Origin of the sequence: Streptomyces sp. AK08-02, assembly GCF_033795085.1 — a bacterium.
GTDB lineage: Bacteria > Actinomycetota > Actinomycetes > Streptomycetales > Streptomycetaceae > Streptomyces > Streptomyces echiniscabiei.
Genome location: NZ_JARAZV010000010.1, coordinates 1 through 397,187 on the forward strand (window position 1 = coordinate 1; position 397,187 = coordinate 397,187).

Here is a 397,187-nt window from a genome sequence, read left to right on the forward strand (position 1 = left end):
CGACAACGCGTCAACGTGCTGTTCGCGATGCTCCGCGACGGCACGTTCTACGAACCCAGAACCCCACGCCTCGCTTGACCAAAGACATAGAGGCACCCCTCCCGGCAGGAGCCGCGCGATGCACCAGCTCACGTACGGCGACATCGAGTCCGCCACCGACCGCATCGCGGGCCGCGTCCGTCCTGTGACGCTCGCTCCGACCGACCCCGGAAGCGCGCCGGGTCCGTGCGAGCTGTGGCTGGCCCTGGAGTACATGCAGCACACCGGCTCCTTCAAGGCCCGCGGCGCGCAGAACTTCCTCCAGTCCCACCGCGACGCCGGCACCCTCCCCGACGCCGGGGTGACCATAGCCTCCGGCGGCAACGCGGGCCTGGCCTGCGCGTGGGCCGCACAACAACAGGGCATCCGCGCCACGGTCTTCCTCCCGGCCACAGCCCCCGAGGTGAAGGTGACCAGACTGCGCTCGTACGGCGCCGACGTCCGCCTGGTCGGCGCGGAGTACACCGAGGCACTGGCCGCCTGCGAGCACTTCGCCGCCGCCACCGGGGCGCTCCCCTCCCACGCGTACGACCACCCGCTGATCGCCGCCGGCGCGGGCACCCTCCTGGAGGAGATCCACGCCCGGCTTCCCGGCCTGGACACGGTCGTCGTCGCGGTAGGTGGCGGCGGCCTGTTCACCGGCGTGGCCACCGCCGCGCGGCACCGCGGCATCCGCACGGTAGCGGTCGAACCGGCCAACTGCCGCGCCCTGAACGCCGCGATCGAGGCGGGCCGGCCGGTCGACGTCCCCGTGGACTCGGTCGCCGCCGACTCCCTGGGCGCCCGCCGCACGTCGGCGATGGCCCTGGATGCCGCCCGGCAGGGCGACGTGCACTCGGTCCTGGTCCCGGACGACGAGATCATCCGCGCCCGCCAGTCCCTGTGGGACCACCGCAGGGTTGCGGTGGAACACGGGGCGGCCACGGCGTTGGCGGCGCTTACGGCACGCGAGTCGAGCTCCGAGTCCGGCTATCGGCCTGCCGCCGGCGAGAGGGTCGCCGTGGTCCTTTGCGGGGGCAACACGGACCCGAGGGACCTGGTCCGCTGATTTTGGAAGAGTGCCGATATCCCACAGCACTCCCCCTGCCACGGCGCTGGAACTGGAAGCCGTCGCCCGCGACCGTGCGGGCCGGACAGGGATCACGATGCCCCTGGAGAAGTTCCAGGAACTGACCGGTGAGGCGTGAGGGACGTCAACTTCGACCCAGCCGCCGAGGAAGACCCGTCGGAGTCCGGCGCGGATTCCGACCCGGTCCTGATCGGCGTCCACCGCAAGCCCCACGGCGTCCTCTTCTCCGTCGGAGCCTCCGGGGCGCTGCGCGTCCAAGCGGCACGACACGCGGCCGTTGCCTCGGCCACCGGCTCCATCGACGCCGAGGGGCTCCACGCTTCCGAGATCTCCGATCGAGCCACCGAGGCATACGCAAGGGGCAACCTCGAAGCGGACACTCGTATCGCCCGCGTGATGGCCCGCCACCGCCGGCCTTAGGAGCGGCGGGCAGGGCGAACACTCCCTACGTCCTGTCTTGCCGCCGAGGCCACGTCAGGTCTGCGACTCGTTGCTCACGTCGTCGGGGGTGACCGTGATGATCGCGACCGCCGGCGGATGCGGCTGTGGCGCGTAGGCGTACACGATGGTCAGGCCCGGCAGATCCTCACGTGGTTCGAGCCGGGTCCGGTAGACGACCGTGGCGCCGTCGCCGTGCACCGACCCACGCCGAATTCCGAGTCTGGGACTGTCCTCCAGCTCCCGCCGCAGTTCTTCGACAGCCTGCTGGGCGACCGGACCGAGCGTCTGGAGGCGTTTCGCCGCCGAGGACGTGATCACGGCGATGGCTCGACTCACTCCTGCTTGCCTTTCTTGACCTCGGCAATGAGGTCGAGCCCCTCCTGAAGCGCATCGTCGAACTCGGGATCACTGAACGCACGGATGCTGCCGGCATACGTCTTGATGACGTCGGCAACCTGGTGGAGGTCGGTGGCCGTGGCAGTGTCCAGGGCGCGATCAAGATCGGCCTCAAAGCTCTCGGCGTCCCCCGGGAACCCCCGCCCGTCCCTCAGGGCGGCGCGGATGTCGGCCACGGTCCTGAGCGGAGACGGTGATGTGTGCGTGATCCCGGCGTGCTGCGCACTCATGAATCCTCCTCGGGCCTGGCCTGCGCTTACGACCATAGTCGCGCTCACAGGTCGATCACGAGCCGGATGACCCCACTCATACATCCCCCCACTGCCGCACGACCAGCGGCTCGACCGCCTGGACCCGCAACGCCGGGCCCTCGTCCAGCTCCAACACGACGGCGGACTCACCGGCGTCGGCCCGCTCACTCCGTACGCCGACGACCACACGCCACTCACCCCACACCCTCACCCGCTGCCCACACCGCACCAGCACCGCCGCGACCTCCCTCCCGACGGGCTCGGCCACGAGATCCGGCGCCTTCAACTCGGCCCACACCATTTTTCCAATCCCACCCACGCGCTCCTCAACTCCCCACCGGTGCGCCAACGCCTCGACGAGCAACAACCCACGCCCACAGGTCTCCTCGTCACCGGGCGCCCGAACTTCCGGCCGACCCGAGCCCGCGTCACTGACCTCCAGCCGCAGCAACCCCTCCGCCAGCGATCGCGCGATCCGAACGCCCACCAACCGGTCGCTCGGCACGGGCACGCGCAGCGCGTTGGTCACCAGCTCCGAGAGCACCAACTCGGCTGATTCCAGGACGTCTTGGCTGACGCCCCATTCACCGAGTACGGCGTGCGCCAGCGCCCGGGTTCTGGGCACGCTGCGACGGCAACGGGTTAGCCGAAAGGTGACTTCGTTCTGTGCAGCCATGGCAGCCCCTAGAGGGTCGACGCGCGGCCGGAGCCCCACAGAGATGGCCAGTTGGGCCGCGGGACACCGATGTCATGCCCAGCAGGATGTACGCGGATCACTCGAATCTGCAACGTTGCCGATTAAGATGGCATCAATATTCCACCTTCCGAGTTAATCCCGCCCTGTAGCCTCCGCCGCTCTGCTAAACGTGTTGGCATGCTTGCCAAGAGCACCACCCCGAACCCCTCGACCGTGCTCGGCCGCCAACTCGGCGACGAACTACGTCGGTTGCGAGAGGCCGCAAAGCTGACCACCACGCAGGCAGCGGACGCTCTCGACTGCACCAAGGGCAAGATCAGCCGGATCGAGAACGGCAGAGTGGCGGTCCGGCTCCCGGACCTGACCGCGATGCTGCACGCCTACGCGGCTGCGGACCCCGAACTCCGTGACCGGCTGAGTGCACTGGCTCGCAAGGCCAACCGCCGCCGCAGGCAGGGATGGTGGAACCAGTACGGGTCGGTTCTCGCCGACACATACCGCGACTACATCGCGCTGGAAGCCATGGCCGGGGAGATCCGCACGTTCCAGGCGCAGCTCGTTCCGGGCCTGCTCCAGACCCCGGAGTACATCCGTGCCGTGACGGTGGCCTCGCAGCAGTGGCAGACGGCGGACGAGATCGAGAAGTTCGTGCAGGTCCGCCTGGCCCGACAGGAACGACTCACCGGCGACTCTCCTCTGCACCTCTGGGCGGTCCTGTCGGAGGCCGTTCTCCTGCAGCAGGTCGGCGGACCGCAGGTAATGCAGTCCCAGTTGGAGCACCTCATGTCTACTTCCGAGCACCCCAACGTGACCATCCAGGTCCTGCCGTTCTCGCGCGGCGCGCACGCGAGTATGTTCGGCCCGTACGTAGTACTGGGTTTCCCGGAGGAGGCAGCACTCGACGTGGTGCTGGCGGACAACCCGACAGGCTCCATCTGGCTGGAACGGGAGGCGGAAGTCGCCCGCTACCAAGACCTGTTCGACGCCGCTCGCACGTCCGCGCTCTCTCCAATGGAATCCCGCACCGTCATCCAACGCAGGGCCAAGGAGCACAGAGCATGAATCGCGCACGCCACAGCACGCCGGACCTGTCGGGCGCGAAGTGGCGCAGCAGCACGTACAGCGGGGGCAACAACGAGTGCGTTGAGATCGCTGACAACATTCCCGCTGGCATACCGGTCCGCGACAGCAAGAGCCCCACCGGCCCAGTGATCGGCTTCGCTCCTCCCGCGTGGCGCACATTCATCGCCCACTTGGGCTGAATGCCAGCTACGGAAGACCCTCGGCAAGAGGCAGCCGCGCCCCTGCTGCCACCTACCAGCCGCATTCCGTCTGTGCCGTCCCCTCCTGGTGATCCGCGCACTGACCTAGGATGACGAGAACCATCTCAGCGGCCCGACGGGCTTCCTGATCCGCCTCGCGAAAGCGCACGGCGGACATCGGAGGACATGCCCCCACCCGCACGAGTCTTCTTCGTGCTGCCTGGGGGCATTTCCTTGCTGTTCCGTGAGTCTGCGGCGTCCGTGGCCACCCGCATCCTCGAAGGGTCGTTGGGGCTGCATCTGACCGAGAACTTCCGTCACCAGCACGGCCGGAACGCCGGACAGGCGGAGATCCGGTCCTGGGAACGCAGCCTCCCGGCACTGGTCAACGCTCTCATGGAGGCTGGACTCGACAACGTCGAGGTACTCATCGAGTACAGCCTGCCCCTCACAAGCAAGCGCGCGGACGCCGTACTCGCCGGCGTACACCCGACCACGGGCGAACCGTCGTACGTCGTGGTCGAGCTCAAGCAGTGGAGCGCGGCCTACCCGGAAGAGGACGAGCCGCTGCTGTGCCGGATCGACGCGTACCCGCAACCCGTGCTCAACCCGATCGAGCAGGTCCGGGGCTACTGCGAGTACCTGTTGTCGTTCAACGGCGCGCTGGAGCGAATGCCGAAGTCTCTGGCAGGGGTGGCGTTCCTGCACAACGCGACCGAGTTCGGCGTCGCAGGGCTGCGCAGCGTCAAGGAGGACCAGCGCGGCCGGATGTACACCGGCGAACAGCGCGGCGCCTTCCTGGACTTCCTGCGCTCGCGGCTCGCCGCGAAGCCCGGCGCCGAGGCGGCAGACGTACTGCTCAGCGGCAAGGTCCGGCCGTCCAAGCAGCTGATGGCCGTCGCGGCGGCCGAGATCCGCGACCGCGAGCAGTTCGTGCTCATCGCCGAGCAGCGGGTCGCCTACGAGCAGGTCATGTCCGCCGTGCGCAAGGCCAAGCGGTCCAACCACAAGCAGGTCATCGTGGTGACGGGCGGTCCCGGCTCCGGCAAGAGCGTGGTCGCGCTGTCGTTGCTGGGTGAGCTGTACCGACGCGGGGTGACCGCTCTGCACGCGACCGGGTCAGCGTCGTTCACCAAGACCATGCGCAAGGTCGCCGGCGCGCGAAAACCCGCCGTGCAGCAGTTGTTCAAGTACTTCAACAGCTTCATGGACGCCGAGCCGAACGACCTCGACGTACTGATCTGCGACGAGGCCCATCGCCTCCGCAAGACCTCCGCCAACCGCTACACCAAGGCCGAACTGCGCACGGGCCGCCCCCAGGTGGCGGAGCTGATCAACGCCGCCCGGGTACCGGTGTTCCTGCTCGACCAGCACCAGGTGGTGCGGCCCGGCGAGATGGGGACGAAGGAGGAGATCAAGCGGGCCGCCGCAGCGCAGGGCCTCGAGTGCACGGTTGTCGAGTTGGACGGCCAGTTCCGGTGCGGCGGCAGCGACGCGTACGAGAAGTGGGTCGTCGACCTGCTCGGGCTGGAGGGCGGCTCGCCCAGCCAGTGGGAGCCCGACGGCAAACTGGAACTGCGGACCGCCGAAAGCCCCCAGGAACTGGAGGACTTCCTCGTCGCGCGTCGCAAGGAGGACTACAGCGCCCGCATGTCAGCCGGTTACTGCTGGAAGTGGACCACCAAGGTCACCCCGGACATGACGGCACTTCCCGTCGATGTCGTCATCGGGGACTGGGCACGGCCATGGAATGTGTACGGAGAACGGTCCGTCCTCGGCGCACCGCCCTCGCCCCTGTGGGCCACCGATCCTGCCGGCTTCGGCCAGGTCGGCTGCGTCTATACCGCTCAGGGTTTCGAGTACGACTGGTCGGGCGTGATCATCGGGCCCGATCTGGTGTGGCGTACGGACCACTGGGTCGTGGACCGCTCGGCATCGAAGGATCCGTCCTTCACGAAGGCGACCTCGGACGCGGATATCGGCCGCCTCATCCGCAACACCTACAAGGTGCTGCTGACCAGGGGCATGATCGGCACGATCGTCTACTCGACGGACCCGGAAACCCGCGAGAAATTGCGGTCGCTCACTCAACCAACGTCTGGAGTGAAGGTGCCCGCGCCCGTGTAGTACCGCGTGCGCAACAAACTCGACCTCAGTCTTGGGTCAAGTGGCCATGGGAAGAGGCCCCGGCAAGGTCATACGACCTGGTCAGGGCCCAGCCGACAGGCAATTCGGGCTGAATGTTCGCGTACGTATCAAAATCAGGGCGTGCCAACCATCATCTCGAAGCCGATCTACTCCCAGCCGTCGAGAGACACCTGTGGTCCACCAATGAGGTAGCAGTTCAGGGCGCTGGCTGTGGTGTCGACGAAGTCCTCAGGGACTGCGTCGGCGTGAACCCATCGGACCTGGGCGTGCTTGTGTGGTTCGCGGTTTTCGGGTTCGCCTGTCCACTCGTGGGCGACGAAGACGACAGTGAGGAACCCGTTGGGCGCTTCAACGCCCCAAGCGCCGTGGATGACGTGAGCGACCTTGAGAGCCTCGGGCTTCACCGTCAAGCCGGTCTCCTCGTAGAGCTCCCGCGCCGCAGTCTCGGTGATGGGTTCGCCGGGCTCGCTCTTGCCGACCGGCAGGGTCATGGATTCGAGGGCGGGCGGTAGGGCTTTGGGCTGGTCGTCGGTTGTCCGCTGAGCCACGGTTGCGTCCTTCATCGGCCGGTTGATTGTCAGCCTAAGCCAGCGCTTCCCGTGCGCGGCGGGCGAGTTCGGTGGCTCCCGGCACTTTGCGGCGCTGGTAGACGGCGACGGTTGATCGGAGCGAGGTGATGGCCCTGCGGGTGCGGTCGGAGGTCATGCCCTCCATGAGGGTCAGGGCCTGGGACCAGGCGGCTACGGCCTCGTCGGCGCGGGCCTGGGCGGCGAGAATGCTTCTCGGTCGTCACCCAGTCACGCTTCCATCCGACGCCCCTCGCCCTCTGGGGCACTCTCACCGGCGACGACCGGACAGCAATCGACCCGGGGTCCTCTGGTTGGAGCGCTGCGGCTGGCCTGCTGCCCGTCGTCCTGACCCCGCCCGCGTAAGATCAACTCCCGCACCCCTGGCAAGTTTCGGCAAGTTCCTCGCCCCGCAGCGCAGTCCCGGGCAGGCTCGGGCACAGAGATCGTTACCGGCGTCCGAGGAGGACATCATGGCCCTGCGTAAGCTCGGCAAGGACCCGGAGAGTCCCAGTGGCGGTTCCCCCACCATCTACCTCGACGAGGAGAAGGACAGCTACCTCGTGCAGGGGCTGAAGGTGGAGGACAGCGAGCGCCTCGGGCAGATGGACATCCCCGGCCATGAGTCGGTGGTGGAGATCCCCCGGCGCATGGTGCAGTTCTTCCTGGAGGTGAAGAAGGTTGACGAGGACCCCGACGTTTGAGGAGCTGTTCCGCGACTGCCAGCGGACGGCCGTTCATCTGGAGATGCGTGACGCCTACATGAAGTCGGACCCGGCCTTCATCGACTGGAAGGCCGGTGAAACGCTCGACCCCGCCGAGCGGTGGGCCGACTGGCTCAGCCTGGTCACGGCCGCGACCTCCCGAGGCGTCGAAGTGCGGCGGGCGCGGATCGTTTCGACGCCCGTCAGCGAGTACATCCGCTTCGAGTACGACGTCACGGACAGGCTCAACATCGCTGCCGGCGAAGACGTGCGCTGGCTCTCCCGGCGAAACTCAACGGCCCTCGCCCTTCCGGGCAACGACTTCTGGCTTTTCGACTCCAGCCTCGTCCTCGTCAACCACTTCGATGGCAACGGCGAGAACATGGAGGCGGAACTCACCGAAGCCCCTGAGGTCGCGAAGCTCTGCGAGGCGGCCTTCGAGGCTGTGTGGGCACGGGCGACACCCCACGCTGAGTTCCAGTCGGCCTGACAGCTCGAACAGCATCCTCGCAGCGAAATGACATCGCCATCTTCGAGCGTTCAAGAAGCCCGCAGGGCCCTCGGTAGGCGCCTGCGTGAAATCCGGCTCGAAGCCGGGCTCACCAAGCGGGCGTTGGCCACCAGTCTCGGCTGGCACGAGTCGAAGTGCTCGCGCTTCGAGAGCGGCACGCGTCCGCCCTCCGAGCGCGACCTTCGTAAGTGGGCCGCTGCTTGCGGCGCAGAGAGCACCACCGAGGATCTCGTCTCGACAGCCCGCGGCATCGAGGGCATGTATGTCGAGTGGCGCCGGATGGAGCGCACCGGCCTGAAACAGGCTCAGGAGTCGGTTCTCCCTCTGTGGGAGCGAACTCAGCGCTTCCGAGGTCGACTCGCAGGTGGCGGCACGCGCCGATGCCGCCCTGGAAACCGTCGGCTACTCGACGTGGACGGTGACGGGCGACGGACTCCTCGGCCATCCGCACCGGGCGCCGTACGACAGGGTCATCGCCACCTGCGCGGTCCGCCGCATCCCGTACACGTGGGTCCGGCAGACGAAGCCCGGTGGCATCATCCTCAGCACGGTCGGCTCCTGGCCTTGGGGAACCGGCCTGGCGAAGGTTACCGTCGGCGATGACGGTACCGCCGAGGGCGCGGTCATCGGACGCTCCTCCTTCATGCAGGCGCGGGCCCAGGCGGTGACTCCACTGGCCGGCGACCTCTCCGCCCGCACCGCCTACGCGGACAGTGACCGGCCCGTGCTGCTGTCTCCTCTGCTCTTGGAGGAGTGGATGCCCGCCTTCCTCGTACAACTCGCCGCACCGGGGGCGCAGTTCGTTCGCGCCACCCGCAGCGACGGCGCACCGTTGCGGTACCTGTTCAACCCTGAGCGGGAGTCGTTCGCCGAGTTCATCGCCGACGGCGAGAGCTGGACCGTCCGCCAGGGCGGCCCTGTTGCGCTCTGGGACGACATCGAGCGCGCCCTCGTCGCCTGGCAGGACAACGGCAGTCCAGGTATCGAGGCTGTGCGGCTCCGCGTCACCGACAGATCGCACCTGTACTGGATCGACAGCAGCCCGCTGTTGCGCTGGGAGCATCGGCTCGCCTGAACCGCTACCCTCCGGGGAAGCCTCACCCCAGCTCGTAGGAAGCACGATGGACGACGAACCGCTGTCGCAGTGGGCCGAGCGCCGCGACACCAAGATCGGACGGCTCCGCGCCGTGCCTCTCTTCGTCACGAGTGACAGTCCGCAAGGGTCACATCTGCACCCTGCCACGCCACGGGCGATCCAGCGTTGGAACGGACACTTGTGGGAGCCCTACGGCTTCGCGGTGAATCTCGCGGAGACGAGACGCATCTTGTTCCCCGACACCGAGGTCACCCCTGCCTCCGGGCCGGCGCCACAGCTCGGCCATGGGACCGGCAGACACCGGAAACCTCAGGCGCCGCAATAGCTCTGGCGAGGGCCCAATGACAACTCACAGGGCCCCTGGACCAGCCAGACACCCGCCAAAATGGCGACCATGAAGCACGAGTACGAGGCCAAGTTCCTCAACATCGACGTCGACGCGCTCCAAGCCAAGCTCGCCGACCTGGGCGCCACGCAGACCTTCCCCCGTACCCGCCTCACCCGGAAGATCTTCGAGAACGACGCCCTCGACGCCGGTCAGTGGATCCGGCTGCGCGACGAGGGCACCCGCTACACGCTGACGCTCAAGCACGTCACCGACGCCACGCGTATCGACGGCACCACCGAGATCGAGACCGAGGTCTCCGATCTGGACGCCATGGCCGGCATCCTGCGTGGCCTCGGTCTGCGAGAGGTCCGCTACCAGGAGCGTGGTGCGAAAACGTGAGCGATGTGGGGGGCCATGAGAGCGGACACCGTCGATCTGCGGCGTATTTTCGGCAGGGACATCCGGTACACGGTGCCGTTGTTCCAGCGGCTGTATGTATGGACCAGGGACGACAACTGGGCAGCCTTGTGGGAGGACATTCGCCGTACCGTCGAGCGGGCCGAACGGGCCACGCAAGGCGTGAGCCCCCGGCGCCGCGCAGCGACACCGAGGGCTCACCCCCTACCGGACCCGAAGGGAAGTCACCTCACCCGAAGGCCAACTTGTCGTTCCACCCCGACCCGATGACCGTCTTCACCGGAGCGTTCGTGTTGGTGGTGGACGGGTGATAGATCGACATGTGCCCGTCCGAAGTGAACCGAGCCCAGATATCCGGGATGCCGTCCCCGCTGATGTCCGGAATCCCGATCGCCGAGTTGACGTTGGCCTCCGTCCAGCTACCGCCGAAGGTCTCGTCCCCGTTGACGGCGTTGCCGCCCAGCATCAGCGAGTTGAGGTCCACGCTGCCCGTCACCGCACCCGGCTTCCCGCGCCGCAGGTACATGGCGCCGTTGTCCACGTTGCGCCAGAGCAGGTCGGCCACGCCGTCCTTGTTCATGTCGGCCAGGTTGACGATGTCACGGCGGGACCAGGCGTCCGGGTTCATCATGGTGGCCGTCTGGATGCTGCCGCCTGTGTATCCGGACAGGACCCAGAACCCCGCAGCCGTCCTCAGCACCAGGTCCGGCAGCTTGTCGCCCGTGATGTCACCCAGAGCCTTCAACTGGGTCCAGGTGGACGGCGCCGGCGCGTTCGACGGCAGGCGGATCTTCATCCGCTGGGCGACGTCGAACGAGCCGTAGCCGTCGCCCGGGTAGAGCCAGAAGCCGCCGTCCGGGGTACGGGCGAACAGGTCCGTGGTGCCGTCGCCGGGGTAGGTGTCCTGGTAGTGCGCGATCAGCGCGGCCTTGTTGCCGAGCGTCGAGGCGGCGTCGTACCAGTGGCCCGCCGGGTTGAGGGTCACCTTGCCGTCCGTGGCTCTGGCGTACGACGAGGTCAGCTGGCCGTACAGTTCGCCGTCCGGCTGGCCCGGGTACGTCCGCAGGACGCCTCCCGCGTCGATGAGGAGCAGGTCGGGGGTGCCGTCGCCGCCCGTGTCGCCGGGGGTGTCCGCGTTCTCCTTCGGTGGGACGTACGTCGTGTGGTCGGTTCGCGCGCTCGGGTTGCCGAGGCTGTCGTAGGCGTAGACCTGGAGGGTGTTGGGGCCGGCGTTCGGCGGCTGCAGGTCGGGGACGGTGGCGTTGCCGTTGGCGTCGGCGTTCACGGAGATCGGGGCGACGCCGCCCCAGGCCCAGGTGAACCTCTTCGCGCCCGGTGACGCGAAGGTGATCGGGCCGGTCTGGCCGAAGTGCACCGTCGCCCAGGTGGCGCCGTCGTTGGTGGCCCGCAGCCATACGTCGCTGGTGACGACCGGCGGTGGCGGGCCGGAGCCGTCGATGGTCACGGCGCAGGGCGTGGTGCCGGGCGGGAAGTAGGTGGAGAGCGCCGACGTGGGGGTGTCGGAGTCCTCCGCGCGTACGTCCCAGTAGTAGGTGGCCTTGTCGTCGAGGTTGGCCGCGAGGATGGTCGTCGAGGCCCAGCCGCTGCTGAGGTTGGTGGCCAGGACGCCGGTCGGGGCGCTCGCGCCGGACTTCCAGAAGCGGAAGCGCAGGCCCTTCAGGTTGCCGTCGGGGTCGGTGGCCTTCGCTTTCAGGATCAGGTTGCCCTTGCCGACCGTACGGCCCGGCGAGCCGATGACGCAGTCGCCGCCGGGGACGGTCTCACCGTCGGTGGGCTCGTTCGGCGCGCGGTTGTAGACGGCCTCGACGGTCGCGGACGTCGCCCTGAACTTGCGCCAGGTCTGGGTGTCCGACTCGCTGGTGGCACGCATACCGAGGGTGAGGGTGGAGTAGCCCTTGTCCGTGGAGTACTGGGCGGCGTCCTTCACGTTGAACGACTCGTAGTCGTCGGCGCAGGAACTCGACCAGCCGTGCGCGAAGGACTTGCGCTGGAGTTCGTCGGACCAGCTCGGCTGCGCGTTCCACGTCGTACCGGACGAGATCGAGCCGGTGCGCCAGATCTGGAACTCACGGGTCGTGCAGGACCAGGAGTGGTTGTTGAGCACCTTGAACGTCGCGGACTTGATGTCCGCGCCCTTGATCTTGCTCGACCAGTCCATGCGCCAGAACGAGCGGGCGGTGCCGCCGGTGTCGCTCTCGTGGCCGACGCGCGCGTCGGAGGTGCCGGAGGAGAAGTTGGTGCCGTTGAAGAAGCTCGTGCTCGGGTACGGCTTGTAGGCCACGGTCCAGGCGTCCCAGCCGGGGTTCAGCGGTGGGTCGACGAACAGGGGGTACGTGACGTCCGCGCGGTCGGCGAGGCCGGTGGCGGCGAAGCCGAGCTCCAGGCGGGCGGTGCCGGTGTTCGCGCCGTCCAGGCCGATCGGCAGGGGCGCGGACTCGGCGCCGGGCTCGACGCCTGTGAGGCCCGACAGCTTCAGCACGTCGGCCGGGGTGTCGACGGCCGTACGGTTCGGGGTGCCCGGGGGCAGTTCGGGGTCACGGCCGCTGGAGTCCCAGGCGAACGGGGTCGGGATCGAGCCGACCTCCTTGCCGCCCTTGTCCAGGATCTGGACCCGGCTGGCCCTGGTGTCCTTGCGGAACACGGCGGTGTCGGAGCGCAGCCCGTACGAGACGGTGGCGAGCGCCTTGTTCCGCGCGGCCTCCGGGGTCTTGACGATCAGGACCTGCGCCATGCCGCCCTCTTCGCGGGCGACGAGCAGCAGGTCGACGCCGGGCAGCACTTCCGAGTACAGGGCACGCGGTCCGTCCAGCACCGGCTCGGGCAGTTCGCCCGGCCAGGTGTACGCGACGGTGTGGCCGCCCAGGTCGACCTCGGCCAGCACGGTCTCGCCAGGGGTCCCGGTGCGGGTGTAGGAGCGGTCGGCGCGGGCCTGGCGGGCGGTGCCACTGGCGAAGCGCACCGCGACGGCCGGGTTCCCGGGGGCGATGCCAAGTCCCTCGGGGGCCTTGGCCGTTCGCTTGAGGGTGTTGTCGATCGGCGCCCACTCGCCCTTGGCGTTCTTGGCCCGGGTCGGGGTGGCTGTGATGCGGCTCTTGAGGTGACCGTCGGGCAGCGCCCAGGTCAGCGTGGTCGCGGTGGTGGCCGTGTCGACGAGCACCTGCTTGCCGGTGCGCCGGGCCTGGGCCGTCGCGGCGGTCTCGTCGCGCGGGCCGGTGGAGGCGGGGGTGGCGTCGGTGGAACTGGTGGTGCCGTCGGCCTTGGCCGGGGCGGAATCGCCCGGGTGCCACCACGGCAGCAGGGCGGCGGTCAGGGCGACCAGCACGAGGCCGAGGGTGCCGAGGGTCAGGGACAGCCGGGTGCGGGTGCGCACCAACGGGCTGAGACAGCTGGGATATCGAGGCGGCGCGGACACAGCGGTCTACTCCCGTGGGAACCAAGCGGATTGGGGACAGCACAAACAGCCCCGTTCGGCGGGCCGCGGGGTAGAAGGCGCGGATACCGTCACACATTCGCCGTATCAGGTCCATGTATGAAGAAGTTAAGAGTTTGTTATGAACAAGCGAAACCGATGCGGCGATGCGTTAGGTAAGTCCGGTTCAGGCCTTTTACGGAGCCTCATTGGCCGACCTTGGGCGATTCGCGAGATTCGCCTGATCAATCGTCGGTATACCGCTTCAATCACTTTCGCCCCGTGGCACAGATCACTTTTCAGGGCGGTCCCACTCCCGGCCGATCTTGAAATGTGCCCGGACATGTCACAGAGTGCGCACGCACGCGTCTGAGTCAGACGTGTGCTTTTTGATGAAATGCCAGGTGGGGGTCTACGCGTATGCGTGCTTCAGGTCCGCTGTCATGGCTGAGGCATGGACGCCCAGCTCTGACAGAGTCCCAACGACGGCGTCGGCGGCTGAGCCGCACGGCGACCGTTCTTCTGCTGTCCTCAACGCTGACCGTGACCAGCCTCGCCGGGCAGGCCATGGCCATCCCCGACCCCGGCATGAGCCGCGAGAAGGCGATCGCCAAGGTCGACCTCCCGGACCTGCCGGACGCCACGGAGGTCGAGGGCGACGAGGCCGCCGACAAGACCCTGACCCTGGCTCCGGAGAACCCGGTCGACCCGTACGCCCCCGCCGCGATCGCGCCGTGGACGTCCGGAACCGGCAGCGCCACCCTCTCCACGGGCGACGCGCCCGGCACCACCAAGCCGGTCAGCAACAACTTGCCGGTCGCCATCGGCGTTCCGGCCGGAGGTGACCCCGCCGCCCTCGCCGGCAACTGGACGGTGGGCGTGGCCCCGCAGACGACCTCGCAGGACGCGGGCGTCTCCGGCATCGTCATGAAGCTCACCCCGCCGGCCACCGTCGACCCGGCCGCCGAAGTGGCGATCACCATCGACACCACGGGCTTCGCCGACCTCTACGGGCCGCAGGCCGCCGACCGCTTCGGTCTGATGGTGCTGCCCGAGTGCGTCTACTCCGCCCCGACCGAGGGCGACTGCGCCGACGGCGGCGGTATGACCACGATGTCCGTCTCCCAGGGGGACAAGGACGTCAAGAACGGCAAGCAGAACTTCCAGCGGCTGCGCAGCACGGTCAGGACCGTGGCGGCCAAGGACGCGCCCACCGACTCCACCGCGGCCAGGAACGCGAAGACCCGCAAGATCCTCGGCGGCAGCATCCCGGTCTCCAGCCTCGTCGGCGAGGGCTTCGTCCCCGCGAAGGCGACCCAGGCCTCCTTCCGCGACGGTGTCCAGCCCGCGGTCGCCGCGAACGGCGGCGCCGCCGTCGGCGGTCTCGACACCGGCTCGTCGGTGTCCGGCGACTTCACGGCCTCGCCGCTGCTGTCCTCCGGTTCCTGGGCGTCGGGCTCGTCCTCGGGCGCCTTCACCTACTCGTACCAGGTGCAGACCCCGGAAACCGCCGGCGGTCTGATGCCGAAGGTCGGCCTGTCGTACTCCTCGCAGTCCGTCGACGGCCACACCTCGTCCACGAACAACCAGGCCTCCTGGATCGGCGACGGCTGGGACTACAACGCGGGCGCCATCACCCGTACGTACGCCAACTGCCGCCAGGACTCCAAGAAGGCGGGCTCCAACAACTCCACCCACCGCACCGCGGACCTGTGCTGGGGCTCCCAGAACGCCACCCTCTCGCTCGGCGGCCTGACCACCGAGCTGGTCTGGGACGCGACCAGGGGCAAGTGGTTCACGGCCAACGGAGACGGCTCCACCGTCCAACGGATCAAGGGCGAGGCCACCGGCAACGGCGCCAAGGACGGTGAGTACTGGGTCGTCACCACCAAGGACGGCACGAAATACCACTTCGGCAAGAACAAGCTCCCGGGCTGGGACGACCACGGCACCGCCGCCGACGACCCGACCACCAACTCGGTGCTCACCGTCCCGGTCTACGGCAACCACTCCGACGAGGACTGCTACAAGGGCCCGACGACCACCGACTGGACCAACTCCTACTGCACGCAGGGCTGGCGCTGGGCTCTCGACTACGTCGAGGACGTCCACGGCAACGCCATGTCGCTGTGGTGGCAGAAGGACCAGAACTACTACGCCCGCAACTTCAACTTCAAGTCCCCGGTCGCCTACGACCGCGACGGCTGGCTCGACCACATCGACTACGGCCAGCGCAGCAACAGCATCTTCACGACGGCCGCCCCGGCCCGGGTCGGCTTCGCCGTCAAGGAGCGCTGCTACACCGTCGACGACGTCACCTGCTCCGAGGACAACTTCAAGTCCAAGGACCCGCGAAACTACCGGCCCTGGTTCGACACTCCGGCCGACCTGCGCTGCGAGTCCGGCAAGAAGTGCTGGAACGCCGGGCCGTCCTTCTGGACCCGTAAGCGCCTCGACAAGATCACGACCTCGGCCCAGCGGCGCACCGACACCGCGGCCCGCCAGGTCGTCGACGAGTACCAGCTGAAGCAGAGCTTCGCGAAGCTGCTGACCGGCCCGAACACCGCCCTGTGGCTGGAGTCCGTCCAGCGCACCGGCTACGCCCGCAACGGCTCCACCGACGCGAGCGTGACGCTCAACACCGTACGGTTCGAGCCCAACGCCGAGGACATGCCGAACCGCGTCAAGGCGGTCCACGCCTCGCGCCCCGGGTTCTCCCGGCTGCGTATCGGCCGTGTCGTCAACGAGTACGGCGGTGAGACCGTCGTCAACTACAAGAAGATCGACGGCGACTGCCTCACCGGTGATCTGCCCCTGCTCGACCAGCGGTCCGACGAGACCCCGGCCCAGGCCATGGCCCGTCTGCAGTCGCAGCTGAAGACGAACAACCGGCTCTGCTACCCCTCCTTCTGGAACCCCGACCCCGAGGTCGAGGACATCGACTGGTTTCACAAGTACGTCGTGGACACCGTCGAGGAACTGCCGAACATCGACGGCAACTTCACCACCAGGACCGAGTACGCGTACAAGAACCCGGCCTGGAAGCTCGCCGAGGCCGAGTTCACCAAGAAGTCCCAGCGCACCTACTCGCAGTTCGCGGGCGTCGAGCAGACCACGGTCCTGACGGGCCCGGTCAGCGACGAAGGTGCCGCGGACACCGCGAACCAGCGCTCCAAGTCCGTCACCCGCTTCTTCCGGGGCCTCGGCGACAGCGTGTCCGTGAAGGACATCACGGGTGCCGAGATCGCCAAGGACGAGGAGCCGTTCGCCGGCCGCATCGCCGAGGAGCTCAGCTACACCGACTCCACCAGGGCCGACTCCGACTGGCTGACCCGCTCCGTCACCAAACCCGAGGCGACGGAACTCGCCAAGCGTGACCGCGACGACGGCCTGACCCCGCTGCGGGCCTGGCGGGTCACGGAGCCCGAGGAGACCGCGTACACCAGGTCGTCCGGCACCAACTCCGACGACACGCGCACGGTGCGCTCGGTGCGGACGACGACGACGTACGACCCGACGTACGGTCTGCCGACCCTGGTGGAGTCCCTGGGTGACACCGCGGCGAACAAGACCGGTGACGAGTCGTGCACCAAGGCCGAGTACGTGCACCAGACCGACAAGAACCTGATCGGTCTGACCAAGCAGGTCCTCGTCTCGCCCACCACCTGCGCCAACGCGAACTGGAGCGATCTCACCACGCTGACCGGTGCCACCCGCACCGCGTACGACGGCGGAACCTACGGCGCCGCGCTCGCCGCCGGCACCCGTGGTCTGGCGACGGAGACCTGGTCCCTCAACGGCACCGGCACCGGCTTCCAGACCAACGGGACGAGGGGCTTCGACGAGGTCGGCCGTGTCGTCCGGCAGACGGACCCCGACCAGCTGGCCCAGCCGTCCCCGAAGTCCTCCACGATCAGCTACGTCTCCGAAGGGCCGGCCACCGGACAGGTCTTCAAGGTCGTCACGACCAACCTGCTGGGTCACAGCCAGACCCAGGACCTGGAGCCCGGTCGCTCGACCACGCTGAAGACCAAGGACGCCAACGACCATGTGAGCGAGGCGAAGTACGACCCGCTGGGCCGGCTCGCCGAGGCCTGGGCCCCGGGCCGAACCCCCGGCAACGGCGTACCGGACTTCCGCGCGGTCTACACGATCCCGGCGGAGGAGACCGACCCCGACGACGCGAACACCAAGATCCGCAAGCCTCCGTACGTCACCACCTACACGCGTGGCTACCAGGACCGGGTCGAGACCTCCGTCACCCTCTACGACGGCCTCGGCCGCGAGCGGCAGAGCCAGGAGGAGGCCGACAACGACTCCGGCTGGCTGATCACGGACACGCTGTACAACAACTCCGGTGACGTCTACCAGACCAACAACGCCTATCTGACCGACGAGGCCAAGCCGGGCGAGCTGTTCACCCCGGTCTCGGACACGGCCGTCCCCAACATCACGCGCTACACCTACGACGGCCTCGGTCGCGTGCTCCAGGAGACCCCGTACATGAAGTACGTGGACCCGATCTCCAAGGAGAGCACGTCGAAGGCGTACCCGGAACGGGCCGTCCGCTACGAGTACGGCGAGGACTGGTCGAAGGTCATCCAGCCCACGGGCGACTCGTCCTACCGCGTCTACACCGACGCGACGGGCCGGACCATCCGCACGGACACCTTCAATCCGGCGGCTCCCGGCGGCTTCACGTCGACGCGCTACGTGTACGACGCGCACGGCCAGATCGCGCAGGCCACTCCCTCGGCGGACACGACGCACCCGTGGACGTGGACGTACGACCACAACGGCCGGATGGAGACGTCGACCGACCCCGACGCGGGCACGACCCGTACGGCGTACGACGCCCGCGGCCGCGTCCTCACGACGACCAACGCCCGTGGCGTCAAGGTCTGGAACAGCTACGACGAACTGTCACGGCCGAAGCAGCAACGACTGACCGGCTCGACCGGTGCCCTGCTCGCCGACTTCACGTACGACACCGCCCCGGGCGGCAAGGGCATGCCCGCCAACGCCACGCGCTACACGGACACGCTGGCGTACACACAGTCGATCGGCGGGTACACGAAGGACTACCAACCGACCTCGACCACCGTGTCGCTGCCGCAGTCGATCGTCGACACGTGGGGCTTCGCCAAGGATTACAAGTACGACTACTCGTGGTCCGACAACGGCATGCTGGACGAGCAGACCGTGCCGGCGGTGGGCAGGTTCTCCTCGGAGAAGCTCGTCGTCCGCTACAACAAGGACGGCAACCCGCTCTCCATCTCCGGCAAGGACTGGTACGGCTCACAGACGGCCTACGACGCGTACGGTCAGGTCCTCCAGTCGACCCTGGGCGCCCAGCCCTACCGGGTCTGGACGCAGGCGTCGTACGACGAGGGCACCGGCGAGCTCAAGGAGCAGTCGGTCTACCGGGAGAAGTCCGGCACGGGCGCGGACAACTCGGTCGTCGGCGGCAACCTGGTCTCCAACCGGGCGTACACCTACGACCCGGCGGGCAACGTCACCTCGATCCAGGAGAAGTCCGTCGGGATCGATGAGCGGCAGTGCTTCGTCTACGACCCGATGGGCCAGCTGAAGACGGCATGGACCTCCGGCGACCAGGCGAAGTGCACCACCCCGAAGAACGCCGACGGCACGCTCAACGTCGCCGCGGGCAAGGACAACTCCGGCTACTGGCAGGAGTACGAGTACGACCTCCTCGGCAACCGCAAGCAGCTGACCGAGAAGGACCTCACGGGTGCCACCGCGAAGGACGCCACCAGCACCTACGCGTACGGCAAGGCCGACGGCAGCCAGCCGCACACGCTCACCAAGGTCACGAAGACCTACACGACCCCGGCGGGCGCGCAGGTCAAGGCCGAGGCCACACGCCTGTACGAGCTGACCGGCGAGACCAAGTCGATCACCTCGATCCAGAACGGTGACAAGCAGGACCTCACCTGGACGCCGGACGGCAAGGTCGACCGGATCACCGGTGCGGGCAGCGGCGGCAGGACCCCGTACGTGGGCCTCGCCGACAAGTGCCTCGACCTGAAGTCCGGGGTGGCGGCCGCCAACCAGCCGATCCAGCTCTACGCCTGCAACTCCACGGTGGCGCAGAACTTCAGGTTCACGCCGACACCGGCTCCCGTCGGGGGGACGCAGTCCGACTCCAACCGCGGGACCCTGTCGGTCTACGACAACTGGTGCCTCCAGCCCACCGCGAACACGGCCGGGTCGGCGGTCCAGATCCAGAAGTGCGGCACCACCTCCGCGCAGGTGACCGCACAGGAGCTGAGGCGCGGCGCGACCGGGCAGCTCACCCACATCGCGTCGGGTCTGTGCCTGGCCGTACAGGGCGCCGACTCGGCCAACTCCACACCGATCGTCCTGGCGACCTGTGACAGCTCGTCCGCGCAGCTCTGGCAGCCGCAGAACGACACCCGTCACATCTACGGCGCCGACGGCAATCGTCTGCTCACCATCAAGGGCAAGCAGGCCACACTGCACCTGGACGAGGCCGAGGTCACCGTCCAGCAGGGCGGTGTCCTGGTCAACACACAGCGCACCTACACCGCTCCCGGCGGCGCGGTCATGCGCTACGCCTCTGGCACCGGTGCGGAGACCCTGGTCGCCCAGACCTCGGACCACCAGGGCAGTGCGTACACGGAGGTCGCCCTCAACGGGACGATGCCGGTGCGCATCCGCAAGCAGGACCCCTTCGGCAACGAGCGCGGCACCGCCGGTGCCAACCTGCAGAGCCACAAGGGGTTCCTCGGCAAGACCAGGGACGACGCCTCCGGCTACCAGCCGCTCGGCGCGCGCCTGTACGACCCGGTGGTCGGACGTTTCCTGTCCGCCGACCAAATGCTCGACCTGAACGACCCGCTGCAGTCCAACGGTTACGCCTACGCGCAGAACAACCCGGTCACGTACTCCGATCCGACCGGTCTGGCGATCAGCCTGACCGCCTCGGAGAAGTCCGCGGCCCTGGCCGGCGCGGGACTGTCACCCGCGCAGGTCGCGCAGGCGCAGTCGATGATGGGCAAGTCCCTGACCTCGGTGATCCTGGCCGTGGCCTGGGAGACGTTGAAGGACTTCATCGGCATCAACGACGCCATGGCCTGCTTCGGCGGTGACATGTGGTCGTGCGGCAGCATCATCCTGGACGCCATTCCGTGGACGAAGCTGGGCAAGATCCCGTCGGTCCTGAAGGCGATCAACCGCACCATCGACGCCATCCAGGCGTTCAAGGCCGCCAAGAGGGCCGCGGAGGCCGTGCTGAAGGCGGCCAAGGCCGCGGAGGCGGCAGCGCTCCGAGCCAAGAAGATGGCCATCGAGAAAGCGAAGAGAGAGGCAGCGCAGAGAGCCAAGAAGAAGGCTGCCGAGGCCGCCAAGAGAAGGGCCGACGCGGCGGCGGCCGCCAAGCGGAAGACGGGTAACCCGGCGCAGAAGCAGGCCCAGGCCAAGGCCGCTCCGAAGTCCTCCTCCCACTCCGGTGGAGGCGGCAGAGGCTCCGGCGGCGGCAAAAGCTCCGGCGGCGGTGGCAGCGGCAAGTCCGGCGGTTCCTCCCGCAGCAACGGCGGCACCAGCGGCAGCGGCGGATCGGGCAAGGCCGCGGACTCACCGGGCTGCAACAGCTTCGTGCCCGGCACGAAGGTACTGATGGCCGACGGCTCCACCAAGGCCATCGAGAAGGTCAGGACCGGCGACAGGGTCATCGCGACGGACCCGACGACCGGGCAGACCCGTGTCGAGACGGTCACCGCCGAGATCAGGGGCCAGGGTCTCAAGCGTCTGGTCAGGCTCACCGTCGACACCGACGGAAAGGCCGGTACGAGGTCGGACCGGATCACGGCGACCGCCGAGCACCCGTTCTGGGTTCCGGAGCTGGGCCGGTGGCTCGACGCCACCGACCTCAGGCCCGGTCAGTGGCTCAGGACCAGCGCCGGTACGCATGTCCAGATCACCGGAGTCCAGCGCTGGACGGCGCTGGACACCACGGTCCACAATTTGACCGTCGGTGACCTGCACACGTACTTCGCGCTGGCGGGCGCGGCACCTGTCCTGGTTCACAACGACAGCTGCCCGACCGGCACCGGCGCCGGCAACACCCCGAGCTATGTGGGCACGCCCAAGGACCCCGGAGTTCCCCGGCTCGTCGACGAGATCGAGGCCCGTTACCCTGGCCACGTGGTGGCGGTCGAGATGAAGATCGTCGGCGCGGACGGCAAGGACATCACCGACTTCGACATCGTGACCCGCAACGCGGTGATCCAGGTGAAGACCGGCGGTGGATCGGGCTCCAGGAAGGACCACTCGCGATACGAGTCGGCGACGGACTACCCGGTCATCAGTTTCATCTGGCCGAGCAAGAAGTTGAAGCCGTCGGTCGTCCGAGGTCAGGAACAGGCGGGCCAGATGGTCACGACCGATCTCGACGAACTCCTGGCGGTGATCGCTCCATGAGAGGTGCTCACCGAATGAGTGACGATCACCGCTTGAGAGGCGATCACTGCAAGAAGAGAGGGAGGTAGCCATGTCCTGGCCTTCCGTGGTCCTGCTGGCGAGCGCATCCGAGTGCGCGGCCATCGAGGCCAGGGTGCGGTCCCTCGGAGTTGAGAAGGACCCGCTCAGTGACGGAGACTTCCTGCACTGGAACGGGAACTCGTTCGCTCTGGACTTCTCGGGCGACGTCCTCTCGGACTTCGAGCCCGAGGAGGTCGAGGACATGGGGCGGCGGATCGGGGAGGACCCCCGTGCGATCTACGTTTCCTGTCAGTCCATGGAGGCGGCGCGCCTGTTCCTGTCCTCCGCCCTCCGAGGCTTCTCGGGCCTGATCGACACGAACCACGGCGACGTCGTCGAGTTCGCCGAGTTCGTGGACCTGATCGAGAAGCACCCTCAGTGGGACTGGCGCCGAACGGAGTTGGCCGAGCTTCTCGGGCGGCCGGGCGAAGCCTAGACCCGCCCGAGGCTTCCGTGAGGGCGCCCGTGCCACGAGGAAGGCCCCGTCGAATGGAGACATTCGGCGGGGTCTTCCGGCATGAGGTACGGAAAGGATCCCTGTCAGTGGGCCATGCCACGATGCCCGCATGACTGAAGCAATCGTTCACGCGGACCTCGCCCCGTTGGAACTCTTCGACACATCACCCGGCAACTACAGCCTGATCCTCGGCGACCACCACTTCGCCGAGGCGGCCGGCCTCTTCGAGGCCGTCGGCCAGGAGGTCAGCGGCTACAGCTGGGACGCGGTCGCGCGTACGGCGGTGCGCGTCCACGCGCCGGAACTGGCCGACCGGATAGGCGGCTTCGATCCCGAGGCCGGGATGATGTGTGTCTACGGCGAGGACGAGGCGGCTCTGCGGGAGCTCGGGCTGATCCTCAGCAGTGCCTTCCACGACCGCGTGAAGCTGGCCGCGCTGATCGAGGCCACCGACCCCGGCGACTGGGACTGAACCCGAACCCAGCGCCTCCGAAACCGGGATCGCGGCACCGCAGTCGCCGCGGTCGCCGCGGTCGCCGCAATCCGTACGGCCAAGCGAGGTGATCACTCGATCGTGACTTTCCCCCCTCCCCCACCCCCCGTGTCGTGATGCTGGAGGCAACGGCGTATGACCGGCGCCGCCCGGACGCGATGTGGACAGAGGGACGGGGACCGGCATGACACACGAAGCAGGACCACGCGAAGGCCTGGGTCTGGACGGGCGGGCGGTGCTTCTTGTCGCCGGGCTGGCCGATCTCACGGTGAGCGCCCTGGGCTCGGCCCTGGGGACGTTCCGGGGACTGTTACGCCGGTCGGACACACCGGAGTTGGCCGCGGAGGCCGAGCGGGACCTGCTGGCGCGCGGGCGCCTGGTGCTGGACCGGTACGCGGCCGCACCCCCGGCCCACCTGGAGATCCTCGCCCGGCACGCGCTGGCTCGGCGGGCCGCCGATGACGTGTGACCGCTGGGAACCGACCGCTTTCAAGGCCCGCGTCGACGAGGTGTTGCAGCCGTTCGTCGCCCAGGAGGCAGATCGGTTCGCGGCGATCGATCCGCTACTGGGCCCGGTGGCCGAGCAGTTGGAGGCCGTGGTCGCGGACGGAAAACGGCTGCGGGCGGCGTTCTGCTACTGGGGCTGGCGCGCGGTGGGACAGCCGGACAGTGACGCGCTGGTTCGGGCGGCGGCCTCCATGGAGCTGGTGCATGCCGCGGCTGTCGTGCACGACGACCTCATCGACGACAGCGCGTTACGGCACGGCCGGCCCACCCCCCATGTCGCTCTGCGCGGTGCCGTACGCCGCCGCCCTCGGGCCGTCGCCGCCGCGAGGTCGCTGGCGATGCTGGTCGGGGATCTACTGATGGGCCTGGCCGGGCAGTTGTTCGCCGGCAGTGGTCTGCCCGCGGCGTATCTGGCCCGGGCCCGCCCCTTGTGGTCGGTGCTGACCCGGGAGCTGATCGCGGGCGAGTGTCTGGAGATCCTGCGTACCGGCGCCGAGCCGGACGTCGCGGCGTCGCTGAAGGTGATCCGCTACAAGACGGCCAAGTACACCGTCGAGCACCCCCTGTTGATCGGCGGCGCCCTCGCCGGGGCGGGTGAGCGGCTGCGTGAGGGCTACTCCGCCTACGGTCTGCCGCTGGGCGAGGCGTTCCAGCTGCGGGACGACCTGATCGGCCTGTTCGGCGACCCGGAACTCACCGGAAAGGCCAACGCCGATGACGTACGGGGCCATCGACCCACCGCCCTGCTGGCGGAGACCTGGCGTATCGCCGGTGACGGCGACCGGGAGCACCTCCGCGCCCTCCTGGGCCGGCGCGACCCGGACGGGGAGGGTCTCGACGCCGTACGCGAGGTGATGGGCCGGCTGAAGACGCCCGACCGCGTCGAGGACATGATCACCGCGCGCGTCGAGGAAGCCCTCGGCGCTCTCCACGAGCTGGACGTACCTCCCCAAGCCGCCGCTGCCCTGACCGCGTTGGCACACTCGGCGACCGTCCGTCTGTCCTGATCCCCGCCCAGATACCGGGGGCCCGCGCCCGTGTCTCCCGGCCCCGACCGGCCCCGACAGCTCCCGGCCATCCGTACGTACGTCTGTCCGTCCGTCCCTCCACCCACCCGTCGTGGACGCCCCGTCGAAGACAAGGACCCTGCCGTGACCTGCACCGACGCATCGATGGACACCCTGCGCCAGGCCGGTGACGAACTCGCCGACGCCACCGTGGCCGCGCTCTTCGCACGCGGGGAGGTGGGCAAGTTCAACACCCTCATGCGCTATGTCTCCACCGCCGGTGCTCCCCTCCCGGACGGGCTGCCCGATGTCGCCCGGGAGTACCTCCGGGCCACGAGCGTCCCGCCGGCCTGGGTCGACTGGGCGGAGATGGAGCGGGCCCGGCTGTTCTTCATCGACAACAACGTGCACATCTCCACCGCCCTCTCCTTCGCCTCGATGCCCGCCTGCTACGTCGTCCCGCACGTGGCGAAGCTCCTGTCGGCCACCCATGGGCTGGAGTACCCCTCCAAACGGATGGCGGAGACCGGCCAGTTCACCGTGTACCTGATGCGGCCCGACGCCTTCGAGGCCGGCGGCCGCTTCGTCCCCGCCGCCCAGAAGGTCCGCCTCCTGCACGCCGCCATCCGCCACCACCTCGTACGCGAGAACCGCTGGGACACCGGAACGCTGGGAACGCCGATCTGTCAGGAGGACATGATCGGCGGGCAGATGTTCTTCTCCATGCTCGTGCTGGACTCCCTGCACCGCCTCGGCATCCACATGTCCACCGAGGGCGCCGACGCGTACTTCTATGCCTGGCGGGTCGTCGGAGCGATGCTCGGCGTCGACCAGGACGCCGTCCCCAAGTCCCTCGACGAGGCACGCCAGTTCCTCGACCTGTACATGATTCGGCACATGGGCCCTTCCGAGGAGGGCACGCACCTGACCCGACAGCTCATCGACCTCTACGAGGAAGTCGTACCCGGCACCTTCTTCGACCCGATCGTCTCCGCGCTCATCCGCCACCTCGTCGGCGACACCTGCGCCGACTGGCTCCAGGTGCCCCGCACCACCTGGGACACCGTCGTCAAGGCGGTCCCCCACCTGCTGGGCGTACTGGAGACCGTCGAGGACCGCTCCCCCCTCGGCGCCTGGGCCCTGGACCGCCTCGGCCACCTCACCACCGTCCTCCAGCTGTCCTCCCTCACCCGCGGACGCGTCATGCACTACGCCATCCCCGAACACCTCAAGAAGGACTTCGGCGTCTCCGACACGGTGCCCCGCACCCGCCGATGGACCCCGCCCGGCGCGACGGTCTCCCACTGATCCCGCCCCGCGACCGGCCTCGGCGGGATTCCCGACCGGACCCCGTACCCCGTACCCCGTGCCGCGTACCGGCAAAGCAACGATCGAGAAGGCCGGAGTCCTCGGGCCGGGGAGCAGGGGCGCGAGGTCATGGGCGCCGCTCCGGCTGCCGGAGTCGGGCGTCAACCCGCAAGAGCGCTTCGGTCGCCGGTCCGCTCGAAGGCGGGGCGGACGAGGGCATGCCTGCCGCATCGAGCAGGGTGATCACTGTGGGCGTGACGAGCCCGGTCAGACTGTCGGCGCCGATGCCGGCGCGGGCGCTGGCGCCGTCGAAGACCAGGATGAGCTGCCGGGCCAGCAGGTCAGGGTTGCCCACCCCGGCCCGTTCGGCCTCGGAACGGAAGAAGGCCGTCAGGTTCGCCTTGATCCGGTGGGCCACCCGGCTCGCGGGGTGCGCCTGGTCCTTGAGCTCGATCTGCACAGCCAGATACCGGCAGCCCTGGAAGTCGGGCGCGCCCGCCTGCGACTCCACCCGCTCGAAGACGTACAGGATCCGCTCGCGTGGGGATCGGCCGTCATCCGCCGGCGGCAGGGCCCTCGCCGCGAAGACGGCGGCACGCTCCTTCAGGCTCGCGGCCAGCAGTTCGTCCTTGCTCTCGAACAACTGGTACATGGAGCGCTTGGACACCCCCGCCGCCTTGCACAGCGCCTCGACGCCGATGCCGACGCCGTCTCGGTACGTGAGCGTGGCCGCCGCCTCCAGCAGCCGCTCCCTGGGACTTGGCTTCACGTTGGTGGTCATACCGTGAGGCTAACTCGAATCCGACCAGATGGAAACCGATCGGTTTCTGCGGGCGCCGGGGAGGCACTGGGCGCCGCGCGGACACCTGAAGGCCGCCCAGAGACTCGGCGACGTCCCTGGAGGGAGAGACCGTCGCCGAGCCCTGATCGGTGCGCGCCCCTCTCGCCCTCACGGGGGGCGACGCGCACCAGGGCCACTCCGAGCGTCCGAGCAGTGGCCCCGTTCTTGGTGTGCCGCCTTCCGCTACGCCGGGGCAGCGGCCTTCGCGGGCTCCGACCCGGCGGGGACAGGGATACGGTGCAACCCTTTGCGGTCGTACCAGCCCGTCACGCCGAAGCCGAAGAGGGCGGCTGCCACGAGGCCGACGGCCATCATGAGCCAGCCCCGGGTCAGGCCTGCGTCGGCCTGGGCGTCGTAGTAGAGGATCGAGCGAATGCCGCCGGTGATCTGCCGCAGCGGCTCGAACTCCGCCAGGAAGCGGTAGAAGCCGGGCAGCGCCTGCAGCGGCGTGGTGGCGTTGGCCGTCGGCACCGCCATCCCGATGAAGACCAGCGTGACCACCAGCATGCCGGGCGTACCGAAGACCGCGAGGAGGCTGAGCGCCCCGATCCCGGCGACGGCGACGGAGCACACCGAGTACAGCCACAGCAGGGGCAGATGGGCGGCATGCATCCCCATGAGGCCGACCGCGCCCACCATGACCAGACTCCCCATCAGCAGGGACAGGCCGACCATGAGAGTGCCGCTGATGGCGAGGGTCTGCACGCGGGTTGCCCGGATCAGGGGGCGGTGCAGGCGCAGTGGGCCCATGTCGTTGTGGGTGTAGCCGAGGGCGTGGTCCACCTGGCCACTGATGACGTTGGCGGAGAGCATGCCGCAGACCACGAGGACGAGCGCGTAGTAGAACGCGGTCAGGCCCAGGCCGCTGTGCGAGTCGAGGGGATGGCCGTCCTCGACGACGACGGCAGCCGGGTCGGCCAGCAGAACGCGTGCGGCGGTCGGCAGCTTCGCCTGCTCGGACCCGCCCCGAGAAGTGAGTTCTCTGCCCACCTGGAGCGAGGCGCTCTCGGCCGCCTGCGTCGTCGCGGTCCGGGCGAGACCGGAGCCGATACTGCCGGCGGACTGGTTGGTCAGCACCGTCAGCGTCGGGCGGGTCGGGGCCCCCACGGTCGCGGCTCCGGCGGCCGGGGTTCCGGTGAGTGCGGTGGTGGCCGAGGTGAAGTCGGCGGGGACGACGAGCGCGCCGTACAGCTTGCCCTTGCCGAGTTCCTCCTTCATCTCCTTCTCGTCCATCACCTTCCAGTCGACCTTGTCCCCGCCCGCGGTGGACTTCTTGATCGACTCGGTGATCCGAGCCCCCAGGTTGACCTGCTCACCGCCGACGGCGGCCCCCTTGTCGGCGTTGACCAGGCCGACGGGCAGATTCTTCATGTGATCGACGGGATCGATGTTGGCGCCGACGTAGAACACGGTGAACAGCAGCGCGAGGACGCCCGTGATGACGCCGTTCGCGATCCACAGGGGTTTGGCACGCAGGACACGGAACGGGTGAATCCCACTCATGACTTACTCCGGTCTCGGACAGGACGCTCGCATCCGGAGAAGGCCGGACACCTTCCGTCGCGGGCCGGCGATCCCCGGAACGTTCGACATCGGTACACACGGCCGTCGACGCGGGAGCCTGGGACACAGCACCCGCGCCGGCACTCCGACTGATGAAACCGGTCGGTTTCGAGACCATCGTAAACCGATCGGTTTACGAATTCCAAGTCGCGGCGCCGGCCCATGTCCCAGCGGTAGCAGGAAGCCGCTCGACTCCTGCGGGTCGGCCTCCCCGCCGCTTCCGCGCGCAGGGTGATGCCATGGAACGCTTGCCCGACGGGTGTCCTGGTCCGTCGTCGGCTAGCTTCCGGACCCGCGCTCCAAGTCCCGAACCAGGTCGATGGCCCGGCCGAGGGTGGTCAGCTTCGCGTCCAGCGTCTCACCGGCGGGGTAGAAGCGGACGATGTCGACCCCGGCGTCGTGCCACACCCGCAGCCGCTCGCGCACCATCTCCTCCGTGCCGATCAGCGTGGTGGCCAGCACCATGTCGTCGGTGACGAGGTCGGCGGCGCCGTCGCGGTCTCCGGCCTGCCAGCGCTCTCGGACCTCGGCGGCGACCTCAGCCCATCCCTGGCGGCTGTAGGCGTTGTTGTAGAAGTTCGTCTTCTCGGAGCCCATGCCGCCGAGGCTGAAGGCCAGTTCCTTCTTTCGGCCGGCCACCATCGCGCGCAGCGCGTCCTCGTCCTCGGCGAAGGCCACCTCGGCCCCCTGGCAGATGTCGAAGTCGGCACGCTTACGGCCGGCCGCGGCGAGGCCCGCGTCCAGATGGTCGAAGTACGCCTCCTTGGCACCCTCGGGAACGAAGCTGGTGCCCAGCCAGCCATCGGCGATCTCCCCGGTCAGTTGCAGCATCTTCGGCGACAGCGTCGCCAGGTAGACGGGGATGTCGTGCTCGGCGGGCATCGCCAGCCGCATGGGCCTGGCCTCCCCGCCCGGCAGCGGGATCTGGAACTCCCGCCCGGAGTAGGAGATCTTCTCGCCCGAGGTGGCCCCCCGCACGATCTCGACCGTCTCCCGCATACGCGACAGGGGCCGGGCGAACGGCACGCCGTGCAGGCCCTCGATCACCTGGGGTCCGGACGGGCCAAGTCCCAACAGGAAGCGGCCTTCGGAGATGTTCGAGAGGGTGATCGCGGCGCGGGCGATGGCCATAGGCGTGCGGGTGGCGAGCTGGATGATCGCGGAGCCGAGAAGCATGCGCTCGGTGCGCGCGGCGAGGTATCCCAGCGGCGACACCGCCTCGGCGCCCCAGGCCTCCGCCACCCAGCAGATGTCCATGCCCAGCTTCTCCGCCTCCAGGACGAGGTCGACCGTCTCCGGCCAGCCCGTGGAGGCCTCGATCGTGGTCGCCGTCCGCATCACGCACTCGCCTTTCCGGGCTCTTCGGCCAGCTTCTTGATCGCCTCAAGCGTGACGCCGATGTTGTTCTCGAACTCGCGCATACGCACGAAGACGATCTTCTGTTCCTTCTCCGGCATGCGGTCGATGGCGAAGGAGAGGCCCGAGCGGCCCGGTCCCATCTGCATCCACTCCCGCAGCAGCGTCCCGTCGTCCTGCGGTTCGAGCGTGAAACGCCAGATCGCCGAGGGATTCTCGAGATCCTCGACCGCCCAGGCGAACGCCTTCAGCGGCTCGAACTCGACGACGTGGGACGTGGTGGCCCACTCCCCGAACGCCTCATGCCTGCTTTTTCCCACCCAGCGGGCCCCCACCACAGGTTCTGACGCCGCGTCCAGCCACTCCACCGACTCCAGCTCGTCGCTCAAGCGCGGCATCAGTTCGATGTCGGACACCAGCTCCCACACCCGCTGCGGCGGAGCGGCGATCCAGATCGGCACCTCGACCGTCGGCTGGTCCGCATAGCGCGCGCCGGTCCATTCCATCGCCTGGCCTCCTCGCAGTGGGGCAGACCCTCCAGGAAGTGGGCCTGACAACGAAAGTTGCGTATTAAGACTCACTTGTCAAGCATGAAGAAGGGGGCCAGGGAGCTCGTGAGAGGCCAAACGTCAGCCGGCGAACCGCTCCCGCACATCCGGCCGTTCGGCCAGACGCGGCGGATAGCCGGGGCCCATCCTCGGGTGGGTGTTCTCAGGGGTCATCGGCTCGCCGCAGGCAGCGCACACCACTTCGGCGTGGCTTTCCTGGCCGCAGACATCGTGGTGATGCGTCACCGGAGGGCCCGCCTCGCCGGCCAGCCAGCGGTCACCCCATCGGTTCATGGCCAACAGCACGGCGTGGAAGTCGCGCCCCTTCTCCGTGAGGACATAGTCGTACCGCACTGGATCGTTCTGGTAGGGCCGCTTCTCCATCAGCCCCTCGTCCACGAGCCGCCGCAAACGGTCGGTCAGCGTGTTGCGCGCGATCCCGAGCGACTCCTGGAACGCGTCGAACCGCTTGATCCCGTAGAAGGCCTCCCGCAGTACCAGCGGCGTCCACAAGTCACCCAGAAGGTCCATGGTGCGGGCGATCGAGCAGGGCCAGTGCGCGAAGGATGTGCGTCTCATGAAGCCAGAATACGGTTGGTCTCAATAAGAAACCCAGCAGGCGGTGACGGACTGGACGCGACCGCCGAGCCCGCGTCAAGATGTCCGGATCGGCCCCGGGACATGGTCGGCGACCGCATCGGGCCGACGCGCCGGCCGCCCGAGCGGGGAGCGGCCCGCCCGGGTGCTCCGGCGAAGGACGCGGGGGTCACACCAGCCTGACCGGCCCGGCGTCGATGGACAGGCGGACCAGGAGACAGGGCTTGCGGCGCAGGTCCTGGCCCTCGTGGAAGGGCGAGGGTCCGGTAGGTGCCGTTCGGGCTCCTGCGCCAGATGGTGTTGTGTTCGAGGTCGCCGCCGTAGAGCCGCCCCTTGTCGTCGCTCTCCAGGCCGTCTCCATGGACATCAGCAACACCCGTCGCCCAGGCGCCCAGGCGCCCACCGGCCACCCGAGAGCCGGGAACTGGTGGTCGCCGCCAGGCATCAGGAGGCCGAGGATGTCGTCTCCCTGTGCCTGACAGCACCCGGCGGGGGCGCACTCTCGCCCTAGGCAGCCCGGCGCCCACATCGAACTGCGCCTGCCGTCCGGTCGCAGGCGGCAGTACTCCCTGTGACCCCGAGGTCAGACCGGCAAATGGAACTGCTGGTTGGTGGTGCCGGTGCAGGACCAGATCTGCAGCCGGGCGTTGTTGGCGGTGGACATCTCGGTGACGTCCAGGCACTTGCCCGAGGCCGGGTTCACCAGGGTGTCCCCGGTGCCGCGCTGCCAGACCTGAGCGCCGCCGCCCTTGCAGTCGTACAACTGCACCTTGGTACCGTCCGCCGTGCCTGCGGCGGTGACGTCCATGCACTTGCCGAGCGCTCGGAGGGTACCGTCGCCGCCCACGGTCCACTGCTGCGCGTCAGTGCCGTTGCAGTCGTACATCTGGACGGCGGTGCTGTTGGCGCTGTTGGACGCGGCGATGTCCACACACTTGCCGCCGAGGCCGGTGATCGGCCCGGTGGGCAGCTGGGTGTTGGGCATCACCGGGTTGTTCGCGTTGGTCAGCGTCTCCCAGGCCACGAACAGGTAGTTCGTTCCCCAGGGGCGACCGCCTTCGGTCAGGGCCTGGGTGTTCGCCATGGCGATTCCCTGCCTCGTGTGCAGGGCGTTGAACCCGGTCTCGGTGACCGGGCCGAGGCCACGCACGAGGGGTCCTCTACCGCACAGGTTCGCCGGCTCCGGGGCCGCGCGCAGTTCCTGGGTGGACTGCCATCCCAGAGCTTGCCGCAGGCGTTCTCCCACCTGGGGGTAGAGATCCACGTTCTGCATGAGAGCCGTTTCGGCGATGTGGGACATCGAGGCGATGCTGTAGCCGGTGTGCACGAAATCCCGGCACGTCTCCTGGGTCATTCCGGTGATGTACCGGTTCGCGGTCTCCCAGTTGAAACCGCCGTCCGGGCTCCGACGGGGTGTGGGCCCGTCCGATTCGAGATAGACGAACGCGGGAACGCGTGCGAGGTACTGGGCGACGGCCTTGTCGAAGGTGACCCCGTCATTGGTGAAGACGGAGATCCCCATCGAGGCCTCGGCCTCGATGAGGTCCCAGTTGCTGGTTCTGTCATCGCCGTTCACCACGACAGGAAGGTAGACGGAACGCAGCATGCTCGCGAATCGGTCGGCATTCGGCCAATTGTGATACTGGTACTTCATGAGTTCGGCGGCCTTCACCCACGACGCGGCCGACCATGCCGTCTGAATTCCCGTGTTCAGACCCGTGTGGCCCGTGATCGTGGACGACCAGGCGTCCATGATCTGGATCGACTTCCTGGCGTACCGCTCGTCACCGTTGATGGCCCACGCGAGTGCGTCGGTGTAGGCGGCGATCGCGTCCTGTCGTTCGTTCGTGCATCCGTTGTCCGGATTGCTGCTCTGGCCGCAGTCGACGACCGGGCGAGGGGTGGGGACGCGCGAGAGCGAGGCCAGCGGATCGCTGATCATGTCGTCGTACGCCCCCTTCCAGGGGGCCGCGCTCTGCTGGACCTTGGTCCGCACGAACTCGAGTTGCGTCGAGGTTATGTTGACTCCCGGGTGCGCGAAGGTCTGCGGAGCCAGAGCTCGGGTTGAAGCCTGAGCCGATATCCGAGTCGATGTCTGAGTCGACTGCGGCGCGGCGGCTGCCGCGACGGTATTCACTGACGCCCCCGAGAGCATCAGAAATCCAAACGCTGTCGCGGACGCGAAGCGCTTCTGCATCGAATTCATGAGAGTTTCCCGTTCCTTGGCAAGATCGACGGGGTGACTGTGCGGTGCCTCCGGGCACCGCACAGTCACCGTCACATGAGGGGCTCAGGTGGGGTTCAGCAGTAGAGATTGCCGCCCGGGACGACCCCGAGGATCCCGGTGAACCTCTGGTAGGCGCTCACCCTGCTCTGCACCTGACCGGGGTTCTTCCCGTCGCACTCGAGAGAGCCGTTGATGGCACGGACGGTCTGGCCGAAGCCCGCCTGGTTCACCATCGCGTTGTGCGGGGTCATCGTGCCGGCGCCGGTCGACGTGTTCCAGAACCACAGGCCTGTGCGCCAGGCCACGGCGGCGTCGGTCTCGACCAGCCAGGGGTTGTGGAGCAGGTCGATCCCGAGCGCGTCGCCCGCCGCCTTGTAGTTGAAGTTCCAGCTGAGCTGGATGGGGCCACGCCCGTAGTAGGCGGACTTACCGGCCGGGCAGCCGTACGACTGGCTGAGGTCGCAGTAGTGGGGGTAGTTGGCGGTGTTCTGCTCCACCACATAGACCAGGCCACCGGTCTCGTGATTGACGTTGGCGAGGAAGGCCGCGGCCTCCTGCTTCCTGACCGTGTCACTGCCGGTCTTCGCGAACCCCGGGTAGGAGCTCAGCGCCTGCACCAGCCCGCTGTACGTGTAGAAGCCGTTCCGGTTCGGGAACATCTGGTTGAACTGGGCCTCGCTGACCACGAAGCCGGAAGGGGTCGTACCGCCCCCGCCCGCAGGCGCCGTCCACTTCTGGTTCGACGTGCCGGTGCACGTCCAGATCTGCAGCCGGGTGCCGTTGGCGGAGTCGTTCTCGCGGACGTCCAGACACTTGTCGGCGGCGGGGTTGACGATGTCACGAGCCGCGGTGACCACCCACTGCTGATTGGCGCCGCCCGTGCAGTCCCACAGCTGGACGGACGCGCCGTCCGCCGTGCTGTGCTCGACGACGTCGAGGCACTTGCCGAGCGCACGCAGGGTGCCGTCCCCTGGATTGGACCAGATCTGAGCGTTGGTCCCGTTGCAGTCATAAAGCTGTACGGCCGCCCCGTTCGCACTGCTCGCCGACGCGACGTCGACGCACTTGCCGGCCAGCCCCTTGATCTGGCCGTCCGCTGCCGTGGCGGTCGGCACGGCCACGAACAGGGCGGCGATCAGTGCGACCAGCATCGTGAGTGCGGTAAGCACCGGGGAGGTGCCGGAGGAAGCGCGTCTTCCGGGTAACCGATGGACGAGAGATGCGGACATACGAATACCACTCCTTGGTCGGCTCAAGGCCGCGATCTGTGAGACGGGGATCTCCCCCGTAGGCGTCGGTGCTCACTGGCGTGAGTAGGTGCCACTCCTGGGCGAGACGGCGCGAAACGCCGCCCGACCAAGACAACCGCCAGGGTGTCTACAGCTTGTTGACGTTCGCTTCACAGACCGTTGACCTCCGCTCGCCGGGTCTCGCGAGCCACGTGGAGGACGGCGAGACGGTCACACGCTCACCTCGGCGTCGTACCAGAGGGGCCGTCGGACCGCGCCGTTCGCGCCGCCACCCCCGGGGTCTGGAACACGAAGGTCCCGGACAGAGCCGCAGTTAGACTCCGGGAGTGATCCGCGCGGTTGCCCGGGAAGCCCGGCCTCGGACGCCGGCCTCGGGCGTGCATCCCTGAAGGAGGGCGCTGGTTGAAAGAGCGATTACGGTTCTCGCTGCTAGGACCGGTCAGGGCATGGCGAGGCAAGGACGAGATCGCGCTCGGCCCGCCTCAGCAACGGGCGCTGCTGGCCGTGTTGTTACTGGCCGAAGGCTCACAGGTGTCGGTGGACAGGCTCGTCGACGCGGTGTGGGGGACCGAGGCGCCGGCCTCCGCGCGTGGCATTCTGCGTACGTACATTCATCGGCTTCGTAAGGTGTTGGAGCCCGCCGGGGACCCCGCGTCGTCCGTGATCCGTGCCGCGGGGGACGGCTATCAACTCACCGCACCGGGCGAGCTGGATCTGAGCGTCTTCCGGGAACTGCTGGCCCAGGCCGAGCGGTTGCGAGGTGCGGGTGACGCCCGAGGCGCGGCGAAGTGCCTGGGTGACGCGCTCGCTCTGTGGCGGGGAACGGCGTTGGCCGGTGTCCGAGGCGAGTACGCGGACAGTCAGCGGCAGCGGCTGGACGAACTGCGTCTGTCGGCGGAGGCGGCCCGGCGGGCGGTCGAACTCGAACTGGGGGGCCATGAGCAGGCGGTCTCGGAGCTGACCGGTCTGGTCGCCGAACATCCGCTGGACGAGCGCTTCCGGGAGCTGCTGATGCTCGCCCTGTACCGCTCGGGGCGGCAGGCGGCGGCCCTCGCCACCTACCGCGAGGTGCAGACGCTGCTCGCGAGCGAGCTGGGCGTCGATCCCGGGCCGACGCTTCAGGCGACGTACCGGCGGGTTCTGCAGGCCGACGTCGGGCTCCTCGCTCCGCCGGTCCAGGCCGAGCCCGCCTCGGATCCGGCCGTTCCGGCTCAGCTGCCCGCCTCGGTCCCGGTCAAGCCCGCCCCCGAGCCCGCCCCCGTGCCCGCCTCGGTCCCGGTCGTGCCGGTTCAACTGCCCTCCGGTCCGGTGGTGTTGGTCGGCCGGGACGCTTCAGGAGAGGGGACCGGCGGTCCGGACACCCGTACCCGTCGGCTCCGCTGGATGGTGCTGGCCGGCTCCGGCCTGGCGATAGCCCTGCTCGCGTCCAGCCCCATCCTCGTAGCGGGCTCGGACTCCGACAAGGACGGTTCGGCAGCAGGCTCTTCGACAGAGAGGCCTTCGACAGCGGGCCCTTCCGCCTCCAAGCCTGGCTCAGGCGTGGCGATACAAAGTCACGCCTCCGACAGGTGCGTTGACGGCGGCACCTTCGGGGACACGGCGTTGCGGATCCAGGACTGCTCGAGCAGCGACAGGCAGTACTGGCAGATCGTGTCGGAGGACAGGCTCGTCCGGATCTCGGGCAAGTGCCTGGACATCGCGGGCGGTTCGACGGACAACGGCGCGGCCGTCCGATTGGCCGACTGCGACGGCGGTGGCTCCCAGAGGTTCCGCCTCAACCCCGCCCACGACCTGGTCAACCTCCAGGCTCACAAATGCGTGGAGGCAACGGACCCACGCGGGAGCAACGGCACACCGCTCCGGCTCTGGTCCTGCACAGGCGCCCAGAACCAGAAGTGGACCGCGGTCAGCTGATCCATCGGCCGTTCGGACCACTCGTACCGGGGCGTGTACGGATTCGCGTGTCGCTGGGGCTGTCGGGGCCGGTCCCGGTCCCGACAGCCCCTCGCGGCTGCTGCCTACCTCTGCTCGACCCGGCCCCATCGCTCCTCGACCGCGTCCACTCCTTGCGCGGCACCCTTCTGAGCCAACCGCGTCACGGCGTGGCGTGCCGCGTCGAGCAGTTGCAACAGCTCACCGAGATCATTCGTGGAGGTGATGGGGGCGATGGAAGTAATGGGGGTGACGGGTGCGACGGGTGTGATGGGTGTGGCGAGGGTGGTCGCGTCGACGGGAGGGGGCTCCGCCGGCGGCTTCGGCACGTCCAGTGCGGGATCGTTGCGCAGGATCGCGGTGTACAGCCGGTCCAGATCCGCGGTCGGGTCGATTCCCAGCTCCGAGCGCAGCCACTCGCGGGTCCGCAGATGGACCTGGAGCGCCTCGGACGAGCGTCCCGACCGGTACAGGGCCGTCATCAGCTGCGCCGCGACCCGCGTGTGGGTGGGGTGCCGGGCGTGCAGATCGGTGAGCTCGTCGAGAAGCGCCACATGCTGCCCGAGCCGCAGCCGGGCATCGAGCCGGTCCTCGACCGCCGTCGCTCGCGCCTCCTCAAGGCCGCCGCACAGTTCACGGCGCAGTTGGTCGTCGGCGGCGTCGGCCAGTGCGGGGCCACGCCAAAGGGACACCGCTTCGTGCAGAATCGCGGCCTTCGCATGGTCGTCCTCGATCCGGCGGGCCTCGTCGAGCAGGGTGCGGAAGCGGAACACGTCGACCTGGTGGGGCTCGCATTCCAGCATGTAACAGCTGCCGTAACGGATCACCCGGCTCCGCTCCCGGTCCAGCCTCTCCACCATGGTGCGCAGACGGCTGAGATACGCCTGGACGATCCGGCGCGCGCTGTTCGGCGGATCGTGCTGCCACAGCAGATCCACCAGCCGGTCGATCGGCACCAGTTGGTTCGACTCCAGCAGCAACAGCGCGAGAACGAGACGCTGCTTGCGCTCTTTGAGCGGCACGGGACGGCCGTCGGACAGTGCTACCACCGGCCCCAGGACACGGAACTCCACTGGCTCTCCCTCGAACGCGGGCAGGACGCCCATGCTCGCGTCTCGGCCCGCCCCGTAGCATCCGGGAAACCCCTTGTCGCTCCCTCAGCCCACAGCGGGATAGCGGTATCGCTCCCACAGCTCCCGGAGCGGGATGGGGGTGCCCTCGCGGCGGCTCCTCTCCCACTCGCCTGCCCAGTGCACCATCATCGTCGGCGGACGGGGCGTGTCGCGGTCGGGCCCCGGGCCGGGCTCAGGGTCGAGGCCGGCCCCGGCCCACCGCTCCTGCGGGATGGACGAGTCGCCGGTCCGCTGGGCGATCACGAAGAGGCTGGTGTAGGGCCGCCCGGACGTGACGATCAGGTAGTTGAGCAGCGGTTGCTCGAAGCACATGAGTTCCATGTGGTCGGCGAGGGCCACCGCCCCGTCCAGTCGCGCCTCGACCTCGTGCAGGTTCTGGGCGCCGAGGTGGGAGACGACGAAACCGGTGTTCGCCGAGAAGCGGATCTGCTGCCGGGTCAGCGCGTCGGTGTCATAAATGGAGTCGCGCCACACGAACTTACGGATGCTGTGGATATCCGAATGCGAGGTGAGAAAGTCGTATTCGTCGAGATAGCCGAACACGAAGTCCACCGGTTCGAGCACGACGGTGTCGCAGTCGATGTAGACGAAGCGGTCGAACTCCCCGTGCCAGGCCGCGAGTTTCCGGTAATGCCCGGCCGGCCGGCCGTGGAAGCGGGCGCCGATCTCGTCACAACGGCGCAGCACGTCCTCGTCGTCGAAGACGGTGAAGTCGTACCGTGAGGCCAGCTCCATGGTCCGCTCGATGTCGTCCGCGAAGGGAATCAGGCACAGGTCGATCGTCGGATTGCTCGCGCGGAAGCTGTTGAGGAACGCGACCACGTTGTCGTACACACGATCATTGGCCAGGAAATACACGCCGTGACCCACGATGGACTCCAAAGGGGCTCCAAAAGGACGAGCACAGGGACCTGGGCCACGCTATCGGCGCGACACCGAATTGTCAGTAAGCATCGATCACAGCATTGCCTGAGCAAAAACGCTGCGGGCCGCGGCTAGGTTGCCGAGGTCCTGAATGTCGTCGACGTGCGCCGGGAGAGCGATCGATGCGGCTGATCGAGGCTGCGGATGCCGAACTGTTCGAGGCGATGAGTCTGGCCGACCGGATGGGTCGGGCCGCACGCATGCTGGAACGCCTGGAAGAGCAGTACTACAAGAACCCCGACGATCCGGACGCCGCGCTCCGCTACGCGCTGGGCCTGCTGGCGACTCTGCCGACGGCCGGTTCGGAGATCGAGACCTGGGGCCGGATCGGCGGGGTGACCGAGGCGTTGGACCAGGTGGTGGCCGCTGTGCCCGACCACTGGTTGGCACGCTATCTGCGGGCCCGGCTGCGGTGTCTGGCGTTGGCCGGCAAGGACCCCTCCGAGGACGAACTGGGCGGTGTGGCCGCCGCGGTCGACGAACTGATCGAACTGCAGTCGCGGACCGGGGGACAGCCGTACTTCGTCGCCGCGTTCGTCCTCGCGTCGCGGCTCGCCGAGTGGCCGGGACGGTCGCGGGATCCGGATCGCGTCGCCCGGCTGCGGGCCGAGGTGCGGCGCGGCGGCGGGCGGCCGATGCCCTTCCGTAGCCTGGCCACGGTGCTGAACGATCCCTTCGCTGCCGGATACGCGCCGGTCGCGGCGCCCGAGCGGCACGGCTCGCCGACCGTGCGGCCCTCGGCGGCCGGGTTGGATGGCCGGACGCTGTTGCGGGAGACCGCGGCCGGTCTGAGCCGGCTGATCGACTATCTGCGTGCTCACCGCGGGTCGTTCTCCGGCCCTTCCGGACCCGGGATGTACCCCGAGGCGGACCGGGACACCGGCCTCGACGGCGTCCTGGGTGCCGCGCGCGAGGTGCGGGGCGGGCTGCGCGGCTGGGCCGCGGGTGACGCCGGGGCCGAGGCGGCCACGCGCCCGGCGCTGCCCGGGCTGCGCTACGCGCTGGAGGACTTTCTGACCTACTGCGAGACGGCGGGGATGAGCATCGCCGGCCGACCGGACCTGGTGAGCGGCGACGCCGGCTGGCTGCACCGCGAGTTGAAGGCCGTACAGACCGATGTCGAACGGCTGATCGATCTGCTGCGTCGCTGCCAGGGCCTCGCCACCCGGCCGCTGTGAGCGGCAGAACAGCCCTCCGGGGCTGATGAACCGTCAGGAAGGACGTGTGTCATGAGGCGACGTGCTCTGGTGGCCGGCGGCAGCGGGTTCCTCGGCTCCCATCTGTGCGAGGCGCTTCTCGGCGACGGCTACGACGTGATCTGCGTGGACGACCTGAGCACGGGCGACCCTCGGAACATCGAACAGCTGGCCGCGGGCGGTGACATCGAACTCGTCCGCGAGGACATCGCCGAGCTGGGCGCGGTCCCCGGTCACCTCGACGCGGTGCTGCACCTCGCCTCGCCCGCGAGTCCGGCGGACTATCTCAGGCTCCCGGTGCACACCCTCAGGGCCGGCTCGCTCGGCACCCTGCGCACGCTGGAGCTGGCCCGGGAGAAGGGCGCGCGCTATCTGCTGACCTCCACCAGCGAGGTCTACGGCGACCCGCTGGTGCACCCGCAGCCGGAGTCGTACTGGGGGCACGTCAATCCGATCGGACCGCGCTCCGTCTACGACGAGTCGAAGCGGTTCGCCGAGGCGCTGACCGTGACGTACCGCGGGGTGTACGGCGTGGAGACGTCGATCGCGCGGATCTTCAACACGTACGGGCCGAGGATGCGGCCGGACGACGGCAGGATGGTCCCGACGTTCCTCGACCAGGCGCTGCGCTCCGAGCCGATCACGGTCAGCGGCAGCGGCTCGCAGACGCGGTCCCTGTGTTACGTGTCCGACCTGGTCAGGGGCCTGATGATGCTGCTGCACTCGGACGTGCCCGGGCCGGTGAATCTCGGCAACCCGGAGGAGTACACGGTGCTTCGGGTCGCTGAGGCGGTACGGGAGGTGTGCGGCTCGGCCTCGCCCGTGGAGTTCGTGCCCCGGCCGGTGGACGATCCCGAGCGGCGGCGCCCCGACATCAGCCTGGCGAAGACGCTGCTCGGCTGGTCCCCGGAGGTCCCGCTCGACGAGGGACTCAAGAGGACGGCGGCCTGGTTCACCGACCTCGGCGCGGGTCAGGGCCGCGAACGGCGGTGAGGAATCCGCCGGGGGACGACGCGGCGTCGAGTGGACGGCCGAGGCGGGCGGCGAGCGGTACGAGGGCGTGCCGTGCGCAGCGCCAGCCGTCGGCCGCCAGCCGGGCGGGTGCGTCGGGGAGTCCGCCCTGCCAGAGCCTGGCGTGCTCGGCCACGGCGGGCAGCCGTGCCGCCCGGTCGCGCAGGACCTCGGGGTGCGTGTCGTCGTACTCGAACGCGATGTGGCTGCCGGGGGCGGACAGTTCACCGATCGTCGTGAGCAGCCGGGTGACCTCGTTGGCGGACAGGTAGATCAGCAGGCCTTCGAGCAGCCAGGCGGTCGGCTCTTCGGCGCGGAATCCCGCCTCGGCCAGCGGCGTCGGCCAGTCCTCACGGAGGTCTGCCGGGATCGCGCGCAGGTCCCCGCGCGGCTCGGCCGCGCGGGGGGCGAGGACGCGCCGCTTGAAGTCGAGCACGCCGGGCAGGTCGAGTTCGAAGACACTGACGCCGTCGGGCCAGGCCAGGCGGTAGGCCCGGGTGTCCAGGCCGGCCGCGAGCAGCACGACCTGGCGTACACCGTGCGTGCTGGCGGCCAGCAGGTGGTCGTCGAAGAAGCGGGTGCGCAGGACGACCTGTGCCCAGAATCCGGCCGCCGCGCCGGACAGGCCACCGAGTCCTGCGACGGCGCCGCGCGGCCCACCACGTCCGCCCGCCGGGCCCTGTCCCGGGGTGCGGAACACCTCCGGTGCGGCGGTGAGGAAGTGGGCGGCGTAAGGATCGTGGAAGAGCCGGTCGGGGCGGCGGCTCTCCACCGCGCGGATCATCGCCGCGCCGAGCGCCGTACGGCCGACGCCGGCCGGTCCGCCGCTCACCAGGTGACCGGCAGGGCGGCCAGCCCGCCGGTGATCTGGTCGTCGTGTGCCCGCAGTTCGTGCAGACCCACGGCGGGACGCAACTGGGGGAAGCGCGGCAGCAGTTGGGCGAACAGTGCCGACATCTCGACCCGGGCCAGGCCGGCTCCGGGACAGTAGTGACGGCCGTACCCGAAGGTGAGGTGCTGGTTGGCCGGACGGTCCACGACGAACCGGTGGGCGTCGTCGAACACCGTCTCGTCGTGGTTGGCCGAGCCGGTGTCCAGCAGAACCAGGTCCCCGGCCCGGACGCACACGTCCGCGAGTTCGAAGTCCTCCCGCGCGTAGGTGGGGATGCCGTTGCCGCCGCCGACGTTCACACCGGCGTTCCCGATCCGCAGGCACTCCTCGACGGCGGCCGGCAGCTTGTCCGGATCGGCCAGCACCGCCGCGCGCTGCTCCGGGTTGGTCATCAGCAGCAGCGTGCCGTAGCCGATCGCGACGACCGTGGTGTGGTGGCCCGTGAACATCATGGCGGCGCCGATGTCGGCGACGACGCCGGGCGGGAGCCGGTACGGGGCCGCGCGCAGCCTGCCGAGCAGCCCGTCGGCCGTGACGCGTCCCGCGGCCACCAACTCGCGCAGTCCGTCGGTCAGTTCTGCCAGCCCCTGCCCGGAAAGCTGTTCGTCACCGGCCGAGGCGATCGCGTCGGCGAGTTCGCGGTACCGGGCCAGGTCCTTCGCTGGAACGCCGAGCAGTCTGCAGATCACCAGCGTCGGCAGCGGTACGGCGATCAGGTCGACGAGGTCGGCGGGCCGCGGCGCGGCCTCGAACCGGTCGAGCAGTTCGGTGACCGTGGCGTCCAGCCACGGGCGCAGCTCGCGCAGCCGGGCGGGCGACATGACGGTGTGCAGCACCTGCCTCATCCACTGCCGGTCGGCGTCCTCGGTGCCGTAGTGCTCGCGCGGCCGGCCGCCGAACAGCGCGGAGGCGGTCAGCCTGGCCGCGCGTTCCGGTCGCGGGTGCGAGCGGCCGAGCCGGTCACCGGCGTAGAGCGACCGCACTTCGTCGTGTCCGGTCACGAGCCACGCCTCGTCGCCCGTGCGGGTGCGGACCCGGTGCACGGGACAGCGCTGCTGGAGGTCGCGCAGTTCCGGCGAGGGCAGGAGGGGCTGGGGCTGCCGGAACGGCATCACGGGCCGTGGCGTCGGCTCTGTCACGGGGTTTCCCTTCACCAGCCGGGGAGTTCGGCGCCGCTGAGCGCCTCGCCCGCGGAGGGGAGTTGGTCGAGTCGGTGGACCAGGTCGGCCTGGCGGTCGGCGAGTTGTGCACGGGTCGCCGCGTCGTCCAGCAGTGTGCTCATCGCCCGCAGTACCTTGCGGCGCTCGAAGACGCCCGCGGTCAGGAAGCAGTCCGTGTACGGGTTGTCGGTGAGCACCGGGGTCAGGAAGTCGTGCCAGCCCCACGGGAAGACCCGGTACGGGTAGGCGACCTCCAGGCCGGGAGCGGCCTCCGTCAGCCATCCCGGCGCCGACCCGGCCCGCACGAGCCTGCCGACGTCGAGCACCTTGCGGTTGTCGAGCAGCAGGGACGGCACCCCGGCCAGCACTGCCTGGGTGAGCGTCACCGAGACGGCGTTGCCGGTGAGGTAGAGGTCCGCCGCCGCCAGCTGCACATGGAAGTCCTCCGGGGCGAGGTGGGGCACGTACTGGTAGTCGATGGCCGGTGCCGGGCTGAAGTCCCATGCGGTCGGGCCGACATGCACGACACGCAGCGGCCGGTCCAGGGCGGCGAGGTGGCTGTGGATGAGGCGTGGCATCGAGCGCATCAGCTGCGTCATGACCGGGGATCTCACGACGTTGACGTACTCCCACCGGGAGTTGGTCAAGAAGACCGTCGGCACCCGCGTGGGGTGCCGGGAGACGGGCCGCGTCGCGGGTCCGCCGCACACCATCCGGGTCACGGCCACCCGCCGGTCCCCGGGCACCGGACGGTTGAGCGGGCTGTTGCGGATCAGCAGGTCGCAGCTGTCGAGCAGCCTCGGGAACCGGGTCCGGTGGCCGCCGTAGAAGTCGACGACGTAGTCCGCGGCCGGGTAGTCGTACTGGTCGAAGCTGGCCAGCGCGATGTCGTAGCGCTCGCGCAGCAGGCTCATGCTCAGGCCGGACCACGCGGTCGAGTAGTCCAGGGTGAACGCGTCGGCCGCGACGAGCAGTCCGGGGCGGAACTCGGCGACGAGCCGGTCGAAGGCCTCCAGGTTGCGCCGAGGATCCTCGCTCTCCAGCGGATACGTCTTCAGGCCGAGCCCGCGCACGTACCCGGCGACGGCCGCGGAGGTCACGAACCCCACCTCGAACTCGTCCGGCGGGAGTTGCCGGGCGAAGTCCGCCGCGATGCTGATGTCCCCGTTGGACAGGTGGCCAAGGCCCAGGAACAGCACTCTGCGTCCGGTCACGGCCCTCACCTCCCCGCCGGTTGGCGGCGCACGCCGTCCACCGTGACCTGATGGCCGTAGACCGTACGGAGAACCTCGCCGAGCAGCTCTCGCTCGGCCCCGTCCGCTTCGGCGTGCAGCGTGGCCAGCGGTTCGCACAGGACCGCGCCGAGCGCCCTGAACCGGACGGGGACCCGGGGGCAGGCGGCGAGTGCGTCGGACAACGGGGGCCGGCCCGCCGAGGGGGCGGTCCCGGCCAGCCTGTCGATCACCGCGGCGAGGGCGTGGGCGCTCACGAAGTACGGCTCGGGGGCGCACCCGGACTGCGCGGCGATCAGGTGGTCGAGATCCTCGGCGGCCTGCGCGAGTTCGCCGGTGAGCTGCACCGCGTAGGCGCCGTAGCTGCTCGGGATGAGGGCCCGCAGGCGGGCCCGGCCGTACCGGGCGAGCCAGTTGTCCGGGTCGAGGGACAGGGCGTCCCCGAGGGCAGCGACGGTGTCGGTGAAGCGGGCGTGCGCGGCGAACTCGACGCCGATGCTGGGAAGGACGGCCATCTGTGCGAGCCCGTACCTGAGTGCCGCGTCGCCGTCCGGCGGATCGGCCGAGCGGGAGACGTCGAGGCGGGCCAGCAGCTTGTCGGCGCGACCGAACTTGCCCGCCGTGCTGGCCAGCCCGTACAGCTCGTCGTCGGCGGTGGAGATGAGGCGCACGGGGTCACGCCGTCGCGGTCGAGTCGGCGGGCGCGAACGGCTGGAACTCGTTCCAGCCGACGAACTCCGCGTATTCCTTGTACACACCGCCGCAGACGTCGTTCTGCGCGCAGCCGCCGCAACGCGCCTCCTTCACACGGGCGTTGGCGTCCATGTAGTTCTCGTAGTCCTCGAACACGTAGGCCCGGTAGAGCATCTTGAACCGGTTCTCCCGCCAGTTGATCATGTGATGCTCGTAGCCGGGGATGGCGCAGTGCGGGAAGCCCTCCAGGGTGATGACCCGGTCGCGGGCGACGGCCCGGTCCACCGCCTCGAAGACGTACGGCCGGATCTCGTCATAGGTCGGGGTGACCTCGGCGAAGTTGCGCAGGGCGGTGCCGGAGGTGTGCAGGGCCGAGATGTTCACGTGGTCGGCCCCGAGGTCCATGCACAGGTCCGCGATCTCCGGGATCTCGGTGAAGTTGTCCTTGCAGACCACCGAGTTGGTGCGGACCTTGGCGCCGAGTTCCTTGACGTTCGTGATGCCGTCGACGGCCTGCCGGAACGAGCCGAGCGACTTGCTGATCCGGTCCTGGGTGAGCGAGTTGGCGCCGTGCATGGAGACGACGAAGAGGCTCACGCCCAGTTCCATCACGGTCTCGGCGTACTGTCTGCGCGCCAGTTTGCGGCCGTTGGTCTGGAGCAGGACCGTGGGGTATCCCAGGTCCTTGATCTCCTTGAGGATGTCCAGGAAGTCGCGGCGGATGGTGGGCTCGCCGCCGTGGATGTTGACCGCCTCGAAGCCGCTGTCGGCGTTCTCGCGCAGGAACCGGGAGACGCGCTTGCGGGAGATCGAGTCGTCCTTCACGAACGGCGAGTCGACGATGCAGAAGTTGCACTTGCTGTTGCAGATATCGGTCAGGTGCACGCTCAGGGCCTTCATGACTCCTCCTTCAGGATTCGTGGGCATCGGCCGGGGCGGTGGCCGGGCCGGCTCGCTCCAGCAGGTCGAGCAGTACCAGCAGCTCGCCGAGGTCGGTGCCCACGGCGTCGAGCTGGTGACGGGTGTGCGCGCGGCCGGAGTCGTCGAGCGCCGCGTGCCGGATCGCCCCGTCCACCGCGAGCCGGCCGAAGGCGAGCAGCCCTTCAAGGGGCCTGCGGTAGGCCGGCAGCGCCGCGCGCAGGGCGACGATCCCGCCGGGCGCTCCGTCGGCCGCCGCGCGCAGGTCCGCCATCAGGGGCTGGACCGCCCGGTGCACGTCGACGGGATCCATGCCGACCACACTGCGGAAGCCCATCAGGGCCAGCTCGGCCATCCCCTCCGTGAGGGTCTGCAGTACGGAGATCTGCCAGACCAGGTAGTCCGTGGCGCGTTCGACGAGCCGGATCGCCTCGGCGAGGGTCTCCGGGTCGACCCGTACGGCGACCTCGGTCGGGTACTCCCCCGGTGCCGCGGCGGGGAAATCGGCCTCGGGGGCGTCCGAGTGGACGGCCAGCCGCACCAGACGTCGCTTCTGCACGGGGACGCGCCGGCCGTCCGGGCCGGTGAGCGTGGCGATGATCATCTCGGTCATGTCCGCGGAGAGCAGATCTCCCGTCTCCAGGTCGATCTGGGCCTTCGCCCAGTAGGAGGAGCGCCCGCGCTGCGCCACCGTGCCGGCCCGTACGTCGAGGGGGCAGTCCAGGCAGCTGAGGGCGTAGACGGCGGAGGGCCGGCCGGCGTACCTGCCGTAGCCCAGGTGCTCGGCGGCGACCGGCGTGACGTGGTGGAACTCGGCGACCGTGCCGGGATCGGAGAAGCGGAACCGGGCCCGGCTTCCGGTGATCCCGCCGAGCTCCGTGCGGCCGCCGACCTCCCGCAGCTCCGGTGCCGCGGTCAGGTGGGTGCAGAACAGTTCGAAGGCGACGACGTCCCAGCTGAGCATGAGCAGCAGGTCCACGGCGGGCGACTTGGGCAGCCGCGGGTAGCCGATGTCCATGTGCGGCGGCGGGTCGACGGCGTCGTCGAGCGGCGGGACGGCGCCGTCCGTGTCCGTGTGCAGCAACGTCGAGCCGAAGCTCTGGCCACGGGCGAACGTCCACTCCCGCCAGTTCTCGGTGCCCTTCGGGGTGCCGGTACGCGCCCGCACGTGCTGCCACTCGTATCGGACCGGGACCACCGTGGGCACCCCGCCGCCGACGACCACGCGATCGAGGCTCGCGTCCAGTTCCTGCCACTTGTACGGGGCACCGGTGGGGGTCAGGAAGTCGTTGCGCATCGTCATGTCGAAGCGCCGCCCGGCCGAGGGGTCTATCCGGCGCCGGCCGATCGTCCGACGCCCGGTCAGGGCGCTGACGTCGTCGTGCAGCAGACGGACGGTCATCGGGTCACCGCCGTGCTCAGCGCCGTACCGAGTTCGGGCAGTGCGGCCAGGCGCTCCCGGTAACCGGCCTGTCGTTCCCGCAGGCCCGCACGCGCCGGCCCCTCGTCCAGCAGGTCGGTCAGTGTGCCCAGCACGGCCTGCCGGTCGAGGATTCCGGCGGCGGCGAAGCAGTCCCGGTACGGGTTGCCGGCGAGCAGCGGTTCCAGCATGTCGTGCCAGCCGAGCGGCGCCACCCGGTAGGGGTGGAGGGTGTGCAGCAGCGGCGCGGTGTCCCTGACCCAGTCGGGGAACGCGGGCTGCTCCAGCTTGTCGTGGTTGTCGAGCAGCAGGGCCGGGACTCCGGCCGCGACCGCCCGGGCGAGGGTCGCGGACAGCACGTTGGTGGTCAGGAACAGGTCCGCCGAGGTCAGCCGCTCGTGGTACATCTGGTAGGGCAGCTTGCCGAAGTGCCGGTACTCGATCTGTTCGGCGGGGGCGAAGCGCCAGGGGCGTTCGCCGACGTGCACCACCTCCAGCGGACGGCCGAGTGCGGCCAGATGGCTGTGCACCAACCTCGGTAGCGCGTCGACGAGTTCGGCCGCCGGGATCGAGCGCGCCGCGCTCCGGTGCTCCCAAGGTGAGGTGACGAGGAAGACCGTCGGCCGCCGGGGCGCGCCGGCGGGGTCGTCGGTCGGCGGGGTCGCGCCGCGCAGGCCTCCCTCGTGCAGGCCGCTAGGCTGCGATCCGACCGTCACGACGCCTTCGGGGCCGTGCTCGGGCGGATACGGCGCGCAGGTCCGGATCACCAGGTCGCAGGCGTCGAACACCCTGGGGAGCCGGGTGCGGACCCCGCCGTAGAAGTCGGCCGTGTAGTCGGCGCCCGGCAGGCCGAGCCGGTCGATTCCGGCGACCGGCACACCGTAGCGCTCGCGCAGTGTCGTGAGCGGCTGCCCGGTCCAGTCGCGGGCCCGGTGCACGGCGAACGGGTCAGCCGCTACGAGCAGGTCCGGGCGGAAGCCCCGGACGACACGGTCGAGCAGCTCACGGTTGTCGGCGGGGGTGGCGCCGTCCAGCGGGAGCGCCGGGATCCCGAGGTCGTGCAGGTGGGGGACGGTCTCGGGCGCGGCCGCGAATCCGGTGTGGAACCGGGACCGCGGCAACGTGCGAGCCATTCCGGCCGCCACCACGGCCTCCCCCCGGGACATTCTGCTCGGGGCGATGAACAACGCTCTCATCACGCGGCGTCACCTTTTTCGTGGCTGGTTCGCTGTCCGCATCAGGCGGTCAGCTCGTGCAGGACGGTGTCGACGCCGGGCAGTTTGCGCAGCGCTTCGAGGTACGTCTCGCGGGCCCGGGCGATCCGGTCGCGCTCCGGTCCCGCGCCGAGCAGCGGCAGGATCTCGGCGAGGGTGGCCTCCTCCGTGAAGGTCTCCAGCCGGGGCACCAGGTCGGCGAACGGGTTGTCGGCCAGCAGCGGGGTCAGGAAGTGGTGCCAGCCGACCGGGAACATCAGGCACCGGTAGAGGTAGTCGACCCGGTCCACCACGGACTGCGCGAACTCGGTCATCGGTGGCGCGGAGGGCAGGTCCCAGGTCAGCCGCCCGGCCTTCTTGTGGAGGGAGTTGCCGAGCACGACGGACGGAATTCCGCGCAGCGCGGTCCGGTGCAGGCTGACCGAGACGATGTTGTTGGAGATGTGCAGGTCGACGGCTTGCAGCAGCCTCCCGAGTCGTTCCGGCGGCACCGGACCGAGCGCGTGGAAGCCCTCCGGGTCACGGTCGTGGAAGACCAGCCGGGAACCCATCGAGACGACGTCGGCGTGTTCGAGCAGCCGCGTCAGCAGCCGTTCCATCATGGTGCGGCTGGCGTCGACGAACCCGGTGACCAGGGGGTAGGTCTTCGGTGTGTGCTGCCAGGTGGCGCCGGCCACCAGGACGACCGGACGGTCCCCGGACAGGCCGAGTTCGCGGCGCACCTCGGCCCGTTCCGCGGTCCCGATGTCGGTGACGCTCTCCAGCATCGGATACGCGTACACGTCCGGGCCGGCGTCCAGGTCGAGCGGGTTGTTGAGCGGGCACGGCCGCAGCCGGAACGCCAGCCCCTCGACCGTGATCTCGCCCTCCTGCTTGGCCCGGAAGCCGTAGGTGTCCAGCCAGGTGTCCTCGCGTCCCCAGGAGAAGTCGTCGAAGGTGCCGATCGGGCAGTCGAACACCGCGAGATCGGCGCGGGTCAGTCCGTAGTGGCGGTCGCAGAAGTCGTAGTTCATGAAGTCGGCCAGCACGACCAGGGCGGGCCGGTCGGTGTGCTCGATGTCGCTCAGCTGGATCCGGTTGATCTTCCCTCCGCCGGGGATCAGCAGCCGGTGGTCGAGGCCCGCGGCGGTGGCGTAGCCGCGGTGCGTGGGCGGGACGAGGAACAGCGGCCGGAATCCGCTGCCGGTCATCCGGGCGGCGAACTCGGCGGCGATCGCGTACTCGCCGTACGCCCAGAAGCTCGTCACGACGAACAGGACGGTCCTGCGCCGGGCGCTCAACCGGACACCTCCGCCCGCAGGTTGCGCACGGACGGCTGGTCGGGGAAGAGCGTCGTCGCCATCGCGGCGACGGTGTCCCGGGCCGGCAGTCCGCTCTCCCGGTAGTACCAGAGGAACGGGTCGCACATGACGCTCCCGAGCGACCGGAAGGGAACGGGCTCCGTGGTGCGGGCCGCGGCCGCCGAGACGGTCGCCGCGAGCCGGTCGGTGTCGGCGGGGTCGGTCTCCCAGGCCAGCCGGGCGGCGAGCAGGTGGGTGCACGCGAACCACGGCTGCCAGCGCGCGCGGCCCTGACGCTCCAGCAGGTCCTCCGTGTCCTCGGCGGCCTTGGCGCGCTCGGACGCGATGTAGTTGCGGTGCTCGGTGGCGTCGGTCGGCAGCAGCATGCGGGCGTGGATGCGCAGGAACCGGCCGAGCCAGTGGTCCGGTGTGGTGTAGAGCAGGTCGCCGAGGGTCTCCACGATCTCGGCGTAGTCGAGCTGTTCGAGGGCGTCCTCGGCGCCGGACTGCAGGACGGCGAGCATGGAGAGCGCGTAAGGGAATCCGGCGAGCGGATCCGCCCACTCCTTCTCGTACCGCTCGGTCATGCGCCGCACGATCGCCTTGGCACGGCCGAGCCGGGAGGCGACGATCACGGCGCTGTACAGCTCCTCGTCGGCGGCGGATATCGGGATCACGGTCGGCTCACCGCCACGTCTGTCGTCGGGGTCCCGGTGACGGGCTGGAACTCGTCCCAGCCGATGAACTCGGCGTACTCCTTGTAGACCCCGCCGCACACCCGGTCGAAGGCACAGCCGTTGCACCGCTCGTCCTTGACCCGGGTGAAGTCGTCCATGTGGCCCTCGTAGTCGTCCATCACGAAGGAGCGGTAGAGGACCTTGTACCTGTTCTGCTCCCAGTCGACGAGGTGCCGTTCGTAGCCGGGCACCGTGCACTGCGGGAAGCCCTCCAGCAGCAGCCGGGTGTCGCGGCGGAGCGCGCGGTCGCAGGCTTCGAGCACGTAGGGGCGGATCTCCGAGTAACGCGGGGTGACGTCCCAGAAGTTGCGCAGCGCGGTGCCCGAGGTGTGCAGAGCGGAGAGGTTGATCTGGTCCGCGCCGAGATCGAGGCACAGGTCGACGATCTCGGGCAGTTCGGTGAAGTTGTCCTTGCAGGCGACGGTGTTGGTGCGCACCTCGGCGCCCAGCTCCTTGAGGTTGCGGATGCCCTGGACCGCCTGGTCGAAGGAGCCCAGGGACTGACTGATCCGGTCCTGGGTCAACGCGTTCGCGCCGTGCATCGAGACGACGAACAGACTCACGCCCAGGTCCACGACCGTGCGCGCGTAGTCCATCCGGGCGAACTTGCGGGCGTTGGTCATGAGGAACACCGTCGGATAGCCCAACTCGCGGATCTCGTCGAGGATCTCCAGGAAGTCCCGGCGGATCGTGGCCTCACCGCCGTGCAGGCTCACCGCTTCGTAGTCCTGGCCCGCGTGCTCACGGAGGAACCTGGAGACACGGCGCCGCATGATCGTGTCCTGTTTCATGTGCGGTGAGTCCACGATGCAGAACGAACACTTGCTGTTGCAGATGTCCGTGAGATGGATGCTGAGCGCCTTCATCGCCTCGACCTCAGCCTTCGAGTTCTTCCTCGTCGTACACCTCATAGCCCTGCTGGACCATGGCCGCGTCCTCGGGGGTGTAGACGGCCGAGTCCACGGCGAAGTACTCGTCGAGGTTCTCCGGTGTCAGCTTCTCCAGGTCCGCCTCGTCGAGGCTGCGCAGCAGCAGCAACTGCACCTCGCTCAGCTCGTATCCGGCGAGCGCCTCGTCCGGGTCGTCCAGCAGCCGGCGGGCGAAGTCGGCGTCGGCCGTCACACGCTCCAGTACCTCTCTGAGCCGGTTCGGCTCGGTCTGCTCGGCGGCCTCTTCCGTCTCCGGTTCCGTCTCCGGGGTGCTCTCGTCGATGCTCATGGCTTTTCCTCCGGGCTTTCCGCGGGGGTGGGTGACAGGGGTGATGGGTGGCAGGAGTGGTGGGTGACAGGGATGGTGGGGGCCGAGAGCGACGCCTGCGTGATGTACCGGACGGGCCGGACGAACCGGCCTAGGTGAGCGCCATGGTCTCGTTGCTCATCCGGGCCGGCAGCTGCCCAGGCCGGTTCCGGCGCAGGTTCAACATGCGCCAGGAGTCGCTGAAGTCGGTGCTCTGGATCGCGTTGAGCTTGGCGATCTTCGGCACGATGTCGGCCGCGAGCTGCTCAGCGGTGCGGCCGTCGATCTCGTCGAACTCGTAGACCCGGAAGTTCTGCGGCTTGTACGAGAACTCCAGGTCGTCCGCCAGCCAGCGGTAGTTGGCGTCCAGCAGCCGCTGATAGGCGTCCGGGGCCTTGCGCAGTCGCATCCCGTACTCCCCCGGCTTGGCGCCCATCAGCGACTTCGGGGCGACGAAGTACCGGTTGACGTTGAAGTAGTTGATGCGGTCGGCGTTGCGCTCCAGGAAGTCCGTTGTCTCCGCGAAGGTGTCCGCGTCCTCGTGCGGGAGCCCGGTGATGATCTCCAGATCCGCCCAGATGCCGAGTTCCTTGCACCAGCGCAGTACCCGCTCGGCCTCGGCCAGTTTCACCCGCTTGTCGATGATCTTGAGCATCTTCGTGCTCGCGGTCTCCAGCCCGAAGGTCAGTTTCCGGCAGCCGGAGGCGGCCAGCAGTTCCAGGCGCTCGTACGTCAGGCTGTTGAACCGCGCGCAGTCCGACCAGTTGAGCTCGATCCCGTGCAGCACCACCCGGCTGGCGAAGTCCTCCAGGAAGCCGTTGACCAGGTTGAAGTAGTTGTTGAACAGGTAGAAGTAGGGGGTCTCGTACTTCTCGGAGAGCCCGGCCATGTCGGCGACGATGTCGTCGACCGTGGCGTGCACCAGCTTCGTCCGCTCCAGGCTCTCGGTGCAGAACGCGCAGTTGTAGGGGCAGTTGTAGTTGAAGACGTAGGGCATCACGAGCTTGCCCGCCACCCCGTCGCCCGCCTTGGCGGCGTTGGTCTCGTTCGCCAGCCAGCTCAGGTACGGCGGGTACTGGTACAACTGCATCCGGTTCCACTGCTCGTCGGTCTCCCGTTTGCGCGCGCTCGCCTCCGGCCGGTGCAGCACGAAGTTGTGGTAGTCCTCCATCCGCAGCCCGTCGAAGTCGGGTGCGAGAATCCGGTGCGCCGCGTCGGGCGACCGCAGCACCGTGGTGCCGGACATCCGAGCCAGGCCCGGCCGGGCCATCGGCAGCTGCGGCCGGCGATCGCCGAGCGAGGCGACCAGGTCCACGAACACGTCCTCGCCCGGACCGGTGACGGCCGCGTCGAAGTACGTGAGCGCCGCTTCCCACCAGCTGTGGAACGCGTCCTTGAACTGCATCAGGTAGTCGAGGTTGTTGCCGCCCAGCACCACCGGCTTGCCGAAGTGACGCTTGATGTACGCGCCGACGACCAGCGCCGACTGGATCTCCAGGAAGGAGAAGTCGCCGCCCGCCGAGACGCCGACGACATCGGCGGCGGCGATGTCCTTGCCGGCCAGCAGTCTGTCGGCGAAGTCCTCCAGGTGGTCGTCGCGGCCGCCGGCGACGTACTCCAGGACGGCGCGCTCGTCGAAGAAGGGGGCCAGGTCCGTCTTGGCGAACTCCCCCGCGAGCCACATCCGGCGCAGATCCGAGTTGAGGTCGTGCAGATCCACGTCGTACCCGGCGGCGCGCAGGCTCGCGGTGACGATGCCGGTGCCGAAGGGCGGGAGGTTCATCGGGGTGAACATCGGCTGCTCGCCCGGGGAGACGACGATCATCACCCTGGTGGGGCGGGTCTGTGCAGTGGGCATGGCGGTCAGCCTTCCGTGACGCGGAACGAGGAGATCATCGAGCCGGCCGTGGCCAGTGGCGCCGCCGCCCGCAGTTCGGCGGCCAACTCCGCGGCCGCCAGGCGGTACCGGGGTTCCTCGGTCACCGCGCGGACGGCCGACCGGAGCTTCTCGGCGGTCACGGTCTCCGCCTCCAGCGCGACACCGAGACCGAGTTCGGCACAGCGCGCCGCGATGTACGGCTGGTCGCCGCTGATCGGTACGAGTACGAGCGGCAGTCCGCGCACCAGAGCCCGGGACACGGTCCCCCACCCGGCGTGCGTGACCACCGCGTCCGCCGTGTCGAAGAGCCCTTCGTGCGGGGTCGGGCCCAGCACCCGGACGTTGGCCGGCACACGGACGTGGGCCGGCACGCTGCCGTCGACGGCGTGTGTCACCAGGCCGGTCACCTCCAGGCCCCCCAGCGCCTCGACAGCGGCGCCCAGGAAACGGTCCTGGAGGAACATCCGGCCGCCGAGCGAGTCCAGGGTGTGGGTGCTCCCGCTGATGACGACCGTGGGCCGCCCGACGCCGCCGGGGCGGCCCACCTCGGGCGGGACCCGGGTGAGCGGTCCGACGAGCGCGACTTCGGGCGCGAGCGCGGGGTATCCGGCGAACCGGGGTGTGCTGGGGATCAGATGCAGCCGGTCGGACGTACGGCCGAGCAGGCTGCGTTCGTCGTCCAGGGGCAGCCCGAGTTCCTCACGCGTGGAGTTCGGGTCGAACGCCGCCGTGACGTGCTCGGGGAGGAAGGTGCGATGGTGGTCGAGGACCGGGAGCGGGCTGCAGGAGAGTGACGCCCACGGCAGTCGGGCCAGCTCGGCCGCGAGGCCCCCGCCCGGCATCATGACGTCCGACACGATCACCTCGGCGTCGCACGCGTCGGCCAGTTCGACGATGTCCAGCGTCATGTCCACGACGTCACCGAGGAACAGCCTCCGGAACAGGGCGCCGGCGTCACCATGGGCGTACAGCTCCGCCGGGACGGGCCGGTCCCGGCCCCAGCGGGTGTGCGGGGACTCGGTGAAGAGGGTGACGTCGTGCCCGTCCTCGCGCAGCCGGGACGCGAGCGCGTCCATCGGCTCGGTGTGTCCGGCCGGCGGGAACGGCACCAGCAGCGCTCGGGTCACAGAGCGCTCCTGGCCGGGACGTCCGCGGTGAGGTCGAATCTCGTGCGGATGTGCAGCAGCCCCTCCGGGGTGCCGACGTCATGGAACTCGCCGGACTCGAAGTCCAGGGCGTGCACCCGCAGTCCGGTGTCGACCGCCGTCATGAACACATCGCTCATCAGCAGTTCGCGGCCCGGTTCCCGGCGTACGGTGGCGACGTAGTCGTGCAGCAGTTCGGTGAACGCCGGTGACCAGGCGGCGATACCCCACGTGTTGCGAACCGGTGATTCGGTCCTCGGCTTGTCCACGATGGCCCGGACCCGGTGCGTGCCCACGTCGATCACGACCGGGGCGAGGCGCTCCGGGTGGTCGGTGGGGAACACGCCGAGGGTGACATCGGCGCCGTGCGACGTGTGGAAGTCGACGAGCCGGGAGAAGCAGTCGGCGGGGGCGATGACGGTGTCGGGCATCCCCATGCACACCATCCGGTCGGCCAGGAACGGCGTGGCCAGGTCGATGGCGGCCGGCATCCCGAGCGGCGTGTCCTGGCACAGGTAGGCCAGGTCCATGTCGAGTTGCCCGCCCGAGCCCAGATAGCGGAACACGTCCGCCTTGGCCGGGGAGAGCGGCACGAAGGCCCGGCGTATCCCTCCGGCGCGCATGGAGGTCAGCAGGTACTCGATCACGGTTTTCGGCAGCAGCCGCCCCTCGGCCTTGCGGTAACCGATCTGAATCAGCTCTTTGGGCGCTCGGTAGGGCGCCAGACGTGTGCCGGCACCAGCGGCGGGCACGATTCCGAACCACTCAGCCATGGACCTCTCCAACGTCGTTCGAAGCGGCACCGTACAGGCCGGGATCACGGCATTTGCTGTGGTCGCGCAGGGTTCGCGTCAGGTCTTCGCTGGGGTCGTGCTGGGGCTTCTCCGTGACCGTGCTGTGGTCGGCGCATTGATCGTCCGGACACGTTCCCCGCAGGTCAGCGGCGTGCTTATGCTCGGCCGCATGTCCGAACCGCAGGTATCCGTCATCGTGCCCCTGTTCGGCGAGCACCACGGGGTGCGCGCTCTTGCGGCCGTCTGCCGCAACTGGCTGAGGCAGTCCGTACCGTGCGAGGTGGTGGTCGCGGTGGCGGAGGGCACGCGGTTGCCCGATCTCGGCGACGGCCTGCGGGACGGGCGGATCCGGGTGGTGCCCGCACCACACGATTCGATCTCGCCGGGACCGCTGCGCAACCTCGCGGTCACGGCCTCCCGCGCACCTGTGCTGTACCTCGGCGACGCCGACATCGCCCCGCTCGGCGAGGAATTCCTCGCGGGCGCACTCGCTCTGGAGCGGGAGCGAGCGGTGATCCAGCCGTGGATGTACCGCCTTGTCGATCCGGACCCCGGGCTCGACGCGCCGTACCTGGAGCCGCCCGCCGCAGGCCGCGCCTGCCACGTGACCATGGGCCGGGACGGTGTGCTCAGGGCGGTCGGCAACGAGCGGTTCAGCCGGCTCGGCGACTCGCTGATGGTGGTCGATCCGAAGTCCGGGGACGGCTGGACCGGCGAAGACGGCAAGCCGTGGCGGCCCAGCCCGTTCCACTGGGGCGGAATCATGCTGTCCCGTACGGCCTTCGACGCCGTCGGCCGGTACAGCGAGCGGTATGTCGGCTGGGGCTGTGAGGACGACGACCTGATCGCGAAGCTCGACGGCACCGTCGGAGCAGTGCGCGCCTGGCGGGTGGCCCGGCAGCTGACCTGCCTGCACTTCGAGCATCCGCGCACGCACACCTACGCCTGGCTCGCGGACAACCAGCGGATCCTGGCGGAGCGTCTGGCGGCCGGGGTCGACGCGATGATCAAGGAGGACCGCTGAATGCCCAGTCCGACGCCCGCCATCACAGCCCGGGACATCCACAAGCGCTACGGCAGCACGGTCGCCGTGGACGGTATCTCCTTCGAGGTCGAGGTCGGGGAGTTCTTCGGGATCCTCGGGCCCAACGGCGCGGGGAAGACCACGACGTTGGAGATCGTCGAGGGGCTGCGGAAACCGGATTCCGGCGAGGCCCGGGTGCTCGGCCTGCCGTCCTGGCCGCGCAATCCCGAACTGCTGCCCCTGATCGGCGTGCAGATGCAGACCTCGGCGTTCTTCGAACGGCTCACCGCGACCGAGCAGATCCACACACTGGCCCGGCTCTACGGCGTGCCTCCCCGGCATGGTGACGAGCTGCTGGAGCAGTTCGGTCTGGGGCACCGGGCCCGTACCCGCGTCGATCACCTCTCCGGCGGCGAGGCCCAACGGCTGTCCATCGCCTGCGCGCTGGTGCACGACCCGCGGGTGCTGTTCCTCGACGAGCCGACGGCCGGCCTCGATCCGCAGGCCCGCCGCAATCTGTGGGATCTGGTGCGAGAGATCAACGCGGCGGGACGGACCGTCGTCCTGACCACCCATTACATAGAGGAGGCCGAGGTGCTCTGCGATCGGGTGGCGATCGTCGACCGCGGCCGCATCCTCGAATGCGACCGGCCGGAGGCCCTCATCCGCAAGGTCGACGCCGTGTCCCGGATCACCGTCCAGACCGGCCGGATCGACGTCGAGGACCTGCGCAAACGGCTGCCCGAGGTGAGTGTCCAGGAGGACGAGGACTCGCTGGTCATCGCCACCCGGGAGCCCGGGTCCGTACTCGGCGTCCTCGCCGAGCTGGGGGCGCTGCGTGATCTGACGGTGCGCGGGGCCACCCTGGAGGACGCGTTCCTCACACTCACCGGACGGGAGTACCGCTCATGAGGGGCGTCGTACCGCTCTCCCGCGCACTGGTGCGCGGCTATCAGCGCGACCGCGGAGCGCTGTTCTTCACGATCCTGTTTCCGCTGGTCTTCCTCTTCCTGCTGGGTGGGCTGCTCGGCAATCAGAACACTCCGAAGGTCAAGGTGGTGCTGGTCGGCACGGTCGGCGTGTACGACGAGCTGTCCACCGCGCAGCAGGCCCAGTTGCGGGAGGCGCTCACGGTGAGCCGCGCGTCGACCCTGGAGGACGCGCTGGCGCAGGTCCGCGACGGCGACGTAGAGGCCGCGATCATCCAGTCGGGCACCGATGTGCGGGTGCGCTACTCGGCGGCCGACGCGTCGGCCGCGGCGCAGGTGCAGACAGTGGTGCGCTCGCTGGTGGACGCGTTCAACATCTCGGCGACCGGCCAGACGCCGAAATACGCGATGACCGCGAGCCAGACCGAGGACAAGTCCCTCAAGGAGATCCAGTACCTGACACCGGGAATCCTCGGCTGGGCGATAGCGACCGGCGCCACCTTCACCGCGGCCTCCACGCTGGTCGTCTGGCGCCAGCGCGGTCTGATGCGCCGGCTGACGCTCGCCCCCATCGGCGTTTCGTCCGTCATCGGTGCGCGAATCCTGGTGAGCCTCGCGATCGCCCTGGCCCAGACGGTGCTGTTCATCGCGGTCGCGGTGCTGGTCTTCGATCTCCGGCTGGCCGACACGGGCTGGCTGGCGATCCCACTGGTGCTGGCCGGCACCCTGGCATTCCTCTCGATCGGTCTACTCATCGGCGCGACCACGAAATCGGTCGAGTCCGCCAGTGCGATCTCCAACCTCGTCGTCATCCCGATGGCGTTCCTGTCGGGCTCGTTCATCCAGCTCAGCATCGCGCCCAAGTGGGTGCAGCAGTTCTCCGAGGTACTGCCGCTGCGCCATCTCAACGACGGCATGGTGGCCGCCCTGGCCCGGGGCGCCGATCTGTCGGTCGTGCTGCCCGAGATGGGTCTGCTGCTCGGCTTCGCCCTCGTGGTCGCCGTCATCGCGGCACGTCTGTTCCGCTGGGACGACGCGTGAGGCGACGGGAGCCGGCGCTCGGCCACGGACCGAGCAACTCGGCGGCGAGATCGGCCGATTCTCCGCTCCGTAACCCAATGGCCCGCACAACCACAGGAGTTGGTATATGAGGCTCCGTAGGTAGCCATCGGCTCCGTGTAGGTGTTTCTACTGATGTGTTGGTCATGCGAGGTGCTGCAAGGTTGCCCTGAAGCCACCGTTCAGCCCCTCGGAGGCGGTGTGGTCCACCTGTGCCAGGCCTCAGGACATGCCCTCCGCAGACCGAGCGGCACTCTCCGCCGGAGCATTTCTCATGACTTTCGTCGAGAACCCCCTCGCTCTGCGAACCGTGCAGACCCCCATGCCGAGCACATCGGAATCCGCAGGCGGCGCAAGGCGTTTCGACGCCGGTGCCCTGCGCGACCGGGGCAGAAGATGACCGGTGCGCGGCAGGCCGACCTGGTCGGGCGGGAGCCGGAGATGAGCCGGCTGCGTGCCGTGCTCGGGGACCGGAACCCCCGGTGTGCCCATCTGCTGGAGATCAGCGGAGACCCGGGGATCGGGAAGACCCACCTGCTCGCCGCGTTCCGCGCCCATGCGCGGCGGTCGGGATGGACCGTGCTGACCGGCGGTGCGTCCGGGCTGGGAGACACCCGGCCCTTCGCCCTGTTCTCGGAAGCGGTCCGTACGGCCCTGACGCTGACGAGGGGGCCGGACCCCGCCGATCCGGCCGCCGACGGAAGAGCGTCAGCATGTCCTGGGCGACTCGCCGAGATCCCGGACGGGGACGACCACCGACTGGTGGAGGCCATGTCCGACCTGCTCTGGAACACCGCGCGCCGACAGCCCCTGGTTCTGGCCCTGGAGGATCTGCACTGGGCCGACGACACCTCGGTCCGCCTCCTGCACCACCTGCTCCGCAGTCCCCGGCCCGGCGTGCCGCTCGTGATCGCGTACACCCTGCGACCCCGGCAGTGCTCCGACCGGCTGGCCGCCTGTCTGGCAGATGCCCGGGACTCCTTCCGCGGTGAGCGGTTCGCCCTGGCACCGCTGACCCGCCGGGCCGCCGACGTACTGGTGCGCGAGGTGGCCACCGCACGGCACGGAGACCTGTACGAGGCGGCCGAGGGCAACCCGTTCTACCTGAAGGTTCTGGCACGGGCGTCGCGGCCCGGGCCCACCGACGGCCCGGCCGTCCCTCTCCCGCTCACCGACTCGGCTCTCGCCCTGGCACTGCCCGCCCTCGCGCGGGAGACGGCTTCGCTGAACGCCGACCACATGGCCGTGGCACAGGCGGCGAGCGTGCTCGGCGACGACTTCGACCCCTCGGATCTCGGCGCGTTGACCGACCGCGATCCGGGCACGGTCGCGGAGGCGCTCGACGCGCTGGTCGCTCGGGACCTGATCCGCGCCGACCCCGCCCACGGGAGACGCTTCCGCTTCCGGCATCCCGTCGTCCGTGCCCTGCACTACATGGGAACCCCGCCCGGCAGCCGACAGCGCATCCACGCGCGGGCCGAGCAGGTGCTCCGGCAGGCGGGCACACCGGCCGTGGAACGTGCCCCGCACGCGGCCAGATCGGCCCAGCCCGGCGACCTCGAAACGATCCGCCTGCTTCGGGACGCCGCCGAGCAGATCCTGGGTACCGACCCGGAGACGGCGGCGTCGTGGTTGGGCACGGCACTGCGGCTGCTGCCGGAGAACAGCGACCCAGGTCTCCGTACCCGGTTGATGTCCTCGCGGGCACGGGCTCTCGGTGTCAGCGGGCAGTTGCAGGCGTCTCAGGAGCTGCTGACGGAGATCTCGCGCCGCCGGGAGGGCGAACCGACACGGCACGACACGGAACTGGTCGCCTTCCAGGCCATGATCGAGCGGTATCTGGGCAACTGCGGCCACGCGGAAGCCCTGTTGACGGCAGAACTCGCCTCGCTCCCGGACCATGCCGCCGCCCTCGGTGATCCGCTCCGCCTGGAGTTGGCGACCATCAGCGCGCTGCACCAGGCCTTCACCCGCTCACAGGCCCTCTCCCAGGGTGTACTGGGACGCGCGATCGTGGCGCGGGACCCGGCCCTGCACATGGCGGCCACGATCGGCCTGGCGCACAACAGCGCCTTCGCCGGCGACATCCCCGCCCTGTTGCACTGGGTGAACGAGGCTTCCCACCTGGTGGACTCCGCCACCGATGCCGAACTCGCCCCGCACCTGGACGCTCTCAGCCGGCTGTCCTGGGCCGAGACCGTGGCCGAACGGCACGGCAACGCCCTGCGGCACACGGCTCGCGGCAGCCGGCTCGCCGAGGCCTCCGGGCAGCTGTTCGTCCTGCCGTATCTCCAGCTCACGCACGCCTACGCCAGTATCAGCGTGGGGCGGCTCGACGACACCCTCCGGTCGGCGGAGTACGCGCGCGACCTCACCCGGCGAACCGAGCGGCCCGCCGTGTTCGGCCTCGCGTCGGCTCTGCAGGCCTGGGCGCTGTTGTTCCTCGACGGCCCGGACGCCGCCGCGTCGACCGCCGAGCAGGCCCTTCAGGAGATCGGCGCGGGCGGCTGGCTCTGGGGTGTCACGGCGGGCGTGCTCGCCACCATCCGGCTCGCCCAGGGCCGTTCGGAGGAGTGTCTGGATCTGACCTGGTCGGCGACCGAGCACGACAGTCACCCCGGAGCCACGCGTACGGTCAGAACGACCTGGTACGCCCTCAGAGCACAAGCGACGGCGGCCTTGGGCCACACCGACGCGGCCGGCGAATGGGCGCTCAGAGCCCTGGAGGGCGCGGAGTTGCTAGGTCTGCCCGGGCAGCGCGGACACGCGGCTCTCGCTCAGGCGACCAGTGCCGCGGACCCGGTCCCCTGGCTGCGCAGGGCGATCGGCGAGTTCCACTCCGGGGGCTTCGTCCTCAGGGAGTGCCAGGCACGCCTCATGCTGGCCCGGGAACTCGTCGCACGCGAGTCACCCGGCGAGGCCTTGGCCGAGGCCCACCGGGCGAAGGCCCTCAGCGAGGCTTCCGGGGCACGCCATCTGCACCAACAGGCCGTCAACATCCAGCGGTTGCTGGGGGCCCGTGCGCCGCGTCCGGAAAGGACGGCGTCCACGTCCTCGTCCACGACGGCGTCCGTGTCACTGCCGGACATGTCGTGTCGCGAGCGAGAGATCACCCGACTGGTGTCCCTCGGGATGTCCAACAACGAGATAGCCGGCGCGCTGTTCCTGTCGCCGAAGACGGTGGAAGGGCACCTCACGCGCATCTTCCGGAAGACCGGCGTGCGTTCACGCGGGGCACTCGTCGCGACGCTCGCACAGGCCACCCGATAGGCGTTCCGACAGGCATTCGGCCGACTGTTCACGCGCCGCGGCGCAGGAGGAGGTGCGTGAGTGCCAGACGGGAGGTGACGCCCAACTTGCGGTAGACGCTGGCCAGATGGGCGTCCACGGTACGAGGGCTGAGGAAGAGCCGTTCGGCGATCTGCCGGTTGCGCAGACCTGTCGCGGCGAGTCCGGCGATCTCGCGTTCCCGGTCGGTGAGATGTCCGAGGAATGCGTACTGTCCGGTCGGCTGCACCAACTCCGCCCGCACTTGCGCCACTTGTTCGTGCACCAGTCGCGCACCGAAGGTCCGGGCAATCGCCTCGGCGGTCTCCAGTTGGCCGGCGGCGGCCTCCGGCCCACGCACGGCGTGCGTCGAGCGGGCTCCGATCGCCAGGGTCCAGGCGTGATGGACCGGCATTCCGGCGGTGCGGAACCCGTCGGCGGACAGCGCGAACAGCTTTGCCGCCGCGTCCTGTTCACCGTCGGCCCGGTGAAGCTCGGCACGGGCCCGAAACACCCACGCCTCCTGTCCGCGAAGCCCCAGCCGGTCGGCCTCCCGATCCGCGATCCGGATGGTCCGGTGGGCGAGGTCCCGGTCCCCGCAGCGCAGTGCGGCCATGCTCAACAGGGAGAGCAGCGAGGGCCGGCACGTCGGCAGACTCAGCGACAGCATCTCGCCGCCCCACCCGCCATGTCCGCCATGTCCGCCCTCTCCGCCCTGTCCGCCCTGTCCGTCCATCAGGGTCCGTACGCATCCGGCGGCGTCCCCCGCGAGGAGTCGCGCCTGGGCCAACAGGCCGGTCGCCGAACTCGTCCACCAACTGCGGTTCAGAGAGGAGTTGCTCAGCACCTCCTCGGCCCGCACGACGGTCTCGGCGGCGTAGCGGCTGCCACGGTGCCATATGCCGCTGAGCACCCGTATCGCCGTAGCCAGCCCGACCGCGTCCGGGGCGCCGACGGACCGGGCAAGATGTTCTGCCTCCAGGGCCCGGTTGCGCGAGGCGTCTAGACGGCCGGTCCACTGGTCGACCATTGACAGACCGAGGAGCTGACGCATGAAGACGTGCCGCTGGGGCGCGACACGGGCAGGTCCCAGTCCGCGACCGAGATGGCGGTACGCGTCCGCGTACCGCTCCAGATACAGCTCGGCGGTACCGAGGAGCGCGAAGGTCTCCGATGTGTGGGCGGCCTCGTCGGGCAGCGCGTCCACGAGCCGCGCGCATCGGGAGACCTCGGGGCCGGTTTCCTTCACCAGGCCCCTGCAGGTGTCCGACAGCGCCGTGAGGACCCGGAGTTCGATACGGGCACCCGCGTCCGCCGCGCTCCGCACGCCCGAGGCCTCGTGGAGCAGTGGGCTCGCCCGGTCATGTGTCCCGCGTAACGCGTGCACCAGGCCGTACTCGGTGATCAGCTCGAGCGCCGCGGCGGGCAGGGGATCGGCCAGCGGCCGGGGCAGCAGACCCAGCCCTGCCGAGGCGAGGGCCTCCGCCTCCTCGTACCGGCCGAGGAGCCGCTCGGCACCGGCGCAGATGGCGTGAGCCTGCCAGCGCTGCTCGTCGGTGAGGGAGTCGAGACCGTTCCCGAGCAGTTCGTGAGCGAGAGCCCGGGCCTCCTCGGACAGTCCGGCGGCGATCAGCGCACGGCAGAGGGCGAGTCGCACCGCGCCACGCGGGCCGGACGCCTCGGCTCCGTCCGGGTACGCCTCGATCGCCAGACGCAGCCACCGCGCCGCGGTACGCGGTGCCCGTACGACGATTTCGGCGGCGCCCGCCAGCAGGATGCCGGAGGCCGCCGCGTCGGTGCCCAGCAGGTGCTCCGCGTGTCTCGCCCGTTCGCAGGCCCGGTCGCCGCGCGCGGTGACCAGGTGCAGCGCCCGCCGGTGGGCCCGTATACGGAGGGACAACTCGGCGGTCTCGTGAGCGACATGGCCGACCAGGGGATGGCGGAAGTCCAGCCGGCCGCCCCAGCCCGCCGACCTCACCAGGTCGGCCCGGACCAGGTCGCCGAGCGCGTCCAGGGTTCGTTCGAGGCCGAGCCCGGAGACCTGGGCGACATCCCGCAGCCGGATGGGCGAGCCGAGCACCGCCGCCGCTACGGCCGTGTCAGCGGCGTCCGACGACAGTGATCCGAGTTCCGCCACAAGAGGGGCAGCCTCCCGCAGGAGTCCGTCGACATCGTTTCCCGGGCGATGGGGCCAGTCGTCCGGATGCCAGCCCGCGGCGACGAGCAGCCGCAGATAGCGCGGATTGCCCTGGGCCGCCGTACACAGCCTGTCGACGAACTCGGCGGACGGGGCTCCCCGTTCCACCCCGGAGATGTCATCGGCCCATGGTCCGGCAAGTAACGCGGCGGTGGCGTCGTTGTCCAGAGGACCGAGTTCGAGGCGGGTCACACCGCCCGTGTGCACACCGTCCTGGAGTGCCGCCAGCAACGCCGGGGGCGTCTGACGTGAGCGGTGCACCAGAACGAGAAGAAAGGCCCTGGGGGCGGTCGACCGGATCAGCCCTACGAGCAGTTCCACCGAGGCCGGGTCACACCAGTGCACGTCGTCCAGTACGACCACACTGCCGCGGGCCCACTCCCCGAACCCCTCAAGCGCTTCGGGGAGGGCTTCCGCGGCGCGGTTCGTGAAGCTGCCGACACCGGGCCGCACACTCCAGGCATCACGGAACACCTGACAGGGCCGTGCGTTCCCACGCGAGGCCCGGGCTCGGACCGTCAGCAGTCCCTGCTGTGCGGCCAGTTCGACAAGGCCGGTCGCCAGGCGGGTCTTCCCACTGCCGGGATCGCCCGCGATCTCCACGACAGAGCCCCGGCCGCCGGCCAGCTCCTGAACCAGATCGGCCAGCAACGCACTCTCGGACTCCCGTCCGATCACAGGACCCCGGGAGGAAGGCACGGTTACGGCGACCATCCGAACCTCCGTGGCGGGGCTCAAGCCCGGCGCACGCCTTCCCGGCGCGCACTCGTGACTCCCCCGAGCCCTCCGGGGAAAGTGCGAAGTCGATCATACTTCAGTTTCCTAACCAAAGCACCCTATGGAGTGCAGAATCCAAGGTTTCGCTTTAGTCAAGCCAACCGCCGTTCAGTCGGGAATGTCCCAGGTGAACCGGTGCACATGAATCCCGAAATACGGGAACGACTGCACTTCGCGCACCCCGGGAACGACCCGGATGTCCTCGTTGATCAGCGCGGACAGATCGGGCATCGTCCGGCACACGACTTCCACGAAGAGATCGAACGCGCCCGCGGTGGTCACCAGGTAGATCACGCTGTCGATGGTCTCCAGCCTGTCGATGATCCCCTGGAGTTCGCCGTCCACCTTGACGCCCAGAAGCGCCATGACGGGCAACCCCAGTCTCATCGGATCCGTGACCGCCGCGAACTGCAGGAGCCCGCTCTCGGTCAGCCGCTGAACCCGGGCCCGCACCGCGGGACCGGACAACCCCACCTCCTTGCCGAGGTCGGTGTACGACGCCCGACCGTCCTGCTGCAGATGGCGGATCAAAGCCCTGTCCACCGCGTCCAACTCGATGCGGGCCGCCATGTGATCGCCTTTCCTGCCGTGCCGAGAAGGGCGACCGTATCAACTGGCGGAAGGAACCCCCGGGCATGGCATGGCCGTCCGCGACCGGAACGCCCTGCGGAAACTGTGCGGGTACGGCCTGGAGGATCCTGCTCAGCAGCAGCGCGGGGTGGGCCACCACGGCCTGCCGGTCCCGCAGCCGGATCAGGTTCCCTCGTACCAGCGGATCGGGTTCGGTCTCGGGTCCCTGTCGTCGCCGTCGAGCACCAACACCGCGGGTTCAGCACGCTCCTGAGCCGCCGCCTTCGAGGCGCCGGCTCAGGATCCGACAGAAACCGTCGAGGCTGGAACGGTGGCCTTCGCTTGCCGCGAGGCCGTTTCGGCGGCTGGAGTTTCGATGAGCGTAACCTGTCAATGAGCTCAGCTTATTTCTCGCATATAGGGTGCCAGTCGCCCATTTGGGGCAGGCGCGCAGGCTCGGGCATTGAGGTGTCAACAATTTTGCTGATAGTTCTCTCGTCCAGCGCGCGCTGTTCCGGACGCCCCCGCACTCAGAGGTGGGGCACCGTCCTCCACCCTTGTTTGCAGGGAGTGTTCGTGAGTAAGCAGAGAACAAGTCGGGCTCGTAACCGACGGACCTGGCGAGGCATAGCCGGCGTGGCCGCCGGTGCGGTTCTCGTCGGAGGCGGATTCGTGGCGGCCAACGCCGCGACGACCACGGGTGGCGCGCAGAAGTCGGCCGCGGGTGTGCACTACCCGGTCGACAGGAAGGCCGCGGGCACCAAGGCCGTGGTCAGCGCGGCCAACGCGTTCCTGAACACGCTGGACGCCGACCAGCAGGCGGAGGTCCTCCTGGACCTCACCGAGGCGAACGCGACGGCCTGGTCGAACCTGCCGTGCGGCTCGTCCTGCCGTCCCGGCATCGAGCTCGGCTCCCTGACCGACACCCAACTGGCCGCCGCGCAGCAGTTGTTGAAGCTGGCCACGGGAACCGGCAAGGGCTCCGGGTACGACCAGATCACCCAGATCATCAAGGCCGATGACGTGCTCGCCTCGGTGCAGGCCACCAGCTCGGCGGGGACGGGCCCGGCGCCCTCGGACACCGCGTCGAGCACGGCCTCCGCGGATCCGTCCGCCTCCGACTCGGCCTCGGCCGACCCGAGTTCGTCGACAAGCGGCGCTCCGACAGGCGCCCCGCCCTCCGGCGGCACCGGCGGGGGCGGCTCCTTCGGCTACGGCAGCGGCCTCTACTACATGGCGTTCCTCGGCACCCCCTCCGCGGACGGCACGTGGCAGCTGCACTTCGGCGGTCACCACCTCGCCGTGGACCTCACCTACAAGAAGGGCAAGGTGGCGGGTGCCAGCCCCTTCTTCGTCGGAGTCGAGCCCACCAGCTGGACCGCCGACGACGGCACCACGTACTCGCCGTTGGAGGAACAGCGCAACGGCATGCTCGCGCTGACCGGCAGCCTGACCACGGAGCAGCTGGCCGCCGCCAAGCTGTCCGCGACGTACAACGACGTGCTCCTCGGCCCGGGCGAGGACGGCCAGTTCCCGGAGACCAAGGAAGGCATCAAGGTCAGCGAGCTGTCGCCCAAGCAGCAGAAGCTGGTCCTGAAGGCCATCCACCCCTGGGTCGCCAACGTGGACGACGCCACCGCGAAGCAGCTCATGAAGACGTACGAGCGTGAGCTGAACGAGACCTACGTGGCCTACTCCGGCGGCACCGCCCTCGACACCCAGGGCGACTACGTGCGCATCGACGGCCCCGGCGTATGGGTCGAGTTCGTCTGCCAGAACGGCCTCGTCATCCAGGGCAAGGTCCACTACCACACCGTGTACCGCGACCACACCCGCGACTACGGCAGCGAGTTCTCCTTCTCATGACCCGGCCGCGAAACTGGCTGACCACAGCGCTCCGCCTGGTGGCCGGGATCGCGATCGCGGTACCGGCGGCGCTCCTCCTCGGGGCGTCGCCGGCCGCCGCACATCCGATGCCCCACTCCGTGGTCCAGCTCGACGTGTACGAGGACTCGGTCACCGCACGCCTCGAACTGCCGGCCGGCGACCTCGCCACGGCCAGCGGCATCGACCTGACCACCATCGAATCGTCCGCCCTGCCTACCAAGGCAATGACCCTCCGTACCTACCTCGCCCAGCACATCCGCCCGACCACACTGGGGGGTGAGGCCTGGCAGGTCGACATCGGCGCACTGGATCTCGGCCGCACCCAGCAGACGTCCACCGGCCCCTACCGCGAGCTGATCGCCGAGGCCGTGCTCACCCCGCCGGCCGGCGCCGACGTACGGCACTTCACCTTCGACTACGACGTCATCGTCCATCAAGTCATCACGCACACAGCTCTGGTGACGGTACGTCAGGACTGGGCCACCGGGCAGGTCGGCGACACGGGCGCCACCCAGGTCGGCACCATCAGGGTCGACACCCGGACCATGAAGGTCCCCGCCCTGACCGTCGACCTCGGCGAAGGCAGCGCCTGGCGCGGCTTCCTCGCCATGGTGAAGCTGGGCGGCGACCACATCCTCACCGGTACCGACCACCTGCTCTTCCTGCTGATCCTGCTCCTGCCCGCGCCGCTCGCGGCCACCGCGGGACGGTGGAGCGGGCTGGTCGGCGCGCGGTCCGCGCTCGGGCGGACAGGCCGCATCACGCTCGCCTTCACCGTCGGGCACTCCATCGCGCTGGCCGCCACCGCGCTCGGCCGCCTGGACATCCCGGACCGGCCGGTCGAGTCGTTCATCGCGCTGAGCATCCTCATCGGTGCCGTCCACGCGATCCGCCCGCTGTTCCCGGGCCGGGAAGCAGTCGTGGCCGGGGTCTTCGGGCTCGGTCACGGCATGGCGTTCTCCTTCGTCCTGGCCGAGATGCACCTGTCCACCGGCCAGCTCGTGACCAGCCTCCTCGGCTTCAACCTCGGCATCGAACTGGTCCAGCTCCTCCTGGTCTGCCTGGCACTGCCCTCGTTGCTGCTCCTCGCCCGCCTGCGCGTCCAGCCCGTGCTGCGGCTCGCCGGCGCTCTGCTCACCGGCACGGCGGCGCTGGGCTGGCTGGCCGACCGCCTCGGTCTGCCCAACCCCGTCGCCCGGGCCGCCGACAGCGCCGGATCCCACACCACTCCGATGCTGGCCGCCCTCACGGTGACCGCACTCGCCACCACCGCCTGGACCCTGGCCACTCGCCGGCGCGCACGGCCCGGACCGGCCGAGCGACCGGCCGTGACCTCCCCCGAGCGCGAAGGACGACACACGGCGCCGACACGCGACCCGCACGATCGGGACCAGTCGGTGGACACCGCCGACTCGGCGACGACGCTGAGGGGGTGAGGACCCCGGCCAGTGATCACGAGGCGGCGCCGCAGAACGAGGGTGTCGCCGACTACGTCCGCGTGGGCGACGTGCCGGGTCATCACCCTGCTCGGCGCCCGCCGCTGAGTCACCGAGTGCGGCACCCCCGGACACGGCGACAGCCCGGGCACGGCACGGGAGCGGGGCATCGCCCCGGACCGATGTAACCGGTCCGGGGCGATGCCCCGCTCCCGCATCCGCAGGTCAGCGGTGCCGTCGACCTACGGGCTAAGCGGAGCCCCCCACCCGGGCCGTCTCGGCTGAAGCCTCCGGGCCGCCGTGCTGTGCCGCGCCCGCGGCCTTCGCCGCACCCACCGCCGTCTGCTGTGGACGGCGCAGGAGGGTGACCGCGCACACGGCCGCGATCAGCACCAGCACCGCCGCCAGGACAAGGCACAGCCGCATGCCGTCGACGAGGGAGTCACCCAGGGCGCCGTAGACCTGACCGGCGGTGGAGCCGAGGTCCATCCCGGCGACCGCGCCCAGGCCACCGTCCTTGGCGGTGGCGACGATGGTGTGGGCCTGACTGCCGCTCACACCGGCGTCGGCGAGGTGACCGGGCAGGGTGTGCACGGCGCGGGTGGACAGCAGGGCGCCCAGGACGGCCGGGCCGAGTGCGCCGCCGACCTGGCGGAAGGCGTTGTTGGCGGCCGAGGCCATGCCCGCCAGGTGGTGCGGCACGGCGGCGACGGCGGTGGCCGTCATCGGGGTGGTGACCAGGCCGAGACCGACACCCAGCACGATCAGGCGCCAGGCGATGGAGCCGTAGGAGGTGTCGGCATCGAGGTTGGTCATGGCCAACAGGGACCCGGCGATCAGCACCAGCCCGCCGGTGATCATCCAGCGGGCCTGGACCCGGTGCATGAGGCGGCCGGCCGGGGCGCCGGCCACGATCGCGGCGACCGGGACCAACAGCAGGCGGGCGCCTGCCTCCAGGGTGCCGAGCTGCTGGACCATGCCGAAGTACAGGCTGAGGACGAAGAAGAAGCCGATCAGCCCCAGGAAGGTGATCAGGGCGATGAGGGCGGTGGCGGTGAACGCCGCGCTGCGGAAGACGGCGAGGTCCAGCATGGGGCCGGCACTGCGCTTCTCCGCGACGACGAACGCGATCAGCGCGACGACGCCCAGGGCGAGGGCGGCAACCACCTTCGGCGTGGCGAAGGAGTCGGCGCCGCCCTCGATCACGCCGTAGACCAGGGCTGTGACACCGATGGCCGCGGTGATCTGGCCGGGCCAGTCGAGCTTGCGTCCGTGCGGGGCGCGCGAGTCGGTCAGCAGCGGGGCGGCGACGGCCATCACGACCAGCGAGAGGGGGATGGACAGCAGGTAGATCCAACGCCACGAGTAGTGGTCGAGGATCACACCGGCGATGACCGGGCCGACTGCCAGGGCCGCGAGCAGGGCCATGGCCCACATGCCGATGAACTTGCCGCGCTCGCGGAAGTCGGGCACCGCGTGGCTGATCAGAGCCAGCGTGGTGGGCAGCAGCGCCGCCGAGCCGAGACCCGCCAGTGCCTGGCCCGCCCACAGGGTCTCGATGTTGTGCGCGCAAAGGGCGAGGGCCGCGCCGGCCGCGCTGAAGAACAGGCCGGCCTGGAAGACCTTCTTACGGCCGTGGACGTCGCCGAAGACGCCTGCGGTCAGGATGAAGGCGGCCATGGGAAGGACGAACGCGTCCTGGACCCAGGACAGTTGCGCGGTCGAGGTGTTCAGCGCCCGCTGGATGGCGGGCAGGCTCACGGCGACCGTGGTGATCGGCAGATAGGCGACGAACACGCCGAGGCAGGCCATGACGATGGTGGCCGCCCGCCGGTCCGTCGACCCGCTCGGCGGTGTGGTGACGTTCACGGAAATTCTCCGTTTTCTCCCGTACGGCATGGTGAGCCGCAATCGGTTGGATGGGGAGGGGTGGGTGGTACTCAGAGGCCGCCATACGGAAGCGGGCAGCCCCTGCCTGGCGGACGCGGCCGACGGCGCCCCCGGACGTCGCTGGGCGACAGCGGCACCCATCCGCCTGGCCGGGGGGATGCCGAGCGGAAGCTGTCGGCGGCGAGGTCCATGGGGACGGATACCTCTCCCCCGGGGGTCCCGGAGGCCCGGAGCGCCCGCGGGGGATGCGAGGACGGCGCTCCGGGCCGGTCAGGTGGTGACGACAACACCCGGGTCGGCACTTGGCCCGTGGGCTCCCAGCCGCGTGTTCATGAGAGCCACGCCCTTTCTTGAGAACACGACCAGCATCCATCTCGCATCCCAAAACCATGAACTCCATCGCCTGAAACCAATAGAAAATCCCAAGCGATCACAGGTATATGCCAAACTCCTCCAGTGATCGATGAAACGGACAGGAAAATCCTCCACGCACTCCAGTGCGCACCCCGCCTACCGTTCCGGCACATCGCGGAGGTGACCGGCGTCTCGGAGCAGACGGCCGCCCGCCGCTACCACGCCCTGCGCCGCAGCGGGGTGATGCGCGTGGTCGGCCTGGTCAACCCGGCCGTCCACGGCAAGGCCCAGTGGGTGACCCGCATCCGCTCCCGCCCCGACCGGGTCGGGCCCCTGGCGGACTCCCTGGCCAAGCGGCCGGACGTCGCCTACGCCAACCTCGCCTCGGGCGGCTCGGAGATCATCTGCATGATCCACTCCCCCGTAGAGGCCGAACGCGACGACATCATCCTGCGCCAGCTGCCCCGTTCCGCCTCCGTCCTGGACGTCAGCATCGACCTCCTGCTGCACCCCTTCGGCGAGACGGGCACCAGTGAATGGACCGGCTACGGCGACGGCCTCACACCCGACCAGGTGCGGCAGCTCACCGCCGACCGGCCGCCCACCCCCACCGGCCCCCTGCGGCCCCCGGCGGAGGAGGACGCCCCCCTGCTGGATGCCCTCGCCGAGGACGGCCGCACCACCCACACCCGCCTCGCCGAGCTCACCGGCTGGTCCAACACCCGCGTCGCCCGCCGCATGGAAGCCCTGGAAACGTCCGGCACGCTCTTCTACGACGTGGAACTCCTGCCCGAGCGTCTCGGCCACACCCTCAACGCCACCCTCTGGCTCCGCGTCACCCCCGCCCGGCTGCAACAGGCCGGGGAACAACTCGCCCAGCACGCCGAAGTCGCCTTCGCCGGCGCCATCAGCGGCCATCACAATCTGATGGTCAGTGTCATCTGCCGTGACGCCGAGGACTTCTACCGCTACCTCACCACCAGCGTCGCCGCCGTCGAAGGCATCGACGCCTACGAGGTCAGCATCCGCGTCCGCCGTCTCAAACAGGCCGCCTCGCTCATCTTCCGCGGCCGCCTGGTTCATACGACACCCGCGTGACGGTCGAGCCCGCTACCGCGACCGATCCGGGCGGGCGTTCTGGAACGACCTCAAGGCCTGACGCCCGCCACTCCGGCTGGCAAGGATCCTCAGAATGGGGCGCATCTGCCCCAAGCCCCCGGATCTACGAGAAAGGGCCTCTGACCATTGCTTTCGCAGGTCCGAGGCTCTAGCGGCAGACGAGTCGGGCTGTACGCCGGGTATTCCTGGAGCACCTTTCTGACCTGCACCTTTGCGAGCCGGATCGGCTGTGACCTGCTAGGTCGGGTTGCAGAGGCGACCGGAGGCAGTCAGAGGAAACCGCTCTGATTCGACCCCGATTCGAACCGAGCTGCTCGGAGCCAACCAGAGGCAATCGCCCTCTGTTTGGGTCCGAGTCGGCCCAGGTCAGACGGCGTTGATCAGGCTGTGAACCCGCTGACAGCACTCGGAGTCGACCTCGGTCGAGCCGCGATGGGGACGCCTGCCTCCAGCATCGGAGCCAGGCATACGAATGCCTCCAGGATGGCCATCCTGGAGGCTTCGCTGGCACCGATTGGAGGTCGGTACCGGACACCACCCGTGGTTTTAGCGGGCCTGGGTGGCGTCTCTGTCCTTGCGGGACGGCTCCACAGTGCCACACAGCACCCACCAGACAAGTTCTCTCCGACGGCCATTTCACCCAGGCGAGCGACTGGGCCTTCACCAGCTGCCAACGGCTGCAGCCGATCTCATTCTTCTCGGAGACCTCACCGGCCGCTACGCGGCGGGCAGTTACAGCAAGCTCACCACCGACGGCCGGACCGTGGTCCTGCGCGCGGATCGTACGGGCGCGGCCGAGCACGGGCACCGGATCACGGCGGCCATCGCCTGCCACGTTGCCCGCGCCGGCGGCACCGTTGACGAGCTGGCCCGACTACTGCTTCACCCCGATCACGAGGGCGGTCGGCACGCCCGGAACATCGCGCTGCGCTCCGGGCAGGCGCGCGCCCTGGACTACATCCGACGGGTATGGTCCAGCGCCTCGGCCGCGGTCAGCAGCACGAGGGTCCTGGAGTCGCGCCAGCACGCGTACGAGGTTCTCGCCGCACTGCGGGACCAGATCGAGACCACTCCCTGGCGCGGGGAGCGTGGCCGGACCGCCTTGCGGGTACTGCGGGCGCATCTAAACTTCGCGGAGATCGCGGGCGGCCTACTGCATCACGCCAGCGAGCGGCAAACGGCGGAGGAAGCGGGCATCTCCCGCACGACGCTCCGGGTCGTCTACGAGACCGTCCTCAAGCCGCGTGGCTGGCTGCGCCGGCTGCGGGTCGGCCATGGCCGGGAGGGCTCGACCTGGTACCTCGCCGACGGCAGCGCCGGCGATCGCACCGCCCCCGCTCTACGGTCTCGTTTCCGGACCACTCAGTACCCCCCCCGACCCGGTACTTGAGGAGTGGCCCACGCCTGAGACGGGTGCGGCGGCCGACGTCGACTCGACCGTCATCGGTCGGCTGATGGGCCACGACGCCTTCGCCCACCACGGTCTGGGCAGCGCCGCGCTCGTGATCATCGGTGCACTGCACGCCCGCCCGGCGCAGACGGTCGGCGAACTTGTCGGCTCGTCATCGGTGTCCCGCGCCACCGTCTACCGCACCCTGCGACGCCTGGCCGACCACGGCCTCGTGTACCACAGCGGTGAGACCTGGACCCTCGCACCTCGCGCCCTGGAGGGCTTCGGCAGCACCTCTCCGGAGGCTGTGCCTGAAGAGATCACAAAGCCGGCGCAGGGCTGGGACTCCGTCGCGAAGCGGCATGGAACCACGGGCGTCGCGGCCCAGCGCAAGGCGCTGCACGCTGCCGAGCGCGCGGCGTACCGGGATGTGCTGGAGCGGCTGTCGGAGCACCGCAGCAGGGCCGTGGTGATCGTCCGCGATGGGCGCCGGGTCCTGGTCCCCGCACCCCGGCCCGACGAGATTCCCTCCGCGTGGCAGGCCTCGAACGGATGCGTCCTCGATCCGGTCACCGGCCGTGCCGCTCCCGACTGGCGGATCGCCACCGACGGACGGCTGATCCTCATCACCCCTGCCGACCAGCGCAGTTACGACGAGCTGGCCGCCGCCCATGCCGAAGCCCTCAGCGAATGGGAGTCCGCAGCGTGAACCCACCCCCTCCAACCCCGCCCAGTCACAGCGATGAGGTCACCGCCCAAGCGTTTCGCGAGCAGTACGAGTCCGGTGCCACGGTCGACGAACTCGTTGCGAGCAGTGGTCTGTCGTACGGCACGGTCCTCAACCGGCTCCACGACGCCGGGACCGCGATGCGTACGTCGTGGCAGACCCGTCGGATGCGTCAGGACCCGCAGGCACGCAAACGCCTCGCGGCCCATCTGCGCACGTTGTATGAGCAGCACGGCGCGACCCTCAACGAGCTCTCCGCGGTTGCGGGAGAGACGAGGCGTGCTGCCCGACGACTGTTGATCGAGTCCGGCGGCAGCGTTCGCACCACGCAGCAGACGCTGCGGATGCGTTCCGCAGCGCGGGCCGCCGAGCGGCAGAAGCTCGCGATGTCCCTGCGGACGCGCTACGAAGCCGGAGCCACGGTGCCGGAACTCGCCAAAGAGTGCAGTTACTCAGTCGCCACTGTCTACCGGCTCCTGCACCAGGCAGGCACGCGCATGCGTCCCCAGCACAACCACGGCCCGGCCCGCACCCCGAGGAAGCGGTCATGAGCGCCCTCGCAGGTGTCACCGGCGGGGCCTGGCACATCCCGAGACCGACGGTGCGCCGCCCCGGATCCAGCACTGCAGCACGGGCCCCTCCTCCGTCGGCAATCAGCCGCAACCGAACGTCGGCGTTCGCCGACGCACCCAAGTCAACACACCTCTTTAGATTCAGGAGATCAAGCACTCGTGAGTGAGAACACCCGTCACAAGACCCTGGCCGCGGCCACGGCCAGCGCCTGGGACGCTTTTGTCATCGTCGTCGGCATGCTCAAGGGCGGCACCGGCAAGACGACCTCCGCCTGGTTCATCGCCCTCTACTACGCCGTCGTTCTGGGCCTGCCGACGCTGCTCCTGGACGCGGATGCAACCAGCCAGTCCGCCTATGACTGGTTCAAGGTCGCCCAGGCCGAGGGCTTCGAGATCCCAGAGCACCTGGTGGTCGAGCGGTACCCGTTCGATGACATCGCCGAGTACATCCGTGAGAAGCGTGCCGAGTTCGGCGCGATCGTGGTCGACGCCGGCGGCGGGAGCGCGAAGCTGTTCCACGAGGCTGTTACCGAGGCGAACCTGCTGCTCGTGCCGGTCGCCCCCACCAAGATCGAGCGCCGCAAGCTCGTGGCCACCTTCGACGAGGCCGAGCGCGCCGCGGCCCGCAACGACCGCGGCGTCACCGCCCACGTCGTGCTGGTCAAGGCCGACGACCGCACCAGCCTGCCCCGCAACGCGAAGAACAGGCTCCTGGAGCCTGCCGAGGGTGAGGGCATCGGCCCGGACCGCGACGAGCCGTTCCCGCTCGCCGAGACCGTCATCCATTCCTGGGTGCACTACATGGAGGCCTTCGGCGAGATCCCCACCGAGCTGAGCGAGTACGCCAACCTGATGAAGGAGCTGACCGAGGCATGAGCGACAAGAACGAGAGGCCGAAGCCTCCAGCCCGCCGCGCCGGTCGCACGCTGGGCGGGGCCAGGAAGGCGGCCCCGCCTCCTCCCCCGGCCGCTGAGCTCACCCCCGAGCAGTTCGCTGCTGAAGAGGCCGCCGCCCTGGGCGACAGCCTTCTCCCTGCCGGCGAGCCGCAGGTTCAGCCCGCTCCTTCGACGGTTCCCATCGGGCAGTCGGCACGGGGCCGGACCGAGACGGCCCCGGAAGTGGCGGAGCCCTCTGCCCAGCCGACGGTTGAGGTCACGCGGAGCGGCCCCGTGCCGGAGCCGGCCGCGAGTCAGCCGGTTCGCCCGGCCGTCGTCGCCCCAGAAGCGGGGGCCGGGGCCGCTGGCGAGCCGGTGGAGCAGCAGGCCCCGCCTGTGGTCCCGGCTGCCGAGGTGGCCATTCGCCCGGCAGCTCCTCCAACAGCAGGCGGCACGACGTTCCCTGTGAGGACCGAGGGCCCGGGATACCAGGAACAGAACGCTCGACCGCAGGAGGCGCCCAGCGAGGGTACGCCGTATGCGCACGGGCCCGGTCGCCCCTCGGACGTTCCCGACGCCGCCGTCGTTCTCAACCAGCGCATCATCGCGCGCGAGAGCCTCGACTCGTCGGTCCCCGCTGCACTGAAGCTGAAGAAGCGGATCAAGCGCTTCGCGCTGGACAACGAACTCGACCACCTGCCCATCGGCGACATCGTCTCGGTCGCGCTGGATGAGTGGCTCACCGCCCGCGGCTTCTGAACACGACCGCAGCGCGCAAGGTGGCCGCATCCACGCCAGGGCGCGGCCACCTTCCCTGCCGACTATTCCAATAGCCCAATAGGCGGATAGCTATCCGCCTAGGAAGATCAACCGGAGCAGCTCTCGTGCCCAATCACTCCCGTCACGCACGCCTACTACGTGAAATCGCCGACGCTCTCGACACCGAGTTCCAGCCAGCCGACGACGCTCTCACACCCCACCCGGACACGCTCGACATCATCAGCAACCGGCACACCAAACGCGGACAACTCAACTACGCCGTCCCCGATGTCCTCCAGCTCCAGCGACGCATACGCCTCTACAACGCCGAGACCGACATCGCCCACGGAGACATCGTCGCCCTGGCCCTCGACACCTGGCTCCGGGCAAAAGGCTACCCACCCGATCCCGATCTCTCTTGCCCATGACGGGCGTCCTGCAAGTCGGCGCCTACCATGCGCCCTTTGCGCCATTCATTCAGGACCGCATGCACCCATGTTGCCCCTGTTCCCATTCTCGAAGTGCACCCACCGGGCGTGCCGTCGTCGGGGAGTTTCAACCTCAGGTGACTCAGTACTTGACTCCCGCCACAAATCGGGAACACCCGTGCGAATTTAATGCCGCCTCCGAGGGCACGAATTCGCCTGACCGAATATGGCAGCTGCATGTTTGGCGGGAATACGCCTTTGTCTCCGCCTCCTGGACGCTCGTAGCCTTGGGGGATCTTGCGGCCTTGCCGTGACCTAAGTTCACCGTTCGGGGGATTCAATGGGAGATCAGCTGTCGCTCGCGACAGTGACCACGTCAGCCATGCCTCAGGTATTCGCGTTTCTCTTTGGCCGCCTCGGTGCTGTACTCGACCGCCGTAGCGGAAATGACACCGTGGCCTCGACCGAGCCGGCGACCTGCCCAGTCCTGGTTGAACCGGAAGCTCCCCTGCTCATCCACGACGAGGAGCTGACCGAGCAGCGGATTCGCCGACTGGAAGCTGTGGCCCGGGAATTGGCCGTCTACCACCGCAACCCCGCTCTGATTCGACACGATGACGAGCACCTGCTGCAAGCGATGAGTGAACTGCGCGACGACCTGGAGGCGATTTACGGGCAGCCTCTGTCCTTCACGGGCGAACGGCGTTCTGCACCGGGCGTGAGGGTCAGGCAGTTCCTTGACGAAGTCGAGGCAGACGGGGTGGCCCGGGCAGTCAGGGTTGGACGGGTGACCGCCGAAGCGTCAGCCGACATCGAACAGCGGACCAGAGTTGTGCGCCAGGGCGGCGAGGTCACTGCACTCGAAATCGACGGCACGCTCGGATAGCTCTCGCAGTCCGAGTGGGATTCCGGGCGGCACACCACGGGGGTACGGGTGAGTGATCAGCAGGACTACGGACTGGGGCTCCCTCACGAGAACGGCCAGCAGTCTGAAGGCCCATTCTGGGGAGATTCCGGTGCACTAACATCCACGGACGCGCCGCATACACCGGACACGGAATCTCCGGACGCGAGCGTGCACCTGGATGACGAACTGCAGGAGCGCCTCAAGTTCCTGTTGGACACGGAGGCGGTTAAGCGTCTTCGACAGATGGCTCTGCTCAACCTGGGTGAAATGAATGCTCTCAAAGTCAACGCGAGTTTCGAGAACCCGCTTGACCATAACGAGTTTTCAGACACCTACCTTGATGCGCTCCGCACCGTTTATGTGCGCCCGGAGGGAGGCGACTCTTTCGACGATATCTATCAGTGGTGGCGGAACCCCGGCTCTGTTGTGGTGCTGGCTCAGAAGCCGGGCACAGGTCGCACGGCCACCGCGTGCGCGCTCCTCGCGGAGTTGCGTCATGAGTTCCCGGCCGTGCGTGTAGGTCCGCTCGGCTTCGGCGGTGGTCTGGAGTTCCCCGTGCGTCGCCTGCCTCAGGTGGAGAACCGCGGCTACCTGCTCGAACTCCCGCCCGATGAGGACGGTTTCAAGGTGGCCAGCACGTTCGGTGCAACGATCGAGCGTTTGCAGTACACGCTGAAACGTCGCAGTGCCCGGCTCGTGGTGCTGACCACACCCGAGCAGTGGCGCCGGGTAGGCAGCAGTGCACCTGACGGGATCAAGCCCTCTTTTGGGGCGCCATCGCCGTTGGAGATCGCCCGCAAGTGGCTGAGCGCGGAGGGGCCCCCTGACCTTCCGGTCGAACAATGGTTGACCGATGACGACATCGTCGCCTTGCTGAACGGGCAGCCTCCGGTGGAGGCCCTAGAGATCGTCAGCCTCATTCTGGACGCGCACCATGCCCGCGACAGCAGCCTGCCCAACCTGGAGACCCTGGCACGTAAACGGAAGAACGGCGCCAACACGCCTTTCGACCGACAGGTCCTCAGCGTCATCGCGGCCCGTAACAACTGGCGTCCCCAACTCCTTTCTTGGCACAAGGAGTCCGGCCGTACGAGCTTCCAGCGCAACTTCCTACTGGCCTGCGCCACTCTGCGTGGAGCGTCCGTGGCACACGTCTACGCCAGCACTGCCACCTTGGCATCCGTCTTCGGGGACAGTGACCCCTCCCTGGAGGGACAGCAGGATCCCGGCGTCATTGAAATGGTCGACTCGATCGGGGCCGAACTGCAGGCCGACGACACCATCACCTTCAACCGCCCCGAATGGGACGACGCGGCACTGGAGTACTTCTGGGTGGACCGGCCCCTGTCACGGGTGAAATTCCTGGAGTGGCTGGCCGACGCCCCCTTGAAGAAGCCCAAAGCAGCGCTCGAAACACTCACCGACGCAGAACGGCAGGCGATGGCCGAGCGCATCGGGAGATTCGCCTTACGGTGGGCTGTACGTCATCGCCGACAAGAACCCCTGCGCCAGTTGGTCTGGCGCTGGCACAACACACCGCTCTGGACAACGGCGGTTGAACTCCTCACATCAGCCTGCTTGCAGACCGCCAGCGGCTCCTACATCCACGAAATGCTGCTGCAGTGGGCCAGGACCGACAACGCCGCGCAGCAGTTGGCCACAGTGGAGGTGTGTGCCGGCGAGTTCGGCGTCCTCTACACCGGCAAAGCGCTGCGGCGGTTGCGCCATGCGGCCGGCTCGGGAGATGAGGAAGTGCGTCAAGCGCTCCAAAAAGCCGTGCACGGCCTGTGGAGTGATCCAAGCGCCCGCCGGACCCTCTTCGGCTACGTCATCGACTGGTGCAGAGACGGCGGGACCAAACTGGAAGCTGGGCAGGCAGCCTTCAGGGCTCTGGCCGAGTCAACACACCCCGATGCTCCTACGCTCCCTGCCCTCCTCCCCCACAGCGACGAAGCGGAATTCACTGCTCCCGTTACCGATCTCATCGTCGGCTGGCGAGCCCTCTTTCAGGGCACGCGAGGATTCGAAAGGGATGGCCAGGCATCAGCGGTCGTGCGACTATGGCTGGACGCGGCGCTCAGCCACCCACACGTCCACGCTGACGTACTGAAGATCTTCAGCACAGCGGTGAAGCTCTCTGACCCGACGGGAACATCGGGCGAGAACGCCCGCGACCGGCTGCGGGCGACCGCACGGGAATGGGCCAAGGCCGCCGCGCTCGAACAATCGGCAGGCCGTATCGAGCTCCCATCCGCCGGGCAGGCCCACCGCGCCGTGTACACCGAGCTCGCGCAGCTGCTCGACGACGGCATCATCGAGACTTTCCAGCAGACTCTGGCTCAAGCCGACAGCGAAAAAGAATCCGCATGATGCGACGCCGCACGCGCCGCAACCACCCTTCCGAGTCCACCAGCCAGACATGGACATCCGTCTTTCATGATCGGCCGGGAAGCCGTGATGCGGGCCTGTCATTCGACGCGGTCATCCGCGTCGAATGGCATCACTCTCCACAGGGTCCGACCAACCCGGACGCCCGGCATGCAGCGAGCCGCGCTGCCCGCCACCTGGTGGAAAAGCAGCTGAGCAGCGAATCAGTACTCCGCGTCGCTGCGGCGGAACAGGAACTCGCAGCGGCGCTACGCGACCAACTGCCCTTCACGCGCGACGGTGTTGAACTACTCAACATCAGCGCGACCCTGCGCGTCGACGACGACGCAGCGGAGGGCGCCCGTCTTATGGAACGAGCCCGTCACGAGTTCGAGCTCGACGAAATGGACCGCCGCCAAGCGCGCGCCCGCGTGGAGTTCCTCCGCAACGAGCTCCTCGCGAACCCGTCCGCTGCACGCCTGTACGCGCTCATCCAGAGTTCCCCTCGTCTGGGCGGCCCACCTGAGGGAAGCGATCCCGAAGATCTCGTACGACAGATCCATGAGTGGCACCCAGATTCCCGCTGGGTTCTCGTCGCCCGCACACTGCACACGTTCGTCAACAAGCTCTCCGAAGACAATGCACGTGACTTCCTGAAAATCCTGGGCAGCGCAATGACCACTCTCGGCCACCGACGTCTCGCCGAGGAGATATCCGCCGCCGAGGAAGCAGAGTGAGCCTGAACCTGCTGCGCTGGGTACTGGACCCGCGCACGAGCCTGCTCGCGCGCCGCATCCGCAAGAACAGAGGTCACGAAATGTCCCCGGACACAGCCTGGCGGCTGGCCCGGTTACAGCTGCACCCCGACGAGGTGCCCTACCGCAACCATGGCCACGGCCCGCCGTCTTGACCATCGCCGGTTGACCGAGCTCAGCTCCTTCGCGCCAGTTCCCTCCCTGCCTGGCGCCGTTCCAACAGCGACACCACCCGGCCGCCGGTTGGTTGCGTGTCGGTTCGTGCCGCAGCCGACGTAGCCGAGTCGTGGTGTGGCGTACGCGAAGTGACAGTACGGAACAGGTCTGGCGGCACACGGCACTGCTCGATCAGCTGCGCCTCGTCGATGCCCTCTTGAGTCAGCAGCTCCACTGCTCTCGACAGGAGCGACGGTTGCTCGATGACACTGACCAGACCTGGTTCGTTGCGACGCCAGCCACGGGTCGAGATGGTCGTCATGGCATTGCGATATGAGACGTCACTGAGTTGTCCAAGCCAGCGAGCGCGATACAGCAGTGCCTGAATACTCACTCCCCACTGTTCCTTGAGACGAGCAAGCGTTCGCCAAGCGTTGGCGCCCATGCTGGAGGGCAGCAGATCTCGGATCTGCTCAGCAGGCATCAGCAACTCGGCGGCGAAGCGGTGAGCCTGGTCCTCCACGGTCCTGCCGCCCGGCTCGGCATCGCTGTGCATGACCAGGTGGCCCAGCTCATGGGCCACATCGAAACGCTGCCGGTAGTAGTCCCGCTTGATCGGGTTAAGCACGACGACAGGCCTCAACCGGCTGTCGAAGGAGTAGGCGTCCACCGAGGACGCCTGCGGCGGGCTGAAGACCACCAGCACGCCGTGGTTCTCCAGCAGCCGCACAAGATGACCGGCTGGTCCGTCTGCAATCCCCCACTCTCCGCGCACCTGCTGCGCGGCTCGCTCCGGGCCGTCCCCGTCGCGATCATCGACCGCGACCGGGAAGCTCGGCACCTCCGCCTCCGGAAACTCAACGTGCCGTTCCAAACTGCTCGCGATATCCACGGCCAACTGGCCATACGCGAAAGCCTGATCGCGGGCGAGCTGGCTCGTGGAACGCAGGGACCGGAAGTGCGGGGTCGTGCTGAGCGCAGCAACATCATCCGGCCGGACCGCGAAGAACCCGGGGTCTACCGACAAGCTGACTGCCAGCTGCGCCACAGTGGCAGCGGTGGGTCGTTTGGCGCCGGACTCCCAGCCCGCCACGGCGGTGGGACTCTTGTCGACCAACGCCGCAAGGTCGCTCTTGCGCAGCCCTGCCAAGTGCCGGGCCAGCGTGAGGCGGGCCCCGTCGAAGAAGGCAGCAACGTCGGCCGTTCGGTTGTTCGTAGACGTGCGAGGGTTCACCACTCACCACTAGCACGGATATCACGCTGTTCGCTCGCGGGGCGACGCAGACGCACGGGGGCGTCCGGGACAGAGTTCGGGCCAGTGGGCAGTGGCGCGCCATCAGTACGGCGGGTTCCTCCGGCCGGCGGGGTGCCGAGGAGGTCCTGGCGCCAGTGCCAGGCCTGTCCGCCGCCGGAATTCAGCCTGGGGCGGCCGAAAACGAGCTCGACCTGTCCGCTGAGCGAGTCAAGACTGTGGCCGATCACGAACGTCGCGAGGTCAAGGTCCTCCTCGGCTTCGATCGCCTCCAGGCCGGCGATTTCCTCCAGCGCGAGACCGTCGAACAACGAGGGCTGGGAGGGGGACGAGTTGTGCTGGCGCGCGACACGCTGCTTCGTGGGGCTCTTCTGAGGCCATGGAAGTTCGTCGAGCTTGCCGAACTCGCTCGAAGCAAGTAGAAACCGCCGCTGCCCGTATGCCCAGCCGGGGCTGCCGTTGAGGTTGGAACGGCGGACGAGGCCAGGATCCAGGCGCGGCATGCTGTCGATGTCCTGATCCGACAGTTCGGCATACAGCAGGTCGAGATCAGCATCGGCGTCGCCGGAGCTCACCGCGTAGCGCTCGCAGGCGAAGACACGGTCAAGCCGGTTGCGGAACAGCGTGAACCTAGTGTTGCCGAGCCAGGCCGCGTCGTGGCCGTCATCCTCGGAGTAGGTTTCCAACGCGCGAGCGGTAGCCGACACGTACGCCCAGCGCGCGCCACCCAGAACCCCAGCACCGCCGAACTCCGCGATAACATCCTGCTGTTCAGTCACAGCAGCCAACCTACACCGCATCCAGCAGTTCACGCATCAAAATGAACCACCCAGCTCAATTGCTGACTTTGACCACACCACTCAGCCTCCCCCCGGCAGCAGGCGGGCCGTGCCTAGGACGCGCCGAGGCAGGCCGGAGCCTGTCGGCTATGCAACTTCTAAAACCGGAACCAGGGCAGCGGGCTTCGGGGCAGGTGCTTGAGCTCCGAATCACACGGCGGGGATCGCCTTGCGCGCGTGGATCTCATGGACCGACCAGCCGCGAGCCGTCATCGCCTCGACGTACGGTTCAGCTCGTGTGCGGTGCGCGGCGAAGGCGAGCAGGTGAGTGGGTCGGGTGGCGCCCACGAAGACGAGTTGTGCCGCGCGCTGGATCGTGACCAGGGCCTTGGAGGCATCCTGCTGTCGGCTCAGGAGTCCGAGGACCTCATGTACGTCGTACTTCTTGCCGCTGCGTTCCAGGCATTCGAGGATGAGCGTGGCCGCGTGGGTTTCGCCCTTGGCGCTCTGGATCGATCCCGCGATCGACAGCACCACCCCTTGCTCCGTATCAGTCGGCGCCTTCAGCGCGGCGGCTGGCTGAGCAACGTACGGGATGTGAGCAAGGGGATCCGCGAGGCGTGCGACCCCCTTCAGGGGAGTCTGGGTCAGGTCGGGCAGCAACCGCACAAGCCGGGCGGTGAAAACGGCCCATTCGACATGACTGTCGAGTGGTCTGGTCAGCATGTCGTGCAGGAGCAGCCGTGCCCGGCCTCCGGCGGTGGCCGGGTCTCGGTCCAGTCGCCTCAGCGGGGGCAGGCCGCCCGAGCTGGCCAGTCGGGCCAGGTCACGGATTGCCTTCCACAAGAGAGTCACGGCTGCATGGTTGTCGCCGGATTGCCGCTGGGCCTGGGCGGCTCGTGCCGTCATGATCAGGCTGCCAGTTGCCTGGCTGGGCACCGTGGTGAATCCGGGCACGTAGCAGGAAACGGATTGAGGGAAGGCCCTGGCGCCTCCGCGGATGAGGCGGGCGCCCAGCACCCGGGGCGGGCTGTCCAGCAGCAGCTGGCGGGGGACCGTGGCCGCTGCCATCCGTTCGAAGGCCGGCACGACGTCCGCGACGGAGTCGTCGTCGAAGAGCAGGAGGGCGATGGTCCCCTCGTGGCCGGCTCCGTCGATGCGCTGGCGGCGGTGGATCGTGAGGTCGCTGGCGAGTGCTGCGACCTTGCTGCCGAAGCGGCGGCTGACGGGGAGTTGGGCGGCGCGCGGCAGCGGGAACGACGAGGGCTGTGCGGTGTTCGGTCCGTCGGTGAAGATGCGCTGGTTGATGTCACCCACGCGCTGCACGACCGTGCTCGGGGAGCCGAAGACCTTGTCGAGCAGGCGTTGCTGGAGGTCACTGGTGTCCTGCATTTCGTCCAGGAGGACGAAGGGGAAGCGGTGGGCTGTGGCTTGGGCCAGCTGTGGGTGGTGGAAGAGGTGGTGCTCGGCGAGGGCGAACATGTCGTGGTAGCGGAATATGCCCTGCTCGGTGAGCTTTTCCTTGAGAGCCGCGAATTGCCGGCCGCTGGGGCTGTCCGACGTGAACGGCTGGGTGCCGTCCGGTGCCGTCGTGGTGAGTTCTCCGGCGTCGCACACGTAGCGGGCCTCGGCCACGAGTGTGGGGCCGTTGCGGCGGTGGCCGAGTGAGGTGTTCAGCGTACGGAAGGCGGGATGGCGCTCCAGCATGCGCAGGGCGGCGTCCGCGTAGGTGTCGTCGTCGACAATCTGGACTTCAATGCCCCGGGATCGTAGGGCCGGCAGGGCGAGAAAGGTGTTGGTGAAGGCCTGGATCGTGCCGATGAAGTGCGGGTACTGCAACAGGCGGCGTCCCGCCGGTGTGGCAGCGAGACGGTGGGTGATCTCGTCTTTGGCCGTGTTGGTGTGGGACAGGACGCAGATGCCACGCGTGGGCGAGGTCCATCCCTGGCCCAGGAGGGCGAGCTTGAGCCCGATCAGGCTGGTCTTGCCCGAGCCGGGAGCTGCCTGGAGGTCCAGGGACTCTGCGCTTTGGATGAAGTCCCACTGTTCCTGGTGCGGCAGTTCGAGGCCAAGCTGCTGAGCGAGGGATTCGACTTTGTCCTTGATGAAGACGTCGGGCGCGTAGAGGCTCGTCATCGCTCAGACCTCGCTGCACAGGTAGGTAAAGGCAGCCACGAGGTAGGGCGGCAGATCGTCCTCGGTCACGGAGGTGATCTGCAGGAGGCGGGCCGCGTGTTGGGCGGCGATCGGCTTGTTGCCCCTGCCCAAGCGCAGCGGCTCATAAATGTCCAAGGCCGCCTTTTCCAGGGGAACGTTGCTCTCCCGCCACTTCTTGACCTCCTCCTGCGCCAGTCGGTCCAGGTCGGCGAGTCTGTCCGCGGTGGGCCAGGTCGTCTTGGAGGCGACGGCGGCACGGACGGCCTGGTGCATGAGGGTCGCCATGGTCCAGGACGCGGCGGCCAGGTCGTACTCCAACGTCCAATGGTCGGAGACGAAGGTACGCACGTGGCCGCTGTCCTTTATTTGCAGCGTGGCGACATGTTCGCTGATCTGCTGCGAGGTCATCTCCGCCGAGCATTTGAGCTGCTTGCGCATCTCGTCCGAGGTGCCGGCGGGAACCAAGTCCCGGTCCCGGATGCAGGCCACGGCGACCGGTATCTGCTCGCCGTCGCGCTGGAAGATCCGGCTGTAGCGGAAGAGGCCGACGCCGCCGACATTGACGACGCTGACGCCGCATTCGCTGAAGGACCGGCCGACCGCCTGGGCGAGGGCGGGCAGGACGATGGCTTCGGCGTCGCCTTCGACGATGGCGACGCTGCGGGCGAAGAACAGGTTGGCCTTGGTCACGTCGAGGAAGCGGGTGAGGAAGGCGTAGTCGCCCTCATCGAGCTTGGTCAGTCCCGGGGCCAGGCGAAAGGTGGATCCGCGGGCGACGAGGGTGAGGTGTTCGACCGGGATGGCCGAGGCCAGGTTCGGGCTGTGGGTAGTGAGGATGACCTGGACCGGCGGCGTCTCCGCTGTGTTCGCGGTCTCGGCGCGATCCCGCAGGAGGTCCATGATGCGGGTCTGGAGCTGCGGGTGGAGGTGGGCTTCGGGTTCCTCGATCAGCAGCAGGGGCGCGATGACGCTGTTGCCGAGCAGGAGCAGTTCGGCCGCCATGAACAGGGCGTTGTTGTAACCCAGACCGTGTCTGGTCCACTCCCCCGTGCCAGCGAACAGCGTGAGCTCCAGCCGCTCCAGCGCGCGGGCGAGCGTGGCATCACCAGCGACGCCGATCTCACCGCGCAGGACGTCGGAGCCGATGGAGAACTTCTGCAGGTAACCGGTGTTGATGTCGTCCCGGGCCGTCTTGATGGCCTCGTTGTCACTGATGTGCCGTTCCGCGCGGCGCAGGATGCCGACCAGGGTGGAGGCGCTGTCGTCTTCCTCGTCGAAGTCGTCCTCACCTTGTGCGCGCATGGCGGGGTAGCCGGCCAGGATTTGCGACAGCCGTGATCCGCGGCCGGAGCGCAACTCCGCCTCGGCGTCCCGCAGGGGCCGCAGGTAGGTGGCTTTCAGCAGTTCACGTGCAGCACCGTCCAGGGCTGGCCCCTGCCCATCGCGGCCGGTGCGGGTGGTCATCGCGACGCGGTGGGGACGCAGCGGGTCCATCAACTCCGCTTTGACGGTGACGTAGAGGGCTACGTTGCCCTCATCGTCCGTAGTGAGCAACTCAAGGAAGACGGCCTGTTCTTCCGTTGTGAGGTCCTTGAATCCGCATGTGATCTTGAAAGTGCCGGCGCGGCCGCCGGGTCCGACGTGGAAGTCGTCGCGTGTGATGCGGTAGAAGTCAGCCGCGGTCGTCAGCAGGCACAGGCGGATCGCGTCGATGACGGCCGTCTTGCCGCTGTCGTTCTCGCCGACGAGGACGTTCGTGGCGGGACCGAAGTCCAGGCTCAGGCTGGCGTCCTTGTCGCCGTCCTTCTGCGGCGCCGCGCCGAAGATCCGGAAGTTTTCCGCATACAGACAGGCAAGGTACACCGACATCCCCCGAGCGATGAGGCCCGCGCCCTCGACGACACAGGCGGTTGTAACCGCCTCAAGTGCCCCACCCGCATGCGGTTCTGACGCATCATACGATTCATCGCGGCACTCGTGCCTCGTTAGTAGAATCCCTCCCCTTGGCTGGAAATGGACACGTCAGGTCGCCAACTCCAGACAGCAGTGCGCGACCGTCATTGCGGCACAGCCGGAAGGGGGAGAAGGACCCTCACGACTGGTAGGTGCCACAGCAGGGCGCCTCCTAGGCGCAGGGCGCGTCGACACCGCGCGGAGTGAGCACCTTTACGGGTTCGTGCGCACCTCCTGTGTGGGGCCCGATCAGCAGATCCTACGGACTCATCGCAGCCTTGGAAAAAACACGATCGTTTGATCGCCGACCCGCATTACCGGGGCTCGGATTTTCCGGATTCTTCCCGTGTGATGTGGTTAACGAGTTCCCCTGGCTGCACGTCGAGTCCAGCTGCAATGTCCAAGAGCGTGAGCACACTGGGGCTGCGCTGACCGTGCTCAATGCAGATGAGGCCGCGAAAGCTCAGTCCACTGCGCTCTGCGAGTTCTTCCAAGCTGTAGCCCCGCTCTTCCCGGAGCCGCCGGATCTGCATACCGAGGGACAGGAGGCGGGGGTCTGGTGACGGTTCGCGTGCTGGCACACAGCGACTCGACCGGTACGACTTCCCGCAGGCCATGAACAGCTGTGCATAATCGGGTTCCGGGCTGGAAATCCTGCACGTGAGCACACACGAGCAGCCCGGCGGCTACGAAACCCAATCACTCGTACGACCTGCTCGGCACAAACAGATAGACCACGGCGCGGCAGCGAGGTCGCTAGCCCACAAGCAACGAACGAGAAAATATGGCCAGGCCGATCGTGCCATTCGACCGATGGCACAAGTCATATCCGAAACCCGACCGGGGCGATAAACCATGCAAGTGCGGGACCAGGAACCGTCCCCTTTACCCATCAGCAGATCACGGACGGGGACTCCGTTGGCAGGCTCGCCACGTCGATCATCTCGGAAAAGAGCACAGAGAGTCGTTCGATACATGGCAGGAAGCCCTCGACCGGCTCGGCGAGCTGACCTCCGAGGCTGCGTCCATGACGAGAGGGAACCAACTGGCACACAGTACGCGAGTAGCCTACTTCGGCGCGCAGATGATCGACCGAAAGCGGAAGAAGAAAAAGAGAGCGAATACGATCAATACGTACGAGAGTCACCTCCGCAATCACATCCTGCCGTTCGTGGGCAATCGCATACCGACATCGCTACGGCGTCGCGACTCCATGGCCTTCGTGGATCATCTGCTAGAAAAACCCAACCTCAGATCCCCTCGCACAATTGTCCAGATTTTTAAGACCTGGCGCATTCTCATCCACTACATGATGGACGAAGACATTCCGCTGCCTGCAAACATCGTGTCCCGCATCGAGCTTCCCGAGATCAGCGACGGCAGTGGGGACGCCCTCACCCCGGAGCAGGTGGCCGCAGCAGCCTTTGCCATGCGGACGATCGAGCCGCGCTACGAAGTCCTGGTGTGGCTCGGCGCGTGCGCAGGACTGCGTGCTGGCGAGGCTCTGGGCCTGACGCGAACACGCGTCGGCTGGCAAGAGGATCTCCTGTACGTTCAAGAGCAGCGTCAGCGCGGCAAAGCCGCACCACTGAAGACGAAGGCCAGCTACGCGACTCTGCCCGTGGATCAATTCCTGATCGAACGGCTGGCTACCCATGCGGCTCACTTCAGCGAGCCGGAACCCGTCACCCAAGCCACCGCGCGCAAGCGTCGGGCTCGCCGACACGTCGGCCCAATTGACGAAGACCTCATCGTGACGAACCGATACGGAAGGCCAGTTCAGAGCAGTGATTTCAACGAAAAGTGGCGACGGGTTGTCGCCCTGGCCGGCCTACCCGAAGGCACCCGTTTCCACGATCTCAAGGTGTTTTACACCACCACACTCGGCGGACCAGGCCAGCATGATCCGAAGACCGTCCAAGCGCTCTCGCGGCACGCCCGCTTCACTGAAACATGGGACACCTATGCGCGCCCCCCGAGGGCGGCAGAAGGCCTGCGCGTGACCGCGTTCGGCGATGCATTCCGTTCAATGCAGCAGAGCAGCAGTTGATTGCAGCGCGGTCGCCATCGTGCCGGACCGAAACCCAGATCTCACGCTCCTGAAGCGCACCCCCTTCTCCACCCAACTTCGATGACATCGCCGAGTGCATCCGTGAGAAGCGTCAGGCGCGGCTGCGAGACGTGCAGCGCACTTCCATCAGTCCCTCCCCCCTACATCACGACGGCGCCGGTCGCCGCGCTTCACGTCACGCGCATGCCCTCGCGGTCTTCGAGGGCGCTGATGGCGGTCGCGGTGAGGCTGTGGGTGATGTGGCCTCGCATCAGCTGGGCGGCTTCGGCGGCGCGGCCGTCCACGATGAGGGAGACGAGTCGGTGGTGCTCCTGAAGGTCCCGGGTGCGGGGTTCGTCACCGGGCGGGAGTTCGAGGCCGAGGCGCCGGTAGCGGTCGGACTTGTCCCACAGGTCGTCCAGGAGACGGATGAGGACGTCGTTGTGCGAGGCCCGGTACAGCGCCTGGTGGAAGGCGCGGTGGGCCGTGAGTGCCTCTTCCCCCCATTGGCGGGTGACGGGGAGGAGTTTGTCGACGGCGGCCTGCATGGTGGCGATGTCGTCGTCGGTCCGTCGCTGGGCGGCGAGTTCGGCGGCGGTCGGGTCCAGGGACAGGCGGACCTCGAACAACTGACGGGCCTCGTTCGAGTTCATGACGGAGACCCGGACGTCGCGGTGGGTTTCGACGGTGACCAGTCCCTCGCTGCTGAGGCGGCGGATGGCCTCGCGCAGGGGCGTGATGCTCATGTTGAGGGACTCGGCGAGGTCGTACTGGGCGATCCGTGACCCGGCAGGGAGAGTGCCGGAGAGGATCCGATCGCGGAGTTCCGCGTAGGCGAGGTCGCTTTTGCTGAAGAACAGGTTCTGTCCTGCCATGGCCCCCTGACCGTCCCTTTCCGGAGGTTCCCCACCCCTTGACATCCCGCATCGGACCAGCTCACTCTAACAGGCGTTGCATCTTATAAGATATTAGAGAGGTTTTGCAGTGAAGATCATCAACGTCTACGAGGGCGTCGTTCCGATCAGCTCCTCGATCCGCAACGCCTGGATCGACTTCAGCTCCATGGACTGTTCGATCGTGGCGATCGAGAGCGACGTCATCCGGGACGGCAGGCCCGTGGTGGGCTACGGCTTCAACTCCAACGGCCGCTACAGCGCCGGAGAGATCCTGCGCCGCCGGGTCCTGCCCCGCCTCCTCGAGGCCGAGCCCGGCAGCCTGCTCGACGGGCAGGGCGGCCTGGACCACGCCAAGGCGTGGGACGTGATGATGAACAACGAGAAGCCCGGCGGGCACGGCGAGCGCTCGGTCGCGGTCGGTGTGGTGGACATGGCCCTGTTCGACCTGGCCTCCAAGATCGAGGGCAAGCCGCTGTACCGGTATCTGTCCGAGCGCTACGGCGACGGGCAGCCCGACGACTCCGTCTTCGTCTACGCCGCCGGCGGCTACTACGCCCCGGGCAAGACCCTCACCGACCTTCAGGACGAGATGCGCGGCTTCCTCGACCTGGGCTACGACGTCGTCAAGATGAAGATCGGCGGCGCCGGCCTGGCGGAGGACCTGCGCCGTATCGAGGCCGTCATCGACGTGCTGGACGGCGACGGATCCCGGCTGGCCGTCGACGTCAACGGTCGCTTCGACCTCAACACGGCCCTGGAGTACGGGCGGGCCATCGAGCCCTACGGGCTGTTCTGGTACGAGGAGATCGGCGACCCGCTCGACTACCACCTCAACGCCACCGTCGCCGAGCACTACACCGGCTCCATCGCCACGGGCGAGAACCTCTTCTCCCTCCAGGACGCCCGCAACCTGATCCGGTACGGCGGCCTGCGTCCCGACCGCGACACCATCCAGGTCGACCCCGCGCTCTCCTACGGTCTGGTGGAGTACCTGCGCATCCAGGACATGCTCCGTCAGCACGGCTGGTCATCGAGGCGCTGCATCCCGCACGGCGGGCACCAGTTCTCCCTGCACATCGCAGCCGCCCTCAAGCTCGGCGGCAACGAGTCCTACCCGGGCGAGTTCCAGCCCACCGGCGGCTTCGCCGACGACGCCGTCGTCGAGAAGAGCCGCGTCGGCCTGACCGACACCCCCGGCATCGGCTTCGAGAGCAAGGCCGCCTTCTACAAGGTGCTGCGCGCCCTGCACAGCTGACCGCCACCCCACCGCAGACGCGCCCGCCACCGGGCGGGCGCCGTCGGCCGGCGCCGTCGGATACGGGCGCCACACACGAGATCGGGGGCGCGCGAGCCGCGTCGCGTCCCCCGCACCCCCCACGGGACAGGGCTACACACGATCGTCGTGCAAGGGAGCACCAACGATGACAAGCACCACCGCCGCCGGCCGCCCGCAGCGGTCACGGCTGAGCCGTCTCATACGTGAGCTGTGGTTCCAGGTCGTACTGGCCGCCGTCCTCGGCATCGCCGTCGGCATCCTCGCGCCCGGGCTGGGTGAGGACCTGAAGCCGCTCAACGACTGGTTCATCGCGTTGGTCAAGATGATCGTGATCCCGGTCGTCTTCTGCGTGGTCACCACCGGCATCGCCTCCATGGACAACCTGCGCAAGGCCGGCCGGATCGGTGTGAAGGCGATCGGCTACTTCCTGGTGCTGTCCCTGGCGTCCATGCTGATCGGGCTGGTCGTCGCCAACATCTTCCAGCCCGGCTCCGGCCTGCACGTCGACCCTTCGTCACTGAACGCCGACGACGTGCCCAAGACCGCCACCGAGCACGCCACCTTCACCGGCTTCGTCTCCTCCCTCATCCCCGCCTCCCTGCTGGGCGCGATCACCGGGGATGCGATCCTGTCCGCGCTGATGGTCTCGATCGTCTTCGGTGTGGCCCTGAACATGGCCGGCGAAGAAGGGGCACCGCTGACCCGCGGCATCAAGGCGCTGTCGGACGTCGTCTTCCGCATCGTGGGCTGGGTGATGCGGCTCGCGCCCTTGGGCACCTTCGGCGCCCTGGCCACCGTGGTCGCCACCTACGGCGCCGAGAGCCTCAAACAGCTCGGCTACCTCATCATCCTGTTCACCGCGACCTGCATCATCTACGTCCTGGTCATCCTCGGCGCCATCATGCGGGCCTGCCGCCTGAGCCTGTTCGGCCTCATGCGCTTCCTCAAGGCCGAACTGCTCGTAGCCCTCAGCACCTGTTCCAGCGAGGCCGTCCTGCCCCAGCTGGTCCGCAAACTGGAGATCCTCGGCATCGGCCGCCCCGTGGTCGGCATCGTCATCCCCTCCGGGTTCTCCTTCAACCTGGACGGCTCCGCGGTCTACCTCACGATGGCCTCCCTCTTCCTGGCCCAGGCCATGGGCATCGACCTGTCCTGGCAGCAGCAGCTGATCATGGTCGGCGTCATGATGCTCACCAGCAAGGGCACCGCCGGTATCGCGGGCGGCGCCTTCATCGTCCTCGCCAGCACCGTCACCGCGGTCGGCCACATCCCGCTCGCCGCCCTCTCCCTGATCGTCGGCATCGACCGCATCCTCAACGAGGGCCGCGTCTTCATCAACGTCCTCGGCAACGCCGTCGCCACCATCGTGATCGGCAAGTGGGAGAACGACTTCGACACCGAACAAGCCCGCAAGGCCCTTCAATCCCGCACCACCACACCGCCGCAGACCGAGTCGGACACCACCAAGGTCGGCGCCGACAAGTAGCCGTGCCCATCGCGTGCGGTCACCCCTCGACGGCGTATACGTCACCCACCGGCGACATCCCCCAGGCCGCCGCACACCAGGACAGATGAGGAGCCTTCCCGTGAGCACGCCCAACGTCACCTACTCGATGACCATCCGGCTCAAAGTCCCGCGGCAGGCAACGCGGTCTTTCAGCTGACAGCCACGCCGGAGGCGCTGGGCGGTTCAGTCACCGCCCTCGACGTCGTCTCAGTCGACGCCGACCGTCTCGAACGGTCCTTCCCTGAGCTTCTCGACGAAGTGCCCGGCCCCGGTACTTCGTCGGCCGGACGGCCACCCGGGACGTCGTCTCCGGGGCTCCGGCCGGAGCCGGCGGCCACCTGGCCCGTACCCGTTCGGAAGCCGCCCCTCGACCGCGGCGGCATTGAGGAGCCGGCGCGAGGCGCCCCCCACCGACATGCCTCGCGGGCCTTGAGGTCCTCCCCGAGTTCCCGTCGCCGGGCGATCTGTCCGCAAGGTCGGGCACGGAGCCCGCGCAGGTGAATCGCAGGAGGTCGACCCCCCCTCCGGTAATTGACAGGGTACGAACGTACCTCTTAACGTACCCGCATCCCGGGCAACGCCATCAGCTCAACGAGGAGCACCGATGCAGCACCTGTACGACATAGATGTCCAGGTTCCGATGCGTGACGGCACGGCCCTGGCTGCCAACGTGTGGCATCCGGCCGAGGGACAGGCTCCGGCGCTGCTCGTGCGCCTGCCGTACGGCAAGGACGCGATGGGCTTCGGCCAGTCAGCCATCCCCGACCTCCTGACCTTGGTGGAGGCCGGCTACGCGCTGGTGGTGCAGGACTGCCGGGGCACCCACCGCTCGGAAGGCGAGTTCGTTCCCCACATGGCCGACCGGGCCGACGGCGAGGACACCGTCGCCTGGATCGCCGACCAGCCGTGGTCGGACGGCACGGTGGGCATGTACGGGCCGTCCTACCTCGGGATGGTGCAGTGGGAAACCGCCGTGACCGGCGCCCCCGCGCTCAAGGCGATCGCGCCGACCTTCACCTCGATCGACAACTACGAGTCGCCCTGGTACTCTGCGGGCGGTGCACTCTCACTGAGCCTGGTCACGTGGTGGAACGCCATCATGTACGCGGCCGACGCGCAGCGTTCTCTGGCAGCCGACGAGGACACCCTGTCCCAGCTGCAGCAGCTCGGTCAGGCGGCCCTGTTCCCCGAGCCTCTCAACGACGTGCTGCCGACGGCCGAGGTTCCGGTCCTGGCGGCGTACGGCAAGTGGTGGGACGACTGGATGGCCCACCCCTCCCACGATGGGTACTGGGACGCCATGGAGCTCACGCCCGAGCTCAAGAACGTCACGGCCCCGGCACTGAACATCGGCGGATGGTACGACCTCTACATCGGGCAGACCGTCCGCACCTACACGACCGCCCGCCGACAGGCGGGCAGTGCGCAGGCGCGTGAGGGGCAGCGGCTGATTATCGGTCCGTGGGATCACATGGCCGCGAGTGGCGTCTATCCAGACCGCTCCTTCGGCCCGTTGGCCAGTGCGCAGATGTTGGGCCTGACCGGTCTGCATGTGAAGTTCTTCGACCGCTGGCTGCGCGGCGACACTGCTGCTCTGGACGACGTGGCGCCGGTGAAGATCTTCGTGATGGGCATCGACCAGTGGCGCGACGAGCAGGAGTGGCCGCTGCCCGACACGAGGTGGACCGACTTCCACCTGACGAGCAGCGGACACGCCAACACAGCAGACGGCGATGGCGTGTTGACGACCGACCCGCCGGCCGGCACCGGGCACGACACCTATCTCTACGACCCGCGCCGCCCGGTTCCCACGGCCGGCGGGGCGTCCATGCCGACGACGTTCGGATTCTGCGGTCCGGTCGACCAGCGGACGGTCGCCGGGCGCGAGGATGTCCTGTGCTTCGCCACGCCCGTGCTCGAGGAGGCTGTCGAGGTGACCGGTCCGGTCAGCCTGACCCTGTTCGTCTCCTCGTCGGCGGTGGACACCGACTTCACCGCCAAGCTCGTCGACGTCTTCCCCGACGGCAAAGCGATCAACCTGTGCGACGGGATCCTGCGCGCCCGCTATCGAGGCGGCCTCGCTGTGGAAGAGCTGATGGAGCCCGGCACGGTCTACGAGATCACCGTCGACATGACGGCCACCTCGAACGTGTTCCTTCCCGGTCACCGCATCCGCGTGGATGTCTCCAGCAGCAACTTCCCCCGCTACGACCGCAACACCAACACCGGCGGCGTCATCGCTCGGGAGAGCGAGGAGCAGATGATTCCCGCGGTCAACCACATCCATCACGGTCCGAACCACCCCAGCCGTCTGGTCCTGCCGATCATCGACCGGAAGGACCAGCGGTGAGCGCCGCCGACCGGGTCGCCGAACTGACCGCGACATTCACGGCTCCTTCCGTCGACGTGGCCTGGCTGTTGTGCGACCAGCATCCCGCCGACCGCGTCGCGTTCACCGTGGTCGACGGCGCCGGTGCCCCTTCCACGCTCTCCTTCGCGGAGCTCGCCGCGGACTCCCACCGCTGTGCGCGGGCGCTGCAGGGGCTTGGCGTCGGTCCGGGTGACAGGGTGGCGACCCTGATGGGCAAGAGCACCGACCTGGTCACCGTCATCCTCGCGATCTGGCGGCTCGGTGCGGTCTATGTCCCGCTGTTCACCGCGTTCGCGCCCCAGGCCATCGCCCTGCGCCTGGAAGGCTCGGGTGCGCACGTGGTGGTCGTCGACCCGGACCAGCGCCACAAGCTCGACCCGGGCCCCGACATGCCGGACGACCCTCAGCGCCGCGTCGTCGTCACCAAAACCGCCGCCTTCCGCGGTGACGCCTTGCTGGCCGACCTCGTCGCGGCCGCGTCGCCGGAGCCGGTGCCCGTCGTCACCACGAGCGGGGACGGACCGCTGGTGCACATGTTCACCTCCGGCACCACCGGCAAGCCCAAGGGGGTCATCCACCCCGTCTCCTACATCGCCGGATGGCAGGTCTACCTGGAGTACGGCCTGGGTGTCACCCGGGACAGCAGTTACTGGTGCGCCGCCGACCCCGGCTGGGCCTACGGGCTGTACTCCGCCATCGTCGCTCCGATGGCCGCCGGCATTCCCAGCCTGCTGCTGGCCGGCGGGTTCTCCCCAGAGACGACCTGGCGCACCCTCGTCGACCACCAGGTCACCGACTTCGCCGCCGCCCCGACCGTGTACCGGGGACTGCGCTCCTCGCCGGTGCCGGTGCCGCAGGGGCTGCGCCTGGAACGGGCGTCCAGCGCGGGCGAGCCACTGACACCCGAGGTCAACGAGTGGGCCGGCTCCGCGCTCGGCCTGGCCGTGCACGATCACTTCGGCCAGACCGAGGTCGGGATGCCCTTGGCCAACCACCACCATCCCGAACTCGCCCGCCCCCTCAAGACCGGATCGATGGGTCGGCCGCTGCCCGGCTGGAGCCTCACTGTCCTGGCCGACGAGAAGGACGAGCCCGCCGAACCAGGCGTGCTCGGCCGGGTCGCGATCGATGTCGCCGGTAGCCCGCTGATGACATTCCGCGGCTACCAGATCCCACGGCAGAGCGACGCCAAGTTCACCGCCGACGGCCGCTGGTACCTCACGGGCGACGCCGGGCGCATCGACGCAGACGGTGACTTCTTCTTCTCCTCCCGCGACGACGACGTCATCATCATGGCCGGCTACCGGATCGGGCCGTTCGAGATCGAGAGCGTCCTCGCCCAGCACCCCGCTGTCGCCGAGTGCAGCGTCATCGGCGCACCCGACGACGTCCGCGGCGAGGTCATCGAGGCATACGTCGTCCTCCGCGACGCCAACGACGCCTCGCCGCAACTGGCCACCGAACTCCAACTGCTGGTCAAAACCCGCTACGCCGCCCACGCCTACCCGCGCACGATCCACTTCATCGACGCCCTGCCCAAGACGCCCAGCGGCAAGACCCAGCGCTACCAGCTGCGCAACCGCCGCCGCACCGAACTTTCCAGCCGAGAGGCACAGTGACCGACACAGACCCCCTCATCGTCGAGCAACGCGGCACCGTCAGGTGGCTGCGGCTCAACCGCCCGGAGCGGCGCAACGCCCTCAACACCGCTCTCATCGAGGCCCTGGACAAGCAGATCACCAGCGCCGAGGCGGATCCCGGCACAGCGGTCATCGCCGTGGCGGGCAACGGGCCGAGCTTCTGTGCCGGAGGGGACTTCCACCAGTTCCTCCAGCTGCACGAACGGGGCGACAACCCGGTCGGCTTCCTGACCGACGTGTCGGCCTGCTTCAGCCGTATCGCGGCCAGCTCGAAACCATGGGTCGCCGTGCTGCACGGTCACGCCGTCGCCGGGGGCCTCGAACTCGCGCTGGCCTGCGATGTCGTCGTCGCCGCCGACACCACGCTCATCGGTGACGGCCACCTCAACCGGCGGCTGGTACCGGCCGGCGGTTCCAGCGTCCGGCTGCCCGGTGCGGTCGGACGCGGACTGTCGCGCTGGCTCCTGCTCACCGGCGAACTGCTGCCCGCGACCTCTTTCGCGAACACCGGGTGGATCCACGCGATCGTGCCCGAGGCCGACCTCGACGCCACCGCCACCCGCGTCTGCCACCAGTTGGCCGACCGCCACAGCCCAGCCCAGCAACGGCTCAAGACGCTGCTGCACCGGATCGACGGCCTCGCCCCCGAGCACGCACTGCGCGAGGAACTGGCCACCTTCGCCGACAACTGGCAGGCCAGCTCCGTGGCCGACGCCCTGCGGGCCTTCCTCGCTCCCCACACGACGAAAGCAGACAACAAGTGAATCGCTACCAGGGACGGGTCGTCGCCATCACCGGCGCCGCACAAGGTCTCGGCCTCGCCATGGCGACCCGCTTCGCCGCCGAGGGCGCCACCGTCGCCCTGGCCGACGTCAACGAACAGGCGCTCACCGAGGCCGCCGAGACCATCACCGACGCCCACCACGCGAACCTTCGCACCGACGTGGTGGACGTGACCGACTCCGCCCAGGTCAACGCCTGGATCACCGGCGTAACCGCCGATCTCGGCCGCCTCGACGTGCTGGTCAACAACGCCGGCATCATCCGTGACAACCGCGTCGAGGACATCACCGACGACGACTGGCACGCGGTCATCGGCGTCAGCCTCACCGGCGGCTTCCACTGCGCCCGCGCCGCGTTCGGCCCCATGAAACGCCAGGGTTACGGACGTATCGTCAGCTTCTCGTCCATGTCATGGCGCGGGAACTTCGGTCAGACCAACTACGTGGCCGCCAAGGCCGGCATCGTCGGCATGACCCGCACTCTCGCACTCGAGGGCGCCCGCCACGGCATCACCGCCAACGCCATCGCTCCCGGCCTCATCGAGACACCGATGCTCGCCTCGATGAACGGCCCGGCGCGAGACAAGCTCACGAGCAAGGTCCCGATGCGCCACACCGGCAGGCCCGAGGACATCGCCGAAGCCGCGGCCTTCCTCGCCAGCGAAGCCGCCGGCTACATCACCGGCATCGTCCTCGACGTTGACGGCGGCATCTCCATCGGATCCTCGATCCGGTAACGGCCAACCCGGAGCTGGAGGCTCAAGAGGGCTCAACGCCGGTACGTTAGATGGTACGCCAGTACCCGTTTGCTAAGGTCAGTCTTCCTGCCCGGTCGGCCATCCGCCGCTCCAGGCGGAGATGCTCATGGGAGACTGCTGCGGTGACGGCCCAAACTGACTCGCGTGACCGACGCCCGCGCCGAACGGCGCGCAGGCGGGTCGTCGACACAGGCCGGCGGGACGAACTGCTGCGCCAGGCCGAGGCGATCATCCTGACCGAAGGCTTCACCGCGGTGACCATGGATGAACTCGCCCAGCGACTGGAGTGCTCGAAGGCGACGCTGTACAGCCTCGCCTCCACGAAGGAACAGTTGGTCCTGGCGGTCACCCGCGCCTTCTTCCGGGATGCGACAGCCGAGATCGAACAGGCCGTCCAGGCCGAGCCCGACCCCAGGCAGCGCATCCGCGTCTACCTCACCGGCGTCGGCACAGCCATGCGCCGGCATTCCCACGCCTTCTACGACGACATGGTCGGCTACGAGCCGACGGCGCAGATCTACCGCAAGAACTCCGCCGCCGCGGCGCACCGGGTCCACGAACTGATCGAGGATGGCGTGCAGTCCGGCGTTTTCCGCGCGCTCAACGGCCATTTCGCCGCCCAGGTCGTAGCGGTCACCATCGACGCGGTCCAGTCGGGGATCCTCCTGGAGAGGACCGGCCTGACCGCTGGCGACGCCTTCTCCGAGCTCGGTGACCTCCTGTTGGACGGGCTCAGCTCGGAGCAGGGCACATCCGAGTCTCCTTCCACAGCGGTGCGCTCGCCCAAGGACCCGGTCCAGGCGCCGAGGTAAGGCCCGGGCAAAGGGCGCACCTCGCGAATCGTCTCTGACCAGGCACCACCCCCATATCCAGAACGCGCATCGCCGGCACGTTGCGCTGTCACGTCGCGGACGGCCCGGCATGCGGCGGTCGACCGTGGAGGGACTCTTCACCGACGCCGACCAGGAACGGCCTGGCGGATGTGCGTCTGTGCGGGTTGTCCGACGGGCTTCGGCCCCAGAGCGGCTGGACCGTTCAGTTCCCTGATTCAGGAGGGAAAGCCCGCGTGGGCGCGTCCAGGGCCGGCCTTGGATGTCGCGACGCCGAGCGACACCGGATCCGCTGGGTGGGACCTCTCCGCCAGGCAGAGACCGCCGATCCATGGATAAACCTTCCCCTCCCGCTCCTGCGCGGGCGCTTCTACGGTCGAGGCCGCAGGCGCTCACCCGCCCGCCGCAACGAAGGAGCGAGCCCCCTATGGAGAAGACATCGACGACCACGAGGCCGCCGACTGGCCTTGTCGAGACGGCCTTCACCGTCAACGGCGAGGAGGTGTGCCTCGCTCTGGATCCTCGTGAGTCTCTGCTTGACGTGCTGCGCGAGCGTCTCGTGCTGACCGGAACCAAGAAGGGGTGCGATCAGGGGCAGTGCGGCGCTTGCACGGTGCACATCGACGGCCGTCGCGTCGTCTCCTGTCTGACTCCGGCGGTCCAGGTCGCGGGACGGGACGTGATGACCATCGAGGGCGTCGCGGCTCCCGACGGCACGCTGCACCCGTTGCAGCAGGCGTTCGTCGACTGCGACGCCCTGCAGTGCGGCTACTGCACACCTGGGCAGGTGATGTCCGGCCTGGCTTGCCTGGCCGAAGGCCACACCGGGACCGACGGCGACATCCGTGAGTACATGAGTGGCAACCTGTGCCGGTGCGGCGCGTATGTCGGGATCACCGCCGCCATCCGCCGGGTGGCCGACCAGGCCCAGCAGAGCGAGGTGTAGACGGTGCGCTCATTCGCCTATGTGGTGCCCGACAGCGTCGCCGGGGCCGTCGATGCCCTGGCCGCCGCCGAGCCGGGCACGAGGATCCTGGCTGGTGGCACGACCCTGTACGACCTGATGAAGCTCGGCATCGAGGCTCCGCCGGCCGTCATCGACATTCACCGTCTCGCCGAGCTGACCGAGATCAGTACGGGTGAGGACGAACTGTCGTTCGGTGCGGGAGTGAAAATGGCCGAGGTCGCTGACCATCCGGTCGTACGCCGCGACTATCCGGCGCTGTCGGAATCGTTGTGGCGGGCGGCGTCCCAGCAACTGCGCAACATGGCGACGGTCGGCGGGAACCTGCTGCAACGCACGCGATGCGGCTACTTCCGCGGCGGAGCGGAGTTCCCCTGCAACAAGAGGAATCCCGGCAGCGGCTGTGCGGCTCTCGAGGGACTCGACCGTACCCACGCGCTGCTGGGCACCAGCGACACCTGCATCGCCACCTACCCGGGCGACTGGGCCGTAGCCCTGATCGCGTTCGACGCCGAACTCGACGTGGTCGGCCCGGCAGGCGAGCGGACGCTGCCCCTCGCCGAACTGCACGTCGAACCGGGAGACAACCCCCTGCTCGAACACACCCTGGCTCCCGATGAGTTGATCCTGCGGATCCGCGTTCCCGCGACACACGCCGGTCGTGGCTCCACGTATCACAAGATCCGTGACCGGGAGTCCTACGCCTTCGCCCTCACCTCGGCCGCCACCGCCGTGACGCTGGACGCACAGGGAATGGTCACGGACTGCCGGATCGGTCTGGGAGGCGTCGCCACGCGCCCCTGGCGGGCGACAGCAGCGGAACGCTCACTGACCGGCGAACACCTCACCAGGGAAACCGCCCGCCGCGCGGGGGAAGTCGCCTTCGCCGCGGCCCGCCCTCCTCGCACCGGCGCGTTCCGAGTGGAGCTGGGCATCCGCACCGTCACCGACGCACTGCTCACCGCCGGGAAGCGAGCCGCCCGATGAAGACCCCAGACCTGCGCCGCGTCGACGCCCACGAAAAGGTCACCGGCAGCGCACGCTACGGCGCCGACCGCGTCCCGGACGACCTGGCGTACGCCATGTTCGCCCTGGCCACGATCGGCAAGGGCCGCACCCTGTCCATCGACACGGCCGCGGCCGAGGCGGTCCCCGGTGTCCGTCTGGTCCTGACCCGGTTCACCGAGGACGAACTGCGCGGCGCCGGGTTCCTGATGGGCGGAGGTTTCGCCTTCCAGAGCCTGCAGCCGCTGCTCAGCGATGTCGTCGCCTACCGAGGACAGCCGATCGCGTTGATCGTCGCCGACACCCTGGTCGCCGCCACCGAGGCGGCGGAACTCGTCCGGGCACGCTACGAGACCGAGCCGTTCGCCGTCGGAATCGACGACGAAGGCGCCACCTCCGTCATCCAGGCAGAAGCCCTGCCCTGGTTCCCCGACATCAAGGTGGGCGACCCCGAGACCGCGTACGCGGCGAGCCCGGTGCAGATCGACGAGACCTACCTGCACCCGGCCCAGCACCAGGTCCCGATGGAACTGATCAGCTCGGTCGTGGAATGGCGGGGCGACAGGCTCGTAGTGCACGAGAGCACCCAGAACGCCGGCGCACTCCGCCACGGAGTTGCCACGCAACTGAACCTCGACCCGGCCGACGTCGAAGTGATCTCGCCCTACATCGGAGGCGGCTTCGGATCCCGCAACGCACTGCAACCGCACATCGGGCCACTGGCGCTCGCCGCACGCCGGCTGATGCGTCCGGTCAAGCTGGTCATTCCGCGCCCGCAGACGTTCCACACCGGCAGCTTCCGGCCGGTCAGCCGGCATCGCATCCGGCTCGGCGCCGACCCGTCGGGACGGCTCCTGGCCGCCATCCACGACGCGGAGCACCAGACGTCCCGCCACGACCTGTACCCCGCCATGTTCACGGAGATGACGTCGAGGCTGTACGCCGTACCCCACTTCGGGGGACGTCAGCGCCTGGTTCAAACTGATGTCCAGACGCCGGGATTCATGAGGGCTCCGATGGAGGGCCCGGCCAGCTTCGCGTTCGAGTCGGCCATCGACGCACTGGCGTACGCCACCGGCCAGGACCCCGTCGAGCTGCGGTTGGCCAACGACACCGCCACGGACCCGGTCACCGGTCTGCCCTTCTCCTCCCGCCACCTGGCGCAGTGTCTGACGCGGGGTGCGGAACGGTTCGGATGGGACAGACGCGATCCGCGGCCGGGGTCGATGCGTGCCGCTGACGGATCGTTCGTGGGCCTGGGCGTCGCTGTCGGCGCCCACCCGGTCCTGGTCGCTCCGGCCGTGGCCCGTATGTCCGCGGCGGCCGACGGCCGGGTGACCGTCGGCGTCGACGGCCACGAGATGGGGCAGGGCATCCGCTCGGCCATCGCTCTCCTGGTCGCGGAGGACCTCGGTGTTCCCGTGCGGGACGTCGTCGTACGGGTCGGTGACACGCGCTTCGCGCCGCAGCATCTCACCGCCGGTGCGTGGGGCACCGCGACCGCGTTGCCCGCCGTGCACAAGGCACTTGGCGAGCTGCGCAAGCAGCTCGGCGCGGGCGACACCGGGACCGTGGATGTGGCAGCGGCGGTTCGAGCCACCGGAGGCGGGTCGCCGGAGGTGGAGGTGACCTCCGTGGGACACGGCCAGCCCCCCGAGATGCTCGACCGCTCACGGGCCGGCCTGTTCTCCGCCGCCGGTCCGGTCTTCCCGGACTTCACGGTCTTCAGCTGGACCGCTCACTTCGTCGAGGTCCGCGTCGAGGCCACGACACGGCGCATCAGTGTGCCCAGGGCGCTCTGCGTGGCCGACTGCGGCAGGGTCGCCAGCCCGGTCACCGCGGCCAGTCAGGTCCGCGGAGGCGTGATCTGGGGCATCAGCCAGGCGCTCCGGGAGTCGAGCGAGGTCGACCCGCGCTTCGGCGGATTCCTCAACACCACGCTGGAGGAGTACCCCGTCGCGGTCAACGCCGACATACAGGAGATCGACTTCGACTTCATCGACGAACCCGACCTGCTCCTCAACGACATCGGGGTGAAGGGCCTCGGCGAAGTCACGATGATCGGCGCGGCAGCCGCTGTCGCGAACGCCGTCTTCCACGCCACCGGACAGCGACAGAACCAGCTGCCCATCCGGATCGAGCACGTGATGTAGGCCGACCGGGACGCACTCACATTCCAATTGGACGGAGAACAAGATCATGCGCATCGTTGCTCTAGAGGAACATGTCCTTTTCACTGATCTGACGCAGAGGATTTCCGCTGCGGACGTTGCTGCATCCGGATGGGTCCCGGCCGGATGGGCGCCCTCTGATGCAGACGAGGCGGCGAGTGCGCTCGACCGGGCCCTGGACGATACGCAGCAGGAACGCATCGGCTCGATGGACGAAGCCGGAATTACCATGCAGGTGCTGTCGGCCGTGGGCCCGGGCGCCGAGATGCTGGCCGGCGAGGAGGGTGTGAGCCTTGCGCGCGACTATAACGACCGACTGGCCCAGGTCGCCGAACGGCAACCGGATCGGTTCGCGGCGTTCGCGCACCTCCCCATGAAGGATCCCGAGGCGGCCGCGGACGAACTGGAACGGTGCGTGACCCGATTGGGCTTCCGTGGCGCCTCGATCAACGGGACCACCGACGGACTGTTCCTCGACCACCCGCGCTTCGCTCCGATCCTGTCGCGTGCCGAGGCCATCGGCGCCCCCCTCTATATTCATCCCGGACCCGCGCCACGTGTGGTGCGCGACATCTATTTCCAGGGACTGCCGGACTTTACCGCGTTCATCTTGTCCAATGCCGGTTTCGGCTGGCATGCGGAAACGGGGCTTCACATTCTGCGCCTGGCCGTGTCGGGTGCACTCGACCGAAATCCGGATCTGAAGCTGATCATCGGCCATATGGGCGAGCTGCTGCCGATGATGCTCCAGCGCGTCGATGCGATGTTCGGACCGGGAACGGCGATCGGGCTGAAGCGGGACGTATCGCAGACCATCTTGGATCAGGTATGGATCACGACCAGTGGTTTCTTCGACCAATCCGCGTTCCTTGCCGCCCTGACCGCTTTCGGTGCGGATCGCATCCTTTTCTCGGTCGATTATCCGTACAGCCCCAATGACGAGGCCACGGCGTTCCTCAACAGCTTGCCGGTTTCTCCCGCCGATCGGGCGCGGATCGCCCATGGCAACGCCGACGCGCTCCTTGGCTTGTCAGGAGCCTGATCATTCGCGCTCTCTCACACTCTCAAGGACTTTGGAGGGCACTAGCCTGCTCTCGGGGCATCAGCCAGGCGCTCCGGGAGTCGAGCGAGGTCGACGGGCGCTTCGGCGGATTCCTCAACACCACGCTGGAGGAGTATCCCGTCGCGGTCAACGCCGACATCCAGGAGATCGACTTCGACTTCATCGACGAGCCCGACCTGCTCCTCAACGACATCGGGGTGAAGGGCCTCGGCGAAGTCACGATGATCGGCGCGGCAGCCGCTGTCGCGAACGGGGTCTTCCACGCCACCGGACAGCGACAGAACCAGCTGCCCATCCGGATCGAGCACGTGATGTAGGCCGACCGGGATCACCAGAAATGCGCATCCGGGGCTTGAACGGGTGTGGTTCTGCACGGCGCAGGCCGCGTCCCCCAGGCGGTCTTCAATGCCACCGGCCTTGCCAGTCGTCGGTCCCCGTCCGACCGCCGGACCTACCAGGTTCGCCCCGCGTATGCGCTCAGCGTCCCCGCGTGGCGGCAACCCTCCCCTCCCTCCCCACGGCGAACCCGGAGAACGACCCATGCTGAACATCGCGGACACACTGCACCGCTGGTGCCGCGAGGCACGCCCCTTCGCCCTGGCCACCGTCGTCGACGTCACCGGCAGCGCGCCCCTGCCCGTCGGTACGTCGGTCGCGGTGGATGAGGACGGCAACGCGGTCGGCAGCATCTCCGGTGGCTGCGTCGAGGGATCCGTCTACGAACTGTGCCGACAGGTCCTCCACGACCAGGGTCCACCCCGGCGCGCCTGGTTCGGCTACTCCGACGACGATGCCTTCGCCGTCGGCCTGACCTGCGGCGGCGAACTCGACGTCCTCGTCCAGCGCTTCGACCCCGCGACCCGGCCGCATCTCGGCGCGGCCCTCGCCGAGGTTGCCGGGGGCCGACCCGCCGCCGTGGCCCAGGTCGTCGACGGGCCCGACGCACTCATCGGCGCCACCCTGAGCGTTCTCGGTGACAACTGGACCGCCGACGGGTCGCTGGCCGCAGGGCCGACGGGTCAGGCGGTGGCGGACCGGGCCACAGCCCAGCTGCGGGCGGGACGCACCGCGCTCGTCTCGCTCGGCGGGGACGCGGACACCTGCCCCGACCGGCTGTCCGTCCTCGTCCACGTGGCCGCGACCCGCCCCCGCATGCTGATCTTCGGCGCGGTCGACTTCGCCAGCGCACTCAGCCAGGCCGGCCGCTTCCTCGGATACCGGGTCACCGTGTGCGACGCCCGCCCCGTCTTCGCCACCCCCGCCCGCTTCCCGCACGCGGACGAAGTCGTCGTCGACTGGCCCCACCGCTATCTGGAACGCACCGAGGTGGACGAGAGGACCGCCGTCTGCGTCCTCACCCACGACGCCAAGTTCGACATCCCCCTGCTGCGGCAGGCACTCGATCTGCCCGTCGCCTACGTGGGCGCGATGGGATCCCGTCGGACGCACGACGAACGCTTGCGTCTCCTGCGCGAGGCGGGCGTCGCGCAGGACCGACTGGCTCGGCTGCGCTCCCCGATCGGCCTCGACCTCAGCGCGCGCACGCCTGAGGAGACGGCGATCTCCATCACCGCGGAGATCATCGCCCACGCCAACCAGGGCACTGGCCTGTCCCTGACCCTGGGCACGGGCCCGATCCATCGGCCGGGTCACCAGGCAGTCGACGAGCGTCGTGCACTCAACCCGCTACTGACGCCGTGACCTGGCGCGCCCTCCGGGACGGCCCCTCCCCCATTAGGAGTGATCATGACGACCTTTGCCTTTGCCGGCGCCGTCCCCGGGCCCGAATGCCAGCGCGGCCGGGACGACTGCACCCGCCACTCCGTCAGACCTTGGGGCAGGCCGGGTGATGCGACTGCTCACTCCCGTCGGGCACCGCTGGTCGGCGCCGTCTTCGCAGTGCAGCGGAGGGAGCTGTTGTCCGGAGGTTCGTTGCAGGGTCGGGCTTCCTCCGGACCGAAGGCCCGGATGTCGGATTTCCGGGATCCGGCGGCCGTGGCTGGCCTCGGCTCCCCGGCAAGCCGGAACGTTGCGGCGGAAGCCGGCCGATCACAGCGCCCGGCGCTTGAGGGAGAGAGTCTTTCGTGAACGTCACGACCACGGCGAACGCGCCGCAGGACCGGCGGGTGCCCACACTCGTCATGGCCTGCGTCGGCGTGTTCGTCGCCTATCTGCCGGTGACCACCGTCTCGGCGAGCCTGCCCGCCATTCAGCGGGCACTGGACACATCGACCTCGCAGCTGTCCTGGGTGAGCGTCGCGTTCGTGCTGCCCATGGCCGCGCTCATCCTCACCGCGGGCGTCTTCGGTGACGTACATGGCCGTAAGAAGGTGTTCCAGGCGGGCCTGGCCTTCAGCGGTCTGGGTGCCCTGATCGCGCTGTGCGCCCAGTCGATCGAGGTCGTCTGGGCCGGGCAGGTCTTCGCCGGTCTGGGTGCGGCCGCGTTGTTGCCCACGACCCTGGCCCTGATCAGCCACGCCGTTCCCGACCCGCGCGAGCGCGGGAGGTTCATCGGCGTGTGGGCGACCTCCCTGATAGCCGCCCTCGCATTCGGCCCCGTCATCGCGGGCGTGATCCTCGACCACTTCGCGTGGCGCTGGCTCTACGCGCTGCCCGTCCCCGCCTCGCTGCTCGCGCTGGTCGTCTCGACGAAGCTGCTCACCGACTCCCGTGCCCCAGGCACGCGCCGACTGGACTGGCCCGGCCAGCTCACCTCCGCGCTGGCGATCACCGCTCTGGTCTACGGGATCATCGAGGGCGGCGCCAACTCCTTCACCGACACCAAGGTGATGCTTGCCCTGTTCATTGCCGTTGTCGCATCGGTCGCTTTCGTGCTGGTGGAGCGGCACAGCTCCAGCCCGATGCTGGACCTGACACTGTTCCGCAGCCCCTCCTTCACCGCTACCGCGCTGATCGCCATGATCAGCTTCCTCGGGCTCATCGGGTTCTTCTTCGCCCTCAGCCTCTACTTCGGCATGGTCCAGCAGCTCAGCACCCTCGAATCGGCCTGGCGGCTGCTGATGGTGTGCATAGTTCCGCTGGTCCTCGGTGTCCCCATGGGGCGCCTGGTGCACCGCGTGTCTCCTCGGGTGCTGATTCCCGGCGGCCTGCTGGTCGCGGCGGTCGCGCTGCTGTCGCTGACCACGATCGGCGCCGACACCTCGTTCGGTTCACTGGCCTGGCGGCTGGCCCTGCTCGGCCTGGGCGTGTCCTTCGTCCTGACCCCGATGACCGCCACCGCCGTCAGTTCAGTGCCGTTCCACCAGGCCGGTATGGCCGCTGCCGCCAACAACGCCTTCCGTCAGCTCGGCGCCGCCCTCGGCCCCGCTGTCCTTGGCGCGCTGCTGTCCTCTCGGGCCGTGGACGCGCTGCCCGGACACCTCACCGACGCGGGGCTGGGCGGGGCGACGGTCCGGCGCGTCACCGAGGCCGCGGACGCCGACGGACTGAGTGCGGTCGGCCGGCTTCCCCTGGGCGCGGACACCCCGCGTGTCCTCGGCGCCCTGTCGCAGGCGTTCATCGACGGTCTTCATCTCTGTCTGGTCGTCGCGGCCGTCCTGACCCTGCTGGCAGCCGCCGTGGGATTCGTCCTGCTGCGCAGGCCGCAGCAGTCGGCCCCACCGGCCGCAAGCCCGGCGGCCTCCGTCCAAGGGCCTCGCAGCCCCGACCTGCCCACCGCCGACGCTGGGACGCTGCCGGCCACCGGCAGCCGCCCCTCCTGAGCGTCGGCCCCGCACCGAGGTGACACCAGACGTACCGGCACGGCTCAGGAGCGGACAGCCGCCGAGCCGGTACAGGCGCCGTCCGTGGGGACGGGCACGGCGCCGCTCAGTGGCCTGGGACCGGACCCTTCCGGTCCCAGGCCACACAGCGCTGTCGTACGACATGACGTGAACATCACCCGCTCGAAACAGGAGCCATCGATGCAGTCCCCTTCGCCCGACGCGCTCGATCTGAAGCTGCTGCACGCGCTCCAGGTGGACGGGCGGGCGCCGTTCAGCCGTATCGCCGAGATCCTCGGCGTGTCCGACCAGACCGTCGCCCGCCGCTTCCGCAAACTGCGCACCACCGCCGGACTCAGGATCGTCGGTATGACCGACGAGAGCCTGCTGGGCCGCCAGAGCTGGATCGTCCGGCTGCGCTGCACTCCCGACGTGGCCGAACAACTCGCCACCGCGCTGGCCCGGCGCCCCGACACCTCGCACGTCGATCTCATCTCCGGCGGCACCGAAGTGCTGTGTGCCATGGAACCCCGCAGCCGACAGGCCCGCGACGAACTGCTCTTCGACCGCCTGCAACGCACGCCTCAGGTCATTTCGGTCAGCGCCCACTGCCTGCTGCACACCTTCTACGGCGGTCCCCTCGGCTGGCTCGACAAGACTCAAGCACTCGAATCCGGCCAGGAGGCGGCACTGCGTCTCCCGTACAGCGAGCCGGTAGCCGCCCCCATCGCTCTCGACGGAGCGGACGAGGCGCTGCTCGCCGTGCTGCGGCGCGACGGCCGGGCAACCTTCAGCGAGCTGCAGACCAGCACCGGCCAGTCGGAGTCCGCTGTCAAGCGACGCCTGGAGCGTCTGCGCTCCACGGGCATCCTCTACTTCAAAGTGCAGCATGACCGCGAATCCCTCGGACACGGCATCAGCGCGGTGCTCTGGCTCAGCGTCGCCCCCTCCGCACTCGACGCCGCCGGACGGAAACTGGCAGAACACCACGAGGTCCGCTTCGCCGGCGCCGCCACCGGCCAGGCCAACCTCCTCGCCACCGTCGCCACCTCGAGCACGAGCGAGCTCTACACATACCTGAGCGAGAAGATCGGCGGCCTCGACGGCGTGCAAGCCGTGGAAACAGCCCTGACCCTGCGGCATGTCAAGCAACTCACCTACGAGCCGAGCCGCTGACCGCCGAACGGCTACCAGCCGATCGAGATCGCATGGCCCCTTGCGTACGGACCGACGGAGCGACCCATCGTTGGGTGCTGCACCGTCGACGGACGCGCTCGTTACCTCTTCGTCTTGCCGAGTCGGGCTACAGGGCAGGCGGCCCGGCAGCGCGCGTTGCTGTCCAGAAGCCTCACGACCGCATTCTCATCGGCGACCACCAGCATCAAGCGGGCGCAGCGCTGCCGCAGAAGCTCGCGGACGCTGGAGCCGGCCGGGTCCCGCGCGGGTGCTGCGGTTCAACGACGGATCCGCCGTTACCGCACAGGCTGTGATCCCGGCCACCGGGGTCTCCTAGCGGCGGCTCCCTGCGCCCGGTCTGGAGGCGCTGACCGGCAGGGGCGCCTTCTACGGCTCAGCCAGAGACCGCCGATCCATGGATAAACCGTCCTCTCCCGCCCCTGCGCGGGCGCCCCTACGGTCGAGGCTGCGGGCGCCCACAGGCCCGCCGTACCGAAGGAGCAAGACCCCCATGAAGATCACCGGCAACACGATCCTGATCACCGGCGGCACCTCGGGCATCGGCCTCGGTCTGGCCCTGCGCCTGCACGAGGCCGGCAACAAGGTGATCGTCGCCGGCCGCCGCAAGGAACTCCTCGACGAGATCACCGCCGAGCACCCGGGCATCGACGCGCTCGTCCTCGACGTCGCCGATCCCGACTCGATCGCCCGGGCCCGTGAGACCGTGGCGGCGAGCCACCCGGGGTTGAACGTCCTGGTCAACAACGCGGGCATCATGCTGCGGGAGAACCTCCTCGACCCGGCAGGACTCACGGTCGCCGAGGATCACGTCGCGACCAATCTGCTCGGCACGATCCGGATGACGTACGCCTTCCTGCCCCTGCTCGCGGGCAAGGACGACGCGGTCGTCGTGAATGTCACCTCGGCGCTGGCGTTCGTTCCGTTCCCGAGCACCCCGACCTACAGCGCGACCAAGGCCGCGCTGCACTCCTTCTCCGAGAGCCTGCGCATCCAGCTCGCCGGTGCCGACGCCGGCGTCCAGGTGATCGAGGTGGTCCCGCCGGGCGTGCGCACGACCCTGATGGGCCAGCAGGACAACGAACATTCCATGCCGTTGGACGACTTCCTCACCCAGGCCCTCGACCTGCTGCGCGAGACGCCCGACGCGAAGGAGATCGTCGTCGAGCCCGCCAGGTTCATCCGCGACGCGGTGGCCACCGGCACCTACGACGACGTCCTCGCCATGATCAGCGGCAGCTGACCGACCTGCGGCAGCCGCGGAACAACAGCACGCGAGCGCCGTCACACGAGGAACCTCGTCGTATCGGCCAGGCCGGGCGACGAGGCCCGGGCAAAGCGTCAGGTGTTCTCGACGGAGACCGTCGCCGCAGGCCGTCTTCCATGCCGACGGCCTGCGGCGTACCGCCGACAGCCGGCGAATTTCCCAGCGGGTCACGCAGGGGCAGGTGACCATCGGGTCGTCTCGCTGCACGCGCCCTCGCATCGGCCGTGTGGGCGGCTTCGCGCGGATGGGAGGGCAGGGGAGGGCTCAGCCATGGATCGGCGGTCTCTGGATAGCCGGGCGGGATGCGGCGAGGATGGTGGGCATGGACAAGAAGGAACTGGCGGAATTCCTGCGCCACCGGCGTGAGGCACTGCGCCCGGGTGACGTCGGGCTGGTGGAGGGGCCGCGCAGGCGTACCCGGGGCCTGCGGCGCGAGGAGGTCGCCCAGCTCGCCGGCATGTCCACCGACTACTACGCCCGCCTGGAACAGCAGCGGGCCCCGCAGCCCTCCGTTCAGATCACCACCGCCCTGGCCCGGGCGCTGCGGCTGACCCTGGACGAGCGCGACCACCTCTTCGTCCTCATCGGCCACAATGCACCAGCCCGTTTCCATCGCTCGGAGCATGTCAGCCCGACGCTGCTGCGGGTCCTGGACCGCCTTGACGACTCCCCAACCCTGGTGCAGACCGACCTGCTCGACACCCTCGCGATGAACCCCTTGGCCATCGCCCTGCTCGGCGACCAGATGCGCCACACCGGTCTGGCCAGTAGCGGCTACTACCGCTGGTTCATGGACCCGGCCGAACGTCTGGTGTATCCCGAGGAGGTCCACGAACACCACGGCCGCGCCCATGCGGCTCGCCTGCGGGCCGCGCTGACCGCCGGCAGCGACACTCCCCGGGCCGCCCGGATCCTCGCCGAACTCCAGGAACGCAGCCCCGAGTTCGTCCGCATGTGGGAACTTCAGGAGGTCGCGCAGAGCTACGAGGATTGCAAGACCATCCTCCATCCCGAACTCGGCCGCATCGACGTCGATGCCCAGCTCCTGTTCACCGAGAACCGCGCCCAGACTCTGGTGGTGCTGACCACTCGCCCCGGCACGGAGAGCCACAGCAAACTCGAACTGCTCTCCGTCATAGGGCACCAGCAGCTCACTTCCTGACGTCCTGGGCCGGGGGACGGGCCGGGCTCGGCGCTGGGGGCCACCAAAGTGGAGACCTGTGTGCCGAATCCGGTCAGGGGCACTGGTGATGCACGTGGGTCACGGTCCAGGCCACCGGAAGTCGTCGGGACCGGCGGCGCGGCACCCCGCGCACCCACTTCCGCACGGCTCTTGTCCTGCGCGCTGCTGCCAGACAGAGGCCCCCTGGGCTGTCCGAACTCCGTGGTCGCGCCGCCGGTTTGACCGGATGCGACCGCTGGATCACGGCAGGCAGGAGGGTGCATGAGCGCCGGTGAACAGCGGGGACGCAAGCCCTGCGCGGACGTCTAGCGCAACCGCGCGGCCCTTCTGAGCGCACCCAGATTCTGGCTGGAACGTCCGGCCGCGCGGCTCGTGGACGACACCGGCTTCGGCCCCTTCGACACCCGCACACTGGCCGACCTCTGACGCCGGCAGCCGAATAGCCCCGCCTACTACGCCCAACTGACCCTCACCGAGCTACCCGCGGCCGACCGCGTCAAGGCCGCGGGCATGCGCGACAGCGTCCCGGAACGCCTCGCCGCCCTCCCGGCCACGGCCACCCTGGAGGACGTCGTCGGGATGAACCGCACCGCCCACCGCTGAGTCACCCGACGCGACTCTCGCGCACGCGACGGCACGAAAGCGGCAACGCCGGCACACCACGAATACACACGACGAGGTGCGCTCACTTCGGCAAGGTCGCCATCACCCACTTACACCACCGCGCCCGCGGTCGGCCGCAGTCCCGGTCGCACCGCTGGGACCAAGCCCCGGAACCTCGATCACCGACACCGGGGTTCCGTTCGGACAAGGAGTTTCATTATTAAGATCGGCATTATCGGCACCGGGAACATCGGCAAGACGTTGACCAGGCGGTTGAGCGCGGCCGGGCACGAGGTAAAGGCGGCCAACTCGCGCGGCCCGGAGACGATCGAGGCGGACGTGCTGGCCTCGGGCGGACGCGCGGTGACCGCGGCGCAAGCCGTAGTGGACGTCGACGCCGTAATCCTCTCCATTCCCTTCGACCGCATTCCGCAAGTCGCACCACTGATCGCCAAGGTGCCGGCTGACACGGTGGTCATCGATACCTCGAACTACTTCCCGCGTCGGGACAACGGAATCGCGGCGATCGAGGCCGGCCAGGCCGAGAGCGTGTGGGCCGCGAAGCAGCTGGGCCGGCCCATCGTCAAGGCGTGGAACTCGATCGGAGCCGAGTCGTTCGCGCACAGGAACAAGCCGACGGGAAGTGCGGACCGCATCGCGCTCCCCGTCGCGGCCGACAGTCCGCGAGAGCGTGACCTGGCCATGGCACTCGTCGAGGACACCGGGTTCGACGCCTTTGACGCGGGGCCGCTCGCACAATCGTGGCGGCAGCAGCCCGGCACACCCGCCTACTGCACGGATCTCACCCGTCAGGAGCTGCCGGACGCACTGGCGGCGGCCGACGCGGCGCGATCACCGAAGTGGCGCGACCTAGAACTCGCCGTCATCCGAGAACGCTTCGGACCCGGCGTGCAACCAGACGCGGAATACCTTGTCCGCCTGAACCGCGCAATTTCCATGTGAGGAGGGACGTGTCGGCGTACACCTGAACGTGGCCCTGGCAAGATTTTCGTGAAGCGGGGCTGTGCCTCCGTGCGCCGGTGACGCTCCATCACGGGTAGCGGCGTCGGAGGTGGGCCATGAGGACGACTCGGTGGCGCAGGAGCGGAACGCCGGCGCGGCCGGCCATGATCCGTTTCTGGAGCTTCAGGTCCGTGATCCGGCCTTCGTTGACGCCGGAGTTGAACGGGGTGGTGATCCCCTGCACGACTGCCGGCTGGTCTTCGCGGATGGCGTTGGCCAGGCTCGCCAATGCAGACAGGCCAGAGCCCGCGAGTTGGTCGAGCCAGTCCGGCAGCGGGGCGGCGTCGCGGGCGTCGAGCATGGCCGCGAACTGCCGTACCAGAGTGTGGGTTTGGTCGAGCTCCGGGCAGTGTTCAAGCAACCGACGGAGTGCCGCGGTGGGGTGCAGGCCTCGCTTCGGCGGTGTGGTGGTGATCCACCGGGCGACCTGGCGGGGCGAGGGTGGCCGCTCGCGCGGTGTGTCGATCGGCAGACCGCGGCGTAGCGGCGCGATGGCCATCTTGACCCGTTGGTAGTGGCCGCCGTAGCCCTTGGCGGCAATCTCCTGGTGCAGCACGGTCGCGGTGTGCTCGCCTTCCTCCCACCGCTGCCTCAGATACTCCAGATACGGGTCGAGGCTCGTGGACCGGCGAGGCGGAGTGCGCCGTACGCACTCCTGCCAGCAGGCAGCGCGTGCGTACTTGGCCACGGTGCGGCGGTTCAAGCCGAGCTCGCGGGCTATCGCACTGAGGCTGCGTGCCGTGCCGGTGTAACTCTGGACGGTCTCGAACAGTCGCTTCGCGTGACGCAGGGCGGGAGTATCGGCCGCCTCGCACGGTTCGTCCGCCGGCGGTAGGGCCGGTTCGGGCTCACGTACTGCCGCGGCCAGGCAGCCGCGGTGGGCCGCGGCGATGTCCGAGACCCGCTTCGACAGCCCCTGCCACAGGTGAAAACGGTCGCTGACCTGCACCGCGTCCGGGGCTCCCTCGGCAATGCCCTGCCGGTAGACCAGCGAACCGTCCCGGCACACCACCTCGACGCCTGGATGCGCACGCAGCCAGGAGGCCAGCTGCCCGGCATCGCGCCCGGCCCACAACTCGATCGGCAGCCGCGTGCCGGCATTCACGAGCAGCGTGCCGTAGACGTCCGCGTACAACGCAAAGTCATCCACACCCAGCACCCGCGGTGTCGCGACCGGCGGAAGCCCCATGCGCATCAACTGGAACAGCACACTCGTCCGCGACAACGGCGACTTCAAGATGCGCAGAAGCCGGGACCCGCCACGGCCGGCCAGCAACACCCCGGCCATCTCGACCAGATGCTGCAGCAGCGGACTACGCCGCTGATAGCGCACCGTCAGCCCCTCCACCTGCTCGGCAAACGTCCGCCGACCGCAGTCCGCACTGTCGCAAAACAACCGCCGCACCGCCAGACTGATCAGCACCGGGCGGCCCCCGGCAGCGACATCGGCCAGCGTGCGGGAATACCGGCTGTGCACCCGCGCCGACTCGCACCGGCAATCCGGACACGCCACCATCAACTCGCGGGTACGGGCAGCGATACGGACCACGCCGCCCGCCACCCACACTCGTTCCACCCGCACCGCATCGAGGTGCGGCGACACAATTCGTACGAGGTCATCACACTCGCCGAAGGTCCCGCTACCCGTGACGGAGAGTCACCGGCGCACGGAGGCACAGCCCCGCTTCACGAAAATCTTGCCAGGGCCAGAAAACCCCGTCCCCCGACAGGACGGGGGCCGACGCGGTGACCCGTGAGAGACCCTCGTGTCCCGCCCCCGTCTCCAGCTGCTCCGCGACAAACGCCGCCACCCCCGGCGGCCGGTTATGAGACCCAGCGCTTGGTACCCGCCTTCTGATCTCCTGAAAGACAGTCAACTGCCACAGGTGTGACGCTGGGCAACAGGCGCCTCACCAGTCCCACCAGTGACGGCCACCGCGCCGACGGCCTCAAGCCCAGCCCCGGAAACGGCGATACTCCGCGGCCTCCTAGAAGCGATGTGGCCACGTGAGATGGATGACCCGCCGGGAAATGCGCCAGCCGTCATCGGTGCGTCGCAGGTCGTCGGCGTAGACGACGCTGGCGACACCGCCACCCTCCAGCAGGCTCAGACCTTTGGATCGGGCCCGCACCTCGTCGCCCGGGCCTTCCGACACGACGATGTTCGTCGTGTGGTGGGCTTTCGCGTGTCCGGGGGCGTTCATGAAGGCCGCGATCGCGTCCAGCCCGACGACCGGGTCACCGCCGAAGACGCTGCCGTCCCACACCGCGTCTTCGGTGAGGCATTCGCCGAGACGGTCCAGTTCGTGGTCGTCCATGATGTGCGCCCACAGCGCCACGGCCCTGCTGATTTCGACGGTGTCTTCATTCGTGGGTTTCACGTTCGGCTCTCCATTTTGTGCGTTGCTGGATCAGGCATTGGCGCCGCTCAGCATGGCCGGCACCGGGTCGTCGGCGCCGTTGGCATCTGCGATGCTCTCCTTCGCAGGGGCCGGGCGCGCCCGGCAGTCTCGACTATGGGGGTGTATCGGCGGGGGCGGGAGAGGATCACATATCCATGGACCGACGATCCTCCCCGGCCGGCCACCATCGAGTCGCCAGGACTCGAGGTGGGCGAAGGCGCGTGGGCTGGAGCGCGGAGACGGGCGTGATCGCGGTTGTACTGCTGGTAGTGCTCCCGAAGTTCACGGTGGCCGTAGTAAGGGGTACGGACGGTGGCGCCGGCGCTTCAGTAGGCGCGGCCGGGCGTGGATGAGCTACGAGACGTGCTTAACCAGCTCGTATGGGACGTCGAGCATGGGCTGCACAGGGGGCACAGCCGGGTACCGGGGTGCTCTGCGGCGTCCAGTGCCTGGTCCAGGGGCAGCAGCGGCGCCCCGGCGGGTGCTTCCTCGCAGTCGACGGCGCGGACGACGCCGCGGCCGGGGCCGCGACCGCCGTCCAGCTTCTGCAGGACCCAGCCCGACGGCCGGCGTTCGCTTCACGAGGCAGAGACCACCGATCCATGGATAAACCGTCCTCTCCCGCCCCTGCGCGGGCGCCCCTACGGTCGAGGCTGCGGGCGCTCACCGGCCCGCCGTACCGAAGGAGCGGGACCCTCATGAAACTGACCGGCAACACGATCCTGATCACCGGCGGCACCTCGGGCATCGGCCTCGGCCTGGCTCTGCGGCTGCACGAGGCCGGCAACAAGGTGATCGTCGCCGGCCGCCGCAAGGAGCTGCTGGACGAGATCACGGCCGAGCACCCGGGTATCGACGGGCTCGTCCTCGATGTCGCGGACCCCGACTCGATCGCCCATGCCCGCAAGACCGTGGCGGCGAGCCACCCGGGGCTGAACGTCCTGGTCAACAACGCCGGCATTCAGGTGCTGGAGAGCGTCCTCGACCCGGCCGGACTCCAGGTCGCCGAGGATCACGTCGCGACCAATCTGCTCGGCCCGATCCGGATGACGTACGCCTTCCTGCCGCAGCTGATGGGCAAGCCCGACGCGGTCGTCATCAACGTCACCTCGGCGCTGGCGTTCGTACCGCTCCCGTTCACCCCGACCTACAGTGCGACGAAGGCCGCGCTGCATTCGTTCTCCGAGAGCCTGCGCATCCAGCTCGCCGGTGCTGATGCCGGCGTCCAGGTGATCGAGGTGGTCCCGCCCGCCGTGCGCACGCCCCTGATGGGCCAGCAGGACAACGAGCAATCCATGCCGTTGGACGACTTCCTCACCGAGGCCCTCGACCTGCTGCGCGAGAAGCCCGACGCGAAGGAGATCGTCGTCGAGCGCGCCAGGTTCATCCGCGACGCGGTGGCCACCGGCACCTACGACGATGTCCTCGCCATGATCAGCGGCAGCTGACCGACCTGTGGCAGACGCGGAACAACAGCACGCGGGCGGGTCCTGGTGGGCTACATCATGGGCGAACGCGAGCTGGACCCGCCTCGGGGAGGCCCTCACCGAAGACGCGGAACGGTAAGGAAGTGACTTCGGCTTCGCCCCGGTCGTCGCACGGGAGGCGACCGGCTCCGTCCTGAGTGCCGATGGCACGTCGAGCGCCCCTCACACGACGGACATCGCCGTGTCGGCCAGGGCGAGCGGCGAGGCCCGCCGGTCCGAAGCGTCGGGCGTCCTCGACGGAGGACCGGCGCCGCGGGCCGGCTTCCAGGCCAACGGCCTGCGGCGCACCGCCGACAGCCGGCGAATTTCCCAGCGGGTCACGCAGGTCAGGTGACCAGCGGGTCGTCTCGCCGCGAGCGCCCTCGCGTCGGCCGTACGAGCGGCTTCGCGCGGGCAGAAGAGGAGGGCTCAGCCATGGATCGGCGGTCTCTGGATAGCCGGGCGGGATCCGGCGAGGATGGCGGCATGGACAAGAAGGAACTGGCGGCATTCCTGCGTCACCGGCGCGAGACGCTACGGCCCCGCGACGTCGGGCTGGTCGAGGGGCCGCGCAGGCGTACGCAGGGGCTGCGCCGCGAGGAGGTCGCGCAGCTCGCCGGCATGTCCACCGACTACTACGCCCGCCTGGAACAGCAGCGCTCGCCGCAGCCCTCCGTCCAGATCACCACCGCCCTCGCCCGGGCATTGCGGCTGACCCTGGACGAAAGCGATCACCTCTTCGTCCTCATCGGCCACAACGCCCCGGCCCGCTTCCACCGCTCCGAACACGTCAGCCCCACGCTGCTGCGGGTCCTGGACCGCCTGGACGACTCCCCGGCCCTGGTAACGACCGACCTGGTCGACACCCTCGCGATGAACCCCTTGGCCGTCGCACTGCTCGGCGACCAGACCCGCCACACCGGTCTGGCCAGTAGCGGCTACTACCGCTGGTTCATGGACCCGGCCGAACGACTGGTGTATCCCGAGGAGACCCACGAACAGCACGGCCGCGCCCAGGCAGCACGCCTGCGGGCCGCGCTCACAGCCGGCAGCGACACCCCCCGAGCCGCCCGGATCCTCGCCGAACTCCAGGAACACAGCCCCGAGTTCGTCCGCATGTGGGAACTCCAGGAGGTCGCCCGCTACGGCGACTGCAAGACCATCCTCCATCCCGAACTCGGCCGCATCGACGTCGACGCCCAGCTCCTCTACACCGAAAACCGCGCCCAGACCCTGGTGGTCCTGACCACCCGCCCCGGCACGGAGAGCCACAGCAAACTCGAACTCCTCTCCGTCATAGGACACCAACAGCTCACCCCCTGACGCCCTGGACCGGGGACCGGGCCGGGCTCGGCGCGGGAGGGGCCGGACAAGGGCACCTTGGGAATGCAGCCGCACGGCTTCTGCCCCGCTCTCCACGGCCAGATATGTCGGCCCCCTGCGGTGTCCGGGCTCCGCGCTCAGGCCGCCCATTTGACCGGATGCCGCCTCCGCTTTACGCTCGAGTGCATACGGAGGCGGCATCCGCTTTGATGCGGCCGCCAGATCACGGCAGGCAGGAGGGCGTATGAGTGCCGTCGAACAGCGGGGACGCAAGCCCCGCGCGGACGTTCAGCGCAACCGCGCGGCCCTTCTGGAGACCGCGCAGCGTCACTTCCTGCAGCACGGGGTCGGCACCTCGCTCGAGGCGGTGGCCAAGGAGGCGGGGGTGGGGCCCGGCACGCTGTACCGGCACTTCCCCACCCGGGAGGCGCTGCTGGCGGCCGTGCTGCAGACACGCTCCGAGGAACTGGTGGCCCGCCAGGCGGACATCGAGCAGCTCGGCGACCCCGCCGAGGCGCTGGAGCAGTGGCTGCGGGCGATGGAGGAGTACTTCAGCGCCTTCAGCGGCCTGCCGGACCCGCTCATGGCCGCGGCCCGGGCGCAGGAGCCGGACAACCCGCTCACGATTCCCTGCGACATCCTCATCTCCGCAACCGATCAGTACGTGCGAGCCGCGCAGCTCGCGGGGCGCGTGCGCGCCTCGGTGCGGGGGCACGACCTGTTCCTCGCGGCCTGTTCCGTTGCCTGGATCAAGGGCACCGGCACCGAGGAGGAGTGGCTCGACCGGCTCCGCACGCTCATCGCGAGCGGCTACCGCCAGCGGGACACCCAGGCGTAAACCGCCGGCCACCCCGCCCCGGCCCCTGCAACGCCAGGCGGCACCACCGCACGGCCATCACCTCGCGCTGCCCTCAGGGGCGGCACAACCCCCGAAGGAACAAATCATGAAAATTACTGTCATAGGCGCCGGTGCCATCGGCGGGAACCTCGCTGCCAAGCTCAGCACGGCCGGTCACGACGTCCAGGTGGCCGACGCCCGCGGCCCCGAGGCCGTCCGTGCGGAGGTGCTGGAGTCCGGGGCCCGCGCGGCGGATCTCGCCGACGCCGTCCAGGGCCGGGACGTCATCGTCCTGTCGATCCCGTTCGGGGTGGCGGGCCAGCTGGCGGACCTGTTCGCATCGGTGCCTGCCGAGACGGTGGTCATCGACACCGCGAACTACTACCCCGGCATGCTCAGCGAGCCGATCGAGGCGGTGGACAACGGCCAGGTGGAGAGCGCGTACACCGCCGAGCTGCTCGGCCGCCCCGTCATCAAGGCGTGGAACGCCGCCCTGGCAGAGACCCAGCGGACCAAGGGTGTTCCGGCCGGAACCCCCGGCCGCCTCGCCATCCCCGTCGCCGGTGACAGCGAGGAGGCGCGGCGCGTGGCCATGCAGCTCGTGGACGACACCGGCTTCGACCCCTACGACGCCGGCACCCTGGCCGACTCCTGGCGCCAGCAGCCCAACGGCCCCGCCTACTGCACCGAACTGACCCTCGACGAACTGCCGGCGGCCCTGGCCGCAGCCGACCGCACCAAGGACGCGGCCATCCGCGACAGCCTCCCGGAACGCATCGCCACCCTCGGCGCCAACCCCACCGTCGACGACGTCGTCGAGATGAACCGCGCCGCCCACCGCTAAGACACCCCACGCGGCTCTCGTACACGCAACGGCACGAGAGCGGCAGCGCCGACAGCCCGCGAAAACACAAGACGAACACGAAGAGCGGGGCTCACTTCGGCACGGCCGCCATCACTCACCTACACCAGCGTGTCCGCGGTCGGCCGCAGTCCCGGTCGCGCCGCAGGGACCAAGCCCCGGAACCTCGATCACCGACACCGGGGTTCCGTTCGGACAAGGAGTTTCATTATTAAGATCGGCATTATCGGCACCGGGAACATCGGCAAGACGTTGACTAGGCGGTTGAGCGCGGCCGGGCACGAGGTAAAGGCGGCCAATTCGCGCGGCCCGGAGACGATCGAGGCGGACGTGCTGGCCTCGGGCGGACGCGCGGTGACCGCGGCGGAAGCCGTAGTGGACGTCGACGCCGTGATCCTCTCCATTCCCTTCGACCGCATTCCGCAGGTAGCACCGCTGATCGCCAAGGTGCCGGCTGACACGGTGGTCATCGACACGTCGAACTACATCCCGCATCGGGACAACCCAATCGCGGCGATCGAGGCCGGCCAGGCGGAGAGCGTGTGGGCCGCGAAGCAGCTGGGCCGGCCCATCGTCAAGGCGTGGAACTCGATCGGAGCCGAGTCGTTCGCGTACAGGAACAAGCCGGCCGGAAGCGGGGACCGCATCGCGCTCCCCGTCGCGGCCGACAGTCCGCGAGAGCGTGACCTGGCCATGGCACTCGTCGAGGACACCGGGTTCGACGCCTTTGACGCGGGGCCGCTCGCGGAATCCTGGCGGCAGCAGCCCGGCACGCCCGCCTACTGCACGGATCTCACCCGTCAGGAGCTGCCGGACGCACTGGCGACGGCGGACCCGGCGCGATCACCGAAGCGGCGCGACCTCGGGTTCGCCGTGGTCCAGGAACGCTTCGGGGCCGGCGTGCAACCAGACACGGAATACCTTGTCCGCCTGAACCGCGCAATCTGCATGTGAGCAGGGACGGGGCCGCTCTGTGTAGGAGTCTCACCTTGTCATCCCCCCACCAGACGCCCATTGGCGTGGGTATCGTTGGTCTTTCCGCCAGGCGCGGCTGGGCTTCTCAGGCCCACCTTCCCGCGCTGCAACAGCTGGACGGCTTCGAACTGCGCGCACTTTCGGCGAGCAGCGCCGAGTCCGCGTGGCAGGCTTCGGAGAAGTACGGAGTCGCGCAGTTTTTCGGGACGGCCGGAGAGCTGGCGGCGGCCGACGGGGTCGACCTGGTGGTGGTCACCGTGAAGGTGCCGCACCATCGGGAGATCACCCAATCCGCCCTGGCCGCAGGGAAGATGGTGCTCTCCGAGTGGCCACTGGGCAACGGCACCGCGGAGGCCGAGGAGCTGGCGACCGCCGCTGCCGAACGCAAACTGCGCACCTTCACCGGGCTGCAGGCACGGTCCGCCCCCGTTGTGCGCTATCTGCGCGACCTGGTCGCCGACGGATATGTCGGCGAGGTGCTCTCGACCAGCCTGGTAGCGTCCGGCGGGAGTTGGGGAGCTGTCTTCTCCGAGGACGGTGCCTACCTACTGGACCGCGCCAACGGCGCCACCATGCTGACCATCCCGTTCGGGCACACCCTGGACGCACTGACCATGGTGCTCGGCGATGTCGGGAAGGTCACCACTGTCACCGCCACTCGCCACCGAGAAGTCAGGGACCCGCAGACCAGCCGGGTCTTCCGGCCGAACGTCGCCGACCAGGTGGTGTTCGGCGGCGTGCTCGCCTCCGGGCGGTGGCCTCCGTGCACTACCGGGGCGGCCAGTCCCGGGGCACCAACTTCCACTGGGAGATCAACGGAACGGACGGTGACCTGGTCATCACCGGCGACACCGGACACCTCCAGGTCGGCGAGTTCAGCATCGCCGGGGCGCACGGATCCGACGCCGAGCTCAGCCGCCTCACCGTACCCGAGCGGTACTTCGACCCCGCGCTCCAAGGGCTGCGCGGTACCCCCGCATACAACGTCGGCGCCGCCTACGCCCAGATCCAGCGCGACCTGACGGAGGGCGGCTCCGAGGTGCCCGACTTCGCCCACGCAGCCCGACACCACCGACTCCTCGACCGGATCGAGCGCACGGCGGAGCACGCCTGACCGGAGTCCTCGGAAGGGGCTTTGCCACGCGGCGGGCACTCGCGGCAGCGTCGCTCCCGGCGTGGACTATGTGCGGGCAAGCGCCCGTGCCGCCGCACTCCCGGGTAGGCGGGAAGTAGGCGTCGTGGTGACGGCTGCCACCTGCGTCGTTCCAGAAGTGCAGCGGCATGGACGGCATCGGTCGCGTGATCACCAGCTCGGCGGTCTGCCCACGGACCGGCCCGCCCGCCGGACCCCACGCCTCCAGCGTGACACCCAGGGACGGACCGGACAGCTCACCGGCCGGACCGGCAGGATCGGTGCGCCGCCGACGAGCGCGGTCGCCACGCCCGTCCTACCGCTCGCGGACTGCGCCTCGACGTGTTCCCCGACCGGGGTGCGGATCCACTCGTACGCGGATGCCGGCAGGTGTGATCCGGCTGAGACGTCGTCAGGCGCCGTTTACGTTGGCCTCGGTGTGCCGGCTTTCGAGGTCGCCGTTCAGGGACCGCGCGAGTTCTGGCATCGGACGGTTTGGACGTCGTGTGGTCGTGTGGTCGTGTGGTGCTTTTTGGTCAGGGGGTGGGGTTGGGGTAGAAGGCGTTGATCTCGGCCAGGACGCGGTCGGGTGCTTCGTGGAGGAGGAAGTGTCCGGCCCCGGGGACGACGGCGGAGGTGGCGTGGGGGGCGGCGTCCTGGAGGGGCGGCAGGAACGCGTCGGCGAGGCCGGCCTGGGTGATCAGGTGGACCGGGATGGTCAGCGGGGTGTCCTGGAGTTTGGTGTTGTCGGCCTCGTCCTGGGTCAGGGTCCGGTAGAGCCCGAAGCCGGCGTGCAGGACCTGGGGGCGGGAGTACACCCGGACGAACTCGGCGAGTTCGTCGTCGGAGACGTTCTCGCCGGCGGTCTTCACACTCTGGAAGAAGTAGGTGAGGAAGGTTCCGACCCGGCCGGTGACCAGTTCCTCGGCGAGCGGATTCTGCAGGAAGAAGGAGAAGTGCCAGAACATCGATTCGAGGGTGGCGAACTTCAGGTTCTTGCCGACGAGGGCGGCGTCCATGAGGAACAGGCCCGCCACCTGGTCGCGGTACTGGGCGGCCAGTGAGTAGGCGACGTTGAGGCCGTGGTCGTGGGCGACGACCTGTACGTTCTCGTGGTGGCCGAGGTGGTTGAGCAGCTTGTGGACGTAGGTGGCCAGAACCGTCTTGGTCATGGAGGGCGGGTTTCCGGTCGAGTCGCCCATGCCCGGCAGGTCGATGGCGATGACGGTGCGGCCGGGCAGCAGCGAGGGCATGATCGGGCGGTACTCGTACCAGCTCTGCGGCCAGCCGTGCAGCAGCACCATGACCTGCGGGCCGTCGCCGCCGATGACGTAGTGCATCTGCACGTCGTCGATGGTGGTGAAGCCGTGCCGGAAGAGCTTGTTGAACTCGGCGTCGTCCTTGGTCGCCGTGTCGTAGCCGGGGCTGAGCGGCTCCTCCGACCCGACGGCTACGGCGGTGGTGAAAGCGTTCATGGCGGTGTTACGTCCTTTTTTAGGGGTCCTTGCAGGAAGATCGTGTTGTGGCACGGTGGAGATGTACGTAATCCCGTGTTTTCTGGGGGGTGTGACCAGCCGCGGCGGAAGCCGTGGGAGGTCGGTGACGGGTTGCGGGCCGGGGTCCCTCTGCCTCGTGCAGGTGCCGGCTCAGCCGCAGCAGTTGGAGCCGGGGCGGCGGCCGCAGGCGTCTGTCTCCCCGCCGGCGGCCGGAACCACCACGGTGGGTCGGTGTGCGGACCCGGTCAGGAGTTCCGGTTCCACCTCTCCTTCCGCGATGCTCTGCACTCAGGTCCAGGCGTCGACCGAGGAGCTGCCGCCCGCAGGGCCCCGATCAACCGTGGCGGTCAGTTCCCTGACGCGGTCGGCAGGTGTCGGAATGCCCGGGGTCTGGAAGATCCATTCCATCGTCTTGTCCAGGCTCACGTCCTTGGGTACTTCGCCGTAGTAGGGCTTGCCGTAGACGGGCGTGAGTGGTTCGCTGCGCCAGCTGTCGGCGAGCGTGCCGATGTCCACCGCGTCGTAGCCGAGGAGGTCGAGCAACTCCACGACCTCCGCCTTGGCGGCGGCATCGTCGCCGGCGATGGGCATGGCACTGCGGTCCGGCGCACCCGAGGGGCGGGCCAGGCTGAGCAGCTGGCTGGAGACGATGTTGCTGGCCGCCTTGACCACACGGGAGTCGGCCAGGTGGCGCTGTACCAGCTCGCTGCTCGTGAGCTCGTTCGCGTCCAGCTCGGCGATGCGGCCGTCGCGCTCCGGGTAATAGTTCAGCGTGTCGATCACGATCTTGCCCGCCAGCGGCTGGGCCGGGATCTTCTCGTAGGCGCCCAGCGGGATGGACACCACCACCAGGTCCCCGGCCTCGGCGGCCTCGGCGGGAGTGGCCGCCCGGGCGCGGGGGCCGAGTTCGGCGACGAGACCGGCGAGGGACTCGGGGCCGCGGGAGTTGCTCAGGACGACGTCCAGGCCTGCGGCGACAGCAAGGCGGGCCAAGATGCCGCCGATGGTGCCACTGCCGATGAAGCCGAGTGTCTTGCTCATGGTGCTCTGTTCTCCTATGGGATGCGGAAATGCCGGAGTGGCCACAGCCACGAACCGTAACCGGACCGGCTGGTCACTTTAACTACCGTACCACCCAACCGGACCGTCCGGTCATGTTGCGTAGAGTGGACCCATGAACACTGAAGAAGAAGCCGTTACAGCGCCGCCCGCGCGACGGATGAGAGCCGACGCGGTACGGACGCGCAAGGCGCTGCTGAAGGCTGCCGCGGAGGTGTTCGCCGAGCACGGCGCGGAAGCGTCCACTGCGCAGATCGCGGCACGGGCCGGTATCGGAAAGGGAACCGTCTTCCGGCATTTCCCCACCAAGGAGGACCTGTTCGCCGCGATCATCAGCGAGGAAATCGACGGGCTCGTGACAGTGGGCCGCCAGCAGGCCGAGCAGGCCGACGCCGACACCGCCCTGCTGCAGTTCATGAGCGCGGGCGTCGATATCTACGCAAACAACCGGGCGCTCGCGGAGGCCCTACGCATGGTGTCGGATGTCCGGCACCCGGAGATCCAGGCCGGACAGGAGCAGCTGATCGCCACAGCCGGGTCACTGGCGCGGCGGGCGCAACGCGACGGCTCACTCCGCGCGGACCTGAACGGACAGGACGTGATGCTGCTGATCTGCGGCGTGTACTACACCGCCGCACCCTTGCTGGCTGCCGATCCGACGGCCTGGCAGCGCTACCTGCGGCTCACCTTCGACGGCATGTGCGCCACCGGCACCGGGCCTCTACCCCCGACACTCGTCCACAACTCCTTGCTGCCGACGATCCGGTAGGGGCGACGACGATGCTCCCCGAGGCCGATCCTCACACGGCGTCTTTATGGTCTGAGTCGGTGATCAGTCGGCTCCCTCGGGGCTGCTGCATAGCTTTAAGCCGCTTGAGGGAGATCCTTGGGTTTCGTTCCGGTGTTTCGGTCGGAGCGTTCGAGGATTTTGAAGAGCTGTCGGCAGATGGCTCGCTTGAGGCAGCGTGGTGCGTCGCGTGAGGTCTGCCTTCGGCGACTCGGCGGGAGACGTACGTCTTCCTCGCCGGGCCCAACCGCATCCGGATGAGCATGATGGTGTGCAGCGCCCGGGTGGTCCTCAGTGACGCTGTCGCCGGCCAGTACCGCGAAGACCTGGACGAGTCCCGGGCGGGTCGCGTTGTACTCGAAGAGCTGGGCGATCATCTCCAGCGGCCAGACGCAGTCGTGCAACGCGGCGGAGACAGTGTCCCATTGGTCACGCGCCTAACCCGCGGCTCGGCCTCACCGAGCCCTCCATCGAAGGGGCGTTGATCATTGGGACGCCGACGAATCGGCCCCTTCGAAGCGGCGGGGACTGGAAGAAGCGGTCATCGTAGAGAAGGGTGAGCGGACGCGAGTGACCGGTCGGTGCCCCCTCCAGCCCGCCCGGTCACACCCCTTTGACAATACGGATACCGCCTCCGTATTGTCGACAGGGATGCGGATGCATCCTCCGTTTTCCCTCATCATGCCCCACTACAACTATGGAGAAGCGATGCCAACTCTGGGAATCATCGGCAGCGGAAACATCGGGGCCGCGGTCGCGCGACTGGCGGTGGCGGCGGATATCGACGTCGTGATCGCCAACTCGCGCGGCCCGCAGAGCCTGACGGACCTTGTCGCGGAGCTGGGGCCACGAGCCGACGCAGGCACCGTCGAGCAGGCCGCCGGCGCCGGGGAGATGGTCCTGCTCACCATCCCGCTGGCCGCGTACAGCTCGCTGCCTGATGGCCTCCTGCGGGGCCGAACCGTACTGGACACCGGCAACTACTACCCCCATCGCGACGGCCGCATCGCCGAACTCGACGCCGAAGAGGTAACCACGACCGAATGGGCCCAGCGGCTCCTGCCGGACGCCCTGCTGGTCAAAGCCTTCAACAACATCCTCGCCCACCACATCCCGCTGCTCGCCCGGCCCGCCGGAGCCCCGGACCGCAGCGCGCTGCCCATCGCCGGCAAGGACCTCGACGCGAAGGCCCGGGCAACCGAACTGATCGGCCGACTTGGCTTCGACACCGTCGACGCCGGAACGCTCGACGAGAGCTGGCGCTTCGAGCCCGAGGCCGGCGCCTACACCCGCATCTATTGCGCCGACCCCGGTGTGCCGGACGACCGCATACTCCAGGCCTCCGCCGCGCCGCTCCCGGCCGACCAGCTGCGCGCCGTACTGGAGACAGCCCACCGGGCGAAGGTTGCCGAACGTAAGTTCTAAGAGAGTCTGGGTAGTCCACCCAGGGAGCATTGAGGCACTTGATGCGGAACGCTGAGGTTGGACCGAGATGTCCGGGCGCATCATGACCGTCGCCGTCAGGCCGTGTCACCTGTCGCTCAACACCCCCTGCTCCACATGCTGACGGGGCCGCATCCGGAGTCGACTGGCGCGGCCCCCACTGCGCGCCTGTGCCACCTACGGAATCACGATCGCAAACCTGGGATCAGCCTCTCGACCACCGACAACAGTGTGTCCAGCAATGACGCCTCGCCCTCCACCGTGATGTCACCGAGGCCCTTCCCGTCGAGCAGCGCCAGCAACTGCTCACCCGCCCGGCGTTGTTGACCAGGACGTCGACGGTGGCCAACGCCGCCTTCGCCCAGCCCGATCGCGAGCTTCTCGCCACTCGCGACGTCCAGGTCGGCGACGACAACCTTCGCGCCCTCCTCGACGAACCTCCTGACGTGGGCCTCCCCCATTCCCTTCGCACCGCCGGTGATGATGGCGACCTTGCCGTCCCGGATGCCCATGGCTCTCCTCGTGTCTGCCGTGCGTCCTCGCACGGTCGCCGGGTCGTGCTGCCGGTCCCCGCGCCGTCAGGATGTGGGCGTCACAACGCCTGCTCGAGCGCGACGAGCTCGCGGAACCGCGCGCCGTGCCACACCAGGGGCTCGGTCTCGCCGACCCCGAGCTTGTTGACCTCGAGCAGCGCCATCCAGTGGTCACCGGCCTCGGTGACGTCGTGGATCGAGCACTCGAGCCACAGCGCCGCGTCCTCGAGGAAGACGGCACCTCCGGCCCCGACCTCTATCGGGACCTCGTCGAAGCGCGCCGCACGGTCCCTGCCGGCCAGCTTGCGGGTCAGGTGACCCTGCCCCTTGCCGAAGACGGAGACGCCGAGCGTGCCCGCCTGCTTGATCCGGTCCCAGGTCTCGGACGACTTCTGCACCGCGACCGCGCCCAGGCACGGCTCCAGGGAAACGCCGACCATGAACGAGGACGCCACGAGCGCGTGCTTCTCGCCGCCGACGTCGGCCGCGAGCACGGCCACGCCCGACGGGAACTGCGCGAACGCGTCGCGCACGGCTCGGGGGTCCCCAACGATCTCGCGGACCTTGCTCACCGATCCGGCCTCCTGATCTATGACGGTCACCGGGCTCACACCCTCTCCACGTTCGCGGCGTCCTGGGGCAGCACCGAGTCCAGCTCGGGAGCGAGGTGCACCATCTGGTCGCGGAACGACTCGCTCGCGTTGTGGAACACGCGCATCTCGCCGTCCTTCGTCAGGGCCTCGGCCTGCTCGACCCACGCCTCGGGCGTGGCCGCCGCAGCATCGACGCGCTCCATGCCCGCGATGGCCACACGACCCGCCGTGACACCCGCGATCTCGAACGTGTCGGCGTACGTCGTGGTGTCCTGGTGGGCGAGGTAGGTCACGAAGGCCGACACCGCCTCCGGCGGGACGTTCTCCTTCATGGCCGCCTGCACCACGGGGTTGGGGAACGCGTCCTGCGTCATGGGTGTCAAGGCCACGGGCATGAGCGTCGTGACCTGCACGCCGACTTCGCGCGCCTCGGCCGCGAGACCGATGCTCAGGCCCCACACCGCGGCCTTGGCCGCGGAGTAGGCCGAGTCGAGCGGCACACCCATGAGGCCGTTGGAGGAGATGTTGATCAGGCGCCCCGTGCCCGAGGCGATGAGGTGCGTCATCGCGGTGCGCGACACCTCGACGACGCCCTTGACCGTGACGTCGAAGACGCGCCACCACGTGTCGCGGTCCATCTCCCAGAACGCGCCGAACGCGTTGATGCCCGCGTTGTTCACGACGATGTCGAGCCGGCCGTAGGCGTCGATCGCGGTCTGCACGATGGCCTCCGCGCCGGTGACGACGTTGTTGGTGTCGACCACGGCGGTTCCGCCGTCAGCGGTGATCTCGGCGACGGCCGATGTTGCGTTGTCCGCGTTGAGGTCGTTCACGACGACGCGCGCGCCGCGCGAGGCGAGCATCTTGGCGTGCGCGCGACCCATGCCCTGGCCGGCGCCGGTGACGAGCGCGACTCGGCCGCCGAAGTCGAGGTTCTGTGCAGTCATGTGCCTGCTGCTCCTGAAGAGTTCTGCTGTGTCTGGGCGGGGCCGCTCCTGCGGCCCCGCAGCGGGCCGTCTACTTGCCCGCGAGGTAGCCGCCGTCGACCGGCAGCGTCACGCCCGTGACCATCCGCGCCTGGTCGGAGCAGAGCCACACGACGGCGTCGGCTTGGTCCTCCGGCTCGGCCAGCACGCCCATCGGGATGCCCGCCAGGATGCTGTTCCTGAACTCCTCGCCGGGGTTCTGCTCAAAGGCGTTCATCATCATCGGGGTGGCGGTGGAGCCGGGGGCCAGCGCGTTGACCCGGATGCCCTTGGGCGCGTAGTCCATGGCGACGTTCCGGGTCATGCCGACCACACCGAACTTGGCCGCGGTGTAGGGCGCGTTGTGGGCGATGCCGATCAGCCCGGCGCCGGAGGCGGTGTTGACGATCGCCCCGCCCCCGCTCTTCTCCATCGCGCGCACCTCGTGCTTCAGGCAGTAGAAGAGGCTGTAGAGGCTGACCTTCATCACGCGGTCCCAGACCGTGCTGTCCATGTCGCCGATCGGCGCGAAGACACCGTTGGTGCCCGCGTTGTTGAACGCGAAGTCCAGCTTCCCGAAGGCGGACACCGTCGCGCCGACGAGCGCCTCGACCTGCGCCTCGTCGCTGACGTCGCAGCGCAGGAACGCCGCGGTGCCGCCCTCCTTCTCGATCTTCGCGACCGTCTCGGCGCCGGCCGTCTCATCGATGTCCGAGACCATCACGCAGGCGCCGGCCTGCGCCAGGGCGACCGCGGCCGCCTGCCCGATCCCAGATCCCGCGGCGGTCACCAGACCGGCCTTGCCCTTCATCGAGCTCGCCATGAATCAGACTCCTTTGTCAGATCGGCTACGGCGACGCGGTGGGCGCCGCCAGGGTGCGCCCGACCGGAGACAGGGGTCCCGGTCGCGCGATCCGTGGGTTGCGAGGAGCCGGTGCGGCCCCGGCAGCCCACGGGGTGGATCGTCAGTACGTCTCTCCTGCGTGCGCGCTGCTCTCGTAGTCGCGCTGCGCGTCCTTCGGGAGGAATTTCTCCTCGACGCGACGCACCTCCTCGGAGGAGGGGCGGCCGAACATGGCACCCCAGCCGATGTCGTACTTCGTCTCGGCGTCGCCGGTCACCTTCCGGAAGTACTCGGGGAAGCCCGTCGCCTCGCCGCTCTCGATGGCGTCGACCATGAAGTGGTAGACCTCGCGGACCCCGGGCAGGAAGACGGGCAGCGACTGCACCGCCTGCCTCATCGCCGTCATCTCGGCGACCGTCCTGGTCCCGATCAGCGGGACACCGACGACGTACGCGGGGCCAGGCGTCTCCTTGAGGGCGATCTCAGCCTGCTCCCACGTGTGGAAACCCTCGTAGAAGATGACGTCGGCGCCGGTCTCGGCCTTGTAGAGCTGGGCACGGCGGATCGCCTCCTCGAGGCCGCCGCCGGCCGACCCGTACCCGTCGGTGCGCGCGACGATGACGAAGTCCTCGTCGCGCTTGTCACGCGCGTCGCACGCGGCGTTCAGCCGGCCGATCGCCTCGGCGTCGGAGACGAGCTCGACGCCGGCGACACCGCCCGACTTCTTCGGCTCGCGCTGGTCCTCGATGTGGATGCCCGCGACACCGGCGTCGATGAACTCGAGCACCGTGCGCTGCACGTTGAGGGGCGCACCGTAGCCGGTGTCGCCGTCGCAGTAGATCGGGATGTCGGCAGCGCGTACGGTGCGGCGCGCGAGGTCGACGACCTCGGTCATGGTGAGCCAGCCGACGTCGGAGATGCCCTGCCACCAGGCCGACGCCCCGCCGGAGAGCTGGAACGCGCCGAAGCCCGCGTGTTGCGCCATCTGGGCGTGGAGCGGGACCGAGCCGAGCGGCAGCAGCTCGGTCTTCTCGCTCTCGAAGACCGCGCGCAGCGCCTTGCCGGGAGAGGTCAGGCTCATGCTGCGGCCTCCTCGGCGGTGTTGAAGCCGATGGTGACGACGATGTACACGCAGTCCTCGTCGTAGGGGTTCTTCCAGGCGTGGGGCACGCCGGCCATGACGAGCAGGTCGCCGGGCACGAGGGTGCGCTTCTTGCCGCCCGGGAGCACCAGGTCGACCTTGCCGGAGATGACGACCTCGTAGTCGATGGTGTCGCTGGCGTGCATCCCGGCGTCGCCGTCGTCCTCGGTCGCGGACATGCTCTCGTCGAGGCTCGAGGCGTCGACCTCGCCCGACGAGTGAGCCGGGAAGCTGCTGACGCCGAACGTGGACCCGTTCGGCCCGGCCAGGGAGACCTTGGTGGGCGGCGCCCCGAAGGACGTCTTGCTGTGGCCACCCTCGACGGCCCAGTAGAAGGCGCCGGCGGACACACTGGGGAAGTCGAACTCGGCGGCAGGGCCCGGGGCGAGGAAGTCTGCCTCGCCCGCCTCGTTCTGACCGGCGACGACCAGGCGGAACTTCTTGGGGTCGGGGAACGTGCTCATGTCTCTGCGCTCCTTTGCGAAGGACAAGGAAGGGAGCCGCGGCCTGGCGCTTCGGCGCCAGGCCGGGGTGGGCTGTCAGGCGCGCAGGCCGATATCCCGCATCAAGGGGAAGATCTGCTGGTCCATGCGGTCCAGGCCCTCGTCGTAATCGACCATCCCGGTGCAGATGCCCGTGATGCCGGCGTCGTAGAGCTTCTGCAGACCGTCGGCGATCATCTCGGGTGTGCCGACCAGCGGGGTCAGGCCGGCGCGCAGGAAGATGCGGACGGACTCGTCCTGGCGGGGGTCGTTGTTCTGCTTGTAGACGTCCCAGTCCATGCTGCGGGCGTCGCCCGTCATGCAGATCTGCTGGTAGCGCACGGCGCTCTCCCAGTCGCCCTTGTCCTCGACGTAGCGGACGTAGTCCCAGGCTTCCTTCTCGGTGTCCTTGCACACGATGTGGACGCCCGCCCACAGGGCCAGGTCATCGCGGTAGGCCGCGTCGGCGTTGGCGCGCAGCTTCCTCACGATCGGCTTCGCGGCATCCACGTTCGGGATCTGCGCGAAGAGGATGTTGGCATGGTTGAACGCGAACTCCTGGCCGGCAGGGCTGGCGCCCGCGCTCATCACCAAAGGCCCGGGGGTCTGGACCGGCTGGGGGTAGGACTGCGCGCCTTCCAGGTTGTAGTACTTGCCCTGGAAGTCGAACTCGTAGTCGGCGCCCTCGGTCTTCCACAGGCGCTCGACGACGGTCATCCACTCCTCGGCAAGCTCGTAGCGCTCGTCGTGCGGGGGCAGGTCCACGCCGAACATCCGGAACTCCGGCTCGAAGTACCCGGCGGTCGCGTTCAGGCCGAAGCGGCCACCGCTGATGTGGTCGACCGTGGCGGCCATCTTGGCGGCCATCAGCGGGTGGAAGAACGGCACGTGGCAGGTGGTGAAGATGCCGATGTTCTCCGTGGCCTCGGCCAGGCCGGCCGCCCAGGTGAACGTCTCGAACTGGCGGCCCCAGGGGCGGTCCGGGCCGGACAGGCCCTGCCAGCGGGCGATCGGGACGAACGCGTCGACGCCGTAGTGGTCGGCCTTCTGCGCGAGGCCCTTGATCTCGTCCCAGCCACCGAGCTTGATCATGTCGTCGGCGAAGCTCAGACCACCCTGTCCGGTGGAGACGTTCGCGCCGAAGATCGCGACCTTGAACTTGTTCGGGCCGTCGAGGATGGGGCGCTTGTCGCGCTTGACGGTGTGGTCGAGCTTCGTCTCCGGGGGTGCGACAGCAGTCATGGTTATCTCCACTTCGTCGTGGTGCGTCCTGGCAGGGAAGACGGGGCCGACGGCCACGCCTGGCACCTCTCGTGGCACGACGGTAGGTCTGGTCCGGGGGCACATCGTCACGGTCAAGTGCGCCATCAGAGCGGGAAATCGCGCCACCTGTGTGCGTACTCGTCTCTGAGTGGCTCGGACAGGATGTGCGGCGCTGGAGATCATCTCGGTGTCGTGGTCGACAGGTCCGCGTAGCGGCGGTGGAGCGGCGCGGGCGGCCATCGGCCTGGTGCGAGGCGTTCGACACGGAGAGCGCGGCGTTGTTCACCAGTACGGTGATTGGACCGAAAATTGCCGTCCCGCCCTCGACGGCCGACACTCGTGACGCGGCGTCAGCAGCGTTGGTGGGGCGAGGAAGGAAGTGTTTCGCCCAGCTCCTTCGCGCGTGCCGGGCCCGCCTCCTCGGCGAGGCTCATGAGGATCGCCTTCGCGCCTTCGTCGATGAACAGGCGGGCATGCTCGACTCCCGTGATGAGCGCGGCCTTGCCCTGGCTCGTCTGTCGGCCGTCCCCGAGCCCCGTTCCCGACCCGAAAAGCGTCGTCAGCTCGGCTTCGGCACGCCGACCGCACGGCGTGGGGAGGCTGGCGTGGAGCGCTCTGAGGATGCCGCGAAGAGGCAAGCGGACGTCATGCTTCGGCTGAGTCCGACTCGCCTTGCGAGCACACCGACGTCGATCCGTGCGCGCCCGGCGCGACGCTGCGCCTCCACAGCGGCCGCTACGCGCAGAATGGCCCACCGAGGCGGCGGCCGCCGGGTCATTGTGCGCCCGCTTCCAGCGAGACTGATGCCGCCCAGTTGCGGACATCCTCAATGTCTCTCGCCAACTGCCCCACAAGGTCCTCGACGTCATGAAACCGGCGTTGCGAGCGGAGGCGGCCCACGAGATGGACCGATATTTCCCGGTCGTACAGCTCGATCTCCACGTCGAGAAGATGGGCTTCGAGGAGTAGTTGGCCATGGCGCCCGTAGAAGGTGGTTCTCCGTCCGATGGAGACCGCAGCGGGCCAGTGTCGGCCGTCATCCTCCGTGACAACTACGGCGAACCAGACGCCGTCGAGGCGAGCGCTGGTCGTCATGGGGAGGTTGGCGGTGGGAAAACCCAGCAGTCGTCCGCGGGCATCACCGCGTTGGACGACGCCGGTGACAACCTGGTGCTGTGGCCTAACGGGGAAGCCACTCACACCGAAGGCGGATCCCTTGTGTCCTGCCCAAGCGACCTTGGTCGGCGGTGCACCCAAGTTCTCCCATCGCGAGCGTGCGACCTGCGCGGGTACGGGGCCGGCGACCGCCATCGCAGGTAGGTCCCCAGTCGGGCCCGCGTCGAAAGTCGAGGAAGTCGTCGTCGCCGGACTCGGTCGGCCCTGCGACGACGAGTCGAGACTGCTTGGGGTCAGGGGGGTCATCTGCTGAGGACGACTTCGCGGGTTGGGAGTGCTCACCGGGTTCCCCTTTGATCTGAGGCAACGGCTTCTCCGCCGACCTCCGTGGACGTATGACGCTAAGAGGGGGCAGCGCCGGGCCATCACGGCAAGAGATGTCATTGCCCCGGGAAAACGCGCCAAAGTGCCTCTCCTTGCCGGTCGGTGGCGCGAGATGCGAGGCTGCTGGCGTTACTTCAGATGCCTGGCGGCGCTCCAGCCGCCGCAGCGCTTCCGTAGCGGCACCCCATCGCCTCAATGACGAGGAGAGAGATGCGTTCTGCGACCGTTCCTCGCGACTGCCGATCGAGCACGCCCTGTGCCGGAACGACATCCGTGGCTGCTTCTCCGCGACCCCTTGGCCGGCCAGTTGCCCGCCGCGGCGGTTGGACGCGGCTTCCTCGGGGGGTTCCTGCACACGCCGGATCGCCTCCGTACGTCGGCGGCGAAAGGGTGCAGCGATGAAGCTGAGCTCGTATCAGAACTTGCGCGTGCCGAACTTCAGTGTTCATATACTGCGCCAGCTGCTCGAGGAAGCGAATCTCGACTGGCGAACTGCCCTCGCGAATGCGGAGATCGCCCCCAACGCGCTGAACCGGCCAGGAAGCACTATTCCTGCAAGGAAGGAGCTGACCTTCCAGCTTCAGTTCGTCGCTCTCACCAGAGATCGCGTCGACCTTTGGGTGCGAGCCGCTCGCGCCTACACCACGAGCACATACAGCGTGCGCGGAATGGCTCTGGCGACCGCGCCGACAGTTGCCGCGTGGGCGGCAGCAGCCAGCGCAACCGATAACGCCCCTGGGCTCCTGGAGATTACGCCTCTCCGGGCGCCAGAAGGGGCGGTGGCGGGAATCGAATTCACCTATCCCGACGCCCCTGAAGAGTTGATCCCGTTCAGCGTCTACCGCGATCTCTGCGCCGCCACTCGATCTCTCGCGTGGCTGTACGGCGACACTTTCCCTTACACCCAGGTCGAAGTCCCTCTGGCAGAAGTCTCGCCTGAGGTCTCGACGTACGTCTCCTGCAACATCGACTGCGGCGCCCCGGCGTTGCGGCTGCGGTGGGACCCTGCGATATCAACAGACGAGCTCCCCTTCGGCAACGCCTTCCAGCACGAGGCATGGGTCAGAGCGGATACGCAGATCATCGACACGTTCAGGGCGACTGGAGACTGGCCCCACACCGTCACCAAAGCCATAAGGGCCGCCCCCAATATTAACCGCACATTGGCAAATGTGGCCGCGACGCTGCGAGTCTCCCCACGTACCTTGCAACGCAAGCTTGAACTCACGGGCAAGGACTTCGCCCGAGTACGAGACGAGACTTTGAGTGAACTGGCCTGCGATCTGCTATCGAATACAGATCACTCTGTATCAGAAATATCTCGCAAGCTGGGCTACACAGATCCGGCGAGCTTCGCGATGGCCTTCAAACGGTGGAGGGGCATGCCTCCGACGGCGTTCAGAGAGGCTTCTCGCTACGGAGACAAGAACTACAGTCCTTCCTCGGAGCAGGTTCTTGGATTGCGGCGCGGCGACGCGTCCGGGTAAGCGTTGTGCACTCTGACAAACGCGGTAAGCCGCTGGTAGGGCCGGGCTCCTGGCTGCCCGACGACGTCACATCAGCACTCCACGCGGCTCGCGCGCTGACTTCGTTCGAGCCATGTCCCCGTGGTACTGACGGCAAGCGCCTCGTTCCAGTCATCGAGCTCGGCGACAAGGACGCCTCTCGCAGAGTGGATGACGCCTCAGATACCCATGGCCTGGGCCAGCAGGGCGCGGGAGTGGGCCCGGGCCGCGGGGTCGGCGATGATGTCCTGGACCATCACCTCGTCGACGCCGGCGGCCTTGGTCATCTGCTCGAGCTGATCGCGTACGGTCTCCGGGCTGCCGGCGAGTTCGCGGGGCCAGCGGCCGTCCGTGATGACGGTGGGGGTGTCCTTCTGTACCTGGCTGAGTTCCCGTTCGGCCTCCTCGACCGTGGGGATCTGGGCCGCGGCGCCCTGGCGGCCCAGGCGGGCCATCAAGGCGGTCCTGGACCAGTTCAGCCGTTGCGCTTCGGCGTCGGTGTCGGCGACCACGGCGCCGACGGACAGGATGCCGCGGCCTCCGGCCGACCTGCGGGCTGCGGACTGGGCGAACGCTGCATGGCGGAGCAGGGCGCGGCCCGCGCCGTCGGGGTTGATGAAGCCCGCGAAGGCGTAGCCGAGACCGAGCTCTCCGGCCATGCGGGCGCTGTTGCCCGAGGAGCCGAGGATCCACACCTCGGGCCGGGAGGCGACGCCGGTGGCCGTGTTCAGGCGCGCGAAGGGGTGGCCGGCGGGGAAGCGGCCGTCGAAGTGGGCGAGTACTTCCTGGACCTGCTGTGTGAAGTCGTCGGCGGGCGGTACGTCACGGTCGCGGCGCAGGGCGAGGTCGACCACGGGGCCTGCGGTGGCGCGGCCGAGGCCGAGGTCGATGCGGCCTGGCGTGAGGGCTTCGAGCTGCAGGAAGGATTCGGCGACCTTGTAGGGGCTGTAGTGGTTGAGCAGCACCGCGCCGGAGCCGACCCGGATGCGGGAGGTGGCGCCCGCCGCCAGGGCGATGAGGATCTCCGGCGCCGAGGAGGCGGTGCTGGCGGAGTCGTGGTGCTCGGCGTACCAGATGCGGTGGTAGCCGAGGTCCTCCGCCTGCTTCGCGGCGTCGACCGAGTCCTTGAGGGCCTGGGTGTTGTCGCTGCCAGGGGCGACGGTGGCGAGCTCGATGAGGGAGAGTTTCATGGTCTTTCGGTCCTTGGTGCCGGTTCGGTTGCAGGGTCGGGCGGATCTGCCCTTGGATCCGGAGAGCGCAGTCCGCCTCCAGAGGGAAGTGCGTGGACGTGCCGCTCGATGCGCCTCGGCGTTTGGGGGACGACCCGCACGGTGTTCACGTATTTGTGACCGGCCGAACTGGGCGTCAGGCGGCCAGTGGCGTGTGCGTGCCGAAGGAACGCTGGTGGTAGGTGAGGGGCTGTGGGCCTTCCTCGCCGGTTTCCGCGGCGTGGACGTGGGCGAGCAGGACGGTGTGGTCGCCGGCCGTGACGTACTCGTCGACCTCGGCGGCGATCCACGCCGCCGAGCCGGGCAGGCGGGGCAGGTTCTCGCTGGGCGACCAGATGACGTCGTCGAACTTGCCCTGGTCCGAGCGAGCGAAGGTGGCGGCGAGTCCGGTCTGGTGGGTGCCGAGGATGTTGAGGCCGAGGCGTCCGGTGCGGCGGATGATCGCCAGGAGTTGGGAGTGGTTGTCCAGGGACACAAGGACCATCGGGGGTGTCAGGGACAAGGAGGCGAAGGCGCTGACCGTGGTGCCGTGCGGGCGCTGCCCGTCCATCGCGGTGACCACGGAGACGGGGGAGGCGATGGTGGCCATGGCGTCGCGGAACGCCTGCAGGGAGACGGCGCTGGGGAGGTGGGTGGTGGTCATCAGCGGGCCGTTTCCGTGATGCGGGGGTCCAGGCCGTACTGGTCGCGGGCTCCGAGGTGGTCGCGCAGGGTGGGGCCTTCGTAGTCGTGGTGGAACAGGCCGCGTTCCTGCAGGATCGGGACGACCTGGTCCACGAAGGCGTCGACGCCGTCGTGGTAGCCGTCGATGGCCAGGGAGAAGCCGTCGCAGGCGCCTGCCTCGAACCACTCCTGCATGTGAGCAGCCACGTCCGTGGCGGTGCCCGCGACGACCGGGTGGTAGTCGATGACGCCGTGCGCCAGGACGTTCCGCAGAGTCCATCCCTCCCGCGCCACCTCAAGGGCGCGGGCGGAGCGCCCGTCATGCGGACTGGGTACGGCATCAGCCAACTGGCGCGCGGTCAGCGGCTGGTCGAGCTGCTCGTGACTGAGCGGCACGCCGATCATCGCGCCCAGGTAGCGGACGCGCTGGCGCAGGTCGACGGACTCGTCCAGGAAGCGCCGCCGCTGAAGGGCGGCCTCGCGGGAGGCGGCGATGGTCGGCATGAAGCCGGCGAACATCTTCACCTCGTCCGGGTCGCGCCCGGCACGCTTGGCTGCGTCCCGCAGGGCACCTCGCTGGGCGATGGCGTCGCTGATCGTCATCGGGTTGGCGTAGACGCCGTCGGCGTACCGGCCCGCTAGCTCCAGGCCGTATCCGCCGCCGCCCGCCTGGAAGATGACCGGCTGGCCCTGCTCGGACGGCGGGATGGGCAGCGGGCCGCGGGAGGCGACGTGGCGGCCCTGCAGGTTGACCGGCTGGATCTTGCCCATGTCGGCGAACCGCTTGCCCTCGACGTCGAGGACCCAGGCGTCCTTCTCCCAGCTGCCCCACAGCGCCTGCACGATCTGGACGAACTCGTGGGCGCGCTCGTACTTCTCCGTACGAGGCGGGACCGGGGAGCCGAAGTTCGCCGCAGCCTCCGGGTGCGAGGTGGTGACCACGTTCCAGCCGGCCCGGCCGTGGCTGATCACGTCGAGAGACTTGAACTGGCGGGCGAGGTTGTAGGGCTCGTTGAAGGTGGTGGAGCCGGTGGCGACGAGACCGATCCGCTCCGTCTCCCGCGCGATGGCGGTGAGAACGAGGACAGCGTCGATGGGGTGGTGCGGGTTCTCCCTCTCAAGGTCCACGTCCAGGACCGGGGTGTCCGCGATGAACAGCAGCTGGATCTTGCCGCGCTCGGCGGCCTGCGCGTAGCGCACGAACTGGTCCATGTCCGTGTAACTGGACAGGTTGGCCCCGGGCAGCCGCCACGCCCCGGGCTCGGATCCGTAGCCGCTGGTGAACTGCATGGCCAGGAGCATCTGCAAGCGGTTCATGGGAACGCCTCCAACAAACAGGCAAGAGAAAACGGAGGGTACCTCCGATTGCCTTTCCGATAATACGGAGGCTGTCTCCGAATTGCAAAAGGGCGGCGCGGGAGGCCCCGGAGGCGCCGGAGTATGGGCGCGAGGGGCGGTATCTCCCGTGTGCCGAGAGGCCGGTGTACGTGCCGAGTGTGGTTCGCACTTCCGGGCGGCTGCGCCTGTGCGACCGGCGGGCGGCCTCACAGGTGCAACTGCGCGGGGCCGCGGCACCGCTTCACGCGCGGGAGTTGTTCACGTCCCTGTCGTGTCTGCGATGCCGCGGCCCCGTGCGAGTGCCGCCGTGTGGTGGGGCGAGGTGTCAGCGGTGGGCGGCGCGGTTCATCTCGACGACGTCGTCCAGGGTGGGGGTTGGCCGGAAGGTCGGCGAAGGCTCATTCACGCTATCGCGGACGGCAGCGTCCTTCACGCGGTCGGCCGCGGCCAGAGCGGCGGGAAACTGGTCGAGGGTCAGCTCGGCACAGTAGGCGGGGCCCATCGGCTACAGACGCCACGAGTTGGCCACGACGCCGGCGTCGTAGGGGTCGAAGCCGGCGTCGTCGACCAGGCTCATGGCCACCTTCCTCGCCTCCTCGAAGTCGCCAGCCACCGGGATGGCGATGCGGCCCGGAGTGCCCGCAGGGACACCACGGGTGCGCTGGGTCTCGGCCAGCGCGGCGTTCCACGCCTTGCCGACGGGTCGACCAAGCAGCTCGGAGGTGTACACGCTCTCCACCTTGCCGCCGTCCTCCACCGCCTCGATCCGCTCGTTGAGGTGTGGGTAGTGGTTCGAGGTGTCGATGACCACGGTCTCGGCGGGGACGTTCGCGAACAGGTCCGCCGGCTTCCCCGCCACCTCGAACGGGATCGACAGGAGGATCGCGCCCCTGCCCTGGACCGACTCGTCCAGGGCCACCGCGCGGGTGCCTGCCTCCAGGACCTCGGCCGCGACGGCCTCGGGGCCGCGAGCATCGGCCACCTGGACGTGATGACCGGCCAGGCTCAGCTTGCGGGCCAGATTTCCGCCGATGGCTTCAGCGCCGAAAACGGTAATTTTCATGATTTATTCTTTGACAGGTTGCGTCACCCCTGAAGGCGGCGTGATGTGCTGGCGGCATGGTCGGATGGCCGGCTCCCGCCGGAATCCTGCGGGGTGCCGGGGCAGGGTGTTCCGGCGGGCCCGGCGCGCGGTGCCGACCGCTATGTGCGGTCGTCCGGCTCGCGGTATCCGTCGGCGACGAGCGCCTGCAACCGGTCGAGCGATTCCTCGGTGGCGCCGGTGCCCTTGATCCAGGCGACCGAGCAGGCCGCGAGGAACAGGTCGAACCCCTGCACCGACGGCCGCACGTAACCTGCGGCCTGCGCGGACTTCGCGTACCCCTCGGTGGCGGCGATGAGAGTGCTGCAGGGGTGAGTGAGCGGGTTGTCCGGCTCCTGGGCCCTGGCCGCAGCCATGAGCGGTTCCGGCAATCCGCTGAAGGCGCTGAAATACTCCTCCATCGCCCGCAGCCACTGCTCCAGGGCCTTGCCGGCGTCGCCGAGCCGGGCGATGTCCGCCTGGCGGGACACCAGCTCCTCGGAGCGCGTCTGCAGCACGGCCGCGAGCAGTGCCGCACGGGTGGGAAAGTGCCGGTAAAGAGTGCCGGGCCCGACGCCCGCCTCCTTGGCAACCGCCTCGAGAGACGTGTCGACCCCGTACCTCAAGAAGTGGCGCTGGGCCGCTTCCAGGAGGGCCGCACGATTGCGCTGGACGTCCACGCGGGGCTTGCGGCCCTGCTGTCCACTGGCGCTCATGCGTCCTCCTTGATCTCTCGCGAGCCTCGGCCCGGAAAAACGGAGGTCATCTCCGAGTGGATTCTACTGTAAAACGGAGGCAGCATCCGGTCAAATCCGGCGCTACGACTCCGCCAGTGCCGCACGGCATGACCGAAGCGCTATCCGCCGGAAAGGCCCGGCCGGGAGCAGGCCAGAGCGTCCCGGGATGCACCGCATTGCCTGGCCGGACGGACGCCGGCGTGCGCGTGCGCAGGCGCGACGCGGCCCGCCGGGCGTGAGGGCCGCCGTTCATGGCGGCGAACGGCCCCGACAGTGACAGGTCACTCCACCCATCGCGGCGAGCACACGAAGAACGCCCACTTCATTCCTCGTACAGGGCGATGAGGCGGCCCGTGACTCCCCTCTTGCGGAGCAGCCGGTGCAGGGACCGTTCGCGGCCGGCTAGTGCACCGGCGGGGTGGTCTGCAAGGTCTACATCGGCAGCGGCAACTCGATCGCGAACTGGCCGTCATACAGGCGGATCGCGGCCGCAACGGGGCACGGCAAGGACGGAGGACGGCAAGGTTCGCGGAGACGGGGCCTTCCGGCCGCTCGCGGAGGAGCTCTAGGTGTGCTGTCCCATGATTGCATGCTGACGCGCATGCACAGTGTCGTGGCGTTGGTCAGGTGGAGGCAGGATCGCGAGGGGCTGGCCACGGCCGTCGCCGGCCAGGGGGATTTTGGTGGTCAGTCCTCCGCTGGATCGGCCGAGGGTGCGATCGTGCGGTTCGTCCAGCCTGTGGGTCTCCCCTTTTCGCCCCGCCGCAGCGGCGTGCTGGCGGGCGCGGGCGATCGTGGAGTCGATCTGCGCCAGCCAGTCGATATCGCCAGCCGCGTCCGTGCGAGCCTGGATGACGGGCGGCCTGCCTCGTATCTGGCCGGCCAGGGAGGAACAGAGGCTGCCCTTGCCGGGGTTGGCCAGCACGGTCATCACTTGCGGGACCGTGGCGCTGATGATCGCGGCGAACAGGTCCTCCTTGGTGGGGAAATGCCGGAAGACGGTTCCCTTTCCGATCCCCGCCCGTGCCGCGATCTGCGCAATGGACGCTTCCGCGCCGTGCTCGGCGAACACCTCCGCGGCAGCCTTCAACAGCGCCTTGCGCGTCCGCACCGCGTCGGCTCTCATCCGTCGCGCGGGCGGCGCCGCAACGGCTTCTTCTTCAGTGCTCATGGGTCCACCCTATGCAACATGACCGGACGGTCCGGTTGGGTGGTACGGTAGTTAAAGTGACCAGCCGGTCCGGTTACGGTTCGTGGCTGTGGCCACTCCGGCATTTCCGCATCCCATAGGAGAACAGAGCACCATGAACAAGACACTCGCCTTCATCGGCAGTGGCAACGCCGGCGGCACCTTGGCCCGCCTCGCTGTCGCCGCAGGCCTGGACGTCGTCCTGAGCAACTCCCGCGGCCCCGAGTCCCTCGCCGGTCTCGTCGCCGAACTCGGCCCCCGCGCCCGGGCGGCCACTCCCACCGAGGCCGCCGAGGCCGGGGACCTGGTAGTGGTGTCCATCCCACTGAGCGCCTACGAGAAGATCCCGGCCCAGCCGCTGGCGGGCAAGATCGTGATCGACACGCTGAACTATTACCCGGAGCGCGACGGCCGCATCGCCGAGCTGGACGCGAACGAGCTGACGAGCAGCGAGCTGGTGCAGCGCCACCTGGCCGACTCCCGTGTGGTCAAGGCGGCCAGCAACATCGTCGTCAGCCAGCTGCTCAGCCTGGCCCGCCCCTCGGGTGCGCCGGACCGCAGTGCCATGCCGATCGCCGGCGACGATGCCGCCGCCAAGGCGGAGGTCGTGGAGTTGCTCGACCTCCTCGGCTACGACGCGGTGGACATCGGCACGCTCGCCGACAGCTGGCGCAGCGAACCAGGCACACCCGTCTACTGCAAGCCCTACTTCGGGGAAGTACCCAAGGACGTGAGCCTGGACAAGACGATGGAATGGGTCTTCCAGGCCCCGGGCGTTCCGGTACCTGCCGACCGCGTGAGGGAACTGACCGCCACGGTTGTCCGACCCGCGGGCGACAGCTTCTCGATCGCCGACTGGAGGTGAGTGGAGAGCATCGCGGAAGAGGAGGTGGAACCGGAACTCCTGACCGGGTCCGCACACCGACCCACCGCGGTGGTTCCGTTCCGCCGGCGGGGAGACAGACGCCTGCGGCCGCCGCCCCGACCGCGACTACTGCGGCTGAGCCGACACCTGCACGAGGCAGAGGACCCCGGCCGTCACACGGCCGGGGTCCTCTTCGGCCCAGACATCTCCGCGAGCGTGGTCTTGCCGAAGCCCCCGGGCGGGTCCTTGGTGTGGCGGGTTGCTGCCCGTTGTTCGACGTTCGTTGCTCGACGTCGTCAGTCGGCGAAGGCAGGAGGTGTGGTGTTGACGAGCGTGGGGTGGGGCTTGTGGCCTGACATGGCGAGGAGGCCCTTGAGGCACCGTGCTGCCAGGAGCCAGTTCTTGGGGTTCCTCATGTTCAAGCCGCCGATGAGTTGCTTGAGCATGGTCAGGCTGTCGAAGTAGATGCGCTCGCAGACCAGGTTCTCGTCGGTGTCGAAGAGGAAGTACGCGGTCATGCGCACCCGGAAGCGGCTGCCGGTGGGCGGTATGGCGCCGAGTGGGCCCCGGTGGGTGCCCAGCAGCCAGAACTCGGCGATCACGGCGTCGTCGCTGTGGCGGAAGGCGATGATCTCGTGGTCCTGGTCGGGAAAGGCGACCCGGCTGTCGCGGTAGTAGCCGCGCACGGCCGTGTCGCCGTCGTGGACCTGCATGGTCGGGATCAGCTCGTAGTGCGGGTGCGGGAACGTCGACAGGACGTCGTCCCAGTCTTGACGGACCTCGTCCTGGAAGTGGTCGAGAACGAGCTTGTGGCGGGCCTTGCGGATCTCGTCAGTGAGCATGCGGCTTCCTGGTCGGTCAGGCCGTGTGGTGAATGGCCTTGTGGGTGAAGGTCGGTGTGGTGCCGGGGTTGGCCCAGGAGGGGGTCAGTTCGCTGGAGGGGAAGAACTGCAGGAACCGGGGGTCGTTCTGGGAGCGGTCGACCAGGGTCTTCTCGATGACCAGGGAGTTGTACTGGTCGGCGGTGGTCTCGATGGTGTTGGCGTTGAGCACGATCTCCTGCTGCCAGGCGCGGGCCCAGCGGGCGATGCCCGGCATCCGGGAGTGCTCGGGGGTCAGGCACTCGGCGGCGATGGCGTTCTCGCTGCTGGCCCAGATGCCGGTGGAGGTGTTCAGTACGAGGGTCTGGTTGCCGAGGACGTGGCCGGGGGTGTCGACCACGGCGACGCCGGGACCGAGCACGAGGCTGCCGTCGACGGCGAGGAAGGCGTCGGGGCGGACGTCTCGGTAGGTCTCCGGCTGGTACCAGGGCTGTTGGAGCGGGTGCAGCTGGGACATGGCGAGCAGTTCGCGGCGCTGCACGATGACCTTGGCGTTCGGGAATGCCGGTTTCACCGTGCCGCCGAGGTCCGGCTGGGGGCCGGTGGTGCCGACCCAGCGTCGCAGGTCCTGGGTGTGCAGGTGGTCGAACATCAGGTAGTCCACGTCTTCCGGCTCGATGCCGAGCCGGGCGAGGTGACCCAGGACGGTGCCGTGCTCCGTGGTCAGCAGGCTGCGCAGTAGGGCGGGGGTGCGACGGATGAGGGCGGCGAAGTACGGGGTGTTCCGGCCGAGTGCCACGTCGCTGGGCTCGAACAGCAGCACCCGCCGGCGTCCGTCGCTCTCTGTCCACCGGATGACCAGCATGCGGTTGGTGATGGACAGGAACGGGGCGATGGCTCGACTGGCCCGGAAGAGACCGAACTTGGTCGGGTACGGGAGGGTGATCAGGTCGCAGGTGGTCACGCTGTCGGGTGTGCCGGTGGCGGCGAACTCGGCGCGGAACGCCTGGGCGCGGGTGCGGGCGAAGGCGAGCTTGGCGCCGTACCCGCCGGCGACCTCGTCCAGGCCGTCGAAGGTGGTGATCCGTGTGCCGAGCGTGGGCATGTCGGGGACATCGGCATCCTGCCAGGCGAGCTTCATCGGTCCTCCTGGGATACTCAATTGGGTAGGTGTCTCAGTACGGGGTGGTCTCGCCCTCGGTCGTCACGCCGAAGGTGTTGAGGAAGTTGCTGACGAGCTGGTAAAAGCCGACCGTGTGGACGGAAACCTCTCCGCGATCCGCGCGTCGGTCTGCCTTGGTTTCGGGCGGTCTCAAAGTGCGTCCTTCAGCGCTCGTGCCTGTCGGCGCCAGAACTCCCGCGAGATCTCGGCTTTGGGGAACACGACGTCGAAGCCGTGGAAGGCGCCGGGGATGACATCGAGGTGGCAGGGGACGCCGCTGTCATTCAGCCGGCGTGCGTACTCGACGTCTTCGTCGTGGAAGAGGTCGAGATTGCCGACGCCGATCCAGGCCGGGGGGAGACCGGTGAGATCTTCGCGGCGGGCTGCGGCGGTGTAGGGGGAGACGTCGGGGCCCGCGACGGTGTCGCCGAGGTAGGACGACCAGCCGTACCGGTTGCTCTTGGGTGTCCAGACGCGCACCTCGAAGGTGTCCAGGTCGGTTCTCGTCGTCGTGCGGTCGTCCAGCATGGGGTAGAGAAGCAGCTGGAACACCGGCCGGATCTCGGCCCGGTCATGGGCGAGGAGGGCGAGGGCGGCGGCGAGTCCGCCGCCCGCGCTGGCACCGCCGATCGCGATGCGATCGGTGTCGATGTGCAGATCGTCCGCGCGCTCGGCCAGCCCGCGCAGCCCGGCGTAGGCGTCCTCGACCGCGGCGGGCGCGGGGTGGTCAGGACCCAGTCGGTAACGGACCGCGGCGACGGTGATGCCCAGCTCGCGGGCGAAGGCGATGTTCGTACGGTCGTCCCGCTCGGGAGCTCCGAAGATCAGCCCGCCTCCGTGGATCCAGAGCAGCGCCGGAGCCGCCGTCTTCAGGCCGGTCGGCTGGAAGACGCGAAGCGAGACGGGCGGGGCGCCCTTGGGCCCGGGCACGACGATCTCCTGGACCGTGACGTCCGGCCCTGGATCGGTCGAGCGCCACTTCACGCTCCGCATCAGGCGCGACGACAGACGTCCGTAGGACACATTGGGGAGGAAGCGACCTCGTTTGAGATCGGGGTGGAAGGCACTCATGGGGTCCTCGTTCTTTCCCCTCATTGAGGGGTGTACGGATCGTCTGGCCACCCGGCGGGTGGCCGGCGTCGAGAGTGACGCGGATGCGGTTGTCGAGGGAGTCGCCGACCTTGTTCGACCGGACCAGTTTCTGATCGGCACGGATGGCGTCTCAGTCGTGCTCCTCGGCGTCCAGCAGTGCGAGGGCGTTGCGGATGCCCTGTTCGAGGAGTTGGTCGGCGAGCTGTCGGTCGGTCAGGCACGGGAGAGGCGGACGAAAACACTTATGGTGTATGTCTTCGCTGAAGCTAGACTTGCGCTGTAAGTGATGTCAAGGGTCCCCGATACGATCGCTGCGCCACGACCGTAGAAAGGAGACTGCGCATGAGCGTCCGAGGCACAGGCCGGGGCAGACGCCTTGGACTGACGCGGGAGAAGGTGATCGCCGCGGCGGTGAAGGTGATCGACCGCGAGGGTCCCGACTCCTTCTCCTTGCGGCGGCTGGCCACCGAACTCGACGTCGAGGTCATGTCGCTCTACAACCACGTCCCGAACAAGGACGCCCTCCTGGACGGCGTGGCCGAGATGCTGCTCGCCCGGATCGACTTCTCCGGAGCGGTCACCGGCACCTGGCAGGACCGCATCCGGGCGCACGCCGCCGCCTTCCGTACCGCCGCCAAGCAGCACCCCAAGGCGTTTCAGCTGGTCTGCACCCGCCCCACGCAGTCACCGGCGGCTCTGGAGAGCATCCGCTCCGCACTGGGCGCCATCACCGAGTTCGGCCTCGCACCGGAGGAGCAGGTCCACGTGCTGCGCAGCTACGTCGCCTTCCTCGTCGGCACGATCATGCGGGAACTGGGCTCGGCCATCACCGTGGGCACGGTGGAACCCGATCAGGTGCAGCAGCGGATCGACGAGATCACGGCTACGGGCGATCCCCTTCTGGCCTCCACCGCGCCCTACCTGGCCGTCAGCGACCATGACGTGGAGTTCGAGTACGGCATCGAGCTGCTGATCACCGGGTTGGCGACGCGGGCGGGTCTGGCGTACGACGGTGGCCTGCCCACCGGACCACGAACATGACGCTCCCCGGCACCCCGGCCAGGTCAGGCACGGGACGCACGGCGGCACGAAGCGGCGCTGAGTCTCCCCCTCGGATACGTCAGCGCGATGAGCTCCCGCCGCACCCACGAGAACGGCAAGCAGCGACTGCGCGAGGCGGGGGCACCACGCCGCAGACCGCCCACTTCAGCTCCCCGACAGGACTAGCTTGTCCTACCCTTCTAGCGCGGGCTTACGAAGCCTGGACGCCGTCCGGTGGCGCCGCAGTGGTGCCGCGTGTCACGAGATGCGGGGCGATGACGGTCTCCGTACCGGTCCGCTCCTCGTCCTCCAGCCGTGCGACGGCCCGGCCGACGGCGAGTTCGGCGAGGCGGGAGGCGTCCTGGCCGACGGTGGTGAGGTCGATGTGGGCGAGGCGGGCGAGGTGGCTGTTGTCGAAGCCGACCACGGAGATCTCCTCGGGAACGGGCACCCGGGCGCGCAGGAACGCGTCGAGTACGCCCGTGGCGCAGCGGTCGTTGAAGGCGAGGACAGCGGTGGGCCGCGGCCGGGCGTCGAGGAGCGCGCGGGCGGCCGTGGCACCGTCCTCCTCGGTCAGGCCGCCGGGCAGAACGCGCGCACGGTCGGCGAGACCGTGGCGGTTCATGGCGGTGCGGTAGCCACGGCGCCGGTCGGCGGCGCCGGGTGCCTTTCCGCCGTCGACGTGGGCGATGTCGCGATGTCCGAGGGCCACCAGATGGTCGACGGCCTGGCGCGCACCCTCGTCGTCGGCGGTGCGTACGACGTCCACACCGGCGGCGGGCGGCCGCAGCCGCCGCACCACGGAGACCACCGGCAGGTACGCCGACAGCTCGGCCAGCCGTGCGGCGGGCACCTGTGGACCGAGCAGGATCAGGGCCTCGCAGCGGTCACCGAGCAGCGTCTCCACCGCCTGCCGCTCACTGCGGCTGGGGGCGACCGCGCTGAGGGCGACCTGGTAGCCGGCGGACTCGGCCGCGGTGTAGATGCCCTCCACGAGGTCGGTGTGGAAGGGATGCTGGAGACCGAACTGCACCCCGAGCAGTCGCGAGCGGTTGCTGCGCAGCAACCGGGCCCGGGAGTCCGGCCGGTAGCCGATCTCCCGCGCCGCCTGGAGCACCCGCTCGCGGGTGGCCGCGCTGGCGCCCTTGGTCTCGCGCATCACGATGGAGACCAGCGCCGTGGACACACCGGCCCGGGCCGCCACGTCGGCGAGGGTCGGCCGCTTTCCGTCCGGGACCACGGGGGTTGGTGGCACCGCCGGCCTCCCTGATCGAGGTGTGTGACTCGGTCGAGGGGCGTGCCCCGCCGAGGTGTCTGCTTCCGCCGACGATCGTAGGCCAAGGGTGAACGCACTGGTCGGAGAGACCTGCAACGTTCTAGGTCCGAGCCGTCCCGGAGCTTGACACAGCGCCTTGGTGGCTGGCGTACTGCTGCTCCCGACCGATTCTAGAACGTTCTAGTCGGATGTTTTGGTCGGACGTGCCCCCGTGGCGAACGAGAGAGGGCGAGCAGCGATGTTCACGTTGGCGGTCTGTGCCGAGATGGTCTTCCGGGACCTGCCGATACCCGAGCGGGCACGGCGCGTTCACGACGCCGGATTCCAGGTCGAGATCTGGGACTGGACCCGGCACGATCTCGACGCCCTGGCCCGGACCCCGGCCGAGTTCTCCTCGATGACCGGCTACATCCGCGGCAGCCTCACCGACGAGGATGGTGCCGTCGAACTCCTGCGCACTGCCGAGGAGTCGATCCGCGCGGCCGAGCAACTCAGCTGCCCCCGGCTGAACCTCCACGGCACCGGCCTGGACGGCGAGGGCCTGCCCGTGGTGCCGGTGACCGGCGAGCCCACCGGGGAGATGTGGATCGCCGCCCACCGCACGCTCACCCGCCTCGCCGAGCTGGGCGAGAGCGCCGGGATCACCTTCACCCTGGAGAACCTCAACACCGCCGTGGACCACCCCGGGGTGCCGTTCGCCAAGGCCGCCGACACCCTGGCCCTGGTCGCCGCCGTGGACCGCCCCGGACTGCGGATGAACCTCGACCTCTACCACGCGCAGATCGGCGAGGGGAACCTCGTCGAACTGGTCCGCCGGGCCCACGGCCTGGGCCTGATCGGCGAGATCCAGGTCGCCGACGTACCCGGCCGCTGCGAGCCGGGGACGGGGGAGATCAACTACCCGGCCGTCGCGAGCGCCCTTGTCGACCTCGGCTATGAGGGCACCGTCGCCATGGAGGCCTGGGCCTCCACCGACAGCGACCTCGCGCTGGAGAGGTTCCGCTCGGCCTTCACGCCTTGAGGGCGCCGCAACTCCACAGGGCGCCACACTCCGCATGGCACCGCATTCCACACGCCCCCCTTCCCGCCAGCACCCGCTCGCAGACGTAGGGAGCACCCGGATGACCACACCAGCCCCTCGCCGTCGGCCTCACCGGTGCCGGACGGATGGGCTCCTTCCACGCCGCGACGCTCGCCCGCCGCCTCCCCGGTGTCCGCCTCGCCGCGGTCGCCGACCCGGCGCCGGACGCCGCGAACCAGCTTTCGGACCGGCTTGCGGACCACCTCGGCCGTCCCACGGCGTACACCGAGATCGGCGAACTCCTGGCCGACCCGCGGATCGAGGCGGTGGTGATCTCTACCCCGGGCCGCACCCACGCCGACCTGGTCGTGGCCGCGGCCCGGGCGGGCAAGGCGGTCTACTGCGAGAAGCCCATGGCCGCCACCCTCGCGGAGGCCGACCGGGACATCGCCGCGGCCCGTGACGCGGGCGTGCCGCTCCAGGTGGGCTTCAACCGCCGCTACGACCCCGGCTTCCGCGCCGCCCACGACAAGATCGTCGCCGGCGGCATCGGCACGCCCCAACTGCTGCGCTCACTCACCCGGGACCCCAAGCTGAACGACCCGGCCCGCATCCCGCCGTGGACGATCTTCCTGGAGACCCTCATCCACGACTTCGACACCCTGCGGTTCCTCAACCCGGGCGCCGAACCGGTCGAGGTCTTCGCCTGGGCCGACGCCCTGGTCCGCCCCGACTTCAAGAACCGCGGCCTGCTCGACACCGCCGTGGTCACGATCCGGTTCGACAACGGCACCCTCGCCACCGCCGAGGCCAACTTCCAGGCCGTGTACGGCTATGACGTGCGCGGCGAGGTCTTCGGCTCCGCCGGAATGCTCACCATGGGCGACATACGCCGCACCCATCTCACCTCGTACGGCCCGGAGGGCGCCGCCGCCGACTGCCTCACCTACGACCAGGACCTGTTCCACGACGCATACGTCGCCGAACTCGCCGACTTCGCCGACAGCGTCCGTAGCGGGCACACCCCCCTCGCCACCGGCGAGGACGCCCGGGCCGCACTGTCCATCGCGCTCGCCGCCGTCCGGTCGGTCACCACCGGCGTCCCTGTCGGCATCGCGGAACTCAAGGGTGAGTAAGGCCGAGTGAGGACGAGGCCAGCCAAGACAGGGCGACAGGACCATGTTGTGCCGGTGAGGGCTCGGGAGGCCGTCGGTTCACGTCACTTCAGTTCAGGTCCTTCAGGCCCGTCGCCCGGCCTTTCTCGTCCCACTGGATCTCCAGGTGCGACGCCAACGGGAACACATCGACGCCAAAGGGCAGCCTGATGCCCGGGCGGCGTCAGGCACGCAGCTTGCGCCCATCAGCGAAGTACAGCCACGGCTGCCAGCCGGCTCCGCCCTTTCGAAGCAGTCTCCGCAGTTCCGGGGAGCACGTCGGGCACCAACTTCGACCCGGACTCCAGCCCATGACCTCGCTGCGCGGAAATAATCATGTCTGATCTGCGGCGATGCGACTTCTGCCGAGTAAACCGTTCCCGACCCCGGCCAATGGCAACACCATTGCTCTGAGACTTCCGAGGCGCTTTTCCACCACCCCGTGCGCGCTGTCCACCGCGGCGTCGCGCACGCCGCTTCTCATTCAAGTCCGTGCCGCACACAAGCGCCCATGCCCGCCCACGGCAGCCTTAACCGCCGCACGGGGGTTCAGTCCGGCGCGTCCAACGGTGCCCGAGAGCGCGCCATTGAGCTGCACTCGATATGCCGCGCGAGCAATGTGACCTGTCCCGGCCCGGGCGCGGCGCGCTGGAGGACACACCATCCGTGCTCAAGTTCAGCCAGAGTAGACCGGCAAGAGGACACCTCGTACATGTACTTCCGAGCGCACCGCATCCGAGATGTCTCCCCCAGAACGGCACTGGACCACATTTGACGCCCGGAATGCCCGGATATGCCGCATGGTCAGCAGACAGAAACGACGATACCCGGGCCTGAAATCGCCCCAGATTCGCCCCCGAGGATTTGTTCAGTAAGCAAACATAGCCTCTGACCTGCGGAAATAAGGAGCGGCAGACGAGTCAGGCTGTACGCCGGGTTCTGTCGCCCGACCGCCTCACGGCGGCCGGGGAGACGGCCATCCATCTAGGGCCGGCGTTGCCGCCGGCCTCGTGCGGTCTACCCGAGGACTCGGGCGGGCAGCCCTCGAACGTCCTCGCAGAAGCGCTGCGTATCCTTACCAGCGCTTCCTTTTGACCTTGCTCCGGGTGGGGTTTACCTAGCTGCCCAGGTCGCCCTGGGCACTGGTGGTCTCTTACACCACCGTTTCACCCTTACCGGGGACCGAGGTCCCAGGCGGTTTGTTTTCTGTGGCACTTTCCCGCGGGTCACCCCGGGTGGCCGTTAGCCATCACCCTGCCCTGTGGAGCCCGGACGTTCCTCGGGGAGCGCCCCCGAAGGGGAGTCCACGCGGCCGTCCGCCCGGCTCGTCTGCCGTGTCGACCATGCTACCGGGCGTCCGCCCCGCCTCGGTCCAGTGGCCGTCGCCAGGACGGAGCCCGCCAGGATCAGGGCGAAGGCGGCGAGGATGCCGGCGGTCAGGGGTTCGTCCAGGAACACGGCGCCCGCCGCCACCGCGACCGCCGGATTGACGTACGTGAACACCGTTGCCCGGGTCGGGCCGACCTCCTTGATCAGCTCCAGGAACGCCACGAAGGCCAGGGCCGTGCAGACCACGCCCAGGACAGCCAGGGCCAGCAGTACGTGTGGGGACGGAAGGGTCGCCGGGCGGGTGAGCACCGCCGCCGGGGCGTAGACCAGGGCCGCCAGCGCCAGACAGGGCGCCGTGAGGTGCAGCGAGGGGACGTCCTTCAGATGGCGCGCCGCTATCAGCGGGGCCGTGGCGTAGCCGATCACCGTCAGCAGCACCTCCGCCAGCGAGCGGGCGTCGCCGCCTGTCAGGTGCGGGACGGTCAGGACCGCGACGCCCGCCAGGCCCAGGGCCAGGCCCGTGAGCCGTCGGACCCCCAGCCTCTCCGTGCTGCCGAAGAAGCGGGCGAGCGCGAGCCCGACTATCGGTACTCCTGCGATCAGGAGGCCCGCCGTGGAGCTGGAGAGGTGGCGTTCCGCGTCCGTGAGGGTCCACCACGGGCCGATGATCTCGATGACGGCGAAGGCCAGCATCGGACGCCAGTGCGTTCGGATCGTGCGCGGCAGGCCGCCCTGGTGGAGCGCGAAGGGGAGGAGAAGCGCGGCGCCCAGCAGGCAGCGGGTGAACACCACCGTCGACGGTGACAGGTCCGCGTCCACCGCCACCTTGATCAGCAGATACGGGATACCCCAGACCACTCCCATCAGGGAGAACAACAACCAGCCGCGTGCAGTCATGCGGGCAGTGTCGGCCGTCTCAGTGTCTGCCGTCTTGAACGCTGTTGCGGTACGCCGCCGGGGTCACCCCCAGCACCCGCCGGAACCAGCGGGTCAGGTGGGCCTGATCGGCGAAACCGACGAGGGAGGCGACCTCGGCGGGACGCAGACCGGCGTCCAGCAGACCCCGGGCCCGGGTCACGCGGTGCTGTGCCAGCCAGGCGTACGGGGGTATCCCGACCGTCGTGCGGAAGGCGCGCAGGAGTTGGTAGCGGGACAGGCCCAGGTCGGTGGCGAGGTCGGTGAGGGAGGGTGGGGTGGTCAGTTCGTCGGCCAGGCGGGTTCGTACGGCGTGGGCTATCCGGTCCGCGCCGGGGAGGTTGTCCCGTGTCGGGCGGGCCGTGGAGTGGCGGCGGGCCAGGGCGGTGAGCAGCCAGGGGAGGCGGGACTCGGCCTCCAGGGGGTCCGGGCAGGTGCTCAGGTCCGTGTGCGCGGCGCGGAAGGCGGCGGCCAGTTCGGGGTCGTCGAGGAGGGGCTCGCGGAAGTGGGGGAGGCCGCCGGTGGTGCCGTCCGTGAGGAGGGAGACGTCGGCGTACAGGGCTCGGTAGGCGTAGCCGTCGGCCGTGTCCGGGCCGCCTGTGTGCATCTCGCCGGGGTCCAGTACGACGATCGAGCCGGGTCTGGGGCGGAGTCGGCCGCCCCGGTAGTCGATGACCTCGGAGCCGCCGACGCACAGGCCGACCGTGAACTCGTCGTGGGCGTGCGGGGCGTAGACGTGCCGGTCGAAGCGGGCGGTGAGCATGTCCAGGGCGGGACCGCAGCGGCCGAGTCTCGCTCTGGTCCAGAGTGCCTGTTCCCTTGTGCCCCCGCCTGTGTTCACGGTTCCACCGTACTTCGGGGATTCCAGGGGCTCAGAGAAACTCTGTCGTGTCCAGATCGAAGGCGAAGGGGGCGGGGAGGGCCAGCGGCTTGCCGAAGGGGACGGTACGGGACCGGCTGTAGTCGTCCTGCCCCGGGTCGCTGAACAGAGTGACCGAGGCCGCGTCCCGGTCCACGAGCAGGTAGAGGGGGATCTTCCCCCGGGCGTAGCAGCGCGGCTTGGTCTCGCGGTCGATCCACGCGTAGAGGTGGGTGACTTCGACGACCAATGCCACTCCGGCGCATGGCATCCAGGGGGGAGCTCCGCGGAAGAGCCGTGGCTGGTCGGGTGCCACCGTGCTGTCCGGGATCACATGGTCGTCCGGGTGGGCGCCGGAACTGGGCAGCTTCAGCCCCTTGTTGCCGGAGAGCTGTATGCCGGTCCGGGACTTCAGGTAGATCTGGCTGCCGATCTCGCTGAGGCAGTGCTCATGCCGGCCGTCGGGCAAAGGTGCCAACAGGATCTGGCCCTCGACCAGTTGTGCCCGAAAGCCCACGGGGAGGTCCAACTCCAGGAAACCGGCCAGCACTTCCTGTCCCGCTCGCCGCAGCTGGTCCTCTGTGAGACCCGACATCTTGCCTCCGTGTCATGACTCGACCACCCTTGTAACGGGTCGATCCCATTTGCCATGGGTCAGGAGATCAGCGTGCGCCATCGTGTGGAGGGCCGGCCCCGGAGTCGGGGCGCGTTCCCTCGTTCGCGCTACCGTTCCCCACCGTCACGCGGGAGCGAACCGCACCCCGCCCGCCCCCAGCTCGGCCCGCGTGAGGCGTACCCGCAGTCGCTCGCCCAGGGGTAGCGGAACCCCCTCGCCCTCGATCCTCGCCACCACCGCCGGAGTCTCCAACTGCACTGTCCCGACCGTCGGTCTGCGCTCCTCCACGTCCACCACGCAGCCCTCGAACACCTCCCCCACCCGGCCCTTGAGCAGTGCCGCCTCGACGATGTCCACGCAGCCGCGTTCCACCGCGCCCGCTCGTCGCCCGCCCTCCGTCATCTCCTGGGGGAGGGCGTCCAGAGCCGCCGACACCCAGTCGGGCGTGGGCTGTTCGGCCACGGCGGCGAGGCAGATCTCCGAGGCGTACCGGTCGGCGAGGCGGCGTAGGGGGGCCGTGCAGTGGGCGTAGGGGGCGGCTACCGCCGAGTGGGTCGTGAGGGGTGGGAGGTGGCCGTCGCGGAAGATCGTGTAGCCGGCGCCTCGTAGCAGGGTCGTGCACTCCTGGAGGAAGGCCGCGTGGTCGGGGCGGTGCGGGTCCAGGGAGCGGATCAGGGCCGCGTACGAGACATGGTGCGGCCAGTCGATGTGCAGGGCGTGCGCGGTGCGGCGCAGGCGGCCGACGGCGCCGTCCGGGGCGGCGGGAAGGGTGCGGAGCACTCCCGTGCCGTGCGTCAGCATCAGGTCGGCCGCCGCCATGCCCGTCAGGAGGGAGATCTGGGCGTTCCAGCCCTCGGCGGGCAGCGGTGCGCGGTAGGTGAGCGAGTACGTGTGGTCCCGCTCGACGATCTCCTGCTCGGGGACGTTGAGGGAGATGCCGCCGCGTTCGACCTCCAGGCGTTCCCTGGCCTCGCCGATCTCCTTGAGGAGGGCCAGCGGTTCCTCCGCCGTACCGGCGTCCAGTTCGCGCTGCACGCCCGCGTAGTCGAGCTTGGCGCGGCTGCGGACCAGGGCCCGGTGGACGTCCACGGCGACGGTACGGCCGTCCGCGTCGAGGTCGAGTGTCCAGAGGGCGGCCGGACGGGTCCGGCCCGGGAGGAGACTCGCCGCGTCCTCGCTGAGTACCGGCGGGTGCAGCGGGGTCTTCTCGTCGGGGAAGTAGAGGGTGGTGACCCTGCGGTGCGTCTCCGTGTCCAGGGGCCCGCCGGGTACGACGAAGGCGGCGACGTCCGCGATGGCGTACCGGACGCGGAAGCCGCCGTCGGGGCGGCGGGACAGGTGCATCGCCTGGTCCAGGTCGGTGGACGTGGGCGGGTCGATGGTGAGGAACGGGATGTCGGTGGCGTCCCTCGCCGGGAGAACGGGGGCCTTCGCCGCCCGGTCCGCTTCCGCCAGTACCGCGGGCGGGAATCTGTCGGGGACGCCCAGTTCGGTGCGCAGCGCGGTGAGGGCGGCCCGGAGGGGGGTTTCGGGCGCTCCGGTCACGCGTATGTGGCGGCGGGGCATGGAACGAGCGTAGGCACAGTCCGGCCCGTCCGGCGATCGAGGACGAGGCCGTTCAGGCCGGAGCGGGGGGTCCGGGGCGCCGCCCCCAGCGACGGCACCGGACCCGCGTCACCACGTAATCTGGCGCGACCCGACCTCTGCGTACCCGTTTGGAGAACTCACCGTGCTTGTCCTGCTGCCTCCCTCCGAAGGCAAGGCCGCTTCGGGGCGCGGCGCCCCTCTGAAGCTGGAGTCGCTGTCCCTGCCCGGGCTCAACAGCGCCCGCGAGGCCGTTCTCGGGGAGCTTGTCGAGCTGTGTCTCGGTGACGAGGACAAGGCGCGTGAGGTGCTCGGGCTCAGTGAGGGGCTGCGGGGCGAGGTCGCCAAGAACGTCGGCCTGCTGACGGCCGGGGCGCGGCCCGCCGGGCAGGTCTACACGGGGGTGCTGTACGACGCCCTCGACCTCGCCTCCCTCGACGCCGCCGCGAAGAGGCGGGCCGCACGTTCGCTGCTGGTCTTCTCGGGGCTGTGGGGTGCCGTCCGGCTCACGGACCGTATCCCCTCGTACCGCTGCTCGATGGGCGTGAAGCTGCCCGGGCTCGGCGCGCTGACCGGACACTGGCGTGCCCCGATGGCCGCCGTCCTGCCCGAGGTGGCCGGCGACGGACTGGTCCTCGATCTGCGCTCCTCCGCGTATGGCTCCGCCTGGAAGCCGAAGGGGGAGGTTGCCGGGCGGACGGCGACCGTACGGGTGTTGCACGCGCCGACCCGGAAGGTGGTCAGCCACTTCAACAAGGCGACCAAGGGGCGGATCGTACGGAGTCTGGTGAGTGCGGGGGCGGTGCCCTCCGGGCCCGGCGAGTTGGTGGAGGCGTTGCGGGATCTCGGGTACGTGGTCGAGGTGGCGCCGGGGAGGTCGGGGGCTGCGGTGGAGCTTGATGTGCTGGTGGACGAGATTCACTGAACCTGTGGGTTGTCGGTTGTCCGCTGCGCCGTCGTGGCTTGTCGCGCAGTTCCCCGCGCCCCCACAAACAGGCGCCGTCGTGGCTTGTCGCGCACTTCCTCGCGCCCCCACAAGCGGGCGCCGTCGTGGCTTGTCGCGCAGTTCCCCGCGCCCCCACAAACAGGCGCCGTCGTGGCTTGTCGCGCAGTTCCCCGCGCCCCTTGAGCGTGTCCTGCGTTGCAACATGTGCAACTATCTTTGCGCATGTTGCTGACCGGGGGCAGGATGAGGCGTATGGCCTCTCTCCCCGCTTCCTCCGTTCTCGATCTCGCGCCCGTCGTTCCCGTGGTCGTCGTCGAGGAGCTGGCCGATGCCGTGCCGCTTGCTCGGGCGCTCGTGGCCGGAGGACTGCCGGCCATCGAGGTCACCCTGCGTACGCCCGTCGCGCTCGACGCCATCCGGGCCGTCGCCGATGCCGTTCCGGACGCGGTGGTCGGTGCGGGGACCCTCATCTCGCCTGCGCAGGTGTCCGACGCGCTCGCCGCCGGGGCCCGTTTCCTCGTCAGCCCGGGCTGGACCGACGTACTGCTGGAGTCCATGCGGGCGTCCGGTGTGCCGTTTCTGCCGGGGGTGTCGACGACGTCGGAGGTCGTGGCGCTGTTGGAGCGTGGGGTGCGGGAGATGAAGTTCTTCCCGGCCCAGGCGGCGGGCGGCACCGCGTATCTGAGGTCGCTGTCCGGGCCGCTCCCCCAGGCCCGGTTCTGCCCGACCGGGGGGATCGGCCCGGCGAACGCGCCCGAGTATCTCGCGCTGCCCAACGTCGGCTGTGTGGGCGGGAGTTGGATGCTTCCGGCGGATGCGATCGCCGCCCGCGACTGGGCTCGGATCGAGGCGCTGGCCCGTCAGGCAGCGGGGCTCAGCGCAGGTGGGACGTGTCGTTGAAGAGCCGCACGCTCGCGTTGCCGTCCGCGTAGTACGCCACCGCCGACAGCGAGGCCGCCGAGAGTTCCATGCGGAACAGGGACTCGGGCGGGGCGCCCAGGGCCAGGCGGATCAGGGTCTTGATGGGGGTCACGTGGGTGACCAGCAGGACCGTGCGGCCCGCGTGGGCCGCGATCAGCCTGTCGCGGGTGACGGCCATCCGGCGCGCGGTCGCCGCGAAGCTCTCGCCGCCGCCCGTGGGTTCGGCCTTCGGTGAGGCCAGCCAGGCGTTCATGTCGTCCGGGTAGCGCTCGCGCACCTCGCTGAACGTCAGCCCCTCCCAGGCGCCGAAGTCCGTCTCGCGCAGACCGTCGTCGACGGTCACGTCGAGGCCGAGCCGGGTCGCCACGGCGGCGGCGGTCTGCCGGGTGCGGGCCAGCGGGGAGGCGACGATCGCCTCGATCGTGCCACGCCGGGCGAGGGACTCGGCCGCCCGCTCGGCCTGGTCGCGGCCCACGTCCGAGAGGGACGGGTCGGTACCGCCGCTGCCCGAGAAGCGCTTCTGGGGGGTGAGCGGGGTCTCGCCGTGGCGCAGGAGCACGAAGGTCGCGGGCGGGCCGAGATCCGCGGGCGCGGACCAGCCGGCGGCCACCTTCGTGGCGGCGCCGGTGTCGGCTTCGTCGGACGTGGCGCGGGCGCCCGCGTCCGGTTCAGCCGTCGACGTGGACGCCGACCACTGTTCGCCGCGCTTGCCCGCGTCCATCGCCTCGTTCGCCAAGCGGTCCGCGTGCTTGTTCCTGCCGCGCGGGATCCACTCGTACGTCACCTGTCCTACGACCGAGAACACCCGGGCCGCCTCCGCCGCCAGGGGCTTCATGTCCGGGTGCTTGATCTTCCAGCGGCCGGACATCTGCTCGACGACCAGCTTGGAGTCCATACGGACATGGACGGTGGCGGTCGGGTCCAGAGCGTGGGCCGCGCGCAGGCCGGCGACCAGGCCCCGGTACTCGGCGACGTTGTTCGTGGCGATGCCGATGTACTCGGCCACCTCGACCAGCGTCTCGCCCGTGGCCGCGTCGATGACGACGGCGCCGTAGCCCGCGGGTCCCGGGTTGCCCCGGGAACCGCCGTCGGCCTCGACGATGAACTCCCGCACGCCGCACGCCCCTTACTTACCTGTACAGACTTGTACCGACCTACGTGGTTGCCTACAGTCCCGATTCCGACGTGCGCACCAGGATGCGGCGGCAGTTCTCGCAGCGCAGTACGGCGTCGCGGGGGGCCGCCTTCACCTCGTTGACCTCGGTGATGTTCAGCTCCAGGCGGCAGCCCTCGCAGCGGCGCTGGAAGAGACGGGCGGCGCCGACTCCGCCCTGCTGCGTGCGCAGCTTGTCGTACAGCTTGAGGAGGTCGTCGGGCACCGAACCCGCGATGACCTCGCGCTCCTTCGTCGCCGTGCCCACCTCACCGGCGAGGGACTCGTACGACGCCTCGCGCCGTGCGGTCGCGTCGTCGATCTTGCCCTGGACGGCACCGACCCGCTCGGTCAGTTCGGCGACCCGCTCCTGCGCGGACTCACGGCGCTCCATGACCTCCAGGACGATGTCCTCCAGGTCGCCCTGCCGCTTGGCGAGGGAGACGATCTCGCGCTGGAGGTTCTCCAGGTCCTTGGAGGAGCTGACGGCGCCGGAGTCCAGGCGCTGCTGGTCGCGGGTGGCGCGCTGGCGCACCTGGTCCACGTCCTGCTCGGCCTTGGTCTGCTCGCGGGCGCAGTCGCTCTCCTCGGTCGTCGCGGCCACCAGCAGGTCGCGCAGCTGCGTGAGGTCCTTGGTCAGTGACTCGATCTCGGCGTGCTCGGGCAGCGACTTGCGCTTGTGCGCGAGCTGCTGGAGGCGTACGTCGAGGGCCTGGACGTCGAGAAGGCGGATCTGGTCGGCGGGCGCGGCGTTCAGTTGGGGGCTCCCAGTGCTTCAGAGGTGGTGGTGGACGCCGCGTGGGCCGTCCAGGGGTCGGTGACCGTGGCGGAGACGTGGACCCGAAGGCCCCATCCGTGCCGGTCGGAGATCTCGTCGAGCTGGGCGGCGGCCAGCTCGCACCAGGGCCACTCGGTGGCCCAGTGCGCCGCGTCGAGCAGCGCGAGGGGACTGTGACTGCCGGCGCCGGTGCCGTGGTCGCTGTGGGCGCGGGCCTCGGATGCCGGGTGGTGGCGGAGGTCCGCGGTGAGGAAGGCGTCGACGCCGGCCGCGCGTACGTCGTCGAAGAGGCTGTCGCCGGAGCCGCCGCTGACGGCGACCGTACGGATCAGGGCCTCGGGGTCGCCGGCGACCCGGATGCCCTGCGCCGTCGCGGGCAGCCGTTCGGCGGCTCGGGCGGCGAACTCGCGGACGGTCAGCGGGTGGTCCAGCTCGCAGACCCGGCCGAGGCCGCGTCGGCCGGCGGGGTCGGAGGGGTCCGGTACGAGGGGTCGTACGACCCGGAGGTCGAGGGCGCCGGCGAGGGCGTCGCTGACTCCCGGGTCGGCGCGGTCGGCGTTGGTGTGGGCGACGTGGAGGGCGATGTCGTGCTTGATGAGGGTGTGCACGACCCGGCCCTTGAAGGTGTCCGCCGCGACCGTGGTCGTACCGCGCAGGTAGAGGGGGTGGTGGGTGACCAGCAGGTCGGCGCCCAGCTTCACGGCCTCGTCGACGACGTCCCGGACGGGGTCCACGGCGAACAGGACCCGGGACACCTCCTGGTCGGGGTCGCCCACGACCGTGCCGACCGCGTCCCAGGACTCGGCCCGCTCGGGGGGCCAGAGGGCGTCCAGCGCGGCGATGACTTCAGACAGACGGGGCACGACGCTAGGCTACCTGGCCGTTCCGTACGGCCGAACCGGTGCGTCCGCCTCGGCGCCACCCCTCCGCAGCCCCTCCGCAGCCCCTCTGCCGCCCGTGTCGCCGTCCGTGTCGCCGTCTCCGCTGTCGCCCCCGGCCTCGGCCAGCACAGGCGCCACCGTTTCCTCAGGCGAATCGTTACTTGGCCATCCTTATGTGTGAAACGGCCGCCACCCGATCCCACGTCTGTACGTGCGAAAACTACTTTCGTCGCCGGAGGTGACCGATCGATGACGGCCTGTGCGATCGAAGCGATCGAAGCGACCGAGCCCATGATCGAACCAATGGCGGAGGACGGACCCCGTCCCGGGGCGGAGTTGGCGATCACGGCGGACGGGGCCTACGCGGCCCGGCTCGCGCGCAGTGGTGACTCCTGGTTCCCGGAGCGCTGGACGCTCGACGGGCCCGAGCCGTACGCCGTGCCGCTGCCCGGCAACCAACCGGAGGAGCCGGGCACACAGGTGCTGCCGATGGGCGACGGACGGGTCCTCATCCACCGTCCGATCGACGGCCGCCACGCCTTCGCGCTGCTCTATCCGACCGGCCCCGGCACCGGCGAACTCCCCCTCGGCGCGGTCGAGTGCCCGGACGCCGGGACCCCGCTGCGGCTGCTGCCCCCGGCTCCGGGCGGCGACCGGGCGTACGCCCTCGCCCTGGGCCGGCGTTCGACGACGGTGTGGCTGGTCGCCGGTGGCGCCTTCGGGCCCGAGTACGTCACGGAGGTCCCCGGCCGCTGCTCGGGCGGGGTCTGGCTGGACCGCACGGGGCGGCTGCTCGCCCTGGACCGGGAGGTCGGGGGGCGTACGAAGGCGATCGTGGTCGATCTGGAGCGAGACGGCGAGGTGTCGCCGCTGCTCCAGATCTCGGCGGAGAGCGACGACCGGCTGCTGCTCGCGGACGCGGACAGCGGACTGCTGCTGATCGGCTCGGACGCGCCCTCGCCCGGCGGGCGGCAACGGCTCGGCTGGGGAGTGCTCGGCAGCACGCTGCCGGTGCGGTTCCCGGAGTGCCTGCGGATCGAGGGGTGCACGCTCACGCCGTTCGCGATCCAGCCGGGGCAGGTACTGACGCCGGAGAGCTGTGGGGTGGCGCTGCGCGTGGACGGCTCGGCGGGGAGCTGGGTGGGGGTGTGGCGGCCGTCGGAGCGCCAGGTACGGCATCTTCCGGCGCCGGAGGGGTGGTTGGCGGGCGCCGGGCTGTGGCGCAGGGACGGGGAGCTTCAACTTCCTTACGTGACGGGGGAGATGCCGTGCGGGGTCGTTCGGGTACGGGCCGAGGCGGGCGGGACGCCTGGGTCGGAGGCGGCGCCGGGGGCAGGGACGGTGACGGGGACGGGCGTGGATCCTGCGGTTCCCGCGCTCGTCGCGCCTGTCGCGCCCGTTGTGGTGGTTCGGCCGGTGCCGTTGCAGCAGGCTCCGCTGGGGCAGGTCGTGACGAAGGTCGGGAAGCCCGGTAACGAAGTGACGAAGCTTGTAACGAACTAGTCCCGGTCGGCGTGTGCGGCTCGTGTCACCTTGAGGCGTGTTGGTTAAGATCATCCGGCTGTTAGAAGGATCATGTTGACGGGGTGAAGACTTTCCGATGAACGACGCAAGCACCATGCAGCCGCTGTCCGCCGACGCCCACGAGGCCTCGGGCCACAGCTACGGCCAGGGCAGGCACCGGGGGCCGGTCTCGGCCCACAACGACGAGACGACCCCGCACGGCCGTCACCGCAAGCCGTCCGAGCAGGCCGAGAACAGGGCCTGACGGCACATCAGGTGAGTTGCGGCTCCGCCCGGTTGGCTACGGGCGGAGCCGCTTTTTCAGCCGCGCCTGAGGCCGAGGACCTCGGCCGCCGCGAACGTCTCCCCGGTGGGCCGCCCCGCGTAGTGCGGGGTGAGGAGCGCGTCCAGTTCGTCGTAGGTGAAGGTGTCCTGCTTGCTGTCGAACTTGGCCGCCACCCTGGGGCGTTCGACGACGGCGACCATCCCGCCGTGGACGACCAGCAGCTGTCCGTTGACATGTCCGGCGGCCGGGGAGGCCAGATAGCCGACGAGCGGGGCGACATGCTCGGGGGCCAGGGGGTCGAGGCCGCCGTCGCCGTTCTCCGGCTGCTCGAAGTCCCGGAAGACGTCCTCGGTCATACGGGTCCTGGCACGTGGGCAGATCGCGTTCGCCGTCACGCCGTACTTGGCGAGGGCCAGGGCGGTGGAGGTGGTCAGTCCGACGATTCCGCCCTTCGCCGCCGCATAGTTGGGCTGTCCCGCCGACCCGGCGAGAAACGCCTCCGAGGACGTGTTCACGATCCGCCCGTACACCGGTGCCCCGGTCGCCTTGGCGCGCCCCCGCCAGTGCGCGGCGGCGAAGTGGGTCGTGTTGAAGTGTCCCTTGAGATGGACCCGTATGACCGCGTCCCACTCCCCCTCCGACATGGAGAAGACCATACGGTCGCGCAGGATGCCCGCGTTGTTGACGAGGACGTCCAGCCCGCCGAACTCGGCGATGGCCAACTCGACCAGTTCACGCGCCTGTTGATGATCGGCTACGTCTCCGGTGTGGGCGGTCGCCGTGCCGCCCGCCGCGCGGATCTCGGCGGCGACCTCCTCGGCGGGGGTGGCGGACGCCTCGCCGGAGCCGTCCCGGCCGCTCTGCCCGTAGTCGTTGACGACGACGGACGCGCCGAGTCGGGCCAACTCCAGTGCCTCGACCCGGCCCAGACCACGCCCCGCGCCCGTGACGATCGCGGCGAGCCCCTCAAGTGGCAGTGACATCAGCGCTCTCCACCCTCCGCCCTCAACTCTCCGCTTCCGGCTCTCAGATCTCGATGCACGTACGCAGCGCGGTTCCCGTGCGCATCTGGTCGAGGGCCTCGTTGATGCCGGCGAGCGGCACGCGGTGGGTGATGAGGCCGGCGAGGTCGACGCGGCCGGCGCGCCAGAGGGCGATCGTGCGCTCGTAGGACCGCAGGACGTCGCCGCCGCCGTACATGGACGGCAGGATGCGCTTCTCGTCGAAGAACAGCTCGAACATGTTGAGTTGGAGGTTGTCGTCCATGGCGCCCGCGCCGACGACGACCATGGTGCCGCCGCGCCGGGTGGTGTCGTAGGCGGTGCGGGCGGTGGTGGAGCGGCCGACGACCTCGAAGACGTAGTCGAACCCCTCACCGGCGGTGACCTGTTGCTTGGCGTCGGCCAGCTCCTCCGGCGAAACGGCCCTCGTGGCACCGAACTTGAGCGCGGACTCACGGCGCGAGAGCACCGGGTCGACGGCGACGATCTCGGCGGCGCCCTGGAGCCGCGCTCCCTGTATCGCGGAGATGCCGACGCCTCCGCAGCCGATGACGGCGACCGACGAACCGGCCTTCACGTTCGCGGTGTTGAGGGCGGCGCCGAGTCCGGTGGTGACCCCGCAGCCGATGAGGGCGGCGATGTCGAAGGGCACGTCGTCGGGGATCGGTACGGCGCAGCCGGCGGCGACGACGACCTCCTCGGTGAAGGTGCCGGTGCCTGCCATGCCGAAGACGTCTCCGCCGGGGCGGCGGAAGTTGGGGGTGCCCGCGTTCATGAACCCGGCGAGACACAGTTCGGTCTGGCCGCGCTTGCAGGCGGGACACACACCGCAGGCCGGCAGCCAGCAGACGACGACCCGGTCACCGACCTTCACATGACTCACGCCGTCCCCGACCTCGAGGATCTCCCCGGCGCCCTCGTGGCCGGGGACGAAGGGCGCGGGCTGCGGCAGTACGCCGTTCATCGCGGAGAGGTCCGAGTGGCACAGCCCGGTGGCCCGTACCCGGATCCTCACCTTTCCGGGGCCGAAGCCCACGGCCTCGACGTCGTCGAGGACGTCGAGCTTGTCCTGCCCGATCTCGTGCAGTACGGCTGCGCGCATGGTGCGGCTCCCCTCAGGAACGTGCTTGGTTCAACCCACGTGTGTGCGGTTCATGAGTGTTCGACGACCGTGTCCGCCAGTACGGGCGCGTCGTCCCGTTCGACGGCGGTGACCGACACCTGGACGCGGTCCGGCTCGGGCGTCCACATCCGGATGCGCAGGGTCTCCCCGGGGAACACGACCCCGGCGAAGCGGGTGCGGTAGGCGCGGACCCTGCCGACGTCGCCGCCGAGCACCGTGTCGACGACCGCCTTGAGTGTCATGCCGTAGGTGCACAGCCCGTGCAGGATGGGCCGTTCGAATCCGGCGCGTGCGGCGAACTCGGGGTCGGCGTGCAGGGGGTTCCAGTCGCCGGAGAGCCGGTAGAGCAGCGCCTGGTCCTCCCGGACGGTCCGCTCGACGACCTTCACGGGCTCGACGTCGGGCGCCGGGAGCCGGTTCGAGGGCCCCCTGTCGCCGCCCCAGCCGCCCTCTCCCCGTACGAAGATCTGCGCGTCGCTCGTCCACAACGGGCCCTCGGCGTCCGCGACCTCGGTGCGCATGACGAGGATCGCCGCGCTGCCCTTGTCGTACACGGCGGCGATGCTCCCGGTGGCGCGTGCCCTGCCCTCGACCGGGATCGGGCGGTGCAGCTCGATGCTCTGGCCGCCGTGCAGGACGTGGGCGAGGTCGACGTCGACGCCGGGCATGGAGAGGCCGCTGATCACGTCCGGGGAGTCGTTGCCCGCGACGGTGGCGAAGCTGGGCAGGACGTGCAGCCGGGATTCGAGGGTGTAGCGCAGCTCGCCGGGATCGATGGCGGGGACACCGGCGCCGATGCCGAGGTGGTAGAGCTGGACGTCCTTGCGACCCCAGGCGATCTCCGCGGACCGGGGTTCGGCGGCGACGGCCTTGGCGGCGTCAATGGGCATGGGTCTCCTGATCGGCGAACGGAGCGGGCCACTCACAGGACGGGCGGCTCGCGTGGCGGGCGGCTTGCGGGACTGAGACCTCGGTACGACCGTCCGCACCGTCGGCCGTACCGAGGTCGATACGGGCCGATCTAGAACGCGTTCCAGTCCGGCGCCCCCTGTTGTATAGCCGAGCGGTCCCGAGTTGTGAATACTCCTGACACTGTGTCAGGTATGCCGTCCGGAGGCCGGGGGTCGGGCGCCCGGCACTCCGGGGCAGGACACGTGGCAGGACATTTGTCCTGCCGAAGTCCGTACATCGGCATCTGCCCGGCCCGATGCTCGCTTCGTACGCTGTCGTCCATGTTCTGGATGCGAAAGGCCGCCTGTCAGGCGGGCGAGTGGCGGGCCGAACGGGTGCGCTGGCGGGCGGACATGGAGCGGTACAAGGCCGCCAGGCGTGCCGCACGGAAGGCGGGTGTGCCGGAACCGGAGAACCCGGGGCCGCCGCCCACCGGCTTCGCCCTGCTGCCCTGGCTGCTGATGGGCATGGGCTCCTTCTCCAACCTCCTCCAGGGCCGGACCCCGCTGCCCTGGATCGGCGCGGTGGGTCTCCTCACCTTCAACTCCCTCTACATCTACGTCACGTTCCGCGCCTTCGTGAAGGAGACCCGGGACGCCCGGTCGACGCGGGTGGCGCTCGCCGTGATGGGCGCGGTGACCTGCGCACTGGCGATCGTGTACGGGGGCAGCTGGCTGTACTTCTTCCCGCTGCTCGGGCTGGCCACGGGCGCGGTGATGAGGGGCCCGTGGCTGGGCCGTACCGGACTCGCCCTCACCGCCCTCGCGGCGGGCGTCTCCGCGGTGCGGGACGGCTGGGACGCGCTGAACGTGGCGTACGGGACCTTCCTGTCGACGATGGTGACGGCGGCGATCCTCTCCCTGAGCGAGGCGGTGCGTGAACTGCGGTCGGCGCGTGAGGAGTTGGCGCACCGGGCGGTCGAGGAGGAACGGCTGCGTTTCTCCCGCGACCTGCACGATCTGCTGGGCCACACCCTGTCGGTGATCGTGGTGAAGTCGGAGGCGGCCCGTCGTCTGGCGCCCCGGAACATGGACGCGGCCCTGCTCCAGATCACCGACATCGAGTCGGTGGGCCGCCAGGCCCTGACGGAGATCCGCGAGGCGGTGACCGGATATCGGCAGGGCAGCAGCCTGGCCGCGGAACTGGACCGGGCGGACTCGGCCCTGACGGCGGCGGCCGTCACTCCGGTGATCCACCGCTCGGGCCCGCCCCTGTCGTCGTCGGCGGAGGCGCTGCTGGGGTGGGTGGTACGGGAGGCGGTCACGAACGTCCTGCGGCACAGCGGCGCCACCCGATGCGAGATCACGGTCGAGGGGGCGGGTACGGAAGGTGCGGAGGGCACCGAGGGTGCGGAGGGGGCGGGTGTGAGCACCGACGCGGGCGGCGCAGGCACAGGTAGCACGGGCACGGGTGACACGGGCACAGCCGGTACGGCGAAGCGGGTGCGTCTGAGGGTCGCCGACAACGGGACGGGGGTGGACGCGCCCATGGTGTCCACGCGGCCGGGGGTCGGCGGCACGGGGCTCAAGGGGCTGACGGAACGCCTGGCGGCGGTGGGAGGCTCGCTGTCGGCGGGTCCGATGCCGCAGGGCGGGTTCCTGGTCACGGCCGAGCTGCCCGACCTGACGGTCGGGTCCCCGCCTCTCTCCCCGCTCAGCCCCCATGTCCGCCCTACCCTTACCCCGTGAACGAGATGCCCCGGGATCACCGTCCCGCGAAGTCCATCAGAGTCCTCCTCGCCGAGGACCAGCAGATGATGCGAGGCGCTCTCGCCCTGCTGCTCGGGATGGAGCCGGACATCAGGGTCGTCGCCCAGGTCGGGGCCGGTGACGCGATCGTCGACGCGGCCCTGCTCCACCGTCCGGACGTGGCCCTCCTCGACATCGAGCTGCCCGGCATCAGCGGTCTGGACGCCGCCGCCCTTCTCCGCGACGAGGCCCCGGACTGCCGGGTGCTGATCCTGACCACGTTCGGCCGCCCCGGCTATCTGCGGCGGGCCATGGAGGCGGGGGCCGCAGGTTTCCTCGTCAAGGACGGGCCCGTGGAGGAGCTGGCCGCGGCGATCCGACGGGTACTGACCGGGGAGACGGTCATCGACCCCGCCCTTGCCGCCGCCGCGCTCAGCGCCGGGCCCAATCCGCTCACGGAGCGGGAGCGCGACGTCCTGAACGCCTCGGTGGACGGGGCGACGGTCGCCGATGTCGCCGTCAGGCTTCACCTCTCCGAGTCGACGGTCCGCAACTACCTCTCGGCCGCCATCGGGAAGACGCGGACCCGCAACCGGACGGAGGCGGTGCGGGAGGCCCGGCAGCAGGGGTGGCTCTAGCGTCTCCGGCGCGGCCCGCACGAGGTCGGCGGCCGTGACGGTGGATCAGATTCCCATAAGCAGGTCAAGGATTAGTTAGTACGCCAAAACATCGGAATAGTTGCCCAGGCACACGGGTTCATCACTCACGCAACCCGCACACCACCCCGCCCGGATCCGCCTGGAGGCTCCACCCCATGACGCACACGACGACCGACCGGCCCGCCGGCGAAACCGGCAGAACGGGCGGGGCAATCGTCCCGGTGCTCGCCTTTGCGGGCATTGTTGTCGCGGTCATGCAGACCCTGCTCGTCCCCGTCATCAAGGACCTGCCCCAACTGCTGAGCACCTCGCCCAGCAACGCCACCTGGGTGCTGACCTCGACGCTCCTGTCCGGGGCCGTGGCCACGCCGATCATGGGCCGGCTCGGTGACCTGTACGGCAAGCGACGCCTGCTGATCGCCAGCCTCTCCGTGATGGTGGTCGGCGCCCTGGTCAGCGCGCTCACCAGCGACCTGCTGATCATGATCGTGGGACGCGCGCTCCAGGGCTTCGCCATGGGTGCCATCCCCCTCGGCATCGGCCTGATGCGCGACATGCTGCCCCGCGAGAAGCTCCCCTCGGCGATGGCCCTGATGAGCTCCTCCGTCGGCGTCGGCGGCGGCCTCGCGCTCCCCCTCGCCGCCCTGATCGCCCAGCACTCCGACTGGCACGCCCTCTTCTACGGCGCCGCGGGCATCGGCGCCCTCGCGATCGTCCTGACCCTGGTCGTCGTACCCGAGTCGCAGATGCGCGCCGAGGGCACCTTCGACGTGCTCGGAGCCATCGGGCTCTCCGCAGGCCTCGTCCTCTTCCTCCTGCCGATCACCAAGGGCAGCGACTGGGGCTGGACCTCCGGCACCACGCTCGGCCTGTTCGGCGCGTCCGCCGTCGTGCTCGTCCTGTGGGGCGTGCTGGAGCTGCGTCTGAAGGCCCCGCTGGTGGACCTGCGGACCACCGCCCGGCCCGCCGTCCTCTTCACCAACCTCGCCTCGATCATGGTCGGCGTCTCGTTCTACGTCGTCTCGCTCGTCCTGCCCCAGCTCCTCCAGCTGCCCACCTCCACCGGCTACGGCCTCGGCCAGTCGATGGTCGTGGCGGGCCTGATCGTGGCGCCGCTCGGCCTGACGATGATGTTCACGGCGCCGGTCTACGCTCGGCTGTCCGCGAAGTACGGGCCCAAGGTGACGCTGATCCTGGGCCTGCTGATCATCGCGATCGGCTACGGCGCCGGCCTCGGCCTGATGAGCGCCGCGTGGCAGTCCCTCGTCATCGCGGTGGTTCTGGGCGCGGGAATCGGTCTCGCCTACTCCTCGCTCCCCGCCCTGATCGTCGGCGCGGTCCCGGCCTCCGAGACCGGCGCGGCCAACGGCCTCAACACCCTCATGCGTTCCATCGGTACGTCGGTGTCCAGCGCCGTCATCGGCATGGTGCTCGCCAACACCGCGAACCATGTGGGCGGCGTCGCGATCCCCACGATGCACGGTTTCCGGGTCTCCTTCGTCATCGCCACGGGCGCGGTCGCGGTCGGTCTGCTGCTGGCCCTGTTCCTGCCGGGCCGGCGCGCGGCGAGCAAGCCGCAGCTGCGGGCCAGCAGTGAGGAGGACGCCGTGCTCGGCTCCGGGTTCCGTGGGCGGGTGCTGGGCGCCGACGGCAGCCCGGTCGCGCGTGCCAAGGTCACGTTGATCGACCAGCGTGGGCGCCAGGCGGGCACGACGCTCTCCGAAGCAGACGGGAGCTACGCGCTCGCCGTCCCCTCGCAGGGTGCGTACGTCCTGGCCGCGCGGGCCTCCGGCCATGGGCCGCTCGCGTCGTCCGCGACCCATGCGGGGGCGGACGGGACGGTCGACGTGGACCTGTCTCTGCCCGGCGAGACTGTCAGCGCATAGGCGCTGCGCGCACCGGGCGCGGGGGTGCGTTTTTGGCTGCGGGCCCGTTGTGGCTGGTCGCGCAGTTCCCCGCGCCCCCATAGGGGCACCCCCCGTCGTCCACATCACCCGGGTTGTACGACAGCATGAGGCTCCCGCACGTCCGTACGACCGAAAGGGCCCCTATGACCGCGGCAGTGCCCAAGCCCGAGATTCTGGCCGCCTTCGAGGCGGCCAAGGGGTTCATGCCCGTCGGTGAGGGGCTCGCGCTCTACGAGGCCGCCGTAGCGGCGGGGGCGCTCGGGCTGCCGTTGCTGGAGGTCGGGACGTACTGCGGGCGTTCCACGGTCCTGCTCGCCGACGCGGCCCGGGCGGCCGGGGTCACCGCGGTGACCGTCGATCATCACCGGGGCAGCGAGGAGCAGCAGCCGGGGTGGGACTATCACGACCCGGCGACCGTCGATCCGGAGCTGGGTGTCATGGACACCCTTCCGACCTTCCGGCGTACGCTCCACGCGGCCGGGTTGGAGGACCACGTCATCGCGGTCGTCGGGCGGTCTCCGCAGGTGGCGCGGATCTGGAACTCGCCGCTCGGCCTCGTCTTCATCGACGGGGGCCACACCGACGAGCACGCCACCGCCGACTACGAGGGCTGGGCCCCGCACGTCGCCGAGGGCGGCCTCCTGCTCATCCACGACGTCTTCCCCGACCCCGAGGACGAGTTCACCGGCCAGGCCCCCTACCGCGTCTACCTCCGAGCCCTCGCCTCCGGCGCCTTCACCGAGGTCTCCGCGACCGACTCGCTGCGCGTCCTGCGGCGAACGGGCGCCGGGATCTGAGGCCCCGGTTAGAGTCACTGTCGTGTCGTACGCAGGCCCCGGCTTCGAGCCGCCCCAGCCCCCTCGTTCCTCGCTGCGCCGTCCGCTGGCCGTCGCCCTCGCCGTGCTGGTGCTGGGCGGGGCGGGCGGGTGGTTCGTCTGGGAGGCTTTCGCCGACGCCGGCAGTGGTGGCGGTGACGGCACGGGCAATTCGCTGTCCAGCGGCGCCTACGAACCCCTGTCGCCGATCGGACCGCCCGGCTACAGCACGCCCAGCGAACCCGCCGCTCCCCTCGCGGGCAAGGTCGTCGTCATCGACCCCGGGCACAACCCCGGCAACTTCAAGCACACCGCCGAGATCGCCCGCAAGGTGAACATCGGCACGAACTCGAAGGAATGCGACACCACCGGAACCGCCACCAACAGCGGTTACACGGAGGCCGAGTTCACCCTCGATGTCGCGCGGCGGCTACGGACGGTTCTCGAACAGCAGGGCGCCACCGTGAAGTTGACCCAGAACGGCGACCCGTCCGACTACGCCTACGGGCCCTGCGTGGACGAGCGCGCCCGGATCGGTAACGCCGCGCACGCCGACGCCGTCGTCTCCGTCCATGCCGACGGGAGCACGCAGGGCAACCGCGGGTTCCATGTGATCCTGCCGGGGGCGGTCCACAAGGGCGCCGCGGACACCCGGCCGATCGTCGCCTCGTCCCGGCTTCTCGGCGAGAGCATCAAGGCCGGCTTCGCCGCCGCCACCGGCTCCGCGCCCTCCAACTACATCGGTGACGGTACCGGTCTGGACACCCGCACGGACCTCGGCGGTCTCAATCTGTCAACGGTTCCGAAGGTGTTCATCGAGTGCGGCAACATGCGCGACAGCAAGGACGCGGCCCTGCTGACCAGCGGTGCGTGGAGGCAGGAAGCGGCACAAGGGATCTCTGAGGGAATCGTGAGTTTTCTGCGCGGGTCGTGATCAACGCGTGCATCCCGGCGGACAGCCCACATGAGCGGACGATAATGTCGTGCCCCTACGCACGATCGCACGATCGATTGACGGCCGACCGCGCATGGATGGCGACCGACCGAATGACGACGACACGACCTACGAAGGACCTGAGGACCTGAAGTGAATATCCGCTCCCTCACTCGAGGCGACGGCGTGGTGATCGGAGCAGCGGTGTTGCTGTTCATCGCGTCGTTCCTCGACATCTTCTCCGTCGACGGCGCCACGGGCCTCGACATGCCGAGCGCCTGGTCCAGTGGGCCGGTTCTGATGGGCGTCGTCCTCGCCGGCCTCATCGGTGCCGCGCTCGTCGTGGTGTCGCACGGTCTGCCGCAGGTGCCGAAGGTCGCGGGCATCGAGCTCGGCCAGTTCGGTGTCGCCTTCACCGTGTTCGCCGCCTGGAGCGCGCTCGGCAACGTCTTCGACCCGGCGGGCGGCGCGAACAACGTCGGCGACAGTGCCAGTTCGGGCCCGGACGCCGGCACCGGCCTGATCCTCGCCCTCGTCGCCACGGTCGTCATGGCCGGCGCCGCCGTGGCCACCCCGCTGGTTCCGGCCCTCAAGGGCGCCCTGATCGGCGCCCCCAAGCCGGCCGCCCCGCAGCCCTACGGTGGCCAGCCCTACCCCGGCGGGCAGCCCCAGGGCGGCTACGGCTACCCGGGCGCCGACGCGCAGCAGCCGCCGTACGGCGGCCAGCCGCAGACCGGTCTGCCCTTCGGTGCCGGTGGCGGCGCCGCCCAGCCGCAGCAGGCACAGCCGCCGGCCGCGGACTTCTCCCCGTTCTGGTTCGCCGTGCCGGTGCCGCGTCCGCTGTTCGCGGAGGACGGCTCGCCGACGCCGATCGCCGAACTGGCCCCGGGTACCTGGTACCTGGCTGTCGAGCAGCGCGGGCCGAGCCTCATCGCCCAGACGCAGGACGGCCGTCGCGGCGTTCTGCAGGACGCCTCCGGCATCCAGCGCGGCTGACACCGTCCGCGGGATACGTCGGCTCCGGCCCCTTGCCCTTCCGGGCAGGGGGCCGTTGTCGTACAGTCGCCGCCAGCGTCATCACATCTGACGGACCGTCAGGAGGCAGGCATGCGGCTCGGTCTCGCGCTCGGCTACTGGGGTCGTGGCCCCTCCCCGGACCATGTGCCGCTCGCCCAGGAGGCCGAACGGCTCGGCTACGACTCGGTGTGGACCGCCGAGTCCTGGGGCTCGGACGCGTTCACCCCGCTGACGTGGATCGCGGCCCAGACGTCAAGGATCAAGCTGGGTACGGCAGTTGCCCAGATGGCGGCCCGCTCGCCGACGACCACCGCGATGCAAGCCCTCACCCTCGACCATCTCTCCGGCGGACGCGTCATGCTCGGGCTGGGACTCTCCGGCCCGCAGGTCGTCGAGGGGTGGTACGGGCGCCCGTTCCCGAAGTCGCCGCTCACCGCGACCCGGGAGTACGTGGATGTCGTACGCCAGGTCCTGCGCCGCGAGGCTCCCGTCCAGCTGGCCGGGCGCTACCACCCCCTGCCGTACGACGGCCCGGACGGCACCGGCATCGGCAAGCCGCTGAAGTCGATCACCCATCCCCTGCGGGCCCGACTCCCCGTGCTGCTCGGTGCGGAGGGGCCCAAGAACATCGCCCAGACCGCCCGTATCGCCGACGGCTGGCTGCCCCTGTACTGGTCCCCGCTGCGGGCCGGGGTGTACGAGGAGCCGCTGCGTGATGCCGGGGAGGGGTTCCTCGTCGCGCCGATGGCGCAGGCCCGGGTCTGTGCCGACGTCTCCGAGGGGCTGTTGCCCGTGAAGACGATGCTCGGCTTCTACATCGGCGGCATGGGCCACGCGGCCCGCAACTTCCACGCCGATCTGATGGCCCGCATGGGGTACGAGGAGGAGGCCCGGCGGATCCAGGAGCTGTTCCTCGCCGGACGGCGGGAGGAGGCCGTGCTCGCCGTGCCGGATGCCTTCGCCGACGAGATCTCCCTCGTCGGGCCGCGTGAACGCATCGCGGAGCGGCTGAAGTTGTGGCGCAAGGGACCGGTGACCGACCTTCTCGTCCTCTCCCCCGACCCGCACACCCTGCGGGTGCTCGCCGAGCTCAACTCCTGACGGCAGGCTGACGACAGGTTGACGACGGCTGGTTTCGTACTGGATATCGGGGCAATCCGAAGGACATGTCCCCTGCATATCGCCGTGGTAGCAATCAGGCCGGCACGATCATCGCGATCGTCGCCGACATCATGGCCGTCATCCTCGGCCTCTGGATCCTGATGTACCTGTTGGACGCCAACCGCGCGAACGACTTCGTGCAGGTCGTCCATGACGCGGCCGCCTGGCTCGCAGGCTGGTCGCACGACCTCTTCACCTTCGACGAACAGTGGGCCCGGGTCGTCGCCGGCTACGGACTGGCCGCCGTCGTCTACCTGTTCGTGGGCCACGCCATCGCCAACCGCATCAACCGCCACTGAGCGACACGGTCGGGCGCCCGGCGCCCCGACAGGGGCGCCGGGAACCGCGCGACCAGCCGCAACGCACCCGCGGCTCTACAGACAGCAGTCCGGGTCCAGCCCCCTGGGCAACAACCAGCCCCCGAACACCGCACACGTCGCCTCATGACCGCCAAGTGCCGCGACAGCGAGGAGCAGTGAGCCCGCCGTCCAGGTGGTGAGTTCGCGCGGCCAGATCGCCTCGGCGTCGAACACGTAGCCCGTCCAGTACAGGCCGCTCTCCTCGTCGCGCAGGTGCTGGATCGACTGGAGGATCTCCAGAGCACGGTCGGACTCGCCCACCGCCCAGAGCGCCAGGGCGAGTTCGGCCGACTCGCCGCCCGTCACCCACGGGTTGGGCACGACGCAGCGCACTCCGAGGCCGGGGACGACGAAGCGTTCCCAGCTCTCCTCGATCCGGGACTTGGACTCCGCAGCCGTCAACGCGCCGCCCAGGACCGGGTAGTACCAGTCCATCGAGTAGCGGTCCTTGTCGAGGAACCGCTCGGGGTGCCGGCGGATCGCGTGCCGTAGCGCGCCCACCGCCAACTCCCAGTCGGGCTGCGGTTCTTCACGTTCCTCGGCGATGGCGAGCGCGCAGCGCAGGGCGTGGTGGACGGACGAACTGCCCGTCAGCAGCCCGTCCTTGACCTCGGTGCCGTCGTCCTCGCGCTTCCACCCGATCTCGCCGCCGGGCTGCTGCAGCTGGAGGACGAACTCGACGGCGGCGAAGACCGTCGGCCACATCCGGTCCAGGAAGTTGTCGTCGCCGGTGGACAGATAGTGGTGCCAGACGCCGACGGCCACGTAGGCGACGAAGTTGGTCTCCCGTCCCCGGTCGGTGACGGCGTCCGCGTCCCCGTCGGCGTACGCGGCGTACCAGGAGCCGTCCTGGAGCTGGTGGGCGGCAAGCCACAAGTACGCCCGCTCGGCGGCCTCGTGCTCACCGGCCGCGTCCAGGGCCATCGCGGCCTCGGTGTGGTCCCACGGGTCGAGATGGTGCCCCCGGAACCACGGGATGGCCCCGTCCTCCCGCTGCTCCGCGAGGATCCCGCGGACGGTGAGGGCGGCCTGCTCGGCGGTGAGGACCCCGGGCAGGACGAGGTGTTCTGTCCGGGGGGTCGTCACTTGGCCGCCACCTCGGCTTCGGCCTTGGCGAGGCTCGGGAGGTGCGGCTTGGTCGCGTACGCCACGAAGCTCTTGCCGATCAGCGGGTTCAGCGCCTGCTCGGCGACCCGGGTGGCCAGCGGTTTCTTCATGATGTCCCAGACCAGCAGCTTGTGGTAGGCGCGCACCGGCAGCACCTTGTCGTTGTCCACGCCGAACGCGCACTTCAGCCACCAGTACGGGGAGTGGAGCGCGTGGGCGTGGTGGGTGCCGTAGGGGTTCAGTCCCGCTTCCCGGATCTTCGCGAGCAGTTCGTCCGCCTTGTAGATGCGGATGTGGCCGCCCTCGACCTCGTGATAGGCGTCGGAGAGGGACCAGCAGATCTTCTCCGGCCCGTAGCGCGGCACGGTGATCGCGATCCGGCCGCCGGGCTTCAGCACCCGGACCATCTCCGCGAGTACGCCCTTGTCGTCCGGGATGTGCTCCATGACCTCGGAGATGATCACGACGTCGAAGGACTCGTCGGGGAACGGCAGGGCCAGGGCGTTGCCCTCCATGGCCGTCGCGGTGGCCCCGGCGGGCGCCTCGCCGGCCTCCTTCATCGCCGCGAACCACTTGGCGACCTCGCGGATCTCGTCGCCGTTCTGGTCGAGCGCGACGACCTGGGCACCACGCCGGTAGCACTCGAACGCGTGCCGCCCGGCTCCGCAGCCGAGGTCCAGGACGCGATCGCCCGGCGCCAGCGGGAACCGGGTGAAGTCGACGGTCAGCACGAAGTCCTGCTTTCGCGGTCGGGGAATTCGAGTGGAGGGTTGGACGAGGCCGCCGTCACGGGGACGGCACCGGCCGGGGCTTTCGGGCCGGACTTCGCGCGGGCCAGGGCCTCGCGGTAGTGCGCTGCCGTGCCCTCCGCCGCTCGGGCCCAGGTGAAGCGGGCCAGTACGCGTTCGCGGCCGGCCCGGCCCAGACGTGCTCTCAGCGCCGGGTCGGCGAGGAGGGTGGCCAGGGCGGTGGCCAGGGCTCCGGGGTCGCCCGGTGGGACCGCCAGGCAGGTTTCGCCGTCGGGGCCGGCCACCTCCGGGATCGCTCCGCCGGTGGTGGCGACCAGGGGCGTACCGGTGGCCATCGCCTCGGCCGCCGGGAGCGAGAAGCCCTCGTACAGGGACGGTACGCAGGCGATCTCCGCCGAGCGCACCAGGTCGACGAGTTCCGGGTCCGAGATGCCCTTCACGAACTCGACGGCACCTTCGAGGCCGTACCGCTCGATGGCCTGGGCGACGGGCCCGTCCTCGGCACGCTTGCCGACGACCACGAGGTGGGCCGCGGGATGTTCCGTACGGACCTTCGCGAGCGCCTCGACGAGGTACACCAGCCCCTTGAGGGGAACGTCCGCGCTGGACGTGGTCACGATGCGGCCCGGTACCTGGCGTGCCGCCGGGTCGGGTGAGAAGAGGTCGGTGTCCGCGCCGATGTGCACGACGTGGATGCGGCTCTCCCGTACGCCGAGATGGTCGACGATCTCCTGGCGCGAGGTACCCGAGACGGTGAGCACGGACGGCAGCCGGCGGGCCACCCGCTTCTGCATACGGGTGAAGCCGTACCAGCGCCGCACGGACATCCGCCGACGCCTGCTGTCGGCCGCGTCCAGGTCCAACTGCCGGTCCACGGTGATGGGGTGGTGGATGGTGGTGACGAGCGGCGCGCCGATGTCACCCAACAGGCCGTACCCGAGTGTCTGGTTGTCGTGCACGACGTCGAACTCACCGCTGCGGGCGCGCAGTTGGCGGCGGGCGCGCAGGGAGAAGGTGAGCGGTTCGGGAAAGCCGCCGGTCCACATCGTGGCGACTTCGAGCGCGTCGATCCAGTCGCGGTACTCGTCACGCCCCGGAGTGCGGAAGGGGTCGGGCTGACGGTAGAGGTCGAGGCTGGGCAGCTCGGTGAGGACGGGGTCGGGACCCGGGGCACGCCCGGCTCGTCCGTCGAGCACGTCCAGCACCGGGTACGGCTGGGAGCCGATGACCTCGACGCGGTGACCGAGCCGGGCCAGTTCGCGGGACAGATGGCGTACGTAGACGCCCTGTCCGCCGCAGAACGGGTTCCCTTTGTAGGTCAGAAGTGCGATGTTGAGCGGTCGCTCGCCGTCCGCTGCAGGATCCCCCGGAGGGCCTGCCTCGCTGGCCTCGGCCGTCACTCCCGGCCCCCTTCTCCCCACGGTTTCCCGCGACACTACGACGGGACGCTAATCTAGAACAAGTTTCAGACTTGATCGTTCAGGAGGCTCCGAATCTACCGGCAGGTACGTCGGCTGTGAGCGGTGGATCAGGTGATTCGCGCCACGGCGGACACACAACCCGAAGTGCCATGCTGCCGACTGCTTGCTGACTGTTTGCTGACAAACGACTGACCGATCGCCGCCCGACGACCGGGCGATCACCGACTGTCACGGAACGGGACCCCATGTCTGCCGACGCGAAGGTGGAAGCACACCCGGCGCGACCGAGTTCGCCGCCGCCCTCCGCTCCGCTCACGGAGCGGCAGGAGGCCCGTCGGCGCCGGATCCTGCACGCGAGCGCGCAGTTGGCGAGCCGGGGCGGTTTCGACGCGGTGCAGATGCGGGAGGTCGCGGAGTCCTCGCAGGTCGCGCTCGGCACGCTCTACCGGTACTTCCCGTCCAAGGTCCATCTGCTGGTCGCCACGATGCAGGACCAGTTGGAACACATGCACGGCACGCTGCGCAAGAAGCCGCCGACGGGCGAGACGGCGGCGGAGCGGGTCGCGGAGACGCTGATGCGCGCCTTCCGCGCCCTGCAGCGTGAGCCGCATCTGGCGGACGCGATGGTGCGGGCGCTGACCTTCGCGGACCGCAGTGTCTCGCCGGAGGTCGACCAGGTCTCCCGCCAGACGACGGCGATCATCCTGGACTCGATGGGGCTGGGTGATCCGGGCGCGGGCCGCCACCCGACTCCCGAGCAGCTGTCGGCGGTTCGCGTCATCGAGCACACGTGGCACTCGGCGCTGGTGACCTGGCTTTCGGGGCGGGCGTCGATCGCGCAGGTGAAGATCGACATCGAGACGGTGTGTCGGCTGATCGACCTGACAGATCCCTCCGGGGAGGGGCGGTAGGGGGTTTCGCCCCCGCCGCCCCTACCCGTCCCATCCCGTTCCTGGGGGCTGCGCCCCCAGACCCCCGCTGTCGGCCCTGAACGGGCCTTGTCCTCAAGCGCCGGACGGGCTGAAGGTGCGGGCCCGCACCGGAGAGGTGCCGCCCGCGCTGGACACATGCGGTGAACGGGCGGGTGGGTGGGAAACCCCCCTCACTCCTCCGGCGGAAACACCGCCTCCCCACCCTCCAGCAGCGTGATCATGATCGCCTCCACCGGGCAGTTCTCCGCCGCGGCCAGCACCTTCTCGTTGGCGTCCGTGTCCGGTTCGACCGGGTGGGACTGCATCCCGTTGTCGAGGCGGAATCCGTCCGGGGCCCGGTGGACGCACTGGGCCGAGCCGATGCACAGCGAGCGGTCCACCTCCACGTGCCAGCGGTCGCCCATGCCCGTTACCCCTCCCAACCGGCCGGGAGGTGGATCATCTTGTGCTCCAGGTACTCGCTGAACCCCTCGGGCCCGAACTCCCGCCCCAGTCCGGAGTTCTTGTAGCCGCCGAACGGGCCGAGCATGTCGAGGCTGAAGGTGTTCACCGAGTACGTCCCGGTACGGACCTGCCGTGCCAGGTCGATGCCGTGCGCGACGTCGGCCGTCCACACGCTGCCGGAGAGCCCGTAGTCGGAGTCGTTCGCGATCTTCACGGCCTCGGACTCGTCGCCGTACGGGAGCAGACAGATGACCGGGCCGAAGATCTCCTCGCGGGCGATGCGCATCGAGTTGTCGACGTCGCCGAAGAGGGTCGGTTCGACGTACCAGCCGCGGTCGAGGCCGGCCGGGCGTCCTCCGCCGGTGAGGATCTTCGCGCCCTCCTCCTGGCCGATGCGGATGTAGTCGAGGTTGCGCTGCTGCTGGCGTTGCGCGACCAGCGGGCCGACCTGGGTCGCCGGGTCGAGCGGGTCGCCGACCACCAGCGCACTCGCGGCCTGGGCGAAGGCGTCCGCGAACTCGTCGTAGCGGGAGCGTGGGAGGAGGATGCGGGTCTGGGCGACGCACGCCTGACCGTTGTTCATCCAGGCCGCGCCGACGATGCCGGGGACGGTGGTGTCGAGGTCGGCGTCGGGCAGTACGACGGCCGCCGACTTGCCGCCCAACTCCAGTGTCACGCGCGTGAGTTGGCGGGAGGCCACCTCCATCACGCGCTTGCCCGCGGCGACCGAGCCGGTGAAGGAGACCTTGTCGATGCCGGGGTGTCCGACGAGGTACTCGCTGACCTCACGGTCGGCCGGGAGGATGGAGAGGACGCCGGGCGGCAGTCCGGCCTCCTTCGTTATCTCCGCGAGGATGTACGCGTCGAGGGGTGACTCGGGCGACGGCTTCAGGACCGCCGTGCAGCCGGCGAGCAGCGCGGGCGCGAGCTTGGCCGCCGCGGTGAACTGCGGGACGTTCCAGGGGACCACGGCGGCGACGACGCCCACCGGTTCGCGCCGGACGAGGATGCGGCCGAGAACGCCGTCGCGCGACTCCTCGTACGTGAAGTCGCGGGCGACGGTGATCGCCGCGTCCCACACCATCATCGCGCCGAGGGCCTGGGCGAGGACGCTCCAGGAGTACGGGGAGCCGTTCTCGGAGGAGATGACGCGGCCGATCTCCTCGTACCGTGCGGCGATGCCGTCCTTGATGCGCGTGACGACGGCGATGCGCTCGTCGAGGGTCATCCGCGGCCAGGGACCCTCGTCGAAGGCGGTGCGCGCGACGGCGACGGCCCGGTCGACGTCGGCCCGCGACGCGTGCGGCACACGGCCGAAGACCTCTTCGGTGTGCGGGGAGATGACCTCGATGACGTCCTTGCCGAGGGGATCGGTCAACTCCCCGCCGATGAACAGCTGTCCGTGTTCCACGAGCTCGGTCATGGCCGACTGCCTCTCGCCGACTACCTCTCCGGGTACCGTCTCTGACGGTTCGTCAGATAGATGGATACGGAGAGAGTTACCAGTTCCCTCCGGAGGAGTCCACAGCTCGCGCACCACAACGAGGGATATGGGGTAAGTGACTCGGGCTCCCATTGAAACCGGTTCTAGTTATAGTGGCTGGCAGCCCAGCCACAGGGGAGCCCATGACACAGGTGTCGACGCAGGTGACCGACCACGGCGGGGGCGTACGGTCCCTCCGGGTGCCCATCCCGAACAACCCCCTCGGATACACGCTGGTCTACGTCGTCGACACGGACGGCGGACCGGTGCTCATCGACACGGGCTGGGACGACCCGCTGTCCTGGGACACCCTCGTCGACGGCCTGTCTGCGTGCGGGACGGCGGTCGGCGATATCCACGGCATGGTGATCACCCACCACCATCCGGACCACCACGGCCTGTCCGGCCAGGTCCGCGAGGCGTCCGGGGCGTGGATCGCGATGCACGAGGCCGACATCGCGCTCGTCCGGCGGACGCGCGACAACCGTGCCGAGCGCTGGCTCGGCTACATGACCGCGAAGCTGGCGGCGGCCGGAGCACCGGCCGACCATGTGGCGACCCTGGGCAGAACACCCGCCGGCATCCTCCCGAACTTCTCGCCGGCGCTGCCCGACCGCGAGATCGTCCCCGGCGAACTCCTCGACCTCCCCGGCCGCCGCCTGCGCGCGATCTGGACGCCGGGCCACACCCCGGGCCACGTCTGCCTCCACCTGGAGGAGGCCCACCCGGCCCGACTCCCGGGCAACGGACGCCTGTTCTCGGGAGATCACCTGCTCCCCGGGATCACCCCGCACATCGGCCTGTACGAGGACCCGGAGGACACGACGACCCCCGACCCCCTTGGCGACTACCTCGACTCCCTGGAACGCATCGGCCGGCTGGCCCCGGCGGAGGTGCTCCCGGCCCACCGCCACGCCTTCCCGGACGCGGCCGTCCGCGTACAGGAACTCCTCGACCACCACGACGAACGCCTCGCCGGCCTCCGCGCCCTGCTCACCACTCCCCTCACCCCCTGGCAGCTGGCGGTACGCATGGAGTGGAACCGCCCCTGGGCCGAAATCCCCCCGGGCTCACGGAACATCGCGGTCTCGGAGGCCGAGGCGCACGTCCGCCGACTGGTCAAGCTGGGCCAGGCGGAGGCCGTGACGGGGAGCGAGCCGGTGACGTACGTGGCGGTGTGAGCGCGGCGGGCGGGCGGTGTGAAATCGGTGCCGTTTGCACGGACCGGTACAGTGGGCAGGTCGTATCACACCCGTACGGGGGGAAGCCGGTGCAAATCCGGCGCTGACCCGCAACCGTGAGCAGCCTGGGCATCGGTCAGGAGCTGTGAGCCGGATTGCCCCGTGCGGATCGTGACCGGCTCGCGTCACCGGCGGTCCGCCGGTGCACGGCACCGTCGAGGCATACGGAGCCGAGCCGCCCGGGGTGTCCCGTGCTGTCCGGCTCCCCGCACGGAGAGGCACCCGCCGATCATGAATGTCCGCCGCAGCGCCACGGCTCTGGCCGTCATCGCCGTCACGCTGGCCGGCGGCGGTCAGGCGTCCGCCGCCTCGCCGTCCCCCTCGGCCGCTCTCCCCGCCGGGCTGTACGGCACCGGCGACCCCACCTACGACGGCGTCTGGCGCCAGTCCCTCGCGCTGCTCGCCCAGGACACCGTCGGGGTGAAGCCGGCCGCCTCGGCCGTGGACTGGCTGGCCGGGCAGCAGTGCGCGAGCGGTGCCTTCGCGCCCTTCCGGGCAAACAGCGGTACGGCCTGCGACGCCAAGACCCTGGTCGACACCAACAGCACCGGCGCCGCCGTCCAGGCGCTCGCCGCCCTCGGCGGGCAGGAGACGGGGGTCGGCAAGGCCGTCGCCTGGCTGAAGTCCGTACAGAACACGGACGGCGGCTGGGGGTACACGGCCGGCGGGGCCAGCGACGCGAACTCCACCTCCGTGGTCGTCGGAGCCCTCGCCGCGGCCGGCGAGCAGCCCGGCACGGTCACCAAGGGCGGGAAGACCCCGTACGACCTGCTGCTGAAGCTGGCTCTTCCGTGCGACGCGACCGGTGGGGGCGCCTTCGCCTACCAGCCGGACAAGAAGGGTGCTCTCGCCGCCAACGACGACGCGACGGCCGCCGCCGTGGTCGGCGTACTGGGGAAGGGGTTCGCCGGGGAGGCCGTGAAGCCGACCGGTGCCGCTTCGGCCTGCTCGGACTCCGACGATCCCGGGCAGGCCGCTCGGAACGGCGCCGCCCACCTCGTACAGGCCCTCGCCAAGGACAAGCACCTGACGTCCGCGCTGGCCGGGGCCGAGGACCAGCCCGACTACGGCAACACCGCCGACGCCGTCGTCGCCCTCGCGACGGCCGGCCAGGCACAGCGGGCGGCCGACGCGTGGCGCTGGCTGGAGGCGAACGCCGGGCCGTGGGCGAAGGGGGCGGGGCCGGCCGCGTACGCGCAGCTGATCCTCGCGGCGCACGCCGAGACCGCCGATCCGCGCGACTTCGGCGGCCAGGACCTGGTGGCCCTCCTCGACGCGACCGGCCCGGCGCCCGCGTCCGTCCCGGCCTCCGTCTCCCCGACTCCCGCCGCCGAGAACAGCGGCAGGGACACCGACAGGGAAACCGACAAGGACGACGGGAGCGGGTTCGGGACGCTCTGGACCGTCGGTGTGTTCCTCGTCGCCGGTATCGGTATCGGTTTCCTGATCAGCGGGCGCAACAAGAGGAAGCAGCGGTCGTGATCCGGCGCCGCGCCCTCCCGCTCCTGGTGGCCGCCCTTCTCCTCGGCCTCTGGGCGAGCGCCGGGCAGGCCCAGGCCGTCGGCTACCGCTACTGGTCCTTCTGGGAGCGCGACGGCGGCGCGTGGACGTACGCCACGCAGGGGCCGTCGACCGCCCGGCCCTCCGACGGTGACGTCCAGGGTTTCCGTTTCGCCGTGAGCCAGGACTCGAAGGACGCCGCCCGGCCGCGCGCCGACGCGGTGTTCGCGGTCGTCTGCGCCAGGACGCCCGCGCAGGACGGCCACAAGCGCGTGGCGCTCGTCATCGACTTCGGTACGCCCGCCGACGCGCCGTCCGGCGAGAGTCCGCCCGCGACGCGTACGGCGTGCGCCCGGGTGTCCCCCGACGCAACCACGGCGGACGCCCTCGCGTCGGTCGCGGGTCCCCTGCGATACGACGCGAGCGCGTTGCTCTGTGCGATCACCGGGTATCCGCGCACCGGCTGCGGCGAGACGGTGGGGGCGGGCAAGTCCGCCGGGGCCACCGATACCGATTCGGACGGTGGCCCGTCCGTCGGCCTGCTCGCGGGGATCGCGGCCGTGGTGGCGCTCGGCGGGGCGGCGATCTGGCAGACACGGCGCCGCCGCCATGCGTGAGCGCTCCGCTGGACACGCGGGTCGTCGTTCACCGCAGGCCGGTGGGGGCTGGTCGCGCCCCGGGGCGAAGCCGCCAATCGATGCAGCCCCGCGCCCCTGTCGGGGCGCGAGTGCGCACCCGACCTCAGCAGCGCCGCTCAGCCACGTCAGCCGCAGCCGGAACGCGTCGGCACCCGTGCACCCCGGTGCCTGGTGGGTCTGGTCCCTGGGGCTCGGGACCGCTGCCACCCGCACCACCAACCCCCTCCTGCTCGGGCTCCTCATCGCCGTCGCCGGCTACGTCGTGGCCACGCATCGCACCGACGCCCCCTGGGCCCGTTCCTACACCGCCTTCGTCAAGCTCGGTCTGGCCGTCCTCGTCATCCGGCTCGTCTTCGCCGTCGTCCTCGGTTCCCCGATCCCCGGCTCGCACGTCCTGCTCACGCTCCCCGAACTCCCGCTCCCCCACTGGGCGCAGGGAGTGCGCGTCGGTGGCCGGGTGACCGCCGAGGGGCTGGTCTTCGCCCTGTACGACGGACTGCGGCTGGCCACGCTGCTGATCTGCGTCGGCGCCGCCAACGCCCTCGCGAACCCGGCCCGTCTCCTCAAGTCCCTCCCCGGCGCCCTGTACGAGATCGGTGTCGCGGTCGTCGTGGCCCTCACCTTCGCGCCGAACCTCGTCGCGGACGTCCAGCGGCTGCGCGCCGCCCGCCGCCTGCGCGGCCGTCCCGACCGGGGCGTACGGGGGCTGCTGCAGGTCGGACTCCCGGTGCTGGAGGGCGCGTTGGAGCGGTCGGTCGCGCTGGCCGCGGCGATGGAGGCGCGCGGATACGGCCGCACCGCCGAGGTCCCGGCCGGCGTCCGCCGTACGACCGGCGCGCTCACCCTGGGCGGCCTGCTCGGCGTCTGCGCGGGCACGTACGGGCTGCTGACGGCGGCGGGCGGCGCCTACGGGCTGCCGGTGCTGCTGGCGGGACTGGCGGCGGCGCTGGGCGGGCTGTGGCTCGGGGGCCGGCGTTCCCTTCGCACCCGGTACCGGCCGGACGAGTGGGGTGTACGGGCGTGGCTGGTCGCGGGGTCGGGGGTGCTGGTGGCGGCGCTGATGATCCTCGCCGCCGGCTCCGCCGGCTCGGCGGCGCTGCGTCCCGGCGTCGTACCACTGGAGTCGCCGACGCTGCCGCTGTGGCCGGCGGCGGCCGTGTTGCTGGGTCTGCTCCCGGCCTTCGCGGCCCCAAGTCCCGCACCCCGCAAGCCCACTGCCGCCGAGGAGCCGTCGTGATCCGCTTCGAGGACGTCTCCGTGACCTACGCGGACGCCGCCGAACCCGCCTGTCGGCACGTCGACTTCGAGGTGCCGGAGGGTGAACTCGTCCTCCTGGTCGGCCCGTCGGGGGTCGGCAAGTCGACGGTTCTCGGCGCCGTGAACGGACTCGTCCCGCACTTCACCGGGGGCACCCTGCGCGGCCGGGTGACCGTGGCCGGCCGCGACACCCGCACCCACAAGCCGCGTGAACTCGCCGATGTGGTCGGCACGGTGGGCCAGGACCCGCTCGCCCACTTCGTGACGGACGTCGTCGAGGACGAACTCGCCTACGGAATGGAGTCGTTGGGGCTCGCACCGGACGTGATGCGCCGCCGGGTGGAGGAGACACTGGACCTGCTCGGTCTGGCCGACCTGCGCGACCGCCCGATCGCCACCCTCTCCGGGGGACAGCGGCAGCGGGTGGCGATCGGCTCCGTCCTCACCCCGCATCCGAGGGTGCTGGTCCTCGACGAACCGACGTCGGCGCTCGACCCGGCGGCGGCGGAGGAAGTGCTGGCGGTCCTGCAGCGCCTCGTCCACGACCTCGGCACGACGGTCCTGATGGCCGAGCACCGCCTGGAACGGGTGGTGCAGTACGCCGACCGCGTCGTCCTTCTGCCCTCCCCCGGCGCACCCCCGGTCGTCGGCACCCCGGCGGACGTGATGGCCCTCTCCCCGGTGTACCCACCCGTGGTCGCCCTGGGCCGCCTGGCAGGCTGGTCCCCGCTGCCCCTGACGGTCCGCGACGCCCGCCGCGGCGCGGGCGACCTGCGGGCGCGACTCGCGGACCAGCCGTACCCGGCACACACACCGACTCCGGTGGCGGCGGTCTCACTCGCCCCACCCCCCGGCCGCCGCCGGCGCTTCCGCCGAAACCCACCGTCGGCGGCACCCCTCGCCCCCGTCCGCCCGGTCCACGCGGCGGAGGTCGACGCCCTCACCGTCCGGCGCGCCCGCGTCGAAGCCCTGCGGCGGGTCGGTCTCACCGTCTCCCCCGGCGAGACCGTCGCCCTGATGGGCCGTAACGGCGCCGGGAAGTCCACGCTGCTCGGGGCGCTGGTCGGCCTCGTCGAACCGGCCGCCGGTTCGGTGCGCGTCGGAGGTGCGGTGCCGCATCGGACGGCGCCCCGGGACCTCGTACGCCGCGTGGGTCTCGTACCGCAGGAGCCACGTGACCTGCTGTACGCCGACACGGTCGCCGCCGAGTGCGCGGCGGCCGACACCGACGCGGGCGCCGAGCCGGGGAGCTGCCGGGCGCTGGTCTCCGAGTTGCTGCCGGGCATCGCGGACGACACGCACCCGCGTGATCTGTCCGAGGGGCAGCGCCTGGCGCTCGCGCTGAGCGTCGTACTGACCGCCCGGCCGCCTCTTCTGCTCCTCGACGAGCCGACCCGGGGTCTCGACTACGGGGCGAAGGCGAGGCTGGTCGGCATCCTGCGCGCTCTGGCCGCCGAGGGGCACGCGATCGTGCTGGCCACCCATGACGTGGAGCTGGCCGCCGAGCTGGCCCACCGGGTGGTGATCCTGGCCGAGGGCGAGGTGGTGGCCGACGGTCCGACGGCGGAGGTGGTCGTGGCGTCACCGTCCTTCGCGCCACAGGTCACCAAGATCCTGGCCCCGCAGCGATGGCTCACGGTCGCCCAGGTGAGGGAGGCCCTGCGATGAGAGGAACCGGCGGGCCCCGTCCCGTCCGGCTCGGAGCGCGTTCCACCGCCGCCCTCGTCCTGGTCGGCGTGGTGGGGGTGGCGGGGTTCGGCTGGCCGTTTCTCGCGCCACCGGCCTCCGCCGTCAGCGCGCACGCGCGGGACGCGCCCTGGCTCTTCGCCGGGCTGCTCGTCCTGCTCGTGGCGGTCGTGGCGGCGACGATCTCCGAGTCGGGCCTCGGCCCGAAGGCGGTGGCGATGCTCGGCGTACTCGCGGCGGCCGGGGCCGCCCTGCGCCCGCTCGGCGCCGGTACGGCCGGGCTGGAGCCCATGTTCTTCCTGATGGTGCTGAGCGGACGGGTCCTCGGCCCCGGCTTCGGGTTCGTCCTCGGCTCGGTGACCATGTTCGCGTCCGCGCTGCTCACGGGCGGGGTGGGGCCCTGGATGCCGTTCCAGATGCTGGCGATGGGCTGGTTCACGATGGGCGCTGGCCTGCTGCCGGGCGCCGAGCGCCTGCGCGGCCGGGCGGAGCTGCTCCTTCTGGCCGGCTACGGCTTCCTGGCCGCCGTCGCGTACGGCACGGTCATGAACCTGGCGGGCTGGCCCTTCATGGGTGAGCTGGCCTCGAACATCGCCTTCGTGCCGGACGCGCCGCTGGCCACGAACCTGGCCCGCTTCGTCACGTACTGCCTGGCGACCTCGCTCGGCTGGGACCTGGGGCGCGCGGTCCTCACCGTCGTCCTGACCCTCACCCTCGGTTCGACCGTCCTCAAGGCGCTGCGCCGAGCCACGCGACGGGCCGCGTTCGAGAGCCAGGTCACTTTCGACGCGCCCGGCGCGTGAAGCGGCCCACAGGACCCAGATCACCTACGAGGCGGATTAGTAGATCGAAGTCCATGTCATGCCCACACAGAAACCGCCTCTGACCTGCGCATTGAGAGCCAGATCACAAAGAGCACGTACAGCCCACATACGACCACAACTAGCAAAAGGGGTGATTGCGGACGGCCTTCGAGCCTGTTTCTCTGGAGCAGTCGCACGGCGCCGACGAACCCTCACGGGTCGCGGCGCCGCCGCATGTCACCGCCACACACGCAGAACCGCAGCATGTGGCACCGGCTCGCCGCGACGGCCCTGTTCCCGAAGAAAAGGTTCTCCGTGTTCGTCTCCCGCATCGCCCGCCACCTCGCCTCCCCGAAGAAGGCCCTCACGACCGCCGCCGTGGCCGCCGCCACCGCCGGTATGGTCCTGGCCGCGGCTCCCGCCGAGGCCGCGACCACCTCCTCGGCAGCCGGCGCCAAGGCGATCGCGCAGAAGCTGATCCCGAACGACGCGCAGTACAACGCGTTCAGCAAGATCGTCGAGCGCGAGAGCGGCTGGAACGTCGCCGCCACGAACGCCTCCTCCGGCGCGTACGGCCTGGTCCAGGCCCTGCCCGGCTCGAAGATGGCCTCGGCCGGCTCCGACTGGAGGACCAGCGCCGCCACCCAGATCGAGTGGGGCCTCAAGTACATGAACGAGCGCTACGGCAGCCCGGTCGGCGCCTGGAACTTCTGGCAGACCCACCACTGGTACTGAGCCGTCCCGGCAGTAGACCTGTAGGCCCTTACGAAGGCGCCGGTCCCCGATCATCTCGGGGACCGGCGCCTTCGTGCTCCCCCTCCCCCGTTCTCCCCGCACCCCTCCTTACCGCCCCTTCACGTCCCCGTGGTGGACTGGACCGGTGAGCACCGAGGCACCCGAGCCGTCGCCGCCGTCGCACGATCCCGAATCGCGCGGTCTGCGTCTTGTGGGCGTACTGCTGGTGCTGACGGTGGTCAGCGGGCTGATCGACGCCGTCAGCTATCTCGGGTTCGGTCATGTGTTCACCGCCAACATGACCGGCAACGTCGTCGTGCTGGGCTTCGCCGCCGCCGGGGCGCCCGGTTTCTCCGTACCGCACACTCTGGTGTCGCTGGTTTCGTTCGTGCTGGGCGCGGTGGCCGGCGGGCGGGTCGCGGGGCGTATGGGCGGCGGTTCGCGCCGGAGGTGGGCCCGGGTCACCCTCGCCGTCGAGGCGGTGTTCCTGGGCGCGTCCGCGGTGGTGGCCTTCGCGGCACCGGACGCGACGGCCACCGTCTACACGCTGATCGCCGTCACGGCCTTCGCGATGGGCCTGCGCAACGCGACGGTACGCAGGCTGGGCGTCCCCGACCTGACGACCACCGTCCTGACGATGACCCTCACCGGCCTCGCCGCCGACTCGCGCGCGGCCGGCGGCTCGGGCAGGCACTCCCCGCGCCGCTCCGCGTCGGTCGTGGCGATGGCGCTGGGCGCGCTGCTCGGCGCCTGGCTGGTGATCCACCACGGCCTGGGAATTCCGCTCCTCGTCGCGGCCGTACTGGTGGCGGTGCTGGCGGTGAGCACGTCGGGAAAGGAGTGAGCGGGGGCCAAGTGGGCCCGCGTGAGGCGACTCGAGTGGCTACTGATTCATAACACTTCGCGATCACTCTCCGTGGGGCAGCACCGCCCGACGGGCCCCCACAGGGGCTCCCCCGGCCCCCTCACAACCCACATGACCTGCACTGTCCGCGTCGGTGAGCGGGATTCTCACCCTCCTCGTACCGTCGTCAACGGATCATGCCCAGACATGGCCGGACAGAGTCGGGGGTACCCACCGGGCCCACGAAGGGCCGGAGCGGAGCATACTGGCGTCAATGACAAAGACAGCGGTAACGCGGGCCCATCTGGCCACCAGCCCCTTCAAAGCCCCTGTGGCACCCCCTACCAAGCTGTTCGCGGTAGGAGACCGGGTCACTCACGACGTCTTCGGCCTCGGCCGGGTGACCACCGTTGAGGACGGCATCGCAGTACTCGTCGACTTCGGCGGGCGTCAGGAACGGATCATCAGTCCCTACGCCAAGCTGACAGTGCTGTAGATCTGCCGTGCCGTTTCGAGGATCAGGAGACCTTCCATCGAGCTGACTTCACTGTTCTCCGCGCCGGAACCCACCAAGTTCCACGCGAGGGCTGATTCGCCGACCCCGGAGATCGACCCCTTCCAGGCGCCGGCCTTCCGGGAGGGCACTTCCGGCGCCTCCGGCACCCCGGCCGAGGACCCCGGCATCTGGGAGCAGCTCTGAGCCGCGCCACCACGTCCGCGTGACCGCAGACCGAATCGCCCAGTGACGGATCACGGGCTCCCGGGTGCCTCAAGGACCTTCAGGACCGAGGCATCGGAAGCGCGTACACCTTGTCGTAGTGCTGGGCGATCAGCGGATGGTCGGTCCCGGCGTCGGTGCCGCACGAGAGCTGCCAGTTGTTGATGCCGGTGTCCCGGCCGTCGGTGAAGTTCCAGAGCAGTTCACCCCGCCGGGCATCGATCGCGTAGAAGCCGTCCTTGTTGGCATCGGCCGTGACGAACACCGCGTCACCGCCCGCGACCAGGGGATTCTCCAGGTTCAGCTGCGGGGTTTCGCAGAACCAGCGCCGGGAGCCGTCGGCGGCGTCGAACGCCGCGACGCCATGCGGGCTCCTCGTGGTGCAGTACACCGTGTCGCCCGCGGCGGCGACGGAGGCGAAGCCGCCGTTCTCCTGCCGCGCCCGCCAGCGCAGCGCCCCGGACACCAGATCCACGGCGACGAGCTCGCTGTCGGCCGCGAAGACGGTGTTGTCGAGCACCACCGGGGCCGACCGGGTCTCCGAACCCGACGCCATGGGCCGGCTCCACAGGACGCTCCCGCGGGCGTCGCCGCCGCGTGCCGTCAGACGGTGCAGCCCGTCCACGTAGACGAAGCGGTCGGCGTCGATGAACGGCTTCAGGTCGAGGCCGATGTCCTCCTTGCTGATGGGGATGACCTGGGCCAGGCGCTCCTTCAGATCCGTACCGAGGACGACGTTCGTCGAGGTGGCCGGCCCCCTGGATCCGTCCGGCCGGTCCTGGCGGTCGAACCGCAGTCCGACGATGGTGGCGGTTCCGACGGCCCCGCCGAGCAGCGTGTCGAACCGGAAGTCCGTCCCGAAGTCCAGCGAGTACCGCTCGGCGCCCGTGACCGGGTCGACGCCGATCACGGTCGCGCCGGTGCCGAGGGCGACGACCACGTCCCCGAGGACCAGGGGCGGGGTGGGCGACTGGCTGATGCCCCGGTAGGTCCAGCGGGGACTGGCACCGTCGGTGAGGCCGAGGCAGAACAAGCTGCCGGACTGCGTCTTCAGCAGGGCCGTCTCGTTGTAGAAGACCGCCGGTGCCTGGACCAGCGGTTCGCTGCGATACGTCCACAGCGGTTCCGGCGCCGGACCGGCCGGTGTCGCCACGCTGCCGGACCTGTCCCTGGATCCGTGGAGCAGTGCGGTGACGCCGGTGCCCAGGGCGAGTGCGGCGACCCCGAGGACACGCCGACGGGAGAGGTGCGGCCGGGGTGAGCGGCGGGCGCGGTGGGTGCCCCGCTCGGGCGACTGCGCGGGGGGCTGCGCGGGCGGCTGTTCCTGGGGCGGGGCGGGCTTCGGTTCCCCGGGGAAGACGACGCGCTGGGAGCCGCTGATCCCGCCGTCCGCGACGAGGCGCCGAACGGCCGCCAGACGCGGGTCGACGCGGAGGCCACCGGGGGCGGACGTGGAGGTGGGAGCGGAGGCGGCGGCCGTCACGGTGGCGTGGGCCGGCTGCCGCCCGACGACGTCCACTCTCGGGTCGAGGCCGAGGCCGAGGTCCAGGTCCATGAGGACGGCGGCCTGGCGTCTTATCGCGGAGGTGACGGTTTCCGGCAGCCAGCCGTTCCAGTCCAGCGCGTCGGCGCCGCCGGGCGCGCAGGCCGCCGACACGCGGTCCGGGCTGGGCCGGGCCGCCGGGGGCTTCTCCAGACACAACCGGATGATCGTCTCCAGCGGGTCCTTGACCCCCGTCAGGTCGGGCGTGCCGTGCACCACCTGGTACAGCAGGGTGGCCGCCGACGCGCCGTCGAAGGGCGCCTTCCCTGTGGCCGCGTAGGCCAGGACCGAGCCGAGGCAGAACACGTCGCCCGCCGGGCCCATCGGGTCCCCGGTGGCGTGCTCGGGGCACATGTAGCGCGGCGAGCCCAACAGCACGCCGGACAGGGTGAGTTCGTAGCCGTCGGTGGCGCGGACGATGCCGAAGTCGATGACGCGCGGGCCCTCGGCGGAGAGCAGCACGTTGGACGGTTTGAGGTCGCGGTGCACCAGCCCCGCGGAGTGCACGGCGATCAGCGCCTCGGCGAGTCCGGCGCCGAGGGCCAGTGCGGTGCTCGGTGGCAGCGGTCCGTACGCCTCGACCGCTTCGGCCAGTGTCGGGCCGACGATGTGCGTGGTGGCCAGCCAGGGGACGGGGCCGTCCGGGTCGGCGTCCACGACGGACGCCGTGTAGGTGCCGCTGACCGCCCGCGCGGCGTCCACCTCGCGGCGGAACCGGTCGCGGAAGGCCTTGCCCGAGGCCAGCTCGGGACGGATGACCTTGACGGCCACGGTCTGTTGCCGGTCGTCCTTGGCGAGGAAGACCTCGCCCATCCCTCCGGCCCCGAGTCGCGCGACAGGACGGTACGGCCCCAGCCGCTCCGGATCCGTGGGACGAAGTGGCTCCATGGTCCTCAGCTCGCCTGTTCCCCGTCTGATCCCCGTCGAATGAGTTTGGGGGGAGAGTAGGTGCTGGAGGGACGGTTGGCGTACGCAATCGAGTAACTCATGGCCATTACTTGAGACTTCAGGCAGGGACTGTCCGGACGTTACTCGTGACCTCAGGACGAATCAGGCACCTCTACGGCCCTCAGCTCAGCGTCGCGTACACGATGAGGTTGTTCACAGGGTGCCCCTGCGCGTCGAAGTCGCCGTCGCACGTGATGAGCCGCAGGGCACGGTCCTTGGTCGGGCCGTAGACCTTCTCCGTGGGGAAGGCCGTCTTGCCGACGCTCTCCATGGCCGTCACGGAGAAGTGGGCGGTTTTTCCCGAGGCGTCGGTGACCGTGATGTCCGCGCCCTTGGTGATCTTCTTGAGGTCGTGGAAGACGGCCTTGCCGAAGTGGGTGTCGTTGTGGCCGATGATGACGGCCGCGCCGACCTCCCCGGGCACGGCACCGCCCGTGTACCAGCCCGCGGTCATCCCCTTGTCGGCCGGCGGGACCTCGACCGTGCCGTCCGGGTTGAGGCCGAGCTCCAGCAGCGAACTGGTGATCCCCACGGAGGGGATGGCGATCTCGGCGGGAGCCGCCGGGGCCTCGGGGGCCGGGGCCGTCGCGGACCGTTCCGCCTCGGGGGCACCGGACACGGCCGGCGGGACGACCCGGACCGTCGGGTCGGGGGTGGACGAGCAGCCGGTGAGCACGGTGGCGAGCGTGAGCAGGGCGACGGTCGCGAAGAGGCGGGCCCGGGACAGGGCCTGACGGTGTGCAGAGGGCAACGCGAGCTCCAGAACAGGGTGCGGGTGCGAGAATTCGCCGGGAACGCGCAGGGCGCCGCCTGGTGAAGGGCGGCGCCACCGTTTCGTACGAGAGGTCGTGCTGCCGGATCAGCCTTCGCGGCGGGCGGTGGTGCGGCGGCGCACCACGTAGGTGCCGGCGCCCGCGAGCAGCAGTGCGCCCGTGGCCGAGCCGATGAGGGTGCCGGTGTTGTTGTCGTCCTGGGCGGGGGCCTCGCCCGCGGCGACACCGCCACGCGGGTAGTCCTTGCCTCCGCGCTTCTGGGCTTCCATGGCCTTCCGGGCCTCGGCCTCCTTGAGCGTCCTGGCGTCCTCGGCCTTCTTCTTCGCCAGGGCCTCCTTGTCGGCCGGGGTCGAGTCGGTCGCGCCCGGCGTCGGAGTCGGGTCGGTGGCGAAGGCCGCGGTGGCCGGGACGAGCAGCGCGCCGGCCGCGACGCCGGTCAGGACGGCGATGCGAAGAGTGCTCAGCGGGCGCAGGGTGAGACGGCGGGACATGTAAGGGCTCCAGTTCCAGCCCGGCTTGGTCGTTCCTGGTTGCCGATCCGCACCAGGTTCCGGGCATGGCCCCACCCTGACGGCCACTTGTGAGGAAACTGTCAGAGCGCTGTCGTCATCCCATCAGGGTCGGTGGAAGACCTCACCGGCAACCGCAGGGTGAAGGTGGCCCCCTCACCTTCCGTGCTCGCGACGTCCACCGTGCCGCCGTGGGCCTCGGCGAGCTTGAGGACGATCGCCAGCCCGAGGCCGCTGCCGCCGGTGCTGCGGTTGCGGGACTTCTCCGCCCGCCAGAAGCGGTCGAACACGTACGGGAGATCGCCCGCCGGGATGCCGCTGCCGGTGTCGGCCACCTCGACGGCGAGCTCGTCGCCCGCCTCGGTGACGTACCAACGCAGGGTCACCGAGCCGTCGGCCGGGGTGTGGCGTACCGCGTTGGAGAGCAGGTTGCTGACGGTCTGGCGCAGCCGCACGGGGTCGGCGTCGAGGAGCGGTGGGCGAGGGGTGCCCGGCGGGGTCGGCAGGACCGTGAGGGTGACGCCCGCCGTCTCGGCCGGCCCCTGGTGTGCGGAGGCGACCTGGCCCAGGAGTTCGTCGATCCGTACCGGCTTCAGATGCAGTCGCAGTGCGCCCGCGTCGGCCGCGCCCAGGTCCTGGAGGTCGTTGATGAGGTGCTGGAGCTGCACCGCCTCCTCCAGGAGCGAGGAGACGAACGCCGGGTCCGGCACGGCCAGTCCGTCGTGGGCCGCCTCGAGCCAGCCCCGGATGTTGCTCAGCGGCGTACGCAGCTCATGGGCGACGTCGCTGACCATCACCTTGCGCTGCTCCTCCAGACGGGCCCGGTGCGCGGCCATGTCGTTGAAGGCCGCCGTCAGCCGCCCGATCTCGTTGTCGGAGACAACGGGCACGGGCACCGGCGGCGAGTCCAGGCCGTCCCGCATGCGCTGGGCGGCACCGGTGAGGGCGTGCAGGGGGCGTACGAGCCTGGCTCCCGCGAGGACGGAGGCGCCGACGGTGAGGGCGAGGACCAGGGCGGTGACCCCGGCGATGCGTGCGGTGTTGGCCCGGGAGAGGTCGAAGCCGGGGACTCCGGCCGCGCCGGGGCCCTCGATGAACAGCAGGGCGAGCGGCGCGACATAGGCCGTGAGCTGTTCGCGGCGGGCGGCGTCGACGCAGGAGGCCACAGCCCGGTCGTACCCGCTGCCGCGGACCTCGGGTGAGGTGTAGTCGAAGACGCCGCCGACGCCGGCCTTGCGCTGGGCCGTCGCCGCGTCCTCGGCCTTCTTGGCGGCGAGGGCCGCCGCCTCCCGCTTGCTGAGGCCCTCCGGGTCGGAGCTCGCGTCGTCCTGCCCGTACAGGTAGCCGCGGTCCCAGGACAGGTCGAGGTTCAGTTTCACGGCCGTACGGTCCTGTCGTTTCAGGCAGGCGTCGGCGAGTTGGTTGAGGGCGGCGAGGGCCTTGCGTTCGGTCGGGGTGGGTCCGATCGGGAAGGACGCCAGACACTTGGCGTCCAGGTCACGCTCGGTCACGCCGGCGGTCCCGCCGTCGGTCTCGTCGCTCACGAACTGGACGCGGGGCCGCCCGCCCGGGCTCTCGACGATGTCGGCGGCGATACCCATCTTGCTGAGGCACCGCACCCGCCCGGCGGCCGCCGTCCGCAGCGCGGCGCGTTCCTTCGCGGGCAGCCGGAAGGGCCCCACGGCCCGTGGATCGACGCTGTCCGCTCCGGCTCCGGCCGCGTCGGGCACCAGCAAGGTGTCGACGGCCAGCGGGTCCACGACCGCCGAGGGCTGCGGCGCGAGGGAGACCGCCGCCGAACCGCCGTCCGTGGAGCGCGAGTCGGCCGAGTCGACGAACGGGCGTCGGCCCTGGTTGGTGAGCACGATCCGGCGCCCGGACTTCTGGGCCAGTTCGCGCACGGTGGTGTCGACGCCGGCCCAGTCGGGGTGGGTGGCCGCGTATCCGAGGAGGGTGTTGTAGATCTGCGCGTCGGACTGGAGGGTCTGGCCCTGCTCCTGGCGGATCGCGACGGAGGTCGTCTGCACGGCCAGCCAGGCGGTCGCGGCGACCGAGCAGGAGGCCACCAGCGCCGACACGGTCAACAGCCGCCCCGCCAGGCTCTTGCGGAGCGGCAGCCGACCCCCAGGGCCGCCCCTCCGGTCAGGACCGCGCATGGCGCACGTTCTTCGCGGGGTCCGTGAGCTTGTAGCCGACGCCGAAGACTGTGAGGAGGCGGGACGGCCGTCCGGGGGCGGGCTCGATCTTCTTGCGCAGGTTCATGACGTGCACGTCGACGGTCCGGCCGCTGATGTACTTGTCGAAGCCGTGCAGTTCCTCCAGGAGCCGCGCCCTGGTGAAGACCCGGCCGGGCTCGGCCGCCATCGCCGAGAGGATACGGAACTCGCCGGGCGTGCACTCGACGGGCGCCCCGGCGACGGACACCTCGTGGCGCGCGGGGTCGACCCTGAGCGCGCCGACCACCAACACCTTCTCGTCCGGGTCCGGTTCGGGTACCGGCGCGGAAGCCCGGGCGGGTACGGCCACGGGGGCCGGGTCGGTGCCGCGCCGGTTGCGGCGCAGCAACGTCCTCACCCTGGCCGTCAGTTCGCGTGGACTGAACGGCTTGGTCATGTAGTCGTCGGCGCCGAGATCGAGGCCGAGCAGCAGGTCGTCCTCGGTGCTGCGGGCCGTCAGCATCAGCACCGGCACCTCCCGGCGCTCGGCGCGCAGGATCCGTACGACGTCGAGGCCGTCGGCTCCCGGCATCATCACGTCGAGGACGACCAGGTCGGGTTCCTGGTGCCGGACCGCTTCCAGAGCAGTCCGGCCGTCCTCGACGATCGTGACCGTGTGACCCTCGTGCTCCAGATAGCGGCGCACCAGTTCGGCCTGCTTCGCGTCGTCTTCGGCGACCATGATGTTTGCGCACACGCCGCAGATCGTAGCGAGCGCCGGCGCCGGGAGGGTCGTAAGCGGCTTTACCGGGAAGGCAGTTCGGTGCCGGCGAGGCGCGGATGCAGACGGGTGGTCGAGCGGCCCGTGAGGTCGAGCAGCAGCTCGGCGAAGAGGGCGTCGCCCCAGCCGAACCAGGGGCGGGTGAAGGTCGCGGGGTCGTCGACGTGGAAGCTCTCGTGCATGGAGCCGGTGCCCGCGTCGGTGCGCAGCAGCAGCTCGGCGAGACGCACCCGCTCGGCCTCGTCGTCGCTGGTCAGCGCCTGCATGGTGAGGGAGAGCGGCCAGACATGGCCGGGCGGGGTGTGCGGGCTGCCGATTCCGGCGGCCGAACCGCCCGTGTAGTAGAAGGGGTTGGCGTCGCTGAGGACGAACTCGCGGGTGCGCAGGTAGAGCTGGTTGCCCGGGTCGCACCAGCCGAGGTAGGGCAGCGAGAGCAGGCTCGGGATGTTGGCGTCGTCCATCAGCAACTGCCCGCCGAGACCGTCGACTTCGTACGCGTACACCGCCGGGTCTGCCCCCGAGGTCACCCCGTGGGTCCTTACCCCGGAGGCGATCTCGCCCGAGAGGGCGGCGGCGTCGGCGGCGAGGTGGAGGTCTCCGATCGCCGTCGCCAGATCGGCGAGGCCGGCGAGGGAGACGGCCGCCATGGCGTTGGCCGGGACCAGATAGCCGTACTGGCAGCGGTCGTCGCTGGGGCGGAAGCCGGACCAGGTCATCCCGGTGGGCGCGGTCGGCGCGCCCCGGCCGCCGCGCGCCAGGGTGTCGTACTCGTAGTCGCCGAGGCGGCGGAACTCGTACGGTGAGCGGTTCTCGTGGTCCTGCTCGGTCCGCCACAGGGCGATGATCCGGCGGGCGGCGCGGACAAAGCGGTCGTCGGCGGTGAGGTGGCCGAGGCTGCCGGTGGCCCGCCAGATGCCGTGGGCGAGCTGGAGCGGGGCGCAGAGCGAGTCGATCTCGTACTTCTGTTCCCAGACCAGCGGGTCGGGGGTGGGGTCGTCGGTGTGACCGGCGCCGGAGCCGTCGGGTGCGACGTTGAAGGCGTTGGCGTACGGGTCGGCGAGGACGTACCGCAGCTGGCGGCGCAGGACGCCGGTGAGCGCGGCGGCGACGGCGGGGTCGTCGGCGGCGAGGAGGTACGGGCGGACCTGGGCGGTGCTGTCGCGCAGCCACATCGCGGGGATGTCGCCGGTGAGGACGAAGACCTCGCCGTCGGGCAGCGGACGCATGGCCCTGCCCCAGGTGCCGGCCAGCAGCCGGGTGAAGCGGTCGGCGGCGCGCGGGTCGAGGGAGCGCAGCTCGCGGTGGACGTCGGCGCTCAGGGCGCGGAGTCCCTCCGGCAGCTCGCTCTCGGGCAGCTCGCCGTCCGCCGGCCCACCTTCCGGCAGTCCGCCTTTCGGTTCGTCGATCGGCTGCATGATCATCCTCCCGCGCACTTCCCGCTCACTGAGACAACGTTGTTTTGGAACAACGTTGTCGGACCATACAAACGGACCCCCGGAACGCGCAAGGCGTGCAAAATCCCTGTTGCGATCCATTGACAACGTTGTTTCACGGCGGTTTGCTGTGCGGCACACAGCGACACCCAGTGACCCTTTTCGGAGTGATGCCGGACATGCGAACGCCCACCATGCGGGAGGTCGCCGCCCTCGCCGGGGTGTCGATCAAGACCGTCTCCCGGTTCGTCAACGGTGACGAGACGGTCTCCCCCGCCATCGCGGAGCGGGTGCGCGCTGCCATAGACGAGACCGGCTACCGGCGCAACGACCTCGCCCGCAGCCTGCGCCCCGGGCAGCGCAGCACCACGCTCGCGCTGCTGGTCGGCGACCTGACCAACCCGTTCTACGGTTCGATCGCCAACGGGGTCATGGGCGTCGCCCGCGCCCACGGCCACAACGTGGTGCTGGCCAGCTCCGACGAGGACCCCGAGGCCGAGCGCCGGGGCATCGACGACCTGCTCGGGCAGCGCGTCGCCGGGCTGCTGATCGTGCCGGGCGAGATGGACTACGGCTACCTGGGCCGCGAGGTCGCGCAGGGCACCCCGGTGGTCTTCCTGGACCGGCCCGCGCTGGGCCTGGACGCGGACACCGTGCTGCTCGACAACCACGGGGGTGCCCGTAAGGCCACCGAGCATCTGATCGCCGCCGGTCACCGGCGGATCGGCGTCGTGGTGGCGGCCAGCTACTACACCACGGGCCGTCGCCTCGACGGCTACCTGGAGGCCATGCGCGCCGCCTTCGGCGAGGTCGACGAGGCCCTGATCGCCAGGCTGGAGCACGGCACCCGGGCGGAGGCCGAGGAGGCCGCCGCCGAACTGCTGGCGCTGCCCCCGTCCCGCCGCCCCACGGCGCTGTTCACCACCACCAACTTCCTGACCCACGGCGCCCTTCGCGCCATGGGCCCGGGACTGGGGCCGGGTCAGGGACCGGCCCTGGTCGGCTTCGACGACTTCCCGTTCGCCGACCTGCTGCCGACCCCCGTGACCGTCGTGTCCGGGGACGCCTTCGAGATGGGCCGCGAGGCCGCCCGGCTGCTGCTGGCCCGGATCGCGGGCGACAGCGGACCACCCCGCCGGGTCGAGCTCGGCACCGTACTGACCCCCCGTGGAAGCGGAGAGCTGACGCCATGAGCACCCCCACTCCGGCCATCCCCACTCCGGCCACCCCGGCTCCGGCGGGCCCGACCGCGCACGGGGCCACGGCCGCCACCCCCGTCCTCGAACTGGCCGGCATAGTCAAGAGCTACGGCCAGGTCCAGGCGCTGCGCGGAGCCGCGCTCACCGTCTACCCGGGCGAGGTGGTCGCGCTGGTCGGCGACAACGGCGCCGGCAAGAGCACCACGATCAAGGTCATCTCCGGGGTGATCCAGCCCGACGCGGGTGAGATCAGGGTCGACGGCAGGCCGGTGACGATCCCGGACCCGATCGCCGCCCGCCGCCTGGGCATCGAGACCGTCTACCAGGACCTGGCCCTCGCGCCCGACCTGGACCCCGCCGAGAACCTGTTCCTGGGCCGCGAGATCATGCGCCCCGGTCTGCTCGGCAAGCTCGGCTTCCTGGACCGGAAGGCCATGCGGACCAAGGCCGACGAGGCGTTCGGCTCGCTCGGCGTCGGCATCCAGGACACCGCCGCGCAGGTGGTCACGATGTCCGGCGGTCAGCGCCAGGGCATCGCGGTCGGCCGGGCGGTCAACTGGGCGGACCGGGTGCTGCTGATGGACGAACCGACGGCCGCACTGGGCGTCGTACAGACGGAGCGGGTCGGACAGCTGATCCAGCGGGTCCGGGCCTCGGGTGTGGCGGTGGTGCTGATCAGCCACAACCTGCCGTTCGTCTTCGAGTACGCGGACCGCATCGAGGTGCTGCGTCTCGGGCAGCGGGTCGCCCGGCTGTCCGGCGCGACGGCCACCAGCGAGAACGTCCTCGGCGCCATGACGGGCGCGCTCACCTTCGATGACGGAGCGGATCCCGAACCGGATCCGGCCCTGATCCCAGCCGTCGACGGCTCCGACCGCAGCGAGGACCAGTCATGACCCCCACGACCGAGGCGAAGTCCGTGAAGTCCGCCGGGCAGTCCGCCGGGCAGGACAACGCCGCCACCCCTCGTTCCCTGCGCTCGGCGGCCCTCGGCGCCGCCTGGCGCAACATGAAGGGCACCCGGAGCCTGGCCCTGGTCGTGCTGCTGGTGCTGCTCGCGGTGTTCGGGGCGGCCTACCCCGACAACTTCCTCACCGCGTACAACCTGCGCAGCGTCGCCATCGAGGCCGCCTCCTACTGTGTGCTGGCCATCGGGATGACGTTCGTGATGACCACCGGGGGCATCGACCTGTCGGTCGGCTCGGTGCTGATCTTCTCCGGGGTCGTGGGCGTCAAGGTGATGTCGGCGCTGGGCGGCGGCGGCCCGCTGACCCTGCTGGCGGGCCTGGTGACCACGATGGCGACAGGTCTCGCCTGGGGCGTCCTGAACGGCCTCCTGGTGACGAAGGCCAAACTCCCGCCCCTGATCGCCACGTTGGCCACCCTCTCGGCGGCGGGCGGCGGCGCCCTGGTGCTCACCAACGGCCTCGACCTGCGCGGGGTCCCCGACTCCCTGGTCAGCGGCCTCGGCTTCGGCCGCTTCCTGGGCATCCCGTACACGGTGTGGCTGGCCATCGGTCTGACCATCGGCGGGGCGATCGTCCTGGGCCTGACCCGTTTCGGCACCTACACCCGCACGATCGGCTCCAACGTGGAGGCGGCCCGCCGCGCCGGAGTCGCCGTCGACCGTCATCTGATCAAGGTGTACGCGCTCTGCGGGCTCCTCGCCGGCATCGCCGCGTACGTCAACCTGGCCCGCTTCTCCACCACCACCGTCGGCGGCCACACCGGGGACAACCTGCAGGCGATCGTCGCCACCGTGCTCGGCGGCACCAGCCTCTTCGGCGGTGTGGGCAGCGTCCTGGGCACCGCCTTCGGCTCCCTCATCCCGGCCGTGCTGAGCAACGGACTTGTCATCATCGGCCTCCAGCCGTTCTGGCAGCAGGTGGCGGTCGGCGCGGTCCTGGCGGGGGTCGTGTACGTCGACCACGTCAACCGGCGGCGCCGAACGCTGCGTTGACCCTCCTGCCTGCCCCTCCCGAACGCCCCCTCCTGAACGCCCCCCCGCTCAACGCCCCGTCGCACCAATGGAGTTGCACCATGAAGACCGTCCACGTCACCCTCAGAGGCGCTGCCCTCGCCACCGTCATCGTCCTGGGCGCCACCGCCTGCGGGTCCGGCGACTCCTCCTCCACCGCGAACCCCAAGGTCACCGTCATCCTGGGTACCGCGTCCGACTCCTTCTACAACACGCTCGGCTGCGGCGCGAAGGCCGAGGGCAAGAAGCTCGGCGCCACCGTGGACGTCCAGGGCGCGACCACCTTCGACCCGGCCACCCAGACGCCGATCCTGACCAGCACGGTGGCCAAGAAGCCGAACGCGATCGTCATCGCGCCGACGGACTCGAAGGCGCTGGGTACGCCGTTGAAGCAGGCCAGCGAGGCCGGTATCAAGATCGTGACGGCGGACACGGGCCTCGACGACACGAGCTTCGTCTCCTCCGCCGTCTCCTCCAACAACGTGGAGGGCGGCGCCGAGGCGGCCCGCACGCTGGCCGAGCTCGTCGGCGAGAAGGGCAAGGTCGTCATCATCGGCGGCACCCCGGGTGTCACCACGGCCGACCAGCGGATCAAGGGCTTCGAGGACGAGATCAAGAAGTACCCGAACATCACCTTCGTGGGCGTACAGCCCTCCACGCCCAGCGGCGGCGTCGTCGAGGCCGCCCGGCTGACCGCCGCGTCCCTCTCCAAGGACCCCGACCTGGCGGGCATCTTCTCGATCAGCACGCCGGCCAGTGACGGCGCCAACAACGCCATCAAGGACGCCGGGAAGGTCGGCAAGATCAAGGTCGTCGGCTTCGACGCGGGCCCCGCGCAGGTCGAACAGCTGAAGAAGGGCACGGTCCAGGCACTGATCGCCCAGAAGGCGGAGGAGATCGGCGCCCAGGCGGTACGGGAGGCGGTGAACGCGGTTCAGGGCAAGAAGGTGACGAAGTCGATCGGCACGTCGTTCGTGTCGATCACGGCGGCCAACCTGGGCGACGCGAACGTGAGCAAGTACGTGTACCGGTCGACCTGCTGACGTCTCGTCAGATTCACGCCCCGTCCCGACGCCAACCGCCGGGTGACTCCGTCCCGTTACCGGGGCGGGGTCACTTCGACGCCCGCAGGTTGTCCCAGGTCACCCGCTTCACGATGCCGTCGACGACCAGTCCCTTGTCCTCCTGGAAGTGCTTCATCGCGGCCTCCAGGCCCTCCCCGAACACGCCGTCCACACCGGTGCCGCCGATGTCGTACCCGCGCAGCATGAGGATGCACTGGACCTGCTTGACGCGCTTCCCGGTGTCGCCGATGGCCGTGCGGGCCTTGCCCGCGAAGTACGTGCAGTCGGTGGTCCAGGGTGCCGAGGCGGGCTCGGTCGTGGAGGTGACCGGGGACGGCGTGGGGGTGGGGGCGGGAGTGGTGCCGGTGCCGCCGTCCGTTCCGGGGTCGGTGCCGGTTCCTGTGCCGGGGTCGGTGCCCGTACCCGCGGTCGTGTCCGTGCCCGTAGGAGTGTCGGGGTCCGCGGGGCCGTTGCCGCCGCCGTCGGTGCCGCCGGAGACCTCTGCGGGGTCGGCGTGGCCGTCGACGGTCTCGGTGCCGTTGCCGGACGTGCTCGGGCCCGACTTCCCGTCCGAGGTGCCCGGCTTCGGCAGGGCGTCACCCCCTTCGGCGTCGGTGCCGGCGGAGGCCGTCGGACCTGCCCCGGGCGGCGAGGCGGTCGCCCGGTCCTCCGGGCTGGCGAGTACGAAGGCCAGCGCGGCCAGGCCACAGAGGGCGAGGCCCGCCGCCGCGGCCGGTACGGGTCTTCTGCGCGCCCAGCCGACAGCTCCCCTGGGACGCCGCTGCCCGGGGGACGTCTCGTCGGACGCCACGGCCGGGACCGCCGACTCGGCTGCCGGGACAGGCAGCGCGGCCTCGCCCTGCACCGGCACCGGTAGCGCCGGGTTCGGACGGTGGCCCTGGAGACGCAGTTCCGCCGCCCGTGCGACGGGGACGCGGTACAGGACGTCGTACGCCCGCTGCCGCTCCAGCACCCTGCCGAGCAGCGGCTCCGGCCACCTGGAGGCTTCCGCGGACTCGCCGGCGCACTCGCGCGCCGCCTGGACCAGCGCCCTCGGCGTCGGCCGCCGCTCGGGTTCCTTGGAGAGGCAGGCGGCCAGCAGCGCGCCCAGCGCCGGGTCGATGGCCGTGATCTCGCCGATCACCTCGGCGTCGGGCTCCTCGAAGGCGACCCGGTGCATCACGTCGACGCCGGTGCCGTCACCGAAGGGGGCCCGGCCGACCGCCGCGTAGATCAGTGTCCCGGCGAGCGAGAACACGTCGGACGTCGCGTCGCAGTGGCCGGTCCGCAGATACTCCGGGGACATGTAGGCGGGCGTTCCGACCCGGTTGCCGGTGCCGGTGATCGCGCTCGCGTCGGCGGCCTTGGAGATGCCGAAGTCGATGACGTGGGCACCCCGGAGCGACAGCAGCACGTTGGACGGCTTCAGGTCCCGGTGCACGATCCCGGTGGCGGCGAGGTCGGCGAGCGCCTGCCCCAGCTCCGCCACCAACCGCCAGACGGCGCCCGAACCCAGGGCACCGCCCTCCCGCACGGCTTCCGTGAGGTCGAGCGCGGCGAGGTACTCCGTGGCCATCCACAGCAACTCGTCCTGGAACCCCGTACCGCACAGCCTCGGCGCCCGCGGGGAACGGACCCGGCCGTGCACCAGCGCCTCCTGCTCGAAGCGGCGCCGGAACGTCGGGTCCTCGGCGTACTCCGGTCGGATCACCTTGACCGCGAACAGGCCGGGGCCGTCGTCCGACGGGCGCGCCAAATAGACCCGCCCCATGCCACCGCTGCCGAGCAACGCCAACGGCACGTAGGGCCCGATGCGTTCAGGGTCGGCGGGGCGCAGGGGGGCAGCGCCGGCCTGCCGCAGTGCGGCAGCTTCGTCCGTCACAAAACCCCCGAAGTGATGTTCCACGTACGCCAGTTCGCCTCACTGGCAGAACGAGGCTAACTCAGCATGCGCGTACGTACAGGGTTTCGATCAGTTCCGCAGGGTGGTTACGAAAGTTACCCAGGCGTCAACGGGGAACACGAGGGCGGGACCGTGGGGGTTCTTGGAGTCCCGGACAGGTATGACGGGGAGGTTGTCGGCGACTTCGAGGCACTGTCCGCCGTCCGAGTTGCTGTAGCTGCTCTTACGCCAGGCGGCAGCCGCCAGGAAGTCGTCGGAGACCTCGACGCACTCGCCGCCGTCCGAGTTGCTGTAGCTGCTCTTGCGCCACGTCACAGCGGTCAGGTCGATGGATCGCACGGTGCTTCCTCCAGCATCTGCCCGATGAACTTCCGCGACTCGGCGAGGGACAGGGCCAGGTCGCGCATCGCATCGTATGCGAGTTGCAGCCGGTCAAGTGAGGTGTGTTCCTGGATGAGTTCACCCCGGTGGGCGGTCTCCGTGTAGGCCACGGTACGACCGTCGGGCAGCTTCAGGAACATCACATGCGAGCCATCCAGGCTGCACGGCCCGGCGCTGAACGGCAGCACCTGAATCGTGACGTACGGGTGCTCGGAGACCTTCAGCAGGTACTCCAACTGCTCGCGCCACGCCCCCTTTTCGCGCAGCGCCATACGCAGGACGGCCTCGTACAGGATGGTGCGGAAGTGCGGGCCGCCCTCCCGGGTCAGCAACTCGGCTCGGCCGAGCCGCGCCTCTACCTGCTGGGCGAGTTCCTCTCCCCGGATGTCACCCGCCTCAAGTACCTCGGTCGCGTACCCGCGCGTCTGGAGCACGCCCGGAATCCTGGTGACCCCGAAGTGCCACAGGCTCACCGCCTCGGACTCCAGCTGCATGTACTCGCGGTACTGCTCCTTGAACTCGGCCTTGTCCCCCAGCGCCAGTTCCCACAACGTCACCAGCAACGTGCCCGTGCCGTAGTACTGGTCGAGCGCCACGACCACATCCCCGCTGCCGAGCGTTTGGCCGTTCTCCAACTTGCCGAAGAGCGATGGGTCCCAGCCCAGCTTGTCGGCCAGCTGCCGCAGGCTCTCCCCGCTCGCCCCGCGTAACGCCTTCAGCTCCTCAGCGAACCGCCGGCGCGGCTCCTGGCTGCGACTCGTCACCGGACGTCGTTGCGGCATGTCGTCCTCCCTGCGGCAGCCCGTGGATTCTCACGCACCGTAATCCACCGACCGCGCAGGGCACAGACAAACGCCGGACGACCCCCTGTACGAGTGAGCCGCAGCCACCACCGCGACCGCGACCGCCCTCACAGACGCTGGATGATCGTCCCCGTCGCCAGCGCCCCGCCCGCGCACATGGTGATCAGCGCGAACTCCTTGTCCACCCGCTCCAGTTCGTGCAGTGCCGTGGCGATCAGCCGCGCCCCGGTCGCGCCCACCGGGTGCCCGAGGGCGATGGCCCCGCCGTTCACGTTCACCTTGTCCAGGTCCTGCTCGAAGACCTGCGACCAGCTCAACACCACCGAGGCGAACGCCTCGTTGATCTCGATCAGGTCGATGTCCTTGAGCGTCATGCCCGCCTTGCCGAGCACCGCCCGGGTCGCGTCGATGGGACCGTCGAGGTGGAAGTGCGGGTCCGAGCCCACCAGCGCCTGGGCCACGATCCGCGCCCTCGGGCGCAGCTTCAGCGCCCGCGCCATCCGCTTCGACGCCCACAGCAGTGCCGCCGAACCGTCGCTGATCTGGGAGGAGTTGCCCGCCGTGTGGACCGCGGTCGGCATGATCGGCTTCAGGGCGGCCAACGCGTCGGCCGACGTGTCGCGCAGCCCCTCGTCCCGGTCGACCAGGCGCCACATGCCCTGCCCGGCGCCCTGCTCCTCCTCCGTCGTGGGCACCTGGACGGCGAACGTCTCCCGCTTGAACCGTTCCTCCGCCCAGGCGACCGCCGCCCGTTCCTGCGAGACGAGGCCGAGCGCGTCCACGTTCTCGCGGGTCAGTCCGCGCCGCCTGGCGATCCGCTCCGCCGCCTCGAACTGGTTGGGCAGGTCCACGTTCCACTCCTCCGGGAACGGTTTCCCGGGGCCGTGCTTGGACGCCGAGCCCAGCGGCACCCTCGACATGGCCTCGACCCCGCAGCTGATGCCGACGTCGATGACGCCCGCCGAGATCATGTTGGCGACCATGTGCGAGGCCTGCTGGGAGGAGCCGCACTGGGCGTTGACGGTGGTCGCCGCGGTCTCGTACGGCAGGCCCATGGTCAGCCAGGCGGTGCGGGTGGGGTTGGCGGACTGTTCGCCGGCCTGGGTGACCGCGCCGCCGACGATCTGTTCGACGCAGTCGGCGGGGATGCCGGTGCGGCCCAGGAGTTCGCGGTAGGTCTCGCCCAGAAGGTAGGCGGGGTGAAGGTTGGCGAGCGCGCCGCCGCGCCTGCCGATGGGAGTGCGTACGGCTTCGACGATCACGGGTTCCGCGGCCATGGTGGGGAGTTCCTCTCCTCAGGGCACCCGCGCGGCGCGGGCGTCCCGGCCACCCGCCACGCAGAACTAGTACGCGTTCTAGTTCTGTCTGCAGTCTGCTGACGGCCCGTCCGGCACCGCAACCCCCTTGCAGTGCCCGATAACACGAGAGGTGCCCGGAATTCGGGGTGTCGCGCCCCTTGCCTCTTCTGGAACCCGTTACTACCTTCTCGACACCTACTCATTCCTGATGGACCGTCAGATACTGTTCGGATGACGGGAGTTTTTGATGGCACCCTGCCCCGCGTTGCCCGAAGGGTTCGACTTCACCGACCCTGACGTGCTGCAACACCGCGTACCTCTCCCGGAGTTCGCCGAGCTGCGCGCCACCGAGCCGGTCCACTGGGTGCCCCAGCGCCCCGGCATCGCGGGCTTCGCGGACGAGGGCTACTGGGCTGTCACCCGGCACGCGGATGTCAAGTACGTGTCCACACACCCGGAGTTGTTCTCCTCCACCACCAACACCGCGATCATCCGCTTCAACGAGCGCATCGAGCGCGACGCGATCGACGCCCAGCGGCTGATCCTGCTCAACATGGACCCGCCCGAGCACACCCGCGTCCGCCAGATCGTGCAGCGCGGCTTCACCCCGCGCGCGATCCGCGCCCTGGAGGACAACCTGCGAAACCGCGCGCTCGCCATCGCCGCGAACGCCGCCGCCCTCGGCGGCCCCTTCGACTTCGTCACCGAGGTCGCCTGCGAACTGCCCCTCCAGGCCATCGCCGAACTGATCGGCATCCCGCAGGAGGACCGCCTCCGGATCTTCGAGTGGTCCAACAAGATGATCTCGTACGACGACCCGGAGTACGCGATCACCGAGGAGGTCGGCCAGGAGTCGGCCATGGAACTCATCGCGTACGCCATGAACATGTCCGCCGACCGCAAGCAGTGCCCGGCGAAGGACATCGTCACCACGCTGGTGGCCGCGGCGGACGAGGGCAACCTCGCCTCGGACGAGTTCGGCTTCTTCGTGCTGATGCTGGCCGTCGCGGGCAACGAGACGACCCGCAACGCCATCACCCACGGCATGCACGCCTTCCTCACCCACCCCGGCCAGTGGGAGCTGTACAAGCGCGAACGCCCGGCCACCACCGCCGAGGAGATCGTGCGCTTCGCGACCCCCATCGTCTCCTTCCAGCGAACGGCCACCCAGGACACGGAGTTGGGCGGCCAGAAGATCAAGGAGGGCGACCGCGTAGGCCTGTTCTACTCCTCCGCCAACCGCGACCCCGAGGTCTTCGACTCCCCGGACGTCTTCGACATCACCCGCGACCCCAACCCGCACCTCGGCTTCGGCGGCGGCGGCCCGCACTTCTGCCTCGGCAAGTCCCTGGCCGTCATGGAGATCAACCTGATCTTCAACGCCCTCGCCGACGCCATGCCGGGCCTCACCCTGGTGGGCGACCCGCGCCGGCTGCGCTCGGCCTGGGTCAACGGCGTCAAGGAACTGCAGGTGAGCGCGGGCTAACGGCCCGCGACCCTGTCGCATACTCGGGCCGGCGGCATCCCGGCGTCGCCGGCCCGTCCCGACCGGAGGCAGGGGCACACCACCCTGTCTCCGCCTCCGCCCAGCACCCGCCGTAGACTGCGAGGGCAACTGCAACTACGACGGTGAGGCGTGCCGGTGCGATCCTGGCAACGTTGTCTGGACGCGGCGGGAGTGACCAGCGGTACGGACCGCGCCGCCTACTTGAAGGCCAAGCAGTTCATGCTGAGCCGGGAACCCGCCGGACATCTGGCGGTACGGCTGCTGATCCCCGCCCGTCTCCAGCCCCACATCCTCGCCGGTTACGCGTTCGCGTCGTTCACGGACGACCTGTGCGACCGGGGCACGGTGGCGGAGCGAACGAAGCGCTACGCGGGCTGGGCCGAGCAGGTGCGCACGGCACTGGACACCGGATCCGCCCGGCATCCCCTGCTGCGGGCCTTCCTGCACACCGCCGAGGCGCGTGAACTGCCGCGCTCCTGGGTCGACTCGTACCTCGTCGGGGCCGAGATCGACCTGGACTTCGCCGGGTTCACGACCGAGGACGACTACCAGGCGTACATCGAGACGCTCACCTGGCCGTTCCTCATGATCACCTCGGGTCTGTCGGTGCCGGGCGGCGGCACTCCGGCCTTCGCGGACAGCTGCCGGCTGCTCGCCGACGCCTGCCAGCGCACCGACTTCCTCACCGACCTGGCCGAGGACCTGGGCGAGGGCCGCCTCTACCTCCCCACCGACGACCTGGAGAAACACGGCGTCGTACGGTCCGACCTGGAGCGCGGCCGAGATCTCCCCGGCGTCCGCTCGCTGCTCTCCGCGACCGCGGCGACAGCCCACGCCACCCTCCGCGAGGCCACTCGGATCATCGCCGAACTCCCGGAGGAACAGCGGCCGTTGACCCGCTTCGTGATCCTCCTGCACGCCCAGCGGCTACGCCGGGCGACAGCGATGGGCGCGGCGGTGACCCGCCGCCCGGTCCGGGACAACCCGATCGAGTGCCTGCGCATACTGGCCCAGGCGCACCGTCCGAGCCTGGCGGTACCCGCGCCGCAGACGAGCGCGCGCTGAGCCCTCTGCCGGACGGGCACGCGCCCACAACCGCGCGTCTACGCGGCCCGGTGGAAGAAGAACGGGTCGATCGACGGCGGCACCAGCGTGACCTGGTCCAGGTCGAGCAACTGGTGGTGCACGAAGTCGGCATGGCGCTGATACGTCACACCCGCGGGGAAGTTGGCGTGGTCGGGGGTGTTGTTGCCGGAGAAGACGCCGTAGAAGTCCCGGTCGATGGTGAGCAGCCGCATGTAGTCGCCCAGGAACGGCAGCCCCTGCCGCTGGGGGACTCCGGCGGGCGCCTGGTGCAGCACCTGACGCTCCGCCGGTGTCTGCCAGCCGTCGCCGGTCAGCTCCACCGCCGTCACCCACTGTGCCTGCGTGAACTGCTGGTAGGCCAGTCCCGTCAGTGAGTCCGAGTTCACCGCCAGCGCGGGGTTCTTGGCGTCGGTGATGGTCCGGACGTCGGCGGACCAGTGTTGGCCGCGGTCGGTCGAGTGCCGCACGTGCAGGGTGTAGTCGGTGCCGGCGATTCCGCCGACGCGGTCGCACCAGGCGACCCAGACGCTGTTCGAGTCCGCGGGGTCCACCGCGATGGAGAGGTCGCCGCCGAGGCGTTCCTGTCCCATGATCGCGTTGAACTTCACGAACCGCCCGGTCGCCACCCGCTGGCCGACCGTCTGGTCCGCCGCGTCCTTCAGATTCCGGAACCGGGTCGGCCCGATGCCCCCGTTGTCGTCACGGGTGACCACCACGTCGAAGGTGACGTTCGAACCGCTTTTCGTCTGCCAGCTCTCGAAGGCGGCGTACACGGTCCCGTCGGGATGCAGGGCGATCCGTACCGGTGGCCCGTCCTGGCCGGAGGTGGCGCGCGCCTCGATCGGGGTGGGTGTGAACCCGGCCGGTGCCGGAGCGGTTCGGGCATCGACCGAGACGTCCACGGTCGCCGTCCGCGGGCTCTGCTGCCCGAAGTCGTTGTTGCCGACGTAGACGCGGTCGAAGGTGCTGCCGTTCACATGGACGCTCCCGGCCACCACCCACGGCTGGTCCTCCTCGTCCCGTTGGACGAGAACCGCCATGGGCGCTGTCGAGCCGATGCCCGGCGCGCGCAGGATCTGCATCCGGGTGATGCCGGCCTCGGCCGCCTGGCCGTTGAGGATGCCCGCGTACAGGGCGCCTCCCTGCGAGGCGAAGCTGACCGAGATGTCACCGGTCCCGAGACCGTCCGTACCGCCGGGGACGATGCTTCGCAGCGTCCAGGTGTTGCCGCCGTCAGTCGAGACGTAGATCGGGGCGAGGGGGCCTCCCATCGGATCGGGGGTGAACGCGGTCGCGACCATCTCGTTCGGGTGCTCGGGGTTGACCGCGATACTCGGTTCGCCGTCCTGGCTGACGTCGCCGCTCAGGGCGACGGGGGTGATGTTGACGACCTTGAGGGTGGACATGTGGGCTCACCTCCGCGCGGACTGCAGGGTTTCGAGCTTCTGCACCGGCTGGCGGTCGTCGGCGTGGAGCAGCTGGTACGGCGCCCACTCGCTCAGGTCGCCCTCCGTGGCGTGCAGGATCCACATCCCCTCCTGCTGGGCCTTCGGCTTCGGCACCTTGTACCAGCGGAAGTCCAGACTGTTGGGGTAGAGCACGGTGACCTGCCCCGGGGACAGCTTTCCCCGCTCCACGTGCCCCACGTCGAGCCGCGCGCGCCACCAGTCGGGGGCGTGCTCCGAGGACGGCTCGTCGCCCATCTGTTCCAGCCCCACGACGGTGCCGACGACCACGGCGTCCGCCTCGTCGGCGTGGGCGACCATGTCGGTGTCCGCGATGTCGCGCTGTACCGCGGAGAACGGCATGGCGTCGGCGGTCCTGGCCGCGAGGGACACATGCTCCTGGACGGCGTCGGCGGGCAGCCGGCCGACCTCCGTGACGGCGAGGCCCGCGCCGTAGACCGTTCCCCGGGTGAAGAACGCGGCCGCCTCTCCGACGACCGGCGGATCGATCTCGGCCGACAGCTGCACGGTGACCTCGCTGCCCGCGAGCCGCTTGAAGGCGTCCGGCGCGTGCAGTACCTCGTCCACCTGGACCACGGCCGTCCGTTCGTCGGCCGGGACGTCCGCCATCCGCGCGTCACCGAGACGGGTGACCGTCCCGAGGAAGCTCAGCGGGGCCTTCCGGACCAGTTCGGTGACATCCTCAGGCATGGCGATGCTCCTTTCCCCAGGGCACCGTTCGCCTACCGCGCGGCGGGAGCGGCGGCCGGATGGGTTCTGCGCCACTCGGTCCGCGCGCCGAGGGCGCACAGGACGGTGACCAGGGCCGTGACGGCCACGATGAGCCACTCCACCGCACCGCTCCCGGCGTCCGGCTCGAAGCCGAAGACGATCTCGATCCAGTCGCGCCAGACGAGCGTCACCAGGAGGAGCAGCGCGGAAAGGCCGCCCAGCACGGCCTCCGCCCAGAAACGTTTGCGCACCGGGCTTCGACGGTGACGGTTCAGAGCGTTGAAGGAACGGAAGGCCATTTCGTAGCCTCCCCTCTCGGATTCCGGCGCCCGTCGACACCACCGCCCGGAAAGCGGGAAGGGGGACTGGGTCACCGCGAGGGACCTGCGTACGTGTGTACGTGTGTACCTGTGCCGGACGCCGAAAGGCGCGCGGCAGGAGCCCGGGTGTATCGGTGTACACCCTTGAGGGATATGTACTGCTTACAGTCTCCGCGTGCCCCTGCCCTGGGTCAACCCGGGGCGAGCCCGGCCACGATGTCGGCGGCCCGACGGACTACCTCAGCGCACGGTCCCTCTCGGCCCCCGGCCGCTCACCACCAACTTCCGCCACCCGAGCGACCGTACGAGCCCGCTCCCCCATGAACAGGTACGACAACCCGAACCCCGCCAGAACCACCGCGGCCCCGCCGACGGCATCCAGCACCCAGTGGTTCCCGGTGGCGACGATCGCGGACACCGTGAAGAGCGGATGCAGCAGCCCCAGTACCTTCATCCACCACTTCGGCGCCACGATCGCGATGACGAGCCCGCACCACAGCGACCACCCGAAGTGCAGCGAGGGCATCGCGGCGTACTGGTTGGTGAGCGCCGTGAGCGTCCCGTAGTCCGGCTTGGAGAAGTTCTGGACGCCGTGCACGGTGTCGATGATGCCGAGGCCCGGCATCAGACGCGGCGGCGCCAGCGGGTAGAGCCAGAATCCGACGAGGGCGAGCAGTGTGGCGAAGCCGAGGGAGGCGCGGGCCCAGCGGTAGTCGACGGGGCGGCGCCAGTACAGGACGCCGAGCACGGCCAGCGGCACGACGAAGTGGAACGACTCGTAGTAGAAGTCGAAGAAGTTCCGCATCCAGCCGATCCCCACGACCGTGTGGTTGACCCAGTGCTCGATGTCGATGTGCAGGAACTTCTCGATGTCGTGGATCTGGTGCCCGTGCGCCTCGGCGGTGGACCGGCCACCGGTGGTCGTCCCGCCGGTCGCGGCGAGCCGGACCTTCTGGTAGGCGGCGTACGTGACCCGGATCAGCAGCAGTTCGAGGAGCAGGTTCGGGCGGGTGAGCGCCCGGCGCAGGAAGGGCAGCAGCGGAACGCGGCGGAAGCGGGCGGGGACCGGCGGCGCGTAGTCCGTGGGGACCGGTGAGCGGTAGTGCTCCGAGGCCCGGGACAGGAACGGTACGAAGGTGGCGGCGGCGACCGCGGCCAGCAGCACAACGTTGTCACGGACGGGGTGGAGGACGGCCCCGTTCGGGATGACCATCTTGGCGGGCAGCGTCATCACGATGATGACGGCGACCGGCCACATGTAGCGGTCGGAGGCGCGCTTGCCGACCCGGCCGACGACCGCGAGCAGCACCCACAGCAGCTGGTGCTGCCAGGACGTGGGCGAGACCGCCACGGCGGCGCAGCCGGTGATCGCGACCGCCAGCAGCAGTTGACCGTCCTCGGCGTAGCGCACCGCCCGGCGCAGGCCGAGGACGGCGACACCCGCGCCGAGCACCAGGAACAGGCCGATCTCGAGGGGGCCGTCGAAGCCGAGCCTCAGCAGGGCGCCGTGCAGGGACTGGTTGGCGCGGTCGTAGGCGGCGCCGCCGAGCCCGGCTCCGCCCAGGTGGTGGACCCAGTAGGTGTACGAGTCGTCGGCCATCGCGACCCAGGCGAGCGCGGTACAGGCGGCGAAGGTGATGCCGGCGGAGACGGCCGCCCGGCGCCGGCCGGTGAACCACAGCAGCGGCGCGAACAGCAGCACGGTCGGCTGAAGGGCCGCGGCGAGGCCGATGAGCGCACCGGCGGACCGTTCCTCGCGCGCCACGAAGCAGCCGAGGAGGACCAGCAGGACGGGGATGACGCTCGTCTGGCCGAGGTAGAGGGTGTTGCGCACGGGCAGCGACAGCATCAGCAGGCTGATGGCGACGGGCGCGGCGAGCAGCGCGGTACGGCGGCTCACGGGCGCCGGCAGGGCTCGGGCGGCGACCACGCCGAGCGCGACGACCAGCAACAGCGTGCCGAAGGTCCAGCCCCAGCCGAGGGCCTGTTCGGCGGCCCGGGTGAGCGGCTTGAGGACGAGCCCGCCGAAGGGGGTGCCGGTGAACCGCGTGGAGTCGTAGAGCGAGCCCTTCACATGCAGCACGCCGTCGGGCCCGACCCAGGTCTCCAGGTCGATCAGCCGGTCCCCCTTCGGGGTGCTGAGGACGACGGCCACCTGTCTGACCGCGAGGACGGCGACGACGAGCCAGAGCGCCGCACGGGTCACTTGCAGCCGCGCCTGCGCCGTTCCGGCGGTGCCCCTTCCGAAGGCACCTCCCGCTCCACCACCGTGCTCCGCGTTCGCCACGCCTCGTAGGCCTCCCGCCATATCTGCCCCGTACGCACCATGGGCACCCTTTGCCCCATGCGTCTCATCCTGTACGAACGCCTAGAGAATCGCACTGCCTCCTGTGAAGGACGCGAGCAACCCCCGCTTCACCTGAGGAACATCAGTCTTTTACCCGCTTTCGGTCCTCTGTCCGGCCCGAGGTCCGGGTCCCCACCCGGAATCGACACAGACCACACACAGCAGGGAAAGCGGCTGTTTCAGGTCGGATCGGACGAGGTGTGCCCAGGACGACCATGGCCCGGCCAGGCCGGAGTAGCGTCGCCGGGATGCGGATCCTTCATCTGTCGGACACCCACATCAACCACGCCGGCGCACCCAACCGCCACGGCGTCGACGCCACCGAGTCACTGCGCCGGATACTCATCGACGTCTCGCATCTCAAGGGCCTCGGGGCCGTCGTCGTCAGCGGGGACCTCGCGGACAGCGGGGCACCCGAGGAGTACGCGGTCGTACGGGACCTCGTGGGCGCGTTCGCCCGGGAGCGGGGCACACCCGTGTTCTTCACCACCGGCAACCACGACGAGCGCGGCGCCTTCGCGAAGGCCCTGGGCAGCGGGCATCTCGACCCGGCGGGCGGGGACCGGGCCGACTCCCGGCTCATCTCCGCCGACGGCGAGTTGGCGGCGTCGAGCGTGGTCGACGGGCATCGGATCGTCACCCTCGACTCGCTCGTGCCGGGCAAGGTGTACGGCTATCTCGGCACCGTCCAACTCGACTGGCTGCGCGAGCTGTTGCGCACCCCGGCGGAACACGGCACGACGGTCGTGCTGCACCATCCGCCGGTCGCCCTGGACAACGCGCTGCAGCGGGCGCTGGGGCTCGGCAACCCTGCGGACCTGGCCGACGCGGTCCGTGGCAGCGACGTACGGCTGATCCTGTGCGGCCACTTCCACCTGCAGATCATGGGGTACCTGGAGGCGGTCCCGGTGTGGGTGACGCCGGGAGTGGTCAACCGGGTCGATCTGACCGGCCCGGCGGGCACGGAACGGGCGGTGCGCGGGGCCTCGGCCACGCTCGTCGACCTGGGCTCGCCGTACGGCCCGCTGTTCCACACACTGCACGCCCGCGACCCCCGGGCCGGTGAGACGGTCTACGAAATCGACGCGGAGCGGATCGCCGACGTGGTCGCCCGTGAGGGCTACAAATGACTCGGCACATCGCCCGCACGCCCCACCCCGGCCCCGAACGGAAGGCACGACTTTCATGAGCGAGTCCCAGCGCTGGGAAGACGTCGACGACTACTTCACCACCCTCCTCGCCCCGGCCGACGACGCCCTGGAGGCGGCGCTGCGCGACAGCGACGCGGAGGGGCTGCCGCACATCAACGTCGCCCCGAACCAGGGCAAGCTGCTCCAGCTCCTCGCCCAGATCCAGGGTGCCCGCCGCATCCTGGAGATCGGCACCCTCGGCGGCTACAGCACCATCTGGCTGGGCCGCGCGCTCCCGGCCGACGGCCGGCTGATCACCCTGGAGTACGAGGAGAAGCACGCCGAGGTCGCCCGCCGCAACCTCGCCCGGGCCGGCCTGGACGACATCACCGAGGTGCGGACGGGCCCCGCCCTGGAGTCGCTGCCCAAGCTGGCCGACGAGAACCCGGCGCCGTTCGACCTGGTCTTCATCGACGCCGACAAGGCCAACAACCCGCACTACGTGGAGTGGGCACTGCGGCTGACCACCGCGGGCAGCCTGATCATCGTCGACAACGTGGTGCGCGGGGGCGCGGTGGCCGACGCGAACTCCACCGACCCGAGCATCCGGGGCACCCGCGAGGCTCTCCGGCTCATCGCCGAACACCCGAGGTTGAGCGGCACGGCGGTACAGACGGTGGGCAGCAAGGGGTACGACGGGTTCGCGCTGGCGAGGGTCGTGGCATAGCCAGGAGCCCCCGCCGGCCCCGCCCGCCGGTGCTCAACCCTCGTGGTAGAAGCCCACGTTGACGCTGCGCGGCCCGGTGCGGTCCTGGACGATGATCTCTCCGGCACCGCCCCGGGGCAACGGCACGCTCCCTCCGTACGGCACGGTCTGGGCGTACTCGCCGACGACCAGCCGGACTTCGGAGGACGGGTCGGGCTGGGAGCCCTGCAGCCAGGAGAGGTGCCAGGTGCTGTCGGGGCCGCACAGGAACTCCAGGTGGACCCGTGAGACGAACAGCCAGTCGTCGGGGGTCGCGAGACGGCACACCGCCTTGTCGCGGCCCACCCGCATGATGGCCCCCGGTTCGCTGGGCGCCTCGGCCATGAGCATGCCGGCCGTGGCGCCGGCTTCCGTCCCGGAGACGGTGGCCATGGTGAGTTCGAGCACGTGCGCTCCTTCTGAACGGTCACCGAAGGTGACCCGACCGTCCTCGCGGAACAATCGTTGCTGAACAGTCCCTGTACGTCGGCTATGTTGCCGTACGCCGCCGCATGATAAATCGCCCCATCGTCGCCTTGGGCCGGGTCCGGCACAATGGACACATGACCGAACGCAAACCGCCCGGTGTGAGTTTCGAGTCCTGGGTCGACCGGCAGATCCGCGAGGCGGAGGCGCGCGGGGAGATCGCCGCGCTTCCCGGTGTGGGCAAGCCGCTGTCCGACGGTCCTGACACGTCGTACGACGAACTGTGGTGGGTCAAGCAGAAAATGGCCCGCGAGGGGCTGTCGGTCCTGCCGCCGACGCTGGCCCTGCGCAAGGAGGCGGAGGACGCGCTGGTGGCGGCGCGCCGGGCCCCTTCAGAGGGGGCGGTCCGCCGGATCGTGACGGAGATCAACGTCAAGATCCGCGACATGATGTTCAAGCCCCCGCCCGGCCCCCCGCTGGGCCTGAAGCCGTACGACGTCGACGAGGTCGTACGCGAGTGGCGGGAAGCGCGGGAGACGCGGGCGGGACGGTCGGAGTAGCCGGGGCGGAGACGGGCGGTGCGGAGACAGGCCGTGCGGAGTCTCGGCCTGCCGCGCGCCGCCGCCCGGGCTGTGGCGGGGCCTCAGCTGTGCAGCAGACGTTCCGCCAGTTCGCGGTAGTCCCGCAGGGCGAGACGGAGCCGCTCGGTGTCGCCGCCGTCGGTGCCGCCGGTGGACTGCAGGGTCGCGCGCACGGTACGGCGGCTGCGCTCGATCGCCTCCGTGAAGCGCTCGGTGACCTCCTCCAGTACGCGGTCGGCCTCCTCGACGGACTCCTGGGGGCCGTCCACGAACCCGGTGACGGCGTGCTGGAGCCGCAGCGTGAGCTTGTCGCGCTCGTCCTGCGCGAGCAGCGCGGCCCCGTGGGACGACCGGCCCTCATGGGCCCGTGTGGGCGCCGGGGCGGCCACGGGCGGCGGCACCGGGGAAGCACCGGCCTGCTTCCCGGTATCGGCCTTCTCACCGAGCGGCCTCACCCCGGTGGGGCGGTCGCCGGCCAGTCCGTCACCGGGAACTCCGTCACCGGGCAGCCGGTCGCCGGGCAGCCGTTCGCCGGTCCGCTTCTCGCCGGTCGCCCGCTCACCGGTCACCCTCTCGTGAGCCGACCTCTCGTGAGCCGACCTCTCGGTGGCCGGCCTCTCGGTGGCCGACCTCTCGGTGGCCGGCCTCTCGGTGGCCGACCTCTCCGGATCCAGCCGCCCGGTGTCCGGTTTCGTCGTGTTGCCTTCACGCTTGCCGATGTCCGTCATGTGAGTCAACTCCCCTTCAATTGAAGCTTGTTGAGTCGCGACTTCGACTTCGTCCGGGGCCGCTCCCCCTCGCCGACCAGGTCGTCGAAGAAGGCGCGGGCCTCGATCATCGCCGTGCGCATCTCCTCCGTGTCGGGCCGCTCCTCGCGAGCCGCGAGGTGCACGCGCCGGTAGCCGTGCACATGCTGGGCGTGGTGCACCGAGAGCGCGGCGAACTGTTCCTCGTACTGGCCGCCCTCGGGGAAGCCGCGTGCGCCGGCCACCTCGGCGAGGAGCAGGTCCGCGTCGGCGACCGCCTGGTGCGGCGACTCGACGAACTGTTCCTGGGCGGCCGTCCAGCGGGCCGCGAACCGCTCGCGCTCGGCGGGCTCCAACGGCCGTTCACGCAGGTCGCCATGGCGCTGGACACGCTCGGTGAGTTCATGGTCGGCAGCCTTGGTGTCCCCGTCGTGACGGGAGACGACCCGGTCGTACTCGGGCCCGAAGCGCCGTTTCAGGTCGCGTGGACCGTGTGCGCCGGCGGCCCGCCGGTTCAGGGCGAGCGCGCCGATGACGACGGCCGCGACGACAACGATCACGATCAGAACGATGAGCACTCCTGTGGACATGAACGCCTTCCGGATTTCTCGAAGGACTCCTCGACCGGCTTCTCGGCCGGCCCGACCGACAGTCCGAACAGACCGGTCAATGCACCGGGTTGCCCGGAAGCGGCTCCCCAAACAGCCGGGGCGGGACCCGCAGGTCACAGGTAATCGAGTTGCGCGGCCGGTGGGGCGGCTGCCGAGAATGCGGGTCATGACCTGGACGATCACCCCGGAACCGTTCAACTCCCCTGTCGCCGCCGCGCTCTGGCGGGCGTACTACACGGAGGTCAGCGACCGCTGGTACCTCCTGCACCAGGGCCGGCGCACGGAACCCGCTGAGCTGGAGCGCGAGGTCGCGGCCCACTCGGGCGCCGAACTCGCCCCGCCGGACGGCCAGTTGCTCGTCGCCCGGTACGACGGCCAACCGGCCGGCAGCGCGGGCGTACGGCTCCTCGACGCCACGACCGGTGAGCTGACCCGGGTCTTCCTGTACGAGGGGATGCGGGGGAAGGGCGGCGCCGCCCTTCTGGTGGCCGCGGCGGAGGACGCGGCACGGGCCCTCGGTGCCCGGCAGTTGATCCTCGACACACGCTCCGACCTGGTCGAGGCACGCGCCCTGTACGCACACCTCGGCTATCTGGAGACCGAGCCGCACAACGACAGCGAGTACGCCGAGCACTGGTTCCGGAAGAACCTGGACGCCCCGAACGACCAGGGCGAACAGCCCGGCCAGGCCGACCAGGACAGACGGGAGAGTCTCAACTGAGCCTGTCCGCCGAGCCGTTGTGCGGCTGTTCCGCGTCCGAGCCGCACAGTTCCTCGTTCAGCAGCCGCACCAGCTGGACCAGGTCGGTGGGGCGGTCCGGGCCCCACCAGTCGCCCAGCAGCTCGGCCAGGGACTCCTCGCGGGCCTCGGCCAGCCGTTCGGCGGTCTCGCGGCCCGTGTCGGTCAGCACCATGTCGAGGCCCTCGCGTACCGCCAGCCCGCGTTCCTCGACCTGCCGGGCCGCCTCGATGATCACGGTCAGCGGTACGAGGCTGCGCTCGGCCAGGACCGCGGGCTCCGCCCAGCCGTACCGCCGGATGCGCAGCAGCAGCCAGCTCGCCGCCGGATACAGGTCGAGGCCGGCCCGTGCGGTGATCGTCCGGTAGATCTCGCGCCGTCCCTCGCGGGTGCCGAGCACGGACAGCGCGCGGCACACCTCGTCGTAGGACGACCGCTGGACGGGGTTGCTGGCGAGGGTCTCCGTGACGTCGGGAGCGGTCACCGAGCCGCGCAGCCGGTCCTCGCGCAGGAACCAGGCGAGGACGAAACCCAGAACGGCGACCGGAACGGCGTACAGGAAGACGTCGGTGATGGCGGACGCGTAGGCGTGCAGCGCGGGCGGTCGCAGCGCCGAGGGGAGGGCGGCGATGCCGCGCGGGTCGGACTCCAGGGCGTCCGCCGAGACCCCGGCGGGCAGTCGTACGCCCCGGAACGCGTCGGTGAGCTTGTCGCCGAGACGGTCGGCGAAGACCGTACCGAAGACGGCCACGCCGAAGGAGGCTCCGATGGAGCGGAAGAAGGTGGCGCCGGAGGTGGCGACGCCCAGATCCTCGTACGAGACCGCGTTCTGCACGATCAGCACCAGGACCTGCATGACCAGGCCGAGGCCCAGGCCGAAGACGAGGAAGCAGGCGCTCATCTCGCCGGTGGAGCTGTGTTCGTCGAGCCGGTGGAGCAGGAGGAGGCCGAGGGCGGTGACGCCGGTGCCGGCGATGGGGAACACCTTCCAGCGGCCCGTACGGCTGACGATCTGCCCGGAGACGGTGGACGCGACGAGCAGGCCGAGCACCATCGGCAGCATGTGCACGCCCGACATGGTCGGCGAGACACCCTGGACGACCTGGAGGAACGTCGGCAGATAGGTCATCGCGCCGAACATGGCGAAGCCGACGATGAAGCTGATGACGGCCGTGAGGGTGAAGGTGCGCAGCCGGAACAGCTGGAGCGGGAGGACGGGTTCGGCCGCCCGTCGCTCGACGAGGACGAAGGCGACGGCGAGCACGACCCCGAGGACCGCGAGGCCGACGATCCGCGCCGAGCCCCAGCCCCAGGAGGCGCCGAGGGAGGTGACGAGGATCAGGCAGGTGGCGACGGAGGCGATGAGAAGGGTGCCCAGGTAGTCGATGACGTGCCGCGCGGACCGGCGCGGGATGCGCAGGACGGTCGCGATCACGGCGAGGGCGACGGCGCCGACGGGGAGGTTGACGTAGAACACCCAGCGCCAGCTGAGGTGTTCGGTGAAGAGGCCGCCCAACAGCGGGCCGAGCACACTGGTCGCACCGAAGACGGCACCGAACAGGCCCTGGTAGCGGCCCCGTTCACGCGGCGGGACCAGATCTCCCACGATCGCCATCGACAGCACCATGAGCCCGCCGCCGCCGAGCCCCTGGAGCGCCCGGAAGCCGATCAGCTGGGGCATGTTCTGCGCCATACCGCACAGCGCGGAGCCGATCAGGAAGATGACGATCGCGGCCTGGAACAGCCTTTTGCGGCCGTACTGGTCGCCGAGCTTGCCCCAGAGAGGGGTCGCGGCGGTCGACGCGAGCAAGTAGGCGGTGACCACCCAGGACAGGTGGTCCATGCCGCCCAGGTCGCTGACGATGGTCGGCAGCGCGGTCGACACGATGGTCTGGTCGAGGGCGGCGAGCAGCATGCCGAGCAGCAGGGCACCGATGGAGACGAGCACGTTCCCGGGCACGTGTTCGGGCCCACGCGTGACCGGTCGCCCGTCCGCGACATCTCCCGCCCTGCCGTGCGCTTCCGCGGCCATGAAGTCCTCCTGTGACTCTCGCGACACCCCCATCGTGGTCGGTGTGACCTGTTATGGCCTGTCGAATCCTCACGAGATTCGCGGGAAGCCCGGATTCCGGGTGCGTCCGGGAGAAGGTGTGAAGAGGCTTTGGATAACCTCTGACAATCGCACGGGGGTTCGTACGGGGGTTCGTACGGGGAAGGAACCGACACGCAGTGAACGATCCGAAGGGGCACGTGTGTCCGGAGTGCGGCGCGCCCCGGGGAGCCGACAACACGCCCTCCTGCGCCTGCGCCGAACGCGCGGCCGACGCCCACCTGGAGAACCGGTCGGCGGAGGCAGCGGCGGCGGAGGACTTCGACCCTCTGCGGATACGCCCGTACGTGGAACTGACCCCGCAAGCACCGGCCACGCCCGCCTCTGCCGCCTCGCCTTCGTCTCCCTCGTCGTCCGAGCACCCGGCCCCCGGCGGGGCGGCCGAGGCCACGATGCCGCTGCCGGCGATCCAGCAGACCGCCTGGGCGACGGACGAACCCGCGACCACCGTGCTGCCGTCCTTACCGCAGCCCACGGGTGCCCCCGCCCAACCCACGTACCCCGCGTACCCCGCCGACCCGGCCGACTCCGCCGAGGACGAACAGCTGGGCGATTCGAGCCGCCGCCCCCGGGTCCTGCTCCTCGGCGCGGCCGGAGCGGTCGTGGCCGTACTGGCGGCGGGCGGACTGGCTGTCGGGATGTTCACGTACGACAAGCCGGCCCGGGACAACACGGCCGCCCAGGAAGTACGGGAGAGCGTGCCGGCCGCGACGACCAGCGCGGCCTCCCCGACACCGTCCAGCAGTCCCACCTCGTCGGCGTCGGCATCGGCATCGCCCGCTCCCGCCCCGCCCCTCAGCCCGACCCCGACCCTCTCGCCCGCCCCGGCGGCCCCCTCCGTGGCCCCGTCCAGGTCGGCCACCCCGACCCAGGCGCCGACGACCGCGCAGGCCACCGGCACGATCTCGCCGGCCCCCGGCGGCGACGACAAGGAGAACGCCCCCGTCCTGCGCCCCGGCGACCACGGCGACGAGGTCCTCGAACTCCAGCTGCGGCTACGCCAGTTGGCGATCTACCTCAACGACACGGACGGCGTGTACGACGACAACGTCGAGACCGCGGTGACCACCTACCAGACGACTCGCGGCATCACCGCGGACGAACCCGGCGTGTACGACCGGACGACCCGCACCCGGCTGGAGTCGGAAACGACCGAGCCATAGGGCGCGCGGGCCCGGCGGGAGTTCGTCGCGGGCCTGTTCGAGCCCGCCCCGGCAGTCGTGAGCGAGCGGGTGGGCGAGTGGGTGGATGGGTGGGAGAGACCCTCACACCCCGAACCGCACCCGCAGCTCCCCGTCCCCCACCCGCTCGACCCGCACCCCCACCAGATCCGGGACCACCACATCCGGTCGGTGCAGGTGGGCGCGCGGCCCGACCCCCACCACTCGCATCCCCGCGGAACGCCCCGCCGAGATCCCCGCCCCCGAGTCCTCGAAGACCACACAGTCGGCGGGGTCGACCCCCAGCTCGGCCGCGCCCTTCAAGAACCCTTCCGGGTCCGGCTTGCTGGCGCCCACCGACTCCGCGGTGATGCGCACATCCGGCAACCCCAACCCCGCCGCCCCCATCCGCGCGGTCGACAGCCCGACATTCGCGGAGGTCACCAGGGCGTGCGGCAACCCCTTCAGGGAGGCCAGGAACTCGGACGCGCCCGGGATCGCCACCACGCCGTCCAGGTCGGCGGTCTCCTCCGCGAGCAGACGTGCGTTGTCGGCGTGGTTCTGCTCCATGGGCCGACCGGGCAGCAGCACCGCCATGGAGGCGTACCCCTGCCGCCCGTGCACCACGTGCATCACCTCGTCACCGTCCAGCCCGTGCCGGTCCGCCCAGCGCCGCCAGACCCGCTCGACGACGGCGTCCGAGTTGACGAGGGTGCCGTCCATGTCGAGAAGGAGGGCGCGGGCGGTGAGCACGGTGGTGGCCGTCATCGGCAGGCTCCAAGGAACAGGTACGGGACCAAGGCGGCCCCGCCCGCCGGTCAGGGAAAACGGGCGGGAGCCACTTTGTTTCTCCACGGTACAAAAGAAACCGCGCCCACCGCTACCGCCTGAGGCAATCGTTCACCGACCGGTCACCTCCCGAGCACCCACCGGGGCAGCTCACGAGGTGGCACCGCACCAGAGCGCCGGCACCCGGCACCCCTACCCACTCACCGCCTCCCAAAGACTCCACACCCCGAGGCCCAGCATCAGTACCGCCGCGACCTTGGTGATCAGCTCCAGCGGCACCCGCTTCATCAGGGCCCGCCCACCGACGATCCCGAGCCCCGCCACCGCCCACAGCGCGAGCACCGCTCCGAGGCCGACCGAGAGCGGGTCGTCGTAGCGGGCGGCGAGGTTGGCCGTCATGATCTGCGTGAGATCGCCGAACTCGGCGACGAGGATGAGCATGAAGCCGGCCCCGGACACCTTCCAGAAGGACTGGTTCTCGGGCCGCCGCACCTCCTCCTCGTCCTCGCCCTTCTTCAGCAGCAGCACAGCCGCCCCGCCCAGGAAGAGCACGCCGGTCAGCGCGTGAACGAGCTGCTGCGGCAGCAGTGTGAGGACGCTGCCCGCCGCGACGGCCAGTGCGACATGGACGGCGAAGGCGGCGGCGACGCCCGCGAAGACGTACGAGGCGCGGTAGCGGGTGCCGAGGACGAGCCCGGCGAGGGCGGTCTTGTCCGGGAGTTCGGCCAGGAAGACGACGCCGAAGACGAGCGCCGTGACACTGATGCTGATCAAGGTTCCTCAATCGGTCGGGGCTGCCCCACCGAGAGTGCGATGACCTCACGCTTTCCGCGCTGCGACACCTCGGCACGGCAGCACACGCAATACGTATGTGCTGCTCTGCCGAAGGTCTCGCCGGCCGGTCCGCACGATGTGCGCGGAACCTGCCTCCGGGCGCCGGCTCAGACGAGCTGAGCAGTATGTCGACGGTCCGGCGAAGAGCTACTCCCCTTCTGCACCGCCAAGGATAACCGACCCCGAAGGGTTGTTATGTCATGCCCACGTCACTAACTTCTTACCGATCGCACATCTCACGGCAATCAAGCGACGCGACGATTCACTCGCTCGCGCCCAACACCCCCATCCCCCGAGGGAGTTCGCATGCCGAAGTTCTACGCGCGTCGACGGCTCAGCATACTCGCCGCGCTCACCGGCCTCATAGCCTCGGTCGGACTTCTCAACGGTCCGACCGCCTCCGCCGCCCTCCCCACCCCGGTCAGCGCCGCCACCGCGCGCACCTACCTCGCCGCGCTCACCGTGAAGGCCGAGAACCGCACCGGCTACGACCGCGACCTCTTCCCCACCTGGATCACCATCAGCGGCACGTGCAACACGCGTGAGTACATCCTCAAGCGCGACGGCTCGAACGTCGTCACCAACTCCGCCTGCACCGCCACCAGCGGCAGTTGGTACTCCCCGTACGACGGCGCCACCTGGACCGCCGCCTCCGACCTCGACATCGACCACCTGGTCCCGCTCGCCGAGGCCTGGGACTCGGGGGCCAGCGCCTGGACCACCGCCGCGCGCCAGGGCTTCGCCAACGACATCACCCGCCCGCAGCTGATCGCCGTCACGGACAACGTGAACCAGTCCAAGAGCGACCAGGACCCGGCCGAGTGGATGCCCTCGCTCACGTCGTACCGCTGCACCTACGTCCGCGCCTGGGTCCAGGTGAAGTACTACTACGACCTGTCGGTCGACTCGGCCGAGAAGAGCGCGCTCACCAGCTACCTCGCCGCCTGCTGACCGACCACGCGCCCGTCCCCCACGCGGCCGCCGACCGACAGTGAAACATTTGCATCATGCACGGAACCTCCCCGCCCTTCTCCGTCGTCCGTACCGTACGGTGCGACGGAGGAGGGTGATCACGTGGCGACACTTCGCCTGGGACCGCTGCTGAGGTACGCAGACAGTTCGTCCGCGACCGTCTGGGTCGAGGCGAGCCGCCCCTGCACCGCCGAGGCGCGCTGCGCGGACGGCGCCGGCGGCGAGACCCGCACCTTCCAGGTCGCGGGCCACCACTACGCACTGATCCCGGTGACCGGCCTCACTCCGGGCACATCGACTCCCTACGAAGTACTGCTGGACGGCGTCCGCGTGTGGCCGCTGCCCGACTCGCCCTTCCCGCCCTCCGTCATCCGCACCGCCGAGGACGGAGGAAGCGGCGAGGAGGGCGACGCGTTCCGGATCGCCTTCGGCTCCTGCCGCTGGGCTGCGCCGGCCGCCGACGACAAGGACCCGGTGGGCGCGGACGCCCTGGACACCCTGGCGGCACGTATCGCGGCCGACCCGACGGCCGAACGCCCGGACGTCCTCCTCCTGTTGGGCGACCAGGTGTACGCCGACGAGGTGTCCGACGCCACCCGCGACTGGCTGGCCGCCCGCCGCGACCTGTCCGAACCGCCGGGCGCCGAGGTCGCGGACTACGAGGAGTACACCCACCTCTACTACGAGTCCTGGCTCGACCCCGAGGTCCGCTGGCTCCTCTCCACCGTCCCCAGCTGCATGATCTTCGACGACCACGACGTCATCGACGACTGGAACACCAGCGCCGCCTGGCTGGCCGACATGCGGGCGACCCCGTGGTGGCGCGAGCGGCTGCTGAGCGGCCTGATGTCGTACTGGGTGCACCAGCACCTGGGCAACCTCGCCCCGGCCGAGCTGGCCACCGACCCGCTGTACGCGGCCGTACGCGAGATTCCCGACGGTACGGACGCGGTACGCGCCTTCGCCGCCCGGGCGGACACCGACCCCGCCTCGGTCCGCTGGAGCTACCGGCGCGACTTCGGCCGCGTACGGCTGCTGATGGTGGACAGCAGGGCGGCCCGGGTCCTCGACGAGGACAAGCGCGCGATGCTGGACCCGGGTGAGGAGGCCTGGGTGCGGGAACAGGCGCTGGCCGATCCCGGCTCGTACGACCATCTCCTCATCGGCACCTCGCTCCCCTGGCTGCTGCCGCACCTCGTGCACGACGCCGAGGCGTGGGACGAGGCTCTGTGCAAGGGCGAACGGGGTGCGCGCTGGGCCCGGTTCGGGGAGAAACTGCGCCGCGGGGCCGACCTCGAACACTGGGCGGCCTTCACCACCTCGTTCACCGCCCTGGCCGACCTGATCGCGGAGGCCGGCTCCGGCCCCGAGGCCCCGGCGACGGTCCTGGTCCTGTCGGGGGACGTCCACCACGCGTACGCGGCCGAGGCCACCTGGCCCGAAGCGGCCCGCCCGGACGCCCGCGTCCTCCAGCTGACCTGCTCCCCGGTCCACAACGCCATCCCCCTCTACATCAAGGTCGGCTTCCGCCTGGGCTGGAGCGGCCTGGGCCGCGCACTGGGCCGCCGCTTCGCCCGGCACGGCCGGGTCGCGCCGCCACCGGTCACCTGGCGCCGCACGGGCGGCCCCTGGTTCGGCAACATGCTGATGACCCTGACCGTGCGCGGCCGTTCGGCCCGGCTGCGGCTCGACCGGGTCCGAGGCGAGAAGGACCGCGGCGCACAGCTGGAGACGGTCATGGAGTCACAGTTGAGCGGGTGAGGCACCCGCCCCGACGGCCGGGGCTCGGCCCGACGTGGATTCGGTCATATTTTCGGACGCGGATGCGGTGGCGCGGGCCGCACCGCACACGCTCCGAAGCAGGGCCCCACGTGCGGAAATCGTGAAGCTGACATGACAAAACCAGACCCGTTCGGACACAAAGTGGTGGCCAAATGTTGAACTTGTAAGCACTGATCAGGCCCCCCTACGGTGGATTACCCGCTCGGTTCCGCCCCCAGGACCGGTCCGTCCCCCCGACGGAGCGATCCCGACCGAAGGAGACATCCCCCACATGTCCGCTCGCCTCAACAACGCTCAGCCCTATGCGGTCGGCCTCTTCCGAATCGTGGTCGGCCTGCTCTTCGCGTGCCACGGCGCCCGTTCGCTCTTCGGCGTCCTCGGCGGCGGCGGGGAGACGGTATCGGCCGGCACCTGGCCCGGCTGGTACGCGGCAGTGATCGAGCTGGTCGGCGGCACCCTGGTCCTGCTGGGCCTCGGTACCCGCGCCGCCTCGTTCATCGCCTCGGGTGCGATGGCGTACGCGTACTTCGACGTACACCAGCCGAACGCCCTCATGCCGATCCAGAACCAGGGCGAACTGGCCGCCGCCTTCTGCTGGGCGTTCTTCCTGCTCGTCTTCACCGGCTCGGGCGCCTTCGGCGTGGACCGCCTGCTCACGAAGCGGTCGTCGGGCGCGTCGAGGTCGAAGGAGTCGCGGGAGAAGACCCCGATAGCGGTCTGATCCGTCACCGGCCGGTGCCCGTCCCCGTGTCCCGGGGGCGGGCACCGGCGCGCGTCAGGGTGAACATCGTGTGCCGAACACATGAGCCCCCCGTGGATCTCCGGTCAGACCCCCCGCGTACGCTGTATGGCTGTCACACGCCGCCCGCCGCTCCCCCGCGAGGTAGCGGCACGGATCGGGCCGACGGGGGAGTTTCGGGGAGTCTGCGGTGCTTGAGAGTGTGGGGTCCCTGACCGGGACCCCGTGGATCTACGCCCTGGTGGCCGTGTCCGTCCTGTTCGACGTCCTGCTGCCGGTACTGCCGAGCGGCGTCCTGGTCATCACGGCCGCCACCGCTGCCGCCGCCGGTTCGGGCGCGGCCACCGGGCAGGTGCCGCACGAGGTCCCCGACATCCTCGCGCTCACCCTGTGCGCGGCCACGGCGTCGGTCCTCGGCGACCTGGTGGCGTACCGCCTCGCCTGGCACGGCGGGGCCCGTCTGGACCGCGCGATCGCCCGCTCCCGCCGCCTGACCAGGGCGCAGGAACGTCTCGGCCAGGCCCTCGCGCACAGCGGCGGCATCCTGGTCGTCGTCGCCCGCTTCGCCCCGGCCGGCCGCTCGGTCGTCTCCCTCGGCGCGGGCGCCGCCCACCGCCGGGTCGGCGAGTTCCTCCCCTGGTCCATCGTGGCCGGCCTGGCCTGGGCCGCGTACAGCGTGGCCCTCGGCTACTTCGGCGGCCAGTGGCTCGGCGCCACCTGGCTGGCAACAGGCGTCTCCGTGGCAGCCCTCTTCGCCGCAGGCGCGGGCGCAGCCTTCCTGATGCGCCACCCCCGAGCAACGGGCGCGCCCCTATAGGGGCGCGAGGAACCGCGAGACAAGCCACGACGCACCCCTTCAGGGGCGCGGGGAACTGCGCGAACAACCACGACCCACCCGCACCCGCCGACGCACCCGAGCCCCCACCCCCTCAGGCGCTCCCCGCACCCCACACACCCCCACACACAACTCCCCGCCGGAATTGCCCCCGTTGGGAAAACAACCTCTGCCACACCCGTTGACTTCACCCTCCCTTCGCTCTAATTTCAGCGCGCCCCCTCGTTCGGTTTCCCGATCGCAGTTCGATATATCGACCAGAAAATTCCGGGAGTCGCACCGCCGCGCCCCCGGCAAGGAGCCGCATGTATCCCCCGCCGCGCTCGTCCCTCCTCGGCCGCACAGCCATCCGCACCCTCGCTCTCGCGACCGCGGCGACCGCCGCCCTCCTCTTCGCCCAGCCGCAGGCCGAAGAAGCGACCGCCCTCGACAACACCGCCCCGGTCGCCGCCTCCACCCGCCAGATACCGGTGCCCGCCGCCCCCATGGGCTGGGCCTCCTGGAACAGTTTCGCCGCGAAGATCGACTACAGCGTGATCAAGGCCCAGGTCGACGCCTTCGTCGCGTCCGGGCTCCCCGCGGCCGGCTACAAGTACGTCAACATCGACGAGGGCTGGTGGCAGGGCACCCGGGACAGCGCCGGGAACATCACGATCGACGAGTCCGAGTGGCCCGGCGGCATGAAGGCCATCGCCGACTACATCCACAGCAAGGGACTCAAGGCCGGGATCTACACCGACGCGGGCAAGGACGGCTGCGGCTACTACTACCCGACCGGCCGCCCCGCCGCCCCCGGCTCCGGCAGCGAGGGCCACTACGACCAGGACATGCTCCAGTTCTCGCAGTGGGGCTTCGACTTCGTGAAGGTCGACTGGTGCGGCGGTGACGCCGAGGGCCTCGACCCGGCGGCCACCTACCAGTCGATCAGCGACGCGATCACCAGGGCCACCGCCACCACCGGCCGCCCGATGACCCTGTCCCTGTGCAACTGGGGCCGGCAGAACCCGTGGAACTGGGCGCCGGGCCAGGGCGCGATGTGGCGGACCAACGACGACATCATCATCTACGGCAACAAGCCGTCCATGAGCAACCTGTTGACCAACTACGACAGGAACGTCCACCCCACCGCCCAGCACACGGGCTACTACAACGACCCGGACATGCTGATGGTCGGCATGGACGGCTTCACCGCCGCCCAGAACCGCACCCACATGGACCTGTGGGCCATCTCCGGAGCCCCGCTGCTGGCCGGCAACAATCTCGCCACCATGACCACCGAGACCGCGAACATCCTCAAGAACCCCGAGATCGTCGCCGTCGACCAGGACGCCCGCGGCCTGCAGGGCGTCAAGGTCGCCGAGGACACCACCGGACTCCAGGTCTACGGCAAGGTCCTGTCCGGCACCGGCAACCGTGCCGTCGTCCTGCTCAACCGAACCTCCACCGCCCAGAACATGACCGTCCGCTGGTCCGACCTGGGTCTGACCAACGCCAACGCGACCGTCCGTGACCCGTGGGCCCGCTCCAACATCGGCTCCTACGGCACCAGTTACACCGTCAGCGTCCCGGCCGGCGGCTCGGTCATGCGGACCGTCACCGGCGCCACCGAGGCGGCGAGCAGCGCGTACGAGCCCTCCGCCGCCAGTTACACCGCCGTGAGCGCGGCGAACACCGGTGTCGCGGTCGCCGACTTCACGTACACGAACGACACGAGCACCGCCCGTACGGCGACCCTCAAGGTCAACGGACAGACGGCCACCACGGTGTCCTTCCCGCCGACCGGCTCCACCCCGGGCACGATCTCCGTCCAGGTCGCCCTGTCCAAGGGTGCCGCCAACACGCTCGCCGTCACCAACGGCCCGACCCTGGGCACGCTGACCGTCCGGCCGGTTCCCGGTACGAACGGCAACCTGGTCGTCGGCAAGCAGTCCGGGCGCTGCCTGGACATCTTCAACAACACGATCACCAACGGCACCCAGGCCGAGCTGTGGGACTGCAACGGCGGCTCCAACCAGGCGTGGACGTACACCTCCCGCAAGGAGCTGGTGGTGTACGGCAACAAGTGCCTGGACGCCTACGACAGCGGCACGGCCAACGGTACGAAGGTCGTCATCTGGGACTGCCACGGCGGCAACAACCAGAAGTGGAACGTCAACACCGACGGCACGATCACCAACGTCAACGCGGGCCTCTGTCTGGACGCGTACGGCGCGGCCACGGCCAACGGCACGCAGATGGTGCTGTGGGCCTGTGGCACGGGCGACAACCAGAAGTGGACGCTGAGCTGAACGCTCCGCCTGGCCGGCAGCCCGGTACGCGCCCCTAGGACGCGTGCCGGGCTGCCGGCGTACCACCTCCGCCGCGCACCTCGATGCCGGCGAGCAGTTCGGCCGTGGCCGCCGCGATGACGTCGACGGCGTGTTCGAAAACCGCACGGTTGTGGGCGGCCGGCGCCCGGAAGCCGGAGACCTTCCGGACGTACTGGAGGGCGGCGGCCCGCATCTCCTCCTCGGTGGCCTCTTCGGGGAGTACGGGTGGACGAAGGGTCTTGATGCTGCGGCACATGCCTCCAGTCTCGCGCGTACGTGGCGATCCGCGCCGCCCGCATGCCGAAAGGGCTGTGCCGTACAGCCGTACCGGCTGCGATCATGCTCCGTGAAGCGGCTACCTGTCAGGAGCCGACCGAGGAGAGGTTCGATCAGCCATGCCCACGAACACACCCGCACCCACACCCACAGACGTACTCGCGGACGTACACGCGGACCACACCCCGCTCAACTTCGCCGTACTCGGTCCCGGCGGTGTCGGTGGCCTGCTCGCCGCCCTGCTCTCCCGCGCCGGCCACCGCGTGATCTGCCTGGCCGGGGACGACACCGCGCGCACCCTCCGCGAAGGCGGAATCCGTGTCCGCAGCGGCCTGTTCGGGGAGTTCACGGCGGAAGTCGACGCGACGACCGAGCTGCCGGCGTCGTCCGGCCCTCTCGGCGGGGTCGACGCCGTCCTCGTCGCCGTCAAGCACACGAACCTCGACACGGCCCTGGCACGCGTCCCGGCGAAGGCGCTGGGCGACGCCCTGGTCGTACCGTTCCTGAACGGCGTCGAACACCCGGCCGCACTGCGGGCCCGCTACGGCGCCGACCGCGTCGCCCCGGCCGTGATCCGCATCGAGTCGACCCGTACGGCCCCCGGTGTGATCGAACACGCGAGCCCGTTCGTGGAGATCGACCTGTCCGGTGACCCGGTGCCGCGTGAGCGCCTCGACGCCCTGTCCGCCGTCCTCACGGCCGCCGGACCGGCCACCCGTGTCCTGCCCGACGAGGCGGCGGCACTCTGGGCGAAGATGTCGTTCCTCGCCCCCTTCGCCCTGCTGACCACCCTGTACGGGCTCCCGCTGGGCGACGTCCGCACCCGCCACCGCGACGAGCTGACCGCCCTGGTCGAGGAGACGGCGGCGGTGAGCCTGGCCTGCGGCGGCCCGTCGGACCCCGCCCAGGCCCTGGCCCGCTACGACGCCTTCTCCCCGGCCACCAGGTCGTCGATGCAGCGCGACGCCGAGGCGGGCCGCCCGCTGGAACTGGACGCCATCGGCGGAGCCCTGCTGCGCGCGGCCGAACGGCACGGGGTGGACGTACCGGTGGCGGCTCGGGTGGTGCGGGAGCTGGCGGCCGGGGACCACTGACCGCACCTTCCCCGGCCCACCCGGCCTGGTCACCCGTTCGCGTGAAGACAGGGAGGAAGTCCCCGGAGGAACTCGCATCTCAAAATCGAACAGGCGTACCATTACCGCGTGGCGACGACCTATGACTTCCCGAGTGACCTCCTGGCCGGTCAGGAGGAGCTGCATCAGGTCCGGGCCGAGCTGTCCGCCCTTCTGAAGCGGCTCCCCTGGTCGGTCGAGCCGCTGGACGGTTTCAGTGACACCGGCGGCTGGCGCAAGGTGGAGCGCCCCGCGTCGCCGGGCTGGACGGCCGACGAACAGGCCGAGGTGGAGAAACTGCGGCGCCGGGAACACGAGCTCGCGGTGTTCGTGAGCGGCCACCGCTTCTGGGCCGAGGTCACGGGACCCGACCGGGTGGACGCGCGCACCCGGCTCAAGCACGCGCACGACGGCGCGGAGGAGGCCTGAGGCCGGTGGTCCGGTCTCAGGGGGTGGTCCGGTCTCAGGGGGTGGTGCGGAAACCTTCCCGGACCCGGTCGAAGACCGGCCGGAAGGTGTCCCACCGCGCCTCGGGCGCCGAGACGTAGATGTCGTACTCCCGGCCGCCCTCCTGCCCGAAGCCGAGGTTGATGCCGTGGAAGGTACGCACCCGGCCCTCGAAGGTGAACTCCCAGACGGCGGCCTTCTGACCCCGGTACGTCGTCCGCTGCATGTAGATCTTGTGGTACTTGTCCCCGGGGTAGTTGATCTTCGTGTTCGCCTCGATGTCCTTGAAGTGCGCCAAGGGGTCGCCGGCGGGATCGACCATGCCGATGCTGATGCTGGCCAGCCGGGTCTCGTCGACGTACACGACCCCGTCGGACTTCCGCTTGCTCAGCGTCCAGCCGTCCGGCACCGGGAAGGCGACGCCGAGCGGCTTCTCCGTGACGAGGTGGTAGCCGTCGGGGACGGGCGAGGGCGCGTACGTCGGGGTGGGGCTCGCCCCCGAACCGGCGCCCTGCGTCTGGGCGTCGTCACGGGCCGAGTTCACGTAGTAGACGCCGCCCGCCGTGCCCCCGGCGATCAGGATCACCGCGATCACACTCCAGAGGACGGTACGGCGCCCACGCCCGTCCCGGGGCCGCACGGGGGCCACGTTCTCCGTGCCGGTCCTCCTGCGCGTGCCGCCCGTACGGTCGGGATCCTCACCCCGTGCCGGTATCGACACCGGGGCGGACGCCGTCCACGCACGCGGCTCCGTGTCCTCGGTCACCGACCGCAGCGCCAGTTCCGTCTCCTGGGCCGAGGGCCGCTCGGCGGGGTCCTTGGCCAGCAGGGCCGTGATCAGCGGCGCCAGCGGGCCGGCCTGCTTCATCGGCGCCAGGGGCGCGGTGACGATGGAGTACGCCGTCTCGACCGGCGTGAGCCTGCGGAACGGCGGCTGTCCCTCCACCGCCTGGTAGAGGGTCGCGCCGAGCGCCCAGAGGTCGGACGCGGGGCCGGGGGTGTCGCCCTGGATGCGCTCCGGTGCCATGAAGTCGATGGAGCCGACGATCTCACCGGTCCGGGTGAGGGTGCTGGTACCGGTCGCCGTGGCGATGCCGAAGTCGGTGAGGACGACCCGGCCGCCCTCGGTGAGCAGCACGTTGCCCGGCTTGACGTCACGGTGCAGCACACCGGCCTCGTGGGCGGCCCGCAGCGCGCCGACCATGCCCCGGCCGACGCGGGCGGCCTCCTCGGGAGAAACGGTTCCGCCGCCCTTGAGCAGAGCGCCCAGCGTGGTGGAGGGCACGTACTCCATGACGATGCACGGCAGCCCGTCGTCCTCGACGACGTCATGGACGACGACCACGTTCGGGTGCGCGATCCGGGCCGCGCTCTGGGCCTCGCGGCGGGTGCGCTCGTACATCAAAGCGAGTTCGTCGTCGGCGAACCGCGAGTCCTCGTGCAGACGCTTGAGCGCGACCCGGCGGTTGAGCATCTCGTCGGCGGCCAGCCAGACCGTGCCCATACCGCCCCGGCCGATCTGCTCGGTCAACCGGTACCGCCCGGCGATGAGCCGTCCCTCGTCCGACACGTCCGACACGGCAGCCTCTCTGATCTCGCCGTCCACTGACGCTCACGATATCCGGCAGGCGTACGAGGGCGGTCCGGAGGTCGCGTACACCACACCTCGCACACCGGACGGCCCCGGGGAGTCCACCGGGGGCCACGTTCTCGGCGTGTCAGCCGGCAGTCCGCTCGGGGACCGTCGGAAGTACCTTCTCGGCGATGTCGCTCAGAGCGCTGTCGTCCGGGAGAGCTCCGGACTCGCTCCACACGGTGACGTCGTAGTAACCGCCCCGGTCGGCGCGGTCGAGGGCCACGGTCAGCGTCCTGGCCAGCGGGCCGTCCTGGACCGGTCCGCCGGATCCGCCGCCCCCGAGGTTGATCTCGATCTTCATGGTGGGAGCCGAGGAGAGGACCGCGGGCCGACCGAGCACCGTGAGGGTCCGCACGTCCTGCTCACTCCCGTACTTCATCAGCTTCACGTACTGGTCGGTCGACATGTCGTTGTAAGTCGCCGAGACATTCACGGTGTACGTGTCGAACGCGACCTGGGCCGACGGCTGGGCGACCTTCCCGTCCGTCAGGAGAGCGGTGTTGTTGGTGCCGGAAGCGGTGGTCGCTATCTCTGCGGGGGTGCCGAGGAGCTTGGCCAGGTCCGGCCGGTTGAGCGCCGCGCACAGCTCTTCACCGGTCGCTGGCCGGGGCGGCCGCTTGTACACCGCGGGCAGCTTCTCGTGTTCTCCGTCCGATTCTCCGTCCGAACACGAGGCGGGCTGCGGGATGTTGTCGTCGTCGGACGGCATCACGTAGGGGGTCACCCACATCGCGCCCGCGACCGCCCCGAACAGAGCCACGGCTGCGACGGCCTGCCCCCACTCGTTGGGCTCCTTCTCCTTCTCCTTCTCCTTCTCCGCAGGCCCCGGGCCGGGACGCGGCCCGACCGGGACCTGCGCCGGAGCGGGGACCTGAACCGGAGCGGCGACGACTGCCGGCCCATCCACGGAGGCCGCCGTACCGGGGCCGCGGCGTGCGCGCAGGGCCCGGACCACGGCGCGGACGCTCACCGCAGCGAACACGAGGAACACAGTGCCGATACCGGCCGCGCCCCAGTCGTGCTCCTGAACAGCCAGATACATGATGCGCACACCGAAAACGGACCCGATCACGATGAACAAGGGCTCACGAACCCAGAAGGGCAGGCGACGGAGGAGGAAACCGAGCATCCGGTGATCTCATCAGAACAAGACCACGTTCACCACATGGAATCCACAGTTCCGGGCATGTGCGGGGGTGCCGGTTCCGGCAGGGAAGCCGACGCTTCGACTGCTGGTCAGGTGTCCTGACCAGCCTGGTGGGCGCGGACGGTTTCGAACCGCCGACATCCACCTTGTAAGGGCGGACATGGTCGATCACGGGTTTGGGGCCATGATCCAGCAAGAACGCGTCGCCGGAAATGTTCACCGCCGGCTCCGGGCACATCAACGGCGGCCTCGTCACGATCGCGCGCCCGCCAAGGTCCTGGGGTCGGGTCCGGCAACAAGGTGTACGCGCACGGCACGTATCCGTGGAGGCTCCGCATGGAGAACATCCGACGACGAGACCCGCCAGGAGTGCCTGACCATCGGCCACATCCCCGAGACCGTGGACTCCTGGTGGACCTCGATCACGGGAGAGGCCTCCCGGGGAACATCCCCAAGAGGCCTCTGACGTGCCAACTGATCCTGGTGGGCGCGGACGGTTTCGAACCGCCGACATCCGCCTTGTAAGGGCGGCGCTCTACCACTGAGCTACGCGCCCAGGACGAGTCGTCAGCCTACATTGCCCGAGGCCCTGCCCCGCAAACCCGTATCCGCCCCGGAGATCCCGGTGCCGGATTCGGGGGTTTTCCCCACCGTGGATCGGGGAGCGACCCGGATGCCCCGGCGGGCGCCGGATCCGTACGGTCGAAGAGTGTCGCAGGTCCGGCTCCACCGATCGCCGATCACCGGTCCCGCGTTCGCCTCAGGGGGAGAAGGACCATGGCCCGATCAGCATTTCCGCGCACCCGCACCGGCAGTCGCACGCGTGTCGTCGCCGTCACCGGCGTCGTGGCCGCGCTCGTCGCCACCGCCTCCGCCTGTTCCTCCGCCGGGGACGACAAGGATCCGGAGCACCGTTCCTTCGCCCTGCAAGGGCGCACACTCACCGTCGACTCGAACGACTCGGGGCTCGACATCGTCGCCGCGGACTCGAACAGGTCGGGCCGGATAGAGGTCACTCGCTGGTTCTCCGGCTCCGTCACCTTCGGCAAGGATCCCAAGGTGACATGGTCGATGGAGGACGACCGGCTCAAGCTGCGGGTGAAGTGCTCGGGCGTGGTCGCCGACTGCTCCGCCAAGCACCGGATCGAGGTACCACGCGGTGTCTCCGTCGTCGTGCGGAACGGGGACGGAAGCGTCACGGCCCACGGCTTCGACCAGGCCCTCGACATCCGCTCCGGGGACGGCTCGGTCACCGTCGAGGACGCCACCGGCCCGCTGAGGCTGTCCACCGACGACGGTTCGATCCGCGCCCTCGGTGTGCGCTCCCAGCAGGTGCGGGCGCACTCCGAGGACGGCTCGGTGCGGCTCGAACTCGCCTCCGTGCCGGACCTCGTCGAGTCGAGCAGCGACGACGGTTCACTCACCATCGAGCTGCCCCGCGAGAGCTACCGCGTGACGGCGGACTCCGACGACGGTTCGGTGAAGGTGTCCGTGCCGCGCGACAGGCACAGCTCGCACGTGGTGTCGGCGAAGACGAAGGACGGGAGCATACGGGTGCGTTCCGCCGGGGAGTGAGCCCCGCGGCGGCCCGGTGCGCGGTTGGCGCCCGACCCGATCCGTGAGTCGGTACGCGCAGCGCGAACCGACCGGCCCGTGTGTTCGTCCATAACCGGTGGGAGAATGAACCGGGCAGGGCAGATCACAGCACGGGAGAGGAATGTGACGGCGATTACTTCTGAGCCGTACACGCCGATTGCGCCGGGCGCGCACCAGTCGCCTCACCGTTCGCCGCACCGCCCACCCGAGCGCTCTCGCACCGGCCTGCGTGCCGCCGCCCTGGACGCCCTGACGCTCGTACTGCTCCCGCTGCCGCTGCTCGTCGCCCTGCCCGCCGCCTTCGCCGGTGGCGGTACGCGGCGGTGGTTCGGTGGGCGGGCCGAGAGCCAGCGCGCCGAGGCGCAGGCCGCGAAGGACGCCGCCGCCGCCGCTTTCTACGAACTGGACACCGCCCAGCGGGATCTGCGGATCTCGATAGAGACCATCAAGGCCGTCGACGACACCCCCGCCGCCCGGCGCGCCGTCGCCGACTTCGAGGGGCTCGGGCTCCGGATCGACGAGGCCAGCGGGCAGTACATCACCGCCATCGACGCCCATGACCTCGACCGCGACGACCTGGAGGCGTCGGCAGCCACCCGCGCCCGGTCCGAGCTGACCCGGGCCAAGGAGGAGCTGGGGCGGGTCAAGAAGGACCTGGACCGCTTCGCGGAGGGGCTCGGACCACTGCTCGGCAAGGCCGAGACGCAGTTGGCCCGGCTCGCGCCCGCCGTGGAGCGCGCCCGCCAGGCGCTGCTGGCCGCTTCCAACGCCCTGGACGCGGCCCGGGGATCGGGGCTGCGGGCGGACGATCTGGCCGCCCGGCTCGCCGCTCTCGGGCCCGAGCTGACCCGGCTCAACCAGGGCGCCGGGCAGCACGGGGTGCCGGAGACGCTGGAGCGGGCCGAGAAGGTGGCGCGCGAGGCGGAGGCGGTCCGGGCGGAGGCGGAGCGGCTGCCCGAGCGGGCGGCGGAGATCGACCACCGGCTGGTGTCCCTGCGTACCCGTGCCGAGGCGCTGACCACCCGGTCGGGGCAGGTGCAGCCGCTGCTGAGCGAGCTGCGCAGACGGTTCTCGGCGGAGTGCTGGCAGGACCTCCAGCACGTACCGGAGCAGGCCACGGACCACGTACGGCAGGCCGAGGCGAAGCTCAAGGAGGCGCAGGCCGCTCGGGACGCCCAGCGCTGGCCGGACGCGACGGCGCTGCTGTCGACGGTGCGGGCGCTGCTGAACACCACCGACGAGGCGGTGTCGGCGGCGGGAGACCGGCTGCGGCGGCTGAACGCCGTGCAGAAGGACCCGCAGGGCGAGATCGACCGGACGCGCTTCGCGATCCGGGACGCGCAGCGGCTGGCGATGTCGGGGCGCAACACCCCGGAGCCGAGGCACGCCCGGCCGCTGGACGAGTCGGTGGCCCGGCTGGACCGGGCGATCGCCACGTTGGAGGGCCGCCACCCCGACTACTGGCACTTCCTGACGGAGACGGAGGCCGTGCGGCACACGGTGGCCGACGTGGTGTCCCGGATCCGCGAGGAGCGCGGTATGACGCCCCACTGAGCGCGGGCGCACCCTTCAGCGGGGCGGAGGGGTGAAGGGGCGGAATGACCGGGGTCCCGTCCGCTCCGGCCCCGGGAAGGGACCGAAGCGGGCGGGACCGGGGTGATCAGGTGCGGTAGGCGTAGTAGTAGGCGTTCGGTTCCGACGCGATGATGCTCGCCACCGACCTGCGGTAGGTGTTGGCGGAGTGGTAGGTCAGGTACGGCACGCCCTGGGCGCTGCGGTACGTGACGATCATCGTGTGGTCCTTGGACCCGTCCCGCTCGAAGTCCATCTGGAGGACGTCGCCGACGTCCAGCTGGTAGACGTACGCGAGGCTGGTGGTGCGCTTCGAGTTCTGGGCGAACCAGGACCACTCGTTGACGCCGACGAAGGAGTCCGACTGGATGTCGGCGTTGCCGAACCACTTGGTGTAGTCGTACACGTAGCCGGGCGCGTGCTTCCATCCGCCGGCCTTCAGGGACTGGCTGACGAAGTTGGTGCAGTCGCCGCCGGCGCCGTGCCCGTTGAAGTTCGGGTAGTCCGGGTTGTAGGTGCTCCAGTACTTCTCCGCGTACGTGGCCATGGCCTTGTAGTCGTAGGCGCCGGTGGTGAGGTTCTTGACGTTCGCCGGTGTCGTGCGGGTGGTGGCCGCGCGGGGGGCGTTGGGCATGGTGTCGTCGGCCACCGTGCCGACCTTGGTCCTGACGGACGGCTTGGCCGGCTGGTTCACGGCGACGTCGGCCGCCGCGTCGGTGTTCCGGATGCCCGTCAGCTGCCAGTGGCCGCGCGCGTCGGCGGTGAACGTCAGCGCGTGGTGGGCCTGGAAGCCGGTGGTCCCCGGCTCGTCGCCGCGGACCTTCTGGTAGGTCAGGGTCGTGGTCTCGGTGACCTCGACCTCGGCCTTGGCGCCCTTGAGGCGGGTGCTGTTCAGGGTGACGACGGTGTTGGCCCTGCTGTACTTCTCGCCGAGCGCCGCGAGGCGGTCCTTGCGCTGGTCCAGCGAGGACAGGGCGGCGTTCTCGCTGCGGGCAAGCGCGGCGGAGAGTTTGACGTCGCCGGAGAAGCCGCCCGTCAGCGGCTTCTTCCGGTTGCCCTGCGGGCCGTCGACCAGCGCGTCCGTACGGTCGGTGAGGACCGCGTCGGCGAGGCGCTGGAAGGTGGCCCTGGTCTGCTGGTCCACGATCGGGGCGGCGGAGCGCGCGGTCGCCGCGCTCGCGCTTCCGGCCGGCAGCAGCGCCGCTCCCGCGGCGACCGACGCAGCGGCCGCGACGACTATGGCGGCGCGGCTGCGCGTACGGCCCATGTTCCTTGACTTCACGTATGTTTCCCCTCTTGCCCCGGCGATGGGGGATGCCGGGTTGTGGAATTTTCGCATGCCATGTGAAGCTCCCGTGAACGGGGATACCCTTTACTGGCAAGGGAGTTGACGAATCGTCAGATAACGGCGGTCACTTCGGTCGCTTCACCCGGTCACTTGACGACGGTCGACCAGTCCGGCGACTGCGCCGGGTCCAGGGCGCGCAGCCGCTCCAGCGTCGCCGGGGTCTGCACGTCGAGCCAGTCGGCGAGTTCCTTGAAGGAGACGCACTTGACGTCCTTCTTCGCGCACACGTTCGCCATGACCTCGTCGACGGCCTTCATGTAGATGCCCCCGTTCCACTCCTCGAAGTGGTTGCCGATGAACAGCGGGGCACGGCTGCCGTAGTACACCCGGTCGAAGCCGGCCTTGTAGGCGTCGACGGTCTCCTGCTGCCAGCGCGGGTAGTTGGCGGGAGCCCCGTCGGTCTCGCCGTCCGACTGGTTGTAGAGGAAGTTGAAGTCCATGGACAGGCCCTGGTAGTCGCCGCCCTCGTACGGAAGCATCTGCAGCGGGAAGTCCCAGATGCCGTTCTTCTTCTTCGGCCAGATCTGGAAGTCGCCGGCGGAACTCGCGTCGTAGCGCCAGCCGTAGCTCTTGGCGGCCTTCAGCAGGTTCGCCTGGCCCTCCAGACAGGGGGCACGCCCGCCGGTGACCTCCTTCTTGAAGTCGAACGGCAGCGGGGCGAGGTCGGTGTAGCCGGTGTTCGTCTTCCACTTCTGCACGAAGGAGTAGAACTGGTCGATCTCGCTCTTCCACTCCGCGACGCTCCAGTCGCCGCCGCCCTTCTCGCCGCAGAAGTGGCCGTTGAAGTGGGTGCCGATCTCGTTGCCCTCCTGCCACGCCCTGCCGAGCTGGTCCAGGGTGGTGCGGATGTGGTCGTCGGTGGCGTAGCTGATCGCCGCCGACCCCTTGGCGTGCCGCGGGGGCTGGTAGAGGTCCGCCTTCCCCTTGGGCAGCAGGTAGATGCCGGTGAGGAAGTACGTCATGTGGGCGCCGTACTTCGCGGACATCTCCCGGTAGTGCTCGAAGAGTTCGTCGTCCCCGGCCAGGGCGCCGTCCCAGGAGAAGACGACGAACTGGGGAGGTATCTCACCGGGCTTGAGCGGAACCGGCTTCAACCGGCCCTGCTGCGGGCCGGTGTACGAGGTGGAACCGTCCCCGATGACCTTGGTCCGGCCGTCCCAGGCCGGTTCACCGGTCGCCTGCGCGGGGGCGTTCACGGTTTCCCCCGATCCCACGGCGGCGGTCGGTGCGGTGCGGTCGGGGCGTCCCAGCGTCAGATAGCCGGCGGTGAGGGACGCGAGGGTCAGTGACGCGACGACGAGGTACGCCGCGATCCGCGGCCGGTAGTTGACAGGGGGAGCCGCTGCCGGGGCCTTGCGACGGCGGCCCGACGCTTGTCTCATGTGCTGCTCATTTCGAGGGGGGTGAGTTCTTGCCCCGTCCGGTGGTCAGCCGAGCGGGCTCATGGCACCCGACCAGATGCCGTACGGAACGCTGTCGTCGGCGGTGCCGGCGAGGCCCTTCAACGGCAGCGGTTCGAGGCTCTTGGTCAGGTCGATGCGGTAGACGACGACCGCCGTGGACACGAACTTGTTCGTGCCGACGAACCAGGAGGCGGTGTCGTCCTGCGTGGTCCCCGCCTTCCCGGCCACCTTCCCGTCGGCGGACGCGGCGGCGGCGGGGTGGTCGGTGCGGAAGGCGTCCGTGAGCGCCGAGGTGACCTCCTCGGCCACGTCGGCGCCGATCGCGCGGGTCAGGGTGGGGGTGCGCAGGGCGAGGCCGGCGCCGTTGCGGGTGACCTTGCGCACCGAGTACGGCTCGGTGCGCCTGCCACCGGCGATGAACGTGGTGTAGCCGCCGGCCATACGGATCGCGCTGGGCGTGGAGGTGCCCGTCGACAGCGCGGGCACCTGTGGCCCGATGCTGGCGGGCAGCAGGCCGGCGGCCTCGGCGGTCGCGCGGACGTTGTCCAGGCCGGTGTCCATGCCGAGCTGCATGAACGGCGTGTTCACCGACAGTTCCAGAGCCCGGCGCAGGGAGATCTGCCCGTAGGACCGGTCGCCGTCGTTGCTGGCGGAGACCTTCTTGCCGCTGCGGTCCCAGTAGGGCCCCTCGGGCGTGGTCACCGGCACGTCGTCGTCACCGTCGTACAGGGACTCCCCCGTGACACGTGTCGCCTCGTCGAAGCGGCTCTCGTGGACACCGTGTTCCAGGCCGGCGGCGTAGACGAACGGCAGGAAGGCCGAACCGGCGGGGACGGTGGTGGAGTTGGACTCGTTGTAGCCCTGCGTACGGTGGTCGGGGCCGCCGTAGACGGCGAGGATCCGGCCGTCGGCGGTCACCGAGGCGGCGCCGTAGTGGGCGGTCTTCGCGGCGGTCGGATCGTCCTTCAGCGCCCGCTTGCGGGCCTTGGCCACGGATTCGGCGAGCTTGCGCTCCCGCTCGCGGTCGAACGTCGTGTAGACCTGGTAGCCGCCGAGGTCGAAGTCCTTGTCGGAGATCCCCCCGGCCTTCTTGGCGTACTGCGAGGCGACTTCCACCAGGTAGTCGGTCTGCTCACCGGTGTCGTACAGCGGGTTGCTCTTCAGCGGCTCGGGGAACTTCGTGTACGTGGCCCGCTCGGCCTTCGTCAGTTCGCCGATGTCGACCATCCGGTCCAGGGTCCAGGACCAGCGATCGACGGCGCGGGCCCGGTTGGCGCTGCTCAGCGTCGGGTCGTACAGGCCGGCACCCTTGAGGAGGGAGGCGAGGAACGCGCCCTCACCGGCGTCGAGTTCACTGACGTCCTTGCCGTAGTAGGCCTGTGCGGCGCGCTGGATGCCGTAGCAGCCGCGGCCGAACCAGCTGGTGTTGAGGTAGCCCTCAAGGATGTCGTCCTTGCTCATCCGGTTGTCGAGCTTGAGGGAGATCATCGCCTCGGTGAACTTGCGGCTGATCGTCTGGTTCTGGTTGAGATAGACGTTTTTGACATATTGCTGGGTGATGGTGGATCCACCCTGGGTGTCGCCCTGGCCGACGGTACGGAAAAGGGCGCGACTGATGCCCTTGAGGGAAATGCCGGAATCGCTGTAAAAACTCGCGTTCTCGGCGGCGAGCACCGCCCAGCGGACATCCTCCGGGATGTCCTTCAGCGGCATCGCCTGCCGCTGGACCCAGCCGGTGCGCGCCATGGGCGTACCGTCCGCCCAGAAGTACACATTGTCCTGTTGGGTGGCGTACGTATTGAGGTTGTCGGGAATGTCGGTGGCCGCATAGGCGACGCCGAGGAGCAGGGCGCTCAGCCCCACCGACACCGACACACCGCCCAGCCACTGGCGCCAGGAGGGTATCCAGCGCCGCCAGCCGGTGCGACCGGGTCGCGGGTACTTCGGCGCGTGGGCCACGACGAGGGACCGGACGCGGGCGAGAAGCAGGGAAAGGGATACTCGGCGGGCTTTACGAGCTAATCGGACTTCACGCCTGTTTCCCGGTGCGGCGCTTCCCGGTACGGACGATTCCCGCCCGCCGTCGGGAATGTCCAGATCTGCTATCCGGAATTGCAGAGTGGCGTCCGATTCATCCGACTTCTGGGTCACGACACACCCCTCCGCACTCCGTGCAAGACCTGAATTCCCCGACCTCACGACTCATCGCGGCGTACACAAATTACCAGCGACCTTCGCAGCTTCTCCACATGGGGAATGAACGACAAGGATCGGCCTCGAAACCATCGGGCTCCGCACGGCGGCCAATTGGGGACTAACCTGTCCGCATGCCTCGCTACGAGTACCGCTGCCGCACCTGCGGCGACACGTTCGAACTGAGCCGCCCGATGGCCGAGTCGGCCGCCCCCGCGGACTGCCCCGCCGGCCATGACGACACCGTGAAGCTCCTGTCGACGGTCGCCGTCGGTGGCTCGGCGTCCGCGCAGGCCTCGGCCCCGCGTGCGAGCGGCGGCGGAGGCGGTTGCTGCGGCGGTGGCTGCTGCGGCTGAGGGCCTGCCCGTAGGGGAAGTGCGGTGCCCGCGCGGGGACGGTTCAGGGTCTCTTCAGGTTGGGTTTCCTAGCCTGGCGGTATGACTGCCACGACGGCCGCACCCCAGTGGGTCACCGACCTCATGGACACGCTGGGCGCCCCCGGCGCGGGCCTCGCCATCGCGTTGGAGAACCTCTTCCCGCCGCTGCCGAGCGAGGTGATCCTGCCGCTCGCCGGTTTCGCGGCGAGCACCGGGCAGATGAGCCTGATCTCCGCGCTGCTGTGGACCACCGCGGGCTCGGTCGTCGGCGCGCTCGCCCTGTACGGGGTCGGCGCGCTGCTCGGCCGTGACCGCACCGTCGCCATCGCCGGCCGGCTGCCGCTGGTCAGGGTGGCGGACATCGAGAAGACCGAGGCGTGGTTCCTGCGGCACGGTACGAAGGCGGTGTTCTTCGGGCGGATGATCCCCGTGTTCCGCAGCCTGATCTCCGTACCGGCCGGCGTCGAACGCATGCCCCTGCCCGTCTTCCTCGGCCTCACCACCCTCGGCAGCGCCCTGTGGAACACCGCCTTCGTGTGCGCGGGCTATCTGCTGGGCGACAACTGGACCGAGGTCACGACGGTCGTCACCGCGTACTCGAAGGTGGTGCTGGCCGCAGCGGCCCTGGCCCTGGCAGCCTTCGTCACGGTACGCGTCAAACGCCACTCACGGGAGCGCCCCGAAGGGGCGCGGGGAACTGCGCGACCAGCCACGACGGCGCCGCAGCGACCCGACAACCCCTCCCGGCACCCCTAGGGCCTGTCGTCACATTCCCGCCTGCCAGGCGACGCCATGCACGCCCTCCGGGCGGACGACGGGAATGTGACGACAGGCCCTAGCAGCGCGCTACCGCACTTCCCGAAGGAACTCCCGAAGAATCCGCTCCCCCGCAGCAACCCCCCGTTCGGGAAGCGCGACAACCGTACCGGCCACCCACTCCGTCTCCGCCAGCTCTCCGTGCCCCGGCCGCCAGCCCCGATCCGCGGCAAGAAGCAGATCCGCGTCGAGAAGAGAGTCACCGGCGGCGAGAGTGAGCGTCGCCCCACAACGACGCGCGACCTCGCGCATCGCCGCGCTCTTGGTGAGCGGCTTCGGCACGGCGTAGATCTTGCGGCCCTGGAGGGACACGGTCCAGCCGCGCACCTCCGCCCAGACGGCGAGTTCCTTCACCCACTCCTCGGGGAGCAGTTCACGCTCGACGACGAGGTAGGCGAAGAAGTCCTCGGCGATCCGGTGCTTGCGCACCCAGAGCGGGTCGGCGGTGGTGGCGAGATGGTCCCGGACCTCGTCCAGGGAGGCACACTCGTCCGCGAGCCGTGCCTGGACCCGCGCGTGCCAGTCCTGGTCGGCGACGCCGTCGACCAGGATGTGGCCGCCGTTCGCACAGATCGCGTACTTCGATGCCGGGCCGGGCAGGTTGATGCGCTGGTACTGCTTGCGGGTCCGGGTCGTCGTCGGCACGAAGACGGCCGCGTCACCGAGTTCGGTGAGCAGCGCGGCGGCCGTCTCCGTCATGTACGACAGCGGCCGGGTCTCGTGCACCTCGACGCAGAGCAGCCGGGGCGCGCGGGCGTCCGGCATGGTCAGCGCGAGGGCCGCGGCGGAGTAGATGAGCGTTCGGTCGAGATCGCTGGCGACCAGGACGGGACTCATACCGACACCGCCTTGCCGTCGGCGCCGGTCGCGCCCCGCGTGTACTGGGGGTGGATCAACCCCACGCAGGTGTACGGGAGTTCGGCGACCTCCTCGACGGGTACGCCCCGCTGCTCGGCGAGCAGGCGGACATGGTCGAGGTCGGCGCCCGCTCCGGCGCGGGCCAGGATCTTCCAGGGGACGCGGCGCAGCAGCACCCGGGTGGTCTCGCCGACGCCGGGCTTGACGAGGTTCACGTCGTGGATCTCGTACTCCTCGCTGATCCGCTCGACGGCCGCCCAGCCCTCCCAGGTCGGAGCGCGGTCGGCGGCGAGCAGTTCCTTCACCGTGCTGTCGACGGCGTCCCCGACCTCGGGGAAGCGGGCGGCGACGGCGTCGAGGAAGTCGACCGAGACGTCGGCGCCGGCGAGCTCGCGGTAGAACTTGGCGCCGTGGAAGTCGTTCGGGCCAACCAGGTCGGCGCGCAGGACGGTCCGCGAAATGAGCCCGGACACCGTGGAGTTGAGGCAGGCGGACGGGATGAGGAAGTCCTCGCGGGTGCCGTACGTCCGGACGCAGGAGCCCGGGTCGGCCAGGACCGCGATCTCCGGGTCGAAGCCGGTGATGCCGTCGGAGGCCTCGAACTCCTTGATGGCGTCGGTGAGTTCGCGGGTGATGGCGCCCTTGCCGGTCCAGCCGTCGACGAACACGACGTCGGCGGGGTCGTGGTGGGCGGCCAGCCAGCGCAGCGCGTTGGCGTCGATGCCCCGGCCCCGGACGATCGACACGGCGTAGTGGGGCAGTTCGAGCCCGTGCCGGTGCTGGGCCCAGCGGCGCATGAGCACGCCGACGGGCGTTCCGGCCCGGGCCAGTGAGACGAGTACCGGACGTGGCGACCGCTCGGCGAGCACCAACTCCGTTACGGCGCCCACGGCTTGGGCGATGCGGGCGGCGGAGGTGTCGAGGGCGGCGCGGAACAGCTCCTGGTACTGGTCGCTGGGCTGGTACTCGACCGGCAGCGACTCGGCGTAGTGGGCGCCGCCCGCCTGGATCGCCTCCTCGCGCTCCTCGGTGGGCGCCTCCAGGCTGACGTCCGAGAGGTCCCGCAGCAGCCAGCCGACCTCGTCCGGTGGATACGAGGAGAACGCGGGTCCGCGGAGGGGCTCGGGCAGCATGCGGGGCCTTTCGGGTACGTGCGGGGGTGCGGGTACGTACGAGGGGACGACGGCGAGCACGACGTTCGCCGTGTGCGCGGCGAGGGCGGCCAACAGGCCGTCGGGGGCATGCAGTTCGGGCGTGTCGGCGGTGGAGTCCACGACCACGACGACGGCGTCGAAGCCGCCGCCCGCCACGTTGTAGGTGTAGCGCTCGCCGGGGCCGTCGGCCGGGTCGTCGTGGGCCGGGAAGACGAGGCGGCTACGGATCGCGTACCCCGGGTCGTCCACGGCGAGGACGGGTGAGCGGGTTGTCGTCGAGTAGCGGACCTCGACGCCCTCTGTCACCTGCTCCAGCTCTCGGGCGAGGCGGAGGGGGGCGTACATCAGCTCCTCGAAACCGAGAACGAGGATGCGGTGCGCGTCCGCTGGGAGGGCTTCGGCGAGCCTTGCCGCCATCGCGGGCAGCGCGCTCTCCAGGCGTATTCGGTGACCGGGGGTGAAGCCGTGTCGGCCGCCGTCCGGCAGTCGTGCGGGCCAGCGCAGTTCGATTCGAGTGGAGCGGTTGTGTGGCGGGTGCGGGTCCGTGGGCGCTGGTCGCGCAGTTCCCCGCGCCCCCAGGGAGGGACTCTCGAACTCGGCTACCAGTTGCTGGCCCTTCTCCAGGACCCCTTCAGGCAGGTGCACGGTGCCGCTTGCCGCTGCCACCAGGTCCACCTGGGCGCCGATCTCCCGGGCGAACTCGTCCAGGCGGCCGGCGTCCGCCGCCGAGCGCATGTCCACCAGGGCGACTATGACGTACCGCTCGCGCGGGTAGCGCTCGTGCAGGGCTCGGATGGTGTTGAGGACCGTGTTCCCGGTGGAGAACTCGTCGTCGACGAGGACCAGCGGGCCGGGGCCGGCCAGCAGCGCGGGGTTCTCCGGGAGGAGGAGGTGGGAGGTGGCGTGCGAGTGGGACTCCTCGAAGCCGCCCGCCCGGGCGACGCCGTCGACCGGGCGCCGGGTGGAGTGGAGGTAGGGCGCCAGGCCCAAGCCGTCGGCGACGCAGTGACCGAGCCCGGTGGCCGTCTCGGCATACCCGAGGACGACGGCACGCCGCGACTCGTCGACGCCCAGCAGCTCACGGACGCGCTCCCCCAGGGCGAAGCCGTGGCCGTAGACGACGGCGGGCGACTGCGGGACGTGCTTGCCGAGCACGTTCGAGACCAGCAGGTGCGCCCGCTTGGGGTTGCGCCGCAGGGCCAGGCCGAGCAGCTCACGCAGCTCGTCGCCGCCGACCAGCTCGACCCCGAGCCGCTCGGCGACCCAGGTGCCGGACCAGACCCCGTTGTGCACAGCGTTGTTCATGAGTCCCTAATGAAATGGATGGTGGATCGAGGGGAGGACGGGCGGGTCAGTCGGGGATACCGGCGGTGAGCAGTTCCACGAAGCCGATGTCCTCGTTGGCGACGCCGAAGACCTCGGCGCGCAGCAGGGTCCGCTCGGCCCAGGCTCGGTGCGGCTTCACCTCGTTCATCTTGTTCGTGTACGCCGACCTCAGGACACCTCCGCCGCAGCGCTCGGGCCGCAGGATGTCCTGCGCGTCGCTGAACTCCTCGTGGCTGACCACGGACAGGGTGTGCACGGGCAGTACGTGCGAGGGGTGGATGCAGGTCTTGCCGAGCAGCCCGTTGGCCTGGTCGAGGCTGATCTCGCGGAGCAGTCCGTCCATGGCGTGCTCGATCAGCGTCTCACGCAGTTCCTCGGCCTGGCCGTCCAGGAAGGGGCTGCGGCGCAGCTGTGGCTTGAACATGCGCTCCTGGACCCGGAAGTACTCCCAGACGGGCCCGGTGACGGTGAACCCGGTCCCGTCGGCCCGCCCCATCATGTTGACGACGTCGGCGATGACGGAGGCGACGACGTGGACGTCGTACGCGGTCATGTCCGGGGCTCGGCGCAGCCCGTACGAGGAGCAGAAGTCGGTGACGCCGAGGCGCAGGGCGAGGACGCGGTCGCGGTACTTGTCGACGGCGCGGGAGATGCCCTCCAGGGTCTCTACGCGCGTCTCCCGGTACATCAGCTCGGGGGATTCGAGCACCGGCATGCCGAACAGCCGGTGTCCGCTCGCGGCCTCGGCGTCGGCGAGGGCCTCCAGGAACGGCATCCCGCGTTCTTCGGTGAACTTCGGCATCACGAACCCGGAGAGCAGCCGGGCGGTGGACCCGAGCCGTCGTACGAGGTCGGGGATCTGTTCGGGTGTACGGACCCGGATGAACAGCAGCGGCAGCCCGGTGGCGGCGTCGGGGCGTTCGGCGAGCACGCCGAACTCCCGCACCAGGTTCTCCTCGGCGTCCGCGACCTCCGAGTCGTCGATCGAGTCCTCCAGGCACAGGACCATCGAGACGACACCGCGGGCGACCTGCTTGACGATGGCGTCGGCGAGGCGCGGGCGCGTGGCCGGGCTGTACAGAGTGGCGCCCAGGGCCGTGGCGAGCAGCCGGGCCGAGGAGTCGGCGGTGAACTCGCACGGCTCCTGATGGAACAGGCGCTGCCGTACCTCAGGGGCGATGTGCCCGAAATGACGCATGAGACTCCCCCGTGGCGGGTGGACGGCTGGTCGAGTGGTGATCGAGAGTCGGTCGAGTGTTGATGGGTGGCCGGTAATAGTACGTAGGGATCCATGTCGAGGGTTCCCACCGAGAATGAAGTTCAGGTAACGCGGACACGCAGAACCGATGCCCCCGCGTTGTCGTGACCAGGACCGAGAAGGCAGGATGACCGCATGACGCACGCCATGCTGAAGGGGTCGAACGTCCCGGTCGAAGCCACGACGGTGCGCGCCGTGCTGCGCTGGACGCCTGGACAGGGAGTTCCGGATGTCGATGCCTCGGCGCTGCTCCTCGGCCCCGACGGTCGTGTGCGCTCCGACGAGGACTTCGTCTTCTACAACCAGCCCCGGCACCCTTCGGGCAAGGTCTGGCGGCTCGGCAAGAAACGAGTGGCCGAGGGTCTGACCGACACGATCCAGACGGATCTGGCCGGTGTCGAGTCGGGAGTCGGTCAGATTCTGCTGGTCGCCTCGGCGGACGGCGTCGCCTTCGCCCGCGTACGGTCCCTGCGTATCGTGCTGTACGACGGTGCCGTCTCGGACGGCGAACCGCTGGCGTACTTCGACGTGAAGCCGGAGACGGGCGAGGAGACGGCGCTGATCTGCGGCGAACTGTACCGACGCGGAGACGGCTGGAAGTTCCGCGCCCTGGGCGAGGGCTACTCGAACGGCCTGGAGGGCCTGGCGACGGACTTCGGTATCTCAGTGGAGGACCAGCCGGCCGAGGAACCGTTCCCGGACACCACGAACGCCCCGCCCACGGACCCCTCGGCGGCCACTACAGTCCAGCATCCGCCGACCCTCCCTCCGCAGTCGGCCTACGGCTACCCCCAGCCCGCAAGCCCGAACACGACCCAACCGGCGTACGGGTACCCCCAACCGGTGGGAACATCCCCGGGCCCCTCCCCCGACTTCCACCTACCACCCCAGGGCCCACAGTTCATCGGCCGGTAGGACAGGCGCCCTTCAGGGGCGCGGGGAACTGCGCGACAAGCCACAACGAACCGGCACCCAACCGGTCAGCGCTCCGCCTTGGTCTTGTATCCGCGCCCCCACTGCAGCCCCCACCCGTACAACCGATCAAGCTCCGCCTGGAACCCGTAGACGAACTTGACCTCCCGCTGGACGATCAACTCGTTCTTCACGTTCTCGATCAGCACCACCGCACACGAGCGGGCCTGCGAGTGCCGCTCGTCGAGGCCTATCTCGATCCGCGGCCCGTTGCTCGGGTAGAGCGTCACGATCGCGTGGGTCCGGTCGAACGCCGGTGTCTGGTCGTAGATGTACACGAACACCAGCAGCCGCTTGATCTCGTCCCGGTGATCGAGATTGACGTACGCCGTCTCACCCGACGCCGACCCGAACCGGTCGTCGCCGCTGAGCTTGACGTAGGGCGGTACGTTCGTCTCGCCCAGGAAGCCGCCCAGGGGCTGTACGACGCCCTTGGTGCCGTCGGTCAGCTCGTACAGGATGCCCAGGTCGAGGTCGACGTTCACCATGCTCTGGGTGTGGCCCTTGACCTCCTCGGGCCGCAGGGCCTGGAAGGGGTGTCGCCACAGGCTCTGCCGCTTCGGGCCGCCGATGTCCGACGTCCGCATCCGCCAGGACAGGTTGATGCGCAGATGGCCGGTGGCCGCGCCCTGCCTGGTGAGCGAGACCCGCTGGTGCCGCTTGGTCAGCTCGATGGAGTTGCTCGCTGCGCTGCCGGCGTCGAAGTCCGTCGTACGGCCGCGCCACAGGTCGTCCCAGAAACTCATCCCGTCCCCACCCGTCCAGTCCCCGCACATTCGTCCAGGCCGTCGGCCGCCGGTCCACCGCCCGCAAAGCAGCGGGACGGCCGACGAGGACGATTCCTCGTAGCCGCCCCGCTCTGAGCGTTCCTCACACCGGAGGTTGTCACACCCCGGACGAGACCTCAGTCTTGTCGTCCGAGGCCGTCGCTTTTCCCTCTGCCGCCGCCAGTTTGGTGTTGCGGCGCACGGAGGACCAGAAGGACCAGGCGATCAGGACGACGCCCACCAGGCCGGTGATGACCTCGTGGATCTGGTACTGGATGGTGACGAGCAGGATGCCGGCGAGGGCGCCGATCGCGTAGTGCGCGCCGTGCTCCAGGTAGACGTAGTCGTCGAGGGTGCCCTGACGGACGAGGTAGACCGTCAGCGAACGGACGTACATCGCGCCGATTCCGAGGCCCAGGGCCATCAGCACGATGTCGTTGGTGACGGCGAAGGCGCCGATGACACCGTCGAAGGAGAAGGACGCGTCGAGCACTTCGAGGTAGAGGAACATGAAGAACGCGGCCTGGCCGGCGAGGACGATGGCCGGCTTCTTCTTGCCGGTGCGTTCGGCCTCTTCCTCCTCCTCGTGTTCGCGCTCCTCCTCTTCTTCGAGTTTGTCCTCGAAGTAGCCGGAGAGACCGCCGACGATCATGTAGGTGATCAGACCGGCGATGCCGGAGATGAGGACCGTCTGCGCCTTGTCGACGTGGGCGCCACCGTGCTGGTGGGCGTTGGTCGCGAAGGTCATGGCGGAGATCATGAGCACGATCAGGGCGATGCAGACCGACAGCATGTCGACCTTGCCCAGCTTGGCGAGCGGGCGTTCCAGCCAGCCGAGCCACTTGATGTCCCGGTCCTCGAAGATGAAGTCGAGGAAGATCATCAACAGGAACATGCCACCGAAGGCGGCGATCGCCGGGTGGGCGTCGGTGACCAGTTGCTGGTAGTGGTCCTTGTTGTTGAGCGCGAGGTCGACGGCGTCGATCGGACCGATCTTGGCACTGATGGCCACGATGACGACGGGGAAGACGAGTCGCATACCGAAGACGGCGATGAGGACACCGACGGTGAGGAAGATCTTCTGCCAGAAGGCACTCATCTTCTTCAGGATGCCGGCGTTGACCACAGCGTTGTCGAAGGACAGCGAGATCTCGAGGATGGAGAGGATCGCCACGATGCCGAAGCCGGTCCACCCCCCGTAGAAGACCGCCGCGACCAGGCCGATCGCGGTGACCGCGAACGACCAGCCGAAGGTTTTCAGAATCACTGGCTACCCAATCGTGTGTTTACGGGTCTCCCCCGCTGCCGTACTCGGCTTTACGAAACGTTGACTCCGAAGTCTAGAGCGATGCCCCGGAGACCCGACGCGTACCCCTGACCAACTGCACGGAACTTCCACTCGCCCTGGTAGCGGTACAGCTCTCCGAAGATCATGGCGGTCTCCGTCGACGCGTCCTCGCTCAGGTCGTAGCGCGCCAGTTCCTGACCGTCGGCCTGGTTGACGACCCGGATGAAGGCGTTGCTGACCTGGCCGAAGGTCTGACCACGGTTGTCCGCGTCATGGATCGAGACCGGAAAGATGATCTTGTCGCAGTCGGCCCGCACCTTGGGGAGGTCGACGATCAGCGACTCGTCGTCACCTTCACCCTCACCGGTGAGGTTGTCCCCCGTGTGTTCGACCGAACCGTCGGGGCTCTTGAGCTGGTTGTAGAAGACGAACCACTCGTCGCCCAGCACCCGCCCGCCCCCGCACAGCAGCGCGCTGGCGTCGAGGTCGAAGGGTGCGCCGGTGGTGGAACGCGCGTCCCAGCCGAGCCCGACCAACACCTGGGTGAGGTTCGGTGCGGCTTTGGAGAGGGAGACATTGCCCCCCTTGGCAAGCGTGACGCCCATGTTGCTGGTCCTCCCCGAGGTCATACGGAACAGATGTGCCGAGCGCGTCCGGCGCCGCACCAGAAGTGCGACGCCGGACGAGAGAACCGGAAGTAGCCCGGCTCAGACGTTCACGCCGAAGTCCTGCGCGATGCCGCGCAGGCCGGAGGCGTAACCCTGGCCGATGGCGCGGAACTTCCACTCCGTGCCGTGCCGATACAGCTCGCCGAAGACCATGGCCGTCTCCGTCGAGGCGTCCTCGGAGAGGTCGTAGCGAGCGAGTTCGGCCTCGCCCGCCTGGTTCACCACGCGGATGTACGCGTTGCGGACCTGGCCGAAGGACTGCTGGCGGGTCTCGGCGTCGTAGATCGAGACCGGGAACACGATCTTGTCGATGTCGGCCGGGACAGCCGCGAGGTTGACCTTGATCTGCTCGTCGTCCCCGTCGCCCTCACCCGTGGTGTTGTCACCGGTGTGCTCGACGGAGCCGTCCGGGCTCTTGAGGTTGTTGAAGAACACGAAGTTGGCGTCGGAACTGACCTTACCCTCCGCGTTCGTCAGGATCGCGCTGGCGTCGAGGTCGAAGTCGGTGCCCGTCGTGGAACGGGCGTCCCACCCCAGACCGACGATGACCGCGGTGAGGCCGGGGGCCTCCTTGGTCAGCGATACGTTGCCGCCCTTGCTGAGGCTGACTCCCACGAGTCCTCCATTGGTGTCTCGTCTGCCGTCCAGGGGCGGTGTGCCCCGTCGTGCGCCTGTATCGGATCAACGTGTCGATCCTAGTGACGGGTTCCCGCCCCTCGCAGGGCTTGGAACCGAAGAATCACAGGGTGTCGAGGGCCTTCACGTACTCGTTCAGGTCACGCGCGTCCGGCAGGCCGTTGACGACGGTCCACCGCACGACGCCCTCCTTGTCGAGGATGAAGGTCCCGCGCACCGCGCAACCCTTGTCCTCGTCGAAGACGCCGTACGCCCGCGAAATGTTGCCGTGTGGCCAGAAGTCGGACAGGAGGGGGTATTCGAAGCCCTCCTGCTCGCCGAAGACGCGCAGGGTGTGGATGGAGTCGTTGGAGACCGCGAGCACCTGGGTGTCCCGGTCGGAGAACCTCGGCAGGTTGTCCCGCAGGTCGCAGAGTTCACCGGTGCACACGCCGGTGAAGGCGAAGGGGTAGAAGAGCAGCACCACGTTCTTCGCGCCGCGGAAGTCCGAGAGCCGCACGGTGGCGCCGTGGTTGTCCTTGAGCTCGAAGTCCGGAGCCTTGTCGCCGACCTCGATCGCCATGTTCCTGCATCCCTTCGGTGGGCTGTTCGGGTGAGAACACCCTAGTGACCACCCACCGAGGGCCGTATCAGCCGGTCCGGGTTCCCCCTCCGGGGAGATCGCGGACGAGGCCGTTCAGGCCGGAGCGGGGGTCCGGGGGCGACACCCCCCGGACCCCCGCTCCGGCACACGGTCACTGCCTACTGCTTCGACCTACTTCTTCGACTTCGCCGCCTTGGGCGTCGCCAGACGACTCCCACTCCAGTCCTTGCCCACGCTGACGCTCTTCGTCGCCGACAGACCCGCCGTCGTCGCGGCTTCAGAGATGTCGCTCGGCTCGACGTAGCCGTCACGGCCCGTCTTCGGCGTGAGGAGCAGGATGGCGCCGCCTTCTTCGATGTAGGTGGTGGCGTCCACCAGTGCATCGGTCAGGTCGCCGTCCTCGTCGCGGAACCAGAGCACCACGGCATCTGCGACGTCGTCGTACTCCTCGTCAACGAGATCGCTGCCGATGACTTCCTCAATGGCCTCGCGGAGCTCCTGGTCGACGTCGTCGTCGTAGCCGATCTCCTGGACCACCTGCTCGGGCTGGAACCCCAGCCTTGCGGCAGGGTTAGTCCGCTCCTCCGCGTGGTCCGCGGTCGCGCTCACGGGTTGCCTCCTGATCATGTTTCGAGAAATGTGCAGCCACGCGCGTGCGCGAAGCATTGGCCGTAGTCCACACGGGCGGGACGGATCGCGCAAGTACCCGGCCGTCGAGACCGCCGAAACGGTGACGATCCTGGCGGTGTCGCCGCAACTACTGACAGCGACTCCCGGGAACTAGTGACGCGCACCACACCATTCTGCCCGCTTTGCGGTTTTGCTGCTCCCGAGTGACTCCCGAACCTCTCACACATGCGTGCTAGATCCGAATCGCTTTACGGAACACGTCACGGACTGGGCGTATCGTTGCGATTTGGCTGCGGACACCCCGCCCGGCGATCTCCACCGGGGCTACTTCTGAGTAGAGGTGACGTACCCGGCCTCGGGGTACACGATGGGGCCAGTGCATTCGCAGCCCCGGAGCAGGCCCACAGCATGCCCCGGAACAAGCCCTCCGAGAGCGAAGGAACAGCGTGGCTTCCGGATCAGATCGCAACCCGATCATCATTGGCGGCCTTCCGAGTCAGGTCCCTGACTTCGATCCCGAAGAAACCCAGGAATGGCTCGACTCTCTCGACGCCGCTGTTGACGAACGCGGCCGGGAGCGGGCCCGTTATCTGATGCTGCGGCTGATCGAGCGGGCCCGCGAGAAGCGCGTGGCCGTGCCCGAGATGCGGAGCACGGACTACGTCAACACGATCGCGACGAAGGACGAGCCCTTCTTCCCCGGCAACGAGGAGATCGAGCGCCGCATCCTGAACGCGACCCGCTGGAACGCGGCCGTGATGGTCTCGCGCGCCCAGCGGCCCGGGATCGGCGTCGGCGGCCACATCGCGACCTTCGCCTCCTCCGCCTCGCTCTACGACGTGGGCTTCAACCACTTCTTCCGGGGCAAGGACGAGGGCGACGGCGGCGACCAGATCTTCTTCCAGGGCCACGCCTCCCCCGGTATCTACGCCCGCGCCTTCCTTCTCGACCGGCTCAGCGAGCAGCAGCTCGACGCGTTCCGCCAGGAGAAGTCGAAGGCGCCGTACGGCCTGTCCTCGTACCCGCACCCGCGGCTGATGCCGGACTTCTGGGAGTTCCCGACCGTGTCGATGGGCCTCGGCCCGCTCGGCGCGATCTTCCAGGCGCGGATGAACCGCTACATGGAGGCGCGCGGGATCGCGGACACCTCCAAGTCGCATGTGTGGGCGTTCCTCGGTGACGGCGAGATGGACGAGCCGGAGTCTCTCGGCCAGCTGTCGATCGCCGCGCGCGAGGGCCTCGACAACCTGACCTTCGTCGTCAACTGCAACCTCCAGCGGCTCGACGGCCCGGTGCGCGGCAACGGCAAGATCATCCAGGAGCTGGAGTCACAGTTCCGGGGCGCCGGCTGGAACGTGGTCAAGCTGGTCTGGGACCGCAGCTGGGACCCGCTGCTCGCGCAGGACCGGGACGGCGTGCTCGTCAACAAGATGAACACGACCCCCGACGGGCAGTTCCAGACGTACGCCACCGAGACCGGCGAGTACATCCGCGACCACTTCTTCGGGGACGACAGCCGGCTGCGCGCGATGGTCGAGAACATGACCGACGACCAGGTGCTGCACCTGGGTCGCGGTGGTCACGACCACCGGAAGATCTTCGCGGCGTTCGCGGCGGCCAAGGCGCACAAGGGCCAGCCGACCGTCATCCTCGCCAAGACCGTCAAGGGCTGGACCCTCGGACCCAACTTCGAGGGCCGTAACGCCACGCACCAGATGAAGAAGCTGACGGCGGCCGACCTCAAGGGCTTCCGCGACCGGCTGCACCTGCCGATCTCCGACAAGGAGCTGGAGGGCGGCGCACCGCCGTACTTCCACCCGGGCCGGAACTCGGAAGAGATCCAGTACATGCACGACCGCCGCAAGTCGCTCGGCGGTTACGTCCCGACCCGCGTCGTCCGCGCCAAGCCGCTGGTGCTGCCTCCGGAGAAGACGTACGCGAGTGTGAAGAAGGGTTCGGGCCAGCAGTCGATCGCCACGACCATGGCGTTTGTCCGACTGCTCAAGGACCTCATGCGGGACAAGGAGATCGGCAAGCGTTTCGTGCTGATCGCGCCGGACGAGTACCGCACGTTCGGCATGGACTCGTTCTTCCCGAGCGCGAAGATCTACAACCCGCTCGGTCAGCAGTACGAGTCGGTCGACCGTGAGCTGCTCCTCGCGTACAAGGAGTCGCCGACCGGCCAGATGCTGCACGACGGCATCTCGGAGGCGGGCTGCACCGCCTCGCTGATCGCGGCGGGTTCGGCGTACGCCACGCACGGCGAACCGTTGATCCCCGTCTACGTCTTCTACTCGATGTTCGGTTTCCAGCGCACCGGCGACCAGTTCTGGCAGATGGCCGACCAGTTGGCGCGCGGTTTCGTGCTGGGCGCGACCGCCGGCCGTACGACGCTGACCGGCGAGGGCCTGCAGCACGCCGACGGCCACTCGCAGCTGCTGGCCTCGACGAACCCGGGCTGTGTGGCGTACGACCCGGCGTACTCGTACGAGATCGCGTACATCGTGCAGGACGGTCTGCGCCGGATGTACGGCCCCGACAGCGAGGACGTCTTCTACTACCTCACCGTCTACAACGAGCCGATCCAGCACCCGGCCGAGCCCGAGAACGTGGACGTCGACGGCATCCTCAAGGGCATCCACCGGGTGGGCCAAGCGACTTCGGGCACCATCCCGGCCCAGGTCATCGCGTCCGGTGTCGCGGTGCCGTGGGCGCTGGAGGCGCAGCGGATCCTCGCCGAGGACTGGAACGTCAAGGCGGACGTCTGGTCGGCGACCTCCTGGAACGAGCTGCGGCGCGAGGCGGTCGCGGTGGAGCAGCACAACCTGCTGCACCCGGAGGAGGAGCAGCGCGTCCCGTACGTGACGCGGAAGCTGAGCGGTGCCGAGGGTCCGTTCGTGGCCGTGTCCGACTGGATGCGTTCGGTTCCGGACCAGATCTCGCGCTGGGTGCCGGGGACGTACCAGTCGCTGGGCGCGGACGGCTTCGGCTTCGCGGACACGCGGGGCGCGGCGCGGCGGTTCTTCCACATCGACGCGCAGTCGATCGCGGTGGGAGTGCTCACCGAGCTGGCGAAGGAGGGCAAGGTGGACCGCTCGGTGCTGAAGCAGGCGATCGACCGGTACCAGCTGCTCGACGTGGCGTCGGCGGATCCGGGCGCGGCGGGGGGCGACGCGTAGCGCTCCGCGGGTCGGGCGGTGGTTCGTCCGCGGACCGTTGTGGCTGGTCGCGCAGTTCCCCGCGCCCCTGGAGGTGCGCCCCTTCGGGCGCCCTCCGGGGCCCTTACGATGCGGGGCATGAAGGAACAACCGTCGGCACAGGTCCGTTGGGAGCGGCATACTCAGCGGCCTCTGATGGCCCTCACGGTGGTGTTCGCCGTCGCCTACGCGGTGCCCATCGTGGACAGCCCCGCGAGCCGTGCCGTGTCGGTCGCGTGCACGGTCGCGGAGTGGACGGTGTGGGGCGCCTTCGCTGTCGACTATCTGGTCCGGATCGCGCTCGCCGACCGGCGCCGGGAGTACGTACGACGGCACTGGCTGGACCTGTTCGCCGTGCTGCTGCCGCTGCTCCAGCCGCTGCGGCTGCTGCGGGTCGTCTCCACGCTGATGCTGGTGGGCCGGCGGGCCCAGATGGCGTCCCAGGTCCGGCTGACGACGTATGTCGGCGGGGCCGTGGTGGGCCTGCTGATGTTCGGTTCGCTGGCGGTGCTGTCGGTGGAACGCGCGTCCCCGGAAGGGAACATCCGCACGCTGGATGACGCGCTGTGGTGGTCGTTCACGACGATGACCACGGTGGGCTACGGGGATCACGCGCCGACGACCGGAATGGGCCGGATACTCGCGGTCGGACTGATGCTGTCCGGGATCGCGCTGCTCGGTCTCGTCACCGCGAACATCGCCGCCTGGTTCATCGCCCGGTTCGAGATGGACGACGTGGAGGAACGGCGCCAGACGGCGGCGATCACGGCGCTGACCGAGGAGGTACGGGCGCTGCGGGCGGAGGTGGCCGCCCTGACCGTCACGAGGGACCGGGTGGGTGAGGAACAGCCTCGCTAGGGGCCCCTCGTGTCGAGAGACCCCTCGTGAGACGGACGGTCAGAAGAAGGCGATCGTCGGGCCGGTGGCACTCGCCAGCCAGATGACGGCCAGGAGGGTGTCGATCGCACCGAGGACCACGGCCACCAGAGGCGGGATCGCGTGCGGGCCCTTCCAGGTACGGCCCATCGCCAGCCAGCCGCAGATGATGGCCACGGGGCCCAGGATGATGCCGAGGACGAAGAAGCCCGCGACGGCGCAGACGAGCCCGATGACTCCCAGAGTCGCGCTGTCGGGAGCGGAGCGCTGCCAGCCGCCGCCGCGTGAGCCGGGGTGCCTGCGGGTGGTGTGCTGCCGTCCGAAGGCCGCCATGATTCATCAACTCCCTGGAACTTGTCGGTAGTTCGGGGTCGATGAGGCGGGTACCCCCGCCGCGTGGTTCTAGCCGTCCCGCTTTTCGGCGGGCCCGCCGGCGCGCTGTCCCCCTCCGGCAGCGCGCCGCGGCCCGGCCGTCCTCCGTCCATGTCGTGAAGACCATGTCGTGCGGAGGACTTGACTAACTGTGACCTGCCCCGTGGGCCGAAGGGGAGGAATCTTTAGGGGAGTCACCCTGATAGGGGAACTCCCCCGCGTCGGCCGTAGATATATGCGCGAGATATGCGGTTCAGATGTGCGCCGCGCCCGCGCCCGCCTCCGCGTTCTCGCCACGCTTCGTCAGCAGCGCGACCAGGACGGCGACCACGGCCACGCCGGCCGCGACCAGACAGGCAAGGCTCATACCGGAGATGAAGGTGTCGTGGGCGACCTTCGTGATCTGGGCGACGACCGTCTCCGGCGTTCCCGGCGTCACCGGGGGCACACCCACCTGGACCGCTTCCGAGGCCTGGGCCTGCTGCTCGGGGGTGAGCCGCGGAAGGCCGGCGGCCGTCCAGTTGCCCGCGAAGTCGTTGTCGACCTTCGAGGCCATGACCGCGCCCAGGACCGCCGTACCCAGGCTGCCGCCGATCTGCATCGCCGCCTGCTGGAGGCCGCCGGCGACGCCGGAGAGCTCCATGGGGGCATTGCCGACGATGACCTCCGTCGCACCGACCATGACCGGCGCGAGGCCGAGGCCGAGAAGGGCGAACCAGACCGACATGATGCCGCTGCCGGTGTCCGTCGCCAGCGTGGACATACCGAACATGGCGATCGCGACGCAGGCCATACCGCCCGCGAGCGGGATGCGCGGGCCCGTCTTGCTGATCACCGCGCCGGCCAGCGGAGAGCCGACGATGATCATCCCGGTGAGCGGGAGCAGGTGCAGACCCGCGTCGATCGGGCTCATACCGTGCACGTTCTGCAGATAGAAGGTGACGAAGAAGAGGCCGCCCATGAAGGCGATGGCCATGAGGACCATCAGCACCACACCCGCCGAGAGCGGGACCGACCGGAACAGGGCGAGCGGGATCAGCGGCTCCTTGACCCTCTGCTCCCAGAAGGCGAAGGCCGCGAAGCCCGCCACCGACACGACCAGGAACAGCCAGGTCCTGGCGTCGCCCCAGCCCCACGCCGGAGCCTTGATGAGCGCCCACACCAGGCAGAACATCGCACCGGAGAGCAATGCGATGCCGAGGAGGTCGAAGGAGCGCGGGGCGTTCTCCGCGCGGTGGTCGACCAGGATCACCAGGCCGATGACGAGGGCCAGGACGCCCACCGGCACGTTGATGAAGAACACCGACTGCCAGCTGACGTGCTCCACGAGCAGTCCGCCGAGGATCGGGCCGCCCGCGGTGGAGGCGCCGATGACCATGCCCCAGATGCCGATGGCCATGTTCAGCTTGTCGGCGGGGAACGTGGCCCGCAGCAGACCGAGCGCGGCCGGCATCAGCAGGGCGCCGAACAGCCCCTGGAACACCCGGAAGGTGACGACCAGGGCGATACTGCTGGACAGACCGATGGCCGCCGACGCGGACGCGAAGCCGACGATGCCGATGAGGAAGGTCTGCCGGTGCCCGAACCGGTCACCCAGCTTGCCCGCGGTGATCAGCGTGACCGCGAGCGCGAGGAAGTAACCGTTGGTGATCCACTGGACCTGCGCGAAACTCGCGCCCAGGTCCTTCTGGATGGCCGGGTTGGCGATGGCCACGATGGTGCCGTCCAGGGCCACCATCATGACCCCGACGGCCACGGAAATCAGGGTCAGCCATGGGTGGCCGCGCAGTCCCTTGGCAGGCTTGGGGCCCGAGGGGGAGAGAGGTGGCTTGCCGCCCGACCCGGTCGTCTCGATGGTGGTCTGACTAGTCATACATTGGAGGCTAGTGACAGCCACTGACAATTGACAAACGGGTTCACAAGTCGGTGACTGACACGTCACTCAGAGGAAGAAAGAGGCCCGATCGTCATGAGCACCGCCGAAACCGAGGCGGGTCCGGCCTCCGGCCCCGGCCTGCGTGAGCGCAAGAAGCAGCGCACCCGGGACGCGCTGGTGTGCGCCGCCCTCACCCTTTTCACCAGCAAGGGGTACGAGCACACGACCGTCGACGAGATCGCCGAGGCGGTCGAGGTCTCGCAGCGCACCTTCTTCCGCTACTTCGCCGGCAAGGAGGACGCCGCCTTCGCCGTGCACCGGATCGCGGAGGCGCGCTTCATCCAGGCGGTACGCGAACGTCCGCCGCACGAGGCCCCACTGGAGGCGCTGCGCCAATCCGTACTGGAGGGCTGGCCCACCATCCACGAGGCCGTGGAGTCCGTCGTACCGGCGGAGTTGCAGATGCGTATGTACCACCTGATCGAATCGACACCGACGCTGCTGGCCGCGCACCTGCGCCGCTCGGCCGAGATGGAGGAGACGGTGGCGGGGCTGGTCGCCGAGCGCGAGGGCGTCGACGTGGACAGCGACCTCCGGCCGCGGGTCGTGGTGGCCCTGTTCAGCGGACTGATGCGACTGACGGAACGGCGGTGGGGCGCGGGCACGGACATGAGCGTGGCGGCGATGCGCGACCTGACCAGCACATACCTCGACGCGATGGGTCCGGCGCTGGCGGGGAACTGGCGTACGGAGTGACCGTGACGCCCCGTACAGGCATGCGTACGTAAGGACATACCTAGCCTCGGTTATCGAAACGTGATCCCCGTCACTCGGTTAACGCGAGACCCTCTCGTTCTCCTAGTGTGTCCTTTCAGTGACTTCCTTCGACACCTCCCCGCAACTGAACGTCTGGCGCGCACTGCTCGCGCTGGCCGTGGTCTTCGTGATGCTGGCGACGACCGGCTGGACCGCGGTCCGCAGTCATCGCACGCCCTCGCCGCTCCAGGCGTCGCTCTCCGCGTGGGAGCACGGACGGATCGGCGGCCACGCGCTGCCCGACCCGGACGAGACGCCCGGCCGGCTGGTCCGGTTCTTCGCCTCGCTCACCGACCACCAGCGCGACCGGCTCGTCCGGCGCTACCCGCTGGCGCTCGGCAACATGAACGGCGCGCCCGTCGTGCTGCGCTACCGCGCCAACCGCGTCGCGCTGTACACCGCCCGCGAGACCGAGCGCGTGCGTATGCACGACGACCGGCTCTCGCCCGTCGGCCAGTACGAGGCGGGGCGCCGTATGCACCGCTACGACGCCCTGCTGAAGACCGGCCGACAGATCCTCGCCTTCGACCCCGAGGGCTCGGGCCGCGTGGCCGAGGTCTTCGGCGACCTCGACAAGGCACGGCGCGTCTCGGTCGTGGTCCCCGGTGTGGACACCGACCTCCTCACCTTCCAGCGCACCAACCGCAGGTACACGGCGCCCGTCGGCATGGCCTCGGCGCTGTACCGCGCGGAGTGGGAGGCGAGCCCCACGACCCGTACCGCCGTGATCGCCTGGGCCGACTACACCGCGCCCAGCGGGCTCGGGATGGACGCGGCGACGGCGATGCGCGCCAACTCCGGCGCGCTGCGGCTGAACGCGCTGGTGCGCGGGCTGCCCGGCCGGGCCTCGGTCGCGCTGTACTGCCACAGCTACGGCTCGGTGGTGTGCGGCGTCGCCGCGCCCGCCCTGCCGCGCCGGGTGACCGACATCGCGGTGGCCGGCAGCCCCGGCATGCGGGTCGAGAACTCCGCCCAGCTGCACACCTCCGCCCGGGTGTGGGCGATGCGGGACGCCGACGACTGGATCCAGGACGTACCGCATCTGGAGGTCGGCGGCCTCGGACACGGCGCCGATCCGATGTCGTCGTCGTTCGGCGCCCGCGTGCTGTCCTCGCGGGGCGCGCAGGGGCACGGCGGCTATTTCGAGCCGGGTACGGAGAGTCTGGACAACTTCGCGGAGATCGGTGTCGGCGCGTACGACGCCGTGCTGTGCGCCGAACGGGATCAGCAGGATCAGCGGAACCGCAAGGAAGACGTGTGTCTGAAGGGTTTGTCCGACGGGGCTATGGCCGGACGCGCGTAGAGGACGCAGAATTCACGGTGTGCCCGGGGAGGGGACTATGAAGCTCGCGCCACATACGATGAGCCGCATGGGTGACGTACTGGCCGGATTTCATGCCGCCTGGGAGTTCGAGTCCGACTCCGTGCTCATCCGTTTCGAACGAGGTCTCCGTACGCCGAAGCTGTTCCAGGCGCTCGGCGAACGCCGTATCCCCCTGGCGGCGATCGCGGGGGTGACGCTGACCCCGGGCAAGCGGGGAACGGTGGTGCTGCGGGCCGAACCCCGTCCGGGCGCCGACCCGTTGATGGAGGCGGCCGACGGCCAGCTGAAGGAGGGCTGCGATCCGTACCGGCTGGTGCTGCCCGCCGAGCGGGAGACGCTCGCCGAGTACTACGCGGACGAACTGCGGGCCCAGCTGACCGGGCAGGGGCCTGCTGAAAGGTTCCTGGTGGACGCCCCCGAGGTGCCGCGGGCGTTCAAGGCGTACGACGCGAAGGCGTCCTTCGACGGACGGGCGGTGTCCTTCCGGTGGTTCTGGACGGGCGCGTCGTCGGCGAAGTGGAAGGCCGGCGACCAGACGTTCCCGGTCGCCGACCTGATCGGCGTGGAGTGGCGGTCGCCCGAGGTGTTCGAGGGCCATCTGCGGCTGCTGAGGCGTACCGATTCTTCTGTCGCGCCGGTCGACCAGGATCCCGCCTCGGTGGTGTTCGGGCTGGGATACGGGCCGGTGCACGAGTCGTTGCCGTTCGCGGCGGCGGTGCTGGCTGCCGTACGGCGTTCTTCCGGGGGGTCGGCGGGGGTGAGTGTGAACTCCGTTCGGCGTGATCCGGGGGATGTCGCCGAACGGATTCGGCATCTCGGGGAGTTGCACGAGGCCGGGTTGGTGACGGATGAGGAGTTCTCGGTGAAGAAGGCTGAGTTGTTGGCGGAGTTGTAGCGCCTATTGGGGGGGCGGGGAGGGTGCGTTGGCGGGTGCGGTCCCGTCGTGGCTTGTCGCGCAGTTCCCCGCGCCCCTGAAAGCGGCCCTGCGGGTGCGTTGGCGGGTGCGGTCCCGTCGTGGCTTGTCGCGCAGTTCCCCGCGCCCCTGAAAGCTGGCGGCTACTCCCTGCCCGCCGATGTGGAGGTCATGTCCGCGTAGCGGGCCCCGGCGACCTGGGCTGCGATGGGTTCCAGCAGGGACAGGTCCTCCGCGGTCAGGACGACGCGGGTCGCCGCCGTGTTCTCCTCCACCCTGGAACGCCTGCGGGTGCCCGGGATCGGGACGACCGGGAGGTTGTGGACGGTGGCCTGCTGCTGGACCCAGGCCAGGGCGATCTGGCCGGGAGAGGCGCCGTGGGCCTCCGCGACCTTCCTGATCGGGGCCAGCAGGGCCGCGTTCGCCGTGGCGTTGGTGCCCGTGAAGCGGGGCTGGGTGCGGCGGTAGTCGCCCTCGGTCAGTTCCTGGTCGGCGTCGGTGAAGGAGCCGGTCAGGAAGCCCCGGCCGAGCGGGGAGTACGGGACCAGGGTGACGCCCAGTTCGCGGGCCACCGGGACCACGCCCGCCTCGATGTCCCGGCTGAACAGGGACCACTCCGACTGCAGGGCGGCGATCGGATGCACGGCCTGGGCCGCACGCAGCTCCGGGCCCGTGACCTCGCTCAGGCCCAGCTGCTTGACCTTGCCCTCGCGGACCAGGTCGGCCATGACCCCGACCGACTCCTCGATCGGGACGTTCACATCGCGCCGGTGCATGTAGTAGAGGTCGATGACGTCCAGGTCGAGGCGCTTGAGGCTGGCCTCCACGGCCTGGCGTATGTAGGGGGCGTCGTTGCGGATGATCCGCCGGGTCGGCTCACCCGGCGGGATCGCCAGGGCGAACTTCGTCGCGACGACGACCTCGTCCCGGTGGGCCTTGAAGAACGGGGACAGGAAACGTTCGTTCTCGCCCTCGGCGTAGGCGTCCGCCGTGTCGTAGAGGGTCACGCCGAGTTCGAGGGCGCGGTCCAGCGTGGCGCGGGCCTCGTCGGCGTCCGTGGGGCCGTACGCGAAGCTCATGCCCATGCAGCCGAGGCCCTGGACACCCACCTCGGGGCCGCCGGTGCCCAGCGGGGCCGTGGGGAGCCTGCCGGCGGTGTCGTCGTTCGTCATCGAACCCTCTCCATCTCGCGGACGACACGGACAAGGCCCGCGTCCTGGTCCGCCTCCGCGTAGAAACTGATCTTGCGGTCGAGTACCGCGAGTGTGTCCTGGAGCTCGGCGATCCGGTCCAGGACGGCCCGGCGGGTCGATTCGAGCAGCTCGAACCGCTCGCCGTACGTGTGGTCGCCCTCGCGCACGAGTTCGGCGTACCGCACCATGTCCGCGACCGGCATACCGGTGAGCCGGAGCTTGCCGACGAGGTCGAGCCAGTCGAGGTCGCGGTTGCTGTAGCGGCGCTGGCCGGTGTGCGAACGGTCGATGTGCGGCATCAGCCCGATGCGCTCGTACCAGCGCAGGGTGTGCGCGGTCAGCCCGGTGAAGACGACGACCTCGCTGATCGTGTAGCGGTCCGCTCCGTCCGGGCGCCGGTCGGGCCGCCGTGGGCCCGCACAGCTGTCGGCCGTGGCGGGATCGGTCGTGGTGTCCGTGGTGGGGTCTGTGGTCTCCAGCACCGTCATGACCCCCACGCTAAAACCCTGGAGTGCACTCCAAGCAAGCGGATACCTCGATATTGCGGAGACTTGGCCTGTCCCTGCTCACTACCGTACGGATCATGACTCTCGTACGCCGTGCCACACCCGAGGATGCCGGTGAACTGCTGCGGCTGCGCCAGGTGATGATCGACTCGATGCGGGGAGCGAACACCGACACCGACTGGCAGTCCGCGTCCCTGTCGACGGTGACCGCCAGGCTCGCCGACCCGGCCGGGAACTTCGCCGCGTTCGTCGTCGACCATCCGGAGCGGTCCGGCGCGCTGGCCGCCCTGGTCGTCGGAACCGTCGAGTACCGGATCGGGCGGGCGGGCAACCCGCACGGGCGGATCGGGTACGTGTTCAGCGTCGCCACCGATCCGGACGCGCGCCGCCGAGGATACGCGCGGGCCTGTATGGAGACGTTGGTGGACTGGTTCCGGGAGCAGGACGTCGGCCAGATCGACCTAACCGCGTCCGCGGACGCGGTGCCGCTGTACGCGTCACTCGGCTTCGTCCGCCAACCGGACCCCTTCATGCGGCTGCGGTTCTGAGCCTCCTAAGCTCGACGTATGTCGTCGAAGTCGTTGAAGTCGCTCGCGCTGATCGAGAACTGGCCCGTGCCCACCGCCGCCGCGGCCGTCGTACGGGCGGACGGGGCCGTTCTCGGCGGTCACGGCCCCCTCGACCACCGGTTCCCGCTCGCCTCGGTCACCAAGCCGCTCACCGCGTACGCCGCCCTCGTCGCGTACGAGGAGGGCGCGATCGAACTCGACGAGCCGGCCGGGCCGCCCGGATCGACGGTCCGCCATCTCCTCGCGCACACCTCCGGCCTCGCCTTCGACGAACACCGGGTGACGGCTGCGCCCGGGGAGCGGCGGCTGTACTCCAACGCCGGGTTCGAGGTGCTGGGGGACCATCTGGCGAAGGCGACGGAGATTCCGTTCGCGGAGTACGTGCGGCAGGCGGTGCTGGAGCCGCTCGGGATGACGTCGACGGGGGTCGAGGGGTCGCCCGCGAAGGACGGCGTCTCGACGGTCGCGGACCTGGCGCGGTTCGCCGCCGAGGTGCAGGCTCCCCGGCTGCTCGATCCGCGTACGGTCGCGGAGGCGATGACGGTGCAGTACCCGGGGACGAAGGGTGTCCTGCCGGGGTACGGGCACCAGAACCCCAACGACTGGGGGCTCGGGTTCGAGATCCGGGGCGCGAAGTCGCCGCACTGGACGGGGAGTTCGTCGTCGGCGCGGACGTTCGGTCATTTCGGGCAGTCCGGTACGTTCCTGTGGGTCGACCCGGTGGCGGGGGTGGCGTGTGTCGCGCTGACCGATCGGGCGTTCGGTGCGTGGGCGGCGGAGGAGTGGCCGACGTTCACCGATGCGGTGCTGTCGGAGGTACGGGCGTAGGTCGGGGGTCTGGGGGCGAAGCCCCCGGATACGGTCACATCTCCCACAGGAGCAGCTCGGCCGCCGTTACGCCCGTCGCTTCCAGGGCTGTCGCGTCCGTGATGCGGGCCGCGTCGCCCGGGCCCAGTTTCTCGGGGCCCAGGCGCACCTCGCCGCGTACGACGTGGACGTACACGTACGCCGCGTCCGGGACGGCCGTGCGCTGGCCGGCCGTCAGGCGGCGTACGTGCAGCATCGCGCCCGCTTCGGGGACCGCGTACGGCGTGGAGTCCGCGATGCCGTGGACCGTCTCGTAGGCCGGGGTGCCGCCGGGGGTGAGCGGGGCCAGCCACATCTGGACGAAGGTGAGGGGGGTCTCGCCGTCGTTGCGCTCGACGTGCCGTACGCCCGCCGCCGCGCTCAGGCGCTGGACGTCCCCGGGGAGCACGGTCGTCTCGTGGCCCGTGGAGTCGCGGTGGGTCAGTTCGCCCTCCGTCACCCACGTGACGATCTCCGTGTGGCTGTGCGGATGCTCGTCGAAACCGGCGCCGGGCGCGAGGCGTTCCTCGTTGCAGGCGATCACCGCGCCGAAGCGGAGGTTGTCCGGGTCGTAGTGGGGGCCGAAGGAGAAGGCGTGCCAGGATTCGATACCGGCCGCCGGGTCACCCCCTGGATAGCGCGCGTCCGCGCGCCGTACGTCCATCACGCACCCACGGTAGACCCGACGCCGCACGCTCCCGTCCCGATAAGGCAGTCTTGTTCCGTGCCCGAACCCGAGTCCCACCGCCCCGAGCCCACCGACCGTCCCGAGCACCCGCACCCGGGGACCTTGAGGCGGCTGGAGAAGTCGTCCGGGAGTCTCGCCGCGCAGGCGATCACGCGCATGGACGAGACACTGTCGTGGTATCGGGCCATGCCACCGGAGAACCGTTCCTGGATCGGGTTGGTCGCCCAGGCCGGTATCGCCGCCTTCACCGAGTGGTTCCGGCGTCCCAACGCCCCCCAGGCCATCTCCACCGACGTCTTCGGCACCGCTCCCCGCGAGCTGACCAGGGCGATCACCCTGCGCCAGACCGTCGAGATGGTCCGTACGACCATCGAGGTCATGGAGAGCGCAATCGACGAGGTGGCCGCTCCGGGTGACGAGTCCGTGCTGCGGGAGGCCCTGCTCGTCTACGCCCGTGAGATCGCCTTCGCCACCGCACAGGTGTACGCCCAGGCCGCCGAGGCACGGGGGGCCTGGGACGCCCGGCTGGAGTCGCTCGTCGTCAACGCCGTACTGAGCGGCGAGGCCGACGAGGGGGCTGTTTCGCGGGCCGCCGCGCTCGGGTGGAACTCGCCCGAGCATGTGTGTGTGGTGCTGGGGAACGCGCCCGACGGTGACAACGAGCTGACCGTCGAGGCGATCCGGCGGGCGGCCCGGCACGCCAAGCTCCAGGTGCTGACCGGCGTGCTGGGCAACCGGCTCGTCGTCATCGCGGGGGGCGACGACAACCCGCTCGCCGTCGCCAAGTCCCTGATCGGGCCTTTTGCCGCCGGGCCCGTGGTCGCGGGGCCGATCGTGCCCGATCTGCTCGCCGCCACCCGGTCCGCGCAGGCCGCCGCCGCGGGACTCAAGGCCTGTGCCGCCTGGCAGGACGCGCCCCGCCCGGTGCTGTCGGACGACCTCCTCCCGGAGCGCGCGATCGCCGGTGACCCGGGGGCGCGTGAACAGTTGGTGGAGGAGATCTACAGACCGCTGGAGGAGGCCGGGTCCGCGCTGCTGGAGACCCTCGCCGTCTATCTCGAACAGGCGAGCAGTCTTGAGGGCGCGGCGCGGATGCTCTTCGTTCATCCCAACACCGTGCGCTACCGGCTCCGACGTGTGACTGACGTCACCGGGTGGTCACCTTCAGATGTACGATCCGCATTCACACTGCGGATCGCGCTGATCCTGGGGCGCCTGGCCGATGGGGATCTCCAGCCCTAGGGTTTTGTCGGGGGTCTACAAAACCCCCTCCTGTTCTTCGTCCCTGTCCCCACGGGCGGCCGTGCCCGTACCCAAGAGAGAGTGTGAGAGTGCTCGTACTCGTCGCTCCCGGCCAAGGCGCCCAGACGCCCGGCTTTCTGACTCCCTGGCTCGAACTGCCCGGTGCCGCCGAGCGCGTCGCCGCGTGGTCCGACGCCATCGGGCTCGACCTCGTCCACTACGGCACCGAGGCCGACGCCGACGCGATCCGCGACACCGCCGTCGCCCAGCCGCTGCTGGTCGCGGCCGGAATACTGTCCGCCTCGGCACTGGGTGCCATGGGCGGTGACCTCACGCCCGGCGCCGTCGCCGGTCACAGTGTCGGCGAGATCACCGCCGCCGCCTTCGCGGGCGTGCTCGACGACACGGCCGCGCTGACCCTCGTACGCAAGCGCGGTCTGGCCATGGCCGAGGCCGCGGCCGTCACGAAGACCGGCATGGCGGCGCTCCTCGGGGGCGACCCCGAGGTGACCGTGCCGCACCTGGAGAAGCTCGGGCTGACGCCGGCGAACGTGAACGGCGCCGGGCAGATCGTCGCCGCGGGGACGATCGAGCAGATCGAGGCCCTCGTCGAGGACAAGCCCGAAGGGGTGCGCAAGGTCGTGGCGCTGAAGGTGGCCGGTGCTTTCCACACGCACCACATGGCTCCGGCGGTGGACATCCTCGCCGCTGCCGCCGCTTCGCTGACGCCGGGCGACCCGAGGATCACGTACGTCTCGAACAAGGACGGCCGGACGGTCGCGGACGGCTCCGAGGTGCTCGCGCGCCTGGTCGGGCAGGTCGCCAACCCGGTGCGCTGGGACCTGTGCATGGAGACGTTCCAGGCGCTGGGTGTGACCACGTTCATCGAGGTGTGCCCGGGCGGCACCCTCACCGGTCTCGCCAAGCGCGCGCTGCCCGGCGTGAAGACGCTGGCCCTGAAGACCCCCGCCGACCTCGACGCCGCTCGTGAGCTCATCGCCGAGTCGCTGACCTCGACCTCCGCCGCTGACGCGGCCGGCGCCTGAAAGGAGCCCCGCGCAATGTCGAAGATCAAGCCCAGTAAGGGTGCCCCGTACGCGCGCATCCTGGGTGTGGGTGGGTACCGGCCGGTCCGGGTCGTGCCCAACGACGTCATCCTGGAGACGATCGACTCGTCCGACGAGTGGATCCGCTCCCGCTCCGGTATCGAGACCCGGCACTGGGCCTCCGACGAGGAGACCGTCGCCGCGATGTCCCTGGAGGCGTCCGGCAAGGCGATCGCCGACGCGGGGATCACCGCCGAGCAGATCGGCGGCGTGGTCGTCGCCACCGTCTCGCACTTCAAGCAGACCCCGGCCGTGGCCACGGAGATCGCCGACAAGCTCGGCACGGCCAAGGCCGCCGCCTTCGACATCTCGGCGGGCTGCGCGGGCTTCGGCTACGGCCTGACCCTGGCCAAGGGCATGATCGTCGACGGTTCGGCGGAGTACGTCCTTGTCATCGGCGTCGAGCGGCTGTCCGACCTGACCGACCTGGAGGACCGGGCGACCGCCTTCCTCTTCGGGGACGGCGCGGGCGCGGTCGTCGTGGGGCCTTCCCAGGAACCGCACATCGGTCCGACCGTGTGGGGCTCCGAGGGCGACAAGTCGGACACCATCAAGCAGACGGTTCCGTGGAACGAGTACGACAGTTCCGGCAAGTTTCCTGCGATCACGCAGGAGGGCCAGGCGGTGTTCCGCTGGGCCGTGTTCGAGATGGCGAAGGTCGCGCAGCAGGCGCTGGACGCGGCCGGGATCACCCCGGACGACCTGGATGTCTTCATTCCCCACCAGGCCAACGAGCGGATCATCGACTCGATGGTGAAGACGCTGAAACTGCCGGAGCACGTCACGGTCGCGCGTGACGTACGCACCACCGGCAACACCTCGGCCGCCTCGATTCCGCTCGCTATGGAGCGGCTTCTGGCGACCGGCGAGGCGAAGAGCGGCGACACCGCGCTCGTCATCGGCTTCGGGGCGGGTCTCGTGTACGCCGCGACGGTCGTTACCCTCCCCTAGGCACCTCGCACCGGATCCTCCGGATCCGGGACGGGGACAACTGCCAACCCTCTCTGGATAGCCACACAAGAAGGAGCGCCCACCATGGCCGCCACTCAGGAAGAGATCGTCGCCGGTCTCGCCGACATCGTGAACGAGATCGCCGGCATCCCGGTTGAGGACGTCCAGCTGGACAAGTCCTTCACCGACGACCTGGACGTCGACTCGCTGTCCATGGTCGAGGTCGTCGTCGCCGCCGAAGAGCGCTTCGACGTCAAGATCCCCGACGAGGACGTCAAGCACCTCAAGACGGTCGGCGACGCGACCGCGTACATCCTCAAGAACCAGGACTGATTCACCGGCCCTGGTCGCCAGGGCCGGTCGTGGGGACTGATCCGCCGATCAGTCCCTCAGCCCCGCCACCCGGCGGTGGCGCCGTTCTCCCCGCCTGCGCGGGGGTTGTCCTCCCGTATCAGTTGGAGAAGGAATTCCCGTGAGCCCGACCAATCGCACCGTGGTCGTCACCGGTATCGGCGCAACCACACCGCTGGGTGGCGACGCGGCCTCGACCTGGGAGGGTCTGGTCGCCGGCAAGTCCGGTGTCCGTGCCCTCGAACAGGAGTGGGCGGCCGAGCAGGCCGTCCGTATCGCCGCGCAGATCGCCGTGGAACCGTCCGAGATCATTCCGCGTCCCCAGGCCCGCCGCCTGGACCGGTCGGCGCAGTTCGCGCTGATCGCCGCCAAGGAGGCGTGGGCCGACGCGGGCTTCACCGACCGGGCGGGCGAGGGCGAGGGCCCGGCGGTCGACCCCGACCGGCTCGGCGCCGTCATCGCCTCCGGCATCGGTGGCGTGACGACGCTGCTCGACCAGTACGACGTGATGAAGGAGAAGGGCGTCCGCCGCGTCTCCCCGCACACCGTCCCGATGCTGATGCCCAACAGCCCCTCCGCCAACGTGGGCCTGCTCGTCGGCGCCCGCGCCGGTGTGCACACCCCGGTCTCCGCCTGCGCGTCGGGCGCCGAGGCCATCGGGTACGCCATCGAGATGATCCGCACCGGCCGCGCCGACGTCGTCATCGCCGGTGGCACGGAGGCGGCCATCCATCCGCTGCCCATCGCCGCGTTCGGCAACATGATGGCGATGTCCAAGAACAACGAGAACCCGCAGGCCGCGTCCCGCCCCTACGACACGGGCCGCGACGGCTTCGTGATGGGTGAGGGCTCCGGTGTGGTCGTCCTGGAGTCCGCCGACCACGCCGCCGCGCGTGGTGCGCGTGTCTACGCGGAGGCGGTCGGCCAGGGCATCTCGGCCGACGCCCACGACATCGTGCAGCCGGAGCCGGAGGGGCGCGGTATCTCGGCGGCCCTGCGGAATCTGCTGGCCAACAACGAACTCGACCCCGCCGAGATCGTGCACGTCAACGCGCACGCCACCTCGACGCCGGCGGGTGACGTGGCCGAACTGAAGGCGCTGCGCAATGTGTTCGGCGACGACGTCGACCACATGGCCGTGTCCGCGACCAAGTCGATGACCGGGCATCTGCTCGGCGGTGCGGGTGGGGTGGAGACGGTCGCGACCGTGCTCGCGCTGTACCACCGGGTCGCTCCGCCGACCATCAATGTCGAGAACCTCGACCCTGAGGCCGATGCGGACATCGTGCGGGGTGAGGCTCGCAAGCTGCCCGTCGACGGGCGTATCGCCGCGCTCAACGACTCGTTCGGGTTCGGTGGGCACAACGTGGTGCTGGCGTTCAGGTCTGTCTGAGTTCTGCCGTGCACTGAGCGTCGAGTGGCCCGGACTCCTGGTGTGGAGTTCGGGCCACTTGTCGTTGTGTGTCGGTTGCCGGCCGGTGGGGGCTTGTCGCGCAGTTCCTCGCGCCCCTGAGGGCATCACACGACCTGGTGGAGCCATCTCACCGGGGCGCCCTCGCCCGCGTACCGGAAGGGTTCGAGTTCGTCGTCCCAGGGCTTGCCCAGAAGTTTGGCCAACTCGGCCTCCAGGTCCGTCTCGCCTCGCTGGGAACGGGTCAGGGCGGCGCGGAGGCGGTCCTCGGGGATGAGGATGTCACCGTGGATACCGGTGACGGCGTGGTAGATGCCGAGGTCGGGGGTGCAGCTGTAGCGCTCGCCCTCGGCGGTGGCGCAGGGTTCGGCGGTGACCTCGAAGCGGAGCAGTTGCCAGCCGCGCAGGGCCGAGGCGAGCTTGGAGGCGGTGCCGACCTGGCCCTTCCAGGAGAACTCGGAGCGCCAGGTGCCCGGTGCGGCGGGCTGGCGGATCCAGTCGAGGCTGACGCGTGTGCCGAGGACTCCGGCGACCGCCCACTCGACGTGCGGGCACAGCGCGCGCGGCGCGGAGTGCACGTACAGAACTCCACGTGTCGTCACTGGGACCTCCGGACAGAGCGGGACATCTTGCGAACTGGCTGTGCGGCGGTGGCGGGCAGCCGCGTTGATGGCGAGGCTACCGTGCGGCGGCGCAAGGAGTGTGACGTACCGTCGGTCCCGATGCCATGAAACGCCCGCCATTCACCCAGGGGGACGCTTGTACGGGTGTGCGACGTTGCAGTGTTTGGTGCATTAGTTGTTTTCGGTTCGGGAACTGTCGTGCGTTGTTAAGGGCGAGAGCCGTTGCACGCCGACCGAGGGGACCCGAAGGATGCGGAATCGAAGTCGCCGTTCGCGGGCCGTCGTCGCCGTGGTGTCGACGGCCCTGCTGGGGGTCGCCGGGTGTGACGCCGGCGGTGGCGCCTCCCCGGCTCCGGACGGCACGCGGGCGAAGGCGACGAAGCCGTCCGCGACTCCGACGCCCGCGTGGGACAGCAGTCCGGCCTCGATAGCCGCGGTGGGCGACTCCATCACGCGCGGCTTCGACGCGTGCTCGGTACTGGCCGACTGTCCCGAGGTGTCCTGGGCGACCGGCACCGCGACGGACGTGAGGAGTCTGGCCGTACGGCTGCTGGGGGCGTCCGGGGTCGCCGCGCACAGCTGGAACCACGCGGTCAGCGGGTCCCGGATGGCGGACCTGCCCGCCCAGATGACGAAGGCCGCCGCCCACAAGCCCGCGCTGGTCACCGTGATGACGGGGGCCAACGACGCATGCCGGACGTCGGTGTCGGCGATGACGCCGGTGACCGACTTCCGCGATTCGTTCACGCGGGCGCTGCGGACCCTGCGCAAGGCCTCGCCCAGGAGCCAGGTGTACGTGGCCAGCGTGCCGGATCTGAAAAGGCTCTGGTCGCAGGGGCGGGGCAACGAGTTGGGCAAGGCGGTGTGGAAGCTGGGGATCTGTCCGTCGATGCTGGCCGACCCGGACGCGGTCGACGCGGCGGCGACCGCGCGGCGCGACGAGGTGCGGGAGCGGGTGGAGGCGTACAACTCGGTGCTGAGGTCGGTGTGCGCGACGGACCGGCTGTGCCGGTTCGACGGGGGCGCGGTCTTCGACTTCGACTTCGGGACGCGCCAGTTGAGCCCCTGGGACTGGTTCCATCCGAGCCGCGACGGACAGGCGCGGCTGGCCGAGATGGCGTACCGCGGCGTCACCGGCGGGAAGGCGGTGACCTAGGGTTTTCCGTATGGCCCACAGATACGAACTCTTCGGCACACTTTCCGACGGCACCCCCGTCCACCGCTGGACGCTGGAGCGGGCCGGGGTCCGGGTGCGGGTGCTGACGTACGGCGGGATCGTGCAGTCGGTGGAGGTCCCGGACCGGGACAGGCGGCTCCTGGACGTGGTGCTGGGGTTCGGGGACCTGGCCGGGTATCTGGCGCACCCGGAGCCTTACTTCGGCGCGTTGGTGGGCCGGTACGCGAACCGCATCGCGGGTGGCGCCTTCGCGCTGGAGGGGCGGACGTATCCGCTCGCGCGCAACAACGCGCCCAACTGTCTGCACGGGGGCGAAGTCGGCTTCGACAAGCGGGTGTGGGACGCGGAGCCGGTCGAGCACGGGGTGCGGCTGTCCCGGGTGAGCCCGGACGGCGAGGAGGGGTTCCCGGGGCGCCTGGAGGTGTCGGCGACGTACACGCTGGACGCGGCAGGGGCGCTGCGGATCGCGTACGAGGCGGTCACGGACGCGCCGACGGTGATCAACCTGACGAACCACACGTACTGGAACCTGTCCGGTCCGGCCTCCGGCAGTACGGCCGGGCACGCCCTGCGCGTCGACGCCTCGCGGTACACACCCGTGGACGCGGACCTGATCCCGACCGGCGTCGAGCCGGTGGCGGGGTCCCGGCTCGACTTCCGTACGGAGCGGCCGGTGGGCGACTGGTGCGACCACAACCTCGTCCTCGACAAGGGGCGGACGGTGGAGCCGGTGGCGGTCGCCGAGTTGTACGACCCGGCGTCGGGGCGGGTCGTGACCGTGGCGACGACCGAGCCGGGCCTTCAGCTCTACACCGCCGACCACCTGGGCGAGCCGTTCGGGCCCGGGTACGGCGTCGCGCTGGAGACGCAAGCCTTCCCCGACTCGCCGAACCGGCCCGACTTCCCGAGCACGGAGCTGCGGCCGGGTGACACGTTCCGCTCGGAGACGGTGTACGGGTTCGGCGTACGGGGCTGACCCTGCCCGGCGTTCACGGTGCGCGGGCCGCCGGCGGCCCCGGTCCGGGGGTCAGGTCCCGGGCCGGGGCCGGCTGGTGGGGCGGACTGCCCTCGGTCAGACCGTAATCGGCGCGGTGAGCCGACGGTCGGTGATCGAGCGTCCTACCTGGATTTCGTACGAACCCTTCACAACGGCCCACGCGCCCGCGGACTCGTCCCAGATCTCGAAGGCGCGGCGCGGGAGTTCGAGGGTCACCTCCACTGTTTCGCCGGGGGCGGCCTCGATTCCGGCGAAGCCGGCCAGCCAGCGGGCCGGGCGGTCGGGGGCCGGGGTCTCCTGACCGGTCGGGGCGAGGTACGCCTGTACGACCTCGCGGCCCGGGCGCGTGCCCGCGTTGGTGACACGGACGGTGACCGTCACTCCGGCGGACGCTGTCACTGCCCCTTCCGCCTCGATCGTCTCGTACGTCCAGTCGGTGTAGCCGAGGCCGTGGCCGAAGGCGTACGAGGGGGTCCGGCCCTCCTTCTCCCAGGCCCGGTAGCCGATGAACACGCCCTCGGTGTAAGGGAGTTCACCGTCGGTCGGGGTCACCCGGGTGACCGGGGCGTCGGCGAGCGCACCCCAGGTGGTGGGGAGCCGTCCGCCCGGCTCGCGGGCGCCGGTGAGGACGTCCGCCAGGGCCGCGCCGCCCTCCTGGCCGGGGAACCAGCTCAGCAGCACGGCGGCGACCTCGTCGCGCCAGGGCAGTTCCACCGGTGAGCCGGAGTTGACGACCACGACGGTGTTCGGGTTGGCGGCGACCACGGCGCGTACCAGGTCGTCCTGCCGGCCGGGGAGTCGGAGGTCGACGCGGTCGAAGCCCTCGGACTCCACGCGCTCGGTGGTGGCGACCACGACGACGGCGGTGTCGGCGGCGCGGGCGGCTTCGGCTGCCTCGGCGATCAGTTCGTCGGGGCCGCGCCGCGGTTCCTGGTGGCAGAGGCTGAAGCCGACGGCGGCCAGCGGGGCGTCGTCGGGGAAGGTGACGCCGTGGGTGAGGGACACCTCGACCGGTGTGTCCGCGGCGAGTTGGGCCTCGGCCCTGAGTTCGGGGTCACCGAAGAACGAGATGAAGGGGTCGTCGCTGTCGGTGGTCTGGACGTCGTCGTAGTACGTCGTGCCGTCGACGGTGAGGGTGAAGGGGCCGAGCCCCTTGATGCCGAAGGAGTGGCGGCCGGTGTCGCGCGGGGTGAAGGTGCCGGTGAGTTCGACGGTGTGGAGCCGGTCGTGGGTGACGCCTTCGGGGAGGTCCGAGCCCATCCAGTTGATCTGGCCGTTGGGCGCGGAGCCGGTGCCGAGGACCGTGCCGGTGGCGTCGCGGCAGACGGCGCGCAGGACGAACCCGTTGTCGGCGACGGCGAGTTCGGTGTTCGGGTCGGCGCCGACCGCGTAGGTCACGGCGCCTTCGGGGAGGGCGGCGGTGAGGCCGTCGAGCGGGGAGACGACATGGGCCGGGAAGACGGTGGCGGAACCGCCGCCGAGAACGCGGGCGTCGCGGGCGGCGGCGCCGATGAGGGCGACCGTACGGCCTTCGGGCAGCGGGAGGGCGCCCTCGTTGCGGACCAGGACGAAGGAGCGGTGGGCGATCTCGCGGGCCAGTGCCTCGCCGTCGACCGGTGCGGGGAGGTCGGTGTGGGCGACGGCGGGTTCGGCGCCCTCCAGGATGCCGACGCGGGCGGCGAGGCGCAGGACGTTGCGCACGGCGCCGTCGAGGGTGGCCTCGGCGACCTCTCCGTCCCGTACGGCCTGGGCGAGCGGGGTGCCGTAGACCGTCTTCGGGCCGGGCATGGCGACGTCGAGGCCGCCTTCGATGGCGCCGGTGGTGGAGCGGGCGGCCAGCCAGTCGGAGACGTTGTAGCCGTCGAAGCCCCATTCGCCGCGCAGGACCTCGTTGACCAGGTAGCGGTGCTCGCTCATCGTCGTGCCGTTGACCGTGTTGTAGGCGGTCATGATGCCCCAGGGGTGGGCGTTCTCGACGATGGCCTCGAAGGGGGCCAGGTAGAGCTCGCGCAGGGCGCGTGCGGAGACGAGGTTGTCCACGGTGAAGCGGTCCGTCTCGGCGTCGTTGGCGACGAAGTGCTTGACGGTGGTGCCGACGCCGCCGGACTGCACGCCGTTCACATAGCCGGCGCCGATCCGCCCGGTGAGGTACGGGTCCTCGCTGTAGGCCTCGAAGTGCCGGCCGCCGAGCGGGGAGCGGTGCAGGTTGACGGTGGGCGCGAGGAGGACGTGGACGCCCTTGCGGCGGGCCTCCTGGGCGAGCAGCACGCCTGCCCTGCGGGCGAGTTCGGGGTCCCAGGTGGCGGCGAGGGCGGTCGGGGAGGGCAGGGCGACGGAGGGGTCGTCGGCGGTCCAGCGGGTGCCGCGGACGCCGATCGGGCCGTCGGACATCACCAGGGAGCTCAGCCCGATCTCGGGCAGCTCGGGCAGCGACCAGGTGTCCTGCCCGGCCAGCAGCCGGGCCTTGGCGTCCAGGTCGAGCTTGCCGAGAGCCGCCTCGACGGCCGCCTCACGGGCCGCGTCGGCCGACGTCGGGTCACTGCCCGGGGTTCCCGTCACCATGGTGCCTCCTCGCTGAGTCCAAGCTGTCTCCCCCATCCTGCACGCGTCACCTGTAGAGCGGTAGGTTTTGTTACATTGACGTTATATTCGCTGGGGGCACATACCGTACGGTGACGGCATGGCGATCAGAGCGAGGACCGAGGAGCGGCGCGCGGAGATCGTCCGGGCCGCCCTGAACGTGATCGCGGAACGCGGCTACCGGGGCACGAGCCTGGCCGCGGTCGCGGAGCGGGTCGGGCTGACCCAGCAGGGGCTGCTGCACCACTTCCCCACGAAGGACGCGCTGCTGGTCGCCGTCCTCAGGGAACGGGACCAGTGGGACGCGATGCCCGAGACCCGCTGGCGGGTCGACCTGCTGGCCTCGCTCGTCGAGTACAACGCCATGCGGCCCGGGATCATCCAGACCTTCTCTGCCCTGCTCGGCGAGAGCGTCACGGAGGGGCATCCGGCGCGCGAGTTCTTCACCGGGCGGTACACCGACGTCCGTACGACCATGGCGGCGGCCCTGCGCGCCGAGTACGGCGACCGTCTCCCGAGCGGGCTCACTCCCGAACGGGCCGCTCCCCTGCTCGTGGCGGTGATGGACGGGCTCCAGTACCAGTGGCTGCTGGATCCGGAGGCGGTGGACATGCCGGCCGCGTTCCGGGACTTCCTCACGCTGCTGGGCGGCGCGGGCTGAGACCCGCGCGCGAAGGCCCGGTCGCGTCACCCTCGTCACGTGTCACGCACATGGTGGCGTAGACCACTTCCGTCACGCGATACTGCGGCCGTCCGACAGCACTTCGGTGCTGGGCTCCCCACAGCTACGGAAGGCCCGACTCCCATGAAATCCCTACGCGTTCGGATCGGCGTCCTAGGAATCGCCCTGCTCTCCGGGCTGGCGACGCCGACCACCGCCGAGGCCACCGAAACCACTTCCGCCGCACCCACCGTCGAAGAGCTGCGGCTGGACAGAGCCGCGCCGCAGGAGATCCTGCGGCGGTCCGGATTCGACTCCGTGGCACCGGAGTTCGCGCGGGCGCTCGACAGGGCGCGCTCGTACGCCGACGCCCGCCGACTCGTCGTGCACCAGGCAGCGGCCCTGTGGCGGCGGGCCGTCGACCGGGCGCAGGGGCGCGGGCCGGCCGGTGGCGACCTGAGCCGGGACGACGACCGGCCGCTGTACTGGGCACGGCTCGGGATGACCCGTGAACTCCGGCTCTGGGAGCCGTCGTTCGGGCTCAGCGGCGACCAGCGGGCTTCCCTGTCGGGCGAGTTGGAGCGGAACTCGCGCGGACAGACGTCGATCCGGTATCCGTGCGGCGGGACGCCGAAGCGTGTTCTCGTCACCGGGTTCGATCCGTTCACGCTCGACCGGGACATACGGATCTCCAACCCGTCCGGGGCCACCGCGCTCGCCCTCGACGGCACGGTGATCGAGACGGCGGACGGACCGGCCAGGGTCGAGACCGCGGTGTTCCCGGTGCGCTGGCAGGACTTCACGGAGGGCACGGTGGAGCGGACGCTGAAGCCGTATCTGCCGAAGGTCGATCTGTTCACCACCGTGAGTCAGGGGCGGGTCGGGCGGTTCGACGTGGAGCGCACCAACGGGGCCTGGCGGGGCGGCTTCGGGGACAACGAGAACATCGGCCGGACGGAGACCGTGCCGGTCGCCGACCCGGGCTCGCAGCCGCAGTGGACGTCGACGACCTTGCCGTACAAGGCGATTGTCGCCGCCGACACCGGCCGCTTCCCCGTGTACGACAACACGAGCGTGACGGAGATCCCGGCGGGAGGCACCGCTCCCGTCGTCCGGGCGGACGGTCCCACCGCCGGTTCGACGGCGCGGGCCGGGGGCGGCGGCGACTACCTGTCCAACGAGATCGCCTACCGGGCAACCCTGTTGCGCGACCGCCTCGGTCTGGGCGCCACCCTGCCCGGCGGGCATGTGCACACGCCGGTACTGCAGTTCGGGACCGGCAACACCGACCCGGCGACCGGGGCCGTCACCGACCCCGAGTTCGTGCGCAACCGGCTGGACATCATCGCCCAGGTGCGGTCGATCCTGACCGTGGCCGTGGACGCGTCCGGTGGCTCTTCCGGTCAGGACGCCGAGGCCGACGTCTCCTGATCCTCGGGGTCCCGCGAGGGATCACCGGTCTCCTCGCCGAGCAGGTCGCGGGCCATCAGCGTGGCGCCCGCGACCGCGCCCGGCATCAGGAAGACGGCTACGAACGGCACCACGAAGGCCAGCGCCAGCGGTGTGCCGAAGCCCCACACGAGCAGCTTGCGGGAGCGCAACAGGGCGAGCCGGTCCCGGAGTTCGACCCGGCGCCGCTGCAGGGCGACTCCGGTCAGCTCCTCGGTGAGGAAGAACCCGGTGACGACGAAGCCGATCACCGGTACGACGGTCTGCCCGGCGACCGGGACGAAGCCGAGGGCGAAGACGAGCACCGCCCAGCACAGGGCCCGTACGAGGACCCGGAGGCTGTCGCGGGCCGAGATCCACAACTCCCTGTGCAGCGGCAGGCCCGACTCGGGGGCCGTGCCGTCGGGGGACACGTCCCGGTCGACCTTCTCGGAAAGGTTCTCGTAGAAGGGCTGGCCGATGAGCAGCGTCACTGCGGTGAAGGTGACGACGGCCAGCAGAAGGGCGAGCGCGAAGAGCAGCCCGGTGAGAAAGCCGCGGAAGAGTCCGAGCCAGGGACTCGACCAGTCGTCGGCGAAGGGGGTCGCCCAGGTGGTGACGTCGGTGCCGTAGAGGGCGAGGGCGACCAGGGCGGCGATGTAGAGAACAAGGGTGATGAGACCGGGGACGAGGCCCCAGCCGTACTGCTTGCCGTGTCGGGCGACCCAGCCCTGGCCCTTCAGGAGGTAGCGGAAGCCTGTCGCGAGATCGCTCATGGGGGAACTCTATCGGGGGCGTGTGATCCGTCCGGGGGACGCGTGGCGCGAAGACCCTCTTGTTGGAGTTGAGTCGGGAAGGTACATCTCGCGTACCGAACCCAGAGGTCCAGGAAGCACAGGAAGCACAGGAGGAGCTGCACGTGCGTCGCACAAGCCCCGTTCCGCACAGCCCTGTTCTGCTCGCGGCCCTCGCCGTCACCACGGCGGGCTCGCTCCTGCTCACCCCCCTCACCGCCACCGCCGACCGCGCGCCCGTCACCCGCGAGGGGGCGGGCGTCGAGCGGTCCCTGGCCGGCGAGCGCGCCGCCACGGCTCCCGTCGGCGCCGCCCGGCGCGCCCTCAGCGCCCCCGTCACCGGCCTCGGCGACAAGGGGCGCGGCTACCCACGCGAGCAGACCCTGTCCCCCGACCCGGTGAACCCGGCGGACAGGTCCATCAAGCTGGGCCTGACCCCGTACCACGCCATCGCCCCCAAGCTGAACGCCCTTCAGCGGCTGGGCGACCGGGTGAGCGTCGAGGTCGCGGGCCGTTCGGCGGGTGGGCACCGGCTGTACCTCGTCACGGTCACCGCGCCGGAGAGCGCCGCCCAGACGCGCGCCCAGGAGGGTATGCGTGAGCTGATCGAGAACGCTCCCTCGGTCGCCGCCAAGAGCCGTACGATCAGGCGGAGTTACAAGGCGCCCGTCTTCGTCAACAACAACATCCACGGCAACGAGTGGGAGGGCACCGACGCCTCCCTGAAGATCGTCGAGCGGCTCGCGACCGCCACCGACGCCAGGACCCGGGCGCTTCTCGCGCACAGCCGGCTCTACTTCAACATCACCGCCAACCCGGACGGCCGTATCGCCGGCACCCGCGCCAACGCCAACGGGTTCGATCTGAACCGGGACTTCGTCACCTCCTCGCAGCCCGAGGGCCGGGCGATGCGGCAGATCGAGATCGACAAGCAGCCGACCGTCATGCTCGACCTGCACGGTTACGTCAACGGCACCCTCATCGAGCCGACCACTCCCCCGCACGGCGAGAACTACGAGTACGACCTCTTCCTGAAGAACACCTACGCCAACGCTCTGGGGATGGAGGCCGCCGTCAACGGCCTCGGCTACACGCCGGCGAAGGACGGTGTCGAGCCCGCCCAGATCCCGTTCCGTGATCAGCAGGAGGGCTGGGACGACTGGCCGCCGATCTTCACCCCGCAGTACGCGGCCTTCCACGGCACGGTCGCCGCGCACACCGTCGAGATCCCGATGACGGTCAACAACCGTGCCTACGACACCCTTTCGGTCGCCGAGCTGCGCCGCCGCAGCGCGATCAACGTCGCTGTGGCCGGGGCGGCCATCACCGCCACGTTCAACTACGTCCAGGATCACCGCACTTCGCTCGTCGCCGACCAGATCGAGGTCTTCCGGCGCGGGGCCACGGGAGCCGCGCAGGTGCCCGTGTCGGCGGCGACCGTCCCGGGGGTGCCGGGTATCGGGCCGGAGGACGTCTACACGACCACCTTCCCCCGTGCGTACGTCATTCCGGCCGGCGCCCCGGCCCAACGCTCCGCGCCCGCCGCCGCCCGGCTGGTCGACCACCTGCTCGCCAACGACGTCCGGGTCACCCGCGCGAGCCACGCCTTCCGGCTCGGCGGACGGACGTACGCGAAGGGCTCGTACGTCGTCGACATGCGCCAGCCGAAACGGGGACTGGCGAACGTGCTGCTCGCCGACGGGCGGGACATCAGCGACAAGGTGTCGGTGATGTACGACATCTCGGGCTGGAGTCTGGGCCGGCTGTGGGGCGCGAGCGTCCAACCGGTCGCCGGAGGGCGCCTGTTGGGGCTGCCCGTCCGGCCGGTGACGGCGGCGACACGGGCCGGGTACGTCGCTCCGCAGGGCAGGCTGCGGCTGCGCCTGGACGACCCGCGTGCCATCGCCGCCCTCAACTCCCTCTTGCGGAGCGGGGTTTCGGTACGGCGGGCGGCGGACGGCAGCGCCGTCGTCCCGGCGTCGGCGCGCAGGCGGGCACTCGCGGCGGCCCGTACGTACGACGTGGCCTTCGACGCGACGAAGGAGACCGGGGTCTCCGTCCTGCGGCGCACCCGGGTCGCCGCGGCCGTCACACCCGGGGAGCTGTTCGCGCTGCGGGAGATGAACTTCGAGGTGACGCCGGTGTCGACGGCTGTCCTCAACGCCGGTTTCGACTGGGCCGGGGTGGATGTGCTGTTCGTGTCGCAGGACGTGGAGTACGAGGACCTGAACCCGGCCGCCCGTAAGGCGCTCGACGCCTTCCTCGACTCCCGGGGGCTGGTCGGCCGGGGTGCCTCCGGGGCCGCGCTGAACTCCGCCGCCGGGCTGCTGGCGGTGCAGCCGGTCGAGGGCAACGGGGATGCCAACGGCGTTGTCCGGGTGGTGAATTCGGGCCGCAGTCCGGTCACCGGCGGGGCGCCGGACCACGGGTTCGTGTACGCGCCCGTCTGGTTCACCGACCTGGGCCCCGGTGTGCGCGTCGACCAGTCGTACGGGAGCGGGAATCCTCTCGTCGCCGGGCACTGGCGGCCGTTTCCGGACGGGTCAGGGGGTCCGGGGGCGGCGGCGGGACAGGCGTCGGTGGTCAGCGGGCCGCACGCGGTGCTGTTCGGCACCGAGCCGCTGTTCCGGGACCACCCCAAGGGCGAGTTCGCTCAGGTGGCACGTGCTTTGCTGAGCGTGCCGAGCGCGACGACCAGGACGACCGCGACGATCGGTACGTCGAGTGAGGAGAACGGATGACGCAGGAGATCACCGAGCCCGCCGGAGGATCCGTCCGGGGCACGGTCGCCGAGGGCTTCGAGGCGGTGCGGGAGGAGTTCGCCGCCTTCGTCGCTGGTGAACTGCCGGACTACGAAGGCCAGTTGTGCGCGTATGTGCACGGCCGACAGGTCGTCGACCTGTGGGCGGGCCCGGACACCGAGCCGGACTTCGGACCGGACAGCCTCTACGGGGTGTACTCGTCCACGAAGGGCGCCGCCCATCTCGTGGTCGCCCTGCTGGTCCAGGAGGGCACCCTGGAGCTGGACCGCAAAGTCACCTACTACTGGCCGGAGTTCGCCCCCGAGGGCAAGGCGGCGCTGACCCTGCGCGACCTCATCGCGCACCGGGCCGGGCTGGTCGGCAGCGACGCCGGGTTCACCCTGGAGGAGCTGGCCGACGACCGGGTGATCGCCGAACGGCTCGCGGACCAGCGCCCGTTCTGGCGGCCGGGCAGCGCCTTCGGCTACCACGCCCTGGTCATCGGCGCGTTGACCGGCGAGGTCGTGCGGCGCGCCACGGGCCGTACGCTCCAGGAGGTCCACGAGGAGCGGGTGCGGGCCCCGTACGGCCTCGACTTCCATCTGGGGCTGCCGGAGGCGCTGGAGCCGCGCTTCCGTACCGTCCAGCCGATGCGGCCGACGCCGGAGGAGCGGGCGTTGCTCGACTCGCTGCCCTCCGGACCGCACACGCTCGCGTCGATCGCCTTCAACCGCAACGGGGCCGAGCCCACCGACATCGAGTCGCTGCCCAACCACCGGGTGGTCCGCGAGAAGGGGCCCGCGTCGGTCGGCGGGGTGGCGTCGGCGCGTGGGCTCGCCGGGCTGTACGCGGCGGCGATCAGTGCGGTCGGCGAGCACGCGCCGCTGCTGAAGCCGGACACGGTCGCGGAGTTCGGCCAGTTCCACTCGGCCGGCTACGACCTGGTGGCCCGGGCCCACAAGTCGTTCGGCCTGGGCTTCCAGAAGACCGCGGACGTGGCCTACCCGTTCCTGGGTGCCAACACCATCGGTCACAGTGGCGCGGGCGGCTCGCAGGCCTTCGCCGACCCGCACAGCGGTCTGGCCTACGGCTACGCCCGGCGCCGGTACGCCTTCCCGGGCGGAGCGGCGCCGGAGAACGAGCGTCTCGTGCGGGCCGTGCACACGGCGGCGCTGCGCGGCTGACCGCCGCTGACCCGCGTGGAGGTCACGACGACGAAGGCCGCACCCCACGTCCAGGGGTGCGGCCGGTCGGTGGCGGCTCGGATGCCGAAGCTCAGAGCTTGACGATCATCTTGCCGGTGTTGTCGCCGCGCAGGACCCCGAAGAAGGCCTCCAGGTTGTTCTCGATGCCCTCGACGACCGTCTCGCGGTACTTGAGCTCGCCGGAGCGGACCCAGGCGCCGACCTCCTCGACGAACTTCGACTGGAGGTCGTAGTGGTCGCCCACGAGGAGGCCCTCGATACGGCCGCGGGTGGCGATGAGACGGGCGAGGTTCTTGGGGCCGGGAGCGGGCTCCGTGTTGTTGTAGACGGAGATCATGCCGCAGATGGCGATCCGGCCGGCGTGCTTGAGGGAGCCGATGGCCGCCTCCAGGTGGTCGCCGCCCACGTTGTCGAAGTACACGTCGATGCCGTCGGGGGCGGCCTTGCGGAGCTGCTCGCTGACCGACCCGTCCTTGTAGTTGAAGGCGGCGTCGAAGCCGTACTCCTCCACCAGCAGCTTGACCTTGTCGTCGGACCCGGCGGAGCCGATGACCCGGGAGGCGCCCTTGAGCTTGGCGATCTGCCCGACCTGGCCACCGACGGCACCGGCGGCGCCGGACACGAACACGACGTCGCCCTCCTTGAAGGAGGCGGTGCGCAGCAGGCCCGCGTAGGCGGTGAGGCCGGTCATGCCGAGCACACCGAGGTACGTCGACAGGGGCGCGGCGTCGGCGTCGACCTTGACGGCGTCCTTCGCGTTCACCGCCGCGTACTCGCGCCAGCCGAGGAAGTGCAGGACGTGGTCGCCGACCGAGAAGCCCTCCGCGTTGGAGGCGACGACCTCGCCGACGGCCCCGCCCTGCATGACCTTGTCCAGCTCGAAGGGGGCGACGTACGACTTGGCGTCGCTCATCCGGCCACGCATGTAGGGGTCCACGGAGACGTACAGGTTCCGCACCAGCACCTGGCCCTCACGGGGCTGCGGGACCGCCGCCTCGACCAGCGCGAAGTCCTCGGCCTTGGGCCGGCCGACCGGACGGCTGCGCAGGTGCCATTCGCGGTTGACGGTGGGAAGGGCGGGGGTGGCGGTGTCGGACATGAGGGGGCCTTCCGGTGCGGCCGCGTATCTACGGTGATCCGCGGCTCAGATGCTTCAGTACGTGAAACAATAATGCTCCTGAATATTTCAGGGTGTCAAGTAAAGGGGTAGCCTGGAGAGCATGGCCACACCGGAGAAGACCCGCCGCATGGACCCTTTGAGCCTGGAGGTCGTCGACCTCATCGGGGCGGTCGTGGCCCGCTATCACGAGGAGTACGAGGAGGCGGCCACCCGGCACTCCCTCACCGGGGCACAGGCGCGCCTGCTGAGCCTGCTCTCGCTCGGTCCGCTGCCGATGCGGCAACTGGCACGGAAGCTGCGGTGCGAGCCGTCGAACGTCACCGGGATCGTGGACCGCCTGGAGTCCCGGGCCCTCGTCGAGCGCCGCCCCGACCCGTCGGACCGCCGGGTGAAGCTGGCCGCCTGCACGGACGAGGGCAACCGGGTCGCACGGAGCCTGCGCGACTCCCTGGACTTCGCGCGGGAGCCGCTGGCCGGGCTGTCCGAGGAGGAACGGGTCCTGCTGCGGGGGCTGTTGCTGCGGATGGTGGCGGTGTAACGGCGCAGCCGGGGTCGCGGGCAGAGTCATGGGCGGGGTCGTGGGCCGGGGGTGGCTTCACGTCCGATGAGAGGTACCTGTGCGTTGGCGATGAGTTCAACGAAATTGTTGACGATTTTGCCGCCACCAAAATACGTTCGCATGCGCAGGCACACCCCTCACGGACCCCCGAGGAGAACATCGTGAAGCGCAGGACCGTAATCGGAGGAGTCGGCGCGGCCGTCGCCGTCCCGGCGATCGCCACGTTCGTGAACAACGAGGCCATGGCCGGTACGGAGACCACGGCGGCTTCCACCTCGTCGTCCTCGGTCTCGTCCGGTGCACTCGCCTTCGACAGGGCCGCGTACACCGAGCTGACCACGACGATCACCACGGACGCCGGCGACAAGTCGGTGACGTACCACTTCTACAAGGCGATCACGTACGTCACGAACCCGGTCGACGAGAAGTACCAGAGCCTGAACGTCAGCGTTCCCGTCGAGATCGACGGTACGGCGGTCGACGCCACCCACGCGCCCATCCTGTTCGCCAACTCGGTGGGCGGATACATGCCGTCGTCGGTGGCCGACGCCACCGGGATCGGGGCCGGCGGGATGGGCGGGGCGCCGGGCGGGGGCGCGCCCACGGCATCCGCGTCCGCCGGTACGGGCGAGGTCGAGTCCGGCGGCAACGCCCAGGTGGATCAGCAGGGCGAGATGGTGAGCAACGCCAAGCTGGGGCTTGCGGCGGGGTACGTGGTCGTGGAGCCGGGGGCGCGCGGCCGTACGCTGGTCGACTCGTCCGGCACGTACTACGGCACGGCGCCCGCCGCGATCGTGGACCTGAAGGCCGCGGTGCGGTACGTCCGCTTCAACAAGGGCCGCATCCCGGGAAACACCGACCGGATCGTGTCCTCCGGTACGAGTGCCGGCGGTGCCCTGTCCGCGCTGCTCGGCGCGTCCGGCGACAGCCCCCTGTACTCCAAGTACCTGAAGGCGCTGGGCGCGGCGGACGCGAGCGACGCGATCTTCGCCAGCGGTGACTGGTGCCCGATCACCGATCTTGAGCACGCGGACATGGCGTACGAGTGGAACTGGGGCGCCAACAAGCTGAGTTCGGGTTCGCTGGTGGATCAGTCGGTGTCGAAGGACCTGAGTACGGCGTTCGCGGACTACCAGGCGTCGCTCAGGCTCCGGGCGAAGGGGTTCGGCTCACTGACGGCACGCAACCTGGACGACTACCTGCTGGAGACCCACCTCCGGCCGGCCGCGACCAGGTACCTCAACTCCCTTTCGGAGTCGGCGCGTTCGACGTATCTCGCGGCGAACACCTTCATCACGTGGGCCGACGGGAAGGCGACGTTCACCTGGGCCGACTTCCTGACGCACGTGGGGGCCCGGAAGAAGGACACACCGGCGTTCGACGCGTTCGATCTGTCCGCCGGGGAGAACAACCTGTTCGGGGCCGGGACCACACAGGCGCGGCACTTCACGCTGTACAGCCTGCGGCACGAGGGCAGCGCCAGTGCGCGGCTGGACGGTGACCTGCCCGAGAAGCTGACGCTGATGAACCCGATGCCCTTCCTCGCGAAGCGGAATCCCTCGCGGGCGAAGCACTGGTGGATCCGGGTCGGCACGAAGGACAGCGACACCTCGCTGTCGGTGGTGGGGAATCTCGCGGCGAGCCTTGAAGGGCTCGGGGACGACGTGAACGCGGCGATGTACTGGGACTCGGGGCACGGCGCGAACGACGACGCGGCGGACTTCATCACCTGGATAGCGAAGGTGACGGGCTACAAGGGCAAGGCGAAGGCCGCGGCCACAGGCACGAAGTAGCCCCCTATGACGCGGCGCCGGTTCATCCCGTCCCGGTGTTCGCCGCCGTGGCGTCGAGCCTCTTCTCTGTCATGCTCGGCGCCACGGCCTCCACCCGCTCAGGTGCACCACCAGAGAAACTGCTCGCACGTCTCCGAAGGTGACGGTTCCGGCGTCGGGGCGGCGGCGGTCGGGTCCGTGGACGGAGTCGTCGAGTCCGTCGGGGTCGAGGACTCTCCCCTCGTCGGCGTGGGCGCCGTACCGACCGGCGCCGACTGGGCGTCCTTGCTCCTGCTCGGTGAGACCGACGGTGACGGTGATCCCGAACTCTCCGACGCGGACGGCGACGCCGACACGTCCGAGGACGGCGAGTCCGACGCGTCATCGTCCGCCGAGGCCGACCGCTCGTCGGACAGGGGCGTCTCCGTGGCGCCGGCCTTCGCCTTCGTGCTCCCCGTCGAATCGCCGTCCGCCGCCGCGGCGTTCGGGTTCGAGCCCGGCGCGTCCGTACCCAGCTCGGCGAGGCTCAGCCCGCCCGCCGCGAGCACGAACCCCGCGACGACGAGCAGCGTCCGCTTCCGTCGCCGCCGGTGCGCGGCGGCCTTGCGGTCCCGCCGGCTGCCGGACGACTGCCCCGCGTCATCGGCCTCGGTGCCGGTGTCGTCGTCGATCACCTCGTCGGCCGCGTCGGTCTCGTCGGCGACTTCCGCGGGCGGGGCGGCGGAGGCCGTCTCCCGGCCTCGTCCGCGACCTGCCCTACGGGCCGCCGCCCGCCCAGGGCGCTCTGCCGCGGCGCCGGCACCCGCCGAGTCGTCCGCGTCCGTTTCCGGGCGCGCGTCGGTCTTCTCCGGGTACGCGTGGAGAGGTGCGTTCGATGAGCCGCACCCCGGGCAGGCGAGTGCGCCGTTGAGGTGCCGTTGGCACTGCTGGCAGTAGTCCATGACGCGGGAAGAATAAGTTCCTCACGGGGAGCGTTCCTAGGGGTCACGGTGAATATTCCGTGTGGAACTTGCGTTTTGGGTTTGCCCAGTTGAGGTCAAGGCCGATCATTCCGTGCCAACTTCTGACACGCCGGAGCGGTCCGTCGCACGGTGTGCGCGCGACGGACCGCTCCGGGTTTCTCGGGGCTGCTCCGGGCTGTTCCGGGCCGCTGGACTTCTCCCGCGGCTCAGGTTTTCTTACGGGCCGTCATGGCCCGCTGGATCAGGATGAACGCGCACAGCAGCACGCCCGTCGCGATCTTCGTCCACCAGGAGCTGAGGGTTCCCTCGAACTGGATGATGCTCTTGATGAGGCCCAGGACGAGGACGCCGAACAGGGTGCCCATGACATAGCCCGAGCCGCCCGTCAGCAGCGTGCCGCCGATGACGACCGCGGCGATCGCGTCGAGCTCCATGCCGGTCGCGTGCAGCGGGTCACCGGACTGGATGTACAGGGTGAAGAGCAGTCCCGCCAGCGCCGAGCAGAAGCCGCTCACGGTGTACACGGCGATCTTGGTGCCGCCCTGCGGGAGGCCCATCAGCATCGCCGAGTGCTCGTTGCCGCCGATGGCGTACACACGGCGGCCGAAGCGGGTGTAGTGCAGGACGTAGAAGGCGATGGCCAGCACCACCAGCGCGACGATCGCGCCGATCGACAGGAAGCCCACGCCCAGTTGTGCCTGCGCCTGCGCCATGCTGCTCACGGAGGAGTCGTCGATGGCGATCGACTCCTTGCTGATGACCAGGCACAGACCCCGGAAGAGGAACAGGCCGGCGAGGGTCACGATGAAGGGCTGGATCTCGAAGTTGTGGATCACATAGCCCATCAGGAAGCCGCCGAAGGCTCCGACTCCCAGCGCGATGGGGATGACGACCAGGATGGGCAGGCCCTGCTTCTCCACCAGCCATGCCGTGAGCATGGTCGTGAAGCCGATCACCGAGCCCACGGAGAGGTCGATGCCGCCCGAGAGGATGACGAAGGTGGCACCCACCGCGGCGACCAGCAGATAGCCGTTGTCGATGAACAGGTTGAGGAAGACCTGCGGCTCGCCGAAACCGTAGTTCTGGTAGCGGCCGAGGCCCACCAGGTACATCACGACGAAGAGCGTGGCGGTCACCACGACGGGCAGTCGTCGGTCACCGAGCAGCCGCGCCACCTTGGACGCCGTGGCGGCGGACCCGGTCGCGGGGTTGTTCCGGGTCTTGGGGGGCTGGGCGGTCGTGCTCATCACGACACCTCCATCTTCGGGGCTGCCGCGGTCGTCGGGGCGGTGTCCGCCGGGGTGGCGGCCGACGTGCCGCCGCCCTTCGCGCCGGACCCGGAGCCGAACTTCCCGCCGAAGACCTTGGTGCGGAACTTCGGGGACTGCAGCAGGCAGACGACGATGACGACGGCGGCCTTGAAGACCAGGTTGGTCTGGGTCGGTACGCCGATGGTGTAGATCGTGGTGGTCAGGGTCTGGATGACGAGGGCGCCCACCACCGTGCCGCCGATCGAGAACCGGCCGCCCGTGAGGGACGTTCCGCCGATGACGACGGCGAGGATCGCGTCGAGCTCGATCCACAGACCGGCGTTGTTGCCGTCCGCCGCCGAGGTGTTGGAGCTGATCATCAGGCCCGCGATGCCGGCGCACAGCGCGCAGAACACGTAGCACATGATCTTGATACGACGGGACCTGATGCCGACCAGGCGGCTGGCCTCGGCGTTGCCGCCGACCGACTCGACGAGCAGGCCGAGGGCGGTGCGGCGGGTCAGGGCCACCGTGACGGCCACGACCGCCGCCACCACGAAGATGGAGAACGGCAGGGTCAGCCAGTAGCCGCCGCCGATCAGCTTGTACGGCTCGCTGTTGATGGTGATGATCTGGCCGTCGGTGATCAGCTGGGCCACACCTCGGCCCGCGACCATGATGATGAGGGTCGCGATGATGGGCTGGATGCCCATCCGGGCCACCAGGAAGCCGTTCCACAGACCGCAGACGACCGCTGCCACCAGGCCGATGCCCATGGCCAGGAAGACTCCGGCCAGGGAGTCCTGGTCGGCCTGGTCACTGATGTACGAGCAGGTCAGGGCGCCGGTGATGGCGACCACGGCGCCGACGGAGAGGTCGATGCCGCCGGTCGCGATGACCAGGGTCATACCGACCGCCACCAGGATGAGCGGCGAACCGAACAGCACGATCGAGACGAGGCTGCCGTAGAGGTGGCCGTCCGTCATCTTGATCGAGAAGAAGCCGGGGGTGAAGGGGACGTTGATCAGCAGCAGGACGACCAGCACGGCCACCGGCCAGAACAGGTTGTGCTGGGTCAGCGTCCGCCAACGGGGGTTGGGGGCCGGAGTGGTGGTCACTGGTGCTCTCCGCTCGCGATGGTCTCCAGGATCCGAGTGGGAGTGATCTCGGGCCCGTTGGCGATCCGGGCGACCAGCTTGCGGTCGCGCAGCACGCCGATGGTGTGGCTGAGCCGGAGTACCTCCTCCAGTTCGGCCGCGATGTACAGCACGGACATGCCTTCCTCGGAGAGCGAGACCACGAGTTTCTGGATCTCCGCCTTCGCGCCGACGTCGATGCCGCGCGTCGGTTCGTCCAGGATCAGCAGCTTCGGCTGGGTGATGAGCCAGCGGGCGAGCAGCACCTTCTGCTGGTTGCCGCCGCTGAGCTGACCGACCCGGGCCTCCGGGTTGGCGGGGCGGATGTCCAGCGCCTTGATGTACTTGGCGACGAGTTCGTCACGCTGGGCGACCGGGATGGGCCGGGTCCAGCCGCGGGCCGCCTGCAGGGCGAGGATGATGTTCTCGCGCACCGTCAGGTCGGGCACCAGGCCCTCGGACTTGCGGTTCTCCGAGCAGAACGCGACCCCGGCGCCGATGGCGTCGTTCGGGGCGCTCATGGAGACCTGCTTGCCGCCGATGGCCAGCTTGCCGCTGTCGGGCTGGTCGGCGCCGAAGAGCAGCCGGGCGAGTTCGGTACGGCCGGAGCCGAGCAGGCCCGCCAGGCCCAGGACCTCGCCCTTCTTGATCTCCAGGTCGAAGGGGGCGATACCGCCCGTCCGGCCGAGACCCTCCGCTTCGAGCAGCGGTTCGCCGACCTCGGCGTGCAGCTGGTGCTCGTGGAGCCCCTCCAGCTGGTCCATGGCCTTGCCGATCATGAGCTGGATCAGTCCGACCTGGTCGAGTTCGCTGACCAGGTGTTCGCCGACGAGGGTGCCGTTGCGCAGGACGGTCATGCGGTCGCAGATCTCGTAGATCTGGTCGAGGAAGTGCGAGACGAACAGGATCGCCACGCCCTCGTCCCTCAACTGCCGCATCAGACGGAACAGTTCGAGGACCTCGTCGCGGTCGAGGCTGGAGGTCGGCTCGTCCAGGACCAGGACCTTTGTGCCGGCTCCGGCGCCGTCGCTGTCGCCGGTGCCCACCGACCGTACGATCGCGACCAGTTGCTGCACGGCCAGCGGGTACGAGGACAGGGGCGCGGTGACGTCGATGTCGAGGCCGAGCCGGTCGACCAGCTCCGCCGCGTCCTGGCGCATGCGCTTCCAGTCGATGCGGCCGAAGCGGGTGGGTTCACGTCCGATGAAGATGTTCTCCGCCACCGACAGGTTGGGGCAGAGGTTCACCTCCTGGTAGACGGTGCTGATGCCGGCCTGCTGCGCCTGGAGCGGGCTGCCGATCCGCACGGTCGTCCCGTCGAGGGTGATCGTGCCGTCGTCCAGCGTGTAGACGCCGGTCAGCACCTTGATGAGGGTGGACTTACCGGCTCCGTTCTCGCCCATCAGGGCGTGGATCTCACCGGGGAAAAGCCGGAAGTCGACACCCGACAGAGCCCGTACCCCCGGAAACTCCTTGACTATGCCCGTCATCTCCAGGACGGGCCGCGGCTCTGCCATGGCAGCGCTCCTTGAATCTCGTTCAGGCCCACGGTTTGTTTGGTCGGGCCCACGATTTCGTTCAGGCCCGCAGGGAGCCCCCGGGACCGTCCTCCGTACGGAGGGTCCGGTCGGGTGGGGGCTCCCTGCCGATGGGTGCGGTCGGTCAGTACTTGCGGGTGGGGAGCGCGGCCTTGGCCTGGTCCTGCATGAAGTCGCCCTCCTTGGTCTTGATCCAGCGCTCGACCGTCTCGCCGTCCTTGACCTTCTTCACGACCTCCATGAGCTGGGGGCCGAGCAGCGGGTTGCACTCGACGATGGCGTTGATCTTGCCCTCGGACATGGCGATGAAGCCGTCCTTCACGCCGTCGATCGAGACGATCAGGATGTCCTTGCCGGGCTTCTTGCCGGCCGCCTCGATGGACTGGATGGCGCCGATGGCCATGTCGTCGTTGTGCGCGAACAGGACGTTGATGTCCGGGTTGGACTGCAGGAAGGCGGCCATGACCTGCTTGCCGCCGGCGCGGGTGAAGTCACCGGTCTGGCTGACGACGATCTTCCAGTCGGAAGCGTGGTCGGCGTCCATGATCTCCTTGAAGCCCTTGGCGCGCTCGATCGCGGGGGCGGCACCGGTGGTGCCCTCCAGCTGGGCGATCTTCACGGCACCCTTGTGGCCGGCCTTCTCCAGGACCTTCTCAAGGATCTTGCCGGCGCGGCGGCCCTCGTCCGTGAAGTCGGAGCCGACCAGGGTGACGTACAGGGATTCGTCGGAGGTCTCGACGCTGCGGTCGGTGAGGACGACCGGGATCTTCTTGGCCTTGGCCTCCTTGAGCACCGCGTCCCAGCCGGTGACGACCACCGGGGAGAAGGCGATGACGTCGACGCCCTGGGTGATGTAGCTGCGGATCGCGGAGATCTGGTTCTCCTGCTTCTGCTGCGCGTCGGAGAACTTCAGGTTGTAGCCCGCCTCCTTGGCGGCGGCCTTCACCGAGTCGGTGTTGGCGCTGCGCCAGCCGCTCTCCGAGCCGACCTGGGAGAAGCCGAGGACGATCTTGCCGTCACCGCCGGAGCTGGTGGAGTCGCCGTCGTCCTTCTTGGCGCAGGCCGCCAGGCCCGTCGCAGCCGCCACGCCGACCGCCGCGGTGAGGAAGTTCCTTCTGTTGAGCATGTGTCTTCTCCTTTGAAGAGCCGCCGGCCCGGTGATGGGCCCGCTGGTACTCGTCGTGCTCGTCGTGCTGGTGGTGCTCATGGGGGGTGCTGGTCGTACAGGTGGTGCCAGTGGTGCCGGTGGTGCGTTTTGGTACTCGTGGGGCTCGGTGTGACAGGTCACGAAACGTCCAACCTGTCGATCATTGTTCGAGATATCGGCCACCCTGATGGGGTGAGAACGATCTTCGAACCGGTCGTTCCCCCTCAGCCGGGAGCGGTCGCCGACTGAGGGGCGTAGGGGAAAGTACTGGCGCGGACGAGGAGTTGGGGTTCGATGGCGACCCGGGACGTCCCGGACGGGGACCGGCCCTCGATCAGGTCCAGCAGCAGGGCGATGCTCTGCTTGCCGACCGCCGAGAAGTCCTGCCGGACGGTGGTGAGCGGCGGCGCGAAGAACTCCGACTCCGGGATGTCGTCGAAGCCGACCACCGCGACGTCCTGGGGAGTGCGTACGCCCGCCTCACGCAGCGCCCACAACACCCCCAGGGCCATCTGGTCGTTGGCGACGAAGACGGCGGTCAGACCGCGGCCCACCCAGCCCGCGAGCTGCTGGCCGGCACGATAGCCCGACAGCGGGCTCCAGTCACCCCGCAGCGGCGCCGGGGGGTCGATGCCCGCCGCTTCGAGGGTCGTGCGCCAGCCGTCGGCCCGGTCCACCGCCTCCTGCCAGTTCTCGGGCCCGGCGAGATGCCAGACCGTGCGGTGGCCGGTGGCCAGCAGATGGCCGGTGGCGAGCCGCGCGCCCAGTCGCTGGTCCACGTTGACGCTGGGGATCTCCACCCCGGAGCCGGTGCCCACGGCCACCACCGGGAAGGGGTGGCGGAGTTCGGTGAGGGCCTCGACCGCCGAGCGCTGCGGGGCGAGGGCGATCACTCCCTCCACCCCGCCCTCGCTGAGCCGGTGCATGGCCTCGGACACCGTCTCGACGTTCAGTTCGCGCAGGCTGACCGTCGAGACGAGGTACCCCTCGGCGCGTGCCGCCTCCTCCAGCGCGAACAGCGTGCTGGCCGGCCCGTAGAGCGTGGTGTTGGAGGCGACCACACCCAGGGTGAGGGTGCGCCGGGTCGCCAGCGCCCGTGCGGAGGAGTTTCGGCGGTAGCCCATCTCCTCGATGGCCTGCAGCACCCTGGCCCGTGTCTCGTCCCGCACGTTGGGGTGGTCGCCCAGTACGCGGGACACGGTCTGGTGGGACACGCCGGCCTGGCGTGCCACGTCGGCCATGGTGGGCGGCCGGAGCTGTGCGTGGGGCTGAAAACTGGTCTGCGACTGGGTCACGGCTGCACCTCCCTGGCGGTCGTCTGCGGATAAGTCCTTCGATACGGGCGGTCGTCTCCGCGCCGCCGGCCTCACTCCGGGCTTCCGGAGAGCCGTAAGGCGTCGGGGGGAACGGCGAGTTGGGGCACTGGTGACATGACGCTCATGTTTCCCCCGGATGCCGTTGGTCGACGACTGATGAATGCGGAGGTCATTGTGAGCGCTAACAATCGACGGCGGTCAAGAGGGCTGCGCCAGGGAGGCTGTCACGGTTGGATAACGCGCCGTGCCAAGGCCAGGAGGGGTGTCGCCGCGAAGATGTGGGAACGGATGGCTGTTGTCCAAGACACGCGCAGGGTTGTTTGTTCGACCCATTGACACTCCGCCCGAAGCATCCTTACTGTCGCGACAGCATTTCGAACAAGTGACGAAATCTCGAACAGACCAAGAGGACGAGGGAGTACCGTGCGCATCACGGGAATCAGCACGCACGTGGTCGGGACGCCGTGGCGGAACCTGACCTACGTCCAGGTGCACACCGACGAGGGACTCACCGGCGTCGGCGAGACCCGCATGCTGGGCCACACCGACGCACTGCTCGGCTATCTGCACGAGGCGCAGACGAATCACATTCTCGGCTCCGACCCGTTCGCTGTCGAGGATCTGGTCAAGCGCATGAAGTACGGCGACTACGGCCGGGCCGGCGAGATCGTGATGTCCGGCATCGCCGTGATCGAGATGGCCTGCTGGGACATCAAGGGCAAGGCCCTCGGCGTCCCCGTGTGGCAGCTGCTCGGCGGCAAGGTCACCGACAAGGTCAAGGCGTACGCCAACGGCTGGTACACCACCGAACGCACCCCGGAGGCGTACCACAAGGCGGCGCAGGGCGTCATGGAGCGCGGCTACAAGGCGCTCAAGATCGACCCCTTCGGGACCGGCCACTTCGAGCTGGACCACGCGGAGAGCATGTACGCCGTCTCCCTGATCGAGGCCGTGCGTGACGCCATCGGGCCGGACGCCGAGCTGATGCTGGAGATGCACGGCCGCTTCTCGCCCTCGACCGCTGTCCGGCTCGCCAAGGACCTGGCGCCCTTCAAGCCCGCGTGGCTGGAGGAGCCGTGCCCGCCGGAGAACCTGAAGGCGCTGGAGAAGGTCGCCGCCAAGGTCGACATCCCGGTCGCCACGGGTGAGCGGATCCACGACCGGATCGAGTTCCGGGAGCTCTTCGAGAGCCAGGCCGTGGACATCATCCAGCCCGACGTCGGCCACATCGGCGGCATCTGGGAGACCCGCAAGCTGGCCGCGACCGCCGAGACCCACTACACGCTGGTCGCGCCGCACAACGTGGGCGGACCGGTGCTGACCGCGGCCTCCCTCCAGGTCGGGTTCACCTCCCCGAACTTCAAGATCCTTGAGCACTTCAACGACTTCGCGGACGCGGAGATCAAGAAGATCGTCTCGGGGGCCCCTGAGGTCGTGGACGGCTACTTCCACCTCTCCGACAAGCCCGGCCTCGGTGTCGAGCTGGACGTGGACGCGGCGGCGGAGTTCCCGCAGCAGCAGGCACGGTTCGACCTCTGGGCAGAGGGCTGGGAGCAGCGCAAGCCCAAGGGGACCGAGTGAGCAGCACCGTGGTGATCGAGGCTCCGGGCGTGCACCGAGTGGTGCCGCACGAGCCTCGTCAGCCGGAGGCCGGCGAGGCCCTCGTCAGGGTGCACGCCGTCGGGATCTGCGGCAGCGACCGCGAGGTCTACCAGGGCAACAGGCCCGAGGGATACGTCCGTTACCCCCTCACACCGGGTCACGAGTGGTCCGGCACGGTGGCGGCGGTCGGCGCGGGGGTTCCTTCAACTCTCGTAGGCCGCAAGGTGGTTGGCGAGGGTTTCCGCAACTGCCAGGTGTGCGACCGCTGTCACGCGGGCGAGACCACGCTGTGCACGGCCGGGTACGAGGAGACCGGGTTCACCGAGCCCGGCGCGATGGCCACCACCCTGACGCTGCCCGCCCGTCTGCTGCACGTTCTGCCCGAGGACGCGGATCTCACGGCGGCTGCGCTGTTGGAGCCGGCCGCGTGCATCGCGGCCGCCGCGCTCAAGGCGAACGCCGTTCCGGGTGAGCGGGTCGCCGTGGTGGGCACGGGCACGCTCGGGATGTTCGCCATTCAGTTCCTGAAGGCGGGCTCGCCGTCCGAGCTGCTGGTCGTGGGGACGCGTCCGGACCGGGCCGAGCTGTCGAAGAAATTCGGCGCCACGGCCTTCCTCACGAAGGACCAGGAACTCCCCGGAGACTTCGACGTCGTCATCGAGACCGCCGGGTCCGCGGACGCGGCGGTCACCGCCGCGTCCCTGCTGCGGCGCGGCGGCCGGCTGGTCCTCACGGGGATCCCGGCGGCGGGTGCGGACGGGCTCGACCCGACGGACCTCGTCGTACGGCAGCTGGAGGTGCACACGGTGTTCGGCGCGGCGCCGGACGCCTGGGCGCACACGGTACGGGTCTTCGGGGCCGGGCTCCTCGATCCGCTGCCGCTGGTCACGCACGAGCTGCCGTTGGAGGAGTTTCCGCAGGCCATCGAGCTGGTGGGGTCGGGCGACCCGAAGGTCGGAAAGGTCCTGCTGCGGCCATGACACACCCCTGAGCCGTACGCCGGTACGGGGTACCTGACGACTCCGTACCGGCGTACACCCAAAGTCTTGTGCAACCAGAGCCGCGAACCTCGTCCGAAATACCGAACCCGCTGAACCTGCCGGACCTCGCGAATCCGCCGGACCTGCCGATCCTGAAGGACAGACTGTGACCGACACCAACGCCTCCGCAGCCCGACGCCCCGGAGAGCCGGCGCTCGCCGCGCTCGGCCTGGGTGCGCCCGCCCTCGACCCCGCCGACGCCTCTCCGCACGCCTTCCCCGGCGGCGGTCGCTGGCGTACCGAGGTGCCCTCCGTGGAGGGTCCCGAGGCCCTCGGTGTGGTCCTCAAGGAGTCCTCGCGCCTCGATGTGCCGATCCACCGGGTCAGCCAGGGCAGCGGTATCTGGATGCTGACCGACGCCGAGATCACCGAGATGGTGGAGGCGACGGCCGAACGGGACATCGAGCTCTGCCTGTTCACCGGGCCGCGCGGCACCTGGGACATCGGCGGCTCCACCCGTACCGACTCCAAGGGCGGCGGGCTGCGTGCCCGGGGTCACGACGCGGTCGCCGGCTGTGTCGAGGACGCGGTGCGCGCGACCGAGCTGGGTGTGCAGTGCCTGCTCGTCGCCGACGAGGGCGTGCTGTGGGCCCTGCACCGGGCGCGGCTCGCGGGGATCATCCCGGCCGAGACGACCCTCAAGGTGTCGGCGCTGATCGGACCGGTGAACCCGGCCGCGTACGCCGTGTACGAGAACCTCGGCGGCGACTCGATCAACGTGCCGAGCGACCTGACGCTCGATCACCTCACGGAGATCCGGCGGGTGTCGGCCGCTCCCATGGACATGTACATCGAGGCGCCCGACGATCTCGGCGGCTACATCCGGATGTACGAGGTGGCCGAGCTGATCAGGCGCGGCGCGCCGCTCTACCTGAAGTTCGGGCTGTCCAAGGCTCCGGGGATCTACCCCTACGGGAACCACCTGCGCGATCTGGCCCTGAACACGGCCAAGGAGAGAGTGCGGCGCGGCCGGCTCGCCCTGGACCTGCTCGCACGCCACGGCGCGGACGGCGACATGGCGCCGCTCGGCTCCCGGCTGCCCGGCGATCTGAAGCGGTTCGAAACACCTGCATAACGTTACGGACAACGCCCTTAACAAAAGACGACGCAGTCGCACAGACTCCGACACGACTCTCTCTTCTCCGGGATCGCTCGCATCACCGACCGGGCGCCCGACCCGCCAGACCGCTCCTGGCCTCACGACATCAAGGATGATGATCATGCGTACTCGTAGAGCCGCACTCTCCGCCATAGCCACCTCGGCCGTGCTCGCCCTCTCCCTCTCCGCCTGTGGCCAGGACAGTGAGGGTGGCAGCGACACCAGCGGGGACAGCGCAAAGGGCGGCACCATCGGCATCGCGATGCCCACCAAGTCCTCGGAGCGCTGGATCGCCGACGGCGCCAACGTGGTCAAGGACCTGGAGTCGAAGGGCTACAAGACCCAGCTGGTCTACGGGGAGGACGACCCCGACCAGCAGGTCTCGCAGATCGAGAACCTGATCACCAAGGGTGTCAAGGCCCTGATCATCGCGGCCATCGACAACAAGTCGCTGAACAACGTGCTGCAGCAGGCCGCCGACGCCAAGATCCCGGTCATCTCCTACGACCGTCTGATCCTCGGCACGAAGAACGTCGACTACTACGCGTCCTTCGACAACGAGAAGGTCGGCGAGCTCCAGGGCAACTACATCCTGGAGAAGCTCGGCCTCAAGGACGGCTCGAAGAAGGGCCCGTTCAACATCGAGCTGTTCGCCGGCTCGAACGACGACAACAACACGAAGTACTTCTTCGGCGGCGCGATGAACGTCCTGCAGCCGTACATCGACAAGAAGCAGCTCGTCGTCAAGTCCGGCCAGACCGCCCTGACCCAGGTCACCACGCTCCGCTGGGACGGCGGCACCGCGCAGAAGCGCATGGACGACATCCTGACCGCGGCGTACAAGACCGACCGCGTCGACGCGGTGCTCTCGCCGTACGACGGCATCTCCATCGGCATCCTGTCCTCGCTGAAGTCGGACGACTACGGCTCCAAGAACAAGCCGCTGCCGATCGTCACCGGCCAGGACGCCGAGGTCGCCTCGGTCAAGTCGATCATCGCGGGCGAGCAGTCGATGACCGTCTACAAGGACACCCGCGAACTCGCCAAGGTGGCCTCCAACATGGTGGACGCGGCGCTCACCGGCAAGACGCCGGAGACCAACGACACCAAGACGTACGACAACGGGTCGAAGGTCGTTCCCGCCTACCTGCTCACCCCGGTGAGCGTCGACAAGACGAACTACCAGAAGGTCGTCGTCGACTCGGGTTACATCAAGGCCGGCGACCTCAACTAACCCCCGCACTCCATAGATTGGCAGGCACGACCATGGCGGGACCCGTCCTGGAAATGCGCTCGATCGTCAAGACCTTTCCCGGCGTCAAAGCGCTGTCGGACGTAACACTGACCGTCCGTCAGGGCGAGGTCCATGCCATCTGCGGCGAGAACGGCGCCGGCAAGTCGACCTTGATGAAGGTCCTCTCCGGCGTCCACCCGCACGGCACGTACGAGGGGGACATCCTCTTCGAGGGAGAGGTCGTCTCCTTCAAGGACATCAGAGCCAGTGAGCACCGCGGCATCGTGATCATCCATCAGGAACTGGCCCTGGTGCCGTACATGTCCATCGCGGAGAACATCTTCCTGGGCAACGAACACGCCACGCGCGGGTTCATCAGCTGGAACGAGACACTGCGCCACGCCGCCGAACTGCTGCGGCGGGTCGGGCTCGACGAGAACCCGCAGACGCGGGTCGCCGACATCGGCGTGGGCAAGCAGCAACTCGTCGAGATCGCCAAGGCGTTGGCGAAGAAGGTGAAGCTGCTGATCCTGGACGAGCCGACCGCCGCCCTGAACGACGAGGACAGCGGCAAGCTCCTGGATCTCATCCTGGGACTGAAGGATCAGGGCATCACCTCGATCATCATCTCCCACAAGCTGAACGAGATCGAGACGGTCGCCGACTCGGTGACCATCCTTCGCGACGGCCAGACCATCGAGACGCTCGACGTGAAGGCCGCGGAGACCACCGAGGACCGGATCATCAGCGGCATGGTGGGCCGCGACCTCGAACACCGCTTCCCGGAGCGGACCCCGCACCACCCGGAGGAGGGCACCGCGCCCGCCCTGGAGATCCGCGACTGGACCGTGCACCACCCGATCGACCAGCAGCGCAAGGTGGTCGACGACGTGTCGATCTCCGTGCGGCGCGGGGAGATCGTCGGTATCGCGGGCCTCATGGGCGCCGGGCGCACCGAACTCGCGATGAGCGTCTTCGGGCGCACCTACGGCCGGTACACGGACGGGACGGTCCTCAAGGACGGCAAGGAGATCCGTACGAAGACCGTCTCCGAGGCGGTCAAGCACGGCATCGCGTACGTCACCGAGGACCGCAAGCACTACGGCCTCAACCTCATCGACACCATCAACCGCAACATCTCGCTCAGTGCCCTGGACAAGGTCACCAAGCACGGTGTGGTCGACGAGCACGAGGAGCGGAAGGTCTCCGAAGGCTTCCGCAAGTCCATGAACATCAAGGCCCCGACCGTTTTCGAGCCGGTCGGCAAGCTGTCGGGCGGCAACCAGCAGAAAGTCGTCCTCAGCAAGTGGATCTTCACGGGTCCGGATGTGCTGATCCTGGACGAGCCGACCCGCGGGATCGACGTGGGTGCCAAGTTCGAGATCTACACGGTCATCGACAAACTGGCGGCCGAGGGCAAGGCGGTCGTCTTCATCTCCTCCGAGCTGCCCGAACTGCTCGGAATGTGCGACCGCATCTACACGATGGCCGCGGGACGGCTGACGGGTGAGTTCTCGCGTGCCGAGGCCACGCAGGAATCGCTGATGCGTCAGATGACGAAGGACAAAGAGGTAAACCGATGAGCACGGATGTGACCGCCAAGACCCCGGCCCCCGCGCCGCCCGGCAAGAGCGGAACCGCGGCGGGCGGCGGCCTGCTCCAGCTGGTGCTGGACGGCCTGCGCCGCAACATGCGCCAGTACGGCATGCTGATCGCCCTCGGTCTGATCGTGGCGCTGTTCGCCGTGTGGACCAACGGCGACCTGCTGCTGCCGCGCAACGTCTCCAACCTGGTGCTGCAGAACAGCTACATCCTGATCCTCGCGATCGGCATGATGCTGATCATCATCGCGGGCCACATCGACCTGTCCGTGGGCTCACTGACAGCGTTCGTCGGCTCGATGGCCGCCGTCTTCATGGTCGACAACGACATAGCGTGGCCGCTGGCCGTCCTGCTGTGTCTCGCCGTGGGCGCCGCCGCCGGTGCCGCGCAGGGGTTCTTCATCTCGTATCTCGGCATCCCGTCGTTCATCGTGACCCTGGCGGGCATGCTCGTCTTCCGCGGTCTCACCGAGATCTTCCTGAAGGGCCAGACCCTCGGCCCGTTCCCCGAGGGCCTGCAGAAGGTCTCCAACGGCTTCCTCCCCGAGGTCGGCCCGGACACCAACTACCACAACCTCACGCTGCTGCTGGGCTTCGCCCTTCTCGCGTTCGTGGTGTTCCAGGAGTTCCGCGACCGGGGCAGGCAGCAGGAGTTCGCGCTCGACGTGGCGCCGATGAACCTGTTCATCCTCAAGCTCGTCGCGATCTGCGCGGCCGTGCTCACGGTCACCTTCCTGCTCGCCAGCTACAAGGGTGCCCCGATCGTCCTGCTGGTCCTCGGCGCCCTGGTCGTCGGCTTCGGCTACGTGATGCGCAACGCGATCATCGGCCGGCACGTCTACGCCATCGGCGGCAACCTGCCCGCGGCCAAGCTGTCGGGTGTGAAGGACAAGAAGGTCGTCTTCCTGCTCTTCGTGAACATGGGCATGCTGGCCGCCCTGGCCGGCCTGGTCTTCGCCGCCCGCTTCAACGCGGCGTCGCCCAAGGCGGGGCTCAACTTCGAGCTGGAGGCGATCGCCGCCGCGTACATCGGCGGCGCGTCGATGAGCGGCGGTGTGGGTACCGTCCTCGGCGCGATCATCGGTGGTGTGGTCCTCGGTGTCCTGAACAACGGTATGAACCTCGTCGGTGTCGGCACCGACTGGCAGCAGGTCATCAAGGGCCTGGTCCTGCTGGCGGCGGTCGGGTTCGACGTGTGGAACAAGCGCAAGGTCGGTTCGTAGACACGGCTTGTCACGGGTCCCGCGGACGACTGTCCGCGGGACCCGTCGGCTTTTGTACATGTCTTGTACGTGGTTCTGGAAGGCAGGCACCCGGTGAAGGAACTCTTCGGCAAACTCTCCGACGGGACGGAGATCCACCGCTGGTCGCTGGAGAACGGCGGCACCCGTCTGAAGGTCCTGTCGTACGGCGGGATCGTGCAGTCCCTGGAGATCCCGGACAGCGAGGGCCGGTACGCCAACGTCTCCCTGGGCTTCGGGACGATCGAGGACTACGTCGCCTCCAGCCCCTACTTCGGCGCCCTGATCGGCCGGTACGGCAACCGCATCGGTGAGGGCCGGTTCACGCTGGACGGCACGTCGTACCAACTGTCCGTCAACGACGGCGACAACAGTCTGCACGGCGGCAGCGCGGGCTTCGACAAGGCCGTCTGGGACGTCGAGCCGTTCACCCAGGGCCCGGACGTCGGCCTGGTCCTCCGGCACACCAGCGCCGACGGCGAGATGGGCTTCCCCGGCACGCTGAGCACGAAGGTCACCTACACCCTCACCGGGGACGGTGACTGGCGTATCGACTACGAGGCCACCACCGACCGGATCACGATCGTCAACCTCACCAGTCACGTCTACTGGAACCTGGCCGGCGAGAGCGGCGGCTCGATCAACGAGCACGAGCTGGAGATCGCCGCCGCCCGCTACACCCCCGTCGACGCCGGCCTCATCCCCACCGGTGAGCTCGCCGAGGTCGCGGGCACCCCCTTCGACTTCCGGGCGCCCAAGACGGTCGGCGCCGACCTCCGTGCCGCCGACCAACAGCTGCTGTACGCCAAGGGCTTCGACCACAACTGGGTGCTCGACAAGGGCGTCACCGCGGAGCCCGAGCACGTGGCCACCCTCAAGGACCCGGCGTCCGGCCGTACGTTGAGAATCGCCACCACGGAACCGGGCCTGCAGTTCTACTCGGGCAACTTCCTCGACGCCACCCTCGTCGGCACCGGCGGCACGATCCACCGCCAGGGCGACGCGCTGTGCCTGGAGACCCAGCACCACCCGGACTCACCGAACCGGCCCGAGTTCCCGTCCACGGTGCTGCACCCGGGCCGGACCTATCGCACGACGACAGTGCACTCATTCGACTCATTCGACGCATGACCCCTGTTACCCAGAGTCACATCAGCGACCGGTTTCACAGGAGCTTCACAATTTTCCGTCGAAACCACAGCGGTTGAACAGCGACCCACAGCCATCCGTATTCAGGGACGGCCCGCGCTCCCCCGCGCGGGCCACCCTGAGCCGGAGGACCCGTCCTCCCCAACGGGTCCGCCACATACGGAGGTTCCATGGCCGACAACGTCACCTCGCTCTTTCGCAGCACGGCGGCGCACAGCCCCTCGATGGCTGCGCTCGCGCGAGAGAGCGACGGGACCGGCCCGGTCGACTTCTGTATCCCGTGTAACCCCTACTTCCCCACTCCGGCCATGATGGACACCATGGCCGCGCGACTGCGCGACATCATCACGTACTACCCGAGCAGCGCCGACACGATCACCGCCGAGCTGTGCAACCTGCTCCAACTGCCGCCGCAGGCCGTGGCGATGGGCAACGGCTCGACCGAACTGATCACCTGGATCGACCACTTGCTGGTCCGTGAGTCCCTCGCCGTCCCCGTCCCCACCTTCGGCCGCTGGACCGACCAGCCCATGGAGACCGGCAAGCGGGTCGACATGTTCCCGCTCCAGGAGTCCAGCGGCTTCAACCTCGACCTCGCCCAGTACGCCGAGTTCATCCGCGCGCGCGGCACCCGCGTCGCCGTCATCTGCAACCCGAACAACCCCGACGGCGGCTTCCTGCACAAGCACGCGCTGGTGCAGTTCATGGACGCGATGGCCGACCTCGACCTGATCATCATCGACGAGTCGTTCCTGGAGTTCGCCGACGCGGAGGCCGAACCGAGCGTCGTGCAGGAGGCGATGATCCGCCCCAACGTGATCGTCCTGCGCAGCCTCGGCAAGAACTTCGGTCTGCACGGCATCCGCTTCGGCTACATGGTCGCCAACCCGTCGCTCGCGGGCCGCGTCCGTTCGATGCTGCCGAAGTGGAACCTCAACGCCTTCGCCGAGTACGTGGTGTTCATGCTCAAGGAGCACGGCCAGGAGTACATGCAGAGCCTCCACCAGGTGCGCCGCGACCGCCTCGACATGGCGAGCCAGCTCTCCTCCCTGCCCGGTCTGACGGTCTACCCGTCACAGGGCAACTTCCTCTTCGTGCGCCTTCCCGTCGGCGCCGAGGGCACCGTGGTCCGGGACCGGATGCTCACCGAGCATCGCATCCTGGTCCGCGAGTGCGGCAACAAGATCGGCTCGTCCAGTCGCTTCCTGCGTCTCGTGGTGCGCCCCCAGGTGGACGTACGTCGCCTGGTGTCCGGCCTGGAACAGGTGCTCTACGGGACCAGGAAGGGAGCCGCCGTACCCGAGCTGAGTGCAGGGACCAACTACAGCTCGGGCACGGCGGCGGTGGACAGGCTGGTCAGTGCCACCAACGGGGGCGGTATGCCGGGCCTAGCCGCTCAGGCCCTCGGTACCGGTATGTCCGGCGGCTTCGCACCCGCCGTGGCAGCCGGTACCGGCATGCCGACCCCCATGGCCGCCCCGATGCAGATGCCGACTCCCATGCAGATGCCGGCCGCCATGCAGTCCGGTGGCTCCGGCATGCAGATGCCGGCGGCGATGTCCGCCCAGAGCTACGGCGGCGGGGGCGCTCAGAGTTACGGCGGTCAGGGCATGCAGACGCCCATGCAGCCGCAGCAACCGCAACCGGTCCCGCAGCCCCAGATTCCCCAGCCGCAGATGCAGATGCAGCAGCAGCCGCCTCAGATGCAGCAGCCTCAGCAGCAACAGCCGATGGGCCAGCAACCGATGGTCCCGCAGCAGCCCACCCCGTCCGGCGTCCCGGCCCGCAACGGCCTCACGGCCGCCCAGGTCCGCGGCACCACCGGCCCGGGCCTCACCCCGGCCCCGGCAACGGGCTGGCCGGCCGCCCAGAGCTGGCCCAACGCGGCGGGGATGGGGCAGGCGGGCTGAGCACTCGGCCCAGGGATCAGTGATCGTGCTCCAGGTGGAGTCTGAGCAGGTCTACGCCGTAGTCGCCCCCGTTGGGGGTCCCGATGACGGTGTGGATGTGCTGCTGTGTGGGCGTACCCGAGGGGCGACCGGGCGTCGTACTCGATGAGTACGACGGGGTTGTGCACCCGGTGGCAGAAGGCGGAGGAATCCTTCGTCTCGCCGGTCCAGTAGAAGTACGTGTCGTCGAGGTGCTCCTCCACCTCGGGCATCCGTACCTCGGCGTGCGCGTCGGCCATGGGGCCCACCGGAGGGCATGCCGTTCGGGGGTCCGCCGTACGAGGAGGGGGCCGAGGACGACGTACTCGTAGGTCTCGGACAACGGCTCAGCCCAGCTCAGTTCGGCTCGGTCAGCGCTCAGGACAAGGTTCCGGTTATTCTTGTTCGCGATCTCCCGGACCCCCCACAGCACCATCGAAACGGCTGAGTGCACGCCGCACGTCCTGCTCCGACGGTCGCCGGGGTTGGGGCATGCGCGCACAACCGGGCCGCATCGGCCCAGAATGCGAGGACCCTGATGGCGGAGGTCTCGGCGGGCAATCCGTGCCCGTTTCTGCGTGCTCTGGTCGCACACGACTTCCTGGACGACGGTGTGGTGCCGCTGCCCACGGCGGCCGGCACGATCGTGCGGGTCGCCGCCGCGGGCGAAGGCGACTCCGACCTGCCGGACAGGGCGGTGCGGCTGATCGCACTGCTCGCCAACGGGCTCAGCCCCACCCAACTGGTCCGTAACGCCCGGCAGGGCGTACAGCTGAACGCGCTGCGGGACGGCCCCCTGGACAAACACGGGGCGGGCTCGCGCATCCTCGATGTGAAGGCCCAGGTCGACGAGAGCGAACTCGACCGGCTGGACACCTTCGCCGGCGACAAGCAACGACCCGACGGCGGTACCGAGCGCGGCCTCGACCTCGCCGAGATCACCCGCTACATGGAGGCGAACTACGAGCGCGCCCGGGGCCACCGCCGACGCATCGACCGCAAACTCATGAACGGGGAGTTCCCGCAACTCCTGAAGGTGATCGGCCGCGACGGTCCCCAAGGCCGCTACCTGTCCCTCGACGACGTCCGCCGCCTGTGCATCGAGCAGAAACTGCCCCAGCGGATGCTCGACAGCCTCGAACAGCGCTGAGACAGCGGGCGCGGCCCGCCCAGGGGCCTACACCGGGGACACGCCGGAGGGCATACCGTTCAGGGTCCGCCGTACGAGGAGGGATGTCAGGTAGGGCGAACCCGGCCGCGCTGAGCTCGGCCGGATCCAGGCGCCTCAGCACACTCAGTGGTCGGCGTCGCCCGGAGGGACCACCCAGTGGTGCGGGCGGAGTGCGCCTACGCCTCTCCCAGCCCCCGCCGCCTCACCAGCGCCGACCACCCCGGTACGTCCACCTCGGCCCGTACCGTCTTCCCGGGCGGCGACTCCCGGTCCAGCACCTCCCACCGGTCCGCCACCGCGTCGACGATGACCAGCCCGCGCCCGGACTCCGCCAGGGGCGACGCGGCGCGTACGTCCCTCGGTCCCGGCGGACGCGGCCCGCTGCGGCTGTCGGTGACCTCCACACGCACGCTGCCGGTGACGAGAACGAGCCGCAGTTCGAAGTCCCGCCCGGGGACGCGCCCATGGGTCACCGCGTTCGCGGCCAGCTCACCGACGATCACCGCGACGGCCTCGGAGACGTCCGAGCCGTACGGGATCCCCCAGGCGTCCAGCTGCCCCACGGCGAGGTGCCGGGCGAGGCGGGCGCCGCGCGGGGTGGCGCTCAGGCGCTGGGTGAACATACGTACGGTAACCGGGCGTTGAGGGGCCGAGGGTGCGCTCATGGGCCCAATGTGCCGGGCCCGAGTCCCACTTCACCAGGTCGGAGCCGTGTACGCCGGGACAGCGTACGCGGTTACGGACTGGACAGTACTCGTCACCGCACGTGACCATGAGCAGATCGGGTGTGTGCGGCGGGGTGAGTGCGCGAGAGGTGGCCGACGATGACTGAGGGCACGCGGGGGAACACGGGCGGCGAGCCGGAGTCCTCGGCCAGTCTGCGGACGTTCGGGGCGGTTGTGCAGGCACTGCGCGAGCACCACGGGATGAGCAGGAAGGAGTTGGGGCGGGTCATCGGGTACTCCGAACACACAGTGGCTTCGGTGGAGTTGGGGCGGCGGTTGGCCGATCCCGAGTTCGTGGATCGGGCGGACAAGGTGCTGGGCAACACGGGGGCGCTGAGGAAAGCAGCGGAGTTCGTGAACCGGCAGCCGGGGCTGGCTGCGTGGTTCCGGCGGTGGGCTCTGCTGGAGGCGAAGGCAATCTCCCTGTACAGCTACGAATGCCGCATGCTCCCAGGCCTGTTGCAAACAGAGGCGTACGCACGGCAGTTGTTCGTCGACGAACTGCCACCGCTGACCGACGAGGAGATCGAGGCCAACTGGATCGCACGCGCCAAGCGCCAGAAGTTGCTGCACGAACGTCCGAACACCGCCTTCGGCTTCCTCTTGGAGGAGCACCTTTTCCGGCGATGCACCGGCGGAGTCGACGTCACACGGGAACTCATCGATCACGTACTGCAGATCGCGCGGCTGCGGAACGTGGAGATCCAAGTCATGCCGCTGGTACGCGAGTCGCACGCCGGACTGCACGGGCCCATGCGACTTCTCGAAACCCAGGAAAACAATTGGTACGCCTACACCGAAGCCCCAGAGACCGGCCAACTCATCTCCGACCCCAAAGTGATCAGCGTGCTCCAGCAGCGATATGCCAGGATGCGTGCACAGGCTCTCACGCTTGAAGACTCCCTGAGCCTGTTGGAGCGGATGCGAGGGGAACTATGAGCACCGGTGGACCGACCTGGTTCAAGTCGAGCTACAGCAGCAGCAGCTCCGGCGACTGCGTCGAAGTCGCCCTCTCCTGGCGCAAGTCCACGTACAGCAGCGGCTCCGGCGACGACTGCGTCGAAGTCGCCACCCGCCCCGGCACCATCCACATCCGGGACTCCAAGGACAAGGCCGGCCCCCAGCTCACCCTCTCCCCCACCACCTGGGCCGACTTCGTCGGATACGCCGTCAGGGTCTGAGACCGTCTCCCCACGGAACCGAACGGAACCCGGGCCCACGGCGTCACAGTCCCGACAGCATCAGCTCCGGGGGGACCCATGCGCACACACACCACCCGCACCACGACCCGCCTCGCCCTCGTTCTCACGCTCACCACCGCCCTGTTCGCGGCAGGTTGCGGCGGCGACAAGGCGAGGCCGGGCACCCTGCCCGACCGCAGGGAATCCCCCTCGCCGTCGGCGGGCCGCGCCCAGCAGGTCGCCGACGCCTGGGACGGTTCCGAGGCCGCCAAGGCATGGCGCAGCGGCTACCACCCGATGGGCGAGCCGGCCCAGGCTCCCGCCAGCGGCTTCCACAGCGACGCCGACAAGAAGGCCTTCGACCTGGAGAACTACGTACTGAGCGGCCGACTCCCCACCACCGCACCGGAGAAGGGCCAGGTGAAGTGGGAGGGCGGCGGCTCGCTCGCCCTCCCCCTGCTGGACGCACGGCGGACATACACCGCCCTGGACCGTAACAGCAGCTCCGTTGACCCCCATCTCACCGTCACCGGCGCCAAGTTGGGCGAGATGACGATCGCCACCGGTCGTGGCCCGGCGACCGTACCCGCCTGGCTGTTCACGCTGGAGGGGTACGACGAGCCGCTGAAGCGTGTCGCCGTCAAACCGTCGAAGCTCCCGAAGCCTCCGATCGGGGAGCTCGGGGAATCACCCACCGAACTCCAGCTACTTCCCAGGATGGTGGAGGTGTCCGAGGACGGGCGGACCGTCACCGTAGTGGCGCAGCACGGGTCCTGCGACGACGGCCCGCGCGTGGAGGCGCTGGAGACGGACGGCAGCGTGGTGCTCTCGGCGACCGTCGCGGGCGGGGACTACGAGGGGGCCTGCGCCGCCGTCATGCTCGAAAAGAAGGTGAAGGTCGTGCTGGACCGGCCGCTGGGTGATCGGATCATCCTGGACGCCTTCATGGGGCGGCCGGTGCCGTACGGCCCGCCGAGCTGGCCGACGGCGAGCTGGAGCTGAACCTCGCGCAAGGTCTGTGTCTCACAAGAGACTTGACGAGTCATCACTTTGCCAAACACCTAGCTCACAGACAGCAACCCTCTCTATGTTGCCGTGTTCATGACAGAGATTTCGGAAACTCCCCCCACCTCGATCAGACGCCGCACCGTACTGATCGCGACTGGCGCCACGGCCGCCACCCTGGCCGTGGCCGCCGCCGCGCCCGAATCCCCGGCCCCCACCACCGACACGACCGCCCCGGTCGCCGCCGCAGCCGTCTGCACCCTCACGAAGGAGATGACCGAAGGCCCCTACTACCTCGACGGCCAGTACGTCCGCGCCGACATCCACGAGAGCAAGACCGGCATCCCCCTCAAGCTCACCCTCACCGTCGTCGACGACGACACCTGCGCGCCCCTCGCCAACGCGCTCGTGGAGATCTGGCACTGCGACGCGCTCGGCGAGTACTCCGGCTTCGTCGGCAACAACGGCCACTCCGAACCGGACAACGGCACCTTCCTGCGCGGCGGCGTCCTGACCAACTCCAGCGGCGTCGCCAACATCACCACGGTGTACCCCGGTTGGTACCGGGGCCGCTGCGTCCACATCCACCTCAAGGTGCACACGAACGTCACGCTCACGTCCGACGGCTCGTTCACCGGCGGCCAGGAACTCCACACCGGCCAGCTGTTCTTCAACGAGACGATCACCGCGAAGGTCGCCGCGCTCTCGACGTACGCGGCCAACACGGTCACCCGCACCACCCTCGCCCAGGACTCCATCTACGACGAGGGCGGCGCCGCCTCCGGCCTGCTCACCCTTACCGCGCTGGGGAGTTCGACCTCGGCGGGGTACGCGGGAACGCTGACCGTGGGCGTGGAAAGCAGCTGACGCCGGCCTCACCGGCGTAGCTCACCACAACAGGGGGTGTGGACACGGCCGCCGCCGTGTCCACACCCCCTGCCGGCACCTCGAGGCCGGGTGGGTCTACAGCTCCCGCACAGCCCCTACGGCCTTCACTTCGGCGGGCAGGGCTGCCACGCCAGGTGGTACTTGGTGAAGATGTCGCCGTCCGTCGAGTCCATCGCCATGAAGCTGGTGCCCGTCGACGTGCCGGCGTTCACCCGCAGCTCCGTGTTGATGTTGAAGTTCCGCTCGACCCCACAGGGCGCGTAGACCAGTTGGGCCCAGTCCGTGACGTCCGTGGCCTGCCAGTTGTCGTTGAGCGGGCCGTTGTACGAGTGCGTACGGAAGGCCGTGCTCGACGAGCCCTGGAAGTAGTACGAGGCCCGCTGGATGGCGCTCGCGCCCCGCTGGAGGGAGGCGAAGCCGCGGTAGTCGGCGCTGGCGATGGCGTACGTGAAGCCGGCCGGGACCTTCACCTTCAGGTTGAGCTGGCAGTTCTTGCGGAACGCCGTCGGGTCGGAGTTGCCGCCGACCTGGGCGAGGTAGTCGCTGTAGGTGACGGTGAAGGCGGTGTTGTCGCCGGAGACGGCCACCGCGGCCGTACCGGCGGGACAGCCGGAGCCGTTCACCGTGGCGACGGTGATGACGATCTTGTCCGGGGGCGGGTTGTCGAAGGACGACCCGGCACCCTGGGCGGGTATCGCAGCGGCGAACAGAGCGGCTACCGCGCCGCTCACAATCAGACCACCAGCCATGTTTCTCCCTCTTTCATCGCGGTGTTGCAGTGGGGGGTGAGAATCACGCGTCGAGCAGTCACACGCGGTCATGGGCATGCCAAATACACGCCATCCCCGCACCCAGCCTGTGATTGAGCAGTGAAGGATCTGTGTAGGCGGGGCGGTCGCAGCATAGGTTGCGGGGCAGTTACCAGCCAGGTCGATCCCCGGCCAATCCCCGGCCACGCACGGCCTGATTCCCTCGTCGATGTAACCCACAGCCAACGTCACGCCACGCGGAGTGTGCCCCAACTCTGCCCCAATCCACCGGAGTTGAGCGGTTGGTTCCCAGGGCGTTCACAGCCGCGATTTAAGGAAATCCTCAGGTACGCCCCTAAGTTTCCGGGACATGACAGAGAACACGAACCCCCGGAACAACGCCCCCGAAGCCTCCTCCGACACATCCGGAACTGTTGGTTCCGTCGGCAAACACCGGCTCGGCAAGACCGTCCAGCGGCGCCGCGTCCTGATCGGCGGCGGCACCGCGGCGGTCGTCGGCGGGCTCGCGGTGGCCGGCTTCGCCTCCGCCAGCCCGACCACCCCCGCCGAGAAGTCCTCGACGGTCACCACCTCCTCGGCGGACAGTTCCTCCACCACCAGCAGCGTCTGTGTCCTCAACGCCGAGGTCACCGAGGGCCCGTACTCCCTCGACGGCGCTCTCGTCCGCGCCGACATCCGCGAGGAGAAGGAAGGCTTCGAGGTCCAGTACACGTTCACCGTCGTCGACGTCGCCAACGACTGTGCCCCGCTCGCCGGCGCCCTCGTGGAGATCTGGCACTGCGACCACCTCGGCGAGTACTCCGGTTTCGTCGGCGGAAACGGCCACCAGGAGGACGACAACGGCACCTTCCTGCGCGGCGGCCAGCTGACCGACGCCGACGGCCAGTGCACCATCACGTCCATCTGGCCCGGCCACTACGTCTCCCGCGCCGTCCACGTCCATATGCGGGTGCACACCGACGTCACGCTCACCGACACCTCGTACACCGGCGGGGAGGTCATCCACACCGGCCAGCTCTTCTTCGACGAGGCCATCAACAAGACGGTCCAGGCGACCTCCCCCTACTCGGCGAACACCACCTCGGAGACCACCCTCTCCAACGACAGCATCTACGACGACGGGGGCGCGTCCTCCGGCCTGCTGACGCTCACGGCACTCGGCTCCAGCGTCTCCGACGGGTACAAGGCCACCCTCACCGTGGGCGTCGACAGCTGACGGGGAGAAAGCGAGGGCGGCCCGAACGCACGGTGAGTGTGCGTTCGGGCCGCCCTCGCAGAGCCGCCGGTCGGGCGGCCGGAACTACTTCAGCCGAAACTACTTCAGGTAGACCAGGCCGTCCGTCGTGACCGCCGGGCGGCCACTCGTGCCGACGACCACGATCTTGACCGTGTGCTTGGCGCTCGCGCTCCAGGTCTTCGTCCAGATCGCGTCCCGGTACTTCGTCGTCGCCGACTTCAGGTCCACCGTGGCGACCTTGACGTTGTCCACGAAGACGTTGACCTGGCCGGACGTCGAGGCCCGCGACACCGCGAGGGCGGCCGAGCGGCCGGTGAACGTCCAGGTCATCGAGGCGTTCTTGGCCGAACTGGAGAAGGACTTGCCGCCCAGGTAGCTGGTCGACGACTTCGCCGTCCAGGTGCCCGTACGGGTCGCCGAGGTCTCCTGGAGGATCACCGGCGTACCGGCGACCGCGGCCGCCCTGGTGTTGCCCGCCTGGTCGTACGCCGTCATCGACCAGGTCGTGGCCGCACCGGAGTTGGCGGTCAGGTTGGCGCTGGTGACCGTCGGGCCGTACGTCTTGGCGACCGGGGCCGTCAGGCGTACCTCCTTCAGCGCGGCCGAGTCCGTGGCCTTCCACTTCAGGGTGACCGGGACGGCCGTCGTGTTCACCGTGCCGGTGGTGAGGGAGAGGTTCGGCGCGGTGGTGAAGGTCGGCGCCGTCGTCTCGGCGACCACGGTCGCGGCGGCGGTGGTCGTCGCCTTGCCGGAGATGTGCGTGGCCCGTACGGCCACGGAGTGCGTGCCGAGCGCCAGGTTCACCGCCCCGGAGGTCGCCGTACCGGCGGTGGTGGCGGCGACCTTGCCGTCGACCAGCACCTCGAACTTCTCGATCAGGGCGGCGGGTGTGGTCGCCGACCAACTGACCGTTGTCGCCGACTTGGTGTACGTCCGCGTACCCGAAACGCCGGCTCCCGTCACCGACTTGAGGGTGAGGCCGGTGACCGGGCCCGCCGCGTAGCCGCGGATGGTGGGGAGTTGGGCGTAGAGCTTGGTGCCCGGGCACTCGGTGGCGTAGCCGTCGCCGTGGCCGTGGATGGTCGGGAAGCTGAGCTGGTCGCCCGTCTTCCACGTCCTGGAGTTGTACTGGCTGGTCCCGGCGGCGCCCGCGGTGAGCGTGGTCGTACCGGCCGGGTCGACACCGTACTGGCCGAGCTTCCAGGCGGCGAGGCGGGCCACGGAGGTCAGCACGGCGGTCGGCGGGTCGACCAGGTTGTAGTTGCCGAGGACCGAGATACCGGTGGTCTGGCTGTTGAAGCCGTAGGCGTGCGCACCGAAGACCGGCTTGTCGACCCCGCCCTTACGGCCCTCGAAGATCGTGCCGCACTTGTCGACCAGGAAGTTGTAGCCGATGTCCTTCCAGCCGTTCGTCTTGACGTGGTACGTGTAGATGCCTCGGATCAGCGCCGGGGACTGGTCGCACGTGTAGTCGTTCGTCTCGGCGGTGTGGTGGACGACCACCGCCTTGATCCCGCCGGTGAGATAGTCCGGCGCCTCGGGGCTCATCGACTCGTCCGCGCCCCAGCCCGCCCGCAGCGTGATCGGCGGCTTGACGGCGGTGGACGGCGGAGCCGTGGGGCCGGTGCTCGGCGGGGCCGTCGTCGGTGTGGCCGGGGCCGAGGTCGTCGCGGGCGGCGTCGTCTCGGGCGCGCTGCTCGGCGACTCGGACTCGGTGGGCGGAACCGTGGGGGGCGTGCTCGGGGACTCGGAGGCGGACGCCGAGTCCGTCGCCGTCGGCGAGGGAGACTCCGAGACCTCCGGCGAGATCGTCGCGTCGGGCGACTCGGTGCTCGCGGCGGCCACGTAGCCGGCGGGCTCCAGGTCGGTGACCGAGGAGGTGCCGGGGTCGATCATGTCGACGCGCAGCCCCTTGGGCAGCTCGGCGGACGCCTTGCCGTCGACCCGGACCTCCACGCCGTCGGACGCGCCGACCCACGCGGGCTCGGTACCGGCGCGGGTCGCGCCCTCCTCGCCGGGTCCGCTGTCCGTGCCCAGCTCCAGCCAGGACGACCAGTTGTCGGTGCCTGCGTCCCGGGTACGGACCTCGACCTTGCCCGCCATCTTCGCGGACGGGTCGGACCAGGTGACGCCGAGCATGCTGAACGGCTTGGCGTCCCGCTTGGCCAGCGTCGCCGAGCCACCGTCGGCGGCGACCTTGAGGGCCGCCGCGTACTCCTCGCTCGCGATCGGCCCGGAGACCGGCTTGCCGTCGTCGGCGGCGCTGTCCGCACCGCCGCCGCTCATGCCCTGCACGATCAGAACCCCGGACACTCCGGCGGCCACTACGGCCCCGATGCCCCACCCTCGACGCGATCTCAGCAGACTCATCCCCGTCCGCACACCCTTCACCTAGGCCCCACCCGTTACATGCACATGTCGAGGTCAAGGTATCGGGAGAGTGATGGCCGTCAACAACCAACCTGGAATTCCACCCGTCCCAGTGGTTTACAAGCGCTCCAATGGAGCAAAATAAAACGCCCTGAAAGGCTGGAAATTTAGAACATTTACGGGTTTTCCCAGGCAGCCGGTTCCGCCGCCAGCCCCCGCACCGGCTCCGGCAGCTCCCCCGCCGCCAGATCGGCGAAGGTCACCCCCTCCAGCACCTTGCGGACGTTGGCGCGCAGCGCGACCCACAGCGGCAGCAGCGGTTCGGCGGGGCCGGTGTAGGCGAGGCCGGTCGGCCGTTCGCCGCGCACCGACACGATGGGCCCGTCGACGGCCCGGACGACGTCCGCGACGGTGATCTCGGCGGCGGGGCGCGCCAGCCGGTAGCCACCGTTGCCGCCCCGCCGGGAGTCGACGATCCCACCGCGCCGCAGATCGCCGAGGATGCCCTCCAGGAACTTGTGCGGAATGGCCTGGGCGGCGGCGACGGCCTCCGCCTTCACGGCGGCCTCCTCCTGCCGTACGGCGAGCTCCAGCACCGCTCGTACCGCGTAGTCCGCCCGCGCCGAGATCCTCATGGGGTCATTGTCGGTGGTCGTGACGCGGATGTCGTCGTGGTGCGGATGTCGTCGCGGTGCGGGCGGTGTGGACAATGACCGAACGCGCGTACGCGCGTGACCACGCACGTCCGCACACGTCCGTCCACGGCCGCACGCGCGGGCCCGTACGGCCGAGGAGAGCACGTTGGTGCTGAGCAGAAGGACCTTCACCGCGTTCGCCGGCACCGCCGCCCTCGGTCTCTCCCTCAGCGCGAGCGCGGGCACGGGCTCCGACGGGCCGGGCGGATCGGCGTACGCGGCCCGCATCGCGCCCACCGGTCCTGCCCCCGACCCGCCCTCGGCGGACGGCCGCCCGCACACCGTCGGCTTCGACCGCTACTCCCTGCTCGTCGACGGCCGACGGCTCGTCCTGTGGTCGGGCGAGACGCACCCCTTCCGGCTGCCGAGCCCGTCCCTGTGGCGGGACGTCCTGCAGAAGATGCGCGCGCACGGCTACAACGCCGTCAGCGTCTACGTGGCCTGGAACTACCACTCCGCCGCCCCCGGCGAGTACGACTTCACGGGCGTCCGCGACCTGGACCTCTTTCTGCGCCAGGCCGCCGAGACCGGGCTGTACGTCATCCTGCGGCCGGGCCCGTACATCAACGCCGAGGTCGACGCCGGCGGCTTCCCCGGCTGGCTGACCGCGACGAAGGGCCGCGCCCGCACCTCCGACCCGACCTACCTCTCCCACGTCGACGAGTGGCTGACGGCGGTGAACCGGATCGTCGCCCGGCACCTCCACACCCGGGGCGACGGCACGGTCCTGCTCTACCAGATCGAGAACGAGTACGGCTCGTACGTCACCGAGCCCACCGGCATCGACTACATGTCCCATCTGTACGCCAAGGTCCGCGCCGACGGCATCGACGTCCCCCTCTTCCACAACGACCTGGGCAGGAACGGCTACTGGGCCCCCGGCACCTTCGACACCGGCGGTGAGCGGGGGCGTTGGCTGTACGGCTTCGACGGATATCCGGACCCCGATCAACTCCCGCCGGACTGGGGGTACTTCGGGATCGGCGGCCAGAAGGGCGGGGCCACGGCGAGTCCGGGGACGCCAGGGTTCGTTCCCGAGTTCGGGGGCGGATGGTTCGATCCGTGGGGCGGGGCCGAGTTCGACGGGGCGGGGTACGCGGGGTCGGCCCGGACCCGGGACGCGGCCTACGAACGGCGCTTCTATCTCACCAACCTCGCCAACGGCATCACCGTCCACAACGTCTACATGACCTTCGGCGGCACCAGTTGGGGCTGGCTGCCCGCCCCGCAGGTGTACACGTCGTACGACTACGGTGCCGCCTTCGACGAGGGGCGGCGGGCGACCCCGAAGGTCGTCCCCATGCACCAGCTCGGGCATCTGGTGCGGTGCGTCCCGGAGTTGGCCAAACTGGACCGGGCCGAGGACATCGCCGCAGCGGACGGCGGGGCAGGCGGCGGGCGGCTCAGGGTCTACCACCTCGCCAATCCGGACACCCATGCCCATGTGTACGTCCTGCGCAACGACTCCACGGAACCGGTCACCTCGACTCTCCCGGTCGCCGGGATCTCGCTGCCGGTCACCGTCCCCGCCTCGGACGCGCGTCTCCTCGCCTCCGGAATCGCCCTGGGGCGGCGGAAGTTGGCGTACTCCAACGCCCAGCCGATGCTGTGGCTGACGGCGGGGCGCCAGGACGTCGCCGTACTGACGGGACGGGCCGGAGAGACGACGGTGACGGCGCTGGAGTGCGCGAGCGAGCCGACGGTGACCGTGTTGGCGGGCGACGCGGAGGTCTCGTACGCGGACGGGCTGGTGCGGGTGAGGGCCCGGCTCGGCGGGCTCACCAGGGTGCTGGTGGAAGGCGGGGGTGTCGCGGCTCCCCTCCTTCTCCTCCTCGCCGACGACGAGACCTCGGTGCGGCTGTGGCCGCGCGAGACTCCGGCCGGGTCCGTGCTGGTCCACGGGCCTTCGCTGCTGCGGACCGCCGAACTGGCTGATGGTGTCGCGCGGTTGACCGGGGACACCGTCGAGGCCACCGGCCTTGAGGTGTGGGGCCCGCACGGGATCCACGAAGTGGTCTGGAACGAGGAGCCGTTGCGAACGTCGGCCACCGATTCCGGCAGTCTGCGGGCCGAGGATCCCCTGGCCGGTGTCCCGGAGGTCGCTCTGCCCGTGCTGGACGGCTGGCGGCGGCAGACGGAGAACCCCGAGTCCGAGCCGGGGTTCGACGACTCCGAGTGGACTGTCGCCGACCGGACTTCGACCTTCAGCACGACGGCCGTGCCCGACGGGCAGCCCGTGCTGTTCGCCGACGACTACGGGTTCCACTACGGAGACGTCTGGTACCGGGGCTCCTTCACCGACGCCCAGGGCGCGAAATCCGTGCACCTCGGCTACAGCACCGGGACTCAGGGGCTGCTGACGGCATGGCTGGACGGCGAGCCGCTGGGCACACACCGGATGCCCGTGCCGGACAAGAAGACGGTACGGAAGGGAAGTTGGGCGGCCACGGCGAGCTTCGCGGTGCCGGAGAAGGCGCGGACGTCCGGCGGACATGTGCTGTCCGTGCTGGTGCGGCGGATGCAGCACGACATGGACGGCAAGGCGCTGGACACACACAAGGTCGCACGAGGGCTGACGGCGGTGACCTTCACCGGCGCCTCTCCTGCGGTGAGTTGGCGGCTACGGGGCGCGGCGGCGGCCGATCCGGTGCGGGGACCTCTCAACACCGGCGGCCTGTACGGGGAGCGGTCGGGCTGGCATCTGCCGGGGTACGGGGACGAGGACTGGCCCGCCGTCGATCTGCCGCGTGCCGAGCCGAGGCGGCAGGGGGTCGCCTGGTACCGGACCGGGTTCCGGCTCGCCGTCGATCCGGGCGTCGACGCGTCGATCGGGCTGCTGCTGGAGGACGATCCGGCGCGCGCCTACCGCGTCCAGATCTTCCTGAACGGCTGGAACATGGGCCAGTACATCAACGACGTCGGCCCCCAGCACACCTTCGTCCTCCCGAACGGCATCCTGCGCACCCGGGGCGCCAACACCCTTGCCCTGGCGGTCCTTTCGGACGGGACGACCGAGTCGGGGCCGGGGCGGGTACGGCTGACGCTGCTGGGGAGCGCGGCCGGGGGAGTTCCGGTGACGGACGTCCCCTCCCCCGGCCGGTAGTCGAAAAAACTAGGCCAGTCGGATCACGTTCCACGACAGCGGCTCCAGTACGGCGGTCAGGGTGCCGTCCTGGAGGGTGGTGCCGGTGGCCTGGTGCGGGGTGACGCGCTCCGGGTCGGCCAGGGTGTTGCGGGCGTCCGGGTCGGCGTCGGCGATCGTGCTGTGCTCGACGACCGCCGTCAACTCCAGTCCGTTCAGGACGACTTCGAGCGGCAGCGGCTGGGTGCGGTCCCGGTTGACGGCGAAGACGGTGACCGTGCCGTCGTCGGCGCGTACGGCGGTGGCGTGCAGCAGGTCCGCCTCGCCGTACTTCTTCGTCTCGTAGGTCGGCGAGTCCACCCGGACGTCGAGGACCTCGCCGCGCCCGTACCTGCTGGCCTGGGCGAACGGGAAGAACGTCGTCTGGCGCCAGGCCGGGCCGCCCGGCTCGGTCATGATCGGCGCGATGACGTTGACGAGCTGGGCGAGACAGGCGACGGTCACGCGGTCCGCGTGCCGGAGCAGGGCGATGAGCAGCGAGCCGAAGACGACGGCGTCGGTGACGGAGTAGACGTCCTCCAGGAGGCGCGGGGCCTCGGCCCAGTCCCGCGTGGCGGAGTTCTCGATCTCGTGCCACCCCGACATGTACCAGACGTTCCACTCGTCGAAGGAGAGGTTGATCTTCTTCTTCGACTTGAGGCGGGCGCCGACGTGGTCGCAGGTCGCGACCACGTTGTCGATGAACGACTCCATGTCCACGGCGGAGGCCAGGAAGGAGTCGATGTCGCCGTCCTGGGGCTCGTAGTAGGCGTGCAGGGAGATGTAGTCGACCAGTTCGTACGTCTCCTGGAGGACCGTCGACTCCCAGGTGGCGAACGTCTCCATGCTCTGGCTGGAGGAGCCGCAGGCGACGAGTTCCAGGTCGGGCTCGATCTGGCGCATCGCGCGGGCGGTCTCGGCGGCGAGCCGGCCGTACTCCTCGGCGGTCTTGTGGCCGGTCTGCCAGGGGCCGTCCATCTCGTTCCCGAGGCACCACATCCTGATGCCGAACGGGTCCTTGTCCCCGTGGGCGGCACGCAGGTCCGAACGGGCGGTCCCGGAGGGGTGGTTGGCGTACTCCTGGAGTGCGAGGGCCTCGGCGACCCCGCGTGTGCCGAGGTTGACGGCCATCACCGGCTCGGCCTGCGGGCCGATCTTGCGGAGGAAGTCGATGTACTCGGAGAGTCCGAAGCGGTTGGACTCCGTCGAGCGCCAGGCGAGGTCGAGGCGGCGGGGGCGTTCGTCGGCCGGGCCGACGGAGTCCTCCCAGTTGAAGCCGGAGACGAAGTTGCCGCCGGGGTAGCGAATGGCGGTGACGCCGAGTTCACGGACCAGCTCCAGCACGTCCGTGCGCAGACCCGCCTCGTCGGCGGAGGGGTGGCCCGGCTCGAAGACGCCGGTGTAGACGCAGCGGCCGAGGTGTTCGACGAAGGAGCCGAAGAGCCGGGGGTTGACCTCACCGACGGTGAAGGCGGGGTCGATCGTGAAACGGGCGGTGCGGGACATGGGTTCCTCTCCGGCGTTCTGCGTCTGTGTTCTGCGTACGACGTTCGGTATCTCGGTATCCGCTCGTAACCTCGAACAAAACCGTAATTTTGGAGTGTCCGCACGTCAATGGCGTGCGTGCCCAACGATCGTTCCGGCTGCTCCAACGATCGTTGGATTTCCCTGGTGCCCAGGGGTCCGGACGCGTAGGGTCGGCCCGTGAGTGAGCCCCTCCCGCAGACCCTGGCCCTCCTCGAAGAGCGCATCGCCGAGGCCCGCCTCGACCGCGCCGAAGTCCTCGACCTACGCGTCCTGTCCGCCCGTACCGCTCTCACGGAGGGCGAGATCCGGGCACTGCTGACCGAGGGCGCGCAGCCTCCGGCCGACGATATCGAGGGCCGTATCCGGCGCCGGGTGCGCACCCTCCACGAGACACGGCTCGCGGCGAACGGCAGGAAGCGTGCCGAGGTCTGCAAGGAGGTCGCGGGCGCCCTGTCGATCAGCCCCGAGTGGGCCCGTCAGCTGCTCCTCGGCAAGAAGATGCCGAACGTTCCCGATCTCACGGCGCTCGCCGCGTACTTCGGCGTCGAGCAGGGCACCGGCTTCTTCACCGACCCCGCCCCCGTCGTGCTCGACCGTGAACTGCGCCGGCTGCTCGGAGAACTCGGCGGCGCCGAGGAGGGACCGCTGGTCCGGTTCGCGACCCGGCACGGTGTCGTCACGCTGGCCCTGCGCGGCCGACGGCTGACCCCGCGCAAGCAGGAGGCCCTCGCGGTGATGCTCGAAGGGCTGCTGAGCGGCGGCGAGGAGACGGAGCGGTGACGACGCGGGGGATGACGCGGGATGTGCTGGCCGCGCTGCTGCCCGCCCGGGCCGCGCACCGGCTGCGGACCCGGGGTGCGATGCGCGACCTGACCGGCGCGCTCGACGTGGCCCTGCGGGACCAGGCCAACAGCACGTCAGGCGCGGGGGAGTTGTGCCGGGCGCTGTGCGCGGAGATGAGCGCGCGGCGCGGGCGGCGCGTCGAGCTGCGGTTCGAGCGCTTCCCCGACGAGATCGAAGTCACCGGGCTGTGTGTGGAGTTCCACGAGTTCGACCTGGTCATCGTCGAGGAGCGGGCCGAGGCGGTGCAGCAACTCGTCATTCTGGGCCATGAGTTGTGGCATCTGCACGCCGGGCACTGTCACCACCACAGTGTCGGCGCGAGTGCCGCCCGGGTCCTGGCCGACGAGCAGTCCTGGCAGGGCGGCGCGCTGACCGTCGCCGCCCGCAACGGCTCCCGCGAGGCGGACGAGGCCGACGCCGAGGAGTTCGGCCACCGCCTCGCCACCGTCTTCCGGCCGTGGGTGGAGGGCCGTACGGCGAGCGCGGGCAGCAGCGGTGTGCAGGCCTCGCTGGGGTATCGCGGCCTGGGAAGCGGAAACGCCCGGCGATGAACCCCTCCGGCTTCCTCGGCGAGCCGTACTCCGTCCTCGTGTTCGGGACACCGATCGTGTTCCTGGCCGCCGCCCTGGTGTTCAAGCTGCCCAGCATCCTCAGGCTGTGGGGTGACCCGCTGCGGCGCGCGGTCGGCGGACTGCTGCTGCTCGCCTGCGGCATCTTCGTCCTCGCGGCACCACCGGCCGTCGCCTGGACCAACCGGGTCACCGGCGTACCCAACCTCGCGGCGCCCCTCGTCTACAGCTTCCTCGTCGCGTTCTGCGGAGCGAGCCTGCTGCTGATGATCGCGTGGCGCGGCGGCCTCGCCGGGCGCTCGCCGCGATCGGCCGAGGGGCGTCGCGCGATGCGGTGGGTCGCCGTCGGGCACGCGGGGGTGATCGTCGCGCTGTGGGCGCTGTTCGCGCTCGCGGACGTACCCGTGGAGCGCCGTCGCGACCTCGACACGTACTACGCCCGCACACCCTTCATGCGTGAGCTGATCGTGCTCTACCTGCTCGCGCACACCACGTCCTGTGTCCTGACGTACCGGCTGGTCCGGGACTGGATCCACACCGCCGGACTCGACGTGTGGCTGCGCCGGGGCCTGCGGTCGCTGGCCGTCGGCTACGCCGCCAACCTGGTGTTCGACGCGGCGAAGGGCACCGCCGTCGTCGCCCGCTGGGCGGGCGGCGACCTGGATCCGCTCTCCACCGAACTCGCCCCCGGCGCCGCCGGAGTGGCCGCCGTCCTGATCGCGACGGGGTACGTGCTGCCGCACGCCGGCCAGTATCTGCGCGACCGCTGGCGGATCCGGCGCGCCCGCCGCCGGCTCGGCCCGCTGTACGACCTGCTGCGCACCGCCACCGGCAGAGGTGTCCCCTTCTCGCTGCGGGCCACCCCGGAACTGCGGCTGGTGCGCCGCGAGACGTTCATCCGCGACGCCCTGCTGCAACTCGCCCGCCACTTCGACGAGGAGCTGCGGCGGCGGGCGTACGAGGCCGCCGTGGACCTGGGCCACGGCGCGCGCCGGGCCGGAGCGCTGGCGGCGGCGGTGACGATCCGCGACGCGATCGAGTCACGCGCCCTGCCGCGTCACCCCTCCCCCCAAGTCACCGGCCACGAGACCGACTTGCTCACGGACCTGCTCCGCGGCATCGAGGCCGTGTCCCAGGTGCTGAGTCACCCCGATGAGATCGAGGCGGTGCGCACCCTCGCGACCGCCCCAGCAGAGAGTCTGCACGTATATGAGTGATCGCCCGACTTCCGTCGACTCCCCCCTTCCACCAGTCTCCGGACGCCCCGTCAGGTCGGCCGTCGTGCTCGGCGGTTCGCTCGCCGGACTGCTCGCGGCCCGTGCCCTGGTCGAGTTCGCCGACCGCGTGACCGTCGTCGAGCGCGACGTCCTGCCGGACGGCCCCGAGCCGCGCCGGAACCTGCCGCAGGCCCGCCACGTACATGTGCTGTGGTCGGGCGGTGCCCGGGCCGTCGAGGAACTGGTGCCGGGCGTGGGCGAGTTGCTGCTCGACGCCGGTGCGCACCGGCTGGCTGTCACGACGGACATGGTGGCGCTGGCACCGCAGGGCTGGTTCCGGCGGTGGGACGAGTCGCACCATGTGTTCCTGTGCGGCCGGGATCTGCTGGACGCGACGGTCCGCGCCCAGGTCCTCGACGACGACCGGGTCAAACTGGTCGAGCACGCCGAGGTGTTGGGCCTTGAGGGCACGGCCGAGGCCGTCACCGGCGTACGGGTGCGGGGCGCCGACGGCAGCCGGAGCACACTCCACGCGGACCTGGTCGTGGACGCCACCGGCCGCGCCTCGCGTACCCCGCACTGGCTGCGCGAACTGGGGCTGCCCGAACCGCCCCGCCGCGTGGTCGACTCGGGGCTCGCGTACGCCAGCCGGATCTACCGGGCGCCCGAACCCGCCCGGCGGAGCTACCCGATGGTCAACGTGCAGGCGGACCCGAGGGCGGCCCGGCCGGGCCGGGCAGGCGTCCTCTCACCCGTGGAGGACGGCTGCTGGCTGGTCTCCCTGTCCGGCACCCGGGGCTGCGAACCACCCACGGACGGCGCCGAGTTCACGCGTTTCGCCCGCGAGGAGCTGCGCCACCCGGTGATCGCCGAACTGCTCGCCGGGGCGGAACCCCTGACGGGCGTCTCCGTCACCCGTACGACGTCGAACCGCCGGCACTTCTACGAGCGGATGCCCGCCTGGCCGGAGAACTTCGCGGTGATCGGCGACGCGCTGGCCGCCTACAACCCGATCTACGGCCACGGGATGTCGGTGGCGGCCCAAAGTGCCGTGGCCCTGCGGGATGTGATCCGCCGTCAGGGCTGGGGAACGCCCGGCCTGTCCCGCCGGGTCCAGAAGGCGGTGGCCCGTCCGGTCGCCGCCGCCTGGGACCTGGCGACGAGCCAGGACATCTTCTATCCCGGCGCCACGGAACACGGCCCCACCCTGCGGGACCGTGTACTGGCGGCCTATGTGGGCCGCCTCATGCGCACGGCCGCGGGCAACGGCCGTATCGCCCGCCGGGTGACGGACGTGACGTCCCTGGAACGCGGCGCGGAGGTGCTGCTGGCGCCAAGTGTGCTGCTGGCGGCGGCGATCGGCCCGCTGAAACCGCCGCTGAGCGGGCCGCCGCTGCGACCGGAGGAGTGGAAGGCGGTGGAGTAGACGGCGGACCGGGCCACGAGCCGGGCCACGGGCCGGGCGGTGGACCAGACGGTCCGGTTGTCACCAAATGACATTGCCTGTCCACCAGTTGCCACCGTACGGTCCGGATCATGCTTCCTGTGGTCGAGACGGACGAACAGTGGGACTCGGTGGTCCCCGACGAGACGGTGATGCGGGCCGGGGCGGCGGACCTGTGCGCCCGCCTCGGCCTGGGCGGCGCCCCGTTGACCCGGTTCGCGGACGGCTCGCAGCCGGTGTACGCGGTCGGCGACGAACTCGTCCTGAAGCTGTTCCCCGGGGCCGCCGCCGAGGACGGCAGGGCCGAGGGCCGGGTCCTGTCGTACCTGCGGGACCGGCTCCCCGTACCGACCCCGCGGGTCCACGACTTCGGGCCGTACGAGAACGGCTGGCAGTACGTGCTGATGTCCCGCCTGCCCGGCGTGAACCTCGCCCACGTCTGGGGCCATGTCCCGCGCGCCCACCGGGAGCGCCTCGTCACCGAGATCGGCGAGGCGCTGGCCGCTCTGCACGCCCTCGACCCCGCGCCCCTCGACGACGTCCTCGGCCCGGAGAACTGGGGCGCGTTCCTGGACCGGCGGCGCGAACGCACGGTGGAGCAGCAGCGCGGTCACGGTCTGTCGGCGGCCTGGCTGGACCGGATCCCCGACTTCCTCGCCGCGACCCCGCTCCCCCGGGCCCCGGCCCGCTCGCTGCTGCACACGGAGGTGATGCAGCAGCACTTCCTGATCGACCCCGACACCTGGCGGCTGACCGGCCTCTTCGACTTCGAGCCGGCGATGATCGGCGACCGCGCCTACGACTTCGTGGGCGTCGGCCTGTTCGTCACCCGGGGCGACCCCGACCTGCTGGCCCGCCTGTCGCGCGCGTACGGCCACACCTTCGCCCCGCCCCAACTCCTCGCGTACACACTGCTGCACGTGTACAGCAACCTGCCCTGGTACATGCGCGAACTGCACGTACCCGTGGAGGGGACCTGGGAGGCGGTGGCGGAGGAGTGGTTCGGGACGGGGTGACGCGCTCCGGCGGCGAGTGGACCGGTCAGCCGGCGAACGCCGGCTGGGCGACCCCCTTGCCCGCCTCCGGGACGACCAGGAGCGAGCCCGACATCGGGTGGGGTGCGGACAGGCCGACGCGGGCCGTGGTGATGTACAGGTCCGTGAGGTTCGGGCCGCCGAAGGCGCAGGCCGTGGGGCGGACCGTGGGGAGGGTGATCGTCCGGTCCAGGGTGCCTGCCGGGGTGTAGCGGCGGACCGCTCCGCCGTCCCACAGGGCGACCCAGACGCAGCCGTCCGCGTCGACCGTCAGGCCGTCGGGGAAGCCCGCGCCCTCCTCGATCAGCGCCAACTGGCGTCGGTTGCCGACACTTTGGCCGTCGGCCGACACGTCGAAGACATCGACGCGGCGGGTCGGGGAGTCGATGTAGTACATCAGGCGGCCGTCCGGGCTCCAGCCCGTCCCGTTGCTCACCGCGACGTCGTCCAGGACCGTCGTGACCCCGCCGTCCGCCGTGAACCGGGACAGCGTGCCGCCGCCCGGCGCCTCGTCGTAGCGCATCGTGCCGGCCCACAGGGAGCCGTCGGAGGCCACCGCCGCGTCGTTCGCGCGGCGCCCGGGAACCGGGTCGTGATGCAGCCAGCGGAAGCCGGTGGCGGGGTCGGCGCCCTCACCGTCGTACAGGGCCACTCCGTCGCGCAGGTTCAGGACCAGACCGCCGCCGGCGCGCGGTTTCGCCGCGCCCACGTGCTGCTCCGTCGCCATGACCGTGCGGCGGCCCGTCGACGGGTCGTAGGTGTTGACGCGGGAACCGAGGATGTCGATCCAGATCAGCCGGGATTCCGCCGCGTCCCAGGTCGGGCCCTCACCGAGGGTCGCCTGTGCCTGGACCGCCACTTCGAGGGCGGGTTCGTACGTCGTCATGCCACACTCCGGTGACCGAGGCGCTCGGAGAGTTCGGCGGCGCCCTTGGCGGCGAGCTGTTCCAGCTCCGAACGGTGGTCGTCGCTCCAGCGGATCATCGGGACGGAGATCGACAGCGCGGCGACCACCCGGCCCGTGCGGTCGTGCACCGGCGCGGCCACGCAGCTCACGTCCGGGTTCGACTCGCGGTTCTCCACGGCGACGCCCCGGCGGCGGATCTCCGCGAGAGCCTCGCGCAGGGCCGCCGGGTCGGTGATGCTGTTCGGCGTCATCGCGGGCAGCGGAACCTTGTCGGGAACCCGTGCGGAGAGCTCGTGGTCGGGGAGCGAGGCCAGCAGCATCTTGCCCACGGAGGTGCAGTGGGCGGGGAGGCGCCGGCCCGCGGCCGACACCATCCGGACCGCGTGGGTGGAGTCCACCTTGGCGATGTAGATGACGTCCGTGCCTTCGAGGATCGCGACGTGCACGGTCTCGCCGCAGTTCTCGGCGACGGAACGGGCCACCTGCAGGCCCTCCGCGGCGAGGTCGAGCTGCTCGGCGTAGCGGCTGCCGAGCTGGTACGGGCGCACGCCCAGGCGGTAGCGTCCCGGCTGGCCGGGGACCTGCACGATGTACGACCGGGCGGCGAGCGTCGTCACCAGTTCGTGCACGGTGGTGCGCGGCAGCTGAAGCCGGCGCACTATGTCCGGGGCGGAGAGAGTCCCGTCTCCGTCCAGGAAGAGCTCAAGAATGTCGAGAGCCCGGGTCACGGCAGGTACGAGGCGTCCCATGACGGCCCCCTCTCTTGTGTTCAGGGTGTCTACGATCTCGACGCGATGCGACGGCGTTCGAGATTTCAACAGACGATCGGCATGACGAACAGGGGACAGGCTAACCACAAGGGCCCGGCCGGGCAATGGGCGTGCGACGGCTTCGTTGCCGTCCGTGACTGTCCTCGGCGCCCGCCAGGCGGTCCGGGCGGTTCCCGGCGGAGCGGACAGCGGATACGGGACGATGGTTCGTATGTTCACGGTCATCGACTTCCAGCTGGTCCTGCTGCGCCGCATGGCGGACCACAACCCGGACCTCGTGGAGGACGCCCGGCACGAGCTGGGCGTGTCGATCGCGGACATGCGCGAGGCCAACAAGCACTGGCAGGCGATGCTGCGTTCCAGGCACGCCCGAGCCGCCGCCTCCCGGTATCGCTCGGTCCTCGGCACTCCCGAGTCGGTGACCTCGCGCAGGATCGGCGACCTGGAGTGCGAGGCCTGGCTGTGGCCGGTCCCCCTCTGGCCCGACCTGCGCTTCGAGGTGCTCGTCGCCCCGAACGGCGTCGCCTGGAACGAGTGGCTGGTGCGGGCCCCGGGCGCCCCCGCCCCCGAACTCCGCACGCCGGACGACCTGCGCCCCTGGTCCTGCACGGTCGACGAGGTCGCCCGGGCCTTCGCCCCCGCCCGCCCCCTGGAGGGCACCGCCCCGACGCGCTGGGGACTGGCGTTCACGGCGCCGGACGGAACGGGGGTACGGCGGGAGTGCGCGGCGGAGTTCACCTGGGGGCTGCTGCAGCGGGTGGCGGTCAGGGACTGACAGCGGCCCTCAGAATGGCCTCCGCCACCACCGGTACCGAGTCCGGATGCAGGTCGAGGAACAGGTTCGGCTCGATCAACTCCAGTTCCATGACCCGGGGTTCACCCTCGTCTCCGAGGACGATGTCGACACGGGCGTACAGAAGCCCGGAGTTGCCCGGTACGGCGGCCAACGCCCGGTCCGCGAGGGCGAGTTCGGCCGAGGTCGGGGTCCAGACCTCAAGGTCGGGATGGGCGACCTTCTCGGCGTCGTACGCCGTTCCGGGAGCGAGAACGGCCCCCTTGCGGCTGGCGTGCAGAAAGCGTCCGCCGAAGAACTGCAGGGCACGCTCCCCGGTGACGTCGATGCTCCCGACGTACGGCTGCACCATCGCGGTGAACCCCTCGGCGTGCATGCGTGCGAGATGCCGTACGGCCGCCTCCCCGTCCCCGGGCGTGTAGCGGGCGGCGTAACGGGCGCCGGCGCCGGAGGTGGGCTTGACGACGTACTCGCGGTCGTCGGGGAGGGCGGGGGCCTCGCCGGGGGCCAGATAGCTGGTGGGGACCGTGGGGATGCCCGCGGCGGCCAGCTCACCGAGGTACCGCTTGTCCATGTTCCAGCGCAGGACTCCGACCGGATTCGCGACCCGCGTGAGCTTCCCGCACCGCTCCAGCCAGCCCGCGAACTCCTCCGCACGCCAGGTGTAGTCCCAGGTGGACCGGACGAGCGCGAGATCGAAGGACGCCCAGTCGATGTCGGGGTCGTCCCAGTAGACGGCGGACGCGTCGGCCCCGGCTGCCAGCAGCTCCCTTACGAGGAGCGGAAAATCGCGGTCCTTGCTGGTCCCGGGCCGGGGGTCGTAGGTGACGATCGCGATGCGGACCACGGGGACTCCCTCGGTAAGGCGTGCGGTAAGGCAGGTAGTGATGCGGGCGACAAGGCGGGCGGTAAGGCGCGTAGCGCTGGTTCACCACTGATATCGGTTCCGGGTGAAGGTTAACAAGCGCTTGACCTTCACCTTCGGTGAAGCCCCAGCATCGGTGACGGAACGAGGAACCGGCGGAAAGCCGGGATCAGGAAAGGGTGCGCGCCATGACGGAGCCGGAGACGCTGACCATCGGGGCGTTCGCCAGGGCGTGCCGACTCTCTCCGAAGGCACTGCGGCTCTACGACGAACTGGACCTGCTCCGGCCCGCCCGCGTCGACCCCGACACCGGCTACCGCTACTACGCGGCCGAGCAGCTGGAACAGGCCCGGCTGGTGGCCTGGCTGCGCCGGCTGGGGATGCCCCTGGCCCGTATCCGGCAGGTCGGGGCCATGGAGCCACCGGTCGCCGCCCAGGAGATCCGCGCCTTCTGGGCGCAGGTCGAGGCGGACACAGCGGCCCGGCGGGATCTCGCCACGTTCCTCGTCGATCACCTCTCGACACCGCCGAGGAAGGACACCGAACTCATGACAAGCAGCGATCTGCTCGAACTCCGTTACGCCGCCCGCACCGACATCGGTCTGGTCCGCGCAGCCAACCAGGACACGGCGTACGCCGGTTCACGCGTCCTTGCCGTCGCCGACGGCTTCGGCCCCGAGGGCGCGCCCGCCAGTGCCGCCGCCGTCGAGGCCCTGAAGTTCCTGGACGCCGAACCGCTCACCGCCGGCAGCGTCCTGAACCTCCTGGAGGACGCGGTCCAGGGCGCCACCCAGGCGGTCCGGGACATCGCCGAGACGAGGAGCGCGGGGCCGGAGGGGACGAACGACGTCGGCACCACCCTCACCGCGATGGTGTGGACCGGGTCGCGCCTCGCCCTCGTGCACATCGGAGACAGTCGCGCGTATCTCCTGCGCGACGGCGAGCTCTTCCTGATCACCCACGACCACACCCTGGTCCAGTCGATGATCGACGAGGGCCGGCTCACCCCCGAGGAGGCCGCGACCCACCCCCAACGCACCCTGCTCCGCAAGGCGTTGACCAGCACCCCGGCCTCCCCCGACCTGCGTCTGCACGACGCCAGGTCCGGCGACCGCTACCTCCTCTGCTCCGACGGCCTGACCAGGGCCGTACCGGAGGACACGGTGCGGCGTCTCCTCGCCACGATCCCCGACCCGGACGCGACAACGGCCGCGCTCATCGAGGCGGCGAACGCCAACGGCGGCCCGGACAACGTCAGTTGCGTGGTCGCGGACGTGGTGCGGACCGGCGGGGGACGAATGCTGGTGCAGTAGGGCGGGCGGGGCGCCGGCGCCGGCCTCGGGGCAGGATGTCTACAGCGAGTGTTTCTTCCGGCAGCGGATGGTGTACGGAGGAGTCGTGGTGGCTGTGGTGGCCGTGGTTCCCGCGGTGCTGTGGCTGGTGCTGGTGGTCCCCCACCGGGAGTGACCGCGGGTGTCACCGCGCAGGTACGACCGACGTGACGAGCTAAGGAGTACGACGCGTGTCCTCTCTCTTCCCCGGCCTGACCGACGACCCGACCGGCGCCCCGAACGGGCGGCCCGCCCTGCGCTTCGGCGAGCGCTCGCTGACGTACGCCGAACTCGCCGCCACGGCCGGAGCCCTCGCCGACCGGATCTCCGGGTCCGGCGGCCGGGTCGCCGTCTGGGCGACACCGACGCTGGAGACGGCCGTCTGCGTCGTGGCCGCGCTGCTCGCCGGGGTCCCGGCGGTGCCGCTCAACCCGAAGTCGGGCGAGAGCGAGCTGGGGCACATCCTGAAGGACAGCTCGCCCACACTCGTACTCACCGCCCCGGGCGACCAACTCCCCGCGGCCTTCGGCTCGTTGGAGCGCATCGAGGTCGAGGTCTCCCTAGCTCCCTCCTCCGGGGCGCCCAGGACGACGTACGCCGACCCCTCCCCCGAAACCCCCGCCCTGATCGTCTACACCTCCGGCACCACCGGACCGCCCAAGGGTGCCGTCATCCCGCGCCGGGCCATCGCCACCTCCCTGGACGCACTCGCCGACGCCTGGCAGTGGACCTCAGAGGACGTGCTGGTGCACGCGCTTCCGCTCTTCCATGTGCACGGGCTGATCCTCGGCATCCTCGGGCCGCTGCGGCGCGGCGGCTCGGTACGGCACCTCGGGCGGTTCGGGACGGAGGGCGTCACCCATGAGCTGAACGACGGGGCGACGATGCTGTTCGGCGTACCGACGATGTACCACCGGATCGCGGAAGCGCTCCCCGGCGACCCGGAACTCGCCGGGGCGCTCGGCCGGGCCCGTCTGCTCGTGTCCGGTTCCGCCGCGCTGCCCGTGCACGACCACGAGCGGATCACGGCGGCGACCGGCCGTCGGGTCGTGGAGCGGTACGGCATGACCGAGACGCTGATGAACACGAGCGTCCGCGCGGACGGGGAGCCGCGCGCGGGCACGGTCGGCGTACCGCTGCCGGGCGTCGAGCTGCGGCTCGTCGAGGAGGACGGGGCGCCCATCACGGCGTACGACGGCGAGAGCGTGGGTGAGATCCAGGTGCGCGGGGCGAACCTGTTCACCGAGTACCTGAACCGGCCCGACGCCACCGCCGCCGCCTTCACCGCCGACGGCTGGTTCCGCACCGGCGACATGGCGGTGCGCGATCCCGACGGCTATGTCCGTATCGTCGGACGCAAGGCCACCGACCTGATCAAGAGCGGCGGCTACAAGATCGGCGCGGGTGAGATCGAGAACGCGCTGCTGGAGCACACGGGCGTACGCGAGGCCGCCGTCACCGGGGAGCCCGATGCCGACCTGGGCGAGCGCGTCGTCGCCTGGATCGTCCCCGCCGATCCGCAGTCCCCGCCGGACGCCGACGAGTTGGCCGACCATGTCGCGGCCCGGCTCGCCCCGCACAAGCGCCCCCGGGTGGTGCGCTACCTGGACGCCCTCCCGCGCAACGACATGGGGAAGATCATGAAGCGGGCGCTGCCCGGTGCCTGACCACACCCCCGGGCGCCTCACCGCCCGCGAGATCATCGCCCTGCTCTGCGACAGCGGCAGTATCGGCGCCGGCACCGGCACCAGCGACGTCTCTGACGGCTTCGCCGAACTCCCGTACCCCGTAAGGGAGTTCAAGCCTGACGGCCCCCTCGCCTGGCAGGGTTACGACGCCTCCCGTGCCCGCGCCGCCGCCCGCACCGGCGAGGAGGAGTCCGTCGTCTGCGGTACCGCGCGTATCGGGGGTACCCCCGCCGTGCTGGTCGCCTTCGAGTTCGGCTTCCTCGGCGGCTCGCTCGGCGAACGCACCGGAGACCGTCTGGAACTCGCGTACGAGTACGCGCGCGCCCACCGCCTGCCCGTCGTGCCGCTCGTCGCGACGGGCGGCAGCCGGATGCAGGAGGGCATGCTCGCGCTCACCCAGCTCCAGCGCGTGGCCCGGCAGTCGGCGCTGACCCGTGCGGCGGGCCTGCCACAGATCGCGGTGCTCCGGGATCCGACGACCGGCGGCGGGTGGGCGACCCTGGGTGCGGGCGCCGATGTCGTCCTGGCGCTGCCCGGTGCCCAGGTGGGCTTCGCGGGCTCCCGGGTCCGGCCGGCCGACGCGGACCCGGCGGCGTACACGGCCGAGGCTCAGGTGGCGGCGGGCGCGGCCGACGCGATCGTACGTCCGGAGGCGCTCCGGGAGACGCTGGCCCTGTGGCTGCGCCTGCTGAGCTCCGGTACGGGTACGGGTAGCGCTGTCTCGGAGACCGGGTCGGCGTGGGCCGTCCCACCGCCGGCGCCCCTCGGCACGGCGTCCCTCCCCACCACCGGCTGGGACGCCGTCGAGCGCGCCCGCTCCTCTCGGCGCCCGCGCGCCGAGGCCTATCTGGACGCCTGCTTCACCCGGCGCGTCGCGATCAGCGGCGACCGCTGCGGGGGCACCGACGCCGGGATGGCGTGCGGGTTCGGCGAGCGTGCGGAGGACGGGCGGACCGTCGCGTACGCCGCGCAGCTCGGCACGGCCACCCGCCCCGCCGGTTATCGCACCGCCGCCCGGCTGATCCGCCTCGCCGACCGGCTCGGCATCCCGGTGCTGACCCTGGTGGACACCCCGGGCGCCGCCAACGACGCCGACGCCGAGCGGCAGGGCGCGGGCGCCGCGATCGCGGACCTCTTCGCCGCGGTCGCCGCCGCCCGCACACCGGTCACCACTCTGCTCATCGGCGAGGGCGGTTCGGGCGGCGCCCTGGCCCTGGCCGCACCCGGCAACACCTGGGCCACGCCGGACAGCTACTTCTCCGTCATCGCGCCGGAGCTCGCGGCGGCCATCCTCAAGCGCCCGGACGGTGAGGTGCGGGCGACGGCGGACCAGCTTCGGATCCGGCCGCAGGATCTGATGGAGCTGGGGGTGGTACGCGGCATCGTGGGCCGCCCGGCACCCGACCCCTCGGGACCTTGGTCATAATTCAGACATAAAGGACAAAATACCCATACGGCGGCACCCCGCCCGGCCCCCTACAACAGGCGCCCCACTCCCCCGCCCCCGCAGGATGCCAGTGGAGGCCCGCCGTCCGGCGCGGCCCGTACGGTCTGCGCTCTCGGGAGGATCTGCCATGACCGTCAGTCTGGAACAGATGCGCCGCTGCCATTTCGCCGTCGACCTCGGAGCCGCGCGGACCCGCGTCTACGTCAAGGGCGAAGGAATCGTCGTCGACCAGCCCTCGGTCGCCGCCGTCAACACCAAGACCGGCGCGCTGATCGCGGTCGGGGAGTTCGCCGAGAAGATGACGGGGCGGACGCCCCACTACATCCGGGTCGTGCGGCCCGTGTCCGGCGGGACCGTCGTCGACATCGAGATGGCGCAGCGCATGCTGCGGCACCTGATCGGCGACAAGGTCCGCCGCACCCTGCGCCGCAAGCCCTTCCTGCGGGCCGCCGCCTGCTACCCGCACGACGCCGACCCGCTCGCGCAGCGCGCGGCCATCGAGACGCTCGTCGGGCTCGGCGCCCGGCGCGTCGAACTCGTCGACACGCTCGTCGCCGCCGCCGTGGGCTGCGGACTGCCCGTCGAGCAGCCGGAGGCGACCATGGTCATGGTGTGCGGCGCCGCCGCCACCCAGCTCGCCGTTCTCTCCCTCGGCTCGATCGTGACCGCCGAGCGGATCCCGGTCGGGGGCGAGGCCGTCGACCACGCGATCGTGCAGCACCTGCGGCACCAGCACGAACTGATGCTGCCCAGCCAGTCCGTACGTCCGCTGCAGCTCGCCCTCTCCGGCAACGGGCTCACCGCGCACGGACCGTCGTCCACCGAGATCCACGGTCGGGACGTCGCCACCGGCCTCGCCCGCTCCGTCCAGGTCGACACCGCCGCCGTACGCGACGCCATCCAGACGCCGCTGACCGCCGTGCTCGACGGCATCGGCAAGGTGCTGCGGGACTGCCCGCCCGACCTGGTGGCCGACCTCGCCGACCGCGGCATCATGATGGTCGGCGGCAGCGCGCTGCTCCCCGGGTTCGACCAGATGCTGCGCCAGGCCACAGGCATGCCGGTGCACATCGCCGAACGGCCGGACGTGTGCGCGGTGCAGGGCCTCGGGTACATGCTGGAGGGCCGGATCGAGCCCCTGGTACTGGATCCGCTGGCCACCTGAGGCCGGACACCCGAGCCGGCCGCCCCAACCACCGTCCACATGCCAGGCGACCCGCCCCCGTCCCCCCACTCTCCCCCTCCCCCTTCTCCCCCTTCCCCCTCCTCTCCTTCTCTGCCGCCCCGTCTCGAAGCCGTACTCGGCATCGGTACCGATCTCGAACTGCGCACCACGCTCCAGCACATCGTGGACGGCGCGGCCGAGTTGGCCGGTGCCCGGTACGCGGCATTCGGGATGACCGACCCCGGGCACGACGGCCTCGTGGAGATCCGCAAGGCCGATCTGGGGCGCGCGGAGCGGGAGGGCATCACCGTCATCGACGTACCGATCCACGTCGATGACCGGGAGTTCGGACGGCTGTATCTCGCCGAGAAACTCGACGGGACCCAGTTCGGTGACGAGGAACGGGAGTTGCTGCGGGTGCTGGCCGCGCAGGCCGGCATCGCGATCGGCAACGCCCGGCTGTACGAGACCGCACGGCAGCGTGAACGCTGGATCGAGGGTGCCGCCGCCGTCACCACCGCGCTGCTCACCGGTGGGGCCGACGACGACGCGCTGATGATCGTCGCGGACCGTGCCCGGCATCTCGCCGACGCCGCCGCGGGCGTCATCCTGCAGCCGACGGACGCGGGCGGTATGGAGATCGTGACCGCCTCCACCTTCGACGACCCCGGTGACATCGTCGGGACGGTCATCGCCCCAGGCAGCCCGGTGCTCGTGCAACTCCTCGGCGGGGAACCGGTGTTCGTCGACGACTCGGCGACCGACCCGCGGATGACGACCCCCGTACGGCACCGGTTCGGACCCAGCATGCTGCTGCCGTTGCAGGCCGAGGGCCGGCTGATCGGCACGCTCGCGCTGCCGCGCCGACGCGGCGACCGCCCGTACACCGGCACGGAACGGCTCCTCGCGACACAGTTCGCGTCGCAGGCCGCCCTCGCGCTCGTCCTCGCCGACGCGCGGCGCCGACGCGCCCGCCTCGCGGTGTACGAGGACCGCGACCGGATCGCCCGTGACCTGCACGATCTCGTCGTCCAACGGCTGTTCGCCACCGGCATGATGCTGGAGTCCACCCAGCGCCGGGCCGGGGACGACGACAACACGCGCGAGATCCTCGGGCATGCCGTCGACGAACTCCACGCCACCGTCCAGGAGGTCCGGACGACCATTTTCGCCCTCCAGCAGCCCCCCGCCGACGCACCGACAGGCCTGCGCGGCAAGGTGCTCCGGGAGACGGCCGGCGCGACCGCCGTACTCGGCCGACGGCCCTCCGTCCACTTCACCGGGCCCGTCGAGCACCGCGTCCCCTCCCCCGTCGCCGCCCAGCTCCTCACCGCCCTGCGCCTCACCCTCGCCACCGCCGTACGCCGCCCGGGTGTCACCCGCGTCGAGGTCACGGTCGACGCGACGGCGGTCCTGCCGGACGGCCGGGACGCCGTACGGCTGGCGGTGTACGCCGATGGCGACAGCGGCGACGACTCAACGGGCGCAGGGCCGGGTACGACGGTCATCTGGCAAGCCCCGCTGGGAGACGGCACCCTGTAGAGCTGTAGAGAGGTCACGGACCGTGGACGGCGGAGGGCAGCCAGTGACTGAGATGGACACGCGTAACGACATGTTCGTCGGCGCTCGCGTCGGCACGTCGACAACCACCGGCATGGACACCGGTATGGGCACGCGCATCGGTGCGCGCGTCCGCACACGCATCGGCGTGACCGGGCACCGCTCGATCCCCGCCGCCGTTCTGCCGTCCGTCCGCACGGGCATCCGCAGGCAGTTGCGGGGCGACGAGGAACTGGAGGCCCTGAGCTGCCTCGCGGCCGGGGCCGACCAGTTGTTCGCCGAGATGGCCCTGGACCTGGGCATACCGGTCACCGCCGTGATTCCCGGCATGGACTACGAGACCCACCTGGGCGACGCCGACATCCGGGCCGCCTACCGCCGCCTCCTCAACTCCTGCCGCACCTGCGTGAACCTGCCCGAGGAGGCGACACACGAGGAGGCCTACTTCGCGGCCGGCCGCTGGATCGTCGACCACGCGGACCGCCTGGTAGCGGTATGGGACGGCCGCCCCGCCCGAGGCCTCGGCGGCACCGGCGACGTGGTGGCGTACGCCCGCCACACAGGAGTTCCGGTGACGGTGCTGTGGCGGCCGGGGGTGCTGCGTAGCTGATTTCGGGGCCTGGACCTCCGGTGCGGAGCCGGCGTCTCAACCGAACCTGACCACCCAGTCGGTGTGCTGCGGCGAGACCAGCCGCTCGGCATCCGCCACCGCATCCGCCCAGGCCATCTCCGTCACGGTCTTGGACATCGTGATCCGCAGCATGTCGAGGTCCTGCTTGATGAGGCCGTACGCGTAGGCCAGAGGCCGGTGCCGGCGTACCTCCTGCCATGCCACCCCGGCCGCAGCCGCGGCGCTCAGCAGACCGGTGAGATCCCAGCCGCCGACCACACCGAGCGCCCGCAGGCCGGCGGACAGCAGCGCGAGCAGAGTCAGTACGGCGGTGACGGACGACCAGTGCACGGAGGACCTGTGGGTCTGCGCCGCCTTGTCGCGGTGCCAGACGAACTGTTCGAGCAGCCGGTCACGGAGATAGATGTCCCGTCGCGCCGCGAAAGGCTTGGCGCGTACCGCCCGCATGGCCGGGGTGATCTGACCGATCCCTCGGGCACGGGTCCCGTTGCGTGAGTCGTCGACCCAGCCGACCTTCCGTAACTCCGCCAGGCACCCTTCCAGCCGCTCCGCGAACAGTCCGTCGGGATCGGCGACCCGGGAGTGGAAGGGCCCGCCGTGGACCATGTACTGCCAGGCCAGAGATTTCAGCAGCTCGGCGACGTCCCGGTGGGCGCGCCAGTGGGCCCGGGCCCGACGGCGTGCCGTATGCAGGCCGACGGCGATGGTCATCGCGTACAGGACTGCCGCCAATGCCGCAGGAATATGACTGTCGAGACGTTCCGCGAGCATGGCGGCCGCGGTCGCGAGGAGCAGGGTAACCAGTTGGGTACGCACCGCGCGAAACGATTCTCCTTGCCTGGCCAGCGCGCGATGGTCACTTATCCGGAAGAGTGGCGGCAGGTCGCTGTCACTCAAAGTCACACTGGGCCCTGGAGTTCCAGTCCGCATGGTTCCCCCGTACGGCTAGAAGCGAACACCTATGGAAATTCTCGCCCAGGTGCGCGAGAAGAGCACACCCTCAGTATGCGTTCGACAGTCCTGCGTGGTAGCGTCCGCGCGAGAAGTGTCCACACAGGTCTCAGGCTGTCTCAAGAACGTCTACAGATCCCCCAGGATCATCCCATCGTACGACGGCGACGGGATGGGCTGGATCTGTTCATCGACGAATGGAGCTACGAGACAGCCATGAACAGGGCCACGACGATGCAGAGCGAATCGGCCATTTCCCGGTCATCTCAGCGGCGGCACACCCCACTGACGCCCGTCGCCACCGACAAGGCGGCCGTCATCAAGTCGACCGGACGCTTGACGGACGCCGCGGGATGGACCTCGAAGAAGCCGACCGCCTTCAATGCCGCAATCTGAGCGGCGGTAGGCCCGGCGACCTGGGGGTTCCCGGCAAATCCACTGCCGGGAGCCCTGGCCCCCCACACCCGAGTGCCCCAACTTACGCGGTGCGGTGCGGAGTTGTTGGCACCTTAGCCCCTCGGGGAGCCGTAAGCTATGCCGGGTGACTCAAATCCAGGAACTGGTCCTGAAGATCCATAGCAGATGCAACATCGCTTGCGATCACTGCTATATGTACGAGTTGGCTGACCAGAGCTGGAAAACGCGGCCGACGGTGATCTCCGAGAACACGGTCGCACACGTCGCACAACGCCTGTCCTCCTATGTGACGTCGCATCGACTCGATTCCGTTTCGGTCATTCTGCACGGCGGGGAGCCCCTTCTCGTGGGCCCCGGGCGCCTCCGCGGTATCTGCGCGGAACTCACCCGTATCCTCTCTCCCGTCACCACCGTCGACCTCCGTATGCACACCAATGGAATGCTGTTGCACGGGCCTCAACTGGAGGTCCTCCGGGAATTCGGCGTGAAGATCGGAATCTCCCTCGACGGCGATCGTCCGGCCAATGATCGGCATCGCCTGGACCGTCGGGGACGCAGCAGTTACGACAAGGTTCTGGCCGGAATCGAGCGACTGCGCGCCCCCGAATACCGGCACCTTTACATGGGTCTGCTCTGCACGGTCGACATCAAGAATGATCCGGTCGCGGTCCATGACGCGCTCACCGCTCTGGAACCGCCCCGAATCGATTATCTTCTGCCACATTCGACCTGGGACAGTCCGCCGCCCCCCGGAATTACGGATTCCCCGACTCCGTATGCCGAATGGCTGCTGCGGATCTTCGACCGGTGGGAGGAACAGGGCCGCCCGATGAAGGTGCGCACCTTCGACTCGGTACTCAGCACTCTGCGCGGCGGTCCCAGCCTCACCGAGGCCCTGGGGCTGGCCCCCTCCGAACTGGCGGTCGTCGAGACCGACGGCACCATCGAACAGGCCGACTCCCTGAAGGCCGCCTACGACGGGGCACCGGCCACGGGGTACGACGTTTTCGAGCACGGCTTCGAGGAGTACGCCCGACACCCCGGCGTCCAGGCGCGACAACTGGGTATCGAGGGCGTGAGCGAGACCTGCCGGCGGTGCCCGGTCGTCGAGTCCTGCGGTGGCGGGCTCTACGCGCACCGGTACAGCGACGAGCGGGGCTTCGACAATCCATCCGTGTTCTGCGCGGACCTGCGCGCCTTCGTCGAGGGCGTCGCGGAGCGCATCACCGAGCGCTCGCTGACTCCCGCCGTCCATGACATCGGCGAACTCGCCTTCGCTCAGGAAGGGCTGACGCGTGACCTGTTGAGACTCATGAACGACCGCGCAGCGCTCGACGACGACTGGGCCGGGGCCTGGCAGGCACTCCTGCACCTGGACGCCGCCGACGGCACCGCACCCTGGCTGAACGAAGTGCTCGCGCACCCCTACACACGTGCCGCGCTGCGTCTCGCGTGGGGCGGTCCCGCCCAGTCGGCGCTGCTCGCCCCGCTGGTACTGGCCGCCGCCGCACAGGCGGGCGCCGCCGTCACACTCACCTGGGAGCATCCGGCCACACGGCTGCATCTGCCGACCCTGGGCACACTGGAGCTGCCCGGCCCCTGCCGGGTCGAGGTCACGACGGACGCGGACGGCATCCTCGTACGACACACCGGGGGCGAGGGCGGGGAGCGGGTCCGCTTCGACGCCGATGCCGGTTCCTGGACCGGCGGTACGCACTGGCGTCCTCTCCGACGCCTTTCGCCGAGCGACGGCGGGCCGCTGATCGATGACGCCGACCCCTTCCGCGACTGCTTCTCCTCCCCCACCGCCGAACCGCTGGACCTCGGTGAGTGGGACGGCTTCCGTGAGCTGCTCCACCGGTGCTACGTGCTGCTGGACGAGCGGCTGCCCGGCTGGCGGACCGATCCGCGTTGCCTTGTCGCCACGACCGTGACCCCCCTGTCCAAGGGCGGCGGAGTCCAGCTGGGCCGCCACGCGCCCGGCGCCCTAGGGGTCGCCATCGACGCCGAACCGGATGAGTTCGTACGTCAGTTGCCCCGGCTGGGCAGGCTGGCGCGGCTTGCCGCGCTGCGGGAGACGACCGATCTGGCGGTACCCGGGAGCCGGGCCGGGCGTCTGCTGGACGAGGCGAGCGAGGCGCTGGCGTCGGTGTCCGCAGGAGGCGCCGCGCGCAGCCCCGACACGGACGGCCGGGCCGTCGCCCTCAAGGAGACCCACCGGGCGCTCACCGAGTTGGCCGCGCAGCCGGAACGGCAGCTCACCGAGACCGGCGCCGCACTCGCCGGTCAGCTGTGGGACGAGTGGCGGGAGAGGACGGGCCGGCGTGCCTGACCTCAGCGAACTCTCCCTGCTGTTGAGGACGTTGGGTGTCCGGCGGGGCGGGGTCCTGATGGTCCACGCCTCCCTGCGGGGCAGCGGGCTGCGGGACACCGAGGTGCGGGACGCCCTGCTCGACGTACTGGGCCCGGCCGGGACCCTGGTCGTACCCGCCTTCACCCAGGAGAACTCCCGTACCTCGCGGGCCCATCGGGCCCTGACCCACGGGCTGAGTGAGGAAGAGCGGGCGGAGTTCGAGGCCTCGATGCTGCCGTTCGAGCCGCTCACGGCACCCTGCCGGGCTGCCATGGGAGTACTGGCCGAGTGTGTTCGAACCAGTGCCGGTGCCGTGCGCAGCGCCCATCCACAGACGTCGATGGCGGGCATCGGCCCGCGCGCCGCCGAACTCCTCGACGACCACGACCCGCGCTGCCTGCTGGGGGAACGATCACCGCTCGCCCGGCTGTATGACGCGCGAGCCCAAGTCCTGTTGCTGCGCGTGGGGTTCGGGGTATGCAGCGCGTTCCATCTTGCCGAGTACCGGACGGATCCGCCCCGGCCGAAGCGTACATACGAGTGCGTCGTCGGGGAGAAGGGCAACTGGATCTCGTACGAGGACACCGCACTGGACGACAGCGGCTTCGCCGCACTGGGGAACGAACTGCCGGGAGAACTGATCAAGTTCGGGGAACTGGCGGGGCGGAAAGCGACTTTGGTCGAGATACGGACCGCCGTCGACTTCGCACGTGACCGGATGTCCGGATATCACCACTGAATGACGCGAAACCAACGGCACTAACGGTCGAGTCGTCGGGCACATTGTTGGTCCGGCCAGATGACGCCGTCGGCGGGGCGAGGGCATCGTCAACAGGCAGGGGGGCGTGTGAACATACCCGCACGGGAAGAGAGGTCGGACAACCGACCCTACTTTTTTCTCAGTTACGCGCACACACCGGCATGGGGAACGGGCGGAGGCGATCCCGACCACTGGGTGCGCGTACTCTTCACCGATCTCTGCGACCACATCATGGCGCTCACCGATCTGCCCGCGGGCGCGGCGGGCTTCATGGACCGGGAGATGCGTTCCGGAGACGGCTGGCCGGAGAAACTCAGCGAGAACCTCGCCTCCTGCCGGGTATTCGTGCCGCTGTTCTCGCCTCGTTACTTCACGAGTGAGATGTGCGGGAAGGAGTGGTTCGCGTTCCACGAGCGCATCCTGCGCGCCAGGAACACCGGCGCCGGGGACGTCCCCGCCATCGTCCCGGCCATGTGGACGCATATCGACTACGGCCAACTCCCGGACTCCGTAAGGCACATCCACTTCGACAAGGCCACCTACGGGGACCGGTACGCGGCCCACGGGATCTACGGGCTGATCAAACTGAAGCGGCTGCACGACGAGTACGAGGAGATCGTGCTCGACCTCGCCCAGCGGATCGTGCGGGTCGCCCACGACTCACCACTGCCGGCCAGCAGGCCCCGGCCCTACGAGTCCACCCCCAGTGCGTTCAAGCCTCGCGGCGAGGGCCCACGGCGCATCCATCTGACCGTGGCCGCGCCGACCCGGGACACACTCCCCGAGCATCGCGACACACGCCCGTACGGCGAGGACGCACAGGACTGGAACCCGTACCACTCCGAAAGCACCCGGCCGTTGCCCGCGCTCGCCGAGGAACTGATCCGGTCGCTGGACTACCGGATCACCATCTCCTCCTTCGATGACGACCCCGGCGGACAGGATCACGACGACGAGCCCGCGGACGCCGCCGGTGACGACCTCGAGAAGGCCCCGCCCGGCCGCCCCGGCATCCTGCTCGTCGACCGGTGGGCGCTCACCGACGCCGAACGCCAGGAACGGCTGCGGAAGTTCGACCTCGGCGCCCGCCCCTGGATCAGCGCGATCGTCCCCTGGAACAGGTCGGACCTGCAGTGCCACAGCGAGGAGGGCAAGCAGTTGACAGCGGCGCTGGAGCGCACGTTGCCGCTGATCCTCGACCGCGGGCGGCGCACCGACTGCCGGATGGCCGTCAACGGTGTACCGAGTCTCAAGGCCTTCACCGACGTCCTGCCGGCCGTCGTGGCGCACACGACCCGGCAGTACCTCAAGCACGCGGTGGCTCACCCGCCCGCCGGCCCGCACGTGCCCAGGCCCCGCCTGATGGGCCCCACCCACCCGCCGTTTCCGGAGGCGGGAGACGACAACGGAGGAGAAGCATGACGGCCGTGCAGGACGGACGGATCATCACCTTCTACTCGTACAAAGGGGGCACGGGCCGAACGATGGCCCTGGCCAACACGGCGTGGATCCTGGCCGCCAACGGAAAGCGCGTCCTGGCCGTCGACTGGGACCTGGAGGCGCCCGGCCTGCACCGTTTCTTCCATCCGTTCCTCGACTCCAACGCGCTGGCCGCGACCACCGGGGTCATCGACATCATCAACGACTACGCCTGGGCCGCGACCACCGGAACCCAGCGCTCCGGCCCCTGGCACCTCGACTACGCGGACGTCGAACAGCACGCCATGTCGCTCACCCCTGAGCGCCTGGGCCTCAGGTTCGTGGCCGGCGGCTCGCTCGACTTCCTCTCCGCGGGCCGCCAGGACCGCTCGTACTCCGCGACCGTGTCGTCGTTCGAGTGGGACAACTTCTACGAGCGGCTCGGCGGCGGGATCTTCCTGGACGCGCTGCGCGACAGCATGAAGGCGTCGTACGACTATGTGCTCATCGACAGTCGGACCGGGCTGTCGGACAACGCCGACATCTGCACGATCCAGATGCCGGACGTCCTCGTGGACTGCTTCACCCTCAGCGACCAGTCGCTGGACGGCGCCGCCGCCGTGGCTCGCAGTGTCCAGGACGGCTACCGCAAGCGCCGCATCCGGGTACTGCCCGTGCCGATGCGTATCGACGAGGGTGAGAAGGAGAAGGTCGACGCGGGACGGGCGTTGGCCCGGCTGAAGTTCGACGGGCTGCCCAAGGCACTCGACGAGGACGACCTCAGTCCCGAGGAGATGGCGGCCTACTGGGGAAACGTCGAGATTCCCTACCGCCCCTACTACGCGTACGAGGAGACCCTGGCCACTGTCGGGGACGAGAGCGGCATCGCCAACTCGCTGCTGTCCGCGTTCGAACGGCTGACCGCGGTCATCTCGGAGGGCACCGTCACCTCGCTGCCACCGGTCCCGGAGTCCGTCCGGCTGCGCTGCCGGGACGCGTTCCTGCGGCGCCGGCCGCTGGCCATCACGATGGACGTCGTCGTCGCGTACGCCGGTGAGAACCGGATGTGGGCGGAATGGATCGAGGCCGTACTGAAACGCTCCGGCTGCAATGTGCTGTCGCACGACATCTCGACCGGCCCTGTCTCCCGCCCCGACGACTCGACCCGCACCCTCGTCCTGCTGTCCAACGCCTTCCAGAAGTCCCGGTACGCGGACGCCGTCTGGCGTGCGCTGACCGACGCCGACACCACGCCCGGCTCGATGGTGCCGCTCAAGGTCGACGAACTCCGGCAGCCCACGTTGCACCTGGACCACAACCCGGTCGACCTCTACCGGCTCGACGAGGCGCAGAGCACCCTCAAGCTGCTGAGCGCCGTCGATCTGCCGGGACAGCCGGTCAGCACCAGTACCGCCGGCCCGCGCTTCCCCGGCTCGACACCGGCGATCTGGAACGTGCCGCAGCGCAACAACACGTTCACCGGCCGAGGCCTCATCCTCGACCTGGTCCGCGACCAGCTCGGCAGCGGAACCACCGCCATGGTGCCGCAGCCGCTCGCGCTGTTCGGGCTCGGCGGGGTCGGCAAGACCCAGGTCGCCATCGAGTACGTGCACCGGTTCATGGCCGACTACGACCTGGTGTGGTGGACCTCGGCCGAGCACGAGGACGACGTGGTCGCGTCCCTCGCCGAACTCGGCGCCCGCATCGGCGCGCCCGGCGGCGAGGACATGACGCTGGCCAGCCAGGAAGCCGTACAGATGCTGGCCCGGGGCCTGCCGACGAAAAGGTGGATCCTCGTCTTCGACAACGTCGACGCCCCGGCGGCCCTGGCCCGCTACATCCCGCAGGGCGGCGGCGGGCATGTGCTGGTCACCTCCCGCAACCAGGCCTGGTCGCAGCAGGGGGCGGCCATACCGATCGACGTGTTCCTACGGGAGGAGAGCGTCGAACACCTCACCCGTCGGGCCTCGGGACTGAGCAGCGGGGAGGCCGACCAGGTGGCGCAGGCGGTGGGCGACCTGCCGCTCGCGGTCGAGCAGACGGCGGCCTGGCTCGCCGAGACGGCCACCCCGATCGACGACTACCTTCGCCAGCTCGCCGACCAGACCACCGACGTACTGGACCTCAACCAGCCCGCCGACTACCCCCATTCCGTGGCCGCGACCTGGAACATCTCCATCGCCCGGCTGAAGGAACGCTCTCCCGCGTCGGTCCGACTGCTCCAGCTGTGCGCCTTTCTCGCCGCCGAGCCGATCTCCTCGCACCTCCTGTACAGCAAGGAGATGCTCGACGCCCTGAAGCCGTACGACGCCTCGCTCCAGGAGAGTCTGCTGCTCGGGAGAGTCATCCGGGAGATCGGGCGGTTCGCGCTCGCCAAGGTCGACCAGGTCAGCAACAGCATCCAGGTGCACCGGCTGGTGCAGGCGGTGATCCGCGCCCAGCTGACCGAGGAGGAGCAGAAGGAGGCCCGGCACGTCGTCCACACCGTGCTGGCCGGAGCCCGCCCGGACGGCGACGAGCCCATCGACGACCCGGAGACCTGGCCGCGCTTCGCCGTCATCTGGCCGCATCTCACCGCCTCCGACGCCCGCAACTGCGTCGACTCCGCGACCCGTCGGCTGCTCATCGACCGCGTCCGCTATCTCTGGAAGCGCGGCGACTTCCCCGGCGCCCAGCGCCGCGCCGAGGAACTCCTCGTCCACTGGGCGGAGTTGCTCGGCGAGGACGACGTCCAGTACCTCTACCTGCGCTGCCAGCTGGCCAGCGTGCTGCGCTCCCAGGGACGCTATGTCGAGGCCCGCGAGATAGACACCGCACTGCTGGCCCGCCAGCGCCAGGTCCTCGGTACATCCCATCCGCACACGTACGTCACCACCTCCAACCTGGCCAGCGACCTCGCCGCCCTCGGCGAGTACCGGTCGGCGGTGGATCTCGCCCGGGAGGCGCACGACGGGTTCAGCCAGATCTTCCACGAGTCGCACCCCCGTACCCTGAGTGCCGCCAACAACCTGGCGCTCGCGCTGCGCATGGTCGGCCGCTACAGCGATGCCCTCGGCATCGACCAGGACACCCTGGACCGCCGGATGGAGGTCCTCGGCCCCGACCACCCCTACACGCTGGCCTCCGCCGAGCAACTCGGTCGCGACCTGCGCGAGGTCGGCCGCTACTCCGAGTCCGTCGCACTGCTGTCCCGGACGTACGACGAGCACAAGCGCCTCCTCGGCAAGGAGTTCCCGGGCACCCTGCGCTGCGCCAAGTCGCTGGCCGTGTCGCTGCGCCGGGCGGGTCAGTTCGAGGACGCCCGACGGCTCACCACGGCGACCCGCGGCCAGTACCGCGCCCAGTACTCCAAACCGACCCCGGACTCGCTGGCCTGCGACCTCAACATGGCCGCCGACCTGTTCGCGGCCGACGAGCGCGAGGACGCCCGCCAAGTGGCCAGGGAGGCGCTGGGCGAGTACATGAAGGTGCCGGGCGAGGCCCACCCGTACACCCAGGCCGCGCTCAACAACCTGGGTATCTTCCACTGGGGCTGCGGTGACATCGCGCTCGCGCAGGAGGTGTTCCACCAAGTGTTGCCGCGCATGGCGGAAGTGCTCGGCGAGCAGCATCCTCACACCCTCTTCTGCGGCGTCAACTATGCCAACGTGCTCGCGGATCAGGGGCAGTTGGAGGAGGCGTGCGCGCTGGAGGAGAAGGCGGTCACGGTCCTGCGTACCGTCCTGGGGCAGCACCACCCGGAGACCCTGGGCATCGTCACCAACTTCGCTCTCACCCTCTCGGCCCTCGGCCGCAAGGACGAGGCACGTCGACTGCGCGAGGAATCCCTCAAGGAGCTGCGGATGCAGCTGGGCGAGGAGAACGGCATCACGCAGGTGGCATCGGACGAACGGCGGATATACCGGGACCTGGAGCCACTGGCCGTTTGACGCTCCGTCAGAATGTTTCTCGGCAAACGACCCTGAACGGCGGCCGCTTGAGATGGTGTCAGGTGATTCTGTCGCCGAGCAGCCAGCCGATCGCCCGGGGCAGTGCGCGCACCGCCGCGAAATGGGCCGCCGCGGGGTCGACGACCGTCCTGGCCCGTGGGATGCGGGCGGCGAGCCAGGACCCGTGGGCGGGCGGCGAGAAGACGTCCTGCCCGCCGTGCCAGAGCAGGACGGGCACCCGGATGTCCGCGGGATCGAACCCCCAGGGGACGGTCAACGCGAGGCAGTCATCGATCCAGCCGTACGGTGAAGTGCGCACCGCCTCACGGAAGTTGCGCAGCATCATCGAGCGCATCCCGGTGTCCGTGACGATCGAGCGGTCGTCGTCGGTGAGATCGCCGCGCAGTTCCTCAAGCAGCTTTCCCGGGTCGCTGCGGATGGCCGCCGAGCGCGGGATCAGGCGGGCCGCGAAGCGCTCCGGGTCGGTGGACGCGGCGCGGAACTCCTTGACGTTGGAAGGGGCCATGCCCGCGAACCAGTCCAGTCCCTCCGCGTCCCTCGGGGCAAGCCCGACCAGCGCGGCGGCCCGGGTCACCCGGTCCGGCAGAAGGGCGGCGCAGGCGAGGGCGTGGGGGGCGCCGCCGGATCGCCCGGCCACCGCGAACCGGTCCAGGCCGAGCGCGTCGGCGACGGCGGCGACGTCACCCACGACGTCCGCGACCCGACGGCCCGGGCTGCGGTCGGAGCCGCCGTATCCGGGGCGGTCGTAGCTGATGAGGCGGGCGCCGCGCTGGTAGAGGAACATCGAACGGGGCCGGGGGCCCACCCGGCTGCCGGGCATGCCGTGCAGGAGGAACACAGGGTGGCCACGCGGGTCTCCCGAGACCTCGACGCGCAATTGCCGCCCGTCCGGGGTCAGCACATGGTCAGACACCACCGCCGCGTCTCCTCCCCCCTGTGCTGCCCGATCCCTGCCCGGATGGACGGGAACCGAAACGAGTAGTTTTTCCCATCTGCTTGCCCGTCTCGGCCCGTTTGCCGGGTCTGAGGGCGGAGCCCACGGGTACGGAACGGGTGAGGGGCGGCGGGGGCGAGGTTCCCACACCTCCCCTGACCTCCCCCTCACCTCCACCTGGCACACTGTCCGCACCCGGAGAAGGAGCGAACCGCATGTCGATGGTCGGCAGCCTGCGCAAAGTGGCCCGCCTGGCTCGGCGTGGGCGGCGGCGGGTGGATCTCAGTCACCCCGCCCGGTCACCGCTCGGCTCGACCGTCGTCAACTGCGTGATCTACCGCGAGGGTGTACGCCAGCCCACCGCGTCCACCGTCGAGGAGTCCGTCGCCCGCGTCCGCAAGCACAACCGCGGCTTCGTCTGGCTCGGACTCCACGAACCCTCCGAGACGGAGTTCGCCCGGGTCGCCGAACTGTTCGGGCTGCACCCGCTCGCCGTCGAGGACGCCGTCCAGGCCCACCAGCGTCCCAAGGTGGAGCGGTACGGCGATGTCCTGTTCGCCGTGTTCAAGACGGTCTGCTACGTCGAGCACGAGGAGCTCACCGCGACCAGCGAGGTCGTCACCACCGGCGAGATCATGGTCTTCGCGGGCCCCGACTTCGTCGTCACCGTCCGGCACGGCCGGCACGGCTCCCTCGGTCCGCTGCGTGAGGAGCTGGAGTCCGACCCGCAGCAGCTCGGCAGGGGGCCTGCCGCGGTGCTGCACGCCATCGCCGACCATGTCGTCGACGACTACCTGAACGTCACGGACGCCGTCCAGGACGACCTCGACCAGGTCGAGTCGGACGTGTTCTCCCCGCAGAGCCCGCGCACCGCCGACGCCGGCCGTATCTACCAGCTCAAGCGGGAGCTTCTTGAGCTCAAGCGCGCGGTGGTGCCCCTCGGCCGGCCCCTGCAGCAGCTGGCCACCGAGCCGATGCCGCACATCGAGCCGGCGATACAGGCCTACTTCCGGGACGTGTCAGACCATCTGATCCGCGCCACCGAGCAGATCCACGCCTTCGACGCCCTGCTCGACTCGATCCTCCAGGCCCACCTCGCGCAGGTCACCGTCGGCCAGAACGAGGACATGCGGAAGATCACCGCGTGGGCCGCGATCGTCGCCGTACCGACCATGGTCTGCGGGATCTACGGGATGAACTTCCAGCACATGCCCGAGCTGCACTGGCGCTACGGCTACCCGCTCGTCCTCACCGTCATCGCCACCGCCTGCTTCTTCGTGCACCGCGGTTTCAAACGCAACGGCTGGCTGTGAACACCGCCCACCGCCCGCCCGTACCTTCTGTCGAGTCGTACGTCCGCCGTACCACCCGACCTGGAGAAGCGCAGTGTTCCAGCAGCACCCCCGGCGATCGCCCGGCAGGGCCGTCGCGCTCGCCGCGCTCCTGACGGCCGTCGCCCTCCCCCTGACGACCGCCTGCACGTCGGACTCCGGCTCGGACTCCGGGAAGAAGGCGTCGCCGTCCGCGTCGGAGTCCCTGCCGCCCGCCCCCGTGGCGGCCGTGGTCGCGCCGGCCAAGGTCGAGGTGATCGCCAAGCTGACGGGCTGCGAGGTGACGATCCGCACCGACGCGAAGGAACTGCGCGAGGGCGTCTGCCACACGGCCGACGGCGACTACCTGATCACGACGTTCCCCGAGGAGAAGTACAAGCTCATCTGGCTCGACAGCGCGGCCATCTACGGCGGCAAGTACCTGGTCGGCACCAAGTGGGTCATCAGCGCGCCCCCGAAGCTCCAGGAGTCACTGCGCCAGAAGGTCGGCGGCACCTTCGAGGACCTGAACGACCACGACGCCCAGAACTAGGCCTTCGACCCCACGGGCACCGGCTGCGGCCGGTAGTCGCTGATGACATACGTCTGCTCGTCGTCGACCGCGTTCTCCTCCGGGTCCAGGGTGATCCGGACGGGGTGCCCGTCGGGCGCGTACTCCGCCTCCGCCGTGTCCGCGCCCTCGTCGTGGGCGCGGGACAGCTGGTCCAGCAGCCCGCCGATGGTGGGGACCTCCTCCGGCGCCCGCCGCACCGCGCCGCGCCCGCTCTCGTCGAGCCCGACCACCTTGGCGACCTTCCCGTCCCGCACCGTCACCCGGAACGTGCCGACGAGGCTGCGCTCCCCCTCGCTCGACGTCAGCGTGTAGACGTACGAGGCGGGCTCGTTCCAGGACTCCGCGAACGACGAGAACGAGGAGGAGGGGGTGGGCGGGGCCGTCGACGAGCCCTGCCCCGGCGTCGAGGCCCCGGAGTCCTTTCCACAGCCGACGACCGCGCACATCAGCCCCCCGACCAGCACGACGGACGACAGCAATCGGACCGAAGCCATGGTGATCCCCCTGAACAAACGAACGAGTACCGACTACCGCTACGACGCGTATTCGCCGGTAAACGTTCATCGGAGCACCGAAGGTTCTCAGGCCGCGCGTTCCCGCCCAGCCGCTGCCGGGTCCGTCGCCACCCCGGCGATCCCCGCGAGAAAGGCGTCCACGAGGTCGTACGCCCGCTGCCGTGACTCCTCGCTCCGGGCCCGGGTCTCGGCGAGCAGTCGCTCCGGGTCCTCGCCGTGGGCCCTGGCCTCGGCCCGGCCGCCGGCGTCCAGCCACTGGAGCAGGGTCTCCTCGTCGAGCTCGGGATGGAACTGCACCCCGAGCGCCCGTCCGGCCCGGAACGCCTGCGGACCGACCGCGCTGCGCGCCAGCTCCACCGCGCCGGGCGGGACCGTGAACCGGTCGAAGTGCCACTGGAACCAGGGACCCGCCGGGATCAGCCCGGGCACGTCCGACTCGACGGCCGTCCAGCCGATCTCGTGCCGGGGCGCCGCCTCGACGCTCCCCCCGAGGGCGGTGGCGAGCGCCTGCGCCCCGAAGCAGATGCCGAGCACGGGCAGTTCGGCGGCGTACGCGGTGCGCAGCAGTTCCAGTTCGCCGTCGATCCAGGGCGCGACCGAGGCCCTGTCGTAGACCGACCAGGGCGCGCCGAGCAGTACGACCAGGTCGTAGCCGGCCGGGTCGGGGAAGTCGAACCCCACGCCGGGGCTGTCGTACCGCTGGGCCGGTACGACGAGCAACTCGTCGATCTCGTAGCCGAGTTGGGTGATCCGGTCGCCGACGGGACCGGACAGCGAGAGATGGTCGTGATGTATGACGAGGGCGCGCACGGGGTTCTCCACTTCTCAACGACAGGGCGAGTTCTCAGCGGCAGGAGGCGGGCGGGCGGGGTCGGGGTCGGAGCCGGTCGTCAGGGGTCAGCTCTTGGGGCGTCGTCCGCTGCGGCGCGGGGCGGGTTCGGCGCCGTCCAGCAGCTCCAGTCTGCGGTCCTCGCCGTGGGTCTGGACCTGGACGACGATCTTGCGGAGCGCGTCCGCGGTGGCCCGGCACTCCTCGGCGCTCAGCGGCGCGGCGACGAACGCCTCCTCGTCGTTGAAGTCCGGGAAGAGCGTCCGCATCAGCGCCTCGCCCTCCTGGGTGAGCCCGAGCAGCACCCGCCGCCCGTCGGACGGGTGCTCGATACGCCGGACCAGCCCACGCGCCTCCAGGGTCCGGGCCACACCGGTGAGCGTCCCCTTGGAGATCCCGGCCTCCTCGGCCACGAGCCGGGTCTCGGTCTCCCCGGAGATCCAGACCACCCACAGCACGACGAACCCGGTCCACGTCAGATCCGCTCCCCGCAGTACGGAGTTCTCGACGTGCTGGCGCACGGCGGAGGCGGCCCGGTGGATGTTCGCGACGACGGCCATCTGCTCGTGCCGGATCGGAATGTCGCCGAGCTTGGCCTTGACCAGTTGCTCGGTCTCGACGATCGGTCGCTGCGTCACCGGCACATCCCCTCCCACGACACCATGTCGTTCGGCACCAAATTGTACGAACCCGGCGGCCTCACACGGCGGACACTCCCCTCTCGACCCGCCTCATCACCTCGCGGCAGAACTCTCCGACCCCGTCCGGATCATCGGTGAACTGGGAGGGTTTCACGCAGAACGTCGTGAACCCCAGCTCCATCTGCTCGGGAACCGAGGCGAGCGCCGCGCCGAGATCGGCGCAGGACCGGTCGTCGGGGAACACCACCCGCACCCCGCCGATCATCTCCAGTTCGGAGACGTCACGCCCCGCCTCCTTCATCGCGTCCCCGAGAATCCCCATCTCCTCGGCCGTGGGCCGCCCCAGCGGATTGAAGGCGTGCCCGTACCGAACCAGCCGTCGCACCATCGCCGCGTGCATCCCCGCACCGCCGAAACAGAGCCGGGGACCGTCCGCCCGATACGCCTTGGGCTCGAAGTACACGTTCTCGAAGGGGTAGTTCCCGCCCTCGTGGGACACCGGCGACGGCCCCCACAACTTCGCCCAGATCTCCAGGTGTTCGTCCAGCAGCCGTCCCCGCCGGTTGAAGGGCACCCCGAGCGCGTCGTACTCGTCCCGGCTCCAGCTGACGTTGGGCAGCACCATCAGCCGGCCCTCGGAGAGCAGGTCGAGCGTGCCCAACTCCCTTGCCAGCAGCAGGGGATGACGCAAGGGGGCGATCACCGCCGACGCGGCCAGCCGGACCCGCTCGGTCACCGAGGCGATCGCGCCGAGCAGGATCAGGGAGTTGGGCCAGGGCAGGTACGGGTCCTGGTTGCCCGGCAGCGCCCAGTCGCGCGGGTTGCCCATGACGCCGTTCACGCCGGCGTCGGGGCCGAGCACGATGTGCTCGCTGAGCATCACCGAGTCGAATCCGGCGTCCTCGGCCTCCCGGGCCCAGCGCACGAGCAGCGGCAGGTCGACGCGCCCGCCGGTCATGGTCCAGTTCTCACTGAGGACCAGTTGCATACGAGGAGTCGCGGTCATGGTCGTACGCACTCCGTTCTCCGTGCCGACTTCGACGCCGGTACCGCTACCGACGCCGACGCCGACGCCGACTGCGACGCCGACGCGAAGAGCAGCGGCTCAGCGAGGGCCGACTTTTCATTTGAGGCCAAACAATAAAGGGGTCGGCCTTCCACGGCAAGGGGCCGACGGTGTTCGGCGGCGGTCAGGCGGTCAGGCCAGGGATCCGTGGGTCGCGTCCGGGTTCGGGCAGCCGCAGGACGATCGGACGACCAGGCGGGACGGGAAACGGCGGGTGCGGTCCGTCTCGCCGGGCGTCGCCGTGTCCAGGTCCGGATCGAGCGCCATGTCCACCGCCTTACGGGCCATCGCCTCGCGGTCGGAGGCGACCGTCGTCAGCGGCGGGTCGGTCATCGCGGCCTCCCTGACGTCGTCGAAGCCCGCCACGGCCAGGTCGCCCGGTACGTCGACGCCCAGCTCGCGGGCCGCCCGCAGCAGGCCGATGGCCTGGTCGTCCGTCGCGCAGAACACGGCGGTCGGCCGGTCGGGGGCGGCGAGCACGCGCAGCGCGGCCCGGTAGGTGTCGTACCGGTTGTAGGGGGCGTGGAAGAGGAGCCCGTCGGTGGGGCGGCCGGCGTCCGCCATCGCCTTGCGCCAGCCCTCGACATGGTCGGCGACGGGATCGCCGGCCTCGGAAGCCGACTCGGGACCGCCCAGGCAGGCCACGGCGGTGTGGCCGTGCTGGAGGAGATGCCGGGTGGCCTTCCCGGCACCCTCGACATCGTCCGTGACCACGGCGAACTTACGTACGGACGCGGACCGTTCGTGCATCAGCACGACCCTGGTGTCCATGGCGTCGAGCTCCGCGGCGATCCGGTCACCGAGCCCCAGACTCACCAGGATGAGCGCCGACACCCGCATCCCCAAAAAGGAGTGAAGGTAACGGAGTTCGCGCTCCTCCTGGTAATCGGAGTTGCCGACGAGCACCATTTTTCCCCGGTCGGCGGCGGCGCGTTCCAACGCATGGGTGATTTCCCCGAAGAATGGCTGACGGGCGTCCGGAACGATCAGCCCCAACAGGTCCGTACGGCGACTGGCCATGGCCTGGGCCACCCGGTCGGGCCGGTAACCGAGTTCCCTGACGGCTTCGAGAACGCGTCGGCGTTTCTCCGCGGAGACGGGCCGGGGGCCATTGTTGACGACGTAACTGACGACCGCGCTGGAAGTTCCCGCGAGCCTGGCGACGTCGTCGCGTGTCACCTTTGTCACCGGGGGAGTCTACGGGCGTCAAATACCCTGCTGGAAAGGAACGTTGGCTTTCGGCCAGGGCACCCGAACGGGTTCACGGGTGCCTTCCGCCGGGCATCGTGAGGACAGGACGGACGGAACAGGGCGGGACGGCGACGACGCCGGCCCGTCGGGTCGCGTACCGGCCAGGGGGCGTCGACGAGTCGGGCGGAAGGCTGGTGAGCGGTTTTTCCCTCGGCACCAGCACCCCTTTCTCACGGCAGGCCCTAGCATTCACCTGCCCCACAGGCGGTCACACCCGTACCGCCAGGGGAACGTCTCTGTCGCGTCGGACAGCGCGCGGGGCGGAGCGGAGGGGGGACAAGGCCATGGGGACATCCTTGCGCGCCCGCTTACGAAGGCTGCCCGAGGTGGTCCCCGGGATCGTGCTCGGCGCGGCGGCCCTGCTGGCCGTGGGCGTGCTGGCCGGTCTGGTGGTGGACGTCTCGGCGCTGGTGGGCTCCGACGGCTATGTGCTCGGGGCGGCGCTGCTCCTCGCGATCGGTCTGTACGGGAGCACGTACTCGATCGATCTGAGGGCGCTGCGGGCCGATCTGCCCGGTGTGGTGGCCGCGGTCACCCTGGGTGTGGTCCTGAAGGCCGGGCTGATCGCCGGCACGATGGTGCTGGTGTTCGGGCGGCCCGAGTACCTGGTGCTCGGCATCGCCGTCGCCCAGATCGACCCGCTGTCGGTGGCCGCCCTGACCGGCAGGGGGCGGATGTCACCGCGCGCCCAGTCCCTGCTGACGGCGTGGGCCTCGTTCGACGACCCGATGACGGTCCTGCTGACGCTGTATCTGGCGGGGTACGCCTATACGGCGGCGGGGCACGCGGGCACCCCTGAGATCAGCCGGGGAGCGGGCGGCGACTACGCGACCGGGCTTCTCTTCAACGCCGTGCTCCTGGCCGCCGTGGTGCTGTTGTGGTGGGCCGGGCGGCGGGCGGCGGCACGGTTGCCGGACGTCGTGGCGGTCCGGCGGACGAAGGCGGGCGGCGCGGTGCTGCTCGTCGGGGCGATGCTGGTGCTCGCGGCGCTGAACCAGCTGATGCTCGCGGTGGCGCTGGCCGGTCTCGTGCTGCGTGCCACGGTGCTGGACAAGGCGGTCGGCCGGGCGGTGGGCGGCGCGTTCCTCGCCGCGTTCCTGACGCTCGGGCTGCTGCTCGCGCACGGGGTGCGGCTGTGGCCGGGGTTCGTGCTCGGGGTGGCGGCGTTCGCCGCGCAGGCGGTGGTGGCACTGGTCGTACTGCCGTTGTTCGTCAGGGGGTTGGAGCGCGGCGACCGGATCGCGCTCGGCCTCGGCCAGCAGAACGGCATCACGGCCGTGCTGATCGCCCTGACCCTGGAGCGGGACTTCCCGGGCACCGTCGCGACCGTCGGGCCGGCCGTCATCACCGTCAACCTGCTGTACGGCACCTCGCAGGCGCTGCTGGCTCGTCCGCCTCGCCGTCGGCGGGCGCGGGCCCACCGGGAACCCTCCTCCGGCTCCGAGCGTCACTCTCCGTACGACCAGCGGGCGGAGGACGAACGCTCGGTCGTGTGACCGGAGTCGGGGCGCCGCGGAGTGCGGAGTTCCGGCGGCCCGGAAATGTGGGACAGGCGGCGACCGCGGGGAATGCAAGACGTACGAGACGCAGCAGGCGTGTGAAGTGCCGGCACCGGACGGGGGAGACGCTGATGAGGCAGGCGAGGAGATCAGGGGTGCGAGGGGTGTCCCGCGACGGCACCCGGCCGCCGGTCCGGAGCACCACGGGCACCCGGAGCACTCGCGCCGCCGCTCCCCCGGGCCGCCGGCCTCGCACACGGCACGCGTCCCGAGCGGCGACCGGGGCGGTTCTCCTGCTGCTGGCCACCGGCAGCGCGCCGGCCTTCGCATCGGCCGCCGGAGGCGCCGACTCCCCTGAGCGGGATGCCCAGTTGGTGTACTGCCTCGACCCCGTCCACCGCGCCGACCTGCTCACGGCGGCCGTCAGGCTGGGGCTGTTGAAGGCCGACGTCGGGGTTTCGCCGGAGCGGTGGGCCAAGGTCCACGAGGAGGACTTCGGGCGGGCCTGCACCGCGCTCATGGCCGCCGAGTCGGACTCCCCCGCGTCGGCCTCGCGGGAAGGCGGGGGCGGCGGCGAGGACGGCTGGTTCGTGGCCCTGCTGAAGCAGCTGCCGCTGCTCCTGGCGGGTGCGCTGCTCACCCTGGGCGGCCAGTCCTACGAACGCGGCCAGTCCGAACGGCGTGCGCTGCGGCAGGAGTTGGGGGCGGCGGAGAGCGCCTACCGGGCGGCCGTACGGGAGTACCTCGCCGACTACCGGCAGGACGAGCGGGCGGACCACACGGCGGTGCGTGCCACCCGGGACGCGCTGGCTCTCGTGCTGTCCCGGGTGCCCGAGCCCCCGGCCCGGCGTGCGGCGGCCGAGCGGCTCGCCGACGGGCTGCCGCTGGCCGAGCCGTTGCCACGGACCGCCGGCCGGTACCTGCCCGACTCGCAGACCCGTACTCGTACGGCCGACCGGGAACAGCAGTCCGTGAACGGCTGGCTGCGCTCCCTGGCCGAGCTCAACCGTGCTTCCCTGTACTGGAGTTGGCGCACGGCCCGAAACCGGCCGGCGCCCGCCGGGACAGCGGGGACGGGGGACGCGGAATGACCGTGCAGCAGGACGAGTACGACGAGAACCCGTTCGGCGTCTTCCTGCCGGAGATCAGGGACCTGCTGCCCGCGGGGCATGCCCGGCCGAAGGACGACCATCCGCTGGTGCCGTGGAAGGACGGCAGTCACGTCCACCAGTGGGTGGACGTCGACCACGCCCGGGAGCAGCTCGACCTGTTCGAGGAATGTCTCCGGGCCCAGCTGACCGGACTGCTGCTGCCGGACGTGGGCGGACACCTGGTCGTGGTGACCGGCCCCGTGGGCATGGGCAAGACCACCCTCATCCACCGGTGTGTGCACCGGGCGCACGAGTACTTCCTGGAGCTCGCACGGAAGTTCAGGGAGCAGCAGCGGCCCCATCTCGCGCCGCGTCCCATCGTGGCGATGGCCGGGGGATACGTGAACGGCGGTGAGGACGTCAGCTGGGACGGCAGCGGTCACTTCGCCAGCACCACGAAGATCAACGCGGCCATACGCAACAAGCTCGTCGAGACCCTGGAGGCGGAGTTTCCCGGGATACCGCTCGACCCGTCGATCACCGGGGACGACATCCGCACGGCGTTCAGGGGCATCAGCAGACTGCTCGTCCAGCAGAACAGTCTGCTGTTCGCCATCGTCCCGCACATCGACTGGCGGGACGCCGGTGGCGAGGTACGGACGAACTTCCTCAAGACCTGGCTGAGCCACGCACAGAGCCGGATCGTACTGTTCGTCGAGATGAGTCACCGGGACCGGAACACAGCGCGCGAGGTGATCGCGGGGCTGCCCCGGGAAACGGCGGTCACCCTTCTCTCGCTCGGTTCACTCGCCACGGAGGACACCGTGAAGTTCACCGAGGCCGCCCGCGGCGGCCATCCCGACCGCGAGGACGCGCCGCCGCCCGCGATTCCGGGGCAGGTCCAGGGCCCGAAGCCGGACTCCGACCCGTGGCGCGACGCCGACGTACGGTATCTGCGCCGGCAGTGTTTCCGGATCGCCGAGCGGCAGCGACTCGCGGACGGCCGGGTGCGGGTGACCGCCACTCAGCTCACTCCGCCCGGCCTCGACCTCGCGGGCCTGACCCGCGACGACTTCAGACCCGACTCGCCGTAGGACTCCCGACGCGCGCGTTCCACCCGTACACAGGAACCCGTACGCAGGAACCGAACAGCTGTCCCCGCTTCCCCGCTAGCCGCTCCCAAGGCCGACACCGGACACACGAGGAGTGCCGACGTGACGCCGACCAGTGGACACACCTGGCACCGAAACCCCTTCCCGCTGATCCCTGTCGTGCGCCTGGGGCCCTCGTCCGACCTGGGGGAGGCGCGGGTCCGGGCCGCCAACTCGGGCAACGCCCACATCGACACCCCGCTGATCGCGGACATCGACGCGCTCGTCGACGACTACTTCGCGCCGCCCGCCGCCGGTGGCCGGCGAGGCCGGGCGATCGCCCTGGTGGGTGATTTCGGCCTCGGCAAGAGTCACGCCCTGCGCCGGACCTACCAGACGATGCAGACGCGGCACCCCGAGGCGGCGACCTGGATCGTGGACGAACCGGCGCAGGACATGGGGCGGCTCTACCGCGACCGGCTGCGCGGACCCGGCGACACCGAGCAGGGCAAACGGTCCTTCGAGGAGCTGGTACGGGACTACTACGCGTATGTGACGGCCGGCTGGGTGGGCACCGATGACGACGACCCGCGTCGCGGCACCCTGGAGGACATCGCGGCCGGGCTGCTGCGCCGTGAGCTCGACCCGGACAAGGTCGTCTCCGCGCTGCGCTACGACCCGGAGGTGATCCACGCCGATCTGCGCGGCAGGCTGGGCGACGTCACCGAGCACCGCAGGTTCTCCACCGCGCTCGCCCTGCTCCTCGAACCGCCGTTCAACCGGATGGTGTGGAACTGGCTGAACGGCGCGGAGCCCGCCGAACCACTGCGTGAGCGGGGCATCATCGAGGCGATCGGCCCCGCGGGCGAGCACCCGGACCTCGCGGCCGGCATCGACCGGGTCTTCGACGCGCTCGCAGTGCAGGGCTTTCTGCACGGCCGGGTCTCACGGCCGTACGTCCTGCTTCTCGACTCGCTGGAGAAGGTGCTGGACTGGCCGGACGCCAACCGGCGGGCGTTCATGGACGCCTTCGAACGCCTCATCAACATCTATACGAGCCTCGGCGGTCTGCTGGTGTTCTGCACCTCGCCCGACGGGCTGCGGGCGCTGCGCCAGAGCGTGCACGAGCGGGTGGTGCAGCTGTGGCCGACGGGGCTCGACGAGAACCGTACGAGGGAACTGGTGGCCGGGTATCTGGCCACGGGCGACGAGGCGACCGGCGTGGCCACCGGCGAGGAACCGCCGCCCACCGGGCCCTTCGACGACGAAGCCCTGCGCCTGCTCCACGAGTTGACGGAGGGCGTGCCCCGCGAGGTGCTCAAGACCTCCCGGCTCGCCTGGCAGCTCAGCGAGGAGTCCGCGGCGGCGGATGACGCGAGCGGGGAGCCCGTGGTGCGCCGGGTGCCCGGTGCGACGATGCTCAGGGCGGTCAGGGAGCTGCACGAGCGGGTGTCCTACCAGCGGGTCATGGGCGATGTGCACGACGCCCTGGACCTGGGCCAGTGGCGGATCGCCTCGCGTGATCCCGTGCCGGCGAGGCTCACTCGCTCGGCGGGCGGCCGGGAGGAGGTCCTGTACTGGCTGTCGCCGGCGCCGAACGCCTACATCGCGGTGGTCTACGCCCGCTCCCTGCTCCTCGCCGACGACGTCGAACGGATCGTCACCCAGGTGAACGGGTTGCGCGGCGCGGTGCGGCCGGGGCGGTTCGAGGCGCTGTTGGTGGTCAACGGGCTGGTGTCGCACGCGATGCAGGACCGGCTCGGCCGGTCGATCGGCTCCCGCCCGCTGGTGTACCGCCAGGGCGGGTTCCCGAAGAAGGTGAACGAGGCGCTGCTGCAGCTGGAGCGGCGGCTCGTGGAGGAGGGCCGGGAGGAGGATCTCGCCGAACTGGGCGAGCGGATGCGCCGGAACCTGGCGCAGCAGACGGCCCATCTGGACGAGATGCGTCGCAACCTGGCCGCGATGACGCTGGAGGTGCGTCCGGGCGCGTCAGGGGTGCCGCGAGAGGTGGCAGAGGCCGTTCGTCCGGTCCCCGGGGCGGAGCCGGCCGAGGAGCTGCCGGGCCCGGTGTGGCGCCGGTTCCGGGACGCGCTGGCGATGCTGGAGTCGGTGACCCGGCGGGTGGCCGGCCGGACCATGAACCGGCGGACGGCGGCGAGCGCGGCGGAGCTGAGCGTGCTGGGCTGCGCGACACTCGTGCGGGCGCTGACGGAGGACTTCCGGGGCGCTGTCGCGACCTGGGCCCGGGCGACGACGCCGGGTACGCCGACCGAGGTCCAGCTGAGCGAACTGCGCCGGATCTGCCGGGAGTACGAGAGCGCGGTCGAGGTGCTGCCGGTGCATCTGCTGGGCAACGCCGAGCACCAGCATCCGCTGACCCCGGCCCGCACGGTGGAGGTGCTGGCGGAGGAGGTGTGGGGGACGCTGAGCGCTCCGGCTGTGTCTTAGGTCCTGTCGTCAAATTCCCGTCGTCGCCGGGCAGACGGGAATTTGACGACAGGGCCTAGCCCCTACGGGTGTTCAGCGGGGCGGCGGTACGGTCACGCCGCCCGTGGTCCGGGCGAGGCCCGCGAGCCGCCGTTCCGCGTTGCCCACCTGGCGCTGGTCGAGGGTGACGCCGAGGAGAAAGGCGCGGGGGGAGGTCCAGTGGACGTACACCGCCCCCTCCTGGACGTCGAGGACGAGCCGTTCGACGGAGGCGCCGCCGCCCGGGGGCGGGGCGATCAGGTCGAGCGCGTCCTTGAGGCGGATCAGATGGCCGCGCAGGCTGCGTGAGAGGTCGCGGTAGGCGGTCCGCCGGGTGCGCACGCTGACGTCCATGAAGCGCGGGCCGAGTTCCTGGCTGTCGAAGACGTCACCGACACAGACCAGGGTCCAGTCCCGGTAGTAGCCCGCGTACTGGAGGTCCGTGGTGTTCACATGGCCGCGCCACAGGTCGCGCAGGCGCTGTTCGTACACGGTGTCGGGGGCGGCGGCCGTTCCGAAGTCGACATGGGGGCCGGCCGGTGCCTCCCCGCTCTGGAGATGGGCCTTGGCCTGCGCGTCGCCGCCGAGCAACTCGTCGGGCAGCCCGTGCACTTCGGTGCGGATACGGGTCACGAGGCCGTTCATCGCCTCGTCCATGTCGGGCACGCCGTCGGGTACGTCCGTCACCGCCGCCAGGAACTCGTCGGGGCGGGCCCGGCCGCCCCACAGACCGGCACGCGCGCCCGCGAGAACCGTGCGCATCAGCTCGCCGGTCTTCAGCGGGCGCAGGACCGCGCCGAGGTCCTGGACGCAGAGCAGCAGCCTGGAGCCGGGCAGCGACTCGTTGTGCGCGTCGTCACCGATCTCCGTGACCAGACTGGAGAGGGGGGCACGGTCCGCCCTCAGCACGGCGAAGTCGAGGATGCCGTTGCTGTAGTGGGCCAGGGAGCGGATCGCGGGCGTCCGCGCGACGGTCTCCTCGCACAGCGCGGTTATCAGTCCGTGGCGCTTGGAAGTCCAGTGGGACTCCTTCAGCGTGGTGCTCCGGATCGGTACGGGGGCTGCCACGGGTGCTCACCTCTCGCTGGGTGGTGGGTGGGTCATACGTCGGGGAGTTCCAGGTCGATGTCGTAGCCCGAGGGTGGGACGGGGCGGGTGGGGTCTACGCCGGTGAGGCGTTCCAGGTGGGCGGCGACCCGGCGGCCGCCGACCCGGTGGGCGATGCCCAGGTCGCCGAGGCGGGCCAGGGCGGTGCGGGCGAGTTCGACGGCCTCCTCGGCCTGGCCCGCCGAAGCGAGCGTGGCGGCAAGGGAGTTCTCCGCGACGGCGACCCAGGGATGGGCCCGGCCCAGCTTGTGGGTGAGGAGGTTGAGCGTGCCCCGGCCGACCTCCTCGGCCAGCCGCAGCTCGCCGGTGGCCCGCAGATAGACCCCGTGGCGCACCTGGGCCACGCCCGTGTAGGGGTGCCCCGGCCCGAACCAGCGGGCGAGGCTGTCCACGCACTGGCGGGCTTGCTGTTCGGCCTCCTCCACCTTGTCGAGGGCGTGCAGGTCGGCGGCGTAGCTGAACCGGCAGCGCACGGTGTCGAAGCGGTCGGGGCCGAACCGGTCGACGTACAGGCCGAGGGCCCGCAGGTCGCGTTCGTGGGCGAGTTCGTAGCTGTAGAGGGGGTCCTTGAAGGCGGGGAAGCCGTCGGCGAGCCGGCGTTCGCTGACCGCGAGGCCGACCTCGGTACGGAGCCGGACGAGGTCCCAGCTGTCGCCGTGCCGGCGCAGTTTCTGGCGCAGCAGGTCACGGGCCTCGCCGTCGCGTCCGGCGGCGCGGTACAGGTAGGCGAGCAGCTCGGAGGCGTTCCAGGCGACGGGGTCGTCCGTGCCGCCGACGGCCTGGCGGTAGCGGAAGCGGTCCTGGATCGCCGTCAGGGCGGGCGCGACCCGGCCGGTCAGCGCCTCGGTGAGGGCGAGGTTGTGCTCGGCCTGGATGGTGGCCGGGTGCTGCGGGCCGAGCAGCAGGGTGAGGCCCGCGAGGACGGGCCGCAGTTGCAGCAGGGCGTCGTCGAAGCGGCCCAGCGCGCGCAGCGTGGCGGCGTAGGAGTCCGCGGAGAGCAGGGTGCGCGGGTGGGTGATGCCGAGGAGCCGGCGGTGGCCGCGCAGGGCGTCCTGGGCGATCTGCCGGGAGAGGTCGTAGTCGCCGCGCAGCCGGTGGGCGCGGGCGACGAAGTTGAGCAGCCGCAGGTACTCGGGGGACTGCTCGTCACCGTGGTTGCCGTCGTCGCCGTTGCCGTCGGTGCCGTCGCCGCTGTCGCTGTCGTCGACGCGCCACTGCTCACGGGCCTGCCCGGCGATGTCGAGGAGGCGGTCGAGGTCGGCGGCCTCGGCACGCTGGCTGAGCGCGCCCAGGTGACGCAGCAGCGAGCGGCGCACGCGTGGCCGGGGGTCCTCCCACAGGCGCAGCGAGAACACCTCACGGGCCCAGTCGGGGGGCAGGTCCGATCCCTGCGAGGCGTGTTCGGACAGAACGCTGCGCAGCACGGACTCGATGTGCGCGCGTTCGGCGGGGTCCATGTCGGCCCGGATCAGGTCGCGCAGCCCGTGGTGCTGGACGAGCGGCTGCCGGGTGCGGTCGAAGTCGACGTCAAGCAGGCCCACTTGGGCCAGGGCCCACAGGGCGACGCTCACCATGTGCTCGTCGGGCAGCAGCACCTCGGTGCCCGCGGGTGCGGGCGTCGACGACTCGTCGTCACGGGCGAGTTCGGACAGGATGCGGCGCGAGCGCAGCAGCTCCAGGCCCATGCCCCGGCCGGTGAGCAGGGAGGCGGCGCCCAGCAGCCAGCCCACGGCGTCGCGTTCGGGGCTCTCGGCGCCCCAGGCGAGCGCGCCGGGCGTGGTGCGTACGACACGCCGGGCGACCCGCACCATCACGGCCACCGGGGACACCGCGTCGGTGGTGCGCAGCAGTTCGGTCTTGCAGGCGCGGTACTCGGCGAGGAGGTCACCGACGGCGGCGCGGACCGCGGCGTCCTGGTTCATGTGGTCGTCGCGGCGGTGCGCGGCGGTCCGCTGGGCGAGGCAGTGGGCGGCGAGGTGCAGGGCCTGCGGGACCGAGTCGACGACGCTGCCGATCTGCCGGGCCTGCCGCTCGCTGATCTCCGGCACCTTCTCGGCGAGCAGCGCGCGGCACTCCTCGGCGTCCATCGGGGCGATGCCGAGGGGCCGCAGATGCGGCGGCCGTACGTCCTCGGCGGGGTCGCTGCCGGCCGGGGCGGTCCGGGCGGTGATGAGGACGTGCCCGCGCTCGTGCGGTACGGGCAGCAGGCCGTGCAGCTCGGCGGGGTCGGTGACACCGTCGTAGACGATGAGCCAGCTGTCCGCCTCGGCATCGGTGCGCGAGAGCCGGGACAGCAGCCGGGAGATGCCGTCGCCGTCGGTGCCGACCCGGTCCTCGGGCGCGCCCAGGCGCCCGGCGAGCCGGCCGAGGCCGCGCTCGACGCGGGTGCGTTCCCAGGCGCGCACCCACCACACCACGTCGTACGAGGCGCCGACCCGGTGGCACAGTTCGTGCGCGGTGTCGCTCTTGCCCCAGCCGCTGGGGCCGTGCAGCACCAGACACGCGCCGTCGCGGGCGGCGCCGCGCAGTTCCTCGTGCAGCGTGCCGAGCAGCGCGGCGCGGTCCACGAAGGCGTTGTCGCGTGTCCCCACGTTGGTGGTCTCGGGCAGGCGCGGGAACCCGGCGCCGCCGACGCTGCCGCCGGGTTCGGGCGCGCCGAGGCCGAGGCCGGTGTACAGCAGGCGCAGCGCCTGGTCCTCGGTGGTGTCGCGCAGGTCGATCCGCTCGTGGTGGGCGGCCTCGGTGTGCGGGAACGGCTCGTCGACGAGGAGGACGCGGACGTCGGTGTGGGAGAGGGCGCCGATCTGTTCGAGGAGCGTGTCGTCGGCGTCGTCGGGCGACAGGAAGAGCAACGCGGCGCCGGGGTCGGGGCGTTCACCTGCGTAGGTGTCGGCGCGGCGCAGCTCCGTGCGCACCCCCTTGAGGGCGAGCCGGTCGCGCAGCCACGCGGCCCACAGGGCGTGCCGGGCCGAGTGGACGACGGTGACGTCGGTGAGACGGGTGGCGCGGCGGGCGCGCAGCCAGTCGGCGAGCTGCTCGTAGTAGGGGCGCAGTCCGCTGATCGTGCCGACGTCCTCCGCCTCGACGGCGAGGCTGAGGCTGTCCTGGTAGAGGGGGTTGTACGGGATCTCGAGGAAATCGAGGAAGGGCGCGTCGGTCCCGCCGAGCGCGGCGGCGACCGGGGCGAACTTCCGGCGCACCCGCTCGCGGGAGTCGCGCAGCCGGTCGTGGACGCCGATGTCGCTCTTGAGGCCGAGGGCGAGCAGCCGCACGGGCCGGCCGCCCCGGCGGACGACCAGGTCCTCGGCGAGCGCGGCGGCCCCGTCGATGGACCATGCTGTCATCGCGAAACAGACGACGAGTGTGTCGGCGTCCGCGGCGAAGCGCACCGGTTCCGTCTCCTCGGAGGCGTCCGGTACGGGGGCCTCGACGAGGAGATGGTCGTACGCGGCGGCGACGGGGTCCTCGGCGAGCGCGGCCAGGGCGGGGCCGCCGGGGGCGGTCGCGGTGTGCACGCGGCCGGGTTCGGGGCGGGGCAGGGGCGCGCTCGCGCCGGGTTCGCCGGAGCGGCCGTCGACGAGGAGGACGCTGCGGTTGGTGTCGGCGAGGATGTCGGCGACGTTGCGCAGTGTCGTACTGAGGCCGAGGTTCTCGGAGGTGGTGAGGAAGACCGCGAACGGCCCTGGCCGGTCAGGGGTGTTGGCGTCTGGCATGGCTTCTCCGCTCGGCACGTCTCCGCTCGGCGCGGCGGTGAACAAGGGGAATATGAGGGACAAAAAGGGCGGCCGAGGGGCGCCAGTATAAGACGCCGCATACCTCGCGCACGGCGTCCGGAACGTTCCCGTGTGCCCCGTGTCTCATACGCTCTCGCTGTGCCCGGTGACGAAGGGATTGCCCTCGGCGCAGCTGTCGTACACCTGGCGCAGCAGCGCGCCGAGCACCGAGCCGGGCAGGGCCCCGATGTCCTCGGGCGACAGGGCCACGAGGTCGAGAACGACCGACTCGACCTCGGGGTCCGGACCTTCGCCCGGTCCCGCTCCTGTACACGCCCCCACGGGGGCGGTGCCGTCGGCGACTGCCATGCGGGTCACTCCATGGGGTGTCGGAGGAACACGGAGAGGCTGTCCAGCGTAGCGCCGCCAACTGCCCTGACGGCAGAAGCCGGAGACGGTGAGCGTCGCTCAACTTCCCCGCAGTCGACCTTCGTTGGCTCATTCATGATGTTGACGCTGTAGTTGACCCGCCCGAATACTGGTCGCACGTCGAACAGAGTGCGCCGTCGGCAACGCCCGGACGGGCACCGGACAGACGCCGGACAGGCCCAAGGTCCGCGACGTACGCCTTCGGGGGGAAGCGGATGAGTCGACCGCCACTGGGCCGGGCCGAGCCGCCCTGGCCGACTACCGCCGACGTGGCGGCACGCCGGGCGGCGGGCTGGCGGCCGACTCCGCTCGACTCCTTCGTCCTCAAGGTGCACAGCCGCTGCGACCTGGCCTGCGACTACTGCTACATGTACCGCTCGCACGACCAGAGTTGGCGCGCCCAGCCCCGCACGATGACCCCGGCGACCCTCGCCCGCACCGCCGAGCGGATCGCCGAGCACCTGACCACGCACGGGGTGACGGAGGCCGGCGTGGTCCTGCACGGCGGCGAGCCACTGCTGATCGGCGACGAGGCGCTCACGCGGACGGTGCGCACCCTGCGCGCGGCGGTCGGCGCCGGGGTACGCCTGCATCTGAGCCTGCAGACCAACGGCCTCCGTCTCACCGAGCAACGTCTCGATCTGCTCGGCGAGTTGGGTGTGACGGTCGGTGTGAGCACCGACGGCGGCCGGGCCGCCCACGACCGGCACCGGCGGGGCGCCGACGGCCGTGGCAGCCACGCCCGGGTCGAGGCGGCCCTGGGCCGCCTGGCGAGCGGGCGCCACCGCCCTCTGTTCGGCGCGCTGTTGTGCACCATCGACCTGCGCAACGACCCGGTGCGCACCTACGAGGCCCTGCTGACCCACTCTCCCCCGGCCGTCGACTTCCTTCTCCCGCTGGGCAACTGGCAGACCCCGCCGCCCGGTGTCGACCCGAGCGGCCGGCGCACCCCGTACGCGGACTGGCTGTGGGCGGTCTTCGAGCGCTGGTACGGCGCCCGGACCAAGGAGACCTCGGTCCGTCTCCTCGACAACCTCCTCGCCCTGCTGCTCGGCGCCACCCCGCGCACCGAGGCCCTCGGCCTGTCCCCGGTGCGGTACGCGGTGGTCGACACGGACGGTTCCCTCACCCAGGACGACACGCTGCGCACCGCGTACGACGGCGCCGCCCGCACCGGCCTCGACGTCCACCGCCACTCCTTCGACGCCCTGCTGCTCCACCCGGGCATCGCGGCCCGCCAGTGGGGCACCGCCGCGCTGTCCGCCACCTGCCTCGCCTGCCCCCTGCACCGGGTCTGCGGAGGCGGCCACTACGCCACCCGCTACGACCACGCCACGGGCTTCGCCAACCCGAGTGTGTACTGCGCGGACCTGACCGAACTGATCGGCCGGGTACGGCGCCGGGTGGCCGCGGACCTGGGCGCGCACGGCGCCCCGCTGCCCTCGGGAGCGGCATGAACCCGTCGCCGTACCGGATGCCGGGGGCGCTGTTCGACGCGATCGCCGCGGGCGGCGGCGGGGCGGCGGCCCTGCGGCTGCTGGGCCGTGCCGAGCACAGCAGGCGCCTGGCCTGCGCGTACGCCGTGACCGTGGCGGGCCGGGAGACCGGGGGCGCGGCCGGTGCGGCGGCCGAGCACGCCTGGGGGCTGTTCACCGACGCCACGCGTACCTCGCCCGAGGCGGTGGCGGCCGTACTGACCCATCCGTCGGCGGGCCCCGCCCTGTTCGGCCTGCTGGCCCAGCTGCGCCACCCGAACGGTCAACTCCCGCCGCCCGTGCACTGGTTCACGGCCCTGGCGGTGTCGGCGGCGGCCCGTGCGGGGCTGCCGACCCGGGCCGGGCTGCCTCTCACCGGTTCCTGGGCCGCCCTGCCGTCCCTGGGGCGGGCCCGCTTTCCCGGCGCCCGCCCCGGCGACCGCGCCGAGGTGCGCGTCGACGAGGCGGGCCACTGCCGCGTCACAGCGGCGGGCGAAACGGTCGCGGTGCCCGGACTCCCCTACCCCGGAGGCCCGTTGGGCGACCCGGCGCACGGACCCATCAGCTCCGAAGACTCCGAAGACTCCGACGGCTTCCACGGCGCCACCGGCCGCTGGCACGGCGCGCGATTGCTCGCCGTCCTCGACGGCGGTGCCCCGCTGCTGCTGGACACCCTCGACCCGCCCTGCTTCCCGCACTCCGCCCGCCACCCCGACGGCATCTCCGGTGCCGAGGCGCACCGGTGGGCCGGCGCGGCCCGGGGCGCCTGCCGCCTCCTGCGCGCCGACCATCCCGAGACCTACGCCGAACTGGCCGCCGGACCACACCTGTTGGTGCCGCTGACCCGCCCCGGCCACGGCAACAGGAGCGGCAGCAGTGCGGAGACCTTCGGCTGCATGGCGCTGTCTCCGCCGACCTCGGTGACGGGCCTCGCGGTGACCCTCACGCACGAGACGCAGCACAACAAACTGGCGGCGCTGCTCCATCTCTTCGACCTGTTCGAACCGGGCGGCCCCGACCGCTTCTACGCCCCCTGGCGCCCAGACCCGCGCCCACTGCCCGGCCTGTTCCACGGGGCGTACGCGCATCTGGGCGTCGCCCTCTTCTGGGAGCGCCGCCGGGAGACGGAACCCGACCCGGCGCTGCGCGCCACCGCGCACGCCCAGTTCGCCCGCTGGCGCCTGGCCGCCCACGAGGCGACCACCGTCGCCCTGTCCTCAGGCCGTCTCACCTCCCTCGGCCACCGCTTCGCCCAGCACATGCTGACCACCCTGGACACCCTGCGCCGTCTGCCGGTGCCCGCCCCGGCTCTGCACCACGCCGAGTCGGCGGCCCGCGCCCACCGCGCCGACTGGCAGAACCGGAACGGGGACGAGGCCCGCAGGGTGTCGGCGTGAAGACGCCACGCCCTCGCTCCCACCCCCGCTTTTCAGCACCTTCAGCACCTTGACGTTCGACCTGTCGGCACCCGTTCCACCCGGCGGACGTGTTACGCGCCGGAAACCTTGACGATCTCTGTGGCGGGTGCCACGATTTCGGCGCCGCGATGTTTACGTAAACATCGCCCCCCTCGGTCCCCGACCGGCATGCGAAAGGGCAAGTTGATGCGCAACATCCTCGGCGCCACCCGCCCCTCCCCCAGACTGCGCGCCGCCCTCGTGGCGCTCGCGATCGCCGCGACCAGCGGTACGGCGGTCGCCGTCAGCCCCGCCTCCGCCTCCACCCCTGCCGCCGCCCTCGCGGGCGGCGCGCCGAGCAAGGACACGACCCAGTTCAAGGGCGTCAACTGGGCCGACCCGCGCGACAACTTCGCCGACGACCTGCTCCAACTGTCCGGTCTGTCGACCTCCGACAACTACGCCCGCACCTACGCCAAGTCGACCCGGATCATCGCCGCCTTCCGGGCGAACCTCGGTGCCAACACCGTGCGGCTGCCGATCAACCCGTACACCGTCAACGGCTCCTACTGGAAGTCGTACCGCGCGGTCATCGACGCGGCGTCCGACCAGGGCTTCAAGGTGATCGTCTCCTACTGGGAGGGCACCGGCGCCCAGAAGGACGGCTTCATCGACGACACGGCCACCTACTGGCCCATGTGGGACCGGGTCGTCAAGGCCTACAAGAAGGACAGGCACGTCTACTTCGAGCCGATGAACGAGCCGCACGGCTACACCGACACCGAGTGGGCCGACATCGCGGCGAAGTGGCTCGCGACCTACAAGTCGGTTCCGCGCAACCAGGTGTTCGTCAGCGGCGCCGGCTACAACGACCACGTCACGTCCGTCTGCGCCGACCCGCGTCTGAAGGGCACCTACCTGTCGCTGCACCACTACGGCTTCTGGAAGGACTACGCGACCTACGACCAGTGGGTGGCGGACCTGAAGGTACGTATCGGCAACTGCGCCAACCGGACCGTCGCGGACGAGTTCGGGGCCTTCATGACCACGGGCCTCGACTACAACAAGAAGACCCCCGACAACAACTTCGTCAACTTCATGCAGGCCGTCACCGACACCTTCCGCGAGCTGAAGATGGGCTCCGTCTACTGGCCCGGCCTGCGCACCGACGACATGTACTCGATCCAGAAGCTGGTCGGCGACCCCAACCGCCCCTGGCTGGCCACCACCAACCAGTCCGGCGCCGACCGCCTCGCCTGGGGCTGGGGCCGCGGCAAGCCGGTCAAGGGCTGAGCGACGACCGGCGTTCCGGCCGGCACCTCATTGATCGGCGCCGGTCCGGATCATAGGTTCGGGCGCATGACGAACCTTCGGATCGGTGTGATGTACGACCGCGACTGGGCCCCGGAAGGGCTGCCCGAGTTCGCGCGGCAGGCCGAGGCCCTCGGCGTGGACGACCTGTGGGTGGTCGAGGACCTCGGCTGGAACGGCGGCGTCTCCGCGGCCGCCGTGGCACTCGGCGCGACGCGGCGGCTGCGGGTGGGCATCGGGATCACCCCGGCTCCGCTGCGCAGCCCGGCGCTGCTCGCGATGGAACTGGCCACGCTGGCCCGGGTGTTCCCGGGCCGGCTCGTCGCCGGGATCGGGCACGGGGTGCGGGAGTGGATGGCCTCGGTCGGCGTCGCCCCCCGTTCACCGCTGGCCCTGCTGGAGGAGACGATCACCTCCGTGCGGGCCCTGCTGCGCGGTGAGCGGGTCGAGCTGGCGGGTCGCGAAGTGCGCCTGGACGGAATCCAGTTGGTACACCCGACCACCGAACCGCCGCCGGTGGTCGCGGGTGTGGTGCGCCCCCTCTCGCTGGAGCTGTCCGGCCGGGTCGCCGACGGCACCCTGATCGCCGAGGGCCACGGCCCGCGCGACCTGGAGAACACCCGGGCGCTGACCGCGAAGGGCGGCGCCGGCCCCGACCACACCCTCACGGTGCTGGCCTTCTGCTTTGTGGGCGACGACCCCGGCGAGGTGGCACGGACCCTGCACCCGCACACGGAGGGCCACGGCGAGTGGCTGGGCCGCCCGCAGGAGGACGTGTTCACCGTGTCCGGCAGCGCCCCGGAGGCCGCCGAGGACATCGGCGCGCTGTCGGCGGCCGGCGCGGACACCGTCGTACTCCGGATCGTCGGTGCCGAGCCGCTGCGTCAACTCGAGGCCGTACTGGGGGCCTTGGGGCGTCGCTGACCGGCGTGGTCAGTGCGCGGCGGGTCAGTGCGCGGCGAACTGGACGCGGGTGGGCTGGACGACGTCCGGCCGCACCGTGATCCCGTCGACGGTCAGCTGCTCCCCGTAGATGTCGCTGATCCTGATCGAGCCGCCGCACCCGGTGCCCTGCTCGGAGAGGAAGTAGTTGTAGCTGGTGCGCTCGAGCCGGACCCAGCCGCTGCCGGTACGGACTTCGAGGCGGGCCACGGGATTGCGGTGGCCGATCACCTGGATGCCGCACCAGTACTTGCTGGACCCGGTCTTGTAGCGGATCGAGATCGGGTCCACCGAGGACGGGCTCAGCAGGCTCCAGGTGATCGGGATCCGGCCGGTCACGGGGGCGGCGAGCTTGGCGAACGCCTGGGGACTGAGGTCGAGTTGTCCGGGGAGGCAGTCCCCGGGGCACTCGTTGGTGATCCGTACCGTGACGGAGGCCCCGCTCGCCGCGCGGACGAGGATGTACGCCCCGCACGCCTTGGACGTCTCGTAGTCGGCGGTGTTCATCGCGGCGGTCATCTGGTCGCTGGTCGGCCCGAACAGGCAGGCTCCGTCGCCGCTTCCGGTGTCGTAGAAGGTGGCGACGCCCTTGTAGGTGGTGCCGGGCTGGATCCGCCCCGCCAACGGCGCCGAGCCGGAGGCCGGGCGGGCGGCGACGCCACCGCTGGCGCTGCCACTGCCGGTTCCGCTGCCGCCACCCGTGGCCGGGGGCTTGGGCGTGGCCTTCGGTTTCGGCTTGGCGGAGGCCGAGGCGGTCGACCTGGCCTTCGGGGCCGGGGAGCGGGTGGCCGAGGGCGTCGGGGACGGCGTCGGCTCCGGCGAGGTGGGCGGGACGATCACCCGTGCGCCGGCGGCGGACGCGACCGAACCGCTCCCGTCGTCGGTCTGATGGTCGGGCCGGAGCGCCACGACCAGGGATATGACGATCGCGACGGCCGCCGCCGCGGCGCAGACGAGAGCGCCGCGCCTACGACGGGAGGAACGGCGCTGGGAACGTCGTGAGGATCGGGACGCCACGGCAATGGTCCTAACTGGTCCGGAAGTACAGGTGCTCGATGCGAGGCTCCGGTTGAGGCAGCTTCCGGCCCTCAGTCTCCACCGCGCCCGAAAAGGTTGCCGCGGTTTCGCGGATCCCACGAAAATCACCTCCCTCCCCGTCCGCCGCGAGCCGCGCCGCCGCCTTCCGTGTCCCAGGTTCGTCCCAGCAGTCGTCCGTCCCCGCAGGTCACAGACGTGCGAGTGTCCCGGCGTCCCGCTCCGGAGCGGAAGGATCCGCGGCGGGACGGCCGCTGCCAGCATGGCCGGCAGCCGGGGACCACCACCGGCCACTCGCAAGTCACGCACAAGTCACACGCACGACAGGTAGGGGGAAATCCTGATGGGACCAAGGACACTTCTGCGCGGTCTGACCCTCGCCGTGGCAGCGGTCCTGCCCCTGTACGGGCCCACGGCGGTACAGACGGCACAGGCGGCTCAGGCGGCGGAGGCCGCGGCAACGGCGGTCGCGGTCTGCGGGCACACGAGCGCGCAGCCCACGCTGGAGCGAGGCGCGACGGGGGACGCGACACTCGAGGCCCAGTGCGAGCTGAGTCTGGCGACGAAGCCCAGCCGGTACACGCCGATCGCGGCGGACGGCACGTTCGGGCCCGCCACGGAGACGCGAGTCAGGGAGTTCCAGCGGTGCGCCGGGCTGGGGGTGGACGGTGTGCTCGGCCCCCAGACCTGGGCGGCGCTGAACACCTGGGCCGCCGAGCCGCACACCTGTGCGACCCCGGGCACGTCCAGCACGGCGCAGGCGACCGTGTGCGGCCACACCGACACCCGGCCGACGCTGAAGAAGGGTGCGAAGAGCACCGAGGTCAAGGAGGCCCAGTGCCGGCTGAACCTCGCCATGGAGGCGTTCCACTACCCGCCGCTGACGATCGACGGCGACTTCGGGGGCGGTACGGAGTCCCGGGTCATCGAGTTCCAGCACTGCGCCAACCTCAGTGCCGACGGCGCGGTGGGCCCGAACACCTGGGCGAAGCTGGTGGACTGGTCCAGTCGTAACACGTACTGCGCGCCACCACGCCCCGCCGGGTACGCGATAGACGGCCTCGACACCGCCAAGTACCAGCACCCCGGCGGCGCGCCGATCGACTGGAAGGCCGTACGGGCCTCGGGCGTCGAGTTCGCGACGGTCAAGGCCACCCGGGGCACGAACGTCACCGACGAGTACCTGACCGCCGACCTCCAGGGAGCGCGGGCGGCGGGGCTGGCCGTCGCGCCGTACCACTTCTACACGGGCACGGCGGCGGACACGGGTGGCGCCCAGGCCGACCGGTTCATCGCCGCCGTCCGCGCGACCGGGTACACCGGGAAGCGGGCGGGCGACCTGCCGCCGGTCTTCGACCTGGAACGCATGGACGACGGCAGCGGACGCTGCCCCACCTACGGCACGGTGGACGACGCCAAGGCCTGGCTCGACCGGGTGGAGGCGGCCTTCGGCCGTACGCCGATCATCTACACCCAGAAGTCCGTCCTGGACGACTGCCTGGGTTCGACCACCGCCTTCGCCCGGTATCCGATGCAACTCGCGGACTACCGCCAGTCGATCACCCAGCCGCCGCTGCCGAACGGCTCGACGACCTGGGCGATGTGGCAGTACACGGACGCCGCGCTCTTCCCGGGCATCCAGGCCCCGGCGACCGCCGACGTGTTCAACGGCACCCAGGCCGACCTGGACCGGCTGGCCAACCGGTGATCCCGGCCGTATCGAGGAGGAACCCCATGATCGACCGTTTCGCACGCGCATCCCTCGTCACCCTGCTCGTTGCCCTGGGCTTCACCGTTCCGGCGCCCGCCTCGGCAGCCACCGCCGCCACGAGCTGTTACGGCGGAGCGGTCACGGTGCACTACGGGGAGGTGCGCGACTTCGGCCCGTACGTGACCACGAGCCGCTGCACGGACATCAACATGCGCATGACCGGCGGCGACGCCGACTTCGGCTGGGCCTGCGTGCAGTTCGCGAAGGTCGGCGCCTGCAACTACTGGACCAAGATCGGCCGGAGCTGGACGACCATCGCCACCGACGTCCTGAACGGAACCAAGTTCACCGTGCCCAACGGCGTCGACCTGGAAGGCAGTTCAGCCACCTTCCAGATCGCCTTCTGACCCTCTCACCCACTTCACCGAACGGAGACCCACCATGATAAGGACCAGGGCGCTCGCCTCGGCTCTCGTCACCGTCGCCGCACTGCTGGGAGCGGCTGCCGCGCCCGCCGCCGCACAGGCCTCGGCCGCGGCGACCAGCTGCTACGGCGGCGCGAAGAACCTGAACTACCGCTACAAGGGGGACGGGCCCAGGGAGTACGGCCCCTTCACCACGTCCTCGCGGTGCGGTGACATCAACATGCGGCTCACCACGGACGACCAGAGCTTCCTGTACGCCTGCGTGGTGTTCGTCGACCACACCGACAAGTGCAACCACGACAACACGTACTCCCTCCACGGCACCCCGTGGGCGACGGTCGCCACCGACGTCAAGGACGGCACCCGCTTCGTCCTGCGCGTCGGCCCCTATGACACCGGCGCGCAGAACGTGGACTTCCAGCTCGCCTACTGAACCTCTCTCCGCTCCTTCTCGCACCACCGTTCCGAAAGGACGACGATGACCTTCCTCTTCCGTTCCGCCGACGGCCGCTCCGTCGGCAGCCGCTCGCTCGACCGCCGCAGCATGCTGCGCGGCACGCTGGCCGTCGGCACCGGCCTGGCGTTCAGCCCGCTGCTGCTCTCCGGTACCGCGCAGGCCTACTCGTGGTCGCGCACCATGAACCAGGGCGACAACGGCGCCGATGTGCTGGAGCTGCAGATCCGGGTCGCGGGCTGGGCGGCCGACACCGCGAGCCAGACCCGGGTCGGCCTGGACGGGGACTTCGGTCCCGGCACGGCCGCGGCCGTCAAGCGGTTCCAGGCGGCGTACGGTCTCACCGCCGACGGCAGCGCCGGGCCCAACACCCAGGCGAAGCTCAACGCGCTGGAGCAGTCGGACGGCTCCACGGCCCACTTCAACTGGAGCGAGTTCTACGACCAGGCGAGCGGCAACTTCAACGGCGGCAAGGTGAGCGCGGCCACGGTGAAGGAGAACGCCCGCCGCTGCATGTACAAGCTGGAGGCGCTGCGCAAGAAGCTGGGCGACAAGCCGATCACGGTCAACTCCGGCTTCCGCAGCATCGCCCACAACGCCGACATCGGCGGGGCCAGCGACAGCATGCACCTGTACGGCACGGCGGCCGACCTCGACGTGCCCGGCGTGGCCACCAAGACCGTCTACCAGAAGGCGGAGACCTGCGGGTTCTCCGGGCTGGAGAGGTACACCGTCGACCACCAGCACGTCGACAGCAGGGCCGACCTGGGCCGTGACTGGTGGTGGGAGAGCGGCACGGTCTGACGCCGCTCCGGACGATCGACCGTCCGGAGCCGGCGGCCCCGGGTACCGCCGCGACGGTACCCGGGGCCGCCGCGGTGTCAGCACGGCGTGCCGGCTCACGGCGGCGGACCCCCGACGAAGGTAGGGGGTCGTGATGTCCCTTCGTCGGGGGTCCGGAGTGCGGGCGCGTCCCTAGGATGACCGGGTGACTTCCGGGCCGGAACGTGATGTGCCGCTGTGGGCGGAGGTGCCGTCGGCGGTCCTGCTCGCTCTGCTGTCCGCCCTGGAAGGCTTCCGGTTGGCCGGTGACACCCTGGCCGATCCCGCTCCGTGGGTCGCGGTCCTCGCGTCATTCGCTGCCCTCGGCCGCCACCGGTTCCCGCGGGCGGTGGCGGCCCTGGCACTGGTCTCGGTCGCGCTGGGCTCGCTGCTCCCGTTGCTGGTGACGCTGTATCACTTCGCGTCGCGGGGCAGGTTGCGGGCGGTGTGGGTGTGCCTGGGAGTCGCGGCGGGCGCCGGACTCCCCTGGTTGGCGGTGGCGCTGGCCTCGGACCGTCCTCTCTCCTGGGTACGGCTGCAGACCTGGGCCGGTTCCGGGGTCGGGAACGCCGTGCTGGTGGCCCTGGCCCTGGCGCTCGGGATGTGGGCGGGGAGTCGGCGCAGACTGTTGGGCGCGCTGCGCGACCAGGTGGAACAGCTGCGCGTGGAGCGCGAACTGCGCGCCGAGCAGGAACGGTCGGCGGAGCGGGCCCGGATCGCCCGCGAGATGCACGATGTGCTCGCCCACCGGCTGAGCCTGCTGACGCTGCACGCGGGAGTGCTCCAGCTGCGCGAGGAGGGAATGTCACCGGCCGGCCTGGAGCGACTGGCCCTGTTGCGGGACACGGCCGGGCGGGCGCTGGACGACCTGCGCGAGGTGCTGGGAGTACTGCGCTCCGACCGGCCCGCCGGGGCGGAGGGCCCGGCACCCGTTCCGGCGCCCGCCGTACGGGACCTGGACGAGCTGCTCGCCGAGGCGCGGGCCGCCGGCCAGGTGATCGAGTCGGTGGTCTCCGGTGATGTGGAGAACACGTCGACCGGACACCGGCTGGCGGTGCACCGGCTGGTGCGCGAGGCGCTGACCAACGCCCGCAGACACGCCCATGACGCGCCCGTCGCGGTGAGCGTGCACTACGGGCCGCCGGTCACCACGGTGGAAGTGGTCAACGGCCGTGCCGAGCACACCGGGCACGCCGAGCGCACCGGCCGGTCACCGGTCACCGAGGGTTCCGCGACTGCCGGTGGCTACGGTCTGATCGGTCTGGCGGAGCGGGTCGCGGCGCTCGGCGGTCAGCTGCAGACCGGGGCCTCCGGCGGCGGTTGGCGGCTCTCGGCCAGGCTGCCGGCGTCCGCCCCCGCCTCTCCTCCGGCGCCCGTCCCATGATCAACGTCCTGGTGGTCGACGACGACGCCCTGGTCCGGCTCGGACTCGTCGACCTGCTGTCCACCGACCCGGAACTGACCGTCGTCGCGGAGGCGTCGGACGGCCTGGCCGCCGTCGAGCGGGCGAGCCTGCACAGGGTCGACGTCGCCCTCGTCGACGTACGCATGCCCCGGATGGACGGCATCACCGCGACCCGCCGACTGCGCGCGCTCCCGAACCCGCCACGGGTGATCACCCTGACCACCTTCGACCTGGACGAGTACGTCTACGACGCGCTCGCCGCCGGCGCGGACGGCTTCCTCCTCAAGGACACCGAGCCGCGCGAGATCATCCGCGCGGTCCATGTGGTGGCGGACGGCCAGGGCATGCTGCATCCGGCCGCCGCCCGTCGGCTGATCGACCGCTTCCACCGCACCGCCCACCCCGCAGCGCCGGAAGCACGGTCCCGTGTCGCGGGTCTGACCCCCCGGGAGACGGACGTCCTGGCACGGCTCGCGCAGGGCGACTCCAACGCGGAGATCGCCGGTGCGCTGGGAATGCGGGAGAGCACCGTCAAGGCACACGTCAGCCGGATCCTCGGCACGCTGGGCGCCGGCAACCGCGTCCAGGCCGCCCTGATGGCCCGCGACGCGGGCCTGGGCGACCACGGCTGACGGCACACCCGTTCAGCACCGGTGGGGTCCTGGATCCGCCCGTCCTGGAGCCCGGCCGGCGCGTGCCCTACGTCCTGTGGTTCGAGCGGAGCGGGAAGGTCGCCGTCCGGGCGACCGTGGTCCAGGCGGAGCCCGTGAGGTGAGTTTCGGGGGCCGGGGCGTCGGTGCCCGTGGCCCCGAGGGCACCGACGCCCCTCCCGTCACGCGGCGACGGCGGCCAGGGCCCGGTCCACCTCGGCCGGCTCGGCCGACTCCGCCTCGCCGAGGAGTTCGACGAGGGTCGCGCGGGCGCGTGCCACCCGGGAGCGGATCGTCCCGACCGGGCAGCCCCCGGCGACGGCGGCGTCCTCGTAGGGCAGCCCCGCCAACTGGGTGAGGACGAACGCCTCGCGGCGCTCGACGGGCAGCGCGTCCAGCAGGTCGAGCAGGGCCACGCCTTCGTCGAAGCCGGGCAGCCCGCCGGGCTGGGCCCGCTCGGCCCAGCCCGTCCAGTCGTCCACGTCGGCCGCCCGCGGCCGGCCGGCGGCGTACCGCAGGTTGTCGATGACCGTGCGGCGCGCGATGGACAGCAGCCAGGTGCGTGCCGACGAGCGGCCCTCGAACCGGTGCAGGCCGCCGAGCGCGCGCAGGAACGTGTCCTGGGCGAGATCGGCGGCCAGTTGGCGGTCGCCGGAGAGATACGTGACGTAGCGGACGACGTCCGAGTACAGGGTGCGCACGAAATGGTCGACGGCGTCGGGATCGCCGGCGCGGGCGGCGAGGGCCCAGACGGTGGCCGGGTCGTCGGGCACCGCCCTCGTGGCGGGCCGGTCGGACGCCGTGCGCCCCGCGTCGTGTTTTCTGGACGGCAGGGGGAGGACAGGAGAGGTCACCTGGTGTCCTTCTCGGGTGGTCCGGGTCAGGTCCGCGCGGCGGCACACCCACGAGCGTGCGCTGGGCACGCCGGGTGGGTTCCACCACCGGGGAGGGTCCCGGGACGGGAGGGGGACGGGGCGTACGACGTGCGCGCCCCGCGCCCGAAGCCGCGTGTCCGCGGTACCGACAGACGCGGCACCGGCACGGCGGCCTCGGGGAGCCTGCTGTCTCAGCTGACAGCGGTCCCGGCCGGAGGCCCCCGAGAGATGATCGTGTGGGTGAGCGTCAGCCGCGGGATCCGCTCGGCACGCTCACGCGTCGGCCGCAGACCGGGCCGGCGCGGTGGAACGGGCAGGGCGAGAAGGGGCAGCCGCAGCGGAGCGGCCAGCCATCCGGCGACGGCCCGCAGGAGCCTGAAGGCGGCCCGCTCGCCGTACGCCAGCCACAGACCGGTCAGCAGGGCGGCCAGCGTGTGGGCGGCGAGCATGCCCAACGACGACGTACCGCCGGTGCCGTGAGCCATGTGGCCCATGTGACCCATGTGCGTGGAGTTCATGGGCATGGAGCCCATGTCCATGACGCCCATGGCGTTCGTGGCGTCCATGGACGTCGAGCCGTTGGGCATGCCGGATCCCGCGGCGGCCGTCCCGCCCCACGAGAAGGCCGAGTGGAGCGCCCCCTGCACGACGACCACGACGGACACCACCAGCGGGAGCCCCCGCTCACGGTCCGCCAGGGTCCAGCCGACGGCGCTCGTGGCGGCGAAGCCGGCGGACAGCGTCCACCACGGCACGGTGGAGCCCGACATGAGTACGTGTCCGAGGGCGGCGAGCAGCACACAGACGGCCGCGAACACCGCGGCTCGTACCGTGCGCGCACCCCACCCTGCAGTCATGACGGCCTCATCCTCGCATCCGGGCGCCGCTCGTCACAGGTGGGTACGGACGGGGCCCGGGCCCACAACTCATCCAGCAGGGAGTGATACAGAACACACAGCCCGGGAGGTGGGCCTAGGCTGTTGTCAGGACCCGGCAAACAGGGGAAACAAGGGATCATGGCGATTGGGGACAAGCCCATCTCCGGACGGCCCCGGCCGTCGATGGCGGACGTCGCCCGGCACGCCGGTGTCGCGCCGCAGACGGTCTCACGCGTGTCCAACGGCCACACCAACGTCGACCCCTCGACGAGGCAGCGCGTCGTGGAGTCCATGCAGGCACTGGGCTACCGGCCGAACGGAGCCGCACGCGCGCTCAGAAGCGGGCGGTTCAACACGATCGGGGTCATCACCTTCACGCTCAGGACGTACGGGAACACGCGCACGCTCGACGCCATCACCAGCGAGGCCGCCCGCGCCAAGTACGCCGTCACCCTCATTCCCGTACCGGACCCGACCATGGGCAGGGTCTCCGGTGCCTACGACCGGCTCAGCGAGGCGGCCGTGGACGGAGTGATCCTCGTCTTCGAGGCGCGTTTCCTGGACGACGCGGAGTTCAGCCTCCCGCCGGGGGTCCCGATGGTGGTCGTCGACTCCGACACCGGTCCCGGCTACACCGTGGTGGACACCGATCAGGCGCAGGGCGCCCGGCAGGCGACGGAACACCTGCTGGAACTCGGCCACCGGCAGGTGTGGCACATCGCGGGCCCCCCGGCCTCGTTCTCCGCGGCCCACCGGGTGGAGTCCTGGCGGCGCACCCTGGAGGACGCCGGGATCGTGCCGCCCCCGGTGCTGTACGGCGACTGGACCACCCGGTCCGGATACCAGCACGGATTGGCCCTGGGGCGGCGGCCCGAGGTCACGGCCATCTTCGCCGCGAACGACCATATGGCGCTCGGTGTCATGCGTGCCCTCCACGAGCTCGGCCGCCGGATTCCCGAGGACGTCAGCGTGGTGGGGTTCGACGACGTGGAGGAGGCCCATGCCTTCTGGCCACCGCTGACCACCGTGCGGCAGGACTTCGCCACCGTCGGCCGGCTCAGCCTGCAGAAGCTGCTGGGCAAGATCGGACGCACCGGGCCCGACAGAATCGACAAGACCCTGGTCCCGACCCGGCTGGTGGTCCGCGCGAGCACGCAAGCGCCGCCGCCCTCGCCGGAAGGCGAAGAACGGCGGCGCTGACCCGCGTAGGGACCGGACCGGACCGGGTCGGGTCGGGTCGGGTCGGGTCGGTTCGGTTCAGATCAGTGATCGGATCGGATCGGATCGGTGATCCGATCACTGATCGGGGCGAACAGCTGCCCGTATCAGCTCCTGGCCCACTGCTGGTTGGTGCTTCCGTTGCAGTACCAGACGTCGACCGACGTGCCGTTGCCGGTGCCCGCTCCGGCCGCGTCCAGGCAGAGCGCCGGGTTGGCGACGCTGGTCACCGAGAGGTCCGCGTTCACGTTCCACTGCTGTGCCGCGGCGCCGGTGCAGTCGGTGATGACCACGGGGTCTCCCGCCGTGCTGCCGGTGCCTCCCACGGTCATGCACTTGTTGCCGTAGACGGTGAGTTGTTTGTCCGCGTTCCAGTTCCAGATCTGGTTGCCGCCGGCGTTGCAGTCCCAGAGGTCGAGCTGGGTGCCGTTGGTCGTACTGAAGCCGGGCACGTCGACGCAGCGCGTGGAGCCGACTCCGCGCAGTACCTCACCGGGAGGCGCGGGCGGCAGGTTGTTGACGGGCGGGGTCTTGCCGAAGCCGTAGCCCCAGCGCAGCAGCGCGACTCCGGTGGCGCTGTTGTCCACCAGGTTGCCCTTGGCGTCCAGCGACTCGATCGAGTAGGCGTCGCCGTTGCGCAGCCCCGGCCAGTACACCAGCCCCATCCCCTTGCTGCGGGCGGTGTTGGCCACGGCCGCGAGGTACGAGGTGTAGATGTTGCCGTTCCACGCGCCGTAGTTCAGACCGATGGTCATCGGGGAGCCGGCCTCGTCGATGATGGTCCGGCCGGTGTACTTGCCGAGGCGGGCGTTGAGGTCGGCGGTCCACTCCGACTGCTTGGTGTAGCTGGCCCAGAAGCCGTAGAAGTGCAGCGACAGCAGCGTTCCCCGCAGAGCGGGTGCCGCACCGACACCGGTGACGTTGTCGTTGTAGCCGGTGCCGCTGATCACGACACGGCCGCGCGGGACGTCCTTGTGCTGGGCCAGCCAGCCGCTGGTGACGGAGACCCACTGGTCCAGGGTGTAGCCGTGCGGCTCGTTCATGGGCTCGAAGTAGACGCGCGGGTTCTTCTTGTACTCCCGCACGACGGTGTTCCACATCTTCTTCCAGGCCGCCGTGTCGTCGACCAGCCCGTCCTTGCTGGTGTCGGCCTCCCAGTAGCTGACGATGACCTTGTCACCGTAGGCCGTGGCCGCGTCGATCGTCGCGCGGTACGACTTCCACCAGGTGGTGCCGACGCTCGCCGGGTTGATCGGCAGCCGCAGGGTGTTGGCGCCCAGGTTCTTCCTGAAGCCGCGCACCATGTGATCCGTGGTGCGGTACACCGTGCGGTAGTTGTCGGTGACCGACAGTCCGCTGGGTACGACGGCGTCACTGGCGTAGTTGTCCCGAGGGTCCGCCCAGTTCACTCCACGGAAGTCACTGGTGCCGCCCTTGGACGCGGGCTTCGCCGGCGCGTGCGAGGGGGCCGACTGCGCGAGGGCGGGCGCCGGGGCGGTCAGGAACATGAGGGTCGCGCCGAGGCCGGCCATGAGCACACTGGCCAGTCTTCTCGACCTCGTCGGGGTCTTGGTCATGTCGTCTCCAGTGACGGAAATCGCGGAGGTCGGAGTGCGGGTTCGTCACCTGAGCGACTCGGTGAGGAACCACGGTCCGGAAACAGCTACTCGGACCCGTGTAAACCGGCCATGGTTACGTAACCATGGCCGGACAGTGACACGCCGCCCACCCCGGTGACAAGACTCGTGACGCTTCCGAAACACGCCGGACCCTTTCACCGGGCCGGAGCCGGTTCGTCGCCGTGCGCCGGATGCGGACCTCTCGGGCGAAGTCGACGCCCCGACACCCGGAAACCGCTTCCGGTCCATCGCCGCCGGGATCCCCGGAACTCACGAAGGGCGGGAGCGGCGTGGGGCGGCGCCACCGACATCGTCGGCCGCGACTCCCTCACCGACCCATCCGCGCGGCCCGTACGGCCCACGGCATCCGAGGTGCGGACGCGGCCTGGTTCACCGTCATTGACCGTCATTCACCGGCGCGGCGGTTACTACGATCAACAGGGGAGAATGATATGTGAGGGGAATGTAAAGACAGGGGGCAACTGTGGGGGCGGACAGCGTAGTTGGGGACGGCGGGAACGGGGCTCCGTTACTGGGCCGCTCCGTCGAACTGGCCCGGTTCGACGCACTGCTCGACCGTGCGTCGGAGAGCGCGCGCGGCATGGCACGGGGCGGGGAGTTCCGCGACAGCGGGCGCTCCCGGCTCGTCGACATCACCGGTGAGGCCGGCATCGGCAAGAGCCGGCTGCTCGGCGAGGTCTGCGCCCGGGCACGCCGACGCGGAATGACGGTACTGCGCGGCAGAGCCACGGAGTACGAACGGCAGGTGCCGTTCCAGGTGTTCACCGACGCGCTCGCCCACCTCGACCCGCACGCCCTGGACGGCTTCCAGGAGGCCGACGCGGTGGCGCCCCTTCTCCAGCGGAGCGGCACGGTCGACCGTTTCGCACTGCACCGGTCAACGGCCGTCCTGCTCGCCCGGCTCGCCGCCCCGTCCGGGCTGCTGCTGGCCCTCGACGACCTGCACTGGGCGGACCCGGCGTCACTGGAGCTGCTCGACCATCTCGTACGCCATCCCGTGCACGCCCCCGTCGTCCTGGCCGTGACCCGCCGTGACCGCCAGAGCCCCGAGTCCCTCGCCGCCAGGCTCACCCGCGAACTCGACACCGGCACGGTCGTCAGACTCGGCCTGAGACCGCTGAGCGCCCACGACTGCGCCGAACTGGCCGGCACCGGTCTGCCGCCCGCCGACACCGCCGCGCTGTACGCCGCGAGCGAGGGCAACCCCTTCTACTTCCTGACCCTCCTTCAGGCCCACCGCGGGGGTACGCCGCCCGAGGCCTCGGCACCGCCCGGCCTGGGCACCCTGCTGCTGGACGAACTGACCGTGCTCGCCCCCTCGCGGCGCGGCATCGTCGACGCCGTGGCGGTATTGGGCGAGAACGCCACCCCGGCGATGGTGAGCCGGGTGACCGGCCACTCCGGCACCGCGTTCACCGCCGACGTGCACGCTCTCACCCGACGCGACCTGCTGCGCCCCACCCCGCAGGGCCTGCTGACCCTGCGGCATCCGGTCGTACGAACCCTCGTCCACGAGAGCACGCCCCTTCTGAGGCGCGTCGAGATCCATCGGCTCGCCGCGCGGGAACTGGCCCACGCGGGCGCCTCCGCCGCCGAGCGGGCCCACCATGTCGAACAGTCGCTGACCGCCTGGGACCCGGCAGCGGTGGCCGTACTCGAAGAGGCGGCCGCACGAACCGCCCGGACGGCCCCGGCGAGCTGCGCCCACTGGCTCGAAGTGGCACTCCGCCATCTTCCGCACACTCCCGAACACACCGACCGGCGCCGGGAGTTGGTCCTGCGCCGGGCCCGCGCCCTGGCCGCGTGCGGTGGCCTGCGCGAGAGCCGCGACCTGCTCCAGGAACTGATCGCCACCCCGCGTCGGTCACCCGGTGGCGCGGTCAAGGACGAGAACCAGGACCGCCTCCGAGTGCGCGCGGTCGTCCTGTGCGCACTGGTGGAACGTCATCTGGGGCGCTGTACCGAGGCGGTCGCGCTGCTACGCCGCGAGCTGACGCGCGGCCACGCCCCGGCCGACGTCGTCCGGCTCGGCCTGGAGCTGGGCTCGGCCGCGCCCCAGGACAGCGGCACCTCGTACGCCCAGGTGCGCGCGGAGGTCGACATGGCGCTCTCGGCGGCCCGGTCCACGGAGGACGAGGTCGGGGAGGCGGGCGTCCTCGCCGTCGCCGCGCTGGGAGAGGCGTACGAGGGCAACATGGCCGCCGCGCACCAACTGGCCCGGCAGGCCGCCGCCCTGGTCGACTCCCTGCCCGACAACGACCTCACCGCGCTGTGCGAACCACTGGCCCGGCTCGGCTGGGCGGAGGCCTTCCTGGAGCACTATCCGGACGCGGAGCGGCACGCGGAGCGCGGCCTCGACATCGCCCGCCGCAGCGGTCAGCTCTATGTCGTGCCTCATCTGCTGCTGTGCCTGTCCCACGTACGGGTCCAGACCTGCCGGATCTCCTCGGCGCTGGAACTCGCCGACCAGGCCGAGGACATCGCCCGCGGGATCGGCAGCGACCAGTTGCTGGCGTTCGTCCTGGCGAGCAAGGCGGCGGCACTGGTCGCCGCCTGCCCGCCGGGCGATCCGCGCCCGCTCGCCGTCGCCGAGGAAGCCGTGGCCGCGGCCGGTACCGGGGTCGGCTGGTGGGCCTCCACGGCCTGGTGCATCTTCGCCTGGGCCGCGCTCATGGCCGGCGATCCGGTCCGGGCCCGGGAGGCGATGCTGCAGGCGGGCGGCCCCGAACTGCAGCGGATCCAGCCCTCGTTGCGACCGCTCTACCTGGAGATCCTGGTCACGTCCGCCCTGGTGACGGGGAGGCCCGAGGAGGCCCGCGGCTGGGCCGAGCGGGCGCGCAAGGAGGCGGAACAGCTGGGGCTGCCGATGCTGCGGGCGTCCGCGCTGCGCAGCGCCGCCCATCTGCCGCTGGCGCAGGGGGACACCGCGGCGGCGGCCGACCTGTTCGCGGAGGCCGCGGCGGAGAGCGCCCGCTGCGGCGCGGTCTTCTGGGAGGCCCACTCCCTGCTGCTCGGCGCCCCGTTGGAAGCGGCGGCGGGCCACGGCCGGGGCGGCACGCGCGCCTGGCTCAGGGGGCGCCGGCTCGCCGAGGCGGGCGGCAGCGGAATGCTGGTCGGCCTCGCCGACGCCACCCGTCCGCCCGGTGTCGACTCCGAGGTTCCGTACGGTTCCCCGGACCGCACGGAACTCACCCGGCGCCTGGCCACCCTGACCGCCCGTGAGCTGGAGATAGCCGAACTGGTGGCGCAGGGTCTCACCAGCCAGGCCATCGCGGACCGGCTCTACGTCAGCCGGCGTACCGTCGACACCCATGTCTCCCGCGCCTTCCGCAAGACCGGGGTCTCCTCCCGCACCGCCCTGGCCGCGCTGATGGCCCGCCGCCGTACCGGGAGCCGTTTCGGGGACGCCCGCCCGGAACAGGACTGACCTTGGTCCAGGTGCCCTCGGGGCGGTGATCGGCGCGCCTGTGCGAACCGGTCACCGCCCGACTCGGCCTGGAATCCACCTACTTGACGTCGACGAAGTCGCCGGGCGACGTCGCGGCGCCGGTCGTGGCGGTGCCCGCGAAGACGTAGCGGTAGTCGCCGTCGACGCCGGCCTTGGTGGTGGTGCTCAGGGCGCCGCTACGGCTGGTCCTCACCGTCTTGAGGGTGCTCCAGACGCTGCTGCCCTTCTTGCGGAACTGCAGCTTCACCGGCTGGGTCGCGTATCCCGTGGTCTTGCCCGTGGACCAGTCGGCGCGGGTCAGCTTGCCGGTGACCGTGATGGTCCTGCCCTTCTTCACCGGCTCCGGGGAGGCGTTGACGGTCAGCTTCGCGGCCCGCTTGATGGTGGCCTTGGAGACGTCGTCGTCGATGCTGATGTTCAGGTAGAGGTCGAAGGCGCCCAGGAAGAGTTTCCAGACCCCCGGGGTGCCGTTGCCGTCCTTGAAGTCGACAGCGGGGTCGATGGTGAAGACCGCCTTGCAGCTGTAGCTGTAGCCGCCCTCGACCGTCGTCTCCGTGCAGACGGGGTCGGCGTCCGTCCCCAGGGCGCCGGTGATGGTGTCCGTGCTCGAACTGTCGGTGCCCTGCCACAGGAACGCCTGGGTGAGGGCCAGGCCTTCCTCGTCGAAGGCGGTGAACGTGACGGGAACGGCCTTCTTGCCCGTCACACCGAGCACGATGTCCTTGCCCTTGTTGACGACTCCGTTCTTGAAGGTGGTGTCGCCGATCGGGTCCTTCGGCAGGCCGCTGTGCGCGGCGAAGGCTCTGAGATCCTTCGCCGGCCCAGGTCGCTCCGCTCCCTGGGCGGCGCCCGGAAGAACGAGCGCCGAGAGTACGAGGGCGCCGGAAAGGGCGGTGGCCGCGGTGCGTATGCGCATGTGATGTCCCCAAGGTGAGCTGAAAAAGTCAAGAGGTCGGTGCGTGCCCGGATCCGCGCGCGGGGCTCAGGGTGAGGTCGTAGCGATGAGGTCGTCGAGGTCGAAGCTGTAGTCGGGAGTCGGGTAGAGGTCCGTCGGGTACAGGTCCGTCGGCTGGGAGCCCGGTGCGGGTACGTCGGCCGGGTCGGCGGTGGGCTTGCCGTCCGGGCTGCACACCTGCGGCGCCGAGGGCTCGGACAGTTCGTAGTCGGCGACCCGCTTCGACCGGAAGTCCACGGTGGTACGCCCCGAGTAGTCCTTCTCGCCGCCGACCGCGATCTCCTTGGGCAGTTCCCTGCTCGTCAGCGGCTTGCCCACGGTGACCGTGACGAGGACTCCCACGCAGGGACTGCGGTCCGCCGCGTAGAGGGACGGGGGCGCCGCGATCTTCTCGTCGACGCGCCCGTCCGTACGCAGTTCGACGTGTTTCGTCCGACGCATGTCGAAGTAGTAGGCGGGTCGCGTCCCGTTCGAGAGGCGTTCGCCGTCGGTGTCGGTCGCGACTCCGTACACCAGTTTCCAGAACTCGACCTGCACGGTGATCTTCCGGCAGAGCGGCCCGTTGTACCCCGGCAGGCTGACAAGCGTCACCTCGTTGCCGTCGCTCCCGTATTCGTCCAGAGGCGTGTAGACGGCGCGCTCGACCCACTCGGCGGATTCCTCGGTCTTCCACCACGAGTTGTCGTGGCAACCGGACGCCCCCGTCGGGTACGCGGGAGTGATGGACGGGGTCGGCGAAGGGCTCGGCGACTCGGACGCCTCCGTCGCGCTCTCGGACGGCTCCCCGGCAAGGGAGGTTCCGTGGGCGCTCGTACACCCCCCGACGAACAGGACGGCCACGGCGAGCGCCACGGCGACCGGCACGACGGAGTCCTTCCGCCCGGGTCCACGCCTCGGTACGCACCTCATCGGTCGAACCAGTTCCTGGCTTCCGCGGTACTGAAGCCCCGCAGCACGAGGACGGCGAGGAGGATGCCCGGGAGAACCGAGAATCCCCCCTGGAACAGGCCCACCACCCCGATCAGCAGGCCCAGCGCCTCGATGACGATGACCGTGACACGTACCCCGTTCAACCGCCTCCCCGCGAAGACGCCGCACAGTAGAAGCGCCCCGGCGATCACCAGCGTCAGCACCGCCAGGGACCGGACGAGCCCGGTCCCTTCCCCCCGACCGTGATCCGCCGCGTCGTCCGCCAGGGCCACCAGCAGGAACCCCGCCACCAGGTTCAGCACGCCCTGGATCCACACCCCCACCAACGCCTGCCGGACACTCTTCGGCATCTGCGCTTTCACGCTCGGTGTCGTCATGAACACAAGAAAACGGCACGCGTGTCAGGGACACCTCGGTAGGAATACGTATTCCATGTACGTATGTGCGAATCGCCGCTCGGCTGCCTCCGAAGGCGGAGCTCAGCCCGCCCGTCCCCGCTCCGTGCCGGTCGTCGGCGGGACCACTCGGAGGTTCGCGTCGGACCGCACCCAGGACAGGTCCGTCCCCTCGGGCGCCTCGAGTTCGACGACGGCACTCCAGCCGGGGGTCAGCTCGGTGAACTCCCCGAAGGGTTCTCGGTGGATCCGGAGCGCCCGGGCCGGCGAAGTCCCGGTGTCCGGTAGGGCGTCCTCCGGAAGGACCGAATCGCCGGGGAAGACGCTCCGCCCCACACTGATGCAACGGGCGTGACAGACCACCTTGTTCGGCGCGGGCCGCTCGTACACGATCGCCACCCGCAGAAGTCCGACAGGCTCGGTAGTGCTGCTCATGTCTCGCATGCCTCCATCTTGGGCCGACGGGTCGGACGACACCCCCGGAGACCGCCACGCCCCACACCACCCCACCCCGGCCCGGCCTACCGGGTGGGGCCGGGAGCCGAGCCGTGCGGACCGGGGATCCGGACGATCGGACCGGGAGCCTGGCCGATCGGCCGAAGCGGTGTTCCGGGGCGCGCGCCTAGCGTCGTTCCCAACGAGCCACCGCGGCACGACACCCGAACCCGAGGGGAACGTTCGATGGATCAGCGATCGACGACCGGAGCACCCGCCGACGCCACGACCGTGGACGGTGCGACCACGGAGTTCGAGCCCGACGTCATGGACCTGCTGGTGGAAGCACTGCGCGCCGCGGTCGAGCGCGAGTCGCCGGTCGTGGGTACGGACACGGTACTGGCCGCGCTCGTCATGGGGGACACGGACGCCGGTGCGGCGACAGCACCGGGCATACGGGCGTCCGGTGGGCTCAGTGGCCTGATCTCCGGCCGGGCAGGCCGTGGTTGGGCGAACGACGACGAGGGCGGCGTCGCGCCGGCCGCGACCGAAGCCGACGCGCTGGAGGTCGACACCGCCTGGCGCGAGGCGCGTTGGCGACTCGGCCTCGGCTCACGCGGGTCCGCCCCGCGGAGCGACCGGGCCCGGCCCGGGATGACCGGGGCGCTGCGTACGTGCCTGTTGCTCGCGATCGCATCGGCCCGAGCCGAAGGGACGATCTCGGTGCGCTGCCGGCACGTGGCCCGGGCCCTGGTGGACCTGCCCGGTGGCAGGGCCCGCGAGGCGCTGCTGCTGCGGGGACTGGATCCGGCCGCGGCGGCAACGGCGCTCGACGCGCTGAACACGGGCGCCTCGGCCCGGAGCGAGAGCCCGGAGTCCCGTGGCGTCACCCTGCTCCGCCGGGCCGGAACCCTGGGCCGGAGCGGCAACCGCCTGTCCCGGGCGATCACGTCGTGGACCTCGGGGGTCGCTCAGAACGGCTCGCCGGTTCTGTTCGCGGTGTCCGTCGAGGCCGTACGGCAGGCGGTGCGGCGCGGACACACCGAGGCCGAGCCCGTGGATCTCCTGCTCGGAGTGCTGGCCCTGGACCGGGCCCTCACCGTCGCCGGTCGCGCGCTGCCCGAGAGCCTCGCGACGGCCAACGCCGCCGGGACCCTGTTGCGCCTGCACGGTGTGCGGCAGGCTTCCCTGACCCACGCGGCGATTGCCTCCGCGCCGGTGTCCGGGGCCGCCGACATCACCGATGTCACTCGTGTACGGCTGTCCGCCGCCGCCGACAGGGCGATGGCTGTCGCACGGCTCACCGCGGCCGAGCACCGCTCCCCCACTGCCGGTACGGTCCATCTGCTGGCCGCGCTGCTCGGCGGACCCACGGCGGAGGCGGAGGCGGGCCCGGAAACCGAGGGCGCGGTGGCGGTCGTACGGCTGCTGCGGGCGTCCGGTCAGGTGGACACGGCCGGCCTGCTGGCAGAGCTGCGTCTCCGGTTGGCCGGGTGACCGTGACACCGGGGAGCGGCGGGAGGCGGCCGTTCTGCCGCGTTGACGGCGTCACGGACAGCGTATGAACGGGAGTTGGAGCGGGAGTCGGAGTTGGAGCAGGAGTGAGTATGAGCCAGGTGCCCGATGACTCGGGGCGGCCTCCCGTACGGCTGGGGCGCGGGGCGGCCGAGGTGGCCCGGCGGGCAGGGGAGGCGGTCGCCGAGAGCTGGGCCGCGCTACGCACCGCTCCGCGCCGTACGGTCGTAGCCGAACTGCTGCTGTGCGCCTCGGCGGCGTCCTTCGGGCTGACACCCCTGCTGCTGGTGCGGCCGGACCGGCCCGTTCTGGCGGTACTCGAGGCGCTCTGGGCGACTCTGCTAGTCGCCGCGCGACGGGACCGGCCGGTCGCCGCGGTCCTCGGCGTCTCTCCGCTGCTCGTCGGTCACAACGTATGGACGCTGGCGGCGGTGGCGCTGGTCGTGCTGTCAGCCACCCGCCGTATCGCCCCGACTCGGCGTGCCTGGCAGGTCGTCGGGACGGCCTGCGCCACCGTGGCCCCCCTGACCGTCGTGCGGGTGGCCCCCCTGACCGTCGTGCGGGTGGCCCCCCGGTGGGAGGACCTGCCGGTGGAACTGGCCGGCAACGCGGTCTCCGTGGTCCTGCTCCTGCTGCTTCCCGCTCTCGCCGGCACCCTGCTGGGACGGCGACGGCTCCTGGTCGATCTGCTGCGGGAGCGCAACTCCTATCTGGAACAGGCCCGTTCGCTGAGCGTCTCGGCCGCCCGGCTGGAGGAGAGGAACCGGATCGCGGGCGAGATGCACGACCTGCTGGGACACCGGCTGAGCCTGATATCCGTGCACGCCGGGGCACTGGAACTCGCCACGGCGCGCCAGGCACCTCCCCTCTCCGGACAGGCGGAGCTGCTGCGCACGACCGCCGGTACGGCAATGGAGGAGCTGCGCGAGATCCTCGGCGTGCTGCGCCATACGGACCCGGCGGACGGGTCAGGGAGCGACCGGGGTACGTGTGAGGACATCACCGCTCTGGTGACGGAGTACCGCCGGACGGGCGGCGCGGTCGAACTCGACTGGTCCGTGGCCGACTCGGCGGTCCTGGGTGACCGCACCCGGCAGGCGATCCACCGGGTGGTCCGCGAAGGACTGACGAACGTGCTGAAGCACGCGTCCGGCGCGTCCACCCGGGTGGAGGTCAGGAGCGCGAGCGGCGGCACAGAGGTGTCCGTCACCAACGGCGTACCGCGTACGGACGGCCGCTCCCAGGGCGGAACTCGCAGCGGGCTGGCCGGTCTTCAGGAACGGATCTCGTTGCTCGGCGGCGCGTTCGAGGCGGGTGCGGTGCCAGGCGGCGGCTTCCGCGTGGCGGCATGGCTGCCGCCTCAGGCACAGGCACAGGAGCACGCGCCGGCACCAGCACCAGCACCTGTACCTGCGGGAACAGCCACCGGACAGGGAGGCAGCCGATCCCCGCTTTCGGACGAGATCCTGACCTGGCCGCGTGTCCTGGGAGCGGGCTGCGCGGCGGTACTGGTGATCCTGCCGACGGTGGGGTACCTCATGTTCCTGCTGCTGACGGCGAGCCTGGGATGAGCCCCTAGGATGAGCCGGTGATCCGAGTCCTGGTTGCCGACGACGAGGCGTTGATGCGCGTCGGGATCCGGCTGATCCTGGAGAACGCCGACGACATCGAGGTGGTGGCCGAGGCCGGCAACGGTCTGGAAGCCGTCGCGGCCTGCCGCACGCGGGAGATCGACGTGGCGCTGCTCGACATCCGGATGCCGGGCGGGGACGGAATCGCCGCCGCCGAGGAAATCGGCCGCCTCTCTCCCCGGACCTGCGTCGTGATGCTCACGGCGTTCGGCGAGGAGGCGAGCGTGACGCGCGCCCTGCGGGCCGGGGCGAGCGGGTTTCTGCTCAAGGACACGGGCCCCAACGAGCTGATCCGCGCCGTGCGGCTCGCCGCGAGCGGTGAACCGGTCCTGGCCCCGCGCATCACCCGGCAACTGCTGGACCGGCACGTACGGTCCGGCCGTGACACCGAGACCGCCCTGCGCAGGACCGAGGAGCTGACCCCGGCCGAACGGGACGTCCTGCGGTTGCTCGGCACCGGTCTGTCCAACGTGGAGATCGCCGGGCAGCTGTATCTGAGCGCCGGCACGGTCAAGGCGCACATCAGCAGGATCCTGACCCGCACCGGCTGCGCCAACCGCGTACAGGCCGCCGTCCTGGCACATGACGCGGGTCTGCTCGCCGACCGCTGAGAACGATGCCCACGGGAGTGACCGGGCTACGCGGTCACCGCGACCACAAGCTTGCCCGCGACTCCGCCACGCTCGAACGCCTGGTGCGCGGCGGCGATGTCCGCGAGCGGATAGACGCTGTCGACCACCGGGCGCAGCGCGTGCGAGGTGACATGTCCGGCCAGATCACGGAGCACGGCGGCATCGGGATTGGCGCTGAAAGTGCGGATGCGGCGGGCACCGTACACACTCGACGCGGCGATAGCGGCGAGGGCTTGAGCGGAGAGTCCCACGGTGACCATCCGGCCGCCCTTGGCCAACCGGCTCCGGTAGCAGTTCAGTTCCGAGCCGACGGTGTCGACGATGACGTCGAAGGGGCCGATCCGCTCCGAGGTGGTGGAGCCGTGGTCGAGGACCTCGTCGGCGCCCAGGTCGGCAAGGAGCCGGGCGTGGCGGTCGCGAGCCAGCGCGGTCACATGGCCGCCCATCGCGTGCGCCAACTGCACGGCGGCCGTGCCGACTCCGCCGGCCGCGCCCCGGACCAGGACCCGTTCCCCGCTGGTGAGGCGCACGCTGTCGCGCAGCGCGATCAACGCCGTGGAGCCCGCGACGACCAGGGAGGCCGCCTCGACCGACGAGAGGTCCGCCGGGGCCGGCGCGATCCGGTCCGCGGCGACCACGACGTACTCGGCCGCCCCGGCGACGGCATGCCGCTGCCGGGGATGCACCATGCCCCACACCCGGTCCCCGACCCGAAAGCCCGCGACATCGGGGCCGGTCGCGGCGACCGTGCCCGCGAAGTCCAGCCCCACACCGATCGGGAACCGGCGCCCGGACACCATCTTCAACCCACCCGCGCGGACGATCACATCGTGCCCGTTCACGCTGGACGCCTCGACCGAGACCAGCACCTCGCCCGCACCGGGTGCGGGGCGGTCCACGTCATTGACCCGTAGGACGTCCGCCGCACCGTAGCTCGTGATCTGAACGGCCTTCATGTCGCTGTCCTTCCGTGGCCCGCTGTGGTGGATCCGATACTGGGTCATGCGCTCGGTATCACGGTCGTTCCCCTTGTCCTGGGTCCGGCAGACCCACCCTGGCGGGCCGCGCCGACGGCATACTGACGCCGTGACCGACGATCCCCTCGCCATGAGTGACGATCCCCGACGCGAACTCGCCGACTTTCTGCGAACCCGCCGAACTCGCGTGCTGCCGCAGGAAGTCGGCCTGGAACCCGGCCCGAGGCGACGCGTCGCCGGACTACGGCGGGAGGAACTGGCCCTGCTCGCCGGGGTGAGCGCGGACTACTACCAGCGTATGGAGCAGGGCCGCGACGTCCGGCCGTCCGACCAGGTCCTGGACGCCCTCGCCCGCGCCCTCAACTTCTCCGCCGAGGAGTCCCGCCATCTGCACAGCCTCGCCGGCGCGGCACGCACGCCCACCCGCGGCCGGCGTCAGCACGCTCCGGAGGAGGTACCGCCCACCACGCTGCGGCTGCTGCGCACGATGACCTCGCCCACGCTGGTCGTCGGCCGCTTCCTCGACGTCCTGGCATGGAACCCGCTGGCAGGTGTCCTGCTGGGCGAGTTCACCCGACTCCCCCAGGCCGAGCGGAACCTGCTGGTACTGCTGCTGCACCCCGAAGCCGACCAGGCGTGCCCGGACCGGGCGGCGACCGTCGCCGAGCTGACCGGGATGCTGCGAACGCAGGTGGCCGCTGATCCGGGGAACCCGCGCGCCGTGCAACTCGTGGGTGAACTAGCCGTCCGCAGCGACGAGTTCGCGACACTGTGGGCACGCCACGACGTCGAGGAGGTCACCCGCGGCCGGATGCGGGTCAACCACCCGCTGGTCGGCGAGTTGTCCCTGGACTGGGACGCCTACCCGATGCCGGGTGCTCCCGGTCCGGTGCTCATCACCTACACCGCCGAGCCGGGAGGCCCGGACGACGAACGACTCCAACTGCTGGCAGGCCTGCTCGACGCACCCGGCACGACATCGGCTCGGTGACGCAAGATCGCCCGCTCGGGCCCTCCGGGTGACACTGGTCCCACAACTCCCCCTGGCGGGGCCTGCGGCGGGCCCGGGAGGTGCGGGAGAACCGATGGCGACTCGATGGAGACCTGTTGGAAACCCGATGGAGACCTGTTGGAGACCCGATGGAACGATGCCGGCTGGAGCGTTTCCGGCTTCGCGGGGCAGGTGTGGGTCCTCTCCCTCGTCGCGGGGGTCTGCGCGCTGGTCATGGTCCATCTGCTGGCCGTACGCAGGACCGCCGGCACCTCCCTGGCGGGAGCCGTCGTGCTCACGCTGGCCGTCACCGCGATCCCCGCCGTACGCGGTGAACCGCCGCACTACGTGGCGGGGGCCGCGCTGACGGCCGGTGGGGTGGTGGCGGTCGTCTGGGCGACGGGCCGCTCACGCCGGCACCGGTCGGCCCGCCGGTCCGCACTGGCGGACTACGAGGCCGGCACGGCGGCGGTCCCGCTGTTCGCGGCGCTGGCCGAACGGGACCGGCTGGCGGCGGAGTTGCACGACGTGGCCGCGCATCGGCTGACCGGGATCGTGGTGGCCGCGGGTGCCGCGCTCAGGCTCGCCGACCGGGAACGGGCCGGTGACGCGCTGCGCCACGCCGACGAGGCGGGCCGGGAGGCCGTCGGCGAACTGGAGCGCCTCACCGGACTGGACGCGACCGCGGCCGGCTTCACCGAGGTCGACGCGCTGGCCGCCGCGCACGCGGTGGACTACCGGCGCACGGTCGACACGGCACCGGCGGCCAGTACGGAAGCGGCGTACCGGGTCGTCCGGGAGGCGTTGACCAACGCGGCCCGGTACGCCGAGGGCGCGACGGTGCGCGTCCGGATCGAGCCGACGGACGACGAGGACAAGCCCGAACAGGGCGGCGGCGAGCGCCTCTTCACCGTCACCGTCACGGACGACGGCGGTACGGCCGTCGAGCCGGGCCTTGGGACCGGGCGCGGTCTCGCGGGGCTGGCGGCCGTGGTCACCGCGAGGGGCGGGAGGTTCCACGCGGGACCTCATGGTGAGGGAGCGGGCTGGCGCGTACGGGCCTCGCTGCCCGCGGCGACGGTTCCTCCCCTCCGCCGGTGGCCCCTGTGGCGTGGGACGGTCGCGCTCGACTACGCGCTGGTGGCCCTGGCGATCGCGCTGTCGCTCGGCGCGAGCCTCATGACGGCCGAGGCCCCCTTCGGCGGCCTGCTGCCCGCGCTGGTGACCGTCGTGCTGTCGGGCCTGCACGCCGTGCCGCTGGCCTGGCGCTCACGGGCGCCCGGCCGCGCGCTCGCTGCCGTACTGTCGGCGCTGCTGCTGTGGTGGGCCTGCGACCGGACGGGCTGGACCCAGCCGCCGGTGAGCGACATCTTCCTGGTGTACGGGTGGGTCGAGCTGACGCTCGTCCACAGCGTGGGAGTACGTCTGCCGTGGCGCCGGGGCCTGTTCGCGCCGCTCGCCGTGGCCGCCGTGGGCGGGCTCGCGCTGACGAGCGGCGGCGGCATCACCGGCAGTCGTACGGGTGCGTGGGCCGTACTGGCCGGTGTGCTGGCCCTCCCCGCCCTCGCCGTCTGGTCGTGGGGGCGACGGACCGCCCGGCGGCACGAGCGGCTGCGGGCCGCCGACGCCCGGCGGCGGGTCCTGCTCGACGGGGACGCCGACGCGGCGGTGTCCGCGCAGCGTCTGCTGTTCGCCACCGGGCTGCGGGACACGGCGCTCAGGCACGCGCGGGCGGTCGTCGCCGCGGCGGAGGACGGGGACCTGCGGGGCGTGCGCGAAGAGGCCCGGGCCGGACTGACCGCTCTGCGGGACCTGTTGGCCGGGCTGCGCGCCGGGGCCGCCGGTTTTCTGCTCAAGGACGCCGAGCCGGAGCGGGTGATCGACGCGGTACGGGTGGTCCACGGGGGTGCCGCGCTGCTCGATCCGGCGGTGACCCGCAGGCTGTTCGACCGGTTCACGGACGGGCCGGGTCCGCTCGACGCGGCCCGGCTCGGCCTGCTCACCCCGCGCGAGACGGAGGTGCTGCGGCAGGTCGCGCGGGGACTGTCCAACGCGGAGATCGCGGCGGTGCTGGGGGTGAGCGCGCCCACGGTGAAGGACCACGTCTCCGTCCTCCTCGGCAAGCTCGGCGTACGCGACCGGGTGCAGGCGACGATCGCCGCGTACGAGACGGGGCTGATCCGGCCCGGCAGCGGACCGTGAGGTGAGTGGGGCACCCCGCCGTGAGGTGGGGGTGACACCCCGCCGAGGGGCGGCCCTCGCGCGCGGCGGAACCGTCCCTGAGCCGGACGGATCGTCCGCGTCGGCTTCCTAGCCTCGAAGGCATGTCACGCATACTTCTCCGCCGGGTCGCCGGCGGTGTCCTGCTGTTCCTGTCGCTCTCGCTGAACCCGGCCGTGGCGGTGGCCGGTTTCCTCGCCGCGGCGTTCGTCACCGTGAGCGTGCCGGTCCTGGTCGTCGTCGGTCTCGTCTGCGGCGCCCTCACCGGCGGACTGCTGGGCCGGGCGGCGTTCGCCCTGTTCGGTCTCGGCCGCCGCCCGGCCCTGCGGGCGTCCACGTTCCTCACGGTCGGTCCGACCGTGGCCGTCGCCGTCCTCGCCGCTGTCACCGTCCTGCGTCCGATGCCCACCTCGACGGCCGCCCCCGCCCCGCCCGGCGTGCGGTTCTGGGAGCTGCCGACCGGTTCGCGCATCGCCTATGTCCACGCCCCCGCGACAGGCCGGGCCAGACCGACTCCGGTGATCTTCCTGCACGGTGGTCCCGGCACTCCCGGCGAGGGCGTCCCCACCGGGGGCCGTGAACTCGCGGCGGACGGCTTCGACGTCTACGCCTACGACCAGCTCGGCGCCGGCCGCTCCACCCGGCTGCGGGACGTCAGCGGATACACCGTCGCCCGCCAGGTCGCCGACCTGGAGGCGATCCGGCGCACACTCGGCGCCGACCGGATCATCCTGGTCGGCCAGTCCTGGGGCGGATCACTCACCGCCCAGTACCTGGCCGCCCACGGCGAGCACGTCGCCAAGGCGGTCTTCACCTCACCGGGCGCGCTGTGGGGCCGTCAGTACCCCGGCTCCGAGGCCGGGGAACCCTGGCACCGCCTCTCCCCTGCCCGGAAGGCCCGGCTCGACCGGATGAACAGCGAGCCCCGCATCATCGCGGCGAGCCTGCTCCTTCGGATCAACCCCGGCGCCGCACACGCGCTGGTCGGCGACCGCGAGGCCGACCACTGGATGCACGAAGTCGCCCTCCAGGGAAAGGACAGCACCTCGTGCGAGGACGCTCCGCCGGCCAGGGCGCACGACAACCCTCAGGGCTTCTACAGCAACCAGCTGACCGTCAGGGACTTCGAGCGGCTCCCCGACCCCCGGCCCCGTCTGCGCACCCTGCGCGTCCCCTCCCTGATCATGCGAGGGGAGTGCGACTTCATCAAGCCCGCCGTGACCGCCGAGTACCAACACACCCTCGCGGGCTCCGAGTCGGTGACCGTCAAGGGAGCCGGCCACTCCATCTCGGGCGAACAGCCCGGCCGCTACACCGCCCTGCTGCGAGCCTTCCTCCTGGCCGAACCGCTTCCGAAGGACACCGACTGAGTCCGCCGTGCGCCCAGTTCCGTGCGTCCAGTTCGGTGCTCGTGGTGCCCAGCACCCGGTCGAAGCACGGCAGCTGCCAGGACTTCCCGCCTGATCCACCGCCCCCGAACTGGCCTCGCCCGGGTTTCTCGGCGCCAACGGCCTGACGTTCCACGACGGGGCACTGTGGGTCACCAACCGTTCCTGTGGACTGAGCGAGAGTGAGTCCGTTCAGCCGCGCGCCCCGAACGGTCTTGGGCGAGCTGGTCCCCGGCGTACTCGACCCCGGGTGGCGA

343 protein-coding genes, 1 tRNA gene, 1 other RNA gene, 10 pseudogenes and 1 riboswitch are annotated in these 397,187 nt (G+C 70.0%); of the genes and pseudogenes, 193 read left to right on the plus strand and 162 right to left on the minus strand.

Annotated features, from left to right (window positions below):
* The first annotated feature begins 118 nt into the window (after positions 1 to 118).
* The 3 genes from PV734_RS21160 to PV734_RS21170 are packed head-to-tail and all read left to right on the plus strand — an operon-like array spanning position 119 to position 1,528.
* Positions 119 to 1,087: a threonine/serine dehydratase gene (locus PV734_RS21160; protein WP_319290903.1), complete on the plus strand. Its 969-nt coding sequence runs from the start codon at positions 119 to 121 to the stop codon at positions 1,085 to 1,087.
* Positions 1,088 to 1,097: 10 nt separating this feature from the next.
* Positions 1,098 to 1,226 carry a hypothetical protein gene (locus tag PV734_RS21165; RefSeq protein WP_319096291.1) on the plus strand — a complete coding sequence of 43 codons (129 nt, stop codon included), beginning with the start codon at positions 1,098 to 1,100 and terminating at the stop codon, positions 1,224 to 1,226.
* Entirely contained in the window at positions 1,223 to 1,528 is a 306-nt protein-coding gene (locus tag PV734_RS21170; RefSeq protein ID WP_319290906.1) for a type II toxin-antitoxin system Phd/YefM family antitoxin, read from the plus strand. The genes PV734_RS21165 and PV734_RS21170 overlap by 4 nt, the downstream gene beginning before the upstream one ends.
* A 54-nt stretch (positions 1,529 to 1,582) precedes the next feature.
* On the opposite strand, the gene PV734_RS21175 is transcribed toward PV734_RS21170, so the two are convergent.
* The 3 genes from PV734_RS21175 to PV734_RS21185 form a co-directional block, all read right to left on the minus strand.
* The gene (locus tag PV734_RS21175) at positions 1,583 to 1,885 is read right to left on the minus strand and encodes a hypothetical protein (protein ID WP_319290909.1); all 303 of its coding nucleotides are present in this window, start codon (positions 1,883 to 1,885) and stop codon (positions 1,583 to 1,585) included.
* Positions 1,882 to 2,175: a DUF6247 family protein gene (locus tag PV734_RS21180; RefSeq protein ID WP_319290911.1), complete on the minus strand. Its 294-nt coding sequence runs from the start codon at positions 2,173 to 2,175 to the stop codon at positions 1,882 to 1,884. Before PV734_RS21180 ends, PV734_RS21175 begins: the two co-directional genes overlap by 4 nt.
* Before the next feature lie 76 nt (positions 2,176 to 2,251).
* Positions 2,252 to 2,821 (minus strand): ATP-binding protein, encoded by a 570-nt coding sequence (locus PV734_RS21185; protein ID WP_319290914.1) that lies wholly within the window; start codon positions 2,819 to 2,821, stop codon positions 2,252 to 2,254.
* Between the two features lie 249 nt (positions 2,822 to 3,070).
* Between PV734_RS21185 and PV734_RS21190 the strand changes: the two genes are divergently transcribed.
* The 3 genes from PV734_RS21190 to PV734_RS21200 all read left to right on the plus strand — a co-directional run bounded on the left by PV734_RS21190 (position 3,071) and on the right by PV734_RS21200 (position 6,282).
* The gene (locus PV734_RS21190) at positions 3,071 to 3,955 is read left to right on the plus strand and encodes a helix-turn-helix transcriptional regulator (protein ID WP_319096284.1); all 885 of its coding nucleotides are present in this window, start codon (positions 3,071 to 3,073) and stop codon (positions 3,953 to 3,955) included.
* The gene (locus PV734_RS21195; RefSeq protein WP_319096282.1) at positions 3,952 to 4,155 is read left to right on the plus strand and encodes a DUF397 domain-containing protein; all 204 of its coding nucleotides are present in this window, start codon (positions 3,952 to 3,954) and stop codon (positions 4,153 to 4,155) included. Before PV734_RS21190 ends, PV734_RS21195 begins: the two co-directional genes overlap by 4 nt.
* Before the next feature lie 186 nt (positions 4,156 to 4,341).
* Positions 4,342 to 6,282 carry a DUF2075 domain-containing protein gene (locus PV734_RS21200; protein ID WP_319290916.1) on the plus strand — a complete coding sequence of 647 codons (1,941 nt, stop codon included), beginning with the start codon at positions 4,342 to 4,344 and terminating at the stop codon, positions 6,280 to 6,282.
* Between the two features lie 167 nt (positions 6,283 to 6,449).
* On the opposite strand, the gene PV734_RS21205 is transcribed toward PV734_RS21200, so the two are convergent.
* Positions 6,450 to 6,851 carry an NUDIX domain-containing protein gene (locus tag PV734_RS21205; RefSeq protein ID WP_319096426.1) on the minus strand — a complete coding sequence of 134 codons (402 nt, stop codon included), beginning with the start codon at positions 6,849 to 6,851 and terminating at the stop codon, positions 6,450 to 6,452.
* Positions 6,852 to 6,885: 34 nt separating this feature from the next.
* Positions 6,886 to 7,077 (minus strand): annotated as a pseudogene (locus PV734_RS21210) (tetratricopeptide repeat protein); the annotation flags it as partial.
* A gap of 265 nt (positions 7,078 to 7,342) precedes the next feature.
* Here PV734_RS21210 and PV734_RS21215 point away from each other — a divergent pair.
* The 6 genes and pseudogenes from PV734_RS21215 to PV734_RS21240 all read left to right on the plus strand — a co-directional run.
* Positions 7,343 to 7,573 (plus strand): hypothetical protein, encoded by a 231-nt coding sequence (locus PV734_RS21215; RefSeq protein WP_319096279.1) that lies wholly within the window; start codon positions 7,343 to 7,345, stop codon positions 7,571 to 7,573.
* Positions 7,551 to 8,063 (plus strand): DUF6879 family protein, encoded by a 513-nt coding sequence (locus PV734_RS21220; RefSeq protein ID WP_319290919.1) that lies wholly within the window; start codon positions 7,551 to 7,553, stop codon positions 8,061 to 8,063. Before PV734_RS21215 ends, PV734_RS21220 begins: the two co-directional genes overlap by 23 nt.
* 27 nt (positions 8,064 to 8,090) lie before the next feature.
* Positions 8,091 to 8,285, plus strand: a pseudogene (locus tag PV734_RS21225) (helix-turn-helix domain-containing protein); the annotation flags it as partial.
* Positions 8,286 to 8,433: 148 nt separating this feature from the next.
* Positions 8,434 to 9,159 (plus strand): annotated as a pseudogene (locus PV734_RS21230) (methyltransferase); the annotation flags it as partial.
* A 46-nt stretch (positions 9,160 to 9,205) separates the two neighbouring features.
* A complete protein-coding gene (locus tag PV734_RS21235; protein ID WP_319096277.1) occupies positions 9,206 to 9,505 on the plus strand; it encodes a DUF6087 family protein in 300 nt (99 codons plus the stop codon).
* Positions 9,506 to 9,574: 69 nt separating this feature from the next.
* Positions 9,575 to 9,889, plus strand: a pseudogene (locus PV734_RS21240) (CYTH domain-containing protein); the annotation flags it as partial.
* A gap of 265 nt (positions 9,890 to 10,154) precedes the next feature.
* Here the strand turns inward: PV734_RS21240 and PV734_RS21245 are convergent.
* Positions 10,155 to 13,316: a DNRLRE domain-containing protein gene (locus PV734_RS21245; RefSeq protein ID WP_319290921.1), complete on the minus strand. Its 3,162-nt coding sequence runs from the start codon at positions 13,314 to 13,316 to the stop codon at positions 10,155 to 10,157.
* Positions 13,317 to 13,898: 582 nt separating this feature from the next.
* Between PV734_RS21245 and PV734_RS21250 the strand changes: the two genes are divergently transcribed.
* The 6 genes from PV734_RS21250 (at position 13,899) to PV734_RS21275 (ending at position 25,650) form a co-directional block, all read left to right on the plus strand.
* Positions 13,899 to 21,818, plus strand: coding sequence for a ricin-type beta-trefoil lectin domain protein (locus tag PV734_RS21250; protein WP_415924241.1), 7,920 nt, complete (start codon positions 13,899 to 13,901; stop codon positions 21,816 to 21,818).
* Positions 21,819 to 21,888: 70 nt separating this feature from the next.
* Entirely contained in the window at positions 21,889 to 22,314 is a 426-nt protein-coding gene (locus PV734_RS21255; protein ID WP_319096274.1) for a hypothetical protein, read from the plus strand.
* A 130-nt stretch (positions 22,315 to 22,444) separates the two neighbouring features.
* Positions 22,445 to 22,807 carry an Imm51 family immunity protein gene (locus tag PV734_RS21260; RefSeq protein WP_319290924.1) on the plus strand — a complete coding sequence of 121 codons (363 nt, stop codon included), beginning with the start codon at positions 22,445 to 22,447 and terminating at the stop codon, positions 22,805 to 22,807.
* Between the two features lie 205 nt (positions 22,808 to 23,012).
* Positions 23,013 to 23,297, plus strand: a complete 285-nt coding sequence (locus PV734_RS21265; protein ID WP_319096271.1) for a polyprenyl synthetase — start codon at positions 23,013 to 23,015, stop codon at positions 23,295 to 23,297.
* Complete coding sequence (locus tag PV734_RS21270; protein WP_319290927.1) at positions 23,287 to 24,342, plus strand: polyprenyl synthetase family protein; 1,056 nt, start codon at positions 23,287 to 23,289, stop codon at positions 24,340 to 24,342. The genes PV734_RS21265 and PV734_RS21270 overlap by 11 nt, the downstream gene beginning before the upstream one ends.
* A gap of 144 nt (positions 24,343 to 24,486) precedes the next feature.
* On the plus strand, positions 24,487 to 25,650 hold the full coding sequence (locus tag PV734_RS21275) for an oxygenase MpaB family protein (protein ID WP_319290930.1): 1,164 nt from the start codon (positions 24,487 to 24,489) through the stop codon (positions 25,648 to 25,650).
* A 127-nt stretch (positions 25,651 to 25,777) separates the two neighbouring features.
* Here PV734_RS21275 and PV734_RS21280 read toward each other — a convergent pair whose 3' ends face one another.
* The 7 genes from PV734_RS21280 to PV734_RS21310 all read right to left on the minus strand — a co-directional run bounded on the left by PV734_RS21280 (position 25,778) and on the right by PV734_RS21310 (position 33,933).
* On the minus strand, positions 25,778 to 26,431 hold the full coding sequence (locus tag PV734_RS21280) for a TetR/AcrR family transcriptional regulator (protein ID WP_319290932.1): 654 nt from the start codon (positions 26,429 to 26,431) through the stop codon (positions 25,778 to 25,780).
* A 243-nt stretch (positions 26,432 to 26,674) separates the two neighbouring features.
* The gene (locus tag PV734_RS21285; protein WP_319096266.1) at positions 26,675 to 27,994 is read right to left on the minus strand and encodes an SNG1 family protein; all 1,320 of its coding nucleotides are present in this window, start codon (positions 27,992 to 27,994) and stop codon (positions 26,675 to 26,677) included.
* Positions 27,995 to 28,333: 339 nt separating this feature from the next.
* Positions 28,334 to 29,392, minus strand: a complete 1,059-nt coding sequence (locus PV734_RS21290; protein ID WP_319096265.1) for an LLM class flavin-dependent oxidoreductase — start codon at positions 29,390 to 29,392, stop codon at positions 28,334 to 28,336.
* Positions 29,392 to 29,916 (minus strand): SRPBCC family protein, encoded by a 525-nt coding sequence (locus tag PV734_RS21295; protein ID WP_319096263.1) that lies wholly within the window; start codon positions 29,914 to 29,916, stop codon positions 29,392 to 29,394. The genes PV734_RS21290 and PV734_RS21295 overlap by 1 nt, the downstream gene beginning before the upstream one ends.
* Positions 29,917 to 30,039: 123 nt before the next feature.
* Positions 30,040 to 30,537, minus strand: a complete 498-nt coding sequence (locus tag PV734_RS21300) for a helix-turn-helix domain-containing protein (protein ID WP_319096262.1) — start codon at positions 30,535 to 30,537, stop codon at positions 30,040 to 30,042.
* Positions 30,538 to 31,138: 601 nt separating this feature from the next.
* A complete protein-coding gene (locus PV734_RS21305) occupies positions 31,139 to 32,551 on the minus strand; it encodes a ricin-type beta-trefoil lectin domain protein (protein WP_319096261.1) in 1,413 nt (470 codons plus the stop codon).
* Positions 32,552 to 32,856: 305 nt separating this feature from the next.
* Positions 32,857 to 33,933, minus strand: coding sequence for a glycoside hydrolase family 19 protein (locus PV734_RS21310; RefSeq protein WP_319290935.1), 1,077 nt, complete (start codon positions 33,931 to 33,933; stop codon positions 32,857 to 32,859).
* A gap of 501 nt (positions 33,934 to 34,434) precedes the next feature.
* Here PV734_RS21310 and PV734_RS21315 point away from each other — a divergent pair.
* Positions 34,435 to 35,946, plus strand: coding sequence for a BTAD domain-containing putative transcriptional regulator (locus tag PV734_RS21315; protein ID WP_319290938.1), 1,512 nt, complete (start codon positions 34,435 to 34,437; stop codon positions 35,944 to 35,946).
* A 104-nt stretch (positions 35,947 to 36,050) separates the two neighbouring features.
* Here PV734_RS21315 and PV734_RS21320 read toward each other — a convergent pair whose 3' ends face one another.
* Positions 36,051 to 37,037 (minus strand): AfsR/SARP family transcriptional regulator, encoded by a 987-nt coding sequence (locus PV734_RS21320; protein WP_319096256.1) that lies wholly within the window; start codon positions 37,035 to 37,037, stop codon positions 36,051 to 36,053.
* Between the two features lie 84 nt (positions 37,038 to 37,121).
* Complete coding sequence (locus tag PV734_RS21325; RefSeq protein ID WP_319290941.1) at positions 37,122 to 37,967, minus strand: hypothetical protein; 846 nt, start codon at positions 37,965 to 37,967, stop codon at positions 37,122 to 37,124.
* Between the two features lie 176 nt (positions 37,968 to 38,143).
* Between PV734_RS21325 and PV734_RS21330 the strand changes: the two genes are divergently transcribed.
* Both PV734_RS21330 and PV734_RS21335 read left to right on the plus strand, forming a co-directional pair.
* On the plus strand, positions 38,144 to 39,199 hold the full coding sequence (locus PV734_RS21330; RefSeq protein WP_319290943.1) for a hypothetical protein: 1,056 nt from the start codon (positions 38,144 to 38,146) through the stop codon (positions 39,197 to 39,199).
* Positions 39,200 to 39,250: 51 nt separating this feature from the next.
* Positions 39,251 to 40,210: a UDP-glucuronic acid decarboxylase family protein gene (locus PV734_RS21335; protein ID WP_319096252.1), complete on the plus strand. Its 960-nt coding sequence runs from the start codon at positions 39,251 to 39,253 to the stop codon at positions 40,208 to 40,210.
* On the opposite strand, the gene PV734_RS21340 is transcribed toward PV734_RS21335, so the two are convergent.
* The 14 genes from PV734_RS21340 to PV734_RS21405 form a co-directional block, all read right to left on the minus strand.
* Positions 40,170 to 41,060: an SAM-dependent methyltransferase gene (locus tag PV734_RS21340; protein WP_319290946.1), complete on the minus strand. Its 891-nt coding sequence runs from the start codon at positions 41,058 to 41,060 to the stop codon at positions 40,170 to 40,172. The genes PV734_RS21335 and PV734_RS21340 overlap by 41 nt on opposite strands.
* A complete protein-coding gene (locus PV734_RS21345; protein ID WP_319096250.1) occupies positions 41,057 to 42,259 on the minus strand; it encodes a cytochrome P450 in 1,203 nt (400 codons plus the stop codon). Before PV734_RS21345 ends, PV734_RS21340 begins: the two co-directional genes overlap by 4 nt.
* An 11-nt stretch (positions 42,260 to 42,270) precedes the next feature.
* Complete coding sequence (locus PV734_RS21350; protein WP_319096249.1) at positions 42,271 to 43,494, minus strand: DUF6365 family protein; 1,224 nt, start codon at positions 43,492 to 43,494, stop codon at positions 42,271 to 42,273.
* A gap of 5 nt (positions 43,495 to 43,499) precedes the next feature.
* Complete coding sequence (locus PV734_RS21355) at positions 43,500 to 44,183, minus strand: hypothetical protein (protein WP_319096248.1); 684 nt, start codon at positions 44,181 to 44,183, stop codon at positions 43,500 to 43,502.
* Positions 44,184 to 44,187: 4 nt separating this feature from the next.
* Entirely contained in the window at positions 44,188 to 45,105 is a 918-nt protein-coding gene (locus PV734_RS21360; RefSeq protein WP_319290948.1) for a radical SAM protein, read from the minus strand.
* 10 nt (positions 45,106 to 45,115) lie between these two features.
* On the minus strand, positions 45,116 to 46,525 hold the full coding sequence (locus tag PV734_RS21365; protein WP_319096245.1) for a hypothetical protein: 1,410 nt from the start codon (positions 46,523 to 46,525) through the stop codon (positions 45,116 to 45,118).
* Entirely contained in the window at positions 46,522 to 47,676 is a 1,155-nt protein-coding gene (locus PV734_RS21370; protein WP_319096244.1) for a DUF6365 family protein, read from the minus strand. Before PV734_RS21370 ends, PV734_RS21365 begins: the two co-directional genes overlap by 4 nt.
* 104 nt (positions 47,677 to 47,780) lie before the next feature.
* Positions 47,781 to 49,037, minus strand: coding sequence for a DUF6365 family protein (locus PV734_RS21375; RefSeq protein WP_319096243.1), 1,257 nt, complete (start codon positions 49,035 to 49,037; stop codon positions 47,781 to 47,783).
* Complete coding sequence (locus PV734_RS21380) at positions 49,034 to 49,714, minus strand: hypothetical protein (RefSeq protein WP_319096241.1); 681 nt, start codon at positions 49,712 to 49,714, stop codon at positions 49,034 to 49,036. The genes PV734_RS21375 and PV734_RS21380 overlap by 4 nt, the downstream gene beginning before the upstream one ends.
* On the minus strand, positions 49,711 to 50,640 hold the full coding sequence (locus tag PV734_RS21385; RefSeq protein WP_319096240.1) for a radical SAM protein: 930 nt from the start codon (positions 50,638 to 50,640) through the stop codon (positions 49,711 to 49,713). The genes PV734_RS21380 and PV734_RS21385 overlap by 4 nt, the downstream gene beginning before the upstream one ends.
* Before the next feature lie 10 nt (positions 50,641 to 50,650).
* Positions 50,651 to 50,992 carry an Os1348 family NHLP clan protein gene (locus PV734_RS21390; protein ID WP_319096239.1) on the minus strand — a complete coding sequence of 114 codons (342 nt, stop codon included), beginning with the start codon at positions 50,990 to 50,992 and terminating at the stop codon, positions 50,651 to 50,653.
* Between the two features lie 130 nt (positions 50,993 to 51,122).
* Positions 51,123 to 52,868: a radical SAM protein gene (locus PV734_RS21395; RefSeq protein ID WP_319096238.1), complete on the minus strand. Its 1,746-nt coding sequence runs from the start codon at positions 52,866 to 52,868 to the stop codon at positions 51,123 to 51,125.
* A gap of 5 nt (positions 52,869 to 52,873) precedes the next feature.
* Positions 52,874 to 54,016: a glycosyltransferase gene (locus tag PV734_RS21400; protein ID WP_319290951.1), complete on the minus strand. Its 1,143-nt coding sequence runs from the start codon at positions 54,014 to 54,016 to the stop codon at positions 52,874 to 52,876.
* Positions 54,013 to 54,807: a nucleotidyltransferase family protein gene (locus PV734_RS21405; RefSeq protein ID WP_319290953.1), complete on the minus strand. Its 795-nt coding sequence runs from the start codon at positions 54,805 to 54,807 to the stop codon at positions 54,013 to 54,015. The genes PV734_RS21400 and PV734_RS21405 overlap by 4 nt, the downstream gene beginning before the upstream one ends.
* A gap of 190 nt (positions 54,808 to 54,997) precedes the next feature.
* Here PV734_RS21405 and PV734_RS21410 point away from each other — a divergent pair, with 190 nt between their 5' ends.
* The 4 genes from PV734_RS21410 to PV734_RS21425 all read left to right on the plus strand — a co-directional run bounded on the left by PV734_RS21410 (position 54,998) and on the right by PV734_RS21425 (position 61,110).
* Complete coding sequence (locus tag PV734_RS21410) at positions 54,998 to 55,852, plus strand: galactosyltransferase-related protein (protein ID WP_319290955.1); 855 nt, start codon at positions 54,998 to 55,000, stop codon at positions 55,850 to 55,852.
* Entirely contained in the window at positions 55,853 to 56,764 is a 912-nt protein-coding gene (locus PV734_RS21415) for an ABC transporter ATP-binding protein (protein WP_319096234.1), read from the plus strand.
* Positions 56,761 to 57,822 carry an ABC transporter permease gene (locus tag PV734_RS21420; protein WP_319096233.1) on the plus strand — a complete coding sequence of 354 codons (1,062 nt, stop codon included), beginning with the start codon at positions 56,761 to 56,763 and terminating at the stop codon, positions 57,820 to 57,822. The genes PV734_RS21415 and PV734_RS21420 overlap by 4 nt, the downstream gene beginning before the upstream one ends.
* 414 nt (positions 57,823 to 58,236) lie before the next feature.
* Positions 58,237 to 61,110 carry a helix-turn-helix transcriptional regulator gene (locus PV734_RS21425; protein WP_319290958.1) on the plus strand — a complete coding sequence of 958 codons (2,874 nt, stop codon included), beginning with the start codon at positions 58,237 to 58,239 and terminating at the stop codon, positions 61,108 to 61,110.
* Between the two features lie 28 nt (positions 61,111 to 61,138).
* On the opposite strand, the gene PV734_RS21430 is transcribed toward PV734_RS21425, so the two are convergent.
* Together PV734_RS21430 and PV734_RS21435 are read right to left on the minus strand one after the other, a co-directional pair.
* Positions 61,139 to 64,018, minus strand: coding sequence for a helix-turn-helix transcriptional regulator (locus PV734_RS21430; protein ID WP_319290961.1), 2,880 nt, complete (start codon positions 64,016 to 64,018; stop codon positions 61,139 to 61,141).
* A gap of 171 nt (positions 64,019 to 64,189) precedes the next feature.
* Complete coding sequence (locus PV734_RS21435) at positions 64,190 to 64,651, minus strand: Lrp/AsnC family transcriptional regulator (RefSeq protein WP_319096230.1); 462 nt, start codon at positions 64,649 to 64,651, stop codon at positions 64,190 to 64,192.
* A gap of 70 nt (positions 64,652 to 64,721) precedes the next feature.
* Between PV734_RS21435 and PV734_RS21440 the strand changes: the two genes are divergently transcribed.
* The 3 genes from PV734_RS21440 to PV734_RS21450 all read left to right on the plus strand — a co-directional run bounded on the left by PV734_RS21440 (position 64,722) and on the right by PV734_RS21450 (position 67,974).
* Positions 64,722 to 64,925, plus strand: coding sequence for a hypothetical protein (locus tag PV734_RS21440; protein WP_319290963.1), 204 nt, complete (start codon positions 64,722 to 64,724; stop codon positions 64,923 to 64,925).
* Positions 64,926 to 65,227: 302 nt separating this feature from the next.
* Complete coding sequence (locus PV734_RS21445; RefSeq protein WP_319290966.1) at positions 65,228 to 66,517, plus strand: DUF3500 domain-containing protein; 1,290 nt, start codon at positions 65,228 to 65,230, stop codon at positions 66,515 to 66,517.
* Positions 66,514 to 67,974 carry a HupE/UreJ family protein gene (locus PV734_RS21450; RefSeq protein ID WP_319290968.1) on the plus strand — a complete coding sequence of 487 codons (1,461 nt, stop codon included), beginning with the start codon at positions 66,514 to 66,516 and terminating at the stop codon, positions 67,972 to 67,974. Before PV734_RS21445 ends, PV734_RS21450 begins: the two co-directional genes overlap by 4 nt.
* Before the next feature lie 249 nt (positions 67,975 to 68,223).
* Here PV734_RS21450 and PV734_RS21455 read toward each other — a convergent pair whose 3' ends face one another.
* Positions 68,224 to 69,843, minus strand: a complete 1,620-nt coding sequence (locus PV734_RS21455; RefSeq protein ID WP_415924242.1) for a DHA2 family efflux MFS transporter permease subunit — start codon at positions 69,841 to 69,843, stop codon at positions 68,224 to 68,226.
* Between the two features lie 477 nt (positions 69,844 to 70,320).
* Between PV734_RS21455 and PV734_RS21460 the strand changes: the two genes are divergently transcribed.
* From PV734_RS21460 to PV734_RS21510, 11 genes are all read left to right on the plus strand, one after another.
* Positions 70,321 to 71,316 carry an Lrp/AsnC family transcriptional regulator gene (locus PV734_RS21460; RefSeq protein ID WP_319290970.1) on the plus strand — a complete coding sequence of 332 codons (996 nt, stop codon included), beginning with the start codon at positions 70,321 to 70,323 and terminating at the stop codon, positions 71,314 to 71,316.
* Positions 71,317 to 72,100: 784 nt separating this feature from the next.
* The gene (locus tag PV734_RS21465; RefSeq protein ID WP_319290973.1) at positions 72,101 to 72,727 is read left to right on the plus strand and encodes a hypothetical protein; all 627 of its coding nucleotides are present in this window, start codon (positions 72,101 to 72,103) and stop codon (positions 72,725 to 72,727) included.
* Positions 72,728 to 72,791: 64 nt separating this feature from the next.
* Positions 72,792 to 73,436: a MarR family transcriptional regulator gene (locus PV734_RS21470; protein WP_319290976.1), complete on the plus strand. Its 645-nt coding sequence runs from the start codon at positions 72,792 to 72,794 to the stop codon at positions 73,434 to 73,436.
* Positions 73,418 to 74,005 (plus strand): helix-turn-helix domain-containing protein, encoded by a 588-nt coding sequence (locus PV734_RS21475; RefSeq protein WP_319290978.1) that lies wholly within the window; start codon positions 73,418 to 73,420, stop codon positions 74,003 to 74,005. Before PV734_RS21470 ends, PV734_RS21475 begins: the two co-directional genes overlap by 19 nt.
* 180 nt (positions 74,006 to 74,185) lie before the next feature.
* Complete coding sequence (locus PV734_RS21480) at positions 74,186 to 74,902, plus strand: ParA family protein (RefSeq protein WP_319290980.1); 717 nt, start codon at positions 74,186 to 74,188, stop codon at positions 74,900 to 74,902.
* On the plus strand, positions 74,899 to 75,660 hold the full coding sequence (locus PV734_RS21485) for a hypothetical protein (protein WP_319290983.1): 762 nt from the start codon (positions 74,899 to 74,901) through the stop codon (positions 75,658 to 75,660). Before PV734_RS21480 ends, PV734_RS21485 begins: the two co-directional genes overlap by 4 nt.
* A 125-nt stretch (positions 75,661 to 75,785) precedes the next feature.
* Entirely contained in the window at positions 75,786 to 76,088 is a 303-nt protein-coding gene (locus PV734_RS21490) for a hypothetical protein (RefSeq protein WP_319290986.1), read from the plus strand.
* A 340-nt stretch (positions 76,089 to 76,428) separates the two neighbouring features.
* Positions 76,429 to 76,974 (plus strand): hypothetical protein, encoded by a 546-nt coding sequence (locus PV734_RS21495; protein ID WP_319290988.1) that lies wholly within the window; start codon positions 76,429 to 76,431, stop codon positions 76,972 to 76,974.
* Positions 76,975 to 77,022: 48 nt separating this feature from the next.
* Positions 77,023 to 79,365 (plus strand): hypothetical protein, encoded by a 2,343-nt coding sequence (locus PV734_RS21500; RefSeq protein ID WP_319290989.1) that lies wholly within the window; start codon positions 77,023 to 77,025, stop codon positions 79,363 to 79,365.
* Positions 79,362 to 80,099, plus strand: coding sequence for a hypothetical protein (locus tag PV734_RS21505; RefSeq protein WP_319290992.1), 738 nt, complete (start codon positions 79,362 to 79,364; stop codon positions 80,097 to 80,099). Before PV734_RS21500 ends, PV734_RS21505 begins: the two co-directional genes overlap by 4 nt.
* A complete protein-coding gene (locus tag PV734_RS21510; protein WP_319290995.1) occupies positions 80,096 to 80,272 on the plus strand; it encodes a hypothetical protein in 177 nt (58 codons plus the stop codon). The genes PV734_RS21505 and PV734_RS21510 overlap by 4 nt, the downstream gene beginning before the upstream one ends.
* A gap of 20 nt (positions 80,273 to 80,292) precedes the next feature.
* On the opposite strand, the gene PV734_RS21515 is transcribed toward PV734_RS21510, so the two are convergent.
* The 5 genes from PV734_RS21515 to PV734_RS21535 form a co-directional block, all read right to left on the minus strand.
* On the minus strand, positions 80,293 to 81,507 hold the full coding sequence (locus tag PV734_RS21515) for an XRE family transcriptional regulator (protein WP_319290999.1): 1,215 nt from the start codon (positions 81,505 to 81,507) through the stop codon (positions 80,293 to 80,295).
* The gene (locus PV734_RS21520; RefSeq protein WP_319291001.1) at positions 81,504 to 82,304 is read right to left on the minus strand and encodes a hypothetical protein; all 801 of its coding nucleotides are present in this window, start codon (positions 82,302 to 82,304) and stop codon (positions 81,504 to 81,506) included. Before PV734_RS21520 ends, PV734_RS21515 begins: the two co-directional genes overlap by 4 nt.
* A gap of 210 nt (positions 82,305 to 82,514) precedes the next feature.
* A complete protein-coding gene (locus tag PV734_RS21525; protein ID WP_319291004.1) occupies positions 82,515 to 84,440 on the minus strand; it encodes a UvrD-helicase domain-containing protein in 1,926 nt (641 codons plus the stop codon).
* 3 nt (positions 84,441 to 84,443) lie between these two features.
* Complete coding sequence (locus tag PV734_RS21530; RefSeq protein ID WP_319291006.1) at positions 84,444 to 86,330, minus strand: ATP-dependent nuclease; 1,887 nt, start codon at positions 86,328 to 86,330, stop codon at positions 84,444 to 84,446.
* Positions 86,331 to 86,728: 398 nt separating this feature from the next.
* Positions 86,729 to 87,031 (minus strand): helix-turn-helix transcriptional regulator, encoded by a 303-nt coding sequence (locus PV734_RS21535; protein WP_319291009.1) that lies wholly within the window; start codon positions 87,029 to 87,031, stop codon positions 86,729 to 86,731.
* A gap of 410 nt (positions 87,032 to 87,441) precedes the next feature.
* Between PV734_RS21535 and PV734_RS21540 the strand changes: the two genes are divergently transcribed.
* A complete protein-coding gene (locus PV734_RS21540) occupies positions 87,442 to 88,464 on the plus strand; it encodes a tyrosine-type recombinase/integrase (protein ID WP_319291011.1) in 1,023 nt (340 codons plus the stop codon).
* A 191-nt stretch (positions 88,465 to 88,655) separates the two neighbouring features.
* Here the strand turns inward: PV734_RS21540 and PV734_RS21545 are convergent, their stop codons facing one another.
* A complete protein-coding gene (locus tag PV734_RS21545) occupies positions 88,656 to 89,339 on the minus strand; it encodes a GntR family transcriptional regulator (RefSeq protein ID WP_319291014.1) in 684 nt (227 codons plus the stop codon).
* Positions 89,340 to 89,448: 109 nt separating this feature from the next.
* Between PV734_RS21545 and PV734_RS21550 the strand changes: the two genes are divergently transcribed.
* The 11 genes from PV734_RS21550 to PV734_RS21600 all read left to right on the plus strand — a co-directional run bounded on the left by PV734_RS21550 (position 89,449) and on the right by PV734_RS21600 (position 103,706).
* Positions 89,449 to 90,615 carry a mandelate racemase/muconate lactonizing enzyme family protein gene (locus PV734_RS21550; RefSeq protein WP_319291017.1) on the plus strand — a complete coding sequence of 389 codons (1,167 nt, stop codon included), beginning with the start codon at positions 89,449 to 89,451 and terminating at the stop codon, positions 90,613 to 90,615.
* A 166-nt stretch (positions 90,616 to 90,781) separates the two neighbouring features.
* Positions 90,782 to 92,122: a cation:dicarboxylate symporter family transporter gene (locus PV734_RS21555; protein ID WP_319291019.1), complete on the plus strand. Its 1,341-nt coding sequence runs from the start codon at positions 90,782 to 90,784 to the stop codon at positions 92,120 to 92,122.
* Between the two features lie 625 nt (positions 92,123 to 92,747).
* Positions 92,748 to 94,493, plus strand: a complete 1,746-nt coding sequence (locus PV734_RS21560) for a CocE/NonD family hydrolase (protein WP_319291022.1) — start codon at positions 92,748 to 92,750, stop codon at positions 94,491 to 94,493.
* Positions 94,490 to 96,133, plus strand: coding sequence for an AMP-binding protein (locus PV734_RS21565; protein WP_319291023.1), 1,644 nt, complete (start codon positions 94,490 to 94,492; stop codon positions 96,131 to 96,133). The genes PV734_RS21560 and PV734_RS21565 overlap by 4 nt, the downstream gene beginning before the upstream one ends.
* Positions 96,130 to 96,918, plus strand: coding sequence for an enoyl-CoA hydratase/isomerase family protein (locus PV734_RS21570; RefSeq protein WP_319291025.1), 789 nt, complete (start codon positions 96,130 to 96,132; stop codon positions 96,916 to 96,918). The genes PV734_RS21565 and PV734_RS21570 overlap by 4 nt, the downstream gene beginning before the upstream one ends.
* The gene (locus PV734_RS21575) at positions 96,915 to 97,673 is read left to right on the plus strand and encodes an SDR family NAD(P)-dependent oxidoreductase (protein WP_319291028.1); all 759 of its coding nucleotides are present in this window, start codon (positions 96,915 to 96,917) and stop codon (positions 97,671 to 97,673) included. Before PV734_RS21570 ends, PV734_RS21575 begins: the two co-directional genes overlap by 4 nt.
* 143 nt (positions 97,674 to 97,816) lie before the next feature.
* Positions 97,817 to 98,506, plus strand: coding sequence for a TetR/AcrR family transcriptional regulator (locus PV734_RS21580; protein WP_319291031.1), 690 nt, complete (start codon positions 97,817 to 97,819; stop codon positions 98,504 to 98,506).
* A gap of 445 nt (positions 98,507 to 98,951) precedes the next feature.
* Complete coding sequence (locus tag PV734_RS21585) at positions 98,952 to 99,470, plus strand: (2Fe-2S)-binding protein (RefSeq protein ID WP_319291033.1); 519 nt, start codon at positions 98,952 to 98,954, stop codon at positions 99,468 to 99,470.
* Between the two features lie 3 nt (positions 99,471 to 99,473).
* On the plus strand, positions 99,474 to 100,475 hold the full coding sequence (locus PV734_RS21590; RefSeq protein WP_319291034.1) for a xanthine dehydrogenase family protein subunit M: 1,002 nt from the start codon (positions 99,474 to 99,476) through the stop codon (positions 100,473 to 100,475).
* Positions 100,472 to 102,646, plus strand: a complete 2,175-nt coding sequence (locus PV734_RS21595; protein WP_319291037.1) for a xanthine dehydrogenase family protein molybdopterin-binding subunit — start codon at positions 100,472 to 100,474, stop codon at positions 102,644 to 102,646. The genes PV734_RS21590 and PV734_RS21595 overlap by 4 nt, the downstream gene beginning before the upstream one ends.
* 46 nt (positions 102,647 to 102,692) lie before the next feature.
* A complete protein-coding gene (locus tag PV734_RS21600) occupies positions 102,693 to 103,706 on the plus strand; it encodes an amidohydrolase family protein (protein ID WP_319291039.1) in 1,014 nt (337 codons plus the stop codon).
* A gap of 41 nt (positions 103,707 to 103,747) precedes the next feature.
* Here PV734_RS21600 and PV734_RS21605 read toward each other — a convergent pair whose 3' ends face one another.
* Positions 103,748 to 104,101, minus strand: coding sequence for a hypothetical protein (locus PV734_RS21605; protein WP_319291042.1), 354 nt, complete (start codon positions 104,099 to 104,101; stop codon positions 103,748 to 103,750).
* Between the two features lie 166 nt (positions 104,102 to 104,267).
* Here PV734_RS21605 and PV734_RS21610 point away from each other — a divergent pair, with 166 nt between their 5' ends.
* The 6 genes from PV734_RS21610 (at position 104,268) to PV734_RS21635 (ending at position 112,659) form a co-directional block, all read left to right on the plus strand.
* Positions 104,268 to 105,428, plus strand: a complete 1,161-nt coding sequence (locus tag PV734_RS21610) for an XdhC/CoxI family protein (protein ID WP_319291044.1) — start codon at positions 104,268 to 104,270, stop codon at positions 105,426 to 105,428.
* A 383-nt stretch (positions 105,429 to 105,811) separates the two neighbouring features.
* Complete coding sequence (locus PV734_RS21615) at positions 105,812 to 107,449, plus strand: MFS transporter (protein WP_319291047.1); 1,638 nt, start codon at positions 105,812 to 105,814, stop codon at positions 107,447 to 107,449.
* A gap of 201 nt (positions 107,450 to 107,650) precedes the next feature.
* Positions 107,651 to 108,625: an Lrp/AsnC family transcriptional regulator gene (locus PV734_RS21620; RefSeq protein ID WP_319291050.1), complete on the plus strand. Its 975-nt coding sequence runs from the start codon at positions 107,651 to 107,653 to the stop codon at positions 108,623 to 108,625.
* 511 nt (positions 108,626 to 109,136) lie between these two features.
* Positions 109,137 to 109,886, plus strand: coding sequence for an SDR family oxidoreductase (locus PV734_RS21625; protein WP_319291052.1), 750 nt, complete (start codon positions 109,137 to 109,139; stop codon positions 109,884 to 109,886).
* Positions 109,887 to 110,232: 346 nt separating this feature from the next.
* Positions 110,233 to 111,072 carry a helix-turn-helix transcriptional regulator gene (locus PV734_RS21630; RefSeq protein WP_319291055.1) on the plus strand — a complete coding sequence of 280 codons (840 nt, stop codon included), beginning with the start codon at positions 110,233 to 110,235 and terminating at the stop codon, positions 111,070 to 111,072.
* Positions 111,073 to 111,930: 858 nt separating this feature from the next.
* Entirely contained in the window at positions 111,931 to 112,659 is a 729-nt protein-coding gene (locus tag PV734_RS21635) for an NADPH-dependent F420 reductase (RefSeq protein ID WP_319291340.1), read from the plus strand.
* Between the two features lie 88 nt (positions 112,660 to 112,747).
* On the opposite strand, the gene PV734_RS21640 is transcribed toward PV734_RS21635, so the two are convergent.
* The 4 genes and pseudogenes from PV734_RS21640 to PV734_RS21655 all read right to left on the minus strand — a co-directional run.
* Positions 112,748 to 114,322, minus strand: a complete 1,575-nt coding sequence (locus tag PV734_RS21640; RefSeq protein WP_319291057.1) for an ISL3 family transposase — start codon at positions 114,320 to 114,322, stop codon at positions 112,748 to 112,750.
* 385 nt (positions 114,323 to 114,707) lie between these two features.
* Positions 114,708 to 115,100 (minus strand): nuclear transport factor 2 family protein, encoded by a 393-nt coding sequence (locus PV734_RS21645; RefSeq protein WP_005474368.1) that lies wholly within the window; start codon positions 115,098 to 115,100, stop codon positions 114,708 to 114,710.
* A gap of 210 nt (positions 115,101 to 115,310) precedes the next feature.
* Positions 115,311 to 115,444: pseudogene (locus PV734_RS21650) on the minus strand (IS5/IS1182 family transposase); the annotation flags it as partial.
* Between the two features lie 3 nt (positions 115,445 to 115,447).
* Positions 115,448 to 115,696, minus strand: a pseudogene (locus PV734_RS21655) (DUF6233 domain-containing protein); the annotation flags it as partial.
* Between the two features lie 123 nt (positions 115,697 to 115,819).
* Here PV734_RS21655 and PV734_RS21660 point away from each other — a divergent pair.
* Positions 115,820 to 116,569, plus strand: coding sequence for an SDR family oxidoreductase (locus PV734_RS21660; protein WP_319291063.1), 750 nt, complete (start codon positions 115,820 to 115,822; stop codon positions 116,567 to 116,569).
* A 201-nt stretch (positions 116,570 to 116,770) separates the two neighbouring features.
* On the opposite strand, the gene PV734_RS21665 is transcribed toward PV734_RS21660, so the two are convergent.
* Complete coding sequence (locus tag PV734_RS21665) at positions 116,771 to 116,929, minus strand: hypothetical protein (protein ID WP_319291065.1); 159 nt, start codon at positions 116,927 to 116,929, stop codon at positions 116,771 to 116,773.
* Positions 116,930 to 117,073: 144 nt separating this feature from the next.
* Between PV734_RS21665 and PV734_RS21670 the strand changes: the two genes are divergently transcribed.
* From PV734_RS21670 to PV734_RS21695, 6 genes and pseudogenes are all read left to right on the plus strand, one after another.
* A complete protein-coding gene (locus PV734_RS21670; RefSeq protein ID WP_319291067.1) occupies positions 117,074 to 117,910 on the plus strand; it encodes a helix-turn-helix transcriptional regulator in 837 nt (278 codons plus the stop codon).
* Positions 117,911 to 118,154: 244 nt separating this feature from the next.
* Positions 118,155 to 118,748 (plus strand): helix-turn-helix domain-containing protein, encoded by a 594-nt coding sequence (locus tag PV734_RS21675; protein WP_319291070.1) that lies wholly within the window; start codon positions 118,155 to 118,157, stop codon positions 118,746 to 118,748.
* A 106-nt stretch (positions 118,749 to 118,854) separates the two neighbouring features.
* Entirely contained in the window at positions 118,855 to 119,592 is a 738-nt protein-coding gene (locus tag PV734_RS21680; protein ID WP_319291072.1) for an NADPH-dependent F420 reductase, read from the plus strand.
* 243 nt (positions 119,593 to 119,835) lie between these two features.
* Complete coding sequence (locus tag PV734_RS21685; protein ID WP_319291343.1) at positions 119,836 to 120,564, plus strand: NADPH-dependent F420 reductase; 729 nt, start codon at positions 119,836 to 119,838, stop codon at positions 120,562 to 120,564.
* Between the two features lie 65 nt (positions 120,565 to 120,629).
* Positions 120,630 to 121,286 (plus strand): annotated as a pseudogene (locus PV734_RS45870) (Gfo/Idh/MocA family oxidoreductase); the annotation flags it as partial.
* A gap of 53 nt (positions 121,287 to 121,339) precedes the next feature.
* A complete protein-coding gene (locus PV734_RS21695; protein ID WP_319291366.1) occupies positions 121,340 to 121,699 on the plus strand; it encodes a hypothetical protein in 360 nt (119 codons plus the stop codon).
* A gap of 554 nt (positions 121,700 to 122,253) precedes the next feature.
* Here the strand turns inward: PV734_RS21695 and PV734_RS21705 are convergent.
* Both PV734_RS21705 and PV734_RS21710 read right to left on the minus strand, forming a co-directional pair.
* Complete coding sequence (locus PV734_RS21705) at positions 122,254 to 123,192, minus strand: alpha/beta hydrolase (RefSeq protein ID WP_319291074.1); 939 nt, start codon at positions 123,190 to 123,192, stop codon at positions 122,254 to 122,256.
* Between the two features lie 309 nt (positions 123,193 to 123,501).
* Complete coding sequence (locus PV734_RS21710) at positions 123,502 to 124,254, minus strand: NADPH-dependent F420 reductase (RefSeq protein ID WP_319291076.1); 753 nt, start codon at positions 124,252 to 124,254, stop codon at positions 123,502 to 123,504.
* A 133-nt stretch (positions 124,255 to 124,387) separates the two neighbouring features.
* On the opposite strand from PV734_RS21710, the gene PV734_RS21715 reads away from it, so the two are divergent.
* Positions 124,388 to 125,041, plus strand: a complete 654-nt coding sequence (locus PV734_RS21715) for a helix-turn-helix domain-containing protein (RefSeq protein ID WP_319291079.1) — start codon at positions 124,388 to 124,390, stop codon at positions 125,039 to 125,041.
* Positions 125,042 to 125,767: 726 nt separating this feature from the next.
* On the plus strand, positions 125,768 to 126,484 hold the full coding sequence (locus tag PV734_RS21720) for an NADPH-dependent F420 reductase (protein WP_319291082.1): 717 nt from the start codon (positions 125,768 to 125,770) through the stop codon (positions 126,482 to 126,484).
* 203 nt (positions 126,485 to 126,687) lie between these two features.
* Here PV734_RS21720 and PV734_RS21725 read toward each other — a convergent pair whose 3' ends face one another.
* From PV734_RS21725 to PV734_RS21765, 9 genes are all read right to left on the minus strand, one after another.
* Complete coding sequence (locus tag PV734_RS21725; RefSeq protein ID WP_319291084.1) at positions 126,688 to 127,014, minus strand: SDR family NAD(P)-dependent oxidoreductase; 327 nt, start codon at positions 127,012 to 127,014, stop codon at positions 126,688 to 126,690.
* A gap of 80 nt (positions 127,015 to 127,094) precedes the next feature.
* Complete coding sequence (locus tag PV734_RS21730) at positions 127,095 to 127,646, minus strand: flavin reductase family protein (protein WP_319291086.1); 552 nt, start codon at positions 127,644 to 127,646, stop codon at positions 127,095 to 127,097.
* Positions 127,643 to 128,575, minus strand: coding sequence for an SDR family NAD(P)-dependent oxidoreductase (locus PV734_RS21735; RefSeq protein ID WP_319291088.1), 933 nt, complete (start codon positions 128,573 to 128,575; stop codon positions 127,643 to 127,645). The genes PV734_RS21730 and PV734_RS21735 overlap by 4 nt, the downstream gene beginning before the upstream one ends.
* Before the next feature lie 70 nt (positions 128,576 to 128,645).
* Positions 128,646 to 129,416 carry a glucose 1-dehydrogenase gene (locus PV734_RS21740; RefSeq protein WP_319291091.1) on the minus strand — a complete coding sequence of 257 codons (771 nt, stop codon included), beginning with the start codon at positions 129,414 to 129,416 and terminating at the stop codon, positions 128,646 to 128,648.
* Positions 129,417 to 129,558: 142 nt separating this feature from the next.
* Entirely contained in the window at positions 129,559 to 130,518 is a 960-nt protein-coding gene (locus tag PV734_RS21745; protein ID WP_319291093.1) for an isocitrate lyase/PEP mutase family protein, read from the minus strand.
* Positions 130,515 to 131,042: a cupin domain-containing protein gene (locus PV734_RS21750; protein WP_319291096.1), complete on the minus strand. Its 528-nt coding sequence runs from the start codon at positions 131,040 to 131,042 to the stop codon at positions 130,515 to 130,517. Before PV734_RS21750 ends, PV734_RS21745 begins: the two co-directional genes overlap by 4 nt.
* Positions 131,043 to 131,117: 75 nt before the next feature.
* Positions 131,118 to 132,302, minus strand: a complete 1,185-nt coding sequence (locus tag PV734_RS21755; protein WP_319291099.1) for an LLM class flavin-dependent oxidoreductase — start codon at positions 132,300 to 132,302, stop codon at positions 131,118 to 131,120.
* A 371-nt stretch (positions 132,303 to 132,673) separates the two neighbouring features.
* Complete coding sequence (locus PV734_RS21760; protein ID WP_319291102.1) at positions 132,674 to 132,961, minus strand: hypothetical protein; 288 nt, start codon at positions 132,959 to 132,961, stop codon at positions 132,674 to 132,676.
* A 136-nt stretch (positions 132,962 to 133,097) separates the two neighbouring features.
* Positions 133,098 to 133,883 carry a riboflavin kinase gene (locus PV734_RS21765; RefSeq protein ID WP_319291346.1) on the minus strand — a complete coding sequence of 262 codons (786 nt, stop codon included), beginning with the start codon at positions 133,881 to 133,883 and terminating at the stop codon, positions 133,098 to 133,100.
* Between the two features lie 338 nt (positions 133,884 to 134,221).
* Here PV734_RS21765 and PV734_RS21770 point away from each other — a divergent pair, with 338 nt between their 5' ends.
* Positions 134,222 to 135,310: a helix-turn-helix transcriptional regulator gene (locus PV734_RS21770; RefSeq protein ID WP_319291104.1), complete on the plus strand. Its 1,089-nt coding sequence runs from the start codon at positions 134,222 to 134,224 to the stop codon at positions 135,308 to 135,310.
* Between the two features lie 197 nt (positions 135,311 to 135,507).
* On the opposite strand, the gene PV734_RS21775 is transcribed toward PV734_RS21770, so the two are convergent.
* The 7 genes from PV734_RS21775 to PV734_RS21805 form a co-directional block, all read right to left on the minus strand.
* Positions 135,508 to 136,518 carry an LLM class flavin-dependent oxidoreductase gene (locus PV734_RS21775; protein ID WP_319291107.1) on the minus strand — a complete coding sequence of 337 codons (1,011 nt, stop codon included), beginning with the start codon at positions 136,516 to 136,518 and terminating at the stop codon, positions 135,508 to 135,510.
* Positions 136,519 to 136,693: 175 nt separating this feature from the next.
* A complete protein-coding gene (locus tag PV734_RS21780) occupies positions 136,694 to 137,200 on the minus strand; it encodes a flavin reductase family protein (RefSeq protein ID WP_319291109.1) in 507 nt (168 codons plus the stop codon).
* Positions 137,200 to 138,537, minus strand: a complete 1,338-nt coding sequence (locus PV734_RS21785; protein ID WP_319291112.1) for an NtaA/DmoA family FMN-dependent monooxygenase — start codon at positions 138,535 to 138,537, stop codon at positions 137,200 to 137,202. Before PV734_RS21785 ends, PV734_RS21780 begins: the two co-directional genes overlap by 1 nt.
* Before the next feature lie 346 nt (positions 138,538 to 138,883).
* The gene (locus PV734_RS21790; RefSeq protein ID WP_319291114.1) at positions 138,884 to 139,060 is read right to left on the minus strand and encodes a hypothetical protein; all 177 of its coding nucleotides are present in this window, start codon (positions 139,058 to 139,060) and stop codon (positions 138,884 to 138,886) included.
* Positions 139,061 to 139,063: 3 nt separating this feature from the next.
* On the minus strand, positions 139,064 to 139,621 hold the full coding sequence (locus PV734_RS21795) for an NADPH-dependent F420 reductase (protein ID WP_319291117.1): 558 nt from the start codon (positions 139,619 to 139,621) through the stop codon (positions 139,064 to 139,066).
* Between the two features lie 140 nt (positions 139,622 to 139,761).
* Positions 139,762 to 140,355 carry a TetR/AcrR family transcriptional regulator gene (locus PV734_RS21800; protein WP_319291118.1) on the minus strand — a complete coding sequence of 198 codons (594 nt, stop codon included), beginning with the start codon at positions 140,353 to 140,355 and terminating at the stop codon, positions 139,762 to 139,764.
* Between the two features lie 586 nt (positions 140,356 to 140,941).
* Positions 140,942 to 141,547: a TetR family transcriptional regulator gene (locus tag PV734_RS21805; RefSeq protein ID WP_319291120.1), complete on the minus strand. Its 606-nt coding sequence runs from the start codon at positions 141,545 to 141,547 to the stop codon at positions 140,942 to 140,944.
* Positions 141,548 to 141,680: 133 nt separating this feature from the next.
* Between PV734_RS21805 and PV734_RS21810 the strand changes: the two genes are divergently transcribed.
* Positions 141,681 to 142,430, plus strand: coding sequence for an NADPH-dependent F420 reductase (locus tag PV734_RS21810; RefSeq protein WP_319291123.1), 750 nt, complete (start codon positions 141,681 to 141,683; stop codon positions 142,428 to 142,430).
* A 296-nt stretch (positions 142,431 to 142,726) separates the two neighbouring features.
* Here the strand turns inward: PV734_RS21810 and PV734_RS21815 are convergent, their stop codons facing one another.
* Genes PV734_RS21815 through PV734_RS21830 form a run of 4 tightly spaced genes read right to left on the minus strand, consistent with a single transcriptional unit; the run spans position 142,727 to position 145,484 of the window.
* On the minus strand, positions 142,727 to 143,272 hold the full coding sequence (locus tag PV734_RS21815) for an ester cyclase (protein ID WP_319291125.1): 546 nt from the start codon (positions 143,270 to 143,272) through the stop codon (positions 142,727 to 142,729).
* 16 nt (positions 143,273 to 143,288) lie between these two features.
* A complete protein-coding gene (locus tag PV734_RS21820) occupies positions 143,289 to 144,392 on the minus strand; it encodes a hypothetical protein (protein ID WP_319291129.1) in 1,104 nt (367 codons plus the stop codon).
* 34 nt (positions 144,393 to 144,426) lie between these two features.
* Positions 144,427 to 144,567: a hypothetical protein gene (locus tag PV734_RS21825; RefSeq protein ID WP_319291131.1), complete on the minus strand. Its 141-nt coding sequence runs from the start codon at positions 144,565 to 144,567 to the stop codon at positions 144,427 to 144,429.
* Positions 144,564 to 145,484 (minus strand): alpha/beta hydrolase, encoded by a 921-nt coding sequence (locus PV734_RS21830; protein ID WP_319291134.1) that lies wholly within the window; start codon positions 145,482 to 145,484, stop codon positions 144,564 to 144,566. Before PV734_RS21830 ends, PV734_RS21825 begins: the two co-directional genes overlap by 4 nt.
* Here PV734_RS21830 and PV734_RS21835 point away from each other — a divergent pair.
* Together PV734_RS21835 and PV734_RS21840 are read left to right on the plus strand one after the other, a co-directional pair.
* Positions 145,483 to 145,788: a hypothetical protein gene (locus tag PV734_RS21835; protein ID WP_319291137.1), complete on the plus strand. Its 306-nt coding sequence runs from the start codon at positions 145,483 to 145,485 to the stop codon at positions 145,786 to 145,788. The genes PV734_RS21830 and PV734_RS21835 overlap by 2 nt on opposite strands.
* A 59-nt stretch (positions 145,789 to 145,847) precedes the next feature.
* Positions 145,848 to 146,546 carry a TetR/AcrR family transcriptional regulator C-terminal domain-containing protein gene (locus tag PV734_RS21840; protein ID WP_319291139.1) on the plus strand — a complete coding sequence of 233 codons (699 nt, stop codon included), beginning with the start codon at positions 145,848 to 145,850 and terminating at the stop codon, positions 146,544 to 146,546.
* A 211-nt stretch (positions 146,547 to 146,757) separates the two neighbouring features.
* Here the strand turns inward: PV734_RS21840 and PV734_RS21845 are convergent, their stop codons facing one another.
* Positions 146,758 to 147,801 carry a LacI family DNA-binding transcriptional regulator gene (locus PV734_RS21845; RefSeq protein ID WP_319291142.1) on the minus strand — a complete coding sequence of 348 codons (1,044 nt, stop codon included), beginning with the start codon at positions 147,799 to 147,801 and terminating at the stop codon, positions 146,758 to 146,760.
* A gap of 259 nt (positions 147,802 to 148,060) precedes the next feature.
* On the opposite strand from PV734_RS21845, the gene PV734_RS21850 reads away from it, so the two are divergent.
* Positions 148,061 to 148,843 carry a TIM barrel protein gene (locus PV734_RS21850; protein WP_319291145.1) on the plus strand — a complete coding sequence of 261 codons (783 nt, stop codon included), beginning with the start codon at positions 148,061 to 148,063 and terminating at the stop codon, positions 148,841 to 148,843.
* 131 nt (positions 148,844 to 148,974) lie between these two features.
* Positions 148,975 to 149,979: pseudogene (locus tag PV734_RS21860) on the plus strand (Gfo/Idh/MocA family oxidoreductase); the annotation flags it as partial.
* A gap of 930 nt (positions 149,980 to 150,909) precedes the next feature.
* Here the strand turns inward: PV734_RS21860 and rnpB are convergent.
* The 5 genes and pseudogenes from rnpB to PV734_RS21880 all read right to left on the minus strand — a co-directional run bounded on the left by rnpB (position 150,910) and on the right by PV734_RS21880 (position 155,282).
* An RNA gene (rnpB, locus tag PV734_RS21865) (RNase P RNA component class A) lies at positions 150,910 to 151,325 on the minus strand.
* A 67-nt stretch (positions 151,326 to 151,392) separates the two neighbouring features.
* A pseudogene (locus tag PV734_RS45875) lies at positions 151,393 to 152,223 on the minus strand (DMT family transporter); the annotation flags it as partial.
* A 19-nt stretch (positions 152,224 to 152,242) separates the two neighbouring features.
* On the minus strand, positions 152,243 to 153,004 hold the full coding sequence (locus PV734_RS21870; RefSeq protein ID WP_319291351.1) for an AraC family transcriptional regulator: 762 nt from the start codon (positions 153,002 to 153,004) through the stop codon (positions 152,243 to 152,245).
* Between the two features lie 109 nt (positions 153,005 to 153,113).
* The gene (locus tag PV734_RS21875) at positions 153,114 to 153,695 is read right to left on the minus strand and encodes a Uma2 family endonuclease (RefSeq protein ID WP_319291147.1); all 582 of its coding nucleotides are present in this window, start codon (positions 153,693 to 153,695) and stop codon (positions 153,114 to 153,116) included.
* A gap of 144 nt (positions 153,696 to 153,839) precedes the next feature.
* Entirely contained in the window at positions 153,840 to 155,282 is a 1,443-nt protein-coding gene (locus PV734_RS21880; protein ID WP_319291150.1) for an RNB domain-containing ribonuclease, read from the minus strand.
* 163 nt (positions 155,283 to 155,445) lie between these two features.
* Between PV734_RS21880 and yaaA the strand changes: the two genes are divergently transcribed.
* Positions 155,446 to 156,225 (plus strand): peroxide stress protein YaaA, encoded by a 780-nt coding sequence (yaaA, locus tag PV734_RS21885; RefSeq protein WP_319093076.1) that lies wholly within the window; start codon positions 155,446 to 155,448, stop codon positions 156,223 to 156,225.
* Between the two features lie 273 nt (positions 156,226 to 156,498).
* On the plus strand, positions 156,499 to 157,146 hold the full coding sequence (gene eda / locus PV734_RS21890; protein ID WP_319291152.1) for a bifunctional 4-hydroxy-2-oxoglutarate aldolase/2-dehydro-3-deoxy-phosphogluconate aldolase: 648 nt from the start codon (positions 156,499 to 156,501) through the stop codon (positions 157,144 to 157,146).
* Here eda and PV734_RS21895 read toward each other — a convergent pair.
* The 3 genes from PV734_RS21895 to PV734_RS21905 are packed head-to-tail and all read right to left on the minus strand — an operon-like array spanning position 157,121 to position 159,961.
* On the minus strand, positions 157,121 to 158,281 hold the full coding sequence (locus tag PV734_RS21895; protein WP_319291155.1) for a bifunctional RNase H/acid phosphatase: 1,161 nt from the start codon (positions 158,279 to 158,281) through the stop codon (positions 157,121 to 157,123). The two genes, eda and PV734_RS21895, sit on opposite strands and share 26 nt — an antisense overlap.
* Before the next feature lie 52 nt (positions 158,282 to 158,333).
* Positions 158,334 to 159,077, minus strand: a complete 744-nt coding sequence (locus PV734_RS21900; RefSeq protein WP_319093455.1) for a zinc ribbon domain-containing protein — start codon at positions 159,075 to 159,077, stop codon at positions 158,334 to 158,336.
* On the minus strand, positions 159,074 to 159,961 hold the full coding sequence (locus PV734_RS21905) for a Nif3-like dinuclear metal center hexameric protein (RefSeq protein WP_319291157.1): 888 nt from the start codon (positions 159,959 to 159,961) through the stop codon (positions 159,074 to 159,076). The genes PV734_RS21900 and PV734_RS21905 overlap by 4 nt, the downstream gene beginning before the upstream one ends.
* A 267-nt stretch (positions 159,962 to 160,228) precedes the next feature.
* Here PV734_RS21905 and PV734_RS21910 point away from each other — a divergent pair, with 267 nt between their 5' ends.
* The gene (locus PV734_RS21910; protein WP_415924243.1) at positions 160,229 to 161,482 is read left to right on the plus strand and encodes a hypothetical protein; all 1,254 of its coding nucleotides are present in this window, start codon (positions 160,229 to 160,231) and stop codon (positions 161,480 to 161,482) included.
* Positions 161,483 to 161,579: 97 nt separating this feature from the next.
* Complete coding sequence (locus PV734_RS21915) at positions 161,580 to 161,747, plus strand: hypothetical protein (RefSeq protein WP_319093081.1); 168 nt, start codon at positions 161,580 to 161,582, stop codon at positions 161,745 to 161,747.
* Between the two features lie 56 nt (positions 161,748 to 161,803).
* On the opposite strand, the gene PV734_RS21920 is transcribed toward PV734_RS21915, so the two are convergent.
* From PV734_RS21920 to PV734_RS21930, 3 genes are read right to left on the minus strand one after another with little or no spacing between them, the layout of a single operon-like run.
* The gene (locus tag PV734_RS21920; protein ID WP_319291160.1) at positions 161,804 to 162,751 is read right to left on the minus strand and encodes a 3-oxoacyl-ACP reductase; all 948 of its coding nucleotides are present in this window, start codon (positions 162,749 to 162,751) and stop codon (positions 161,804 to 161,806) included.
* Between the two features lie 43 nt (positions 162,752 to 162,794).
* Positions 162,795 to 163,871: a Zn-dependent alcohol dehydrogenase gene (locus PV734_RS21925; protein ID WP_319093083.1), complete on the minus strand. Its 1,077-nt coding sequence runs from the start codon at positions 163,869 to 163,871 to the stop codon at positions 162,795 to 162,797.
* Between the two features lie 50 nt (positions 163,872 to 163,921).
* The gene (locus PV734_RS21930) at positions 163,922 to 164,782 is read right to left on the minus strand and encodes a MaoC/PaaZ C-terminal domain-containing protein (protein ID WP_319291161.1); all 861 of its coding nucleotides are present in this window, start codon (positions 164,780 to 164,782) and stop codon (positions 163,922 to 163,924) included.
* Between the two features lie 342 nt (positions 164,783 to 165,124).
* On the opposite strand from PV734_RS21930, the gene PV734_RS21935 reads away from it, so the two are divergent.
* From PV734_RS21935 to PV734_RS21970, 8 genes are all read left to right on the plus strand, one after another.
* Positions 165,125 to 166,531 (plus strand): sensor histidine kinase, encoded by a 1,407-nt coding sequence (locus tag PV734_RS21935; protein WP_319093087.1) that lies wholly within the window; start codon positions 165,125 to 165,127, stop codon positions 166,529 to 166,531.
* A 5-nt stretch (positions 166,532 to 166,536) separates the two neighbouring features.
* Complete coding sequence (locus PV734_RS21940; RefSeq protein ID WP_319093456.1) at positions 166,537 to 167,169, plus strand: response regulator transcription factor; 633 nt, start codon at positions 166,537 to 166,539, stop codon at positions 167,167 to 167,169.
* A gap of 176 nt (positions 167,170 to 167,345) precedes the next feature.
* Positions 167,346 to 169,076, plus strand: a complete 1,731-nt coding sequence (locus tag PV734_RS21945) for an MFS transporter (protein WP_319093088.1) — start codon at positions 167,346 to 167,348, stop codon at positions 169,074 to 169,076.
* Between the two features lie 164 nt (positions 169,077 to 169,240).
* Entirely contained in the window at positions 169,241 to 169,894 is a 654-nt protein-coding gene (locus PV734_RS21950) for a class I SAM-dependent methyltransferase (protein WP_319093089.1), read from the plus strand.
* A 22-nt stretch (positions 169,895 to 169,916) separates the two neighbouring features.
* Entirely contained in the window at positions 169,917 to 170,846 is a 930-nt protein-coding gene (locus PV734_RS21955) for an N-acetylmuramoyl-L-alanine amidase (protein WP_319291162.1), read from the plus strand.
* A 153-nt stretch (positions 170,847 to 170,999) separates the two neighbouring features.
* Positions 171,000 to 171,842, plus strand: a complete 843-nt coding sequence (locus PV734_RS21960) for a DUF5336 domain-containing protein (protein ID WP_319093091.1) — start codon at positions 171,000 to 171,002, stop codon at positions 171,840 to 171,842.
* 111 nt (positions 171,843 to 171,953) lie between these two features.
* Positions 171,954 to 172,964 (plus strand): LLM class F420-dependent oxidoreductase, encoded by a 1,011-nt coding sequence (locus PV734_RS21965; protein ID WP_319291164.1) that lies wholly within the window; start codon positions 171,954 to 171,956, stop codon positions 172,962 to 172,964.
* 65 nt (positions 172,965 to 173,029) lie between these two features.
* Complete coding sequence (locus PV734_RS21970) at positions 173,030 to 173,323, plus strand: hypothetical protein (protein WP_006380074.1); 294 nt, start codon at positions 173,030 to 173,032, stop codon at positions 173,321 to 173,323.
* 75 nt (positions 173,324 to 173,398) lie between these two features.
* Here PV734_RS21970 and PV734_RS21975 read toward each other — a convergent pair whose 3' ends face one another.
* Genes PV734_RS21975 through PV734_RS21985 form a run of 3 tightly spaced genes read right to left on the minus strand, consistent with a single transcriptional unit; the run spans position 173,399 to position 176,639 of the window.
* The gene (locus PV734_RS21975) at positions 173,399 to 174,469 is read right to left on the minus strand and encodes a prenyltransferase (RefSeq protein ID WP_319093093.1); all 1,071 of its coding nucleotides are present in this window, start codon (positions 174,467 to 174,469) and stop codon (positions 173,399 to 173,401) included.
* Positions 174,466 to 175,221, minus strand: coding sequence for a class I SAM-dependent methyltransferase (locus tag PV734_RS21980; RefSeq protein WP_319291170.1), 756 nt, complete (start codon positions 175,219 to 175,221; stop codon positions 174,466 to 174,468). The genes PV734_RS21975 and PV734_RS21980 overlap by 4 nt, the downstream gene beginning before the upstream one ends.
* Positions 175,215 to 176,639, minus strand: coding sequence for a glycosyltransferase family 4 protein (locus PV734_RS21985; protein ID WP_319291171.1), 1,425 nt, complete (start codon positions 176,637 to 176,639; stop codon positions 175,215 to 175,217). Before PV734_RS21985 ends, PV734_RS21980 begins: the two co-directional genes overlap by 7 nt.
* Before the next feature lie 266 nt (positions 176,640 to 176,905).
* On the opposite strand from PV734_RS21985, the gene PV734_RS21990 reads away from it, so the two are divergent.
* Positions 176,906 to 177,571 (plus strand): TetR family transcriptional regulator, encoded by a 666-nt coding sequence (locus PV734_RS21990; protein WP_319093096.1) that lies wholly within the window; start codon positions 176,906 to 176,908, stop codon positions 177,569 to 177,571.
* Positions 177,572 to 177,762: 191 nt separating this feature from the next.
* Here PV734_RS21990 and PV734_RS21995 read toward each other — a convergent pair whose 3' ends face one another.
* A complete protein-coding gene (locus PV734_RS21995; RefSeq protein ID WP_319291172.1) occupies positions 177,763 to 177,996 on the minus strand; it encodes a ferredoxin in 234 nt (77 codons plus the stop codon).
* Between the two features lie 5 nt (positions 177,997 to 178,001).
* On the minus strand, positions 178,002 to 179,459 hold the full coding sequence (locus PV734_RS22000; RefSeq protein WP_319093098.1) for an aldehyde dehydrogenase: 1,458 nt from the start codon (positions 179,457 to 179,459) through the stop codon (positions 178,002 to 178,004).
* Positions 179,460 to 179,662: 203 nt separating this feature from the next.
* Here PV734_RS22000 and PV734_RS22005 point away from each other — a divergent pair, with 203 nt between their 5' ends.
* From PV734_RS22005 to PV734_RS22045, 9 genes are all read left to right on the plus strand, one after another.
* On the plus strand, positions 179,663 to 180,700 hold the full coding sequence (locus PV734_RS22005; RefSeq protein WP_319093099.1) for an MBL fold metallo-hydrolase: 1,038 nt from the start codon (positions 179,663 to 179,665) through the stop codon (positions 180,698 to 180,700).
* 21 nt (positions 180,701 to 180,721) lie between these two features.
* Positions 180,722 to 180,881: riboswitch (cobalamin riboswitch) on the plus strand.
* Positions 180,882 to 180,991: 110 nt separating this feature from the next.
* On the plus strand, positions 180,992 to 182,242 hold the full coding sequence (locus PV734_RS22010) for a prenyltransferase/squalene oxidase repeat-containing protein (RefSeq protein ID WP_319093100.1): 1,251 nt from the start codon (positions 180,992 to 180,994) through the stop codon (positions 182,240 to 182,242).
* Positions 182,239 to 182,877 carry an SCO2322 family protein gene (locus PV734_RS22015; protein ID WP_319093101.1) on the plus strand — a complete coding sequence of 213 codons (639 nt, stop codon included), beginning with the start codon at positions 182,239 to 182,241 and terminating at the stop codon, positions 182,875 to 182,877. The genes PV734_RS22010 and PV734_RS22015 overlap by 4 nt, the downstream gene beginning before the upstream one ends.
* Positions 182,783 to 184,135, plus strand: coding sequence for an energy-coupling factor transporter transmembrane component T (locus PV734_RS22020; RefSeq protein WP_319093102.1), 1,353 nt, complete (start codon positions 182,783 to 182,785; stop codon positions 184,133 to 184,135). The genes PV734_RS22015 and PV734_RS22020 overlap by 95 nt, the downstream gene beginning before the upstream one ends.
* Positions 184,132 to 185,823 (plus strand): ABC transporter ATP-binding protein, encoded by a 1,692-nt coding sequence (locus PV734_RS22025; RefSeq protein WP_319291173.1) that lies wholly within the window; start codon positions 184,132 to 184,134, stop codon positions 185,821 to 185,823. Before PV734_RS22020 ends, PV734_RS22025 begins: the two co-directional genes overlap by 4 nt.
* Positions 185,820 to 186,644 (plus strand): ECF transporter S component, encoded by an 825-nt coding sequence (locus tag PV734_RS22030; protein WP_319093104.1) that lies wholly within the window; start codon positions 185,820 to 185,822, stop codon positions 186,642 to 186,644. The genes PV734_RS22025 and PV734_RS22030 overlap by 4 nt, the downstream gene beginning before the upstream one ends.
* A 315-nt stretch (positions 186,645 to 186,959) precedes the next feature.
* A complete protein-coding gene (locus PV734_RS22035; RefSeq protein ID WP_319093457.1) occupies positions 186,960 to 187,379 on the plus strand; it encodes a transglycosylase SLT domain-containing protein in 420 nt (139 codons plus the stop codon).
* A 145-nt stretch (positions 187,380 to 187,524) separates the two neighbouring features.
* Complete coding sequence (locus PV734_RS22040) at positions 187,525 to 188,223, plus strand: YoaK family protein (protein ID WP_319093105.1); 699 nt, start codon at positions 187,525 to 187,527, stop codon at positions 188,221 to 188,223.
* A 274-nt stretch (positions 188,224 to 188,497) separates the two neighbouring features.
* On the plus strand, positions 188,498 to 188,719 hold the full coding sequence (locus PV734_RS22045) for a hypothetical protein (RefSeq protein ID WP_044473203.1): 222 nt from the start codon (positions 188,498 to 188,500) through the stop codon (positions 188,717 to 188,719).
* 283 nt (positions 188,720 to 189,002) lie between these two features.
* Here PV734_RS22045 and PV734_RS22050 read toward each other — a convergent pair whose 3' ends face one another.
* The 6 genes from PV734_RS22050 to PV734_RS22075 form a co-directional block, all read right to left on the minus strand.
* Entirely contained in the window at positions 189,003 to 191,372 is a 2,370-nt protein-coding gene (locus PV734_RS22050) for a protein kinase domain-containing protein (protein ID WP_319093106.1), read from the minus strand.
* A 181-nt stretch (positions 191,373 to 191,553) separates the two neighbouring features.
* A complete protein-coding gene (locus tag PV734_RS22055; protein ID WP_415924244.1) occupies positions 191,554 to 192,183 on the minus strand; it encodes a class F sortase in 630 nt (209 codons plus the stop codon).
* A 108-nt stretch (positions 192,184 to 192,291) separates the two neighbouring features.
* Positions 192,292 to 192,696 carry a sortase-dependent protein gene (locus tag PV734_RS22060; RefSeq protein WP_319291175.1) on the minus strand — a complete coding sequence of 135 codons (405 nt, stop codon included), beginning with the start codon at positions 192,694 to 192,696 and terminating at the stop codon, positions 192,292 to 192,294.
* 101 nt (positions 192,697 to 192,797) lie between these two features.
* Entirely contained in the window at positions 192,798 to 194,870 is a 2,073-nt protein-coding gene (locus PV734_RS22065; RefSeq protein ID WP_319291181.1) for a HAMP domain-containing sensor histidine kinase, read from the minus strand.
* Positions 194,857 to 195,627 (minus strand): response regulator transcription factor, encoded by a 771-nt coding sequence (locus PV734_RS22070; RefSeq protein ID WP_319093109.1) that lies wholly within the window; start codon positions 195,625 to 195,627, stop codon positions 194,857 to 194,859. The genes PV734_RS22065 and PV734_RS22070 overlap by 14 nt, the downstream gene beginning before the upstream one ends.
* 47 nt (positions 195,628 to 195,674) lie before the next feature.
* Positions 195,675 to 197,066, minus strand: a complete 1,392-nt coding sequence (locus tag PV734_RS22075) for a glycoside hydrolase family 125 protein (RefSeq protein WP_319291184.1) — start codon at positions 197,064 to 197,066, stop codon at positions 195,675 to 195,677.
* A 197-nt stretch (positions 197,067 to 197,263) separates the two neighbouring features.
* On the opposite strand from PV734_RS22075, the gene PV734_RS22080 reads away from it, so the two are divergent.
* The 4 genes from PV734_RS22080 (at position 197,264) to PV734_RS22095 (ending at position 201,304) form a co-directional block, all read left to right on the plus strand.
* The gene (locus PV734_RS22080; protein ID WP_319093111.1) at positions 197,264 to 198,277 is read left to right on the plus strand and encodes a LacI family DNA-binding transcriptional regulator; all 1,014 of its coding nucleotides are present in this window, start codon (positions 197,264 to 197,266) and stop codon (positions 198,275 to 198,277) included.
* A complete protein-coding gene (locus tag PV734_RS22085; RefSeq protein ID WP_319093112.1) occupies positions 198,274 to 199,179 on the plus strand; it encodes an ATP-binding cassette domain-containing protein in 906 nt (301 codons plus the stop codon). Before PV734_RS22080 ends, PV734_RS22085 begins: the two co-directional genes overlap by 4 nt.
* Positions 199,176 to 200,243 (plus strand): ABC transporter permease, encoded by a 1,068-nt coding sequence (locus PV734_RS22090; protein WP_319093113.1) that lies wholly within the window; start codon positions 199,176 to 199,178, stop codon positions 200,241 to 200,243. The genes PV734_RS22085 and PV734_RS22090 overlap by 4 nt, the downstream gene beginning before the upstream one ends.
* 80 nt (positions 200,244 to 200,323) lie before the next feature.
* Complete coding sequence (locus PV734_RS22095) at positions 200,324 to 201,304, plus strand: ABC transporter substrate-binding protein (RefSeq protein ID WP_319093114.1); 981 nt, start codon at positions 200,324 to 200,326, stop codon at positions 201,302 to 201,304.
* 70 nt (positions 201,305 to 201,374) lie between these two features.
* Here the strand turns inward: PV734_RS22095 and PV734_RS22100 are convergent, their stop codons facing one another.
* The 4 genes from PV734_RS22100 to PV734_RS22115 form a co-directional block, all read right to left on the minus strand.
* Entirely contained in the window at positions 201,375 to 203,207 is a 1,833-nt protein-coding gene (locus tag PV734_RS22100; protein WP_319093116.1) for a protein kinase domain-containing protein, read from the minus strand.
* 90 nt (positions 203,208 to 203,297) lie between these two features.
* Positions 203,298 to 203,567: a DUF397 domain-containing protein gene (locus PV734_RS22105; protein WP_319291186.1), complete on the minus strand. Its 270-nt coding sequence runs from the start codon at positions 203,565 to 203,567 to the stop codon at positions 203,298 to 203,300.
* Positions 203,549 to 204,391 carry a helix-turn-helix transcriptional regulator gene (locus PV734_RS22110; RefSeq protein WP_319093118.1) on the minus strand — a complete coding sequence of 281 codons (843 nt, stop codon included), beginning with the start codon at positions 204,389 to 204,391 and terminating at the stop codon, positions 203,549 to 203,551. Before PV734_RS22110 ends, PV734_RS22105 begins: the two co-directional genes overlap by 19 nt.
* Before the next feature lie 128 nt (positions 204,392 to 204,519).
* The gene (locus tag PV734_RS22115) at positions 204,520 to 205,689 is read right to left on the minus strand and encodes a steroid 3-ketoacyl-CoA thiolase (protein WP_319093119.1); all 1,170 of its coding nucleotides are present in this window, start codon (positions 205,687 to 205,689) and stop codon (positions 204,520 to 204,522) included.
* 268 nt (positions 205,690 to 205,957) lie between these two features.
* Here PV734_RS22115 and PV734_RS22120 point away from each other — a divergent pair, with 268 nt between their 5' ends.
* Both PV734_RS22120 and PV734_RS22125 read left to right on the plus strand, forming a co-directional pair.
* Entirely contained in the window at positions 205,958 to 207,196 is a 1,239-nt protein-coding gene (locus PV734_RS22120; protein ID WP_319093120.1) for a cytochrome P450, read from the plus strand.
* Positions 207,197 to 207,352: 156 nt separating this feature from the next.
* Positions 207,353 to 208,282 (plus strand): phytoene/squalene synthase family protein, encoded by a 930-nt coding sequence (locus tag PV734_RS22125; protein ID WP_319093121.1) that lies wholly within the window; start codon positions 207,353 to 207,355, stop codon positions 208,280 to 208,282.
* Positions 208,283 to 208,320: 38 nt separating this feature from the next.
* Here the strand turns inward: PV734_RS22125 and PV734_RS22130 are convergent, their stop codons facing one another.
* From PV734_RS22130 to PV734_RS22145, 4 genes are all read right to left on the minus strand, one after another.
* Complete coding sequence (locus PV734_RS22130; protein ID WP_319291189.1) at positions 208,321 to 209,709, minus strand: hypothetical protein; 1,389 nt, start codon at positions 209,707 to 209,709, stop codon at positions 208,321 to 208,323.
* Positions 209,710 to 209,715: 6 nt separating this feature from the next.
* Positions 209,716 to 210,459: a hypothetical protein gene (locus PV734_RS22135; RefSeq protein ID WP_319093123.1), complete on the minus strand. Its 744-nt coding sequence runs from the start codon at positions 210,457 to 210,459 to the stop codon at positions 209,716 to 209,718.
* A gap of 32 nt (positions 210,460 to 210,491) precedes the next feature.
* Positions 210,492 to 210,779, minus strand: a complete 288-nt coding sequence (locus PV734_RS22140) for an ABC transporter permease (RefSeq protein WP_319093124.1) — start codon at positions 210,777 to 210,779, stop codon at positions 210,492 to 210,494.
* A gap of 256 nt (positions 210,780 to 211,035) precedes the next feature.
* The gene (locus PV734_RS22145) at positions 211,036 to 213,087 is read right to left on the minus strand and encodes a bifunctional glycosyltransferase 87/phosphatase PAP2 family protein (RefSeq protein WP_319291192.1); all 2,052 of its coding nucleotides are present in this window, start codon (positions 213,085 to 213,087) and stop codon (positions 211,036 to 211,038) included.
* Between the two features lie 308 nt (positions 213,088 to 213,395).
* On the opposite strand from PV734_RS22145, the gene PV734_RS22150 reads away from it, so the two are divergent.
* Positions 213,396 to 214,277, plus strand: a complete 882-nt coding sequence (locus PV734_RS22150; protein ID WP_319291194.1) for a metallophosphoesterase — start codon at positions 213,396 to 213,398, stop codon at positions 214,275 to 214,277.
* A 55-nt stretch (positions 214,278 to 214,332) separates the two neighbouring features.
* A complete protein-coding gene (locus tag PV734_RS22155) occupies positions 214,333 to 215,004 on the plus strand; it encodes an O-methyltransferase (protein ID WP_319093127.1) in 672 nt (223 codons plus the stop codon).
* 33 nt (positions 215,005 to 215,037) lie between these two features.
* On the opposite strand, the gene PV734_RS22160 is transcribed toward PV734_RS22155, so the two are convergent.
* Entirely contained in the window at positions 215,038 to 215,430 is a 393-nt protein-coding gene (locus PV734_RS22160; protein WP_319093128.1) for a hypothetical protein, read from the minus strand.
* Between the two features lie 155 nt (positions 215,431 to 215,585).
* Between PV734_RS22160 and PV734_RS22165 the strand changes: the two genes are divergently transcribed.
* Positions 215,586 to 216,008 carry a DUF1992 domain-containing protein gene (locus tag PV734_RS22165; protein ID WP_319093129.1) on the plus strand — a complete coding sequence of 141 codons (423 nt, stop codon included), beginning with the start codon at positions 215,586 to 215,588 and terminating at the stop codon, positions 216,006 to 216,008.
* Positions 216,009 to 216,091: 83 nt separating this feature from the next.
* Here the strand turns inward: PV734_RS22165 and PV734_RS22170 are convergent, their stop codons facing one another.
* A complete protein-coding gene (locus PV734_RS22170; RefSeq protein ID WP_319291197.1) occupies positions 216,092 to 216,757 on the minus strand; it encodes a hypothetical protein in 666 nt (221 codons plus the stop codon).
* 5 nt (positions 216,758 to 216,762) lie between these two features.
* Positions 216,763 to 217,365, minus strand: coding sequence for a hypothetical protein (locus PV734_RS22175; RefSeq protein WP_319093131.1), 603 nt, complete (start codon positions 217,363 to 217,365; stop codon positions 216,763 to 216,765).
* A 187-nt stretch (positions 217,366 to 217,552) separates the two neighbouring features.
* On the opposite strand from PV734_RS22175, the gene PV734_RS22180 reads away from it, so the two are divergent.
* On the plus strand, positions 217,553 to 218,107 hold the full coding sequence (locus tag PV734_RS22180; RefSeq protein ID WP_319291200.1) for a GNAT family N-acetyltransferase: 555 nt from the start codon (positions 217,553 to 217,555) through the stop codon (positions 218,105 to 218,107).
* Here PV734_RS22180 and PV734_RS22185 read toward each other — a convergent pair.
* Positions 218,100 to 220,157, minus strand: coding sequence for an MFS transporter (locus tag PV734_RS22185; protein ID WP_319291202.1), 2,058 nt, complete (start codon positions 220,155 to 220,157; stop codon positions 218,100 to 218,102). The genes PV734_RS22180 and PV734_RS22185 overlap by 8 nt on opposite strands.
* A 197-nt stretch (positions 220,158 to 220,354) precedes the next feature.
* On the opposite strand from PV734_RS22185, the gene PV734_RS22190 reads away from it, so the two are divergent.
* Positions 220,355 to 221,398: a peptidoglycan-binding domain-containing protein gene (locus tag PV734_RS22190; protein ID WP_319093134.1), complete on the plus strand. Its 1,044-nt coding sequence runs from the start codon at positions 220,355 to 220,357 to the stop codon at positions 221,396 to 221,398.
* Positions 221,399 to 221,500: 102 nt separating this feature from the next.
* On the opposite strand, the gene PV734_RS22195 is transcribed toward PV734_RS22190, so the two are convergent.
* Both PV734_RS22195 and PV734_RS22200 read right to left on the minus strand, forming a co-directional pair.
* Positions 221,501 to 222,163, minus strand: coding sequence for an HAD family hydrolase (locus PV734_RS22195; RefSeq protein ID WP_319093135.1), 663 nt, complete (start codon positions 222,161 to 222,163; stop codon positions 221,501 to 221,503).
* A gap of 213 nt (positions 222,164 to 222,376) precedes the next feature.
* A complete protein-coding gene (locus PV734_RS22200) occupies positions 222,377 to 222,958 on the minus strand; it encodes a TMEM165/GDT1 family protein (protein WP_319093136.1) in 582 nt (193 codons plus the stop codon).
* A 366-nt stretch (positions 222,959 to 223,324) separates the two neighbouring features.
* On the opposite strand from PV734_RS22200, the gene PV734_RS22205 reads away from it, so the two are divergent.
* The 5 genes from PV734_RS22205 to PV734_RS22225 all read left to right on the plus strand — a co-directional run bounded on the left by PV734_RS22205 (position 223,325) and on the right by PV734_RS22225 (position 229,634).
* Positions 223,325 to 223,969 carry an HNH endonuclease family protein gene (locus tag PV734_RS22205; protein WP_319093137.1) on the plus strand — a complete coding sequence of 215 codons (645 nt, stop codon included), beginning with the start codon at positions 223,325 to 223,327 and terminating at the stop codon, positions 223,967 to 223,969.
* 123 nt (positions 223,970 to 224,092) lie between these two features.
* Complete coding sequence (locus PV734_RS22210; RefSeq protein WP_319291205.1) at positions 224,093 to 225,751, plus strand: alkaline phosphatase D family protein; 1,659 nt, start codon at positions 224,093 to 224,095, stop codon at positions 225,749 to 225,751.
* 292 nt (positions 225,752 to 226,043) lie between these two features.
* Positions 226,044 to 226,493 carry a DoxX family protein gene (locus PV734_RS22215; RefSeq protein WP_319093139.1) on the plus strand — a complete coding sequence of 150 codons (450 nt, stop codon included), beginning with the start codon at positions 226,044 to 226,046 and terminating at the stop codon, positions 226,491 to 226,493.
* A 208-nt stretch (positions 226,494 to 226,701) separates the two neighbouring features.
* On the plus strand, positions 226,702 to 227,328 hold the full coding sequence (locus PV734_RS22220; protein ID WP_319093140.1) for a DedA family protein: 627 nt from the start codon (positions 226,702 to 226,704) through the stop codon (positions 227,326 to 227,328).
* 323 nt (positions 227,329 to 227,651) lie between these two features.
* Positions 227,652 to 229,634, plus strand: coding sequence for a ricin-type beta-trefoil lectin domain protein (locus PV734_RS22225; RefSeq protein WP_319093141.1), 1,983 nt, complete (start codon positions 227,652 to 227,654; stop codon positions 229,632 to 229,634).
* Positions 229,635 to 229,668: 34 nt separating this feature from the next.
* On the opposite strand, the gene PV734_RS22230 is transcribed toward PV734_RS22225, so the two are convergent.
* On the minus strand, positions 229,669 to 229,911 hold the full coding sequence (locus PV734_RS22230) for a DUF2277 domain-containing protein (protein ID WP_319093142.1): 243 nt from the start codon (positions 229,909 to 229,911) through the stop codon (positions 229,669 to 229,671).
* A gap of 139 nt (positions 229,912 to 230,050) precedes the next feature.
* Between PV734_RS22230 and PV734_RS22235 the strand changes: the two genes are divergently transcribed.
* Both PV734_RS22235 and PV734_RS22240 read left to right on the plus strand, forming a co-directional pair.
* Positions 230,051 to 231,025: a 2-dehydropantoate 2-reductase gene (locus tag PV734_RS22235; protein ID WP_319291208.1), complete on the plus strand. Its 975-nt coding sequence runs from the start codon at positions 230,051 to 230,053 to the stop codon at positions 231,023 to 231,025.
* 108 nt (positions 231,026 to 231,133) lie between these two features.
* Positions 231,134 to 231,472: a hypothetical protein gene (locus tag PV734_RS22240; protein WP_319093144.1), complete on the plus strand. Its 339-nt coding sequence runs from the start codon at positions 231,134 to 231,136 to the stop codon at positions 231,470 to 231,472.
* Between the two features lie 34 nt (positions 231,473 to 231,506).
* Here the strand turns inward: PV734_RS22240 and PV734_RS22245 are convergent, their stop codons facing one another.
* The 3 genes from PV734_RS22245 to PV734_RS22255 form a co-directional block, all read right to left on the minus strand.
* Positions 231,507 to 233,060, minus strand: coding sequence for a serine/threonine-protein kinase (locus PV734_RS22245; protein ID WP_319198785.1), 1,554 nt, complete (start codon positions 233,058 to 233,060; stop codon positions 231,507 to 231,509).
* 148 nt (positions 233,061 to 233,208) lie between these two features.
* The gene (locus PV734_RS22250; protein WP_319291212.1) at positions 233,209 to 234,255 is read right to left on the minus strand and encodes a DUF6215 domain-containing protein; all 1,047 of its coding nucleotides are present in this window, start codon (positions 234,253 to 234,255) and stop codon (positions 233,209 to 233,211) included.
* 499 nt (positions 234,256 to 234,754) lie between these two features.
* Positions 234,755 to 234,829: transfer RNA gene (locus PV734_RS22255), tRNA-Val, on the minus strand.
* A gap of 221 nt (positions 234,830 to 235,050) precedes the next feature.
* On the opposite strand from PV734_RS22255, the gene PV734_RS22260 reads away from it, so the two are divergent.
* Together PV734_RS22260 and PV734_RS22265 are read left to right on the plus strand one after the other, a co-directional pair.
* Positions 235,051 to 235,848: a DUF4097 family beta strand repeat-containing protein gene (locus PV734_RS22260; protein WP_319093147.1), complete on the plus strand. Its 798-nt coding sequence runs from the start codon at positions 235,051 to 235,053 to the stop codon at positions 235,846 to 235,848.
* Between the two features lie 144 nt (positions 235,849 to 235,992).
* Positions 235,993 to 237,423: a hypothetical protein gene (locus PV734_RS22265; RefSeq protein ID WP_319291214.1), complete on the plus strand. Its 1,431-nt coding sequence runs from the start codon at positions 235,993 to 235,995 to the stop codon at positions 237,421 to 237,423.
* A gap of 106 nt (positions 237,424 to 237,529) precedes the next feature.
* Here PV734_RS22265 and PV734_RS22270 read toward each other — a convergent pair whose 3' ends face one another.
* The 3 genes from PV734_RS22270 to PV734_RS22280 all read right to left on the minus strand — a co-directional run bounded on the left by PV734_RS22270 (position 237,530) and on the right by PV734_RS22280 (position 242,151).
* Complete coding sequence (locus PV734_RS22270) at positions 237,530 to 238,723, minus strand: amidase domain-containing protein (protein ID WP_319093149.1); 1,194 nt, start codon at positions 238,721 to 238,723, stop codon at positions 237,530 to 237,532.
* A 152-nt stretch (positions 238,724 to 238,875) separates the two neighbouring features.
* Entirely contained in the window at positions 238,876 to 240,171 is a 1,296-nt protein-coding gene (locus PV734_RS22275; protein ID WP_319093150.1) for a hypothetical protein, read from the minus strand.
* 45 nt (positions 240,172 to 240,216) lie between these two features.
* Positions 240,217 to 242,151, minus strand: a complete 1,935-nt coding sequence (locus tag PV734_RS22280) for a transglycosylase domain-containing protein (protein WP_415924245.1) — start codon at positions 242,149 to 242,151, stop codon at positions 240,217 to 240,219.
* A gap of 368 nt (positions 242,152 to 242,519) precedes the next feature.
* Between PV734_RS22280 and PV734_RS22285 the strand changes: the two genes are divergently transcribed.
* Positions 242,520 to 242,741: a zinc ribbon domain-containing protein gene (locus PV734_RS22285; RefSeq protein WP_319093152.1), complete on the plus strand. Its 222-nt coding sequence runs from the start codon at positions 242,520 to 242,522 to the stop codon at positions 242,739 to 242,741.
* An 81-nt stretch (positions 242,742 to 242,822) separates the two neighbouring features.
* Entirely contained in the window at positions 242,823 to 243,518 is a 696-nt protein-coding gene (locus PV734_RS22290) for a DedA family protein (protein ID WP_319291217.1), read from the plus strand.
* A 90-nt stretch (positions 243,519 to 243,608) separates the two neighbouring features.
* On the opposite strand, the gene PV734_RS22295 is transcribed toward PV734_RS22290, so the two are convergent.
* Genes PV734_RS22295 through PV734_RS22305 form a run of 3 tightly spaced genes read right to left on the minus strand, consistent with a single transcriptional unit; the run spans position 243,609 to position 248,114 of the window.
* Positions 243,609 to 244,415, minus strand: coding sequence for an HAD family hydrolase (locus PV734_RS22295; protein WP_319093154.1), 807 nt, complete (start codon positions 244,413 to 244,415; stop codon positions 243,609 to 243,611).
* Positions 244,412 to 246,895, minus strand: coding sequence for a phosphoribosyltransferase (locus PV734_RS22300; protein ID WP_319291219.1), 2,484 nt, complete (start codon positions 246,893 to 246,895; stop codon positions 244,412 to 244,414). Before PV734_RS22300 ends, PV734_RS22295 begins: the two co-directional genes overlap by 4 nt.
* Before the next feature lie 46 nt (positions 246,896 to 246,941).
* Positions 246,942 to 248,114, minus strand: a complete 1,173-nt coding sequence (locus PV734_RS22305; protein WP_319093157.1) for an HpcH/HpaI aldolase/citrate lyase family protein — start codon at positions 248,112 to 248,114, stop codon at positions 246,942 to 246,944.
* 195 nt (positions 248,115 to 248,309) lie between these two features.
* Here PV734_RS22305 and PV734_RS22310 point away from each other — a divergent pair, with 195 nt between their 5' ends.
* Positions 248,310 to 249,089 (plus strand): TerD family protein, encoded by a 780-nt coding sequence (locus PV734_RS22310; RefSeq protein WP_319093158.1) that lies wholly within the window; start codon positions 248,310 to 248,312, stop codon positions 249,087 to 249,089.
* 65 nt (positions 249,090 to 249,154) lie between these two features.
* On the opposite strand, the gene PV734_RS22315 is transcribed toward PV734_RS22310, so the two are convergent.
* The 6 genes from PV734_RS22315 to PV734_RS22340 all read right to left on the minus strand — a co-directional run bounded on the left by PV734_RS22315 (position 249,155) and on the right by PV734_RS22340 (position 253,697).
* On the minus strand, positions 249,155 to 249,892 hold the full coding sequence (locus PV734_RS22315; protein ID WP_319093159.1) for a Tellurium resistance: 738 nt from the start codon (positions 249,890 to 249,892) through the stop codon (positions 249,155 to 249,157).
* A 139-nt stretch (positions 249,893 to 250,031) separates the two neighbouring features.
* The gene (locus PV734_RS22320) at positions 250,032 to 251,180 is read right to left on the minus strand and encodes a DUF475 domain-containing protein (protein ID WP_319093160.1); all 1,149 of its coding nucleotides are present in this window, start codon (positions 251,178 to 251,180) and stop codon (positions 250,032 to 250,034) included.
* 50 nt (positions 251,181 to 251,230) lie between these two features.
* Positions 251,231 to 251,806 carry a TerD family protein gene (locus tag PV734_RS22325; RefSeq protein ID WP_319093161.1) on the minus strand — a complete coding sequence of 192 codons (576 nt, stop codon included), beginning with the start codon at positions 251,804 to 251,806 and terminating at the stop codon, positions 251,231 to 251,233.
* 102 nt (positions 251,807 to 251,908) lie between these two features.
* Entirely contained in the window at positions 251,909 to 252,484 is a 576-nt protein-coding gene (locus PV734_RS22330) for a TerD family protein (RefSeq protein WP_319093162.1), read from the minus strand.
* Positions 252,485 to 252,608: 124 nt separating this feature from the next.
* The gene (locus PV734_RS22335; RefSeq protein ID WP_319093163.1) at positions 252,609 to 253,067 is read right to left on the minus strand and encodes a peroxiredoxin; all 459 of its coding nucleotides are present in this window, start codon (positions 253,065 to 253,067) and stop codon (positions 252,609 to 252,611) included.
* 192 nt (positions 253,068 to 253,259) lie between these two features.
* On the minus strand, positions 253,260 to 253,697 hold the full coding sequence (locus PV734_RS22340; protein WP_235479451.1) for a DUF3052 domain-containing protein: 438 nt from the start codon (positions 253,695 to 253,697) through the stop codon (positions 253,260 to 253,262).
* Positions 253,698 to 254,164: 467 nt separating this feature from the next.
* Between PV734_RS22340 and aceE the strand changes: the two genes are divergently transcribed.
* Both aceE and PV734_RS22350 read left to right on the plus strand, forming a co-directional pair.
* Positions 254,165 to 256,897 (plus strand): pyruvate dehydrogenase (acetyl-transferring), homodimeric type, encoded by a 2,733-nt coding sequence (gene aceE / locus PV734_RS22345; protein ID WP_319093164.1) that lies wholly within the window; start codon positions 254,165 to 254,167, stop codon positions 256,895 to 256,897.
* Between the two features lie 117 nt (positions 256,898 to 257,014).
* Positions 257,015 to 257,773, plus strand: coding sequence for a potassium channel family protein (locus tag PV734_RS22350; protein WP_319093165.1), 759 nt, complete (start codon positions 257,015 to 257,017; stop codon positions 257,771 to 257,773).
* 39 nt (positions 257,774 to 257,812) lie between these two features.
* Here PV734_RS22350 and PV734_RS22355 read toward each other — a convergent pair whose 3' ends face one another.
* Entirely contained in the window at positions 257,813 to 258,124 is a 312-nt protein-coding gene (locus PV734_RS22355) for a small hydrophobic protein (protein WP_319093167.1), read from the minus strand.
* A 292-nt stretch (positions 258,125 to 258,416) separates the two neighbouring features.
* Positions 258,417 to 260,036: an MFS transporter gene (locus PV734_RS22360; protein WP_319093169.1), complete on the minus strand. Its 1,620-nt coding sequence runs from the start codon at positions 260,034 to 260,036 to the stop codon at positions 258,417 to 258,419.
* 96 nt (positions 260,037 to 260,132) lie between these two features.
* Between PV734_RS22360 and PV734_RS22365 the strand changes: the two genes are divergently transcribed.
* The 3 genes from PV734_RS22365 (at position 260,133) to PV734_RS22375 (ending at position 263,074) form a co-directional block, all read left to right on the plus strand.
* Positions 260,133 to 260,795 carry a TetR family transcriptional regulator gene (locus tag PV734_RS22365; RefSeq protein WP_319093171.1) on the plus strand — a complete coding sequence of 221 codons (663 nt, stop codon included), beginning with the start codon at positions 260,133 to 260,135 and terminating at the stop codon, positions 260,793 to 260,795.
* 118 nt (positions 260,796 to 260,913) lie between these two features.
* Positions 260,914 to 262,158, plus strand: coding sequence for an alpha/beta hydrolase (locus PV734_RS22370; RefSeq protein ID WP_319093172.1), 1,245 nt, complete (start codon positions 260,914 to 260,916; stop codon positions 262,156 to 262,158).
* 67 nt (positions 262,159 to 262,225) lie between these two features.
* Positions 262,226 to 263,074, plus strand: a complete 849-nt coding sequence (locus PV734_RS22375) for a DUF4429 domain-containing protein (protein ID WP_319093173.1) — start codon at positions 262,226 to 262,228, stop codon at positions 263,072 to 263,074.
* 161 nt (positions 263,075 to 263,235) lie between these two features.
* Here the strand turns inward: PV734_RS22375 and PV734_RS22380 are convergent, their stop codons facing one another.
* Positions 263,236 to 264,264, minus strand: a complete 1,029-nt coding sequence (locus PV734_RS22380) for an aldo/keto reductase (protein ID WP_319093174.1) — start codon at positions 264,262 to 264,264, stop codon at positions 263,236 to 263,238.
* Positions 264,261 to 264,773, minus strand: a complete 513-nt coding sequence (locus PV734_RS22385) for a MerR family transcriptional regulator (protein ID WP_319093175.1) — start codon at positions 264,771 to 264,773, stop codon at positions 264,261 to 264,263. The genes PV734_RS22380 and PV734_RS22385 overlap by 4 nt, the downstream gene beginning before the upstream one ends.
* A gap of 95 nt (positions 264,774 to 264,868) precedes the next feature.
* Between PV734_RS22385 and PV734_RS22390 the strand changes: the two genes are divergently transcribed.
* On the plus strand, positions 264,869 to 265,339 hold the full coding sequence (locus PV734_RS22390) for a GNAT family N-acetyltransferase (protein WP_319093176.1): 471 nt from the start codon (positions 264,869 to 264,871) through the stop codon (positions 265,337 to 265,339).
* 18 nt (positions 265,340 to 265,357) lie between these two features.
* Positions 265,358 to 266,188 carry a serine hydrolase domain-containing protein gene (locus PV734_RS22395; protein ID WP_319291223.1) on the plus strand — a complete coding sequence of 277 codons (831 nt, stop codon included), beginning with the start codon at positions 265,358 to 265,360 and terminating at the stop codon, positions 266,186 to 266,188.
* Positions 266,189 to 266,222: 34 nt separating this feature from the next.
* Here the strand turns inward: PV734_RS22395 and PV734_RS22400 are convergent, their stop codons facing one another.
* On the minus strand, positions 266,223 to 266,870 hold the full coding sequence (locus tag PV734_RS22400; RefSeq protein WP_319093459.1) for a pirin family protein: 648 nt from the start codon (positions 266,868 to 266,870) through the stop codon (positions 266,223 to 266,225).
* 60 nt (positions 266,871 to 266,930) lie between these two features.
* Here PV734_RS22400 and PV734_RS22405 point away from each other — a divergent pair, with 60 nt between their 5' ends.
* The 5 genes from PV734_RS22405 (at position 266,931) to fabF (ending at position 271,937) form a co-directional block, all read left to right on the plus strand.
* Positions 266,931 to 268,136, plus strand: coding sequence for a helix-turn-helix domain-containing protein (locus tag PV734_RS22405; protein ID WP_319093178.1), 1,206 nt, complete (start codon positions 266,931 to 266,933; stop codon positions 268,134 to 268,136).
* 89 nt (positions 268,137 to 268,225) lie between these two features.
* Entirely contained in the window at positions 268,226 to 269,182 is a 957-nt protein-coding gene (locus tag PV734_RS22410) for an ACP S-malonyltransferase (RefSeq protein ID WP_319291225.1), read from the plus strand.
* A gap of 15 nt (positions 269,183 to 269,197) precedes the next feature.
* Positions 269,198 to 270,193 (plus strand): ketoacyl-ACP synthase III, encoded by a 996-nt coding sequence (locus tag PV734_RS22415; RefSeq protein WP_319093180.1) that lies wholly within the window; start codon positions 269,198 to 269,200, stop codon positions 270,191 to 270,193.
* Between the two features lie 84 nt (positions 270,194 to 270,277).
* Positions 270,278 to 270,526, plus strand: coding sequence for an acyl carrier protein (locus PV734_RS22420; RefSeq protein ID WP_006374616.1), 249 nt, complete (start codon positions 270,278 to 270,280; stop codon positions 270,524 to 270,526).
* A 139-nt stretch (positions 270,527 to 270,665) separates the two neighbouring features.
* Entirely contained in the window at positions 270,666 to 271,937 is a 1,272-nt protein-coding gene (fabF, locus tag PV734_RS22425; RefSeq protein ID WP_319093181.1) for a beta-ketoacyl-ACP synthase II, read from the plus strand.
* A 125-nt stretch (positions 271,938 to 272,062) separates the two neighbouring features.
* On the opposite strand, the gene PV734_RS22430 is transcribed toward fabF, so the two are convergent.
* Positions 272,063 to 272,557, minus strand: coding sequence for a DUF3145 domain-containing protein (locus PV734_RS22430; protein WP_006374635.1), 495 nt, complete (start codon positions 272,555 to 272,557; stop codon positions 272,063 to 272,065).
* 271 nt (positions 272,558 to 272,828) lie between these two features.
* Here PV734_RS22430 and PV734_RS22435 point away from each other — a divergent pair, with 271 nt between their 5' ends.
* A complete protein-coding gene (locus tag PV734_RS22435) occupies positions 272,829 to 273,734 on the plus strand; it encodes an SGNH/GDSL hydrolase family protein (RefSeq protein ID WP_319291227.1) in 906 nt (301 codons plus the stop codon).
* Positions 273,735 to 273,744: 10 nt separating this feature from the next.
* Complete coding sequence (locus tag PV734_RS22440; RefSeq protein ID WP_319093183.1) at positions 273,745 to 274,731, plus strand: aldose epimerase family protein; 987 nt, start codon at positions 273,745 to 273,747, stop codon at positions 274,729 to 274,731.
* A 96-nt stretch (positions 274,732 to 274,827) separates the two neighbouring features.
* Here the strand turns inward: PV734_RS22440 and PV734_RS22445 are convergent, their stop codons facing one another.
* Positions 274,828 to 277,314: a beta-glucosidase gene (locus tag PV734_RS22445; protein WP_319093184.1), complete on the minus strand. Its 2,487-nt coding sequence runs from the start codon at positions 277,312 to 277,314 to the stop codon at positions 274,828 to 274,830.
* A 100-nt stretch (positions 277,315 to 277,414) separates the two neighbouring features.
* On the opposite strand from PV734_RS22445, the gene PV734_RS22450 reads away from it, so the two are divergent.
* Positions 277,415 to 277,993: a TetR/AcrR family transcriptional regulator gene (locus PV734_RS22450; protein WP_319093460.1), complete on the plus strand. Its 579-nt coding sequence runs from the start codon at positions 277,415 to 277,417 to the stop codon at positions 277,991 to 277,993.
* A gap of 144 nt (positions 277,994 to 278,137) precedes the next feature.
* Entirely contained in the window at positions 278,138 to 279,424 is a 1,287-nt protein-coding gene (locus PV734_RS22455; RefSeq protein ID WP_319291229.1) for a pyroglutamyl peptidase, read from the plus strand.
* Here the strand turns inward: PV734_RS22455 and PV734_RS22460 are convergent.
* Positions 279,397 to 280,197 (minus strand): EI24 domain-containing protein, encoded by an 801-nt coding sequence (locus tag PV734_RS22460; RefSeq protein WP_319093186.1) that lies wholly within the window; start codon positions 280,195 to 280,197, stop codon positions 279,397 to 279,399. The two genes, PV734_RS22455 and PV734_RS22460, sit on opposite strands and share 28 nt — an antisense overlap.
* Positions 280,198 to 280,340: 143 nt before the next feature.
* On the opposite strand from PV734_RS22460, the gene PV734_RS22465 reads away from it, so the two are divergent.
* A complete protein-coding gene (locus PV734_RS22465; RefSeq protein ID WP_319291231.1) occupies positions 280,341 to 282,956 on the plus strand; it encodes a M14 family zinc carboxypeptidase in 2,616 nt (871 codons plus the stop codon).
* On the plus strand, positions 282,953 to 284,140 hold the full coding sequence (locus PV734_RS22470) for a serine hydrolase domain-containing protein (RefSeq protein ID WP_319291233.1): 1,188 nt from the start codon (positions 282,953 to 282,955) through the stop codon (positions 284,138 to 284,140). The genes PV734_RS22465 and PV734_RS22470 overlap by 4 nt, the downstream gene beginning before the upstream one ends.
* 91 nt (positions 284,141 to 284,231) lie before the next feature.
* On the opposite strand, the gene PV734_RS22475 is transcribed toward PV734_RS22470, so the two are convergent.
* A complete protein-coding gene (locus PV734_RS22475) occupies positions 284,232 to 285,260 on the minus strand; it encodes an NADP-dependent oxidoreductase (protein ID WP_319093190.1) in 1,029 nt (342 codons plus the stop codon).
* A gap of 121 nt (positions 285,261 to 285,381) precedes the next feature.
* On the opposite strand from PV734_RS22475, the gene PV734_RS22480 reads away from it, so the two are divergent.
* Both PV734_RS22480 and PV734_RS22485 read left to right on the plus strand, forming a co-directional pair.
* On the plus strand, positions 285,382 to 285,819 hold the full coding sequence (locus PV734_RS22480; RefSeq protein ID WP_319093191.1) for a MarR family winged helix-turn-helix transcriptional regulator: 438 nt from the start codon (positions 285,382 to 285,384) through the stop codon (positions 285,817 to 285,819).
* A gap of 182 nt (positions 285,820 to 286,001) precedes the next feature.
* On the plus strand, positions 286,002 to 287,633 hold the full coding sequence (locus PV734_RS22485; protein ID WP_319093192.1) for a subtype B tannase: 1,632 nt from the start codon (positions 286,002 to 286,004) through the stop codon (positions 287,631 to 287,633).
* A gap of 98 nt (positions 287,634 to 287,731) precedes the next feature.
* Here PV734_RS22485 and PV734_RS22490 read toward each other — a convergent pair whose 3' ends face one another.
* From PV734_RS22490 to PV734_RS22515, 6 genes are all read right to left on the minus strand, one after another.
* Positions 287,732 to 288,553 carry a hypothetical protein gene (locus PV734_RS22490; protein ID WP_319291236.1) on the minus strand — a complete coding sequence of 274 codons (822 nt, stop codon included), beginning with the start codon at positions 288,551 to 288,553 and terminating at the stop codon, positions 287,732 to 287,734.
* A gap of 227 nt (positions 288,554 to 288,780) precedes the next feature.
* A complete protein-coding gene (gene yjfF / locus PV734_RS22495) occupies positions 288,781 to 289,821 on the minus strand; it encodes a galactofuranose ABC transporter, permease protein YjfF (protein ID WP_319093194.1) in 1,041 nt (346 codons plus the stop codon).
* The gene (locus PV734_RS22500) at positions 289,821 to 290,942 is read right to left on the minus strand and encodes an ABC transporter permease (protein WP_319093195.1); all 1,122 of its coding nucleotides are present in this window, start codon (positions 290,940 to 290,942) and stop codon (positions 289,821 to 289,823) included. The genes yjfF and PV734_RS22500 overlap by 1 nt, the downstream gene beginning before the upstream one ends.
* Positions 290,939 to 292,477 carry a sugar ABC transporter ATP-binding protein gene (locus tag PV734_RS22505; RefSeq protein ID WP_319093196.1) on the minus strand — a complete coding sequence of 513 codons (1,539 nt, stop codon included), beginning with the start codon at positions 292,475 to 292,477 and terminating at the stop codon, positions 290,939 to 290,941. Before PV734_RS22505 ends, PV734_RS22500 begins: the two co-directional genes overlap by 4 nt.
* Positions 292,478 to 292,622: 145 nt before the next feature.
* The gene (locus tag PV734_RS22510) at positions 292,623 to 293,624 is read right to left on the minus strand and encodes an ABC transporter substrate-binding protein (protein WP_319093197.1); all 1,002 of its coding nucleotides are present in this window, start codon (positions 293,622 to 293,624) and stop codon (positions 292,623 to 292,625) included.
* A gap of 245 nt (positions 293,625 to 293,869) precedes the next feature.
* Positions 293,870 to 294,886 (minus strand): LacI family DNA-binding transcriptional regulator, encoded by a 1,017-nt coding sequence (locus tag PV734_RS22515; RefSeq protein ID WP_319198784.1) that lies wholly within the window; start codon positions 294,884 to 294,886, stop codon positions 293,870 to 293,872.
* Positions 294,887 to 295,384: 498 nt separating this feature from the next.
* Here PV734_RS22515 and PV734_RS22520 point away from each other — a divergent pair, with 498 nt between their 5' ends.
* The 8 genes from PV734_RS22520 (at position 295,385) to PV734_RS22555 (ending at position 305,837) form a co-directional block, all read left to right on the plus strand.
* The gene (locus PV734_RS22520; protein ID WP_319093198.1) at positions 295,385 to 296,542 is read left to right on the plus strand and encodes a mandelate racemase/muconate lactonizing enzyme family protein; all 1,158 of its coding nucleotides are present in this window, start codon (positions 295,385 to 295,387) and stop codon (positions 296,540 to 296,542) included.
* Complete coding sequence (locus tag PV734_RS22525) at positions 296,539 to 297,543, plus strand: zinc-dependent alcohol dehydrogenase (protein ID WP_319093199.1); 1,005 nt, start codon at positions 296,539 to 296,541, stop codon at positions 297,541 to 297,543. Before PV734_RS22520 ends, PV734_RS22525 begins: the two co-directional genes overlap by 4 nt.
* A gap of 166 nt (positions 297,544 to 297,709) precedes the next feature.
* Entirely contained in the window at positions 297,710 to 298,678 is a 969-nt protein-coding gene (locus tag PV734_RS22530; protein ID WP_319093200.1) for a hypothetical protein, read from the plus strand.
* Positions 298,679 to 298,817: 139 nt separating this feature from the next.
* The gene (gene chvE, locus PV734_RS22535) at positions 298,818 to 299,936 is read left to right on the plus strand and encodes a multiple monosaccharide ABC transporter substrate-binding protein (RefSeq protein WP_415924251.1); all 1,119 of its coding nucleotides are present in this window, start codon (positions 298,818 to 298,820) and stop codon (positions 299,934 to 299,936) included.
* Between the two features lie 32 nt (positions 299,937 to 299,968).
* Entirely contained in the window at positions 299,969 to 301,519 is a 1,551-nt protein-coding gene (mmsA, locus tag PV734_RS22540) for a multiple monosaccharide ABC transporter ATP-binding protein (RefSeq protein ID WP_319093202.1), read from the plus strand.
* Positions 301,516 to 302,760, plus strand: a complete 1,245-nt coding sequence (mmsB, locus tag PV734_RS22545; protein ID WP_319291239.1) for a multiple monosaccharide ABC transporter permease — start codon at positions 301,516 to 301,518, stop codon at positions 302,758 to 302,760. Before mmsA ends, mmsB begins: the two co-directional genes overlap by 4 nt.
* A gap of 63 nt (positions 302,761 to 302,823) precedes the next feature.
* Positions 302,824 to 303,909 carry an aldose epimerase family protein gene (locus PV734_RS22550; RefSeq protein WP_319093204.1) on the plus strand — a complete coding sequence of 362 codons (1,086 nt, stop codon included), beginning with the start codon at positions 302,824 to 302,826 and terminating at the stop codon, positions 303,907 to 303,909.
* A 188-nt stretch (positions 303,910 to 304,097) separates the two neighbouring features.
* Complete coding sequence (locus PV734_RS22555; RefSeq protein WP_319291242.1) at positions 304,098 to 305,837, plus strand: histidinol-phosphate transaminase; 1,740 nt, start codon at positions 304,098 to 304,100, stop codon at positions 305,835 to 305,837.
* Positions 305,838 to 305,986: 149 nt separating this feature from the next.
* On the opposite strand, the pseudogene PV734_RS22560 reads toward PV734_RS22555, so the two are convergent.
* Positions 305,987 to 306,115, minus strand: a pseudogene (locus PV734_RS22560) (DUF3500 domain-containing protein); the annotation flags it as partial.
* 278 nt (positions 306,116 to 306,393) lie between these two features.
* Here PV734_RS22560 and PV734_RS22565 point away from each other — a divergent pair.
* Entirely contained in the window at positions 306,394 to 307,005 is a 612-nt protein-coding gene (locus tag PV734_RS22565) for a hypothetical protein (RefSeq protein ID WP_319093206.1), read from the plus strand.
* Between the two features lie 197 nt (positions 307,006 to 307,202).
* On the opposite strand, the gene PV734_RS22570 is transcribed toward PV734_RS22565, so the two are convergent.
* Positions 307,203 to 307,691 carry an ATP-binding protein gene (locus PV734_RS22570; protein WP_319291244.1) on the minus strand — a complete coding sequence of 163 codons (489 nt, stop codon included), beginning with the start codon at positions 307,689 to 307,691 and terminating at the stop codon, positions 307,203 to 307,205.
* Positions 307,692 to 307,850: 159 nt separating this feature from the next.
* Between PV734_RS22570 and PV734_RS22575 the strand changes: the two genes are divergently transcribed.
* The 4 genes from PV734_RS22575 to PV734_RS22590 all read left to right on the plus strand — a co-directional run bounded on the left by PV734_RS22575 (position 307,851) and on the right by PV734_RS22590 (position 310,804).
* Positions 307,851 to 308,690, plus strand: coding sequence for a helix-turn-helix transcriptional regulator (locus PV734_RS22575; protein ID WP_319093208.1), 840 nt, complete (start codon positions 307,851 to 307,853; stop codon positions 308,688 to 308,690).
* Positions 308,687 to 308,932, plus strand: coding sequence for a DUF397 domain-containing protein (locus PV734_RS22580; RefSeq protein ID WP_319291247.1), 246 nt, complete (start codon positions 308,687 to 308,689; stop codon positions 308,930 to 308,932). Before PV734_RS22575 ends, PV734_RS22580 begins: the two co-directional genes overlap by 4 nt.
* A gap of 78 nt (positions 308,933 to 309,010) precedes the next feature.
* Positions 309,011 to 309,934, plus strand: a complete 924-nt coding sequence (locus PV734_RS22585) for a hypothetical protein (protein ID WP_319291250.1) — start codon at positions 309,011 to 309,013, stop codon at positions 309,932 to 309,934.
* Positions 309,935 to 310,033: 99 nt separating this feature from the next.
* Positions 310,034 to 310,804 carry an intradiol ring-cleavage dioxygenase gene (locus PV734_RS22590; RefSeq protein ID WP_319093212.1) on the plus strand — a complete coding sequence of 257 codons (771 nt, stop codon included), beginning with the start codon at positions 310,034 to 310,036 and terminating at the stop codon, positions 310,802 to 310,804.
* Between the two features lie 125 nt (positions 310,805 to 310,929).
* On the opposite strand, the gene PV734_RS22595 is transcribed toward PV734_RS22590, so the two are convergent.
* Complete coding sequence (locus PV734_RS22595; RefSeq protein WP_319093213.1) at positions 310,930 to 311,574, minus strand: DUF4360 domain-containing protein; 645 nt, start codon at positions 311,572 to 311,574, stop codon at positions 310,930 to 310,932.
* Positions 311,575 to 311,944: 370 nt separating this feature from the next.
* Here PV734_RS22595 and PV734_RS22600 point away from each other — a divergent pair, with 370 nt between their 5' ends.
* On the plus strand, positions 311,945 to 312,811 hold the full coding sequence (locus PV734_RS22600) for an intradiol ring-cleavage dioxygenase (protein WP_319291253.1): 867 nt from the start codon (positions 311,945 to 311,947) through the stop codon (positions 312,809 to 312,811).
* Between the two features lie 99 nt (positions 312,812 to 312,910).
* On the opposite strand, the gene PV734_RS22605 is transcribed toward PV734_RS22600, so the two are convergent.
* Complete coding sequence (locus tag PV734_RS22605) at positions 312,911 to 315,202, minus strand: peptidoglycan recognition protein (protein WP_319291255.1); 2,292 nt, start codon at positions 315,200 to 315,202, stop codon at positions 312,911 to 312,913.
* 176 nt (positions 315,203 to 315,378) lie between these two features.
* Positions 315,379 to 315,837 (minus strand): Rrf2 family transcriptional regulator, encoded by a 459-nt coding sequence (locus tag PV734_RS22610; protein ID WP_319093216.1) that lies wholly within the window; start codon positions 315,835 to 315,837, stop codon positions 315,379 to 315,381.
* A 166-nt stretch (positions 315,838 to 316,003) separates the two neighbouring features.
* On the opposite strand from PV734_RS22610, the gene PV734_RS22615 reads away from it, so the two are divergent.
* Positions 316,004 to 319,000 (plus strand): beta-galactosidase, encoded by a 2,997-nt coding sequence (locus tag PV734_RS22615; RefSeq protein ID WP_319291258.1) that lies wholly within the window; start codon positions 316,004 to 316,006, stop codon positions 318,998 to 319,000.
* Between the two features lie 9 nt (positions 319,001 to 319,009).
* Here PV734_RS22615 and PV734_RS22620 read toward each other — a convergent pair whose 3' ends face one another.
* On the minus strand, positions 319,010 to 320,524 hold the full coding sequence (locus tag PV734_RS22620; protein ID WP_319093218.1) for an alpha-N-arabinofuranosidase: 1,515 nt from the start codon (positions 320,522 to 320,524) through the stop codon (positions 319,010 to 319,012).
* A gap of 198 nt (positions 320,525 to 320,722) precedes the next feature.
* On the opposite strand from PV734_RS22620, the gene PV734_RS22625 reads away from it, so the two are divergent.
* The 5 genes from PV734_RS22625 (at position 320,723) to PV734_RS22645 (ending at position 325,634) form a co-directional block, all read left to right on the plus strand.
* Positions 320,723 to 321,325, plus strand: a complete 603-nt coding sequence (locus PV734_RS22625; protein ID WP_319093219.1) for a transcriptional regulator — start codon at positions 320,723 to 320,725, stop codon at positions 321,323 to 321,325.
* Positions 321,326 to 321,405: 80 nt separating this feature from the next.
* On the plus strand, positions 321,406 to 321,939 hold the full coding sequence (locus tag PV734_RS22630) for a toxin-antitoxin system, toxin component family protein (protein ID WP_319093461.1): 534 nt from the start codon (positions 321,406 to 321,408) through the stop codon (positions 321,937 to 321,939).
* Positions 321,936 to 323,174 (plus strand): MAB_1171c family putative transporter, encoded by a 1,239-nt coding sequence (locus tag PV734_RS22635; protein WP_319291260.1) that lies wholly within the window; start codon positions 321,936 to 321,938, stop codon positions 323,172 to 323,174. Before PV734_RS22630 ends, PV734_RS22635 begins: the two co-directional genes overlap by 4 nt.
* Positions 323,167 to 324,600: a pyridine nucleotide-disulfide oxidoreductase gene (locus tag PV734_RS22640; RefSeq protein ID WP_319291262.1), complete on the plus strand. Its 1,434-nt coding sequence runs from the start codon at positions 323,167 to 323,169 to the stop codon at positions 324,598 to 324,600. Before PV734_RS22635 ends, PV734_RS22640 begins: the two co-directional genes overlap by 8 nt.
* Before the next feature lie 110 nt (positions 324,601 to 324,710).
* Entirely contained in the window at positions 324,711 to 325,634 is a 924-nt protein-coding gene (locus PV734_RS22645; protein WP_319093222.1) for an aminoglycoside 3'-phosphotransferase/choline kinase family protein, read from the plus strand.
* A 25-nt stretch (positions 325,635 to 325,659) separates the two neighbouring features.
* Here the strand turns inward: PV734_RS22645 and PV734_RS22650 are convergent, their stop codons facing one another.
* Both PV734_RS22650 and PV734_RS22655 read right to left on the minus strand, forming a co-directional pair.
* Positions 325,660 to 326,538: an SMP-30/gluconolactonase/LRE family protein gene (locus PV734_RS22650; protein WP_319291265.1), complete on the minus strand. Its 879-nt coding sequence runs from the start codon at positions 326,536 to 326,538 to the stop codon at positions 325,660 to 325,662.
* A complete protein-coding gene (locus PV734_RS22655) occupies positions 326,535 to 327,308 on the minus strand; it encodes an IclR family transcriptional regulator (RefSeq protein WP_319093224.1) in 774 nt (257 codons plus the stop codon). Before PV734_RS22655 ends, PV734_RS22650 begins: the two co-directional genes overlap by 4 nt.
* Before the next feature lie 223 nt (positions 327,309 to 327,531).
* Between PV734_RS22655 and PV734_RS22660 the strand changes: the two genes are divergently transcribed.
* Entirely contained in the window at positions 327,532 to 328,104 is a 573-nt protein-coding gene (locus tag PV734_RS22660; protein ID WP_319291354.1) for a hypothetical protein, read from the plus strand.
* On the opposite strand, the gene PV734_RS22665 is transcribed toward PV734_RS22660, so the two are convergent.
* Positions 328,094 to 328,969 (minus strand): hypothetical protein, encoded by an 876-nt coding sequence (locus PV734_RS22665; protein ID WP_319093225.1) that lies wholly within the window; start codon positions 328,967 to 328,969, stop codon positions 328,094 to 328,096. The two genes, PV734_RS22660 and PV734_RS22665, sit on opposite strands and share 11 nt — an antisense overlap.
* Before the next feature lie 206 nt (positions 328,970 to 329,175).
* Between PV734_RS22665 and PV734_RS22670 the strand changes: the two genes are divergently transcribed.
* The 6 genes from PV734_RS22670 to PV734_RS22695 all read left to right on the plus strand — a co-directional run bounded on the left by PV734_RS22670 (position 329,176) and on the right by PV734_RS22695 (position 336,788).
* Positions 329,176 to 330,300: a MerR family transcriptional regulator gene (locus PV734_RS22670; protein WP_319291268.1), complete on the plus strand. Its 1,125-nt coding sequence runs from the start codon at positions 329,176 to 329,178 to the stop codon at positions 330,298 to 330,300.
* A gap of 209 nt (positions 330,301 to 330,509) precedes the next feature.
* Positions 330,510 to 331,985: an acyl-CoA synthetase gene (locus PV734_RS22675; RefSeq protein WP_319093227.1), complete on the plus strand. Its 1,476-nt coding sequence runs from the start codon at positions 330,510 to 330,512 to the stop codon at positions 331,983 to 331,985.
* A complete protein-coding gene (locus tag PV734_RS22680; RefSeq protein ID WP_415924246.1) occupies positions 331,978 to 333,432 on the plus strand; it encodes a carboxyl transferase domain-containing protein in 1,455 nt (484 codons plus the stop codon). The genes PV734_RS22675 and PV734_RS22680 overlap by 8 nt, the downstream gene beginning before the upstream one ends.
* Positions 333,433 to 333,580: 148 nt before the next feature.
* The gene (locus tag PV734_RS22685) at positions 333,581 to 334,618 is read left to right on the plus strand and encodes a rod shape-determining protein (protein ID WP_006376286.1); all 1,038 of its coding nucleotides are present in this window, start codon (positions 333,581 to 333,583) and stop codon (positions 334,616 to 334,618) included.
* Between the two features lie 39 nt (positions 334,619 to 334,657).
* The gene (locus PV734_RS22690; RefSeq protein ID WP_319093228.1) at positions 334,658 to 336,160 is read left to right on the plus strand and encodes a GAF domain-containing protein; all 1,503 of its coding nucleotides are present in this window, start codon (positions 334,658 to 334,660) and stop codon (positions 336,158 to 336,160) included.
* A 124-nt stretch (positions 336,161 to 336,284) separates the two neighbouring features.
* Positions 336,285 to 336,788, plus strand: coding sequence for a hypothetical protein (locus PV734_RS22695; RefSeq protein WP_319093464.1), 504 nt, complete (start codon positions 336,285 to 336,287; stop codon positions 336,786 to 336,788).
* A gap of 36 nt (positions 336,789 to 336,824) precedes the next feature.
* Here the strand turns inward: PV734_RS22695 and PV734_RS22700 are convergent, their stop codons facing one another.
* Positions 336,825 to 337,739 carry a DUF4231 domain-containing protein gene (locus tag PV734_RS22700; protein ID WP_319291271.1) on the minus strand — a complete coding sequence of 305 codons (915 nt, stop codon included), beginning with the start codon at positions 337,737 to 337,739 and terminating at the stop codon, positions 336,825 to 336,827.
* Positions 337,740 to 337,976: 237 nt separating this feature from the next.
* Here PV734_RS22700 and PV734_RS22705 point away from each other — a divergent pair, with 237 nt between their 5' ends.
* The 5 genes from PV734_RS22705 (at position 337,977) to fxsT (PV734_RS22725) (ending at position 346,638) form a co-directional block, all read left to right on the plus strand.
* A complete protein-coding gene (locus PV734_RS22705) occupies positions 337,977 to 338,156 on the plus strand; it encodes a hypothetical protein (protein ID WP_319291273.1) in 180 nt (59 codons plus the stop codon).
* A 214-nt stretch (positions 338,157 to 338,370) separates the two neighbouring features.
* Positions 338,371 to 340,509, plus strand: coding sequence for a radical SAM/SPASM protein FxsBH, inactivated beta-hydroxylase extension form (gene fxsBH, locus PV734_RS22710; protein ID WP_319291275.1), 2,139 nt, complete (start codon positions 338,371 to 338,373; stop codon positions 340,507 to 340,509).
* Positions 340,502 to 341,269, plus strand: a complete 768-nt coding sequence (locus PV734_RS22715; protein ID WP_319291278.1) for an AAC(3) family N-acetyltransferase — start codon at positions 340,502 to 340,504, stop codon at positions 341,267 to 341,269. Before fxsBH ends, PV734_RS22715 begins: the two co-directional genes overlap by 8 nt.
* A 60-nt stretch (positions 341,270 to 341,329) precedes the next feature.
* Entirely contained in the window at positions 341,330 to 342,712 is a 1,383-nt protein-coding gene (locus tag PV734_RS22720) for a TIR-like protein FxsC (RefSeq protein ID WP_415924247.1), read from the plus strand.
* Positions 342,709 to 346,638, plus strand: coding sequence for an FxSxx-COOH system tetratricopeptide repeat protein (fxsT, locus tag PV734_RS22725; RefSeq protein WP_319291284.1), 3,930 nt, complete (start codon positions 342,709 to 342,711; stop codon positions 346,636 to 346,638). Before PV734_RS22720 ends, fxsT (PV734_RS22725) begins: the two co-directional genes overlap by 4 nt.
* A gap of 58 nt (positions 346,639 to 346,696) precedes the next feature.
* Here fxsT (PV734_RS22725) and PV734_RS22730 read toward each other — a convergent pair whose 3' ends face one another.
* Positions 346,697 to 347,572 (minus strand): alpha/beta hydrolase, encoded by an 876-nt coding sequence (locus tag PV734_RS22730; protein WP_319291361.1) that lies wholly within the window; start codon positions 347,570 to 347,572, stop codon positions 346,697 to 346,699.
* 236 nt (positions 347,573 to 347,808) lie between these two features.
* Between PV734_RS22730 and PV734_RS22735 the strand changes: the two genes are divergently transcribed.
* Complete coding sequence (locus PV734_RS22735) at positions 347,809 to 348,906, plus strand: magnesium and cobalt transport protein CorA (RefSeq protein ID WP_319093232.1); 1,098 nt, start codon at positions 347,809 to 347,811, stop codon at positions 348,904 to 348,906.
* A 73-nt stretch (positions 348,907 to 348,979) separates the two neighbouring features.
* Positions 348,980 to 349,456 carry a hypothetical protein gene (locus tag PV734_RS22740; RefSeq protein ID WP_319093233.1) on the plus strand — a complete coding sequence of 159 codons (477 nt, stop codon included), beginning with the start codon at positions 348,980 to 348,982 and terminating at the stop codon, positions 349,454 to 349,456.
* On the opposite strand, the gene PV734_RS22745 is transcribed toward PV734_RS22740, so the two are convergent.
* The 5 genes from PV734_RS22745 to PV734_RS22765 all read right to left on the minus strand — a co-directional run bounded on the left by PV734_RS22745 (position 349,453) and on the right by PV734_RS22765 (position 353,716).
* The gene (locus PV734_RS22745) at positions 349,453 to 349,971 is read right to left on the minus strand and encodes a DUF6174 domain-containing protein (RefSeq protein WP_319093234.1); all 519 of its coding nucleotides are present in this window, start codon (positions 349,969 to 349,971) and stop codon (positions 349,453 to 349,455) included. The two genes, PV734_RS22740 and PV734_RS22745, sit on opposite strands and share 4 nt — an antisense overlap.
* Before the next feature lie 87 nt (positions 349,972 to 350,058).
* Positions 350,059 to 350,802 carry a type 1 glutamine amidotransferase gene (locus PV734_RS22750; RefSeq protein WP_319093235.1) on the minus strand — a complete coding sequence of 248 codons (744 nt, stop codon included), beginning with the start codon at positions 350,800 to 350,802 and terminating at the stop codon, positions 350,059 to 350,061.
* A gap of 87 nt (positions 350,803 to 350,889) precedes the next feature.
* Positions 350,890 to 351,459, minus strand: a complete 570-nt coding sequence (locus PV734_RS22755) for a MarR family winged helix-turn-helix transcriptional regulator (RefSeq protein ID WP_415924248.1) — start codon at positions 351,457 to 351,459, stop codon at positions 350,890 to 350,892.
* 61 nt (positions 351,460 to 351,520) lie between these two features.
* Complete coding sequence (locus PV734_RS22760) at positions 351,521 to 352,468, minus strand: LLM class flavin-dependent oxidoreductase (protein ID WP_319291287.1); 948 nt, start codon at positions 352,466 to 352,468, stop codon at positions 351,521 to 351,523.
* A 192-nt stretch (positions 352,469 to 352,660) separates the two neighbouring features.
* Positions 352,661 to 353,716 carry a LacI family DNA-binding transcriptional regulator gene (locus PV734_RS22765; protein WP_319291289.1) on the minus strand — a complete coding sequence of 352 codons (1,056 nt, stop codon included), beginning with the start codon at positions 353,714 to 353,716 and terminating at the stop codon, positions 352,661 to 352,663.
* Between the two features lie 347 nt (positions 353,717 to 354,063).
* Between PV734_RS22765 and PV734_RS22770 the strand changes: the two genes are divergently transcribed.
* The 4 genes from PV734_RS22770 (at position 354,064) to PV734_RS22785 (ending at position 359,908) form a co-directional block, all read left to right on the plus strand.
* Positions 354,064 to 355,275, plus strand: a complete 1,212-nt coding sequence (locus tag PV734_RS22770) for a cation:proton antiporter (protein ID WP_319291292.1) — start codon at positions 354,064 to 354,066, stop codon at positions 355,273 to 355,275.
* Between the two features lie 158 nt (positions 355,276 to 355,433).
* Entirely contained in the window at positions 355,434 to 356,369 is a 936-nt protein-coding gene (locus tag PV734_RS22775; RefSeq protein WP_319291294.1) for a hypothetical protein, read from the plus strand.
* Positions 356,366 to 357,463 (plus strand): hypothetical protein, encoded by a 1,098-nt coding sequence (locus PV734_RS22780; RefSeq protein ID WP_319291297.1) that lies wholly within the window; start codon positions 356,366 to 356,368, stop codon positions 357,461 to 357,463. Before PV734_RS22775 ends, PV734_RS22780 begins: the two co-directional genes overlap by 4 nt.
* Before the next feature lie 120 nt (positions 357,464 to 357,583).
* Positions 357,584 to 359,908, plus strand: a complete 2,325-nt coding sequence (locus PV734_RS22785; protein ID WP_319291300.1) for a hypothetical protein — start codon at positions 357,584 to 357,586, stop codon at positions 359,906 to 359,908.
* Between the two features lie 72 nt (positions 359,909 to 359,980).
* Here PV734_RS22785 and PV734_RS22790 read toward each other — a convergent pair whose 3' ends face one another.
* The 3 genes from PV734_RS22790 to fxsA form a co-directional block, all read right to left on the minus strand.
* Entirely contained in the window at positions 359,981 to 360,994 is a 1,014-nt protein-coding gene (locus PV734_RS22790) for a hypothetical protein (RefSeq protein ID WP_319291302.1), read from the minus strand.
* Positions 360,995 to 361,026: 32 nt separating this feature from the next.
* Positions 361,027 to 364,746 (minus strand): FxSxx-COOH system tetratricopeptide repeat protein, encoded by a 3,720-nt coding sequence (fxsT, locus tag PV734_RS22795; RefSeq protein WP_319093245.1) that lies wholly within the window; start codon positions 364,744 to 364,746, stop codon positions 361,027 to 361,029.
* Positions 364,747 to 364,890: 144 nt separating this feature from the next.
* Complete coding sequence (fxsA, locus tag PV734_RS22800) at positions 364,891 to 365,115, minus strand: FxSxx-COOH cyclophane-containing RiPP peptide (protein WP_319093246.1); 225 nt, start codon at positions 365,113 to 365,115, stop codon at positions 364,891 to 364,893.
* A 275-nt stretch (positions 365,116 to 365,390) separates the two neighbouring features.
* Between fxsA and PV734_RS22805 the strand changes: the two genes are divergently transcribed.
* The 4 genes from PV734_RS22805 (at position 365,391) to PV734_RS22820 (ending at position 370,282) form a co-directional block, all read left to right on the plus strand.
* Positions 365,391 to 366,632 carry an FxsB family cyclophane-forming radical SAM/SPASM peptide maturase gene (locus PV734_RS22805; RefSeq protein WP_319291305.1) on the plus strand — a complete coding sequence of 414 codons (1,242 nt, stop codon included), beginning with the start codon at positions 365,391 to 365,393 and terminating at the stop codon, positions 366,630 to 366,632.
* The gene (locus tag PV734_RS22810; RefSeq protein ID WP_319291307.1) at positions 366,629 to 368,047 is read left to right on the plus strand and encodes an aKG-HExxH-type peptide beta-hydroxylase; all 1,419 of its coding nucleotides are present in this window, start codon (positions 366,629 to 366,631) and stop codon (positions 368,045 to 368,047) included. Before PV734_RS22805 ends, PV734_RS22810 begins: the two co-directional genes overlap by 4 nt.
* A gap of 207 nt (positions 368,048 to 368,254) precedes the next feature.
* The gene (locus PV734_RS22815; protein WP_319093249.1) at positions 368,255 to 369,340 is read left to right on the plus strand and encodes a glycoside hydrolase family 5 protein; all 1,086 of its coding nucleotides are present in this window, start codon (positions 368,255 to 368,257) and stop codon (positions 369,338 to 369,340) included.
* A 66-nt stretch (positions 369,341 to 369,406) separates the two neighbouring features.
* Positions 369,407 to 370,282: an LLM class flavin-dependent oxidoreductase gene (locus PV734_RS22820; RefSeq protein WP_319291310.1), complete on the plus strand. Its 876-nt coding sequence runs from the start codon at positions 369,407 to 369,409 to the stop codon at positions 370,280 to 370,282.
* A gap of 24 nt (positions 370,283 to 370,306) precedes the next feature.
* Here PV734_RS22820 and PV734_RS22825 read toward each other — a convergent pair whose 3' ends face one another.
* On the minus strand, positions 370,307 to 371,317 hold the full coding sequence (locus PV734_RS22825) for an expansin EXLX1 family cellulose-binding protein (RefSeq protein ID WP_319093251.1): 1,011 nt from the start codon (positions 371,315 to 371,317) through the stop codon (positions 370,307 to 370,309).
* Between the two features lie 361 nt (positions 371,318 to 371,678).
* Between PV734_RS22825 and PV734_RS22830 the strand changes: the two genes are divergently transcribed.
* From PV734_RS22830 to PV734_RS22855, 6 genes are all read left to right on the plus strand, one after another.
* Positions 371,679 to 373,043 (plus strand): GH25 family lysozyme, encoded by a 1,365-nt coding sequence (locus PV734_RS22830; RefSeq protein WP_319093252.1) that lies wholly within the window; start codon positions 371,679 to 371,681, stop codon positions 373,041 to 373,043.
* 26 nt (positions 373,044 to 373,069) lie between these two features.
* Positions 373,070 to 373,453 carry a hypothetical protein gene (locus tag PV734_RS22835; RefSeq protein ID WP_319093253.1) on the plus strand — a complete coding sequence of 128 codons (384 nt, stop codon included), beginning with the start codon at positions 373,070 to 373,072 and terminating at the stop codon, positions 373,451 to 373,453.
* A 34-nt stretch (positions 373,454 to 373,487) separates the two neighbouring features.
* Positions 373,488 to 373,904 carry a hypothetical protein gene (locus tag PV734_RS22840; RefSeq protein ID WP_319093254.1) on the plus strand — a complete coding sequence of 139 codons (417 nt, stop codon included), beginning with the start codon at positions 373,488 to 373,490 and terminating at the stop codon, positions 373,902 to 373,904.
* Positions 373,905 to 373,949: 45 nt separating this feature from the next.
* A complete protein-coding gene (locus tag PV734_RS22845) occupies positions 373,950 to 374,729 on the plus strand; it encodes a D-Ala-D-Ala carboxypeptidase family metallohydrolase (RefSeq protein ID WP_319291313.1) in 780 nt (259 codons plus the stop codon).
* Positions 374,730 to 374,913: 184 nt separating this feature from the next.
* Complete coding sequence (locus PV734_RS22850; protein WP_319093256.1) at positions 374,914 to 376,131, plus strand: sensor histidine kinase; 1,218 nt, start codon at positions 374,914 to 374,916, stop codon at positions 376,129 to 376,131.
* Positions 376,128 to 376,784: a response regulator transcription factor gene (locus PV734_RS22855; protein WP_319291315.1), complete on the plus strand. Its 657-nt coding sequence runs from the start codon at positions 376,128 to 376,130 to the stop codon at positions 376,782 to 376,784. The genes PV734_RS22850 and PV734_RS22855 overlap by 4 nt, the downstream gene beginning before the upstream one ends.
* Positions 376,785 to 376,984: 200 nt before the next feature.
* On the opposite strand, the gene PV734_RS22860 is transcribed toward PV734_RS22855, so the two are convergent.
* Both PV734_RS22860 and PV734_RS22865 read right to left on the minus strand, forming a co-directional pair.
* Entirely contained in the window at positions 376,985 to 377,656 is a 672-nt protein-coding gene (locus PV734_RS22860; protein WP_415924249.1) for a sigma-70 family RNA polymerase sigma factor, read from the minus strand.
* Positions 377,657 to 377,868: 212 nt separating this feature from the next.
* The gene (locus PV734_RS22865) at positions 377,869 to 378,534 is read right to left on the minus strand and encodes a hypothetical protein (RefSeq protein WP_319291318.1); all 666 of its coding nucleotides are present in this window, start codon (positions 378,532 to 378,534) and stop codon (positions 377,869 to 377,871) included.
* A gap of 159 nt (positions 378,535 to 378,693) precedes the next feature.
* On the opposite strand from PV734_RS22865, the gene PV734_RS22870 reads away from it, so the two are divergent.
* Positions 378,694 to 379,755, plus strand: coding sequence for a LacI family DNA-binding transcriptional regulator (locus PV734_RS22870; protein WP_319291320.1), 1,062 nt, complete (start codon positions 378,694 to 378,696; stop codon positions 379,753 to 379,755).
* Positions 379,756 to 379,880: 125 nt separating this feature from the next.
* Here PV734_RS22870 and PV734_RS22875 read toward each other — a convergent pair whose 3' ends face one another.
* The gene (locus tag PV734_RS22875) at positions 379,881 to 381,350 is read right to left on the minus strand and encodes a ricin-type beta-trefoil lectin domain protein (RefSeq protein WP_319093260.1); all 1,470 of its coding nucleotides are present in this window, start codon (positions 381,348 to 381,350) and stop codon (positions 379,881 to 379,883) included.
* A 526-nt stretch (positions 381,351 to 381,876) separates the two neighbouring features.
* On the opposite strand from PV734_RS22875, the gene PV734_RS22880 reads away from it, so the two are divergent.
* On the plus strand, positions 381,877 to 384,840 hold the full coding sequence (locus PV734_RS22880) for a helix-turn-helix transcriptional regulator (RefSeq protein ID WP_319291323.1): 2,964 nt from the start codon (positions 381,877 to 381,879) through the stop codon (positions 384,838 to 384,840).
* Positions 384,841 to 384,919: 79 nt separating this feature from the next.
* Here the strand turns inward: PV734_RS22880 and PV734_RS22885 are convergent, their stop codons facing one another.
* The 4 genes from PV734_RS22885 to PV734_RS22900 all read right to left on the minus strand — a co-directional run bounded on the left by PV734_RS22885 (position 384,920) and on the right by PV734_RS22900 (position 387,576).
* The gene (locus PV734_RS22885) at positions 384,920 to 385,777 is read right to left on the minus strand and encodes a hypothetical protein (RefSeq protein ID WP_319093262.1); all 858 of its coding nucleotides are present in this window, start codon (positions 385,775 to 385,777) and stop codon (positions 384,920 to 384,922) included.
* 66 nt (positions 385,778 to 385,843) lie between these two features.
* Positions 385,844 to 386,680, minus strand: a complete 837-nt coding sequence (locus PV734_RS22890; protein WP_319093263.1) for a hypothetical protein — start codon at positions 386,678 to 386,680, stop codon at positions 385,844 to 385,846.
* A 41-nt stretch (positions 386,681 to 386,721) separates the two neighbouring features.
* Positions 386,722 to 387,123 (minus strand): hypothetical protein, encoded by a 402-nt coding sequence (locus tag PV734_RS22895; protein ID WP_319093264.1) that lies wholly within the window; start codon positions 387,121 to 387,123, stop codon positions 386,722 to 386,724.
* A 102-nt stretch (positions 387,124 to 387,225) separates the two neighbouring features.
* Entirely contained in the window at positions 387,226 to 387,576 is a 351-nt protein-coding gene (locus PV734_RS22900) for a hypothetical protein (RefSeq protein ID WP_319093265.1), read from the minus strand.
* Between the two features lie 246 nt (positions 387,577 to 387,822).
* Between PV734_RS22900 and PV734_RS22905 the strand changes: the two genes are divergently transcribed.
* The 3 genes from PV734_RS22905 to PV734_RS22915 all read left to right on the plus strand — a co-directional run bounded on the left by PV734_RS22905 (position 387,823) and on the right by PV734_RS22915 (position 391,333).
* The gene (locus tag PV734_RS22905) at positions 387,823 to 389,073 is read left to right on the plus strand and encodes a Clp protease N-terminal domain-containing protein (RefSeq protein ID WP_319291326.1); all 1,251 of its coding nucleotides are present in this window, start codon (positions 387,823 to 387,825) and stop codon (positions 389,071 to 389,073) included.
* Between the two features lie 110 nt (positions 389,074 to 389,183).
* Positions 389,184 to 390,662 (plus strand): sensor histidine kinase, encoded by a 1,479-nt coding sequence (locus PV734_RS22910; protein WP_319291329.1) that lies wholly within the window; start codon positions 389,184 to 389,186, stop codon positions 390,660 to 390,662.
* Between the two features lie 17 nt (positions 390,663 to 390,679).
* A complete protein-coding gene (locus PV734_RS22915; protein ID WP_319093268.1) occupies positions 390,680 to 391,333 on the plus strand; it encodes a response regulator transcription factor in 654 nt (217 codons plus the stop codon).
* Positions 391,334 to 391,359: 26 nt separating this feature from the next.
* On the opposite strand, the gene PV734_RS22920 is transcribed toward PV734_RS22915, so the two are convergent.
* Positions 391,360 to 392,310: an NADP-dependent oxidoreductase gene (locus PV734_RS22920; protein WP_319093269.1), complete on the minus strand. Its 951-nt coding sequence runs from the start codon at positions 392,308 to 392,310 to the stop codon at positions 391,360 to 391,362.
* Between the two features lie 130 nt (positions 392,311 to 392,440).
* Between PV734_RS22920 and PV734_RS22925 the strand changes: the two genes are divergently transcribed.
* The 3 genes from PV734_RS22925 to PV734_RS22940 all read left to right on the plus strand — a co-directional run bounded on the left by PV734_RS22925 (position 392,441) and on the right by PV734_RS22940 (position 396,912).
* A complete protein-coding gene (locus PV734_RS22925; RefSeq protein WP_319093270.1) occupies positions 392,441 to 393,322 on the plus strand; it encodes a helix-turn-helix transcriptional regulator in 882 nt (293 codons plus the stop codon).
* 138 nt (positions 393,323 to 393,460) lie between these two features.
* Positions 393,461 to 395,524, plus strand: a complete 2,064-nt coding sequence (locus PV734_RS45880) for a hybrid sensor histidine kinase/response regulator transcription factor (protein ID WP_415924250.1) — start codon at positions 393,461 to 393,463, stop codon at positions 395,522 to 395,524.
* Between the two features lie 122 nt (positions 395,525 to 395,646).
* Positions 395,647 to 396,912 carry an alpha/beta fold hydrolase gene (locus PV734_RS22940; RefSeq protein ID WP_319291332.1) on the plus strand — a complete coding sequence of 422 codons (1,266 nt, stop codon included), beginning with the start codon at positions 395,647 to 395,649 and terminating at the stop codon, positions 396,910 to 396,912.
* The last annotated feature ends 275 nt before the right edge of the window (positions 396,913 to 397,187 follow it).

Excerpts from the sequence above, each read along its gene's own strand:
- PV734_RS22215 (WP_319093139.1), top strand. The coding sequence starts at position 226,044 with ATGTCCGCTCGCCTCAACAACGCTCAGCCCTATGCGGTCGGCCTCTTC.
- PV734_RS22295 (WP_319093154.1), bottom strand. The coding sequence starts at position 244,415 with ATGAGTCCCGTCCTGGTCGCCAGCGATCTCGACCGAACGCTCATCTAC.
- PV734_RS22230 (WP_319093142.1), bottom strand. The coding sequence starts at position 229,911 with ATGTGCCGCAGCATCAAGACCCTTCGTCCACCCGTACTCCCCGAAGAG.
- PV734_RS22360 (WP_319093169.1), bottom strand. The coding sequence starts at position 260,036 with ATGACTAGTCAGACCACCATCGAGACGACCGGGTCGGGCGGCAAGCCA.
- PV734_RS21385 (WP_319096240.1), bottom strand. The coding sequence starts at position 50,640 with ATGAAGGCGCTCAGCATCCATCTCACGGACATCTGCAACAGCAAGTGT.
- PV734_RS21660 (WP_319291063.1), top strand. The coding sequence starts at position 115,820 with ATGAAACTGACCGGCAACACGATCCTGATCACCGGCGGCACCTCGGGC.
- PV734_RS22555 (WP_319291242.1), top strand. The coding sequence starts at position 304,098 with ATGGCCGACAACGTCACCTCGCTCTTTCGCAGCACGGCGGCGCACAGC.
- PV734_RS22390 (WP_319093176.1), top strand. The coding sequence starts at position 264,869 with ATGACTCTCGTACGCCGTGCCACACCCGAGGATGCCGGTGAACTGCTG.
- PV734_RS21870 (WP_319291351.1), bottom strand. The coding sequence starts at position 153,004 with ATGCTCACCGCCCGCTTCGACCGGCACGTCTACGCCCCGCACGCCCAC.
- PV734_RS22735 (WP_319093232.1), top strand. The coding sequence starts at position 347,809 with ATGTCGATGGTCGGCAGCCTGCGCAAAGTGGCCCGCCTGGCTCGGCGT.
- PV734_RS21215 (WP_319096279.1), top strand. The coding sequence starts at position 7,343 with ATGGCCCTGCGTAAGCTCGGCAAGGACCCGGAGAGTCCCAGTGGCGGT.
- PV734_RS21530 (WP_319291006.1), bottom strand. The coding sequence starts at position 86,330 with ATGTCGGTGTACCTTGCCTGTCTGTATGCGGAAAACTTCCGGATCTTC.
- PV734_RS22395 (WP_319291223.1), top strand. The coding sequence starts at position 265,358 with ATGTCGTCGAAGTCGTTGAAGTCGCTCGCGCTGATCGAGAACTGGCCC.
- PV734_RS22065 (WP_319291181.1), bottom strand. The coding sequence starts at position 194,870 with ATGCGCGGTCCTGACCGGAGGGGCGGCCCTGGGGGTCGGCTGCCGCTC.
- PV734_RS22095 (WP_319093114.1), top strand. The coding sequence starts at position 200,324 with ATGAAGACCGTCCACGTCACCCTCAGAGGCGCTGCCCTCGCCACCGTC.
- PV734_RS21995 (WP_319291172.1), bottom strand. The coding sequence starts at position 177,996 with ATGGGCGACCGCTGGCACGTGGAGGTGGACCGCTCGCTGTGCATCGGC.
- PV734_RS22000 (WP_319093098.1), bottom strand. The coding sequence starts at position 179,459 with ATGACCGAGCTCGTGGAACACGGACAGCTGTTCATCGGCGGGGAGTTG.
- PV734_RS22635 (WP_319291260.1), top strand. The coding sequence starts at position 321,936 with ATGAACCCCTCCGGCTTCCTCGGCGAGCCGTACTCCGTCCTCGTGTTC.
- PV734_RS21750 (WP_319291096.1), bottom strand. The coding sequence starts at position 131,042 with ATGAGCACGTTCCCCGACCCCAAGAAGTTCCGCCTGGTCGTCGCCGGT.
- PV734_RS22335 (WP_319093163.1), bottom strand. The coding sequence starts at position 253,067 with ATGGCGATCGAGGTCGGCGACAAGGCTCCGGACTTCGAGCTCAAGGAC.
- PV734_RS21910 (WP_415924243.1), top strand. The coding sequence starts at position 160,229 with ATGACGGCCTGTGCGATCGAAGCGATCGAAGCGACCGAGCCCATGATC.
- PV734_RS21810 (WP_319291123.1), top strand. The coding sequence starts at position 141,681 with ATGAACAAGACACTCGCCTTCATCGGCAGTGGCAACGCCGGCGGCACC.
- PV734_RS22315 (WP_319093159.1), bottom strand. The coding sequence starts at position 249,892 with ATGAGTTTCTGGGACGACCTGTGGCGCGGCCGTACGACGGACTTCGAC.
- PV734_RS22225 (WP_319093141.1), top strand. The coding sequence starts at position 227,652 with ATGTATCCCCCGCCGCGCTCGTCCCTCCTCGGCCGCACAGCCATCCGC.
- PV734_RS21755 (WP_319291099.1), bottom strand. The coding sequence starts at position 132,302 with ATGACTGCTGTCGCACCCCCGGAGACGAAGCTCGACCACACCGTCAAG.
- PV734_RS21470 (WP_319290976.1), top strand. The coding sequence starts at position 72,792 with ATGGGCCACGACGCCTTCGCCCACCACGGTCTGGGCAGCGCCGCGCTC.
- PV734_RS21360 (WP_319290948.1), bottom strand. The coding sequence starts at position 45,105 with ATGAAGGCCCTGAGCGTGCACCTGACCGATATCTGCAACAGCAAGTGC.
- PV734_RS22805 (WP_319291305.1), top strand. The coding sequence starts at position 365,391 with ATGAGTCGACCGCCACTGGGCCGGGCCGAGCCGCCCTGGCCGACTACC.
- PV734_RS22855 (WP_319291315.1), top strand. The coding sequence starts at position 376,128 with ATGATCAACGTCCTGGTGGTCGACGACGACGCCCTGGTCCGGCTCGGA.
- PV734_RS21820 (WP_319291129.1), bottom strand. The coding sequence starts at position 144,392 with ATGAAGCTCGCCTGGCAGGATGCCGATGTCCCCGACATGCCCACGCTC.
- PV734_RS21600 (WP_319291039.1), top strand. The coding sequence starts at position 102,693 with ATGCGCATCGTTGCTCTAGAGGAACATGTCCTTTTCACTGATCTGACG.
- PV734_RS21940 (WP_319093456.1), top strand. The coding sequence starts at position 166,537 with ATGCCCCGGGATCACCGTCCCGCGAAGTCCATCAGAGTCCTCCTCGCC.
- PV734_RS21815 (WP_319291125.1), bottom strand. The coding sequence starts at position 143,272 with ATGCTCACTGACGAGATCCGCAAGGCCCGCCACAAGCTCGTTCTCGAC.
- PV734_RS22700 (WP_319291271.1), bottom strand. The coding sequence starts at position 337,739 with ATGCGGACTGGAACTCCAGGGCCCAGTGTGACTTTGAGTGACAGCGAC.
- PV734_RS22305 (WP_319093157.1), bottom strand. The coding sequence starts at position 248,114 with ATGCGTCATTTCGGGCACATCGCCCCTGAGGTACGGCAGCGCCTGTTC.
- PV734_RS22690 (WP_319093228.1), top strand. The coding sequence starts at position 334,658 with ATGCCAGGCGACCCGCCCCCGTCCCCCCACTCTCCCCCTCCCCCTTCT.
- PV734_RS22470 (WP_319291233.1), top strand. The coding sequence starts at position 282,953 with ATGACGCAGGAGATCACCGAGCCCGCCGGAGGATCCGTCCGGGGCACG.
- PV734_RS21505 (WP_319290992.1), top strand. The coding sequence starts at position 79,362 with ATGATGCGACGCCGCACGCGCCGCAACCACCCTTCCGAGTCCACCAGC.
- PV734_RS21770 (WP_319291104.1), top strand. The coding sequence starts at position 134,222 with ATGAAGCTGAGCTCGTATCAGAACTTGCGCGTGCCGAACTTCAGTGTT.
- PV734_RS21540 (WP_319291011.1), top strand. The coding sequence starts at position 87,442 with ATGACGAGAGGGAACCAACTGGCACACAGTACGCGAGTAGCCTACTTC.
- PV734_RS21915 (WP_319093081.1), top strand. The coding sequence starts at position 161,580 with ATGAACGACGCAAGCACCATGCAGCCGCTGTCCGCCGACGCCCACGAG.
- PV734_RS22310 (WP_319093158.1), top strand. The coding sequence starts at position 248,310 with ATGACGCACGCCATGCTGAAGGGGTCGAACGTCCCGGTCGAAGCCACG.
- yjfF (WP_319093194.1), bottom strand. The coding sequence starts at position 289,821 with ATGAGCACGACCGCCCAGCCCCCCAAGACCCGGAACAACCCCGCGACC.
- PV734_RS22130 (WP_319291189.1), bottom strand. The coding sequence starts at position 209,709 with ATGTCCACCCTCAAGGTCGTCAACATCACCCCCGTCGCCCTGAGCGGC.
- PV734_RS21290 (WP_319096265.1), bottom strand. The coding sequence starts at position 29,392 with ATGCGGACGGCGACCACGATCGAGGCCTCCACGGGCTGGCCGGAGACG.
- PV734_RS21255 (WP_319096274.1), top strand. The coding sequence starts at position 21,889 with ATGTCCTGGCCTTCCGTGGTCCTGCTGGCGAGCGCATCCGAGTGCGCG.
- mmsA (WP_319093202.1), top strand. The coding sequence starts at position 299,969 with ATGGCGGGACCCGTCCTGGAAATGCGCTCGATCGTCAAGACCTTTCCC.
- PV734_RS22445 (WP_319093184.1), bottom strand. The coding sequence starts at position 277,314 with ATGGTGACGGGAACCCCGGGCAGTGACCCGACGTCGGCCGACGCGGCC.
- PV734_RS22115 (WP_319093119.1), bottom strand. The coding sequence starts at position 205,689 with ATGGCCGCGGAACCCGTGATCGTCGAAGCCGTACGCACTCCCATCGGC.
- PV734_RS22630 (WP_319093461.1), top strand. The coding sequence starts at position 321,406 with ATGCGCGACCTGACCGGCGCGCTCGACGTGGCCCTGCGGGACCAGGCC.
- PV734_RS22085 (WP_319093112.1), top strand. The coding sequence starts at position 198,274 with ATGAGCACCCCCACTCCGGCCATCCCCACTCCGGCCACCCCGGCTCCG.
- PV734_RS21610 (WP_319291044.1), top strand. The coding sequence starts at position 104,268 with ATGCTGAACATCGCGGACACACTGCACCGCTGGTGCCGCGAGGCACGC.
- PV734_RS22870 (WP_319291320.1), top strand. The coding sequence starts at position 378,694 with ATGGCGATTGGGGACAAGCCCATCTCCGGACGGCCCCGGCCGTCGATG.
- PV734_RS22575 (WP_319093208.1), top strand. The coding sequence starts at position 307,851 with ATGACTGAGGGCACGCGGGGGAACACGGGCGGCGAGCCGGAGTCCTCG.
- PV734_RS21310 (WP_319290935.1), bottom strand. The coding sequence starts at position 33,933 with ATGCTGGTCGCACTGATCGCCGCCCTGTTCGTGGCCGTGCCGACCGCC.
- PV734_RS22090 (WP_319093113.1), top strand. The coding sequence starts at position 199,176 with ATGACCCCCACGACCGAGGCGAAGTCCGTGAAGTCCGCCGGGCAGTCC.
- PV734_RS21235 (WP_319096277.1), top strand. The coding sequence starts at position 9,206 with ATGGACGACGAACCGCTGTCGCAGTGGGCCGAGCGCCGCGACACCAAG.
- PV734_RS21450 (WP_319290968.1), top strand. The coding sequence starts at position 66,514 with ATGACCCGGCCGCGAAACTGGCTGACCACAGCGCTCCGCCTGGTGGCC.
- PV734_RS21415 (WP_319096234.1), top strand. The coding sequence starts at position 55,853 with ATGCCCAGTCCGACGCCCGCCATCACAGCCCGGGACATCCACAAGCGC.
- PV734_RS22835 (WP_319093253.1), top strand. The coding sequence starts at position 373,070 with ATGATCGACCGTTTCGCACGCGCATCCCTCGTCACCCTGCTCGTTGCC.
- PV734_RS21715 (WP_319291079.1), top strand. The coding sequence starts at position 124,388 with ATGAACACTGAAGAAGAAGCCGTTACAGCGCCGCCCGCGCGACGGATG.
- PV734_RS22845 (WP_319291313.1), top strand. The coding sequence starts at position 373,950 with ATGACCTTCCTCTTCCGTTCCGCCGACGGCCGCTCCGTCGGCAGCCGC.
- PV734_RS21535 (WP_319291009.1), bottom strand. The coding sequence starts at position 87,031 with ATGGCCTGCGGGAAGTCGTACCGGTCGAGTCGCTGTGTGCCAGCACGC.
- PV734_RS22510 (WP_319093197.1), bottom strand. The coding sequence starts at position 293,624 with ATGCTCAACAGAAGGAACTTCCTCACCGCGGCGGTCGGCGTGGCGGCT.
- PV734_RS22600 (WP_319291253.1), top strand. The coding sequence starts at position 311,945 with ATGACAGAGAACACGAACCCCCGGAACAACGCCCCCGAAGCCTCCTCC.
- PV734_RS22285 (WP_319093152.1), top strand. The coding sequence starts at position 242,520 with ATGCCTCGCTACGAGTACCGCTGCCGCACCTGCGGCGACACGTTCGAA.
- PV734_RS21200 (WP_319290916.1), top strand. The coding sequence starts at position 4,342 with ATGCCCCCACCCGCACGAGTCTTCTTCGTGCTGCCTGGGGGCATTTCC.
- PV734_RS22910 (WP_319291329.1), top strand. The coding sequence starts at position 389,184 with ATGAGCCAGGTGCCCGATGACTCGGGGCGGCCTCCCGTACGGCTGGGG.
- fxsA (WP_319093246.1), bottom strand. The coding sequence starts at position 365,115 with ATGGCAGTCGCCGACGGCACCGCCCCCGTGGGGGCGTGTACAGGAGCG.
- PV734_RS21620 (WP_319291050.1), top strand. The coding sequence starts at position 107,651 with ATGCAGTCCCCTTCGCCCGACGCGCTCGATCTGAAGCTGCTGCACGCG.
- PV734_RS22175 (WP_319093131.1), bottom strand. The coding sequence starts at position 217,365 with ATGTCCACAGGAGTGCTCATCGTTCTGATCGTGATCGTTGTCGTCGCG.
- PV734_RS22440 (WP_319093183.1), top strand. The coding sequence starts at position 273,745 with ATGGCCCACAGATACGAACTCTTCGGCACACTTTCCGACGGCACCCCC.
- PV734_RS21190 (WP_319096284.1), top strand. The coding sequence starts at position 3,071 with ATGCTTGCCAAGAGCACCACCCCGAACCCCTCGACCGTGCTCGGCCGC.
- fxsT (WP_319291284.1), top strand. The coding sequence starts at position 342,709 with ATGACGGCCGTGCAGGACGGACGGATCATCACCTTCTACTCGTACAAA.
- PV734_RS22660 (WP_319291354.1), top strand. The coding sequence starts at position 327,532 with ATGGTTCGTATGTTCACGGTCATCGACTTCCAGCTGGTCCTGCTGCGC.
- PV734_RS22595 (WP_319093213.1), bottom strand. The coding sequence starts at position 311,574 with ATGGCTGGTGGTCTGATTGTGAGCGGCGCGGTAGCCGCTCTGTTCGCC.
- PV734_RS22585 (WP_319291250.1), top strand. The coding sequence starts at position 309,011 with ATGCGCACACACACCACCCGCACCACGACCCGCCTCGCCCTCGTTCTC.
- PV734_RS22140 (WP_319093124.1), bottom strand. The coding sequence starts at position 210,779 with ATGGCCTTCCGTTCCTTCAACGCTCTGAACCGTCACCGTCGAAGCCCG.
- PV734_RS22060 (WP_319291175.1), bottom strand. The coding sequence starts at position 192,696 with ATGTCCCGCCGTCTCACCCTGCGCCCGCTGAGCACTCTTCGCATCGCC.
- PV734_RS21800 (WP_319291118.1), bottom strand. The coding sequence starts at position 140,355 with ATGAGCGCCAGTGGACAGCAGGGCCGCAAGCCCCGCGTGGACGTCCAG.
- PV734_RS22810 (WP_319291307.1), top strand. The coding sequence starts at position 366,629 with ATGAACCCGTCGCCGTACCGGATGCCGGGGGCGCTGTTCGACGCGATC.
- PV734_RS22705 (WP_319291273.1), top strand. The coding sequence starts at position 337,977 with ATGAACAGGGCCACGACGATGCAGAGCGAATCGGCCATTTCCCGGTCA.
- PV734_RS21195 (WP_319096282.1), top strand. The coding sequence starts at position 3,952 with ATGAATCGCGCACGCCACAGCACGCCGGACCTGTCGGGCGCGAAGTGG.
- PV734_RS21680 (WP_319291072.1), top strand. The coding sequence starts at position 118,855 with ATGAAAATTACTGTCATAGGCGCCGGTGCCATCGGCGGGAACCTCGCT.
- PV734_RS21425 (WP_319290958.1), top strand. The coding sequence starts at position 58,237 with ATGACCGGTGCGCGGCAGGCCGACCTGGTCGGGCGGGAGCCGGAGATG.
- PV734_RS22170 (WP_319291197.1), bottom strand. The coding sequence starts at position 216,757 with ATGACGGACATCGGCAAGCGTGAAGGCAACACGACGAAACCGGACACC.
- PV734_RS21745 (WP_319291093.1), bottom strand. The coding sequence starts at position 130,518 with ATGAGCCTGACCTCTCCCGGCAAGGCGCTGCGCGCGGTCTTCGAGAGC.
- PV734_RS22900 (WP_319093265.1), bottom strand. The coding sequence starts at position 387,576 with ATGAGCAGCACTACCGAGCCTGTCGGACTTCTGCGGGTGGCGATCGTG.
- PV734_RS21180 (WP_319290911.1), bottom strand. The coding sequence starts at position 2,175 with ATGAGTGCGCAGCACGCCGGGATCACGCACACATCACCGTCTCCGCTC.
- PV734_RS22760 (WP_319291287.1), bottom strand. The coding sequence starts at position 352,468 with ATGACCGCGACTCCTCGTATGCAACTGGTCCTCAGTGAGAACTGGACC.
- PV734_RS21935 (WP_319093087.1), top strand. The coding sequence starts at position 165,125 with ATGTTCTGGATGCGAAAGGCCGCCTGTCAGGCGGGCGAGTGGCGGGCC.
- PV734_RS22185 (WP_319291202.1), bottom strand. The coding sequence starts at position 220,157 with ATGGCCGCGGAAGCGCACGGCAGGGCGGGAGATGTCGCGGACGGGCGA.
- PV734_RS22605 (WP_319291255.1), bottom strand. The coding sequence starts at position 315,202 with ATGAGTCTGCTGAGATCGCGTCGAGGGTGGGGCATCGGGGCCGTAGTG.
- PV734_RS22205 (WP_319093137.1), top strand. The coding sequence starts at position 223,325 with ATGCCGAAGTTCTACGCGCGTCGACGGCTCAGCATACTCGCCGCGCTC.
- PV734_RS22515 (WP_319198784.1), bottom strand. The coding sequence starts at position 294,886 with ATGGCCGACGTGGCACGCCAGGCCGGCGTGTCCCACCAGACCGTGTCC.
- PV734_RS21765 (WP_319291346.1), bottom strand. The coding sequence starts at position 133,883 with ATGACATCTCTTGCCGTGATGGCCCGGCGCTGCCCCCTCTTAGCGTCA.
- PV734_RS22480 (WP_319093191.1), top strand. The coding sequence starts at position 285,382 with ATGGCCACACCGGAGAAGACCCGCCGCATGGACCCTTTGAGCCTGGAG.
- PV734_RS21270 (WP_319290927.1), top strand. The coding sequence starts at position 23,287 with ATGACGTGTGACCGCTGGGAACCGACCGCTTTCAAGGCCCGCGTCGAC.
- fxsT (WP_319093245.1), bottom strand. The coding sequence starts at position 364,746 with ATGCCAGACGCCAACACCCCTGACCGGCCAGGGCCGTTCGCGGTCTTC.
- PV734_RS22920 (WP_319093269.1), bottom strand. The coding sequence starts at position 392,310 with ATGAAGGCCGTTCAGATCACGAGCTACGGTGCGGCGGACGTCCTACGG.
- PV734_RS21265 (WP_319096271.1), top strand. The coding sequence starts at position 23,013 with ATGACACACGAAGCAGGACCACGCGAAGGCCTGGGTCTGGACGGGCGG.
- PV734_RS22045 (WP_044473203.1), top strand. The coding sequence starts at position 188,498 with ATGACAAAGACAGCGGTAACGCGGGCCCATCTGGCCACCAGCCCCTTC.
- PV734_RS22865 (WP_319291318.1), bottom strand. The coding sequence starts at position 378,534 with ATGACTGCAGGGTGGGGTGCGCGCACGGTACGAGCCGCGGTGTTCGCG.
- PV734_RS22895 (WP_319093264.1), bottom strand. The coding sequence starts at position 387,123 with ATGACGACACCGAGCGTGAAAGCGCAGATGCCGAAGAGTGTCCGGCAG.
- PV734_RS22195 (WP_319093135.1), bottom strand. The coding sequence starts at position 222,163 with ATGACGGCCACCACCGTGCTCACCGCCCGCGCCCTCCTTCTCGACATG.
- PV734_RS21965 (WP_319291164.1), top strand. The coding sequence starts at position 171,954 with ATGCGGCTCGGTCTCGCGCTCGGCTACTGGGGTCGTGGCCCCTCCCCG.
- PV734_RS21920 (WP_319291160.1), bottom strand. The coding sequence starts at position 162,751 with ATGTCACTGCCACTTGAGGGGCTCGCCGCGATCGTCACGGGCGCGGGG.
- PV734_RS22655 (WP_319093224.1), bottom strand. The coding sequence starts at position 327,308 with ATGGGACGCCTCGTACCTGCCGTGACCCGGGCTCTCGACATTCTTGAG.
- PV734_RS22505 (WP_319093196.1), bottom strand. The coding sequence starts at position 292,477 with ATGGCAGAGCCGCGGCCCGTCCTGGAGATGACGGGCATAGTCAAGGAG.
- PV734_RS22120 (WP_319093120.1), top strand. The coding sequence starts at position 205,958 with ATGGCACCCTGCCCCGCGTTGCCCGAAGGGTTCGACTTCACCGACCCT.
- PV734_RS21300 (WP_319096262.1), bottom strand. The coding sequence starts at position 30,537 with ATGAGACGCACATCCTTCGCGCACTGGCCCTGCTCGATCGCCCGCACC.
- PV734_RS22435 (WP_319291227.1), top strand. The coding sequence starts at position 272,829 with ATGCGGAATCGAAGTCGCCGTTCGCGGGCCGTCGTCGCCGTGGTGTCG.
- PV734_RS22840 (WP_319093254.1), top strand. The coding sequence starts at position 373,488 with ATGATAAGGACCAGGGCGCTCGCCTCGGCTCTCGTCACCGTCGCCGCA.
- PV734_RS22350 (WP_319093165.1), top strand. The coding sequence starts at position 257,015 with ATGAAGGAACAACCGTCGGCACAGGTCCGTTGGGAGCGGCATACTCAG.
- PV734_RS22745 (WP_319093234.1), bottom strand. The coding sequence starts at position 349,971 with ATGGCTTCGGTCCGATTGCTGTCGTCCGTCGTGCTGGTCGGGGGGCTG.
- PV734_RS21630 (WP_319291055.1), top strand. The coding sequence starts at position 110,233 with ATGGACAAGAAGGAACTGGCGGAATTCCTGCGCCACCGGCGTGAGGCA.
- PV734_RS22580 (WP_319291247.1), top strand. The coding sequence starts at position 308,687 with ATGAGCACCGGTGGACCGACCTGGTTCAAGTCGAGCTACAGCAGCAGC.
- PV734_RS22830 (WP_319093252.1), top strand. The coding sequence starts at position 371,679 with ATGGGACCAAGGACACTTCTGCGCGGTCTGACCCTCGCCGTGGCAGCG.
- PV734_RS22940 (WP_319291332.1), top strand. The coding sequence starts at position 395,647 with ATGTCACGCATACTTCTCCGCCGGGTCGCCGGCGGTGTCCTGCTGTTC.
- PV734_RS22155 (WP_319093127.1), top strand. The coding sequence starts at position 214,333 with ATGAGCGAGTCCCAGCGCTGGGAAGACGTCGACGACTACTTCACCACC.
- PV734_RS21595 (WP_319291037.1), top strand. The coding sequence starts at position 100,472 with ATGAAGACCCCAGACCTGCGCCGCGTCGACGCCCACGAAAAGGTCACC.
- PV734_RS21840 (WP_319291139.1), top strand. The coding sequence starts at position 145,848 with ATGAGCGTCCGAGGCACAGGCCGGGGCAGACGCCTTGGACTGACGCGG.
- PV734_RS22590 (WP_319093212.1), top strand. The coding sequence starts at position 310,034 with ATGACAGAGATTTCGGAAACTCCCCCCACCTCGATCAGACGCCGCACC.
- PV734_RS22770 (WP_319291292.1), top strand. The coding sequence starts at position 354,064 with ATGGGGACATCCTTGCGCGCCCGCTTACGAAGGCTGCCCGAGGTGGTC.
- PV734_RS22695 (WP_319093464.1), top strand. The coding sequence starts at position 336,285 with ATGGGCACGCGCATCGGTGCGCGCGTCCGCACACGCATCGGCGTGACC.
- PV734_RS21365 (WP_319096245.1), bottom strand. The coding sequence starts at position 46,525 with ATGACCGTCCGTCTGCTGCACGACGACGTCAGCGCCCTGACCGGGCGT.
- PV734_RS21260 (WP_319290924.1), top strand. The coding sequence starts at position 22,445 with ATGACTGAAGCAATCGTTCACGCGGACCTCGCCCCGTTGGAACTCTTC.
- PV734_RS22780 (WP_319291297.1), top strand. The coding sequence starts at position 356,366 with ATGACCGTGCAGCAGGACGAGTACGACGAGAACCCGTTCGGCGTCTTC.
- PV734_RS22875 (WP_319093260.1), bottom strand. The coding sequence starts at position 381,350 with ATGACCAAGACCCCGACGAGGTCGAGAAGACTGGCCAGTGTGCTCATG.
- PV734_RS21670 (WP_319291067.1), top strand. The coding sequence starts at position 117,074 with ATGGACAAGAAGGAACTGGCGGCATTCCTGCGTCACCGGCGCGAGACG.
- PV734_RS21675 (WP_319291070.1), top strand. The coding sequence starts at position 118,155 with ATGAGTGCCGTCGAACAGCGGGGACGCAAGCCCCGCGCGGACGTTCAG.
- PV734_RS22180 (WP_319291200.1), top strand. The coding sequence starts at position 217,553 with ATGACCTGGACGATCACCCCGGAACCGTTCAACTCCCCTGTCGCCGCC.
- PV734_RS22820 (WP_319291310.1), top strand. The coding sequence starts at position 369,407 with ATGACGAACCTTCGGATCGGTGTGATGTACGACCGCGACTGGGCCCCG.
- PV734_RS22640 (WP_319291262.1), top strand. The coding sequence starts at position 323,167 with ATGAGTGATCGCCCGACTTCCGTCGACTCCCCCCTTCCACCAGTCTCC.
- PV734_RS21805 (WP_319291120.1), bottom strand. The coding sequence starts at position 141,547 with ATGAGCACTGAAGAAGAAGCCGTTGCGGCGCCGCCCGCGCGACGGATG.
- PV734_RS21785 (WP_319291112.1), bottom strand. The coding sequence starts at position 138,537 with ATGAACCGCTTGCAGATGCTCCTGGCCATGCAGTTCACCAGCGGCTAC.
- PV734_RS21625 (WP_319291052.1), top strand. The coding sequence starts at position 109,137 with ATGAAGATCACCGGCAACACGATCCTGATCACCGGCGGCACCTCGGGC.
- PV734_RS21780 (WP_319291109.1), bottom strand. The coding sequence starts at position 137,200 with ATGACCACCACCCACCTCCCCAGCGCCGTCTCCCTGCAGGCGTTCCGC.
- PV734_RS22150 (WP_319291194.1), top strand. The coding sequence starts at position 213,396 with ATGCGGATCCTTCATCTGTCGGACACCCACATCAACCACGCCGGCGCA.
- PV734_RS22290 (WP_319291217.1), top strand. The coding sequence starts at position 242,823 with ATGACTGCCACGACGGCCGCACCCCAGTGGGTCACCGACCTCATGGAC.
- PV734_RS21830 (WP_319291134.1), bottom strand. The coding sequence starts at position 145,484 with ATGAGTGCCTTCCACCCCGATCTCAAACGAGGTCGCTTCCTCCCCAAT.
- PV734_RS21875 (WP_319291147.1), bottom strand. The coding sequence starts at position 153,695 with ATGTCGGGTCTCACAGAGGACCAGCTGCGGCGAGCGGGACAGGAAGTG.
- PV734_RS22300 (WP_319291219.1), bottom strand. The coding sequence starts at position 246,895 with ATGAACAACGCTGTGCACAACGGGGTCTGGTCCGGCACCTGGGTCGCC.
- PV734_RS22380 (WP_319093174.1), bottom strand. The coding sequence starts at position 264,264 with ATGACGAACGACGACACCGCCGGCAGGCTCCCCACGGCCCCGCTGGGC.
- PV734_RS22385 (WP_319093175.1), bottom strand. The coding sequence starts at position 264,773 with ATGACGGTGCTGGAGACCACAGACCCCACCACGGACACCACGACCGAT.
- PV734_RS21990 (WP_319093096.1), top strand. The coding sequence starts at position 176,906 with ATGTCTGCCGACGCGAAGGTGGAAGCACACCCGGCGCGACCGAGTTCG.
- PV734_RS21405 (WP_319290953.1), bottom strand. The coding sequence starts at position 54,807 with ATGGCTGAGTGGTTCGGAATCGTGCCCGCCGCTGGTGCCGGCACACGT.
- PV734_RS22905 (WP_319291326.1), top strand. The coding sequence starts at position 387,823 with ATGGATCAGCGATCGACGACCGGAGCACCCGCCGACGCCACGACCGTG.
- PV734_RS21285 (WP_319096266.1), bottom strand. The coding sequence starts at position 27,994 with ATGAGTGGGATTCACCCGTTCCGTGTCCTGCGTGCCAAACCCCTGTGG.
- PV734_RS22460 (WP_319093186.1), bottom strand. The coding sequence starts at position 280,197 with ATGAGCGATCTCGCGACAGGCTTCCGCTACCTCCTGAAGGGCCAGGGC.
- PV734_RS21720 (WP_319291082.1), top strand. The coding sequence starts at position 125,768 with ATGCCAACTCTGGGAATCATCGGCAGCGGAAACATCGGGGCCGCGGTC.
- PV734_RS22165 (WP_319093129.1), top strand. The coding sequence starts at position 215,586 with ATGACCGAACGCAAACCGCCCGGTGTGAGTTTCGAGTCCTGGGTCGAC.
- PV734_RS22030 (WP_319093104.1), top strand. The coding sequence starts at position 185,820 with ATGAGAGGAACCGGCGGGCCCCGTCCCGTCCGGCTCGGAGCGCGTTCC.
- PV734_RS21925 (WP_319093083.1), bottom strand. The coding sequence starts at position 163,871 with ATGCGCGCAGCCGTACTGCACGAGATCGGGCAGGACAAGCTCGACGTC.
- PV734_RS21880 (WP_319291150.1), bottom strand. The coding sequence starts at position 155,282 with ATGCCCCGCCGCCACATACGCGTGACCGGAGCGCCCGAAACCCCCCTC.
- PV734_RS21475 (WP_319290978.1), top strand. The coding sequence starts at position 73,418 with ATGGGAGTCCGCAGCGTGAACCCACCCCCTCCAACCCCGCCCAGTCAC.
- PV734_RS21735 (WP_319291088.1), bottom strand. The coding sequence starts at position 128,575 with ATGACTGCACAGAACCTCGACTTCGGCGGCCGAGTCGCGCTCGTCACC.
- PV734_RS22400 (WP_319093459.1), bottom strand. The coding sequence starts at position 266,870 with ATGGACGTACGGCGCGCGGACGCGCGCTATCCAGGGGGTGACCCGGCG.
- PV734_RS21585 (WP_319291033.1), top strand. The coding sequence starts at position 98,952 with ATGGAGAAGACATCGACGACCACGAGGCCGCCGACTGGCCTTGTCGAG.
- PV734_RS22650 (WP_319291265.1), bottom strand. The coding sequence starts at position 326,538 with ATGACGACGTACGAACCCGCCCTCGAAGTGGCGGTCCAGGCACAGGCG.
- PV734_RS21835 (WP_319291137.1), top strand. The coding sequence starts at position 145,483 with ATGGGGTCCTCGTTCTTTCCCCTCATTGAGGGGTGTACGGATCGTCTG.
- fxsBH (WP_319291275.1), top strand. The coding sequence starts at position 338,371 with ATGTACGAGTTGGCTGACCAGAGCTGGAAAACGCGGCCGACGGTGATC.
- PV734_RS21440 (WP_319290963.1), top strand. The coding sequence starts at position 64,722 with ATGGCCGTCCGCGACCGGAACGCCCTGCGGAAACTGTGCGGGTACGGC.
- PV734_RS21295 (WP_319096263.1), bottom strand. The coding sequence starts at position 29,916 with ATGGAATGGACCGGCGCGCGCTATGCGGACCAGCCGACGGTCGAGGTG.
- PV734_RS21710 (WP_319291076.1), bottom strand. The coding sequence starts at position 124,254 with ATGAGCAAGACACTCGGCTTCATCGGCAGTGGCACCATCGGCGGCATC.
- PV734_RS21280 (WP_319290932.1), bottom strand. The coding sequence starts at position 26,431 with ATGACCACCAACGTGAAGCCAAGTCCCAGGGAGCGGCTGCTGGAGGCG.
- PV734_RS22235 (WP_319291208.1), top strand. The coding sequence starts at position 230,051 with ATGCCCACGAACACACCCGCACCCACACCCACAGACGTACTCGCGGAC.
- mmsB (WP_319291239.1), top strand. The coding sequence starts at position 301,516 with ATGAGCACGGATGTGACCGCCAAGACCCCGGCCCCCGCGCCGCCCGGC.
- PV734_RS22685 (WP_006376286.1), top strand. The coding sequence starts at position 333,581 with ATGACCGTCAGTCTGGAACAGATGCGCCGCTGCCATTTCGCCGTCGAC.
- PV734_RS22275 (WP_319093150.1), bottom strand. The coding sequence starts at position 240,171 with ATGAGACAAGCGTCGGGCCGCCGTCGCAAGGCCCCGGCAGCGGCTCCC.
- PV734_RS21705 (WP_319291074.1), bottom strand. The coding sequence starts at position 123,192 with ATGAACGCTTTCACCACCGCCGTAGCCGTCGGGTCGGAGGAGCCGCTC.
- PV734_RS22110 (WP_319093118.1), bottom strand. The coding sequence starts at position 204,391 with ATGCCGCAACGACGTCCGGTGACGAGTCGCAGCCAGGAGCCGCGCCGG.
- PV734_RS21950 (WP_319093089.1), top strand. The coding sequence starts at position 169,241 with ATGACCGCGGCAGTGCCCAAGCCCGAGATTCTGGCCGCCTTCGAGGCG.
- PV734_RS21795 (WP_319291117.1), bottom strand. The coding sequence starts at position 139,621 with ATGAAAATTACCGTTTTCGGCGCTGAAGCCATCGGCGGAAATCTGGCC.
- PV734_RS22815 (WP_319093249.1), top strand. The coding sequence starts at position 368,255 with ATGCGCAACATCCTCGGCGCCACCCGCCCCTCCCCCAGACTGCGCGCC.
- PV734_RS22365 (WP_319093171.1), top strand. The coding sequence starts at position 260,133 with ATGAGCACCGCCGAAACCGAGGCGGGTCCGGCCTCCGGCCCCGGCCTG.
- PV734_RS21395 (WP_319096238.1), bottom strand. The coding sequence starts at position 52,868 with ATGCCCACTGCACAGACCCGCCCCACCAGGGTGATGATCGTCGTCTCC.
- PV734_RS21525 (WP_319291004.1), bottom strand. The coding sequence starts at position 84,440 with ATGACGAGCCTCTACGCGCCCGACGTCTTCATCAAGGACAAAGTCGAA.
- PV734_RS22490 (WP_319291236.1), bottom strand. The coding sequence starts at position 288,553 with ATGGACTACTGCCAGCAGTGCCAACGGCACCTCAACGGCGCACTCGCC.
- PV734_RS22570 (WP_319291244.1), bottom strand. The coding sequence starts at position 307,691 with ATGAGCGCACCCTCGGCCCCTCAACGCCCGGTTACCGTACGTATGTTC.
- PV734_RS22720 (WP_415924247.1), top strand. The coding sequence starts at position 341,330 with ATGACGCCGTCGGCGGGGCGAGGGCATCGTCAACAGGCAGGGGGGCGT.
- PV734_RS21740 (WP_319291091.1), bottom strand. The coding sequence starts at position 129,416 with ATGGCGAGCTCGATGAAGGGCAAGGCCGGTCTGGTGACCGCCGCGGGA.
- PV734_RS21370 (WP_319096244.1), bottom strand. The coding sequence starts at position 47,676 with ATGGCTCGCACGTTGCCGCGGTCCCGGTTCCACACCGGATTCGCGGCC.
- PV734_RS21850 (WP_319291145.1), top strand. The coding sequence starts at position 148,061 with ATGTTCACGTTGGCGGTCTGTGCCGAGATGGTCTTCCGGGACCTGCCG.
- PV734_RS21555 (WP_319291019.1), top strand. The coding sequence starts at position 90,782 with ATGACAAGCACCACCGCCGCCGGCCGCCCGCAGCGGTCACGGCTGAGC.
- PV734_RS21560 (WP_319291022.1), top strand. The coding sequence starts at position 92,748 with ATGCAGCACCTGTACGACATAGATGTCCAGGTTCCGATGCGTGACGGC.
- PV734_RS22050 (WP_319093106.1), bottom strand. The coding sequence starts at position 191,372 with ATGGAGCCACTTCGTCCCACGGATCCGGAGCGGCTGGGGCCGTACCGT.
- PV734_RS21430 (WP_319290961.1), bottom strand. The coding sequence starts at position 64,018 with ATGGTCGCCGTAACCGTGCCTTCCTCCCGGGGTCCTGTGATCGGACGG.
- PV734_RS22455 (WP_319291229.1), top strand. The coding sequence starts at position 278,138 with ATGAAATCCCTACGCGTTCGGATCGGCGTCCTAGGAATCGCCCTGCTC.
- eda (WP_319291152.1), top strand. The coding sequence starts at position 156,499 with ATGGCCTCTCTCCCCGCTTCCTCCGTTCTCGATCTCGCGCCCGTCGTT.
- PV734_RS22005 (WP_319093099.1), top strand. The coding sequence starts at position 179,663 with ATGACACAGGTGTCGACGCAGGTGACCGACCACGGCGGGGGCGTACGG.
- PV734_RS21495 (WP_319290988.1), top strand. The coding sequence starts at position 76,429 with ATGGGAGATCAGCTGTCGCTCGCGACAGTGACCACGTCAGCCATGCCT.
- PV734_RS21435 (WP_319096230.1), bottom strand. The coding sequence starts at position 64,651 with ATGGCGGCCCGCATCGAGTTGGACGCGGTGGACAGGGCTTTGATCCGC.
- PV734_RS22620 (WP_319093218.1), bottom strand. The coding sequence starts at position 320,524 with ATGTCCCGCACCGCCCGTTTCACGATCGACCCCGCCTTCACCGTCGGT.
- PV734_RS22010 (WP_319093100.1), top strand. The coding sequence starts at position 180,992 with ATGAATGTCCGCCGCAGCGCCACGGCTCTGGCCGTCATCGCCGTCACG.
- PV734_RS21970 (WP_006380074.1), top strand. The coding sequence starts at position 173,030 with ATGTCCCCTGCATATCGCCGTGGTAGCAATCAGGCCGGCACGATCATC.
- PV734_RS21790 (WP_319291114.1), bottom strand. The coding sequence starts at position 139,060 with ATGGGCCCCGCCTACTGTGCCGAGCTGACCCTCGACCAGTTTCCCGCC.
- PV734_RS22645 (WP_319093222.1), top strand. The coding sequence starts at position 324,711 with ATGCTTCCTGTGGTCGAGACGGACGAACAGTGGGACTCGGTGGTCCCC.
- PV734_RS21485 (WP_319290983.1), top strand. The coding sequence starts at position 74,899 with ATGAGCGACAAGAACGAGAGGCCGAAGCCTCCAGCCCGCCGCGCCGGT.
- PV734_RS21945 (WP_319093088.1), top strand. The coding sequence starts at position 167,346 with ATGACGCACACGACGACCGACCGGCCCGCCGGCGAAACCGGCAGAACG.
- PV734_RS22325 (WP_319093161.1), bottom strand. The coding sequence starts at position 251,806 with ATGGGCGTCACGCTTGCCAAGGGGGGCAATGTCTCCCTCTCCAAAGCC.
- PV734_RS22475 (WP_319093190.1), bottom strand. The coding sequence starts at position 285,260 with ATGTCCGACACCGCCACCCCCGCCCTTCCCACCGTCAACCGCGAATGG.
- PV734_RS21420 (WP_319096233.1), top strand. The coding sequence starts at position 56,761 with ATGAGGGGCGTCGTACCGCTCTCCCGCGCACTGGTGCGCGGCTATCAG.
- PV734_RS22565 (WP_319093206.1), top strand. The coding sequence starts at position 306,394 with ATGGCGGAGGTCTCGGCGGGCAATCCGTGCCCGTTTCTGCGTGCTCTG.
- PV734_RS22375 (WP_319093173.1), top strand. The coding sequence starts at position 262,226 with ATGGGTGACGTACTGGCCGGATTTCATGCCGCCTGGGAGTTCGAGTCC.
- PV734_RS22135 (WP_319093123.1), bottom strand. The coding sequence starts at position 210,459 with ATGCCTGAGGATGTCACCGAACTGGTCCGGAAGGCCCCGCTGAGCTTC.
- PV734_RS22670 (WP_319291268.1), top strand. The coding sequence starts at position 329,176 with ATGACGGAGCCGGAGACGCTGACCATCGGGGCGTTCGCCAGGGCGTGC.
- PV734_RS21160 (WP_319290903.1), top strand. The coding sequence starts at position 119 with ATGCACCAGCTCACGTACGGCGACATCGAGTCCGCCACCGACCGCATC.
- PV734_RS22420 (WP_006374616.1), top strand. The coding sequence starts at position 270,278 with ATGGCCGCCACTCAGGAAGAGATCGTCGCCGGTCTCGCCGACATCGTG.
- PV734_RS21335 (WP_319096252.1), top strand. The coding sequence starts at position 39,251 with ATGAGGCGACGTGCTCTGGTGGCCGGCGGCAGCGGGTTCCTCGGCTCC.
- PV734_RS22260 (WP_319093147.1), top strand. The coding sequence starts at position 235,051 with ATGGCCCGATCAGCATTTCCGCGCACCCGCACCGGCAGTCGCACGCGT.
- PV734_RS22885 (WP_319093262.1), bottom strand. The coding sequence starts at position 385,777 with ATGCGCATACGCACCGCGGCCACCGCCCTTTCCGGCGCCCTCGTACTC.
- PV734_RS21930 (WP_319291161.1), bottom strand. The coding sequence starts at position 164,782 with ATGCCCATTGACGCCGCCAAGGCCGTCGCCGCCGAACCCCGGTCCGCG.
- PV734_RS21330 (WP_319290943.1), top strand. The coding sequence starts at position 38,144 with ATGCGGCTGATCGAGGCTGCGGATGCCGAACTGTTCGAGGCGATGAGT.
- PV734_RS21390 (WP_319096239.1), bottom strand. The coding sequence starts at position 50,992 with ATGAGCATCGACGAGAGCACCCCGGAGACGGAACCGGAGACGGAAGAG.
- PV734_RS21725 (WP_319291084.1), bottom strand. The coding sequence starts at position 127,014 with ATGGGCATCCGGGACGGCAAGGTCGCCATCATCACCGGCGGTGCGAAG.
- chvE (WP_415924251.1), top strand. The coding sequence starts at position 298,818 with ATGATCATGCGTACTCGTAGAGCCGCACTCTCCGCCATAGCCACCTCG.
- PV734_RS22355 (WP_319093167.1), bottom strand. The coding sequence starts at position 258,124 with ATGGCGGCCTTCGGACGGCAGCACACCACCCGCAGGCACCCCGGCTCA.
- PV734_RS22250 (WP_319291212.1), bottom strand. The coding sequence starts at position 234,255 with ATGCTCGGTTTCCTCCTCCGTCGCCTGCCCTTCTGGGTTCGTGAGCCC.
- PV734_RS22075 (WP_319291184.1), bottom strand. The coding sequence starts at position 197,066 with ATGCAGCCGATCGACGAACCGAAAGGCGGACTGCCGGAAGGTGGGCCG.
- PV734_RS22415 (WP_319093180.1), top strand. The coding sequence starts at position 269,198 with ATGTCGAAGATCAAGCCCAGTAAGGGTGCCCCGTACGCGCGCATCCTG.
- PV734_RS22080 (WP_319093111.1), top strand. The coding sequence starts at position 197,264 with ATGCGAACGCCCACCATGCGGGAGGTCGCCGCCCTCGCCGGGGTGTCG.
- PV734_RS21410 (WP_319290955.1), top strand. The coding sequence starts at position 54,998 with ATGTCCGAACCGCAGGTATCCGTCATCGTGCCCCTGTTCGGCGAGCAC.
- PV734_RS22610 (WP_319093216.1), bottom strand. The coding sequence starts at position 315,837 with ATGAGGATCTCGGCGCGGGCGGACTACGCGGTACGAGCGGTGCTGGAG.
- PV734_RS21775 (WP_319291107.1), bottom strand. The coding sequence starts at position 136,518 with ATGAAACTCTCCCTCATCGAGCTCGCCACCGTCGCCCCTGGCAGCGAC.
- PV734_RS21545 (WP_319291014.1), bottom strand. The coding sequence starts at position 89,339 with ATGGCAGGACAGAACCTGTTCTTCAGCAAAAGCGACCTCGCCTACGCG.